This window comes from Variovorax sp. V35, from assembly GCF_041154465.1.
Classification (GTDB): domain Bacteria; phylum Pseudomonadota; class Gammaproteobacteria; order Burkholderiales; family Burkholderiaceae_C; genus Variovorax; species Variovorax boronicumulans.
On record NZ_AP028666.1, the window covers coordinates 1,431,320 to 1,879,058 of the forward strand.

Consider the following 447,739-nt stretch of genomic DNA (forward strand, 5'->3'; position numbering starts at 1 on the left):
GCCATAGCGCCGGATCGATCCGCGCGCTGGCCATGCGCTCGCTATTCGCCCGCCTGGAAGACCTGTGCGAAGGCGCGGTGGCGGTCGACATGGACGCGCGCGTGGCCTGGATCAACGACAAGTACGCGCGTCGGGTCGGCCTGTCCCATCCCAGCCTGGCCTTGGGCCAGCCCATCGAAGACATCATCCCCGACAGCGCACTGCGCGAAGTCGCACGCAGCGGCAAGCCCATCGTGGTGGACATCATGCGGCTGGGCGAGGAGCACGTGGTGGTCACGCGTCTGCCGCTGCGCGACGAGGGCGGCACGCTGGTCGGTGCCATTGGCTTTGTGCTGTACGAGCGGGTCGAAGGGCTCAAGCCTGTCATGGCCAAGATGCAGCAGTTGCAGGCGCGGCTGCAAGCCGCTGAACGTGAGCTGGCCGAAAATCGGCGCGCGCGCTACAGCCTGGCGTCGTTCCTGGGTGTCTCGCCCGCGGCCAACGAGATCAAGCGCCAGGCCCGCCGCGCGGCCCAACTCGACGCCAACGTGCTGCTGTACGGCGAGACTGGCACTGGCAAGGAACTGCTGGCCCATGCCATTCACCATGTGTCCCCACGCGCTGCGCGGCCCTTCGTTAGCATTAATGCTGCAGCTATTCCCGAGTCGCTGCTGGAGGCAGAGCTGTTCGGTGTGGCTCCCGGCGCCTACACCGGTGCCGATCGCCGCGGCCGCGATGGCAAGTTCAAGTTGGCTGACGGCGGCACGCTGTTCCTGGACGAAGTCGGCGACATGCCCATGGCCCTGCAGCCCAAGCTGCTGCGCGTGCTGCAGGAGCAGGAGATCGAGCCGCTGGGCGCCAACCGCTTGCTGCGGCTGGACGTTCGGGTGATCGCGGCGAGCAGCTTGGACCTGGGCCAGCGCGTTGCTGAGGGCCACTTCCGCGCTGACTTGTACTACCGCCTAGCCGTCCTGGCGCTCAAGCTGCCGCCGCTGCGCGAGCGGCTGGACGACCTTCCGCTGCTGGTGGAGCGTCTGCTGGAAGACATCGGTGCCAGGGTGGGACAGACCATAGACATTGATGCAGAAGCCCTGGCCCTGCTAGAGCGATACGACTGGCCGGGCAATGTGCGCGAACTGCGCAACACGCTGGAACGCGCTCTGCTACAGAGCGATACACCACACCTAGAGGCCGCGCATGTCGCTGCCGTGCTGCCCGAGCAGAAGCCGGCCATCGAGCGGGCTCCGGCTGAGCCAGAGGCCAACACGGTTGTGCGGCCGCTGGCCGAAGCCGTGCTGGCCGCCGAACGCCTGGCGATCGCCGCCGCACTGAAAACCCACGGCGGCAGCAAGGTCGCCGCAGCGCGTGCGCTCGGCATCTCGCGCGCGGCGCTGTACCAGAAGCTGTCCTTGCATGACTTGACCTGCCCCCCGAGTTCGACGCCAACTCCGCCAAGTCCCTGATCTGTATAGGCCGCGCTGTAAACGCGCCACTACAGAACAGAAGGGTTGATTGAGCGTGGCATGCGGGTTTCTTGGTCTCAATACGGACGATCGGATCGGTGGACAGTTTGAATGTCTCTTGACGGTGCGGCTGCAAGCCGAAGGCGCGCCAGATGCGTGAGGCGGCTGTCTGCGAAAGCCCGGCTGCGCTGGCTGGCCATGGTGCAGGTGCTCCAGTGCGTCGCGCCGCGTGGCACGCTCTCCTGCGTCTTGGCGATCACGGCATCGACGCGGGCATCGTCAATCGTCCTTGTGACCGTGCCTCGATTTCACGTGCAGCAAGAAGTTGATAACTTCTGAAGTACGGAGAAACGAAATGAGAGACGGCAATGTGTCCAAGCGGCAATACACGGACGAGTTCAAGATCGAAGCGATCAGGCTGTGCGATTCGGTGGGCGATCATGAGGCTGCGCGAAGGCTTGGAAAGCGCAGGCCGGTGGACTTGCCGCCGGTGCCCGAGACGAACTCTGCACAGCCACTTCGTCGCCCAGTGGCAGAACTGGAAGCTGAGAACAGCCGGCTTCGCAAGGGGCTGGCCGATGCGAAGCCGGATGTGGAAGTGCTGCGAAAAGCGACGGTTAATGGGGTCAGTGATCGCGATGTACGAACCGGCTCAGCCGAACATCGATCAAACTGGGACTGTCACTTCGGATTCAATCTGATTCGGCTCATGCCCAGGTCAACGAGGCGCCTCAAATGACCGTATTGACAGCATCCTTCAGGGCTTTGCCGGCGGAGAACTTGGGCGATTTGCTGGCTTTGATGGTCATCGGCTCACCAGTTGATGGGTTCCGGCCTGAGCGTTCGGGACGACTGGATACCGTGAATGTGCCAAAGCCGATCAACTGCACGGTATCACCGCGTGCCAGCGCGCGCGAGAGATTCTCAATGACGGACTCGAGTGCTCGAGCGGCATCGGTCTTGCTGAATTCGGTGTCCGCGGCGATGGCAGCGATGAGATCGGTCTTGTTCAAAACAGGAGTTCTTTCAATGGGAATGGTTGAAGAGGGTTCGGCAGCGTGAGTGTGCGCCGGCTTCAGTTTACGCATTGCGCTGAGCCAGTCGCTCGATGGAAGTGATTCAAATCAGAAAAATCGTGGTGATTTCGGGAGAAACTTACTCGATCAAGGTCTCGTCGGACGCTGCAGATGCAGAACCTCTAGCTTGGCGCGCTTGGTGCGTGTGCGGATGCGTTGCAATCGCCGATGGTTCTTGGGATTCCAGAATTTTTCAGCCACATATGACTACACCGGATAGACAGTAGAAAGTTCATCCTTGCCCACAAAGCCCAGCCCGGTTCCCGCCGCGCTGGGCTTTGTGCCGTCTGGCGTCACCAGACGAGTGACCACGTCTCACCCAATCTTGAAAAGGAAATTCCTTCATGGCACACCCCATCGAAACTATGGCCGACGCCGGCGACAGCCGAATGTGTCCAAGACCGATACGCAATCCGTGCCGCGCACGTTGGCGGCGCGGAAGGTTCTGGAGCTCTACGAGGGGCGGGGCCGTGGCGCCGAGCTCGCGGCCGCTCGCGGCACGGCCTGGGGCCTGCTGAGTGCAATGACCGAGTACGTCGATCACGAGCGGCGTGCCCGCAGCCGCGAGTACCGTCTCGACAGTGCTTGGTTCGCTCAGGATGCCGCACTGAAACAGCGCGCGCTGGACCGCGCGCTTGCGCTCACTACTTGAGGGAGACAGCCAACCTCGCTACCACCTCACCAACACATCCCTTCCCCAGAAGCCCCGTCCCTCCATCAGGAGGACGGGGCTTTTGGCTATGGGCACTCATTTCAAGGAAAACAAGATGTACACACGTGCTGAACGTTTGCGAACTACGAGCCGTGCCACCACAAAGTGCGCGACGCTGCACTTGGTCTCAACGTCGAGGGGGACTGAACCAACGGCGATCGTTGATAGCCAACTCGACAGACTCCAACTCCCAGAAGCCGGTATCGGAAACCGCGAGGCCGCCGCTGTCCTCGGCCAGGATCCCTTCAAATCCCAGATCCGCCTCTGGATGGAGAAGACGGGTCGGCAGGACTTGTTGCATCCAGTGCAGCTCCAGGACGACAGCCTCGGGTATTGGGGCCGTTTGCTCGAGCCGATCGTGGCCGCGCACTACACCCACAGGACCGGACGCAAGGTCCGGCAAATCAACGCCACGCTGCGGCATCCAAAGCACCCGTGGATGCTCGCCACCGCCACGCGCGAGGTCATGGACGCACCCGATGTCCAGCTTCTTGAGTGCCTGTGTATCGGCATGGACGTCGCACCCTTGTGGGCGAACGGTGTCCCCGACTACATACGGCTTCGGGTCATGCACTTGCTTGCCGTCACCGGCCAATACGCCGCCGATGTCGTCGTGTTGCTGGGTGGTCGGGACCTGCAGATCTATCGCATCGAACGCGAAGAGGCCGAGATTTCACGGCTCATCAAACAGGAGCGCGTGTTTTGGCGCGCAGTCGAGTCCGACCGGGCGCCGCCTGCGCGAGATGAGGATGTCCCGATGCAGTGATGCGTCGAACTTGGCCGCGGTCTGGCGCGCATGCCCTGCCATCCTATTGGTGTTCCCGCCAGAACGTCCACCACCGGCGTGGCGCTGATCTCATCTCCAGGGGGCGCAGATCCAGGGTGTCGTAGTTCGTGAATGGTGCCCCGGCGCGCCGGCGCAACTCTGTCTCGAATTCGTGAGCGATGCCGCGTGCGTGAAGGTCTCCCGTCAGGGCCTTCCTGCGCCACTCGATGGCCATTGCACTCAATGCCTCGTCGGGCAGTTCCTGCTTTGTTGTCATGCGCAGATTGTGCCGCGTCGGCGAGCGATTCTTGACAGGTGTCCTGACGCGACCTTGGGGCATCGCACTCCAGCGCTGATGGCGTGCCGACCTTTCCTCTTGCCCACTCCTTTCTCCTCCTCTTTCTTTCTCTCATTTGAACAATCCGAATCGAAATGAACAACGAATCAACCCTTTCCGCCCCATGGGGCCCCGGGCCTTCTGCGTTGCAGTCAGTAGGCCTTCATCGCTGCATCGGCCGAACGCTGCGCGTCAGTGCGCACCATCTTCCATGGGAGATCGCGAATCAACTCCGGACCGAGTTCCAAGCCAGCGAGTACGACGAATCTTCGTCATTGCATCGTGCCGGCCTGCAAATTGTCGAGCTCGACGACTTCAGCTGGCGTGCCGATGTCACGGCCGACAACATCGCCGCGGCCCAGGTGCTGGGGTGGCATGCATTGCGCCGGCTGCTGCGACTGGCGCAGACATATCAATGCGAGGCCCTGGAAGTCGCCCCAGGCAACTTGGTGCTGCCAGCTGTTCTGGAGTTCGAGGTCTTCCCATGGCCTTGAACCGCTCAGCATCCCCTTGCGTGACTTCCATCTCTATCGATCCCGATGGCGAGTACCTGCTGGGAGGCAATGTGTACACCGGGCATCAGCTGCAAAGGGCCATTCACTGCGCGCACAGCGTGGCGCGTGCCTACGAGATCGCCGACATCGCCAACGGCGGCGGTGGCACCGTGGAGCGCAGCGAGATCGACGATGCGCAACGCGAGGCCGCCGATGCGATGGGGCCGCAGGCGATGCGCGAGATCGTTGCTTCGGCGCGTGAGTACAACGACGCCTTGCCGCGGGAGTCGGAGTTGGAGTCGGAAGACGGCGACTCCTTGCTCAGCGCTGAAGAGAACGCCGAGGCCTGTGCCGAGGGTTGGTCGCTTTTCATGCACTCGCACGAAACCCTCGAGCTTCGGCTCGAGCGCATCGACAGCCCTGACGAGGGCGACGGTGTGCTGCCCGACGATGCGGCCGCCTGGCTGAGGGTCTGGACCCGGGCCACGCCACTGCACTTGAAGGTGATCGACATCCTCAAGGCATCGTCTCCAGCAGAGTACGCACGCATCGAGGCCTATGTCCACGGTGTTGAGGCATGCCATGCACCTGCTTGAACGCCTGGCCCGCGGGGTCGTGGCGCATTGGGAGCATGGCGATCTTGCCGAGGCCGTGAATGCGTTGGACCGGCACTTGCAGGGCAACGCCGAAGACAGGGTGCGTCATGCAGAACTGATCGAACGCGCCATCGACCTCTACCAGGACGACGACATCCAGATCGACGCGAACGCCTCGTTGGTCTGCGAGAGCGAGGCGGGGGCTTTCGTCATGGGTTGGCTGTGGGTGTCTGGGCGTGATAGCGATGCTGCGTTCCGTCCAGAAGCTACGCAGGCTCCATGACAGTCCCTTGCAGCCTTTCACTTCAAACGACTCTCAACATCAACCCAACCCGCTTCGTGCGGTTTTTTTACGTCTACCCAATGCACCACCTCCTGCTTTTCCTTTTCGACATTCTTCTTCTGCTGGTCTCTTCGATGGCTGCCACTTGGTTTGGGCGAGCGCCATCCTTCGCGCCAGGCCGTTGACATGGGGACCATCGTCTACCGCGCCACCAAGGACCAGGCCGTTCACGATGAACTGGTCAGCGTTGGCGCTTCTTCCACGGTGCTTGCACATCGCGTGATCGGCAATCGGCTGTGGTTCTTGGCCCAGGTCCGTAGTGGCGAGCGCGCCGGGCGCAAGTGGATCGGCCTGACGCTCATCGACTGCAAGAACGGCGAAGCGGCCGTCAAGTGCTTGGACGAGACCTGTGGGCCTTGCTACTACGACTGTCCCCTGTCATTCCTGACACAGGCGGATCCCCCCGTGGGGCCCTATGCCGGGGCGTGGCGCGAGAAGGTTCGTGCCTTTCACATCGCTCGAACTGCCAAGCGTGCAGCCATTCGCCAGGGTGCACGCATCTCTTACGGCTACCAGACCTACGTGCTGCGTCGCAGCCTCGGGCGTCGCGGATGGGAGGTCGCACGCGAAAGCGACGGCTTCGCCTTCCGTCTGAAATCCAGACAACTCGGCAGCGCGACGGTGTTGCCGTCACAAGAAAAACATTCACAAGAGAAACATCCATGAAAACCAGATTCCGACGGCACGCCACAGTGCCGCCCCATACCCGCGACCCCTTCGCCCAAGACGTATTCAAGTGGTCTGCCGACTTCGAGGTTCCCTCGATTGGCGAAGACGTGATCATCCGCATCAACGGCATCGGCCGCGCCAAGGTGGTGGGCTACGCTTCGCAAGGCGGCTATTTGGGCGTGATGACCGTGCCGTACAGCCCGCCCGATTGGTGGATTCGACAGAACGGGCCTCCCAGCTCTGACAACGCGGCGTTGGCGTTCGGCGCGGAGATCGCGCCCATCGACACCGGGGAGGGCGCATGAGTGGCACGGCATCCATGCCCCGTACAGTGGTTGTCTTCAGCATCGAGCTTGCCGTCTTCGATGAGGATGCATTGCGCCGCTCTGCGCAACGCCGAGCACGCGAGGAGGGCCTGGACGATGAGGTGTGGACGTCGATGCGCTCTGGCATCTCGGATGACCTGGTCATGTTGCTCGATCCGGGTCTCATTGCCGATGCCGGCTTCGAGATCCTGCAGTCGACATGTGAGGTCTGTGAGGTGAATGAGGTGAATGAGGTGGGCGAGCATGCCGTCGACCAACGTTGAATTCGTCACCGAGCTGATGGAGTTCAGCGCCCATGGCGCGCTCATCCAGGCGTTCGTGATGCAGGCGCTGGAGCAGTACGCCAGGCGCGTGGCTGCAATGGAACCCGAGACACTGGACACACCCATGGTCAGCGGCCATGCCTGGCATGGCTGTGCCGTCGAGGTCCGGGACAAGCTGGCCAGAAGGCTTGGCCGCAACGACGCAGGCCGACCACCCGCAGAGTCGCCCACGCACGAGCGTTGACTCGCTGCGGCAGCTGACTCGCCGCAGCTGCACACACAAAAAGAAAGAGGGCCCCGCGCCCCGCATCGGACCTCCCGGTCCGCCTTCATCCCCACACACGCACCCACCACGCCCCGGCCTCTCTGGCCTGGAGCGTGGTGGACGTGCGCGTGGGTCTGGCTCGCCCTTTGGGGCCGGCACTTCATGGCGTCGCCGTCAACGGCTGCGCTCACAACATAGAGGATCAACTTTGTCCATCTCGATCATGGCGCGGGTACAGGCTCGCCCGAACCTAACGCGTTCGTCGCAAAAGCGACGGCATCACTCTCCCAGTGCGCACGTCGAAGATGACGCCTGCACCTATCACCTGGTGCGCGTCAGTCGCAACTACAAGACAGGGCCGATCCCGGTGACGACGACGAGTGCGAACTCGTGCCCGCCGAGTTGCAGCTTCAAGGGCAGTGGCTGCTATGCCGAAAGCGGTCCCTTGGCCATTCATTGGCGTCACGTGTCCGAGGGGCGACGAGGTTGCACCTTCGACGAGTTGCTCCGGGAGATCGCCACCTTGCGGCGCCGTGCCCTGTGGCGCCACAACCAAGCGGGTGACTTGACGCCCGAAGCGCCCGGTGTCATCGATGCCCGAATGCTCACGCGGCTGGCCATGGCCAACAGGGGGCGGCGTGGATTCACGTACACCCACTACCCGCCGACACCCGCCAACCAGGCGGCGATCCTCAACGCCAACCGGCTGGGTTTCACGGTCAACCTCAGTGCCGAGACCCTGACGCAGGCCGACGCGTATGTCGACCTTGGCATCGCGCCGGTGGTCGTGGTGCTGCCGCAGGGCGTCATCAAACCGACTCGGACGCCGGCAGGGCGTCAGGTGATCGTGTGCCCTGCGAGCACCGGCAATTCCGATTGCTTGAATTGCGGCATCTGCCAGCAACGTGATCGCGCTGCCGTCGTGGGCTTCCCAGCCCATGGCAGCGGCGCCAAGCGTGTCGAGGGGATCTTCTTCAAGGAGGTGCGCTCATGACAACCGTGCGCAAGGTCATGTCCGCCGAAGAGCAGGGCGCTTTGCTCGAGCTTGACGAAGCCTTCTTTCGGCGCGTGGACTGCGCCGGTCTGGCTCGTAAGCAGGGCGATCCCCATCGGTTGGACCAAATTCATCGTGCGCTCGAGGAGGAGGTTCACCGAGCGAGCGTCAATGGCGCGATGTACCTGGATCGGCCACCAAGAAGAGACCCATTTTGACGAGCGCCCTGTGCATCGAGGTACCCCCAGTCACTCAACACCTACATCAGACCGATATGACTCACCCTTCTGCTTGCCCCCGATGCAACTCTACCGAGATCACCGCCCACAACTACGCCCGCAAGATAGGCAGCACGGTAGGCACTGCCGCTGGGGCTGCCGGTAGTGCTGCTGCGGCACTCGGGGGCGCCGAAGCCGGTGCCGCCCTTGGCTTGGTCGCCGGCCCCGCAGGTTCCCTCCTTGGAGGGTTGGCTGGCGCCCTCATGGGGGCCTTGTTCGGTGGTGCGGCCGGCTGCGCCGCCGGGGCCGCGGTTGGCGAAGCCATCGACACCAATGTGCTCGACAACTACGAGTGCCAGGCGTGCGGCCACAGCTTCGGCAGGCCGGGAGGGTCACCTGACCTCTAGCCATCACGGGTAGGTCTTTCCTTCAACACATCAGAGACCCCCAAGGCGCTCGCTATCTGGCACCTGCGTCTTACGCGGCGCACACGGGCTGCCTTTTCTCATCAATCCCCCGCCCGGCAGCCTTTGGCTGGTCGGGCTTTCTTTTGGAGATTTCTCATGCCGCATTCCACAGTCGGACCCGAACGTTCTGTGCCGCGTCTTCATCTCGGCAAGGTGTTCATCACCGATGCCGCCTCGGCCGCCCTGGATAGAACCGAAACCGAAGGCGTCCTCTTGCTCGCCCGCCATCTGCATGGCAATTGGGGCGATGTCCCCGAGCAGGACGCACTGCAAAACGAGTTGGCCTTATTGCTGGGCCTGCGTGTGCTATCCCGCTATGTCATCGCCGACAACGTTGTGATCTGGGTCGTGACCGAGGCCGATCGGGAAACCACCACGATCATGTTGGCGGATGGACACCTGAGGCGAGCAGGTGACTCACCCACCGGTTAGAGCACGATGGCTGCGTGCTGGCGTCGTATCAGAGGCGGCGTTGCTCCAGCCGGTCGGCCAACGTCTCGACGATGCCCACCACCATCGTCCGATCCGTGCTGCCGAGCTTGGACAGCAGCCGCGCCAAGTGGCTCGCTTGGTCAGTCGCACGGGAACTGGTTTCTGTCAGCAACTCGGCGATGTTGCATTCGAAGATCTCGGCCAACTCGCTCAGCCGCAGCACGGTGGGCAGCACAAGACCGCGCTCGATGCGTGACATCGCTTCCACGCCGATCCCTAGGCGCTCGGCTACCCGTTCTTGCGTGAGCTCACTGGCGTTACGTCGCTTCGCGATGGCCCGGCCTACGGCAGTGGCCAATCGCTTCTCTTCCTCTTGCGGCATACGCCCTCCATTTCCAACGGGAATGGTTGGGCATCACCTTGCCAAGAGGAAGGACTCAAAAGGTTGGTTATCACCCTAAAACGACGTATCATGTTGGTTACATCCGACAACATTTTTACCAAGGAGAAAACGTTGAAACACCCATTGCGGCTGTTGGCCTTGGCCGGCGCCATCATCGCCATCATGGCGACCGCCTGCCACGCGGGCGATCCCCCTTTTGAAGCCTCCGTCCAAGTCATCCAAGGCGTCTCCGTCGTTCAACTCGAATCCGTAGCCGGTGAGGTCGTCCTTACGGGATTCGAGGTGAACCGAGGCAACTGCAAGAGCAAGTTGGGTGGCATCGACCCCTTGCCGTTGACGTTCAAGTTCGGCAACGCCGTCAAGCTCTTTGCCTACTCGTGCAGCGTGAAGGAAGTCTCCGTGACTACCAACCAGGGCACGTTCACCTATTCCTTTGGCCGATAGGCCGGCATCGTCATGTCAGGAGCGTGCGCAGTGCACTGCTCCTGCATCTTTTCGACCCCGGCTATGTCCGGAGTCAATTTGGAAAAACATCAATCAATGAAAAATCTCAAGAACACTATTCGAATGACAGCAGCGTCTGCCGTGATTTCGGCCCTGGCCGCGTGCGGTGGCGGCGGTGGTGGATCTGGCGGTGGTGTCGGTTTCCCGATTGGGGCCATTCCTCCCACGACCAATCCAGAACCCGCCGTGACATCCAGCGGTACCGCCGCTGTCGGCCTTCCCATCGTCGGTGGTCAGGTCACCATGAAGTGCGCTTCCGGCACCACCATGACGGCGGTCACGGAAAACACCGGGACCTGGCAGACGTCCGCCCGCAACAGCGACTACCCTTGTGTCATCCAGGTGTCCGGCGGCACGGCCGGCGGCGTCGAACGCACGACGTCGCTGTATTCGATCGCCAGCGGTCCTGGTGTTTCCAACATCACGCCACTGACCGACCTGATCGTGGCCGCTCTGAGCGGGCAAGAACCCGGAGCTTGGTTTGCCAGTGTCACCAATGGCGTACTGAGTGGCGTGATCACGCCGGCAGGGCTCTCGGATGCGCTCGGCAAGGTCAAGTCGGCCATCGCGACTTTGCCGGGCAGGCTGAGCCTGCTTGATGGGTTTGACCCGATCACCACCGGCTTCAATGCCACTAAGGGTGATGCAGTCGACGGCCTTCTCGAGGTCTATGGCGTTGCTCTGACGACCGCGGGGGTCACGCAAGCTGATGCAGGCAAGGCGGCCGCATCCGGCACGGCGCTGACGAAAGAGGCGTTCTCGTTGACGGCGTACACCACGCCGAACTTGACCGCGATCAAGATGGGCACTTCCAAAAATCTGGATGACACCTTCGGCATTTCGATTCCCGACCTGAACCGAGGTAGCTACACGGCGAAGGCCAGTATCGATGCCGAGGGCAATCTGAGTGCGCTGAGTGCCGGCAGTCCGTTTAACGGGTATGTGTCGCTCCTGGGCAATCGGATTGGCCAACTGTGCACGGCCAACAAGGGGGGCATGAATCCCAAGATGGCCAGTCAATATGTGTACGTGTCCTCGGAACTGACAGAGGTCACCGATGCTACTGAGCTGTTCGACAAGAAGTTTTTGGAATACGAAGACTGTGCTTCCTATGGCACTTCGGAAATCCGTGCAGATGGCGCGTTCATCTTCACTGAAACCGCATCGGGAAACAGCAATGAGCCCGACTTGAATTTTGCTCAGGCGCTGACCAGCAATGGTCGTGTTGATGCGGAAAACGGCGCGGTGATTCGTGGCAAGGTCTACAAGTACGCCGTCGGCGAAGTCACCACGTATGTCTATCTGATCGTCAGCACCAAGCAAGGGACCTCAACACCTGTGCTGAACGGCGAGACAGACTACGTCGTGATGGGTGTTTCCCGCCCATTACCATAAGCCGTCGGCGCGGAAATCATCACCCCCGTTTGGGGGTGATGATTTTTTTCCTGTGTACGGTCGGATCACAACGTGGTCGTTCTTCGGGCGATACTTGAAACGGTGGTCAAACGAAGCCTGAAAGGTCGAAACGGCTTGGTGGCGCCGTCGAGTCGCTCAAGCAGCTCGAAATTCCGACTGTATTGAGCGCCAAGGTATTTGGTGCCGCCGCCTCGATAAGCAGGGCACACGGTATCACCAAGTCCACTGCCGGAACCCAGGCGGGCGCACCGGAGGCGATTTTCAAGACTGGCTTCCCAAAAGGCTTGTGCCGGTCACGGCTGCGATGTCTACCGTATGGAAACCTGCCCCCAGCTTGGAGTGACTGTTGGCGAGAGAGCCAATTTTGGCTTTCAGTTCAGCCAAGTCTGCTACACCAAGTAGGTGTCTTATTTTTTCAAAATATGCTCGTGAAATGGAGCGTGCGAAAATTTCAAGCGGACGCATTCTTCGTCCGACATAGATGCAAGTCTCGGGATACCAAAATCCACCCTTGATTTGGGCTCGCAAGAAAAGAACAATATCGGCTTGATAAATGTCATCGGGGCTCAAGTTCGAAGCTGCAACTCGCGCTACCAGTTCGTCTGCGTGCAATGAGATTCTGTCGGATTCAAGTCGCCGCTTTCTTTCATCGAAAGACCGAATATTCTCCAGGAAAGCCGAAAAATCCATCATCGGCTCTTTTTGAAAATGGGCGGAGTTGGGCAGGTAATATGGTCGATTGACCAACTCTCCCGCTAAGTCAAACCTTCCGCTTTTGATGAAGATCGCGAAGATGCTCAAAAATAATTCGTGTACGATGAATCTGAAGTTGTCGAAGTCGCTTTCGTAATGCTGGCTGATGTGCCCAGGGCGTTGAGTGTATTTGTAAACAATTTCCAAGAAAAAATGTATATCGTCAGCGTATTGTAAATTCTGAGAGTAGGCGGCGATTGCCGAAAAAATCGACAAGGCTTCGTTCTTGAAGGGTAGAAAATCGTCGATACTTTTCTTGAAGACTTCATCGAAAACCATGTCTTTCTTGCGAGCGATTCTAAATCTCTCTAGATTCGTCTGAAAGACATTTGCGTAATCCTTAAAAGCTCCCTGAGCGGTCGGCTTCCCATTCATGATCGCGTCCAGAGCGCGCCGCGCGTGGATGCCCGTTCCTAAATTAAGGTGCTCACCTTCATCCAGATAGCCCGGACGAACTCCTATCTCAGGGCGAACGTACAACGGCTTGTCATAGATCCAACGGATGAGTTTTTCATGCTCTGAGGCATAGACTGACTCTGAACTCAGATCAATGTAAATTCTGGACTTGTAATACGTTGGAAGAAATGGCTTGCCGTTTTCATCTCTTTCGCAAACCACCAGTACAAAGCGGGTTTGATCCTGTTTGGCGTAAATTTCAGCAGAAATGATCTGAGTTTCTGTGCCAACCCCTCCGCTTCGATCGTTTGCTTTTTCAACATATAACCTGTCGGCCAAAATCACGACCTTCGACACTGTGGCATCATTAACCATCTTTTCCATGAAATGGTTCGTGTCTTGCCCCTCTCTCAGATCCCATTTGTCAAAAAGTACCTTCACGCCTGCTTGAACCAGCGATTCCGCTATTTCAAGAACCCATCTTTCATGGTCGGCGTTGGACCAGCTGTAGGAAATAAAGACTTTGGGGTGATTGGAAGTTGCCATGTTGTTATTTCAGAACATCAAACAGCAGTCAGGCGTTTACTAAGCTGGTTGCTTGCCTAGGTTGAAGGCGCAACTCTCCGTGAGGGGGGAAATCATGTTGGCCATGAATATGCAGGGCCCCACAGGAGCCCCGGTGCTGTTATTCTTTAGTCATCGAACTGCGATCCCAGAAAACCTATTTGCCAGCGCATCGCCCTCTACATCTGCCATCAATTCGCGCAGCCACGCAGGTTGCCGTCCCTTGCTTCCCCCTGTCCATTCTTCGCCATTCGGGCCACGGTACACGACGCCGTCTTGATAAGGTTTTTCGACTTTCACAAGGCTGCCGCGCGCAGCCCGCTTACGCGTGGATGTGTCGTAGTTAGCAAGCTCCTCTAAGCCCTCTTTGATGCTGAAACCCGCAGCTTGGAGCTTCTTCGCACAAGCATCAACGATTATCTTCAGTTCTTCACTGCGCTTGGCGTCACGCGCTGCTTCTGCCGCTTGAATCAACTTTTGCAGTTCAGCGTAACTCAGTTTAGTGATGTCCATATCATTTGCCATGCTTAGATCCTTTTCTTGAGAAATTTATCTTAACCTATTATTTTGAAATACTTGCTTTGCAGGGGGGCAATGGCCGGTCAAGTGCGCACAGAAACGGTGCCGAGGGAATTCTCAGAAATTTTCACAAAGAGGAAGGCATGGCCTCGTGGTGAGCTTTGTGATGATCTAAGGAGCCTGCGGCGTGGTCTGCTTTGGGGGCACTTGAAAGCGAGCGCAAACCGGGGAATTTCCAAATTTCACCTGCTCGCGGTGATGTACAGAACTATCCGCCTCGGCCTCAATCCCCTTGAAGGATAGTTCTGTGCATGCAGGCGCCTATCAATTTTTTTTCTAGACGAAGATTTCTCTCAGTTTGGCCTGGTACTCGGAGCCTGAGAGACCCGCGCCGCGTGGTCGGCCCGGCTTCTCCCCTTGGCGCTTTTGACGCTTTCCGTGCAGCACCATCTGTTCCTTGCCCGTCTGCTTCACGCGCACGATCTGCGAAGCCTTGACGAAATAGTCCACTGCCGTCCACAAGTGCTTGATCTTGTCGAAATCGTCATGTTCAACAATGCCGATGCCAACGTTCTTGTAGCCACCTGCGGCAGCTTTCGCGTTGCAACTGAAGTAGTAGCCTCGCCCCGCCGTAATCTTTTCCCAATATTTTCCGATCTCATGCGAGTAGAAGATGTCATGCTGTGCTTTTGATCCTTTGTAAAAAAAGCAAACGTGAACATGGTAGCCGGCCTCCCGTGAGTACTCGATGCGGCCAAAATAGTCGATGAACTTTTCCTTGCTGAAGAGGCTTCGCTTGTTTCGCATGTTGTTGAAGAAGTGGTGCAAGTCTTCTTTCACATCTGCAAGACTCACCCAACGACTAGGAGTCTCATGGAAATCAGCACCCTGCATGTATGCCTGGTATTCACGCTCTGCACGTTGCTGCTGCTCGCGGCCGCGCTCAAAGGCCTCACTCTTGTTCTTGCACGCAGCTTTTCTGTACAGAAAAACTACGTCAACAACCATGATTCGACTGTGCTCCTCGAGCATCTCAATCATGAAATCCCTCAAGTAGTTCCTGTTTCGCCTGGGCCCGCTTAACCAATCGCTCATGCGGCTTTTGAGTCGCTCCTTCTTGGCCGCTTCGCGTAGCGTCAGCACAAAGTTGTTCGCAATTTTTGCGTGCTCAGATCCTACTTCATTGAGGGGGCTTAGATTTCGATATTCAAATTCTTCTGCTTCCCAATCAACATGTGAATAGTGTCTGATTGGGTGCTGTTGGTAGGTTTTGAAGAACAGATCAAAGTCTGGTGGAAACGAAAGTGATGGGCTATATATTCGGGCGTAGGTGGGCAGCATTTTTATGTCATGAGCCATCCTCAAGGTATTAGCGAATTCGATATTTCTTCGTTTGTATATCTCATAGGGAAGATCGTCTGTTTCGAATAATCGCTTGCTGAAAGACTCCAACGCACTGAGGTGCGCTGCGTTGACGGGGATGCGGTAGCGTTCGCCGTTGTTCCCATATATGGAGTTTTGTACGTTTAATGTTTCTCCGATAAATTTTTTGCAACGTCCTGCTTTCGTTTCCCCCAGCATGAGCTCATCGGAAGAGAGGTTTGTCATTTTGCGATTTTCTTGAAGGTAGTCCCGGTCGCTCATGGATCTATTCACTTTGGAATTGCCTTCGCACCTTACTCGTGAATGGGTGTTTGAAGGGCTTATATTTCCCCCTCTTGCTTGTTGACTTGGCGGCCTGGTGTTGGTTGCTTCTATTAACCTTGTTAGAACCAGAAGTCCGCAAAGAGAAAAAGCAAGGTGATTCTCCGATCAGTGATCGAAGAAATTCCTTGCTTTCTACGGATCTTAATTTTGGTGAATGTACGTAATCATTCAGGCCGTAAAGGTGAGCAGAGATTAGTAGCTACCAACTTTACAAAGGAGGTGCCCCAAGCGATCCGGCCTGTCCCAGTAGACGTATCCATCCTTCAGGGTTGCATCGCCTTGCTGGCAAAGTAAACCGAGGGCCTCGTTGAAATGCGCGGAGCGCACCAGACCGATGTTGAAGGCCTCCTCACTCAATCGGCGCTTCGGGACCTTGCAGTCGCGCACACGCAAGCCATGCAGCATCAAATCCCACAAGGTTTCGGCATCTTTCTCGGCGTTACGCCCGCTGGTTTGCCCGTGCTCCGTCAAGGCGACATAGTTGTCCAAGCTCCACAGGACCCATTCTGCGGAATCAGCAATTTCGCAAGCCTCGATGGGCCCATCGATACCGGCAAATTCATGATGCCGCGCCGCGTGCCGCAGGATGTTCTGTGAAGCTTTGTCGATGACCGCTAACTCGCCCGGGCTGGCCGCACCTCGGCGGATACCGTGCAGGTACCTTTCGATGTCCTGAAATTCCCTTTTGGCGGATTGCGACAACTCCTGGACTTTTCGGTCCTTCCACCCGCTTTGGTTCAACCGGTCTTGAAGGTCGAAGAAGTATTCCGCCCGATCGAGCACGATCTGCAGCGCCGAAGTGCCACGTGTGTCGGAAGGGCTGAAGGATTGCTGCGCGAAATCCGATTCGTGGACCCCGTAGTACAAAGATCGGCTTGCCTTTCCACTGTCCACGTAGAACTTTCCTTTTGATGTGGACAGAAAACTCATGAGGACGCTGCGCTGGATAGACAGGATGAAGGTGGGCATGGCGCGCACAACCTGCACGCCCATATGGCTGCGTGCGTGGCTAGGCGGCATGTCACTCCAGGAACTGCACAAAGCCCCAATCAGGTCCTTCTCCATTTCCGCCAACATCGGGCCCCCTTCGTCGGCGTAGAAGAGGGTCGCGGGATGCTTCGCGGCTTGCTCGATCCAGGGAGCAAAAGTGGTGTTTTCGAAACGGTGAGGCGGAGATGGCGGCATTTTCGGAATGCTCTTTTCCAACTCCAACAGGCGCTGCTGCAAGCTGGCATCTGCGGGATGCCCGAGGGAGGCGTTCTTCTTTATGGACTTGAGAATGCCTGCCTTTTGCGCTTTCCAGGCCTCCTTGTTTGCCTCGTACTCATGCCATGCCACGATGGTGCCGTCGGTGTAGGCCTCACGCCATTGGTCGAAGTGTTTCCGAAAGAGTTTGCCCATCGGGGTCTTGCCGGCACCAGCCGGGCCGAAGACCGTGACGTAGGCGAGGGCGGGGATCAACTCGCCATAAGGTGTCTTGACGAGTAGGCAAGGGCCAACGGCTTGGGAAATGTAGCCATCTAGGAATCCAGCTAGGAAGATTTCCGCGGCCGCCGTTGCGGCCTGCTCGGCGATGACGTTGCGCACAACACGCGATGAGGCGTGCAAGGGTGGGAGCGTGGACTTGATGATCATCACTCGCCCCGGCCTTCCACGAGACGTGAGCGAGGGCGTTCAGCCAGCCAGGCTTCGACCTCGCTGAGGACATAGGTGGCTCTTCGCGTGCCGAGTTTGATCGCCAGCGGCCAAGTCGGATCGTGATAGGGCGACTTTGGGTCCTGCCAGCTATAGCGGGTGGATTTGCCAATGCCCAGCCACGTATCGATCTGCGCGCCGGACATGTGGGACGGTTTGATAGTGCTCACTTGCTTCTCCTAGAACCCCGTCGGACCATTCCGGCGGGAGTGGGGGAAGCTTCGCGGCTCGCTGGATTTTCAAAAAGGGCAGTTTCTTAAACGAATCGCCACTACTGAACGGGATGAGGCTCCTCCTCCCCAAGGAGGAAGTGCATGCCCAACTCAAACGTGAGCTTGCCGAGCCCTTCCATCGCAATGAGCATCCCCTCCCGGTTGTTCGTCTTGGCGATCACTTTCGCTTTGCGAGCCAACGCGCTTCGAAACCGGAAGCGCTGAACCGTGAGTTCCGTGTGCCCTTGCAGCGCATCCAGGAACCATTCGAAACGGCTTGTCCAAATCAGCCTATGTTCCTCTGGAATGGCGTCAGAGGACTTTGCGGGATGGTTGTCCCAAGGGGATGTCTTGAGCGAACTCAGGATGCTGCCGCCCTGTGTTTGCTGGCCTTTCCAGTACGGCCGGTGTTTCGTCCGCTCGCCTTCGCTTCTTGCCTGCTCTTGACGTACGCAGCAAAGGGCAGCAATCATTTCGAGAAGACTGACGGTGAAAAAATTCTTATGTTCGAATGCCGGTTTCCGGAAAAGGAGATAGGTCTGCATTAAATGCAGTGCAGGTAGTGTCGCTTTCTTCAAGGAAGATTTCGTGAATTCTTCACGCAATGCTGAACCGACCGCGCGGCAAAGCATTTCTTCTTGGGACTTGGAAAAAAGAGGAAAATCTTCGTCGGTGACAATTGGGTCAAACATTCCTAGCGCATCATTCCCGGTGAGCGCCTTTGCGAATTCGTCAATCGCCGGGCCGATGGGGACCAGCTCGCATTGCCGATCTGCCTTGTCAAGCAGATGCGGATATGCCTCTACGAAATGGGCAAACTCAAGCGTATGAAGGTACAGGAAGAGTTCTTCATCTAGAGCGATGTTTGCCGCGGGAACATCGAACTTCACCAACTCCAAATCTATCCGATCGGCGAGATAGCTATAGGTTTTTACCGCGTCCCAGTATTCGGTTCGGCCAGTGTCGGGAAGGAGTTTTTCGATGTTTCGCTCGATGTTGTTGAGGTGCCAATGCAGTGCTTCTGGTAGGTTGGAAATCGCCTCGTAGGTCTCGTCATCTAGCTCGACGCTGAGGTAGCTTTTGAGATCCGAGAAGAGTGCTGATACTTCTTCACTTGACTTGGACTGGGAGTTCGGAGAGGGACTTTGATAGGGAAACGCGTCCCGCAGCGATAACGAGTACCGATTTCGTCCGTCACCCTCCGGCCATTTGAGTAGATCGAACAGTTGAAATTTTCCCGGGCCGGAATCTATCGACTGGAAATCTGCGGACCATCGATCTCGGCCTAGTCGGTATAGAAGCTTCAGAACCTTCAGTGCGGTCGATTTATTTTTTCGATAGTGCTGCTCCATGCTGCGACCGGTTAATGTCGCAAGGTCTTTCTTAATTTTCTTGAGGTAGCTCGCCTCAAGAAATTCGCTAGCGCCCGTTTGGCCTGAATTTTCCAATTCTCTTGAAATCTCACCTATTAAGCTAATATTCTGTGGGACGTCGGAGTGGTCGATTGTGCAAAATTCCGGTGGCAGCAGCCGAAAGTTGCCTAAATCATAGTTGCCGGGAAATATTTCTTTTCGGCGCTCCTCTGGAATTGCATCGCGCAGCAAGAATGACAAGCGACTTCTGGTGCCAAAGGGAGATCCAAAAAGCAGTACTTTGTTTCGGAATAAGGCGTGCTTCTTGTCAAATAGAAACCCCCTCGAGAAGAGGTCGATTTCTGGGAGTTCTTTTTGCATTTCACGTATTGCCATCTCTTGAAGGGCTGGGTCCATCAAGTAACGCTTATCCTTCTGCTTGTCTGTAGATTGTGGTGACGCACCGGACGGCCTTGCGGGATCTTCACGCAATACCAAATCCAAGAGAAAGGACAATCGATCTGCCTCCTGTTCTGCCGTTTCAGCGAGGTCTTCCCCTCCGACAATCTTGCCGCTGACCCTCCACTGGAAACTGTGTGGAACGGGAACACAAGAGCCGTCCTTGTTTTTTGTGGCAAGGAGCATGCTCGTTTGAAAGGCGACGCCGTCTCCCTTAGTCAAGACGAAAGTCAAAAGGCGAACGGGTAAAAGTGGCTCGGGGGCACTATGCAGCGCGGCATCGATAGATGCGCGGCAACTTTCAGGCAACTGAGATACATCCTGAGCCAAGATTCCAATGAGTTCCGACGGCCCCTGATGCACGAGCGGGCACATGCGGAAGTAGAAGTCAGTGCCTGGTGTCACGGGGAGCCTTGAAAGCTCTGCTCTGTTTCCGTTTACGACCGTGGGAGTGCACTCATTGGCGGCTGACAAAAGTGTTGCGTATAACTGCTCAACCTGTCCACGAGATTTTGATTTTGGATTGATCGAATCGACCTCCTGTAGAAGCTCTTGAAAATAAGATTTCAGCCCAAAAATAAATACTCGCTTCACCTCGCTTGCGTCCATGGACAGATTTTCCTAATTTAAATGACTCAAGTTTAAACTTGCCGAATCGCATCGGCCGTGAGGAGATTTTTAACTCATTGGGAAGGCGAACCCATGAATAGGCCGAACAAGTTCTCGCAATGTCTTGGGCGCGGTGGGGCTGGTGCAGGAGCAGCGAGGGGAATATTCGTTGCAGTCCGCGGAATTTGAGTCGATTGCGCCGAGGATCGCCCGCGGGCTGCGAACGCTGCTGGAGTGGGCCAAGTGAATGGGCCACGATGGCGTCAGGTAAATGGCAAGCCGCCGGCCGCGCCACCTTGACGGCCGTGCAGGCGACCGCTCGTCGCGCGGCGCAGCGTGCAAGCTGACGGTGACGGCAAGGTCGGCATGGGGTGCGGCCTGGAAGCCCGGCGGCGCGGCGCGGCGCGCCGACACGCATCGCTCACCATCCCGTCACGGGGCTCCCGATATACCTCTTTCGATGCGTCAAGCTCAAGCCTGCAGCAGGTTCCACAATTTACCGAGATGCCGCAAAAGACGCGTCTTGAAACCTCTTCGACCCCACCCACCTAACGCGCTGGAAGCAGCCCTGCTGCGAATCGATGGTCGAAGCGGATTGCCGCCAGATTGGATCGCCGCAGGCTGCGGTACCGGGACGCGTAGCTGCGTACCGCTTTACAACGAAAGCGCCAAGTGCAGCCCTTTGCCGCGCTCGGCAATCGGAGGAGAACTTGTCACTGAACAACACCGAGATTCGCTATTACGACAGCACCGTGCTGCGCCTTCCCGAGGACAAGCGCAAGGAATATCACGAACAGGTCGATCGGCTGATCAGCGCGCTGACCAAGCGCGTGCATGAGCAAAGCGATATCAAGATCACCAAGGTGGTGAAGGCGGGCTCGTTCGCCAAGTACACGATCTTGCGCAAGACATCCGAGGACCCCGTTGACGTTGACGTCGTCTTCTACGTTTCGGGGCGCAGCGTCGACAAGGAAAGCCTGGCCAGCCTGACCCAGCTCATGTACGACGCGCTGATCAAGCTGTACCCCACCAAGACAGTCGAGGACTTCGAGATCCAGCGCAAGGCAGCGACGGTCACCTTCGTCGGGACCGGGCTGAGCGTGGACATCGTTCCGGTCATCGAGGATCCCGGCCGCCCCGGATACGGCTGGCAGTTCGACATCCATGATGGCACCAAGGTGCAGACCTGCGCGCCCTGCCAGATCAAGTTCGTGCGCGATCGCAAGGACAAGGACCCCGACTTCCGCACCCTTGTGCGCCTGGCTAAGAAGTGGCGCAACCGGGTCGAACTGAAGCCGCTCAAGTCGTTCGCCATTGAGCTGATCATGGCGCACGTGCTCGCGAAGAACGGCAAGGACGGCTCCATCGAGAAGCGCTTTCGGGACTTCCTTCTCTACATCGCGCAGTCCGGTCTGAAGGAGGTCATCACCTTCCCCGAGAACGGTCTGGTGTTCCCGAGCTTCACCGATCCGGTCGTGATCCTGGACCCGGTGTGCAACAGCAACAACGTCGCCAGCCGGATTTCCGAGGACGAGCGTAAGGAAATCGTCGCCGCCGCGCTGGAGGCTTGGGAGACGGCGAACTTCGCGTCCACGGAAGACGACATCGAAATCTGGAAAGAGCTGTTCGGCCCGCGCTTCAAGGTCGAGGAGGAAGAATGAGTTACACGTATGCCGCGACGGAGACCTACTCGGTCGCCGACATCGAAGTTGTCATGCGTCGGGTAACAGCCGACCTTGTCATGATTGCCGCCAGCACGCGCGCGATCACAGAAGAAAAGGCCCGCAACTGGGGGCACGATATTGAGGTTTTGGCCAAGAACGGCTACTTGAAGAAGGTTGATCTGACTCTGCTGAGCTTCGGCGTGGAGCAGAAGGCGACTTGCTTCGAGGTGAACGTGGTGTCGGGTGATCTGAAGATGAGCCGCCCTGGAGGCGTGATGTGGCCGCAGGTGCCCAGTCCCGAATTGCGCATCGTGTTGTCGTACACCAGCGACTACGACGATGCTGCCAGGGAAAAGATGTCTCCAAAGCTCAAGATCAACTGGGTGCCGTCGACGGCGGATCTCAGCCACTCAACCCTCGTTGCCAACACCAGCCGTGACTATGCTAGCAATGGCTACGGCATGCAGCGCAAGGACTTCAGCCTATGACCCAGCCCAGCATCTTTGACGGCAAACTGCCGCTGCCCGATACCTCGCTTGCCGCGCGCGAAAAGACGCTGCTCGGCTTCGACGGGTGGTATCGCAGGATCCACGACCAGCTGCGGCTGCTGCTCAACCTCGGCGAACTGGGCGCTTGGAGCAAGGCCCAGCATCAGAAAAAGCTGCTTCTGTGCGACCTGGTCGCCGAGCAGTACCCGCTGGTGATCTTCCATGGCGACGTAGGTACCGGCAAGACGGCCACCGCTGAATGCATCGCCAACCGACTGGCCAAGGAATCGCGCACTGAGGATGCACTTCTCTTCAAGCTGAGCAACCGGGTCCGCGGTAGCGGTAAGGTGGGCGAGATGGGAACCCTACTAACCCAGGCTTTCCACGAAGTCGTTCAGGCCGCTGGCAAGGCGCGCCGTGCGTTCCTGATCATCGACGAAGGCGACTCGCTGGCCGCCTCGCGCAACCAGGAACACAGCCATCACGAGGACAAGGTGGCCGTGAACACCCTGATCCAGGGCGTCGACGACCTGCGCCGGTTCGGCGGTCGTATCGTGGTCTTCCTGTGCACCAACCGCTTGTCTGTGCTTGACCCTGCGCTCCAGCGTCGCGCCGCCATCGTCGAGGAGTTCACGCGCCCCGACGACGGCGAGCGTCAGGCCCTGCTGGCCATGGATCTGGAGGGTGTCGGTCTCACCGACCGAGAGATCAAGGAGCTGGTCGCCGCCACCGGCCCACGCAACAAGCTTCCGGGCTGGACGTTCTCCGATATCCGTACCCGTTTGTACCCGGCTGCGCTGGCCCAGGCCTTCCCCGATCGGGCGTTGACACACCAGGACTTGATCGGTGTCGCAAGTGCGATGCGGCCGTCGCCGGTCATGGAGGACAAGTGATGCCGCGCTCTGCGTTGTTTGGTCGCCGCATTCACATCACCGGCAGCATCGTCGAGGACGCCAACGTGGCGACGGCGGCCGAGGTGACTCGGGCTCGCGAATTCGTGAAGGCGCTGGTGCTGGACCTGCTTTCCAAGGGCGCCACTTTCGTCATCCCCGTAGACGCTGAGAAGAACCGCGCTGACGGCCAACCCATCTGTTTCGACTGGCTGGTGTGGGACACCATCCATAGCAACCTGGCGCGTCGGCCGGCCGACGCGCCGGGACCGCTGGTCATCGCAGTCAAGCACCACAAGAACGAAGCCCAGATCCCGGCCGAGTACCGTTCGGTGTGGAATGCCATGCGGGTGTCGCCGCTGGTGCAGATCGAGAGCGCTGCGCACTGGAACATGGCCAGCAAGCGTATGGAGGCCCAGGCGCAGCACGGCGACATCCTGATTGCCGTCGGCGGCGGAGAGGGCGTTCTGTTCCTCGCCAACTTGTATCACGACGCCGGCAAGCCGGTGATTCCGCTGAACTTCGGCCTCGGGCCGGCGACCACGGGGTCGTCGCGCCTCTTCGACTTCGCAATGTCCGGCAGCAACGCGCAGCGCCTGTTCCAGACCGAGGGTGCGGCCACGCCGCAGAGTTGGCTCAACCGCATCGAGATGTATGCGGGCAAGACGGCGAGCGATGGCGTACGCGACGTGCTCGGCCTCCTCGAGGACCTGGTGCCTCCGAAGGCGTTCGTGGTCCGGCTGCTGAATCCCGCGCACCCGGACTACAACGACGTTCAGAACTTTTTCGACGTCGTGGTTCAGCCTGTCATCGAAGGAGAACTGGGCTACAAGCTCACTGTGATTGACGGGAACCAACCCTACGAGCATGCTCGCATTGATGAGGAGATCTTCAAGAAGCTACACCGCAGCAGAGTGGTCCTTGCTGATATCACGGGCGTGCGACCGAACTGCTTCATCGAGCTGGGCTATGCGTTGGGACGAGGCTTGCCGACCATGCTGCTGTCCAAGGACGGGACGGAATCCCCGTTCGACATTTACTCGCTGTCGGGTCATCGCTGGAAGACGACTGGCACCGCGCAAGAGCGCCGGCAGGAGTTTCGTCAGCACTGGAACGCTATCAAGAACCGTCCTCCACTCGTCGCCCCAGACCCGCTGATTCCATGAGCCAGAAGCGCGAAATCTTCTTATCGGTGGACGTCGAGACGTCAGGCCCAATCCCCGGCGAGTACAGCATGCTCACCATCGGCGCGTGCAACGTCGACAACCCCGAGCAGGTGTTTTCGTGCGAGCTGAAGCCGATCTCGCCCAGCGCCGACCCGAAGGCCATGGGGGTGACCGGGCTCTCTCTGGAGACACTTGCCGCCGAGGGACTGGCTCCCGAGGTCGCAATGAAGCAGTTTGAGGACTGGGTGGCCGAGGTCGCCGGCGACGACAGCACGCCCGTGTTCGTCGGGCTCAACGCGCCTTTCGACTGGTCATTCGTCAACTACTACTTCCATCGTTACCTGCAGTCGAATCCCTTCGGCTTTACCGCACTGGACATCAAAGCGCTCTACATGGGGGCGACGGGCTCAACTTGGGCAGACACCCGCTCGAGCCGGATGGCTGCTCGACTACACCCCAAGTCCAGGGGCGACCATCAGGCGCTGCACGACGCCCAATACCAAGCTGAGCTGTTCCGCTTGATCCGAGGCATCTTGCCGCGGGCGCGCGGCTGATCTCTCTTGCCATTTACAACCCGCGAACCGGCAATCCCGAGCGCAACAGCGATACCTTGGCCGTCATCTTCATTTTTCCGTTCGTCCACTTCATCAGAGGTACCTTTGGCGCACTTCAGGCGAGCGGCTCCTTGCTATTCCTGCGGGCGGTTAATGTCACGTCGAAGCGTCCAAGTATCTGTTGAAGATGCTTCCCATGAAGAATAGAAAATCTATGACCGAGCACGCTATTTCAAGCCATCCGCATATCGAAGTTCGCCATAGTGACGTGCATGGAGCAGGCATCTTCGCGTTGTGCGATTTGGCGCAAGGCTCGCTCATCGGAATCTACACAGGCCGACGTTACAGCGCCGACGAGGTCCATGGCAAGGATTGGGACAACCGGCTGACGTACCTCTTTGGTCTATCTGACGGAACTACCATCGACGGCGCCGAAGGCGGCAATGCGACGCGGCACTTGAACCATGCCTGTGAGCCGAACTGTGAGGCACTCGAGGTGTACGGCGAAGGGAGTCAGCTCGTGTTGCGTATCGAAGCGGTCCGGCACATACGCGCCGGCGAAGAGCTTTTCATCGACTACGCGCTGAACGTAGATGCGGATGCTGATCCAGACGACTATCGCTGCCGTTGCGGTTCCGTGAAGTGCCGTGGCACCCTGCTGGCCCCGCTCGCCGAGTTGGCCTGAAAAAGCGCAGCAACGTGATCAGCGCGCGGAGTCGAATTGAGTCGCGTGAATGAGCGCGATCAGCGCGCGGTCGAAGTTGTTGATCAGTTTCAGGAAGGCCGCGGCTTCTTCCGGGGTTGGAGTCCTGGAAGGTCCATCCATTGCGGGCAGGCTCGATGTGGTCAGCGCCATCGGCGCCAGCACCTGTGTGCTGGCAGGGCGATTTTCGGCCGTCTGGTGCAGCGGGTAAGAACTCTTAGGCACGGAAATATCCTATTGCAATCACTTCGCTTTTTCCGAAGCGTTGCGAGCAAAAAAGTCATGCGCGACAACATCGTCGCGTTTGAGATGTAAGCGGCTGGCCGCCCCACCTTGAGTAGAGCCGATGGCTAAACGATGCTGTCCAGTTAACTTCTAACTGGACGGTTATGGACGTGAACCCCAAGTCGCGGCGCAGACACAGCGCTGAGTTCAAGGCACAGGTTGTGGCCGCGTGCACCGAGCCCGGCGCCACTGTCGCGGCGGTAGCTCGAGCCTTCGGTCTGAACGACAACCTCGTTCACGACTGGCGCCGCGGTCGCAGCGGTGCGGGCGTTTCCAGGACCATCGGAACATCGCTGCAAGAGTCACCGCCGGAGTTTGTTGCGCTGTCGATGCCTTCGCCGCCGCCGACAGCACCGGCGCCGGCGGTCGCTCCCGAGGGGATCCGTCTGGAGTTCAAGCGTGGGGCTCTCGGCGTAAGCGTGACGTGGCCCATAGCGGCCGCTGCTGACTGCGCGGCCTGGCTTCGCGAGGTGCTGCGTTGATTCGTATCGACGCACTGTGGCTGTGCACGAAGCCGGTGGACATGCGTTGTGGCGCCGAGCGTCTGCTCGCGCACGTAGTGCATGCGCTAGGGAGCGCGAACGCCCACCATGGCTACATGTTTGCCAATGCGCGGGCCACACGTATCAAGATGCTCGTGCATGACGGGTTCGGCGTGTGGTGCGCCGCGCGACGGCTGAACGCCGGGCGCTTCGCCTGGCCACGCGAGATCGACACAGCCAAGCCGATCGCTCTGACGCAAGCGCAGTTCGATGCGCTGGTGATTGGCTTGCCCTGGCAGCGGCTGCCGCAGATGAGCGCGATCACGCGGCTCTAGCAGTCGAACTCGCCAAGACGGCGCGTTGACGGCGCATCTCCCAGTGGCGGTGAGTCGCCGCCGTCTGCATGATTCGCGCATGCAACCACTGCATGATCTCAAGGACGAAGACCTCCAGGGCTTGGCCCCTGAGGCCATCGCCGCGCTCGCGCAGCAGATGCTTCAGCGCCTGCGCCAACAGGACAGCGAGATCAAGTTCAAGGACACCAAGATCGAGAAGATCACCTTCCAGCTCGCACGGCTGAAGGCCTGGAAGTTCGGCGCGAAGACCGAGGTAATGAACGCCGAGCAGAAGCGCCTGTTCGAGGAGACGCTGGCCGAGGACGAGGCCAGCCTGCAGGCGCAACTGGAGCAAGCCAGGGGTCAAGCATCAACCCCGCCTGCACTCGATGGCGACAACAACAAGCGCAAGCGGCATCGCCAGCCCCTGCCCGATCATCTGCGTCGCGTCGAACACCACCACGAACCCGCCGATACGAACTGCCCGTCACTCGACTGCGGCCGGCCGATGGTGCGCGTGGGCGAAGACATCAGCGAACAACTGGACATCGTTCCGGCCGAGTTCTTCGTTCATCGCCACATCTACGGCAAGTGGGCCTGCCGCTGTTGCCAGTGCCTGGTGCAGGAGCCGGCCGTGCCGCAGATCATCGACGGCGGCATCATGGCCGCCGGGCTGATCGCGCACACGCTGACGAGCCACTTCGTCGACCACCTGCCGTACTACAGGCTGGAGACCATCAACGCGCGCTCTGGGGTGCACACGCCGCGCTCGACGCTGGCGCAGACCTCGGGGCGCGCTGGCGCGGCCCTGGAGCCCTTGTACGACGCGCAAAAGCGCTTCGTACTGCAGTCGAGGGTGCTGCATGCCGACGAGACACCTGTTGCCATGCTGGACCCAGGCCGAGGCAAGACCAAGAGGGCTTACATCTGGGCCTATGCCAGGGGAGCCTTCGATTCCATACCGGGTGTCGTCTACGAGTTCTGCCTGGGCCGGGGTGCCCAGTACCCCATAGCCTTCCTGCAGGGAAGCGACGGCTTCGGCGCGCACGCGCCTTGGAGTGGCACGCTGGTGCGCGACGAATACTCGGCGTACGACAACGTCGTCGCAGCGCATGCTGATCGCATCGCCGCAGGATGCCTCGCTCATGCGAGACGCCACTTCCACGAACTGGGCAAGGCGGGCACCAGCGAAGTGGCGTCCGAGGCGCTGCGTCGCATCGCGGCGATCTACCGTGCCGAGCGCCAGTTCGGCGCGCTCGCTGGCGAAGACCGCCTACGCATGCGCCAGTCGGTGACCATGCCGCTGTGGGAGGAACTGCGTGTGTGGCTGCAACTCGAGCGTGCCAGGGTCCCCGACGGCGGGGCGACGGCCAAGGCCTTGAGCTACAGCTTGAATGCCTGGACTGCGCTGACGCGCAACCTCGCCGACGGCGATGTGCCGGTGGACACGGATGCTTTTGACAAGGGATTCAGAGTCTTTCCCCTTTCGCGGGAGGGTTTCCCTTTCCGGGAGGCCTCTCCTTCCAAGACGCGACGAAGTTTTCATAAGCCTTCTCGGCTTCACACACGCGGTCTCGCTCAGCATCCCGCACGGGTTTGATACTGTAGTCACGTGCCGGACCAGGGGCCTTCCCGCCGCGCCGTGATGGCCGCCCCGACCTGAGCTCCAACGCCCGCAGCTTGTACTGAAACAGGGCCGGTCGAACCCAAGTGTAGTCCTGCTTTTTCGTCAGCATGTGCCAGATGAGCACGGTCAACTTGCGTGCGGTGGCGACTGCGGCAACGGGTTGTCCTCGCCTGAGACTGATGCGGTGGAAGAATGCGCTGAGCGGACCAGGCCCCATCCCAATGACCCACGCTGCCTCAACGAGCATGCTTCGCGCATGACCGTTTCCTTGATGAGTGATATGCCCGTGATAGGCCGGGCGATCACCCGACTGGTGAACCGAGGGATTGAGACCAAGGTAGGCGACCAGCTTCTGGGAACTCGAGAACCGCGTGATATCCCCGATCGCGGCGAGCACGCTGGCGGCCACCACGACGTTGACCCCGCCGATCGTCATCAGACGTCGAACTTCCGGATCGTCGAGTGCATAGCGAGCCACATCCTGATCAATCAGCGCCAACTCCGCCGTCAGTCGCTGGATCTCATCATGGTGACGCAGCGCCATGCGCATCTGGTCGAGCGCAAGGGGCAAGGCCTCCAGGATCGTCCGCCCCTTCGCGCTGAAGATTCGGCCCGTCTCCTGCGGCATCAGGTTGGCGTGAAGGATCGAGTGAATTCTGTTCTTCAACCGCGTCATCTGCGACACCAGCTGGGTCCGCTCCGCGATGACCCGTCGTCGCTCGCAGACCTCCTCGGTGGGCATCCAGACTTCGGGGAGGAACTGCGCAGCGTGCAGGCGTGCGAGCGTTGCAGCGTCAATCTTGTCCGTCTTGACCTTGGCCCAAGCGATGGCCCGGACCTGCAGTGGGTTGGCGATCACGACGCGATGCGCGAATGGCTCAAGCAGCCGAACAATGGCTGCCGTATTGCCAGTGGCCTCAAGCACGACGTCGTCTTCTTTGGTCAGGGTCTCGGCAAACTTGAGCACGGCGAATCGATCCATCGCGAAGCGGCCATGCTGATTGACCTGGCCGTTCTCGACGATCGCCACCTGCGCAAAGTTCCGATGCACATCCAAGCCGATAACTCTCATATGCGACCTCCTGTGAGTGAAACGACAAGGCGGAAGCTCGCGGACAACACGACAACTACGGATTCGCGCTCGCAGCGCAACCGGGCGAGTCGAAGGGGCAGCCAGATAACAACCCGAGCTCGCAGCTCATTGTCTAATCTCGGCCTGCCCGCAAACACCTATGCTTCCGTCGCCCCCATCCCGGTATGTGCACGATACGCCTGCTGGAGTGTCGTGCGCCGGGAGGCGCGCGGAGACAAGCATGCCCGGTAACAACCACTTGGAAAATCGAATCCGTCCTTGGGCCATGGGACGCCGCGCCTGGCTGTTCGCCGGTAGCGAACTGGCTGGTCAGCGCGCCGCCGTCGTGATGAGCCTGGTGCAGTCGGCACGCCTGTGCGGCCACGATCCGCACGCCTACCTCAAGGACGTCCTGCAGCGCCTGCCCACGCACATGGCCAGCCGCATCGATGAACTCCTGCCGCATCGCTGGCAACCGCTCACCTGACTCTGCGGCAGAGGCTACCGCCGCTCATGACCGTCAAGATGGAGCGCCCATCCGCTTACTTTGAGATTGTGGTGTGGGCGCATGATTCCTGACGTTGTTCTTGATCGCGTGCTTGACCCCGAAGGCCCCCGCCGATTCGACAGCCAGTGTGAACTCCGTCAGCCGTACCACGTTTTCAGCTGATAACGTCCTCGTCAAATCGAAAATGCGTGATCAAGCTCCAGGTGCGGCCCTCGTCGTTGGGATTGTGGGCTCGGTATCGCTGCTCATTGAAATCGTTGCACCGCTCTAACTTCTCTTTCCAACTCAGATTGGTGCTCCGCTTCGACTTAGCGTTGTTTCGCCCCGCCGCCGCCCAACTCTTGACCGGCACGCTCAAAGAGGTCCTGGTTGTGCTCCATCACATCCCGCACAGTCATCCGGTAAAGGATGTCCGGCACGATACCTACATCTTCCAGCACGCGCCCTTCATGCGCCCGCACACGCAGCGCGCGGCGCATCGTCAGGCTCAGGTGGACGCGGTTCGGCAAGTCGGCAAGGCCGGACGAGCCGCGTGCAAGATAAACATTGAGATCGGAGCTCATCCACGGTAGGTCGCGCACAACATGGGACAGGGTTCCATCGTGGATGACCCACGCCGTATCACCATCATCGACCTGACCAGGCGACAGCGTTGCCGCTCCAGACAAAGATACGCCCGCTGTATTGAAGGCATTGACGACCTGCGCAGACAAGTCGCCAGCAGCGAAGTCGTTCTTCAGCTTCCGGTCAAGGCGAAGATCTGGATTGAATAAACGCACGACATCCCATCCCCAGTTGTTTCCGCCGGCTGCGGCCATGTTGCCGTCAGTGCAGATGACTTTTCCGATCTCGTTGTCGATGAAGCCGGCAGCGAACATGTCAGCAGTACTGAATGCCAGCGCGTCGCTTATGAGAATCACCGGGCCGGCGTACTTGCGGCCGACCTTGTTGTAATCGGCATCCTCGCCTTCGATCGGAATGCCACGGGTGTAAGCCTCGCCAGTTCTGTATGCCTCCACAAACGAAGGGCGCCACCTGATGAACATGTCGCTCGCATCTACCATGGCGCGCGTCAGATCGGTCACGCGAAACTGGAAGCGTGCCGGCACGATCGGCTGTGCACTGAACAGCTGTAGCACACGCTCGCCTGCGGCGATGTAGCCTCCGGTGTTGTGTCGGATGTCGAAAATTAAGCCATTCTGTGGCAGTGTCGCAAGCACAGGAGCCAGGGCATTGACGAGGGCGTCGGCGTCGCTTGCGCCAAACGACCAGAAGCGCACATAGGCAAAAATGCCACCGCTCGTCGTGACGGTGCCGTAGTCGATCACGCCGTGCGCGGTGCTGCCGTGGATGGCGGGGACACCAAGTGGCGGCGTGTCAGGCACGGCGGGCGGGGGGAGATCGAAGGAGTGTGGTGCGGTCAACACTCGACGTGCATTCTGCAGGTCCATCAGCAGAAGGTCACCGCCGAAGCCGGTGAGATTGCGCCCCAGCCCAGGATAACTCGGCGTGGCGGCGGCCTCGAATCCGATCCAGCTGAAGCGTTCTTCCAACTCCATGCCATTCAAAGAGAAGCGCAGATCGACCCAATCTTCCAGCGGCGGCCCGAACTGCGTAAGTGGGCGATGTGTAAGGAAGGCCAGACTCCGCGCAAGCGCTGCGGCCTCGTTTCCACCGTCGAAGAGATTGGCGGTCAGGCGGACATAGCGATCGATGGGGATGCCGTTCCAGTGACTGACGCGCGCGCCGGCCTGAAGTGCCTTGAACACGACCGCTGCATCGGTCTTGGTCACGAGGTAGATCTCGCTTTCACCATCCCAGCACGTTTCGATGGTGAAGGGGAGAGCCGCCGCGAAACCATAGGGCGCCCGCCCGTAGAACATGACGTGCCGATCCCTAACTCGTGCAAGGATCTCGACCAGGTTCTGGTGGAACTCAGCATCGGAAAACGCCTGGGCTTGTAACCGCAGCAGCCCCAGTGCCCGGACAGGATCGAAACCATATACCGCTTTTTTGCGCTCGAGATGCACATAAAAGCTGTCCAGGGCGATCGAGATTTGATCAATGAGACGCAGCCTATCAGCGAAGGGATAGAGGGCAACTGCGGCGAGCTCCGGAGCCGGCAATGCGAACGTCCTTGCGAGCAGCTTGCCCCCTGGTGAGCGGATCAGGACTTCGCCTGCGCTTTCAGCCGGCCTTGTTCCTGCTCCACCCACGTGCTTCTTTGAAGATTCCTTCTTCGACATTACGTTCTCCTCAAATCAAACTGTCGGCGCAGTTGCGAGCATCTGGCCTATGCCGATCGCATCACTGCGCCCTGTCTGCCGCAGGTCCGAGTCAGAGTGCCGGCGGGGACGCAGAGGCGGCAGGCGCGCAAAGGCTCGCCGAGGTCAAGCAAGCAGGGCATGGAGCGTGCGCAGACCTGGTGCAAAGAAATAACCGGCGCCCGTGGCGCGGACGAACTGGCCAGCGAGAGTAAGCGTGACTTGCTTGTTATCAAGTGTCATTCGCAACTTGCGACCGCCTGGCGGCGATGGCCCGATCACGGGGTCAATTCCGCCCGCGACTGGCCGGGTTGCATCTTTTACCCATTCGGTCATCAACCGGAAGAAGCCGTGCTGGATGGATGTCTGGTAGCTCATGAACATCAACCCGCGATCGGCGCTATCCGGTGTGCCGGACCAGTCCGGGCCGAAGGGCACGCCTCGGCGCAGCATCTGGCTGCTGAGCGTGCTGCCTACCCCGCCGAAATCATGGCTTTGATCGCGCGGATTCACCTTCCTGACATGGCTGAAAAACGGGCACGAGTTCCCCAGGGGATCAGCGACTGCACCCGGGAATTGGTGGTCGCCTTTGTCGTCGGTGAGCGTCGCAGAAGCGACGGGGGTCACGAATTTGAACCCGTTTTTTCGATAGAAATTGTCGGAGATGTCGGGGTTCTCGCGATCAGGCGATAGTGATACGGGTGTGCCGTCCCTCCAGCGCCCGACCACCCTGGCGGCTGCCATGGCGGCGCTCCAGGTTGATCCGGTGGCTGCGGAAATCTGCTGCGCAAGGTCCGTCATCGCGCTCCAGAACAAGGGTACGTCCTGACTCAAGCGACGCACAACCAGCAATGAGCCATTGACCAGAAACGGGTCGTTTCCAACGACGTCTCCAGGCTGCTGCACCGCGTCCGGATTGAGGCCGGGGTAGCCGAAGACGAACTGGCCCGGCCAAGTCAAGCGTTGGCCCGGTCGGGCCCACATTGCGCTTTGCGGATCCTCTGGACGGTACGCTCGTGGAGTGAGCAAGGTGTCGTTATCCACCCAGCCGCGAACGCCTGGCTGGGAGATGCCGTCAACAAAACCGAAATGTTCGGCGTCGCGCGCGATCCTGCGCCCGCACTCGCGCAACACTACGGTCGCTGCGTCACCGAGCAAATTGAGGTAGCGATCGGCCGCGGCCTCGACTTCCGCCTTGAGCGCCGACGCGATGATGAGAAGAACTTCTGGCTCCCGCTCTTGCACATCTCCGAATAGCCATCCCTGCGGCAGCCCATTGGCGTCGACGTCGTCCCCGAGGGCCGCCGCGCTGCGTCCCGGCCCCATCTCAAAGATCGGGTCCACGATCTTGCCGGCGTCTCCGCCGAACGTGGTGAGACCGTTGGCAGACAATGCGAGCGCGACGCTCAAGGACATTGGTCCCGCCGGAGTGTTGCCGGAAAGGGCCGCAAGTCGCCGCATTGCCTTCGCCTGCGCCGCAGGCCGCAAAGGAGTCACATCGATCGCGATGGTTCGCAAGGCAGCTTTCGCGCTATCGAGTTGATCAGGCTTGACGCGAAGCCCCAACAGGAGCTCGAAAGCTCTGCCGAAGCCTGTCAGAACGTGGCCCTGAATATCGTCCGCGTCGAGGATCGGCTCCTGGATGCTCATCGCAATGTGGCGCGACTCTTGGAGATCGCTGGCTCCGCGAGGATCTGTTCGCCGACCGGTGCGGCATCCGCGGGATCGACTTCTCCCGTTTCCAAAGTCACCCTGAAGGGCAGATTGATCCTTACAGCCAAGAGATGAGGGTCGTCGCCTGGCAGCTTCGCTTGTTCGTGGGGGATCTCTTCCAACCAGTCTTCAGGCGTTGCTTTGGCGCAGGAGGGAACATTTTTAGGGTTGAAGGTTCCAAAAAAACCGGGGCTTTCGGCGTGCCGGCAGACGAGGATATTTTCACAACCCTGCACCGTCTTGTCGGCCCCGCCGTTCTGCACGTCAGCATAGATCACCATGGTGATCTTGCGAGCGATCTGTCCACCTCTCTCGAGACGGCGATTGTCCAAGAAGCAGTCCCCGAGTGTCCAATCAGCCCCGGCGGGTGCTTCAAGCTTGAGATGGAGTTTTCGCGGGTGGCTTGCGTCGGCATCGCCGCGCCGCACAGATAGTACTTGCCCTTCGGACACCGGAATGCGCACTCCCTGGGCCTCGCGCTCCAGGGTGGACAGATCGACCTTCGAGATGTAGAGACCGATCGGATCCGAAAGGGCTACGCGGTTGCCTGCCATGACTTGAATGCCGACCTGTTCGCCAATGCTCGGATCGCTGCTTCTATTGATCGCGCCGTACCCTGCGCAGGCAATGCGGGTCAGTGCCGGGTCTTCATCGTATGCAGGATCGGGGCCATCGATATCCGGCTGCCACACCAGCGACGCGTTCGCAGCCAAGTCTATTTCGGCGCCGAGAGTGTTCGCAGGGTGGGTCAGATGGACCGCGCCGTGAGTCGAATTCCACTTGTTGAAGCGGTTGTATGCTCCCTTCTTCCCGAATGCGAGCCACTTCGCCACCCCATCGTTTCCGACGCCGTAGGCAACTGGAGGATCAGGAAAGAAGAGGTCGCTGCGTTCGACTTGCTCTCCAACGAGCTCCTTGTACAGCTGCAGGACCAGATCAGGCTCTTTCGCGGCGAGGAACGTCCAGTATTCCGGTGGCTCGGCCGTGAAGCTCAGCCGGACGAGTCTGCCCTGATCGTCATGGTCGGCATGCCATTCGCAATACTCGTCCTGTTGGCGATAGCACATTGTCAGCTCCTTGCCGGTGCCGGATCCAAGGCGTGCACGCCTTGCACTAGCCTTTTGTTCAGGTTTCAAGAGATCCACGAGATGCGCAGGACACTGTTTGAGCTCGGGCTTGCCGTCTTCTGCGGGTTCCCACCAGAATAGATATTCGCCAATGGCATTGGCGGTGGTTTCCGCCTGGGTCTGTTTGGCCGGAGTGGGATCGCCGAGGACCTTGTGCCATCGATCGAGTGCACGCGGAAAAGCGTTCCAAGGAATTGGCGCGGTCGCATCGGCCGCGCCAGCGCGCACATCGTAGTAGTTCGGACTCTTGTCAAAGGCGCCGCGAACATGCTTGCCATTGGCGTCATAACCTTCAAGATTGCCGACCTGAAAGGCGTTCCAACCTTTCGCAAGGTCTTGGGCGCTATTTTTCGTAGCGCGAGAAAAATCCGCCGAACCGATGTCGGCAGGTGTTCGAAGCAACGTCATGGATTTTCCTCCGGCCGCTCCTCACATCGATACGCGTAAGCTGTGCGGCTCGTGCGTCAAATCCTAGCACTTGATCATTGCACTTGAATCATTGGCATCTGCTGCAGCGATCACCTAAATTGGGGATGTGAAAGGTCACTGAAAAGAGTACGCGTGAGCGGCGGCGATTGCCACGACGCTGATGCGAAGACTAGGCCTGAGTCTGGACAGTCGCATATCAGCGCAGGCCGTCAGTGGCGCATTGCGAATGAAGCCATCGTTCTTCCAATTGCGGTCCAGTTGAAGGTGACCTGCGCAAAGAAGTTTGACGATTCTGCGGATTTGCTTTCCTTTTTGGGCGGGTTGGCCAGATGACGTCTGACTACACTTCGTTGCCGCTCCCGTACAACGAGTGTTCAGTTGCAACCAAGCTGCAGTCTTGAAAAAACCAATTCCGCGCACACGTGTGAATGGGCGCTTCTAGCTTGGCAGCACAGTGCGCTGCCTCAGCATTGGCTTCGAACTCGTGGACTCGAGACAAGGTTGTACACTGGTTTGCATTCATTTCCACGTGATGCAAAAAGTATGAAACGCGCTTCGCTTCTGCTGTCTGTGGCCGCTCTTCAAACTGTCCTGTGGACTGTGCCGACCACTGCCTGGGCAGCCTCGCTGACGTTTCTCAATGGCGCCATCGTGACCCGCATCCCCTCCAAGGACCTGCCAGCGTTTCGAACGGCTGTCGGTGATGTGCTCAACAAGAGCGCGGACGGCACCACAACACAGTGGTCCAGTACGTATCACTCGCCTCGCCGCACCCCTGTGCGGGTGGAGATCACCCCTATTCAGTCCGCCCAGACCCAGACGGCCCGCACCTGCCGCCTGCTGGACGCGCGCGTAAGCCAACTCAAGAGTTCCGAGAAATGGCAGTTTTGGTTCTGTAAGCAGGATGATGGCAGTTGGAAATCCAGTGGTAGCAATGTTCCTCGCTAAAGTCTTTCGGCGAAAAGGATTCTCTGTATAGGCCGTGCGTTGAAGGATTCGGATTCGCAGATGGCGCTGTTGTACATCTCCGTTTGAGGCTGAACTTCTTCTTGCCCTGGCCGGCATCAACTATCTTGTCCGCCGGCCAAGGCAATTGTCGCCAACCACCTTGTCCCAGGACTCTCACGCTGTTCCAACTGAGCGCCAACATCGAACGGATGCTGGCCGATCTCAGGCGCATCATCGCGGTGCGCACACACATGAATCTCGACCAGGCGGTGCGCTTCCTCAATCGGCGTGATGGACAGGCGTGCAATGGCAAGGACGTCGCCAAGAAGGGCGCGCAGGTCACCTTGCACGAGGGAAGGCACGTGGCGTGAGCGGAAGCTGCCCTACACGGCAATAGAAGCGCCAAATCCTTTAGTCCCTTTTGCGACGGCCTATATGCGCCCCGCACAATGGATGAACCCGCTTTCGCGTGGTGACTTCCGCTGCGCCGAGAAGGTCTCGTTCGACGACAAATGCCTCTAGTCTCTGGTGGGCATCGTCGTGCGCATCAATCAGCGCACCATCACCGTCGAGACGGGCAACGGGTATTCATGGCGTTGTCGGTTGGGGGCGGAGGAAATCTGGGACTGGTTATGTCGCGAGACCCAGGCTTTTGCGATATTCCATCGGATTGAGGGGGCCGAGGGAGATTTTGATCCGTTTTTCGTTGTATTAACGGATGTACGAGTCCAGGGCCTGGGTGAACTGCTCGACGCTCGTTGACTGCCAGTTGCCAGGATAGAACATCTCCGTTCTAAGCCGGCCGAAGAATCCTTCGCACGCGGGGTTGTCAGGCGGGCATCCCTTGTGCGACACGGAGCGAATCAGCTTGGCATCGGCGATGCGCGATAGCCATCTGGGCCTGCGGTAGTGGGGGCCGCGATCGGAATGCACAACAGTCCGATCGCTGTTGCCGGGAATTGGCAGGATGGCGGCATCCAGCCTGGTGTCCAGGAGCTCTGCGTTTGGGCGCGTGCCGATTGACCCACTGACGACCTAGCCATCGAAGAAGTCGATCATGGCTGATGGGTACACCTTGCTGGCGGCAATCTGGAACTTCGAGATGTCGGTGAGCCATTTCTCATTCGGGGCAACAGGAGCGAAGTCGCGGTTGAGGAGGTTGGTTGGCACCGAGCTGATCTCTCCCTGGTAGAAGCCGTACCGGCGTCGTTTCGGTTTTGTGACCATCAGGCATTCCTGCTTCATCAGCTGGATCGCCTTTTCCGACAGGCGCAGGCACTGCCTGCCCAGCGCCGCTCGCAACCACCTCAACCGCGTGCGCGAGATGCTGGCAGTCGAGCCCGATCCGGCGGGCGTGCTGCGCGACCCTGACGGCCTCGCTGTCGAGGATTTCGGCCTTGCGGGGAGCCTGATGCTCGCGTGCTCTGTCGAACTGGCCGAGTCAGCAGAGGATGCCGTGCAGCGCGTGGCGTGCCTCATCGCCCAAGGGCGGTAAATGCTGCACATTGCCTCAAAGCGCTGATCAAGCAGATCGACCACTAGAATGATCTCGGTGGCCCGTGTACCTCCCTCCCGGGCCACCTTTGCCCGCCTTCGTGCGGGCTTTTTCTTGCCTCCGACCCGCCGGCGGTGCGTCGTTGCCACGTTGGTCACGCGAACGCTATCGATCTACGGAAACCTGTAGTCGTCAAGATTGTGAACGCGAGGTACTCTTTGCCTGCTCTCCGCGTTTTAGGTGCCAGTGCCCGTGAAGGAGCCACGAATGACCCACGCAAAGCCCGCGAAAAGCTTCCAGCAGATCAAGGCCCAGTTCGGTCGAACATTCCACCGAGGTGATCGAGTCACCTGTGGGGGCCGGCCCGGCACCATCGTAGGGGTCCGCTACCCCCACATCCGGGTGCGTTTCGACGGACAGCGGATTTCAGTGCCATGCGATCCGCTCGAGCTTGAGGTTGCTAAGCCGAACCCGTCGACGCTCCCCGCTCATCAGCTCTTTCCTTCGCAAGGAACGATAGAAGAAAGAGCAAAGGATTCAAAAGTGTGACCTTTCCCCGCAAGCACTGTCGTTTGTCCGCACGCTTGCAACTCAAAGGACGGCCCGGGGAATTACAACATCAGTGCTGTCACGCATATGAGAGCACCCTCCTCATTTAACCCGCTTCGGCGGGTTCTTTTTTGGGCGTCGCTTTCTGTCCGGGCAGCCATCAAGCAAGGCCGCCAGCGCATGCCGGATGGGGGGCAAGAAATTGGACTTTACGTCGCAAGTCCAAGACTCTCTCGGTACTCGATGGGGCTGAGATAGCCAAGGGTTATCTTGATCCGCTGCTCGTTGCAACAGCGGATGTGGGAATCAACTTCTTTGATGAGCTAGCGGACAAGCCACAGGCCCACAACGGTCGCGCTGTTCGTCTCGGTACTCCTTGCGGCGGTTGTGCTGCCCGTAGGCAGGGAGGCATCCATTACATCTCCTGGTAGTCCAAGTTTTTGTCCGCATCCCCCAAGGGCGTGGTTAATTGGAGGAATCAGCGCTGTTCGAGGTGGAATTCATTCCAAATTGAAGCGCACGCGATGAAGGCTGAGATGGAAAAAATCGCTGAGTATTCCAACTTCGTTACGTTACATCGGGACGTGACATCAAGCCTGAAAAAGAGGCCGCGGACCTTGAATTATCAGCGTAGATCTAGAAATTCCTATAAAAATCAATAGCTTGCTGGGTTGATTTACTCAAAAACATGTTGGCATGGAGTTTGCTAGAAATTGATGTTTTTGTGAGGAGGTCGATATGTCCGGTCAGGGCGAGAGGGTATCGAATATGACGAGATCTGGAGTTGCTATTGCGCGCACCCGCAATCGCCTGCAGCCTAGGATGGCCAAGTCCCCCTCTTGATGCTGGCGGGACCTTTGATCGCGGTGCGAAAGGGATCTGAAGTTCTCTGCCTGCGCGTGCCGATCCGCTCTAAATATTGATTCCACTGAGGTGTGCTGATTGGCTTGGTATTTTTTCAGATTCGCTGATGTCAATCGATGGCGAATCTCTCGATGTGCATCGGTGTGGGCCGTCGACGTAGTTGGACGTCAAGGATTGTTCTGCAGCTTCAAATTGCGACGGCCGGATGCCTTCTTCAAGGAAAACTGGAGTAGCAATGAACAAGTCTTTCAAAAGAATGTGGAGCGAACTGTTTGGCGATTTGGTGGCGGGTTCGGAGATTTTTAGCCTGTCGCGCAAGTCCAGTGGAAGCCAGAAGAGCGCGGGGGCGAACGAGCAAGTAGCTCCAAGTCGCAAGCATCGAAGGTGCGATTTTTGTCATGTGAACACCCGCTGACTCTCGGCGACGTTTGGGGGGGTGGATCGAAATCCCCATTCTGACCATTGAGCAGGGCGCCAAGCACGGAGGGCGAGCGAGCTGATTGCCGGGCTGACGTGGGCGGGGCAGGCCGAGTCTCGCGTCTTTCCCTTGTTTGTGTGAACTTGTGTGAAATTGTGTGAACTTTTCCCTATAACGATGCGGCAAATCATTGGTCTTTTGACCTGTTTTTGTCACAATGACCAACGAGGGATGAGTTTGCTTTGTAACGAATCGAGGTTCGAGTCGTTCGTAATAGTTCGCTTCCGCCGCTGAACAGCGGCCCGGGGCCATGGAGGCGGCAAGCTTCCGAAAAAAGAAGATCAATATGAGTTTTCTCCGCCGCGCTTGTATGTGGCTCGTTTGTCTCGGGGGGCTGCATGCCGGACCTCTGGCATTCGCGCAGACGTCGGTCACCAACACGGCTACGGTCACGTTGCCGAGCACGATGACATGTGCGGTGCCTGGTCCCGGCGGCGTGTGCCAATGGTCCGATCCGGAAGTCACCACTGTGACGGCGCCGGTGCTGTCCATTGTCAAGACAGCCAGCGCAGCCAATTTTGTGGTGGGTCAGGTCGCTGGCTACACGTTGGTGGTCACCAATAATGGTACCGCAGCGACCACGGCGCCCTCCACGGCGAACGACCCCATTCCAGCGGGCTTGACCCTCGGTGCGATGCCGGCGGGGTGCTCTGCCGTTGGTCAAGTCGTGGCCTGCGCCATTCCGGCTGGGCTGGCCGTCGGCGCGTCCATCAGTTTCGTCATTCCGGTGACGCCCACCGTCGCGGTTCCTGCGCCGGGCGTTGTCAACACCGCCATCGTCAGCGGCGGCGGTGACGCGGCCTGCACGACCGGATCGCCGGTGCCGGCCCGTTGCAGGAGCACAGTCACCACGCCCATCTTGCCGGCGGCAGTGGTGACGGTTGCCAAGACGGCGACGCCGGCGACGGGCTCGACGGTGGTTGCTGGCCAGACGCTGAGCTACACGCTGACGGCGACGGTGACTGGTTCGGCGACGACGGCGGCGACGGTGCTGACGGACACGCTGGGTGCGAACCTGACGTTCGGCTCGGTGACCTCGGCGGGCGTGTACACGGCCGGCGGCAGTGGCCAGGTGCGCACGTTCACGCTGCCCTCGGGCACGGCGGCGGGCACCTACGCGGTGACCTACACGGCGACGGTGAACGCTGGTGCGACCGGCACGGTGAACAACGCGGTGACCGGTGCGACCTGCACGGCCAGCGGCGTGTGCACGACCAGCCACCCGATCGGGGCGGTGACCTTGACCAAGGCGCTGGCTGGAGAAAGCGGCACGCAGGCGGGCATCGCTGAGGCTGGTGAAACGCTGACGTACACGATCACGCTTGCCAACCCGAGCACGGTGGCGGTGACGGGCTACGCGCTGACGGACACGCTGAGCGCGGGCCTGACGTACGTGAGCTCGACCAATGGTGGTGTGAATGCGGGGCAGAGCACGACGTGGACGGGTCTGACGATCCCCGCCTCGGGCAGCCTGGTGGTGACGGTGGTGGCGAAGGTGAACACGCCGATCGCGACCTCGAGCATCAACAACATTGCGAAAAAGACTGGTGATCCGGATCCGAGTTGCCCGAGCACGGGCTGCGTGGTGACGCCGACGGCCAGCACGGTGACGGTGGCCAAGACGGCGACGCCGGCGACGGGCTCGACGGTGGTTGCTGGGCAGACGATCAGCTACACGCTGACGGCGACGGTGACTGGTTCGGCGACGACGGCGGCGACGGTGCTGACGGACACGCTGGGTGCGAACCTGACGTTCGGCTCGGTGACCTCGGCGGGCGTGTACACGGCCGGCGGCAGTGGCCAGGTGCGCACGTTCACGCTGCCCTCGGGCACGGCGGCGGGCACCTACGCGGTGACCTACACGGCGACGGTGAACGCTGGTGCGACCGGCACGGTGAACAACGCGGTGACTGGAGCGACCTGCACGGCCAGCGGCGTGTGCACGACCAGCCACCCGATCGGGGCGGTGACCTTGACCAAGGCGCTGGCTGGAGAAAGCGGCACGCAGGCGGGCATCGCTGAGGCTGGTGAAACGCTGACGTACACGATCACGCTTGCCAACCCGAGCACGGTGGCGGTGACGGGCTACGCGCTGACGGACACGCTGAGCGCGGGCCTGACGTACGTGAGCTCGACCAATGGTGGTGTGAATGCGGGGCAGAGCACGACGTGGACGGGTCTGACGATCCCCGCCTCGGGCAGCCTGGTGGTGACGGTGGTGGCGACGGTGAACACGCCGATCGCGTCCTCGAGCATCAACAACATTGCGAAAAAGACTGGTGATCCGGATCCGAGTTGCCCGAGCACGGGCTGCGTGGTGACGCCGACGGCCAGCACGGTGACGGTGGCCAAGACGGCGACGCCGGCGACGGGCTCGACGGTGGTTGCTGGGCAGACGATCAGCTACACGCTGACGGCGACGGTGACTGGTTCGGCGACGACGGCGGCGACGGTGCTGACGGACACGCTGGGTGCGAACCTGACGTTCGGCTCGGTGACCTCGGCGGGCGTGTACACGGCCGGCGGCAGTGGCCAGGTGCGCACGTTCACGCTGCCCTCGGGCACGGCGGCGGGCACCTACGCGGTGACCTACACGGCGACGGTGAACGCTGGTGCGACCGGCACGGTGAACAACGCGGTGACCGGTGCGACCTGCACGGCCAGCGGCGTGTGCACGACCAGCCACCCGATCGGGGCGGTGACCTTGACCAAGGCGCTGGCTGGAGAAAGCGGCACGCAGGCGGGCATCGCTGAGGCTGGTGAAACGCTGACGTACACGATCACGCTTGCCAACCCGAGCACGGTGGCGGTGACGGGCTACGCGCTGACGGACACGCTGAGCGCGGGCCTGACGTACGTGAGCTCGACCAATGGTGGTGTGAATGCGGGGCAGAGCACGACGTGGACGGGTCTGACGATCCCCGCCTCGGGCAGCCTGGTGGTGACGGTGGTGGCGACGGTGAACACGCCGATCGCGTCCTCGAGCATCAACAACATTGCGAAAAAGACTGGTGATCCGGATCCGAGTTGCCCGAGCACGGGCTGCGTGGTGACGCCGACGGCCAGCACGGTGACGGTGGCCAAGACGGCGACCCCGGCGACGGGCTCGACGGTGGTTGCTGGCCAGACGCTGAGCTACACGCTGACGGCGACGGTGACTGGTTCGGCGACGACGGCGGCGACGGTGCTGACGGACACGCTGGGTGCGAACCTGACGTTCGGCTCGGTGACCTCGGCGGGCGTGTACACGGCCGGCGGCAGTGGCCAGGTGCGCACGTTCACGCTGCCCTCGGGCACGGCGGCGGGCACCTACGCGGTGACCTACACGGCGACGGTGAACGCTGGTGCGACCGGCACGGTGAACAACGCGGTGACCGGTGCGACCTGCACGGCCAGCGGCGTGTGCACGACCAGCCACCCGATCGGGGCGGTGACCTTGACCAAGGCGCTGGCTGGAGAAAGCGGCACGCAGGCGGGCATCGCTGAGGCTGGTGAAACGCTGACGTACACGATCACGCTTGCCAACCCGAGCACGGTGGCGGTGACGGGCTACGCGCTGACGGACACGCTGAGCGCGGGCCTGACGTACGTGAGCTCGACCAATGGTGGTGTGAATGCGGGGCAGAGCACGACGTGGACGGGTCTGACGATCCCCGCCTCGGGCAGCCTGGTGGTGACGGTGGTGGCGACGGTGAACACGCCGATCGCGTCCTCGAGCATCAACAACATTGCGAAAAAGACTGGTGATCCGGATCCGAGTTGCCCGAGCACGGGCTGCGTGGTGACGCCGACGGCCAGCACGGTGACGGTGGCCAAGACGGCGACCCCGGCGACGGGCTCGACGGTGGTTGCTGGCCAGACGCTGAGCTACACGCTGACGGCGACGGTGACTGGTTCGGCGACGACGGCGGCGACGGTGCTGACGGACACGCTGGGTGCGAACCTGACGTTCGGCTCGGTGACCTCGGCGGGCGTGTACACGGCCGGCGGCAGTGGCCAGGTGCGCACGTTCACGCTGCCCTCGGGCACGGCGGCGGGCACCTACGCGGTGACCTACACGGCGACGGTGAACGCTGGTGCGACCGGCACGGTGAACAACGCGGTGACCGGTGCGACCTGCACGGCCAGCGGCGTGTGCACGACCAGCCACCCGATCGGGGCGGTGACCTTGACCAAGGCGCTGGCTGGAGAAAGCGGCACGCAGGCGGGCATCGCTGAGGCTGGTGAAACGCTGACGTACACGATCACGCTTGCCAACCCGAGCACGGTGGCGGTGACGGGCTACGCGCTGACGGACACGCTGAGCGCGGGCCTGACGTACGTGAGCTCGACCAATGGTGGTGTGAATGCGGGGCAGAGCACGACGTGGACGGGTCTGACGATCCCCGCCTCGGGCAGCCTGGTGGTGACGGTGGTGGCGAAGGTGAACACGCCGATCGCGACCTCGAGCATCAACAACATTGCGAAAAAGACTGGTGATCCGGATCCGAGTTGCCCGAGCACGGGCTGCGTGGTGACGCCGACGGCCAGCACGGTGACGGTTGCCAAGACGGCGACGCCGGCGACGGGCTCGACGGTGGTTGCTGGGCAGACGCTGAGCTACACGCTGACGGCGACGGTGACCGGATCGGCGACGACGGCGGCGACGGTGCTGACGGACACGCTGGGTGCGAACCTGACGTTCGGCTCGGTGACCTCGGCGGGCGTGTACACGGCCGGCGGCAGTGGCCAGGTGCGCACGTTCACGCTGCCCTCGGGCACGGCGGCGGGCACCTACGCGGTGACCTACACGGCGACGGTGAACGCAGGTGCGACCGGCACGGTGAACAACGCGGTGACCGGTGCGACCTGCACGGCCAGCGGCGTGTGCACGACCAGCCACCCGATCGGGGCGGTGACCTTGACCAAGGCGCTGGCTGGAGAAAGCGGCACGCAGGCGGGCATCGCTGAGGCTGGTGAAACGCTGACGTACACGATCACGCTTGCCAACCCGAGCACGGTGGCGGTGACGGGCTACGCGCTGACGGACACGCTGAGCGCGGGCCTGACGTACGTGAGCTCGACCAATGGTGGTGTGAATGCGGGGCAGAGCACGACGTGGACGGGTCTGACGATCCCCGCCTCGGGCAGCCTGGTGGTGACGGTGGTGGCGACGGTGAACACGCCGATCGCGTCCTCGAGCATCAACAACATTGCGAAAAAGACTGGTGATCCGGATCCGAGTTGCCCGAGCACGGGCTGCGTGGTGACGCCGACGGCCAGCACGGTGACGGTTGCCAAGACGGCGACGCCGGCGACGGGCTCGACGGTGGTTGCTGGGCAGACGCTGAGCTACACGCTGACGGCGACGGTGACCGGATCGGCGACGACGGCGGCGACGGTGCTGACGGACACGCTGGGTGCGAACCTGACGTTCGGCTCGGTGACCTCGGCGGGCGTGTACACGGCCGGCGGCAGTGGCCAGGTGCGCACGTTCACGCTGCCCTCGGGCACGGCGGCGGGCACCTACGCGGTGACCTACACGGCGACGGTGAACGCTGGTGCGACCGGCACGGTGAACAACGCGGTGACCGGTGCGACCTGCACGGCCAGCGGCGTGTGCACGACCAGCCACCCGATCGGGGCGGTGACCTTGACCAAGGCGCTGGCTGGAGAAAGCGGCACGCAGGCGGGCATCGCTGAGGCTGGTGAAACGCTGACGTACACGATCACGCTTGCCAACCCGAGCACGGTGGCGGTGACGGGCTACGCGCTGACGGACACGCTGAGCGCGGGCCTGACGTACGTGAGCTCGACCAATGGTGGTGTGAATGCGGGGCAGAGCACGACGTGGACGGGTCTGACGATCCCCGCCTCGGGCAGCCTGGTGGTGACGGTGGTGGCGACGGTGAACACGCCGATCGCGTCCTCGAGCATCAACAACATTGCGAAAAAGACTGGTGATCCGGATCCGAGTTGCCCGAGCACGGGCTGCGTGGTGACGCCGACGGCCAGCACGGTGACGGTTGCCAAGACGGCGACGCCGGCGACGGGCTCGACGGTGGTTGCTGGGCAGACGCTGAGCTACACGCTGACGGCGACGGTGACCGGATCGGCGACGACGGCGGCGACGGTGCTGACGGACACGCTGGGTGCGAACCTGACGTTCGGCTCGGTGACCTCGGCGGGCGTGTACACGGCCGGCGGCAGTGGCCAGGTGCGCACGTTCACGCTGCCCTCGGGCACGGCGGCGGGCACCTACGCGGTGACCTACACGGCGACGGTGAACGCAGGTGCGACCGGCACGGTGAACAACGCGGTGACCGGTGCGACCTGCACGGCCAGCGGCGTGTGCACGACCAGCCACCCGATCGGGGCGGTGACCTTGACCAAGGCGCTGGCTGGAGAAAGCGGCACGCAGGCGGGCATCGCTGAGGCTGGTGAAACGCTGACGTACACGATCACGCTTGCCAACCCGAGCACGGTGGCGGTGACGGGCTACGCGCTGACGGACACGCTGAGCGCGGGCCTGACGTACGTGAGCTCGACCAATGGTGGTGTGAATGCGGGGCAGAGCACGACGTGGACGGGTCTGACGATCCCCGCCTCGGGCAGCCTGGTGGTGACGGTGGTGGCGACGGTGAACACGCCGATCGCGTCCTCGAGCATCAACAACATTGCGAAAAAGACTGGTGATCCGGATCCGAGTTGCCCGAGCACGGGCTGCGTGGTGACGCCGACGGCCAGCACGGTGACGGTGGCCAAGACGGCGACCCCGGCGACGGGCTCGACGGTGGTTGCTGGCCAGACGCTGAGCTACACGCTGACGGCGACGGTGACTGGTTCGGCGACGACGGCGGCGACGGTGCTGACGGACACGCTGGGTGCGAACCTGACGTTCGGCTCGGTGACCTCGGCGGGCGTGTACACGGCCGGCGGCAGTGGCCAGGTGCGCACGTTCACGCTGCCCTCGGGCACGGCGGCGGGCACCTACGCGGTGACCTACACGGCGACGGTGAACGCTGGTGCGACCGGCACGGTGAACAACGCGGTGACCGGTGCGACCTGCACGGCCAGCGGCGTGTGCACGACCAGCCACCCGATCGGGGCGGTGACCTTGACCAAGGCGCTGGCTGGAGAAAGCGGCACGCAGGCGGGCATCGCTGAGGCTGGTGAAACGCTGACGTACACGATCACGCTTGCCAACCCGAGCACGGTGGCGGTGACGGGCTACGCGCTGACGGACACGCTGAGCGCGGGCCTGACGTACGTGAGCTCGACCAATGGTGGTGTGAATGCGGGGCAGAGCACGACGTGGACGGGTCTGACGATCCCCGCCTCGGGCAGCCTGGTGGTGACGGTGGTGGCGAAGGTGAACACGCCGATCGCGACCTCGAGCATCAACAACATTGCGAAAAAGACTGGTGATCCGGATCCGAGTTGCCCGAGCACGGGCTGCGTGGTGACGCCGACGGCCAGCACGGTGACGGTTGCCAAGACGGCGACGCCGGCGACGGGCTCGACGGTGGTTGCTGGGCAGACGCTGAGCTACACGCTGACGGCGACGGTGACCGGATCGGCGACGACGGCGGCGACGGTGCTGACGGACACGCTGGGTGCGAACCTGACGTTCGGCTCGGTGACCTCGGCGGGCGTGTACACGGCCGGCGGCAGTGGCCAGGTGCGCACGTTCACGCTGCCCTCGGGCACGGCGGCGGGCACCTACGCGGTGACCTACACGGCGACGGTGAACGCAGGTGCGACCGGCACGGTGAACAACGCGGTGACCGGTGCGACCTGCACGGCCAGCGGCGTGTGCACGACCAGCCACCCGATCGGGGCGGTGACCTTGACCAAGGCGCTGGCTGGAGAAAGCGGCACGCAGGCGGGCATCGCTGAGGCTGGTGAAACGCTGACGTACACGATCACGCTTGCCAACCCGAGCACGGTGGCGGTGACGGGCTACGCGCTGACGGACACGCTGAGCGCGGGCCTGACGTACGTGAGCTCGACCAATGGTGGTGTGAATGCGGGGCAGAGCACGACGTGGACGGGTCTGACGATCCCCGCCTCGGGCAGCCTGGTGGTGACGGTGGTGGCGACGGTGAACACGCCGATCGCGTCCTCGAGCATCAACAACATTGCGAAAAAGACTGGTGATCCGGATCCGAGTTGCCCGAGCACGGGCTGCGTGGTGACGCCGACGGCCAGCACGGTGACGGTGGCCAAGACGGCGACGCCGGCGACGGGCTCGACGGTGGTTGCTGGGCAGACGATCAGCTACACGCTGACGGCGACGGTGACTGGTTCGGCGACGACGGCGGCGACGGTGCTGACGGACACGCTGGGTGCGAACCTGACGTTCGGCTCGGTGACCTCGGCGGGCGTGTACACGGCCGGCGGCAGTGGCCAGGTGCGCACGTTCACGCTGCCCTCGGGCACGGCGGCGGGCACCTACGCGGTGACCTACACGGCGACGGTGAACGCTGGTGCGACCGGCACGGTGAACAACGCGGTGACCGGTGCGACCTGCACGGCCAGCGGCGTGTGCACGACCAGCCACCCGATCGGGGCGGTGACCTTGACCAAGGCGCTGGCTGGAGAAAGCGGCACGCAGGCGGGCATCGCTGAGGCTGGTGAAACGCTGACGTACACGATCACGCTTGCCAACCCGAGCACGGTGGCGGTGACGGGCTACGCGCTGACGGACACGCTGAGCGCGGGCCTGACGTACGTGAGCTCGACCAATGGTGGTGTGAATGCGGGGCAGAGCACGACGTGGACGGGTCTGACGATCCCCGCCTCGGGCAGCCTGGTGGTGACGGTGGTGGCGACGGTGAACACGCCGATCGCGTCCTCGAGCATCAACAACATTGCGAAAAAGACTGGTGATCCGGATCCGAGTTGCCCGAGCACGGGCTGCGTGGTGACGCCGACGGCCAGCACGGTGACGGTGGCCAAGACGGCGACCCCGGCGACGGGCTCGACGGTGGTTGCTGGCCAGACGCTGAGCTACACGCTGACGGCGACGGTGACTGGTTCGGCGACGACGGCGGCGACGGTGCTGACGGACACGCTGGGTGCGAACCTGACGTTCGGCTCGGTGACCTCGGCGGGCGTGTACACGGCCGGCGGCAGTGGCCAGGTGCGCACGTTCACGCTGCCCTCGGGCACGGCGGCGGGCACCTACGCGGTGACCTACACGGCGACGGTGAACGCTGGTGCGACCGGCACGGTGAACAACGCGGTGACCGGTGCGACCTGCACGGCCAGCGGCGTGTGCACGACCAGCCACCCGATCGGGGCGGTGACCTTGACCAAGGCGCTGGCTGGAGAAAGCGGCACGCAGGCGGGCATCGCTGAGGCTGGTGAAACGCTGACGTACACGATCACGCTTGCCAACCCGAGCACGGTGGCGGTGACGGGCTACGCGCTGACGGACACGCTGAGCGCGGGCCTGACGTACGTGAGCTCGACCAATGGTGGTGTGAATGCGGGGCAGAGCACGACGTGGACGGGTCTGACGATCCCCGCCTCGGGCAGCCTGGTGGTGACGGTGGTGGCGACGGTGAACACGCCGATCGCGTCCTCGAGCATCAACAACATTGCGAAAAAGACTGGTGATCCGGATCCGAGTTGCCCGAGCACGGGCTGCGTGGTGACGCCGACGGCCAGCACGGTGACGGTGGCCAAGACGGCGACCCCGGCGACGGGCTCGACGGTGGTTGCTGGCCAGACGCTGAGCTACACGCTGACGGCGACGGTGACTGGTTCGGCGACGACGGCGGCGACGGTGCTGACGGACACGCTGGGTGCGAACCTGACGTTCGGCTCGGTGACCTCGGCGGGCGTGTACACGGCCGGCGGCAGTGGCCAGGTGCGCACGTTCACGCTGCCCTCGGGCACGGCGGCGGGCACCTACGCGGTGACCTACACGGCGACGGTGAACGCTGGTGCGACCGGCACGGTGAACAACGCGGTGACTGGAGCGACCTGCACGGCCAGCGGCGTGTGCACGACCAGCCACCCGATCGGGGCGGTGACCTTGACCAAGGCGCTGGCTGGAGAAAGCGGCACGCAGGCGGGCATCGCTGAGGCTGGTGAAACGCTGACGTACACGATCACGCTTGCCAACCCGAGCACGGTGGCGGTGACGGGCTACGCGCTGACGGACACGCTGAGCGCGGGCCTGACGTACGTGAGCTCGACCAATGGTGGTGTGAATGCGGGGCAGAGCACGACGTGGACGGGTCTGACGATCCCCGCCTCGGGCAGCCTGGTGGTGACGGTGGTGGCGACGGTGAACACGCCGATCGCGTCCTCGAGCATCAACAACATTGCGAAAAAGACTGGTGATCCGGATCCGAGTTGCCCGAGCACGGGCTGCGTGGTGACGCCGACGGCCAGCACGGTGACGGTGGCCAAGACGGCGACGCCGGCGACGGGCTCGACGGTGGTTGCTGGGCAGACGATCAGCTACACGCTGACGGCGACGGTGACTGGTTCGGCGACGACGGCGGCGACGGTGCTGACGGACACGCTGGGTGCGAACCTGACGTTCGGCTCGGTGACCTCGGCGGGCGTGTACACGGCCGGCGGCAGTGGCCAGGTGCGCACGTTCACGCTGCCCTCGGGCACGGCGGCGGGCACCTACGCGGTGACCTACACGGCGACGGTGAACGCTGGTGCGACCGGCACGGTGAACAACGCGGTGACTGGAGCGACCTGCACGGCCAGCGGCGTGTGCACGACCAGCCACCCGATCGGGGCGGTGACCTTGACCAAGGCGCTGGCTGGAGAAAGCGGCACGCAGGCGGGCATCGCTGAGGCTGGTGAAACGCTGACGTACACGATCACGCTTGCCAACCCGAGCACGGTGGCGGTGACGGGCTACGCGCTGACGGACACGCTGAGCGCGGGCCTGACGTACGTGAGCTCGACCAATGGTGGTGTGAATGCGGGGCAGAGCACGACGTGGACGGGTCTGACGATCCCCGCCTCGGGCAGCCTGGTGGTGACGGTGCGCGCTATCGTAAGTACGCCACTCACGGGTGCCACGGTACGCAACATCGCCAAGCCGACTGGCACGCCAGATCCGAGTTGCCCGAGCGCAGGCTGTGTGGAAACGCCGACCTCGGCTAACGTGACGCTGGTCAAGACACTCAGCGCCGAGAGCGGCGCGCAAGCGGGTATTGCCGAGCCTGGTGAAATGCTGACCTACAGCATCACGCTGACCAATGCGGGCGGTACTGCTGTCAGCAACTACAACCTCAGTGACACGCTCAGCCTGGGCCTCGCCTATGTCTCATCGAGCAATGGTGGTGCCAACAGCGGCCAGACCACGACGTGGAGCAACCTCACGGTGCCGGCCAACGGTAGCCTGGTAGTCACCCTTGTGGCACGTGTCAGCGCACAGATCACCACCGCCGCAGTCAGCAACATCGCCAAGCCAACCAGCACGCCTGATCCGGCTTGCCCGAGTACGGCTTGCGTGGTGACGCCGACCGCTGCATACGTCACGCCATTGAAGCAACTCACTGGTGAAACCGGCTCCCAGCCTCGTGTCGCGGAGGCCGGCGAACAGCTGACCTACACCATCACGCTGAGCAATAGCGGCGGTACGGCATTCAATAACTACCGTTTCACCGAGAACGTGCCGTTGGGCGCCACGCTGACCAGCGTGAGCGGTGCCAGTGGCTTCGGTAGCCCAGTCACAGGGAGTGGCTCTGTCACTCTCACAGTGGCGAGCGTGCCGGCCGGCGGTACCGCCGTTGTCACGGTCGTGTTTACCGTCCCCGACACAATCCCAGCGGGCGTATCCGACCTGCTGAATCTGATCAATGGTGGCGACATCGATCCGGCATGCGGTAGCGCCTGCTCGGTCAGTATCCCGGTCGAGATTCCGGCGCAACTCAGCATCGTCAAGACCTCGGCGGTGCGTGAAGCCAAGGTCGGTGATCTGGTGCGCTACACGCTCACGGTAACCAACATCGGCGCTAGTAACGTGGTCAACGCGCGAATCACCGACACGCCACCCATGGGCTTTAGCTATGTGGCCGGCTCGGTTGCAGTTGCGGATGGTGACGGTGCTTTCACGGTCAGCGGCAGCGCCTACCCGATCCAGATCGGAGGCATTGACGTCGCGATTGGCAAGCAGGCCACGATTAGCTACTTGCTGAGGGTCGGTGCCGGCGTGCGGCAGGGACTGCACATCAATCAGGCGTCGGCGCAGAACAGTCGTGGCCGCACGATCTCCAACATCGCGACCGCACAGGTTTCGGTGGTGGCCGATCCGCTGGTTGACGAATCGTTGATCCTGGGAACGGTATTCGACGACCGCGATGGCGACGGCTGGCAAGACCCGGCTACCCTGAGCGGCCTGCGCGTGCAGGGTGGTTTTGCACCGGAGGCTTACATCGCTGGCTCGACGACGGTCGACCGCGGTCAAGGTCCGCAGCCCGAGCCGGACGCTAGCGCGCCGATGCTGCATGGCATCGCGATTGGCACAATTTCCGGTCGTCAGTCCGAAGCTGACCCGGTTGAGAACCACCAGGTGGTGATCCGCCAGCGCCTGCGCGAGCCAAGCTTCACAAACGATCTTGTGCTCACCAGCAGCCAAGGGGTCACTCTACGCATGGATGCTGCAGGAAAAACTACGATTGAAAAAAGCGGTGATGCGGCCAAGGGTCTGAACGGCGCCGAGCCGACCGTCGAGCGACGCATCGCTCAGACAGAAGACGGCTATGTGGTCGACTACATCGTGCGCAACGCCGGCATCGACGAACGCGGCATCCCGGGCGTGCGTATCGCCTCGGTGGAGGGCTTGCTCATCGAAACCGACCAGTTCGGGCGTTACAACCTGACCGGCATCCTGGGCGGCGACAGCAACCGGGGCCGCAACTTCATCCTGAAGGTCGATCCGTCCACGCTGCCCGATGGCGCCGCATTCACCACGGCCAACCCGCTGGTGCGACGTATCACGCCGGGTCTGCCGGTGAGATTCGACTTCGGCGTCAAGCTGCCAAACGGTTTGATAGCCGGACAGAAGGAACAGATCGACATCGAATTCGGTGAAGTGATGTTCGCGCCTGGTAGTGCCGATCTACGTCAGGACTACCTCCCCGTGGTCGAGAAGATGGCCGCCAAGGTCAACGAGTACGGCGGCGGCGATCTTGTGATCCGTGCCAATGGCGAAGCGGAGGCGCTTGCGTTGGGCCGCGTTCAGGCTGTCGAAGCCGCGCTCAAGAGCATGCTTTCGCCGGCAGCGGTCAAGGCCACGCGCATCACCGCGCGTACCGAGTTGAGTCAACCGGCGAGCACCGTGGTCGGAGTTCAGCAAGGCCAGATTCTCCTAGGCACCGTGCTCTTCGACACTGACAAAGCGCTGATCAAGCCGCGCTTTAACGTGTTGCTGGCGCAGATCGCGAAGCAGATCGATGCGAGCAAGGGCGGCGTGGTCAATATCGTCGGTCACGCGGACAAACGGGCCTCCGACGCCCACAACATGGCCCTGGGCCTCAGGCGGGCAAAGGCGGTCTACGACGCCATCGCTCAACAACTCAACCCCGAGGTGCGAGCGAAAGTGCGCGTCGAAACGCTTCCCGAGGTGCAGCCCATGCTGCGCTCCGGACGGCAATGAACGGGAATCCATCATGAAAATGAAGCTTCTCGACTACGCGCTGTTGACCCTTTTCTCGAGCGCCAGCTCGTTGGCAGCGGCGCAATCACCGGCCAGACCGTTGGCAGGTGCGACCCAATCCGCAACCTCGCTGAAGGAAGCCGAATGCAGCGAGAGCGGCTGCAAAAACGACGAAGGCATCCTGTTCCAGTTGCAGACTCGTGGCGCCCGTGCCCCTGTTAGCCGCGATACCAGCGAGCGCTCAAGCGCCGAGGCATTGCAGCCGGATCGTCGTGTACTGGTGGAAGTCGACAACCCCAAGGCCGCGCCGTTGCCCGGCAAGGCGAGTGCGGCGGGTAAGTTCTCGCTGCAGTTACCTAACGGCGGCGTGATTTGGGCCACCGAAGACCCGCAACTCGGTGTGCCCGAACTCAGCGTCTCCGGCCCCGCACTGGTCACGTTCGAGAGTGGCCGCATTACGAAGCCGGTGGAGTTCTTCGTTCGAAGCAACTATCCCGGCTTCATCGAGCGTTTCGAGTTGACGGTCTATCGTGCCACCGATATCAGCCTTACGGAGCCGCTCGCACGTGTTCCGATGCCGGTTGCGGCGGTCAGTCGCGCGACCTGGGACGGTGCGATGAACGCGCGCTTTCCATTGCGACAAGGCGACGAACTGGTCTACGTGTTGCGCGCGTGGGGCGTCGGTGGTGCTGTGGATGAAACGTTGCCCCGCACCTTGCAATTGGTACGTACGGAAGAGGCCGAGCGCGGCGCTACGATGCTGCGTGACAGCGTCGAGCGCACGCTCGGCGCAGCGCTGACCACACAGCAGGCCCAGTCGCAGAGTCAATTGAGCAGTGTGTTCAGCGGCAACGGTCTACGCCAGCAGAACATTGCGATCTACGGTTCGCGCATCCGCATCCAGGGGCGCAACCTGCCGGCCGACCACAACCTGCAGATCAACGGCGAGGAGTACCCGGTCGACCTCGAACGCAAGTTCGTGGCCGAGTTTCTCGAACCCATCGGCCGGCATAGTTTCAAGTTGGCGCTGAAGGACAGCGAGAACCGCACCGTGTTGACACACGCGATGGACGTCGATGTCACCGGCAAGTATTTCTTCGGCGTCGGCATTGCGGATCTCACGGTGTTTCAGAACAGGGCTACGGGCCCAGGCCAGGAACTGGCGCTCAACGGTCGCAATGAAGACTTGCTGACCAATGGTCGGCTCGCGTTCTATGGCAAGGCAAAGATCGATGGCAAGTACCTGATCACAGCTCAAGCCGACACGCAGGAACGGGATATCCGCGATTTGTTTTCGGGGTTCGGCCGCGCCGACCCGACAGACATATTCCGCCGGCTCGACCCGAATCAGTATTACCCGGTCTATGGCGATGACTCCACCACCTATCGCGACGTCGACACTCAGGGGCGGCTTTACCTGCGCGTGGATTGGGACAAGAGCCAGGCGCTCTGGGGCAACTACGCGACCGGCTTCACAGGCACTCAGTACGCGCAGTACGTGCGCTCGCTATATGGTGCTGCGCTCAACTGGCGTTCAACGGGCACCAACCCCTGGGGTGAGGCGCGCAGCACAGTGCGGGCCTTTGCCTCGCAAGCACAGACCGCGCCCGGCCACAGTGAGTTCATCGGAACCGGTGGTAGCCTTTACTACCTGCGCCACACCGACCTGTTGCCAGGTTCGGACATCGTCACGCTCGAAGTGCGCAACCCCGGCACAGGAAGCGTCGAGAACCGGGTGACCTTGGTGCGCGGGACGGACTACACCATCAACGAACTGCAGGGTCGCATCCTGCTGACCAAGCCGCTGTCGCAGATCACCAGCGACAACGTCACCAGCATCACCCGCGACACGCCACTGGGCGGTTATGAGCAGCGACTACTCGTCGACTATGAATGGGTGCCAAGCGATTTCACCGCCGGCAATCTCGCGGCCGGTGTGCGCGCCAAGCAGTGGGTGAGCGACAACGTTGCCGTCGGCGGGACCTGGGTCGAAGAAAAGCGCGGAGGCGACAACTACAGCCTAAAAGGCGTAGACCTCACGCTGCAGGCGGGCCGTGGGACCTTCCTCAAGTTGGAGCACAGCAAAACGGAAGCCACGGGCACGCCGGTGTTCTATTCGACCAACGGCGGCTTCAACTTCACACAGACCAATGCGAGTATTGGGCACCGCGAAGGCAGTGCTACGGCGCTCGAAGCGCAGGTCAACCTGAAGGAACTGGGCTGGACCGATCGGAACTGGTCGCTAGGAGCCTGGTGGCGCAAGGTCGGTGCAGGCTATTCGGTGGCGCGCAACGACATCGGGCTTGAGACCCGAGAGATCGGTGCCAACCTGCGCGGTGAGATCAGTGACACGATGTCGATCTATGCGCTTACGAGTCGCATCGAGCGGGGTGGTGACTCACTGCAGCAGTTGCAGATCACGGGCCAATGGCGTCCGACCGAAGACGACACAGTGAACGTCGAGATTCGGCGCGTCACGCAGCAACGCAGCTCCAGTGATGTCAACGGCACACTGGGCGCCGTCAAGTATGCGCGCCGCGTCACGCCGAACCTCGATGTTTACGGCATCGTTCAGAAAACGCTCGATGACGATGGTGGCCGCTATGCCGACAACGATGCCTACACGTTGGGGGCCAAGTACCGCTTCGCCAACCTGTCGACGATCGGAATTGAAAGTACCAAGGGTGACCGCGGCAACGCGGCCACGGTCAGTGCCGAATATCGCATGACGCCGGAGCACACCTTGTACGGCAGCTTCACGGCCACCAGCGATACAAGCGAATACGACTCGCTCTTCAACCCACGCCAGCAGGGTGGCTGGACGTTGGGTCAACGCTGGCGTCTGACCGAAAAGTCGAACCTGTTCAATGAAAGCCAGTACATCAAGGACCCGAATACGGGCAACGGGCTGGCCAACACCTTCGGCATGGACTTCTATCCAGCCGTGGGATGGAACGCTGGCTTCACATTGCAGCAAGGAGAACTCCAAGGTGTGAACGGCGACGTGCATCGGCGCGCCATCAGCATCAGCGCTGGCCGCACATCACCCGACACCACTTGGTCCAGCAAGGTCGAATGGCGTCGCGACACCGGCGCGGAAGATCGCACTCAATGGGTGTTGACCAATCGAATTAACCACAAGATTGATGAGAGCTGGCGCCTGTCAGCCAAGTTCAATTACTCAGACACCAAGGACAACGTCAATGCCGCCGCTGGCGCGAAGTACATCGAAGGTGGTGTCGGCTTTGCATGGCGGCCGTACAACGAAGCGCGCTACGCGCTGCTTGGCCGCTACACCTACCTCTATGACCTCGCCACGTTGGGTCAGCTTGGGGGGGCGCAATACGACCAAAAGTCGCACATCCTCTCGCTGGAGGGCATCTACAAGTACGACCGCAACTGGGAGTTCGCCGCGAAGATAGCGCGTCGGCAGGGCGAGGCCCGTTTCGGGCGAGGTACAGGCCAGTGGTTTGATTCAGCCACGACCTTCTTTGGTGCACAGGTTCGTTACGAACTGCCCGAGCAGTGGCACGCGCTGGCCGAGTACCGAGTGCTTGCTGTGAAGGACGGCGGTACGCGCAAGGGCTGGATGGCTGGCGTCGATCGCGATATTGGCAAGAACCTGCGCGTGGGCATTGGCTACAACTTCACCAACTTCAGTGACGACCTCACAAAGTTTGACTACAAGTACAAGGGATTTTTCCTGAATCTGGTCGGCACGTACTGACCGTTCGCGGGCAACTTCGGTCCCCAAACGGGATCGGTTGCAAAAAAGGAAATATCGGTGAATACATCTGTTTCGCATTCGAATGCATGTCGACAAAGACGCTCTAGAAGGTCTTTGCAGAGGTTTACAGCGATGCTTGCTTTGACATATGCCCAACAGAAGGTGGCACAGACCCCCCACCGGTTGCAGCACCCGGGGTACCTCAAGCCGTCGCGAATCACTGTCGCGCAGGTCCTTACACGATTTGGCGCCTTCGATCAACGCTCTACCCGCCCGTTGGCCTGCTCGCTTACTGACTTGTTGACCAAAGCTCCCTTCCTCTTGAATGCGTTGCTTCTTAGCTGTGCGGAAAAGCTACCTATAGGGTATGTGCGGGCGGCCATGACCTGGCCAATTGATGAAATACCCCTAGGAGAAAGAAACGGGAAAGTAAGGCGCGCCAGGAGCCATTTTCGGCCAAAGTTCCCAGTGTGCGATTGGTTTGAGCTTATAGACGAAGGAGCCATGATTTTCAATGAATCAGGCTTGCTGACAGGTGTTGACCCTTCTCCCCATACTCCACGGAACACTAAGAACTCTTGTCCCCGATATGCGAAAAGTAAATGACCCATCCAGCCACACGAAAAGTCCCGTCGGAGAGGCTCAAGACATGAAGTCTACAAACGTGCGGCTAACAACAATGCTGTCCAACCTGAAGGATGCTATGAAGCTGTTGCGCTGTTTTTTGACTAGCTGGGTGCTCCCATTGGCGGGAGTTTTGGCGGCGGGACTTATCCCGACGGCACAGGCGCAGACCTATCAACCGCCTGGTGCCTTTGTCAGCGGAACGGCGGGGCAAAACGGTTCTAGTACCTTCCGCTATAACAATGGCACCAATATCACGGTGACGTTTTCTACCACGGCTACAACTAGCGGTGGTATCTACAGTTATGGCGTGCGTACCGCCAATTCAACTTTGGGTGCCATTGGGTTTTCGACCGCCACGGATTACACCAACGCAACTCTTTCAAGCCCGGCCGCTTCTGTTGATCTGTGGGGCACCGGATGTCCCGATCCTGGCGTGTCGGTAAGTGGCACCATCTGCAATAATCGCGGCACCATGACTGTGACTTTCAGTCAGCCGGTTACCGACCCTATATTGCATTTTGGTGGTCTTGGCGCAACGGGCGCGGGGAGTAACAGATTCCATGCAATCTATGTTCTAACAAGTGCCTTCAACGGTGCGACATCGGTCACACCGTCCCTGACTAGGGTCAGTGGAAATTCCGCCTTCGCCGTGACCACGCCGCCGGTGACGGTAACCAATAATGTGGCTGCAGCCACTATGAGCTTCGAATGCAACCTTAATCTGGCTGCGTGCGGCAGCACTCGCTTTACTGGCACGGTCACGCAATTGGTATTCAGCATCGACCTGCGTGGCTGGGGGGGCGGGGCCTATCCGAGCACTCAGAGCACGGCTGCTGCTGACGCCAATACATTGTCCGCCAGTGTCGCTCCAGTAGCCGACCTGGCAATTACCAAGACCAATAACCAGACCGAGTATTTGCCCGGCCAAGCCGTGACTTATCAGATTGTGGTCACCAATAACGGGCCCAATTCAGTTGTGGGCGCCACCGTGACAGACAATTTCCCTGCGGCCCTAACCGGTGCGACTTGGACGGCGGCTTACAGTGTCGGCTCTTCCGGCCCAGCCTCGGGTAGCGGCAATATCAACACCGCGGCAGTCAATCTGCTTTCTGGAGGCATCGCCACGTTCACTGTAACTGCGACTGTCTCCGCCATCGCCACTGGCAATTTAGTGAATACCGCGACGGTTAGCGCGCCCAGCAGTGTCCGGGATCCGATTTCGACTAACAACACTGCGACCGATATCGACCAGCCTGCGGCGCGCGTAACGATCAGCAAGGTGAGCGTGGGCGGTATCGGCGCGTTTGCTTTTACCGGCACCAACGGTATCGGGGCGCAGACGCTCACCACCACCGTTGCTGGCACGCCGGTAAACGGCACGCCACAGAGATTGACCACCGCGGGGGGCGTAACAACAATCACCGAAGGCGCGCCACCGGCCGGCTATGTGCTTAGTGGCATCGCTTGCACGGGTCTTCCAGGTGGCACGGCCACCCCAGATCTGGCCACGCGCACCGTCACCCTGAATGCCGCCGCCACGGCCGCAGGCGCGGACATCACCTGCACCTTCACCAACACGTCTGTGGGCAATCTGAAGATCGTCAAAAGCGGCCTGCCGGCCAGTGTGCCCACGAACGGACTGGTGAATTACACGATCGCCGTGACCAATGATGGCGCTGTGCCAGTGACCGGCGCTCGCTTGCTGGACACCGTGCCCACTGGGCTCGACTGCGTGACGGCGCCACCGCCGCTGGCTGCACCCACCTGCACGCCAGCGGCAACCTGCACGGGCCCTCTGACGGCCGCTGCGCTGACCACAGCGCCAGGCATCACCCTGGCAACGTTGGCGGTCGGGGCGACGGTCACTATTACCCTGCAGTGTCGGGTGGTGGCTACAGGGCAGTAGCCCAGCGCCTGCGCTCATTCCTGATGCCATCGGGCAATACATTGATGTGAGTTCGTGGGCCGCAACGATTGAATCGGAAGTAATTCGCCGTGATGGGTCGAAGTGCTTCCACTTCACGGGCTTGGGTTGCTCGTTGTATTTGCGGATGAATCGCCCCGGTTTTTGAGGAGGCTTCAACTCTTGAGAAGATGAAGCCATGAATAAGTCGAACAAGTTCTCATCGGAGGTCCGTGAGCGTGCGGTTAGGATGCTGCAGGAGCACCGGGGAGAGAACTCGTCGCTTCGGGCGGCAGTCGAGTCCATTGCACCGAAGATCGGCTGCGTGCCACAGACATTGCGTGAATGGGTCAAATGCGTCGGCACCAAACGGGTCTTGCTGCCTTTGCCAGTGATCTCGAGCCACCGGCGCTCGCGCCCATCTGCGCTACGTAGGTTGAAGAATCCGCCCATGTGGGCGTCACAGATCTCGGACACGCGCAGCCCACCGATGTAGAGCAGCGAAAACAGCCGTCGGCAGGGCGATGCAAGCAGCCCTTCGCGTTCGCGGCCCAACGGCATCGCTTCAATCGCGCTCTTCACTACGTCCCAGTGTTCTTCCGGTAGAAAGCGGCTCATACGAGGTGCGGCCCGACGGCGCTTGCGCCAGCTCGGCGCCAACGGATTGCCGGCCAGGTGTCTGGCCACCTCCTGTCCACGTAAACCGTCGTAGCGGGCAGCATGGCCGGCGGCGGCGTGACGATCTGCAGCGCCGTCTGCGGTGCTGCCGATGCGGTGATCGATACGCTCGAGCTTTGCATCGACCTTGCGCGCCAAGGCATCGGGAATACGGTTGTTCCGCAAGCGGTCATACATCCTTTCAAGTACCCACAATTTAATTCGCGATCTGCAACCCGAAGACAATGTCGGTAAGACGAGTGTGGCTTCGCCACTTGACGGCGCTGTCCGGCGGCAATCGCCCTTGCTTGCGAACCAAATATCCTCCGAGCTTGGCGAGCGCGGTCAAGCAATGCGATAGCGCTCTCGTAAGCCGAAGCCCCTCACATAGTCGAAGACTGCCGATGACATCCTTGCCTGCGTCGAGAGGTTTTTTCTACGAAGTCCTAACTCACCGAATTAGCTCAGGAATATTCTGGGCCGGAGATTCAGTCGAGTTCGTTTCGGGCAGCTGCGCCGGTGTCAAGACAAGGCTTCATTAAGTTCAACCTTGTTCCTGACACAAAGGTGAATATAGGCTTGCCGCAGGTAAGTTCGCACCGTAGCAGGTGACAGTGATAGGCGGCGACCGATTTCCTTGTGGGTCATGCCAGCAGCAAACAGGTGGGCCACGCGCCGTTCTCGCGGCGACAGGTTGATCCCTATGGCGCCGGGCTCCATCCGCTCGATCCTGAAGTGGTCGCCCTGTGGACGGACATTCAACGCACCTTTGCCGAGCCGCACCATGCACGGCGAGTCATGCAAGCGCCTTACGAGATCCTCCGGAAGGTCGACGCCATCCCAGTCGGGCCACAGTTCATAGAGCAGTTCGCAAAACACGCCGCCCGTAAATAGCAAGTGTCCGTCGGCACGAACCAGAGCGAGCGCTTCCATTCGATGGTCGGACACCCGTGATATCGCCTCTAGGAGATTGAAATACCAGAGCTGAACCACATGCCGAGAAAGCTCCTGGAACCATACGGCCTCGCCGTCCGTGAACGGGCTGTCACCCTCGCCGCGGTACAGCACCAAGAAGAACAGCTGGCCTGTGGCCTCCTCATCCAGGCAAATTCCCATGGCATGGTGGATTTCATGCACTACTGCGAATTCGGCCAATGAGTCGGGCAGCCCGTCCCCCCCGGGCCGACGGTCACGAAGCGCCAGCCGACGCGCTTGCCCCATATGGTCCATAGCGTCTCGTGCGAAGGGGTCCCCCACTGAGACTTGTCGCCAATTGCCTGCAACATCTTCCGGCAGACCAAGAACGTCGGCTTGCAGGATATTTGGAGCCTGTAGCGGTCCGCGGTCGATGGCCAAGCCCCACCAAGCACTGCGAAAGGCAATCGTCTGCTGTATGAGTCGCACCGCATCCCGCAAGAAGACCTCAGGGTCCAGCTGACGGCTCAGTCTTCCTAAAACCAACAACTGAGAGCTCAGAGTTCGAAGGCTCTCGGGATTAAATGATGGGGGCATTTGGGATGAGCGGTGGGGGAGCGACCGTCTGCATCTGCAGACCTTCGAAGTGCCGACAAGCCTGCCTACCATCCAGCAAACCACCTTGGAGACAGCATGACGAACCAATTTTCCGATTTTGATGCAACCGGCCTTGCAGAGCTAGTGCGTACGCGAAAAGCCAGCCCGCAGGAGCTGGCCGAAGACACGATTCGAAAAATCGAATCTATCAATCCAACCGTCAACGCGATTGTTCACAAGACCTATGACAGGGCGCGCATGCGAGCCACGACGCAGCCCACCCATGGAATCTTCGCGGGCGTCCCTTGGTTGCTCAAGGATATCAGCGAGGCAGAAGGAGTTCCTATGACTTTGGGTTCGCGCGCGATGCGCGGGAACGTGTCGCAGGTCAGTGTTCCATTCGTTGAAGCGACCGAGACGGCAGGATTGAACATCCTGGGTGTCACCAACGTGCCCGAATTCGGCCTGACGGAAAGTTCCGAAAATGTTCTCTACGGTCCCACCCGTAACCCTTGGAGTTTGTCGCACAGCGCGGGTGGCTCGAGTGGAGGTGCGGCCGCCGCGGTGGCCGCAGGTATCGTCCCGATGGCACATGGGAACGATGGGGGTGGTTCGCTACGCATCCCGGCCTCACATTGCGGCCTGTTCACGCTCAAGCCCTCGCGGGGCCGCACGTTATCGGCTCATGCGCACGATTATCCGTTCGGCATCGCCTACGACGGCGCGATCAGTCGGAGCGTGCGGGACAACGCGCGCCTAATGAGCATTGTGGAGTCGCGCGAATCCGGGCTCCCTCCGCTCGGATTCGTGGAGGGGCCGAGCGATCGAAAATTGACAATCGGCCTTCTGCTCGACCTCGGCAATGGCGTTCCTTTGGACGCTGAGGTTGCTGCGGCAATCGTTTGCACGGCCAAGCTCTGTGAGAACCTCGGGCACCGTGTCGAGCCGGTGTCCCTGCCCTTTGAATTCGAGAGCTTCACCGAAGCTTTCATGTCCATCTGGATGTCGATGGCCGCACTGACCGTCGATTCGATCGCCGCACTCGCAGGGCCGCTCACACTTAGTGACCATTTCGAGGCTTGGACGTTGGGGCTTCGGGAAGAGACGCTGAGCCGCGGCGGCGCCACAGCGCTACTTCAGGCCGCTGCTCCCGTTGTCGAGAGCTGTTCTGAGAAACTCGATTTGCTTCTGCAGACGTACGACGTCGTGCTCTCTCCGGTCTGTCAAGGACGAGTGCCCTCTCTTGGCCTCCGAGAACTGAATGCATCGACGTCATACACCCAGCTTAAGCGGCGATTGATGAACTACGCATCGTTCACACCTATCCACAACGCCTGTGGTACGCCGGCGATGTCCGTCCCTCTCGGTTGGGACAGCGAGGGACTCCCGATCGGCAGCCAGTTTTTCGCTCGAAAGGGCCAGGAAGCGACTTTGCTCGGGCTGGCATATGAATTGGAGGCAGCCCAACCCTGGTCGCATCGTCGCCCCACTCATTTCGTGTGCTAACGGGTACGTCAGCACGGGCCCGCGTTCTTACTCAGACGCCCCCATTTGCACGCGGCTTTCAATCGCCCAAAAGTTTGAAGCCTGACGGTTCACCGAGGACTGACTCGGTCCGTTACTGCAGCACGACACGGTAGTCGTTCCACGGGGATCGATTGAACGGGTCATCGAGATGGGCGAGCGTCGAAGATTCATCCGACAGTACGTCATGAGTAGCCGGCGAGGTCGCTGGCTGCGAGTTTCGCGACGCGCGACTGAGCAGGAGATTGAGCAGCCTGCTTCATAAACTCTGCGGCAACATCGGAGGCACGATCCTCTCGCATGCCAGGGCTGGGCTGGCACCAAGACTGCCTACCGTTTGCTGTTCGATGTCGATGTCGATGTCGATGTCGACGAGCATGCCGTTCTTGCTGAGCACTTCCAGTCCACGCGTGAACGGACCCAGGCATGCTGCGGTCCTTTTCTCATCCTTCAGGACACCACCACGGAGTTCTTGTACAAGAGGGACAAGTCGGAATTGATCGGCTTCAAGGGGGGGCGACTCACAGCCGAAAAGACGAAGCGGGCCGTCCGTAGCCGCACACTACCTGCGGCACCTTGATGCACTCGGGTCTCTCTGTAGCGGCGCAAGGGCTGCCGTTAGGCCTGTGTGCCATCGGGTTCTGGAGCCGCCAGAAGTTCAAGGGCACCAGCGCGCTGAAGCGCAAGACCAACCCGACGTGCGTTCCTATTGAAGAGAAGGAACGCGTCACGTGGCTTCTGAACCTGCGTCAGTCGAGCGCCTTGATCGACGAGCCTGAGACCGAGCGCTGCGTGCACATGGGCGATAGTGAGGGCGACATCTACGAGTTGTTCTGCCTGGCAGACGAACTCGCGTCCTGGTGCAAGCCTGCGTCGATTGACCGGCTGGCGACGGCGAACAAGCGATCGCTGAGGAAATGGCTGAGGTTCGCGTGCTGAGGCTGCATCGCATCGAGTTCCGCGACGAGCGGGGCCAGCCTTGCCAAGCTACTCTTGAGATCCGATTCCGTTGCATTGGCGTGCTGCCGCCCATCGGCAAACAGAAGCCATATCCACCGCTCGAGTTAACGGTACTCCACGCGCAAGACGGTGAGGCGCAATCGGTCGCATCCCGCTGCAGTGAAAGCTCATCACGAACCTGCCAGGCCATTCAAAGGCCAAAGGCCGAGGTCATCGAGAAGATCGACCGGTACGCCATGCGTTGGAAGATCGAGACCTTCTACAAGATCCTGAAGTCAGGCAGCCGAGCCGAGGACTCGCGACTTCGAACAGCCGAACGCCTAACCAATCTGATAGCGATCCACTGCCTGAGCTGGGCATTGTTGCGTAGCCCTGCGGGAGTGGCTCCGGATCGTGGTTGGACTAGACAGATGACTAAGCTACCGCGGGTGGCTGAACTACAGGTGCAGGCATCGATCCTCAACAGGTTCACCAGTCTGGGACCGCGTATGACTGTGCGCGTGACATGGCTGCATCTGGGGTAAGGGGAGACTCGCCATGAACTCGGGCCATGAAACAGCGCCGGTGTACCGCATCACTTACGACCACACCTACTGGACTTCTTAAGTCGATGTAGAGCAATTTAGCGGGTTTGTGAGCATCCGGATTTGGCTGTTTAGTACAAGCCGCTTCGATGCCGTCCCACCAAAATTCTGGTGTCTTCAAAAGCTGGACACCTTATGCGAAAACCCAATCCACTCCGTACTCTTCAGGACATAGAGGCATTTGAGGCAGACATGCCCCTTGAGGCCCGGATTCCCCGCAGCATTCATGAGGCCTTTGCCAAATCGGCGGTGGCCTTCGCAGACCGCACGGCGCTCACCATGGTCATGACCGGGTCAGTCGCCGAGGAACCCGTGCAAGTCAGCTACGCAGAGCTGTACGAGCGGATCACGCGTGCAGCGAATCTTTTCTCCGCCGTCGGTGGTCAGGGGGTAGGCGTTGCTTACATGTTGCCAATGCTCATCGAGACGCAAGTGGTGCTGTGGGCTGCTGAAAGTGTGGGCTACGCGGTTCCGTTGAATCCGATGCTTCAGCCCGAGCAGTTGATTGACCTGATTTCGATGTCGGGCGCCGGGATACTGGTGACTTGTGGGCCCGCTGTGTCGCCTCAACTCTGGGAAAGTTGCCAGGCGATCCGAAAGCAGCTGCCCCATTTGCAGGTGGTTTGCATCGGAGGCGCCGCCGGGCTGGACGGGCCTGTGATTGACTTCAGCACTGCGACCCGGCAAACCCGGGCGAATGAACTGGACCACCCAGCTCCTGTGGACTTGGACCGTGTTGTTGCCTATTTTCATACCGGCGGCACGACTGGGAGCCCCAAGCTTGTGGCCCACACGCAGCGCAACCAGCTGTCCGCCGCGCTTGGCGCAGCCGCGCTGCTTGCAATGGGGCCAGACGACGTATTGACGAACGGGATGCCGATGTTTCACGTGGGCGGCGCCATCGCATGCAGCCTGGCACCGTTCATGAGCGGCGCCCATGTTCTGATCCTCTCGCCGCTGGGGCTCAGGAGCCCAGACATCATCCGTAACTACTGGCGCATCGTGGAGCGCTATGGCGCAACCATCGCAGGTGCTGTCCCCACGGCGCTGAGCGCGATCCTGTCGCGCGATGTGGACGCAAGCCTGAAAACGGTGAGGTACGGCATTACCGGCGCGGCATCGATGCCTCGCAGCCTGGCTGAAAAATTTTCGTCAATGACGGGCCTGCCTCTGCACGAAATACTGGGCATGACGGAGTCTGGTGGTGTGACCGCCGTAGACCCCATCGCCGGGGCCCCCACCTTGAGCTCGGTGGGACTGCGGCTGCCGTACACGCGCATTGAAGTTCTCAAGCGCGGTGAAGACGGAAGCCTGGGCGAGGCCTGCAAACCGCACGAAATTGGCGTGTTGGTCATCTCGGGCCCCACGGTTTCGCCGGGGTACCGCGACACACGGCAGAACGGAGGGGTATTCGTAGACGGAAAACTGAACTCCGGGGATCTGGCGTACTTTGATGAAGATGGAAAGCTCTTTATCGCGGGGCGCGCCAAGGACCTGATCATTCGCAGCGGCCACAACATCGATCCGTCGATGATTGAGGCCGCCTTTGCCGCTCACCCTCAGGTTGCCATGGCCGCAGCTGTCGGCCAGCCGGATTCATACGCGGGGGAACTACCGGTCTGCTACCTGACCCTCGCCCCCAATGCGACGGTGACGCCCGAGGAACTGCAAGCGTTTGCTCGGGAGCGTATTGACGAAAGACCGGCTTGGCCGAAGCAGGTCTACGTGCTCGCGACACTGCCGGTCACTGGAGTCGGGAAAGTCTATAAACCGGCGCTGCGCGCTGATGCCGCGATCCGGCTCGTGGAACCCCTGCTGGAGGCGGCCCTGGGAGAAAAATGGGGTAACGCGACAGCGACAGACGGCGGGCCACGGGGCATGTCCGTTCAAATCTCGCTGTCCTCAGGCGACCCTGCGGCGCAAAAAGTGGCGCATGACATCCTCAAGCCATTCTTGTTTGACCATTCGATCAATCCTCAGAAAGACACAGCGAGATGAAAACCCGCATCACCGAACTGTTCGGCATTGAGCATCCAATCATCCAGGGGGGCATGCACTACGTGGGCTTCGCAAAAATGGCGGCAGCCGTTTCTAATGCCGGCGGGTTGGGCATGATCACCGCGCTGACGCAGCGCACACCCGAGCTTCTGGGAGAGGAAATCTCGCGCTGCCAGCAGTTGACCAACAAGCCGTTCGGCGTCAACCTGACATTTCTGCCTACGGTGAATTCGCCCGACTATGCTGGATACATACGCGTGATCATTGACTCGGGCGTCAAGGCGGTAGAGACCGCCGGGAACAATCCGCAGAAATGGATTGCGTCGCTGCACGATGCGGGCGTCAAGGTCATCCACAAATGCACCTCGATCCGCCACGCGCTCAAGGCAGAGTCGATCGGTTGCGACGCCATCAGCATGGACGGGTTTGAATGCGGCGGGCACCCCGGAGAAGACGACGTGCCGAACTTCATCCTGCTGCCCAGGGCCGCCGACGAGTTGAAGGTTCCCTTCGTGGCTTCGGGCGGAATGGCCGATGCGCGTTCCCTGGTCGCTGCATTGGCGTTGGGGGCGGATGGCATCAACATGGGGACCCGCTTCATTGCCACCCAGGATGCTCCGGTTCATCTGAACGTCAAGGACGCCATCGTGGCGGCCAGCGAACTGGATACCCGCTTGGTGATGCGGCCGCTGCGCAATACCGAGCGGGTCCTGAAGAATGCCGCGGTCATCCGGCTGCTCGAGAAGGAAGAGGCGTTAGGAAAGACACTCAAATTTGATGATGTCCTCAATGAAGTGGTCGGGGTTTACCCAAGGGTCATGCTCGAAGGCGAGATGGATGCGGGAGCCTGGTCATGCGGCATGGTGGCCGGTCTGATTGGCGATATACCTACCGTCAAGGACTTGATTGATCGCATAATGCGCGAAGCACAGGAGATCATCTACGGCCGCATGGTCGGCCTTGCCGGGCCTGTGCCTGGCATGCCCCAGGGCGTGACCTGACTCCTGGGCGGCGGTCCTAACCGCCTTACTTTCATTCCGGGTCAAGCATGAACGCAAGCTACGGGCGCTCAACGCAGGTTCACCTTTGCAAGCACATGCTTGCAATTGACACGCCCACTGTCGTGAGCGGGCCCACACGCAGGCCCACCGCCGTCATTCTCTGGGCGTCCAATGGCCGACCTTTGAAGATGCGCGATACGCGCAGTGGAGCGATATGGGAGGGAAAGGCTGCAGTCGTTGCGCCTCACTTCCTGCGTGCCATGCAGGCTGAAGACTGTGGGTTGCTGAGCCTGAATTTCGAGCCCGGGCATCCGTTGTTTCGTGGGCTTTGCGACATCACCCGTGAAAAGGGAATGCTCCCACTTGACGGAAAATCGCTGTTGCCCTGCTCAAACGATGTGCGAAACCTCGTCATGTCATCTGACAGCGTCGAGATGGACCGGCTGGCTACTTTTATTGCGCGGCTGGTGTTGCCATCCATGGAGAAAGCCGTCCCTGGTGATGAGCGGGTGGCAGTGGCGATAGAGCGCCTTGAAGAAAATCTGAGCAAGCCGCCCTCACTACCCGAGCTTGCCCGCAGCGTGGGGCTGTCCGGGCGGTACCTTTCAGACTTGTTTGTCGACCAGGTGGGGCTGGCGGCCCGTTCTTACATCGTCTGGAGGCGCTATCGGCGCGCGCTCGCATCATTGCATCTTCCGCATAATCTTTCTGACATCGCGCAATCTGTCGGGTTTTATGACCAGGCGCAGATGGCGCGAACATTCGTCGAGTTTTTTGGCTTCGCACCCTCCAGGCTGCGCGAGCAAGGGTCTATTCGTTTTCATGGTGGGCCACTTCATACAAGTCGCGCATTGCAGAACTGACGAGAATTCTGCTGTTCATTCCCAAACAGCAGGAGACATCGACGAGAACAACGCTTGCATACACGAGCTGCCCAACCTTTCCCACAAGCTAACAAGGTGCGCAGCGCTTGTCGGCATCACGTCCATTGCCGTCGCGGGCCATCAGGCTCTGCGTAGACGGGGCTCTATTCGTCAGGCCTGATTAACGTGACGGGGGCATACCCCACCGGGGCCAGGCCGATGTGATTGCACGCAGTGTGTCACTGGGCCTGGGTAAAATTCTCGGCCAGTCTGTCGTAGTGGACAACGTGCCCGGCGCGGGCGGCGCCATCGGGGTTCACCGCGACCTGGGCACGCGCCAGGATGCACATTCATTGCGGGTGGCGACCGCGATCGAGTTGAAGCAAACCTCAATCGCCTTCAACGTCAAATACCGGTCTGAAGACCTGGGGATGATTGGTTTGATTGCCAGCTCCAACCTGCTTCTTCTGGGCAAGTCGAATCTTGACGTGAAAACACCCGAGGACCTAGTTGCGCTGGCCTCGTCAAAGCTTGACGGCAGGCAAGCTCACGTTCGGCAGTGTCGGTAGGGGAGGGGCATTCCTACTGGGATGAGTCGATGAAGCGGATCCGTCATGCAGACTACCGCGGCCACAGGTGGGTGGGCTAGCAGTTCAAACTGACGATGGCTGCGGGAAAATCATCCATACAGCTCGAATCTCCAGTTTCGAGGCAGTAAGGGATAGGATGATGAGACGCACAACCTGCGCGGAGATTCAGGCGCCGCGCTCACAGCGAAAAACAACGCCGTTAGATAGCTGGCAGACGGCCTCCACTGTCTTGCGCTGAGCAGCACTGGCGGCTTCGGATGTGGAGATCCATCCGCCCGTTAGCTCTATTTTCAGGCTCTCCCGCATCCCGAGCTCGCACTATCGACCGGATCACCGCGCCGCGGTGCAACTTCATGGCAAGGTGGAGTTAGCCGTTGACTGAAGGCCGCGTAGAAACTCATGGAACTGAGGCGAACGACGCAGCGACTCCTGTCCAGCCTCTTGTAAACGCTGTGTTTCACTGGGCGCGATGGTGAAGGATGTGGGGATCCGTGCTAGCGATGAATCCTCGGTGTCGCCCAGGCTCACGTCGATAAGATGGACTTGAGCGTCTGGTGCGAAAGGGCTGGCATCTTGCCCGCGTAGGGCCATCAGTTCTTGCGACCAGCGTTGCAGATCGTCGCGCAGCAGTGCCGAAGTGATCCGGGTCTCGCGTGAGCCGGCGCCGAAGATGAGTGTATTGATCACCTGCAGCGTGTCGGGTACGCGGTCGCTCCGGTCAATGTGCTCGTCCAAGCCCCGCTCGGCATTGACTACCAGAAGCGCGATGCGACGGATTGAGCCGCGCGGCGCGCCTCGGAAGACGCGCTCAAGAGATCCATCGACGATCATTCGGTCCAGCAGCGGCCTTACGCCGAGGTTGTCGCTGACACCACCATCGACAAGGTGAATGAATGGTCGTAACTGAGCATCGCCATAGCTCTCGGCTGAGAGCCGGAACATGCGCGAGCGGAAATTTTCGTCAGTTTTCGCCTCATCCAGCGGCGGCGCTGCCGTTTGACATTGGCCGGCATGGTTACGCAGCGTCAAAGGCGCCAGCAGCAGGGGAACGGCGGCGGACGCGGCGACGGCAAAAGACAGGGGTACTTCTGACAGATCACTGCAAAGCAATGCAAGCTGTTCATGAGTAAATTCGAATGGTGCACCCGTCGTGAGGTCAGTGGCGCCAACGACAAGCTGTGGGGCGCCAGGGCGAGCCGCGACGTCGGCGAAGCGCCGCCCTCGGAACAGATGATCAAAGCGCTCGGCCAACACGTGGCCGCGTCCGTACCATGGTGAACTCAAGTGCCACAACGTGCGTGGTTGCATGGCTTGGGTGACCAGCTGATCCTGAAAGCCTATTCTGAGGAACTCTGGCTCGAAGCGAGTGAAGACCTCGTCGCCAAACGCGGCATAGTAGGCTGCTAAGACGCTGCCGCCGGAGACCCCGCTGACCAAGCCGACCGTGTCAAGCAAGGTGCCCTGGCGACCATCCTGATCGAGTGGCGTGGCCTTGAGTTCACGTAGCACACCTAGCCCGAACGCGGCAGCTCGTGCCCCTCCGCCAGAGAACGCGACTGCCGCGATGATCGATCCGCGCTGCTGGTTTGAGGCGGTATGGGCTGCAGCTTCCAGCATCGCCGAGCTTGTCGGGGGGTTGACCCACGGTCGAGTACTTGAGCAGCCAGCTAGCAGCATGCTGAGCAGTAGGGGCACTAGGGAGGGGAACCTAAGCGTCATGTATTGGACTCCTGTTTGGACGGAGTGGCCTCGAGCTTGGCAAGCCAGTGTGTGCCGGCGAAGGTATCGGCTGCCCCGCTGCTTGCTGAGCCGGCGGCCTTGACTCTGACCAACTCGGGGAGGGACGCCGGCTCGACGGGTAAACCGCAGGTGTTCGGCACAAGCGCTGAGGTGATGGACGCCGAGGCCATGGCGCCACCGGGATGCAGGCAATAGGTATGCATGGACAAATTGTTGGATCAAGAAAAGTCAGCAAATCTCGCCCATCAGCTCAAGCATGGCCTTGCGCATGGTCGCACCTTCTCTGGGCCTGACTGATGCAGTTGCCGGCGCAAAATTTCGCCATCTAGCGTCACTGATAGCAGCAGCGATAAGCCGGCCCCTGGGATCGTCTGTCAACGTGTCGTCGTCACGTTCGTGCATGACCCAAGCCGACGATAGAAGATGAGGTTTGCGGTGGACAGAAATCTCCAAAGTGAGTTCGCAAGACCGATAACTTGGGCCCGCTGACGCCCGCGCATGACTAATGAACGGTTCCACCGCTCGGGTTTCAGGTTGAGTCTGAGCGCTCGGAGTAATGCAGTGGTTCTGGCTCCCCGTGTAATATACTATACGCGTATAGCAAACTTTGCTCTGAAGGGAGTGCGTAGTCAACTGCGTCGCGGCCCCCGTATCAGCGAGGGAAGGGTTCAGCGCGGTAGAGCGTTGAGTGGCGTAGCCACTCTAGAACTTCTCACCAACTGGGGATGGACAGTTTCCTCGGCTCTATTTGTCAAATTTTCAAGTGCGGGAGAGCTTATGAATACGAAATTTTCTAGAAGCAACAACGCGATGCATCACTCCGACTTTTCGATTGATTGAAAGGGTCGAGCATGCATGCGAGTAACGAAATTCCGTCCGATGCCTTTATTGAAGGTTTTCTATATGAGCTCTCCAATCGCGCATTTGCAATGCGTGTGGCGGAGCGTCTCTCAAAGCGGCTCAAGGGAGAAAAGCAAGAGCCTTTCTGGCTGGCCTACCTGAGATTGGAGCAACTGAATGCTCCTTACTACCGAGCGGCTGCCTTGGGGTTCGGGCTGAACTTTCGTGCTGGATGGTGGATCGAGATCAAGGCCTGGGCAATCAGCTTGGTTCCGAGGAGTCTCATGAAGCCTGCACTCGAATCGGCTCATTCCAAAACGGTTGAATATGTTGGAGAGCTGCGTGAATTGCGACGAATCGGTCCTGCTAGCTCGCAGGACTTTCTGAGCTACATGGTGGCCCAGGAGGAATTGCAAGTTGAGATGATGCAACTGGCCCTTCGAGGGGAGTATGCAAAGCTTGTTAGGCGGGTAGATGGCTTTATCCGTACCTACAACGGTGGCCCTTTTTTCCCTGAAAAGTAGACTCGGGATAACGAATTGGGAGCACTCGCACGGGGGCTCAATCCCAGATTGGGCCTGCATCGCCGCCGCCGGAGCGATGCCAGCGCTCTGCCTCCGAAGTAACTAGATGGGCGGGTCGTTGAGGATCAAGGCGCAGACGTGCGGCCCAGCAACCTGTCGCTCGAGTGAGGCTCCTGAGCCTCTACCAGCGCGCAAGCATGTCCAAAATTCGTCGCATGCCCGGGCCATAAGGCGGGTGAAGCAGACTGCTCGCGTTCCAACGCAACTGCCGGAACACCGGCTTCAGATGTGACAGCCGCAGGAATCCGGCCTCACCATGGTAGGCGCCCCACCCGCTCTCGCCGACGCCGCCGAACGGCAAGTTGGCATGTGCGAAGTGCAATAGCGTTTCGTTCATAACTGCGGCACCGCTGACAGTCTCGCTGAGCACCTTTTTCGTGCGTGCTGAATCGTTGCCGAACCAGTACAGGGCCAAAGGCCGTGGTCCGGCATTGATATAGGCGATAGCTTCGTCCAACGTGTCGTAAGGAACGATTGGCAGAATCGGCCCAAAGATCTCTTCCTGCATTACTCGCATTTGAGGCCGAGTGTCTAGCACCAAGGTTGGGGGCAGCTGACGCCGTTGTACTGAATCACTTTTTTCAGTGGCGCGCACTCCGACCTGGATCACACGAGCGCCCTGGTCTTGCGCGTCGTACAACAGAGACAGCATGCGCGCCAGACCGCGCTCATCTAGCAAGGCTGTGTAGTCGGGATTGCCAACGATCTGCGGATAGAAGCGTTGCACCGTGGCATTGAACGCTTGAACGAAGTCCGCTTCGCGCCCGCGTGGCAACAGCACATAGTCGGGCGCAATGCAAGTCTGGCCGCAGTTCAGCAGCTTGCCATTGACGATGGCCGGCATCACACTTGCAAAGTCGGCGGCGCTGTCGATCAGGCAAGGCGACTTCCCGCCCAGTTCCAACGTGGTCGGAACGAGGTTGGCTGCTGCGGCGGCGGCAATCTTGCGCGCCACCGCAGGCGAACCGGTAAACACCAGATGATCGAAGCGCAACGCAGAGAATGCGCTGGCCACCGTGATGTCGCCCTGTATCACGTCGAATTCCTCTAGTTCGAAGTGCATAGCCAGGCACTGGGCCAGACAGGCTGCGGTGTGTGGCGTCAGTTCACTGGGTTTGAGTAGCACGCGGTTGCCTGCAGCCAATGCGGCGATGCTGGGGCCCAGTGCCAATGAAATCGGATAGTTCCACGGCGCGATGACGCCGACCACACCCAGCGGCTGAGGCATCAGGTGTGCGCGGGCCGGCTGCAGTTGCAGTGGCGTACGCACGCGACGACTGCGCATCCAGTTGCGTAGATGGCGCAACGCATGATGCAATTCCCATTGCAAAGGGACCAGTTCGCTGAGCCGGGTCACTTCGTGGGACCGCGCACCGAAGTCGGCTCGCGCGGCATCGGCCAAGCGCTCACCGTTGACCTCAAGGACTGCCTGCAAACGACGCAACCTGTCGCGCCGCAAGGCCAACGGTACGACAGGCCGGATGCGGCTGGCTTGAAACTGGCGTTCGAAGCGAGCAGCCAGCGTTAGCTCTGGGTAGTCATGCTTCATGAAAATGATCCTGGACGCAAGATGAAAATTCTGCACGTGCCTCTCTGGCGATTGAGCCAGATGCGCTTAAGGCGCGCCCAGGCGCAAAGTGGATCACTTCACTCAAGCGAAGTAGGCCATGACCTCATCGGCCGCTCGCTCGCCGGATTGAATAGCGCCGTCCATGTAGCCTGTCCAACGCGTCGCGCTTTCAGTGCCGGCCCAGTGGATCCGACCGCAAGGAGCCCGCAACGCGGGACCGAAGGTCGTTAGCGTGCCTGGCGCCATGATCCCGACGTATCCGCCCAAGCTCCATGGATCGGAGATCCAGTCCTTATCGACATAACCGATCGGTGAAGCCGCTTGTGCGCCGAAATAGCGCTGTAAGGATTGCACTGCCGCGTCGCGGCGCACTTCCTGGGTGGCAGCCGCCAGGGTGCGACTGTGCCCAGCTTCGAAGAAGCCGACTAGAAAGCCGTGCCGACTACCGGGTGGCGTAGCGTCTGCGATGGGCCCGAAAGGTCCTTGGGTGCTGATCACCTCCCCGGACAAGCCTTGCTCTCGCCAGAATGGGCGGTCATAGGCCACCAACGCCTTGATCACAGAGCCCATCGGCATACGGGAATGCAACTGCATGCGAGCCGGTGACAACAGCGATCCGAAATCGATGCGTGCAGCCACCGGAGGGGCGGCGGAGACGATGAGCCGGGCGGCATTCACCTCGCCTCCAGCATACCGGACCATGACGCCAGACGCGGTCTGCTCGACCGCACGTACGGGCGCGTCGAGAGTCAGAACGCCTGCCGGCAGCCTTTGTGCGATCCGCTCCGAGATCTGGAATGCTCCGCCACGAACCCGCAACTTCTGCGCACCATCGCCGCGCGCTTCCACTTGAGTCTCAATATCTCCTGCGGCTGAGACGAAGCTGAGGAGGCTAAGCAGCGACACTTCGTGCGGATCAGAGGTGTAGAGGGCGTGCATGATGATCTTTATCATGCTGCGTCCGTCGCGGGTCCACAGGGTTTTCTGCATCCATTGGTCCACAGTCATCCGGTCCCAGCGCATGGCATTGGCAGCTTTCCATGGCGCGGCCGGATCGATGCTCTTCGCCGCCTGGTTGAGACTGTGCATTGCCCAAGCGGAATCCAACAAGCCTCGTAGCGACATTCGTGGGATCGTACCGCCGTAGCTGCGTACCTTTTTACCGAGTTCCATCAAACGTTTGCCCTCGATGTACTGCGGAATGAGGTTGAGACCGAGCTCTTTGCACAAGTCAACGACGCGGGTTTGGGTCGGACCGATCCACTGACCACCGAGATCTACAGCTTCGCCGCAGAGCTCCCCCCCCATCGTTCGGCCGCCCACCCGGTCCCGCGCTTCCAGCAAGCGCACGCTACGACCGCGTTCGCTCAGCAGTTGTGCTGCGCGAAGCCCCGCTATCCCCGCACCAATGATGCAGACGTCGACCTGCTCAGTTCCTGAAGTGAATTTGGAGAGCGACGAAGCATTTGCGCTCGAAAGACCGTTTGTAAGCATTGATAGTCCATGTTTTATATACGCGTAAACAATATTAAGCCAAAAGTCGATCTAGTTGCAAGTCTTGAGATTTTCGGAGGAGGTGAAGAACTGAGAGGTGAGAGGGGGCTCGGGGTAGAGCGAGCGGCATTGCAATGCGGCTTTTGCAAGACGGCGCATCATTCGCTTACATAGCGCTGCCTGCGCGTGCGCCATGGTGCGGTTGTAGCCCTGCGAGAGTCCAGCCGGGCCGTAGCACGCGGCGGCAGCTAGGGCCAGCGCGGTCAGCAGCAGGGGCCAGCCCACACCAGGCCCCGGGCACGGCGGTGGGCGTGTCGAAGCGCAGTCCAGCAGCGCTATCCGCGCGGCCACGTTCTGCGTCAGCGGGAACGCATCGTCGGCATAGCCGAGGTTGATGGGGCGCGGCATGCAGCGTCATGAGGTTCGAGCCATCCGGCCGGCACTTCACCACCGAAGCGCAGTAGCGCCGTGGGAAAGCTGGTGTCTAGCACGTTGGCGCCGAACGGCAGGCCCTGTCCGCCCTGGCCTGTGAACACGGTGAACGAGGTTAATGCAGCCGCGATGACGCACCAGCATCCGCTGCGCGGCATGGATGCGCTAATGGATCACCAGGAGGCGGTGGACGCCTGCGTGGCGCAGTTGCTGCGCCCGCTGATCGATGAGCAGCCGTCGGTGGCGTTCCATGACCTGATGACGACCCGCGCGTAAGGCCGCACACGCCGAATTCCAGGGCCCGGCCTTCCTACACTGTCTTGGCGGATACACGATGCAATGACAGCGGCGTGCTTCAAAGCGAGAAGGCACGGGGTTCGCTGCGCGTTCCCAGCAACGCAGCCACATACCCTGGTTGCACTTCGTGAATCCCGGCGCTTGGCGAGGCCCCGCCTGGGTACCCCATGGCCTTCATGATGGCCGCGATACCGCGCCCATGACCGAGGCCGTGTCTGGCAACCACGTTCTTCTGCTCCCAAGAATATTTAGGCTTCGGTCGTGCTTAGCTTTTTGGAAAATCGAGCTGCTACTCGTACTCCCAGTCCAAGCCTTTCAATGCATTCTTGGGCGCGTATCCCAATTGGAGAATGGTCGCTCTGACGCGCTTGCCGAGTTCGATATAGAGCTCGATCGCTCGAATCCTATCCTCGTGTGAATACATGAACTACCTACTGGTAGTCCAATTTTTCGTCCGCTTCCCCCGGTGGCTCAGTTTTACTTTGGCGCGGGCAGTTCTAGGCCAATGTTCGAAGCTCGAGCACGGCCCGTTTGAGCGGACCACTGTCATCCATGATCTGGAGCCAGATCACCCCTCCATAGACCTTCGCGATCGAATCGGCAGCTAAGCGCTTGGCTTCGGCCTTGCCGTGTCGCGGGGTAAGCAATTTCGCGATGAGGTCCTGCCAAGTGCGATAAAAATTCTCAACAATTTCCCGCGCCCGACCACTCTCGTTAACGACATCCGGCCATAGCTGAATGAACGCACAGTTGCGATGTTTCAGGTAGTAGGCAAGCACTGCATCGAACATCGCCTCAAAGCGCTCTTTCTCACTGTGCTCTGAATCGCGCGCCGGTCCAAAGACTTCTTTTTCAAAAATATCGGCGATGTACTGCACGCCGCTGATCAGCAGGTGCTCCTTATCTGGGAAATGGTGATAGATGCTCCCCTTAAGCAATCCCGCTTCTTGAGCAATGTCTGTCATCGACGTTCGTTTGTAGCCTTTGGTGCGAAACAAGGCCAGTGCGATCTCAATCAAGCGGGAGGAATCGGTTTTCATTCGGAAAGCTCTGATTGCACTAGTGTGGAGCGGAATACGCCTCTGAGGCAGGAAGTAAACGTCACAATATGTCAAAAAAGAGGGAGGCCAGCGAAAAGGGCGCCCGTCGTAGAGTCCCTATCAGCACACGTTAGGCTGAATTGCGCTATCGATTCAGCCTGTAAAGCTCAGATTTCGAACGTGTTGGGCATTTTTCGATATCGAGCGCATGAAGTTGAACCCCTCATTCGTTGCGCTTCAAGTTTCTGATGGTTACGAATTTTCAGGACAAGTAGAATTGCAGCCCAGTCTTCCACGATCACTGGCCGCTAAGAAGAGGGCGTCAGGTTCAATCCGGTTGTCCTGGATGGCCCGTTCGATGGACGGAGAAAGCGCACAACTAGACTGGAGAAGCTCTAGTCGGCGACGGACCTTGGCGATCATGGGCAATAAGGGGCAATGGAGGCTGCGGGGATCTTGTACTAGCCAAGGCTGCTTCAGCGCTGGACGAGCCTGCGTACTGTCGCAACCAGATTTATAGGCATCCCTTGCCGGCGCCAGACCGTACTAGACGAAGATCCATTCGTCCGGCTTTGCCTCAGTACGCGCGCGGAAACCTCGGGACGGCAAGCGAGTGGTGATATCCAGCGCAAGGAATGAGCGGCACCAAGACCTATTCGCTGCCAGGGTGACCAGCGCGTCGCGCGCCGTGCGTGAAACCCCACCGCCGATGGCGCTGGCCGTGGCGGCCAAATGGCTGTCGCGCTACAGCCGCGCGCCTGTGCCTTCGTCCAAGGTGACCGACTCGGAAAGCGGGACAGCCGGCGATGGAGACCGCGACGCCGCACGCTGGATCGCCTGACCCGCCAGCACGCGCGCATGCGCATCCGCCGCGAGGATGTCGTCGATGTTTTCGTGCGCGGACGCAGGCGCGTGCTGGAGGCAGTCTTCCACCACGTGCGCGATGTCGGTGTAGCGCAGGCGCCCGTTCAGGAACGCATCGACCGCCACTTCGTTCGCCGCATTGAGCGTCACGCTGGCCGCGCACCCCTCGCGCAGCACCTCCAGCGCCAGGCGCAGGCAGGGAAAGCGCTTCAGCTCGGGCGCGGCGAAGCTCAGGTGGGCGAGCTGCAGGAAGTCCAGCGGCGCCACGCCCGAGTCGATGCGCTCGGGCCAGGCCAGCGCGTGCGCGATCGGCGTGCGCATGTCGGGGCGGCCCAGCTGCGCCAGCACCGACTGGTCGGCATAGGCCACCATCGAATGGATCACGCTTTGCGGGTGGATCACCACCTCGATGCACTCGGGCGGCATCGCGAACAGCCAGCGGGCCTCGATGGTCTCGAGGCCCTTGTTCATCATCGTCGCGGAGTCGACCGAGATCTTGCGGCCCATGCGCCAGGTGGGATGCGCGCAGGCTTCGTCGGGCGTCACCCGGTCCAGCGCCTCGAGCGGCCGATGCAGGAACGGCCCGCCGGACGCGGTGAGCACGATCCGCTCGACACCCACACCGCCGGCCGGCGCGCCCGCCAGGCACTGGAAGATCGCGTTGTGCTCGCTGTCCAGCGGCAGCAGTGTGGCGCCGTGCGCGGCCACCGCGCGCATGAACAGCGCGCCGGACATCACGAGCGCCTCCTTGTTCGCCAGCAGGATCTTCTTGCCCGCGCGCGCCGCCGCCAATGACGACAGCAACCCCGCCGCGCCGACGATGGCCGCCACCACCGTGTCGCAGCCCGCCGACTGCGCGACCTCGCACAGCGCCTGCGGGCCGTGCATGACCTCGGTGCGCAGGCCGGCCGCGCGCAGCCGAGCCTGCAACTGCATGGCGCCTGGCGCATCGCCGACCACCGCGACTTCGGGGCGGAAGGCGACGCAGTGCGTGAAGAGCTTGTCGAGGTTGCGGTGCGCCGTCAGCGCATGCACCGTGAAGCGGTCGGGGTGGCGCGCCACGAGGTCGAGCGTGCTGTCGCCGATCGACCCGGTGGCACCGAGCAGGGTGAGGCGTTGCGTGGCCATGGCGGTGCCTTCAGACGGCAGCGATCGGCACGACGCGCTCGCGCGACGACGGCTTCATCCACGCACCCAGCCGCTCGCTCGCCTCGGCGTCGGCGCCGTAGCGCGCGGCCACGTAGGTCTCGACCAGCCGCGTGAAGTCGTCGGCGATGTGCTCGCCCTTGAGCGTCAGCGCGCGTTCGCCGTCGATGTACACCGGCGCCACCGGCTGCTCGCCCGAGCCCGGCAACGAGATGCCCAGATGCGCCAGCCGGCTCTCGCCGGGGCCGTTGACCACGCAGCCCATCACGGCCACGTGCATGTCTTCCACGCCCGGAAAGCGCACGCGCCAGGCCGGCGCCTGCGCGTGCAGCCAGCCTTCGATCTGGCTGGCCAGCGACTGGAAGAAGGTGCTCGTGGTGCGCCCGCAGCCGGGGCAGGCCGTCACGCTGGGCGTGAAGGCGCGCAGGCCCATCGACTGCAGGATCTGCTGCGCCACCAGCACCTCGCGCGCGCGGTCGCCGTTCGGCTCGGGCGTGAGCGACACGCGGATCGTGTCGCCGATGCCCTGCTGCAGCAGCACGCCCATCGCGGTGGCCGAGGCCACGATGCCCTTGGAGCCCATGCCCGCTTCGGTCAGGCCCAGGTGCAGCGGGTAGTCGCAGCGCGCGGCGAGTTCGCGGTACACGGCGATCAGGTCCTGCCCCTGGCTCACCTTGGCCGACAGCACGATGCGATCGGGCGGCAGGCCGACGTCTTCGGCGCGCGCGGCGTTCTCCAGCGCCGAGACGATGAGCGCCTGGCGCATCACCTCGTCGGCCGGCTGCGGCTGCGCCGCCTGCGCGTTCGCGTCCATCAGGCGCGCCAGCAGCGCGGGGTCGAGGCTGCCCCAGTTCACGCCGATGCGCACCGGCTTGCCGTGGCGGCAGGCGATCTCGATGAGCTGGCAGAACTGCGCGTCGCGCTTGTCGCCCCGCCCGACGTTGCCGGGGTTGATGCGGTACTTGGCCAGCGCCTGCGCGCAGTCGGGGTACTGCGCGAGCAGGCGGTGGCCGTTGAAGTGGAAGTCGCCCACCAGCGGCACGTGCACCTGCTGGCGCGCGAGCGCGTCGCGGATCGGTGCGACCTGCGCGGCGGCCTCTTCGTTGTTGACCGTGAGGCGCACCAGCTCGGCCCCCGCGCGCGCGAGCGCCGCCACCTGCGCCACGGTGGCGGCCGCGTCGGCGGTGTCGGTGTTGGTCATGGCCTGCACGGCCACGGGCGCGTCGCCGCCGATGCGCACGGTGCCGACGCGCACCTGCCGCGAGAGGCGGCGTGCGACGGGCGGTTTCATGGCACGGCCACTTCCGTTGCGAGTTCCGCCGGCAGCCGGAACACCACGTGCTCCTCGCGCCCGGGCAGCGTCAGCAGTTCCACCTCGGCCAGGCGGCGCAGCGCGGCGACCACGTCCTGCACCATGGTCTCGGGCGCCGACGCACCGGCGGTGACGCCCACCGCGCCGGCGTCGCGCACCCAGTCGGGCTTGAGCTCGCTGCCCTGCGCAATGAGGTAGCTGCGCACGCCGGCCTGCGCTGCGATCTCGCGCAGGCGCTGCGAGTTGGAGCTGTTCTGCGCGCCGACCACCAGCACCACGTCGACCTGCTGGCTCAGTTCGCGCACGGCCGTCTGCCGGTTCTGCGTGGCGTAGCAGATGTCGCGCGTGTCGGGCCCGACGATCTGCGGAAAGCGCCGCTGCAGCGCGTCGATGATGCCGCGCGTGTCGTCCACGGACAGCGTGGTCTGTGTGATGTAGGCCAGCGGCGTGTCGGCATCGAGCACCAGCGCGTCCACGTCGGCCTCGGTCTGCACCAGCGTGACCGGCGCCGGAATCTGCCCGAGCGTGCCCGTCACCTCGGGGTGCCCGGCGTGGCCGATGAGGATCAGCGCATAGCCCTTGGCGGCGTAGCGGCGCCCCTGCTCGTGCACCTTGGTGACCAGCGGGCAGGTGGCGTCGATCGCGCGCAGGCCGCGCGCGCGGGCCTCGACCTCCACCGCGTGGCTCACGCCATGCGCGCTGAAGATTGCCACCGCGTCCGCGGGCACTTCGGCCAGTTCCTCGACGAACACGGCGCCCTGGGCCTTCAGGTCGTCGACGACGTGCTTGTTGTGGACGATCTCGTGGCGCACGTAGATGGGCGTGCCGTGGCGCCGCAGTGCGTGTTCTACCGTGTCGATGGCCCGCACGACGCCGGCGCAGAAGCCTCGGGGCTGGGCAAGGATGACGCGCATGGTGCTTCCCCTCGGGGTGATTGGATGGAGGTGTCAGTTCGCGCGATGGACCACGAGGTCGGCCAGCTGTCCGAGCCGGTCCGCCCGCGCCCCGAAGGGCGCGAGCGCCGCATGGGCGCGCGCGTTCAGTTCGCCGGCCAGTGCGCGCGAGGCCGGCAGGCCGAGCATCGACACGCAGGTGGGCTTGTCGTCGTACGCATCCTTGCCGGCGGTCTTGCCCAGCGTGGCCGTGTCGGCGGTCGCGTCGAGGATGTCGTCGACCACCTGAAAGGCCAGGCCGATGGCGTTGCTGTAGTCGTCGAGCGCGCGGTACAGCGCGGCGTTGGCCGGCGTGTCGGCCAGGCCGCACAGCGCGCCCATGCGCACGGCCGCACGGATCAGCGCGCCGGTCTTCATGCGGTGCATCTGTTCGAGCGCCGGCTGGCTCAGCGACCGGCCCGCGCTTTGCAGGTCGATGGCCTGGCCGCCCACGAGGTGGCGAGAGCCGGCGGCCTGCGCCAGCTCGCGCACCAGCGCGATGCGACGCTCGGCCGGCAGCGGCAGTTCGCTCAGCGTGAAGAAGGCCTGCGCCTGCAGCGCGTCGCCCACGAGGATCGCGGTGGCTTCGTCGTAGGCCACATGCACGGTGGGCTTGCCGCGGCGCAGGTCGTCGTCGTCCATCGCGGGCAGGTCGTCGTGCACGAGCGAGTAGACGTGGACCATCTCGATGGCGGCGCCCGTGGCGTCGAGCGCGTCGGGTGGTGCGTCCACGAGGGCGCCCGCCGCCTGGCACAGCAGCGGGCGGATGCGCTTGCCGCCGCCGAGCGCGGCGTAGCGCAGCGCTTCGTGCAGGTGCGTGGGCAGGGTGTCGGCCGGCGGCAGGCCGGCGGCGAGTGCGTGCTCGGTGCGGTGGACCGCGTCGTGCATCCAGGTGTCGAAGGGGGCGGCGGGCCCGCCCTGCGGCACCGGGGCCTCGCGGACGTCGTACGGCAGCAGGGCGTCAAGGGGCATGGTGGTCTCCCGCATGCAGTGCGCCGGGGTCGTCCACCAGGCCGCCCGGATAGAACCGGGACGCCCAGCGCCGGTGGACGATGAGGGTCTTGTCGCCCGCGGTCAGCCGGGGATGCCTGACGAAACTCTTGGCATTCCATATCGGAAAGTCCGGCTCGATGAACCACCGCATCCATCGGCTGGCGATCGGCGTGAGCACGGCGTAGATCGCGCGCCTCAGCATGCGGGGCGCGCGGCCAAGCCGCACGATGCGCAGCCGGTCCGCGATCGCCAGCTTCCATTTCAGCGGTGCGATCTGCGTGAAGAAGACCTGCGTCTGCAGCCGCACGCCCAGGTCGGGCATCTCGAACGAGCCCATCACATAGCCGACGCCGTAGTTCATGAATTCGCCACGGATGTGCAGCCCTTTCCAGCGGGCCGATAGCGAGATCTCGAACCTGCAGTCCTCCGCCCGGTGAGACATGGTCATGTCCGAGAGCCCGTGGAGCCAGCCGAAATGAACCATGTCGGCGCCGTTCTCCACCGCATCGTGCGCGTAGCCGTCCAGCGTCTTGCGGATGTAGCAGGCGGAAGAAAAATCGCCGAGGTCGTGATGCGACACGTCCCACTGGGGAGGGCGCCCCGCATGGTCGACCCACACCAGGACGGCGCCGTCGATTTCCCGGACGTGGCGCGCGGTCAGCGCGGCGCGCGGCGGCCGCTCGCCATGCCCGGTGCGCACGCAGCCGCCGTCCGGCCCGTAGGCCAGCCCGTGCAGCGGACACACCAGGTTCTCGCCGTCGACCTTGCCGCCGTGGCCCAGGTGCGCGCCCAGGTGCGGGCAGTACGGCTCGACGACGCGGGCGAGCCCGGCGTGCGTGCGGTACAGGACGAGTTCCTGCCCCATGAACGGCACCGTCAGCACCTGCCCGCGCGCGAGCTCGCTGGAGAAGCACCCCAGGAACCAGCCCTCGGCATAGGGCAGCGGGCGGCGTGTTTCGCCCACGATGCTGCGAAATTGCTGCAGGCCGATGGTGTGCGCGGCCGGACCGCAGCTTGCCGTGAGGGGCGGCGCGAGATGGCCCGCTTCCTGGAAAGCCGCATCGATCACGCGCGGCATCGTGGGCGGGTTCATGGGAGTGCTCCCGCACGGGCGCGTTCACCCTGGCCTGCGACGTGCAGGGCCGGCGTGCCCCGGCGGGCTTCCTGCGCCGCGGGGTCGTGCGTCCACCACCAGGCGATGCACGGGATGGCGGAGGCGGTGGACGGCGATGCCGCCTTCGACGGTGTTGCGCCCTCCGGCCCGACTTCGTCGGGCACGCCGTCCTGGACGTAGCGCTCGGAGCCGTGGCACCAGTCGAACGTCGCCCTGACGATGCGGCCCAGGCTTTGCACATGGCGTTGCAGCGCGGGCGAGGTGCCGGCGGCGATGAGCTCGCCGCGCAGGCTCAGGAAGAGCTGCATGATCTCCATGTACATGGCGACGGCCCGTGCAGCCGCCGCTGTGGGCATGCACCGGGATTCGTGCTGGATCACGCTGATCAGGTTGTGCCCCCCTTGCTCGCGCGCCACCTCCTTCTCGTACGACACGATGTCGGCGCTCCAGGTGGCCAGCGTGAGCGCCATTTCCGCGAGCGCCCTGACGCGGCGATCCTCCAGGAGGTCGGTGGGCACGGCATAGCCTTCGGCGATCGCGGCCAGCGTGGGAAAGGCCAGGCCGCCCCCGCTGTACAGGCGCAGCAGCCCGTACTGGTTCAGCGAAGGGACATGGCCCGACGCCACGTTGCCCGCCTTCCAGACCTCGGCAAAGAACCATCCCCGCATGGCGGCCAGCCACTGGGCCATCTGGTCGGCGGTGGCGTGCGCCTCCAGGCGGCGGCGGATGTCGCACATGGCGGCGGCATAGCGGTCGTCGACCTGCGCGCTGTCTTCCGGCGTCTCGATCGCCCGGTGGATCATCGCCAGCACGCCGGCCAGTCGGCCGGGTTGCCGGCTCAGCGGACCTTCGTCGCAGTACTCGTCGTCGAACGAGACGTTCCAGATGAAGAAGTCCGAGAGGATCTGCAGGGTCTGCGGCGTGGCGTCGGGCACGATGCGGGCCGCGAGTTCGCCGCAGCCGGAGCGGGCCATGCGGTCGCGTTCGGTGTCGTTCAGGCACAGGGAGAAGCGCCGCATCCAGGCGACCGACTGCGCATCCGCTTGCGCCGCCCCGGGATGAATGGCGCTGGGAATGGGGCACTCGAAATACGGCAGCTTCATGGCGCGGTCTCTACGACACGTAGACAGAGCCGACCGGTGCCTGTTGCGGGGCGCCCGCGCCCTCCATCTTGTCGGTGCCCGCCAGGCTCACATCCACATGCCGCATGGGCAGCCCGTTCCAGATGTGTCCGTGTCCGCCGTAGCGCGGCGATTCGATGTGCCACTGCAGCGTGCCCACCACCATCAGGAGGTAGGTGTCCAGGTACAGGTGCAGGCGCGCGCCCAGCGGGTGATTGGCATAGCGCTCGTGCAGCCGGGCGATCAGGCCGGCCAGCTCCGCGTACATCTCTTCCATCATTTCGCAGACGGCGCTGATGGCCTGCTGCGCATCGAGGCCGCGGGTGTTGCGCATGATGAGGACCGAGCTCAGCGTGTCTTCGGTGGAGTAGTACTCGACGGCATACGAGTACACGTCGTTCGTGAACGCGCAGTGCCAGCTGACGAGGTCCACCGCGCGCTTCATGTCGGGGTCTTCGATCAGGTCGGACACGTCGATGTCCAGCACGTATTCCATGGCGGCGATGTAAGGCTGCATGCCGCTGGACATCAGGCGCACCTTGAGGAAGCTCTCCATGTCCTCGTTGGCCCAGTTGTCGCGAAATTCCTTTTCGACCTTGAGGTGGTGCATCCAGCGGGTCCACCGGCCGCGCAGGCGCTGGTACACCGCGTCGCTGGGCGCATGCTGGCGGATGGTCTGCCAGAGCCCTTCCATGACGCGCGCGTCGTGGGCGTCGGGGTCTTCGGCGATGATCTTCGCGCACTGCTCGGGGTCGCTGGTCGTCAGGTCGTCGCACTGGAAGATCAGCGTCAGGATGCTCGCGTGGTGCGCGACCCGCTCCGGAATGCCGTCCGGAAACACGCTGGCGTCGTAGAGCGAATCCATGCGCTCGATGGCGCCGTGCAGGCTGCCCGGCTCCGGCTTGCCGTAGTTCTCGTACAGCCATTGCGCATGCAGCCGCTTGATGTAGGGGTAGCTCGTGTTGATGCGCGGCCGGATGGCTTTCAACATTTCGGGGATCACGAATTTCGGGGGCGGCTCCAGCGTCGCGGGCGTGGTGCTTTCGAGAACGGCATTCATGCATCTGCTCCTGTGGAATGGATTGAAGTGCGGGGTGGTGTCGGTGCGTGGCGAGGGGTCATGCGGCACGCGCGTCGGCCGCCGCGATGTCGTCCAGCGTCGGAGCCGCCGCGATGGTCACTTCGCCGGAAACGAAGCGCTCCTCCGAGAGGTGGTAGCGCCGCGTGATGACGCACCACTCCGCGTTGCCGGAACTGATGTATTCCAGCTCGCGCACATAGGCGCGCACGTCGGGGCGCTGCCCAAGGGGGCCGGCGAGCACCGCGTCGCGCGACCGGATCAACGCCTGCTCGTTGCGCGCGCAAAGATCGGCCAGGCGGTAGACCGCCTGCTGCAGGTCCAGGCCTTCCTCGCGCATCAGCACCCACATGGCGTTGAGCGAGTCCTGGGCCGGCACCTCCTTGCGGAAGGAGAAGAAGTCGTTCACCAGGATCACGGCGTCCATGGCCGCGGTGCGCACCGCCCGCAGCGACGCGTCTTCGGCCAGCGCGTCGGTCATGTCCACGTCCAGGGCGTACTCGGTCAGCATGGTCAGGTACTCGCCGAACGCGTTGTCGCGGCGCAGGTCCATGTAGCCTTGCAGCGTCAATGTGCCCATCTGGTAAGCCAGCGGATCGGCCATGCGCACCAGCTGGCTGCGGATGCCGGCCTTCATGCGTTCCCAGACGCGGGGCTTTTGCGCCAGTTGCGCCTTGATGGGGGGCAGGGTGTCGAACAGAAGCCGAGGCAACGGGGCGTCGTCGGGCGGCCGGATGCCTTCCAGTGCGTCGAGGTAACGATGCAGCAGTGCGTCGCGGGGGCGCTGGTCGGCGCTCAACTCCAGCGGCGTGAAGGCATCGTCCATCAAGGTCCCCGCATTCATCATGCGCATGACGGAATAGATGCGGTCCGCTTTCGCGTGCGGGTAGCACAGGCCGCCGTAGGCCGGCACGCGCTGCCCGATGTAGGCGGCGGTGGCCTTCTCGCTGCGAAAGTGCGCCAGCACATAGGGCCGGTCGTCGACTGCCAACTGCGCCTCGATGGCGTCGTTCCGGGGATGCCAGATGGGCTTGAGCACGAGGCCGGGGTCGGGCAGGTGCACCTTGCTGCCGAGTTTGGGCATCTTGATCGCGGCTTGAAGCGGTGTGGGGGTGGCCATGATTCACCTCATTCGACGCGGGAGCGGGCAGTGGCAGCAAGACGGTCGGGCTGCCTGCCTTCCGCAGGCGCAGCGAAAACCTTCAGAGGAGAGACCTGGTCCGCGGACGCCGCCGGGTAGAACTGCGCGGCCCAGCGCCGGTAAGCCATGATGGGGCCGTCGCCCGGCACCAGCCTGGGTTCCGGGTCGAAGCATTTCGTGTCCCAGACCTGGCGGTCTTTCATGTTTTCCCGATGGAACCAGTACTGGAAGGCCACGCGGAGCAAGCCATAGATCGGGGCGCTCAACAGCTTCGGCCAACGCTCCAGCCACGCCAGCCTGAACACGTGGCGAACCCGGAACACCCACTTCAGCGGCGCGATCGGCGTGAACATGGTTTGCGTGTAGGCCCGCAAGCCCAGGCCGGGGAACTGGAGCATGACCGAGTTGCACCCCAGGCCCAGCCATGCGGCCTGGAATTGGAACAGCTGGTTGCCGACCTTTTGCTTGAAGTCGCACTCCATTCGCGGGCCCTCCGTGCGCAGCGGGCCCTGTTCGACATCCTTGAATCCGTGGATCTGCCAGAAGTGCGTCAGGTCGGCGAGGTTTTCCGCCACGTCCTGGACGTAGCCGCCCAGCTCGAAGCTGCCGGTGATCGGATGGACGAAGCCTGCGAGGTCGACCTCCGGGAGCACCCAGTCGGGCTGGCGCCCCTCGCTGTCATGCCACACGAAGACCGCACCGTTCCACTCGTGCACCTGCCAGCAGCTGAGCATGGGGGCGCGAATCGGCCGCTCGCCGTCGGGCCGCACGCAGCGGCCGTCGGGCGCGTACTTCAATTTGTGAAACGGGCAGACCAGGTTCTCTTCGTCGACCTTGCCGCCGTGCCCGAGATGCGCTCCCAGGTGCGGGCAGTACGGACTGACCGCCTTGATCGCACCAGACTGCGTCCGATAGACCACCAGCTCGCCCCCCATGAACGGGAGCGTGTGGACGGTGCCGTTCCTGATCTCGTCGCTGAAGCAGACGGCGAACCAGCCGTTGGGGTACGGCAAGGGGCGTCGCGTCAGGCCGGCGGGGGGCGCCGGGGGCATCGGCGTCTCTGCACGCATCTGATTCATGGCTTGTCCTCGTGGGGAGTGGGCGTGGCGGCATGGAACTGACCCAAAGGGTCAGGTCCGCCGCGCAATGAAGCTGAACGACGACGCCTTGTCCTTGGCCAGCGCGTCCGAGAAACTCACGGCGATGTCGCGCAGCTCGGTGAACGTGGCGGTCTTGCTGGTCGGGTGGTGCGCGTCCAGGTTGTCCTTGACCAGCCCGTACCAGCGGATCACCTCCGCGTTCGACGGCAGCACGCGCTGGTCGAGCACCGCGAAGCCGTGGCGCTCGAGCACCTGCTTCACGCCGTCGGGTGTCTTGCGGTAGCCCGACGCGGCGCGGTCGACCTTGTCGGGGATGTGCGACTTGTAGGTCGCCAGGTCCACCTTGTAGAGGCTCTCCGAAATGATCACCGTGCCGCCCGTGCGCATGCGCGCCGACAGGGAGGCCATGGCCTGCTCCAGCACCTCGGGCGTGAAGTGGATCAGGCTGCCGCGCAGGATGGCCAGGTCGTAGGGCACCTGCGGCTCGGGCAGCTCGCCGATGTCCTTGGCGTTGCACTGGTACAGCCGCACGCGGTCGGCCAGGCCTTCGTGCGCGATGAGTTCGCGCGCGCACTCCAGCTGCGGCCGGCTCACGTTCACGCCGTCGATGCGCGCGCACTGCGGGTAGCGCTGCGCGATGAACTTCAGCACCGGGCCCCAGCCGCAGCCGATGTCGATCGCGCGGCGCACGGTGGCCGGCGAGAGGTCGGCGCCGGCCTGCTCGGCCAGTTCGAACTGGTGCTCCATGTGGCGCCGCCCGGAGGCGTCGAGCGGGAGGTCGTGCGGGTCCATCTTCTCGTCGAACACGCCGTACTGGTACCAGAGCTCGTTGCCGATCGCCTTGCGCCACTGGTCGGGCGTGTCGGCATAGACCTGCTCGATCTTGTCCTGGTAGTGGTCGAGGCTGCGGCTGTGGATGACGTCGATGCCGACGGCTTGCGCGGATGCTTGCATGGTGTGGGCGCTCCTTGTGGGGGAAATTCAGACACGTCGCGCGATGACGCTGTAGGTCGAGAACTTGTCCTTGATCAGCGCGACCGAGAGGCTGACCGCCATCACGCGCAGCTCCTCCAGCGGCGGCGGGATGGTGTCCGGCGTGAAGTTCTTCTCGATGTTTTCCTTCACGTCGGTGAACCAGCGCGCCACATCGATGTTGCGCGGGAGCACGCGCATGTCTTCGACGATGAAGCCGCTCTCCTCGAGCACGCGGCGGAAGTAGGCCGGCGTCTTGCGGTGCTTGCAGGCGAGGCGATCGACCTCGTCCTCGATGTCGGAGCGGTAGTTGTCCAGCGGGATGTTGTAGAGGTTGTCGGAGATGACGACCTTGGCCCCCGGGCGCATGCGCGCGGCGACCTGCTTCATCGAGCGTTCGTACAGGTCGTTGGGAAAGTGCGAGATGACGCCGCGGATCGTCACCAGGTCGTAGGGTGTGTCGGGGTTGGGCAGCAGGGCGACGTCCTGCGCATCGCACAGGTACAGGTTCACGCGGTCGCTCAGGTGCTGCTGGGCGTGGTAGCGGGCGCAGTGCGCGAGCTGCGTCTCGCTGATGTTGATGCCGTCGAGCTGGCGGCACTGCGGAAAGTGCTCCGCGAGGTAGCGCAGGCCGAAGCCCCAGCCGCAGCCCACGTCGAGGATGCGGCGGATGGGGAAGGGCGGGGGCTGGTCCAGGCCCGCGATTTCCATCTGCTGGTCGAAGTAGCGCAGGCCCGATTCGTTGAGCGAGATCGGCGGCACCGAGCGCGGGTCGTCGTAGACGCCGAACTGGAACATCAGGTCCTCGCCGATGGCCTTGCGCCAGTCCTCGGGGTCGTCCTGGTAGGTGTACTCGACCTTGGCGTGGTACGGGTTGGCCTCGGCACCCCGGATCACTTGAAGCGAAGGCGGGGCGGGCGCGTCGATGCGGCGTGCGGTGGCTGTGCTCATCGGGTTCTCCTGTGGCTGGCGGTCACGGTGGGTTTCAGGAAACGAGGCTCATGCGAGCCGTGCGGAACGCGGGGGCGTTGGCATCGAAGAACGCCTGGATCGACTGCACCAGCCCGTCGGCGTCCAGGCCGTGGGCCGCAAGCAATCGGGCGCAGTCGCCGTGCTCGACGAACGCGTCGGGCAGGCCGAGTTGCAGCGAGGGAATCAGCACGCCCTGCGCGGCCAGCGATTCGAGGCAGGCCGCGCCGGCGCCGCCCATCACGCAGCCTTCCTCGACGGTGACGAGCACGTCGTGCGTCTCGGCGAGCGAGAGCACCAGCTCGGCATCGAGCGGCTTGACGAAGCGCATGTTGGCGACCGTGGCGTCGAGCCGTTCGGCGGCGGCCAGGCTGGGCGCGACCATGGTGCCGAAGGCCAGGATGGCGATGCGCGCGCCCATGGGCTGCGTCGACTCGCGCCGCACCTGGCCGCGGCCGATGTGCAGCGGCTGCAGCGTGCGCACGGGCAGCGCGCCGGGCCCGCCACCGCGGGGGTAGCGCACGGCGGCCGGGCCGTCGTGGCGCAGGGCGGTGTGCAGCATCTGGCGGCACTCGTCTTCGTCGGACGCGGCCATCACGACCATGTTCGGAATGCAGCGCAGGTAGGCGACGTCGAAGGCGCCCATGTGCGTCGCGCCGTCGGCGCCGACGATGCCGGCGCGGTCGACCGCGAACACGACCGGCAGGTTCTGCAAGGCCACGTCGTGGATCAGCTGGTCGTAGGCGCGCTGCAGGAAGGTCGAGTAGATGGCGACCACGGGCCGCATCCCCGCCGCCGCGAGGCCCGCGGCGAAGGTCACGGCGTGCTGCTCGGCGATGCCGACGTCGAAGTAACGCTCGGGAAAGCGCCGCTCGAAGTCCATCAGGGCCGAGCCTTCGCGCATGGCCGGCGTGATGGCGACCACGCGCGCATCGGCCTCGGCCTCGTCGCAGAGCCAGTCGCTGAAGACCTGGGCATAGGTCGGCTTGGCGGGGGCGGCTGCCGGGGCGGTCTTGATGCCAGCGGCGGGGTCGAACTTGCCGGGGCCGTGGTACAGGACCGGGTCCTGTTCGGCCGGGCGGTAGCCGTGGCCCTTCTGCGTAATCACGTGTAGCAGTTGCGGCCCGGTGCGCGAACGCGCCGCTTCTAGGGCGGGCACCAGAGAATCGAGATCGTGGCCGTCGACCGGTCCAGCGTACTTGAACCCCAGATTCTCAAACAAGGTATCCACCGGCGCGTCGCGCAGGGCATCCGCCGCGGCTGCGCCGGAGGTACTAGCGAGCTTCACCAAGTGGTCGCGCAGCGCCCCCACAGAGGGGGAGATCGACATGCTGTTGTCGTTCAGGACCACCAGCAGTCGCATACTGTCGCCGCACACCCCTGCGTTGTTAAGCGCTTCGAAGGCCATGCCGGCGCTCAGGGCTCCATCGCCGATCACCGCCACGCTGTGGCTGCCATCGGCGCGCAGCCGCGCGGCGTGTGCCATGCCCAGCATGGCCGAGATCGAGGTGCTCGAATGCGCAGTGCCAAAGGTGTCGTACGCCGACTCGTCACGCCGCGGAAAGCCCGACATGCCCCCGAACTGGCGCAGCGTTTTCATCGCCTCGCGTCGGCCAGTCAATATCTTGTGTGGATAAGACTGGTGTCCGACATCCCAGACTAGACGGTCGCGCGGGGTGTCGAACACGTAGTGCAGCGCAATTGCCAGTTCGACCGTGCCCAGATTGGACGACAGATGCCCCCCGGTGCCGGACACGCTGTCGAGTACGAAGGCGCGAAGCTGGGAGGCCACGTCCTGCAAGTCTGAGCGCGCCATCTTCCGCAGCGCCAGGGGCTCGTCGAGCATGCTCAAGCTTGCAGGCATGACTCGCTCCCTGCTGTGCGTGATTCCTGGGCGAGTGCTGCCCATTGCGCCAAACCTGAGGACCCGATCTGCGCCAGCATTGTCTTGAACCAGATCGTGAAATCGTTCGGTCGCTGCGACACCCACGCCGAGACATCAGGCGTCTCTGCCCATTTCCAGTCCTGCACTTCGCACGGATTGACCTGCGGCGCGCCATCGAAGACACCGACGTAGATGTGGTCGTACTCATGCTCGATCAATTCGTCCGAGACTGCGGCCCAATAGGTTAGTGTGGACACTTCGTGCAGCCCGCAGTCGAAACCCATTTCTTCCCGCAGCCGTCGATGAGCCGCGGCATCTGGGACTTCACCGTGGCGTGGGTGACCGCAGCAGCTGTTACTCCACAACCCTGCGGAGTGGTATTTGTCTTGTGCGCGCCTTTGCAGCAGAAGTCGCGACTGTCGATCGAAAACCAAGATCGAGAACGCACGGTGCAATGTGCCACGGCGATGCACCTGCATCTTCGTGTCAAAGCCGATCTGAACGTCGTTGTGATCGACCAGAACTAACAACTCTTCCATGTTCGTCTCCTCGCTGGTGACAGAACTGACTAGCTGCAAATTTCCCTTGGGCACTCTTGGGTGCAAGGCCGCCGTACTTGGAACTCTGGCGGCGTGAGAGAGGTGCTGAATCGCCGATTGAGGCGACCTAGACCTATACGAGGGCGGGGGCGGCGATATCTGGGCGATTGACGCTGGCGAGCTGAAAGGTCCAGAAGCTGTCCCACAAGTCGCAGTAATGCTCGCACAGCGTGCTGATGCCTTGGTACTGAGCGGGCGTCATGGCCTGAGTGAGGAGCAGCCACAAGTCGTCTTGATGGTCGTCGTCCGCAGCGTCCGAACTCTCGTCGCTTGCTACGCCGTGCACGAAGTAGTAACCCTTGCTCACATCGATACCGAGCGCGCCTGTCGCTGTCCGCAGCGGTGGGCTGAAAAGGATCACTTCCTCCTCGGCTACGGCGAGCAGGGCCACAACATCCAGATAGTTGCCGTAGCTGTTCTCCAGAAAGTTGCGAACCATGTCCGAGACACGGCTCGGTACATATTCGCTGCGCTCCTGAGCCCCGATGCCGTATTCGTCAAGAACGCGCTCGAACAGCGGGTAGTGGGCATACGCAGGATTCCCGCGGTAGTAGCCCTCGGAATCGCAGCCCGGCCGGAATCCGAACTCGTCGAGGTCATTCAGAGTGAGCAGAAAGCGTGGGGCCAACTTCGCTCCGGGGGGCAGTCGAGGCTCCAACTGGCGGGTTTCCAGTTGTGCTGCCAATAGTGCATCGGTGAAGATCTGCACGATCGCGTGCCGGTACTCAAGATGGATCGTCTTCAGCGTCTCAATGCTCAAACGACCGCCATTCAAGGCCGCGATAGCCGGATGTCGGGACACCGGATGAGCTGCGATCTTGTCCCGCAGGGTTCGCAGGAACTCTGCGTTCCGCCGCCAGAGGTCTTGCGGCACGGAGTCACGCATGACCTGAACCGCCTTGCTGCGCGGGTCATCCAAGTCTTCGGGAAGGGAATGCATCGAGCCTCCTTCTTTCGTCATCAAAGTGAGATGAAAAACCGAACGTTTGGTTTTTAGCTGAAAAATTTGAGAATGTAAACAGGAATTCAGTCTGGGCTGCACCGAAATATTTCTGAGTAGACGTGCCACGTCGCGACCCTCGATTGGGCGATCAAGTCCTGGGCGGTGTCGATCGCAATAGGCTGCTCCAGCAAGACGGCGAGTTGGGGCGCAGTGCCCAGACCGTACCCCATGTCATTCCCTCTAGCAGCGCTTGTCGGATCAGTTGATCCAGCTTCATGGCTCACGATCATCGATCCGTCTCTGATCAGCCGTCGACATCTCCAAAATCGAGCGCATAGTGCCGACAGAGGTCGCGCTTGACGGGCCGCGTGGCGACGCCGCTGGCGAAGTCCTGTGCCACTGCCCGGCTTGAATGGCAGGGGTTCCATGCTCGGCGACATACAAATCAGTGGCATGCGACGGGTGGAGCACATCCCGGGATGTGCTTGTTGCCGCACTTGAAGAAGAGGTGATGGCTCAGTTTGCGGCCGGCGCCAACAATGTCGACGGCGGCGGCAATCCCCAAAGCGGCTTTCCGGGCCATGGCCAAGTACTGGCGACGAGCAATGTGGCGCAAGACAGCTACTGCGACACAGTTATGGTCAGGGTCGTGTACCACGGCCGCTCGCTCACTGTGACCCGGGCCTTCCAGCATGACGGGCGGTGCCGCGGTGAAGTAGCTGCAGGCGCGCAAGGTTGGTGCGGTCTTGTCGTGAGCTAATGCGTTGCCTCGGTTTGGGTTAGCCAAAATGCGCAAGATTGGGATAGGTAGTAACGATGGGGGGGGGCGCTCGACCTATCGGTGCGTAATGGCGGGTTGCTGCCCGCGTTTATCCGAATCGCAATCTATGTCTGGTCTGAGATCATTCGAATACGTCTATGCTGCTGGGCGTGGCGCACCTCTCGGCTCCGATGTTGCTCCGAGATCGCCATGGCTGGTATACGACACGAACCCTCCTTGTCCCTTCGTTGAAAAGTACAGTTGAGCCCATGGTTCTGCAAGGAAATTGTTCGCCGCTTAATACCTCGTTCGACTATGCAACGGTCGAAACGACCGATGTAGACGAGCACGCAGCATGTTTGTCGAACTGGGAGCAGGACTATGAGCAACTCTCCCCGGGCGCCTTCAGGGGGCGGCTCGAGGAAGTTCGGATAGGGCCGATTCACCTGTATCGCGAAACCATCAGTCAGGCGGTGTTGATGCATGGAGCGACAAAACCCGGTACAACAACGTGGGCTGTGGCTGCAGTTGAGCAGGGGGCTGGTTGGCTTGGAGGTCATCAGATCGATTTCAACTATCTGGTGAGACTCTCCCAGTACAGCGAATTCGAAGTGGCTACGCGCGGCGCGGCCGACGTGGTGGTCGTGAGCATCGACTCCGAATATCTTGGCGACTATGTACGGCGAGCGGAAGGCATCGACTTCGAGACCGAGACATCGCAACATCAAGCCCTGCAGGCGATTGGCTGCAATGTTGGATCCCTGCGCGACTTGCTGATGGAGACACTGGCTGTCACGGCAAATGGTTCCAGGCTTCTCGAGCGCGAACCGCTTCGGCGCGTACTGCTGCACTCAATGTGCGACGAGCTGATCGCCCGCGACAAGCAGTTGGCTGCGCCAATCATGACGGCCGACGTCACCGCCGGTACCCGACAGAGGGTCGTCAGAGAGGCTCGCCAATACATGAGCGAGCACATCGATGAGGCGATCAGCGTGGTCGATCTTTGCGAGGCAATTGGCGTATCGTGCCGCACGCTGCAGTACAGCTTCCAGGACGTGCTGCAGATGAGCCCCGTGGCCTATCTCCGCTCGTCCCGCCTCAACGGCATGCGGCGCGATTTACGTCGCGGCGGTGATGAGTCGGTGGGTGACCGCTGTGCGCGTTGGGGCTTCTGGCACCTGTCGCGTTTTGCGGCCGAGTATCGGCGCATGTTCGGTGAACTGCCGTCAGAAACGCTATCGCGCGCCCGCAGCTTGACAAGGCGAAGCTGATCCTGCGCCTGCCCGGCTCTAGTCGGATCGCACATATTGCCGATACTGGCTAACGCCGGATCCGGCAGCGCTTCAAACTCCGAGCGCTTTGAAGCACCGTGACTTCCTATGTTGCGGAGCTAAATCGGAGGACTCAAGACAATGCGAACGACCACATTTTTTGCCAAACGTCGCTTTCTCAAGCTGGCGCTGATTGGTGTCGGCGGTGCGGTTGCTGTAGCGGGAGGCGGCGTTGGCTATCTGACGCAGACCCACCGCTACCGTGGCCGTTACGGCAAGCTGCTCGCGCTCGACGATCACCACGCAGACATCGTGCATGCGCTGGCCGAGGCCTGCACTCCGGATCGCCCCGGATTTCCGACCGTTGAGCAGACCGAAATCGTTGCCCGTCTAGACGAAGAATTGTTCTTTGTCAGCGACGGGATCTGTTCGGAGATGAAAGCCGCGCTGTATCTGATCGAGATGCTGCCCTTGGTGAGCGGCCACGTCTCGCGGCTGTCGTGTATGCCGGTTGCCGAGCGCCGTGCCTTCCTCGCCAAGGCTAGCGAAACCCGTAACGATACCGTGCGCGTTGCGGTCTCCAGCCTGGCCGCGGCCATGCGCTGGTACTACTACGGCCACCCTGCATCGTGGAACGCTATCGGCTACGACGGTCCATTCATGCAGTTGCCAGAGCAACATAGCGAACAGCGCGTGTTCTACGCTGAGCTGCTCAAGAAGAACAGCTGATCTGTCAAAGAGCATTCAACATGGAAAACAAGGTTTTTGAGTTCACCGACTACGGGCAAGTGGAGCAAATCACCGCCGAAGTGTGTGTGATCGGCTCCGGTTGCGGAGGGGCCACCCTGGCCTACAAGCTGGCCGAGGCCGGCATCGATGTCGTCGTGATCGAAAAAGGCGGCTACTACCCCTCGTCGACCTTCGACAATCGGGAACTGAACCAGGCCGGCAAGGTCGACGCCGAGCGCAACCTGGTCACCTCCACCGACGGCTCGACGGTACTGACCTATGGCGAACTGGTGGGAGGTACCTCGGTCCATTACTGGGCCGACAGCTACCGCACGCCCGAGGATCGGCTCTCCCTGTGGAACGAGCAGTATGGCATCACCGGCCACAGCGCTGCCGAACTCGGCCCTATCTTTGCTGACGTCGAGCGCCGGCTCAGCATCCAGGAGCACGGGCCGGCGTATTACAACCGGATGAACGAACTCTTCCGCGACGCCGTCGATGCGCTCGGCTGGACCGGCGCCGCAGTTAAGTCGGCCCGCAAGCCTTGCGCCCGCTCCGGTCATTGCATGCAGGGTTGCCGCATTGACGCCAAACAAAGTCAGCTCGTCACCAGTATCCCGGCCGCGATGGAGCTCGGCGCGAGGATCTACGCGGACCTGAAGGCGCAGTCCTTCAGCTTCGACGGTTCACAGGTGACGCAACTGACGGCTAGCGTGATCGATCGCCGACGCAACCGCCCCAGCGGCAAGACCGTCGTCATCAAGGCTAAGCAGTTCGTTGTGGCCGCAGGTGGCTTCAACACGCCGGCATTCCTGCTGGCTCAGTCGCAACTGCGCGAGGCTCTTCCCGCTCTGGGCAAGCACTTCGGCATGAACCCGGCTGTCTTCGCACATGGCATGTTCAAGGAGCCCATCGTCTTGTGGCGCAACATTCCCGTTGCTTATGGCAGTGAACACTTCCGCCGGGCGAGCTACGACGCACAGGGCAACTATGTTGAGGGCGGCTATATGCTCGTTCCGGATCAGCTCCAGCCGGCGATGATGGGCTACACCGTTCCCGGATTCGATGGCCAGGCCGTCGATTGGATGGCAAACTTGCCCAATGTTGGCGGCGCCATCGGCTGGATCGACGACCATCCCGACGAGTTGGGCGAGATCAAGCTGGACAGCGATGGCCAACGTCAAGTCCTCTATCCCTACGGGCCTATCACGCAGAAGATGCTGCGCGATGTAATGAAGAAGGCGGCCCTGATTAATTTCCGGGCCGGTGCCACATCGGTCATGCTGCCCGACTGGCGCCGCACGACGCTGTCTTCGGCGGCCGAAATTGATCGCATTGACGCGCTGGAGATCAAGCCCGGCAGCCTCATGATTGCGGCGCCGCACCCTTTCGGTGGCTGCCGCATGGGCAAAGACCCGAAGACGTCGGTTACCGATTCGAGCCATCGCGTCCATGGGATGAAGAACTTGTTCGTTTCAGATCCTTCGGTGCTGCCGACAGGGCCTTCGGTCGACCCCAGCGTCACCATCATGGGCTTCAGCTATATCGCGGCCGAGCAGGTCGCTCAGGTGCTTGGAAAAAGTACACGGATGCCGACGACGCCTACCGCCAATTAGTCAAGCCTGCGACCGGAATCCCAAACGTATGCGCCTTGACGCTCAAGGTCGATCTGGTCGGCCTGTTCGGGATCTATCGGGAGCAAGCGTGCGAAGCGAACGCCGCGCCATCGTCAGCCCGAGCGAGGAAGGCGCCTGATCAGCTATCGGATGACGCCAGCCCGGACAGATAGCTTTTCACAGTCAGGCGCTTGAGCGATGCGATGTCGGCCCACGGGTAGTCGCTGATGGTGATGAAATTCAGGGCTAATCCCTGCAGGACGCACATCAGACCTTGAGCCACCGAAGCGGCATTCGAGCTGCCGAGTTCGCCCTGAGCCTGCGCCTTTTCTACCGTGTGTGTGAAAAGGTCAAAGTACTTGAGGCGGTCGGAGTTTTCCACATAGCTGCGAGTCGCTCCTTGTTCAAGGTCTGGTTGCAGAAACACGATGAGGAAGCGTTCCGGGTACTCCAGCCAGTAGTCGAGGTAGCACAGCGCGAGTTTTTCCAAGCGCGCCCGTGGAGATCTCGTCTTGATCTGTCCCAGGCGGTCAAAAAGCTCGTCGAGGATCATGTCCCAAACATGCCAAAGGATCTCCTGCTTGTTGTCGAAGTAGCGATATAGCCACATCGGTGAGCACCCCACTTCGCTGGCAATGTTACGCATGGAAACAGCATCCACTCCCTCACGCAAGAACAACTCGCGCGCCACGGCGGCTATGCGCTCTCGCATCTCTTTTTCATCCGCGGCGGCTTGACGCGGGCGGCCTCGAGACTTGGCACTAGGCTCATTCATATGTAATATCGTATACGTGTATATATAAAAAAGGAGACAACATGCAGACACCCGACTTAGGGGCAGACATTCACTCGGTGCCGAGGACCGTACCATGAACCGCCTAGCAAGGGCGTGCGTGGGCGTACTGAGCGACGGTCATTCGGAAGCATCGCGGGCGCCACGCCGTCCATTCGCTCATAGAGGTTCCTTGTCGCGCTTTTCGACGATGGGCGCAGCTGCCAATTGGCGCGCGCTGATGAAGCGACGCGTCTCAGCTCAGTCACTCGATCCTCCCTAGAAGGCTTGGTGAAGGCGCGGCCACTCAACGTTGCGATTCCGCGTTTTCGCATACGTCGTTCTCTCGAGTGTTTCACGGCACTCAAGAAACGAGCGCACGCCTTCGCGTTAGATACCATTTTTTCTACGTACGTCTTGTCCGTTGACGGGGCGGCGTACTTCTATCTTGAAAATCTATGACTCTTTCACTCAATTGCGTGACTCGATTGCTTCGAGTTCCATTCGCAGTACTTCTGATCACTCTCACCCCGTTTGCATTGGCCGCGAGCCCAGAGGATGCCAAGGGCCTTTGGATGACGGCAGAAAAGGATGGCGTCCTCGAATTCAGGCCTTGCTCCGACAACCCCGCTTCCTTGTGTGGGCGCGTCATATGGGACAAGGATGCTGGCACGCCTCTCGACACTTGCGGGCTGGAGATTGCTCGGCTCGACCGCTATGAGAACGATGCGTGGCGCGACGGCTGGGTGTATGACCCTCGCGCCAGCAAGAAATACAAAGGCGCTTTGCGCGTGAAGTCGGGGGAATTGCACATCCGAGCCTACGTCGGCAGCGAAATCCTGGGGCAAACCGAGCAGCTGCAGCGTATCAACGCTTTGCCGGCGACCCCTGTCTGCCGGCTGTGATTTTCCCCCATCATCACTCACTCCTCCGAAAGAAAAATGCGTATGAACCGCTCCTTGCTGAAAATGGTCGCTGCGAGTTTTCTGCTCGTCGTCATTTCCGCCTCCGCGTATGCCGATGAAACTGCCAGCTATTCATTGGAGACCGAGGTCAAGTTGCTCAGCGACCAGAGAAATCGGGGAATTTCCGAATCGTTCAATCAACCTGCGATCCAGCTGGGTGTGCAGTTTGCCCATGAAAGTGGTGTGATCGCCTTGGCCCAGTTGACCACGGTCAGCAGGAAGGTCAACCTGGGAAGCGATGGCTATGCCCTGCTGCTTGGCTCTGGCTATCGCTTTGGGGATCCCGAGGGATGGCACTTTGGGTTGGGTGTGGCCACAGAGGTTTTTCCTGGCGCGAAGTTTGATGCTCCGCATTCTTTTGATGTGAACACCGGGGTGGCAGCGGATGTGAGGACTAGCAAGTACAACACGTCCTACGCATTGCTTGAGGTCGGTTGGGGTGCACTTGAAGGCCGCATCCTTAATGTGATCTCGAAGAACTATCGCGGCGTCAACACTGGATCAGTATGCGGGACGTTACTGGCCTTGTCTGCCGATCCCAGTAAAGCCCTTGACTGCTATGCGCGCGGTGATCACAACTCGCGCGGGAGCTGGCTCCTGGATCTTGACTACAAGCTCGCGCTGACTGATCGGACTTCACTGAAGCTGCACGCAGGTACCCAACGCATCAGGAACTTCAAGGAAGCCAACTACAGCGACTATTCGATCGGTCTGCTTCACAAGCGGTGGGATATGAATTGGAGTATCGAGTACGTGATTCCCAAGACCAAGGTGCGGGAACTCTTCCAGGTTGTTGAAAACAACAAGATTCGTGCTGTAGATAGCAATCGCTTGGTTCTCTCCGTTTCTCGAAAATTCTAAGGTCCCGCGGGAAGCTCGTCCAAGAGTTGGGAAAGAGCCTGGACTTCGGTGGTCTGGACCGTAAGATTTTCCAAGGTCGAGTCCGTGCAAGCGACGCGACCGCAGTTCAGTGCGAAGGTCGAACTGACACTAGGTTCACGAGTCTGGCCGTGGAACTCCCGCTGAGCTTGCTGCGCGAGCAACGAAACTGGTGGTCTGCGATCGAGAACGAGCGCTTGAGTTGGTGCGCAATCTTCTCTTAACTCAAGCCCATCTACCGCGAGCAGGGCAACGACATGCTCGACGGGTGTGGGGCGCGGAATCCTCGCGCGACGTTGGCCATGCTTAGTGAAATTTTCATGACCGGCCCGCGCGCCATCGCGACGACTTCCTCGAAGCGAGCCCAACGCTCGCCACGAGCCAGTTGGCAGGCGTCCATCGGGTCCACGCATATGAGGCTTGCGGGACATGTTCGATCCAGGATCGGGGCGGCCATCTTCAGATGAGTGCAGATGCTCGATAGTTCCGTACGCACTTTGCGACCAAGCAATCGCTCCAGCTCCAAGCCGCGCAGCACGGCCACGCCATGCAGATGCCACGCGGCCTGCACGCATCGGTCTGAGGCGTCGATTGGCGCGACTCCGACTGATGGGACGACACGTGCGGTCGTGCAGAGTTCGACTTTTGGGGTACCAGGTGGCATTGTGGTCGCCCAATCGGCGACCCTGGGTATCAGGCGCGGCGGCGATCCCATTGAGGTGATTTCTCGAAAAGGCCTCCTTGCCGCGGCCACAGCTCCCATCTCCTAGATTCGGGCCTTTGGGTTCAACATCGAACAGCTACGACGCCGTAGCGGCAGCTGCAGCATGGGCCAATAGCAAGTGAGCGCTTTCCCGGACGCGCACTGCTATCTCACGAATGGACGCGTCATCCTGACGAGCTATCCCCAGTTGCACGAATAAACCGTCGCTCAAGCTGATCAGGACTGCCGCTAGGTGCCGACTTTCAGTTGCAGGGATGACCGAATAGGCGCGGCGGATCAACCCTGCGACACCTGAGATCAAGGCTTCATACGCCTCGCTGAGCACGCGCGCCGACTCTTTGTCCGCGACGCCCATCGACCAGAAGTGGGGAATCAGTATGACTTTTTGTTCATGCTCTGCATGCTCAATAACACTGTCTAGCATTGCGTCCAGAACCGCTATTGCAGCCTCAGGGGTAGAGGAATTTTTCTCCGCCTCTTGGATTAGTACAACGTACTCGTCGAGTAAGGGCTTCATCACTGCGCGCAACAACTCCGCTCGACCCGAAAAATAATACTGTACGTTGCTGATCCTCACGCCTGTTTCGTCGGCCACACGTCGTAAGGTAAAGCCGAGAGGTCCTTCGGCAAGCAGCAGCTTTCTGGCGGCGTCCACCAGCGCGTTGCGGGTCCGCAAGCCTTGAGCGCGGAGAGTCGGCGCCACGCCATCGGCCTTTTTCTTGGGGGCGGCGCGAGATTTGGCGCTGGACATGCGCTCACGATTGGTTTCCATTGTGCTTCGTTTGTTGATTGCTACTGAAAATTGACCCAGCTAACTCACTAATTTCCGTCAAAGGCTGACTCACGTAAAAACCGTACTCAGCTGATCTTTAAAGCAGAGGCTCCTGGGAGTGACGGATGTGGCGACATGGAGTGTCATCAGACGCCGGGCCCTGCGCGAGCAGCCGCCCATTCGCGAGATAGCCAGGCGTGCAGGCCTGTCTCGCAACATCATCAAGAAGTGCCTGTGAGCCGGCGAAGAAACGCCGCGCTACGCCAAGCGGGCAAACTCAAGCAAGCTCGACAGCCACGTTGGCGAGCTGGCGCTCTGAGTCGCGATCGAGGCAGCCAAATCGCGGAAACAGCGGCGCAATCTGCGGCAAACCTACACATCCCAATCTAAAAAGGAAAACATCAAGCACTTCCCCACATCGTGAAGCCTTCAGGCTCACAAAGTGGATGGGTCAGTATTCGATGGAAGTTTCGGGGAAGGGATCGGTGGAATTCAACAGCCTTTGTGAACTTTGTCCCACAACAGGTCATCTTCTTATTTGTCCACACGACCTGTGTTTGTAATAATGACCAAACAAATCCAAGATTATTCACTCCGCCACGAACCGTGACTGGCTCAAGTTGCGCCTTGATCGAGTGTGGCGTCTGATCTGCTGATTGATACGTTCTGACAAGCAATTCGTGAGGATGGACTACAGAAATGCGATGGGACAAATGAACGGCCGGATTGTGTTGTTGATGAGCTCGCATGAGGAGGTTGACTGGCTGCGCCGGCGGCTGAAAGATGCGGGTTTCGACTTGGTTTGCGTGCAGCACAAAGAGGACCTGCTGGCGGTTGCGTCGATGTCTGGTATCGCGCTGTTTCTCTTGATGGTGGATGAGGTGGGGTGTGCGTTGCCGGAGCTTGTATTTGGCATTCGCTCAAACTCTGCTTCGATGGCTCCTGTGATGGTTCTAGTCAACTTGCACGCCGTACTTGGGGTGCCGGGATTTTCCATCCTTGATGTTGACGATTTCTTGTTTGGCGCTTGGGGGTGGGAGGAAGTTGCTCCTCGAATCTTGTCGCTCTGCGGTGGGGCGTCGCCCCGGGGCAGTGGAAAGCGGCATGACCCGTACGGCTTCCAATTGACGCGCAGCCGTTTGGCCGTTGAGTACGCGGGCAGGGAGGTCATTCTGAGTCCGAGCGAGTTTGAAATCGCACGGGTGCTGGTTCGACATCTTGATGCTCCTGTCCCGCGATTGATGCTGCCAAGCGGGGCCCGTGGATGTGCTGAGCCAGGCGGCGGTCGTTCGTTGGATGTTTTGGTGTCTCGGTTGCGCAAAAAGCTTGATTCGATTGCGGGAGGGGATTTTTGTTTGCGCTCGGTCTCTCGTGTAGGGTACAGGCTGGGGAGAGTGCGTGCCAACTAGGAGTGCTACAGTTGCAGTCTACACTCCTCTACAGGCCGAGGCGCTGCGCGAGCCCGCCAAGTCCTTCATCAAGCCGCAGTCGCACGACATGCTGAGCATGCCGGCCGCGCAGATCAAGGCGACCGAGGCGCTGGTGGTGATTCACATCAGCGATGCTGATGCGCAAGGCAGCGCCGACGACTACCTGCAGTTCATTGCGCCGCGGACCAGCGCTGTGCGCAGCTACCTGATCGGGTGCGGCGTCGCCGTACTGCGCCTTTCGCATCGACACGTGAGCGCGACCACTTGCACCACGCCGGCATCGCTCACGGATTGCGTCAAGACCACGCCGGCGAATGCACCGCCTGCGGTGCGCAGTGGCCTGCACCACTGCCTAGCCCGCCGGGGCCACGGGCGTGATCGACTGGCGCTTCATGGGCACGGTCGAGCCGGGCGGCACGGGCTTCGTGCGGTTCCAGGTGAAGGTGGACTGAGAGGAGGACGAGCTCTATCTGTCAGAGCGTTGTTGAACGACCCATCTGACCCAAGAGGATGCAGGCCATGAATCAGACCTGTGTGCATCACCCGCTGTTACCGCCTTCGTGTGCCGTCGCACTGCTCAGCGCTGCCACCTCCGTGGGCCCCGTGAGCAACACCGACAATCTGGACTACCCCGACGTCGAGGTGCGCCGCCTCGACTTCAGGGAACCCTTTCTGCGCGACGGCGTTGTGTCGCGGCTCCAGCGCTTTCGCGAGATCAAGTCCGGCATCACCCAGGCCCAGGTGCTCGCCGTGCTCGGGCAGGCGCTGAAGCGGCAGAGTGGCGCGCTCGGCACCGAGTGGATGGGACTACCACTTCAAGTTCCAGACGCCCCAGTTGACCAACTATCTTGTATGCCGATACAAGGTCGTGTTGGACGACAGCCGGGCCGTGCGCCGCGTGGTGCCGCCGCCAATGCCTGGACCTGCTGCCGCGCTGAGCGCCGCCGGCAGCCGCACCAGCCCGTAGCTCATGTCTCGCGATTCCACGCGTGCGCCGTCCCTTCAAGGCCTTTGTGTACGGCAGCTCCGCCGACGAGCCGAAGAGCCGACGCGACTGGCCGAGCGTTGCCTAGAGGCGATCGACGACGGCACGCTGAAAAGCGTCGACTGCGTTGTGGCCAGCCTGCGCGTCGGCGAGGTGGGGGTCGAGAGGGTGTCTGCACAGCTAAGAAGTGGGGACATTCAAGACAATGAACCGAGCCAATGCTTCGTGCGATGACGTTGAAGAAAAAATTCAGGCGCTACGCGTTGCCTTGATCGTTGAGGGGGTAGAAGACAGCGAAGTTCTACGAAATTGCGTTGAATTTATCGTCGGATGTCGTGTTGTCTCATTCGACGCATTGCAGGCTCTTGAGAGCGGATTGCACAGTGGCGAGAAGTTTGACTTGCTGCTGATTTCTTTGCGCAACGCGAGCGATTCGTACCTGAGTCAGGTTCGGGCCATTCGCGACTTGACATGTGCGTCCGCAATTTTCTTATTGCACAACAGTGACCTTTGGAAATTGCAGGGAATCAGTGCTGATTACCTCGGCTTGAGTTTCACGGATTTCTTGCTTGCCCCCTTCGAGTTGCGCGAACTGCGCCTGAGGCTTGGCATGATGGCGAGGCGAATCGCCTCAGCTCAAAGCGATCAAGATCTGATCCTGCAGGACTACCATTTTCGAGTGAGAAGTCGTACGGTTCTCTATCAAGGTAGTTTGGTGCATCTGAGCCCTCAAGAGTTCAAGCTGGCCTTTGAGCTTTTTCGGAATATGGGGCGTGTACTGACGAGAGATTGGCTGCTGAGAACGATCTGGGCACATGATTCTGCGCCGCGTACGGTTGATGTTTGTGCCTCGAACTTGCGAAAAAAGCTAAAACTTCATCCAGGGAATAGTTTCACCCTTCGCTCGGTCTATGGGCATGGGTATCAACTCGCCGGAGGTGAGGTTAGTCATCTCGAGTTATCAGGCAACAGAGTGCAAGGGGCGAGTGTGTGAGAGAACGAATCAAATCAGAGGAAGTAGAGGTCCATGCGGTCAACGAAGTCCGTTCAATGAGTGATCTGTCCCCTCTTGCCCTGTCCTAGTGCGAAAGGTGAGCGCCCTCGGATTCGGTTCTGCCTGATTCGGATTGACGGAAGAGGGGCGATGCGTTCTGCCAAGCTGCGCAGGAGCGCATGCATGATTGTCCAAACCAGGCTGCAGTTGGCGATATGGCTTTGGGGATTTTTCGAGCACAATTCGTGTGCCGCAATGAATTGCGGAATTACTCAAGCACGGAACTGATCCAGAAGGAATCTGAATGACATCGCTCGCCGATATCAAGCTACAAATCGAACAGCAGGAGCAGCAACGTGCTCAGTTGCAAAAGCAGGTGGAGGGATTGCGCGCGGCGGAGCGCAACACTGTGATCGAGGAAGTACGCGAAAAAATCGTGGAGTATGGCATCACCGCGACGGAATTGAAGCTCATCGCGACCAAAGGTCGCAAAGTTACCCACGTTGCCATTCTCCCGAAATACCGCAACGGAAATGGCGAGACTTGGGCGGGTGGCCGCGGACGCAGGCCCAAATGGGTGGTTGACGCCCTGGCTGCGGGAAAGTCCTTGTCGGACTTTGAAGTCTGAGATCCGCAATCGGGCAGCGGAAAGACTGATCAATCGGTTGGCATTGCCGTACGGCGAACGGTAGGTAGTTCCACCAGTCGCCCCGCGAGAATATGGGATGGCTTCTTGGTTACCAACGATTGCACTGGGTGGCACGAAGCGAATCCGTCGACTCCGCCCTACCCTCGTTCTTTGCACTGTCGTTGCGACGACTGCCTGTGGGCGCGCTGCGCTGCCCGTATTGCCCTATCCGGCGATCTAGAGTTCCAGCCTTTTGACTCATACGTGTTTGCGTTGCGGGCAGCCGAAAAGCGACAGATCGCGTATCCCGATGGGCCTCTTTGGCTGCACGGCGAAGGAGGCAGAAGCGTCGACGCCGTCTTGAATGCTGACAGCGCGGCGATGGCGTTCTACGGTCTCGCAGGTGCAGGCATCGGGAATGAGAAGGGGCACAACCGAAATTCTCAGCGGGCTGCCGCCGATCCTGCAGCGCTATGAAGCCGTGTTCGGCAACAGCCAGGGCAAGTGGTATCAAGAGGAGTGCGTCGAGACCATTGGCATCCAACTCGCGATGCTGACCGCGCTTCAACCTGCGTCGCAGTCCTCGTTCGTTGCGACAACGTCACCCCGGAAATCCTTGAGTGAGCATTGCGCGTGATCGCCCAGTTCGGCCGCGTTGTCTTGCGCCGCGGCTACGGGAATCACGGCACCTTGGCCCACAAGTGGCGGGAGGCGCTGGTCCGGTTGGCACTCCCCCATGCTTGCAGTACCAACAGGCGGCCGGCAAGAACACCGCAGACATCGCGCTGGCTTTCGATGCGATGGAGGCCGTGTTCGATCGCAAGATCGACACCTTCTGCCTGGTTGCCAGCGACTCCGACTTTGCGTACCGGCCAATGGTGCGATGACGGTCGCCTCGATTGCGACCGCCACGGCTTGCGGCGCTCCGCATTTGGGGCCCGCCCGCGCCGTTTCATGAATCTGACCGCATTCGACGAAACAGCGTTGAACCGCTCATTCTTTTGCAATAGCGTGTCGTCGACGGGTGCTGGCTGATCAGTTGCCGGATGGACGACGTATTCAACCTGCGGCGGATTCACAACTGGCGAAGCGCCTTGGTCTTTGTGGACCGTCCCGAGATGGAAATTGGATGAGGTCTATTTGCCGAGTCGACGACCGCTAATTCAAGGTGGTGAAGATCTGGAATTTCCTTCCAAAGGTGGTGGGCCACCTCACGCGGCACTACCATTTCAACGATATCGCCGACATCGAGATGGGCCGACCCTATTGGGAGCAACGGAAAACTCAGCGTCGTGGAACTCGGGAGCTGCACCTGGACAAACCTGATGGTAGCGGGGCGCTTGCCAACGTTGCTCACGGAAATGGACAGCGTCAGGTAGTCGTCGCATTGAAAGGGGGAGCCGTGTGCAGTGATCTTGTGCCTGCCCATCCATAACGGCAGCCACGGCCCAAACACCGCAAACAGGGCGAGGACGATGGAAAGTCCAGAAACGATCAGACTGAGTAGCGCGATGTTCTCAGTCGTCACGGCAAGCCCCGCATCGGTTTCGGGCGGGTGTCGGCAGGGGCTTCGGGATTGAGCTCTCCCCAGAGATGCCCCACGGCGGGTCCGCCGGGCAGCGTATCACCACGACCAGAGGCCGCCCGCCCCGGCGCCGACCTTGCCGCCGGGGCCCGTGCCGACGTTGAACTTGAGCTGCAATTGCTCTGACACGCGCGCCGCCACGCTCAGTGATATCGCGGACTGTCCGTCGTAGCTGGCAACGCCCAGCCCGACACCTATCCGTTTGCCAGTCTCCAGGGCCGGAACGGAAGCCGCAGCGAGTGCTACCGCCGCTCCGGTACCCGCCACGCGGCGATTCTCGGACATCTGTTGCTGCATGCGATGAGTGGTCAGCTGCTGCGTGGCGTTGATGTTCTGCTGGGCAGCATTGATGGCGGCCTGCTGGGCCGTCGTGGCCGCAAGACCCTGGGCCATGGCATCGACCTGGCCGACGTTGGCGGCATCGGTGGGCGCCACGCCCGGCGCCACGTTGGTGATGGTCTGCCCGCCGTTGTCGATGCCGGCGGTTCGCGTCCTGCCAGTGACGGTCAGCGTGTCCGTGCTGATGTTGCCGGTGTTGAGGATGCCGTGGGTCGTGCTGGTGCCCGTCACGGACAGCGTACCGCCGATCGTTGCATTGCTGGTGGTCGTCAGAGTGCTGGTGCCGATGTTGCCGGCGTTCACAATGCCGTTTGTGGCACTAACGCCCAACACACTCAAGGTGCCGGTATTTTTCGTGTTGCCCACGAGGGTGTTGGTTCCGTCGTCGCTGGTCATGAGTCCGCTGATCGGTGCCAGGCCAGAGTTCAGTACGCCCGTGAAGGTACCGTTGAGCGTTGTGTTCGAGCCGGCGATGTTTCCTGTCGCCGCGTTCACGGTGCTCATGTAGGCCTCCTGCGGCCTCACGCTCACCGTCGATGCATTGCCGCTGACCTGATCGGCGGCTGTGGTGCGAACCTCCGACGTGTTGAGCAAGAGACTGGAGGATGGGTTCGACTGCGCCGGTGCGTAGGTTTCCATCTGGATCGACGACGGCGTCGAGATGATCTGGGTGCCCCCTGCGCCGGGTGCATCGACGAAGACGGCCGCGCGTGGCTGCCCCTGCGAGAGGGCCGAATGCGGGCCGCTGCCGCTGTAGCGGGTGCGGTCTGTCCCGCTATCCACCTCGACCTGGGCATACTGGGCCATGGCTTGAGCGCCAACCATGGCCAGCCCGACGCAGATGGCGATGGCTCGCAGGCGAGCCCGCTTGCAGTTCCTGTCGCTGCAGTTCATGTCTATGATCCTCCCGGGTTGATGTGATCGACGCGGCGGATACTCGCCCCGCTGTGGAAGAAAGAAATCATTCACATGAATGAAAGCGCGCAGGCCAAACGGCCTAGTACCGATGACGTCGACACCACCGATGCGTTGGTGAGCCTGATCGACGCGTGCTACGCCTCGGTGGGCGACGACGGTGCCTGGAGACGACTCCTCGGTCATCTGTGCGATGTTTTTCACGCCAATATCGGCCTGCTCGTGCTGATGGGCGAAGGGCAGTGCGACAAGGCCTTCTATGCCGCGCACAACTATTCCGAAGGCTTGGCGCGCGAGTACTCGGAGCGTTGGTGGGCGCACGACGCACCCTTGCTGCGCGGCATTGAGCAGGGCCTGTTTCGCACGGGTGTGGCGCGCCGCGCCAGCGACGTGATACCCACGTCGGAGTTGTGCCAGACCGTGTACTGGCGCGAGTTCATGCGCCGGATGCCGGCGCTCTATGCCATGTCCGGCGTGATCTCCGATGGATCGACTCCGGGCGCCCCGCCGCCCATGTTTATCAGCCTTTTTCGCCCGGAAGAGGCGGTCGACTTCTCCGAGGCCGATCTGCGCCTGTTCGAGCGCCTGCTGCCGCACCTGCTGCGCGCCTTTACCCTGCATTGGAACCAGCGCAGTCTGCGCGAGCAACTGGATGTGATGCGTGGCGGACTGGACAGTCTGGACTTCGGGGTCGTGTTCCTGGATGCCGCACTGCACATTCATCACGCAAACCGGACGGTGAGCCGCATGGCCAGCCAACCGGCGCTGGCCCGTTGGATGGGCGGGCTGCCTTTCGAGACGCCCCGCCAAGGCGAGCTCGCAGTGCTCATCCGTGCTTGTGCCGCAGGGCGTGGCGCAAGCCTGCACATGGGGGCCAACAGCAGGGGCGGTCGTGGCTTGGTCGCGCTCGCGTTCGCGCTGCCTCAACCGCTTACCACCGCGAACGGCGATCTACGCAACGCACAGATGCTGGTGCTGGCTGATCCCGAGCACAGCAACCAAGCGGCCACCCAATTCGTGACCAATGCATTCGGGCTGAGTCGTGCGGAGGCAAGACTGCTGCCCCTGTTGATGGCCGGCCAGAGCCCCGCGCAGATGGCTAGCAGCCTGAGCATCGGCCTACCCACCGTGCGCAGTCATCTGGCCTCAATCTTCTCGAAAACACGCACTGGCCGGCAACAGGAATTGCTCAACATGCTGAGTGCACTGCCGCACCTTCAGGCCGACCACTAAGCGCTCTGCCTCAGCAAGACGGGCACAAGATCGATGTACTTTATGACTCCGAATCAGGCTCGCATTTGCAACCGAGCGACTCTCTGAAGTCAGAGTGTTCTGGGCAACTTGAGTGGTGTACCAGCGCCTCCAGCGAGGTCCTGGGTCATTTTCTTAGTTGTTTTTTATCTTTCCTGCCTCCATTTCAGACGGATAGAGCTTTTTCTCCTCCAGTCCACTTTCACCAGGAACTGCACGAAGCCCTTATCCCCGGCGGGTTGAACGGTGGTGCAGGCCACCGGGGCCGTCGGCGTCGGGTTCACCGGCGTGGACTTGACGCAGCCCGTGAGCGACAACCGGTCGAACTGCTGCGGTTCGCGCTTGCGCAACTTGGCTGCAAACCGCTTGACTGAGTTGTAGGCGCCGTCGAAGCCGAACTGGTCCACCAGATCCTGGTACACAGCCATTACGTTGTGGGTGAGCTTCAACTGCGACTCGATGAATGCCCAGTTTGGCTCGCATGCCGACGTGATGCTGCTCGGCGCTGCGCCGGGAGACCGGGGCGGCGGCCAGGGTGGGGCAGTTCGCGCTGGCACGTCGCCAGCTGTGGCCGGCGGCTCGACATCGTCGAGGCTGGTGGACTGCTTCTGAGAGAAGCGAATCGTGTGACGCGAGATGCCCGTGACGCGTGCGATCTCTCGTTGTGTCGCGCCGTTGTCCTGCCCATCGGCCATTCAGATACCTGGGCGAGCAATGGTTCGAGATGCTGGAGCAGGCCAGATCGGCCATCAAGGCATGGACGCGGGACTACAACGAGGTCAGGCCGCACAGCAGTTTCCAGCAAATACCACCGGCGAAGTTCGCCGAGCTACGTCGCCAACGCGCTGGCGATGCAGTTCGAGCCAGTTCAACAACCATCGCGATCAATTAATCTTGCAACCCCGGACTTCCTCGTCATAGATGGTACGGCAGGAGGTGGCAGGTCATCGCGCGCGCATGATTTCGATCTTGTCGTTGAAGCGGCATTCGTGTTTTGGGATTAGCACTGGCTCGAAGGCGCCAGCATGGTCGCGCGGTACCCCGATGTGCTGCGTTCCGTCGTCGGCCAGAACGGTCTTGGCGCTTCGGCCGCGGCCGGATCGTCCCTCCCGGGAGCACGTCATCGTTCATAGTCGGTGCAGAATTCTGAGACCAAGTTGGTCTCGCATCAACAGATGAAAACTTCAGATTCCCACTACCATTGGATTCACATTCAACATCGCGGCGTCGCCGCAGCACTTTGCCGAGGAGACGGAAATGTCGAAATCGAGTCGGATCGCACCGCTGTCCTGGGAAAAACGCGATCCCGAGTACGAGAACCGCGCTGGCTACGATCCCTACTTCCTCGCATTGCGGGTGCCCACACCAGCGCTCGGTAAGGCTCTCAAGAAGACAGCGACTTTGGGTGCCTTGGCCTATGAGCACTTCTCCGTTCTTCTGAATCCTTCCCGCAAGTTGGCCTACTGGACCGCGGTCAACATCGACGGCGCGACCGAGCGTCGTCTGGGGGATCGGGCCGCCGACACGTGGTGGATCGATGATCGAGACGACAACGCCTATGGCGCCTACCAAGTCGGCAATGCCTTCTACAAGAAGTCGGGCTTCGAACGCGGGCACCTTGTGCGCCGATTGGATCCTGCATGGGGCGCGGACGACACCGAGGCGGCGCGCGGCGAGGCCGACTCCTTCCATTTTTCTAACTGCGCGCCTCAGGTGCCCAAGCTCAACAAGCAGTGGTGGGCCAAGGTCGAGAACCATGTGCTTGACACCGCCAACGCCAACGACGCACGCATCTGCGTGTTTTCAGGGTGCCTCTTCACCGACGCAGATCCGTCCCTGCGAAAGGTGCAGATCCCACTGGCGTATTGGAAGGTTGTCGCCTGGACCGTCGGCAAGGCCAAGCCGGAACTGCGCTCACTGGCATTCTTCATCAAGCAAGACGAGGCTGTCGCGAGGCTTCTCAAGGCGAAAGGCGTCGAGCCGCTGGCAGTCAACCTTGAAAAAGTGCCTGCTGCAATCCAGGGCTACCAAACAACGGTTGTCGAGCTTCAGGCGAAAACCGGGCTGTCGTTTGGTGCACTGGCGGATCAAGCCGTCGACGTCTATGCGCGTAAGCGATCAACCCGCCTTGCTCCTTTGGCCTTTGATACGGTGGACATCTACCGCCGCCTGCGCAAGCCATCTGACCTGATCACCGTGTAAGCCATGGCCGCAGTGATCGACTCCAGCGTTGCAAGTGCAGCACGCCGCGGAGAGCGCGTTGGCGTACTGGTTCTCGTTGAGAAGACGCAACACCGAGGTCCCGCCCCTTTGGCGATCGCCGCCAACCTGCACTCTCTGAGTGAGCGCACGCAAGATGTCCACGATCTTGTCAAGGATCTTCTACTCAACCCGAGCTGCCGCACCGACCTGTCGAGGGCCGGAGGGCCTGTCCCGTTGGGGTTTGCCGCAGAGCCTGAACGTGGGGGCATGGTGCTGGAGAATTTGGGCGCAGTGATGGCGGCTGTCAATTCCGCAGATCTCGTCAAGGTCAGCGAAGTCCCTGGCGTCCGCAAAGTGATTGCAATGCCCCGATTCGTACCGCTGATCTTGCCGCTCAGGTATCAAGTGGCCGCACCCGCAGCACTGGTCGATGGACCGGTAAAGACCTTGAGCAGAATCGGTGTGCCTACTCTCTGGGATGACGATCTACTGGGCCAAGGAATGACCATCGGCCACTTCGACACCGGCATCAACGCAGCCCACCCGGTGTTCGCGCAGATGCGAGCCGAACGCCGGTTCCGATATGCCGCCTTTGGCGCTGATGGCACCAAGGTTCGAAAGGCACGCGCACGCGACAGCGACGTAGGCACCTCAGTCCACCATGGAACGCACACTGGCGGAACCCTCGTGGGGGAGCGCGTGGAGGGGGTGCAGGTTGGCATCGCGCCACAAGCCAAACTCGTGAGCGTGCAGATATTCCCGCAGCCTGCCCCTTCCCAGGGCGAGCAGGATCAACTCGTCGTGAATGCACTGAACTGGATCGTCGGCGAAAGACCGCAGGTCTTGAACCTGAGCTTCGGAGATTCCCGCTATAACGATTCGTACCTCGGTGTGGTTCGCGAGTTGATAGATCAGAACATCGTCGTAGTTGCCGCAGTGGGGAACTCGGGCGTGGACACCTCCAGCAGCCCGGGCAATTACGCAGGCGTCATCGGAGTCGGGGCGGTTGACGGGCGTAACCGCGTGTGCAAGTTCAGCGGGAGCGCCACAGTGCGCAGGGCCGTTCGCCCGGACCTTTGTGCCCCCGGGGTCGATGTTCTCTCCGCAGGCAGGGGGGATGAATTTGCGATCTCGACTGGAACTTCGATGGCCGCGCCCCATGTGGCAGGTGTGCTGGCACTGATCCGCCAGCGCGCTCCAGACCTTACCCCTGCCCAGTTGAAAGCCTTGCTCAAGCGCACTGCGCGTCAGCCGGCCGGCTGGGATGTGAGCCGAGGTGGCGCGGGCGTACTCGATGGCAGGGCCCTGCTTTCTGCCGTATAGTCTTGTGGTATATGGCCAAGCCCGTCGCCGTCGTCGTCAACTCCTCGCGCGCCGTCCCGCGCGCCTCGAGGTCGCCTGCGCGCAAAACCACGCAAGGGACGAAGGCCGGAGTGCGCGTAAAACAGATCGATCCCGCTTTGCGCCGCGCGATCCGGGGTGGAAACGCCGATGAGCCCTTAACGGTGATGGTCAAGTTGGACACCAAAAATTCCGCCTTCGGAAAATACCCTGTCACGAACCGCCCTGGAAGCGCACGTGAACGCAAGTTCAACGAGGAGGTCATGGCTGAGGTGCAGAGTGCCTCTGGGGTGGGGCGCGTCAAGATCGTCTCCACGGCAGCCAACGTCGGTGTTGCCACAGTCGAGGCATCGATGGGCATCGTCAAAGATCTGGTGCGCTCGGGCAAGATCACCGGCATGAAGCTCAAGGCAGGCTGAAGCCTGTTTCAACCACGGGACTCGCACGGAGGCCTGAGCGTGAGCCTCGCGAACCGATCCAGCGGCGGTGCGAAGTCCTCAGCACCGATTCCGCTTCGTGTTACCCAGCGGCAAGTGCTCTACGCTACGGAAAATTGGATATCGACGGGCTTGTCGGTTCACTGCTTCAATGAGTCTCGTGTCTGCCTGACACCGACGCGGGTGCCGTGCAGGTTCTAGAGGTCAAGATTAGATCGTGTGGAGGCAATTTTTGCGCGGTGCTGCGGCCTTGTGTTGCATGGGGTAAGGCGGTGGGAAAGCCGCGCGCAATGCTCAGAAGCGGAGCGTCGCGCCGATCAGCGGCCCACCCAGCGTGAAATCGAGGCGCTTTCCCCTATCACGGTAGTTCACGCCCAGATGCCGGTAGCCCAGCGACAGGTAGATGTTGTCCCTGAGTTGGTAATTCACCGAGCCTAGAACTTGCCAAGTGGTGTCCGAGCCCAAGCCGAAACCGCCTGCATCTGCGTAGATCAATGTGGACCACCGCGGCGCGAGGTCGTACCGCCAGCGAGCAGCCACGATCGGGTCAACGAACGATGTGTTCGACCGTATCGTCACTAGACCAGGCACCTGTACGGTGGCTTTGATGTCCCACAGTCGGATGCCTGCCATCAGATCGATGCTGGAGGCTGCGCCGGTCGACCAGTTGTAGCCTCCAATCAGAGTCAACGAGGTTTGGCGCACTTTGCCTACGGCCGAAAAGCCCTGTGGCAGGGAGGCAGCATCCGAGGTTGAAGAATGGGTGAAATCCCCCTGCAAAACAATCTGCCCCTTGCGAGCCGTGCCCGCGATGAAGGCTGCCGCATCCAGCTTCTTCAGCACATCGGAGAAGGATTTGTCGACATGGGCTGTGGGGGCGCCCTGGAACGGGCTTATATGCCCTTCCAGGCCCGTCATCCAAACATAAGGCGTGAGTTGAAAGCGCCAAGCTTCACTCTCGCGATCATCGGATACCGACGTCTGTGCGGAAGCACAAGTCAGGGAAAGCAGTCCGATGGCCCATATTGCAGGGCTTCTGAGGTTACACATAGCGGCCAGCTTGGTCATTGCCTTGGCCTACAGCGTGTTCTTATAGACATTCCCGTCTTTCATGATCAGGCGCAAGTTTTTCTCCGGATCTGCTAAGAACTCAAGATTCACAGACGGGTCTCCATCAGCTACCAGCAGATCCGCGAACGCGCCGGGAGCGATGCGTCCCAACGGACGACGGTAGGGGTTGCGCTCGCCTGACAGAGCTAGCAGTTCACCGTTCATGCCAGTGGCTTGACCCAGCAAAGTCAGCGGGTCGTAGAAACGCACCAGTTTGGCCAACTGCCTGCCTTGTGTCGGTGTATTTTTTGCATTGAACAGAATGTCTGTACCCCAGCCAGTCCGAATTCCGTACTTTTGCGCCAACTCAAAAGCCTTCACCGTGCCCTGGGCTACTTGCCGTTGGCTTTCGCGCCGCCCAGCATCGGGGTATGCATTGCTGTCCTCGTCTTGGAGGAATGGCTGCAGGCTCCACCAAACGCCTTCGTCGCGCATCATCCGCGCGCTTTCGTCGTCGGCCAACTGGCCGTGTTCGATGCTCTTCACGCCGGCCTTGATTGCGCGCTTGATACCCTTGGGCGTATACACGTGCGCCATCACATAAGTGTTCCAGTCCGCGGCTGCGTCTACGCCGGCGCGCAACTCGCGCTCTGAAAACTGCATGCTGTCCAGCGGATCGTACAGCGAAGCGACGCCGCCACCCGCCAGCAGCTTGATCTGCGAGGCGCCCAGCATTAGTTGCTCGCGTACTCGGCGAAGCACCTCATTCTCGCCGTCAGCGACCATGGCCAAACCGACCCGTTCGACCAGACTCAGCGGGTCATTGGCCGCGCGCGGAATGTCGCTGCGCAGGCGGAAGTCCCCGTGTCCCGAGGTCTGCGAGATCATGGCACCGCTAGGATAGATACGCGGTCCGACCACCATGCCCTCGTCGATGGCACGCTTGAGTGCAAAGGCCGGTCCGCCTGCATCGCGTACTGAAGTGAAACCACGCATCAACGTACGACGTGCTTCTTGTGCTGCAGCCAGATAAAGATAACCTAGATCAGACGTCATCGCTGTCATCTGCTCGATCGCTGCCAGCATCGTGTGCCAGTGTGCATCGATCATCCCCGGCATCACCAGTTTGCCCTGGCAGTCGATTATCTGAGCGCCCTCGACTTTCTCCGCTGCTGGGGGGAGGGCCGAGATCACCTTGCCTTGCACCAACACGTGCACGCCAGCACGCACAGCCTTGCCGGAGCCGTCGAACAGCCGCAAATTCGTCAGCAGCAACGGGCGTTCCGAGTCCTTAAACTGCTGGGCACTCCCACTAGCATTCTGCGCAACGGCAAACGGCGCCAAGGTCGCCGCCATGCCCCCGATGAACAAGCGGCGGGACATGTCAGCCGTCACTCTTTGGTGAAGTGTCTGGCACACGATACTGCCGCAGGTGCATGTTTTCGTGCGAATAGGGCCCAGCCTCCACGGAAAATTGCCTGAGAGCACTGCAGTGTTTTCCCCCATCGGTTCTTCCTGCTCCAAGAAGAGCGCGCGTGTTACTTCGTATTCAGTCAAAAGCTGAGACTCCACTATCCTGTAGATTTAACAAAATCTCGCGCTACCGGCAGCCGATTGCAGCAAGGGCATTCAGCACATACGCCTACTAAGAAAAATGACTTGCAGCAACACGTGCTGAGGTCGAATTGGGTAGCGCCTTTTTATTGCTTTCACTCGAATTACTGGGGCGTACCGCCTTGAATAGGCACTGGTTTCTTGCCGCCGCTCTTGGCGGGGCGGCGCGCATCGCGCGTTTGTTTCCGCGCCTCGCCAGCATCCAAAGCCTTACTAGCGGTTACTCCACCGCTACCTTCTGCGACCGTGGCTTGATCGCCACCGGTCGCTTTTACCTGGCTGGCCGGTTGAGCGCTCTTGCGAGCTTCGGCGCGATCAACAGCTTTGCCCTTGCCTGTGGGATCGATTTCGGCAGGATTCGTCTGCGCGTATGCGCCAACAGTGAAAAGCCCGGCGATCGCCGTTGCGAAGATCTTACTCATTGCGGATTTTTCCATCTAAAAAATAAATAAAAGTAGACCCGCTGAGGGTTGGCGAGGAGATTTAAAGGGTGGTTGAGAGAAATCGTAGCACCGCTCAATGGCGGTGCGGAAAAAAAATATCGAACTGATCTATGTCGAAAGTCCAAGGCCTTTTCGGCATTCGAGGGAAGCGGCGAGAGTCAAGAGAGATTTGGCATCGATTCTCGGTGTATCAACGAATGTTGGAGTTCATTGCCTGAATGAACTGCGCAATGGTTGTGGACTGTCAGACCCGAGAAAAGAACAACTCCGTTTTCCGCCTTCGAAATAAGCTGCCACATGCTGCGTTCTCAGGCAAGCACCCCCGTGCGTCGCACTGAGTAACTCAGCCTCGAACCGGTGACCCGCGATATCCACCCAGGTCAGCGATATTGGGCGACTCGTTCAGAGTGAGCGATGGAGCGGGCGTTGCTGATGATCATCGTTTCGATGGCGAGCCAACATAGTGCTCATGAGCTCCGGTCCTAGCCGAGTGCTAAGGACTAGGAGCCTGCGCGGCAGAGCGCGACGATCGCGCAGAGGCTTGATAGATTTGGGCGCATGCCGATCAGCTACCTTCCCTACGAGCCGCAACAGCAAAGGCTGCTTCCAGATGCACTTCAAGACTGGTTGCCCGAAGGGCACCTGGCGTACTTCATCAGCGACAGCGTCGACAGCCTGGATCTGAGCGCCTTCCATGCGCGCTACGCCAAGGGCGGGGCGCGCAACCAGCCCTTCCACCCGGCCATGATGTTCAAGGTGCTGATCTATGGCTACGCCACGGGCACCTTCAGTTCGCGCAAGCTGGCGGCCAAGCTGCACGAAGACGTGGCCCTGCGGGTGCTGGCCGCGGAGAACTACCCGGCGCACCGAACACTGTCGGACTTCAGGGCGCTGCACCTGCAAGAGTTGGCGGCCTTGTTCGTGCAGGTGGTGCGCCTGGCGCGCGAGTGCGGTCTGGTCAAGCTGGGGACGGTGGCGGTGGACGGCACCAAGCTCAAGGCCAACGCCAGCCGCCACAAGGCCATGAGCTACGACCGGATGGTCAAGGCCGAGGGCGAGCTCAAGGCGCAGATCGACGGCCTGCTCAACCGTGCCAAGGCCGCCGACGATCTGGAGAAGAACGAGCCGGACCTGGACATTCCCGGGGAGATCAAGCGGCGCGAGGACCGGCTCAAGGCGATCACCGAGGCCAAGCTGCGCCTGGAGCAACGCCAGCAAGAAGCCGATGCGGCGCGTGGTCGCAGCAAGGACGACGAACGCAAACCCCGCGACAAGGACGGCAAGCCCAAGGGAGGACGCTACAAGCGCGACTTCGGCGTGCCCAAGGACGGCGCCCAGGAGAGCTTCACCGACAGCGACAGCCGCATCATGAAGCGCTCGGGCGGGGGCTACGACTATGGCTACAACGCCCACACGGCGGTGGACGAGGCCGCGCAGATCGTGGTGGCGGCAGAACTGAGCAACAACGCCGCCGACAGTGACCGCCTGCCAGTGCTGCTGGCGGCAGTGAGGGCCAACCTGGGCGAAGACGCACGACAGGTGCTGGCCGATGCGGGATTCCGTTCGGAGGCGGTGTTCGAGCAGCTCAAGGACAGTCCGAGCGAACTGATCGTGGCGCTGGGCCGAGAGGGCAAGCAGGCGCTGGACATCGACGCCGAGCGATACCCGTGCACTGCTGAGATGGATGCCAGGCTGAAGACGCCCCGAGGACAAGCGGCCTACCGGAAAAGAAAGTGGAGCGTGGAGGCGCCCAACGGGTGGATCAAGAGTGTGCTGGGCTTCGGGCAGTTCAGCTTGCGCGGGCTGCACAAGGTCAAGGCCGAGTTCAAGCTCGTGTGCATGGCGCTGAACCTGCGAAGAATGTGCGCCTTGCAGGCCAGATGAGAACGAGAGAGAGAAGCTGAGGCGTGTCTGGCAGCTTCCGGCGGGCCGAGTCGGGCGGCTCACGCAGTTCCATGGGCACCCAGGACGTTACGCCAACGCCCTCGGGCCGTTCGCAAGGTGCAACGGCGCGTGCCGAGCAACTCAAAAACTTCTGCCGCGCAGACTCCTAGGCCGTCCTACTTGATGAAACGATGCATGGCCTCCGAGATGAAGACATGCAGTTCGCTTGGTGGCGCCTGTATCGATAGTTGCCTTCTTCTGCTTGTCGGTGTACTTCGAATGAGGTCTTCGCATGAATGAATACACGAACTCCCCCAAGTGCTCCAAGTTTTCGTCCGCACCTCCTTCGTGGAAAGAATCGTTGCCGTCCATGTTTGGGCTTTGAATATTCAGCATGTCCCGGGGACGCTCTTTGGAGCGATGTTTCACTGCGGTGACTTGTTGCTTTCGTAAATTCCGGGCTGTATGCGTCGACCCGGAGTTGGGTCGACGCGACTTTGCTCTCCCTCTTTCTCTGTTTCATGCCTTCTGTTTTCCTGCCTCGCTCCCTTTTTGCTTATTCCCTCGTTGCCACACTCTGCCTGTCCGCCTGCGGGGGCGGCAGCGAAAACACGCCGCTATTCCTTCCCGGCACTACGTCCGCACCAGCGCCAGTGATCGAGGTGGCGGGGCCGCCCAAAGATCTAGGCTTTGTCGACAGCGCGCCGGCGCCCAATGAAACGACCGTGCCGCCCTTCGTGGACAACGTCGCCACCAACCAGCGTGGCGACGCCCGCTTCGCCACGCTGCAAACCAACGCCGGCGTGCGTGTGGCGGCGGGCTTCCTCGACCTGTGGGAGCCCACCTCCAGAGTGGTGGATGCAGATGTGACAGCCGCGGCGCGTGATGGCTTCCCGGCCATCAACGGCACAACTTGGACCGGCATCCCTGGCAGCGCCACCGACGGCAAGGCGCTCAATGCGGCCGTGCTAAATCAGAACATCCAGTACGTGATCGACCTCACCAACGCGCGCACGCCGGCTGGCGACTTGGCGGCCTGGATGGACGACCGGCGCGGCAAGGGCTTCAGCATCAGCGACGGTATGGGCCCGCTCACGGCCGCCTGGCGCACCGCCACCGGACAGAGCACCACGCTTACCAGCGTCCCGGCCGATGCGGCCACCGTGCTCTACACCGACGGTGGCAAGGACGTCGGCATCGCTGGCGCGGCCAACCCCACCTTTGGCACCGTAGTCGATCTGCTGGACAACATTGGCGAAAACGGCTCTACGGAGCCGGCCAAGCGCTTCTATAAATACGCGCGCCCGTGGCGCTGGAGCGCCAGCGTCAAAATCGCACCAGGGTTGGAGTCGGCCCGTAGCAGCACGCCCGTCACCGATGGAGGGTTCGTGAGTGGCCACACCGCCGAAGCCGTGCGTAAGGGCATCGCCTTTGCCTACGTCGTGCCACAGCGCTTCCAGGAAATGATGGCGCGCAGCCTGGAGATGGGCGAGAACCGTGTTCTCGCAGGCATGCACTCGCCGCTCGACGTGATCGGCGGGCGCCTTCATGGCAGTGCCGTGGCCACCGCGAGCCTGGCGACTGGCAGCAATGCCACGCGCAGAAGCGCGGCCTTCGCCCAGTCGCAAACCGTGCTGATGGCTGCAGCGGATACCAAGGACGCGACGGCCTTCTATGAGTTCGCGCATTCGCAAAAGCTGGCCGACGATCGCTTCGCAGACCACGCCGCCAACAAGGCCGAGTACCTGCGCCGCCTGACCTTGGGGTTCAAACAGATCGCCGACACCACCAAGCCCGCCGTAGTGCCCAAGGGTGCTGAAGTGCTGCTCGAAACGCGTCTGCCCTACCTGAGCGCCGAGCAGCGCCGCGTGGTGCTCAAGACCACTGCCATCGCTTCAGGCTACCCGGTGATGGACGACGCCGAAGGCTGGGGCCGCCTGAACCTGTTTGACGCGGCTGACGGCTACGGCGCCTTCAACGGCGACGTGGTTGTGACGATGGACGCCAGTCTGGGTGGCTTCAACGCCATCGATCAGTGGCGCAACAACATCGGCGGCAACGGCAAGCTGAACAAGCTGGGCACCGGCACGCTACGCTTGGGCGGCAACAACAGCTATGCGGGCGGCACGCTGCTGACGGCCGGCACGTTGCAGGCCGACAGCGCCACAGCCTTCGGTCAGGGCAATGTCTACGCTGGCGGCGGCACGCTAGTCAGCAACGCCACCGCAGCCGTGGTGGTGCACGGCTCCTACACCCAGACTGGCGGCGCAACGCTGCAACTGAACCTGGGGGTCAACGATGCGGGTCGCCTGAAGGTCGCTAATGTGGCGGCCCTAGCCGGCACGCTGAACGTCAGCTTCAAAGCGGACAGCCAGCCCAAGGTGGGCGAAACCCTGTTGCTCATCACCGCCGGCACGCTTACGGGTCAGTTCTCTGCCATCACGGTGCCGGGATTCAAGGTCACGCCGATCTACACCGGCTCCGAACTGCGCCTGCTCATTGGCGCCTGACCGACTGAGCGTCGAAGAGGGTTTAGTTGAGGCGGCACTGTTCATCGCGGCCGGTGACAATCCCAGCCGATTGGGAGTGTCGGCTCAATCTTTCGATGACCCACAAATTCGTTCGCAATCCACCGTCCGAGGACGACGCCAGTACGTCGTCCGTCCTCGCCACATGACGGTGTTGCTAAGCGGCGGATTGCCCTTGCGATCCAAGTATCCACCGAGCTTGGTGAGCGCGCTCAAGTAGTGCGACAGCGGTCATTGATCATCCAGTTCGAGCGAAGCTGAGTGACAGCGGAGAGCTCGGGTCGGGTGGCGTGCTTGGGGGTTCGCCTAGCCAAATGCAGATGACGGTACTTTTGACGGTACCTTTTCCTGGCTCATCAGGAAAACTCAGCATTCATGCGGTTCTCTGTTGTAAATTCGAGTCAGACAAGCGCACCAGACAAAAAGCCCGACAACGTCCTGCGTTGCCGGGCTTTTTTCTTTCTCTCGAGAAGCCGCGCGACGCTCGCCTAGGACGCGCCGTGCACCAGGCGCTCGAACACGTCGTCCGAGCCCATCTGGCCGCCCTTCAGCATGATCTCCAGGCCGTCGAGCGCGGCGTCGTCGCTGTGCACGCGACACAATGAGGTGCCGGCGCCGATGTCCGCCACGTACGAAAGCCCCCAGGCGTCGAACGCCTGCACGGCATGGCTCGAGGTGTCACCGCCGGCAATGCCCACCCGTTGCAGCGGGGCCAGGGTCAGTACGCGGGCCAGGAGTTCGCCACCGGCGCGCGCGAGGGCTTGGGCATCGATGCCTCGCTCGGCCGGCAACGGATTGAGGGGGCGGGTGCAGGCCAGCACGTTGCGGCCGCTGGCGAGCCCGTTCGCGATGTCTCGCGCATGGCGTTCCAGCGTGGCGGCGTCCCGCTGCGCCATCGCTGACGCATCGAGCCACACGGTATCGAAGGACCGTGCCGCAGCGACCTGCCGTGCCGTGACAGGCGACAGGCTTCCGGCAAGCACCAGCACCGGACCTGGCGCGGGCGTGACGACGCGCTGTGTCGGCTCAGTGCCGTTGCGTGAGTCCAGCGCAGGCGCCAGCGCGTCGACCACGCTGCTGGGTCCTACTGCGAGCATGGTGTGGCGCTGTGCCCGCGCCCACAGCACCTGCCCGATGGTCGCGAGCTGCGCGGCATCGGCCACGTCGAACAGCACGGCGTCAGGCGGCGTGTCGGGCGAGGGCGGCTGAAGCGCGCGTTGCAGCGCCGCCTCGAGTGCCTCGCTGCCCTTCGACACCGCCGTGAACGGCATGGAATGCACGTCGGTCAGACCTTGCCCGGCCAGATGCCGCCGCAAATCCGCCTCGTGCATCGGCGTCACCGGGTGCCGGCTCATGGTTGGATGCCGGTCGATGCGGAACACTTCACCGCCCGCGCCCGCTGCCGCGAACAGGTTGCCGAACAGGCAATGCCGACCGAGGTTCGGCTGCCCGCCGAGGATCGCCGTCCATGGCTGTTCGACCGCGCCGCCCAATGCGCGCACCGCAACGCCGATCGAGCCGATGTGCGGTGCGCTGTCAAAGGTCGAGCAGGTCTTGTAGTGCAGCACGCGCGCGCCGAGCGAGCGGAACAGCGCGGTGACGGGGGCCAGTTCGACCTTCATCTCGTCCGGCGTCATCGCGCGCGCAGCGCCTGCGATGCCCAGCACGTCCAGCGGCCCCGCGCGCTCGATCAGCGCGGCATCGGGCGTCTTCAGGAACAGCAGGGCCCGCAGACCCGCGCGGGCCGCGGTGCCGAGCGTGTCGGTCGCGCCGGTGAAATCGTCGCCGTAGTAGACGACAGCCGGGGCCGGCGTCATGGCTTGTCGAAGAAGGCGAGGGCGCGCACGAGTTCGGGCGCGTGCTTCGCGGCGTCTGCCAGTGTGGTCCCGGCGCGCGCGGCCGACCACGCCTGGCGGATGCTGGTCACGCCGGCTTCCGCGCCGTCGGGGTGCGCGAGGATGCCGCCGCCGGCCATGAAGAGCAGGTCGTCGCTGCCGATGGCGGCCCAGGTGGCGGGCACGGTGCCAGCCCACTGGCCCGAGGAGAACGCGGGCATCACGCGGTCGTCCGCCGCATCGGTCAGTGGCGTGAAGCAGTCGCGCGCCGATTCGATGACTTCGCTGTTGGGCTGCGAGAACTTGCCTTGCAGGCCGTGCACATGCATGTGGTCCACGCCCGCGAGGCGCCAGAGCGTTTGGTAAGCCTGGAACGATATGCCCAGCAGCGGATGCCGCGACAGCGCACCGTAGCCGTTTCGGTGGCCGTGCAGCGCCAGGCCGGTGTGGCGTCGCAGCGTCTGGATGCCCGAGTGCCCGCACCAGTTGAGGCTGGCCATCACGCAGGAGCCGCCTTCGCGCTCCACGAGGTCGGCGTGGCGCTTCATCGCATCCGTTTCATCGGTGATGTTGAAGGCCACCATCACGTGCTTGCCGGTGCGCTCCTGGTGCGCGCGAACGACCGCCATCACGGCGGGGACGCGCTCTGAGAGCGGCGCATGCGCGGGGTCGGCGCAGACTTCGTCGTCCTTGATGAAGTCCACGCCCGCGGCGCAGAGCCGGTCAACGAGTGCGGCAGTCTCCGCGGCAGAGAGCCCCACGTTCGGCTTGATGATCGTGCCGACCAGCGCGCCGCTCGCCACACCCGTGGCGCGCCGCGTGCCCGCGATGCCGACGCGCGGCATCTCGAACTGCGCGCGATAGGCAGACGGCACATGCAGCGATTCGAGCCGCAGCCCCGTCACTTCACCGAGGTCATAAAGGTTGCCTGAAACAGTCGCGGCGAGCGTCGGCAGGTTGGCGCCGATGTTCGCGACAGGAAACGAGATATCGACATGCGCACGCCGCCACGGCCCACGCGTTCCCTTGCGCTCCAGCAGCGCGTTCGGCAGGCTCGGTGATGCAACGGGTTCCAGCTCCGTGATTGCTTCGACCGTCGCACGCGCACGTTCGCGCAGCGCATCGGTCTCGCCCTCCACGCGTGTGAAGGTGCCGCACGATTGCTCGCCGGCCATCACTTCGGCGACGGCCGCCAGGTCCACCGGCGTCTCGATCAGGTAGCGCGCGCGGATGCGTTCGGCCGCCATCGTCACAGCTTGCTCAGGTCGGGAAAGGGGCGCACCGGTTCGCTGCCGTCCCAGCCTTCAGAGGCGCTGCGGATCAGGTCGAACATCTTGCCCTTGGGCCCCGCCACTTCCGACAGCTCGATCACCGTGCCTGGGTGGTACTCGGTGTCGAAGTAGATGAAGCGGCCGCGCTCGCCCACTTCTCCGCTCATCACTGGCTTGAAGCCCTGCGCGGTGAGGCGTGCGAGGTCTGCGTCGTAGTCGGCGGTCCAGTAGGCGACGTGCTGCAGGCCCGTGCGGCCCGCTTGCAGGAAGTCGCGGTACATCGAGGGCACGTCGTTGCGCGTCTGGATGAGCTCGACCTGAACGTAGCCCGAGTTCGCGAGCGCCACCGAGTTGTGCGGCTCGTGCGCCTCGCCGTTGTAGCGGTAGTTCTTGATGGGCACCTTGGGGTTGTAGAACCACGGGCCCACGCCCAGCGTGGTGCTCCAGTAGTCCATGGCGGCTTCGATGTCGTGCACGACATAGCCCAGCTGGCGGATCTCGCCGAGGAATCGACTCATTGCAATTGGCTCCGGTGATGTGAGTGTGTTGTTGTGATCAGAACTTGAGGAAGCCGGTCGAGAACCACGGGAAGGCGGCCACGATCACGAGGCCCACTAGCATCGCGGCGATGTAGCCCCAGATGTGCCTGATGCCTTCGTCGGGGTTGACCTTGCTCACGGCGCACGCGCCGTAGTAGCCGACGCCGAAGGGCGGCGCGAAGAGGCCGATGCCCATCGAGAAGATCACGACCATCGCGTAGTGCACCTCGTGCACGCCCGCGGCCTTGGCGATGGGAAAGAGCAGTGGCCCGAACAGCACGATGGCCGGAATGCCCTCAAGCACGCTGCCCAGCACGATGAATGCGACGATCGATACAGCGAGGAAGCCATACGCGCCGCCCGGCAGCGTGCCCATGATGCGCGCCAGGTCCTGCGAGAAACCCGACTGCGTGAGGCCCCAGGCCATGGCCGTGGCGCAGCCCACGATGAAGATGATCGCGCCCGAGAGCGAGGCGGTGTCGATCAGCATCGGCTTCAGCCGCTTCCAGTCGAACTGCCGGTACACGAAGAGCCCGACCAGTGCCGAATACACGATGCCGATGGTCGACACCTCGGTGGCGGTGGCCACGCCCTCGACCACGGCGGCGCGGATCACGAAGGGCAGCAGCACCGCGGGCAGCGCGACCATCAGCAGCTTGCCGATCTCGCGCTTGCTGTAGCGCTGCACGCCGCTCAGGTCTTCGCGGCGGTAGCGCCACCACACGACCACGCATAGCGCCGCCCCCAGCACCACGGCCGGCAGCAGCCCGCCGGTGAAGAGCGCGGCAATAGAGATGCCCGTGACCGAGCCTATGGTGATGAGCACGATCGACGGCGGAATGGTTTCGGTCTGCGCGCCGGTGGCCGAGAGCAGCGCCACCAGGTCGCCCGGCTTGGCGCCGCGCTTGACCATCTCGGGGAACAGCACGGGCGCGATGGCCGCCATGTCGGCGATCTTGGAGCCCGAGATGCCCGACACCAGGTACATCGCACCGATCAGAACGTACGAGAGGCCGCCGCGCACATGACCCAGCAGGCTCGCGAGGAACTGGATCATGGCGCGCGCCATGCCTGTCATCTCGATCAGTGCGCCCAGGAAGATGAAGAGCGGCACCGCGAGCAGGATCAGGTGCGACATGCCTTCGTCCAGCCGCCCTACCATCACCAGGAGCGGCGTGCGCGTGGTGAGCGCGAGGTAGCCGAAGGTGGCGAGCGCGAACGAGAACGCGATGGGCACGCCCGAGAGCACGGTGGCCGCCACCACGACCACGAAGAAGATCACGAGGTTGAACTTGCCGAGCGTCGCGAACAGCGGCGCCGCGAGCCAGAAGATGCCGACCAGCGCGGCCATGCCGAGCACCGCGACTGCTATCTGCTTGCCTGTGCATACACGCAACAGCCGCAGCAGCGCCATCACAAGCATGATGCCGATGCCCGCCGGAATGGCCGCGGCGCGCCAGGCGTTGCTGATCTCCAGCGCGGGCGTGACGATGAACGACTCCTCGTGCGCGTAGTCGATCGAGGGCCAGGCGACGAGCACCAGGAACGCGATGGACGCGGCAATGGCGAATGCATCGAGCATGGCGCGCGTCGAAGGCGTCACCTTCTGCAGCAGCGCCGTCATGCGCATGTGCTCGCCGCGCCGCAGCGCGACCACGGCGCCCAGCATCGAGAGCCAGAGAAAGAGGATCGACGCGAGCTCGTCCGACCACACCAGCGGTGCATGGAACACATAGCGCGACACCACGCCCGCGAACAGCACGCAGATCTCGGTCAGCACCAGCAGTGCGGCCATGGCTTCGACGGCGCCGCCGATCACGCGGTCGGCGCGCCCGGCGATGCTGCTCAGCGCGTTGGCCGAAGGGCCGGCGCCAGTAAACGGCGCCGCCTCGAAAGTGGATCCATGCACCATGGCCGCTTAAGCCAGCTTGCCGACGGTGCCTTCGAGCAGCGCCCAGGCCTCGGGACCGAAGCGGCCCTTCCACTCGCCGTAGAAGCCCGATTCGCGCAGCTTGGCGCGGAAGCTGTCGGCCGTCGGGCGGTTGATGGTGAGGCCCTTGGCCTGCAGGTCGCCGACGACGGAGTCGTTGAGCTTCTTGATGTCCTCACGCTGCTGCATGCCGGCGTCATTGATGGCGCGCGCGACGATGGTCTTCAGGTCGGCGGGCAGGGCGTCCCATGCACGGCCGTTGGCAATGAACCAGTAGCCGTCCCAGATGTGGTTGGTGAGCGAGCAGAACTTCTGCACCTCGAAGAGCTTGGCGACCTGGATGATGGGCAGCGGGTTCTCCTGCGCATCGACGATCTTCGTCTGCAGCGCCGAATACACCTCGCTGAACTGCAGGCTCGCGGGCGCGGCGCCCAGGCCCTTGAACATCGAGATCGACAGCGGGCTCACCGGCACGCGGATCTTCAGGCCGTCCATGTCCTTCGCGGTGGCAACGGCCGCCTTGCTGCTCGTGGTCTGGCGAAAGCCGTTGTCCCACATCTTCTCGAACGCATAGAGGCGCGACTTGGCGATGGCACCGCGCACATGCGCGCCGACCTTGCCGTCCATTGCGGCCCACACCTGGCTGTAGTCGTTGAATGCAAAGCCCACCGCGTTGATGGCGGCCACCGGCACGAGCGTGGCGATGACGAGTGCCGACGGCGTGAAGAACTCGATGCCGCCCGAGCGCACCTGCGCAAGCATGTCGGTGTCGCCACCGAGCTGGTTGTTGGGGAAGATCTTGATCTCGACCCGGCCCTTGGTTTCCTTGGCGATGCGGTCCGCGGCTTCCTGCGCGCGCACGTTCAGCGGATGGCTCAGCGGCAGGTTGTTGCCGTACTTGTACGAGAACTCCGCAGCGCGCGCGATGCGCGGCACAGCCGACACGATGCCGGCGGCGGGGAGGGCGGAAAGCGTGCGCAAGGCACTGCGGCGAGTCAGCGAGGTCATGTCTTTTGTCTCCAGGATCTTCGGAATGTGCTTGATGCAATCTGATGCATCGGTGGATTCGGACCAAAGTGACGATAAAAGCATGCATCATCCGGGTCAAACTCGATTCTGATGGTTTTTGATGTATGCGGCATAACCCTTCACCTCCTTCCGATGCACGCCGCGCGCGCGTGGTCGACATCGCGCGCGCGGCGCAGGTGTCGACCGCCACGGTCGATCGCGTGCTCAACCGCCGGCCCGGCGTGCGTGACGCCACGGTGCAGCGCGTGCTCAAGGCCGCGGGCGAGCTCGACTATCTGCCGGGCCCCGAGCTCTATGCGGCGCTGACACCGCCGCCGCTGCGGCTCGTGTTCCTGCTGCCCGCGGGCACTAACCGCTTCATTCGCATGCTGGGCGATATGGTGGGTTACTCGCAGGAGCACTGGGCGCCGTTCAACGTCCAGTGCCGCACGGTGTTCATCGAGAGCTTCAATCCGCACGAGCTGGCCGACGCATTGCGCAAGCACGGCCAGCGTTGCGATGGCATCGCGATGATGGCGCTCGAACATCCGGCGGTGCGCGAAGCGGTGGCCGCGCTGGCCGCGCGCGGGCTGCCGGTGGTCACGCTGATCTCGGATCTGTCGAACTCCGAGCGCGCTGCGTTCGTGGGGCTCGACAACCGCGCCGCCGGGCGCACGGCCGGTTACCTCATCGGCCGCTTCATCGGCGCGCGCGCCGCGAAGGTCGCGCTCATCGCGGGCAGCCTGAGCTACAAGGCGCACGAGGAGCGCGAGGCGGGCTTCCTGCACGTCATCGACGAGATGTTCCCGAAGCTCGAAGTCGTGGGCCTGCGCGAAGGCCAGGACGACGCGGCCAAGAACTACCGCCAGACCCGCGCTCTGCTGGAGCAGCATCCCGACATGGGCGGCATCTACAACATCGGCGGCGCGTCAGACGGCGTGGCGCGCGCACTGAAGGAAGCGGGGCGCGAGCAGAAGGTGGTCTTCATCGGCCACGGCCTCACGCCCGATACGCGCGCGCTCCTCATCGACGGCAGCATGGACGCGGTGATCACGCAGAGCCCGCACACCACGCTGATGAGCTGCGTGCGTATCTTCACCAACCTGCGCGACAAGCGGGACGCGCTCAGCGGCGTGGAGACCACGCGCAGCCAGGTGATCTTTCGCGAGAACCTTCCGTAAATATGGCATCTGGCTGCGGCCAGGCCGCTTCATTTGGTAGATGGGCAGCTCCCTCGTTGCGCTGGAGCGGCTCTGCTCGCGACAAAGGGCGGTTGGCCGTGCTAACAAGGTGTGTGCGGGGAAATATCAGGCTTTGGCTCTGGACAGGGGTGGTCAATTCTCGATTTCGAGCGAACGTGTTTGATTCCAGAATTTTTCAGACCCATATGACTTAGGTGAGCACTGACAAGAAGTGACCATCTGGCTTGCCCAGTCGGGCGAGTACGTGCGATGGAGCCGATTCCCCATCAAATCTTCGACCGAACTCTCGCTTTCTCGAACCTAACCAGCCAAACCAGCAAGAAGCCCGGCACGACCTCGCGGTCCGCCGGGCTTTTTGCCGTCTGGGTGCTCCTTCTCTTCCATTCACCCGCCTGCAAAGGAGTTTCTTCAGCTTGTCCTACTTTCAATGTCCCAACTGCGGCTCCAACCGCATCGAAACCCGCGACGTGGCCCAGCGAACCGGTGGCACGCTCGGCGGTCTGGCCGGTGCAGCCGGCGGCATCGCTGGTGCACTGCGCGGAGCCCGCACCGGCTTCACCATCGGCATGGCTGCCGGACCGGTCGGCGGCAGCCTCGGCACCGCCATCGGCGTCGTCCTCGGCGCTCTGGGCGGCGGTGCGCTCGGCACGGAGGTCGGCGCCATCTTCGGGCGTGTCGTCGACGACCGGGTCCTGAACAACTGCCGATGTACCGCGTGCGGTCACACCTTTAGTGGTCAGCGAGGAACCAGTGAGCCGCCATGGTCCTCGGCCGAACCGACTGCACCGTTCCCTTTTCGACCGATGAATCCCGACTCGGAGCCGAATCCGCACGAAATCGATCCTGATGACCCTGATTTCGCCTGACGCGCAGTTATCCCTTTCGCGCTTTTCGCCCTTGAGCCACTCGGCTCGTCGTTTCCTTTTCTCCTTCCCACAAATCCTCCCGGCCGAGGCTGTCGCAGCTCCTCGGCCAATGCTCGCCTGTGCGCGCAATTTAAGAAAGATCTTCCATGGCACATCAGATCGAACAAATGGCTTACGTCGGCGACACACCGTGGCACCGCTTGGGCCATCGCCTCCAACCCAATCAGCCCGTCGAAATCTGGGCCCAGCAAGCCGGCATGGACTGGACCATCCAGGAAACGCCGGTGCGCTTCATGACCCAAGCTGAGGGCGATTCCCTGCAGGCCCTGGAATCCTTCTCCGAGCAGAAGGTGCTCTACCGCAGCGACTCCCACATGCCGCTGTCGGTCGTCAGCAGCCGCTACCAGGTCGTGCAGCCCCGCGAAGTCCTGGAGTTCTACCGTGACCTCACCGAGGTCGGCGGCTACGAGATGGAAACGGCAGGGGTCCTCAAGGGTGGGCGCAAGGTCTGGGCGCTGGCGCGCACCGGCAAGCAGGCCGTGCTCAAGGGCAGCGACACCGTCAACGGCTATTTGTTGTTCGCGACCTCCTGCGACGGCTCACTGGCCACCACGGTCACGCCGACGACCGTACGGGTCGTGTGCAACAACACCCTGGCTATCGCACTGGACAACACCAGCAACGTCATTCGCGTGCCCCACAACACCAGCTTCGACGCAGACGCCGTCAAACGACAGCTCGGCATTGCCATCGGACAGTGGGACGACTTCATGCACCGCATGAAGGTCCTGTCCGAGCGCAAGGTCAAGTGCAAGGAGGTCGAAGCCTATATCCAGCATGTGCTCTATGGGCCGATCGAATCGAATGGGCTCGCCACAGCTCAGACCGGCATCCAGTCCATACCGCGAGCCTGGGCGGCACGCAAGGTCCTCGAGTTGTACGAGGGCAAGGGCCGGGGCGCCGAGCTTGCCGCTGCGCGGGGCACGACCTGGGGCTTGCTCAGCGCGATGACCGAATTCGTCGACCACGAACGCCGGGCTCGCAATCGCGAGTACCGCCTGGACAGTGCCTGGTTCGGCCAGGGCGCTGCCCTCAAGCAACGCGCGTTGGCGCATGCGCTGGAGCTCGCTGCTTGACGCTATTGGATCTTCGACCTCCTCCTCACTCCCTCTCACAACTCCCACTCAGCTCCTCACCAAAGCCCCGCCCCTCCATCGAGAGGGCGGGGCTTTTTGCTGGATGGGGCGGTTTCAACCTTCAGAAAGAAATCGATGAACTCAACTCCCCGAAGCACACAGCGTTCCCCGAGCGCTCGTGCGCGGTCTCGCGCCCCTGCATTGCACTTGGTGCCGACCACTCGTTCGCAGGATCCGATATCCGAGCGGTGGCCGGACATGCAAACGGACGGCCTTGCCGGGATCGGCAGTCTCGACGCCGCTGCGGCCGTAGGTCGCGATCCCTTCAAGTCTGCCGTGCGGCTGTGGATGGAGAAGACCGAGCGCCACGACCTGCTGCAGCCTGTCGATCCTTCCCTCGTTCAGTCCGCAGAAACCGCAGCCTATTGGGACCGCCTGCTCGAGCCCATCGTGGCGGCGCACTATGCGCTGCGCACGGGGCACCAGGTGCGGCGCACTCGCGCCTTGCTGCGGCACCCGCAGCACCCCTGGATGCTGGCGCTTCCCGGCCGCGAAGTCGTCGGCGCTCCCGATGTCCAGCTGCTGGAGTGTCGATGCGTCGGCATGCACGCGGCTGAGCTCTGGAGCGCGGGCCTTCCCGCCTACGTGCGGATCCAGATGCTGCATTGGCTGGCTGTCACAGGCGCCCAGGCCCTGGATGTGGTTGCCCTGATCTGCGGCCAGGACCTGCGGATCCACCGGGTCGAACGCGACGAGGTCGAGATCTCCCGACTCATCGATGCCGAGCGCGAGTTCTGGCACTGCGTGGCAACCGACTGCGCGCCACTGGCGGGCGATCGGGCGGAGGTCTGAGATGGGCAGCATCGTCTACCGGGCCACCAAGGACCAAGCCGTCCATGACGAACTGCATAGCGTCGCAGCCTTTGCTGCGGTGCTGGCACATCGCGCGATCGGCAACCGGCTGTGGTTCCTGGCACAAAACCGTTCGGGTGAACACGCCGGGCGGATCTGGATCGGCCTGACCCTCATCGATTGCAGGAAGGGTGAAGTGGCCGTCAAGAGCATGGACGAGAGCTGCGGGCCGTACTACTTCGACTGTCCCTTGGCCTTCCTGGATCGGGCCAGTCCTCCGACTGGGCCCTACGCAGGCCCGTGGCGCGAGAAGGTGCGCGAGTTCCATGCGAACCGTGCAGCGAGGCGAGCAGCCATCCGCCCGGGCATGCGCGTCTCGTACGGCGAGTGGACCTACGTGCTGCGCCGAAGCCTCGGCCGCCGTGGCTGGGACGTGGCACGAGAGAGCGACGGCCTGATCTGTCGCCTGAAATCCCGACAACTCGGCAGCGCGACGGTGTTGTCGTCCCAAGAAAAACATCCACAAGAGAAACACCCATGAAGACCAAGTTCCGGCGGCACGCCACAGTGCCGCCCCATACCCGAGACCCCTTCGCCCAAGACGTATTCAAGTGGTCTAGCGACTTCGAAGTTCCCTCGATCGGCGACGACGTGCTCATCCGCATCAACGGCATCGGCCGCGCCAAGGTGGTGGGCTACGCCTCGCAAGGCGGCTACCTGGGTGTGATGACCGTGCCGCATAGCCCGCCCGATTGGTGGATTCGCCAGAACGGACCACCCAGTGCCGACAACGCGGCGCTGGCGTTCGGTGCGGAGATCTCGCGCATCGACGCCGGGGAGGATGCATGAGCGGCACCGCGTTCACCCCGGCCATGCCCCGCACGGTGGTGGTGTTCAGCGTCGAGCTTGCCGTCTTCGATGAGGAGGCGCTCGCTGGTGCTGCCAGGGTGCGTGCACGCGAGGATGGCCTGGACGATGAGGCGTGGGCGTCGATGCGCTCGGGCATCTCGGATGACCTGGTCATGCTGCTGGATCCGGGCCTCATTGCCGATGCGGGCTTCGAGATCCTGCAGTCGACATGTGAGGTGTGCGAGGTGAATGAGGGGAGCCTGCATGCCGTCGACCAACGTTGAATTCGTCACCGAGCTGATGGAGTTCAGTGCCCATGGCGCACTTATCCAGGCATTCGTGATGCAGGCGCTGGAGCAGTACGCCAGGCGCGTCGCTGAAACGGATCCCCAGGCGCTGGACACGCCCATGGTCAGTGGTCATGCCTGGCATGGCTGCGCTGTGGAAGTGCGGGACAAGCTGGCCAGAAGGCTGGGGCGCAACGACCCCAGCCTAGCCGCCACTTCGACCACTCAAGGGCGCTGACTCTCGGACCGCAGCTGACTCGCTGCAGCTGCACTGAAGAGTGAATAGGGGCTCCCCCGCGCCCGCCTCGGACCTCCCGGTCCGCCTTCATCCCCTACGCACGCACCCACCACGCCCCGGCCTCTCTGGCCTAGAGCGTGGTGGAGGTGCGCGCGTGGGTCTGGCTCGCCCCTTATCGCCCTTTAGGGCCGGCACTTCATGGCGTTGCCGTCAACGGCTGCGCTCACAACATAGAGGATCAACTTTGTTTATTCCGATCATGGCGGAGGCACACGCTCGCCCGCCATCAACCAGGCCGTCCCAGGAACGGCTGAATCACTCTCCTGCAGCTTCCACCAAACAGGACATCTGCACCTATCACCTGGTGCGCGTCAGCCGCAACCGAAAGACCGGCCCGATTCCGGTGACCACGACGAGTGCGAACTCGTGCCCACCGAGCTGCAGCTTCAAGGGCAATGGCTGCTATGCCGAAAGCGGACCCCTGGCCATTCATTGGCGCAGCGTGTCCGAGGGGCGGCGAGGCCACAGCTTCGGCGAATTGCTCCAGGAGATCACCACCTTGCGTCGCCATGCCCTGTGGCGCCACAACCAGGCGGGTGATCTGACGCCCGAGGCGCCCGGCGTCATTGATGCCGGCCAGCTCACACGGCTGGCCATGGCGAACCGGGGGCGTCGTGGATTCACCTACACCCACTATCCGCCTACCCCCGAAAACCAGGCGGCGATCCTCAATGCGAACCGGCTTGGCTTCACGGTCAACCTCAGTGCCGAGACCTTGGTCCAGGCCGACGCGTATGCGGACCTGGGCATCGCGCCCGTGGTCGTGGTACTGCCTCAGGGCGCAACGAAACCCATCCGTACGCCAGCCGGGCGCCAGGTGATCGTCTGCCCCGCCAGCACCGGCAACTCGGACTGTCTGAACTGCGGCATCTGCCAGCAACTTGATCGCGCCGCCATCGTGGGTTTTCCGGCCCACGGCGCTGGCGCCCAGCGTGTGCAGGCGATCTTCTTCGAGGGCAAGCCCTCATGAGAAGCACACCTGACGCGATCCCCGCGCCCGGCGTAACCAGCCAGAAGGAAATGTTCGCGCTCGATGAGGCGTTTCTTCAACGGGTGGATCGCGTGATGCTGCAGCGCAAGCAAACCGATCCGTTTCAGCAGGAAGCGACCTGGCGCGCCACCGAAGAGGAGGCTAGGGTGCGACAACTTCAGTTGCCGGAGGAGGCCCCTGTCCGCATCACCCCCCGTTGAATGTGGCGTTTTACTGGGATTGGGGCGTCGCCGATCTCTCTGTCATTGGTGGCGTGCCCCGAGGCCCTGCATATGCGAAACACTGCCTAGCAACTCGGCTGGTGCAATGCCCAGCGCGTGGGCGAGGCGATGAATGTTGAACAGCGAGACGTTCTTTAGTCCCCGTTCAATCTGGCTGATGTACGTCACGTGCATATCGCTGAACTCTGCGAGTTGCTCCTGAGTCAGCTTGCGGGCATCCCGAAATGCACGAACAGCAACCCCAAATCGCAACTGAACATCCTCCTTGCTGGCTAGTTTGGAGGTCGACTTCGGCATTGCTCCGAGTCTGAAAATCCTAGATCTAAAAATCCATAGACGATGAATCTATATCTGGCAAACTATGCAATTGGTAGATTTAAAAATCTATAAAAAATCCACTCAAGAAGCCTCGGAGAGCGATTCCAGAAGCCTTCGAACAGGTATGACTTGCCTGAGCTTTTGAGAGGCGGGTGTCTGCTTCGTGCGGCGGCGCGATTGCTTGAGAGCAAGTCTGCGTAGACGTCTCCATCAACACTAACTAGAGGAAAAAATGATCAACACACACATCCAAAGAGGCCGCCTTGCGCTGAGCGCGCTGCTGGCGACGCTCGTTCTGACCGCCCCGGCCGCGCAAGCTGCCCAGGGGCAATGGACTCAAGGCTATGGCCAGGGCAACCTCGAGTACTTCATCGACGCCCAGGGCATGCGGCTGCTCATCGGCTGCCCAACGCAGGAAGGCAGCGCCGACGCGGCGTCCAGCGTCACCTTGACGGCGATGGCTTCGTCCCAGGAGGTGAAGAAGTTCACGGTCAAGGTCGGCGGCCGCACGTACGAAGGCCCCTTCGAGGCCGACAGCCGCGTAGGCGAGGACAACTTCATCACCTTGCTGAACGACCTTCGCAAGGGCGATGCCTTGGTCAGCTACGGCGGCAAGACGATCACCTTCGCCAAGAGCAATGCCGCTCAGGTCCTGCCGGCATACGGCAAGAAGGGCTTCCAGTGCAACCTGGGATGAGGGGCCTCGGCTCTTCTCACTCCCCATCTCCATCAATCTAGACACTGCCCTGGCCGGGCCGCCTCAAGCGGTCTGGACCAGGACGACCCATACATCGAATCACATGTCCAAGAAAGCCAAGATCATCTGCATTTACCTTGCCATCGGGGTGTTGTTCGCCCTTTACGGATGGCTGTTCGGAGACAACTCGTACAAGAGCTTTGCATACAACCTGGGCACCGGAATCGTTTGGCCCATCATGCTGTTCCCAGGGCTGGGCAAGATCCTCGGCGCGGGCATCCTGGCGCTGTTCGTCGGCCTGGTGCTGATGTCATGAATATCAAGCTCTTGCGTCGACTTGCCGCCATCGGCCTGCTGATTGCGTTGGCAGGCTGTGGTCGCGACGAGGTGAAGGTCGACTTCATGGAGGGATGCGTCCAGGGCGGCATCTCGAAGTCGATCTGCAAATGCATCTTCGGCAAGATCGAGCCGGACCTGCGGCAGATGCATGCCGGCGAGCAGGTGGAGGGGCTGGGTCAGCGCATGACCCAAGCCACGGCGATTTGCCTGCGTGATTGACGCGATGAACCATGAAAGATCATTACGAGGTCCTCGGCGTTCGCCGCAGCGCCGCTGAAGCCGAGATCGCGCTGGCCTACAAGGGGCGCCGGACGCAGTACCACCCCGACAAGTATCAAGGCAGCGATGCGCAAACGCTGCAGTGGGCAACTGCCCGGATGCAGGAGGTCAATGAGGCCTACGCGGTGCTCTCGGACGCGCAGCGGCGGGCGCGGTTCGACGCGCTCAGCCCCCAGAGCAGCGACGACGTCGCTGCCGACGAACCAGTGGCAAATCGGGAAGGTGCACCGGCGCCAACCACAGCGTCATTGCAGAACTTTCTGCATCAACGCTTCGCATCGGACGGCCGGTTTTCGCGAACTTACTTCGCCCCCAGCATTCCGCTGAAGAAACTCAGCAACGCCCTGCAAAGCTATGGCCGCGGTATCCAGGCCGAAGAGGTGGTGGCGCTCATGGACACCACCGTATTCGGCGGCGCGAAGGACGGGGTCATGCTCACCGAAAACCAGATTCGCCTGAAGGACCTGGGCTCAGGCCTGGCGATCTGGCGGTGGCCTGACATTCGGTTCATCGAGGCGGAAAAGACCGGGATCTACATCAACGGCCACAAGCTCATCGACTGCCTGGCCGTCAACGAAGGCGAGGTGGCACACCTGGTCAGCGGATTGCAGGCGTTCCTGCAATTCCGCAGCAAGGAGTGGCAAGGGCCGCAGTCCGGACAGCATCGCGGCACGCCACAGGACGGCGCCGACCCTTTGGCTCAGAAGTACCGCAGCATGTACGACATGGCCACGCGTGAGTTCCTGGACCTGTGCGAGAAGATCCAGAAGTTCGAGTTTCAGCTGGGGGAGAACTTCATCGAGCGCGAAAACGCAGCGGCGTACTTCGGTTATCTGGAGCAGTGCCTTCGAGATGCCGGAAGAGCTGAGCGGGCCTGGGCGATCCTCGGCGAGATCGCGATCCTGAGCAGGGCCACCGTCTCCTTCAGCGATACGGGCAAGACAGTCCCGCCAGACCTTGTCCGGCCGCGCGACGGCGACTCGCAGTTGGTGATGGAGCTGCGCGCACTGCTGCACTTTTTGCAAGAGGCAGTTCAGGAGGCTGAGCGGCAGGTCGAGGCGCAGCAGTTCTTCAGGCGCTGAGGGCGGACATTCAAGAGTTGGCGCAGACCATGCGGGCGATCGAGAGATCGCTCGCAGGTCTGTGCTTCTTTTTTTGGGTCCGGCGCCTCTTGGTAGCTTGAACGGGAAGGAGCATCACTGCCGGGATGGAAACAACTGGCATCAAGGAGTCGACGCACACGCGGCAATCCGGCGTCAAGGACGCTTCAGCTCAATCGTGCGGTCACAACCACTGTCCGTGCGCCGTTTCGCATCTCTCGCACGCAATCACAACGACTGTTTCCTCAAGCGTGTCGAGAAATACCCCATCGAATCGGTTGACGGCAATCAAGTAGGTGGGATGCCATTCATACATGTTCACATGAGAGTACCCGCAACTCGTGCAGACGCGGACGTTCTCATAGTCCTGCACGTCCTGAAGGAAAAAGCCAGCCTCTTGTAAATAATCGCAGGCCGCTTGTACGCCGCACTTCGTGCAGTACGACTTCAGCACTCGGGCATTTGTAACTTCCAAGTGGTTTCCGGTGGTGTATGGTCTCGCGAGACATTCGGCGTTGCGATGCAGGTTCACGTGAATAGGGCCGATGGGGGCGCTGCAGTTCGAGCAGTGAGACTGAGGGACTTTTTTCATATGGGTGGCCATTTCATTGATCTCAAATTTGGGTTTATTGGTGTCCTCGATGCTTGGCTGTGACGCATTCGGAGGTGAGCAGTGGATCGAAGACGAGGACAACGCAGTTCGCTGTCATGTCATTGCCCGCCACGATAGAAATCGCCCGATCCCGTGAGAGAAGAAGCCGCAAAGCGGTTCGACGACTGGGTGATGCCTCGAGCCTCAGGATCACGATCGGCCTTCGAAATGTGGTGCTGGCACGCAGCAAGATCAGGCGGTAACGCGAACTCACTGCTCAAGCCCACCTAGCGATACGAGCCGCCTTCTGGGTCCGCGCCCACGGAGACGGGCAGTCCGTTGACTCAGTGAATAGACACAGCCGATTGAAGCAACTGAACAAAGGACATATGCCCCGGCATCCAGCAGATCGGTGGGCCCTGCTCAACTCTGTCCCAGGGATAGCGCGCTCGATGGAGATTTTCGGCAACTCTCGCGTGCATCAAGACCGAGCGGTAGAGCTGAGTCGAACGCCCGCGCCTTGGAAAAAATTGCGGTTCTACTTCTAACGACTTTTCTCTGAGTCGAGTCTATTCAGACTTTCAGAGAGAGGTACAAAGTACCTCTCTTATCAATAAGAAAATAAACCCAGGGCAGAGCCCCCGCACTGTTTACGCGTGGATGCCTGGCTACCTCCCGGCGCCTGACAAATCATGGACGGGGCAAGTAGATTTTTACTTAAATGCTCTTTGGCCCCGTTCATTCGGGGGCAACTAATGGCCGGCTTCCTTGCGCGCCCGAACTCCTCTCGCCGCGCTCTTTCGGAAGTCCAAGGAGGTGTCATGGAAATTTCCGCCATCATCTATCCTATGTAGACGTTGATGCGAAATTAGGATGAAGCTTTGCCAATTCAATCAATGCGCGCGCGAATGTCACCAGTGCTGCACGATTCAAAAAAAGAGCGTGCGGCAACCGGGCTATATGACGGAGATCGAGGAGGTTTAATATTTTCTCGATGAGAAGGTGGTCTGATTCGGGCCAATGATCGGAGTGCGCGGAGCCTTGTTGGTTTGCGTTACAATTAATTTGTTGTAAAAATATATTTTTAAGTAATGCCATCTCCAGGATTCATACCTAAGAAAAGTATACGAGTTGGTTTTCCTTGGCACCATTTGCCGCCCCTATTGCAGAAAGTACTGCAGGAGGTCGGCGCCGTCGTTCAGTCTCCGGTGGAGTTGGCATTTGCTTCCGCATTGGGTGTGCTGTCGATCGCTTGTCAGGGTTCTCGCCGCGTCAAGGTTCCCATTGGCTATACATGCAACATAGGGGTCTACCTTCTGACCATTGCCGGCTCCGGCGTGCGCAAGTCATCGACGGACAGACCTTTCATGGTGCCTGTGCGCGCGTTTCAGGCAGAGTGCGACGCTGAACACGCAAAGAGAATCCGGGACTTCGAGCGGGATCGGCGAATCTGGGATAGCGAGCGTAAAGGGCTGGAGCGGGCGATCAGCAAGGCGCGAGCCACTGACAAGCCGATCGCGGACATCGAAAGCAAGATGGTCGAACTCTATGAAAGAGAGCCTCAAAAGCCCAAAGGCTACAAGCTGATCGTCGAGGATGCCACTCCAGCTGCGTTTGCCCGTATCCTGGCTGACAGTCATCCCACGACGGGCATCTTTTCTGACGAAGGCGGCACGGTCCTGAACGCACCCGTGCTGCGCAGCCTAGAGATACTGAACAAGGCATGGAGTGGAGACGCGATCAACATTGATCGCGTGACTACTGGCAGTTCACTTTCGGAGCGTACGAATCTGACGCTCTCGCTCATGGCTCAGCCTCGTGTGGTGGACAACTTCCTTGGGAAGGCCAATAACCACGCACGCGAGAGCGGATTCGTATCAAGGTGCCTCGTGGCTCGGCCCCACTTTGAGCCGGGCTACCGAGATCTTCGGCCAGGCGTTCAGTATGCGGAGGGAATGGAGGAGTGGACTCGAAGAATCACGCAGCTGCTTCGAAAAAACCACCCGCTTGAATCACCGCCAGCGACGCCTGAGACGTTGCAATTTTCACCCATTGCTGCAGAAGAATGGGCGGCATTTGCCCGACGAACGGAGACGTTTCAACAAAGGGGAGAGATGTTCTTCGATATCCCTGATGCGGCTTCGAAGATGGCAGAAAACGCTGCACGTATCAGTGCGTTATTTCATTGCCTGGGGTCGGACACTCTGGAGATCGGGCACGATTCGGTCGTTGCTGCGACTTGGGTATGTGATTTTTACCTGCGTGAATTTCATGCCATCTTCAAGGAGAGGGAAAACGATGACGATGAACTGCACGCAAAAAATATCACTGAATGGCTTCATGCTAGGTGCGAGATCGATGGTCGAAAGCCATATATATCGGTGAGAAAAATACTTCAGCTGGGCCCATCACCGCGAAATGTCAATGCCCGTGATCGCGCACTGGACCTCATGGCGCAAAAGGGCATGGTTCGCATCGTCAGAAAGCAAAGTCAAATTAATCTTTGGCTAAATCCGAGTAAATTCAAGGTCGACCTTGTGGAAGGGGCTCCGAACAATGGCTTCCCCAAGGATGCCGACAATTTTCCATGGTTCTAGATAGATTGTGATTTACATGCATCGAAACACTGCTACAGCTGCTACCTGTAGCAGCTGTAGCAGTGTTTCGTGGCTATGGATCTGTTTATGGGGTGTGAGGTTGAGGGCGAACGACTATGCCTCAAGCAGGATGACGCAGAAGCTTGGCTTCGCCTCACGATACGTGCTTTTAAGAGGCACTGAAGTCGACCTTTGTCGGATCAGCGCGTTTCATCTTGAATTCAAATAAATAGAGCAAAAAATCCCTTTCTCTATCCAGTCGAAATGGAAAAATTTCCAATCAATACGAGAAAATTTGTGGCGATTTTCTCATCAGATATTCAATTTGAGATGGTCAATTTTTGGATAAATAGGTTTCTCGAAGAGAGTGCGGGACATTGTGAGAGTCCAGAAACTCTATTATTTCATCTCGCCTAAATCCAATGACTCGAAGTCGCTCTGAATCGCCGTTGTTTTTGTATTTTCCGTCCGAAGGTGAAGTGCTGATTGTTGTTGGAAATCCGCTGTGCTGAGCTTTAATCAGTGAAACTTCAAAACGGTCAATCCATCGAGACATATGGACTAGCATCCTTTGTGCTTCGGATCTTGCCGTACTGCTGATTTTTGGCAGTCCTGTATCTCCCCAATCAAACCAACAAGGCCCACTACCTATTTCGTGAGCATTGTGCAGGCATTGGTCAAGTTTTGCGGCGGCGTGCGACTCTTGAAATATAATTTCAATATGATGATTGAGGCTGGAGATTTTAATTGCATGCAAGCGTGCCACTGAGCGTGCAGCGAATTTAAATGGGCTTTGTGCGTTAATTGGAAAATTTGCAAGTGAAAGCGGGCCTTCATCGCCCCAATTTTTTGGTACATGTTTTGAAATTGATTCAACAATATCTGATATGGAAACAACGTTTACCAAGCTCATAGCATTACAAAGATGATGGGGTTGTCATCATAGAGCCCGATCCAGTCCGCCCTGGACAACGCGCTTGGAGACTCGTAGCATCTTCGGGCGTGAGATTTGCAGGATATTGCGACGTTGAACGCCATTACCTTGCAAATTCCGACGAGGTTTGATGATGAAGGCTCAACCCTCAGCACCGCGGACCGATGAGTTGATCAACATGCGCCTTCCGCTGGTGCACCTGGCCGGCTGATCGACTGGAGTGAGATCGAGCGCACCTTCGGCGGCCCACTTCAGCTCGGGGCGCGGGTGACCTGCACTGCCCCCTCAGCTTGTTGCCGGCCTGCTGTACCTGCAGCACGTCTTCGACGCTTGCGACGAAGCGGTGGCGAGACTTTCGGCCATGGGCCCGGCGGGAGTTTGCCCAGGGCCATCGGTCACGAGTGGGACCTGAGCGTCGCCACGCTTGCCCGCATGACGCACTAAGTGCCGGCGGGCGCCTCGTTGCCGGAACCACCAGGCGGGATGACCGTGATCGCACAAGGCATTCGCGAGCGGCCCGGCATGCTGGATGCGTATCTCGATTACTTCTCGAACGTGACCGAGTCACTCGGAGGCCGGCCGAGATGATCTATTGGGAACGTCCACAAGGCGGACGCGTGTTCCATGCCCCCGTGTCGTGGGGGCTGCCTGGGTCGTGGGCAGCGACCCAGTGTTCGGGAACGTACGGCATCACTTCGGTGTGCGGCCGGGACCGCGATCGCGAAATTGACAGACAGCTGGGCGAGATCCTCGATTCGAAGGACGTGAGTCCACCGTCAGGCCGTCACAGCGACCCTCGGGCAGACGTCGTGTGGATCAGCGCGCCGTCGGCATCACGAATTCCGCGCCCTTGCCGATGCTCTCGGGCCAGCGCTGCATGATCGACTTCTGCTTCGTATAGAAGCGCACGCCCTCTTCGCCATACGCGTGCATGTCGCCGAACAGGCTCTTCTTCCAGCCGCCGAAGCCGTGCCAGGCCATCGGCACCGGGATCGGCACGTTGATGCCGACCATGCCGACCTGGATGCGGCGGCCGAACTCGCGCGCCACGTTGCCGTCGCGCGTGAAGCAGCTCACGCCGTTGCCGAACTCGTGCGCGTTGATGAGGTCGACGGCTTCCTTGAAGGTCGCGACGCGCAGGCAGCCCAGCACGGGGCCGAAGATCTCTCCTTGTAGATGCGCATCTCGGGCGTGACGTGGTCGAACAGCGTGCCGCCCATCCAGAAGCCGTCGCCGCAGCCTTCGCCAGCCTTGTTGCCGTCGAAGCTGCGGCCGTCGACCAGCAGCTTCGCGCCTTCCTTCTCGCCCTGCGCGATGTAGCCGGTGATGCGCTCGTGCGCGGCGCGCGTGACGATCGGGCCCATCTCGGCCGCGAGGTTCTCGCCGTTGAGCACCTTCAGCGTCTTCGTGCGCTCGATGAGCTTGGGCAGCAGGCGGTCGGCCACGTCGCCCACCAGCACCGCGACGCTGATCGCCATGCAGCGCTCGCCGGCCGAGCCGTAACCGGCGCCGATCAGCGCGTCCACGCCTGGTCGATGTCGGCGTCGGGCATGACGACCATGTGGTTCTTCGCGCCGCCCAGCGCCTGCACGCGCTTGCCGTGGCGTGCGCCGGTCTCGTAGATGTAGTTGGCGATGGGCGTGGAGCCCACGAAGCTGACGCCTTGACGTCGGGGTGCTCCAGCAGCGCGTCGACCGCGGCCTTGTCGCCCTGCACCACGTTGAACACGCCGTCGGGCAGGCCGGCCTTCTTGAGCAGCTCGGCCATCAGCAGCGACGGGCTCGGGTCGGTCGGGCTGGGCTTCAGCACGAAGGTGTTGCCCGCGGCGATGGCCACCGGGAACATCCACATCGGCACCATCACCGGGAAGTTGAAGGGCGTGATGCCCGCGACCACGCCCAGCGGCTGGCGCAGCGTCCAGTTGTCGATGCCGGTGCTCACCTGGTCGGTGAAGTCGCCCTTGAGCAGCTGCGGAATGCCGCAGGCGAACTCGACGATGTCGATGCCGCGGCTCACCTCGCCCTGCGCGTCGGTGAAGACCTTGCCGTGCTCGGCGGTGATGAGGTGGGCGAGCTCGTCCTTGTGCTGGTTGAGCAGTTCGAGGAACTTGAACATCACGCGCGCCCGGCGGATCGGCGGCGTGTCGGCCCAGGCCGGGAACGCGGCTTGGGCGGCGGCCACGGCGGCCCCCACCTGGGCGGCGTCGGCCAGGCCGACCTTGCCGGTGACGGCGCCGGTGGCGGGGTTGGTCACGTCCTGCGTGCGGCCGGAGGTGTTGGCGGCGGGGGCGCCGGCGATGTGGTGGTCGATGTTGACGCGTTGGATGCGCAGGCGGCCGGGCGAGACAGTCATGAGGTCACTCCTTGTCAGACGGGCTTGATGCCCAGTTTGTGGATGAGCTGGCGGAAGCTGGCGTTGTCGCGTGCGATCAGCGCCTTGAAGGCCGCTTCGTCCAGATAGCCTTCGCCCATGTTCTGCTTGGCCATCGTCTCGCGCAGCGCGGGTTCCTGCAGGGCCTTGACCATCGCGTTGCGCAGCACCGCGAGCACCTCGGGTGGCGTGCCCTTGGGCGCTGCCAGTCCACGCCAGCCTTGGATGACCAGGTCGATCTGCCGTTCCCGAAGCGTCGGCACCTGCTCCCAGCCGGCTGCGATGCGCTTGTCGGCCATCACCGCCAGTGGTCGGACCTTGCCGGCTGCGACGTAGGTCGCCACTTCGACGGGCGTGACCGCCACCGCTTCGATGTGGCCGCCCAGCAGGTCCAGCACCGCTGGGTTGGCGCCGCGGAACGGTACATGATTGAACTGTGTGCCGGTCTTGTCCTCCAGCGCAGCGGCCGCCAGATGACCGAGGGAACCGGGGCCGGCGTTGCCGACGCGCAATGCGCCGGGCGCCTTGCGCGCGGCGGCCAGGAATTCCTCGATGGTCTTGTACGGCGAATCGGCGCGCACCGCGATGGTGGCCGGATCTGCATTCAGGCGCACGATCGGCGTCACCTCGTCGGAGGTGAACTTCACGACGCCCATGTGGGGGATCATCGTGATCTCCACGGTGATGATCGCCAGCTTGTAGCCATCGGGCTTGGCGTTCACCAGTTCGGCCCAGCCAACGCCGCCACTCGCGCCGGCGCGATTGATGACGATCAGGCTCTGCGAAAGGTGTGGCCGTGCGGCCTCGGCCAGTGCGCGGGCCAGCACGTCGGTGCCCCCGCCGGCGGCGAAGGGCACGATCAACTCGACCGGCTTGCTCGGATAGGCGGCGGGCTGCGCGGCGGCAGGCAGCAAGGCGCTGCCTCCAAGCGCCGCGAGGGCGCCCAGGGCATGGCGGCGGGTGAATGGCGAATGGGTCATGAGAAGTCTCCTTGGAAAGCGTGCCCTCAATCGAGCCGGATGTTGGCGGCCTTGATCACGCCGGACCACAGCTTCTGTTCGCTGCGCACGAAGTCCGCGAACTGCGGCGGCGTCATCGGCATCGGCTGGATGCCGATCTCTTCCAGCTTGGCGCGTGTCTGCGGGTGCTTGAGCGCATCCACCAGTTCCTTGTTCAGTCGTTCGAGCACCGGCGCGGGCAGCCCGGCTGGGCCGACGAGGCCCTGCCATGCGTAGGCTTCGTAGCCGGGCACGCCGGCTTCGGCCATCGTGGGCACGTCCGGCAGGATGGCCAGGCGCTGCGGTGTGGCGACGGCCAGCACGCGCAGCTTGCCGGCCTTGATCATCGACAGGCTGGGCGGCAAGTCCACGAACATCGAGTTCACCTGGTTGGCCATCAGGTCCTGCAGCGCAGGGGCCGAGCCCTTGTAGGCGACATGCAGGATGTCGGTTTGGGTCTGCTGCTTGAACAGCTCGAGCGCCACGTGCAGCGGCGAGCCCGGGCCCGACGAAGCCGAGGACACGGAGCCCGGCGACTTGCGAACCAGCGCCAGGAACTCCTGCACGTTCTTCGCGGGGAACGCGGGGTGCACGGCCAATACCAGCGGCATCCGGCCCAGGCCACCGATGAAGCTGAAGTCCTTCTCGGCGTTGTAGCTGAGGCTGGCGTACATCGCGGGATTGAAAGCCAGCGTGCCCGAGTCCACCGTGCCCACCGTGTAGCCGTCCGGCGCCGAGCGGGCGATGAAGGTGGCGCCGATGATGCTGGCCGCGCCCGGCTTGTTGTCGGCGATGACCGGCTGACCCATCGTTTGCCCCATGCGCATGGCGAGCTGGCGCGCAATCACATCGGTGGTGCCGCCCGGTGCGTAGGGCACGACCCATTTCAGTGGTTGGCGCGGGTAGGCAGCAGGCTGCGCCTGCACGGTGCCGAGACCGGCGAGCAGCGTGGCCGCCAGGAGGCGGAGGGTGGTTCGCTTGTTCATGATGTCTTGTCTCCAGGGTTGTGTATCTGTCTTCTTTTCTCTTTGCCTGCCGCGCGCGGCAGAACTGTCGGCCGCGTCGGGCCGTCGCATTCGTCTCGTGTGAGTCGCAGGTGACTGGCGGCCGGCGTTAGCGCGGCGCCAGCATCCATTCGTGCGCCGGGTCGTTGCGGAAGGCCCAATGCCGCTGCGGGCCGGCCATGGTGTTGAGGTAGTAGAGGTCGTAGCCGTGCGGTGCCACGCAGGGGTGGTAGCCGCGCGGCACCAGGACGGTGTCGCGGTGCTCGACGGCCATGGTCTCGTCCAGGCTGCGGTCGTCGGTGTAGACGCGCTGGAAGGCAAAGCCCTGCGCCGGGTTGAGTTGGTGGTAGTAGGTTTCTTCCAGCACCGTCTCGCCATCGCCCGCGGTGTCGTGCTTGTGCGGCGGGTAGCTCGACGCGTGGCCGGCCGGCGTGATGACCTCCACCACCAGCAGGCCTTCGGCCGGCTCGGTCTGCGGCAGGATGTCGCAGACGTGGCGGGTGTTGCTGCCCTGTCCGCGCACGCTGCGCGTCATCTGCGCGGGCTCGATCACGCGCTCCGGGTGCAGCCCCTTGGCCGGCGCGGAACTCAGCGCCACCTCGGCCGGGCCGCGCGCTACGATGCGCACTTCGCGCCCCGGCGGCACATAGACCGCCGTGGGGGAACGGTCTTCGAACACCGAGCCCCGGCTGCCCAGCGCGCTGTAGCGCCGCGCGTTCACCGTCACGTCGACCTGGCCGGTGAGCACCGTGATGCACAGCTCGCGCGTGCCGGTGACCAGTGCCTCTTCCTCGCCCGCCGCCAGGCGCAGCGCCTTGAAGCCGACGTGCGTCCAACCCGCCGAAACGGGCGTGACATCCGCAATCACGCGCCCTGCCGGCGCGGCCTTGACCAGCAGGCTCATTGCAGTGCCTCCTCGCCCACCGGTGCGGCGACCCGGCTGGCGTGCCAGCCGTCGACCAGACGGAGGAAATTGGCGGCCACCCGGGCCTTGAGGCCGGTGTCGTCGATCTCGCCGCGCAGCCAGGCCTGGCTGGGATCGCACCACACCGAGCGACCGACCATGAAGCCCTTGACCAGCGGCACGCGCGCCTGCGCGAAACCCGCCACCAGGTCCTCCAGCGGCTGCGACAGCCCGAGGATCACCGCACCGCGGCAGTACGGATCGCGCTCGCGCACCAACGCGTCGAGTTCCTCCCACTGGCGTGTCGACAGCGCGCCGACCTTCCACCACTCGGGCCGAAGGCCCAGGTCGTAGAAGTGGCGGATGGCCTGCACCACCGCCTCGCCCATGTCGCCGGGCGCGAGCGTGTCGCGCGGCGGGATCACTTCCAGCAGCAGTTCGTGGCCACTGGCGCGCGTGGCCTCGGCCACCTGCAGCAGCCATTCGTCCTGCTCGTGGCGCAGTGCGGTGGCATCGCTCGGGTGATAGAAGACCAGGCACTTCACCACCTGCTCGCGCGGCCAGTGTCTGAGCTGCGAGCCCAGCGAGCGCATGCCGTCGAAACGCAGCGGGCGCGAGCCCGGCTGCTCGATCGGCCGGCCCAGCCACCAGCCGCGGCCGGTGGCGGCGTGCAGCGCGGCCTCGCCCAGGGCGGGGCGGCCGTCGATCAAAACGCCGAGCCGACCGCGGTAGCCGGGCTCGTCGTGCTCGATACCGGCCACCACCTCGTTCAGCAGGTGCTTGAGGCGCGCCAGGCGCGCCGGCTCGGCACCGGTCTCGCGCGCCATGTCTTCGAACTGCGAGCGATGGTCATAGGCCAGCACATAAAGCTCGGGCCATTCCTTGCGCCGAACACTCGCGCGATGCAGGTGAGCCAACTGCGGATCGAGGTCCGGGCGCGGATGACGGTTGCCGGAGAACCAGTGCGCCAATTCGGCCAGCGTCGGCATCGCGGGCGCGCAGCCGTGGCGTGAAACGACGATGGCGCCGCAGGCATTGGCGATGGCCGCGGACTCGTGCCAGTCCTTGCCGCGCAGCAGCCCGCTCATCAGGCCGGAGGCAAAGGCGTCGCCCGCGCCCAGCACGTTCAGCACCTCGATGCGCTCGCCCAGCACGGTGAGTGCGTCGTCGATGCGCGCCGGCACCGCGCCGTCGACGATGCTGCAGCCCAGCGCGCCGCGCTTGACCACGAACACCGCCTGCGTGCATTCACGGGCGCGGCGCAGGCAGGCCATCAGGTCGCCTTCGACGCCGCCGGCGATCATCCATTCCTCTTCGGTGCCGATGATCAGTTCGAACTGGCCGAGTTGTTCCTGCAGGTGCCGGGTCACCGCCTGGCTGCTCACGTAGCGCGTTTCGCCGTCGCCCCGGCCCGTCAGGCCCCAGAGCACCGGACGGTAGTCGATGTCCAACACCCGCACCGCGCCGTGGCGGCCGGCCAGTTCCAGCGCGCGCCGGCTGGCGGCCAGCACGGTGGGCGTGCTCAGGTGGGTGCCGGTGACCAGCAGGCTGCGGCAGCCGGCGATGAAGTCTTCGTCGATGGCGCCGGCGTCCAGCGCCATGTCGGCGCAGTTCTCGCGCGCAAACAACAGCGGGAAGGTGTCCTGGTCTTTGATGCCCAGCAGCACCATGCCGGTCAGGCGCTGCGGGTCGACCTGCACCTGGCTCACGTCGCAGCCCTCGCGCCGCAGCGTGTCGAGCAGGAAACGGCCGTTCTGCTCGTCACCCACGCGTGAGACCATGGCCGAGGCCAGGCCCAGGCGAGCGGTGCCGAAGGCGATGTTGGCCGAGGAGCCGCCCAGATACTTGGAGAAGCTGGTCGCGTCCTCCAGGCTGCAGCCGATCTGGTCGGCGTACAGGTCGACCGCCAGGCGCCCGAGGCAGGCGATGTCGACCGGGCGGCCCGTGGGAAAGGAAAGGGTGCGCATGAAGCGTTGTCTCCGTGGTGGCGCCGGCGGCGGGTTCAGAATGCCCCGCGCGGCCGGTGGGCGTGGTTCGTTTGTCCGATGCGGCCGATCTTAGCGAAAATAGAAAAATATTTCTAGATAAATGAAAAATAGAATTTCTTCTCCGATCGCGGTGTCGCCAGCCATCGCCGCTGGTCCGTACGCCAGCGCCGAGGACTTCCTGCAGGCCGTGCGTGCCGGCTTTGAAAGCCTGAGCCGCCAACTCAAGCTGATCGCGCGCTACGTGGAAACCAGCCGCGACCGGCTGGCGCTGGACGGCGTGCAGGAAACCGCCAGCGAGTGCGGCGTGCAGCCTTCGGCCGTGGTGCGCTTTGCCAAGCACTTCGGTTTTTCCGGCTTCTCGGAAATGCAGGCGCTGTTCCGCGCCGGCGCGGCCCAGCGGCTGGCGCCCCATCGCGACTACCAGGAGCGCATCCGCTCCCTGGTTGGGGCCGACGCTGCGCCGATCACCCCCGCGCGCATTGCGCACGAGGTGATCGGCGGCAGCATCGAGAGCCTGCAGGCGCTGCAGGCTGGCCTGCCGGACGAACGTTTCGATGCGGCGGTGGAACTGATGCTGGACGCGCCCGCCCTGTGGCTGGCGGCCTCGCGCCGCGCGTTCCCGGTGGGTGCTTACCTGGCCTATGCGCTGCAGCACACGGCCAAGCCGGTGCATTGGTTGCACGGCCTGGGCCACATGCAGCAGGGCGAGTTGCGCGCACTGGCGCCGGGTGACGTGCTGGTCGCCGTTTCGTTCGAACCCTACGCGAAGGAAACGTTGGAGGTGGTGGACGCGGCGCTGGCGCAGGGCGCGCGGCTGCTGGCCATCACCGACAGCCAACTCAGCCCGCTGGCCGGGCGCGCCAGCGCGGTGCTACTGGCCCAAGATGGCGCCACCTTCGGATTTCGTTCGCTCACGAGCACCCTGTGCCTGGCGCAGTCGCTGTTCCTGGGGCTGGCCTATCGGATGGAGTTGGCTTACGAGCGCAGGAGTACCTGAGCGAGACCAGTCACTGGGCTGGGTGGACGGGCTTCGAACTCAAGAACGTCTCGCCCGGCGAATTCCAGGCTTCTCGGCGGCTGCGGGACTGGCTTCTGTGAGGGAGGACTGGGGAGGCTCGCAGGCCTCAAAAAACGGCCTCAATCCGCTCGATGTCGGTATCTTTTAGCGAAATCCACGTACCAGTCGATGCTCTCCGGGTCGGCCAACGCATCGCGGCTCACGACCTTCTCGAGCGCATGGCCCAGCAGCAGCTTCTTGACGGGCAGCTCCAGCTTCTTGCCGGTGATCGTTTTCGGGATCGCGCTTACCTGAATGATTTCGTTGGGGACGTGGCGTGCCGACAAACCCGTGCGCAAGGCCTGCCGGATGCGCTGCGCCAGTGGCTCGTCCAGTGGGATGCCGGGCTGCAACTGAACGAACAGCACCATGTACGACTCGCGCCCGAGGTACTCCAGGTCCACGACCAGGCTGTCCAGCACTTCGGTGATGCCTTGCACGACGCGGTACAGCTCGGACGAACTTGGGCGTGGGCCTGTCCAGCGCCACCAGCGGCGGGGGCGACAGCGGTGGGCGCAAACTTGGGGCGCGAGTGCAGGTGGGCTACGCTTGGTAGGGCGGGCGAAGCCTTCACGCCGCGACTGACCGCAGAAGGCGACGGAACGCCGCGAATCAGCCCACGTCCACCGTCACCCGCAGGAACGTCGCGGCGATCAGGCAGGTGTTGGGGTACTGGCTCTGGTTCTGGCTCTGGAACAGCGTCACCAGCTCCGTGCGCAGTTCGTCGGTGCGCCCCGCCTGGGCTGCCGCGTCGAATGCGTTCATGGTCGGCCCGTAGAACTGCCGGAAGGTGTCGACGAACTCTGCCGGTGAACCCTTGAAGTCGAAGATGTAGCTGTCGCGTTCCCAGCTGATGGCCTCCGAAGCGACGCCTGCCGCGCCAAAGCGCTCGATGATGTTCGGGGTCGAACCCCAGCCCATCGGGCTCACGAAGCCCTCGGGCGGCGGGGGCGCATACGACGAGCTGATCTTCAGGATCTGCGCCACCAGCGTGGGGTCGTTCGGGATCCAGTTGCCCATGAGGATGCGGCCGCCCGGACGCGTGACACGCACCATCTCCCGTGCCACGTCGAAAGGCTTGGGCGCGAACATGGCGCCGAACATGCTGATGACGAGATCGAGCGACTTGTTCTCCAGCCGCAGCTCGCAGGCGTCCCCTTCCTCGAACCGGCAACTGGCCGACAGGCCGGCCTGGGCCGCCCGTCGGTTGCCCGCGGCGACCAGGTTGGCGGCGATGTCCACGCCCAGCACCTGCGCGCCGAGCTTCGCGGCCGGGATGGCGGTGTTGCCGTCGCCGCAGCCGAGGTCCAGCACCTTCATGTTGGGCGTGATGCGGGCGTGCCGCACGACGTCTTCACCGCTCTCGCGCATGCTCTCGGCGATGCGGGTGAAGTCGCCTTTTTCCCAGAGGGCCTTGTTCGGGTTCATGACTTCACCTTCTCGATCATGTGGTCGATCACGTGCGTGTGCTCGTGTTGCGGGCTGAACATCACGATCTCCGCGTCGGCGTCGACCTTGACGTTGTGGCCGGGCGGCCAATAGAACAGGTCGTTGGTCTTCACGGTCTCCTGCTCCCCGGCGTCGTCGGTGGTGGTGATCTGGCCCTTGATCACGAACCCCCAGTGCGGGCACTGGCAGGAGTTGTGGTCGTTCAGGCCCTGGAACAGCGGCGTCGTGTCGACGCCCGCCGACAGCGTGAAGTACTCGCCGCTGATCTTGCTGTAGCCGGTCGCGTCGCCGAAATTCAGACGCTGCCGGATCAGGGCACCGGGAATTTCCATCTTCACGTCGACGGCGTCTTTTGCGATATGCATGAGGTACTCCTTGAGGGTCCGCGGGCGCGAGGGTGGCGCGTCTATTCGTTGCACCCGCCAGATTCGATAGACGGCATACTGATGCTCCACGCTTGGCGTTCCTGAAACGTTCCCGGCCCGTGCCGGGGGAAAGGAATCGCGATGTCGCCCCCACCGACTCCGTCGTCCGAAGCCGTGTCCATCCGGCTGCTGGGCCCGTTCCACCTAAGCGTGGCCGGCGACGACCCGCAGATTCCACCAGTGCCGCTGACCCGGCGCGCCGCTGAGCTGCTGCAGCTGCTGGCATTACAGCCCGGACGCAGCCTGGCGAACGAACAGGTGGTAGAGGCCCTGTGGCCGCACCTGGACCCCGACGCCGGCAGCGCCAACCTGCGCAAGGCCGCGCACCACGCGCGCCAGTTCATCGGCCAGCCCGACGCCCTGGTGCTGCGAGGCGGCCGGGTTTTCCTGTTGCCCGACCACGCGGTGGCGTGCGACGCCGAGCGGTTCGAGCGCGCAGCGGACGAGGCCCTGCACAGCGGCGATCCGCAGGCCTGCAAGGCGGCCGCGCAGCTCTATGGCGGCGACCTCCTGCCGGACGCCCGCTACGAAACCTGGACCGAGGCGCCGCGCCAGCGGTTGCGCGACAAGTTCCTGCAGCTGCTGCGCCAGACCGGCGACCTGGAACGGCTGGTGCGCGAAGACCCCACCGACGAGGCGGCGCATGTGCAGCTGATGCGCGAGGAACTGGCGGCCGGGCGACGCTCTTCGGCGCTGCGCTGGTACGGCCACCTGCGCGACCATCTGCAGCAGACCCTGGACATGCGCCCCGGCCCGTCGGCCGAGGCGCTGTACCGCGAATGCGTGGCGGGCCTGGAGGGCGCCGCGCCGCGTTTCGTCGGCCGTGCCATGGAGCTGGTGCGTGTCCTGGGGTGGCTGCGCGCCAGCCTCGCGGGCCGGCCGGGGGGCGCGGTGGTGCGCGCGCCGGCGGGGATGGGCAAGACCGCGTTCTGCCGCCGTGTCGCCGAAGAAGCGCGGGGCCTGGGCTGGCAGGTGCGCTCGTTGCAGGCCGGCGACTGGACCCGGCCCTACGGCATCGCGGCCGACCTGGTGGAGCCCTTGCTCGGCGAACTGCCCGATGCGGCACAGGCCATCGGTGCGCACGCCCAGGCTGTGCTGGCGCAGATGACCGCCTCGGGCGACGTGAAACCGCTGGCCCTGCCGCTCGGGCGCCACCAGATGGTGGGCGCGGTGCGCCGGCTGCTGCTGGCCACGGCCGCGCACAAGCCGGTGCTGCTCATCGTCGACGACGCGCACGCGGCGGACGACGCGAGCGCCCAGGCGCTGACGCAACTGGCGGCGAGCGGTCCCCCGGTGTTCGTGCTGCTCGCATGCCGGCACGCGCTGCCGCCGCTGCTGGATCGAAACACCTCGCGCTTGCAGCGTGCCGGCCAGCTGGAGGCCCTTGAACTGGGCCCACTGTCCGAGGAGGAAGCGGCACTGCTCGCGGCCCGCTCGGCCGACGCACCGATGACAGGCGAGGCCGCGACCGCCATCGCGCGTCGTGCCGAAGGCCTGCCGTTTGCCGTGGTCGAGCTCGCGCGCGGTGCCGCTACCTCAGACGGCGCCGCGGCGGTGATGTCCCGCAGCCTGTCGTCGGCCCTGGCCGAACGCCTGTGCGACCTGGACCCCGGCACGACGGAGGCCTTGCGCCGGTTGGCGCTGTCGGCCGAGGACTTCGACGTGGCCACGGCCGTGGCGCTGGCCACCGATGAAGGCCACGACGCATTGGCGCGCCTCGACCAGGCGCTGGCCGCAGGCGTGCTGGTGGTCGCCGATGGCCGCTACCGCTTCCGCCACGCCCTCGTGCGGGACGCGCTGGCCGAAGGCATCCCGCCGCACCGGCGTGTGCTGTGGCATCGCGACGTGGCGGCGCGGCTCGCGCAGGGCGGTGCGGCACCGGGCCTGGTGGGCCATCACTGGCTCGCCGCGGGCGATGCCGAGCAGGCGATGCCGTGTGCGTTGGCGGCCGCGCGCCAGGCCTTTCGCCTCGGCGCCTACGAGGACGTGTTGCGCCACGTCGAGCCGCTGCTCGCGCACCGGGCGGCGCAGCCGGAAGCACTGGCGCTGCGTGCCGAGTCCCTGGACGCCCTGGGCCGGCCAGGCACGTTGGCCGCCTACGATGCGGCCGCCGCCGTCGCGGAGGAAGCGCTGTCCCACGAATTGCGCGCCAAGCGAGCCTTGGCGCAAGTGAAGATGAGCGACCCGCCCGGTGCCCTGCAGTTTCTGAAGGATGTGCATCCCACCACGGTGGCGGGGCGCCTCGCCGAAGCGCTGGCGTACAGCGGCGCGGCGGCCCTGGGCTTCGGGGACCCCGCCGAAGGCACGCGCCGGTCGGCCGAAGTGCGTCGGATTGCCTTGGTGACCGGCGACGAAGGCACGCTCGTGATCGCCTCCTGGTCGCAAGCCGCGGCGGCGCACGCGCGCGGCGACCTGCACGGCAGCGTGTGGGCCGACCTGAAGGAGACGAGCCACCTGCCGCAGCTGGCGGTGCGCGTGTTCGACGGTCACCTGTGCATCACGCAGCGCTTTTTGTACGGCTCGCGGCCGTATGCCGAGGTCATCGCCTTTGCCGATGCGCTGGCCACGGAAGCGCAGCGGCTGGGCGCGGCGCGCGGGCATGCGTTCGCGGTCACGTTGCGCGGCGAAGCCTGGCTGCTCAGTGGCCAACTCGACGCCGCCGAACAGGACCTGGTGGCCGGCGGGCGCATGCACCGCGCGATCGGCGGCGCGACCGGCGAAGCGCTGTCGCTGCAGCGTCGCTCGGAACTGGCGATCTACCGCGGGCAGATGGACCGGGCGCGCGGCCTGCTTGACGAAGCGCTCGACGTCGCGCGCCAGTCCGACGTCGGCTTCCACCTGCTGGACCGCATCTACGGCACCCGCATCGCGATGGCCACGCAGCCCGATGCCGCGCTGGGCGTGCTGGAGGAGGCCGAGGCCAACGTGCGCGGCCCGCTGGAAAGCTGCCCCGGCTGCCGAATCACCTTCGCCATCCCGGCCACCATCGCGGCCGCGAGAGCGCACGAACTGGACCTGGCGGCCAGCCACCAACAGCAATCCGAATACCTGGCCAACGTGGTGATGAAGCTGCCGGCCTGGTACGCGTCGCTGCACGAGGCGCAGGCCCACATCGAACGGGCCACCGGCCGTGTCGCTGCCGCACGCGCAGGCTTCGCCGCGGCGGCGCGGGAGTTCCATGCCTGCGGCCATGCGCTGGACGCCGCACGCTGCCGGGAATTGGCCGGCTAGGAAGTCCGCGCGGCACCGGCGTGACGAGCGGACAGCAAGACGCATGCGCCGCATGCGTCAGGCCGGTTTCACGCCTTGCGCACGAATTCCGACTTCAGCTTCATCGCGCCAATGCCGTCGATCTTGCAATCGATGTCGTGATCGCCATCGATCAGGCGGATGTTCTTCGCCTTGGTGCCGACCTTCACGACCAGCGACGAGCCCTTGACCTTGAGGTCCTTGATGACGGTGACGGTGTCGCCGTCGTTCAGGACGTTGCCGACCGAATCCTTGATGACCCGCCCCTCATCGGCCGCGCTTTCGGCGGCAGCGCCCGAGACGGACCATTCGTGAGCGCATTCGGGGCAGACAAGGTTGAGGCCGTCTTCGTAGGTGAATTCCGAATGGCATTGGGGGCAAGGGGGCAGGGTACTCACGGCGGCAGGGGTGGTTCGTATCGGTTGAAGGACGTGGATGTTAGCCCGCGCTCATGGAGGCAGGTCCTGTTGATCCGGCCGCAACGAGCTTGACGTTTCGGAAGGCGCCATCGTGTGTGCGCCCGTGGAATCCGTGGCCGAGGCCGTTCAGTCCAGCGTGTCGAAGAGCCGGAAGATCCACGACAGCTGGTAAGCCAGCGTGCCCGCGACGAAGGCCGTGTGAAAGCGCGGGTTGGCGGAGCGGGCCGCCGCGATGCACAGGCCCACGAGGATGGGCGTGCGGATGAGGTACTCCATCGCAAAGCGGGCGAAGTGCGCCTCGCCCTTGATCAGCGTGTCGACCACGTCGAGCAGGTAGGTGGCGGCCAGCAAGCCGAAGAACCACGCGCGGCGGGCGTAGAAGTAGTCGCGGTAGCTCGCGTAGTCCTGCATGCTGTCGGGAAAGAGCAGCGCGCACAGCAGGAACAGCAGGATCGCGTAGCTGACGATGAAGGCGTAGGTGCCGAAGGTCCAGCTGTCGATCTGGTACAGGCCGAACTCCCACCACCAGAAATGCACCAGCGCCAGCAGCACCGAGGCGACCCAGGCCAGGTGCACGGCATAGAGCCGGTACTGCGTCGGGTGCTGCACGATGCGCGCCACGCCCGACAGCAGCCGGGTCACGCCCAGGCCGATGACCATGCCCATCACGACGCGGATGTGCGGAAAGATGTCGTGGGCCGAGATGGCTTCTTGCTGCATGCGAGAGTGCCCGGTCGAATGGATGGGCCTCCAGTCTAGGCCGCCCGCGTCACACCTCCGCGCCTTCGACCAGAAAGCGCAACCGTCGCACCCCTTGCCACTCGTCCGCATCGAGCCTGAAGGCCAGCTTCACGCGCGGCGGCAGCGGCTCGGTGTGGCTGAACCAGATCGCGTCGATGGGCTGGCCCTGGTGCTTGAGCTTGAGCGCCAGGTGCTTCTCGCCCACCAGCCGCTGCGACACCACCTCGACCTCTTCGCTGAAGGTGGGCGGCGCAAAGCCCTGGCCCCAGACCTCGCGGTGCAGCGTGTCGACGAGGTCGATGCGCATGTATTCGCGCGCGATGGGCCCGTCGGTTTCGATCTGGCGCGTCAGCGCCGCCTCCGCCAGCCATTCGCCGGCCACCTGGGCCAGCGCGCGCTCGAAGACAGGAAAGTGCTCGCGCGCCACGGTGCAGCCCGCGGCCATCGCGTGGCCGCCGAAGCGCAGCAGCACGCCGGGGTGGCGCTTGGCCACGAGGTCGAGTGCGTCGCGCAGGTGAAAGCCCGGGATCGATCGGCCCGAGCCCTTCAGCTCCTGCTCCTTGCCCGGTGCCGCGCTGGCCGCGAACACGAAGGTCGGGCGATGGAAGCGGTCCTTGATGCGCGAGGCCACGATGCCCACCACGCCTTCGTGGAAGTCCGCGCCGAACACGCTGATGGCCGGCGGCGGTGCTTCCACGCCTTCACCGTCGGCCGCGAACAGCGACTCGGCCAGCAGCAGCGCCTGGTCGCGCATGCCGCCCTCGATGTCGCGTCGCTCGCGGTTGATGCCGTCGAGCATGCGCGCGAGTTCGTCGGCGCGGCCCGCGTCGTCGGTCAGCAAACATTCGATGCCCAGCGTCATGTCGGCCAGCCGGCCGGCCGCGTTGATGCGCGGGCCGAGGGCAAAGCCGAAATCGAAGGTGGTCGCGGCCGAGGCGGTGCGCCCCGCCGCCTTGAACAGCGCCGCCACGCCGGCCGGCATCGCGCCCGCGCGGATGCGGCGCAGGCCCTGCGCCACGAGGCGGCGGTTGTTGGCGTCGAGTTTCACCACGTCGGCCACGGTGCCGAGGGCGACGAGAGGCAACAGCGCATCGAGCTTGGGCTGCGTGGCGGTGTCGAACACGCCGCGCGTGCGCAGTTCGGAGCGCAGCGCGAGCAGCACGTAGAACATCACGCCGACACCGGCGATGCTCTTGCTTTCGAACTCGCAGCCGGGCTGGTTCGGGTTCACCATCACGTCGGCCAGGGGCAGCTCGGGGCCGGGCAGGTGGTGGTCGGTCACCAGCACCTGCAGGCCGCGCGCCTTGGCGGCGGCCACGCCCTCGACGCTGGCGATGCCGTTGTCGACGGTGATCAGCATGTCGGCGCCGGCCGCAGCCACGCGCTCGGCGATGGGCGGCGTCAGGCCGTAGCCGTCCACCACGCGGTCGGGCACGAGGTAGCTCACGTGCTTGCCGCCCAGCAGGCGCAGGCCGCGCACGCCGACCGCGCAGGCGGTGGCGCCGTCGCAGTCGTAGTCGGCCACGATGCACAGGCGCTTGTCCTGTGCGATGGCGTCGGCCAGCAGCACGGCGGCTTCGCGCGTGCCGCGCAGCGTGTCGGGCGGCAGCAGGCGGGCAAGGCCGTCGTCGAGCTCGTCCTTGCCGCGCACGCCGCGCGCGGCAAAAAGGCGCGCCAGCAGCGGGTGCACGCCGGCCTGTTCCAGCGCCCAGACGGTGCGCGGCGGGATGTCCCGGGCAATGATCTTCATAGGGACTCCAGCACCTGGGTGGCGCGGTTGCGGTCGAACAGGCCCTTGGCCCAGCGGGCGAGGCCGCGCGGTTGCACGGTGAAAAGCTGCGCGCCGCGGTCGCCGCACAGCGAGAGCGCCACGTCGGCGCCGCGCGTCAGCTCAGCGAGCAGGCCGGCGACGGCGCCCGCATCCAAGGCCTGCCAGGCGGTGGCCCAGGCCAGGCCGTCGTCGTGCAGTGCCGCGTCGCGCAGCGCGAGGTCGACGACCGGCGTGCGCGAAAGGGGCGGCGAGGGCAGGTCGCCGTCCTTCAGGACGCCGGTGCCGCTGAGCCAGAACGAATTGATCGGCGGCACGCCGCGCGCGGTGCGCTCGTCGTTCACGCGCTGCGTGTACAGCAGCATCTGCATCTCGTTCTGCAGCCGGCGCAGCGGCCGCGAGGCGTCGCCCAGCGGCGACCACTGCGAAATGGGGTACCCCACCGCGCGGTCGATGGAGGCCGTGGCCAGCCCGTCGAAGATGGGCGCGCGCGCGAGCCAGCGGCCCGGTGTGTCGGAGGGGTACAGCGCGATGCCGTCTTCCTCGAAGAACGGGTCTGCAACGGTCAGCAGGGCCATCGACTCGGCGGCGTCGATCTCGATGGCGCTCGGGTCGCCCAGCGCCACGTCGTCGATGCCGACCTGCCAGTTGCACAGCGTCACCAGGCCCCAGGCCTCGTGGTCGCCGGGCGCGGCCAGGCCGGTCTTGCGGGCTTCGAGCGCGGCCCAGGGAATGCAGCCGTCGTCGGCAGGGGGCAGGCCGAGCGCGCGGGCCAGCGCGCGTTCGTGCGGCGGGGAGCGGGTGCCGTCGTCCTGCGTGTCGGTGTCGGCGAGCGTCAGGCGCAGCAGCAGGGTTTCGAGGTTCGGCAGCCGCAGGGTCGCGAGCGCCGCGCGGCAAGCCGGGGAACCGCGGCCGGCAAAGGGAATCAACAGATGACGTGGGAGAGGTTCGGCCATTTCCCTATTGTCCGGGATGCCACAATTCCACCGTATGACCTACCCCCTCGCTCCTCACCCCGAGTATTTGCCGCCCCCCGCGGGTGCGCCCATGCCCCTTGAGGCCACGGGGCGAGGCCGCTGATGCGATTCCCCTACGAACTGCAGCTCGGCTGGCGCTACACGCGCGCAGGCCGGGCCACGCGACGCAACGGCTTCATCTCCTTCATCTCCGGCGTGTCGATGCTCGGCATCGCCCTGGGCGTGGCGGCGCTGATCATCGTGCTCAGCGTGATGAACGGCTTCCAGAAGGAAGTGCGCGACCGCATGCTCAGCGTGGTGTCGCATATCGAGATCTTCTCGCGCGACGGCCAGGCCCTGCAGGACATCGACGCCATCATGGCCGACGCCCGCAAGAACCCCGAGGTGATCGGCGCGGCGCCTTTCATCAACACGCAGGCGCTGATCGCGCGCGGCGAAGACATGAAGGGCGCCATCGTGCGCGGCATCGACCCCGCGCTCGAGCCCGAGGTCACCGACACCGGCGGCATCGCCAAGGGCGGCACCTTCGACAAGCTGGTGCCGGGCGAGTTCGGCATCGTGCTGGGCATCGAGCTGGCACGCTCCATGTTCGTGCAGCCCGGCGACCAGGTCACGCTGGTGGCGCCGGGCGGACAGGTCACGCCGGCCGGCGTGGTGCCGCGTCTGAAGCAGTTCACCGTGGTCGGCGTGTTCGATTCGGGCCACTACGAGTACGACTCGGCGCTGGCGATGGTGCACGAGAAAGACGCCGCCAAGGTGTTCCGCCTCGAAGGCCCGACCGGCATCCGCCTCAAGCTGAAAGACCTGCACGAAGCGCGCGAGGTGGCCGACCAGCTCGCCGTCACGCTGCCGGGCCAGTTCCTCATCCGCGACTGGACGCGCCAGAACAAGACCTGGTTCGCGGCCGTGCAGGTCGAGAAACGCATGATGTTCATCATCCTCACGCTGATCGTCGCGGTGGCGGCCTTCAACCTCGTCTCGACGCTGGTGATGACCGTGACCGACAAGCGCGCCGATATCGCCATCCTGCGCACGCTGGGCAGCTCGCCGCGCAGCATCATGGCCATCTTCGTGGTGCAGGGCGCCATGGTGGGCGTGATCGGCACCGTGGGCGGCCTGCTGCTGGGCCTGGGCATCGCCTACAACATCGACGTGATCGTGCCCTTCCTGGAGCAGCTCTTCCACGCCAGCTTCCTGCCCAAGGACATCTACCTGATCAGCAAGATGCCGAGCGACCCGCAGCAAAGCGACATCATGCCGATCGCGATCATTTCCCTCATCCTGGCCTTCCTGGCCACGCTGTATCCGAGCTGGCGCGCCAGCCGTGTGAACCCCGCCGAGGCCCTGCGCTATGAGTGATGTCGTCCTGAAGGCCCGTGGCCTTACCAAGCGCTTCCACGAAGGCCGCATCGACCTCACCGTGCTGCACGGTGTCGACCTCGACGTGCACGCCGGCGAAACGCTGGCCATCGTCGGCGCGTCCGGTTCCGGCAAGAGCACGCTGCTGCACCTGATGGGCGGGCTCGACGCGCCCACCGCGGGCAAGGTCGAACTGCTCGGCAAGGACATTGCGCATGCCGACGCCGCCGAGCAGGGCCGCTTGCGCAACCATCACCTGGGCTTCGTCTACCAGTTCCATCACCTGCTGCCCGAGTTCAGCGCGCTCGACAACGTCGCGATGCCGCTGAAGATCCGCCGCGTCGAGGCCGGCGAAGCGGCGCAGGCCGCGGCCAAGATCCTCGCCAGCGTGGGCCTGGGCGAACGCCTGCACCACCGGCCGGCCGAGCTGTCCGGCGGTGAGCGCCAGCGCGTGGCCATTGCGCGCGCGCTGGTCACGCAGCCCGCCTGCGTGCTGGCCGACGAGCCCACCGGCAACCTCGATCGCAGCACCGCCGACGCCGTGTTCGCGCTGATGCTCGACCTCGCGCACCGGCACCGCACGGCCTTCGTGATGGTCACGCACGACCAGGACCTGGCCAAGCGCTGCGACCGCGTGCTGCAGCTGGTGGCGGGGCGGCTGGCGGGCGGAGGGTCGGTCAGCCACTCAATGGGCGGCCTCGGCCTTTCCGCGGCGCAAGTGACGCTAGCCACGCCGGGGCATACGAAAGTCTGACGTTGCAACGAGACCGTCACACGCCGGTGACAGCATGCAAGTTTCCCGACTGGCGTGCGCTCCTTGCCGACTCGACTTTTCTCCCTGCCATGGCTTTCGCATCCTCACGGCGGGCGTGACGATGCGCGCGGCATCGTTGCGCCGCGAGGGTGAGCGAGGTGCACCCTGGGTTCGCGGGCTCGGCAGGCCGCAGCGTCGCACTCTGCGCGCTCGCGCTGTCGTGGCTGGCCGGCACGGCCTGGGCGAGCGACGGATCTGCATCACCGCTGCGTGAGGGCGAGGCCTCGGCCGGCGCGGTTCCAGGCGCGGGTGACGCCGCACTGGCGTTCGACATTCCCTCGCTTCCCTTGGCCGATGCGCTCAAGCGCTATGCCGCCGTCACCCGGCAGCCTGCACTCTTTCGCAGCGAAATCCTGGCCGGGCTGACGTCCTCCGCGGTGCGCGGGCTTTACGCCCCCGACACCGCGCTTGAACTGTTGCTGGAGGGCACGGGCCTGGTGGCCGAAAAGGTCCGCACGGGTTCGGCCGTCACGCTCGCGCTGAGGCCGGCGCAGGCCCGGGCGGAGGCCCCGCGCGCGGCCAGCCTTGGAAGCCTGGCGGGCTACCCCAGCCTGCTGCAGGCGCGGGTCTGGGAAGCGTTGTGCGGCAATGTGCGCACGCGGCCGGGAACGTACCGGTCCTTGCTGCGCTTCGAGGTGGACGAGGGGGGGCAGCTTCGCCGGCCGCGCCTGCTCGGCCTGACCGGCGACGCGGCCCGCGACGCCGAGATGCTGGAGGTTCTGCGGGGCGTGCGCCTTGCGCATGCGCCGCCGCCGGACCTGCCGCAGCCTTTGACGCTGCTCATCCTGCCCACCGATGCGCGCGGCGGAACGCGCTGCCGCGAGGCGGCCGGCCGCTCGCCGTCCTGACCTGTCCATGGCCGAAGACGTCCGCCCCGTGCTCATGGACTACCTGTCCAGGCACTACGACGCCCTCAAGCGCCAGCTGGGCCGCGCGTTGCGCAATGCAGACCTGGCCGAGGATGCGCTGCACGACACCTGGCTGCGCGTGAACGACCAGGGCGGAAGCGAGGCAGGGCCGATCCAGCGGCCGGGCGGCTATCTCGTGCGCATGGCGTTCAACATTGCGCTGGACATCCAGCGTCGCCAGAGCCGCAACCTGCCTTTCGAAGAAGTCGATGCGCTGATGGAACTGGCCGACACGGCGCCGGGACCCGCGCGGATCGCCGAGGCGCGTTCGCAGCTGGACGCCGTGATCAAGCTGCTGGACCGCATGCCGGCGCGGCGGCGCGAGGTCGTCGTGCTGGTGCACATGGAGGGACTGACGCAGCCCGAAGTGGCCCGGCGCCTGGGCATTTCCCTGCGCACCGTCGAATACGAACTCAAGCATGCGCACGATTACCTGAGTGCCCGGATGGCCCATGACAAAAAATAGTTGCGGGATCGGCGCGGCCCGTTCGTCGTACGGAGTGAAGAATCGAATCACCCTGGCGCTCGCAGCGGGCCGAGGCCCTGAAGAAGGGGCGCGGCCGTGATGCACGACCCCCTGACGGCACCGGTCGACGATCCCGCCCTCGCGGTCGACACGACGCGGCGCGAGGCCTGGGAATGGCTGCGGCTGCTTCATTCGGGTGCCGTCAAGCCGCAGGACGCCCAGCGCTTCAAGCACTGGCTGGCGCGCAGCCCGGCGCACGCGGCGGTCTTCAAGGAGGCCAGGGCGCAATGGGCCGTGCTCGGTCAGGCCTCTGCCGGCGTGCTTCGCACCAATGCCGATGCCGCGGCGTTTCATGCGCGCCACCAGCCCCGGCCGGTGCTCGCGCGCCGCGCCTTCCTCGGTGCGGCAGCGGGCGCGGCGGCCATGGCCGGTGTCGCGGGCGTGGCGGTGTTCCATCCGTCCGCGGGCCTGTGGCCTGCGCCGGCGGGGTGGGGCGGCGACTACCGCACCGCCACCGGCGAGCAGCTGGAGGTGGGCCTCACCGAACGGGTGCAGGTCACCCTGAACACCCAGACCCGCATCCGGCGCCGCACGGTGGACGGCCGGACGACCGGCGTCGACCTGCTCGAGGGCGAGGCCGCATTCGATCTGTCGTCGGCCAGTGGCGCGCGGCCCTTCGGCGTCGTGGCCGGGGCCGGCCGCAGCCTGGCCGAGTCGGGGCGTTTCGAGGTCCGCTACCTGGACGCCAAGGTGTGCGTGACCTGCATCGAAGGCGCGGTGCGCGTGGAGCATCCCGCGGGCGCGCGTGAGCTGCGCGCGCGCCAGCAGACGGTGTACGACGGCACGTCGGTGAGCAGCGTGGCGCTGGTCGGCGCTGCCAACCTGTCGGCCTGGCGCAAGGGCGAGCTGGTGTTCACGCAGGCCCGGTTGTCCGACGTGCTCGACGAGATCAACCGCTACCGGCGCGGCCGCGTGGTGCTGATGAACACGGCCGCGCGCAGCCGCCTGGTCACCGGGAGCTTCTACATCGCATCGCTCGACCTGGCGCTGGTGCAGCTGCAGCATGCCTTCGATCTCGACGCCCGTTCGTTGCCGGGCGGGTTGACCGTTCTCAGCTGAATCGGACGGCCGTGGTGCGCGGCCTGAAAAATAAGTTGCGGGGTCGTGGGGCGCCCGTTCGTCGTAGTGCATCGACTCAACTTTCCGGCGGAAACGACTCATGAGCACACGCGGGCCCCTCACACCGATCCACGCAACGAAGGCGCGCAACCGGCGGCAGGCGCGGCGCTTTCGCATGGCGCCGATCGCGCGCGCCATTGCCATGACGCTGGCGGCCAACGGCGCACTGGTGCTCGATGCCCAGGCCCAGCAGGCCTTCAGCGGCGCCTGGTTCGCCAACAAGAGCGCGGTGCAGAACACCGCCTCGGCGACGGGCCGCCTGCCCAACGGCATGCCGGCATCGATGCTGACCAACCCGCTGGAGCAACGCAAGGCCGGCGAACAGTTGCAGCGCGCCATGGGCAACCTGAACATGGCGGCGCGTTCCATTGCCGCGCAACAGGCGGCGCAGGCGGCCGCACGCGAGGCCGCATCGAACGGGGGCTCGGACATCCCCGACGGCCTGGCCGACGGCGGGCTCAAGGTCGATACGAACAGCCTCACCGCAGGCTGGCTCAACGCCAGGGCGCCGGTGCAGACCGCGGCGGGCGGCCGCACCGTGGTCGGCATCGAGCAGACCGACGACAAGGCGATCCTGAACTGGGAGAGCTTCAACGTCGGGAAGCACACCACGGTGCAGTTCGACCAGAAGGGCGGCGCCAAGCCCGACGGCACCAACGCATGGATCGCGCTGAACCGCATCAACGACCCGAGCGGCCGACCCAGCCAGATTGCGGGGCAGATCAAGGCCGACGGCTCGGTGTACCTGGTCAACCGCAACGGCATCGTCTTCACCGGCTCCAGCCAGGTCGACACGCGCTCGCTGGTCGCGTCCAGCCTTGCGCTGTCGGACAAGCAGTTCAAGCTGGGCATCAACAACCCGCAGGTGCTCACCAACCAGGGCAACGATTTCCCGATTCCGCAGTTCGGCGAGTTCACCTCCGAGCGGCCCCTGATCTACGGCGACGCGGGTTTCAAGCCCGGCGTCGGCGGCGCGCCCGACAAGATGGGCGACGTGGACCGCTTCGTTCCCGGCGCGGCGCCCGGCGAAGTGCGTGTCGACGCAGGTGCGCAGCTGGCGGCGAACAGCGGCGGCAAGGTCATGCTGTTCGCGCCCAAGGTGCGCAACGCGGGCCGCATCTCGGCGCCCGACGGCCAGGTCATCCTCGCGGCCGGCGAGAACATCTACCTGAAGACGCCATCGACGCAGGACCCGAACGCGCCCCGCGGCCTGGACGTGGCCGCTTCGGCAGTGCCCGGTTGGGCTTTCACCGGCGGGCAGGTGTGGGGCGCGCTCAAGCTCTCGCCGGTCTATGCCGACGCCAACTTCGTCGCCGGCCTGCGCGATGTCGTCATGCCCGAAATGGCCGCGCGCGCCAAGGCGGTCGGCTACGAGGTGGTCAACACCGGCACCGTGCAGGCCGACCGCGGCAACATCACCCTGCAGGCGCAGGACGTGCGGCAGTCGGGCGTGCTCAGTGCAACCACCGCGTTGAACAACCGCAACGGCTCCATCCTGCTGCGCGCCTGGGGCCTGGGCTCGCACATGTACGCCGATGGCGTGAACGACCTGATCAACTGGTCGGCCGGCACGCTCACGCTGGGCGAGGGCAGCATTTCGCAGGTATTGCCCGACACCTCGGACACGAGCGAGATCGAGGCGTCGGCGCTTGCCACGCGCTACCAACCGGGCCGCGTGAGCCTGTACGGGCAACTGATCGACATCCGCTCGAAGGCCGGCGTGCTGGTGCCGGCGGGAACCATCAAGCTCGAGTCGGCGGTCAATCCGATGTTCACGCTGTTCCCGTATTTCAAGCCCGGCAGCCTGCGCGACGCGAGCCGCATCTACGTGGACAACGAGGCCTTCCTCAGCGTGGCCGGCCTGCAGGGCATGCAGGTGGCCATGTCGCGTAACTTCATCGAGGCCGAACTGCGCATCAACGAACTGCGCGACTCACCCATGCAGCTCGACGCGTGGGTGCGTGGCAAGAAGGTGATCGTCGACCGGCGCGTGAGCGGCGTGTTCAAGGACGGCCCGATGGCGGGCGTGCAATGGGTGCTGGGCCCTGACGGCGCCACCTACATTCCCGGTGCCTGGGTGGGCACGCCGCTGGGCGACGTGAGCGGCTGGGTGGGCGTGGGCAAGACCGACCTGGGCGAGCTTTCGGCCAACGCGGGCAGCATCGAGATGCGCTCGGGCGGCTCGGTGATCACGCGCACGGGATCGATGCTGGACGTGTCCGGCGGCTCGGTGCGCTACACCGACGGCATGAACACCGCGACCAAGCTCATGGGCGCCGACGGCCGCGTGCACACCATGGACCGGGCCATGTCCGACACCGACTACACCGGCATCGCGGGCGAGTTCACCCACCAGCATGCGCGCTGGGGCGTGAAGACCACGTGGCGCACACCGCTCATCGGTGCCGACTACAAGGAAGCCGGCTACACCGAAGGGCGCAAGGCCGGCGCCGTGCAGATCTACGCGGGCGACACCATGGTGCTCGAGGGCGACATGCTGGGCGGCGTGGTGGTGGGCGAGCGCCAGTCGAAGAACCCGGGCGGCAACAAGGGCGGCCGGCTGCAGCTGGGCGAGAACTCGCCGGATGGCCGGCCGTGGTCGCCGGGCACCATCATCGTCAGCCACGACCCGAAGCGGCTCGCGCAGGACTTCGATGCGAACACGAAGCTCGGCGACGACTTCTATGTGCAGTTGAAGCCGGGCGAGCAGAAGTCGCGCAAGCTCACCTTCCTGTCGGACGACTTGCTCAGCAATTCGGGCATGGGCAGCATCGTGCTGAACCACATCAACGGCGACTTCGAGCTTGCGAGCGGTGCCGCGCTGAACCTCTCGCCGGGCGCGTCGCTCTCGGTGGCCGGCACCGAAGGCTCGACCAACGACATCCGCATCAACGGACTGATCCGCGTGCCGGGCGGGCAGATCGGGCTTTCGTCGGCCTACGGAAAAGTGGAGCTCGGCGAGCAGGGCCGGCTGGACGCCAGCGGCCAGTGGATCAACACCTGGCGCGACGGCGCACTGCGCGGCGCCTGGGCGCTGGACGGCGGCGCGGTCACGGTGATTGCCGGAAAGATCGTGGCCCACAAGGATGCCGTGCTCGACGTGTCGGGCGGTGGCCGCACGGACCCCGGCAAGCAGGGCCTGCCGACGCTGCGCGTGGGCAATGCGGGGTCCATTTTGCTGGCCGGCGTGACGCCCGACCTCGACCTGAACGCACTGAACATGCGCGCCCATGCAGCGGGCTCGGGGGGCAGCCTGTCGATCCAGACCGCCTCGGCGGTGCAGATCGGTGGCGTGCCGCCCGTTTCGCCGCCGGACGATGCCGGCGCGCCCTCGGCCTCTTCGGTGGTGATGCTGCCGCCCACGCTCTTCGGCGAGCGCGGGTTCGGCAACGTCACGGTCTCGGTGCGCGGCGAAGGCAAGGGCATCGTGGTGCCCGAAGGCGTGTCGGTGTCGCAGCAGGCCACGAGCATCGACCTGAACAACTTCGCCTGGCGCGATCTGCCGAGCGGCCGCAACCTGGCCGAGGCAGCGCCCCTGGGCGTGCTGCGGCCCGACGAGCGCGCGGCGCGAAACCCCACGGCGCTGTCGCTCGGCACCGAGAACGGTCCGGTCCGCATTGCGCGGGGCGCCAGCGTGCGCACTGACACCGGCGGCAGCCTGTCGCTGAACGCCGGCAGCGAACTGGGCGTGCTGACGGTCTCCGGGCGCCTGGACGCGCCGGCGGGCCGCATCGGGCTGAGCGGCGCCACGGTGGTCCTCGAAGCCGGCGCCGAACTGCTGGCGCGCGGCGTGCCGCTGATCCGCATCGACAGCAGCAGCGGCCGCCGCGTGGGCGAGGTGCGCGACGGCGGCACGGTGAGCATCTTGGCGGGCGACATGCGGCTGGAGAAAGATGCGCTCATCGACGTGTCGGGCGCCACCGGCACGATCGACGGCGTGCCCGATGCCGGCCCCTCGGGCACGCGCGTGCACCGGCCCGCACCGGAGATCCGGCTGGACAGCAACGGCGGCCTGATCGAAATCACGGGCAAGGGCCTGATCGAAAGCACGATGGTGGGCAAGGCGGGCGGGCCCAACGGCATCGGCGGGCGCATCCGCCTGAACATGACCGCGACATCGGGCCCGACAGGCTCGCCGCTGGAGCAACTGCAACGCGTGCTGCAAGACCCGGACTGCGTGGGCCTGGCGGTGGACGGCGTGTGCAGCGACTGGCGGCAGGGCGTGGACTACGACTGGGCGCCCGGCCTGCGCAGCTACGGCTACGAGATCGACGGGCCGATGATCCTGTCGTCGGCCCTGCTCGCGAAGCTGGCGGACGTGAAGGAGTTGGTGGTGTCCGACCGGCTGGGCCTGCCCGGCGCAAACGGTGCGCTCGATGCGGCGCAGTTCGGCCTGACGCCGCAGGCGCTGGACCTGTTCCGCGACGCGCTCTTTTCGAGCGACCTGCTGCGCGACCTGCTGAACAAGCCCGGCCAGGTGTCCACGCTGACGGTGCGTCCGCAGGCCTTCAAGGACGGCGGCTTTGCCGACCTCTCGCTGGTGAATGCGACACAGGGCGCGATTCGCCTGGACAACGCGAACCTCGCGCTGGGCCGCTCGATCTTGCTGCAGGGGCCGATCGTCGGGCACGCGGGCACGTCGTCGTCGCTGCGCGCGCCACGCATCGTGCTGTCGGCCGTGCCTGCCGCCTCGCCTGAAGCGCCGGTATCGTTGGCGGGGGCGGGGCAGCTCACCGTGGCCGGCTCGCTGATCGACATCTCGGCATCGGAAGACCCGACCCAGTTCCAGGCCGGTGCCGTGCGCATCGGCGGCTTCGGCCGCTCGGTGCTCGAAGCCGGAGAGATCCGCATGGGCGGCGCGCTGCCTTCGCCGATCAACGAAGAAACCCGGCTGCAGGTCAACCTGGACGTGGACGGGCAACTGGTGCTGAACGCCGGCCAGGTGTACCCGACCACCGCGATGACCGGCGTGATCCGCGCCGGCGATTCCATCACCGTCGAGCGCCTGGGCGATGCCGGCAGCGCGCCGCTGTCGGCCGGCGGCAGCCTGCGCCTGGAAGCACCGGTGATCGCGCAGAACGGTGTGCTGCGCGCGCCCTTCGGCCAGATCGAGCTGAACGCCGGCGAGCGCCTGTCGCTGGGCGCGGGTAGCCTCACCTCGGTGTCGGGCGCCGGAATGACCGTGCCCTTTGGCACGCTGTCCAACAACGAGCACTGGCACGACCCGTCGAAGGCGGTCGATCCCACCAATCCGTCGACTGGCTCGCTGGTCGCGCCGCCTGAGAAACGCATCACCATGAAGTCGCCCGACGTGGCGCTGGCGCGTGGCGCGGTGGTGGACATCGCGGGCGGCGGCGACCTGCATGCCTCCGAATTCGTGCCGGGCCCGGGCGGCTCGCACGACATGCTGAACATGCCCGGCATGTACGCGATCCTGCCGGGGCAGGCCGGCGCGGCGCCCGCTGGCGGTGCCGCGGCGGGCCAGCGTGTCTGGCTCGCCGGGGGCCCCGGTCTGGCGGCCGGCTGGTACACGCTGCTGCCCGCGCGCTATGCGCTGCTGCCCGGTGCCTTCGCGGTGCAGGCAACGGGCAAGGCCTGGGGCGGCGCACTCGCGCCCGCCACCCGCGCACCGGACGGCAGCCTGGTCATGCAGGGCAAGGCCGGCAACGCTTACGGCGGCAACCAGGACGCGCAGGCATCGGCCTGGCGCGTGATGTCCGGCGCCGTGCTGCGGCGCTACTCCGAATACAACGAGGCCACGGCCAACGACTTCTTCTCGTCCGAGGCCTTCAAGCTCACGCAGTACCGCCTGACCGGCCAGAACGTCGTCACGCCGCGCCTGCCGCGCGACGGCGGCGCGGTGGTGTTCGACGCCGGCCGCCGGCTGGTGCTGGACGGCACGCTGCGCTCGGCACCCGACGAGGGCGGGCGCGGCGGGCTGGTGGACATTGCCGGCAAGAAGATCGCCATCGTCGGCAGCGGGCAGGACAGCGCCAGCCTGCAGGCCGACGGCTACCTCGTCATCGATGCGGCGAGCCTGTCGAACTTCGGCGCGGGCAGCCTGCTGGTGGGCGGCAAGCGCAAAGGCAACGCGCTCGGCCTGGAACTGGACGTGACCGCGACCGACATCGTGGTGCGCAACAACGACGGCTCCGAACTGTTCGGCCCCGAGATCATCCTGGCCGCCAGCGACAAGGTGGCCATCGAAGGCGGAAGCCGTGTGAGCGCGAAGGGCGCGGGCGGGCGCGGCGCGGGCAACCTGGTCATGAAGCCGCGGGTGGCGGCGGTCTACGCCGACCCGGACGGCAACCTGGACGACAACTTCGATGGCGTGATCGACGCCAAGGACGCGGTGGACGACGTGCTCGTCTCGGCCGCCAGGGACTGGGGCGCGCTGGTGCGCGTGGCCACCGGCGACGCGGTCAAGGTCATCCGCCAGGGCGTGGACACCTCGCGCGGCGGGCTGGTTTCCATCGGTGCGGGTGCCATCGTCAACGGCGATGCGGCCTTGCTGATCGACGCCACGCGCACGACGGAACTGGCGGCCTCGGCACAGATCGCGGGCACCGACCTGTCGGTGGCGGCAGGCCGCATCGGCTTCGGCGGCGGCACCGAAGGCATGGTGCTGGACAGCGGCGCGCTTGCGCAGCTGGGCCGTTCGACGCACCTGACGCTGCGCAGCTACACCGACTTCGACTTCTACAGCTCGCTCGACCTGGGCGCGGCGGGCCTGAAATCGCTGACCTTCGACGGCGGCGCATTCGTGGGCCGCGGCGCGGGCGACGTGACGATCAAGGGCGACAGCATCGCGCTCGTCAACAGCGGCGGGGGCGGCACCGGCGTGCCCGCCGCCGGCGGTGCCGGCGGCTTCACGCTGGACGCGGCCACGCTGGTGCTGGGCGCGGGCCAGAAGACGTTCTCGGGCTTCGGCGCGGTGACGCTGGCGGGCCGCAACGTGATCGTCGGCGAGGGGGCGGGCGGCATCGACACGGGCGCATCGCCGCTCACGCTGAACACGCCGCTGCTGACCGGCCGCGGCGGTGCGGCGCAGTCGATTGCCACGGGCGGCGCCTTGCAGGTGGTTGCTTCGGCGCAAGGCGAGCCCTCGTCGTTCGACCCTCAGGAAAGCCTGGGCCTGCGCCTGGCCCTCAGCGGGCGCAGCATTGCCTTCGACGGCCGGGCGGTGGCGCGGGGCGGCAGCATCGACATGACGGCGACCGGCGGCAGCCTGGTCGTGGCGCGCGGCGCCACCATCGACGTGAGCGGCTCCGCCAAGCATTTCTTCGACGTGGCCGAATACGCGGACGCGGGCCGCATCGGCCTGTCGGCGGTGGGCGGCGACGTGCGGCTGGAGGCCGGCAGCCGGCTCGACCTGGCCGCCCACCCGAGGGGCGGCGACGCCGGCACGCTGAGCCTTGCGGCATCGCAGGGCGGCACGGTGGTGCTCGACGGCCTGATCGCGGCGCAGGCGGGAGGCAATGGCGGCAAGGCCGGCAGCTTCGCGCTCGACATCGAGGCGCTGCCCGATTTCGCCGGCGTGAGCCAGCGGCTGAACGACGCCGGCTTCAACCGCTCGCGCCAGTTCCGCATCCGCCAGGGCAACGTGGCACTGGGCGGCTTCACGCAGGTGGAAGACTTCGGCCTCACGGCGGACCGGGGCAGCATCGACATCTCGGGCACGGTGGATGCGCGCTCGGCCTACGGCGGCGCCATTCGCATCACCGCCGGCAACGGCGTGGCAATGCAGGCCGGCGCGCAGTTGCTCGCCGGTGCCACCGGCAGCCTGGGCAACGGCCGCGTCACGCTCGAAGCGGCGGGCGGGCAGCTCAACCTGCAAGGCGGCCTGATCGACGTGGCCGGCAACGAAGGCGGCAAGGTGCGCCTGCGCGCGCAGCAGAACGCCACGCACGACGACGTCGCGGTCGGCGCGCTGAACGTTGCCGTGAACGGCGCGCGCTCGGCGGTGCTCGAAGGCGTGAGCGTCTACGACGTGAAGGCCTACGACGGCGCCACGGTCGATTCGGTCAAGCCCGACGCCATTGCCGATGCCGCGCGTTTCAGGGCCGCATCGGGCGGGGTGGCGGCACGGCTGGGCACCGGGCTGGCCGTGATGCCCGGCATCGAGGTCCGCAGCGCGGGCGACCTCGCGTTGAACAGCGACTGGAATCTTTTCAGCGATTTCTCCGGCGCGCGCGAAGGCACGCTGACCTTGCGCGCGGGCGGCAACCTCGCCATCAACGGCCACCTGAGCGATGGCTTCGACGCGGCCGACCGCAGCGGCCGGCTGCAGGCGGGCCCGTCGTGGAACCTGCGGCTGGTGGCCGGCGGCGAGCTGGCCTCGGCCGATGCGATGGCGCTCAAGCCGCTCGCGGCACAGGCCGCAGGCAAGGGGTCGATCACCGTGGGCACGGCCAACACCGCCGTGCCCACCGACAGCGACCCGAAGCCTGACAACGGCGCGGGCAAGCTCGTGCGCACCGGCACCGGCGACCTCGAAGTGCGCGCGGGCCGCGACCTCACGCTAGCGCACAAGGAATCGGTGATCTACACCGCCGGGCGCAAGGACACGACGGTGTGGAGCGACTTCACCACCGCCAACCCGAACGCCAGCTACGGCGTGGAAGGCGGCAACCTCGCCATCGGCGCGCAGGGCAGCATCGAGGCCGCGCCGTCGGGCCAGCACTTCACCGAATGGCTCAACCGGCAGGGCACGCTCAATGAAAAGCGCTTCTTCGGCGAATACACCAACGGCGAAAACGGCTGGAACCCCGACGGCGTCTACGGCCCCGTCATTCACGCGCCCGAGCAGTCGAGCTGGTGGATCGACTACGGGCGCTTCCAGCAGGGCGTGGGCGCGATGGGCGGCGGCAACGTCAGCGTGGAAGCCGGCGGCGACCTGCGCAACCTGCTGGTCGCCTTGCCGACCCACATGCGCATGCGCGGCGGCCGCTCCGCCAGCGAGGCCATGGCCATGGAAATGCGCAACGGCGGCGCCATGTCGGTGCAGGCCGGCGGCGCGATCCGCGGCGGCCAGTACTACGTGGCGCGCGGCGCGGGCGACATCCGCGCCGGCGAAACGGCGGTCGGCCACACGGTGACGATAACCCGCGACGACAGCGGCGGCGGCTTGACGAAGAGCAGCTACACCGTGGCGCCGATCCTCGCGCTGGGCGACGCCACGCTGAGCCTGCGCACGGCCGGTGACCTGCGCCTGCAGACGGTGGTCGATCCGCTGCTGGTGACCTACGGCGAGGGCCTGCGAGGCGACGGCCAGGTGCTGAACTACGGCGCCTACATGAGCGGCTACACCGACCGCAGCGCGCTCCGGCTGGTGTCGACCGGCGGCAACATCACCTTCGTGAACCGGATCGAGTTCATCTTCCGCGACCTGCTGCTGCGCTGGGTCGAGAAGGACACGCTGGTGGGCTTCGGCGGCAACCGGTATCCGGCGCGCTTTTCGGCGGCCGCCCTGAACGGGGGCATTGCCATCGACGGGCCGCTGTACGTGCTGCCGGGCACCACCAACGACGTGCGAGTGGTCGCGAAGAACGACATCCGCTTCGACGCGCCGCTCGTCATGGCCTACGCCACGCCCGCGATGATGCCCACGGGCTACATGCCGGCCGGCGCGGGCTCGCCGTTCAGCCAGATGAACATGGAGGACATGCTCGACAACCTGATCGAGCGGGCACTGGCCTCGCCGGTCAACAACACGTACCTGCGCACCGTGAACAACCCCGAGGTGCTGCCGCTGGCCAACGACTTCGAGCCCAGTCGCATCTATGCATCGCAGGGCTCCATCGTGGGGCTCGACGTGAAGGCCAACGAGCAGACCTGGGTGCGCGCGGGCACCGACATCCGCGGCCTGCGGCTGGCGGGCCGCAACCTGCGTGGGTCCGACGTCACGCTGCTGGAGGCGGGCAACGACATCCTGGCGATGCAGAGCACGGCGCGGCTGGACACGAACAACGATCTCTCGGTGGGCCTGACCGGCAACATCGAGATCCAGGGCCCCGGCACGCTGGTGCTGGCCGCCGGCCGCGACCTGTACGCCGACAACCTGCAGGTGCAGACGCTGGGCAACCAGCGCTACGACAGGAACAACCGCGCGCTGCCCGAGACGCAGGTCAAGGGCCTGCCGGAACACGGCGCCGCCATCACCGCCATGGCCGGGCTGAACCACGCCGTGGGCTACGACGCGTTCACGGCCGCCTACCTCGATCCGTCGAAGGTCGCGTCCATGCCCGACTACCTGAAGACCCGGGGCGCGGACGGCAGCGTGCTGCCCATCTACCTGGTGGACCAGGTCGAAACGCGCGCAGGCGGGCAGGAAAAAACCGTGCGCCGCGGCCTCGTCTCGTTCATGTCGGACATGACCGGCGAAAAGCTGGAGCCGCTCGAAGCCTGGGCGCGCTTCCAGAAACTGCCCCAGCTCGCGCAGCAGCAGTTCCTGCGGCAGGTCTACCTGCTCGAACTGCGCGAAGCCGGGCGCGACCAGAACGAACCGGGCACCGGCGGCCTGCCGCGCAACGGCGGCTACAACCGCGGCTACACGGCCATCGAGACGCTGTTCCCGGGCGACACATGGAAGGGCGACGTCGCGGCCAACAAGCTGATGCTGCGCACCATGGCCGGCGGCGACATCGACGTGCTCACGCCCGGCGGCGGCCTGCAGGTGGCGGCGCTGGGCGCCGCGGTGCCGGCCGGCTACGGGCTGGTGACGCTGGCGTCGGGGCACATCGGCATTGCGGCCCGGAACGACGTCACCGTGAACCAGTCGCGCATCCTGTCGTTCGTGCCCGAGGTCACGAAGCAGGGCAGCGACCAGATCATCTGGTCCACCGTCGGCGACATCGACGCCGGGCGCGGCGCCAAGACCTTGCGCGTGCCCTCGGCGCCCGAGGTGTCCACCGACCTGGACGGCGTGACGGTGATCCGCGAGAAGTCGGACATGAGCGGCAGCGGCATCGGCACCGTGGGCGACGGCGACGTCGACCTGGTCGCGCCGCGCGGCACCGTGAACGCCGGCGATGCGGGCTTGCGCGTGGCGGGCAACCTGAACATTGCGGCGCTGCAGGTGCTCAACGCGGACAACATCCAGGTCAAGGGCGAGACCAAGGGCCTGCCGGTGATCGCGTCGGTGAACATCGGCGCGCTCACCAATGCGAGCGCTGCCGCTGCGCAGGCGACGGCCGCCGCGCAGGACGCGGTGCAGCGCGAGCGCGCGGCCGCGCGGCAGGCGCTGGCGTCGGTCTTCACGGTGCGCGTGCTCGGCTTCGGCAACGAGCCCGCACAAGAGGGGCGCGACGCGCCGGCGCCGCGGTCGGGATTGCAATCCGGGGCGCAGGTCGACTACGACCCGCAGAACCCCGTGCAGGTGGTGGGCATGGGCCGCAAGATCGACCCCAGGCACTGGGCCGCCCTGAGCAGCGACGAGCGTCGTCGCCTGCAGCAGGACCGCTAGGCGGGCAGGAGCGGCATGTCATGGCACCCAGTGTCCTTTGCGAACAGGAAGCACCGGCGCGCGACGAGGCGGCCGATGCGCTGCGGGACGAAGCGCAGCGTCGCCTGGCGCTGCAGGTTTTTCTCTGCGCCAATTACGAAGGGTTGCGGCGCAAGCTGACCCGCCATCTCGGGTGCGCCGAGATGGCCAGCGAATGCCTGCACGACGCCTGGCTGCGGCTGGGTCACCTGCGGGTGTGCGCACCCGTGGAGAACCCCAGCGCCTACGTCTATCGCGTGGCCTGCAACCTGGCCATGGACCGGTTGCGCAGCGAGGGGGCATGGCGCTATGTGGACGACCCGCACACCGCCGTCGAGTCGGCCATCGACCACGCGCCCGGGCCCGAGGACATGGCCGAGGTGCGCGCCGAAGTCGGTTCGGTCGACCGCGCGATGCAGGGCCTGCCGCGGCGTCACCGGGCGGTGCTCGAGGCCTTGCGCATCGAGGAGAAGACACGCCAGGAGGTGGCCTCCCATTACGGGCTGTCGCTGCGCAACGTGGATACCGTCCTGCGCCAGGCGCTCGACCATTGCGGCGCGATGACGGGCCGGCCGGTGCTGGCCGGCGTCGGTACACCCCGAAGGGCCGTGGTGTCGCCCCGGATGGGCGCCTGAGCGGCACGTGGCACCGTGGCACCACGGTGCTGCTTGCCACGGCAGGCGCAATGTCACGAAACTGTGGGCTTGTTCGTCAAGACAGTTCAACCACAGGAGCTTTCTTCATGCAGCCCATGTTTTCAACACTGGAAACCGACGACGACACCCCGCCCGCGGCGACGGCCGAGCCGCGCAATTCCTACCTCGAGGAGAAAGCCTTCAAGTCGCGCACGCTGCTGATCTTCGGCAGCATCACCGACAGTGTGGCCGCCGACGTCACGCGCCGGCTCATCGCGCTCGATGCCGACAGCGGCGACAAACCCATCGACATCCTCGTGAGCTCTCCCGGCGGGCACCTGGAGTCGGGCGACGCGATCCATGACGTGGTGCGCTTCATCAGCGCGCCGGTGCACATGATCGGCACCGGCTGGGTGGGTAGCGCCGCCACGCACCTGTTTCTCGCCGCGCCGCGCGAGCGGCGCGTGTGCCTGCCCAACACGCGCTTCCTGATCCACCAGCCCAGCGGCGGCGCGGGCGGCCAGGCGACCGACATCGCGATCCAGGCGCAGGAAATCATCAAGGCGCGCCAGCGCATCGCGCACGAGATCGCGCGCGAAACCGGCAAGCCCATCGATGTGGTGCTGGCCGACATCGAGCGCGACCGCTGGCTGTCGGCCACGGAGGCCGTCGAGTACGGGCTGGTCTCGCGCATCGTGCAGCGCAAGACCGAGTTGCGACCCGCCTGATCAGGCCTTGGGCTTGTAGGCGACGACGTCGATCTCGACCTTCGCATCGACCATGAGGCGCGCCTCGGTGGTCGAGCGCGCCGGCTTGTTTTCACCGAAGTAGCTCATGTAGACGCGGTTGAAGGCACCAAAGTCGCGCGCGTCGTGCAGCCAGACGGTGCTCTTGCACACGTCGTCGAGCGTGGCGCCGGCCAGCGCGAGCACGGTCTTGAGGTTCTCCATCACCTGGCGCGTCTGCACCTCGATGCCGCCGGCCACGATCTCGCCCTGCGCGTTGGCGGGCACCTGGCCCGACACGTAGACGAAATCGCCCGCGCGCACGGCGGGGGAGAAGGGGCGGGCCTGGCGGTCGGAGGCGATGGGCGGGGCGCCGAGGTATTCGAGGGGCATGGGAACTCCTGTGAGTGAGAGGGGTTGAGTGGGTCGGGTGAGGGCCGCAGTATCCGTCTGATTTGAAATACTTTTTCAGAATAACCCCTCAAGAAGGGTTAACACGGATGATTTGGCATGAAGTCTGCTTCAGAGTTCGGCCTAGAAAGAAAATTTCTTTCATAAATCAGTCCGCCCCATGAAGGAGTTCTCCATGTCTCACGCCGGTCTTGTCCAGCGCCTGCCCCGCCTGTCGAAGCGCAGCCTGCTGGGAGCTTCCCTGCTCGCGATGCTGTGTGCCGCACTGCCTCACCCCAGCGCCCACGCGCAGGGCCCGCGCAACTTCGCCACGCTGGCGATGGTGGCCGAGCCGCAGACGCTCGACCCGATGGCCTCCACGGCCGACCTGGTCGGAACCATCATGCAGCACGTGTACGAGACGCTGTACACCTTCGATGCCAAGTGGAACGTGGTGCCGATGCTGGCCGAGACGATGCCGAAGATCTCCGCAGACGGCAAGACCTACGCCATCACGCTGCGCAAGGGCGTGGCGCTGCACAACGGGCGCGATCTCACGGCCGACGACGTGGTCGCCAGCCTGCAGCGGTGGATGGACCAGTCGCCGCGCGGCAAGGCCGTGGGCAAGGAAATCGAGAGCCTCAAGGCCAAGGGCCCGCTGGGCGTGGAAATCGTGCTGAAGGCGCCGTACGCACCGCTGCTGTCGCAGCTGGCGCTGCCCAGCGGCATGGCGGCCATCATGGCCAAGGACTCCATCGCGTCACCGCTGAAGGACTTCGTCGGCACCGGCCCCTACAAGTTCAAGGAGCGCCGCCCCGACCAGTTCGTGCTGCTCACGCGCTTCGACAAGTACGCCGCGCGCAAGGAGCCCGCGAGCGGCTACGGCGGCAAGCGCGAAGCCGCCATCGAAGAGCTGCGCTTCGTGCCCGTGCCCAACGCCAGCACCCGCGTCGAGGGCGCGCTGGCCGGCCAGTACGACTTTGCCGACCTGCTGCCGGTGGAAGCCCTGCCGCGCCTGGAGAAGGCCGGCGGCAAGACGCTGCCGATCATGACGCCGTCGTTCGGCTTCCCCTACCTCGTGCTCAACACCAAGGAAGGCGTGGCCGCCAACCCGGCGGTGCGCCAGGCCGTGCAGACCGCGCTGGGCCAGGGCGAGATGCTCGCCGCCGGCTTCGGCGACACGCGCTTCTTCGTGGCCGAGGCCAACCACTTCCCCAAGGGCTCGCCGTTCTACTCGGCGGCCGGCGCCGACCACTACAACCAGCGCAACGCCACCAAGGCGAAAGACGCCGCGGCCAAGGCCGGCTACAAGGGCGAGCCGATCCGCGTGCTCACCAGCCGCCAGTACGACTTTCACTACAACATGTCGCTGCTGATGGCCGAGCAGCTCAAGCGCGCCGGTTTCAAGGTCGACCTCAACGTGGTCGACTGGGCCACGCTGGTGCAACGCCGCAACGACCCGAAGCTGTGGGACATCTACGTGACCCACTCGGGCCAGTTCCCCGAGCCCATGCTCTCGCCGCCGCAACTGGGCGACGGCGCACCCGGCTGGTGGGATTCGCCCGCCAAGAAGGCTGCACTGAGCGCCTTCAACACCGAGAGCGACCCGGCCAAGCGCGGCGCGCTGTGGGGCAAGGTGCAGCAGGTGGTGTACGACGAAGTGCCCTACATCAACGTCGGCAAGTTCAACGGCCTCTCGGCCAAGAGCCCGGCGCTGGACAACTACCAGCCCGCGACCTGGCCGTTCTTCTGGAACGCGAAGATCAAGTAAGGCCGCAAGCACCGCCATGCCGTCGCGTCGTCAACTTCTGCAAGTCAGCGCACTGGCCTCCGGCCTCGGCGCCCTCGGACTCAAACCATCCATGGCCACTACCGCTCAAGCCACCACTTCGGGCCCCGTGTACGCCTACGTCGGCACCTACAGTGACGGCGGCAAGCCGTGGCGCGGCGGGCGCGGCCTGGGCGTGCACCAGTTCGTGGTGGACGGCGCGACCGGCGCGCTCAAGCCCATCCCTGGCGCACCGCCCGCCGTGGCGAGCGCGGCCAGCGATGCCAAGCTGCGCAACCCCGCCTCGCTCGCGCGCCACCCGACGCTGCCGATGCTGTACGCCGCCAACGAGTTCGAAGCCGGCTCTGTCTCGGCCTTTCGCATCGGCGCGAACGGCGCGCTGTCGTTCGTGGCCGAGATGCCCTGCGGCGGCAAGGACCCGGCGCACCTGAGCGTGCATCCCGACGGCCGCTTCGTGTTCACCGCCAACTACGCCAGTGGCGACGTCAGCGTGATCGCGCTGCGCATCGACGGCAGCTTCGACACCGACCGCGCCGCCGTCGTCTACAAGGACGTCGCGGCCTGCGGCGCCGCCACGCCCTGCAAGCCCGGTGCCGACGTGGTGCCGCTGGCCGCACGCTCGCACGAAGGCTTTGCCACCAGCGACCACGACGGCCCGCACGCCCACATGGTGCAGGCCGACCCGGCCGGCAACTTCGTGCTCGTGGCCGACCTGGGGCTGGACCGCGTCATCTCGTACCGCTTCGACCGCGCCACCGGCGTGCTGAGCCAGCCGAGCACGGTGGCCGTGTCCGAAAGCTCGGGCGCGCGCCACTTCGCCTTCCATCCGAACGGCAAGTGGGTCTACCTCGTCAACGAAGAGGCCTCGACCATTGCCTTCCTGCGCTACGACGGCGCCACCGGCGTGCTCGCGCTGGTGAGCGAAACCTCGGCGCTGCCCGCCGGCTTCAAGGGCACCAGCTACGCCTCGGGCATCCGCATGCTGCCGGGCGGCACGCACTTCGTGTCGCTCAACCGGCTGCACGACTCGATCTCGATCTTCAAGGTCGATGCGCGCACCGGCGCGCCCACGCTGGTGCGCGAGGAGTGGACGCGCGGCAACTACCCGCGCAGCTGCACGCTCGAGCCGAGCGGGCGCTTTCTCTACGTGTGCCACAACAAGCAGGGCGACAACGTGACCATCTTCCGCGTGAAGAAGAACGGCGACGTGCAGTTCACCGGCCAGTACGTGGCCGTCGGCAGCGCCGCCGCCATCGAGTTCTCGTCATGATCAAGAGCGCATCGCTTCGCTACATCGCCTCCCGCGCGGGCGGCATGCTCATCGTGCTGGCGCTGGTGGCCGTGCTGGTCTTCGTGCTCACGCGCGCAGCTTCGGGCGACCCGATCTCCGTGCTGCTGGGCGACCAGGCCACCGCCGCCGACATCGCCCGCGTGCAGAAGGACTACGGCCTGGATAAACCGCTGCCCGTGCAGTTCGGCTACTGGCTGCGCGAAGTGCTGCAGGGCAACCTGGGCACCTCGATCTTCCTGCAGCGCCCGGTCACGCAGGCGCTGTGGGAGCGGGCCGAGCCGACCACCTTGCTGGCGCTTCTGGCGGTGGCCATCGCCGCCCTCATCGGCGTGCCCTGCGGCATCGTCTCGGCGGTGTTCCGCGGGCGCGTGGTCGACCAGTTCTTCACCGGCATCGCGATGCTGGGCGCGAGCATCCCCAGCTTCTGGCTGGGCATCGTGCTGATCCAGGTCTTCGCGGTGTCCTTCGGGTGGTTCCCGGTGTCGGGCTACGGCGCGCCCGATGCCCCCTTCGCCGAACGGCTGCATGCGCTGGTGTTGCCGCCACCGTGCTGGGCCTGCTGAACTCCGCACTCATCATCCGCTTCACGCGCGCTTCGATGCTCGACGTGCTCGGCGAAGACTACGTGCGCACCGCACGCTCCAAGGGCCTGAGCGAGAAGGTCGTCGTGCTCAAGCACGCACTGCGCAACGCGCTGGTGCCCATCGTCACCGTGATCGGCCTCACGGTCGCACTCATGATCGGCGGCGCCGTCATCACCGAGACCGTGTTCGGCCTGCCCGGCGTGGGCAACCTCGTGGTCAACGCCGTGCTGCGGCGCGACTACCCCGTCATCCAGGGTGCGCTGCTCGTGATTGCTGCGATCTACGTGCTCATCAATTTCTCGATCGACCTGCTGTATGCGGTGGTCGATCCGCGCGTGAAGGTCTGAACGATGCGCATGCCTCGAATGCTCCGCCAGCTGATGCACCGCCGCATCGTGATGGTCTCCGCCCTGGTTCTGCTGGTGATTGCCGTGCTCGCTGTCGGTGCGCCGCTGTTCGCGTCCGCCGACCCCAACGACACAGCGGTGCTGCAGCGCCTGAAGGCGCCCAGCGCCGAACACCTGCTCGGAACCGACGAACTCGGGCGCGACATGTATTCGCGCATCGTGCACGGCGCACGCTACTCGCTGGCCATGCGGCGCTCACGCGCTGGGCGCCGTCATCGCCGGCACCGTGCTGGGTTTGATGGCAGGCTTCTTCCGCCGGCTCGACGCACCCTTGATGCGCGTGGTTGACGCCATGATGTCCTTCCCCGACATCCTGCTGGCCATCGCGCTGGTGGCCATCCTCGGGCCGTCGCTGATGAACACCGTGCTCGCGCTGGTGCTGGTCTACACACCCCGCGTGGCGCGGGTGGTGCGGGCTTCGACCTTGGTCGTGCGCGAACTTCTCTTCGTCGAAGCCGTACGGGCCCTGGGCGTGCGCACCTCGCGCATCCTGTGGCGCCACATCCTGCCGAACCTGATGTCGCCGATCCTCGTGCAGGTGTCGTTCATCTTTGCCTACGCCATCCTGGCCGAGGCGGGGCTGTCGTTCCTCGGTGTCGGCGTGCCGCCTGAGATCCCCACCTGGGGCACCATGGTTGCGGGCAGCCAGCAGTACGCGCACCAGGCCTTCTGGGTCGTGCTGTTCCCGGGCCTGGCGATCATCTTCACGGCGCTGTCGCTGCAATTGCTCGGTGATGGCGTGCGCGACCTGCTCGATCCGAAGCTCAAGAAGACCTCGTGATGACGAACGCGAACAACACCCCACGCCTCACGGTCACCAACCTGAGCACGAGCTTCCCTACTGAGGACGGATTGATCCGCTCGGTGGCCGATGTAAGTTTCTCGATCCAGCCCGGCAAGACCACCGCGCTGGTCGGCGAATCGGGCTCGGGCAAGTCGGTCACCAGCCTCACGCTGATGCGCCTCTTGCCCAAGACCGCCAACGCGCAGGTCAGCGGCTCGGCCTCTTTCGTCACCCGCGAAGGCAAGACACTCGACCTGCTGCAGATCGGCGAGCGCGAGATGCGCTCCCTGCGCGGCAACCAGCTGTCGATGATCTTCCAGGAGCCCATGACCAGCCTGAACCCGGTCTTCACCATCGGCGAGCAGATTGCCGAGAGCGTGCGCCTGCACAAGGGGCTCGACCGCAAGGCGGCCTTGGCCCATGCGCTGCGCATGCTCGAGCTGGTCGAGATTCCGGCCGCGGCCCAACGCATCCACGAGTACCCGCACCAGCTCTCGGGCGGTATGCGCCAGCGCGTGATGATTGCGCTGGCCATGGCCTGCGACCCGACGCTCTTGATCGCCGACGAGCCCACCACCGCGCTGGACGTGACCATCCAGGCGCAGATCCTCGAATTGATGCGCCGGCTGCAGGCCGAGACGGGCATGAGCATCCTGTTCATCACGCACAACCTGGGCGTGGTGGCGCACCATGCCGACGACGTGGTCGTCATGTACTCGGGCCGCGTGGTCGAGCGTGCGCCCGTGCGGCCTCTTTGCGCAGCCTGAGCATCCGTACACGCAAGGCCTGCTGGCCTGCCTGCCGGGCAAGGCGCGGGTTCCTGGGCAACCGAAGCCCAAGCGGCTGTTCGCGATTCGCGGCAGGTGTCGAGCCCGCTGGCGCCGCCACTCGGCTGTGCCTTCGAGCCGCGCTGCGACCAGGCGCTGGCGAGTTGCAAGGACGCGATGCCGCCCTGATCGACATCCGGCAGGACCGCCAGGCGCGCTGCGTGCGCGTGCAGCCCGACCAACCGCTCGCGAGGGCTGCATGATGACCACCGCTGTTTCTTCCCCTTCTTCCTCGCCCCTTATCGAAGTCCGCGGCCTCAAGAAATACTTCGGCAGCAGCGAGCGCCCTGTGCGCGCAGTGGACGACGTGTCCTTCTCCATCCAACCCGGCGAGACGCTGGGCCTGGTGGGCGAATCCGGCTCAGGCAAGAGCACCATCGGACGCACCGTGCTGCGCCTGGTCGAGCGCACCGAGGGCCAGGTGCTGTACCGGGGCGACGACATCGGCGGCCTCTCGGCGAGCGCATGCGCAAGCTGCGCAGCAAGCTGCAGATCATCTTCCAGGACCCGTACGCGAGCCTGAACCCGAAGATGCGCATCAGCGCCATCCTGGGCGAGGCACTGTCCACGCACGGGCTGCACAAGGGCGCGCGGCGCGCGACAAGCGCATTGCCGAGCTGCTCGAAACCGTGGGCCTGCGCCCCGAGCACGCCAGCCGCTTTCCGCACGAGTTCTCGGGCGGCCAGCGCCAGCGCATCGGCGTGGCGCGCGCGCTGGCCGTGGAGCCCGAGTTCATCGTGGCCGACGAGCCGCTGTCGGCGCTCGACGTGTCGATTCAATCGCAGGTCATCAACCTGTTGGCCGACCTGCGCGAGCGCCTGGGCCTGACCATGCTCTTCATCTCGCACGACCTCGACGTGGTCGAGTACCTGTGCGACCGCGTGGTGGTGCTGTACCTGGGCAAGGTGATGGAAGTGGCCACCACCGAGGAGCTGTTCGCGAACCCCTCACACCCCTACACGCAGGCCTTGCTGGCCGCGAGCCCGAAGCCCGACCCTGAGATGGCCACCGAGCGCATCGCACTGAAGGGCGACATTCCCAGCCCGATCTCGCCGCCCTCGGGCTGTGTGTTCCGCACGCGCTGCCCGCATGCCATCGAGGCCTGCGCGCAGACGGTACCGCCGCTCGAGGAGATTTCCGCAGGACACTACAGCGCCTGCATCCGCAAAGAACTGCTCTCCAACACCGCCGTTGCACGACCATGACCGACATTTCTTCCTCGACTCACGACTTCATCGACCCGCTGCTGAGCGACCGTTTCAAGGGCTACCCGCGCACCCAGCCGCCGCGCCTGCGCAGCGAAGTCGGCGCCGCCGGCTGGAACGTGCTGGCCGGCGACCTGCCGCTGCCGCTGGCCGTGCTCAAGCGCGAAGCGCTCGAACACAACCTCCAATGGATGCAGGCACGCGTGCGCGAATGGGGCATCGACCTGGCGCCGCACGGAAAGACGACGATGTCGCCGCAGCTGTTCCAGCGCCAGCTCGACGCCGGCGCCTGGGGCCTGACCTTTGCCACCGTCACGCAGCTGGCCGTGGGCGTGGCCGCTGGCGCGCGCCGCACGCTGATCGCCAACCAGGTCGTGAGCGACGAAGACCTCGCGGGCATCCAGCTGCTGCTGGCCGACCATGCGGACCTGCGCGTCGTGTTCCTGGTCGATTCGATCGCACAGCTGGCGCTGATCGAAGACTGGTCGAAGCGCAACCCCGCCAGCGTGCCTTTCGAGGTCATGCTCGAGATCGGCGTGCAGGGCGCACGCACGGGCTGCCGCACGCACGATGAAGCCATTGCGCTCGCCACGCGGGTGCGCGCGAGCGACGCAGCCAAGCTCGTCGGCATCGAGACCTATGAAGGGCAGGGCGCCACTGGCGAAAGCGGGCCCGACACGGCCTATGCCACCACGCTGATGGATCGCGTGGAAGCCGTGGCCCGCCACTGCGACACGCAGCAGCTGTTCGAGACCGACGAGGTGCTGGTCTCGGCCGGCGGCTCGGCCATCTTCGACCTTGTGGCCGGGCGCCTGAAGCCCGCGCTGGGCTCGCCCGTGCGCGGCCTGCTGCGCTCGGGCTGCTACGTGACGCACGACCATGGCTTCTACAAGCGCATGGTGAACGTGGTCGACGAACGCCTGGGCTGCGACTGCGGCGAAGGGCTGACGCCGGCGATGGAAGTCTGGGCCAATGTGCAGTCGCGGCCCGAGCCGGGCCTGGCGATCCTCTCGGTCGGCAAGCGCGACATCTCCTTCGACCTGTCGATGCCCGTGCCGATCGCGCGCGCGGCGCGCGGCGCGTTGCAGCCCCAGGGCGTGCCCGCCGGCTGGAAGATCACCGCACTGAACGACCAGCACGCCTACCTGCGCTGGGACGCAAGCGAAGAAGCCGATGCACCCAAGGTCGGCGACCGCGTGGGCCTGGGCATCTCGCACCCCTGCACCACCTTCGACAAGTGGCACTGGATGCCCGTGGTCGAGAACGACTACCGCGTGAGCGACGCCGTCGCCATGCACTTCTGAACAACGCACCGATGACGCCCTCATTGCTCCAGAGGATCGCCGAGGCGCGCAGCGACGCGCCGGCCACTCGGCGCGCGATCCTCGACCTGATCCTCGAAGACCCCGACCGCGCGCTCGAAGAGAGCTTCGAGCAGCTGGCCGAGCGCTCGCGCAGCTCGGTGCCCACCATCATGCGCACCTGCCGCGACCTCGGCTTTGCCGGGCTGCGCGAGTTCAAGCTCGCGCTCGCGCAGGAGCTGGCGCTCGGCGGCTCGCCGCTGCACCGCCGCGTCAACATCGAAGACGCCGCCGACGAAGTGGTCAGCAAGATCGCGCGCAGCGCCGCGGCCTCGGTCTCGGGCGTGCGCGGCCAGCTCGACATGCAGGTGCTCGACGGCGCGGTGCGCGCCATCGCGGCCGCGCCGCACGTCGACCTGTACGGCGCGGGTGCCACCTCGTGGTTCATGGCGAACGACCTGCAGGCGCGGTTGTTCCGCCTCGGCCTCTCGGCCAACGCCTGGGCCGACTACCACTTGCAGCAGGTGGCCGGCGCGGCGCAGCGCCCGGGCGGCGTGGTCATCGCCATCTCGCACGTGGGCGGCATGCCCTCGCTGCTCGACGCGGTCGACATCGCACGCGGGCAGGGCGCCCAGGTGGTCGCCATCACGCGGCCGGGCACGGCGCTCGCGGCCAAGGCCGACTTCCTCATCGGCCTGTCGGTGCCCGACGATGCCGTGATGCATGTGGGCATCGACGCCTACCTCACGCACCTCACGGTCATCGAGATCCTCACCGTGCTGGTGGCGCAGCGCCGCGGCGAGCCCGCCGTGCAGCGCCTGCAGCGCGCGCGCGAGGCCTTCCAGCGCCACGGCATCGACGCCACCACGCACCCGCTGCAAAGCTGGGACGGCGGCGGCATCAACACGAAAAAGGGAGACAGCGAACCATGAGCGACACCCAAGCCGTGCTGCTCGAAGCCGGCCTCGTGGTCGACGGCTCGGGCGGCCCTTCGTGGCCCGGCGACGTGCTGTTGCAGGGCGACCGCATCCTGGCGCTGGGCGACGGCCTGCGCGCGCGACTGCCTGCAGGGTTGAACATCGCCGACGTCGACGTGGTCGACTGCCGCGGCAAGGTGATCGCGCCCGGCTTCATCGACGCCCACACGCACGACGACGCCATCGTGCTGCGCGACCCGCTGTGCCTGCCCAAGGTGTCGCAGGGCATCACGACGGTGGTCACGGGCAACTGCGGCATCTCGCTGGCGCCGTACCGCACGCCGCAGTCGAAGCCGCCGCTCACGCTGCTGGGTGCGGACTCGTTCAAGCACGCGACCATGGCCGAGTACCGCGCGGCGGTCGATGCGGTGCAGCCTGCGCTCAACGTGGCCGCGCTCGTGGGCCACACCACGCTGCGCTTCGCGGCGATGCAGGCGCTCGACCGGCCCGCCGATGGCGACGAGCTGGCGCGCATGGAAGCGCTGCTCGACGACTGCATGGCCGCGGGCGCGCACGGCATGTCGTCGGGCCTGTTCTACGAAGAAGCGTTTGCCGCGCCGGCCGAGGAAGTCACCGCGCTCGCGCGCGTCGTCGCGCGCCATGGCGGCGTGTACGCCACGCACCTGCGCAGCGAGATGCAGCAGATCATCGAGGCGCTGCACGAGGCCGGCGACACGGCCTTCAGCGCGGGCGTGCCGCTGGTCATCTCGCACCACAAGTGCGCCGGTCCTGCGAACTGGGGCCGCACGAAGGAGACGCTGCCGCTGATCGAGGCGCTGTCGCAGCGCCAGGAGATCGCGATGGACGTCTACCCCTACGTGGCCGGCTCCACCGTGCTGCGCGAAGACCTGGTGGACGGCGTGATCGACGTGCTGCTGACCTGGTCCGACCCGCACCCCGAGATGACCGGCCGCCTCATCTCCGACATCGCGCGCGAATGGGGCACCACCGAGCAGGAGGCCTGCCTGCGGCTGAAGCCCGGCGGCGCCTGCTACTTCCAGATGCAGGAAGAAGACGTGGAGCGCGTCATTGCGCACCCGCTCACCATGATCGGCAGCGACGGCCTGCCGCACGACCGCCATCCGCACCCACGGCTGTGGGGCGCGTTCCCGCGTGTGTTCGCACGCTACTGGCGCCAGCGCAAGCTCTTCACGCTGGAGCAGGCGGTGCACAAGATGACCGGCATGACGGCGCGCAACCTGCGCATCGCCGATCGTGGCCTGCTGCGCGTCGGCACCATGGCCGATGTGGTGGTGTTCGACCCCGAGACCATCACCGACACCGCCACCTACGACAAGCCGCATGGCGTGAGCGTCGGTGTCGAGCGCGTGTTCGTGAACGGGGTGCTGGCCTATCGCGGCGGCCAGGGCGAAGCGAAAGTGCTGGCGCGTGCGGGCCGGATGCTCGCGCGCGGCAGCTAGGCATCAGGCAAAAGCCAGACAGACGGGCGTAGGCACCTGCGCCACCTGCACCGGCTGGTCCAGCTTGCCGCTGGCCGGATCGATGCGCAGGCGCAGGACAGCGTCGCCCTTCTGGCTGAGCGCGTAGAGGTGGCTGCCGCCCGGCGCCATCGCCAGCGCACGCGGAAAGCGCAGGCCTTCGCCCCAGTGCTGCAGCGGTGTCAGCGCGCCGTTGCTCGGGTCGATGCGGAACGCGGCGATGCTGTCGGCCATCGGATGGTCCGACTTCAGGCGGCGGTTGCTCGCATAGAGAAACTGCCCCGAGGGGTGCATCACCAGCGCCGCCGCATTCTTCTGGCCGGTGTAGCCCTCGGGCACGGTCGAGATGCGCTGGCGCTGTTCCCCGACCTTGCCGCTCGCCGCGTCGTAGCCGAAGCCGGCGACCGTGGCGTCGAGTTCATTCACCACATACAGGAAGCGTTGCGACGGATGCAGCGCGAGGTGGCGCGGGCCGCTGCCGGGCGCGACGGCCGTGCGGCCGAGCAGGGCCAGCTGGCCGTCGGCGAGCGTGAACGCGTTGATGCGGTCGGTGCCCAGGTCGGTGGCGAGCAGGCGCTGGCCCGTGCCGTCGAACAGCACCATGTGCGGATGCGGCGATTCCTGCCGCTGCGCGTCGGGGCCGGTGCCGGTTTCCTTCTCGATGCCCGAGACCTTGCCGAGCCTGCCGTCCGCCTCGATGGGCAGCACGTTGTAGGCCCCGCCGCCGTACAGCGCCACGGCCAGCGCGCGGCCGTCGGGCGACACGGCCAGGTGCGCGGGGACCACGCCCGAGAGCGAGAGCGGCTGGCGGTTGAGCAGCGTCAGGCGCCCGTCGTTCGCATCGATCGCATAGGCCTCGGCCGTGCCGGTGGGCAGGCCCTGGTAGGTGTCGATCTCGTTGATCGCGTAGAGGAAGCGCCGGCTCGGGTGCACCGCGAGGAACGAGGGGTTCGCGCTGGCGACGGTCTGCACCGGCGTCCAGCTGCCGTCCCGGATCGCGAGCACGTAGATGCCCTTCGATGCCGGGCCGCCGGTGGTACCGCCCGGTGCGTCGCTGGTGTAGGTGCCGACGTAGGCGAAGCGGGGCGCGGGTGCGGTGCTGGCGGTGGTTGCGGCCGCGCCGGTGTCGGGCGTCTGTGCGCCGGCGGGGACCATCGGGGTCAGTGCGCCGAGCGCGGAGGCGCCGCCGATCCACTGCATGACGGCGCGGCGGTCCTGGCCGAAGCGGTTGGGGCTGTGTGGCATGGAAATCCTTCCTCTCGTTCAGGGCCGCACCGACATGGCGTGGTGAAAGATGTTGTTCGGGTCGTAGCGCCGCTTCACTTTCCGAAGGAAGGCGTAGAGCCCCTGGTCCCCGTAGTAGAGCTGCGGCCAGAACGGGTGCGCCAGCATGTCGTTGTCCGGGTAGTTGATGTAGCAGCCCTCGTAGCGCTCGCCGGGGTAGGGCGTGCCGGCAAAGCGCTCGGGCACGTCGGGCGTGCCGTACACGTCGCGGTAGAAATCGCCGATCCAGCGCAGGTGGCCCGCATCGTCCGCCGCGCTGCGCCAGTAGGTCTGGTACTGCAGCTTCATGATCGATGCGCGCTGCGGCACGGCGGTGTCGCCGATGCGCTCGGGCTTGTTGATCGCGCCGCCGTAGGAGTCGACCTGCACCAGCGACTGGCTCAGGTCGATGCCGGGCATCGTGCGCGTGAGGTGCGTGTAGATGCGCTGCGCCTCGCGCGCGGTGAAGCTGCGCTTCATGTAGGCCGACTTGTACTTGCCGCGCTGGTTCTCGCCCGAGCCGTTGAGGTACTGCGTGGCCGTGAGCCAGTCGTAGCGCGTCACGGTGTGCGGCTTGGAACACAGCAGCTGCCCCGTGTCTTGCCGCGGCGCCGGGCCCACGCCGGGCGCGCGGCCTTTCAGCGGCACGGGCGTGCAGGCGCGAAACCGGTCGAGAAAGTCGTGGAGCACCGTGAGGTCGTTGCAGGTGCCGTCGGGGTTGCAGAACTGCGTGAGCATCACGATCTGGCCCGACGAGCGGTGCGTGAGCTTGAGCAGCGAGAACATGCCCCAGGTGTCGGGCGAGGTGCCGCGCGTGGCCCAGTAGTCGCCGTAGATGGCGAGCAGCTGGGCGAAGCGTGCGGGCGTCATGCTGGCCCAGTCGAACGCGACCACCGCGAGCGCCACCTCGCGCGGCGCGGTCGGCAGGGTGTCGAACACATAGCTGGTGATCGCGCCGAAGTTGCCGCCGCCCGCGCCGCGGCAGGCACGGAACAGCTCCGGGTCGCGCGTCGCGTCCACGGTGCGCGGCACGACCTTGCCGCGCGCATCGACCGTGAGGATGTCCACCGCCGAAAGCCAGTCGACCGTGAGGCCCTGCAGGCGCGACAGCAGCCCATAGCCACCGCCGCAGATGTGCCCGCCCGCACCCACCGAATAGCAGGAGCCGCCGGGCAGCGTGACGTTGTGCTGCTTGTACAGCTCGAGGTAGCCGTTCCAGTTCTGCGTGCCGGGCGCGACGCGGTAGCGGCCGTCGCCCTTGCGCTCGGCACTGGCCTGCGTGAGCAGGCTCAGGTCGAGGATCGCACCGCCGGGGTTGTTGGAGACGAAGTCTTCATAGCAGTGCCCACCGCTGCGCACCGTGGGCCGCCGGCCCGCATCGACGATGCGCTGCAGCGCGGCGGCGGCATCGTCTGCGTTCTCCACCAGCTCGATGCGCGATGCCGCATCCGAATCAACGGAAGGCCATCGCAGGTTGAAGCCTTTCTTCAGGGTGTTGTAGCGCGGATCCTGGCGTGTCACGGTGATGGTCATGGGCACTTTCTGAAGGACGCCGTGCGACGGCGGTAAGACGAAAGAAGGACGCGAAACCTGGGACGTGTCTTACGCGCGGGTATTCATTTGCAAGGCCGGCCGGAAATGGAAGCGTTATGTCTTATCTCCAGCGGGTCGTGCTGAATGCCGCGCGATGGCGCTCATCTTGCCGTCAATTTCGAGCGCGTCGCACCCCCTCGAAAGCATGTGGGTTTCGCGTCACGGACACCGCGTTCGATGCGCTGCAAGGGCGCGCAGACAGCGCCTGCGATCTCAGCGTGCGCCTGCCGCGGCTTCGTCTTCCGGCTGTGCCTGGAACATGCGCGTGAAGTCGCAGCACGCCTGCGCGAGCATCACGATCGACGAGGTGAGCGCGCTGCGGTGCTCGCCCTTGTGCATGGCCACGTAGCGCACCACGGGCAGCGCGGGCGTCACGTCGAGCACCTCGAGCATGCCGGCATCGACCAGCGGCGCGAGGCATTCGCGCGGCAGGTAGCTCACGCCCAGGCCCGACACGGTGAGGCCCGTGAGCGCCACGAGGTTGCTCACCACGATCGCGTTGGCGGGCTGCACGCCCTGGTCCTTCATCCAGGCGTCGTAGGCGCGGCCGGTGCCCGAGTTGTTGCCCTGCACCAGCATGCGGTGGCGCGCCAGGTCGTGCAGGCGCACGGTGCCGGTGGCCGCGGTCGAGGGAATCACGCCGGGCTTGCACATCCACGCGCTCTTCACGCGGCCGATGACCTTGCTCTGCATGCGCGAGTCGGCAAAGGTGTGGGGCACGATGACCACGTCGAGCTCGTCGGCCAGCAGCTTGTCGCGCAGCTGCAGGCTGTCGTCCACGTCGGGTTCGAGGATCACCTTGGGGTAGTGCTGCTGGATCAGGCCGACCAGGCGCGGCAGCCACGTCATGGCGGTGAGCTCGGTCACGCCCAGGCGGATGCGCCGCTCCACCACGCCGGGCTTGCCGAACTGCTCGACGGCGGCGTCGCGCTGGTCGAGCAGCTTCCTGGCGAGCACGAACATCTCCTCGCCTTTTTCGGTGAGGCGCGCCGTGCGCTGGCTGCGGTCGAAGAGTTCGGTGTCGAACAGCTGCTCCAGCTCGTGCACGCGCTTGGAGATGGCCGACTGCGAGGTGTGCAGCTGGTTGGCCGCCTGCGCGAAGCCGCCCAGCCGGGCGATCCAGTAGAGGGCTTCGAGTTGCTTGAAGGTCATCACGGCGGGCGGCTCCTGAAAGAAAGAACGCTTTTCTTCATGCGATTCGATCACAAAAAATCGCTTTTAGAAATTCATCGGGACGCAGAAGATGCGCGCCAGGCCACCGTCATTGCAACCCAAGGAACACACCATGGACTTCAAACTGCCTCTCGCACCTTTCGCATTGGCACTCGCCCTCGTCTTCGCCTGCGGCGCCGCCAGCGCGCAGGACGCCGGCACGCTGCGCAAGATCAAGGACAGCGGCACGATCCAGATCGGCGCGCGTGACAGCCAGATCCCGTTCTCGTACAAGCTCAGCGCCGACAGCGCGCCCATCGGCTTCACCAACGACATCTGCCTGAAGATCGTCGACGCCGTGAAGGCCAAGCTGGGCCTGCCGAAGATCGAGGTGCGCTACACCATGCTCAACTCGACCAACCGCATCCCGCTGCTGCAGAACGGCACCGTGGACCTCGACTGCGCGACCACCACCAACACCACCCAGCGCCAGGCGCAGGTCGACTTCGCACCCAGCCACTTCGTCACCAACATCACGGCCGCCGTGAAGAAGAACTCGGGCATCAACGCGCTGCCCGACCTCAACGGCAAGAACGTGGCCACCGTCTCGGGCAGCACCTCGATCCAGCTGCTGCGCGGCGCGCGCAAGAGCGGCACCATCGAGGTGAACGAGATCGCGGGCAAGGACACCTCCGACGGCTTCCTGCTGCTGTCCACGGGCCGCGCCGATGCCTACGTGCTCGACGACGTGCAGCTGGCCGGCATGATCGCCAGCGCCACCAACCCGGGCGACTACAAGATCCTCAAGGAGTCGCTGCGCCAGGAGCCCTACGGCATCATGCTGCGCAAGGACGACCCCGAGTTCAAGGCGCTGGTCGACGAGACGGTCAACGGCCTCATGAAGTCGGGCGCCATCGAGCAGCTGTACACCAAGTGGTTCCTCTCGCCGATCCCGCCGCGCAACGCGAACCTCAACTTCCCGATGACGGACGCGGTGCGCGAGATCTACAAGAACCCCAACAACAAGGGCGTCTGACACCATGGCAGCCACACGTGCGGACCTGCCCCGAGGCGAGCTCCTTTCCGATGCGCTGATGCGCCAGGTGCGCGAGCGCTTCCTGGGCATCGAACGCGACCACCACGGCCGCGAGCGCCTGTACTTCGACAACGCCGGCGGCTCGTTCCGGCTGAAGGCCGCGGTCGAGCGCTTCGCGCTGGTCGACGCCATTCCCGACAACGCCGAGCGCATCCACGCCACCGCCGTCGAGCTGCAGGCCATGCAGGCGCGCGGCGCCGACGACCTGCGCACCATCCTCAACGCCACGGGCGGCAGCGTGTACCCCTCGCTCACCGCCTCGGGCGCGATGTTCGACATGGTGCGCGCGGTGGCCGAGAACGTGCCGGGCACGAACATGGTCACGACCGCGCTCGAGCACCCCTCGGCCTTCGACGCCATGCGCCTGTATGCGGAGCGCCTGGGGCGCGAGCTGCGCGTGGCAAAGAGCAACCCCGTCACCGGCGGCGTCGACGTGGACGCCATCGTGGGGCTGGTCGACGAGAACACCTGTGTGCTCAACGTGATCCACGCGTCGAACATCTCGGGCGCCAAGCTCGACATGGCGGCCATCGTGCGGCGCGCGCGCGAGATCAAGCCCGACCTGTACATCCTCGTCGATGCCGTGCAGCACGCGCCGCACGGCGTCATCGACCTGCAGCAGACGCCGGTGGACGGCATCAACCTCGCGCCCTACAAGTTCTTCGGCTGCCGCGGCTCGGGCTTCTCGTGGATGTCGGAGCGCGCGGCCGCGCTGCCGCACCACAAGCTGGCCGGCAAGAAGCCCGGCCACTGGGAGTTGGGCAGCTCGGCGCCGTGGCAGTTCGCGGTGCTCACCGAAATCGTCGACTACGTGGGCTGGCTCGGCAGCCATTTCACCGAGGCGACCGACCGCCGTGCCCGCTTCGTGGCGGGCATCGAGCGCATCGAGCTGCACGAGCGCGCGCTGCTGGCGACGCTGCTCGACGGCACCGCGCAGACGCCGGGCCTGCGCGCGCTCGACGGCGTGCAGGTGTTCCTCGACCACGAAGACTTGACGAAGCGCGACCTGATCCTGGGCATCGGCTTCGACGGGCTCGACTGCACGCAGGCCGTGGTGGAGTACGGCCAGCGCGGTGTGACGGTGTACGAACGCGTGGCCAGCAGCATCTACTCGAAGCGGATGCTCGAATCCTTCGGGCTCGAAGGCACCGTGCGCGTGTCGCCGCTGCACTGTCACACGGTGGGAGAGATGGAAGCCTTCCTGCGCGTGACACGCGAGATCGCGGGCGCCTTCGCCTCCGCCTCGCCCGCGGTCAACGCGGCGTAGGGCGCGCCAGCGCCGCGCAGGCCGGCGTGTCGTTCGCCTGCCGAAGGTAGGCGAGCAGGTCGGCGCGGTCCCGCGGGTCGGGCACGCCGTCGTAGGTCATGCTGCTGCCCGGCACCATCGCGAGCGGGGCGCTGAGGAAGCGGTCGAGCGTCTTGTCGTTCCACACGATGCGCGACTTCTTCATCGCCTCCGAGTACGCGAAGCCCGGCACGCTGCCGGCGAGCCGGCCGAACAGGCCGCAGTGGCGCGGCCCGACCCGGTCGGTGGCCAGCGCGTGGCAGGCCTGGCAGCGCGCGTAGACCTGTTCGCCGCGCACCGCGTCGGGCGTTGCGGCAGCCGCACAGGCCCATGCGGCCAGCAGGCTCGCAGCGAGCCCGCGCGCCGCACGGCTCACGACACGAACGCCGAAGGCACCGGCGCCTCGCCGAGCGCCTGGCGCAGCACGGCCCAGTGCATTGCCTCGTCGCCGAGGATGCTGGCCGCGGCCTTCGACAGCTCGCGGTTGCCGAACAGCGGCACCGCGCCCAGGTAGGCGCTCACGGCGCCCTGTTCAAGCTTCGCCGCGAAGCGCAGCACATCGGCCTGCGACTTGAGCTGTTCCACGGGGAAGTCGTAGCGCGCCTTGGCCGCGACGGCCTTGCCGCCGAGCTTCGCGATGGTCTTGGCCAGCAGGTCCGCATGCTCCTTGTGGTGGCCCTGGAAGGTCACGGCGAGGTCGAGCACGGGCTTCTCGAGCAGCTTGCTTTCCGCACCGAGCTGGTAGGCCGCGATGGCCTCGAGTTCGGCGCCGAGCGCGGTATTGAGGATCTGCACGTCGTTGCCGGTCGCACCGCCGCTCTTGGCGGCGAGCGCGTCGCGCCCCGCCAGCAGCGCCACGGCGGCGCCCGACAGCATCAGGCCGGAGTGGCCTAGAAAGGCGCGCCGCGCGGCGGCCGGGGTGGGCATCAGGAAAAAGGACATGGTGGGGTCTCCTCGGGGGTGGTGGTTGTGGGAAGAATCAAGGCAGCGCCGCCAGCACGCGCGCCACGATGCGGTCGCAGCGCGCGCCGTCGAACGCGAAGGCGTCGCCCGTCGCCAGGTCGATGTCGCGCGACAGGCTTTCGCGCAGCAGGCTGCGGGCGCGGAAGAAGCGCAGCCGCACCGTGGCCTCGGGCAGCTGCAGCGCCTCGGCGGTTTCGCCGACGCTGAGTTCCTGCACCGCGCGCAGCACGAACACGGTGCGGTAGGCGTCGGGCAGCCGGTCGATGCGGCGCTCCATGAGTCGGCGAAGGTCTTCCCGCATGGCGAGGCGCTCCGGTTGGCGGTCGGGGTCGTCGGCGAGCTGCGTGTCGGGGGCATCGTCGTCGTCCCCCGCAGTCGCGCCGCCGTCGAGCGGAATCACCTGTGCGCCGCGGCGGCGCAGGCGACCCAGCGCCTCGTTGATGACGATGCGCACCAGCCAGGTCGAGAGCTTCGCTTCGTCACGGAAGCCGCCGATGGCGCGCCAGGCGCGCAGGTAGGCGTCCTGCAGCGCGTCTTCGGTGTCGGCGTCGCTGTGCAGGATGCTGCGCGCGGTGCGAAACAGCAGCTGGTTGTGGCGCCGCATGATGCGCGCGAAGGCCTGCGTGTCGCCCTGCGCGGCGCGTGCGGCCAGTTCGGCGTCGGACGCCTTCGCGTCGGCATCGGCAGTCAGGGGCAGGGCGGTGGGCGGCATGCGGTGAGTTCCTTCTGCCCATTGGATGGCGCACCCCCGCGCCGTGTTGCAACTTTCTTTTTTTCCCTTCAGACCATCGTCTGCCATTCGATCGTGCACAGCCGCTCGTCGACCACGCCGCGCACGCCCGCGATGCCCTCGGCCGCCACGCGCGCCGCGTCGCGCTCGGCCTCGTTACCGACCATGCCGTGGTACATCACGATGCCGTTGTCCACCGACACATGCGACCACGCGCGGCTCCACCAGGTCTGCCGCTCCAGTTCGGCCACGAGGCGCACCAGGATCTGCGCGTCGTCGCACGCATCGGCGCTCGCGGTGTCGGCCTCGGCCTGCCGCAGCAGCGCCTTGACCAGGTCGCCGCTCGTCACGATGCCCACCAGCCGGCGCCCGCGCACCACCGGCAGGCGCTGGATGCGGTAGGCGGTCAGCAGCTGCGCGACGCGGGCCAGCGAGAGGTCTTCGGCGATCGACACCGGCTCGCGCGTCATGAGGTCGGCCGCGCGCAGGGCGTGCGCGCGCACGTAGTCGCGCGGCGGTGCGGTGCGCTGCACCCAGCGCTGCCACCACGGGTGCGGCGGCGCGCCGCTGGGCTCGGCCTCGTAGCGGTGCAGCAGGTCGGACTTGCTCACGATGCCGACCACCTCGCCCTGGTCGAGCACCGGCACGCCGCTGATGTGGCGCGCCAGCAGCAGCGCGCTGATGTCGCGCACCGGCGTGTCCGGCGCGACGGTGAAGACCGGCGAGGTCATGACGTCCTGTGCATTCATGATGAAGCTCCTTCCTGCGGCCCGCGCGGGGCCTGTGATGCCTGGGGTGCCTGCTGCGCATCGACGCGCGCGATGTTCTGCTGGTGCGACATCAGCATGGCCGTCAGCTCGCCGTGGATGTGCGCGTCGACGATGCGCGGCAGCAGCGCCTGCAGCTTGCGCACCACCCAGCCCTGGCCGCGGTTGAGCAGCGCCAGGCGCGCGCCAAGTTCCGGCACCGCCATCGCGCGCTCGTAGAAAGCGCCGGTGCGCGTGCTGGGCGTGGCGGCCAGCGATTGGATCGCGTCGATCAGCACGCCGCACCAGCGCACTTCGTCGCGGTGGATGTCGGTCACCAGGCGCTGCAGCGCGGGGTCGTCGGTCTCGGCGGCGCTGCGCAGCGTGATGCGCGCGCCGGCGCGTTCGGCTTCGAGCAGTTCGTTCAGCGCGGCCAGCAGGTCGTCGCGCTCGCCGGTTTCGCGGTAGGCCGCGTCCAGCTCGTCGGCGTAGCAGACCGGCGAGGACACCTGCACCCGCTCGGGAAAACGCAGCCCCTGTGCGCGCAGCGCGGCGGGCGTGTCGGCGAAGGGCGCAGCGGCATCGTCGGGCGGGCAGGCGTGGGGCATGGGCGGCAGGGGACGCATGGGCGGGGCTCCTGGAAACGTGTGCATGCCCATGGTGAACCGATGCTTCTCCCCAAGCCAATGAATGTTCATTGCAAATGAGTGCAAAAAAACTAATATGAATCCGATGGACATCGGCCTCGCCCGGACCTTTCTCGAAGTCGCGGCCACCGGCAGCTTCGTGGCCGCGGCCGAGCGGCTGCACCTGACGCAGACCGCCGTCAGCGCGCGCATCCGCCTGCTCGAAGACCAGCTCGGGCGGCGCCTGTTCGTGCGCAACAAGGCGGGCGCGCGGCTCACCGCCTCGGGCGAGCGCTTCGTGGCGCACGCGACCACGCTGGTGCAGGTGTGGGAGCGCGCGCGCCAGCATGTGGCGCTGCCGCCGGGGATCGAGGAGGGCGTGAGCGTGGGCAGCGAGCCCAGCCTGTGGCATCCGCTGCTGGCCGACTGGCTGATCTGGATGCACCGCGTCTGCCCCGAGATCGCGCTGCGCGCCGAGGTCGACAGCGCGCAGCGCCTGCTCGACGGCGTGCAGGGCGGCGCGCTCGACCTGGCCGTGCTCTACAACCCGCCGCAGCGCCCCGGCCTCGTGGCCGAACTGCTGGCCGAGGAGCGGCTGGTGATGGTCACCACCGACCCCGAAGGCCGGCTCGACCGCACGCGCTATGTGTCGGTCGACTGGGGGCCGGCCTTCGCGGCCAACCACGAGGCCGCGTTTCCGGAGCTGGCCCACGCGCCGGTGTCGATCTCGCTCGGGCCGCTGGCGCTCACCTACCTGCTTGCCGTGGGCGGCGCGGGCTACTTCCGCATCGGCGTCGCGCGGCCCTTCCTGGCCGACGGCCGGCTGCGGCTGGTGGAGGGCGCGCCGGAGTTCTCGCATTCGGCGCACGCCGTGTATGCGCCGCAGCGCGAGAACGAGACGCTGGCGCGCGTGCGCGGCGGGCTGTGGTTGGTGGCGGCAGAGGAAGAGGAGCGCCAGGGCAGCGGCGTGCATTCGCCGGACTGAGGCGCCGTCCTGCATCGCCGGGTGCTACTTTCAGGTACTTACGCTCGGGCCACCGGGACTCCGACAATCGGACGCATGCCACCCCGCGCAACGCGGGGAAGAAAAATAAGTTCGGGGAGTTTCATGTCCAACCACGGCAGCGTGCCCTTGCGCATGCGTTCGTCGTCACCATCCGCTGACCGCAGCGCCCTGTGGGCTGAGCTGAGCCAGACGGGGCGGCTGTATCGCCTTGAAGCGCCCAGTGCTGCTTCATCGTCTTCGTCCGCTGCGCGGGAGAGCATCGACGCCCTGCGCGTGGAAGGCTGGGTGCAGCGCGAGGCGGTGTCGCAGTTGTTCGAGCTGCGTATCGTGTGCCTGAGCCTGCGCGCGGACCTGGCGCTTTCATCGCTGATCGACCAGCCGCTGACGCTGGTCACCGTGCTGGCCAATGGTTCTCTCGCACGACGTACGGGCTTGATCCGCGCCGTCGAATCGCTGGGCGCCGACGGCGGTCTGGCGCGCTACCGCCTCACGCTCGTACCCTGGCTCTGGTTGGCCACCCAGCAAGGGCGCAGCCAGGTCTTCCAGCAGCGCAGCGTGGCAGACATCATCGAACGCGTGCTCGCCCCGTACGCCGAAGCCGGCAGCTGGGCCTTCTCCTCCGAAGTGAACAGCTTCCTGGCCGACGCCCCCGTTCGCACCTACTGCACCCAATACCGCGAGAGCGACTACGACTTCTTCTCGCGCCTGCTGGCCGAAGAAGGCCTGGCCTGGCGCATCGAGGAAGACGCCCAGGCCCCGACCGGCCACAAGCTCGTGATCTTCTCGTCGAACGACACCCAGCCCGCCGATGCAGGCTCGCCTGTTCGCTTTCACCGCAAGAGCTCCCAGGAGCGCAGCGACGCCGTGCAGGCGCTGGTGCGCCGCATGCGCCAGTCGGTGGCCCAGGTGCACCTGAGCGCCTGGAACGTCGACGGCAAGCGCCAGCTCACGGGCAGCGCACCCGCGCGCTTTCCGGTCGGCGGCAAGAACGCACCGCGCCTGGAATACGACGACGTGCTCGGCCTGAACGACCGCAGCCGCGGCTGGGACACGAACCGCACCGTCGAGCGCTACGCCGCATTGATGATGGAAGCGGCCGAATGCCGCGCCGACCTGATGCTGGGCCACAGCACCGTGCGCACCTTGCGCGCGGGCACGCGCCTCGAGATCGACGACGCGCCTGCACTGGGTTTGCAGGCCAGGCCCGCACTGCTGCTGGACACCGTCGAACACGTGGGCATCAACAACCTGCCCAAGGACACGGCGGCATCGATTGCGGCGCAGCTGGGTGCGCTGACGGAGCACCTCGTGTTCGACCAGCCCTGCGCCCCTGTGACGGCCGAGGCCGATGTGTTCGGACTGGTGTCTGCAGCCACAGGCACGCACAACAACACTATCCACCCGCAGCCCCAGAGCCTCGCCACCGCGCAAGCCCAGGGCTACGCCAACAGCTTCTCCGGCGTGCACGCCCCACGCCCCTGGCGCCCCGCACTGGCCGCGGCCGACGGTGCCCGCCTGCACGCCAGGCCCACGGCCAGCGGCGTGCACAGCGCCATCGTGGTCGGCCTTCGGGCGAGACCACGCCCAATGGCGCCGACGAGCTGTACTGCAACGACCGCGGCGACGTGCGCGTGCGCTTCCACTGGCAGAACGGAACGGCGAGAACGGCGACAACGCCCAGGACAACCGCAGCACCCGCTGGATTCGCGTGGCCCAGCGCCAGGCGGGCCCCGGCATGGGCTGGCAGTGGCTGCCGCGCATCGGGCAGGAAGTGCTGGTCAAGTTCGTCGACCTCGATGTGGACCAACCCGTCATCGTCGGCGCGCTGTACAACGGCCGCGGCGACGGCGGCATCGCCCCCACGCCCGGCGGTGCATCGCGCGCCGGTGAGAACAGCGAACAGGGCAGCAACGACAACAACGACGTCTTCGCCCAGGCGAGCAATGCCTCGCCCAGCGCCAGGCCAACCTGGCAGCCGGCCATGCCCCGCCCTGGCACGGCGCCAGCGCCGACGACAAGGGCCACCGCAATGCGGCCGCCCTGAGCGGCTTCAAGACCAAGGAGTTCGGCGGAGAAGGCTTCAGCCAATTGGTGTTCGACGATTCGAACCAGCAGCTGCGCGTGCAGCTGCACGCCAGCACCGCCCACAGCCAGCTGAACCTGGGCCACCTCATCCACCAGGCCGACAACTTCCGCGGCAGCTTCCGAGGCCAGGGCTGGAGCTACGCACCGACGGCTACGCCGCCCTGCGCGGCGGCAAGGGCGTGCTGCTGAGCACCTACCACGGCGCAGGCGGCCAGAAGCTGGAGCCCGTGGGCGACTTCGCCGCCGGCATGGCGCTGCTCAAACAGGTGCAGCAACTGGGTCAGGCTCTGAGCGATGCGGCCAAGACCCACGAGACCGTGCAGCTGGCCGGGCACATCGGGGCCAGCAAGGCCAACGAATCCCAGCTCGACAAGGAACGCGCCCCGTACGCCGCGATGGAGCGCACCGCCAGCGGCATGGTGACGGCCGATGCGCTCGATGCCGCCTACGCAGACGCCGCAGACAAGGCCATTGCCACGGGCGAAGGCAAGGTGCCGCACACGAGCGACGCCGTGATCGCGCTGGCCGCACGCGGCGGGCTGGCGATGGTGGCCGGCCAACAGCTGCAGATCGTCAGCGGCGAGACCGCCACGCTGGCCAGCGGCGGCGACATCAACCTGGCGCTGGCCGACGTGCTGCGCGTGCACAGCGGGCAAGCCATCGGCGTGCTGGCCGGGGCGCAGAAGGCCGATGCGGACACGGGCCTGTCGGTCATCGCGGGCAACGACGACCTGGACTTCCAGGCGCAGCACGACGAACTGCGCGTGCAGGCCAAGGAGGCGCTGAAGATCGCCAGCACCGACCAGACGGTGGAGTTCGCGGCCAAGAAGAAGATCCGCATCGCGACGGCGCAGGGTGCGTCGATCACGCTGCAGGGTGGGGACATCACGTTCGAGTGTCCGGGGAAGATCACGTATCACGCGGTGCAGCGGAAGTTGGCCGGGCCGGTGCAGAAGAGCTACCCGCTGCCGGCATTTCCCAAGAGCATCTGCGTGGCGTGCCTCCTGAAGTCGCTCAAGTCGGCGCCGGCCTTCACCCAGGTGGAGTAACGCACGATGAACCTGATCGACAAGCACGCGCCCGGATGGATCGACGCCTTGTTTGCGGACGGCGGCCCTCTTGCCTCCGGCGCTGAGGGATTTCGCTACGCCTTGATCGATTGCGCATTCGCTCCGCAATGCCATCAGCTGCTCGAGAGCCACCTGGGCTTCGGCTCTTGGCGGTCGCTCTACGAGAACATGCCCGGCGCTTCGGATGAAGCGATCCAGCATTCACCCGTGCTGCTGAACATCGATGCCGTCGAGAGGCCCTTGCTCGATCGTGTGCTGCTGCTGACGAATGGCTTGCCGATGCTCAGCTTCATCCGCTCGAACGAACCGCTCGAATCGCTGTTCGAACGCCTGAGCCCCTGGTGCATCGTGAATGCGGACGGGCAGTATTTCGTGCTGCGCTTTCCCGACACGCGCCGCCTGCCGGATGTGCTGGCTGCGCTGTCGCCGTTGCAGCAGATGGCGTTCTGCGGTCCCGGAGCCACATGGCATTTCCGCCGGCGCGACGCCAGCTGGAGCACCTTCCTTGCACCGGGGAAAATGGCATCCACGTCGCTGGCTCCATGCGCACCGGTACTCGATGGTGATCAATGCGCGCTGCTCATTGCCGGCAGCGAAGCGGATGAAGTGATCGCGAACCTGCTTCAACTTTCGCCAGCCTACGAAGCGCAGCACCGGCTCTCGGTGCTGCACGCACTGGCGGTATGCGGGCTCGCCGCAGCCAATGCCATGCAGTTCGACACCGTGGCGCAACGGATGAGGCTGTGTGAAGTTTTTTGGCAGCATCCCGAACTCAGCCACGGCGCTGGCCCGGACCATGAAGCGCTGCGCGCCTTGATGGTCTAGCGCATTGCCGCAGGAACAACAGATGATTCTCAAAAACTGGCTCCTTCCCCTCGCGTTTCTTGCATCCCTGGCTACGACGGGATGTGCCACCGGTCGTGCTGACACGGTTCCAGCCTCGGTCAGCGGCGTCAACTACACCGACCAGGACATCCGCTACCGGCTGTTCGACCCCAAGGACCCGAAGCAGACCGTGGTCGCCTCCGAAGAAATCGGCCCGTTCGCCGCGGGGGGCGTGATCTGTTGCTACAACGTGCCGAAGACGTGGGCACCCGGCATCCAGGTCGGCGTGATCCTGCAAAGCTACGACAACAAGGCGGGCGACTACCGGCCACGCCAGACTTTCATCGTCGATCTGCCGCCCTACGACAAGAGCGGAAAGGCCGGGGATGTGTGGTTCATCAACTATCCCGATGGCACGGTGGGGGTTGTTTCGACCGCCTATCGTCCCAATGGCGACGAGTGGCCCGGGAAGATCAAGGGGTGGCCCAAGCCTTCATTGGCTTTCCAGCGAGAGCTGTGGGAGCGGGATATGAAGTTGGCGCGAGAAGCTTTGGAATCGAGCCAGGAATCGATGACAGAGTTTGATCGCGACCCAAAGCAATATCTCAAGAAAGCGTGGGATCGTCACCTGGAGTACGTGAAAAACAAGCAAGGCTTGGCAAGGGCATACAGTCGGTTCTCTGGCCCTGACGATCCCGCACTGCTTTCATTTGAAAGAGATAGGCGTGAAGCGTCGTTGAGATACTCGCAAGAAAAAGTGGATCGACTTTTGAAGGCGAAGCCATGATGGTCAAATTAGTCGATTCCGTCGATGAAGTCTCATTCTCCAACCCAGCGAACAGAGAGGGTTTCTTTGGAAAAGAGGAGAGTGACCGAATCAGAGACGACTACGAAGTTCCGCGCGAACTGCGCCCCATAGGGCAGCCTGGCAAGTCCTGTGATGTGAATCTTTCCATGGGCTTCTTCTTTGACGGTACACGCAACAACTACGACCGAAGCAGCAGGGAAAAAGACAGCACGCATTCCAACGTGGCACGCTTGTACGGCGCATACCCGGGACAGAGCGTGCCTGGGGTGCCAGCCGATCCCGATGCGCAGTGGACAACCAACCTCGACGACTACCAGCATTTTTTCAAGGTGTACGTGCCGGGTGTGGGAACACCCTTTGGACAGGTGGATGACAGCGGCACCGGCAAGGATGCGCTGTTGGGCAATGCCACAGCTCGTTACGGCGAACGTCGCATCCTGTGGGCGCTGGCGCAAGCACTCAACTGCGTCTACCGCTATCTCACCCGAAGCGGCAACGGGCCGGGGCTGTTCTCCGTCGAAGAAGTACTGCAGTTTTGCAAGGCCTTCGACCTCGGGCGGGAGGAACTTCTGGAGGCGGGCAAAGGTCCAGCCGACAAGCGCCAACGCGAGAACAAGAATCGCCGCACGCTTGAGGCGATGCTCAACAAGCTGCACGAGTCGGTCAAGCCGCACATGATCGACCCCGCGACGGGTCAATGCAGCAAGGTCGATCCGGGGCGTGTGCAGCGCATCTTCGTCAGCGCATTCGGATTTTCGCGGGGGGCAGCGGAAGCCCGGGTCTTCGTCAACTGGTTCCTGGCGATGTGCGAGATCGATGCCGAACTTCGCGGGCAGACCGCACCAACGCTCGCATCGTTTCCGGTGACCTTCGATTTTTTGGGATTGTTCGATACTGTCGCGTCAGTGGGTGTGGCGGCTTCTTCGCTGTTCGCTGACGGGCATGGCGGGTGGGCTGATGCGGACACTTCAATGCGCATCCCAGCCGAGGTGCCTTGTCTGCACATCGTGGCCGCACATGAGTTTCGCCGCAGCTTTCCATCAGATTCCGTCCAGGTCGGCACCAGGTTGCCGGACAACTGTCGGGAGTGGGTGTGCCCCGGCATGCACTCTGACGTCGGTGGTGGCTACATGCCCAAAGAGCAAGGCAAAGGGATCGACGCAACGGGGGAGGACATGCTTTCGCGTATTCCTTTGGCCTTGATGTATCGGGAGGCGAGAACATCGGGCGTGCCCCTGAAACTAGAACTGGCGCGCCCAGTCATCCAGAAGCAGTTCATGGTCGCCAAGGACCTGATCCGGGACTTCAACGCTTACCTTGCCGTATGCCGGGTCAAGGAAGGGGTGCTGCGCGACATCATGGCGGAGCAGCGCAAGCTGTTCATCCTGTGGCGCAAATCCTGGGCTGGTCGCGCGGCCGAGATGACTTTCGTCCAGCGTGCTTCGGCCGAAGACCGGGCGGACTTGGTGTCGGCCGACGAGCAGTTCGTCAAGGAAGTGAAGGACTTCGAAGCCTGGCTCAAGAAAAAGAAGCGGATCAGCGGCCGCAACAGCCCCGACGGCACGCCGCACGAAGTCGACAACGTGCCCGGCATCGATTCGGAGCGGGTCGGCGAGTGGGGCCGCATCGAGCCGTACTGGAACGAGCCCGTGCTCACCAGCAAGCTGTTCGAAGACCGCGTGCACGATTCGCACGCATGGTTCAAGCTCACCGGGCCCGAAGCGGCCGAGTTCAAGGAGCAGCTCGAAAAACTGGTGGCCCGGAAGAAAAGAGCGGACGAGGCGCGCGGGCAGATCGATCCACCCCGAGGCGGAGCGCCCGCCGGGCTGACGCGACGGCAGGAGCAATGGGTGAACCTGTACCTGACCAAGGGCGAGTACGCGCCCGAATTCACGGAAGGGCGCGAATGGTATGCATGGGGGGCCGGCTACCTGCGCTATCGCCGTGTGTATGCGGGCGCGGACGAGACACGGCTGACCCAGAACCGTCGGCCCGCCGAAAGGGAGTCGCCGGAGCCGATGATGGCTTGATCGGAGCGGCAGGGCGGAGTCCTGCCGCTCCCTTTGTTCAGAACGGATAGTGCCGAGGCGTCGTCTGCACCGTAATCCACCGCAGCTCCGTGAACGCCTCGACGCCCGCCCGCCCCCCAAACCGCCCATACCCCGACGCCTTCACCCCCCCAAACGGCATCTGCGCCTCGTCGTGCACCGTCGGCCCGTTGACATGGCAGATCCCCGCCTCGATGCGCTGCGCCACGTTCCACGCACGCGCCACGTCGCGGCCGAACACCGCTGACGACAAACCGAACTCGTTGTCGTTGGCCACCGCCACCGCCTCTTCCACGCCATTCACGCGCACGACCGCCTTCACCGGCCCGAAGGATTCCTCGCGGTAGATGGCCATCGCGGGCGTGACGTGGTCGAGCACGGTGGCGGGCATCAGCGTGTTCTGTGCCTTGCCGCCGCACACGAGCACCGCGCCCTTGGCGAGGGCGTCGTCGATCAGGGCGTTGCAGCGGGTCACGGTGCTCATGTCGACGACCGAGCCCAGCACGACGGGGCCTTCGCGCGGGTCGCCGAGCGGCAACGCCTGTGCGCGGGTGGCGAACTTCGAGACGAACTCGTCGGCCACCGCGTTGTCGACCACGATGCGTTCGGTCGACATGCAGATCTGCCCCGAGTTGGCGAACGAGCCGAAGATCGCGCCGTCCACGGCCGCGTCGATGTCTGCGTCGTCCAGCACCACGAAGGGCGCCTTGCCGCCGAGTTCGAGCACGGCGGGTTTCAGGTACGTGGCGCAGGTCTGCGCGATCAGCCGACCCACGCGCGTGGAGCCGGTGAAGTTGACGCGCCGCACCGCCGGGTGCGCGACCATGGCTTCGACCACGGCGCCTGCATCGGCGGGCGCGTTGGTCACGAAGTTGACGGTACCTTTGGGCAGGCCGGCCTCGGCCAGTGCTTCGATGATGAGCGCATGCGTCTCGGGGCACAGCTCGGAGCCCTTGAGCACGACGGTGTTGCCGCAGGCCAGCGGCGTGGCGATGGCGCGTGTGGCCAGGATCACGGGGGCATTCCAGGGCGCGATGCCCAGCACCACGCCGGCCGCCTGCCGCACGCCCATGGCAAGGCTGCCGGGCACGTCGGACGGAATGACTTCGCCCGCGATCTGCGTGGTGAGCGACGCGGCCTCGGTGAGGATGCCGGCCGCCAGGTGCACGTTGAAGCCGGCCCACAGCGCCGAGGCGCCGGTCTCGCGGGCCATGGCCTGCACGAAGGCATCGGCGCGCGCTTCGAGCGCATGTGCGGCCTTCAGCAGCAGGGCGCGGCGTTCGTTGGGGCCGGTCTGCGACCAGGTGGCGAAGGCGCGCTGCGCGGCGTCGACGGCGGCCACGGCGTCGGCCGGCGTGGCCGCAGGTGCGCGCGTGGCGATGCCGCCGTCCAGCGGGTTGCGGCGCTCGAAGGTGGCGCCGCCGGTGGCCGTGCGGCGTTCGCCGTCGATGAGCATGGAGATGTCGGTCATGGGTGTCCTTTGCAGGAAAGAAAGAGGAAGAGGGGTGTTCAGGCCACGCCCAGGTAGGCCTGGCGCACGGCGTCGGAATGCAGCAGTACCTGCGCCTCGCCCGAGGCGACCACGCGCCCGCGTTCGAGCACGTAGCCGCGGTCGGCGGCCTGCAAGGCCTTGCGCACGTTCTGTTCGACCATGAGCACGGTCACGCCTTGGTCGGCGATGCGGCGCACGATGGCGAGCAGTTCGTCGACCATGCGCGGCGCCAGGCCGAGCGAGGGCTCGTCGAGCATCAGCAGGCGCGGCCCGCTCATCAGGGCGCGTGCCACGGCGACCATCTGCTGCTCGCCGCCGCTCATGGTGCCGGCGAGCTGCGTGGCGCGCTCCTTCAGGCGCGGAAAGTCGTCGAAGGCGCGCGCGAGGCGCTCGGCGCGCAGCCGCGCGGGGATGAGCCAGCCGCCGAGTTCGAGGTTCTCGGTGACGGTCATCTGCGGGAACAGCTGGCGGCCCTCGGCCACCAGCGCCAGGCCGCGCCGCACGCAGGCGGTGGCATCGGCGGACGGCAGCGCCGCGCCGTCGAGCACCGCATCGCCCGTGCGCGGCAGCAGCCCCGCGAGCGCCTTGAGCAGCGTGGTCTTGCCCGCGCCGTTGGGCCCGAGCACGACGGTGACGCCGGGCGTCACGTCGAGGTCCAGGCCCTGGATGACCTGGAAGCCGTGGTAGCCCGCGGACAGGCCGCGCACGGTGAGTTGTGTGCCGCTCATACCGTGGCCTCCATCTCGTCGCCCAGGTAGGCCTCGACCACCTCGGCATTGCGCACGACCTCGGCCGGCGTGCCGTCGGCGATCTTGCGGCCCTGGTGCAGCACCAGCACGCGCTCGACGTACTTCAGCAGCGTGGTTACCGCATGTTCGATCCACACGACGGCGAGGTCGTGGTCGTCGCGCAGGCGGCGGATGCGCCGTGCCATGGCATCGACCTCCGCCTCGGTGAGGCCGGCCGCCACCTCGTCGAGCAGCAGCACGCGCGGCCGCGTGCCGAGCGCCATGCCGATCTCGAGCAACCGCTGCTGCGAGGGCGTGACGTCGGCCGCGATCTGCGTGGCGAGGCCGCCCAGGCCCAGCATGTCGAGGATCTCGCCGGTGCTGCCCAGGCCCGCGATGGGCGCACGGCGGCGGCCGGCGAACTGCATGCCGAAGCGCACGTTGTCCTCGAGCGTCATGTCGGCCATCACGCGCGGCGTCTGGAAGGTGCGCGCGATGCCGTGGGCGGCGTACAGGTGCGGGCCGCGCCGCGTGAGGTCGACGTCGCCTTCCACCAGCAGCCGTCCCGACGTGGGCATGACCACGCCCGAGATCGCGTTGAAGAAGGTCGTCTTGCCCGCGCCGTTGGGGCCGATGATGCCGACCAGCTCGCCCGCATGCAGCGTGGCGCTCACCGCGTCGACGGCGGTGAGCCCGCCGAAGCGCACCGTGAGGTCGCGGGCTTCGAGAAGCGGCGTGGCCTTCATGGTGCGTGCCTCCGCAATGCGGCCGCCTTGCGCTGCCACAGCGACGCGAGGCCGTTGGGCAGGTACATCACGCACAGGATGAGCAGCAGCCCCAGCACCATCATGTAGCCGTAGGGCAGCTGCAGCCGCAGCGTCTCCGACAGCAGGCTGAACACGATGGCCGCGGCCACCGGTCCGCCGATGCTGGCGGCGCCGCCGATCATCGCGATCAGCACGGTCTGGAAGCCGATGAAGGGGCTGAACACGGCGGCCGGTTCGATGTAGGTCCAGCGCACGGCCATCGCGGCGCCCACTGCACCGGCGAAGGCGGCGGTGAGCGCGAAGCCGGCGATCTTCACGCGGCGCGTGTCCACGCCCAGCGTCTGCGCGCGCTGCTCGTCGGCGCCGATGCCAGCCAGCGCCAGGCCGAAGCGGCTGCGCTTCACGAGCAGCGCCGTGGCAATGGCCGCGCCCGCAATCGCCAGCACCGTGAGGTACACCGTCTCGTTCGACGGCACCACCGTGAGCACGCGGCCCACGGTGCCAGAGACCTGCTTCTCGACGAAGGTGACCGCATGGCGGATCAGCTCGGTCATGCCGAAGGTCAGCACCGCGAAGTAGGTGCCGCGCAGGTGCAGCACGGCCGCGCCCATCAGCACCGCCACCGCGCTCGCGATGGCCGCGCCGCTCACAATGACCAGCGGCCAGGGCAGCACCTCGAGCAGCGTGGCGCTCGCATACGCACCCAGGCCGAAGAAGGCCGAGGTGGCGAGCGACAGGTAGCGCGTGGCACCGCAGAACAGCGACCAGCTGGTGGCCAGCGCGATGTACATCAGGCAGCCGAGCGCGACCGACGCAATGAACTCGCTCGCGACCCACGGCACGGCGGCCGCCAGCGCGAGGCCGATGCAAAGCACCCACCACGGTTTGTTTTGAAAGAGGGAGTTCATCTTCTGGAGAACAGTCCGTTGGGCCGCCAGATCAGCACGCCGATGAACACGGCATACGACAGCAGCATCTTGAGCGAGGGGCTCGTGTAGTGCATGCCCAGCGCTTCGACCACGCCCAGCAGCAGGCCGCCGACGAGGCTGCCCGCGATGCTGCCGAAGCCGCCGAGGGTGATGACGATCAGCGCCGTCACGGTGTAGGGCTCGCCCATCGAGGGCGAGATCTCGTAGGTCATCGACAGCAGCGCACCGGCCACGCCCGACAGGCCCAGGCCGATGCCGAACATCAGCGGGTGCAGCCGCCTGGTGTTGATGCCCACGAGCTGCGCGCCGGTGGGCGACTGCATCAGCGCGCGCACCGCCTTGCCCAGCAGCGTGAGCTTGAGCAGCGCGATGAGCACGAGGCTCAGCGCCAGCGCCACGCCGAACAGCACGAGCTTGTTGGCGGTGAAGCGCATCTCGCCCAGCTGCACCGGTTCGGCCAGGTAGTCGTAGCCGCGCAGGTCGCCGCCCCACACGAGCAGGGCGGTGTTCTGCACGAAGAACATCAGGCCGAAGCCGACCATCAGGCTGCGCGCCTCGAATACGTCGACGTTCGGCGCGCGCGCCGCCACCTGCCGGAAGCACAGCCAATGCACTGCCATGCCCAGCGCCATCAGCAGCACGAAAGCCACCGGCATGAACAGGAGCGGCGAAATGCCCAGCGCCGTGTGCGCCCACCACGTGAGAAAGGCACCGAGCATCAGGAACTCGCCGTGCGAGATGTTCATGATGCGCATCAGCCCGTACTGCAGGTTCAGCCCGATGGCGACCAGCGCATAGATGCCGCCCGTGATCAATCCGCCGGCCAGGAGCTCGGCCCATCCAGAGAACGACACGCTGTTATTTCCAGGCCGGCTTGGGCATCAGTTGCGCGGTGGCGCGGTCTTTCGGCCACACCACTTCGAAGTCGCCGCCCTGCCACTGCGACACGGTGCCGGGAATCGACGCGTTCTCGCTGCCCTCGAAGCGGATCGGCCCGAGGATGGTCTTGAACTCGTTCTTCGCGATCTGCTCGCGCAGCGCCTTGCGATCGAGGCCCACTTTCTCCACCGCCTGCTGCAGGATCTGCAGGCCGGCCCACGCGTGGCCGCTGGCCCAGCGGTCGGGCTCCTTGCCGAACTTCTTGGTGTGCGCATCGAAATAGGCCTTGGCCTCGGGGCTGGTCTTGCCGTTCCACGAACCCATGCCGATCACGCCCTCGGTGTTGGCGGCCATCACGTTCTTGTAGAGCTGGAAGGCGGTGCCCACCGAGGCGTAGAAGTACTTCGGGTTGAAGCCCACCTCGCGCGCCTGCCGGCTTGCGAGGATGGTGTCCGGCGGGTAGGTGATGCCGATGAAGGCGTCGGGGTTCAGGTCCTTCATGGTGCGCAGCACGGGCGCGAGGTCTTTCACGCCCAGCGGGTAGCTCTTGCGGTCGAGCACCTGGATCTGCGTCTTCTTCAGCGCGTTGTTCAGCGCCGCGAAGTTCTCCAGCCCGAACAGGTCGTCCATGTAGACGATGGTGATGGTCTTCACGTTCTGCGCCACCAGCATGTCGACCAGCGCACCCATCATCTTGTCGGGCTGCTGCAGCAGCGAGAAGAAGAAGGGCAGGCGCATGTCGATGAGCTTGCGCGACAGGGCGGTGGGCGCCAGCAGCGGGTAGCCGAAGCGGTTGGCCAGTGGCGCGACCGCGAAGTTGGCGCCCGATCCCCAGGGCGGCAGCACGAGGTCGACCTTGTCGCTGCCCATGAGCTTTTCAAACGTGCGCACGCAGGTCTCGGTCTCGCTGCGGTCGTCGTAACCGATGAGCTCGATGGGGCGCTTGGCACCCTTCACCGACAGGCCGCCCGCGGCGTTGACCTGCTCGGCCCACAGCAGGTAGTTGGGTTCCTGGCTCACCTGCGCACCCGCGGCCCAGGGGCCGGTGCGGGCGATGGCGTAGCCGATGCGAACGGGCGCGCTTTGCGCGAACAGCTGCGGCGCGACGGCGGCCGCGCCCAGCGCGGTGGCCGTGCCCTGGATCCAGTGGCGGCGGGTGGGGTGAAGCATGGAGGTCTCCTTCCGGGCGTCGGTATGCGCCCGCTGACCGGGATCGTAGAAACGCACGCCCTTTGCCGCTGTGCCCGCCGCGCACAAAGCACTTGACGCAGCGTGCAGGCGCCTAGTGGTTAACCCGCAAAGGCGAGGGCTTTGCGGGCACTCCACAATGCGCGGCATCCTGCTGCCGTGTTGCAATCTTTCGTCTTCACTGCTTTCGCCCCATGACCGCGTCCCTGCTCCTGTCCACCGACGCCATCCCGCCGAAGGAACGCGGGCCGCTGTGGTGCGAGTGGGTGTGGCGCCACTTCGGCGGCCTCGGCTCCGACCTGTACGGCGACAGCGATTTCGACGGCCACCTCGCGTCCTCGCACGCGGGCGACGTGATCCTCACGCGGCTCGAAGCGAACCGGCATCGCGTCTTGCGCACCCCGCAGATGGCGCGCCTGAGCGATGCGCCCTACCTGAAGATCGTCGCGCCCTGGCAGGGCTCGGCCGAGGTCACGCAGCGCGGGCGCGCGGCGGCGGTGCGTGCGGGCGGCTGGACGCTGTACGACACCACGCTCGACTACACCGTGGCCAACCCCGAGCGCAGCGACCACCTCATCGTGATGCTGCCCAAAGACCAGATCGCCTCGCCCGCGCTGCCGCTGGGCGACCTCGTGGCGCGGCGCATCGGCGGCGACAGCGGCATCTCGCGCGTGGCGCTGGAGACCATGCGCAACACCTACCTGGAGCTGCCCCACATGAGCGAGGCCGCCGCGCGCGGCGCGGGCGAGCTGCTGATCCAGCTGGTGCGCCTGTCGCTCATGGAACTCGCGGGCCGCAGCACCGCCCAGACCCAGCGCGAGGCGCTGAAAGACCGCATCCACCGCCACGTGGCGCAGAACCTGCGCGACCCGGCGCTGTCGATCGACGGTATGGCGCTGGCCCTGCGTTGCAGCAAGCGCCTGCTGCACCAGGCCTTCGCGGGCGACGACGACACGCTCACCGGCTACATCCAGCACCAGCGGCTGGCGGCCAGCATCCGCGACCTGATCGATCCCGCGAACGCCGCGCGCTCGATCACCGACATCGCGCTGGGCGCGGGCTTCGGCAACCTCTCGCACTTCAGCCGCGTGTTCCGCGCGCACACGGGCGGCAGCCCGAGCGAGTTCAGGCGGCAGGCGACGCTGCCGCGCTGACGATGCGCGCGTGCGCGATGTGCGCCGCGCCGGCCGGCTGCAGGCCGTTGCGCCCGGTCGGGTCGTAGCGCGCCAGTGCTGCGTGGCCGTCGATGTCTTCGAGTAGATCGAGCCCGGTGCCGCGCAGCAGCGCCGCCAGCGTCTTCGGATCGAAGCCCGACAGGAACTCTTCGCCGACCGAGGCCACGTCGCTGCGCAGCTTCTGGAAGGCCTCGGTGCCGGAGGGGCCTGCGTGCAACGTGGCCTCGTCGATGTAGGTGAAGACCAGTTCGCTGCCGGGCGCCGCGCAGGTGGCGATGTCGCGCAGCGCGGCAAGGTTGGCCTCGCGCGTCAGGTACACCGTCACGCCGAGCCATGAGAAGAAGGTCGGTTGCGCGGCGTTGAAGGGCGAACGCGCGAGCGCCGCGCCGAGGCTCTCGGCCGACAGGTCCGCTTCGACGAAATGCACCGATGCGGACGGTGCCACGCCGCAGGCCGCGAGGCGCTGGCGCTTCAGCGGCTGCGTGGCCGGGTGGTCGACCTCGTAGATGTCCAGGCCCTGCGCCCACTCGGGGATGCGGCACACGAAGCTGTCGAAGCCGGCGCCGATCAGCACGTACTGGGCGACGCCGCGCGCGACCGCGTCCTTCAACGCGTCTTCTGTGTAGCGCGAACGCAGGATCACGTCGGGGTAGGCGGCGTTGGCGCGCATCGCGTCGTCGAGCGCTGTGTCGGGTGAGTCCGTCGAGGTGGCGTCGCGCCGTGCCAGCGCGCGTTCCAGGAACGCGACGCGAACGCTGTCGGGCACCAGGCGCTCGCCCCACGGGTCGTCCAGCAGCGGCGCAGGCGCGCTGCGCGCATGGATGGCGCGCATGAGCGCGGTGGCGAGGGCGGTGCGGCTGGCTTGCGAAGAAGGATTCAAGGGCGGGGCTCCAGTGGTGCGAGGGCGCGAAGTTTCAACCCGCACGAGGCGTCTGTACAGCATGCGTTCCGTTCACGGGCCACGGTGCACGTACGGCACGCCGTGCGCTGCTTGCAGAGTTGCCATGAATGCTTAAGCAGCGCTTGTGTCGAAGCTGGCGTCAAACTTAAATCTTCTCGGTTAACTGGTTTCGCGGCAGGCGTTCTCGGCTCAAAAAAAAGATGCCCTAACGCATGCGAAGCCTCGGGAGCGACGCTTCCCGCTGGTATGGTCGTGCGCGCAATTCAGCTCCACGCCACCACGCCCGTTGTCGACGCATTGGGTACTTGCTTCACATGCCCCTTCGTCACGACCGCATCTTTCCGCGCTACGCGTTCTACTGTGTGCTGGCCGGCCTGGCCGCGATCTATGTCTTCTGCGCCATGGTGTTGGTGCCGGCCAAGATCTACATCCTTCCGTACCTCATCACGCCGGACTTCGTGCGCTACAAGGGCGCCTTCTTCGTGCTGGTGCTGGCGATCCCGGCCGCGATCTACCTGATCTGCTGGAAGGGCAGCGACTTCTTCGCGTGGCTGCGCACCCCGCAGGTGCTGACGCTGACCGCGCACGGCCTGCAGCTGGGCACGCAGACCGTCGCCTTCGCCGATGTGACGCGGCTGCGCCATCGCCACAACCGCAACCACCTGCTGCTCACCACCCGCGACGGCCGCACGCTGCGCCTGCGGCTCGACCTGTGGGACGACCCGTATGCGCTCGTCGCCGAAGTGGAAGAGGCCGTCGGCGAGGTGCTGCGCCACGACGTGGAGCGGCGCCTGCATGCGGGCGACACTGTGCCCTTCGGCGCGCTGGCGCTCAATGCGGAAGGGCTGGTGCACAAGGGCCAGCTCATCGCGTGGTCGAGCATCGACACGATCCGCACGCAGTCCGATGCCGAAGCGATGGACGTCGATGAGCACCTGCTCATCGTCGCCAACGGCAAGACCCGCAAGATCGATCGCTCGAAGATCGACAACGAACCGGTGCTGATGGTGTGCCTCATGCAGCGCCTGCCGTCGGCCTGAGCCTTCTTCTTTTTCTTTCTTCAATCTCCAAAGTACAGCGACTCCAAAATGGAAATCTACAGCTCCGCCAGCCAACAGGAAAAAACCCGCCAGGACCGCCCCGTCTTCTACTCCCGCACGCGGCTGATCGCCGGTGCCACGCTCTGGGTGGTGGTCGCGGTCGTGCTCGCCGTGCTGTGCATCCGCGCGCAGGACAAGAACATCGGCATCCTCATCGCGGCGGGCTTCGGCCTGCTGGCCGCGTGGCTGGCCGTCAAGTGCATCCGTACGCTGGCCAACATCGCAACGCCTGCCTTCGTCATCGGCCGCCAGGGCCTGACCTTCGAGAACGGCTTGCTGCTGCCGTGGCACAACATCGTCGAGAACACCTGGGTCAACCAGGACTACATGGGCATTCCCATCGGCAAGCAGATCCAGATCAAGACCGACCTGCCCAAGCCGAAGGCCCGCGTGCTGCGCCGCGCGACCGCACTGGAGATTTCGGGCGACGAGTACCTCGCCCTGTGCGACGCCTACGCGGCGTGACGGGCAACAACCGCGCGTTTGAGCCGCCAGGCGCCTGCTGGTAGGCTGGCGGGCCGCCATCCTCCGGGCTCGCTGTCGCGGGCCCCACGCGCATGAACGCCTCTCACCGCCGGCCGGTTCCGCTGAACAAGGCCTACCGTCTCCTGAACCACGGCCCGACCGTCCTCGTGAGCGCTGCGCACGACGGCCGGCGCAACATCATGGCCGCGGCCTGGGCCATGCCGCTGGACTTCGATCCGCCCAAGGTGGCCGTGGTGCTCGACAAGAGCACCTGGACGCGCGTGCTGCTCGAAGGCGCGGGCACCTTTGCACTGCAGGTGCCCACGCGCGCGCAGCTCGACCTGACCGAGGCCCTGGGCAACAGCTCGGGCCGCGAGATCGCCGAGCGCGACGGCAGCGACAAGTTCGCCGCCTACGGCCTCTCGACCTTCGCGGGCGACGCCACCGGCACGCCGCTGCTCGAAGGCTGCGCGGCCTGGCTCGAATGCCGGCTGCTGCCCGAGCCGCCGATCCAGCAGCGCTACGACCTGTTCCTGGGCGAGGTGATCGCGGCGCAGGCCGATGCGCGCGTGTTCTCGGAAGGCCGCTGGCATTTCGAGGGCCACGACGAACTGCGCACGCTGCACCACGTGGCGGGCGGGCACTTCATCGTCGACGGCGAGGCGGTCGATGCGAAGACGCTGCCGCGGTTGACACCGTAGCCTGCATGCCGGACCTGAACCAGATCATCACCGTCGTCGGCTACAGCCTCATGGGCCTGCTGGTGGCCATGATGGGCTCGCTGGGCCTGGCGGCGTTGTGGACCTGGCGCGGCTGGCCCGGCGCCGACCGCCTGACCGGCCTGGCCGCGCGGCTGGCGATCCTCACGTGGATGGTGGGTGGCGTGATGCTGGTCGTCGGCGGGCTGGCGATGGCCGGTCTGGCGACCTGGGTCATCTTCTGGGCGGCCAAGCCGCTGCCGTCCACGCTGCTCGGTATCGCGGGCTACGTGGCGTCGCGGGCCGTGCTCGTGGTCATGGCGGTGCTGCTGGTGCGCAAGGGCGGGCTGGTCCTCGCCAGCTGGTGGGGCGCGCGCGGCGAGGGCACCGGGACGACGGCAGACAAGCCGTAGCCGCTCACGCTGCGGCCTGGTGCGGCACCTCGAGCGGGAGCGCGCCGAGCCAGTGCGACAGCGGCGCCAGCACCACCTCGCCGGCACCGTCGGCATCCCGCACCGGAAACACCAGGTCGCGCAGCACCGCGTACTCGCGCAGCCGCGCAGGGCCGATCGGGTCGCCCGGCGTCAGGCCGGCGGAGGGGTGGCACATGAGCACGTCGCCCGTCTCGCTCGCCGCGATCCACGCGGTGAGGCGCTGCTGGTGGTCCTGCATGTCGCCCTCGAAGTCGTACACGCCGAGCAGGCGGCGGCTGGTGGGAATGCCGTGGCGGTGGGCCAGCGCCGACAGGCCCGCGGCGCCCAGCGCATGGATGAGGCCGGCCTTCAGCCGCTCGGCGCCCCGGCCCGGGCCCGGCGCCGTGTGGCGCAGCCAGGGCGGCGACGCGCCGTAGCGCCGCACGATCTCTTCCACCAGCAGCTCGCGCACCATCGGCAGCTGGTGCACGTGGCGGTGCCCGTCGACGAAGGCGGGGGCGCGGCCCATCGCGTCCTCGAAGCGGCTGAACTGGTCGCGGATGTCGGCGCGCAGCCCCGGGGCGAAGGCGGTCCGCGTCCAGGTGCGCGCCACCAAGCCGGTGAGGGCCGGCTCGGGGCCGCCGGAGACTTCGGGCCGCGTGAGGTCCAGGTGCAGGCCGGCGTCGAAGGTGCCAGCGTCCAGGCGCCGCAGCGCCCGTGCGCCGGCCAGCCAGGCGCGGCGGCGCACCATGCCGCTGGTGGCGCAGACGATGCCGCGCTCGACCAGGTCGATGACGGCCGTGTTCACGCCGGCGCTCAGGCCGAAGTCGTCGGCGCAGATGCACAGGCTGCGGGACGAGGCGGTGGGGGTGTGCATGTCGTCAGTCATTGGCGCTGGCCGGGGCCGCCGGCGGGAGGTCGAGGCACCGCGCATCGCCCGTTGCGCTGCCCGCGAAGCGCCAGGCCGCGACGGCCGGGGTGAAGGCGACGAGCCGGGCCTGCGCGAGCCACGGATGGGCGAGTTGCGCGTTGCTCGGGCCCACCAGCCAGGTGGTGCGCGGCGTGCACAGGGCGGCGGCCAGCTGCGTGCGCTCGACCAGCAGGTCAGCGGCGCGCGCGGGGTCGAAGCGGGCCGCGTCCGCGATCTCCTTGCGCCAGTTGTCGCGCGTGTCGGTGGCGGCGGCTTTCCAGTCGTCCGCGATCCGCACCGGCGTGCGCAGCTTCCAGTAGAACGGGATCTCGTAGAGGTAGCTGTCGAGCATCAGCACCTGGTCGCCGGCCGCCACGGCCTGGCCCTCGGGCAGCCGCAGCCGCGTGCCCGGCGGCCGTGCGTAGAGCGCCAGGCCGGCCACGCAGGCAATGCACACGAGGGCCGACGCCAGGGCCGTCGCGCGGACCTTGGGCAGCAGCGTGTCGGGCACGCGGCCCGCGAGCACGCGCTGCGCGATCAGGCAGGCCAGCGGCGGCAAGGCCGGCAGCACGTAGCCGACCAGCTTGGAGCGCGGCAGCGAGAAGAAGCCCACGATGACCACGAGCCAGATCCACATGAGCCAGTCGATCTCCGAGAAGCGCGGGCGCGGCGCCGCCGCGTCGTGGCCGCGCGGCACCAGGGCCCAGGCGAACCACGGCAGCGTGAGGGCCGCCAGCACCGGCAGGTAGAACCACACGCCATGCTCGTTGTTGAAGCCCGAGGACGCGAAGCGCCGGAAGTGCTGGGTGATCACGAAGTAGTCGAAGAACCCGGGGTACTTCATCTGCATCGCGACGAACCACGGGCCGGCCACCGCGAGCAGGATCGCCCAGCCCGGCAGCCACACGGCCAGGCGCAGCACGACGGCCTTGCGCGTCACCGCGCACCAGGCCAGCAGCACCAGCGTGGGCAGCAGCAGGCCGATGAGCCCCTTGGCCAGCAGCCCCGCCGCCGCCAGCAGGTAGGCGCCCGCCAGCAGGCCGCGCCACGGTTCCTCGCGCTCGCGCGCCAGCACGGCGCCAGCGCCGAACAGCACGGTGCCCGAGATGCAGCCGGCCACCAGCATGTCCAGGTTGGCGAACTGCGCGCCCAGGAAGAAGAAGGGCGTGGTGACGAGCACCACGGTGGACAGCAGCGCCAGCCGCACCGTCGACCAGCGGCGCAGGAACAGGAACAGCGCCGAGGCCGCGATGCCCGCGCCCAGCACGGACGGCAACCGCGCGGCCCATTCCACCGGCCCGGCCACCGCCATCGCGGCGGCGCCGATCCAGTAGAACAGCGGCGGCTTGTGGAAGAAGGGCAGGCCGTCCAGCCGCGGCACCAGCCAGTCGCCGGAGTGCAGCATGCCCAGCGCGATGCCGACGTAGCGGCCTTCGTCGGGCGCCATCAGCGGCCGGGCCCAGGCCGTGATGAGCAGCCAGGCGAAGATGCCCGCGATGAGCCACAGCGGCTGCGGCGCGGTCCACCAGGTGTGCGGGGTGGTGGTGGTGGTGGTGGTGGTGGTGGTGGTGGTGGTGGTGGTGGTGGGCCGCGTCATGGCTGCCCGGCCCCGAGGCCGGTTCCGCGCTCCTGGCGCACCACGTACAGCGGCCGGCCCTTGGCCTCCTCGTAGATGCGCGCGATGTACTCGCCGACGATGCCGGTCGAGATCATCTGGATGCCGATGAAGAACATCAGGCTCACCACGATGGTGGTCCAGCCGGAGACGGCGTTGCCGAACAGCAGGTGGTCGATGGCCACGAAGATGCCGTACGACAGCGCCGGCACCGCGAACAGCAGGCCGACCACGCTCACCATGCGCAGCGGCCAGGTGGTGAAGGCGGTGAGCCCGTCGATCGCCAGGCTCACGAGCCGCCGCGCGTTGAAGCTGCTGGCGCCCTGCGCACGCGGGGCCGGCGTGTAGGGCAGCGCCACGGCGCGGAACCCGACCCAGGCGTACAGGCCCTTCATGAATCGGCTGCGCTCGGGCAGGCTCTTCAGCGCGTCGACCACCTTGCGGTCCATCAGGCGGAAGTCGCCCGCGTCCTTGGGCACCGAGAAGCGGTCCGAGTCGTTCATGAGCCGGTAGAACAGCCGGCTGCCGAGCTGCTTGAAGCGGCTCTCGTCGTGGCGCGCCGCGCGCACCGCGTAGACCACCTCGGCGCCGGCGCGCCACTGCGCGAGCATGTCGTGGATGAGCTCGGGCGCGTGCTGCAGGTCGCCGTCGAGCAGCACCACCGCATCGCCGCCGGCGGCGGCCAGGCCCGCGGTGAGCGCGGCCTCCTTGCCGAAGTTGCGCGACAGCGAGATGCAGCGAAAGCCCGACAGGTCGCACCAGGCCTCGGCCACGGCGGCGGTGTCGTCGGTGCTGCCGTCGTCGACCACGATGATTTCCCAGTGCATCCGCGTGGCCCACAGCACGTCTTCGAGCAGCGGCAGCAGGTGGCGCAGGTTGGCGCCCTCGTTGAAGCAGGGAATCACGCACGAGAGGCTGTGCGCGCCGGGCGGCGGCGTGTCGGGGTCGACGGTCCGCGGCGAGGGGGCGGCCGTGGCCGTGGCGTCGGTGTCCGGGCGCAGGGTCGAGGCGGTGGTCATGAGGGTCTCCAGGCGGAAGCCGTGGCACGGGTGGCGGCGCGCGCGGCCGCGCGGTGGGCCAGCCACTGCGCGGTGCCCAGCGCACCGACGAGCGCGGCGGCCAGCAGCAGGCCGGCCGCGATGTCGAACGGGAAATGAACCCCGGCGTAGACCCGGCCCCAGCCCGTCGCGGCAGCCAGCAGGAACAGCGGCACGCCGATGGCGCGCAGGCCGGTGCGCGCCAGGAAGGCCAGCGCGACCGTGAACATCACGCTGGCGTGCGTGCTCGGCAGCGAGCCGTTGACCGCGTGCGTGATGTAGGCCGGCACCAGCCCCTGCGCGAAGGGGCGCGGCACGTTCAGCCGCAGCGCGACGGCGTGCGACAGCATCGAGGCCAGCCCGGCCAGCAGCCCGACCGCGACCAGGTAGGCGCGCTCGTCGGGCCGGCGCCACAGCATCGCAAGCGCGACGGCGGCGCACAGCCAGCTGCCGCCGAGCGCCAGCGTGCGGGCGCACATCAGCACCCATGGCGTGGGCTGCGCGCCGGCGGCGAGCCATTGCAGCAGGGCGAGGTTCAGCGCGTGCATGGTGGCACCTCGCTCGGCACACGGGCAACGTTGGACGCAGGGCGATGCGTGCACGAAGAGAAAGCGGACATGGTCGGACCTTTCGACAAAGACGAGGGTGCGCCGGCCGCGCGCAGGGCGCAGCACAGCCGCTCGGCGCGCGAGGCGCCGCTTCTCAGGTCGCGAAAGGTGGGGCGGCGGGGGGAGGCAGGCGCCGCCAGGGGGAGGACGGCGGCGGCGCGCCGGCATGCCGCGGCACGGGCTCGGGCACCGTGCGCCCGGCAGGGCCGGCATGCCGCATCAGCACCACGGCCAGCGGCAGCAGCGCCAGCAACAGGGCCAGCAGCGTGTCCAGCCCCATGTTCAATGTGTCGGGCAGATGAATGCCCGCGGGGCCCTGGGCGAACACCGTGGTCTCGCGGTCGAACGGGTGGTCCGCGCGGTCGTCCGCTTCGAACTGCGTCGTCTCGCCGACGCCGCGCAGCCGCAGCATCGGTTCGTCCTCGAGCCCGTCGCAGTTGAAATGCACCGCGATGAAGGGCTGCAGCAGGCTCAGCAGCAGGGCCGCGAACCACCATGCCCGGCGATGGGCATGAGCGAGACGGCGGATGCGTGCGAGCAACATGCGCGAATGCTAGGAGCCCCGCATGAACAGAACCTGATCGTGCAGGTCAGCGTCCCGCAAGGTAGCGGGCGGTGCGCGGAAGGGGCAGGGCAGGCCGGCGCTACCGGGCCGGCGTCACGCTCACAGCAGGAACGGAATGAAGCGCCGCGTGCCGCGCATGTAGTCGCGGTAGTCGTCGCCGAAATGCGCGAGGCATTCCTTTTCGTCGCGCAGCGCCGTCAGGAAGAGAAACAGCGTGGCCAGCAGCACCAGCGCCAGCGTGAGCCAGGTGAACTGCTTGAGGAAGGCGCCCCAGGCCAGCAGCATCAGCGCCGTGTACATCGGGTGGCGGATGTAGCGGAAGGCGCCGGTGGTCACGAGCGCCGAGGTCTTTTCAAAACCGTACAGGGCCGGGTCGTCGTTGCGCGCCTCGCTCGGCTTGCCCTGCGCCTTGAGCAGCCGCACCGCGTGGATCGGCAGCCAGATCGACAGCGCCAGCAGCACGCACGAAAGCAGCTGCGTGAACGAGAGCGGATCGACATGCCACACCGGCAGGTTCAGCACGATCAGCACCAGCATGCATTCCCACGCGAAGAAGCGGTAGAAGCCGTGCGAGCCGGGCTGGCTCAGCGGCCCGCGCGACACGTACAGCAGCGCGGCCGTGCCGGCGACGAAAAGGAAAAGCTGGAACCAGAGGAGCATGGCGGCCGAATTTACACGGCCCGCAAGACTCAGCCGGAGATCGAAAACCCGCCGTCGACCGGGATGGCGGTGCCGGTCACGTAGTCGGAGGCGGCGCTGGCCAGGAACACGGCGGTGCCTGCGATGTCCGAGGGCTGACCCCAGCGGCCGGCGGCGGCGCGCGTCTTCACGCGTTCGTACAGGCCCGGGATCTGGGTGCGCGCACCGTCGGTCAGCTCGGTCTCGAACCAGCCCGGCAGGATGGCGTTGACCTGGATCTGGTCGGCCGCCCACGAGAGCGCGGTCGACTTGGTGAGCTGCACGATGCCGGCCTTGCTCGCGGCGTAGGCCGGCGCGTAGGGCGCGCCGAAGATCGACATCATCGAGCCGATGTTGATGATCTTGCCGCCGCCTGCCTTCTTGAGGTGCGGGTGCGCGGCGCGGCTGCACAGGAAGGCGCTGGTGAGGTTGGTGTCCATCACCTGGTGCCACTCGGCCAGCGCGAGCTGGTCGACGGGCTTGCGCACCGTGGTGCCGGCGTTGTTGACGAGGATGTCGAGCCGGCCGCAGCGCGCGGCGACCTCGTCGAAGGCCTTCTGCACCGAGGCTTCGTCGGTCACGTCGAGCGCGAGCGCGAAGCTGTCGCTGCCCAATGCCTTCAGCGATTCGACCGCGGCGGCCGACTTCTGCGCATTGCGTGCCGCGATGATGACGCGGGCGCCGGCTTTGGCGAGGCCCTGCGCCATGCCGAGGCCGATGCCGCCGTTGCCGCCGGTGACGAGCGCGACTTTTCCTGTGAGATCGAACATCAGGTGGAGCTTTGGGTGGTGGGTTTCTTGGAGACGAGCGTCAGGATATCGTAGCTCGCGACCAGTTCGCCCAGCTGGTTGGTCACCTCCACGTCCCAGGCCACCACGCCCTGGCCCTGGCCGCTCGCGTCCTTCTTGTTGCGGTCGATCTTGCGCTTGCAGGTCAGGCGCGCCTGGATGGTGTCGCCGATGCCCACGGGCTTGACGAAGCGCAGCGTGTCCAGGCCGTAGTTGGCCAGCACCGGGCCGGGCGAGGGCGACACGAACAGGCCCGCGGCCGCCGACAGCACGAAGTAGCCGTGCGCGATGCGCTTGCCGAAGGGCGAGGCCTTGGCCGCCTCTTCGTCGAAGTGCATGTAGAAGTAGTCGCCCGAGATGCCGCCGAAGGCGACGATGTCGGCCTCGCCCACCGTGCGGCGGTGCGTGAGCAGCGAGTCGCCGATGCGCAGCTCCTCGAAGTAGCGGCGGAAGGGATGCACCTCGCTCTCGCGCAGCGCGGCGCCGCGCACGTGCTCGCCGGTCACGGCCGCGAGCATGGTGGGCGAGCCCTGCAGCGCGGCGCGCTGCAGGTAGTGCTTCACGGCGCGCAGGCCGCCGAGCTCTTCGCCGCCGCCCGCGCGGCCCGGGCCGCCGTGCTTCAGCGGCGGCAGCGGCGATCCGTGGCCGGTCGATTCGGCGGCGGCCTCGCGGTCGAGCACCAGCAGGCGGCCGTGCCAGGCGGCAGCCACCGGGATGGCCTTGGCCGCAATGGCCGGGTCGCGCGTGACCAGCGTGCCCACGAGGCTGCCCTTGCCGCGCGCGGCCAGCGCCAGCGCTTCGTCGATGCCGTCGTAGGGCATGAGCGTGCTGACGGGGCCGAAGGCCTCGACGTCGTGCGCCGCATCGTGTTCGAGCGGCTTGCGGCTCAAGAGCAGCGTGGGCGCGAAGAACGCGCCTTCGCTCACGCCGTCGCCCACCGGCGCGAAGCCGTCGCGTTCGCCGTACACCAGCTCCGCGCCCTGCAGCAGCGTGGCGACGCGCTCGGCCACGTCGGCCTGCTGGTCGCGCGAGGCGAGGGCGCCCATGCGCACGTCTTCGCGCGACGGGTCGCCGATGACGGTCTTGGCCAGTCGTGCGCGCAGCTTCTCGGCCACGGCGTCGAGGTGCTGACGCGGCACGATCGCGCGGCGGATGGCGGTGCACTTCTGGCCGGCCTTGATGGTCATTTCGCGCGCCACTTCCTTCACGAAGAGGTCGAACTCCTCGTCGTCGGGCGTCACGTCGGGCGCGAGGATCGCGCAGTTCAGCGAGTCGGCTTCGGCGTTGAACGGGATCGACTGGCGCACCAGGTTCGCGTTCACGCGCAGCTTGGCGGCCGTGTCGGCCGAGCCGGTGAAGGTGACGACGTCGGGGCCTTCGAGGCGGTCGAGCAGGTCGCCCGTGCTGCCGATCACGAGCTGCAGGCTGCCCTCGGGCAGGATGCCCGACTGCACGATGAGCTTCATCAGCGCCTCGGTGAGGTAGCTGGTGGCCGTGGCCGGCTTGCCGATGCAGGGCATGCCCGCCAGGAAGCTGGGCGCGAATTTTTCGAGCAGGCCCCACACCGGGAAGTTGAAGGCGTTGATGTGCACCGCCACGCCGCCGCGCGGCACCAGGATGTGCGTGCCCGCGAAACCGCCCTTCTTGCCCAGCGGGAAGGCCGGGCCTTCGTGCACGAGGTTGCCCGAGGGCAGCTCGTTGGTGCCGATGCTGGCGTAGGCGCTCAGCGTGCCGGCGCCGCCCTCGATGTCGATCCAGCCGTCGGCGCGCGTGGCGCCGGTGTGGGCCGACACGGCATACAGCGCTTCCTTGTTCGCGGCCAGGTACTTGGCCAGCGCCTTCAGGCGCTCGGCGCGCTGCTGGAAGTCGAGCTTCATGAGCGCGGGAATGCCGACGCGGCGCGCATGCGCCAGCGCCTCGGCGAAGTCGATGGCCTCGGCGTGCGTGCTCGCCACGGCCTGGCCGTTGACGGCGCTGCGCAGCGATTGGGCGGCTTCCTGGCCGATCCAGCGGCCGGCGATGTAGCTTTGAAGGGTGGTCATGGCGCGTGTCCTTTGAAGAGGGAAGGCGCAGCGGCGCGGTGCGCGCGCTGCGCGGGGGTCATTTCTTGTTGCCGATGCCCAGGTAGGTATCGATGATTCGCTGGTCGTGCAGCAGATCGCCGGCATTGCCTTCGAGCGCCACGGCGCCCATTTCGAGCACGTAGGCGCGGTCGGCCACCTGCAGCGCGGCGCGGGCGTTCTGTTCCACCAGCAGCACCGACACGCCGTGCTTGCGCAGCTGCGACACCACGCGCAGCACCTCGCGCACCACCAGCGGGGCCAGGCCCAGCGAGGGCTCGTCGAGCATCAGCAGGCGCGGGCGCGCCATGAGCGCGCGGCCGATGGCCAGCATCTGGCGCTCGCCGCCCGAGAGCGTGGAGGCCATCTGCGGACGGCGCTCCTTCAGGCGCGGAAAGATCTCGAAGATCTCGTCCATGCGCGCGCGCTGGTCGCGCTGGCCCTTGCGCCACTGGTAGAAGCCGCCGAGCAGCAGGTTGTCTTCGACCGACATCTCGCCGAAGAGCTCGCGCCGCTCGGGCACCAGCGCCACGCCGCGCGCCACCATGGTCTCGACGCCGGGGCGCGCGATGCGCTCGCCGTCGAGCGACAGCTTGCCGGTCGACTGCAGCAGGCCCATGGCCGCGCACAGCAGCGTGGTCTTGCCGGCGCCGTTGGGGCCGATCACGGTGACGATCTCACCTTCGTTCACGTGCAGGCGCACGCTGTGCACCGCCTCGACGGTGCGGTAAGCGACGCAGAAGTCTTCCAGTTGAAGGATCGGGTGGCTCATCGGGCGTCTTCCAGCAGTTCGTCGTCGGCGCCGCCCAGGTAGGCCTCGAGCACGCGCGGGTTGGCCTGCACTTCGGCCGGCGTGCCGGTGGCGATCACGGTGCCGAACTCGAGCACGGTGATGCGGTCGGCGAGGTTCATCACGAACTCCATGTCGTGCTCCACCACGAGGATGCCCAGGCCTTCGGCGCGCAGCTGGCCCAGCAGCTCGGAGAGCGCGCGCTTTTCAAGATGGCGCAGGCCGGCGGCGGGTTCGTCCAGCAGCAGCACCGAGGGCTGGCCGGCGAGCGCGCGTGCGATCTCGACCACGCGCTGCTGCCCCAGCGAGAGCGAGGCGGCCGGTGTGTCGGCGTGCGCGCCCAGGCCGCAGCGCTCGATCTGCTTGCGGGCTTCGGCCATCAGCGCGGCCTCTTCGGCGCGGTCCAACCGCAGCATGGCTGCGAGCCAGCCGCGTTTCGCGCGCAGGTGCGCACCGAGCGCCACGTTCTCGACCACGCTGCGTTGGCCCAGCAGGCGCACGTGCTGGAAGGTGCGTCCCAGGCCGCGCGCCGCGAAGGCGCGCGAGGGGCGGCCCGACATGGCGTCGCCTTCGAGCCGCACTTGGCCCGAACTGGGGTCGTCCACGCCCGAGATCATGTTGAAGAAGGTGCTCTTGCCCGCGCCGTTCGGTCCGATCAGCGCGTGGATTTCGCCGGCCTTCAGCGTCATCGAGATGTCGTTGTTGGCGATGAGGCCGCCGAAGCGCTTGCTGACCGCATCGGCCTGCAGCAGCAGCGTGCCCGCCGCCGGCAGCACGCGCTGCGCGAGCTGCGCCGCCGGTGCGGCTGCGTTGGCGGCGGGTGCCTTGGCCACGGGCCGCACCCAGCGGCTCACGAGCCGCGCCAGCGTGGGCCACAGGCCGTCGGCAAAGCGCTGCAGCACGAACAGCATCAGCAGGCCGAACACCACCACCTCGAAGTTGCCGCTGGTGCCCAGCAGCGCGGGCAGGATGTCCTGCAGCTTCTCCTTCAGCAGCGTGATCAGCGTGGCGCCGAGCACCGCGCCCCACAGGTGGCCCGCGCCGCCGACCACCGCCATGAACAGCATCTCGATGCCGATGTTGAGGTTGAAGGGCGTCGGGTTCACGAAGCGCTGCATGTGCGCGTAGAGCCAGCCCGACACCGCCGCCAGCAGCGCGGCCAGCACGAACAGCTTGATGCGGTGGCGCGCCGTATCGACGCCCATCGACTCGGCCATGAGCCGGCCGCCCTTGAGCGCGCGGATGGCGCGGCCTTCGCGCGAGTCGAGCAGGTTGTGCAGCGCCCACAGCGCCAGCAGCAGCACGGCCCAGATCACCACGCCGAGCGCGCGCGGCGAGGCCAGCGAGACGCCTGCGACCACCAGCGGCGGCACGCCCGTGATGCCGGTCTGGCCGCCCAGGAACTCCATGTTGCCGAGCAGGAAGTACAGGCTCAGGCCCCAGGCGATGGTGCACAGCGGCAGGTAGTGGCCCGACAGCTTGAGCGTGACCGCGCCGAGCGCCCAGGCCAGCGCGAAGGTCAGCACCAGCCCGAGCAGCAGGCCGAGCCACGGCACCAGCGCCGAACCGGCGATGCCGCCGAGCCAGCCCGCGGCCGTGGGCGAGGTGCAGATCCACGCGGTGGCATACGCGCCCATGCCGACGAACGCGGCCTGGCCGAAGGAGGTCATGCCGCCCACGCCGGTCAGCATGACCAGCCCGGCGGCCACCAGCGCATACAGGCCGATGTTGCTCAGCACCGCGACCGTGAAGTCGGGCAGCCAGCCCCAGGCCAGCGCGAGCGCCACGATGCACACCAGCGTGAGCGTGCGCGGCGTGACCAGCGGACGGCCCGCGTGCACGGCGGTGGCGGGCGAAGATGAAGTCGACGGCGCGCTCATTCCTCGTCCTCCACGTGGTGGCTGCGCAGCGAACGCCACCACAGCACCGGAATGATCAACGTGAACACCAGCACTTCCTTGTAGGCGCTGGCCCAGAACGAAGAGAAGGCCTCGAGCAGGCCGACCAGCAGCGCGCCTGCGAGCGCCAGCGGGTAGCTCGCGAGCCCGCCCACGATGGCGGCCACGAAGCCCTTCAGGCCGATGAGAAAACCGGTGTCGTAGTAGACCGTGGTGATCGGTGCGATCAGCAGGCCCGACACCGCGCCGATGAGCGCCGCGAGCGCAAAGCTCAGGTCGCCCGACAGCTCGGTGGGAATGCCCGAGAGCCGCGCGCCCACGCGGTTGATGGCGGTGGCGCGCAGCGCCTTGCCGACCATGGAGCGGCCGAAGAACCAGAACATGGCGATCACCAGCAGCAGCGTGACGCCCACCACCACGAGCGACTGGCCGCTCACGGGGATGCCGCCGATGTCGAAGCGCACGTCCGAGAACGGCGTGGTGCGCGAGCCTTCGGCACCGAAGAAGAACAGGCCCAGGCCGACCAGCACGCCGTGCAGCGCGACCGAGACGATCAGCAGCATCAGCACCGTGGCATCGGCCAGCGGGCGATAGGCCAGGCGATAGAGCAGCGGGCCCAGCGGCGCGATCAGCACCAGCGTGGTCACCGCCTGCATGGTCATCGACGTGGGCTTGAGGCCCAGCACCAGCACCGCGGCGATCGTCGGGAAGGCGACGCACCAGGTGAAGGCCGAGCGCCAGTCGATGGTCGCGCCGCGCTTCCAGCGCCACACCTCCACGACGAGCGCCATGACGCCCAGCGCCACCAGCAGCCACAGCGTGGCCGGCGTGCGCCCGCCCTGCAGCGCCGCCATCGAGAGCGCGCCGAAGGCGACGAACTCGCCCTGCGGGATGAAGATCACGCGCGTGACCGAAAACACCAGCACCAGCGCGAGCGCCATCAGTCCGTAGACCGCGCCGTTCACGATGCCGTCCTGCCCCAGCAACAGGGCAATCTGCAAGTCCATAAAACAACCTTCGGGCGTCGCCCGTGATTCAGATCAGGAACACCGAGGAACCGGCTTTGCCGGGCCTCAGGTGTTGCCCCCAGTAGGGGGTTGGAGAAGCGACACGAAGTGCGCGAAGCCTGGGGGCGAGTTCAGTGCTTCAGGGCTGGAATTTCCAGGCGCCGTTTTCGATCTTCACCATCACGCGCGCGCGCTGGTCCAGGCCCAGGTGATCGGCTGCCGTCATGTTGAACACGCCGTGCGCGCCCGACACGTCCTTGGTCTGCTCGAGCGCATCGCGCAGGGCGGCACGGAACTCGGGCGTGCCCGGCTGGGCCTTCTTCAGCGCGACCGGCACGGCCGAACTCATCAACAAGCCCGCGTCCCAGGCGTGCGCGCCGAAGGTCGAGACCGTGCCCTTGCCGTAGGCAGCCTCATAGGCAGCGACGTAGGCGAGCGCAGACTTCTTCACCGGGTTGCTGGCGGGCAGCTGGTCGGCCACGAGCACGGGGCCGGCCGGCAGGAAGGTGCCGTCCACGTCCTTGCCGCCCACGCGCAGGAAGTCGGCGTTGGCCACGCCGTGCGTCTGGTACATCTTGCCGGTGTAGCCGCGCTCCTTGAGCGTCTTCTGCGGCAGCGCGGCCGGCGTACCGGAGCCGGCGACCAGCACCGCGTCGGGCTTGGCCGACATGAGCTTCAGCGCCTGGCCGGTGACCGAGGTGTCGGAGCGCGCATAGCGTTCGTTGGCCACGATCTTGATCTTCTTCAGGTCGGCGGCTTTGGCGAATTCCTGCGCCCAGCCTTCGCCGTACGCGTCGGAGAAACCGATGAAGCCGACCGTCTTCACGCCGTTGGCGGCCATGTGCTCGGCGATGGCCAGCGACATCATGATGTCGTTCTGCGGCGTCTTGAAGACCCACTTCTTCTTGGCGTCCATCGGCTCGATGATGCGGGCCGAGGCGGCCACCGAGATCATCGGCGTCTGCGCCTCGCTGGCCACGTCGATCATCGCGAGCGAGGCCGGCGTGGTGGTCGAGCCCAGGATCACGTCGACCTTGTTCTCGGCGATCAGCTTGCGCGTGTTGTTCACGGCGGCCGTGGTGTCGGAGGCATCGTCCAGCACGATGTAGTTGATCTTCTGCCCGCCGATCGTCTTGGGCATCAGCGCGATGGTGTTCTTCTCGGGAATGCCGAGCGACGCCGCCGGCCCGGTGGCCGAGATGGTCACGCCGACGTTGACGTCGGCCCAGGCCGAGAGGGCCGTGGCGCACAGGGCGGCGATCAGCAGGGGCTTGAAGAATTTCATGGTTGGTTTGTCTCCGGGTTGAAAGGGGAAGGGCCGAGGAAAAAGCCGTGCGTTCAACGCTCGTCGAAGGACAGCGTGACGCGTTCGGTCAGGGGGTGGGCCTGGCAGGTCAGCACGAATCCCGCGGCCACCTCATTCTTGTCGAGTGCGAAGTTTCTTTCCATGCGGACTTCCCCGTCCACGCACTTCGCGCGGCAGGTGCCGCACACGCCCGAGGTGCACGAGAACGGCACCTCGAGCCCGGCCGCCGACGCCGCATCGAGGATGCTGGGCTGGCCCTCGGTGTAGGTGATCTCGCGCTGCAGGCCGTCGCGCACGATGGTCACGCGCGCTTGCTTGGCGTCGCCCGGCTGCGCCTCGTGCACCACCGCGCCGACCTGGCTGGCCGAGGGCAGCGCGACGCCGAAGCGCTCGATGTGGATGCGGTCCTCGGGCACGCCCGCGGCGAGCAGCGCGGCCTCGGCCTCGTCGTTCATCTGGAACGGGCCGCACACGTACACGTGGTCGATCTGCGCGGCGGGCACGACCGAGGCCAGGAACTCGCCGATCTTCTCGCGGTTCATCACGCCGAAGCCCAGCGGCGAATCGGTGTGCTCGTCGGAGAACACGTGCTGCAGCACGAGGCGCGTCATGTAGCGGTTCTTCAGGTCCTCGATCTCTTCCTTGAACATCGTGGACTGCAGCTGGCGGTTGCCGTAGATCAGCGTGAAGCGGCTCTTGGGCTCGCGCGCCAGCACGGTCTTCATGATCGACAGGATCGGCGTGATGCCGCTGCCGCCGGCGATGCCCACGTGGTGGCGCGCGGCCTCGGGCTCGATGGGCACGAAGAAGCGGCCTTGCGGCGCCATCACCTGCAGGCTGTCGCCGGGTTGCAGGTGGGCGTTGATCCAGTTGGAGAACACGCCGCCGCGCACCTTGCGCACGCCGACGCGCAGCTCGCCGTCGTCGAGGCCGGCGCAGATCGAATAGGAACGGCGCAGGTCCTGGCCGTCGATGTCATGGCGCAGCGTGAGGTACTGGCCCTGCGTGAAGCCGAAGACTTCGCGCAGCGCGGGTGGCACCTCGAACGAGACGATGACGGCCTCGTGCGTGTCGGGCTCGATGGCCTTCACGCGCAGGGGATGGAAGAGGGTGCTCATCGTGGGCGTGCCTCAGATAGGCTTGAAATGTTCGAAAGGTTCGCGGCAGGCCATGCAGCGGTACAGGGCCTTGCACGCCGTGGAGCCGAAGGCCGACAGCCGCTCGGTGCGCTCGCTCGCGCAGCGCGGGCAGGCGATGCGCTCGCCGGCCATGCGGCCGAACAGCTTGATCGGCACGGCGGTGTTGGAGGCCTGCTCGGGCGTGAGGTGCGCGGGCGGCGCGATGCCGTAGGCCTTGAGCTTGTCGCGGCCTTCGTCGCTGATCCAGTCGCTGGTCCAGGCGGGTGCGCGGCGCAGCGTGGCGCGCGCACGGCCCAGGCCGGCGTTCTGGATGGCGGCCAGCACGTCGTGCTCGATGGCTTCGGTCGCGGGGCAGCCGGAGTAGGTCGGCGTGAGCACGATCTCCAGGCCGTCGTCGTGTTCGATCACCTCGCGCACGATGCCCAGGTCGCAGACCGACACGGCCGGCACCTCGGGGTCGGGCACGGTGTGCAGCACGGCCCACGCCGCATCGACACGCGACGCCAGTGCGTTCATTGCTGCACCCTTCGGCCTGCGGCCTGTCCCGCCAGGCGGGAGCGAGCTTGCTTGGGGCGGCCCGGCGCGGCGCTCATCACCACACGCCTCCGGGGAAGCTGCGCTGCAGGTGCTGCATCTCGGCCAGGATGTAGCCCATGTGCTCGCTGTGCACGCCGTGCTTGCCGGTGCTGCGGAAGGCGGCTTCCTTCGGCATGGCGAGGCCGGCCGCGTCGAGCACCTGCTGCATCTCGGCCAGCCACGGTTCGCGCAGTTCGCTCCAGGCCGGGCCGAGGCCGCTGGCGCTGGCCTGCGCGTCGACGTCGTCGCTGTCGAACAGCTCGGGCACGTAGAGCCACAGCTGCTTGAGCGCCTTCTCGGTGCGGCGGCGCGATTCGTCGGTGCCGTCGCCCAGGCGCACGACCCAGTCGGCCGAGTGCTGCTGGTGGTAGCGCGCTTCCTTCAGCGCCTTGCCGGCGATGGCGGCCACCTCGGCGTCGCTTGATGCGGCCAGGCGTTGCCACAGCAGCTTGAGCAGCGTGGCGACCATGGTGTTGCGCAGCACGGCAAAGGCGAAGTCGCCGCGCGGCAGCTCGACCAGCGTGAGGTTGAAGTAGTCGCGCTCGTCGCGCAGGTAGGCGAGCTGGTCTTCGTCATGCGCGCGGCCGGCGCCTTCGAGCTGGCCGGCGTGCGTGAGCACCGCGCGGGCCTGGCCGACGAGGTCGAGCGCGATGTTGGCCATCGCGATGTCTTCTTCGAGCACCGGTGCGTGGCCGCACCATTCGCCCAGGCGCTGCGCGAGCACCAGGCAGGTGTCGCCGATGCGCAGCAGGTAGTGCACGGCGGGCGTGCGGTTCAGTTCGATCGAGGCTTGCATGGCGTGCCGTTCCTGGCTCACATGTGGTCCACGGACTTGGGCAGTGCGTAGAAGGTGGGGTGGCGGTACACCTTGTCTTCGGCCGGGTCGAAGAACATGTCCTTGTCGCCCGGGTCGCTGGCCACGATCTGGTCGGAGCGCACCACCCAGATGCTGCTGCCTTCCTGGCGGCGCGTGTAGACGTCGCGCGCCATCTGGATCGCCATCTTCGGGTCGGCCGCGTGCAGGCTGCCGCAGTGCTTGTGGTCCAGGCCGGCCTTGCTGCGCACGAACACTTCCCACAGGGGCCACTCTTGCTTCACTTCGGTGCTCATGCTGCTTCCTTCATCGGTTGTTTGTTGGCGTGGGCCATCGCGGCTTCGCGCACCCAGGCGCCGTCGTCCCAGGCGTCCACGCGGGCCTGCAGGCGTTCGCGGTTGCAGGGGCCGTCGCCGGCGATCACGCGCCAGAACTCGCTCCAGTCGATGACACCGAAGTCGTGCGCCTGGCGTTCTTCGTTCCACTTGAGGTCGGGGTCGGGCAGCGTCACGCCGAGGATCGCGGCCTGCTCGACGGTGGCGTCGATGAACTTCTGGCGCAGCTCGTCGTTGCTGAAGCGCTTGATGCCCCAGCGCATCGACTGCGCCGAGTTGGGCGACTGGTCGTCCGGCGGGCCGAACATCATGATCGAGGGCCACCACCAGCGGTTGACTGCGTCCTGCACCATGGCCTTTTGCGCGTCGGTGCCGTGGGTCATCATGGTCAGCAGCGACTCGTAGCCCTGGCGCTGGTGAAAGCTCTCTTCGCGGCAGATGCGGATCATGGCGCGCGCATACGGTGCGTACGAGCAGCGGCAGATCGGCACCTGGTTCATGATGGCCGCGCCGTCGACCAGCCAGCCGATGGTGCCCATGTCGGCCCAGCTGAGCGTGGGGTAGTTGAAGATCGAGCTGTACTTGGCCTTGCCCGTGTGCAGCGCGTCGAACATCTGGTCGCGCGAGGTGCCCAGCGTTTCGGCGGCGGCGTACAGGTACAGGCCGTGGCCGCCTTCGTCCTGCACCTTGGCCAGCAGGATGGCCTTGCGCTTGAGCGTGGGCGCGCGGCTGATCCAGTTGCCCTCGGGCAGCATGCCGACGATTTCGGAGTGCGCGTGCTGGCTGATCTGGCGCACCAGCGTCTTGCGGTAGTGCTCGGGCATCCAGTCTTTCGCCTCGATGAAGTCGCCCGCGTCGATGCGCGCGTCGAAGCGTTCCTCGAGACGCAGCTCGTCGGCGGAGCGCACGGCCTTCTGCTTGCCGTCGCCTGCGTCCTTGCCCATCGTGTCCATGGCCTGGGTGTACATGTGCGTGTCCTTTCGGTGCGGTGTGTGGGGCGCGGGCGCTCAGCGCGGGCGCGTGTCGACGACGCGCCGGGCCTTGCCGGTCTGCGTGCGTTCCATTTCGTCGGGGCCGTGCACGACCACGCGGGTGGAGATGCCGATGAGCGTCTTCACGCGGTGCTGCACCCACTCGGAGATGGCGTTGCGGTCGGCCGCGGCGGCTTCGTGCGGCGTGAGTTCGCAGTGCACCTCGACCTGGTCGAGCAGGCCTTCGCGGCTCACGCGCACCTGGTACAGGCCGGTGAGGGCGCTGTGCGCGAGCACGATCTCTTCCACCTGCGTGGGGAAGACGTTCACGCCGCGGATGATCATCATGTCGTCGCTGCGCCCGACGATCTTGCCCATGCGGCGGAACGCGCGCGAGGTGGGCGGCAACAGGCGCGTGAGGTCGCGCGTGCGGTAGCGCACGATCGGCATCGCTTCCTTGCTCAGCGAGGTGAAGACCAGTTCGCCTTCTTCGCCGTCGGCCTTCAGCTCGCCGGTCTCGGGGTCGATGATCTCGGGGTAGAAATGGTCTTCCCAGATCACCGGGCCGTCCTTGCTCTCGACGCATTCGCTGGCCACGCCCGGGCCCATCACTTCGGAGAGGCCGTAGATGTCGACGGCGTCGATGCCGGCGCGCGTCTCGATGTCGCGGCGCATGGCTTCGGTCCACGGCTCGGCGCCGAAGATGCCGACCTTGAGCGAGCTGTCTTTGGCATCGAGGCCCTGGCGCTCGAACTGCTCGATGATCACCTGCATGTAGCTGGGCGTGACCATGATGATGTCGGGCTTGAAGTCCTGGATGAGCTGCACCTGCTTCTCGGTCTGGCCGCCCGACATCGGGATGACGGTGCAGCCGGCGCGTTCGGCGCCGTAGTGCGCGCCCAGGCCGCCGGTGAAGAGGCCGTAGCCGTAGGCCACGTGGATCATGTCGCCCGGTCGTCCGCCCGCCGCGCGGATCGAGCGCGCAACGAGGTCGGCCCAGGTGTCGATGTCGTTCTTCGTGTAGCCCACCACGGTCGGCTTGCCGGTGGTGCCCGACGACGCGTGGATGCGCGCGACCTGCGTGCGCGGCACGGCGAACATGCCGAAGGGGTAGTTGTCGCGCAGGTCGGTCTTCACCGTGAACGGGAATTTCGACAGGTCGGCCAGCGACTTCAGGTCGTCGGGGTGCACGCCCTTGGCATCGAAGGCCTGGCGGTAGTGCGGCACGTTGTCGTAGGCGTTGCGCAGCGTGGCGCGCAGGCGCGTGAGCTGCAGGGCGGCGATCTCGTCGCGGCTGGCGGTTTCGATCGGCTCGAGGTCGCCGGGGGCGGGGCGTTTCACGGTCATGGTGGGGTGTCTCCTCAAGCGGCCGGGACGGCCGGCCGGCCCTTGGCGGTGTAGGAGCGACCGCGGAACATCGCGATGCGCTCGCCGCGCTGGTTGGTGATTTCGGTGTCGTACACGCCGGTGCGCCCGGCCTTGGAGACTTCGAAGCAGCGCGCGGTGAGCACGTCGCCCTCGCGCGCCGGCGCGAGGAAGTCGATGGCGAAGCCCGAGGCCACGGTCAGCTCGTTGTACGAGTTGCAGGCGAAGGCGAAGGTGGAGTCGGCCAGCGTGGCCATGAAGCCGCCGTGGCAGATGGCGTGGCCGTTGAGCATGTCGGGGCGCACGCGCATCTCGAGCGTGGCCTGGCCGGGGCCGACCTCCACGATGCGCATGCCCAGGCCCTTGCTGGCGTTGTCGTTCGCGAACATGCCGTCGCGCACGAACTCGGCGGTCTGTTGCGGGGTGCGGGAGGAAGCGTCGGTCATCTCAGCGGTCCTTGAACACCGGGGCGCGCTTGGCGCGGAAAGCCTCGACACCTTCGCGGTAGTCGTCGGCATTGCCCATCTCGCGTTGGATGCGCGCTTCTTCGGCAAGTGCCGCGCCCAGGTCGAGGTTTTGCGCGGCGGCCATCGCTTCGCGGGTGGCCACGAGTGCGCGCGTGGGCATGCCGGCCAGGCGCGCCGCCAGCGCGGCGGCGGTGTCGGCCAGGGCCGCGTCGTCCACGCACTGCCAGATGAGGCCGATGCGCGCGGCGTCTTCGGCCGGGAGCTTGTCGCCCAGCATCGCGATGCCCAGCGCGCGCGCGGGGCCCACGAGGCGCGGCAGCAGCCAGGTGCCGCCGGTGTCGGGCACGAGGCCGATCTTGGTGAAGGCCTGGATGAAGCTGGCCGAGCGGCCCGCCACCACGAGGTCGCAGCACAGCGCGAGGTTGGCGCCCGCGCCTGCCGCCACGCCGTTGACGGCGGCAACCACCGGCACCGGCATCGAGCGCAGGCGCGCGACCAGCGGGCCGTAATAAGCAGAGATGACGTGGCCCAGGTCCTTGGGTGCGGCGCCCGGCGTGGGGTCGGGCGCGACCGACGGGTCGGCCAGGTCCTGCCCCGCGCAGAAGGCGCGGCCGGCACCGGTGAGCACCACGCAGCGCACGCTGCTGTCGGCGGCCGCGGCTTCGAGCGCAGCCAGCAACTCGGCATGCAGCCCGGTCGTGAAGCTGTTGAGTGCCGCGGGGCGGTTCAGGCTCAGCGTGCGGACGGCGCCGCTGTCGCTGATGAGTACCAAAGGCTCAGTCATGCGTGTCTCTTTCATCCTTTGTGGGGACGGCTCGGTGCGTAAACACTATTGACCGACCGTTCGGTTGATTTTAGGATCGACCTCGATTCCGGCACAAGCGGGGTGCATTCAGGGCAAACCCTGAGGCCTGCAAAAAACAAGGAGACCGAATGCCCAGCTATTCCATCGACGGCGTGATCCCTGTCGTCGACCCGAGCGCCTACGTGCATCCCACGGCCGTGCTGATCGGCGACGTGATCGTCGGCCCGCACTGCTACGTCGGCCCCTGCGCCAGCCTGCGCGGCGACTTCGGCCGCATCGTGTTGCAGGAGGGCTCGAACGTGCAGGACCACTGCTGCATCCACGGCTTTCCCGACAACGACACGGTGGTGGAGGTCAACGGCCACATCGGCCACGGCGCGATCCTGCACAGCTGCATCGTGCGCCGCGACGCGCTGGTGGGCATGAACGCGGTGGTGATGGACGAGGCCGAGGTGGGCGAGAAAGCCATCGTCGCGGCCTGCGCCTTCGTGCCCGCCGGCATGAAGGTGCCCGCACGCTCGCTCGCGGCGGGCATCCCGGCCAAGGTGCGGCGCGAACTCAGCGACGAAGAGATCGCCTGGAAGCTCGAGGGCACGCAGACCTACCAGGCGCTGACGGTGCGCAGCCTGGCCAGCCTGCACGAGGTGGCGCCGCTCGCCGAGGTGGAAAAAGACCGGCCGCGCCTGCCCGCCACCGACGTGAAATCCCTGATCGCCACCCGCCGCGGCTAGCCCTGCGGCTTCATGCAAGATCGAGCCTGCTGCACGCCAGCAACCGACAGACAACCCAGGAAGAAGACCCGATGCCGCGTGGAAGATCCGCCACCTACGACGACCAGCGCGAACTGATCCTCGCGCAGGCCGCCCAGCTGTTCGCCCGCCGCGGCTACCCCGCGACCTCGATGAACCAGGTCGCCGAGGCCTGCAACCTCTCGAAGGCCACGCTCTACCACTACTACAAGGACAAGAGCAGCCTGCTCATCAGCATCGCCGAGACGCACGTCTCGAAGCTGGCGGCGCTGGTGGCCGAGGAAGAGGCCCAGCCCTCAACCGACGAAGAGCGCCTGCGCCGCTTCATTTACCGCATCGTCGAGGAGTACGCCGGCGCACAGGACGCGCACCGCGTGCTGACCGACGACGTGCGCTTTCTCGAGGACGAGGACCGCGAGCGCGTGCTCGACCAGGAGCGCGCCGTGGTCGCCGGCTTTGCGCGCGCCGTGTCGGCGCTGCGCCCCGGCGCGCCGAGTGACGAGCTCGCCAAGCCGCTGACCATGCTGCTGTTCGGCATGATCAACTGGATGTTCACCTGGATGAAGCCCGGCGGCCGGCTCGACCACGCGGCCATCGCGCCGATCGTGGCCGACCTGTTCCTGGGCGGGGTGGGGGCGGTGAAGCTGCCACCCGCTCCACCCTCGCAGAGCGCTAAAGAATCCGGTTGAACCAGAGCAGCGACAGCCCCGCCGACAGCAGCGTGAGCACCGCCGCGCCCAGCGCGAACAGCGCCGAGATTTCGGTCTCTTTCTTCTCCACGGTGAGCTTGGAGCTCAGCGTTTCGTAGACCTTCTTCAGGTCGCTCGCGGTGCCGGCGTAGAAGTATTCGGCGCTGGTCTTGTTCGCGATGGCCTTGAGCGTTTCTTCGTCCAGCCGCACGCGCATCGACCAGCCTTCGAAGCCGATGGTCTCGCCGTCGACCGTGCCCACGCCCACCGTGTAGATGCGCACGCCGCGGTCGGCCGCGGCCTTGGCGGCGTCCAGCGGGTCGACGCCGGTGGTGCGCTGGCCGTCGGTCAGCATGATGATCGCGGCGGAGGTGAACGAGCCGGGCGCCACGGGCGTGAACTCCTTGAGCTGCTTCTCGTTCTGGTCGATCGGGATGCCGCGCTGGCGGCTGGGCGCGCTGAACTGCGAGATGTCGATGCCCGCGTCGGGGAACAGCGTGGCCAGCGACACCACGATGGCGTTGCCCGTGGCCGTGGCGCGCTGCAGCTGGAAGCTGTCGATGGCCGTCACGAGGTCGTCGTGGTTGGTGGTGGGCAGCTGCGCCACCTGCGCGCTGCCCGCGAAGGCGACGATGCCCACCTTCACGTGGCGCGGCAGGTCCTTGATGAAGCTCTTGGCCGCCTCCTGCGCCGCCACCAGCCGGTTGGGCTGCACGTCGGCCGCGCGCATGCTGCCCGACACGTCCATCGCCAGGATGATGGTCTGCTGGTTCGACGGCAGCACCACCACCGCCATCGGCCGCGCCGCCGCCACGAGCATCGCGGCCATGGCCACCAGGAACAGCAGCGGCGGGATGTGGCGCCGCAGGCTCTGGCCCGGGCCCATGGCCTCGCGCACGATCGACAGGCTGGCGTAGCGCACCGCCATCTTCTTCTTGCGGCGGATCAGCCAGACATACAGGAGCACCAGCAGCGGCAAGGCCGCCAGCAGCCAGAGGAATTGAGGCCAGAGGAATGTCATGCCGCCACCACCGCCTTCCCGCCACCCGCTGCAACACCGCGGACCCGGCGCTTGCGCAGGTCCGCGAATCGCACGATGGCTTCGACCAGATCGTCGTTGGTCGAGAGTTCGAGGGCGTCGACGCCGGCCCGGGCCAGCGACTCGCGCAGGGTGGTCTCGCGTTCGGCGGCCAGCCGCGCGAAGCGTTTGCGGAACCCCGCGTCATGGGTGTCGACCCACAGCTGCTCGCCGGTCTCGGCGTCGCGCAGCGGCACCAGGCCGAGGTCGGGCAGCTCGAGCTCGAGCGGATCGAACAGGCGCACGGCAATCACTTCGTGCCGCTGCACCAGCTGGCCCAGCGGGCGCTCCCAGCCGGGCTCGCTGAGAAAGTCGGACACCACGAACACGGTGGAGCGGCGCGGCATGAGCGCGGCGGCGGAGGTCAGCAGGTCGGCCAGGCGCGTCATGCCCTTCTGGGCGGGCGCGGCCTCGGCCTGGTTCGCGCGCTTTTCCATCGCGTGCAGCAGGTGCAGCACATGGCGGCGGCCGGTGCGCGGCGGGATCACGGCCTCGAGGTCGCGGCCGTAGACCAGCGCGCCGACCCGGTTGCCGTGCCGCGTGAGCAGCCGCGCGAGCACGCCGACGAAGCCGGCCGAGATCTCGCGCTTGGCCTTCAGGCCCGAGCCGAAATCGACCGAGCGGCTCAGGTCGAGCACGAACCACGCGGCCATCTCGCGGTCTTCGGTGAACACGCGCACGTGCGGCGTCTGCAGCCGCGCGGTGACGTTCCAGTCGATGTGGCGCACGTCGTCGTGGTGCTGGTACTCGCGCAGGTCGGCCAGGTCCAGGCCGGTGCCGCGCATGAGCGTGCGGTAGTCGCCCTGCAGCAGGCCGTCGAGGCGGCGGATCACGGTCCATTCGAGCCGGCGCAGCGCGCGTTCGGCCCCGCCGGCTTCGATCGCGAGCCGGTCGTCGTTCGCGGCCTCGGGGGCCTTACGCCACCAGCTTTTCATGTTCCAGGGGCTTCGGAGGAGCAGGGACGGCCTTCATGATCTTCTCGATCAGCCCGTCGGGCGTGAGCCCTTCGGACAGGCCTTCGTAGGACAGCGTCACGCGGTGGCGCAGCACATCGGGCACCAGCGCGCTCATGTCTTCGGGCAGCGCGTAGCTGCGACCGCGCAGCAGCGCCAGGGCGCGCGCGCCTTCGGTCAGGCTGATGCTGGCGCGCGGGCTGGCGCCGAAAGTGATGAAGCGGCGCAGGTCCTTCAGCCCGTGCTTCTCGGGCGTGCGCGTGGCCGACACGAGCTTGACGGCGTACTGGATCAGCGAGGGGTCGACGTACACGCGCCGCGCCTCGGCCTGCAGTTCGGCCAGCTGTTCGGTGGTGGCGACCGGCGTGGCCGTGACCACCGGGCCGATCACGCGCTGCACGATCACGAACTCTTCCTCGTCGCTCGGGTAGTCGACCATCACCTTCATCATGAAACGGTCGACCTGCGCCTCGGGCAGCGGGTAGGTGCCCTCGGTCTCGATGGGGTTCTGCGTGGCCATCACGAGAAAGGGGCGCGGCACCTTGTGCGTTTCGCCGGCGATGGTGACCTGGCGCTCCTGCATCACTTCGAGCAGCGCGCTTTGCACCTTGGCCGGCGCGCGGTTGATTTCGTCGGCCAGCAGCAGGTTGGCGAACACCGGCCCCAGCGAGGTGCTGAACTCGCCCGTCTTCTGGTTGTAGATGCGCGTGCCCACGAGGTCGGCCGGCACCAGGTCGGGCGTGAACTGGATGCGCTTGAACTGGCCGCGCACGGTGTCGGCCAGCGTCTTGATGGTGAGCGTCTTGGCCAGCCCCGGCACGCCTTCGACCAGCAGGTGGCCGCCCGCGAGCATCGCGACCATCACGCGCTCGAGAAAGCGGTCCTGCCCCACGACCACGCGCTTCACCTCGTAGAGGATCTGCTCCATCAGCTCGGCGGTGGCGGGGGCTGTTGCAAAGGTCGACGAGGTCGGGTTTTCTGTGCTCATGCGAAGGGCTTTCGAAGAAATCAGAAAGGCGGCGAGCCGGCCGCCGAGGCGGCGTTCTCGATCGGCACCGCGAAGCCGATGCCGATGAAGGTGCGCTGCTGCGTCGGGTTGAGGATGGCGGTGACGATGCCCAGCACCTCGCCGTCCATGTTGATGAGCGGGCCGCCCGAATTGCCGGGGTTGGCGGCGGCGTCGAACTGGATCAGGTTACCCAGCTCCTGCTTGCCCTCGGGCGAACGGAAGGAGCGCTTCAGGCCCGACACCACGCCGGCCGACACCGAGGGACCGATGCCGAACGGAAAGCCCACGGCCGCCACCTGGTCGCCGGAGCGCAGGTCGGCGGTGGAGCGCATCACGGCGGGGATCAGGTCGTCGGGGATCTTCTGCGCCTGCAGCACGGCCAGGTCGTTCTCGGGCTGCACGCCGGTGATGACGGCGATGGCCTCCAGGCCGTCGGCGAAAGTGACCTTGATCTTCTCGGCGCCGGCGACCACGTGCAGGTTGGTGAGGATCACGCCCTTGTCGACGATCACCACGCCCGTGCCCACGCCGCGCTCGACCTCGCCCGGCGTGCCGCCGTCGGCGGGCGCCTCGGGCGGCTTGCCCTTGGCCATGTTGCGGCCGCGCTTCTGGGTCTTGGCTTCGGGCGTGGCCTTCTCGGGGCCGTAGCCGACCACGCGCACCACCGAGGGCCGCACGATGTCGGCGGCCTTGGCCGCGGGCGAGGGCAGGGTGGCGGTCTGCAGCGTGCGCAGCACGGCGGCGTCGATGTCTTTCTGTGTGAGCGCCTTGGCGCCCTGGCGCGGTGCCCAGAAGGCGCCGCCGGCGGCGATGGCGATGCAGCTGACGGTGAGCAGGGCGAAGGCGCGGCGGCCCGGCTGCCAGCGTGCGCGAGGGGGTGGGGCTTGCACGGCGTCGGCCTCCGCCACAGCCGCGGCATCCGCCGGCGACCCGGCCGCCGGTGCTGCGGCCGGCGGCAGCGTGCGGGGCGAGCGGCTGTAGAAAGCGGGCCTGCGCATCGGAGCACCTCCGGCAAAAAAGGACGCGTGAAGGAGTTCACAGTAGCACGCTTTCCGCGCCTGTGCATCCCTTCGGGCATCATCGCGCGATGGCTGCGTTTGTCGATACCCACTGTCACCTTGATGCGCCCGAATTCGGTGCCGAGATGCCCGTCATCCGCGCCCGTGCGGCGGCGCAGGGCGTGGTGCTGTGCGTCATTCCGGCGGTGGCGGCCTTCAACTTCGCCACCGTGCGCGCGCTGGCGCACGCGCAGGGCGACGCCTACGCGCTGGGCATCCACCCGCTGTGCACGGGGCAGGCGAGCGACGACGACCTGCAGACGCTCGATGCCGAACTGCATGCGCGGCGCGACGATCCGCGCCTGGTGGCGGTCGGCGAGATCGGGCTCGACTACTTCGTCGAAGGCCTGGACGCCGATAGACAGGAACGCTTCTTTCACACTCAGTTGCAACTGGCGCGCAAGCACGGGCTGCCGGTGCTCATCCATGTGCGGCGCTCGGTCGACAAGGTGCTCAAGCACCTGCGCCAGACCGCGGGCGGGCGGCCGTGGCAGGGCATCGCCCACGCGTTCAACGGCAGCGAGCAGCAGGCGCAGGCCTGCATCGAGATCGGCCTGAAGCTGGGCTTCGGCGGGGCCGTGACCTTCGAGCGCGCGCTGCAGCTGCGCCGGCTCGCGGCCACCTTGCCGATGGACGCGCTGGTGATGGAAACCGACGCGCCCGACATCCAGCCGCACTGGCTGTACCGCACGCAGGCCCAGCGCGACGCGGGCCAGGCGCAGGGCCGCAACGAGCCCGGCGAGCTGCCGCGCATCGCCGAAGTGGTCGCGCAGCTGCGGGGCATCGACATCGCGTCGCTGGCCGAAAACACCACGCGCAATGCGGTGGCAGCCCTGCCGAAGCTCCAAAGTCTGCTGGCCGTGTCGGAGGGGCGTCCGCCCGCCGCGTAGGCCAAGGCCCCGAGTTGCGCCAGCGCAGGTCATCGGGCCCTTTTTGCTGTCATCCTTGAAGTTCGAAGTGACGTTGGTTGTCCAGTGGCACTGTCGTCACTCCGCACTTCACTCAAAAAAGGAGTCTTTCATGACCACATCTTTTGTTCGTACCCTGCCCGTCGCGCTCGCACTGGCGCTGGCCTCCATCGGTGTGTCGGCCATCGCGCAGACCACCGCGGCCGAGCCCACGACCACCGAGAAGGTGAAGGAAGCCGGCAAGGACGCCGTCGATGCGACCGCACGCGGCACCGAGAAGGCCTGGGACGCCACCAAGAGCACGACCAAGAAGGCCGTGAACGCGACCGAGAGCGGCGCCGAGAAGGCCTGGGATGCCACCAAGAGCGGCACCAAGAAGGCAGCCAACGCCACCGAGCGCGGCACCAAGAAGGCCTGGAACGCAACCAAGAACACCACCAAGAAGGCCACCACCGCCACCAAGAAGGCGGCCGTGAAGACCGGCGACGCCGTGGAAACGGCCGGCCACAAGACGGCCGACGGCATGCGCAGCGCCGGCAAGGCGATCGGCGAGAAGGTGCCGGGCACGGCCGAGAACGAAGCGGCCAAGAAGCCGTAACTTCCATGCACCGGGCTTCGGCCCGTGCTTGACGAAAGAACCCGCTTCGGCGGGTTTTTTCATGGGCGTTCAGGCACACCACGTGGCAATGCCAAGATACCGCCCATGAAACCGACCGCCATCCCGTCCCCGACCGTCGCCGCCACCGCCGGCATGGTGCTGACCGGCCTTGCGCCCATCGTCTCGCCGAACACACGTGTGCTCATCCTCGGCAGCTTCCCGGGCGTCAAGTCGCTCGAGCGGCAGCAGTACTATGCGCATCCCCAAAATCAGTTCTGGAAGATCTTGCAAGCCCTCTGGCCCGACCCCCTGCTTCCGACGGGCGCAGACAGCTACTGCGCGCGCTGCGACTGGCTGCTCGATCGCGGCCTCGGCGTGTGGGACGTGTACGGCGCCTGCGAGCGCGAGGGCAGCCTCGACGCGGCGATCCGCTCGCCGGTCGTGAACGACATCGCCGGCCTGCAACTGCCGAAGCTCGCCGCCATCGCCCACAACGGCGGCGAGAGCTTCAAGCACGCACGCCACACGCGCACCCTCGGGGTGCCGGTGTATTCGCTGCCCTCCACCAGCCCCGCCAACGCGTCGTGGTCCTTCGAGCGCAAGCTCGCGGCCTGGCGCGAGGTCTTCGTTGCCCACCACCTTCTCTGATGGCTTCTTCCGCTTCTTCCAAGAAAACCCTCGTCCTGCCCGAAGTCAATTTTTCCGACTGGGGCGACATCCGCTACCTGCACCTGGGCACCGAATGGGTCCAGGGTTCGATGAAGCTCGACGCGCCCTTCGAGATCGAGCTCGAGTACGTGCAGCGCATGATGGCCTGGCTGCTCTTCGTCGACAGCAAGGGTGTGGGCAACCGCCACGCGATGCAGCTGGGCCTGGGCGCGGCCACGCTCACCAAGTTCAGCCGCAAGACGCTGCGCATGCGCACCACCGCGGTCGAGCTGAACCCGCAGGTGGTGTCGGCCTGCCGCGGCTGGTTCAAGCTGCCGGCCGACGACCTGAAGCTGCGCGTGGTGATCGCCGACGCGGCCGAGGAAATCCGCAAGCCCGAATGGCAGGGCACGGTCGACGCGCTGCAGGTCGACCTGTACGACCACGAGGCCGCCGCGCCGGTGCTCGACAGCGAAGCCTTCTATGCCGACTGCCGCGCGCTACTCACCGAAGACGGCTGCATGACGGTCAACCTCTTCGGCCGCTCGTCGAGCTACGAGCGCAGCCTCGAGAAAATCGCCGCCGCTTTCGGCGCCGACGCGGTCTGGGCCTTCAAGCCGACGCGCGAAGGCAACACGGTGGTGCTGGCCCAGCGCACGGCGTCGCGCCCGAAGCGCGAGGTGCTTGCCGAGCGCGCCCAAACCATCCAGACTCGCTGGGGCCTGCCCGCGCCGAAATGGCTGCGGGTCTTCAAGCCGATGACGCTTTCCCTCACCACCTGATTCCCGGTTCATGAGCGCTGTACCTGCCGCCGCCGCTGCTGCTGTCCGCCACGAAGGTCCGCTCGACCTGCGTCGCCTGATCGAATGGCTCGCCACCGACGGCGTGATCTCGCCGATGGAGGCCAAGCGCACCATCGCGCGCTGCGCCCAGGCCGAGAGCCGGCAGGCGCCGCTGGTGCGCCTGGCCAATGTGGCCATGACGCGCGAGGCCGACGGCAAGCCGCTCGACCTCGAAGCGCTCACGCAATGGCTCGCCGGCCGGTCCGGCCTGGCCTACCTGCGCATCGATCCGCTCAAGGTCGACGTGGGCAAGGTGGCCGACACCATGAGCGCCGGCTACGCCGAGCGCCACAAGGTGCTGCCCGTGCAGGTGCTGCCGAACGAGGTGGTGGTGGCCACGGCCGAACCGTTCCTCACCGACTGGATCGCCGAGGTCGAGCGCCAGTCGAAGCGCACCGTGCGCCGTGTGGTGGCCAACCCGTCGGACATCCAGCGCTACACGGCCGAATTCTTTGCGCTCGCCAAGTCGGTGCGCGCCGCGCAGAAGGCCGGCGGCAACACCGGCGGCGCGAGCTTCGAGCAGCTGGTCGAGCTGGGCAAGAGCACGAAGCAGCTCGACGCCAACGACCAGAGCGTGGTGCAGGTGGTCGACTGGCTGTGGCAGTACGCCTTCGACCAGCGCGCCAGCGACATCCACTTGGAGCCGCGCCGCGAGCAGGGCGTGATCCGCTTTCGCATCGACGGCATCCTGCACCCCGCCTACCAGATGCCCATGGGCGTGATGAACGCGATGGTCGCGCGCATCAAGCTGCTGGGCCGCATGGACGTGGTCGAGAAGCGCCGCCCGCTCGATGGCCGCATCAAGACCCGCAACATGCGCGGCGACGAAATCGAAATGCGCCTGTCGACCTTGCCGACCGCCTTCGGCGAGAAGATGGTGATGCGCATCTTCGACCCCGACACCGCGGTGAAGGACCTCGACGCGCTGGGCTTCGCGCAGCACGACGCGCAGCGCTGGGAGCAACTCGTCACGCGGCCCAACGGCATCATCCTGGTGACCGGGCCCACGGGCTCGGGCAAAACCACCACGCTGTACTCCACGCTCAAGCGCGTGGCGACCGAAGAGGTCAACGTGAGCACGGTCGAAGACCCGATCGAAATGATCGAGCCCTCGTTCAACCAGACGCAGGTGCAGCCGCAACTCGACTTCGGTTTCACCGAGGGCCTGCGCGCGCTCATGCGGCAGGACCCGGACATCATCATGGTCGGCGAAATCCGCGACCTCGCCACCGCCGAGATGGCGGTGCAGGCCGCGCTCACCGGCCACCTCGTGTTCAGCACGCTGCACACCAACGATGCGCCCAGCGCCATCACGCGGATGATGGAACTGGGCGTGCCCTCGTACCTCATCACCGCCGTGATGCTGGGCGTGCTCGCGCAGCGCCTCGTGCGCACGCTGTGCCCGCATTGCAAGCAGCCCGACGACGCGGTCACGCGCGAGAGCCTCGAGGCCATCGTCAAGCCGTGGCAGATCACCGGCCCCGTGCGCGCCTACAAGCCGGTGGGCTGCGTCGATTGCCGCATGACCGGCTACATGGGTCGCATGGGCCTGTACGAACTGCTGAGCGTGACCGAGCCGTTCAAGGACCAGGTCACCAAGGAGCCCAACCTCACGGGCCTGCGACGCCAGGCCGTGATCGACGGCATGCGGCCGCTGCGCCTGGCCGGCGCGCTGCGCGTGGCCGAGGGCGTGACGACCATCGAGGAAGTGCTCAGCGCAACGCCTCCTCTGGAATAGGTCCTCCCCCAGGCTTCGCGCACTTCGTGTCGCTACGCCAACCCCCTCGCCGGGGGCAACACCAGCGGCCCGGCAAAGCCGGTTCCGCGGTGTTTCTTGAAGGGGATCTCATGAGTCATTTCGGGTTATCCCTAGTCCTTTGGTTAGTGGAATCCACATCGGCCTGACCGGAGGCTGACTCGACAATCCCGCATCGAAATTGTTCGAGGAGACTGTTCGTGAAAATCAAAAGTCAGAAAGACTTTTTCTCGGGACTGATGTTCACCGTCGTGGGCGTGGCGTTCGCATGGGGCGCCACCACCTACAGTGTGGGCAGCGGCGCCCGCATGGGTCCGGGTTACTTCCCGCTCATGCTGGGCATCCTGATGGCGCTGATCGGCCTGGGCATCATGTTCAGCGGGCTCACCGTTGAAACGACCGATGGCGAAAAAATCGGCAAGTGGGCCTGGAAGCAAGTGGTGTTCATCCTGGGCGCCAACCTCGCCTTCGGCGTGCTGCTCGGCGGCCTGCCGAGCATCGGCGTGCCGGCCATGGGCATGATCATCGCGATCTACGCGCTCGTGATCATCGCCAGCCTCGCGGGCCACGAGTTCAAGCTGCCCACCGTGCTGATCCTGGCCACCGTTCTGGCCATCGGCAGCTACGTTGCATTCATCTGGGCGCTGAAGCTGCAGATCCAGGTCTGGCCGACCTTCATCGGTTGAGAGAAGAAAGCTGCTCACATGGAACTGTTTGAACACCTCTCAATGGGTTTTGGCGTTGCCTTTACCTTCACGAACCTGCTGTACTGCCTGGTCGGCTGCATTCTGGGCACGCTGATCGGCGTGCTCCCGGGCATCGGCCCGGTCGCGACGATTGCGATGCTGCTGCCCGCCACGTATGCGCTGCCGCCTGTGTCGGCGCTGATCATGCTGGCCGGTATTTATTACGGCGCGCAGTACGGTGGCTCGACCACCGCGATTCTGGTGAACCTGCCGGGCGAATCGTCGTCGGTGGTGACCGTGATCGACGGCTACCAGATGGCGCGCAAGGGCCGTGCAGGTCCGGCGCTCGCTGCGGCCGGTCTGGGCTCGTTCTTCGCGGGTTGCGTCGGCACGCTGATTCTTGCCGCCTTCGCACCGCCGCTGACCGAGCTGGCCTTCAAGTTCGGCCCGGCCGAATACTTCTCGCTGATGATCCTGGGCCTGATCGGCGCCGTGGTGCTGGCCTCGGGTTCGCTGCTCAAGGCGATCGCGATGATCGTGCTGGGCCTGCTGATGGGCCTGGTCGGTACCGACGTGAACTCGGGTGTCGCACGCTACAGCTTCGACATCCCTGAACTCACCGACGGCATCGGCTTCGTGGCCATCGCCATGGGCGTGTTCGGCTACGGCGAAATCATTGCCAACCTCTCGCGTCCGGACGACGAGCGCGAAGTGTTCACCGCCAAGGTCTCGGGCCTGTTCCCGACCAAGGAAGACTTCAAGCGCATGGTGCCTGCCGTGCTGCGCGGCACGGCGCTGGGTTCTGCCCTGGGCATCCTGCCCGGCGGCGGTGCACTGCTGGCGGCTTTCGCGGCCTACACGATCGAGAAGAAGACCAAGCTGAAGCCGGGCGAAGTGCCCTTCGGCAAGGGCAACATCCGCGGCGTGGCAGCACCCGAGTCGGCCAACAACGCCGGCGCACAGACCTCCTTCATTCCGCTGCTGACGCTGGGCATTCCGCCCAACGCCGTGATGGCGCTGATGGTGGGCGCGATGACCATCCACAACATCCAGCCGGGCCCGCAGGTGATGACCAGCAACCCCGAGCTGTTCTGGGGCCTGATCGCCTCGATGTGGCTGGGCAACGCGATGCTGATCGTGCTGAACCTGCCGCTGATCGGCATGTGGATCAAGCTGCTGTCGGTGCCGTACAAGTTCCTGTTCCCGGCGATCGTGCTGTTCTGCGCAATCGGTGTGTACTCGACCAACAACAACACCTTCGACATCTGGATGGTGGGCATCTTCGGTCTGGTGGGCTACACCTTCTTCAAGCTGGGTTGCGAGCCTGCGCCGCTGCTGCTGGGCTTCATCCTGGGCCCGATGATGGAAGAGAACCTGCGCCGTTCGCTGCTGCTGTCGCGCGGCGACTGGAGCGTGTTCGTCACGCGTCCGATCTCGGCCAGCCTGCTGGCGGCCGCGGCCCTGCTGCTCATCATCGTGCTGCTGCCGGCCGTGAAGTCCAAGCGCGAAGAGGCCTTCGTCGAAGACTGATCGACGGGCTTTCTCTGAACGCACAAACGGCGCCCTCGGGCGCCGTTTTTCTTTGGGGGGATGCCGTCGTCCCTATCTGCCCAGCGCGCTGAGCACCGCCACGGTCATCGCGTGCACGCCGGTCTTGATCGACGGCTCGGGCACCGGCGCGAAGAAGGGCGAATGGTTGCGGGCCAGCGGCTTGCCGCCGGGTTGGGCGGAGGCCGCGATGTCCCGCGCATCGAGCACGCCGACAGTGAAGTACATCGACGGCACGCCGGCGTTGATGAAGGCCGAGAAGTCTTCGCTGCCCGTCGAGGGCACTGTGGATTGAACGACCTGCGCCGCGCCCAGCGCCTGCTTGAGCGCGGCGGCCGCGCGGGTCACGGCCGCTTCGTCGTTGACCAGCGCTTCTCCGCCCGGCACCAGCTTGACCACGGGGTCGGGCGCGCCGCTCGTTGCCGCAGCCGCCATGGCCATGCGGCGCACGCCGGCCAGCAGCTTGTCGCGCACTTCCGCCTTGTACGAGCGGATGGTGCCGCGCAGCGTGACCGTGTCGGGAATGATGTTGCCGGCGGTGCCGCCCTGGATGGCGCCGATCGTCACGACACCGAATTCGGCCGGGTCTTTCTCGCGGCTCACCACGGCCTGTACGTCGGTCACGAAGCGCGCGGCGATCACGATCGGGTCGACGGTGGTGTGCGGCCGCGAGCCGTGGCCGCCGCGTCCCTTGAAGACGATCTCCAGCGCGTCGGAGTTGGAACTGCTGATGCCGATGCCGTAGCCGATGGCGCCGTGCGGCGTGGGCGCCGTGTGCAGCGCGAACGCGGCGTCGGGCTTGGGAAAGCGCGCGAACAGGCCGTCCGCAAGCATCGCCTTGGCGCCCGACACGGTTTCTTCGGCGGGCTGGCCGATGAACATCAGCGTGCCTTTCCATTGGTCCTTGAGCGCGACCAGCGTGCGCGCGGTGCCGAGCCAGCTGGCCATGTGGATGTCGTGGCCGCAGCTGTGGGCCACGAAGCTGTCGCGCCCGCCCCAGTCGGTACGGGCCTGGCTGGCGTAGGGCAGGCCGGTCTTCTCTTCCATCGGCAGGCCGTCCATGTCGGTGCGCACCATCACGACCGGCCCGGGGCCGTTGCGGTACAGCGCCACGACGCCGGTGCCGCCGACCTTCTCGGTCACCTCGAAGCCGATGGCGCGCATCTCGGCGGCGAGCAGGGCGGCGGTGCGCGTTTCCTTGAAAGCAAGCTCGGGGTGGGCGTGCAGGTCCTTGTAGAGGGCGTCGAGCCGGGGGTACATCGCATCGACGAGCGGCGGGATCGCCGACGCCTGCGGTGATACGGCGGGCTGGGCCTGTGCGCCTGCGCCGAGTGTGAAGGCGAGGAGGGCGGCGGCGGCCAGTGAACGAAGGGCGAAGGGGTGTGCGTGGGTCGGCATGGAATGAGTGAAGGGGCGCATGAAGATGAAGATCAGAAGATGTGGCGGATGCCGAAGTCGTAGCCCGTGGCGCTGCGCGGGCGCCAGCCGCTGGCGGTCATGTAGCCCGGATAGGGCGCGTCGCTGGCGCTCGTCACGGCGCCGATCGCCTTGTCGTTCTGGCCGTCCCGGATGCGAACGCGCGCGAACGTGGCGTACAGCGCCGTGCGGCGGGACAGGTGGTGCACGTAGCCCAGCGCCCATTGGCTGGCGCTGGCGCCTTGCGCGACGTCTCCCGGCAGGCCGGTGGCGCCGGCCTTGTAGCTGACACGACCGAAGGACGCGCGGACGAGTCCCGGGCCCACGGGCACCGTGGCGCCCACCAGGTAGCCGTTGTATTTGTCGGTGCGATCCTGCATCCAGGGCTGTGCCTGCGCGCGCCGGTGCCGCAGCTGCGACAGTTCGCCCAGCAGCTTGACGGGGCCGAAGTCGTAGGTGGCGCTCAGGCTGAGGGTCTTCAGCCGGTCCTCGCCGCCGGCGTCGACGGGCGGCTTGGCCGCCGAACCCGAGGGCAGGCGGTCCTTGTTGTCTTCACCGAACGCCAGCGCCACGTTGAGCGGCCCCTTGGCATAGCCGAAGCGCCCGCCCAGGTAGCGCCCACGCGCGTTCGTCGGCGTCACGTCCGGGCTGTAGCGGACGTTCTCGGGCAAGGCGTACTGGAGCTGCCCGTGGAAGCCGCCGAGGTCCGACGGCAGGAAGTAGCCGATGCTGTTGCTGGCGCGCGCGTAGTTGTCGCCGGCCGCCACGCCGGCCGGTGCGCCGCCCAGGAGCGTGGACGAGGCGCTGTTGACGCGCGCGATCACCGACAGGCCCGCGCCCTGCACGGCGAAGGGGTCGGCCAGCGAGTCGTTGCGAAAGATCGGCGTGTAGTCGCGGCCCAGACGCAGCTCGCCGAAGCCGCCCGACAGGCTCAGCGTCGAACGCTTGGCGAACGAGGCCAGGCCTGTCTTGCCGTCGTCGTTGCTGATGTTCGACTCCAGCCAGAAGCTCGCCGCCAGGCCGCCGCCCAGGTCTTCCGTGCCCCGAAAACCCAGGCTGCTGCCGCGGTAGCCGCCGCGCGACAGCGTGGTCTGGCTTTGCGTCACCCGCGGCACGCCCGCCGCCAGCAGGGCGGCGGCAGGGCGCCGCGGATCGAACGCCGGGCGGTACTCGCTGACGGTCTCGAAATGGCTGACGCCCGCATCCATGACGCCGAACAGCGTCACCGAGGACTGCGCCGAGGCCGCGCCGGCCAGCGCCAGCAGGGCCAGGCCGAGCGGGTGCCGCTTCACGCGAAGAACGCGCGAGCTGAAGCAGAGGGCGCCGGCATCGGCGCCCTCGAAGGAAGGAAAGTTCAAGGGGAGGTCTCCTGTGCGCCACTTCTGTGTCGAGTGGACTGGCGCGACTATCGGACGGCAGGGCGCCCGGGAGGAAATACCGTTTGCTGATGCGACCCCATCGCTATTTCTGATGGTCGGGCGCAAGGCCGCGCGCCGCGTGATGGCCGAGGGAATGGCCGTGGCCACATTGATGCGCCGGATTCATATATCTATCCGATAAATCCATTTCCCTTTTCAATGCCCCGCGTGTCCAATCCTGCGGCCACGTCGGACAAGGCGCGCTCCCGACACACCACCTCGGACACAATGAATTCCATGAAACGAACCACCCGCGCCGCGCTTGCCGCGGCTGCGCTGGTGCTGGCCGCGGTGCCCGCACTGGCCCAGAACTACCCGAACCGGCCCATCCGCCTGATCGTGCCGTTCCCGGCGGCCGGTGCCACCGACCTCTTTGCCCGCACGCTGGGCCAGAAGATGAGCGAGAAGCTCGGCGCCACGCTGGTGGTCGACAACAAGCCCGGCGCGGGCGGTGCGATCGGTTCCGACCTCGCGGCCAAGGCGCCGCCCGATGGCTACACGCTGCTGCTCGCGACCACGAGCACGCACGCCATCGGCCCGGCCATCACGCCCAAGCTGCCCTACGACACGGTGCGCGACTTCACGCCCATCGCCCACGTGGGTGACGCGCCGAGCATCATGCTGGTGCCGGTCAACACGCCCGCCAAGACGGTGCGCGAATGGATCGACAACGCCAAGAAGAACCCCGGCAAGCTCAATTACGCATCGAGCGGCAACGGCACCATCGTGCAGCTCACGGCGGAGCTGTTCAAAGCGCAGGCCGGCGTGTTCGTCACGCACATTCCCTACCGCGGCACGGCGTTGGCGGTGCCCGACCTCATCAGCGGCAAGGTCGACGTGCTGTTCGACTCGCTGCCCACCGGCATGCCGCACGTGCGCGACGGCCGGCTGCGCGCGCTGGGCGTGACCTCGCTCAAGCGCAGCCCGCTCGCGCCCGAGCTGCCGCCCATCGCCGACACGCTGCCCGGCTTCGAGTCGACCACCTGGTTCGGCTTCTACGGCCCGAAGGGGCTGCCGGCCGACATCGTGGCGCGCGTGAACAAGGCCGCCAACGAGGCGCTGGCCGATCCGGAGCTGAAGGACAAGCTCGCGCGCCTGGGCATCGAGCCGGCGAACGCGGGCACGCCCGAGCAGTTCGCAAAGATGGTGGCGGTTGATGCCGCCAAGTGGAAAAAGATCGTCGTCGATCGCAAGATCACGAATGACTAACGAGAGCACGCCGACATGAACTTCGACTTCAACAACCCCTACCTCTCGACCCGCCTCCCGGTCTTCGCGCGCAACGTGGTCGCGACCTCGCACCCGCTGGCCGCGCAGGCCGGCCTGCGCATCCTGCAGCAGGGCGGCAACGCGGTCGATGCGGCCATTGCCACGGCCGCGGTGATGACGCTGGTCGAGCCCGTGAGCAACGGCCTGGGCAGCGACGCCTTCTGCATCCTGTGGGACGGCAAGGAACTGCACGGCCTGAACGCCTCGGGCCCTGCGCCGAAGGCCTGGACGCCCGAGTACTTCAAGGCCAAGTACGGCGCCGATGCCGCCACGCCGCCGATGCGCGGCATCGACTCGGTGACGGTGCCGGGCGCGGTGCGCGGCTGGGTTGCGATGAGCGAGCGTTTCGGCAAGCTGCCGTTCGCCGACCTGATGGCGCCGGCCATCGACATCGCCGAGCGCGGCTACCTCGTGCCGCCGGTGGTGCAGGGCAAGTGGGCGGCGGCCACGCCGATCCTGCAATCGCAGCCCGGCTTCGCGCAGGCCTTCCTGCCCTGGGGCCGCGCGCCCGAGGTCGGCGAGCTGTTCCGCTTCACCGCGGCGGCCCGCGCGCTCAAGGCCATCGCCCGCACCAAGGGCGAGGCCTACTACAACGGCGAGATCGCCGAGGCCATCGCCAAGTTCTCGCAAGAACAGGGCGGCGCGCTCACCGTGGCCGACATGGCGGCCTACCAGCCCGAGTGGGTGAAGCCGATTTCGCGCGACTACCGCGGCCACACGTTGCACGAGATCCCGCCGAACGGCCAGGGCATCGCGGCGCTGATCGCGCTGGGCATCCTCGAGAAGTTCGACATCGCCTCGCTGCCGGTCGACTCGGTGCAGTCGCAGCACCTGCAGATCGAAGCCATGAAGCTGGCCTTCGCCGACGTGTACCGCTACGTGTCGGAGCCATCGTCGATGACGGTGACCCCCGCGCAAATGCTCGATGACGCCTACCTGGCTTCGCGTGCGAGACTCATCGACGTGAACAAGGCGCAGGACTTCAAGGCCGGCAACCCCGTCAAGGGCGGCACCATCTACCTCACGGCCGCGGACGAGAGCGGCATGATGGTGAGCTTCATCCAGAGCAACTACATGGGCTTCGGCTCGGGCTGCGTGGAACCCGAGTTCGGCATCAGCTTGCAGAACCGCGGCCACGGCTTCAGCCTCAAGGCCGAGAGCCCGAACGTGGTGGCGCCGGGCAAGCGCCCGTTCCACACCATCATCCCGGCCTTCCTCACCAAGGACGGCCAGCCGGTGATGAGCTTCGGCGTGATGGGCGGCAACATGCAGCCGCAGGGTCACATGCAGACGCTGGTGCGCATGCTCGACTACAAGCAGAACCCGCAGGCCGCCTGCGATGCGCCGCGCTGGCGCTTCAACGCGGGGCTCGAGATCAACGTCGAGGCCGCGATGAATGCCGGCACGCTGCAAGGGCTGCGCGACCTGGGCCATCACCTCGAGGTGATCAACGACTCCTACCAGGACTTCGGCGCCGGCCAGTTCATCTGGCGCGCGGGCGAGCCTTCGGTCGAAGGCTACGTGGCCGCGAGCGATCCGCGCCGCGACGGCCTCGCTGCAGGCTACTGAGGATCAAGGGATGATCGGGGGATGAACAAGACAGCCGCATCGGTCGGCATTCCCCCGCACGGACACGAGGCCGCCCGCAAGGGCTACGCCACCGGCCTCGTCCTTGCCACGCTGGGCGCCATCGCGTTCAGCGGCAAGGCCATCATCGTCAAGCTGGCGTACCGCTACGGCGTCGACGCCATCACGCTCATCATGCTGCGCATGCTCTTCGCGCTGCCGCTGTTCGCGCTGATGGCGTGGTGGGCCGGGCGCGGCAAGCCCGCGCTCACGACGCGCGACTGGCTCGGCTTCTCGGGCTACTACCTCGCGAGCTTTCTCGACTTTGCCGGGCTGGCCTACATCTCGGCCAGCTTCGAGCGGCTGATTCTTTACCTCAACCCCACGCTGGTGCTGTTCTTCGGCTGGCTGCTGTACCGGCGCCGCCCGACGCGCCCGCAGGTCTTCGGCATGGTCGTGAGTTATGCCGGCGTGCTGCTGGTGTTCGGCCACGAACTCTGGACCGGCGGCGACGGCAAGGGCGGCGGCGCGGCCGCGTGGGGCGCGTTCCTCGTGTTCCTGAGCGCGGTGAGCTATGCGGGCTACCTCGTGTACAGCGGCGAGTTCGTCAAGCGGCTGGGGTCGCTGCGGCTCGTGGGGCTGGCGACCACCGTGGCCTGCGTGCTGTGCATCCTGCAGTTCGTGCTGACGCGGCCGATGAGCGCGGCGATGGCGGTGGCGCCCGAGGTGATCTGGCTGTCGGTGCTCAACGCCACGCTGTGCACGGCTGTGCCTGTCCTCATGGTGATGATGGCCATCGAGCGCATCGGCCCCGCCATTGCGGCGCAAACCGGCATGATCGGGCCCCTGTCGACCATCCTCATGGGGGTGGTCATACTGGGTGAGCCGTTCACCGCATGGATCGCGGCCGGCACGGTGCTCGTCATCGCGGGCATCTTCGTTTTCACACGCAAGGGGCGTTAGCCGTTCTTGCAACATCGATCGACCGATCGACGGGAGCAAACACATGGATCTGGGCATTGCAGGCAGGACCGCACTGGTGTGCGGCGCGAGCAAGGGGTTGGGCTACGGCTGCGCCGAGGCGCTGGTGCGCGAGGGCGTCAACGTGGTGATCGTGGCGCGCGGCGCCGAGGCGCTCGATGCGGCGGCCAAGCAGCTGGTGGCAGCGGCCGGGCCGTCGGGTCCGTTCGTCAAGCAGGTGGCGGCCGACATCACCACCGAAGCCGGCCGCGCGGCCGTGTTCGCGCTGGGCCATGACTTCGACATCGTCGTCACCAACGCCGGCGGCCCGCCGCCCGGCGACTTCCGCAACTGGGACCGCGAGGCGTGGATCAAGGCGGTCGACGCCAACATGCTCACGCCCATCGAGCTCATCAAGGCCACGGTGGACGGCATGGCCAAGCGCGGCTTCGGTCGCATCGTGAACATCACGTCGAGCTCGGTGAAGTCGCCGATCGACATCCTGGGCCTGTCGAACGGCGCGCGCAGCGGCCTCACGGGCTTCGTGGCCGGCGTGGCGCGCACGTCGGTGGCGGCGCAGGGCGTGACCATCAACAACCTGCTGCCGGGCTCCTTCGAGACCGACCGCCTCAAGGGCACGATGGCCGGCGCGGCGCAGAAGTCGGGCCAGGATTTCGACACCGTGTGGGAAGCGCGCAAGAAGAACATTCCGGCCAAGCGCTTCGGCAACCCGGCGGAGTTCGGCGCGATCTGCGCGTTCCTGTGCAGCATGCAGGCCGGCTACATGACCGGCCAGAACGTGCTCGCCGACGGCGGCGCGTACCCCGGAACGTACTGACCGACGCAGCGGCGCGCGTTCAGCGCCGCGACGACACCACGATCCCGCCGACGATCAGCACGAAGGCGGCGCCGTGGTACCAGTACGGCGCCTCGCCGAGGAAGGCCGCCGACAGCACGGCCGCGAACAGCGGCGTGAGGTTCATGAAGATGCTCGCTGCCTGCGGGCCCGCGCGTTGCACGCCGGTGCCCCAGCAGCGGTAGGCCAGCACGGCGGGGCCGATGCCGATGAACAGCATCGCCGCAATGAGCGGCCAGCCCAGGTCGAGGTGGGCGGGCGTGAACGTCCACTCGCCGGCGGCCAGCGCGCCCGACCACGCGACACCGAACACCAATTGCGCCATCAAGAAGGCGGCCCAGTCGCTGCGCACGTTGGTGGGCTCGTGCGTGCGCGCCAGCAGCCAGCTGTAGAAGGCCCAGGCGATGGTGCCCGCGATCATGTAGAGGTCGCCCGGCACCAGCCGCAGCGCCAGCAGCTGCTGCCACTCGCCGCGGCTCAGCACCAGCAGCACGCCCAGCATCGACAGCAGCGCGCCGCCCAGCGCGCGCCGGCTGACGCGCGCGCCGAAGCACAGCGTGCCCACGGCCAGCATCCACAGCGGCAGGCTGGAGCCCACCAGCGTGACGTTGATCGGCGTGGAGGTCTGCAGCGCCAGGTACTGGAAGGCGTTGTACAGGCCGATGCCCAGCAGGCCCAGCAGCGCATAGCGCCGCCAGTGCGCCCACAGCGGGCTGTCGCGGCGCAGCACCCAGGCCGCCAGCGGCAGCAGCAGCACGAACGCGATCACCCAGCGCACGAAGTTCAGCGTCAGCGGCGACACCAGCGCGCGCACCAGCCGGCCAACCACCGCGTTGCCGGCCCACAGCAGCGGCGGCACGGTGAGCAGAAGGGCGGTGAGGGGCGTGAGGCGGTGGTGCGATGCGGACGACATGGCCGCCGACTCTACCGGGCCCGCGCAGTGCCCGTGGCCCGTCGAGAAATGGTCAAACGTGGCACGATGCCCGTCCCATTCTTTTTTTCCCCTGCGTGGAGACAGCAACGATGTTGAGCAAAGCCGTCCGTATCGACCGCCACGGCGGTCCCGAGGAACTGAAGGTCGTCGAGGTCGAGGTGGGCGAGCCCGGCCCCGGCGAGATCCGCATCCGCCACAAGGCCGTGGGCCTGAACTTCATCGACACCTACCAGCGCACCGGCCTGTACCCGTTCCAGATGCCACTGCAGCTGGGCATGGAAGCCTCGGGCCTCGTCGAGGCGGTGGGCGAGGGCGTGACGCACCTGAAGGCGGGCGACCGCGCCGCCTACGCGAGCCAGCCGCCCGGCGCGTATTGCGAGCTGCGCGTGATGCCCGCCAAGTGCGTGTGCAAGCTGCCCGACGACATCTCCTTCGAGACCGGCGCGGCCATGATGCTCAAGGGCCTCACGGCCCAGTACCTGCTGAAGAAGACGCTGCCCGCCGAAGGCCTGCAGCCCGGCGACTTCGTGCTGTTCCATGCCGCGGCCGGCGGTGTCGGCCTCATCGCCTGCCAGTGGGCCAAGGCGCTCGGCCTGCAGCTCATCGGCACGGCCGGCAGCGACGCCAAGTGCCGGCTCGCGCTGGCGCACGGCGCGGCGCACGCCATCAACTACAGCACCGAGAACTTCGCGGCGCGCGTGAAGGAGATCACCGGCGGCCAGGGCGTGAAGGTGGTGTACGACTCGGTGGGCAAGGACACCTTCGAAGGCTCCGTCGACAGCCTGCGCCCCTTCGGCCTGCTGGCGATCTTCGGCAACGGCTCGGGCCCGGTGCCGCCGGTCAACCTCGGCCTGCTGGCCTCGAAGGGCTCGCTCTACGTGACACGCCCGACGCTGTTCACGCACATCGCCACGCGCGAGCGCACGCAGGCCATGGCCGACGACCTGTTCGCCGTGGTGCAAAGCGGCGCGGTGAAGATCCCGATCGACCAGCGCTACGCCCTGGCCGACGTGCAGCAGGCGCACCGCGACCTCGAGGCGCGCAAGACCACGGGCTGCACCATCCTCACGCTCTGAACCAGCGCACGGGCCGGCGGGTGATGTCCTACGCGCGGTGGGGTGTCACACCTTCGACTTGTGGCGGGCGCAATTTGTAGCCTGCACTTGTCCCTTTGCAGAGCCCGCCATGACCACCGTCCGCGCCTTCATCGTCGAAGACAACCCCGCCCAGCGCGCCAGCCTGGCGGGCACGCTGCGCGAGATGGCGCGCGTCGATCCGGTCGGTCAGGCCGAATCGGAGGCCGAGGGCACGCGCTGGCTCACGCGCAACCCGGCGCTGTGGGACTTGGCCATCGTCGACCTGTTCCTGGGCGACGGCACGGGCTACAGCGTGCTCGAGGCCTGCCGCAACCGCGACCCGAGGCAGAAGATGGTGGTGCTCAGCAACCACGCCACGCCCGAGACGCGCCGCAAGTGCGCGCAGCTCGGCGCCGACGCGGTGTTCGACAAGGCCACAGAGGTGGAGGAGCTGATCGACTTCTGCGTGCGCCAGCGGCAGGAGCGCTTCTTCAGCGCGCCTTCGTCGGCGGGGCCGCGGGCGCCTCACTGAGCGCCGCCGTCTCGCGCACCATGCGCCAGACCCGCTGCGCCAGCGGCGACAGCTCGCGGTTGCGGCGCCGGATCAGCATGATCGCGCGCTGCACGTTGGGCACTAGCGGGCGCACCACCAGCCGCGCCAGCCCTTCGGGCGGCAGCGACAGGCCCGGCATCACGCTGATGCCGATGCCGGCCTCGACCATGCGGAACACGGTGGTCGCATGGCCCAGCTGCTGCTTCACGTCGCAGCGCGCGCCGTGTCGTTCCAGCGCCTGGTCGATGAGGCGCCGGCTGCCCGAGGCGTGATCGAGCAGCACCAGCGGCTGGCCGTCGAGCGCCGACCAGTTCACCGAGGCCTTCTTTTCCGTCAGCCGGTGGCCGGGCAGCGTGACCACCATGAAGGGGTCGTTGAGGATCGACTCGCAGTGCAGGTCGTCGGCCTCCGAGGGCTCGATCACCACGCCGAAATCGACCTCGCCGCTGCGCACGCTGTCCAGCACGTCCTGCTGGATGCGGTCGAGCAGCAGGAACTGGATGCCCGGCGCCTGCACCGCGCAGGCCGCGATGCAGTCGGGCATGAGGTTGGCCGAGAGCGTGGGGCTGCTGGCCACGCGCACCTTGCCGCCGCGCGCGCTGGCCAGGCCGGCCACGTCCTGCAGGGTCTGGTCGAGTTCGTCGAGCACGCGGTCGAGCCGGGCCGCGAACGAGTGGCCGGCTTCGGTCAGCACCACCTCGCGCGTGGTGCGGTCCAGCAGCTTGAGGCCGAGCTGGGCCTCGAGCTCCGAGATCGACCGGCTCACCGCCGGCTGGCTCAGGCCCACCTGGTCGCCGGCACGGCTGAAGTTGCGGCCCTCGGCCACCGAGCGGAAGACGCGGAGTTGGCGCAGCGTGACGTTCATGCACTCAAATCATATATCCATCCGATAAATCCATTTCTCTTTTGAATGGCCGGAAGGTCCAATGCAGGCCATGGCACGTTCACGCTTTCTCCCCGACAACTTCACGCTCACGCTCGTCGCGGTCGTCACCCTGGCCAGCCTGCTGCCCGCCAGCGGCCGCGTGGCCCATTTCTTCGAGGGCCTGACCACGGTCGCGATCGGGCTGCTGTTCTTCCTGCACGGCGCCAAGCTGTCGCGCGAGGCGATCCTCGCGGGCATCACGCATTGGCGGCTGCACCTGCTGGTGTTCGCCTGCACCTTCATCCTGTTTCCGGTGCTGGGGCTCGCGCTGCGGCCTGTGCTGGGGCCGCTGGTGACGCCGCAGCTGTACACGGGCGTGCTGTTCCTGTGCGTGCTGCCGGCCACGGTGCAGTCGGCGATTGCGTTCACTGCGATGGCGCGGGGGAACATGCCGGCCGCCATCTGCAGCGCCTCGGCTTCGACCTTGCTGGGCGTGTTCATCACGCCGGTGCTGGTGAGCCTGGTGGTGTTGCCTGAAGGCGGGGCGGTGGCGTCGTCGTCGTCGCTCGACGCGATCGGGCGCATCCTGCTGCAGCTGCTGGTGCCGTTCGTCATCGGCCACCTGTCGCGCCCGCTGATCGGCAAGTGGATCCAGAAGCGCGCCGCGGTGCTGAAGTTCGTGGACCAGGGTTCGATCCTGCTGGTGGTCTACACGGCGTTCAGCGCAGCCGTGATCGAAGGGCTCTGGAAGCAGATTCCCGTGAGCGCGCTGCTGGGGCTGCTGCTGGTGTGCGGCGTGTTGCTGGCGCTGGCACTGGGCCTGACGACCTTCATGGCGCGGCGCTTCGGCTTCAACATCGAGGACGAGATCACCATCGTCTTCTGCGGCTCCAAGAAGAGCCTGGCGAGCGGGATTCCGATGGCCAAGGTGCTGTTTGCCTCGCACGCCGTCGGCGCGATCGTGCTGCCCCTGATGCTGTTCCACCAGATGCAGCTGATGGTGTGCGCGGTGCTGGCGCAGCGCTACGCGCGGCGCGCGACGCCAGCCCCGGCACCTGCGCTTCGCACGGCCGAGTAGGCTGCCCGGCGCATCGCGTTCACGCACCGGCCGGCGCGTGAACGCAAAACAACACCCGCGAGGGGAGGGCTGGTGTCCACCAGATTCCTCCAATTTTGAACAGGACCATCCGGTCAGCGGCTCGATGAAGAGCAGCTGAAAACCCCGGAGAAACCTGAATGAAGAAATCCCTCACGGCACTCGCCGCGCTGGCCGTCACCGGCCTGGCCTCTGCCCAATCGTCGGTCACCCTGTTCGGCGTCGTCGATGCCGGCGTGAGCTACCAGAGCGCCACCTCGCGCAACCCCGTCACGGGCACCACCAGCAAGCAGAGCCAATGGAGCCTGGCCAACTCGGGCTACAACTCCAGCCGCATCGGCTTTCGCGGCACGGAAGACCTGGGCGGCGGGCTCGCCGCCAGCTTCTGGCTCGAGGCGCCGATCAGCAACGACGACGGCGCCACCGGCATCGCCAACTTCAACCGCCGTTCCACCGTCAGCCTGTCGGGCGGCTTCGGCGAAGTGCGGCTGGGCCGCGACTACACGGCCACGTTCTGGAACGACACGGTGTTCGACCCGTTCGGCACCAACGGCTCGGGCTCGAGCGTGATCAACACGGTCAGCGGCAGCACCGCGCTGGGCAACACGAACTACGTGCGCGCCAGCAACATGGTCGGCTACTTCCTGCCGCCCAACCTCGGCGGCTTCTACGGCCAGCTGCAGTACAGCCTGAACGAGAACACGAAGACCAGCGCGACCGACACCACCGCTGCCACCAGCAGCAGTGCGGGCCGCTACGTCGGCGGGCGTTTCGGCTATGCGAACGGGCCGCTGGACATCGCGCTGGCGGTGGGCCAGAACGTGGCGGTCGACACCACCACGCTCACGCGCAAGGTGCAGACCATCAACCTCGGCGCGTCGTACGACTTCGGTCCGGTCAAGCTGTTCGGTGAGCTGTCGAACGTGAAGAACAAGTTCGACCTCGCGGCACTGGGCAACAGCCACGACAGCTACAACGGCTACCTGATCGGCGCGAGCATGCCGGTGGGCGCGGGCCTGATCCGCGCGTCGTACTCGACGGTGCGCTATAACGAAGGCGCGGTCGGCGTCACGGGCGACGACCCGCGCGCGAACAAGCTCGCGATCGGCTACGTGCACAACCTGTCCAAACGCACCGCGCTGTACGCCACCGTGGCGCGCGTGAGCAACCGCAACGACGCGAACTACACGGGCAGCCTCACGGCCGCCAGCACCACGGGCTATGGCAGCACGGGCGTGGGCTACACGGGCCTGCCGCGTTCGTCGACGGGCTACGACTTCGGCATTCGCCACGCGTTCTGACCGGCTTCCGTTCGCGTGCGTCGGCGCTGTCGGTGCACGCGAACGGGCCCTGCCGTCGAACCAGTCATGCATCGATTCACATGATCCGAATTCATCACCTCGCAGGCGTACTGGCAGCGCTCGGCCTGTCGGGCTGCATCGTGCTGCCGCCGCCTCTTTTTCCGCCCGGGCCACCGCCGGGATTTCGCGAAGGGCCCCCGCCACGCTGTGAGGCCCCGAGCGGCTGCGCGCGGCCGGCCTTTCCTGAAACGCGCTGAGGACTGTCGACCGTGTACGGCAGTTCACTAGGCCTGGTCATTGCCACGCTCATCGGCCTCGGCCTGACCGGCGTGCTCGCGCTGATGGGCGCGCTGTTCGTCGCCAACGCCCGCGCGGCCGTGCAAGCCCGCGGCCTCGCGCAGCAGGCCCGCACGCAGCAGCGCCAGCAACTGGCGGACAGCCGCGTGCAGGACCTGCGGCCATTGCTCGGCACTGAATCTGGCGATGCAACATCGCTGCACCTCGATGTGCACCTGCCCGCGGAAGCGGTGCCGGTCTTCGGCATTCCGTCGGAGCTGCGCGAGCTGCTGGCCAAGGTGGCCGCGCATGCCGCGCGCGTGATGGCGGCGGGCGCGACGCTGCAGGTGCGCGCGCGCATCGAAGGCACGCAGGCCGTCGTTCACTGGCGCGACCTCGACGCAGACAGCGAACGCCCACCGCTGGCGCGCTTCTTCGACGCGCTCGACGCCGCTTCGCTGGCCAGCGCGCGCATCTGCGAGCGCATCGCGGGGCGCCACGGCGGGCGCATCTATTCCGCGCCGGACGATGGCGGCGTGCTCGGGCTGACGCTGCGCCTGCCGCTGTACGCGCCGGCGGTGGCCGCTGGATCAGTCGACTGAAGTGCGCGTCGGCGCCGAAGGAGCCGACGATGTGCCGGCCAGCTCAAGGGCTTCGAGCGCCTCGTACTCCACCGCCAGGAAATCCACCAGCTTGCGCACCGACGGCAGCAGGCCGCGGCGCGAGGGGAACACCGCGTGCACGATGCCGCTGCGCGGCGCCCATTGCGGCAGCGCATCGACCAGGCGGCCGGCCTGCAGGTCGTCGCGCACCATCATCGTCGGCATCTTGGCCACGCCCACGCCCTGCAGGGCGGCATGGCGCAGCGCGGCCATGTCGTCGGTCACCAGGCGGGGCTGGTGGCGCACCTCGGCGCTCGCGCCGTCGGGGCCTTCGAGCGACCAGGTGTGGTGCGGCTGGGCCGGGCCGAGGTCCAGGCTGGGCAACAGGCCGATGTCGGCGGGGCTGGCCGGCGCCGTCAGGCCTTCGAGCAAGCGCGGGTGGGCCACGAGGCGCTGCGTGCTGTGGCCCAGCACCTTCATCACCAGGTCGGTGTCCTCGAGCGGCGGAAAGCGCACGCGCAGCGCGAGGTCGAAGCCTTCGCGGATCACGTCGACGCGGCGGTTGGTGCTTTCGAGCTGCACCGTCACGCGCGGGCACTCGGTCATGAAGCGGGCGATCATTTCGGCCACCTGGTAGTACACCAGCGCCGGCGGGCACGACAGCCGCACCAGCCCCTGCGGCTGGGCCTGCAGGCGGTCGATGGCCTCCTGCGCGGCGTCGGCCTCGACCAGCATGGCCACGCAGTGCTCGTAGTACTGGCGGCCGATGTCGGTGACGCTGAAGCGGCGCGTGGAACGCTGGATCAGGCGCACGCCCAGCCGCTCTTCGAGCAGCGCGATGCGCCGGCTCAGGCTCGACTTGGGCACGCTGAGCGCGCGGCCGGCGGGGGCAAAACCGCCGTGGTCGACCACCTGGGCGTAGTAGTAGAGATCGTTCAGGTCGCGCATGGCTTTTTGGGGCCCTCCGTGCCGTTGATCGTTCGCCAGATGGAACGATGAGGGCGAATTCTGGCATCTACTCAAAGCATCGTTGCGGCCCCATCCTTGATCCATGGCTTTCCCGTTCCGGGCGAGCCGCCAGATGGAAAGGAACACAGACCATGAAGAAGATCCTCGGCACCTACAGCGCACCGCGCCCGCACTGGGTGGGCGACGGTTTTCCCGTGCGCTCGCTGTTCAGCTACGACACGCTGGGCCGCCACGCCAGCCCCTTCCTGCTGCTGGACTACGCCGGTCCGGCCCCCTTCACGCCGACCACGCAGCCGCGCGGCGTGGGCCAGCACCCGCACCGCGGCTTCGAGACCGTGACCATCGTCTACAGGGGCGAGGTGTCGCACCGCGACTCGACCGGGCAGGGCGGCACCATCGGCCCCGGCGACGTGCAATGGATGACCGCGGGCGCGGGCATCCTGCACGAGGAGTTCCATTCCGAAGCGTTCACGCGCGACGGCGGCGAGCTCGAGATGGTGCAGCTGTGGGTCAACCTGCCCGCCAAGGACAAGATGGCCACGCCCGGCTACCAGGCCATCGTCGATGCGCAGATTCCGTCGGTGCCGCTGCCGGAAGGCGCGGGCAGCGTGCGCGTGATCGCGGGCGACTACCTCGGTCACAAGGGGCCGGCGCACACTTTCACGCCCATCGACGTGTGGGACCTGCGCCTGAACCAGGGCGCGCAGGTGACGCTGCCGGTGCCCGAAGGCCACACGGCCGCGGTGGTGGTGCTGCGCGGCACGGTGCAGGTGAACGGCGAGACGGTCGTGCGCGACGCGCAGATGGTGCTGCTCGACCGCGCGGGCGACGCGCTCACGCTGGACGCCAACAACGACGCGGTGGTGCTGCTGCTCAGCGGCGAGCCGATCGACGAACCCATCGTCGGCCACGGCCCCTTCGTGATGAACACGCGCGACGAGATCGTGCAGGCGATGAAGGACTTCGGCAGCGGGAAGTTCGGGCAGATGCAGCCGGCTTGAACCCCTGCGCTCCGGTCGCGAGACACCGCAGAACCGGCTTTGCCGGGCTGCTGGTGTCGCCCCCGGTAGGGGGTTGGAGAAGCGACACGAAGTGCGCGAAGCCTGGGGGCGAGCCTAGGCCATGAGCATGCCGCGCGTTTCGATGAAGGCCACCACCTCGGCGACGCCCGTGAGCGTCTTGAGGTTGGTCATCACGTAGGGGCGCTGGCGGCGCATGCGCTGGGTGTCCTGTTCCATCACGTCGAGGTTCGCGCCCACGTAGGGCGCGAGGTCGGTCTTGTTGATGACGAACAGGTCGCTCTTGGTGATGCCGGGGCCGCCCTTGCGCGGGATCTTCTCGCCGGCGGCCACGTCGATCACGTAGATGGTGAGGTCCGACAGCTCGGGACTGAAGGTGGCCGCGAGGTTGTCGCCGCCCGATTCGACGAACACGATGTCGGCGTTGGGAAAGTCTTCGAGCATGCGGTCGATGGCCTCGAGGTTGATCGAGGCGTCTTCGCGGATCGCGGTGTGCGGGCAGCCGCCGGTTTCCACGCCCATGATGCGCTCGGCCGGCAGCGCGCCGGCCACGGTGAGCAGGCGCTGGTCTTCCTTGGTGTAGATGTCGTTGGTGATGGCGACCAGGTCGTACTTGTCGCGCATCGCCTTGCAGAGCATTTCGAGCAGGGTGGTCTTGCCCGAGCCGACGGGGCCGCCGATGCCCACGCGCAGCGGCGGGAGCTTCTTGGTGCGGTTCGGGATGTGGTGCAGGGCGGAGGTCATGGGCGAAAAGGTCCGGTTCGGTCAGCTTCGGAAGAGGCGGGAATATTGTGTTTCATGGCGGGCCGACAACACCGCCAGCAGGGGCGCGAAGGCTTGGCGCTCGTCGTCGCTCAGTTGCATTGCGCGGTCAACGGCCGCAGGGATTTCGTTCGCCAGCCGCGACAGGATGCGCTGGCCCGCGCTCTGGCCCAGCGGCACGGCCTTGACGGCGGCGGCGACCATGTTCTCGGCCCAGCCGAAGGCGAAGGCCAGGCAGCCGTCTTGCACCGAAGCTTCGGTGCGGCTGGCCGCGAACGCGAAGGCCACGGGGTAGGTCGCGGGCAGGCCGGCGAAGACCTCGGCGGTGTCGGCATGGTGCAGCTTCAGCCACTCGACGAAGGAGCGGCCCATCTGCTCGGTCTGCAGGAAGAACTCGGCGGATTCGCGGGTGTGCAGCACCCAGTCGTTGAGGGCGCGGATGCGTTGTGCGTCGTTCGCGCGCCAGGCCGTGATCGCCTGGGCGGCCAGGGCGAGGTCGCCGCGCGCGAAGCTCAGGTGCAGCTGGTCGGAGAGCCACTCGGTGGCGCTGGCTTCGGAGTTGATGCCGGCCCATTCGACTGCGGCCTCGACGCCTTCGGAGTACGAGAAGCCTCCCACTGGCAGGGCGGGGGAGGCGAGCCAGATGAGCTGGAGGAGGCTGTGCGGGGTCGGCATTTGTTTATTGGCGCGCGCCGTTGTTCAGGGCGCGTGCGCAGGCCACCGGGTACTTCCCTCCGCGAATGTCCCCCGGCCTGCGGCCTCCTCCTTGATTTCGCTGCGGGAAGCACCCAGTGTCCTGCGCACGGGAAGGCCGTCGTTCATTTCAGTGCGAGTGGCCGTGATCGTCGTCGAGCAGTTCGGGGGCGAGCACGAGGGGCTTCGGGCCGCTGCTGTGCGAGTGCCCGTGGTCGTGACTGTGGTCATGGTCATGGCTGTGGCCGCCATGCGAATGCCCTTGCGCGCCGTACGCGCCGCCTTCGGGCTCGAAGGCTTCCTCGACGGCGACGACGATCAGGTGCATCGAACGCAGCATGTCGGCCAGCACGTGGTCGGGTTCGATCTTCAGGTGGTCGGGCTTGAGCTCGATCGGCACATGCCGGTTGCCCAGGTGGTAGGCCGCGCGCGTCAGGTCGAAGGGCGTGCCGTGGGCGGTGCAGTGCGTGATGCGCAGCACCGGCTGCGGCGCCGCGATCACGCGCACCAGCGAGCCGTCTTCCGCGACCAGCACGTCGCCGCCGCGCACCGCGGTGCCGCGCGGCAGGAAGATGCCGATCTGCCGGCCCTGCGAGTCGGTGGCGTCGAAACGGCTTTTCTGGCGCACGTCCCAGTCGAGTTCGATGGTGGCGGCACGCTTGAGCAGCACGGGCGCGAGACCGCGGCCCTGGGGCATGAGTTTGTTGGCGGTGAGCATGGCGGGTTGCGACTCCAGATGAGGCGGAATAATATAACGCTTGTTATAACTTTTGCTCGTGGGAGTCCGCCATGTCCGCACTCAAACTGACCCAGATCGGCAACTCGGTCGGTGTCATCCTGCCCAAGGAGGTGCTGGCCAGCATGAAGGTCGGCAAGGGCGACACGGTCTACCTCACGCAGGCCGCGGGTGGCGGCTTCACGCTCACGCCGTACGACGACGCCTTCGAACGCCAGATGGAGGCGGCGCGGCGCGTCATGAAGAAGCGGCGCAACGTGCTGCGCGAGCTGGCGAAATGAGCGCGGCCAACCAGGCCTGGGTCTGGCTTAGCCTGCAGTTGATTCATGCGGTGCATGAAGAGCAGTTGGCCGAGCATGGCGGGCCGGCGGGCGTGCGCGACGAGGGCCTTCTGGCCTCGGCCATGGGCCGGCCGCAGAACCGCGCGCTGTACGAATCGCCCGATGCGGCCACGCTGGCCGCAGCCTATGCCTTCGGCATCGCGCGCAACCACCCCTTCACGGACGGCAACAAGCGAACCGCTTTCGTCGCGATGGAAGTGTTCCTCGACCTCAATGGCTTCGAGTTGGTGGCGTCCGACCACGACTGCGTGCTCATCACGCTGAAGCTCGCCGAAGGCGGGCTGGACGAAGACGCGCTCGCCCAGTGGATTCGCGAGCACCTGGCGCCACGCAACGGCTGAGACGGCGCGCGCGGCGCGGGTGAGTGAAAACGCAGGCATGGGCATGGTGCAACAAGGGTTCCTCCTCCCGTAGCAAGGACCGGGCCCCGCGCAGGGCTTGCCTGCGCGCCCCATCCGCCCCAGCATCCGCGTCATGAACAGCCTGGCCTACCTGACGACCGACGTCGCCACCCCGCTGCGTTTCGACTACTGGCACGACGTCGTGTGCCGCCACTGCATTCCCGCGGCCAGCCGTGCGATGACGGCCGAGCCGTTCGAAGGGCGGCTCGACGTGCGCGAGGTGGGCGCGGTCAGCGTCAACCGCATGTCGGCGCCGGTGCATCACTGGTCGCGCGACGCGCCCCACCTGCGCCGGCACCCGCTGGACGACCTGTGGCTGGCGTTCGTTCAGGAGGGCGAGGGCACCTTGGTGCAAGGCGGGCGGCAGGGGCGGCTGCGCAGCGGCGACATGGTGCTCTACGACGCCGGCCGGCCCTTCGAATGCACGCTGGACGCGCGCTCGGTCTACCTGGCGCGCATGCCGCGCCGGCTGCTGCTGCGGCGTTTCGCGAAGGCCGAGGACTTCACCGCCCGCACCATCGCCGCGGACCGTCCCGGCGCGGCGCCGCTGCACGCGATGTTGCGGGAGACGGCGAACCCGGCCTTCGCGCAGCCGCATTCCATCGCCGCCGAACGCTTCGGCGGCGCGCTCATCGACCTGCTGGCCGTGACGCTCGAACTGCAGCAGGACATGGCTGGCGACGCTGGCACCGAGCGCGGCCTGCATGCGCGCATGACGGCCTACATCGAGCGCCATCTGGACGACCCGGCGCTGTCGCTCGATACGTTGGCGCAGGCGCACCACGTCTCGGCGCGCACCGTGGCCCGTGCGTTCGCACGCCAGGGCGAAACGGCGATGGGCGCGGTCTGGCAGGCGCGCCTGGCGGCCAGCCGCGACGCGCTGATGGGCGGGCGCGCACACAGCGTGACCGACGTCGCGTTCCAGCACGGGTTTTCCGACCTGTCGCATTTCAGCCGGGTCTTCCGCAAGGCCTACGGCTGCGCGCCGCACACGCTGCTGAAGCCGCGCTGAGCGCCGCGCGCGGGATGTCCGCCCCAGCACAAGTGCATGTCCGGAAGAGACCAGCGCGGGCCGCCGCGCGCCGATAAGGTTCGCCCGGGGTGGCAGCTTGCCACTTGGATTCGGACCTTCTTTCTCAACCCTACACACGCGGGAGTCAGTCATGGCGGACAAGGAATTGCATCATCTCGAACTGCTGGAAGTCGGCCGGCAGATCCAGTCGCGCGAGCGCTCGTCGGAAGAAGTCACGCGCGCCATGCTCGCGCGCATCGAGGCCGTCGATGGCCGGCTGCGCAGCTATGCGACGCGCATGGACGCGCAGGCGCTCGACGAGGCGCGCCGCGCCGACACCGAGATCGCCGCCGGCCGCGCGCGCGGGCCGCTGCACGGCGTGCCGCTGGCCGTGAAAGACCTGCTGTGGACCGAGGGCGTGCCGAGCGCGCACGGCATGACGATCCACAAAGCGTTCCGCCCGACGGAAGACGCGACCGTGGTGCACCGCCTGCGCGAGGCCGGCGCGGTGATCCTGGGCAAGCTGCAGCAGACCGAAGGCGCCTTCGCCGACCACCATCCGCAGATCGCGTCGCCGGTCAACCCATGGGACGCCACGCTGTGGCCCGGCGTGTCGTCCAGCGGCTCGGGCGTGGCCACGGCGGCGGGGCTGTGCTTCGGCGCGCTGGGCACCGACACGGGCGGATCGATCCGCTTTCCGTCGGCGGCCAACGGCATCACGGGCCTGAAGCCCACGTGGGGGCGGGTGAGCCGCCACGGCGCCTTCGAACTCGCCGCCTCGCTCGACCACATCGGCCCGATGACGCGCAGCGCGGCCGACGCGGGCGCGATGCTGGCGGCCATCGCGGGCGCCGACCCGCGCGACCCCACGGCGAGCACGCTGCCGGTGCCCGACTACCTGGCGACGATGACGCGCGGCCTGGCCGGCCTGCGCGTCGGCATCGACCCCGCCTGGACGCTGGACCGCGTGGACGCCCCCACGCGCGCCACGCTCGCGGCTGCGATCCGCACGGTCGAATCGCTGGGCGCCTCGGTGCGCGAGGTCGTGTTTCCCGACACGACGCAGGCCGTGCTCGACTGGTCGCCGCTGTGCGCGGTCGAGACCGCCGTGGCGCGCGAGGCCACGTACCCGTCGCGGCGCGATGAGTACGGCCCGGGCCTCTCGGGGCTGATCGACCTGGGCCTGTCGCAAAGCGCCACCGACTACCAGAAGCTGCTGCTGCGCCGCGCCGATTTCACCGGCCGCGTGCGCACGTTCTTCGAACAGGTCGACCTGTTGCTGATTCCGGCCATTCCCTTCGCGGCGCCGACGCTCGAGCGTGCCGGCCAGCTCGGCGTGGACCCGGAGCTGCTGGCGGGCATGCTGCGCTACACCTGCCCGTTCGACCTCACGGGCAGCCCCACGCTCACCTTGCCGGGTGGCGCCACCGAGGCGGGCGTGCCGGTGGCCTTCCAGTTCGTGGCGCCGCACTTCGGCGAGGACCTGCTGGTGCGCGCGGGCTGGGCGTTCCAGCGGGCGACCGACTGGCACCGCCGGCACCCGGCGGTCTGAGACGGCTTCGCAATCAAGGCGATCGCCGCGTTGCGACGCCTTGCCGTGCGTCAGCACTGTCTGCGGCTTCGCGCCTTGCGCTCACCTTGATTGCGAACCCGTCGGACGGCCGCGTCGCGGCCTCCTTCAGAACAGGAAGTAGCGCTGCGCCATCGGCAGCACCTTGGCCGGCTCGCAGGTCAGCAGCTGGCCATCGGCGCGCACGGCATAGGTCTGCGCGTCGATCTCCATCTTCGGCGTGTAGCCGTTGTGGATCAGGTCCTGCTTGCGCACGTTGCGGATGTTCTTCACCGCGCTCAGGTGCTTGCTCAGGCCGTAGCGCTCCTTGATGCCCGCGGCCAGCCCGGCCTGCGAAACGAAGGTCAGCGAGCTCTTGGCGAGCGAGCCGCCGTAGGCGCCGAACATCGGCCGGAAGTGCACCGGCTGCGGCGTGGGAATCGACGCGCTGGGGTCGCCCATCGCGGCCATCGCGATGGTGCCGCCCTTGATGATGGTGAAGGGCTTCACGCCGAAGAAGGCCGGCTTCCAGACCACGAGGTCGGCCCACTTGCCGACTTCGATGGAGCCCACCTCGTGCGCGATGCCGTGCGCGAGGGCCGGGTTGATCGTGTACTTGGCCACGTAGCGCCGCGCGCGGAAGTTGTCGTTGCGTTCGCTGTCCTCGGGCAGCGTGCCGCGCTGTTGCTTCATCTTGTGCGCGGTCTGCCAGGTGCGGATGACCACCTCGCCGACGCGGCCCATGGCCTGGCTGTCGGAGCTGAACATGCTGATCGCGCCCAGGTCGTGCAGCACGTCTTCGGCGGCGATGGTTTCCTTGCGGATGCGCGACTCGGCAAAGGCCAGGTCTTCGGCGATGCCGGCGTCCAGGTGGTGGCACACCATGAGCATGTCGACGTGCTCGTCGAGCGTGTTCACGGTGTAGGGCATCGTCGGGTTGGTCGACGAGGGCAGAAAGTTCGCCTCGCTCACCACGCGCAGGATGTCGGGCGCATGGCCGCCGCCCGCGCCCTCGGTGTGGAAGGCGCAGATGGCGCGCCCGCCCACGGCGGCGATGGTGTTCTCGACGAAACCCGATTCGTTCAGCGTGTCGCTGTGGATCGCCACCTGCGTGTCGGTGGCGTCGGCCACGTCCAGGCAGTTGCTGATGGCCGACGGCGTGGTGCCCCAGTCTTCATGCAGCTTCAGGCCCATGACGCCGGCCTCGATCTGCTCGTGCAGCGCATCGGGCAGGCTGGCGTTGCCCTTGCCGAGGAAACCCAGGTTCATCGGGAACGCATCGGCCGCCTGCAGCATGCGCTCGATGTGCCACGGGCCGGGCGTGGCGGTGGTCGCGAAGGTGCCGGTGGCCGGGCCGGTGCCGCCGCCGAGCATGGTCGTCACGCCCGAGGCCAGCGCCTCCTCGATCTGCTGCGGGCAGATGAAGTGGATGTGGCTGTCGATGCCGCCCGCGGTGACGATGGTGCCCTCGCAGCTGATGATCTCGGTGCCCGGGCCGATGACGATGTCCACGCCCGGCTGTACATCGGGATTGCCGGCCTTGCCGATGGCGGCGATGCGGCCGTCCTTCAGGCCGATGTCGGCCTTCACGATGCCCCAGTGGTCGAGGATCAACGCGTTGGTCATCACCGTGTCGACGGCGCCCTGCGCGCGCGTGCGCTGCGACTGCGCCATGCCGTCGCGGATTGTCTTGCCGCCGCCGAACTTCACTTCTTCGCCGTAGCCGCCGGCGCGCAGCGTGTAGTCGGCCTCGACTTCGATCAGCAGGTCGGTGTCCGCAAGGCGGACCCGGTCGCCCACGGTGGGGCCGAAGATTTCTGCGTAGGCGCGTCGCCCGATGGTGGCCATGTTTTAGAGCTTTCCTTGAACCAGGCCGCGAAAGCCGTAGACGATGCGATCGCCGGAAAAATCGACCAACTCGACGGTGCGCTGCTGCCCCGGCTCGAAGCGCACCGCGGCGCCCGAGGCGATGTTCAGCCGCATGCCGCGCGCGGCGGCGCGGTCGAAGTCGAGGGCGCCGTTGGTTTCGGCGAAGTGGTAGTGCGAGCCGACCTGGATCGGCCGGTCGGCCGTGTTGCGCACCACCAGCGTGAGGGCGCGGCGGCCGGGGTTGAGCGTGTGCTCGCCGTCGTCGGTGAGGAGTTCGCCGGGCGTCATGGCGGCCTCAGACCGCCTGGGCCAGCAGCGTGGCGCCCAGGGCAACGACGGCAGCGCCGGCCACGCGGGGCAGCCAGGCGTTGGCATGGCGCAGCGCCCAGCCCAGCGCGATGCCGGCCGCGTGCAGCAGCAGCGTGGCGCTGACCATGCCGGCCAGCGTGAGGGCCGCGCCGTGCTCGCCCGCGAGTTCGTGGCCGTGCGCCACGCCGTGGAAGACGGCGAACAGGCCCACCACGGCCATGGCGACGCCGGCCGGCAGGTGCACGCGCGTGGCGACCAGCAGGCCCAGCACCAGCAGCGACGCGGCGATCATCGGTTCCACCGCCGGCAGCTGCACGCCGGCCAGCCCGGCCAGCGCGCCCGCGAGCAGCATGCCCGCGAAGGCCAGCGGCGCCCACAGCAGGTCGGGCCAGGCGCGGCGCGCGACCAGCGCGCTCCACAGGCCGACCGCGACCATCGCCGCGAGGTGGTCCGCGCCGGTCAGCGGGTGCATGAAGCCGGCGGTGAAGCCGTGGTGCACGCCACCGTCGACGCCGGTGTGGGCGCTGGCGGCCAGCGGCAGCAGGAGGGTGACGAGCAGGGCGGAAGTCTTTGCGAAGCGCATGAAAAGGTCTTTCTTCTTGTGGCGGAGGTTCAGACGATCGGCTGGTGGACGGTCACGAGCTTGGTGCCGTCGGGGAAACTGGCCTCGACCTGGATGTCGGGAATCATCTCGGCGATGCCGTCCATCACGTCGGCGCGGGTGAGCACGCTGCGGCCCTCGCTCATCAGCTCGGCGACGCTCTTGCCGTCGCGGGCGCCTTCCATCACGGCGGCGGTGATCAGCGCGACGGCTTCGGGGTAGTTGAGCTTGAGCCCCCGCGCCTTGCGGCGCTCGGCCAGCAGCGCCGCCGTGAAGATCAGCAGCTTGTCTTTTTCGCGCGGGGTCAGTTCCATGGCGGGGGTGGGGTCGGGTGGCGGTCGGTGATTATGGGCAAGGCTGTGGCTTTGCAACAGTCGTGCCCTGTTCGCCAAATGCCGTACCTGATGGCATGAAAGCTGCACCGAAACGGTGTGAATCCCGCCGACCCACCTCTCCTGACCGACGACGCCCCCCAGCGCATCGTCAAGGTGCGGCGCGACTACAACAGCTGGGTCGCGAGCGAAACGCTGGAGGACTACGCGCTGCGCTACACGCCGCAGCGCTTTCGCAAATGGTCCGAATGGCGGGTGGCCAACACGGCCTTCGGGGCGGCCTCGTTCCTGGTGCTGGAGGCGGTCGGCGCCACGCTGCTGGTGCAGTACGGATTCGCCAACGCCTTCTGGGCGATCCTGGTCACGGGGCTCATCATCTTCCTGGCGGGGCTGCCTATCAGCGTGTACGCGGCGCGCTACGGCGTCGACATGGACCTGCTCACGCGTGGCGCGGGCTTCGGCTACATCGGCTCCACGCTCACCTCGCTGATCTACGCGAGCTTCACCTTCATCTTCTTCGCGCTCGAGGCGGCCGTGATGGCCTATGCGCTCGAGCTGGCGCTGGGCATTCCGCCGGTGTGGGGCTACCTGGTGTGCGCGCTGGTGGTGATTCCGCTGGTCACGCACGGGGTGTCGGTGATCAGCCGGCTGCAGCTGTGGACGCAGCCGCTGTGGCTGCTGATGCTGGTGGTGCCCTTTGTCTTCGTGCTGGTGCGCGATCCTGGTGCGTTTGCGGGCATCACGCACTACGAAGGGGTGAAGTCGGGCGCACAAGGATTCAACCTGCACCTGTTCGGTGCCGCGCTGACGGTCGGCATCGCGCTCATCACGCAGATGGGCGAGCAGGCCGACTACCTGCGCTTCATGCCCGCGCGCACCGCGGGCACGGCGCGCCGCTGGTGGGCCGGGGTGCTGGCGGGCGGGCCGGGCTGGGTGGTGCTGGGCGTGGTCAAGATGCTGGGCGGCGCGGCGCTGGCCTACCTGGCGATCACGCACATGGTGCCGGTGGAGCGCGCGGTCGACCCGAACCAGATGTACCTGGCGGCCTACGAGTACGTGTTTCCGAACTACGGCTGGGCGGTGGCGGCGACGGCGCTGTTCGTGGTGGTCTCGCAGCTAAAGATCAACGTGACGAACGCCTACGCCGGTTCGCTGGCCTGGAGCAATTTCTTCTCGCGCGTGGCGCACAGCCACCCGGGGCGCGTGGTGTGGGTGGTGTTCAACGCGCTCATCGCCTTCATGCTGATGGAGATGAACGTGTTCGAGGCGCTGGGCGACGTGCTCGGGCTCTTCGCCAACATCGCCATCGCCTGGATGATGGCCGTGGTGGCCGACCTGGTCGTCAACAAGCCGCTGGGGCTGTCGCCGCCGGGCATCGAGTTCAAGCGCGCGCACCTGTGGGACATCAACCCGGTGGGCGTGGGCGCGATGGCGCTGGCGTCGGTGCTGTCGATCACCGCGCACCTGGGCGTGTTCGGGCCGCTGGCGCAGGCCTTCTCGGCGCTGATTGCGCTCGGCACGGCGCTGGTCGCGTCGCCGCTGCTGGCGTGGGCCACGGGCGGCCGGTACTACCTGGCGCGCACGTCCGACGCGGGCGGCTCGGTGCTGTTCGCGCCGGCCGCGGGTGGGCGCAAGGTGCGCTGGGCGCGGGTCGAGCCGTCGCCGGACGAGGGCGGCAGCTACCAGCGATTGAAGGTGCAGCACTGCGTGATCTGCGAGCGCGAATACGAAGGGCCCGACATGGCGCACTGCCCGGCCTACCAGGGCGCGATCTGCTCGCTGTGCTGCACGCTCGACGCGCGCTGCGGCGACCTGTGCAAGCCGCACGCGAGCCTGTCGGCGCAATGGTCGGCCGTGCTGCGCTGGCTGCTGCCGCGCCGCAGCTGGCGCTACCTCGACACGGGGCTCGGGCATTTCCTGCTGCTGATGCTGGTCATCGTGCCGCTGTTGGCCGTGGTGTTCGGCGTGCTCTACCAGCAGGAGCTGCGGGCCCTGAGCGAAAGCGCGCTCGCGCTGGCGGCGCAGGCCGACGTGGGCGGGGCGCTGGTCGCGGTGCAGCAGGCGTCGCTGCGCTCGGGTTTTCTCAAGGCCTACATGGCGCTCTTGGTCATCGCGGGCATCGTCGCGTGGTGGCTGGTGCTGGCGCACCAGAGCCGCAAGGTGGCGCAAGAGGAGTCGAACCGCCAGACCCACCTGCTGGTGCGCGAGATTGCGCTGCACCGCGAGACCGACCGCGCGCTGCAGGACGCCAAGCAGAGCGCCGAAGAGGCCCGCGAGATCGCCGAACACGCCAAGCTCGCGGCCGACCAGGCGCGGCGCGCGGCGGACCTCGCGAACCAGGCCAAGAGCCGCTACATCAGCGCCATCAGCCACGAGCTGCGCACGCCGCTCAACAGCATCCTGGGCTACGCGCAGCTCATGGGCGAAGACCACTCGGTGCCGCCGCACCGCCAGCAGGCGGTGGCGGTGATCAAGCGCGGCGGCGAGCACCTGCTGTCGCTCATCGAAGGCACGCTGGCCATCGCCCACATCGAGGCCGGCAAGCTCACGCTCGACGCGCGGCCGATGCGCTTTGCCGATGCGATGCGCGAGCTGGCCGACATGTTCGAGCTGCAGGCGGCGGAGAAGGGCCTGCGCTTCCGTTTCGAGGCGGCCGGTGCGCTGCCCGACGTGGTGCGCGCCGACGAAAAGCGCGTGAGCCAGATCCTCATCAACCTGCTGGGCAACGCGATCAAGTTCACGGCGGCGGGGCAGGTGACCTTGCGCGTTGCCTACGCGCGCGAGTTCGCCGCCATCGAGATCGAGGACACCGGGCCGGGCATGACGGCGGCGGACATCGAGCGCATCTTCGAGCCCTTCGCGCGCGGCCACGCGGCGGTGTCGTCGGCGCCGGGTGCGGGCCTGGGCCTGACCATCGCGAAGATGCTGACCGACCTGATGGGCGGCGAGATGAAGGTGCGCAGCACGCCGGGCGAGGGCTCGCTGTTCTGCGTGCGGCTGTTCCTGCCACGGGTACACGAAGCGGTAGCCGGCACCGCGCGCGTCGCACCGGCACCGCGTGCACGGCGCGGCTACGAGGGCGCGCGCCGTCGCCTGCTGGTGGTCGACAACGAGGAGGCCGACCGCGAACTGCTGGGCCATGTGCTCGCGCCGCTGGGCTTCGAGCTGCGCAGCGCGGCCAGCGGCCACGACGCGCTGGACCTCATCGCCGCCGGCTACCGGCCCGACGCCATGTTCGTCGACCTCGCGATGCCCGGCATCGACGGCTGGGAGACCATCCGCCGCGCACGCAAGCTGGGGCTGGCCGGGGCGTCGGTGGCCATCGTCTCGGCCAACGCTTTCGACAAGGGCCTGGACAACGACGTGGGCATTGCGCCCGAAGACTTCTTCGTCAAGCCCGTGCGCCACACCGAGCTGCTCGACTGGCTGGAGCGCCGGCTCGCCCTGCAGTGGACCGACACCGCCGTGCGGCCCGCGCCCGCCGTGGCCGCACCGCGCGCGATGCAGCCGCCGTCGCTGGCACGCCTGCGTGCGCTCGACGAGGCCGTGGGCCTGGGCTACTTCCGGGGCATCATGAACCAGCTCGACGACATCGACGCCGCGCAGCCCGAGTGCGCCGCGTGGACCGAGGCCCAGCGCGCGCTGGCCCGCCAGTTCCAGTTCGAAGCCATGGGCCGCGCGCTGGCCGAAGCCGCCGAGGGCGCCGCATGACTCTGTTGTCTCCACCGACCCTGCCCACTTCGCCGCTCGCCCGCACGCTGCGCGAGCAGCAGGGCGCCCACGGCGACCTGGTGCTGATCGTCGACGACGTGCCCGACAACCTCGCCGTGCTGCACGACGCGCTCGACGAATCGGGCTACACCGTGCTCATCGCCACGAACGGCGAGCAGGCGCTGCAGCGCGCCGCGCAGGCGCGGCCCGACATCGTGCTGCTCGACGCGATGATGCCGGGCATCGACGGCTTCGAGGTGGCGCGCCGGCTCAAGGCCGATGCGGCCACCGCGCACATCCCCATCGTGTTCATGACGGGTCTGACCGAAACCGAGCACCTCGTGGCCGCGCTCGAGGCGGGCGGGGTCGACTACGTCACCAAGCCCATCAAGCCGAAGGAGGTGCTGGCGCGCATGAACGTGCACCTGCAGGGCGCGCGCCGCGCACGGCAGGAGGCGCACCAGGCGGGGCAGGCACGCAACGCGCTCGACGCCTTCGGCTACGCGAGCATCACGGTGCGGCTGCCCGAGGGGCGGCTGATCTGGCAGACGGCGCTGGCGCGCGAGCTGCTCGCGCGCTACTGCGAAACGCAGGCGCCCGAGACGCCACCGGCCGTGCTCGGCTGGCTGCGCCAGCACGCGCCCGATGCCCGCGCGCGCGGCATCGAGCCGCCCGCGCTGGTGATCGCGCAGGGCGCGCGCAGCCTGAGCCTGCGGCTGCATCGCCAGACCGGCGAGGACGACGCCGGCGACGAATGGATGATCGTCATGCGCGAGGTGTCCGACACCGCCGTGATCGAGGCCATGAGCCTGAGCCTGAAGCTCACGGCGCGCGAGGCCGAGGTGCTGTACTGGGTGGTCAAGGGCAAGACCAACAAGGACATCGGCGAGATCCTCGGCAGCAGCCCGGCCACCGCCAAGAAGCACCTGGAGCGCGTGTACGTGAAGCTGGGCGTGGAGACGCGCACGGCAGCGGCCGGCGTGGCGATCAAGCGCATCCGCGAGCTGCAGCCGCAGTTCGAACTCTGAAGGGCGGGGGATGGCGTTGCCGCGTCATGGCGCGGACTTTCCGGCTTCCTAGAATGAGGCAGGGCTCTCCGAGGGAAGCACGAAATGAAGAACAACAACATGCGCACCGCACGCCTGCTCCTGGCCGCCTTCGCGGCGCTGTCGGGCCTGGGCGCGCAGGCCGCCGGCCACTTCGATGTCGACGATGCCGGCACGCTCGACCCCGGCCAGTGCCAGTACGAAACCTGGTGGGGCCGCAGCGGCGCCGAGCCGGTCACGACGGGTTTCCATGTCGGGCCGGCTTGCCGGGTCGGGCCGGTCGAGCTGGGACTGAACTTCGACCGGCTCTCGGCGCAGGGCGTGCATTCGGTCACGGGCGGCCCGCAGCTCAAGTGGACCTTTGCCGGCGCGGCCGCCGACGTGCCTTTCAGCGCCGCCGTGTCGATGGGCGCGGTGGCCGACCTGCGGCGCGGCGGTCGCTGGGGCGGCCAGCTGGTCGTGCCGCTCACCTGGCGGCCCGCCGGGAGCCTGCAGATTCACGCCAACCTGGGCGCCGACTGGGCGCTGGGCACCGGCGTGCGCACGCCGCGCGGCGGCCTGGCCGTGGAGTGGGCGCTGAACGACGCGGTGTCGCTGATCGCCGAGCGCCACCGGGCAGGGGGCCTGTGGACCTCGCGCGTGGGTGGCCGTTTCAGCCTGACGCCGCTGATCAGTGTCGACATCAGCACCTCGCGCACCGGGCCGCAGGGCGTGCGCGGCGTGGTGATCGGGCTGAACCACGAACTCAGCTGGAAATGAAATAAGTGAAGGAAAACTGAAATCCGCTGCAATGGGATGAACTCCCGTATCGTGGATTTTGTTGATTTTGAATAAGATTCCGTCACATTTATTAACGAGTCAACGATCCGTGACCCCATCGCCCGTTCTGGACTTCAAGTTCACCGCGCCGCCGGAGAGCCCCGCGCAGACCTTCCTGCCGGGGCGGCCGGCCGGGGTGCTCGGCCGCTCGTTCACGCCGCAGCGCAACCCGCGCCTGCAGGGGCTGCAGTGCCTGCGCTGCGACGCGCTGTACCCGGTCACGCTTGCCAACGACGGCTGCCCGGCCTGCCGGCAGGCCGGCTTCCATGTCGGGCTGCGCGCCAGCTACCGGCCCGGCGGCCCGGACGTGGTGCCGATGCCGTACGTGCAGGGCTTTTCGCTCGGCGAGGGCAACACGCCGCTGCACGACATGCCCGAACTCGCGCGGCAGTTCGACATCGCGCGCCTGAGCATCAAGGACGAATCGCGCAACCCGACCGGCTCACCCAAGGACCGGCTGACCGCGATGGGCGTGGCACAGGCGCTGGACGCCGGCGCCCACACGCTGGTGCTCGCCTCGTCGGGCAACACGGCGGTATCGGCGGCGCACTACGCCTGGGCCGCGGGGCTCGGTTGCGAGGTGGCCACGTACGAGGCGATGCCCGCCACCTACGCCCGCCAGCTCGACGCGCTGGGCGCGCGGCGCTATGTGTTCGCCGACAACACCGGCCGCTGGGGCTTCGTGCGCGAGCGCTCGCAGTACCCGGGGTATTTCGCGCTGTCCAACTACCGCCTGCCGGCACTGGGCAGCGCACCCTTGGGCGTGGAGGGCTACAAGGCCATCGCCGAAGAGTGCCTGAAGGACGGCGGCCTGCCCGATCACGTCGTGGTGCCGACCGGGCGCGGCGACATGGCCTGGGGCATCTACGCCGGTTTTCGCGAGCTGCTGGCGGCGGGGCGCATCGCGCGCCTGCCGCGGATGTGGCTGGTCGAGCCCTTCCCGCGGCTGTCGCGCGTGCTTGGCGGCGGGGCGCTCAACGGCAGCTACCCCGGTCGCACGGCGCAGCTGTCGAGCGCGGGCGCGACGGTCACTTACCTGCAATGGCAGGCCGCCACGGCCAGCGGCGGCGGTGCCGTGGTGGTGGGCGACGACGAGGCCCGCGCGGCGCGGCGGCTGCTCACCGCGGCCGGCGTGAGCGCCGAACTCGCGGCAGCGGCGGGCCTGGGGGCCGTGCGGCAACTGCGCGAGGCCGAGACCATCGCAGCCGATGCGCATGTCGTGATGGTGCTGACCTCCGACGCGTCGAGCGACCCGAGCTGGCCCGACCGCGCCGTAGCCGCCTGAGGCGGTGTGCGACCCCGGGGCTCAGCGCCCCGTGTGCACCTTGATGCGGATCGTCGCGACGTCCCAGCCCCGGTTCTTCAGGCGCGTGACCAGCATCGGCGACAGCTGCCGCAGCTTGGCGGCCGCGGCGCTGCCCTTGACCAGCAGGCACCACACGTCGCCCTCGGCCGGCCCCGGCTGGATGGCCGCGCGCATGGCCGGCGGAATCAACCCTTCGATGGCCTTCAGCCGCTCGGCCGTGTCCCGCGCGCGCGCCATCAGGCTCCCCAGGGTGGGGGCGCCTGCCGCAGCATCGTGCAGTGAAATGGCGGGGGGCAGTCGGCGATACATGGGTAATCCAGGGGTTAGAAACAAGACAGCTAAAATGCCCGGTTTGCCGACGCGTGCGTCGGCGTTTGTTCCGGAACGGGGCCATCCGACTTCGAGACTTGCGAAGCTTGCATTCGAAGAAGGTGCGCCCAACTGCTTTCACCATATCTTAGGGAATCCGGTCGCAGTGCCTGTCGTGTCAGGTGCCCGCCCCTCTCCACGCCCATGGCAACCAACTTCCTGACCCAGATCTTCGGCAGTCGCAACGACCGGCTCCTCAAGCAGTATCGCAAGACGGTGACGCGCATCAATGCGCTCGAACCCGAATTCGAAAAGCTCAGCGACGACGCGCTGCGCGCCAAGACGCAGGAATTCAAGGACCGCATCGCCAAGGGCGAGTCGCTCGACGACCTGTTGCCCGAAGCCTTCGCCACCGTGCGCGAAGGCTCCAAGCGCGTCATGAAGATGCGCCACTTCGACGTCCAGCTGCTCGGCGGCATGGCGCTGCACAACGGCAAGATCTCCGAAATGCGCACCGGCGAAGGCAAGACGCTGACCGCCACGCTGCCCGTGTACCTGAACGCGCTGTCCGGCAAGGGCGTGCACGTGGTCACGGTGAACGACTACCTGGCCAACCGCGACGCGACCTGGATGGGCCGCCTGTACAACTTCCTGGGCCTGTCGGTCGGCATCAACCTGCCGCAGATGCCACGCGAAGAGAAGCAGGCCGCCTACGGCAGCGACATCACGTACGGCACGAACAACGAGTACGGCTTCGACTACCTGCGCGACAACATGGTCTACGAGCCCGGTGACCGGGTGCAGCGTGGCCTGAATTTCGCGATCGTCGACGAGGTGGACTCCATCCTGATCGACGAGGCCCGCACGCCGCTGATCATCAGCGGCCAGGCCGAAGACCACACCGACCTGTACCTGGCGATCAACAAGGTGGTGCCGCTGCTCAAGAAGCAGGAAGGCGAAGCCGATCCGCGCACGGGCGAGGGCGTCACGGTGCCCGGCGACTTCACGGTCGACGAAAAGACCCACCAGGTGTTCCTGACCGAAGACGGCCACGAGAATGCCGAGCGCATCCTGGGCGAGCTCAAGCTGATTCCCGAAGGCGCGTCGCTGTACGACCCGGCCAACATCACGCTGATGCATCACCTGAATGCCGCGCTGCGTGCCCGCCACCTGTACCACCGCGACCAGCACTACGTGGTGCAGCAGGGCGAAGTGGTCATCGTCGACGAATTCACCGGCCGCCTCATGAGCGGCCGCCGCTGGAGCGACGGCCTGCACCAGGCCGTGGAAGCCAAGGAAGGCGTCGAGATCCAGGCCGAGAACCAGACCCTGGCCTCGATCACCTTCCAGAACTACTTCCGCCTGTACGGCAAGCTGGCCGGCATGACCGGCACGGCCGACACCGAGGCCTACGAATTCCAGGAAATCTACGGTCTCGAGACCACGATCATTCCGCCGAACCGCATCAGCAAGCGCGACGACCAGCTCGACCGCGTCTACAAGACGACGCGCGAGAAGTACGAAGCAGCCATCCAGGACATCCGCGAGTGCTACGAGCGCGGCCAGCCGGTGCTGGTGGGCACCTCGTCCATCGAGAACTCGGAAATCATCGACGCCCTGCTCGAGAAGGCAGGCCTGCCGCACCAGGTGCTCAACGCCAAGCAGCACGCCCGCGAAGCCGACATCGTCGCGCAGGCCGGCCGCACGAAGATGATCACCATCGCGACCAACATGGCCGGCCGCGGTACCGACATCGTGCTGGGCGGCAACATCGAGAAGATGATCGAGGCGATCGAGGCCGACGAAGGCCGCGACGAGGCCACCAAGCAGGCCGACATCGCCCACGTGCGCGCCGAGTGGACCAAGGACCACGAGTTCGTGAAGTCGCTGGGCGGCCTGCGCATCATCGCCACCGAGCGCCATGAGTCGCGCCGCATCGACAACCAGCTGCGCGGCCGTTCGGGCCGCCAGGGCGACCCGGGCTCCTCGCGCTTCTACCTGAGCCTGGACGACCCGCTGATGCGCATCTTCGCGGGCGACCGCGTGAAGGCGATCATGGACCGCCTGAAGATGCCCGACGGCGAAGCCATCGAAGCCGGCATCGTCACGCGCAGCATCGAAAGCGCGCAGCGCAAGGTCGAGGCGCGCAACTTCGACATCCGCAAGCAGCTGCTCGAGTACGACGACGTGTCGAACGACCAGCGCAAGGTGATCTACCAGCAGCGCAACGACATCCTCGACGCGGCCGACCTCACGGCGCAGATCGCCGCGTTGCGCGAAGGCTGCTTCACCGACCTCGCGCGTCAGTACGTGCCGCGCGAATCGGTCGAAGAGCAGTGGGACCTCGACAGCCTCGAGAAGAGCCTGTTCAGCGAGTGGGGCATCGACATGCCACTCAAGCAGCAGGTCGAGGCGTCCGAGGCCATCTCCGACGAGGAAGTGGTCGAGAAGATCGTGGCCTACGCCAACGAGAGCTTCGACGCCAAGGTCACGCTGATCGGCCAGGAAAACTTCACCCAGTTCGAACGCATGGTGCTGCTGCAGAGCATCGACACCCACTGGCGCGAACACCTGGCCTCGCTCGACTACCTGCGCCAGGGCATCCACCTGCGCGGCTATGCGCAGAAGCAGCCCAAGCAGGAATACAAGCGCGAGGCCTTCGAGCTCTTCGGACAGCTGCTCGACTCGGTCAAGAACGAAGTCACGCGCCAGCTCATGACGGTGCGCGTGCAGTCGGGCGAACAGCTCGAGCAGGCGGCCGAAGAGATGGAAAGCCGCGGCGAGAACGTCTCGAACATCACCTACACCGCGCCCACCGAGACCGGCGAGGTCGAGGTGCGCGTCGACGAAGAGAACCAGCGTCGCCTCGCGGCTGTCGGCACCGGCGCACTGAGCGCCGAAGCCGCGGCGTTTGCGCGCGTCGGCCGCAACGACCCCTGCCCCTGCGGCAGCGGCAAGAAGTACAAGGCGTGCCACGGCAAGCTGAACTGAGCTGAAGTCCCGCACCTTTCATTGAGAGAAATCCCATGCCCGTGAACCTGTCCGCTCCCGATCCCGCCGCCTTGTTCGCGGTGCCCGGCGTCCGCATCGGCGTGGCCGAAGCCGGCGTGCGCAAGGCCAACCGCAAGGACCTGACCGTCGTGCTGATCGACGAAGGTTCGGCGGTCGGCGGCGTGTTCACGCAGAACCGCTTCTGCGCCGCCCCGGTGCAGGTCTGCCGCGACCACCTGAAGGCCAGCTACGGCATTCGCGCGATGGTGATCAACACCGGCAACGCCAACGCCGGCACCGGCGAAGACGGCCTGATGCGCACGCGTTCCACCTGCATCGCGCTGGCGCGCCACCTGGAGCTCGCGCCCGAGCAGATCCTGCCGTTCTCGACCGGCGTGATCATGGAGCCGCTGCCCGTGGACCGCATCGAGGCCGGCCTGCCGGCCGCGCTGGCCGACGCGTCGGAAAACAACTGGGCCCGTGCCGCCGAAGGCATCATGACCACCGACACGATCCCCAAGGCGTTCAGCCGCCGGGTGCAGATCGGCGGCGCCACCGTCACCATCACCGGCATCAGCAAGGGCGCCGGCATGATCCGCCCGAACATGGCGACCATGCTCGGTTTCATGGCGACCGACGCGAAGATCGACCCGGCGCTGATCCAGCCGCTGGCCACGCAGCTGGCCGACGCCTCGTTCAACCGCGTGACCATCGACGGCGACACCTCGACCAACGACTCCTTCGTGGTCATCGCCACGCAGAAGGCCGCGCACGCGACCATCACCTCGCTCGACTCGGCCGACGGCCAGGCACTCGTGGCCGCGATGCGCGACGTGGCCCGCCTGCTGGCGCAAGCCATCGTGCGCGACGGCGAAGGCGCGACCAAGTTCATCACCATCCAGGTCGACGGCGGCAAGGACGGGGCCGAGTGCCGCCAGGTGGCTTATGCCGTGGCGCATTCGCCGCTGGTCAAGACCGCTTTCTTCGCCAGCGACCCGAACCTGGGCCGCATCCTGGCGGCCGTCGGTTACGCCGGCATTGCCGACCTCGACCAGACCGGCATCGACCTGTTCCTCGATGACGTGCATGTGGCCGTGAAGGGCGGGCGCAACCCGTCGTACCGCGAGGAAGACGGCCAGCGCGTGATGAAGCAGAGCGAGATCACCGTGCGCATCGGCCTGGGCCGCGGCACCGCCAGCGACACCGTGTGGACCTGCGACTTCAGCCACGAATACGTGACTATCAACGCCGACTACCGGTCATGAACGAGCAGTTCCAGAAGCTCATCGAGCGCGCCGAACAGCTCATCGGCCGCATCGAATCGATCCTGCCGCAGCCGCTGGCCGCACCGACCGACTGGAGCGCCTCCATCGCCTGGCGCTACCGCCGCCGCAGCTCCGGCCATGGCGTGCTGGAGCCCGTGAAGCACGTGGCCACGATGGCGCTCGATTCGCTCAAGGAAATCGACGTCCAGAAGGAAAAGATCGAGCGCAACACGCGCCAGTTCGTCGAAGGCAAGCCGGCCAACAACGTGCTGCTGACCGGCGCACGCGGCACGGGCAAGTCGTCGCTGATCCGCGCGTGCCTGCAGGCTTACGCGCCGCAGGGCCTGCGCCTGATCGAGGTCGACAAGGCCGAGCTCACCGACCTGCCGGACATCGTCGAGGTGGTGTCGCAGCGTCCCGAGAAGTTCATCGTCTTCAGCGACGACCTGAGCTTCGACGAGGGCGAGCCGGGCTACAAGGCGCTCAAGTCGATCCTCGACGGCTCGATTGCCGCCTCGACGCCCAACGTGCTCATCTACGCGACCAGCAACCGGCGCCACCTGCTGCCCGAGTACATGAAGGACAACCTCACGTACAAGCACACGGACGACGGTGAGGTGCATCCGGGCGAGGTGATCGAAGAGAAGATCTCGCTGTCGGAGCGCTTCGGCCTCTGGGTGAGCTTCTACCCCTTCAGCCAGAACGAATACCTGACGATCGTGGGCCAGTGGCTCTCGTCGTTCGGCGTCGACGACGCGGCGATTGCAGCGGCGCGACCCGAGGCGCTCGTGTGGGCGCTGGAGCGCGGTTCGCGCAGCGGCCGCGTGGCCTACCAGTTCGCGCGCGACTACGCAGGACGGGCCGGCGCGTGAGCGAGGCTGAGCGCAAACACACCGAAGTGGCCGTCGGCGTGCTGATCCGGCTGGCCGACGATGCGTTGTTGCTCACCACGCGGCCCGAAGGCAAGGCCTACGCGGGCTACTGGGAGTTCCCGGGCGGCAAGATCGAAGCCGGTGAAACGGTCGAAGAAGCCCTGCGTCGCGAGCTGCAGGAAGAACTGGGCATCACCATCGGCGGCGCCGAGGTCTGGAAGGTCACGGAGCACGACTACCCGCATGCGCTGGTGCGCCTGCACTGGTGCAAGGTGACGGACTGGACCGGCGAGTTCGAAATGCGCGAAAGCCAGGCCATGGCCTGGCAGCAACTGCCGCTCGACGTGGCGCCGGTGCTGCCGGGCGCGCTGCCGGTGCTGGCGTGGCTGGTCGAGGAACGCGGCCTGCCCGCGTCGGCCGCCGAGGCGGTGTCGAGCGTCGCCTGACGACGCACGGCACGACCGTGGTCCAGAAGTAAGAGATATGCATCCCAAGTACCGTGCCGACATCGACGGCCTGCGCGCCGTGGCCGTGGCCTCGGTCGTCATCTTCCACGCGTTCCCGAAGCTGCTGCCGGGCGGCTTCATCGGCGTCGACATCTTCTTCGTGATCTCGGGCTTCCTGATCACGACGATCATCATGCAGAGCCACGCGGCCGGCGATTTCAGCTACCGCGATTTCTACGCACGGCGCATCCGCCGGATCTTCCCGGCGCTGATGCTGGTGCTGGCGGGCGTGCTGGCCTTCGGCTGGTACGTGCTGCTGAACAAGGAATTCGTCGAGCTGGGCAAGCAGGCACTGGGCGGCGTGGGCTTCGTGGCCAACTTCGTCTTCTGGAGCGAGGCCGGCTACTTCGACACGGCCGCCGAGACCAAGCCGCTGCTGCACCTGTGGTCGCTGGGCATCGAAGAACAGTTCTACATTTTCTGGCCGCTGCTGCTCGGGCTGGCCTGGCGCAGGCGTTGGCCGATCGTGCGCGTGTTGTGGGTGCTGGCGGTGGTGTCCTTCCTCATCAACGTGACGACGATCCACCCGTTCCGCACGGCGGCCTTCTATTCGCCGGCCTCGCGCTTCTGGGAACTGATGGTGGGCGGCATCCTGGCCTGCATGCGGATGAAGCCGTCGGCGCCGAGCGTCTGGCGCAGCCATGTGCAGTCGGTGCTGGGCGTGGGCCTGATCGTGCTGGGCCTCGTGATGATCCGTAGCGACAAGGCCTTCCCCGGCTGGTGGGCGCTGCTGCCGACGCTGGGCGCGGTGAGCTGCATCGCGGCCGGCCCGACGGGTGTGCTGAACAAGTACTTCCTGTCGAACCGCGCGATGGTGTGGATCGGCCTGATCAGCTATCCGCTGTACCTGTGGCACTGGCCGCTGCTGGTGTACGCGCGGATCGTCAAGGGCGCGGAGCCGTCGGTGGGCACGCGCGTGACGATGGTGGTCGCGAGCGTGCTGCTGGCCTGGCTGACCTACCGCTTCATCGAGCGGTTCACGCGGGCCCGCCTGGGCGCAGGCATGCTGCGCACGCTCGTGGGCACCGGCGCCTTCGTGGCCGTGGCCGGCGTGGCCGTGCTCAACGGTTTGCCCGCCCGCCACAACAGCGAGCTGCTGCAGAAGGTGACCGACGCGACGGTGGACGGCGACTACTACGCCGGCTTTTCCTCGGAAAACTTCGGACCCTACGCGGTGAATCGCATCGGCAACGGCGCCCGCAAGGTGCTGCTGATCGGCGACAGCCACGTCATCGAATACGGCCCGCGCGCCGCGGAGCTGGCGCGCCTCGCGCCCGAGCGCATGGCGACCACGTACTTCTTCACCTACGGCGCGTGCCCGGCCATTCCGAACGTCTTCGCCGAACAGAACCCCGGCTGCGGCCCGGCCCGCGACCAGTGGATGGCGATGGCGCGCGACCCGCAGATCGACACCGTGCTGATCGGCAGCTGCTGGAACTGCTACTTCACGGGCGATTTCCCGCTGGATTACGTGCTGCGCGCGAACGGCACGTCGCTCTCCCTGACCCGCGGCGACCGCGCTGGCATCGAGCCCTCGCTGGTGGCGCTGCAGGCGTGGGTGACCGAGCTGGTCAAGCAGAAGAAAAAGGTCTACCTGCTGCTGGACAACGCGCTGGGTGACGACTTCGAACCCCGCCGCATGATCGAGGGCAGCCGCCTGCGCACGCTCTCGGTGGTGGGCAATTCGCCGACCGCGCCCGTGCTCGCCGACCAGGTGAAGCTCAACCAGCGGCTCCTGCAGATCGCGGCCGCCAGCGGCGCGGAGGCGATCGACGTGCTGGGCGCCCTGTGCAAGGACGGCCAGTGCCCGCGGACGATGCCCGACGGTGCGCCGGCCTACAAGGACCACGGCCACCTGCGGCCCGCGTTCACGCGGCAGTTCGCGACCTACCTGGACAAGGTGTTCCTGGAAGAGGGCGTGCAGCCCGCGGCGGCCAACTGACGACGACCCCGCAGCCCTGGCTGGGCTGTGGCGGCGTGCAGGGCAATCTATTGCTGCAGCTTGGGATCGCCGAAGGGCTCTTCGTCGGGCGGTGTCTCCGCCGGCATCCTGAATTCCTCGGTCGCCCAGGCGCCGAAGTCGATGCCCTTGCAGCGTGCGCTGCAGAACGGCCGGAACGGGTTGCGTTCCGCATAGACGCTGTCGCCGCCGCAGGTCGGGCAGCGGACGATGCGTTCGTCTTCTTTCTTCTTGCTCACACCGGGCCTCACGCGCAGAGGGTCAGTTCGAAGGGGGTGTCTTCGGTGCTTGGGTGCAGGCGGTCGTCGGCTTCGTGCCGCATGAGCCGCACCGAGACCATGAGGCGGTTGCCGCTGATTTCCGGGACCAGGCCCAGCTTGGGATCGATGCGCAGCCGCAGCAGCTGGAAGCTGCGTCCCTGCGGCAGGTTCTGCTGAAACTGCCCGTGGGTGGCGATCACCTTGTAGGGCACGTCGGCGTCGCGCAGCAGCTTGAGCAGCAGGTAGATCGACGAGGCCAATGGCGACAGCGTGTTCGACCAGCGTTCCAGGTCGGCGCGGCGGCTGGCCGGCGTGCGGTGCTGCCAGGCGTAGTAGGCGGGCAGGTCGAACTCGCAGGTGCCGCCCGGAATGCCGGCGCGGCTGCGGATGCTCATGAGCCACTCGTTCTCGGTGAGTGCCTGTCCCGCCTTGCCGGCCACGCCGTTGAGCGCGCTGAAGTTGCGTTCGAGCTGGTCGACGACCTGGTTCAGCACCGTCTCGGCGATGGCCGGATTGCCCCGGTAGCTGTTGAAGACGTTCTTGTGCTTGTCGAGGTCGCGCAGCACGTCGGCCTTGAGGTCGGCGCGCGCCGCCACGTCCATGATCTCGAAGATCGTGACCAGGGCGTAGTGGTGCGAAAGCGGCGATTCCGAGGGCACCAGTTCCCCGAGGCGACGGAACAGATGCTCCAGCCTCAGGTACGTGCGGATGCGCTCGTTGAAGGGGTACTCGTAGAGGATCACGCGTATTTGTCGGTTTCCTGTCGCGGAATCATAACTTCAGGGCGATTTGGAAGGGGGTGTGGGCATCACTTCACGCACCGCGGCCAGCATGCGCTCGCCGAGGGCGAGCTGTCCGTGCATGGACATGTGCGTGTCGTTCGAGAAGTAGAAGTCGCGGATCTGCGTGTGCTTTTCGCGGGTGAAGGCGTACAGGTCGGGGCCCAGCTTCGCGTCGCGGAAGCCGCTTTCGAAGTCCTTCGAGAAATCGGGCTTGAGGTAGACCGTGGTCTTGTTGGGCACCACCATCCACAGGAGCGGGATGGTGCTGTGCGCAGTGGTGAAGTTCTTCATTCGCGCCAGCGTGTCGGAGGTCAACGGGCCATTGTCCTCGTCTTCCTGGAAGAAGGGCATCCGGTCGCACTGGCGATGCGAGAAGAATTTGCAACCGTCGGGGACTTTCCTTACCCAGGTGTCACGATCGAAATAGGTGTCTACCGGCGAGTTCTTGGCCTTCCACGTGTGGTAATAGGTCACGACACCGGTCATGTACTGCACTTCCCAGTTGGGCGCGAAGGCCGGCACGGTCTCGTCGGGCTCGATGAGGGGCTCGGCCTTGGCGCTGTAGGGGAAGATGGTCTTGCCGTCCTTGCAGCGCTCGCTGTAGCGCATGCGCATGTCCAGCAGGCGCTCCACGCTTTCGATGATGACCAGCTTGCCCTTGAAGCCGGAGTCGTGGACCCACTGGCTGAAGTCGCCGCACAGCGATTCGCCGTACTGGCCCCAGTACGAGGTCGAGACCCGGTAGCCGGCCTTGGCGAGCACGGACTGCCAGCGGTGCGTCATGGAGAAGCTGTCGCCGACGACCATCACGTCCGCCTGTTCGATGGGTGTGCTGGCGAGGTAGACCGGGTCGACCTTGGGCGGCGGGTCGCGCCAGCCGAACTCGCGTTCGGACAGGCGCCCGATGCGCGTGAGGTCGCCGTAGGGCACCGGGCTGGTGAGCGAAATGATCCACAGGGCCATCAGGACGAAGTAGCCGAAGAGGAAGAACCGCAGCCAGACTTTCGCGGGCGTCGTGGTCGTCGTCATGTCGAATCAGAATTGGAAATAGAGGAAGGGGCTGTAGCCGCCCAGCTTCGAAACGCACCACGCGAACAGTGCGAAGGTACCGATGGCGAGCACCACGGTCGACAGGCGGGCCATCACCGGGCGGCCGGCCATCGACTTCGGATGGGGAATCCAGCGCTCCAGGGTGATGGTCGGCGGCAGCGTCAGGCAGATGACGATCGCCACCAGCATGAGCTGGAAGAACTCCGGCTTGCGGAACGGCACCTTACCGAACTCGCTGAACGCCGAGACCGGCGCGCCGTGCAGGCCCAGCATGCCCTTGTAGATGGACATGGCCGTGTTCATGCCGTCGGCGCGGAAGACGATCCAGGCCACCACCACGCACAGGAAGGTCAGCAGCCAGCCGAGCACGCGCGCGATGCGCCCCGGGGTGGCGTTGCGGCGGACCTTGGCGTTCCAGAGGTGGTTGACCATCAGGAACGCGCCGTGCATCGCGCCCCAGACCACGAAGGTCCAGGCCGCGCCGTGCCACAGGCCGCCCAGCAGCATCGTGAGGAACAGGTTCAGGTAGCGCCGCGCCGGGCCCTTGCGGTTGCCGCCCAGCGGCACGTAGAGGTAGTCGCGCAGGAAGGTCGACAGCGAGATGTGCCAGCGGCGCCAGAACTCGATGATGTTGGTCGACTTGTAGGGCGAGCGGAAGTTGAGCGGCAGCTGCACGCCCAGGCACATCGAGAGGCCCACGGCCATGTCCGAGTAGCCCGAGAAGTCGAAATAGATCTGCAGCGTGTAGGCCAGCGCGCCAAACCATGCGGTGTACAGCGTGGGCTCGATGCCCTTGTGAACGCCGTTGAACATCAGGTCGGCGTACTGCCCCATGGGGTCGGCGATCAGCAGTTTCTTGGCGAGGCCGAAGACGAAGATCGTCAGGCCGATGGCGACCTTGTTCGGGTCCATCCGGTAGGTCGCGGGGTTCGCGAACTGCGGCATCATCTGCGCGTGGTGCAGCACCGGGCCCGCGATCAGGTGCGGGAAGTAGGTGACGAACAGCACGTAGTGGATGAAGCTGCGCTCGTGCACCTTGCCCTGCCAGCAGTCGACCAGGAAGGCGATCTGCGTGAAGGTGTAGAACGAGATGCCGATCGGCAGCACGATGTGCACCAGATCGATCGGCGTGAGACCCGCGGCGACCAGCCCCGCATCGACGTTTTCCAGGAAGAAGTTGGCGTACTTGAAGACGGCCAGCACGCCCAGGTTGATCACCAGCGAGGCGATCAGCAGCGTCTTGCGCTTGCGGTCGTTGCGTCCCGGCGCGGGCGTCAGCTGCAGGCCGAACCAGTAGTTGACGCAGATGGAACCCAGCAGCAGCGGCAGGGCCTGCACGCTCCACCAACCGTAGAAGAACAGCGAGGCCAGTCCGAGGAAGCCGGCGGCGGCGCGGGCGTTGCGCTTGCCGATCAGGAAGAACCCGATCAGGACCAGCGGGAAATAGACAAAAATGAAGGGATACGAGTTGAAAAGCATCTCGGGGAGGGCACTGCAGGGGCGAGCGCCTTTTTGTCGTAATCGTTATAGAGCCGCCGGGGCGGCTGGTCTCGGATTATCGCGTGGTGGCCGCAGCCCACAGCTTCCAGAGACCCCGCACCTCGGTGCCCAGTTCCGCGAGCGTCAACGACTCGTTGTAAATCACGGCGTCGGCGGCGGCCCGGCGCGCCTTGCGCGGCGCCTGCTGGGCGATCACGGCACGCACGGCTTCGGGCTCCCATCCCGAGCGTGCGACCACACGCTGCAGCTGCGTGTCTTCGCGGGCATCGACCACCAGCACGCGGTCCACGAGGGCGCGCCAGCGGCCGGATTCGACCAGCAGCGGGACGTCGAACACGACGACGGCGTCGCCGGCGGCGGTGGCTTGGCGTTGCGTCTCGGTGCCGATCAGCGGATGCAGGATGGCTTCGAGGCGAGCTTTGGCGCCCGCATCGGTGAACACCAGCTGGCGCATGGCGGCCCGGTCGAGGCCGCCGTCGGGGGCGATGACGGAAGGGCCGAACGCGGCCTCGAGGGTGGGCATCGCAATGCCGCCGGCCTGCGCGATGCTGCGTGCGATGGCGTCGGTGTCGACCAGCACCGCCCCTTCGGCCACCAGCAGCGACGCGACCGTGCTCTTGCCGCTGCCGATGCCGCCGGTCAGGCCGATGCGCTTCACCGCCATGCCGCTGTCGTCCTCAAAGGGCCAGGGCCCCGAAAGGGAAGGCGAAGGGAATCCACTGCTTGACGACGGCGGGACCGGCCACGAGGCAGATCAGGCCGGCGCCGGCCAGGAAGGGGCCGAAGGCGATGGGAATGTCCTTGTGGGCCAGCTTGCCGGCGAAGCGCAGCGTGAGGCCGATCACGGCGCCCACCACCGAGGAGACGAGGATGATTGCAATGAGGTAGTCGGCGCCGAGCCAGGCGCCCAGAGCGGCGAGCAGTTTGAAGTCCCCATGTCCCATGCCTTCCTTGCCTGTGGCCAGGCGGTAGGCATGGTACACAAGCCACAGGCTCAGGTAGCCGAACACGGCGCCCCAGACCGCGGTGTTCAGGCTGACGCCGGTCCAGCCCATGGCGGCACCGACCAGCCCGAGCCAGAGCAGCGGGTAGTTCAAGGCGTCGGGCAGGAACTGGGTGTCGAAGTCGATGAGGAACTGGCAGATCAGCACGGCGCCGAAGGCCGCCCAGAGCGCGCCCGTGGGGGTGATGCCGAAACGGTACGCGCACAGGGCGAACAGCGCGCCCGTGATCAGCTCGACGAGCGGGTAGCGGGGGCTGATCGAGGTCTTGCAGTTGGCGCACCGGCCACGCAGCACGAGGTAGCTGAGCACGGGGATGTTCTGGTACCAGCGAATCTTGTGACCGCAGGCACCGCACCGCGAAGCAGGGCGAGACAGGTCGAAAGGCGGCAGTTTCTCGAGGGCTTCAGCCGCCTTGTCCGCGGCTGTTTCTAGACCTGCGGGCGGCACCGCCTTCGGGCCGAAGACCAGCGACCAGAGCGATGGCATGTCCTTCGATGACATGAGGTTGGCGACCGCATCGCTCAGCCAGCCCCGGTACATCATGACCGGGGTGCGGTAGATCACCACGTTGAGGAAACTGCCGATCAATAGCCCCAGCACACCGGCCAACGCGGTGTCGAACCCTTGCGACACCAGCATCAGACGACCTGGCCGAGCTTGAAGATGGGCAGGTACATCGACACCACGATGCCGCCGATGATGACGCCCAGGAACACGATGATGATGGGTTCCATCAGGCTGGAGAGGCCGGCAACCATGTCGTCGACTTCGGACTCGTAGAAGTCGGCGGCCTTGCCGAGCATGTGGTCGATCGAGCCTGATTCCTCGCCGATGGCGGTCATTTGAATCACCATCGAGGGGAACAGGTTGACGTTGGTCATGGCCGTCGTGAGGCTGGTGCCGGTCGAGACCTCCTGCTGGATCTTGGCGGTGGCGTCGCCGTACACCGAGTTGCCCGATGCGCCGCCCACCGAGTCGAGCGCCTCCACCAGCGGCACGCCGGCCGCGAACATGGTGGCGAGCGTGCGGGTCCAGCGGGCCACGCAGGATTTCTCGATCAGCGTGCCGAAAATGGGAATGCGCAGCAGCAGGCGGTCCATGACCTTCTGGACGCGCTCATTGCGTTTCCACGCTTGCAGAAAGAAATAGATGCCACCACCGAGCACGCCGAAGATCAGCCACCAATAGGAAACGAAGAACTCGCTCATTGCCATCACGAAGAGCGTAGGCGCGGGCAGGTCAGCACCGAACGAACTGAACACCTGCTTGAAGGCAGGGATCACGAAGATCATGATGATCGCCACCACCACGAAGGCCACGACGACCACCGAGGTCGGGTACATCAATGCCGACTTGATCTTGGACTTGATCGCTTCGGTCTTTTCCATGTAGGTCGCCAAGCGGTCGAGCAGGTCCTCCAAAATACCGGCCGCCTCACCGGCTTCCACCAGGTTGCAATAGAGGTTGTCGAAGTACTTCGGAAACTTGCGAAAAGCGGCCGACAGCGAGGTGCCGGTCTCGACATCGCTGCGGATGTCGTTCAGCAGCTTGGCGACACTCGCGTTCGCGTTGCCGCGACCCACGATGTCGAAGGACTGCAGCAGCGGCACCCCGGCCTTCATCATGGTCGCGAGCTGGCGCGTGAAGATCGCGATGTCCTTGGGCTTGATCGCCTTGCCCGAGCGCATGCGGCGCTTCTTGATCTTGGAGGCCAGCACGCCCTGGCGACGCAAGGCCGCCTGCACCTGGTTCTCCCCGGCGGCGCGAAGTTCGCCGCGCACCAGCTTGCCGTTGCGGTCCTTGCCTTCCCATTCGAAGACGAATTCCTTGTGAGTGACCTGGGAGCGGGAGGATGCCACTGTTGCCATTCGATCTCCGGTGTTCAGTGTGTTCGTTATAGGTTGGTGCAGGCGACGACTTCTTCGAGTGAAGTGAGGCCCTGCATGACTTTGCGAAGGCCGGACTGGCGCAGCGAGCGCACGCCTTCGGCTTCGGATTGGTTCGCGATGTCTAGCGCACTGCCGTCGCGCAGGATGATTTCCTGGATGGCTTCCGAAATCGGCATCACCTGGTAGATGCCGACCCGGCCCTTGTAGCCGCCGCTGCAGGCGGCGCAGCCGACCGGGCGGTAGGGCTTCCAGGTGCCGTTGATGTCTTCGTCTTTGAAGCCGGCATCGAGCAGGGCTTCGCGCGGGATGTCGATCGGTGCGCGGCACAGCATGCACAGGCGGCGCGCGAGGCGTTGCGCGGTGATCAGGATCACGCTCGACGCGATATTGAACGGCGCGATGCCCATGTTGCGCATGCGCGTGAGCGTGGTCGGGGCGTCGTTGGTGTGCAGCGTCGACAGCACCAGGTGGCCCGTTTGCGCGGCCTTGATCGAGATGTCGGCGGTTTCGAGGTCGCGGATTTCGCCGACCATGATGATGTCGGGATCCTGCCGCAGGAAGGCGCGCAGCGCGGCCGCGAAAGTGAGGCCGGCCTTCTCGTTGACGTTGACCTGGTTGACGCCGGGCAGGTTGATTTCCGACGGGTCTTCCGCCGTTGCGATGTTGACGCCGGGCTGGTTGAGCAGGTTCAGGCAGGTGTAGAGCGACACGGTCTTGCCCGAACCCGTGGGGCCGGTCACCAGCACCATGCCATAGGGGCGGCCGATGGCGTGGAGGAGTCGCTCTTTTTCGTCGGCGTCGTAGCCCAGGGCGTCGATGCCCATGCGCGCGCTGCTCGGGTCCAGGATACGCACGACGATCTTTTCGCCGAACAGCGTGGGCAACGTGCTCACGCGAAAGTCGATCACGCGATCGGGCCCGATCTTGAGCTTCATGCGGCCGTCTTGCGGCACGCGTTTTTCCGAGATGTCGAGCCGCGAAATGACCTTGATGCGCGAGGCCAGCTTGTCCTTGATGACCGTGGGTGGGCTGGCGATTTCGCGCAGCTCGCCGTCGACTCGAAAGCGCACCCGGTAGTGGTGTTCGTAGGGCTCGAAGTGGATGTCCGAGGCTCGCATGCTCACGGCGTCGAGCAGCATCTTGTGCAGGAAGCGCACCACAGGTGCGTCTTCGACCTCGGCGATGGCCTGTTCGTTGGCGTCGCCCGAGGTGTCGGCCGTGACGTCGTCGAACTCGAACTCGGTGCCGACGATGCTGTTGATCGTTTCCGCAGCGCTCGCAGCGGCGGCTTCGATCATGCGCGAGAGCTTGTCGTACTCCGCGATGACCCAGTCCACGCCCATCTGCGACGCGAACTTGATTTTTTCCGCGGCCTGCTGGTCCGACGGGTCGGCCGTCGCGACGATCAGGCGGTTGTTGCGCTTGCTGAGAACGACGATGCGGTACGCATGGCAGAGCTTCGGATCGAGCAGGTCCTTGGGCAGGCGCTGGTGATCGATGGCATCGAGGTCGAGCAGCGGGGCGCCGAAGGCGCTTGAGAGGGTGTGGGCGAGGTCCGCAGCCGAAACGGCGCCGGTGCCGGTCAGTTCGGCGATGAAGCTGGTGCGGCCGCTCAGCGACTTCTGATAGATGTCTTCGGCTGTCTTCGCCGCGAGCTTGCCGGCCGACACGAGGGCGCGCGCCAAGCCGGGAAGGGCGATCTGCGTAGTTTCTTTAACGGGAATTTCGGCAGCGGCCATTCAGCGAATGCAAAAGATGTGAAAAAGTGCTTCACGATCATCGCTGAACACGCCTGTGCTGTAAATCGTTACACAGCAACAGGGGCTGACATTAACTGGACCAGTCGAGAAAAACTGGTCGGGGTGAGAGGATTCGAACCTCCGGCCTCTACGTCCCGAACGTAGCGCTCTACCAGGCTAAGCTACACCCCGATTGGTTGCAAGAAAAAGAACTCGTCCTAGATGCCAACTCTGTGGAGGTGTTTCAGGCACGTCGCTCAAGCAACTGAGCCGCTAATTGTAGCAAACCTGAAGCGTGCAAATTCGACGGAAGGTCGCGCAATGCATGAATTGCGCGTTCGGCCTCTGCTGCAGCGGCTGCGCGCGAGGCTTCCAGCGCGCCGGTTTCGCGAACGATCTCGACGATTTTCCCCAGCTGGGCGGTATCGCCGGCCTCGATGGCGGCACGCACCAAAGCGCTCTGTTCGGGGGTGCCGCGTTGCATGGCAAAGATCAGTGGCAAGGTGGTCTTGCCTTCGCGCAGGTCGTCGCCGACGTTCTTTCCGGTTTCCTGGGCATCGCCTGCGTAATCGAGCACATCGTCGATCACCTGGAAGGCCGTCCCCAGCGCCTGTCCGTAGGTGGCGCAGGCTTCTTCGACTTCGGGCGTCGTGCCGGCCAGCACGGCCGCCAGGCGGGTGCTCGCCTCGAAGAGCTTGGCGGTCTTGGAGCGGATCACGCGCAGGTACGCCGCTTCGTCCAGAGAGGCGTCGTGCATGTTCATCAGTTGCAGCACTTCGCCTTCCGCGATCACGTTGGTCGCTTCGGCCAGGATCTGCATGATGCGCATGTTGTTTGCATCCAACATCATCTGGAAGGCGCGCGAATACAGGAAGTCGCCCACCAGCACGCTGGCGGGGTTGCCGAAGGATTCGTTGGCGGTGGCGCGGCCCCGGCGCAGGGTCGATTCGTCGACCACGTCGTCATGCAGCAGCGTGGCGGTGTGGATGAACTCCACCACGGCCGCCAGGTTGAAGCGCTGTTCGCCGGTGTAGCCGAGCGCGCCTGCCATGAGCAGCAGCAGCGCCGGCCGCAGCCGCTTGCCGCCGGCCGAGATGATGTATTGCGAAACCTGGCTGACCAGCGGAACGCCGGTGTTCAGGCGTTGGGCGATCACACGGTCGACTTCGACCATGTCGCCGGCAATCAGGTCCAGCACGGTGGCGGTGGGGGAGGTGTCGGCGGCGGGAACTGGCAAAGCGAAGGCGCGGGGCGCTGCGAGGATGAGGGCGGCCCTGGGGGCCGGAACGCGGGAATTATAGGGAGCCGTGCACGATTCCCTGGAGCGTCTCAGCGTCGGGGTGGTGAGTGTTCGCAAACCGCGCTATAATCTTGGGCTCTGCGGAATTCGCTGCGGAGACTCATTTCTAAGAGGTTTACATGTACGCGGTCATAAAAACCGGCGGCAAGCAGTATCGCGTTGCTTCCGGCGAGAAAATTAAAGTAGAACAGATTGCTGCGGACGTAGGCCAGGAAATCGTGATCGACCAGGTTCTGGCTGTCGGAAACGGCGCTGAAATCAAGGTTGGTACGCCCCTGGTGTCCGGCGCAACGGTGACAGTCACGGTACTGTCGCACGGCAAGCACGACAAGGTCGGCATCTTCAAGATGCGCCGTCGCAAGCACTATCAGAAACGTCAAGGCCATCGCCAGCAGTTCACCGAACTGCAAATCGGCGCGATCGCCGGCTAAGGAGCAGATTCCATGGCACAGAAAAAAGGCGGCGGCTCCACGCGAAACGGGCGCGATTCCAAGCCCAAGATGCTCGGCGTGAAGGCCTTCGGCGGCGAACTGATCAGCGCAGGCTCGATCATCGTGCGCCAGCGCGGCACCCAGTTCCACCCCGGCGTGAACGTCGGCGTGGGCAAGGACCACACGCTCTTCGCCCTGGTCGACGGCCACGTGTCGTTCGGTCACAAGGGTGCGCTGAACAAGCACATGGTCAACGTGACGCCCGCGGCCTAAGCCCCGCAGTCACTTCGATCTTTCCGAGGCCCCGCATTGCCGGGGCTTCTTCATTTGTAAACTGGACATCCCATGAAGTTCGTCGACGAAGCCTTCATCGACATCGCCGCGGGCGATGGCGGCAACGGCTGCGTGTCGTTCCGTCATGAGAAGTACAAGGAGTTCGGCGGCCCCAATGGCGGCGACGGCGGCCGTGGCGGCCACGTGTTCGCGGTGGCCGACTCGAACCTCAACACCCTGGTCGATTTCCGCTACTCGCGCCGGCACGAAGCCAAGCGCGGAGAGCACGGCATGGGCTCCGACATGTTCGGCGCCGCCGGCGACGACATCGTCCTCAAGATGCCTGTCGGCACGATCATCACCGACGCTGAAACGGGTGAGGTGTTGTACGAGCTGCTCAAGGACGGCGAGGTCATCACCATCGCCAAGGGCGGCGACGGCGGCTTCGGCAACATGCGCTTCAAGAGCGCGATCAACCGCGCGCCGCGCCAGAAGACGCCCGGCTGGCCCGGCGAGAAGAAGAGCCTCAAGCTCGAACTCAAGGTGCTGGCCGATGTGGGCCTGCTGGGCATGCCGAATGCCGGCAAATCGACGCTGATCAGCGCCGTTTCGAACGCCCGCCCGCGCATTGCCGACTACCCCTTCACCACGCTGCACCCGAACCTCGGTGTCGTGCGCGTCGGCCCCGAGCAGAGCTTCGTGGTGGCCGATTTGCCCGGTCTGATCGAGGGTGCCTCGGAAGGCGCCGGCCTTGGTCACCTGTTCCTGCGTCACCTGCAGCGCACTCGCCTGCTGCTGCACGTGGTCGACATGGCGCCGTTCGACGACAGCGTCGATCCGGTCGCCCAGGCCAAGGCCCTCGTGGCCGAGCTCAAGAAGTACGACGCGGCGCTGCACGAGAAGCCGCGCTGGCTGGTGCTGAACAAGCTGGACATGGTGCCGGACGACGAGCGCGCCGCGCGCGTCAAGGACTTCGTCAAGCGCCTGCGCTTCAAGGGCCCGGTCTTCGAGATCTCGGCGCTCACGCGCGAAGGCTGCGAGCACCTGATCAAGGCCGTGTACCAGCAGGTCAAGGCGCAGCAGGTGGCCGAGCATGAAACCGTCGTGGTCGATCCGCGCTTCGTTCCGCTGCCGCCCGAAGGAAACTGAGGGCGTCGCGGCACCTTCGGTGCTGCAAAATGGATAGCAGGCAGCGCAGGCTGCATTCCTGAAACACGCCTTCTTTCTTCATGACCTCGAATTCCGGTTCCACTGCCTTGCGGGATGCCCGCCGTATCGTCGTCAAGGTGGGCTCCAGCCTCGTGACCAACGAGGGGCGCGGCCTCGACGAAGGTGCCATCGGCGAGTGGTGCCGGCAACTGGCCGAGCTGGTGCGCGACGGGCGCGAAGTGGTCATGGTGTCGAGCGGCGCGATCGCCGAGGGCATGAAGCGCCTGGGCTGGAAGACCCGTCCGCACGAAGTGCACGAGCTTCAGGCGGCGGCGGCCGTCGGGCAGATGGGCCTGGCCCAGATGTACGAGACCAAGCTGCGCGAGAACCAGATCGGCAGCGCGCAGGTGCTGCTCACGCACGCCGACCTCGCGGACCGCGAGCGCTACCTCAATGCACGCTCGACCCTCGTCACGCTGCTGCGCCTGGGCGTGGTGCCGGTGATCAACGAGAACGACACGGTGGTCAACGACGAGATCAAGTTCGGCGACAACGACACGCTCGGCGCGCTGGTCGCCAACCTGGTCGAGGCCGATGCGCTGATCATCCTGACCGACCAGAAGGGCCTGTACACGGCCGACCCGCGCAAGGACCCCGACGCGAAGTTCGTGCATGAAGCCGCCGCAGGCGACCCGGCGCTCGAAGCCATGGCGGGCGGCGCCGGCTCGAGCATCGGGCGCGGCGGCATGATCACCAAGATCCTCGCGGCCAAGCGCGCGGCGGGGTCCGGTGCTTCCACGGTCATCGCCTGGGGCCGCGAAGCCGACGCGCTGCTGCGGCTCACGCGCGGCGAATCCATCGGCACGCTGCTGGTGGCGCAGACCGCCAAGCACCAGGCACGCAAGCGCTGGATGGCCGATCACCTGCAACTGCGTGGTGCCGTCATCGTCGATGCCGGTGCGGCTGCCAAGGTGCGCGGCGAAGGCAAGAGCCTGCTGCCGATCGGCATGACGGGCGTGTCGGGTGAGTTCTCGCGCGGCGACGTGATCGCGGTGCGCGACGTCGACGGCGTCGAACTGGCCCGCGGGCTGGCCAACTATTCGAGCGTGGAGGCCCGGCTGCTGTGCCGCAAGCCTTCGGCCGAGTTCGAGCGGCTGCTGGGCTACGCGGCCGAGCCGGAGATGGTGCACCGCGACAACATGGTGCTGATGCCCGGTTGATCTTCAGGGCGGGGCGCCATGCCCCGCCGATGCTTCAGGGCAGTTCACGCAGCGGATTGCGGATGTTCTGCACCATCTCTGTGACCGAACTGCGCGGCGCGTTGCCGCGGCACAGGCCCTGCGACGCCAGCGCCGGCACGTAGCTGGAGTTCATGTCCCTCACGCGCTTCCACTCGGGCGACTTCGTTTCCTGCCAGGCGCCGTTGTTGTAGCGGGCATAGCTCTTCATTTCCGCCGTCGAGCAGCGCACGCCTTCGTAGAACGCATTGACGGCACCGCCGGCCCGGTTCTGCGCCACCACCACGTAACGCACGATGCCGTCCTTCGTGATGGCGATGGTGTTCGGATCGACGCCGAACTTCAGCGTCATGTAGGGCGGCATCGCGATCGGCAGCAGACGGCTTTCGCTGAAGGCGGGCGGCGGCGGCACCGCGGTTTCTTCCCACTCCTTGTCCTGCTCCGTGCTCTTGGGCGCGGGTGGCATGCCGGCCTGGGCCCAGTCGGGGTTGTCGGTGTCGTAGCCGCGGGAGGCGCAGGCGGCCAGCAGGCCGACGCAGGCGATGACGAGCGCACGCTCAGCGTGGCGTCGGGAAAGAAGAGGGCGCGCTGTTCTTGGGAGGAGGTTCATCGCTCGCAGAAGGAATGTCGGGATGCGGGTCGAAGCTGCCGCCGGGCGGCAGATCGAGGCCTGCGGGCGCTCCATGGTCCAGCGTGTGGCGCTCGAATTCTCGGGCGCGCACGTTGCTGCGCAGGAAGCGGTTGCGGAAATCCTGCCGGGGCAGGTAGCGAGCAAGCTCGGTAAGCGCCATCTCGTAGACGCCGCGCTTGAACTCGACGACCACGTCGAGCGGGACCCAGTAGTCATGCCAGCGCCAGGCGTCGAATTCGGGATGGTCGGTGGCACGCAGGTTGAGATCCCAGTCGTGGCCGACAAGTTGCAGCAGATACCAGATCTGCTTCTGGCCTTTGTAGTGGCCCCGTGCGTCACGGCGGATGAACCGATCCGGCACCTCGTAGCGCAACCAGTCGCGGGTACGGGCCACGATGCGCACATGCTCCGGGTGGAGCCCGACTTCCTCGTGCAGTTCCCGGAACATGGCTTGCTCGGGACTTTCGCCACGGTCGATGCCGCCTTGCGGAAACTGCCAGGAATGCGTGCGTATGCGCTTGCCCCAGAAAACCTGGTTTCTCTGGTTGAGCAGGATGATGCCGACGTTGGGCCTGAAGCCGTCCCGGTCGAGCATAATCAAACCCCAATTTTTGAACTGAGTCGATTATGCATGCCGGGTTGCACTCGGCAAGCGACCGGTTCCGGGCTCTCAGGGTCTCTCCGGGGTGCCTGTCTCCCTCCTCACTTCGAACCCACCTGCGCGATCCCGATGAAAGCTTCCCGATTCTTTGTCTCCACCCTGAAGGAAGCGCCCGCTGACGCCGAGGTCGCGAGCCACCGCCTCATGATGCGGGCCGGCATGATCAAGAAGCTCGGCACGGGCATCTACACGTACATGCCCATGGGCCTGCGCGTGATCCGCAAGGTCGAGGCCATCGTGCGCGAGGAAATGAACCGCGCCGGCGCCGTCGAGCTCACGATGCCCGTGGTGCAGCCGGCCGAGTTCTGGCAGGAGACCGGGCGCTTCGAGAAGATGGGCCCCGAGCTCTTGCGCATCAAGGATCGCCACGACCGCGACTTCGTGATCCAGCCGACCAGCGAAGAGGTGGTGACCGACATCGCGCGCCAGGAAATCCGCAGCTACAAGCAGCTGCCGAAGAATTTCTACCAGATCCAGACCAAGTTCCGCGACGAGCGCCGTCCGCGCTTCGGCCTGATGCGCGGGCGCGAGTTCATCATGAAGGACGCCTACAGCTTCGACCGCGACCTCGACGCGGCCAAGGCCAGCTACCAGGTGATGGCCCAGGCCTACCGCAACATCTTCGACCGCTTCGGCCTGCGCTACCGCGCCGTGGCGGCCGACAGCGGCGCCATCGGCGGCGACCTGAGCGAAGAGTTCCAGGTGATCGCCGCCACCGGCGAAGACGCCATCGTCTACTGCCCCGACAGCAATTACGCCGCCAACATGGAAAAGGCCGAGGCCCTGGCCCCGGCGGGCCCGCGTCCTGCCGCCGCCAACGCGCTCGAGAAGACGCCCACGCCCGGCAAGAGCACCTGCGCCGACGTGGCCGAACTGCTCGGCGTGCCGCTGGCCACCACGGTCAAGTCGCTGGTGCTGGCCACCGACATCCTCGACGACGCCGGCAACGTCAAGGGCGCGCAGATCTGGCTGCTGCTGCTGCGCGGCGACCACGACATGAACGAGATCAAGGTAAGCAAGCTGCCTGGCCTGGACAAGGGCTTCCGCTTTGCCACCACCGCCGAGATCGACGAGCACTTCGGCTGCAAGCCGGGCTACCTCGGCCCGCTGAACCTCAAGAAGCCCGTCAAGCTCGTGGCCGACCGCGAGGCCGCCGTGCTGGCCGACTGGATCACCGGCGCCAACGAAATCGACTTCCACATGACCGGCGTCAACTGGGGTCGCGACCTGCCTGAGCCGGACCTGGTCGCCGACCTGCGCAACGTGGTCGCCGGCGACGCCTCGCCCGACGGCAAGGGCGTGCTGGCCATCGAGCGCGGCATCGAGGTGGGCCACGTCTTCGTGCTGGGCACCAAGTACAGCAAGGACATGAACGCCACCTACCTCGACGAAGGCGGCAAGCCGCAGTTCCTCGAGATGGGTTGCTACGGCATCGGCATCACGCGCCTGCCGGCCGCCGCCATCGAACAGAATCACGACGAGCGCGGCATCATCTGGCCCGACGCGCTGGCGCCGTTCACGGTCGTGGTCTGCCCGATCGGCATGGACCGCAGCCCCGAGGTCAAGGTTGCGGCCGAAGCGCTCTACGAAGAACTGCTGGCCAAGGGCGTCGACGTGCTGCTCGACGACCGCGGCGAGCGCCCCGGCGCGATGTTCGCCGACTGGGAGCTGATCGGCGTGCCGCACCGCGTGGTCATCTCGGACCGCGGCCTCAAGGAAGGCCAGCTCGAGTACCAGGGCCGGCGCGACACCGCCGCCACCAAGGTGCCCGCGGCCGGCATCGCCGACTTCATCGCCGGCAAGCTCGCGGCATGAGCGTGGCGGGGGGCCTTTCGCGACGCAGCTGCCTGCTGGGCAGCGCCGCCGCCGGCGCCCTCACTGCTTTGTCGCTGCCGCAAACGGCCTGGGCCGGCGCGCAGATCGAAGAGCCGCTGATCGACTCGGTGCGCACCGCGCTGAGCTCGGCCATCCATAACAAGGCGCCGCCGGTGCCGCAGTTCGCCGACACCGAGGCCCGCCTTGCGTACCTGCGCTGGCTCGGCGAGATGAGCGAGCGCCTGCGCAAGAAGGTCGCCGACCCGGCCACGCGCATCGAGTTCCTGCAGACCGTCTGGTACGAGGCCAAGCGCTCGGGGCTCGACGTGAGCCTGGTGCTGGGCCTGATCCAGGTCGAGAGCAACTTCCGCAAGTTCGCGGTCTCCAGCGCTGGTGCGCGCGGTTACATGCAGGTGATGCCGTTCTGGACCCGCGTGATCGGCGACAGCGATTCGGCCAAGCTGTTCCACATGCAGACCAACCTGCGTTTCGGCTGCGTGATCCTGCGCCACTACCTCGACCGCGAGAAGGGCGACCTGTTCATGACGCTGGGCCGCTACAACGGCAGCCGGGGCCGCGCGCCGTACCCGAACGCGGTGTTCGCGAACCAGCGGCTGTGGGCGTACGTCGACAGGGACCGCTCGGCGGCCTGAAGGTCGTTGCTCAGTCGGCGACCACCGCCTTGGCGGTCGCCGAGCCCTTGGTGACCATCACCTGGTCGATGCGGTAGCTGTCGACGTCCATCACCTCGAAGGTGTAGCCGCCCCAGGTCACGCTGTCCGTGCGCTTGGGCACGCGGCGCAGCATCACCATCAGGAAGCCGGCCAGCGTCTCGTACCCCTCGGCATGCGGCAGCTCGTCGATGTGCAGGGCGCGCTGCACGTCCTGGATGGGCGTGATGCCGTCGATCAGCCACGAGTTCTCGTCGCGCTTCACGATCTGCTCTTCTTCGGGTGTCGAGGTCGACACCAGGTCGCCCATCACCGTGCTCATCACGTCGTTGAGCGTGATCACGCCCACCACCAGGCTGTACTCGTTGACGATGATCGCGAAGTCTTCGTGCGCCTGCTGGAACTGCTCCAGCACCTCGGTGAGCGAGAGCCGGTCGGGAATCACCAGCGCCTTGTGCAGTGTCAGGCCCTGGTCGAAGGCCAGCGGCTGGCCGCTGAGCACGCGCTGGAACATGTCCTTGGCGTCCACGTAGCCCAGCACGTGGTCGATGTCGCCGTCGCACACCGGGTAGGCGGAATAGGGCTCGGCCACGATGCGCGCGCGCAGCACCGATTCGGGGTCGTCATGCAAAAACCAGGCGATGCTCTCGCGCGCGGTCATCACGCTGCTGACGAGGCGCGTGTCCAGCTCGAACACGTTGGCGATCACCTGCTGCTCGCGCGCCGCCAGCACGCCGGCCTGCGCGCCGGCCTCGGTCATGGCCAGGATGTCGGCCGAGGTGATCTTGTCGTCGCGCGCCATCGGCATGCCCAGCACCTTGAACAGCAGGTCGGTCGCGCGCGTGAAGAACCACACCAGCGGCTTGAAGGCGGTGATCAGCAGCAGCATCGGCCCGACGATGCGCACCGCGAGCCGTTCGGGCGCGCTCATGCCCAGGCGCTTGGGGAACAGGTCGGCGAACACCAGGAACACCGCGATCACGATCACGAACGAGCACAGGAAGGCGATGTTGGCCGCCACTTCCACGCTGAGCCAGTTCTCGAAGAAGCGGGCGAAATACGGGCTCAGCGAGCCTTCGCCGACCACGCCGCCGAGGATCGCCACCGCGTTCAGGCCGATCTGCACCACCGTGAAGTAGTGGCCCGGCTGCTCCTGCACGCGCAGTACCTTTTCCGCGCGCGGGTCGCCCTCGTCGGCCATCTGGCGCAGACGCAGGCGGCGCGAGGCGGCCAGGCAGATTTCGGCGAGGGAGAAGAAGGCGCTCATCGCGATCAGCAGCGCGATGATGAGCAGGCTTTGGGTGAGAGTCATGGCGGCACGTCGTAGACCGCCATGGTGCCATGACTGGCACCGGGTTCGGGCGCGCGCGGGGCGCGGCGCCCGTCAAACGGGGAGCGGAAGGCTCAGGCGGACGCGCCGCCGCCGATCACCTGCTGCAGCTCGCCCGACTCGTACATCTCCATCATGATGTCCGAGCCGCCCACGAATTCGCCCTTCACGTAGAGCTGGGGGATGGTGGGCCAGTTGCTGTATTCCTTGATGCCCTGGCGGATGCCGTCGTCTTCGAGCACGTTGACGGTCTTGAGCGTCTTGGTGTCGACGCCCACGGCCTTGAGGATCTGGATGGCGCGGCCCGAGAAACCGCACATCGGGAAGCTGGCGTTGCCCTTCATGAAGAGCACGAGTTCGTTGGACTTGACGAGGTCGTCGATGCGTTGTTGAGCGTCGGACATGGGGACTCCTGAAGAAAAGTGGGCTGGGGGGATTATTTCACCGTGCGCCAGATGCCGCCGGAGCAGCGCGCGATGCCGGCGAGGTCGTCACGGCTTTGCACCTCGGCAAAGCCGCGTTCGGCCAGCAACTGGCGCACGGCCTCGGCCTGGTCGTGGCCGTGCTCCAGCAGCAGCCAGCCGCCGTCGGCCAGGTGGGTGGGCGCGTCGCGCACGATCTGGCGGATGTCGTCCAGGCCGTCGGCGCCTGCGACCAGCGCGCGGGTGGGCTCGTGGCGCAACGCGGGCAGGTGCGGATCGCCGGCGGCGATGTACGGCGGGTTGCTGGCGATGACCGCGTAGCCGTCGGCGGCGCCGTCGAGCCAGCTCGATTCGGTGAAGCGCACGGGCAGGCCCAGGCGCTGCGCGTTGGCCCGGGCCACGGCGAGGGCGTCGGCGCTGGCGTCGACCGCGTCGACCTGCGCGTCGGGGCGCGCATGCTGCAGCGCCAGCGCGATCGCGCCGCTGCCGGTGCCGAGGTCGAGCACGCGCGGGGCCGGGCGGCCATCGAGGCAGGCCAGGGCCCACTCGACCAGCGTTTCGGTGTCGGGGCGCGGCACCAGCACGCGGGCATCGACCTGCAGCTGCAGGCCGTGGAATTCCTTCTCGCCCAGCAGGTAGGCGACCGGCTCGCCCGCCGTGCGGCGCGACAGCTGGCGCGCGAACGCGGGCCATGCGTCGTCGGGAAACGGGTCGGTGTCGTGCGCGAGCAGCCAGGCGCGGTCGTTCACGGGGCGGCCCAGCGCGTGCAGCAGCAGCAACTGGGCGTCGAGGCGGTCGATGCCCAGGGCCACGGCCGCGGCCAGTGCCTGCGCCACGGTGGATGGTGCGGAGGCTTCGGTCATCACGCGGGCAGGCTCGATTCCAGCTCGGCCAGCTGCTCGGCCTCGCGCGCGGCGCGCAGCGCCTCGAGCACGTCGCCCAGGTCGCCTTCCATGATCGCCAGCAGCTTGTAGAGCGTGAGGTTGATGCGGTGGTCGGTGAGCCGGCCCTGCGGGAAGTTGTAGGTGCGGATGCGGTCCGAGCGATCGCCGCTGCCGATCAGGCCCTTGCGCATGGCGGCGTCCTTGGCGGCGCGCTCGCTGCGCTCCTTTTCCTGGATGCGTGCCGACAGCACCTGCAGCGCCTTGGCCTTGTTGCGGTGCTGGCTGCGGTCGTCCTGGCACTCGGCCACGATGCCGGTCGGGATGTGCGTGATGCGCACGGCCGAGTCGGTCTTGTTGATGTGCTGGCCGCCCGCGCCGCTGGCGCGGTAGGTGTCGATGCGCAGGTCGGCCGGGTTGATCTGCACCGCCACGGTCTCGTCGGGCTCGGCCAGCACGGCGACCGTGCAGGCGCTGGTGTGGATGCGCCCCTGCGTCTCGGTGGCCGGCACGCGCTGCACGCGGTGGCCGCCCGACTCGAAGCGCAAGTGGCCGAACACGTCGTCGCCGACGATGCGGATCACCACTTCCTTGTAGCCGCCGAGCTCGCTCTCGCTTTCGCTCACCACCTCGCAGCGCCAGCCGGCGCGCTCGCAGTAGCGCGTGTACATGCGCAGCAGGTCGCCCGCGAACAGCGCCGATTCGTCGCCGCCCGTGCCGGCGCGGATTTCCATGAAGGCGTTGCGCGCGTCGTCGGGGTCCTTGGGCAGCAGCAGGCGCTGCAGCTCGTCTTCGAGCTGCACCAGCTCGGCTTCGGCACCGGTGATTTCTTCTTTAGCCATCTCGGCCATGTCGGGGTCGTCGAGCATCTCTTGCGCGCCCGCGATGTCGGCCTCGCGCTGCTTGAAGCGCTCATAGCGACCGGCGATCTGCGTGACCTCGGCGTGCTCGCGCGAGATGGTGCGGTACTGCGCCATGTCGCTCATGATGTCTTCGCGCGAGAGCAGGAAGTCGAGCTCGCCCAGGCGTTGGGCGTAGCGTTCGAGTTGGTGGCGCAGAAAGGATTTCACGACGGAAGGGGCTCGAAAAATGGGGAGGGGAACGCCGCAGTGCAGCGGCAGGGCGCATGGAGACCGCGGCCCGCGCGGCGAGCGGGGCCATCGACGCGCGTCGTCGCTAACGCTCTTTGCGCAGGAACAGGCGCGACAGCGTCTGCGCCGTCTGTTCGCGCGAGGCGGCATCGCCCGCGTGCAGCTCGGCCATGGCGCCATGCATCATCTTCTGCGTGAGGCCGCGAGACATGGCTTCGAGCACGGCCTCGACCGATTCGCCCTTGGCCAGCAGCTTGCGCGCGCGGGCCATCTCGGTGGCGCGCCATTCGTCGGCCTGCGCGTTGAGCTGCTGGATCAGCGGCACGGTGCCGCGCTGGCCCAGCCAGTGCATGAAGCTCTGCACGCCGGCGTCGATGATGACTTCGGCCTGCGCCACGGCGGCCTGGCGGTTGGCCTGGCCCTGCTGCACCACCTGGGCGAGGTCGTCCACGGTGTACAGGTAGATGTCTTCGAGGGCCTTCACCTCGGGTTCGATGTCGCGCGGCACGGCCAGGTCGACCATGAACATCGGGCGGTGCTTGCGTGCCTTGAGCGCGCGCTCCACGGCGCCCAGGCCGATGATCGGCAGCGTGCTCGCGGTGCAGCTGATGACGATGTCGAACTCGGCCAGCCGCGCCGGCAGGTCGGCCAGCCGCATGGCTTCGCCGCCGAAGCGCGACGCCAGCTTTTCGCCGCGCTCCAGCGTGCGGTTGGCGATGGCGATGGCCTTGGGTTCCTTGGCTGCGAAGTGCGTGGCCGCGAGGTCGATCATTTCGCCCGCGCCGACGAACAGCACGCGGGTCTTGCGCAGGTCTTCGAACAGCTGGCCGGCCAGGCGCACGGCGGCGGCGGCCATGCTGATCGAGTGGGCGCCGATCTCGGTGGCGGTGCGCACTTCTTTCGCGACCGCGAACGAGCGCTGGAACAACTGGTTGAGCGTGCTGCCGAGCGCGCCGGCGGTTTCGGCTGCGCGCACGGCGTCCTTCATCTGGCCGAGGATCTGGGCCTCGCCGAGCACCATGGAATCGAGCCCGCTGGCCACGCGGAAGGCATGGCGCGCGGCGTCGCCGTCGTGCAGGGTGTAGGCGTGCGAGCGCAGCAGGGCGGGGGCCACGCCGCCGCTCTGGGCCAGCCAGCCGAAGGTGTGGTCGAGCGCGATGTGCTCGGAGGCGCAGTAGATCTCGGTGCGGTTGCAGGTCGAGATGATCGCGGCCTCGACCTGCGGGTGGCTGCTGTTGCCGGCGAAAGAGCTGCGCAGGCTGTGCAGCGTCGGGGCGATCTGGTCGAGCGCGAACGCGAAACGACCGCGCAGATCGAGCGGCGCGGTCGTGTGGTTCAAGCCGAGAGCCCAGACTGACATGTCCATGATTATAAAATCAGCAGCCGGGCGAGGTTTGCCGAGGGGCAAATGGCTTTCCCTATGACAGCCATACGCTTCGCCACATGGCCTCACGCCCACTCGTGGCCCCCTCATGGACCTGCTGGACCTCTTCAACCACCTGCTTAATTTTGCGGCACCTGCGGCCTTCATCGCCTTGGTGCTGGTGGCGGTCGGGCGCTTTCTCGGCGGCCCGCGCACCGGCATTGCGCGCTGGTGGAAGCAATGGGCGATCACCTTCGGGGCCGGCCTGCTGACCTCGCTGGCCGGGCTGATCCTCACGGGCCGCGACGGCTCGATGGCCACCTATGCCGCGCTGGCGGTGGTCTGCGGCACGGTGCAGTGGATCGCGATGCGCGGCTGGGGCCGCTGAGCCGGGCTCAGTCCAGCCGGCGGGCCATGTAGACCGAGTCCCCGGGGTAGGTCGCCAGCCGGGCCTGCTGCAGGTCATCGGCCGGCACCGTGGCCGCATAGCCCTGGCGTTCCCAGAACCCGACCGAAGCCTGCACCGACACCAGCGTCGAATGCCGCCAGCCCGCGCGCAGCGCGTGGGCCCAGGCGTGGCGCACGAGGCGCGGCCCCAGGCCCAGCCCCGAGGCCTCGGGGTGCACGGCCAGGTCGTGCAGGTAGAGCGCGTCGGCGTCGGGCGCCACCTCGAAATCGCCGTGCAACGGCGTGAGCTTGCCGCGCTGCGAGGGGTAGGCCGCCAGGTAGGCCCGCACGGCACCGCCGTGCTCGGCCACCCAGCCGGTGTGCGGCGAGGCCGCCAGCCGCCGCGCGATGAGCACGCCGTCCTCCACGAACCCCGCGCCGTAGCAGGCGAGCTGGATCGCCAGCACGGCTTCGAGGTCGTCCGCACGCATGTCGCGCACGAGCAGAAGAGGAGCCGCTGCGTCCATCAGGCCAGCAGCAGCTTGTCGTCGTCCAGCTTCTCGCCGCGCGTCTGCTCGAACATGCGCAGCAGATCAGGCACATCGAGGCCCGCGCGCTGGTCGCCGGCCACGTCGAGGATCACCTGGCCTTCGTGAAGCATCACGGTGCGCGTGCCGTAGTCCAGCGCCTGGCGCATGCTGTGCGTGACCATCATCGCGGTGAGCTGGCTGCCTTCGACGATCTTGGCGGTGAGCTCCAGCACGAAGGCGGCGGTCTTCGGGTCGAGCGCGGCCGTGTGCTCGTCCAGCAGCAGGATGCGCGAGGGCCGCAGCGAGGCCATCAGCAGGCTCACGGCCTGGCGCTGGCCGCCCGAGAGCAGGCCGATGCGGTCGGCCAGGCGGTTTTCCAGGCCCAGCTTCAGGATCGACAGCTTCTCGCGGAACAGCTCGCGCAGGTTGCGGTTGAGCGAAAAGCCGAAGCCGCGCCGCTCGCCGCGCTTCCACGCCAGCGCCATGTTCTCCTCGATGGTCAGCGCCTCGCAGGTGCCGGCCATCGGGTCCTGGAACACGCGCGCCACCATGCCCGAGCGCTGCCAGGCGTTCAGGCGGGTCACGTCCTTGCCGTCGATCTCCAGGCGGCCCTTGTCGACCATCAGGTCGCCGCTGATCGCATTGAGGAAAGTCGACTTGCCCGCGCCGTTGGAGCCGATCACGGTGACGAACTGGCCGGTCGGAATGTCCAGGCTCAGGCCGCGCAGCACGCGGTTCTCGATCGGCGTGCCCGGGTTGAAGGTGATTTCGAGTTGTTGGGCGCGCAGCATCAGTTCTTCCCCTTGAAGAGTCCGCCCAGCTTGCGCTTGTAGGCGGGCACCAGCAGCGCGAACGCCACGAGCACGGCGGTGACCAGGTTCAGGTCCTGCGCCTGCAGGCCCATGAAGTCGGTGTTCAGCGCCATCGCGATGAAGAAGCGGTACAGCAGCGCACCCAGCACGCAGGCCAGCGTGGTGATGACCATGCTGCGCGCGGGCAGCAGGGTCTCGCCGATGATCACGGCGGCCAGGCCGATCACGATCGTGCCCACACCCATCGAGATGTCGGCCGTGCCCTGGCTCTGCGCGAACAGCGCGCCGGCCAGCGCCACCAGCGCATTGGAGAGCGCCAGGCCCGCCATGGTCTGGAAGTCGGTCGAGATGCCCTGGGCCCGCGCCATGCGCGCGTTGCCGCCGGTGGCGCGCATCGCCAGGCCCGCTTCGGAGGCAAAGAACAGGTCGACCACGATCTTCGCGGCGATCACGATGATCAGCAGCAGCAGCGGCTTGGCCCACTGCTCGGGCATGCCGCCGAAGCTGACCATGCTGAACACGGTGGGTTCGGTGATGAGCGCCACATTGGGCTTGCCCATCACGCGCAGGTTGATGGAGTACAGCGCGATCATCACCAGGATGCTCGCGAGCAGCTGCATGATCTTCAGCTTGACGTTGAGCCAGGCCGTGAGCCAGCCCGAGGCGGCACCGGCCACGCAGGCCACGGCCGTGGCGGCGGCGGGGTTCCAGCCCGCGACGATCAGCGTCGCGGCCACGGCGGCGCCCAGCGGAAAGCTGCCGTCCACCGTGAGGTCGGGAAAGTTGATGATGCGAAACGACATGAAGACGCCCAGCGCGACCAGTCCAAAAATCAGACCGATCTCGATGGCGCCCAGCGAAGCAATGAGGGACATGGGGGCTTCCGGCGGGAGCGCAGTCGGCGGGCCCCGGCGCCCGGCCTGCGCCGGGAGCAAAAAGGCCCGCCGGGGCGGCGTTTACTTGGTGCTGACGACCTTCGCCGACTTCAGCAGCGCGTCCGACAGGGTCACGCCCTGCAGCTTGGCCGCGCCGGGGTTCACCACCAGCTCGAAGTTGGTGCTGGTCTGCGAGGCGATGGTGCCGGGCTTCTCGCCCTTGAGGATGCGCACCACGATCTTGCCGGTCTGGCGGCCGATGTCGGTGTAGTTCAGGCCCAGCGCGGCCACGGCGCCGCGCTCGACGGTGGCGGTGTCGGCGGCCACCACGGGCAGCTTGGCCTGCTGGGCCACCTTCACGATGCCTTCGAAGGCCGAGACCACGTTGTTGTCGGTGGGCGTGTAGATCACGTCGGCCTTGCCGACCAGGCTCTGGGCGGCGGTGGGCACGTCGACCGTACGCGCGGCGGCGGCTTCGACCACCGTCATGCCGGCGGCCGAGGCGGCCTTCTTGAGCGACTCGACGATGGCCACCGAGTTGGCTTCGCCCGGGCTGTAGATCACGCCGATGCGCTTGGCCGTGGGCACGACCTTCTTGATCAGGTCGATGTGCTTTTCGAGCGGCGACAGGTCGGACACGCCGGTCACGTTGGTGCCCGAGGGCTCCCAGTTCTTCACCAGCTTGGCGGCCACCGGGTCGGTGATGGCCGAGTACACGACGGGAATGGTCTTGGTGGCGGCCACGGTCGCCTGCGCCGACGGCGTGGCGATGGCGACGATCACGTCGGGTGCGTCGCCCACGTACTTGCGGGCGATCTGGGCGGCGGTGCCCACGTTGCCCTGGGCGCTCTGGTAGGTGAACTTGAGGTTCTTGCCCGCTTCGTAGCCGGCGGCCTTCAGCTCTTCCTTCACGCCGTCGCGCACGGCGTCCAGCGCCGGGTGCTCGACGATGGCGGTCACGGCGACCGACTTGTCGGCGGCCAGGGCCGGTGCGGCGGCGAGCACGCCGAGGGCCAGGGCCACGGCGCTGAAGGGGGTGCGAAGCAAAGCGTTTTTCACGTAAGGGTCTCCGGGTGGGGAAAGGGGTGTGGGTGCGTTCGAAGCCGCCGGCAAGGCACCGGCAAAGCACCAGGGCGCGCAATTCAGCGGCCCGGCGTGGCGCAACGCCGTCCGGGCGCGTCGAAGTCTAGATCGTACTTTGCACAATTAAGGTGCATGAATGCCTCGGGCTTTCCCCGCTTTAGGAAACATAATTGCATCATTGATGCGTGTGGGGAGACGAAATTGCAGATCATCGAACTCGATCGGACCGATCGGCGGATTCTGGACCACCTCCAGGCGCACGGCCGCGCGTCCAACCTGGACCTGGCCGAGGTGGCCCAGTTGTCGCCCGCGCAGTGCCTGCGGCGCCACCGGCGGCTCGAGGAACTGGGGCTGATCAGCGGCTACGCCGCACGGCTCAACGCACGGCACATCGGGCTGGGCGTGATCGCCTTCATCCACGTCACGATGGCGCGCGGCCACGTCGACGAGCTGCCCAAGTTCCAGGACCTGATCGCCGACATGCGCCAGATCCTGGAGTGCTACTCGGTGACGGGCGACTTCGACTACGTGCTCAAGGTGGTCGCGCGCGACCTGGAGGCGCTGTCCCAGTTCCTGATGCACACGCTGATGCACATGCCGGGCGTGTCGGCGGTGCGCTCCAGCGTGTGCCTGAACGAGATCAAGTGCACGGGAGCGCTGCCGCTCGAATAGGGCGACGGGCGCTTCAGGTGCTGGTGGTGCCCGGCAGCGGAGACGCCGGCGTGGCCGGCGCCGGCGACGGCTCGGCGGGCAGCACCGGTGCGGGCGCCGCCATCACCAGCGTCGTGGGCGTGGCCAGCGGCAGGTCGGCCTGCTTGAGCGCGTCGAGGATCGTGAACAGCAGGTCGCTGCGCACGCCGCCCGCCAGCCGGGGGCTCGGCACGTAGGCGATGGCCTGGAAGATCAGCAGCCCGTTCTCGATGCCTTCGAGCGTCAGCGAGGGCGCCGGCGTTTCCAGCACGCCCTCGTGCGCGCGGCAGGCCTCGAGGATCAGCTCGCGCACGCGCTGCGCGTCGGTGGTCAGCGGCATGGGCAGGCGGATCAGCACGCGGCCTTCGGCGTTGGCCAGCGTCATGTTGCGCACGGTCTTGGTGATGAACTCCGAGTTCGGCACGATCAGCGTCGAGCGGTCGCCCAGCTGGATCTCGGTGGCGCGCACGTTGATGCGCCGCACGTCGCCCTCGGTGGTGCCCAGCACCACCCAGTCGCCCACCTTCACCGGCTGCTCGGCCAGCAGGATCAGCCCCGAGATGAAGTTCTGCACGATGGCCTGCAGGCCGAAGCCGATGCCCACCGACAGCGCGCTCGCCACCCACGCGATGCGCTCGATGCCGATGCCCAGCGCCGACAGCGAGAACGCCACCACCAGGATGCCGCCCACGTAGCCCAGCAGCGTGGTGATCGAGCTCTGCATGCCGGGCTCGAACTGCGTGCTCGGCAGGTAGCTGCGCGACAGCCAGCGCTTGAACACCCGCAGCACGATGAAGCCGATCACCGCCACGGCCACGGCGCTGAGGATCGCGCCCGGCACCAGCTGGAACTCGCCCACCTTCACGCCGGTGCCGAGCTTGCCGCCGCGCTGAAACACCTCGCCCGGGCCCGTGCCCAGCGGCGCGGCCAGCGCCACCAGCATGTAGAAGAACAGCGCCACGCGGCTCAGGCCCGAGAGCACCGTGGCCGCTTGGTCGAGCGTCTGCGGCGCCAAGCCGAAGCTCTTCTGCAGCCGCTGGCCGGAGGCGCTGCGCGAGGACACCACGGCCATGAACAGGTCGTCGGCGAACTTGAACAGCACATAGAAGGCCGCCGCGACGATGCCGCTCCAGGTGAGCTGCGAGGCCAGGAAGCTCGCCAGCGCCACGTAGCCGAAGGCCACCAGCACCCAGATGGTGATGACCAGCACCACGATCAGCGCCACCAGCACCCCGACCCACATCGGCCGTTCCGGCAGGCCGGCGTCGGGCGCGTCGGCGCGCAGCGCCTTCAGGCGGTACACGACGGTGCCCACCAGCGCGGTGAGTAGCAGCGCCGTCGCCACGTGCGTGGTGACCACGGCGGCAAAGCTGGCGTCGATGAGCGCGTTGATCTCGGCCGGCGTCCACGCCAGCGCGGCCACCAGCGCCACCAGCCACGGCAGCGCCGACAGGCGCTGCGCCGTGAGATCGGGAATGGCCGGCAGGCGCCACGACGGCCGCCCCGTGGCCAGCAACCCGCGCCCCAGGCCGATGATGAACGCCATGAAGGTCAGCGTCTGCGCCGCCGATTGCAGCGCCTTGCGCGCCTGCGCGTCCCACATCGCGTGGGCCTTGAGCACCTCGACGACGCCGTGCGCGGCCACGGCGACCAGCAGCACGTGCGTGGCGACGATGGCGATCACCAGCAGCGAGCGGCGCAGCCGCCCGGCCGGCAGCACGCGCGTGGCCAGGCGCGCCAGCCCGCGCTCGGCGGCCCAGACGCCGAGCCAGGCGAGCAGCAGCGCGCCGATGAACGAGGCGATCACGGGCGTGCGGCTTTCGGGCTGCAGCGCCTGGTCGAAGCCGTCACCGAGCGCCGCCCCGATCGCCTGCAGCCGTTCGAAGTCGTCGGGCCAGGCCTCGCGCAGGTCGTCCCAGAATTCGCCGCTGAGCGGCGAGGCGGCGCGGCTGGTGAGTTCGGCCTCGAACTGCTGGCGCCGCTGCGACACCACGTCGGTGCCGCGCTGGCGCACGTCGATCGCCAGCAGCTTGGCCAGGCGGATGTCCGCGTCGAGCGCGTTGCGTTCCTTGGTCAGCTGCGCGCGCTGGCGCGTGATGTTGGGGTCTTCGGTGGCGCCGGCGGCGGGCGGGTTGCCGAGTTCGCCGAGGCGCGCGTTCAGGTCGGCCAGCTCGCTGGCGCGGGCGGCGACGAACTTGTCGGCCTGCACGCCGATCTCGTTGATCTGCGCGAGCTGCTTGCGTGCGTCGTCTTCGGCGCCCGGAACGACACTGGCGTTGGCCTTGCCCGAGGGCGCGATGCGGGCGAACTGCGCGCGCAGCTCGGCGATGGTGGGGGGCGGGGCGGCGGCCGCCGCGGTGTTGGCGCTGTTGTTGGGGTTGCCGTTGCCTGCGTTCATGCTGGCGTCCGGCTGCGCGAAGGCGCCGCCGCACGTCAGCAGGGCCCACAGAGCCAGGAGGGCGGGAAGGCACAGGCCCGCCAGGCGAGAGGTCCGATTCATGGCCGCATCATAGAAGCCGCCATGACGTAAGAACGGGTAAGAAATGCAGCGTCAGCCCGCGGGGCTGAACAGGTCCACCCGGTCGGTGATGATGCCGTCGGTGCCCAGGTCGATGAGCCGCTGCGCCGCCCAGTCGTCGTTCACCGTGTAGCTCAGCGAGCGCAGGCCCGCGCCATGCACCTGCGCCACCGTGGCGGCGTCCCACAGCGCGTGGTTGCAGACGATGGCCTGGCAACCCAGGCCCAGCGCGGTGTCGAGCCAGCCATTCCAGAGCGTGTCGAGCAGCAGGCCGCGCGGCAGCTCGGGCTGCACGGCCTGTGCGCCCTTCAACGCATCGACCTGGAACGAGGTGAGCAGTGGCGGCACGGCCGCACCTTGCCAGAGGCGCGCGGCTTCGCGTGCCACCACCTCGCCGGTCTCGCGTTCGGTGCCGGGCGTGGGCTTGATCTCGATGTTCAGCAGCAGCTCGTTGGCCCGGCAGAAGCGCGCCAGGTTCTCCAGCGTGGGCAGCGGCTCGCCCGCGAAGGCGCGCGAATGCCAGCCGCCCGCGTCGAGCTGCGACAGCGCGCTCCACGTCTGCTGGCCGCCGATGCCGTGGCCGTTGGTGGTGCGATCGAGCGTGGCGTCGTGCATCAGGAACACCACGCCGTCGGCGCTGAGCTTGGCGTCGCACTCGAACATGCGGTAGCCGTGCGAGGCGCCGAAGCGGAAGGCCGCGAGCGTGTTCTCGGGCGCCAGCTTGCCGGCGCCGCGGTGAGCGACCCAGCGGGGGTAGGGCCAGGGGCTGCGTTCGGCCATCGCTCAGTCGGCGCGCTTGCCGGAGCCGGCGTCGAACCAGTGCAGCTTGTCTTCGCGCGCGGCGATCTTCACCGTGTCGCCAGCCACCGGCGGGTGGTCGCCTTCGTCGGTGCGCATGATGATCTGCTCGTCGCCGATGCGGCCATACACCAGGCGCTCGGCGCCCAGCAGTTCGACCTGCTCGACCTGCACGGTCCAGCCGCTTTCGTCGAGCTTCATGTGCTCGGGGCGGATGCCCAGGATCTGGCCCGGGCGCACGCCCGGTGCGTGCTTGAGCAGGTTCATCGGCGGCGAGCCGATGAAGCTCGCCACGAAGGTGGTGGCGGGCCTGGAGTACACCTCTTCGGGCGTCGCGAACTGGTCCATCACGCCGCCGTTCATCACGATGATGCGCTGCGCCAGCGTCATGGCCTCGACCTGGTCGTGCGTGACGAACAGCGAGGTGATGCCGAGCTCGCGGTGCAGCTTCTGGATCTCGAGGCGGGTCTGGGCGCGCAGCTTGGCGTCCAGGTTCGACAGCGGTTCGTCGAACAGGAACACCTGCGGCTGGCGCACGATGGCGCGGCCCATGGCCACGCGCTGGCGCTGGCCGCCCGAGAGTTCGCGCGGCTTGCGCTCGAGCAGGTGGCCCAGCTCGAGGATCTTGGCGGCCTTGTCGACGCGCACCTTGATCTCGGCCGTCGGCACCTTGGCGATCTTCAGGCCGTAGGCCATGTTCGCGAACACGCTCATGTGCGGGTACAGCGCGTAGTTCTGGAACACCATGGCGATGTCGCGCTCGGAGGGTTCGAGCTGGTTCACCACCTTGCCGCCGATGCAGATTTCGCCGGCCGAGATTTCCTCCAGGCCCGCGACCATGCGCAGCAGCGTCGATTTGCCGCAGCCCGAGGGGCCGACGATGACGATGAACTCGTGGTCGGCGATCTCGGCGCTCACGCCGTGGATGACCTGGTTGGCTTTCGGCCCGTGGCCGTAGCGCTTGATGACGTTGCGTAGGGAAAGAGCTGCCATTTTTTATTTCTCGGTATCAACAAGGCCCTTGACGAACCATTTCTGCATCAGGATCACCACCAGCGCGGGCGGCAGCATCGCCAGGATGGCGGTGGCCATCACGACGTTCCATTCGTTCTGTCCGTCGCCGCCGGCAATCATCCGCTTGATGCCGACCACCACGGGGTACATGTCTTCGCTCGTGGTCGCCAGCAGCGGCCACAGGTACTGGTTCCAGCCGTAGATGAACTGGATCACGAACAGCGCCGCGATCGAGGTCTTGGACAGCGGCAGCAGCACGTCGAAGAAGAAGCGCATGGGGCTCGCGCCGTCCATGCGCGACGCTTCGGTGAGCTCGTCGGGCACCGTGAGGAAGAACTGGCGGAACAGGAAGGTCGCCGTGGCCGACGCGATCAGCGGCACCGTCAGGCCCGCGTAGGTGTTCAGCATGTTCAGGTCGGACAGCACCTTGTAGGTGGGCAGGATGCGCACCTCCACCGGCAGCATCAGCGTCACGAAGATGGCCCAGAAGCAGATCTTCTTGAACGGGAAGCGGAAGTACACGATGGCGAAGGCCGACAGCAGCGAGATGGTGATCTTGCCGATGGCGATGACCATGGCCGTCACGAAGCTCACCCACATCATGTGCGCCACCGGGGCGTTGGAGCCCGCGCTGCTCTCGCGCCCGAACAGCGCGCCCTTGTAGCTGTCGACGATGTTCGAGCCGGGTGTCAGGGGCATCGGCGCCTGCACGATCTCCTGGGCCGTGTGCGTGGACGCCACGAACGCCAGGTAGAGCGGGAAGGCGACGATGAACACGCCCAGGATCATGATGACGTGGGCCAGGATGCCCTGCGTGCCGCGTTTCTCAACCATGCTGCGCTCCGCCGAATTCGATTTTTTCTTGTTGCTTCATCAGTACTGCACTTTCTTCTCGACGTAGCGGAACTGGATGACGGTCAGCGCCACCACGATCACCATCAGCACCACCGACTGCGCGGCCGAGCCGCCCAGGTCCAGGCCCTTGAAGCCGTCGTGGTAGACCTTGTAGACCAGGATGGTCGTGTCCTTGCCCGGGCCGCCCTGCGTGGCCGCATCGACGATCGCGAAGGTGTCGAAGAAGGCGTAGACCACGTTGATCACCAGCAGGAAGAAGGTGGTGGGCGACAGCAGCGGGAACTGCACGGTCCAGAAGCGGCGCCACGGGCGCGCGCCGTCGATGGCCGCGGCCTCGATCAGCGACTTCGGGATCGACTGCAGCCCGGCCAGGAAGAACAGGAAGTTGTACGAGATCTGCTTCCACACCGAGGCCATCACGATCAGCGTCATGGCGTGGCCCGAGTCGAGCAGGTGGTTCCAGTTGATGCCGATCTTGCCCAGCGCATAGGCCACCACGCCCAGCGAGGGCGAGAACATGAAGACCCACAGCACGGCCGCCACGGCGGGCGCCACGGCGTACGGCAGGATCAGCATGGTCTTGTAGAACATGCCGCCGCGCACGATGCGGTCGGCGAACACGGCCAGCATCAGCGACAGGCTGATGCCGATGCCGGCCACCAGCACCGAGAACAGCGCGGTGGTCTTGAACGACTCGGCATAGGCCGGGTCGTCGAACAGGTGGCGGAAGTTGTCGAACCCGACGAACTCGACCGACGTGCCGAACGCGTCCTGCTGCTGCAGCGATTGCAACAGCGCCTGGCCGGCCGGCCAGAAGAAAAACACGAGGATCACCGCCATCTGCGGTGTCAGCAGCAGCCAGGGCAACCAGCCCGAGCGAAAGAAAACGCGTTTTTCCATGAAGCCCCTACATAAAAAATCCCGCCCGGCGCACCCTGGAAGAAGGGCGTGCGGGGGCGGGCGATATTAGCCGGACACGGAGCCCGGATCTTCAATCGTTAGCTTTTGTTCGCCTTTTGGAAGCGTTCGAGCTGTTCGTTGCCGCGGGTCACGATCGAGTCGAGGGCTTCCTTGGCGGTCTTCTTGCCGCCCCAGACCTGTTCGAGCTCTTCGTCCTCGATGGCGCGGATCTGCACGTAGTTGCCCAGGCGGATGCCGCGGCTCTTGTCGGTGACCTTGCGGATCATCTGCGTCACGGCCACGTCGGTGCCGGGGTTCTGCTTGTAGAAGCCCGACTCTTCGGTGAGCTTGTACGAGGCGGTGGTCACCGGCAGGTAGCCGGTGCGCTTGTGGCTGGCGGACTGCACTTCAGGCGTCGAGATGAAGCTGAAGAACTTGGCCACGCCCTTGTACTCGGCGGCCTTCTTGCCCGACATGACCCACAGGCTGGCGCCGCCGATCACGGTGTTCTGCGGTGCGCCCGGCACGTCCGGGTAGTAGGGCAGGGGGGCCAGGCCGTAGGCGAACTTGGCGTTCTTGGCCACGTTGCCGTAGAAGCCCGACGACGTGTTGATCATGGCGCACTCGCCCGACACGAACGAGGCCTCGGGCACGTTGCCGCGGCCCTTGTAGATGAACAGGCCCTGCTTGGACATGCTGGCCAGGTTCTCGATGTGGCGCTGGTGCAGGGGCGAATTCACCTTCAGGCGCGCGTCCAGGCCCTGCAGGCCGTTGGCCTTGCTGGCGAACTCCACGTTGTGCCAGGCCGAGAAGCTCTCGACCTGCGTCCAGTTCTGCCAGGCGGTGGTGAACGGGCACTTGTGGCCGCTGGCCTTGAGCTTGGCGGCGGCGGCCACCACTTCGGGCCAGGTGGCGGGGGCCTTGTCGGTGGGCAGGCCGGCGGCCTTGAAGGCGTCCTTGTTGAAATAGAAGATGGTGGTCGAGCTGTTGAACGGGAAGCTCAGCATCTGGCCGTTGGGGGCGGTGTAGTAACCGGCCACGGCGGGGATGTAGGCGGCCGGGTCGAACTTCTCGCCTGCGTCCTTCATGAGCTGGCCGACCGGAATGACGGCGCCCTTGCTGGCCATCATGGTGGCGGTGCCCACTTCGAACACCTGCAGGATGTGCGGCGCGTTGCCCGAGCGGAAGGCCGCGATGGAGGCCGTCATCGATTCGTCGTACGTGCCCTTGAAGGTCGGGACGATCTTGTATTCCTTCTGGCTCTCGTTGAACTGCTTGGCCAGGTCGTTGACCCACTCGTTGTTGACGGCGGTCATGGAATGCCACCACTGGATCTCGGTCTGGGCCTGGGCTGCATTGAACAGCGTGGCGGCCAGCGCCGATGCCAACGCGAGCGTCTTGAATCGCATGAAGACTCCTGAAGGGAAAAAATGGAAAGCGCGAATGCTAGGGCATGTGCGTGACACAGCCGCGTCACATTGGGGCACGGACCGAAGGGTTCCTCCAATCGGGGAAACCCCTTTGGCGTCAAGCCCGGCGCGGGTTGCGGGCCTCATGCTGCGCTGCACCATGCTAGCATCGCCCTCCCTTTTTTGGCCTAGCTTGTCGCCATGGCCGGGGCTTCCTTGAGTACGTCATGAGCAGCAAAACCTCCCTCGACAAAAGCAGGATCAAGTTCCTCTTGCTCGAAGGCATCCACCCCTCGGCCGTGGAGGTGCTGCGCGCCGCCGGCTACACCAACATCGAGTCGCTGCCGGGTGCGCTGCCCGACGCCGAACTCAAGGCCAAGATCGCCGACGTGCACTTCGTGGGCATCCGCTCGCGCACCCAGCTGACGGCCGAGGTGTTCGCTGCTGCCCACAAGCTGGTGGCCGCCGGGTGCTTCTGCATCGGCACCAACCAGGTCGACCTCGAAGCCGCCCGCGAACACGGCGTGGCCGTGTTCAACGCCCCGTATTCCAACACCCGCTCGGTGGCCGAGCTGGTGCTGGCCGAAGCCATCCTGCTGCTGCGCGGCGTGCCCGAGAAAAGCGCCGTGGCGCACCGCGGCGGCTGGCTCAAGTCGGCCGAGAACGCCTTCGAAATCCGCGGCAAGACGCTGGGCATCGTGGGCTACGGCTCCATCGGCGCGCAGCTGTCGGTGCTGGCCGAGGCGCTGGGCATGCACGTGGCCTTCTACGACGTGGTCACCAAGCTGCCGCTGGGCAACGCCCGCCAGGTGCGCGAGCTGCACCAGCTGCTGGGCCAGAGCGACATCGTGACCCTGCACGTGCCCGAGACCCAGGCCACGCAATGGATGATCGGCGCGGCCGAGATCGCCGCCATGAAGCCGGGCGCCATCCTGCTGAACGCCTCGCGCGGCACCGTGGTCGAGATCGAGCCGCTGGCCGAGGCCCTCAAGAGCAAGAAGCTGCTGGGCGCCGCCATCGACGTGTTCCCGGTCGAGCCGCGCACCAACAAGGACGAGTTCCAGTCGCCGCTGCGCGGGCTGGACAACGTGATCCTCACGCCGCACATCGGCGGCTCGACCATGGAGGCGCAGGCCAACATCGGGCTCGAAGTGGCCGAGAAGCTGGTCAAGTACAGCGACAACGGCACCTCGACCTCGTCGGTCAACTTTCCCGAGGTGGCGCTGCCGGCGCACCCGGGCAAGCACCGCCTGCTGCACATCCACCGCAACGTGCCGGGCGTGCTGTCCGAGATCAACAAGATCTTCTCGGACAACAACATCAACATCTCGTCCCAGTTCCTGCAGACCAACGAGAAGATCGGCTACGTCGTGATGGACATCGACGCCGCCTCGTCCGACCTGGCGCTGGAAAAGCTGGCGAAGGTGGGCGGGACGATCCGCAGCCGCGTGCTGTTCTGAGCCTGCCGGGGCCCCCGCGGGCCCCGCGATAGGGAATAGCGGCCGGGCACGGCAAAGCCCCCGGGGCCTGCCCTAAAATCGACCCCCCGGCTACATGGGCGCGCAGCGCCTGGCCAAGGGCCCCACCCGATGAATGCTCCGACCGCGTTGAATACGCTGTTGTCACAGGCCGCAGAGCCTGTACGACTGCGCGAGATCCCCTACAACTACACCAGCTTCTCCGACCGGGAGATCGTGATTCGCCTCCTGGGCGAGCGCGGCTGGGACCTGCTGCAGACCCTGCGCGCCGAGCGCCGCACCGGCCGATCGGCGCGCATGCTCTACGAGGTGCTGGGCGACATCTGGGTGGTGCAGCGCAACCCCTACCTCGTCGACGACCTGCTGGACAACCCGCGCCGCCGCGGCCAGCTGGTCGACGCCCTGCGCCACCGCCTGGGCGAGGTGCAGAAGCGCCGCACCCCCGACAGCGACCTGCCGCGCGACCAGCTGGTGGGCGAGCTCACCGGGCTGGTCAGCCAGGCCGTCGCCGCCTTCGACGACACCTTCCGCGACGTCGCCGCGCTGCGCCGCAAGGCCACCCGCGTGCTGGGCCGGCTCACGGCCAAGGACAATATCAAGTTCGACGGCCTCTCGCGCGTGTCGCACGTGACCGACGCCACCGACTGGCGCGTCGAGTACCCCTTCGTCGTGCTGTGCCCCGACACCGAGGCCGAGATGGCGCTGCTGGTCAAGGGCTGCATCGAGCTGGGCCTGACCATCATTCCGCGCGGCGGCGGCACCGGCTACACCGGCGGCGCGATCCCGCTGACCTGGAAGAGCGTGGTCATCAACACCGAGAAGCTCGAGGCGATGACCGAGGTCGAGCACGTCGCGCTGCCCGGCCTGGCCGCGCCCGTGCCCACCATCTGGACCGAGGCCGGCGTGGTCACGCAGCGCGTGGCCGACGCGGCCGAGCGCGCGGGCTTCGTGTTCGCGGTCGACCCGACCTCCGCCGAGGCCTCGTGCGTCGGCGGCAACGTCGCCATGAACGCCGGCGGCAAGAAGGCCGTGCTGTGGGGCACGGCGCTGGACAACCTCGCCTCGTGGCGCATGGTCACGCCGCAGGCCGAATGGCTTGAAGTCACGCGCGTTGGCCATAACCTGGGCAAGATCCACGACGCCGAGAGCGCCGTCTTCGAGCTGCAGTACTACGCCGCCGACGGCAAGACGAAACTGCGCACCGAGCGCCTGGACATTCCCGGCAAGACCTTCCGCAAGGAAGGCCTGGGCAAGGACGTGACCGACAAGTTCCTCTCCGGCCTGCCGGGCATCCAGAAAGAGGGCTGCGACGGCCTCATCACCAGCTGCCGCTGGGTGGTGCACAAGATGCCGGCGCACACGCGCACCGTGTGCCTCGAATTCTTCGGCAACGCGAAGGACGCGGTGCCCAGCATCGTCGAGATCAAGGACTTCATGTTCGCCGAGCAGAAGCGCTCGGGCGTGCTGCTGGCCGGCCTCGAGCACCTGGACGACCGCTACCTGAAGGCCGTGGGTTACGCCACCAAGTCGAAGAAGCATGGCGGCCTGCCCAAGATGGTGCTGTTCGGCGACATCGCCGGCGACGACGCCGACGCGGTGGCCCGTGCCACCTCGGAAGTGGTGCGCATCGCCAACTCGCGCAGCGGCGAAGGCTTCATTGCCATCAGCCCCGAGGCGCGCAAGAAATTCTGGCTCGACCGCAAGCGCACGGCCGCCATCAGCAAGCACACCAACGCCTTCAAGATCAACGAAGACGTGGTGATCCCGCTGCCGCGCATGGCCGAGTACAGCGACGGCATCGAGCGCATCAACATCGAGCTGTCGCTGCAGAACAAGCTGGCGCTCACCGATGCGCTCGAAGCCTTCCTCACGCGCGGCAACCTGCCGCTGGGCAAGACCGACGACGCGCACGAGATTCCGGCGGCCGAGCTGCTGGAAGACCGCGTGGCGCAGGCCGTGGCGCTGGTGCACGAGGTGCGCGCGCTGTGGGCCGGCTGGCTCGAGAACGTCGACACGCTGTTCCCGCAGCTGCAGGACCACACGCTGCGCGCTAGCTGGAAGACCCAGCTGCGCCAGCCGCTGCAGGAGATTTTTTCGGGCGCCGAGTTCGGGCCGATCCTGGCCGAGTGCACCGCCATCCACAAGCAGGTGCTCAAGGGCCGCGTGTGGGTCGCGCTGCACATGCACGCGGGCGACGGCAACGTGCACACCAACCTGCCCGTCAACAGCGACAACTACGAGATGCTGCAGACCGCGCATGCCGCGGTGGTGCGCATCATGGCGCTGGCACGCAGCCTGGACGGCGTGATCTCGGGCGAGCACGGCATCGGCATCACCAAGCTCGAGTTCCTCACCGACGAAGAGCTGCGTCCGTTCACCGAGTACAAGGCCCGGGTCGACCCCGAAGGCCGCTTCAACAAGGGCAAGCTGCTGCGCGCGCCCGCGGGGCAGGCGCAGACCCTGCACGCCGACCTGACCAACGCCTACACGCCGAGCTTCGGCCTCATGGGCCACGAGTCTCTGATCATGCAGCAGAGCGACATCGGCGCCATCGCCGACAGCGTCAAGGACTGCCTGCGCTGCGGCAAGTGCAAGCCGGTGTGCGCCACGCACGTGCCGCGCGCCAACCTGCTGTACAGCCCGCGCAACAAGATCCTCGCGACCTCGCTGCTGGTGGAAGCCTTCCTCTACGAGGAGCAGACCCGGCGCGGCATCAGCATCAAGCACTGGGAAGAGTTCGAGGACGTGGCCGACCACTGCACCGTGTGCCACAAGTGCCTCACGCCGTGCCCGGTGAAGATCGACTTCGGCGACGTGTCGATGAACATGCGCAACCTGCTGCGCAAGATGGGCCAGAAGAGCTTCCGCCCCGGCAACGCGGCCGCGATGTTCTTCCTGAACGCGACCAACCCGCAGACCATCAAGGCGGTGCGCGCGGGCATGGTGGGCATCGGCTTCAAGGCGCAGCGCATGGCCAACGACCTGCTGCGCGGCCTCGCAAAGAAGCAGACCGGCGCACCGCCGGCCACGCTGGGGCCTGCACCCATCAAGGAGCAGGTGATCCACTTCATCAACAAGAAGATGCCGGGCAACCTGCCGAAGAAGACGGCACGCGCGCTGCTCGACATCGAGGATGCGGACTACGTGCCGATCATCCGCAACCCGAAGACGACCAGCTCGGAAACCGAGGCGGTCTTCTACTTCCCGGGCTGCGGCTCGGAGCGGCTGTTCTCGCAGGTGGGCCTGGCCACGCAGGCGATGCTCTGGCACGCGGGCGTGCAGACCGTGCTGCCGCCGGGCTACCTGTGCTGCGGCTATCCGCAGCGCGGCAGCGGCCAGTTCGACAAGGCCGAGAAGATGATCACGGACAACCGCGTGCTCTTCCACCGTGTCGCCAACACGCTGAACTACCTGGACATCAAGACCGTGGTGGTGAGCTGCGGCACCTGCTACGACCAGCTGCAGGGCTACCAGTTCGACAAGATCTTCCCGGGCTGCCGGATCATCGACATCCACGAGTACCTGCTCGAAAAGGGCATCACCCTGGCCGATGCGGGCGGTGGCGGCTACCTGTACCACGACCCCTGCCATTCGCCGATGAAGCAGCAGGACCCGATGAAGACCGTGAAGGCGCTGGTCGGCGACAACGTGCTCAAGAACGACCGCTGCTGCGGCGAGTCGGGCACGCTGGGCGTGTCGCGGCCCGACATCTCGACGCAGATCCGCTTCCGCAAGGAAGAAGAGCTGAAGAAGGGCGAGGCCGCGCTGCGCGAGAGCGGCAATGTCGGCGCCACCGACAACGTGAAGATCCTCACCAGCTGCCCGAGCTGCCTGCAAGGCCTCTCGCGCTACGGCAACGACCTGAATAACGGCCTGCTCGAAGCCGACTACATCGTGGTCGAGATGGCCAACAAGCTGCTCGGCGACGACTGGATGCCGAACTACGTGGCCGCTGCCAACCAGGGCGGCATCGAGCGGGTGCTCGTATGACGGCGGTGGCCGGTTGCCCACTATGCGACGCGCCCGGCGGGCGCATCGTGTTCGAAGGCGCGAAGCTGCGTGTCATCCATGCACAGGAAGAAGGCTTTCCGGCCTTCTATCGCGTGGTGTGGCAAGACCATGCGGCGGAGTTCTCCGATCTCGACGCGGCCGACCGCGTGCTGTGCATGGAAGCCGTGGTGCGCGTGGAGCAGTGCCTGCGCGACGCGCTGGCGCCCACCAAGCTCAACATCGCCGCGCTCGGCAACATGGTGGCGCACCTGCACTGGCATGTGATCGCGCGCTTCGACTGGGACAGCCATTTCCCCGGTTCGGTCTGGGCTGCCGTGCAGCGGACCGCGCCGGCCGAGCGGCTGGCCGCCGTGCAGGCGTTGCTGCCGCAGGCGGAGGCCGACATGGTCCGTCGGCTGGCGACGCTGGCCTGAGGCCTTCGTTTCTTCTTAGTTGGCCGCGGCGGTGCGCGTCGCGCTGCCTGCCTTGCGGTCCGCGCAGGCCTGTTTGAATTCCGGCGTGGCGCGCGTTTCCTTCGAGAAGCGCTTCGAGGCCACGCTGCCATCCCTGCACACGCGATCGAGCTCGGCCTGCGCGCTCTTGTTGCCCGCATGCGCGGCATGGGCCAGCAGGCGCACCGCGTGGAAGGGCAGCGCGCCCGAGTTGCCGGGTGACGTGGTGGTGGTTGTCGGCTGCGGTGTTGCTGCAGCCTTGACCGGCTCCGCAGGCAACGTGCGTGCGGTGCCCGCCGAGGTCGGCATGCGCTCGACGGCGGTGAAGTCGCCGCTCTTGCCGGCGCGCTCGACCATCTGCCGGTAGCTGTCCATCATGAACGACGTGTCCTTGGGCGTGAGCTCCTTCGCCGGCTTGGCGAGGTAGGCCGCGACCTCGGGCGGCAGCGCGGCATTCACGGCGCTCAGTTCGTGCGCGCCGCCGAAGCCCCGCGAGCCGACCTGCGCGGCATGCGCCGCATCGTCGCCCAGCGCCATCGCACCCTTGGCGGCCACGCCCGTCGCGCCTTCGGCCGCCACCGCACCGGCGCCGACCGCCGCGCCCTTGCCCGCCACGCCGGCCGCCTTGCCGGCGGTCGCGGCCTTGCCTGCCGCCTTGCCGATCAGGCCCCAGAAGGCATGGGCCGGTGGGGCGAGGGCGGCGCCCGCGAGCGCGATGCAGAGGACGAGGGCGGCCCGGTTCGGACGCGACAGGAGGAGGGGAGAGCGTGTGCGTGACGGCATGCAGCGATGCTAAGCGCAGGCGGCCGGCACGCTGGCGCGCAGCGCGCGGCATACTGCGCGAGTCCCACCCCTTTTCTCTTTTCTCTTCTTCCGAACGGATTCCCCATGGCAGGTTTGCAAGCCGGCGCGCCGACACCCCAATCGATCACCGTGCATGGCCAATCGCGCGTGCTCGAGGTCGGCTTCTCGGACGGCGCCACCTTCCGCATCCCCTTCGAGCTGATGCGCATCTACTCGCCGTCGGCCGAGGTGCAGGGCCACGGCCCGGGGCAGGAGGTGTTGCAGACCGGCAAGCGCGACGTCGACCTGGTCGGGCTCGAGCCGGTGGGCAACTACGCCGTGCAGCCCGCCTTCAGCGATGGCCACAACTCCGGCATCTACACCTGGAGCCTGCTGTACGACCTGGGCGCGCGGCAGGCCGAACTGTGGGCCGACTACGAGCGGCGCCTGGCCGCGGCCGGCGTGGACCGCGACGCCCCGATGGCCGACAAGGGCGGCCACGCCTGCAGCAGCCACTGAGCGCCGCGGGAACCGAGGGTAAACATGCCCTGTTGCTATTGAAAAGATAGCCTTACACACAGCAAAGACGCGCGTTGCGGCGGCCCTCCGTTGGAGGAAAAAGCAACAAATGTCCGCCGTGCCCGCGGGGTCGTCGCCTTGAAGGAATGCCTTCCGGCCTAACATCCAGCGCATGAGTACAACCCACTTCGGCTTCGAGAAAGTCGACGAAAGCGAGAAGGCGCAACGCGTTCGCGGCGTCTTCGACTCGGTGGCCTCGCGCTACGACATCATGAACGACCTGATGTCGGCCGGACTGCACCGGGCCTGGAAGGCCTACACCGTGATGGTCGCGAACGTGGGCGAAGGCTCGCGCGTGCTCGACATCGCGGGCGGCACCGGCGACCTCGCGCTCGCCTTCTCGAAGAAGGTCGGCGCCACGGGCCAGGTGGTCCACACCGACATCAACGAAGCCATGCTGCGCACCGGCCGCAACCGCTTGCTCGACGCCGGCGTGGTGCTGCCCACCACGGTCTGCGACGCCGAGAAGCTGCCCTTTCCCGACGACCACTTCGACGTGGTCACCGTGGCCTTCGGTCTGCGCAACATGACGCACAAGGACGTCGCCCTCAAGGAGATGAACCGCGTGCTCAAGCCGCGCGGCAAGCTGCTGGTGCTCGAGTTCTCGAAGGTCGCCAAGCCGCTCACGAAGGCCTACGACTGGTATTCGTTCAACGTGCTGCCGCGCCTGGGCAAGCTCGTGGCCGGGGACGACGCGAGCTACCGCTACCTGGCCGAATCGATCCGGATGCATCCCTCGCAAGAGGAGCTCAAGACCCTCATGAAAGAGGGCGGTTTCGGACATGTGGACTATCACAACATGACGGGGGGAATTGCAGCCCTCCATGTTGGAATCAAGTGTTGATCACGATGACGACGCGAATTTTTCGCTCAAGAGGAGACGGCATGAAGAGTTTGGGTTCTTTGTTCTTGGCAGCAGCACTGGTGCTGGTGAGCGTTCAGGCGGAAGCTGCTCGCATGGGTGGCGGCAAGTCCGTCGGTCGCCAGTCGTCCAACGTGACGCAGCGCCAGGCCACGCAGCCCGCGGCCCCCGCGCAGCAGAACGCGACCAACGCGGCGCCCAAGCCCGCAACGCCCGCCGCCGCTGCACCGAAGCGTCCGTGGGGCGCGATGCTCGGCGGTCTCGCTGCCGGCCTCGGCCTGGCATGGCTCGCGAATTCGCTGGGCCTGGGTGCCGGCTTCGCCAACATCCTGCTGATCGCGCTGCTGGCTTTCGCCGCGCTCGCGGTGTGGCGCATCTTCAAGGCGCGCTCGGCCGCGTCGTCGGGCAACGCCAACCGCCAGGGCGCTTTCGCCTTCCAGGGCGCTGGCAGCCCTGCCGATGCGCGCGCACCGGCACAGTACAGCCCGGCCAACGTCGGTAACGACGCCTCGGCACGGCCGTGGGAGCGCAACGCCGCGGCGTTCGATGCCGCACCGGCATCGCACGGCAGCAGCCTGTCGGCCGCGGGTGCCGCAGCCGGCGGCAGCATGATCGGTTCGGCACTGGCCGGCTCGCAGTCCTGGGGCATCCCCGCGGGCTTCGACGCCGACGGTTTCCTCACCGCCGCCAAGCGCAACTTCGTGACCCTGCAAGACGCATGGGACCGCGCCGACGTGTCGATGCTGCGTTCCATGATGACCGACAGCATGGTCGAAGAGATCCGCACGCAACTGGCCGATCGCGCCAGCCACACGGGCGGTGCGCTCAACAAGACCGAGGTCGTGATGCTCGACGCCAAGCTGCTGGGCATCGAAGAGCTGCCCGACGCCTACATGGCGAGCGTGGAGTTCTCCGGCATGATCCGCGAAGACGCCTCGGCGGGCCCGGCCCCGTTCCGCGAAGTCTGGAACATGACCAAGACCGGCAGCGCCGGCTGGCTCGTCGCAGGCGTGCAAGCGCTGCAGTGACAAAAACCTGAGCCACGGCCGTCACCCGGCCGTAGCACTGACGGGATAATGGGGACCATGGCTACACCATCGTCCCCTTTTTCTTTGCTCGGCGACCTGTTCAACCGCATCGGCGAACGCCTGCAGCCGCCGGCCTGGGCCGTCCACGAGATCCAGCACCGCGCGGTCCTGTTCCTGAACCACGTGCTGCAGCAGGAGCCCGAAGCGCAGCAGCGGCTGCTGCGCCAGCAGGGCAGGGTGGTGCGCTTCCAGTGGCGCTTCGTGACGATGGAACTGGTGGCCACGCCGGCCGGCCTGCTCGACCTGGCACCTGCCGGCTCCACGCCCGAACTCACGCTCACCGTGATCGACGACTCCCCCTTCGACATCGCCCGCGCCACGCTGCGCGGCGACAAGCCTTCCGTGCAGATCGTCGGCGACGTGCAACTCGCGGCCGAGGTCAACTGGCTGGTCGATCACGTGCGCTGGGACGTCGAGGACGACCTGGCCCGCGTGATCGGCGACGTGCCCGCGCACACGCTGGGCAACGGCGTGCGGCGCGTGGTGGGTGCACTGCGCCAGTTCGTCGGCGACCGCTCGGCCCGTGCCGGCGGTGCGGCGGGCCACGCCGAATGAGTCGCTTCTATCGCGGCCTGTTCATCGTCTGGGTCGCACTGCGCTATGGCCTGGACGAGCTCGTGCTCACGAGCTTCCAGAAACCCTGGCTGCGCGTGGTGGCGCGCATCGTCTCCATCGGACGCAACCTCGACGCGCCGCGCGGCCAGCGCTTGCGCGAGGCGCTGGAGCGGCTGGGCCCCATCTTCGTGAAGTTCGGCCAGGTGCTGTCCACGCGGCGCGACCTGCTGCCGCCCGACATCGCCGACGAGCTCGCCTTCCTGCAGGACCGTGTGCCGCCGTTCCCCTCGGCGGTGGCGGTCGCGACCATCGAGCGCGCCTTCCGCCGCCCGGTGAGCGACGTGTTCGTGCAGTTCGACGAAACGCCCATCGCCAGCGCCTCGATCGCGCAGGTGCACTTCGCGACCATCCGCACCAACCAGGGCGAGATCCGCGACGTGGCAGTGAAGGTGCTGCGCCCCAACATGCGCGGCGTGATCGAGAAGGACCTGGCCCTCATGGCCATGATGGCCGGCTGGATCGAGAAGCTCTCGCCCGACGGCAAGCGCCTGAAGCCGCGCGAGGTGGTCGGCGAGTTCGACAAGTACCTGCACGACGAGCTCGACCTCGTGCGCGAGGCTGCCAACGCCGCGCAGCTGCGCCGCAACATGGCCTCGCTCGACCTGGTGCTGATCCCCGAGATGTTCTGGGACTTCTGCCACCCCGAGGTCATCGTGATGGAGCGCATGAACGGCGTGCCCATTGCCCAGATCGACAAGCTGCGCGCTGCCGGCGTCGACATTCCCAAGCTCGCGCGCGACGGCGTGACGATCTTCTTCACGCAGGTGTTCCGCGACGGTTTCTTCCACGCCGACATGCACCCGGGCAACATCCAGGTGAGCCTGGCGCCCGAGACCTTCGGGCGCTACATCTCGCTCGACTTCGGCATCATCGGCACGCTCACCGAGTCCGACAAGGAATACCTTGCGCAGAACTTCGCGGCTTTCTTCCGGCGCGACTACAAGCGCGTGGCCGAGCTGCACCTGGAGAGCGGCTGGGTGCCGCAGGGCACGCGCATCGACGAGCTCGAGGCGGCGATCCGCACCGTGTGCGAGCCGTACTTCGACCGGCCGCTGAAGGAAATCTCGCTGGGCATGGTGCTGATGCGCCTGTTCCAGACCTCGCGCCGCTTCCACGTCGAGATCCAGCCGCAGCTGGTGCTGCTGCAGAAGACCCTGCTGAACATCGAGGGCCTGGGCCGCAGCATCGACCCTGAGCTCGACCTCTGGGCCACGGCCAAGCCCTTCCTCGAGAAGTGGATGGTCGACCAGATCGGGCCGAAGAAGCTGTTCCAGCAGCTGCGGGCCGAGGCGCCGCGCTACGCGAAATTGCTGCCGCAATTGCCGCGTTTGCTGCACGATTTCCTGGAAAATCGGCCGCCCGATCACCGCCGCGAGTTGCAGGAACTGCTGGCCGCGCAGAAGCGCACCAACCGGCTGCTGCAGGCCATCCTCTATGGCGGCATCGGATTCGTCCTGGGGTTGCTCGCCATGCAAGTGCTGGTGCGCGTGCGTTTGTTCTAGAGGCTGGAGGAGTTTCGCCGTGTTGTTGACGCTGGTCATCGTCTATCTGCTGGTCACCATCGCCATCGGCCTGTATGCGGCCAAACGGGTGAAGAACACCACCGACTTCGCGATCGCGGGGCGGCACCTGCCGCTGTTCATGATCATCACGACCACCTTCGCGACCTGGTTCGGGTCCGAGACGGTGCTCGGCATCCCGGCCAAGTTCATCGAGGGCGGCCTGAGCGGCGTGGTCGAAGACCCGTTCGGCGCGGGCACCTGCCTGATCCTGGTGGGCCTGTTCTTCGCGGGCAAGCTGTACCGCATGACGCTCTTGACCATCAGCGACTACTACCGCGAGCGCTACGGCCGCAGCGTGGAAGTGGCCTGCTCGCTGATCATCATGCTGAGCTACCTGGGCTGGGTCTCGGCGCAGGTCACGGCGCTGGGGCTGGTATTCAACGTGCTGTCGGCCGGCGCGATCAGTATCCCGCTGGGCATGGTGATCGGCGTGGTCTCGATCCTGGCCTACACGCTGTTCGGCGGCATGTGGTCGGTGGCCGTGACCGACTTCATCCAGATGATCATCCTGGTCGTCGGCCTCGCAGTCATCGCGATGTTCGCGGGCGACATGGCCGGCGGCGCCGACAAGGTGGTGGCCTTCGCGGTCAGCAAGGACCTCTTCAAGTTCTGGCCCGAGCCCAACTGGCACGACATGGTGTTCTTCTTTGCCGCGGCCATCACGATGATGCTGGGCTCCATTCCGCAGCAGGACGTGTTCCAGCGCGTGATGTCGGCCAACAGCGTCAAGGCCGCCACGCGCGGCCCGGTGATCGGCGGCGTGGCCTACATCCTGTTCGCCTTCGTGCCGATGTTCCTCGTGGCCAGCGCGCTGCTCATCATGCCGGAGGAGGTCGCCGTGCTGCTGAAGGAAGATCCGCAGAAGGTGCTGCCCACGCTGGTGCTGCAGAAGATGCCCTTCGTGATGCAGGTGCTGTTCTTCGGCGCGCTGCTGTCGGCCATCAAGTCGACCGCTTCGGCCACGCTGCTGGCGCCCAGCGTCACCTTCACCGAGAACATCTGGCGCCAGTTCCGTCCCGCCGGCACCGACCGCGAGAACCTGATGACCATGCGCATCACGGTGCTGCTGTTCAGCGCCGCCGTGCTGGCCTACGCGATCCGCATGCAGGGCACGCCGATCTACGAACTGGTGTCGGGCGCCTACCAGGTGCCGCTGGTGGGGGCCTTCGTGCCGTTGGTGTGCGGCCTGTACTGGCGCCGTGCCACCACCCAGGGCGCCATCGCCTCGATCGTGGGGGGCATCGGCGTCTGGCTGCTGTTCATGGCGATGCCCTGGGGTACCGCTTTCCCGGCCCAGCTGGCGGGCGTGCTGTCCTCGTTCGCGGGCATGGTCATCGGCTCGCTGCTGCCTCAATGGATAGCGAACACTCACACGCCGCACCGCCTGCTGGCGACCGAGCCGGCCTGACGGCGGGCCGGGTCGCGCCCCCACGGCCCCTGCGGGCGGGGGCGCCCCTATAATCGAGGGCTTTGCGAGCGGCAGCTGCGTCGCTCATTCCCACCCCGATTTCCCATGCCCATTTACGCCTACAAGTGCAGTTCCTGCGGCTTTGCCAAGGACGTTCTGCAGAAGATGTCGGACACGCCGCTCTCGGTGTGCCCGGAATGCGGTGCGAGCGCATTTGAAAAGCAGGTCACGGCCGCCGGCTTCCAGCTCAAGGGCTCGGGCTGGTACGTGACCGACTTCCGCGAGGGCGGCGGCAAGAAGTCCGAGGCCGCCACCGCGCCCGCTGCGTCCGGCGACGGCGCCAAGTCGGCCGACGCTTCTTCTTCGTCCCCCGCCTCCAGCCCCGCACCGGCGCCCGCTCCCGCGCCGGCCCCCGCTGCAACGGCTGCCGCCAAGAGCGGCGACTGACGGAACCCTCTCCCATGTCCGCCCTGCGCAAATGGCTGCTGTCCGGCTTGCTGGTCATCGTGCCGCTGGTCATCACGCTCGGCGTGCTGAACTGGATCATCGGCACGCTCGACCAGACGCTGTGGCTGCTGCCCGAGCAGTGGCAGACCTGGCTCAGCGAGCACAAGGTGCGCGGCCTGGGCGTGCTGCTCACGCTGGCGATCCTGCTGGTGGTGGGCGCCACGGCCAGCAACTTCGTCGGCAAGCGCCTGCTCGGCTGGGGCGACGCCGTGGTGCGCCGCATCCCGGTGGTGCGCTCGATCTACTCGAGCGTCAAGCAGGTGTCGGACACGCTGTTCTCCGAGAACGGCAATGCCTTTCGCACCGCGGTGCTGATCCAGTGGCCGCGCGAAAACGTGTGGACCATCGCCTTCGTCACCGGCGCGCCCGGCAATGAAGTCGCCGAGCACTTGGGCGAGGGCGAGTTCCTCAGCGTCTACGTGCCGACCACGCCCAACCCCACGGGCGGCTACTTCGTGATGCTCAAGCGCAGCGACTGCATCGAACTCCAGATGAGCGTGGACGAAGCGCTCAAGTACATCGTCTCGATGGGCGTGGTCGTTCCAGGCGGCCCCACCACGGTGGCGGTGAAGCCATCCAACTCATAAAAACGAACGCGCCACGACGGCGCCGGAAGTCATCTCTATGGCCATGCGTACTCACTATTGCGGTCTTGTGACCGAAGCCCTGTTGGGCCAGACCGTCACCCTGTGCGGGTGGGTCAACCGTCGCCGCGACCACGGCGGCGTGATCTTCATCGACGTGCGCGACCGCGAAGGCTACGTGCAGGTGGTGTGCGACCCCGACCGCGCCTCGACCTTCGCCGTGGCCGAGAACCTGCGCAACGAGTTCTGCGTGCAGATCACGGGCCTCGTGCGCGCGCGCCCCGAAGGCACGACCAACGACAGCCTCAAGAGCGGCAAGATCGAAGTGCTGTGCCACGAGCTGAAGGTGCTGAACCCCTCGGTCACGCCCCCGTTCCTGCTGGACGACGACAACCTCTCGGAAACCACCCGCCTCACGCACCGCGTGCTCGACCTGCGCCGCCCGGCCATGCAGCGCAACATGATGCTGCGCTACAAGGTGACGATGGAAACGCGCAAGTTCCTCGATGCCAACGGCTTCATCGACATCGAGACGCCGATGCTGGGCAAGTCCACGCCCGAAGGCGCGCGCGACTACCTCGTGCCCAGCCGCGTGCACGACGGCAGCTTCTTCGCGCTGCCGCAGTCGCCCCAGCTGTTCAAGCAGCTGCTGATGGTGGCCGGCTACGACCGCTACTACCAGATCGTGAAGTGCTTCCGCGACGAAGACCTGCGCGCCGACCGCCAGCCTGAATTCACGCAGATCGACATCGAGACCTCGTTCCTCGCCGAAGAGGAAATCCGCGAGATGTTCGAAGGCATGATCCGCAACGTGTTCCGCAACGCCGCGGACATCGACCTGCCGGTGTTCCCGACCATGAGCTACGCCGACGCGATGTTCAAGTACGGCTCGGACAAGCCCGACCTGCGCGTGAAGCTCGAGTTCACCGAACTCACCGAGCTGATGAAGCGCGTCGAGTTCAAGGTGTTCTCCAACGCCGCCACCATGGCCGGCGGCCGTGTCGTCGCGCTGCGCGTGCCCGGCGGCGGTGCCGAGGGCGGCCTGTCGCGCGGCGAGATCGACGCCTACCAGGAGTTCGTGAAGATCTACGGTGCCAAGGGCCTGGCCTACATCAAGGTCAACGACGCCGCCGCCGGCCGCGACGGCCTGCAAAGCCCGATCGTCAAGAACCTGGACGACGCCACGCTGGCCGAGATCATCGCCCGCACGGGTGCGCGCAACGGCGACATCCTGTTCTTCGGCGCCGACAAGGAAAAGGTCGTCAACGACGCCATCGGCGCGCTGCGCGTGAAGATCGGCCACAGCGCCTTCGGCAAGAAGGCGGGCCTGTTCGACGACCGCTGGGCACCGCTGTGGGTGGTCGACTTCCCGATGTTCGAGTTCGACGAGGAAGGCCAGCGCTGGAGCGCCGTGCACCACCCGTTCACCGCACCGAAGGACGGCCATGAAGACCTCATGGACACCGCACCCGAGAAGTGCATCGCCAAGGCCTACGACATGGTGCTCAACGGCATCGAGATGGGCGGCGGTTCGGTGCGTATCCACCGCGAGGAAGTGCAGAGCAAGGTGTTCCGCGCGCTCAAGATCAGCGCCGAGGACGCGCAGCTCAAGTTCGGCTTCCTGCTGGACGCGCTGCAGTACGGCGCCCCGCCGCACGGCGGCATCGCCATCGGCCTGGACCGCCTGGTCATGCTCATGACCGGCGCCGAGTCGATCCGCGACGTGATCGCCTTCCCCAAGACCCAGCGCGCGCAAGACCTGCTGACGCAGGCGCCGAGCCCGGTCGACGAGAAGCAGCTGCGCGAACTGCACATCAAGCTGCGCAACACGCCGCAAGCCGCGGCCTGAGGCCGGCATGACGACTGGCACCCGACCCTGGAAGATCCCGGAGTCGGTGCTGGTCGTGATCCACACGCCGGCACTCGATGTGCTGCTCATCCGGCGTGCGGATGCCGAGTCCGACTTCTGGCAGTCGGTCACCGGCAGCAAGGACACCCTCGACGAGCCGCTGGCGCTCACGGCCGCCCGCGAGGTGGCCGAGGAAACCGGCATCCAGTGCGGCGAAGGCAGCGCCCTGGCTTCGCAACTGGTCGACTGGCAGCTGCGCAACGTCTACGAGATCTACCCGGGCTGGCGCGCGCGCTACGAACCCGGCGTCACCCACAACACCGAGCACCTGTTCGGCTTGTGCGTGCCCGAACGCCTGACGCCCGTGCTCGACCCGCGCGAGCACACCGACTGGCAATGGCTGCCGTACCACGAGGCGGCCGACGCCTGCTTTTCCCCGTCGAACGCCGAAGCCATTCTGTTGCTGCCAGAATTTGCGCGATGAACCCACCGGCCGCCGCAGCAGCAGCAACGCAGAACCTCCGGGTCGCGACCTACAACATCCACAAGGGTGTGCAGGGGATCGGGCCGGCGCGTCGGCTTGAGATCCACAACCTGGGCCATGCCATCGAGCAGCTCGATGCCGACATCGTCTGCCTGCAGGAAGTGCGCAAGATGAACCGCCAGGCCGCTGCACGCTTTCCGCGCTGGCCCGAGCTGCCGCAGGCCGACTTTCTGGCGCCCGAGGGCTACACGGCCGTCTACGAGACCAACGCCGTCACGCGCCACGGCGAGCACGGCAACGCGTTGCTCACGCGCTGGCCGGTGATCCGCACCAGCCACCAGGACATCTCCGACCACCGCTTCGAACAGCGCGGCCTGCTGCATGCCGTGATCGACGTCGAAGGGCGCCGGGTGCACGCCATCGTGGTGCACCTGGGGCTCATCAAGGGCAGCCGCGTGCGGCAGGTGGCCCGACTGCGCGAGTTCATCGAGCGCGAGGTGCCGGCCGACGAGGCCGTGGTGGTGGCCGGCGATTTCAACGACTGGGGCGCGCGCATGCGCTACGCCATGAACGCCATGGGCCTGCGCGACACCAGCGACCTGCGCGGCCCGCGCACGCTCACGTACCCGTCGCGCCTGCCCGTGACGCAGCTCGATTTCGTCTATGGCCGCCAGCTCGAACCGCTGGCCTGCAACGTGCCGCGCGGCCCGATCTGGGCCCGCATGTCCGACCACCTTCCACTGGTAGCCGACTTCGCGCTACCTAATTGATAGCATTGCTCCGAGAAGGGGCGGGCGTTGTAGCCCGAATCCCCTGGGGCCATTCACTGGTACGATCCCCGCCATGCTGAGGAAAACCGACGTCGAACCGCTTCCCGATCGAAAAGACGATGACGAGGGCACGCCCGTCTCCGTCAAGATCCGCGAGCGACTGAATGCAGCGCGCAAGCGTTTCAACGCCAACGACAACATCGCCGAGTTCATCCAGCCGGGCGAGCTGGAGTCGCTGCTCGACGAGGTCGAGGTCAAGATGAAGGGCGTGCTCGAGAGCCTGGTCATCGATGTCGAGAACGACCACAACACCGACAACACCGCGCGCCGCGTGGCCAAGATGTACCTCAACGAGGTGTTTCGCGGCCGCTACGTGCCGGCGCCTCCGCTCACCGAGTTTCCCAACGCCGAGCACCTGAACGAGCTGATGATCGTCGGCCCGATCACCGTGCGCAGCGCCTGCTCGCACCACTTCTGCCCGATCATCGGCAAGCTGTGGATCGGCGTGATGCCCAACGAGCACACGAACGTGATCGGCCTGTCCAAGTACGCGCGCCTGGCCGAATGGGTCATGGGGCGTCCGCAGATCCAGGAAGAAGCCGTGGTGCAGCTGGCCGACCTGATCCAGGAAAAGACGCAGCCCGACGGCCTGGCGCTGGTCATGGAGGCCGAGCATTTCTGCATGGCCTGGCGCGGCGTGAAGGAAATGGACAGCAAGATGATCAACTCCGTCATGCGCGGCGTGTTCCTGAAAGACCCGAGCCTGCGCCGCGAATTCCTGTCTCTCCTGCCAAGAAAGAGCTGAGCCATGCTGGTCCGACTTCTCTATGCCAGTCGCGCCGTCGATACCAGCCCCGAGGCCATCGAGGCGATCCTCGCGAAATCGCGCACGCACAACCCGGCCTGCGGCATCACCGGCATCCTCTGCTACGGCGCCGGCACCTTCCTGCAGGCCATCGAGGGCGGGCGCGACGCCATCAGCGATCTCTACGGGCACATCCAGCGCGATCCGCGCCACAAGGACGTGGTGCTGCTGCACTACGAGGAAATCTCCGAGCGCCGCTTCGGTGGCTGGACGATGGGGCAGGTCAACCTCTCCAAGCTCAACGCCTCGACGCTGCTGAAGTACTCCGAGAAGCCCGAGCTCGACCCGTACAAGGTCTCGGGCAAGGTCTCGCTCGCGCTGCTCGAAGAACTGATGGCCACCGCGGCCATCGTCGGCCGCCACTGATCCCGGTTCGACCGGGGTGCCCCTTTCCGCTTTCGCACTGATCCTGCTGGCTGGCGTCATCCACGCCAGCTGGAACATCGCCGCCAAGAAGGCGAATGGCGATTCGCGCTTCGCGTTCCAGAGCGGCGTGTTCATGGCCGTGGTGTGGGCGCCCGTGGGCATCACGCTCGGCTGGAGCGTCGTGCCGACCTGGGGCACGAAGGAGTGGGCCTTCATCGTGCTGAGCGGCGTGCTGCACGTCTTCTATTACGTCGTGCTGCTGCGCGGCTACCGCAAGTCGGACCTCACGGTGGTCTACCCGCTGGCGCGCGGCTCGGGGCCGCTGCTGTCGTCGCTGGTCGCGATCCTGTTTCTCGGCGAGAAGATCAGCCTCGTCGGCGTGGCCGGCATCTTCGGCGTGGTGCTCGGCGTGTTCCTGGTGGCCGGCGGTCCGCGCCTCTTTCACAAGAAGCATGACCCGGTGCAGCGCGAGCGCGTGCACAAGGGCATGCGCTACGGCGTGCTGACCGGCGCCTTCATCGCGGCCTACACGGTCACCGACAGCTACGCCGTCAAGTTCCTCGCCATGTCGCCGATCCTGCTCGACTACATGAGCAACTTCGTGCGCCTCGTGCTGCTGCTGCCCGCCGCGCTGCAGGACCGCGCGACCACCGCGCGCATGTGGCGTGAGCAGTGGAAGTACGCGCTGCTGGTGGCGGCGATCAGCCCCGTCTCGTACGTGCTCGTGCTGTACGCGGTGCAGCAGGCGCCCATCTCGCACGTCGCGCCGGCGCGCGAGGTGTCGATGCTGTTCGCCGCGCTGATCGGCGGGCACCTGCTGCGCGAAGGCGACCGCATGCTGCGGCTGTTGGGCGCGCTGTTCATCGCGGCCGGCGTGATCGCGCTCGCACTGGGTTGACCGAAGGCGGGCGATGCTCTTCGGCTGCGATTTCTCGAGCGCACCGACCGCCCGCAAACCCATCGTCGTGGCCGTCGGCGAACTGGCCGGCCCGGACGCCGTCACGCTGATCAGCCTGCACCGCTTCGCCACGCTCGACGCCTGGGGCCAGTGGCTCGACAGCAGCACACCCGCCTGGGTCGGCGGCTTCGACTTTCCCTTCGGCCTGCCGCGCGAATTGATCGAGCACTTGCAGTGGCCGACCGCGTGGGACGCGCTGATCGCCCACTACGCCGGCCTGAGCCGCGCCGAGATCCGCGACACCTTCGCCGCCTTCTGCGCGGCGCGTCCGGTCGGCGGCAAGTTCGCGCACCGTGCGACCGATGCGCCGGCCGGCTCGAGCCCGTCGATGAAGTGGGTGAACCCGCCCGTCGCCTACATGCTGCACGCCGGCGTGCCGCGCCTGCTCGCCGCCGGCGCCACCTTGCCGGGCCTGTACACGGGCACGCACAAGGAGCGCATCGCGCTGGAGGCGTATCCCGGCTTGCTGGCCCGCGAGCTGATCGGCCGGCGCAGCTACAAGAGCGACGACCTCGCGCGCCAGTCGCCCGAGCGCGAAGCCGCGCGCGCCGACCTGCTGGCCGCGCTGGAAGCCGGGCGCACGCGGCTCGGCCTGCGCCTCCAACTCACGGCCGCACAGCGCAACGGGCTGCGCGCCGACGCCAAGGGCGACGAACTCGATGCGGTGCTGTGCCTGCTGCAGGCCGCCTGGGCCCAGCAGCGCGCCGGCAGCCCCGGGCCGGGCTACGGATTGCCGGGGTCCATGGACCCGCTCGAAGGCTGGATCGTCAGCGCCTGAGCCGCCTGCCGTCGCTTGCTTGTCCTACAGCGCTTCGGGCCTGCGGCGACACCCGGGCGCGGGCGGCGGGGACTAGATTGACTGGCGTGGACCAAGCCGGTCCATGCACCCATTTCCGACCGCAGGAGGATTTCCCATGACAACGTCGAACCGTTCCCTCGCTCCCTTTGCCACCTCGCGCACCTGGCTCGCCGTGCTCGCCGCCGGCGCCGCGCTGACCCTGGCCGCCTGCGACAAGCCGGGCAACCAGACCGCCGGCGAGAAGCTCGACAGCGCCGTCGCCAAGACCGAGCAGGCGGCCTCCGATGCCAAGGCCAAGACCGAACAAGCCGCGGCCGATGCCAAGACCGGCATGGCCGGCGCCACGGCCGATGTGAAGGAAGCCGCCAAGGACGCCACCGCCGCCGTGACCGCCACGGTCGACGATGCCGCGATCACCGCCTCGGTCTCGGCCGGCCTGGCCAAGGACCCGGACCTGAGCGCGATCAAGATCGACGTCGACACCAAGGGCGGCGCCGTGAGCCTCAAGGGCCCGGCACCGACGGCCGCCGCCAAGTCGCGCGCCGAGGAGATCGCCAAGGCCGTGCAGGGCGTGAAGTCGGTGAACAACCAGCTCGAAGTGAAGGGCTGATCGGTCCTTCTGCGTCAAGCAGCAAAAAGCCCGGCTCGGCCGGGCTTTTTCTTGGGTGCGTGCAGCAGGCGTGCAGGTCAGGGCGGGTCTTGCCGAGGCGGCCGCCCAGGCTTCTGCAGCAGCGTGTTGACCAGGTCGGCCACGTCGGAGGTCTTGAGCACCGCCGCGATCACGGCCGTGGCCGAGAGCAGCCGCCAGGGCCGCACGAGCACCAGCAGCGAGCCCGTGGCGGCCGCGGCGGCCATGAGCTTGACGGGCTCGGTGCGGGCGTAGTGTTCGAGCAGGGGGCGCGCCAGCTGGCCGGCCGCGTGCGCGGGATGGCGGCGCCACCAGCGCTGCACCACGCCGCGCGCCATCGCGCTCCAGACGTTGTGGCGGCGCCCCGGCGAGGCGGGCGGCGCATCGCCGGCGTCGGTGTGTGCGTATTCGAGATCGTCGTCGGCGTCACCGGCGGCAAAGGCGCGATGCGGCGCCGGCGCGCCCGTCTCGCCGCCGTTCAGTTGCCGCACGAGCGCGCGGCGAGAAAGGGCCAGCCGCTGTTGCGGCGTCAGCTGCGCTGCGGCAGGGCGGCGGGGATCAGGGCTGCTCATGGCGGGCTCCGGGGGCGTGCAGCGCGTCGAGGTCCGCGGCCAGCTGGGCGCGCAGATCGTCGAAGCCGTAGTTCGGACTCGGGCGGGTGGCGATCCAGGTGCAGATCGCCGCGATGACCACCGCCACGGCAGGCACGGCCACCAGCACCCAGTGGAAGCTGCCGTGCAGCACGCCGAGCAGCACGGCCACGCCGATCAGCCCGAGTGCTAATACGGCGGTGGCCACGGCCAGAACGCCCGCGACCAGTCGGGCAACCAGGCCGCGCCCCGCCACGGCACTCTCCTGCCGGACAAGGGCTGCGTAGTTGGCGATGTGATCGGCAATGAGCTCCGGGTGCCCGAGCACCGTCGAGAAGATCGGATGAAGCATGTGCGAGGGTGGTCGGGCGGGGTCGGTCGGTCAGTGGCGATGCAACGGATCAGTAGTCGTCGCGGTTGCGGCGGCTGGCCAGCACGATCAGCGCCGTGATGGCGGCGCCGGCCGCGGCGGCCAGCAGCACCGAGCGCACGGGCTGGTCGGAGATGTAGCGGCCGGTCACGTCGGCGGCCTGTTCGATGCGGCGGTGCGCGCGGGCGCTGGTGGTCGAGGCGGCGTCGAGGCCGCGCTGCACGGCTTGCTGCACGCGTGCGGCCAACTGCTCGACACCCGGTTCGGCGTCGCGGCGCAGTTCGCGGACCTTTTCGCCCGCCGCATTCACCGCGTTCTGAGCGTAGGCGCGGGTGGTTTCGGCCGCTTCCTGGGCGGTCTGGCGCACGTCGTCGGCGAGTTGCGAAGGGGTCTTGGTCGTGTTCATGGGAGAGTCCTTTCCGGGAAGATGAAATGCGGGAGCCTGTGGATCGTAACTACGCTACTTGCGTCGTAGCAAGCCGGCCAGGAAGCTGGCGATGGCGAGCACGGCAAAGATGATGAAAAGGACCTTGGCGATCCCCACCGCGCTGGCGGCAATGCCACCGAAGCCGAACACGGCAGCGATGAGTGCGATGACCAGAAATACCACGGCGTAGTGCAGCATGCGGAACTCCTTCGAGGCTTCCCTCTTTGTGGTTTGAAACCATGCATCCGGGCGCATCGCTGAAGACGCGGCCCGGTGCCGGATGACACAGGACCCACCTTAAGGGCAGGGCCGCATCGGCCCTGTCAGCGACCGGGGCGGGGGTGCGTAGGAGGCGACCGAGTCGCCGCAGGCCCGGGGCGTGAAGAAATGCCAGCGCCTGCGTCAGGCACCGCGCGACGCGGGGGTGTCGGGGCTCGCCGGCGTGCCGGCCTGCGGTGCCGGCTTCACCACCGGCAGCATCGCGGTGAGCCGCGTGCCCTGGCCGGGCGCCGAGGTGATGGTGAGCTTGCCGCGCGCCGCCTCGACCCGGTGGCGCATGCCCGCCAGGCCGTGCGTCGACGGGCGCATGCGCTGCGCGTCGAAGCCCTTGCCGTTGTCGGCCACCTCCACGATCACGTGGTTGGCGTAGTTCTTCAGCACGATGGTGGCTTCGCTGGCCTCGGCGTACTTGCCGATGTTGGTCAGGCTCTCCTGCACCATGCGGTAGATCGTGAGCTGACGCGACTCGTCCATGGTCACCGGTTCCAGCGCCATCTCGATCTCCAGGCCCGAGCGCTCTCCGAACTCGCGCCCCAGGATTTCCAGCGAGGCGACCAGCCCGAGGTTGGAGAGCGACGAAGGCCGCAGGTCCTCGATGATGCGGCGCTTCAGCGCGATGCCGCTGTTGAGCAGCTCGGTCAGATGCTGCAGTCGCTGGATCGCGTCGGGCGAGTCGGCCAGGCGCGACTTCAGCCGCGCCACGTCGAGCTTGGCGGCCGTGAGCAGCGAGCCCAGCTCGTCGTGCAGTTCGCGCGCCAGGTAGCCGCGCTCGGTCTCGCGCACGTCCTGCAGGTGGGTGGCGAGTTCGGCCAGCGAGGCGGTGCGCTCGCGCACCTCGTCCTCGAGCGCGTTGCGTTCGCGTTGCAGCGCTTCCTGCTGGCGCTCGCCCACGGAGCGCAGCGCGTGCGTCTGGCGCAGGTACAGGAAGAAGGCGATCAGCGCCGCGAGCGCCACGATGCCGGTGCCGACGCGTGCCAGCTGCAGCGACTTCATCACCTGCAGCTGGCCGGCCTGCAGCGTCGCGTTGCTGGTCTTCACCAGCTCGTTGGCGGTGGCGCGGATGGCTTCCATCTCCTCGCGTCCGACGTCGGTGGTCATGACGAACTTCCAGGCGTCCTCGTTGCCCTCGTGGCGCAGCCGCACGCTCATGTCCATCTCGGCGATCTTGCGCAGCACGTGCTTGGACAGCTCGGACAGCTGGGTGCGCTCGGCCGGGCGTTCGGCGTACAGCTGGCGCAGCGTGGCCAGGTTGCCGTCCACCTGCTTGACCGCGATGTCGTAGGGCTGGCGGTAGGCGGCTTCACCCGTGAGCAGGAAGCCGCGCTGGCCGGTTTCGGCGTCCAGCATGTTCTGCAGGATCTGGTTGAGCGTGCCGCGGATCTGCTGCGCCTCGTCGATGTCCGCCAGGGCGCGGCTCGATTGCCGGTATCCTGCCTCGTTGATGCCCACGAGGGCCAGTGCGGCCAGCGCTGCGAGCAACAGGCTCACGGCCATTTTTTGGGGGGCTAACCAGTGCATGACACCCTTAGGGTCGCATTCAATGCAACTTCGTGAATAATTGATAACAATCAGGGACCGGCATGCTGCGGCTTCCAAAGCTGCGGCACAACGACGAAAGTAACAGATGATCAAAATTGGAATTGTGGACGACCACGCCATCGTGCGATCGGGCCTCCGGCAGTTCTTCTCCGAGCACGTGGACCTGCGCGTGGCGGGCGAGGCAGCGAGCGGCCGTGAAGCCATCGAGCTGGTACGCACCACCGAACTGGACGTGCTGGTGATGGATCTCTCCATGCCGGGACAAAGCGGTATCGATGCCCTCGCCATGATCCGCGCCAAGGCGCCGGACGTGGGCATCCTGATCCTCAGCGGCTACCCCGAGGAGCACTACGCGATGAACCTGATCCGTCAGGGCGCCAGCGGCTACCTCAACAAGGAGTGCGATCCGATCGAGATCGTGAACGCCATTCGCACCATTTCGCTGGGCCGGCGCTACATCACGCCCGCCGTGGCCGAACTGCTGGCCCGCCAGCTCGACCGCAAGGACGACGCCGCGCCGCACGAGCAGCTCTCGGAGCGCGAGTTCCAGGTGTTCCTGAAGCTGGCCAAGGGCGAGACCGCCGGCGACATCGCCAAGACGCTGTCGCTGTCGGTGAAGACGGTGAGCACCTACCGCACGCGGCTGATGGAGAAGATGAACCTGTCCTCCAACAGCGACCTGACCTACTACGCGCTGAAGAACAAGCTCATCGATTGACAAGCGCCTAGGCATCGCCGGGCGCGGACCGCAGCGCGGCGGCCTGGCGGATGCAGAACTCGACCAGTGCGTCGATCTCGTTCGACTTGTCGAACACCGCGTCGACCCCGAACTCGGCGCAGCGGCGCCGGATGTCGGGCGTCGCATAGTTGCTGAGCACCACCACCTTCTGGCCGGGCTTGCGCGACTGGCAGGCCTGCAGGATGCCCAGGCCACTTCCCTGCTTGAGAAAGAGATCGACGATGGCCAGGTGCCACTCGTCGGCATGGGCGTGCAGCCAGTCGCGCGCGTGCTGCTCGGTTTCGGCAAAGCCCACGACCGTGGTGCAGGTGAGCTCTTCCAGAGTGCCGATGAGGTTTTCACGGATCGTGGGGTTGTCTTCGACAACGTAGGTCTGCAATCTGGAATCCATGCCGAACCGCGCTTCCTCTGAGGTGGGCAGGTGCTCGTGTCCAAGCGCCCTGCGGAGGAGAGAGCCTGCCCATGGACATTGAGGCTTTCCCGCAGCGGATCATGCAGGGTTCAAGGGCCGCGCGTTGTAGGCGGGTTCTGACGCATGTGCAGGCGGCTGTCTCCACGCCGCCTCGCGCCCGCCCGTAGGCCAAGCCGCACGGGGTCTGCGGCCCGCCGCCGACCCGGTTCGGGCGCGCATCCGGGTAAGAATCGACCATGGCAACCCAATCCCTTCGCACCCGGCCGCGCTGGCAGAAGCTGCTGGCGGCCTTCGTGTTGCTGGTCGCCGTCCTGCTGACCGCGTTCGCGCTCCTCGTGGCCTTCTTTCCGTGGGACACGCTGCGCGAGCCGCTCAACCGCTTCGTGAGCGAGAAGACCGGGCGCAAGTTCGAGATCACCCGCCGGCTCGACGTGGACCTGGGCTGGAAAGCCGCCACCATCCACTTCGACGGCATCGAATTCGCCAACCCCGACTGGGCGCGCGACCCCTACCTGGTGAAGGCCGAGCGCGCGAGCTTCGAGATCCGCCTGTGGCCGCTGATCGACAAGCGGGTGGTCATTCCGAGCCTGGCGCTGACCGCGCCCACCGTCGGCCTGCAGATGGAATCCGATGGGCGCCGCACCTGGGCCTTCGGCAAGGACACCTCCGACACCGGCACCGTGCCCACCATCGGCCTGATCCAGGTCGACAAGGGCGCCGTCGACTTTCTGGCCCAGCACCTGGGCGTCGACGTGCACGCCGATCTGGACTACGACAGCACCCGCGGCGAGCTGCCGCTGCACTACCGAATCAAGGGCCGCTACAAGGGCCAGCCGCTCACGGCCGACGGGCGCACCGGCAACGTGCTGCAGATCAACGCCGCGGGCGCGCCGCCGTTCCCGCTCGAGATCAATGCCGCCGCCGGCCAGACCCGGCTCAAGGCCAATGGCACGGTGGCCCAGCTCGCGGGCTTCGACGGCATCGACGCCACCTTCCAGATCAAGGGCCAGACGCTGAGTGCGCTGTACCCGCTGCTGGGCATCGTGCTGCCGCAGACCCCGCCCTATGCGCTGAGCGGCGGCCTGCGCAAGCGCGGCAAGCTCTGGGAGGCGGCGGGGCTCAATGGCCGGCTGGGCCTGTCGGACATCGGCGGCGACATGGCCTTCGACCAGGCCGGCAAGGTGCCGCGCCTGTCGGGCACGCTGCGCTCGCGCGTGATGGACATGGACGACCTCGGCCCGCTGATCGGCCTGCCGCCCACGGCGCGTTCCGCCAACGCGGTGGAAGGCGTGGCGCCGGTCGCCTCAGCCCAGCCCAAGCGCCCACCCGGCGGCAAGGTGCTGCCGACCAACCCCTTCGACTTCGGGCGGCTGCACGCCATGAACGCCGACGTGAGCTACACCGCCGAAACCATCCGCAACGTGCGCCAGGTGCCGCTGGACCGCGGCAGCGTCAAGATCCGGCTGACCGACGGCGTGCTGTCGCTCGACCCGCTGGACCTGGGCGTGGCCAACGGCAAGCTCGTGGGCGCGATCCGCATCGACGCCACGAAGACGCCGGCCGACATCCGCGCCTCGCTCGACGTGCGCGGCCTGCGGCTCGCCCGGCTCATTCCCAAGCTCGAGAACTCGGGCAACAGCGTCGGCCGGCTCGACGGGCGCATCAACCTGTCGGGCGCCGGCAATTCGGTGGCCAGCTGGCTCGGCGGCGCGTCGGGCGACATGGCGGTGCTGTCGGGGCGCGGCCAGTTCGGCAACCTGATGCCCGTGTTCGCGACGCTGGTGGGCGGCGACATCCTGAAGTTCCTGCTGCGCGGCGACCGCGACGTCGAGCTGCGCTGCGCCGCGCTGGCCTTCGACGTGAACAAGGGCGTGATGAACGGGCGCACGCTGGTGCTGGACACCACCAACGCCGTCTTCACCGCCACCGGCCAGGCCAACCTCGCGACCGAGACGCTGGACTTCGTGATCCGCCCCGAGCCCAAGAGCGCCAGCTTCCTGTCGCTGCGCACGCCGCTGGTCGTGAGCGGCACCTTCGGCGCGCCCAAGGGCGGCGTCGAGATCGGGCCGCTGGCCGGCCGCGGTCTGGCGGCGCTGGCGCTGGGCGCCATCAACCCGCTGCTGGCACTGGCCGCGACCATCGAGACCGGCCCCGGCGAGAACGCCGACTGCACGGGCGTGCTGGCGCTGGCGAACCGGCCCACGGCCGGGGCCGCCGCGCGCGGTGCGGCGCGGGCCAAGGGGGCTCGCCAGCCTTGAGAAAGAACTTGAGAAAGAAGAGGGCGGGCGCTCAGGCGCCGGCCTGGGGCCGCTGCGCGCAGACGCTGCAGTGCGGATCGCGCGAGACGCGCAGCGTGTCGAAGCCCGTGCTGCGCCCGTCGAACATCAGCAGCTTGCCCGCCAGCGACGGGCCGATGCCGGCCAGCAGCTTGAGCGCCTCGCTGGCCTGCAGCGTGCCGATGGTGCCGACCACCGGGCCGAACACGCCGAGCACCGCGCAGCGCGTTTCCTCGAAGCTGGCCTCGGGCGGGAACAGGCAGGCGTAGCAGGGGCAGGCGGCGTCGCGCGTGTCGTACACGCTCAGCTGGCCGTCGAAACGGATCGCCGCGCCCGCCACCAGCGGCTTGGCGTGCGCCACGCAGGCGCGGTTCACGGCCTGCCGGGTGGCGAAGTTGTCGCAGCAATCGACCACCACGTCGGCCTCAGCCACGAGCCGCGACAGCAGCGCCTCGTCGGCGCGCACGGCGTGGGTCTCGATGGCGATGTCGGGGTTGATGTCGCGCATGGCCTGCGCGGCCGATGCGACCTTCGGCTGGCCGACCCGCGCCTGCGTGTGGACGACCTGCCGCTGCAGGTTGGTGAGATCGACCTCGTCGTCGTCGACCAGCACGATGTGGCCGACTCCCGCTGCCGCGAGGTACAGGGCCACCGGCGAGCCCAGCCCGCCGGCGCCGATGACGAGCACCCGCCCGGCACTGACGCGCGCCTGGCCGTCGATGCCGAATTCTTCGAGAAGGATGTGCCGCGAATAGCGCAGCAGGTCGTGATCGTCCATGCGCGCCTGCCTGGGCCTGTGCGGGGGAGGGGAAAACGCCGGTGGCGCGAACCGCACGGTGCGTGCGGCCCGCTCGCCGGGATCAGTTTTCCTTCTTCTCGTCCTTGTTGTCGACGATGACCTGCGTCTTGCTGACGAGCACCGGCTGGCCCTTCAGGCGGTTGAGCGCCTGCACCAGCGGGAAGTCCTTGTCGGTGCCGAACTCGGGCACCTTGCGGTCCTGCGGCGGCTTCTTGGCTTCTTCCTCGAGGCGCTTGCGGGCTTCGTCGCGGGCCTTTTCACGCTCGGGGTCCTTCACCTCGGGGCCCTGGCCGCTGGCCAGGTGCTTCTCGAGGTCGGCCTCGCGCATGCGCAGGGCGGCGAAGGGGCTGCCCTCGGCGCTTTCGTCGACCAGCACGTTGGGCACGATGCCCTTGGCCTGGATCGAGGTGCCGCTGGGCGTGTAGTAGCGCGCGGTGGTGATCTTCAGGCCCGTGTCGGGGCCGAGCGGGCGCACGGTCTGCACCGAGCCCTTGCCGAAGGTCTGGCTACCCATGATGGTGGCGCGCTTGTGGTCCTGCAGCGCGCCAGCCACGATCTCGCTGGCCGAGGCCGAGCCTTCGTTCACCAGCACCACCAGCGGCACGTTCTTGAGCGCTGCCGGCAGGTTGCGCAGCGGGTCGCTGCCCGAACGGCGCTGGTAGTACTCGGGCGCCGCCTTGTAGATCGACTTGCTTTCGGCCAGCTGGCCGTCGGTGGTGACCACCGTGACGTTCTCGGGCAGGAAGGCCGCCGACACCGCCACCGCCGCGTCGAGCAGGCCGCCCGGGTCGTTGCGCAGGTCGAGCACCAGGCCCTTGAGGTTCGGGTCTTCCTTGTAGAGCTCCTCGATCTTCTTGACGAAGTCGTCGACCGTGCGCTCCTGGAACTGCGACAGGCGGATCCAGCCGTAGCCCGGCTCGATCATCTTGCCGCGCACCGACTGGGTACGGATTTCCTCGCGCGTGATCGTGACCGGGAAGGTGCGGCTCTCGTCCTTGCGGAAGATGGTCAGCAGCACCTTGGTGTTGGCCTCGCCGCGCATGCGCTTGACGGCTTCGTTCAGCGACAGGCCGCGCACGGCGGTGTCGTCGATCTTGGTGATCAGGTCGTTCGGCTTCAAGCCGGCACGGAAGGCCGGCGAGCCCTCGATGGGGGAGACGACCTTGATGAGGCCGTCTTCCTGCGAGATTTCGATGCCCACGCCGACGAAGCGGCCCGTGGTGCCCTCGCGGAATTCCTTGAACGACTTCTTGTCGAAGTACTGCGAGTGCGGATCGAGCCCGGCGACCATGCCCGAGATGGCGTCCGAGATGAGTTTCTTCTCGTCGACCGCCTCGACATAGTCGCTCTTGACCATCCCGAAGACGGCCGCGAGCTGCTGCAACTCCTCGAGCGGGAGCGGCGCGAGCGAACCCCGCGCGACCGTCTGCAGCGAGACGGTGGTCAGGACGCCAGCAACGGCGCCGGCGGCGACCCAGCCGGTGATCTTCAGTTTCTGGCCCATCATGAGTGAAATGTCCTGTATGTCGACGGCTGTCGAACCAATATACACAGCTTGGAAGCAAATTGCCTGCCGGGGTTCCACGGAGGAACCGGCAGGCGGGGTTTTCTTCTTTTGCTTACGTCTTCAGCCCTTGCCCTGCGAAGCCACCGCGGCGGCGGCCTTTTCGGCGGCCGCGGCATCGCCCAGGTAGTAGTGGCGCAGGGGCTTGAGGTCGTCGTCCAGCTCGTACACGAGCGGGATGCCGTTCGGGATGTTCAGGCCGACGATGGCGTCGTCCGAGATGCCGTCCAGGTACTTCACCAGCGCGCGGATCGAATTGCCGTGTGCGGCCACGACCAGGCGGCGGCCGGTGCGGATGGCCGGGGCCATCGACTCGTTCCAGAACGGCAGCACGCGCGCCACCGTGTCCTTCAGGCATTCGGTCAGCGGGATCTGCTCGGGCGCCAGCTTGGCGTAGCGCACGTCGGAGCGCTCGCTGCGCGGGTCGTCGGCTTCCAGCGGCGGCGGCGGGGTGCTGTAGCTGCGGCGCCAGACCAGCACCTGCTCGTCGCCGTACTTCTTGGCCGTTTCGGCCTTGTTCAGGCCCTGCAGGCCGCCGTAGTGGCGTTCGTTCAGGCGCCAGGAGTGCACCACGGGCAGCCAGGTGCGGTCGAGTTCGTCGAGCGTGTGCCAGAGGGTGCGGGTGGCGCGCTTGAGCACGCTGGTGTAGGCCACGTCGAAGTCGTAGCCCTCGGCCTTGAGCAGCCGGCCGGCCTGCTTGGCCTGCTCGACGCCGGTTTCGGTCAGGTCGACGTCGGTCCAGCCGGTGAAGCGGTTTTCGAGGTTCCAGGTCGATTCGCCGTGGCGGATCAGTACCAGTTTGTGCATGTCGGAGGCCTTTGGCAGCGCGTGGGAAAACCAGCATTCTAAAATCCCGGGTTTGCCATCCAAGGAACCCCCGTGAAATTGATCGAATTCGTCACCGCGAACTGGATGCTGATCCTGATGGCGCTCACCTCGGGCGGCATGCTGGCCTGGCCGATGCTCCGGGGTGCGGGCGGCGGCACGCTCACGGCCCAGGGCGCCGTGCAGCTCATCAACCGCGAACGCGCGGTGCTGGTCGACGTGCGCGAACCCGAAGAATTCGCGACCGGCCACATGATCGGCGCCAAGAACGTGCCCCTGAACCTGCTGGACGAGAAGCTGGCCAGCACGGTCAAGAACAAGAACGTGCCGCTGCTGCTGGTGTGCGCCACCGGCGCCCGCGCCCAGCGCGCCGTGGCCACGGCCAAGAAGCTCGGCTACGAGCAGGCCCAAGCCGTCGCTGGCGGGCTCAAGGCCTGGAAAGAGGCTAACCTGCCGGTTGAAAAAGCCTGATTGTTCCCAAGGTAGAGCGCATGCAAGCCGTCAAGATGTACACCACCGCCGTCTGCCCGTACTGCACGCGTGCAAAGCAGATCCTCAAGGCCAAGGGCGTCGAGCAGATCGAAGAGATCCGCATCGACACCGACCCGCAAGCCCGCACCACCATGATGGAGATCACCCAGCGCCGCACGGTGCCGCAGATCTTCATCGGCGACACCCACGTGGGCGGCTGCGACGACCTCATGGCCCTGGACAGCCGCGGCGGCCTGGTCCCGCTGCTGCAAGGCGCCTGAAGCTCCGCGCGGCCGGGCGTCACGAAAGTGCGCGGGCCGTCGGGCGATAATCGTTTGTTCCCTCATCTGCAGCCCGCTGCGGGACCCTCTCCCCGGCGGGCATTGTTTTGATCCTCGAAAGTTCAGCCATGGCCGACCAGCAAGCCCAAGATCCCGTGTTCCAGATCCAGCGCGTCTACCTCAAGGACCTGTCGCTCGAACAACCCAACTCGCCCGCGATCCTGCTGGAGCAGACGCAGCCCACCGTCGACATCCAGCTCGGCGTGGACGCCCAGCCCGTGGCCGACGGCATCTTCGAGATCACCGTGTCGGCCACCGTGCAGACCAAGATCGAAGACCGCACCGTGTTCCTGGTCGAAGCCAAGCAAGCCGGCATCTTCGAGATCCGCAACCTGCCGGAAGACCAGATGGGCCCGATCCTGGGCATCGCCTGCCCGCAGATCGTCTACCCGTACCTGCGCGGCAACGTGGCCGACGTGATCCAGCGCGGCGGCTTCCCGCCCGTGCACCTGGCCGAAATCAACTTCCAGGCCATGTACGAGCAGCAGCAAGCCCAGGCCGCCGGCCAGGCTGCCCCCACCCTGGCCCAGTAAACCGGCCGCACGACGCCGCCAGCGCACGATGAAGATCTGCGTTCATGGCGCCGGTGCCTGGGGCACGGCCGTCGCAGTCAACGCGGCGGCCCGCCACGAGGTCACCCTCTGGGCGCGCGACGCCGCCCAGGCCGACGCCATGTCGGCCGCGCGTGAAAACACCCGCTACCTTCCCGGGCTGGCCCTGCCGGCCTCGCTGGCCGTGCGCGCGGGCGACATCGCCCAGGCGCAGGCCGGGGCCGACCTCGTCATCGTCGCCACGCCCATGGCCGCCCTGCGCGACCAACTGATCGCCCTGCGCGGCACCAGCGCCCAGGTGGCGTGGCTGTGCAAGGGCGTCGAGCCCGCGCTCGATGCCTCTCCTACCGCCTACGGCCTGCTCGCCCACGAGATCTGGGCCCAGGTCGCCCCTGAATTGAAGGCGGGCGTGCTCAGCGGCCCCAGCTTTGCGCAGGAGGTCGCCGAAGGGCGCCCGACCGCGCTGGTGGCCGCCAGCCCGCACGCCGGCGTGCGCGATGCGCTGGTCGAGGCCTTCCACGGCCCGGCCCTGCGCGTGTACGCCAACGACGACATCGTCGGCGTCGAAGTCGGCGGCGCCGTGAAGAACGTGCTCGCCATCGCCACCGGGCTGTGCGACGGCCTCGCGCTCGGGCTCAACGCCCGCGCGGCGCTGATCACCCGCGGCCTGGCTGAAATGACCCGCTTCGGCCTGGCGCTCGGCGCCCGCGCCGACACCTTCATGGGCCTGTCGGGCCTGGGCGACCTCGTGCTGACCGCCACCGGCGACCTGTCGCGCAACCGCAAGGTCGGGCTGCTGCTGGCCCAGGGCCGCACGCTGGCGCAGGCCGTCGATTCGCTGGGCCACGTGGCCGAGGGCGTGTACTGCGCCCGCACCGTGGTGCAGCGCGCGCGCGGGCTGGGCATCGAGATGCCCATCGCCGAAGGCGTGGTCGCGCTGCTCGACGGCCAGGTGAGCCCGCGCGACGCCGTCGCGGCGCTGACCGGGCGCGACCCGGTGCCCGAGTCGGTGCAGCCGCCCGCCGGCCCGGCCTCGCGCCATTCCTCCTGAAGAAGATTAGAGATTCCAGAGACATGAGCCCTCGCTTTGATTTCTCGGCGTCGGCCGTCGCCGCGCTGGCCGAGTCCGACGTCGCCCGCGCCCTGCAGGAAGACGTCGCCGACGGCGACCTGACCGCCTCGCTGGTCGACGCCTCCCGCACCGCCCATGCCCGCGTGCTCGCGCGCGAAACCGCCGTGGTGTGCGGCGCGCCCTGGGTCGAGGCCACCGTGCGGCGGCTCGATCCGCAGGCGCGCATCACCTGGCTGTGCGGCGAGGGCCAGCGCTGCGCCGCCGACCAGCCCGTGCTCGAAATCGAAGGTGGCGCCCGCGCGCTGCTGACGGCCGAGCGCACCGCGCTCAACTTCCTGCAGCTGCTGAGCGCCGTCGCCACCAAGACCGCGCTGTACGCCGACGCTGTGAAGGGCACCCGTGCCCGCATCGTCGACACCCGCAAGACCCTGCCGGGCCTGCGCCTGGCGCAGAAGTACGCGGTGCGCACGGGAGGCGGGCTGAACCACCGCATCGGTTTGTACGACGCGGTGCTCATCAAGGAAAACCACATCGCCGCGGCCGGTGGCGTGGCCGCCGCCCTGCGCGCGGTGGCACCCGTGGCCGCGCAGGCCGCCTTTGTCGAGGTCGAGGTCGAGACCCTGGCCCAGCTGCAGGAAGCGCTGGACGCCGGCGCCCGCATGGTGCTGCTCGACAACATGGACCTGCCCACGCTGCGCGAGGCCGTGCGCCTGAACGACGCCGTGGGCGAGAGCCGCAAGGCCGTGCTCGAGATCTCGGGCGGCGTCACGCTCGACGGCCTGCGCGCCCTGGCCGAGACCGGTGTCGACCGGATCTCGATCGGCGCGTTGACCAAGGACGTGAAGGCCATCGACTACTCGATGCGCTTCCTGACCCACTGAACCGCCATGACGACCGCTTCCGTCATCGATGTCGACTACGAACAGCCCGCGCAAGGCGCGGTCTGCGACACGCGCCACGCCTGGGCCCGCGTGCCCCCCGAGCCTTCGCCCGACGAGCGCGTCGCGCTGAAGGAGCGCATCCGCCGCCTGCTGCGCGAGCGCAACGCGGTGATGGTGTCGCACTTCTACGTGCACCCTGACCTGCAAGATCTGGCCGAGGAAACCGGCGGCATCGTGAGCGATTCGCTCGAGATGGCGCGCTTCGGCCGCGACCACGCCGCCACCACGCTGGTGGTGTCGGGCGTGCGCTTCATGGGCGAGACCTCGAAGATCCTCTCGCCCGAAAAGCGCGTGCTGATGCCCGACCTGGACGCCAACTGCTCGCTCGACCTGGGCTGCCCGGTCGACGCCTTCAGCGCCTTCTGCGACGAGCATCCCGACCGCACCGTGGTGGTCTACGCCAACACCAGCGCGGCCGTGAAGGCGCGCGCCGACTGGCTCGTCACCTCCAGCTGTGCGCTCGACGTGGTGAACGCGCTGCACGCGGCCGGCCAGAAGATTCTCTGGGGGCCCGACCGCCACCTGGGCGACTACATCCGCCGCCAGACCGGCGCCGACATGGTCAGCTGGAACGGCGCCTGCATCGTGCACGACGAATTCAAGGCGCTCGAACTCGAGCTGCTCATGAAGGAGCACCCGAAGGCCAAGGTGCTGGTGCACCCCGAGTCGCCCTCGGACGTGATCGCGCTGGCGCATGCGGTGGGCTCCACCTCGGCGATCCTGAACGCGGCGCAGCGCTTCGACGCGACCGAGTTCATCGTCGCGACCGACACCGGCATGCTGCACAAGCTGCGCACGCTGAACCCCGGCAAGACCTTCATCGAAGCGCCCACGGCGGGCAACGGCGGCACCTGCAAGAGCTGCGCGCACTGCCCGTGGATGGCGATGAACGGGCTGGTCGAACTGGCGAACGCGCTGGAAACCGGCGCGGGTGAGATCCACGTCGATCCGGCACTGGGCGTGCGCGCGCGCGTGCCGATCGACCGCATGCTGGCGTTCACCGCCGGGCTGAAGAACGGCCAGGCGCCGGGCAGCCTGGTGGCCGGCATCGGCGCCGCCTGACCGGCGGCTAGAAGTCCACCGTACAGCTGTCGCCCAGCGCCTCGCGCCACACGCGCACGCGCGCCAGCGACGGCCGCAGGTCGGGCAGTGCGTCGGCGATGAACACGCACAGGTTCTCCAGCGTCGGCGGATGCAGCCCCGGCACGTCGTCCAGCAGGTGGTGGTCGAGCTGCTCGCGCACGTCTTCGAGCCGGCGGCGCAGCAGGCCCAGGTCGATCACCATGCCCGTCACCGGGTCGCGCTCGCCTGCCAGCCACACCTCCGCGTGGTACGTGTGGCCGTGAATACGGCGGCTGCCTTCGACCTCGATCTCGCGTTTGAGCGTGTGGGCGGCGTCGAAGAAGAAGCGTTGGCTGATGGTGAAGCGCATTGTCAAAAAAAGAAACTCGAAACTGAAAGGGGCTGCCGCGTCAGCGGATGCCCGTGATCTTGTGGGTCTGCACGCTCAGGCGCCACACCGGCTGCTTCATGCATTCGGCGATGCACAGCTCGGTGTTGGCGAGCCGGTCGGGCCCGTCCATCGGCTGCAGGAAGCGGTGCGTGAATTCGCCCGTGCGTGCCATCGCATCGAGGTCGATGCCGGCCTGCGGCCACACCAGCTTCAGCTCCTGGCCACGCTGCTGCACCCACGGCGCGCCGGCCTTGGGGCTGATGCACAGCCAGTCGATGCCCGCGGGTGCGACGACCGTGCCGTTGCTCTCGACCGCGATGCGGAAGTGCCGCGCGTGCAGCGCGTCGACCAGCGCCGCATCGACCTGCAGCAGCGGCTCGCCGCCCGTGAGCACGACCAGCCGGTGCGCGGTGTCGCCGGCGGGCCATTGCGCGGCGATGGTGTCGGCGAGCTGGTCGGCGCTCTTGAACTTGCCGCCCAGCGTGCCGTCGGTGCCGACGAAATCGGTGTCGCAGAAACGGCAGACGGCCGTGTCGCGGTCTTCCTCGCGGCCGGTCCAGAGGTTGCAGCCGGCGAAGCGGCAGAACACGGCCGGCATGCCGGCCTGTCCGCCTTCGCCCTGCAGCGTGTAGAAGATTTCCTTGACGCTGTAGGTCATGTCGCGAGCGGGGTGTCGATTTCGAGGTTGTCGATGAGCCGCGTGCTGCCCAGCCGCGCGGCGGCCAGGGCCACGAGCGCATCGCCGGGTTGTGGCGCCTGCAGGTCGGCGCGGCGGCGCAGCACCACGTAGTCGGGCTGCCAGCCCCGCTGCGCGAGCGATTGCATGGCGCGCGCCTCGAGGGCGGCCACGTCGCGCTCGCCGGCGCGCACGGCCTCGGCCATGGCCCGCAGCGCCTTCGACAGCTGCACGGCCTCGGCGCGCTCGGTGGCGCTCAGGTAGCCGTTGCGCGACGAAAGCGCCAGGCCGTCGTCGGCGCGGAAGGTCTCGCCGCCCACGATCTCGATCGGCAGCGCGAACTGCCGCACCATGTGGCGGATCATCATGAGCTGCTGGTAGTCCTTCTTGCCGAACACGGCCACGCGCGGCTGCACGCACTGGAACAGCTTCATCACCACCGTGCACACGCCGATGAAGAAGCCGGGGCGGAAGTGCCCTTCGAGCAGATCGGCCAGCGCCGGGTCGGGGTGCACCTTGCAGGTCTGGGGCTCGGGGTAGAGCGCTTTCTCGTCGGGCGCGAACAGCACGTCGCAGCCGGCGGCGCGCAGCTTCTCGCAGTCGCTGTCCCAGGTGCGCGGGTAGGTGTCGAAGTCTTCGTGCGGCAGGAACTGCAGGCGGTTCACGAAGATGCTCGCCACGGTGGCGTCGCCCAGCGGCTTGGCCTGGCGCACGAGCGCGAGGTGGCCCTCGTGCAGGTTGCCCATGGTGGGCACGAAGGCGGGGCGCTGGCTGGAAGACAGGTGCTGGCGTAGTTCGTCGATGGTCTTGGCGATGTACATGGTCGGTGTCCTTCTGTGCTTACCAGGCGTGGAGGCGGTCGTCGGGGAAGCTGCCGTTCTTCACGGCCTGCACGTAGGCCTGCAGCGCGGGCAGCACGCCCGGCGCGTCGGCCATGAAGTTGCGCACGAACTTCGGCATCTTCCCGAGGTTGATGCCCAGCATGTCGTGCAGCACGAGCACCTGGCCCGCGGTGGCCTTGCCGGCGCCGATGCCGATGGTGGCGCAGTGTTTCAGCTCCGTGGTGAGTTCGGCGGCCAGCGCGGCCGGCACCATCTCCAGCACCAGCATGGCGGCGCCCGCGTCCTGCAGCGCGTGGGCCTGCTGCTTGAGCAGCGCGCCGGCGGTATCGCCCTTGCCCTGCACGCGGTAGCCGCCGAGCGCATGCACGGTCTGCGGCGTCAGGCCCAGGTGGGCGCACACGGGAATGCCGCGCTCGACCAGGAAGCGCACCGTTTCGGTGGTCCAGCCGCCGCCTTCGAGCTTGACCATGTGCGCGCCGGCCTGCATCAGCACGGTGGCGCTGGCCAGGGCCTGCTCGCGCGATTCTTGATAACTGCCGAAGGGCAGGTCGGCGATGAGCCAGGTCGTGCCCTGCACGCGGCGCAGGCCGCGCGAGACGCTGTCGGTGTGATAGCGCATGGCCTCCAGGCTCACACCCACGGTGCTGTTCAGGCCTTGGCAGACCATGCCCAGCGAGTCGCCGACCAGCAGGCAGTCGATGCCGGCCGCGTCGGCCATGGCCGCGAAGGTGGCGTCGTAGGCAGTGAGCATGGCGATCTTCTCGCCGCGCGCATGCATGTCCGCCAGCCGCGGCAGGCTCACGGGCTTGCGCTGCGCCAGGGGCGAGGCGGGCGGCAGCGTGCCGTAGGGCGTGGCGGCCGGGGCTTCGGACGAAGAGGTGGGTGGGGTAGGGGTGTTCGACATGGTTGGCTTTCTCCCTGCGGGCGTCGGTGGCCGGGCATCCTGAGGGTGATCGAAAGGTGACGAAGGGTGGGCTCAGTCGACCGGCGGCACCAGCACGGTGGGTGCGGTGGGCTCGGCCAGCGAAGGGTAATCGCGACTGAAATGCAGGCCACGGCTCTCGTGGCGGGCCTGCGCGGAACGCACGATCAGCTCGGCCACCTGCACCAGGTTGCGCAGTTCGAGCAGGTCGCGCGTGACGTGGAAGTTCGCGTAGAACTCCTGGATCTCGGCCTGCAGCAGCGCGATGCGATGGCTCGCGCGCTCCAGGCGCTTGTTGGTGCGCACGATGCCGACGTAGTCCCACATGAAGCGGCGCAGCTCGTCCCAGTTGTGGGAGATGACCACGGCTTCGTCGGCGTCGGTGACGCGGCTTTCGTCCCAGGCGGGCAGCGCGGCGCGTTCGCGCGACGGCGCCTGCGCAATGGCGTCGGCCGCGGCACGCGCGAACACCATGCACTCGACCAGCGAGTTGCTGGCCAGCCGGTTGGCGCCGTGCAGGCCGGTGCAGGCGGTTTCGCCGATGGCATACAGGCCCGGGATGTCGGTGCGCCCGGCCAGGTCGCTGAGCACGCCGCCGCAGGTGTAGTGCGCGGCGGGCACGACGGGAATCGGCTCGCGCGTGATGTCGATGCCCAGCTCCAGGCAGCGCGCCAGGATGTTGGGGAAGTGTTCCTTCAGGAACGCGGGCGGCTGGTGCGAGATGTCGAGGTATACGCAGTCGAGGCCGTGCTTCTTCATCTCGAAGTCGATGGCGCGGGCCACCACGTCGCGCGGCGCCAGTTCGGCGCGTTCATCATGCTTTGGCATGAAGCGCGTGCCGTCGGGCAACTTGAGCAGCCCGCCTTCGCCGCGCACCGCCTCGCTGATCAGGAACGACTTGGCGTGCGGGTGGTACAGGCAGGTCGGGTGAAACTGGATGAACTCCAGGTTCGACACCCGGCAGCCCGCGCGCCAGGCGGCGGCAATGCCGTCGCCGGTGGCGGTGTCGGGGTTGGTGGTGTACAGGTACACCTTGCCCGCGCCGCCGGTCGCCAGGATGGTGTGCGGCGCGCGGAAGGCCAGCACCTCGTCGGTCTCGTCGTCCAGCGCGTACAGGCCCTGGCAGGACGGGTCGGCCAGCCCGAGCTTGGTGCCGGTGACCAGGTCGACCAGCGTGTGGTGCTCGAACAGCGTGATGTTGGGCGTGCGGCGCACGCGCTCGATGAGCACCTGCTGCACGGCCGCGCCGGTGGCGTCGGTCACGTGCACGATGCGGCGCTGGCTGTGGCCGCCTTCGCGCGTCAGGTGCAGGTCGCCGCTTTCTTCCGAGAAGGGCACGCCCAGTTCGCGCAGCCAGCCGATGGCCTGCGGCGCGCCCTCGACCACGAAGCGCGTGGCCTCGGGGTCGCACAAGCCGGCGCCGGCCACGAGCGTGTCTTCCACGTGGGCGTCGAAGCTGTCGCCCGCCGCCAGCACGGCCGCGATGCCGCCCTGCGCCCAGGCGCTGGAGCCGTCGTTCAGCGCGCGCTTGGTGAGCACGGCCACGCGGTGCGTGGGGGCCAGGTGCAGCGCGGCGGAGAGGCCTGCAAGGCCGCTGCCGACAATGAGGACGTCGAAGTCGCGAACGGCGGAAGTCACAGGCGTGGGAACCGGTTGGGTCAGGCCGGCGAGTAGGCCAGTCGGACGTAGATGGGGGCGAAGGCTTCGGCCTGCGTGATGTCGATCAGCGTTTCTTTCGCGAGCTCGAGCATCGCGATGAAGGTGACGATCAGCACCGGCACGCCGCGCGAGACGTCGAAGAGCTTTTCGAACTCGACGAAGCGCTGGCCCTGCAGGTGGCGCAGCACGATGCTCATGTGCTCGCGCACGTTGAGCTCTTCGCGCGAGATCTTGTGGTGTTGCACGAGCTTGGCGCGCTTCATGATGTCGGCCCAGGCGTCGCGCAGCTCGACCACGTCGACGTCGGGAAAGCGCGGCTTGATCGACTGCTCGATGTAGACCTGGGCCTTCCAGAAGTCGCGCCCGTAGGTCGGCAGCGCGCTGATGGCGGCGGCCTGCAGCTTGGTCTGCTCGTACTCCATGAGCCGGCGAACCAGCTCGGCGCGCGGGTCTTCGGCCTCTTCGCCGTCGGCCACCTTCTTGGGCGGCAACAGCATGCGCGACTTGATCTCGATCAGCATCGCGGCCATCAGCAGGTACTCGGCCGCGAGTTCGAGGTTCGTCTGGCGGATCTCGTCGACGTAGCTCAGGTACTGCCGCGTCAGGCCCGCCATCGGGATGTCGAGGATGTTGAAGTTCTGCTTGCGGATCAGGTACAGCAACAGATCCAGCGGGCCCTCGAAGGCCTCCAGGAAGACCTGCAGCGCCTCGGGCGGGATGTACAGGTCCTTCGGCATCGCGAACAGCGGCTCGCCGTAGAGCCGGGCCAGGGCGACCTGGTCGACGACCTCGGGCATGCTGGCCACGATCGTGCCGTTGTCCTCGTCTGCGCTCATGAGGCGGTTGCTATCAACTTAATAGCTGTGCGCGCAGGCTGGGCGGCGGGATGCCGGGTGGGCACCATTCACTTGGGTTGGGTCTGGTAGACGTACGGCTGCATCGGCACGCGCGCTTCGCTGTACTCCTCGAGCAGGCTGCGGTCGAGGTGCTTGTCCCACAGCAGGGCGCGGCCGGCGCGCTGTTCGGCCTCGAGCGTCGGCTTCTTTTGCTTCATCTCCTCGATGAAGTTCGTGATCTCGGAGGTGTAGTGGGGGCGGCGGAAGATGGACATAGACTGGACCTTTATCGCTCGAATTTTACCGGGGACGGCATGCAACGATTTCAGAAGGGCCGGATCGGCCTCGTGGCAGGACTGCTGGCGGCGCTGATCGGGCTCGCGGGCTGCGATCCGCAGCGCATCAGCGAACTCGAAGAAGGCGTCTCGACCGAGGCCGACGTGCGCGCGCGTTTCGGCGAACCCGAGAACGTCTGGGACGTGCCCAACGGCCGCGTGCTGGAGTTCAACCGCCAGCCGCAGGGCCAGAAGAACTACATGATCACCATCGGCGCCGACGGCAAGATGAGCGCGCTGCGCCAGGTGCTCACGCCCGAGAACTTCGCCAAGGTGCAGCCCGGCATGATGATGGAAGACCTGCGCAAGCTGCTGGGCAAGCCGGCCAAGGTCACGCCCTATGCGCTCAAGCGCGAGACCGAATGGGAATGGCGCTGGGTGCAGCCACCGAATTCGTCGATGGTCTTCACCGCCACGCTGAACGACGACCAGCGCGTGGTGCGCAGCGGGTCGTCGCCCGACCGGGGCACCGAGGCGCCCTGAGCGCGCTGCCTACAGCGCTGCCGCGTGCAGCGCCGGGCGCCGCGCGGCCCAGGGCATGGCCTGCTCGAGCTGCGCGGCGAGCTGCAGCAGCGTGGCTTCGTCGCCCATGGGCGCCATGCATTGCACGCCGATCGGCAGGTCGCCGGCCATCCCCAGGGGCAGCGAGATCGCCGGCTGGCCGGTGAGGTTGGCCAGCGGCGTGAAGGTCGCGTAGTCGAACAGGTGGTCGAAGTAACCCTGCGCATCGCGCGCGGGGTCGTCCTGGTCGAGGTAGCCCAGCGCCACGGGCGGGGTGCGCATCGTCGGCGTGAGCAGGATGTCGTGCTGCGCGAAGAAGGGCGCCACCTCGCGCGAGACCGCATTCATCTGCGCGAGCGCCAGTTCCAGGTCGAGCGCGCTCAGGCGCAGCCCGTGCTCGGCGGTGGCGCGGGTGCAGGCCTGCACCTGGCCCAGCGCCTTCTCCAGCGGCATCTGCAGCGCCTGCGCCGCGCCCGCCACGCCGGCCGCCAGCAACGAGGACCAGAAGGTGCGCGTGGCCGAGAAGAAGGCCTCGTGCGCATACGACGGCGTCGCCCATTCCACGACATGCCCGAGACCGGCGAGCGTGCGCGCCGTCGCCTCCACCGCGTCGACGCAGGGTTGCGCCGCCGGCTGCGTGCCCGGGAACTGGGTGCTCACCGCGATGCGCAGCCGGCGCGGCGCCGACCGGATGGCCTGTGCGTAGGGCTGCGCGGGCGCGGCCATCAGGAACGGATCGCCCAGCTCGGGGCCGTGCATGAGGTCGAGCGCGGCGGCGGCGTCGCGCACGGTGCGGCAGACCACGCCCTCCATGCCCAGGCCCATCAGCGGCTGGCCGTAGCCCGGGCCGGCGCTGATGCGACCGCGGCTGGACTTCAGCCCGATCAGGCCACAGGCGGCGGCGGGCACGCGGATCGAACCGCCGCGGCCGAGCCCCCGCTGGAGCCGCCCGCGCTGTGCGCCAGGCTCCACGGGTTGCGCGTCGCGCCGCCGAGGGCGCTCTCGGTGGTGGCGTTGAAGCCGAGTTCCGGGGTCCAGGTGCGCCCCAGCGTGGCCAGGCCGGCGCGGCGAAAGCGCGCCATCAACGCACTGTCTGCGGCAGCCGGCAGCCCGTCGCCGAACAGCCGGCTGCCGGCCTGGCAGCGCACGCCCTCGGCCTGCAGCACCAGGTCCTTGATGAGGAAGGGCACGCCGCCCAGCGGACCCTGCGCGTCGTGCGACAGCGGGGCGTCGAAAAGCTCGGCCATGGCGTTGATGCGCGGGTTGAGCGCGGTCGCCGCCTGGCGCGCGCACTGCTGCGCTTCGGCGGCGCTGATGTCCTTGCGGCGGATGCATTCGGCCAGCCCGGTGGCGTCGAGGCGGCTGTAGTCGGCGTGGTTCATGGCAACGGTGTCCTGTTCGTGTGTGATGTGGGAACGCCGTGCAGCGTAGGGCGGGGTGTCCGGCAGCGGCAGTCGTTCAGATGAACGATGCGGGAATCTCCGCAACCCCCCGCGAGCGGGCGGCCCCTAAGATCGCGCCGCATGGCGCACAGCAGTTCTTCTTCGGGGTCGTGCATTCCGGCCGCACAGCTCGGCGCGCTGCTGCTCGATCTGTATCCGCGGGCGGCTGCGCCCGAGGCCTCGGCCGCCGGCGGGCTGCTGGACTGGCTGGCCGGCCACATTGCGTTCGATGCCGCCTGGTTCGGCCGCTCGGTGTTCGCCGCCGGACGGCTCGAGCCGCGAGACGGCCACACGCGCGGGCTGGCGCCGGATTTCGTGGCCGACTGGTGCCGTGTGCGCCACCTCGATCCGATGGTGGCCGCGGTGATGGCACGACCGGGCCATGGCATGGCGATGGCGTCGCACGAGCTGCCGCCGGTGGGGTCGCTGCGCGCCTTCGCTTCGGAGCATCGCCTCGACCGCGTGCTCAGCGTGATGCTGCATGCGCCCGATTCGCCGTGGTGGACGCACCTGTCGCTGTACGGCCGCGAAGCCGCGAGCTTCGGCGCGCGCGAGCACGCGCTGCTGGAGTTGCTGATGCCTCACCTGGTTTCGGCGCAGGCGCTGCGGCTGCGGGAGACGCCGGCGCCCGGCGTATCGGCCCTGGCGGTGCTGAGCCGTCGCGAGGCCGAGGTGGCCCGCCTGTTCGGCGAGGGCCACAGCTACAAGATGGTGGCCCGCAGGCTCGACAGTTCCCCGGCGACCGTGCGTCACCACCTGCGGCAGGTGTACGCCAAGCTCGGCGTCACGAGCAAGGTGCAGATGGCGCGGCTGGTGTGCGGCGAGGCCGCGCAGGCCTGACGAGCCCCGCCTAGGAGGTCGTTGCCGGCCGGCCCGAGGTCAGCTCCTCGGCAAAGCCCGAGCGCTCCAGCACCTCGAGCGGCTGCGGCTGCAGCGACTCGATGCGCAGCAGCCCGTCGCGCGCCAGCACCGCCCGGTGCAGCTGCCGCAGCGCATCGACGCCGGTGGCGTCGATGTAGATCAGGTGCGTGGCGTCGAGCACCAGCGTCATGCCGCGCGGCGCGCGCTCCGCGGCGTTCACTGCTTCGTCGAGCTTGGCCGCCGCGCCGAAGAACATGGCACCGTACAGCCGGTAGGTGAGCACCGGCGGCTGCAGCGTCACCAGCTCGACGCTGAACAGCCCGCTCATGCGCCGGATGAAGAGCGCACACGCCAGCACGATGCCCACCTGCACCGCCACCGTGAGGTCGAACACCACCGTGAGGAAGAAGGTGCCGAGCATCAGCAGCCGGTAGTGGCGGCTGAAGTGGCGCAGCTGGCCGGGCGTGAATTCGCGCCATTCGCCCATGTTCAGTCCCACGAACACCAGGATGCCCGCCAGCACCGCGAGCGGCACATGGCGCGCCAGCGGCGCCGCCAGCAGCACCACGACCAGCAGCGTGACCGCATGCACGATGCCCGCGATGGGCGAGCTGCCGCCCGAGCGGATGTTGGTCACGGTGCGCGCGATGGTGCCCGTGGCCGGCATGCCGCCGAAGAAGGGCGTGACCAGGTTGGCGATGCCCTGCGCCATCAGCTCCTGGTTCGGGTCGTGGCGCGGCTGGCCGCTGACCTGGTCGGCCACGCGCGCGCACAGCAGCGACTCGATGGCGCCGAGCAGCGCGATGGTCAGCGTCGGCGTCACCAGCTGCTTGACGGTCTCCCATGAGAAATCGGGCAGCGCGAAGGCCGGCACGCCCTCGGGAATGCCGCCGAAGCGCGTGCCGATGGTTTCCACCGGCAGCGCGAAGCCCCAGGACACCAGCGTGAGCGACACCAGCGCGACGATCGGCCCCGGGATGCGCCCGACGATCTGCACCGGGCGCGTCTGCACCCAGCGCCCGCCCACGCGCTGCACCGCACGCGCCAGCGCCGAGTCGCCGCGAAACAGCCGCGACCACGCCAGCAGCCCGAGCACGCAGGCGAGCCCGAGCGCGAAGGCGTGCGGATTGAAGGTGTCCAGCCGCAGCGCCATCGCGTGCAGCTGCGAGAACACGTCGGCCGGCATGCGCTCCACCGTGAGGCCCAGCAGGTCTTTCAGTTGCGACAGCAGGATCAGTACTGCGATGCCGTTGGTGAAGCCCACCACGATCGACAGCGGCACGAAGCGCACCAGCCGCCCGAGCCCGAACAGCCCCGCCATGAACAGCAGCACGCCCGCGCAGGCGGTGGCGATCAGCAGGTTGGCCACCCCGTAGCGCTCGACGATGCCGTAGACGATCACGATGAACGCGCCCGCCGGCCCACCGATCTGCACGGCCGAGCCGCCCAGCAGCGAGATCAGGAAGCCCGCGATGATCGCCGTCCAGATGCCGGCCTCGGGCTTGAGCCCCGAGGCGATGGCAAAGGCCATGGCCAGCGGCAGCGCGACGATGCCCACCGTGGCGCCCGCGCCCAGGTCCCCCAGGAACCGCCCCCGGTCGTAGCCGGCCATCGTGTCCAGCAGGCGGGGGCGAAAGCGGGTGAGGTTCAGCGGCGACGACATGTGCGGTCATTGTGGCCCGGCCTTTGCGGCGGCCGCGCGATGTCCCGGCGGTGAGTACTTTCAGTCAGCTTATCGGCGGCGAGGCTGAAAGATACATTTTTGACGTTTAGAAACAAACGTCAATGAGGTCGCCCATGCACATCCTGCTCGTCGCGAGCGCGTTCAACAGCCTCACGCAGCGCGTGCTGGCCGAGCTCCAGGACCGGGGCCACACCGCGGGCGTTGTGCTGGCGCTCGGCGACGACGAGGCCTTGCGCGAAGCGGTGCGCCAGCACGCGCCCGCGCTCGTCGTCGCGCCGATGCTGACCACGGCGATTCCCGAGGACGTCTGGCGCGCCCACACCTGCCTGATCGTGCACCCGGGCCCGCCCGGCGACCGGGGCCCGTCCTCGCTCGACCGGACGCTGCAGGGCGGCGTCGACAGCTGGGGCGTCACCGTGCTCGAGGCCGTGGCCGAGATGGACGCGGGCGATGTCTGGGCCTGGTCGCCGCTGAAGGTGCCGCCGCAGGCCGGCAAGAGCGACTTGTACCGCGGCGAGGTGGCCGATGCCGCCGTCGACGCCGTGCTGCTGGCCGTCGAGCGTTTCGCCTCGGGCACCTACAAGCCGAAGCGGCAGAAGGCGGCCGACCTCGCCGCCGGCTGGCGGCCCTTCATGAAGCAGGCCGAGCGCCGCATCGACTGGGCCACGCAGACCACCGAATCGGTGCTGCGGCAGCTGCGCGCGGCCGATTCGCAGCCCGGCGTGCTCGACGAGCTGCTGGGCGCGCCGTGGTACCTGCACGGCGGCCATGCCGAGGACGAGTTGCGCGGCACGCCCGGCGAACTGATCGCCACCCGCGCCGGCGCCGTCTGCCGCGCCACCGTCGACGGCGCGGTCTGGCTCGCCCAGCTGCGGCCCTGGCGCGAGCCGGGTTCCGGCCTGCCGAGCTACAAGCTGCCGGCCGTCGAGGCGCTGGGCGAGCGGCTGCCCGCCGGCCTGCCCGAGGTGGCCGCGCCGCTCGAGTTGCCCGCTGGCCGCCGCACGTGGACCGACATCCGCTACCGCGAGCATGGGCAGGTTGGCGTGCTGAACTTCTCTTTCGCGGGCGGGGCCATGAGCACCGCGCAATGCCGGCGTCTGCTGGCTGCCTACCGCTTCGCCTGCACCCGCCCGACCTCGGTGCTGGTGCTCGGCGGGCTGCGCGACTTCTTCTCCAACGGCATCCACCTGAACGTGATCGAGGCGGCGGCCGATCCGGCCGAGGAGTCGTGGGCCAACATCCACGCGATGAACGACCTGGTCGAGGCCGTGCTCACGACCACCGACCGCCTCACGGTGGCCGCGCTGGGCGGCAATGCCGCGGCCGGCGGCGTGATGCTCGCGCTCGCGGCCGACGAGGTGTGGTGCCGCGACGGCGTGGTGCTCAATCCGCACTACAAGCTCATGGGCCTGCACGGCTCCGAGTACTGGACCTACAGCCTGCCGCGTCGCGTGGGCGCCGACGAGGCCGCGCGGCTCACGCAGTCGGCGCTGCCCGTGAGCGCCAAGCGCGCGGTGGCGCTGGGCCTGGCGCAGCGCGTGCTGCAGGCCGCGCCGGAAGAACTGGGTGACGAGGTCGGCCGGCTGGCCGCGCAACTGGCGGCATCGCCCGACCTGGCCGCGCGCCTGGCGGACAAGCAGGCGGCGCGTGTGCGCGACGAAGCGATCAAGCCGCTGCAGGCGTACCGCGACGAGGAGTTGGCGCACATGCGGCGCAATTTCTTCGATCCGGCCGAGCCGCACGCGACGCTGCGCTCGGCCTTCGTGCGCAAGGAAAAAGCGCAGCACACGCCTGCGCACCTCGCGGCGCTCGGCTTGCCGCGCTGAACGCCCGTCAGTCCTTGCTGTCGGGAATCACCGCGTCGGCCGCCGCGCCCACGGCCTTGCCGGTGATGCGCGCGGTGCCGATGGCTGCATCGGCCGCGAGGCCGACCGCGCCGGCGCCCACGCTCACGGCGGTGCTCGCGACGCTGACCACCGCGCAGCCGCTCAGCAGCAGCGCACTCGCGAGGCCGAGCGCGGAAAGGACGAAGGGGCGGAGGCGGTCACTGCGTTGCATGGGCGGATTCTGCACCCGCAGCGCTGGACCGGGCGAGCGACGCCAGGATCGCCTCGCGGTCCTGGTCCAGCCGCGGCGGCTGCCGCCGCACCTGCGTGCGCAGCCCGCCGACGTGCACCGGGTTGCCCGCCACCGTGAGCGGCTGGCCGCCCTGCGTGCGCACCTGCACCAGCATCTCGCGCGCCTGCACCTGCGGGTCGTTCACCACCGCGGCCACGTCGTTGTAGTCGCCGGTGGGAATGTTGTGCTGCATCAGCAGTGCCTGCCAGTGCGCGCAGGGCCCGGTCGACAGGCGCTCTTCGAGCAAGCCCTTCAGCGCCTCGTGGTGCTGGCAGCGCGCCGGGTTGGTGGCAAAGCGCGCGTCCCCGGCGAGCGCGGGCAGCTCGAGGGCAGTGCACAGGCGCTGGAACAGCGCGTCGTTGCCTGCCGCGATCACGAACCAGCCGTCGGCCGCGCGGAACACGTCGAAGGGCGTGATCGACGGATGCCGCGAGCCGATCGGCCCCGGCGCGCGGCCCTCGGCCTCCATGCGCGAGATCGCGTTCTCGAGCAGCGCGACCTGGCAGTCGAGCATGGCCACGTCGACCCGGTCGCCCAGGCCCGTGCGCCCGCGCTGCAGCAGTGCGGCCTGCGTGCCGATGGCCGCGTACAGCCCGGCGCCCAGGTCGCCGATCGACACGCCCACGCGCGTCGGCGGCGCGCCGGGATGGCCGGTGAGGCTCATGATGCCGCCCATCGCCTGCACCACCATGTCGTAGGCGGGGCGCTTGCTGTACGGCCCGGTCTGGCCGAAGCCCGAGACCGAGGTGAACACGAGTTTCGGAAAGCGCGCATGCAGCGTCGGCCAGTCGTAGCCCAGCTTTTCCATCGTGCCGGGCCGGAAGTTCTCGACCAGCACGTCGGCCGTGGCCAAGAGCTGCTCGAAGACCGCGCGATCGCCCGGCGCCTTCAGGTCGAGCGCGATCGACTCCTTGTTGCGGTTGACCGACATGAAGTAGGCCGAGTCGCCTTCGACGAAGGGGCCGATCTGCCGCGCGTCGTCGCCCAGGCCGGGTTGTTCCACCTTGATGACGCGCGCGCCCAGGTCGGCGAGCAGCAGCGTGCAGTACGGACCCGCGAGCACGCGCGTGAGGTCGATGACGGTGAAGCCCTGCAGCGGGCCTGCCTTGGGGGCGTGCGCGGTCATTCGACGCTCGCGCCCGAGCGCTCGGTGAGTTCCTTCGACTTCGCGCCTTCGGCCAGGGCCCAGGCGCGGAATTCGGCCAGCGACTTCGACGGCGCCGACTCGTTGCCCGACTTCTCCATCCGCGCCTTGACCTCGGGGTCGTTCAGCGCCGCCACGCTGGCGTCGAACAGCTTCTGCGCCACCTCCGGCGGCAGGCCGGCCGGGCCGAAGAGGCCGAACCAGAAGGTGTAGTCGTAGCCCTTCACGCCGGCCTCGGCCACGCTGGGCACGTCGGGAAAGAGCGGCGAGCGCTGGCCCGAGGTGACGGCCAGCACGCGCAGCTTCTGGCCCTGGGCCATCGGCAGCACCGAGGGCGGCGTGCCGAAGGTGAGCTGCACGTCACCCGCGGCCACGGCCTGGATCGACGGTGCGCCGCCCTTGTACGGCACGTGCAGCATCTGTACGCCGGCCGCCTTCTCGAACGAGAGGCCCGCCAGGTGCGTCACCACGCCCGCGCCCGACGACGAGTACGCCAGCTTGCCGGGGTTCTGCCGCGCCTCGGCGATCAGCGCCTGCACCGTCTTGGCGCTCACGTCCTTGTTCACCGCGAGCAGCATCGGCGCGGAGCTCCAGCGCGAGATCGGCACGAAGCTCCTGGCGCCGTCGTACTTCACGCTCTTGTAGAGCAGCTTGTCGCTGCCGTAGAGGTTGGCGCTGCCCAGCAGCAGCGTGTAGCCGTCGGGCGCGGCGCGCGCGACCTGGTCCGATGCGATGGTGGTGCCGGCGCCCGGCTTGTTGTCGATGACGATCGGCTGGCCGAGCAGCTTGCCCAGCTTGTCGCCGACGATGCGCGCCACGGTGTCGGCGCCGCCGCCGGCGGGGAAGCCCACCAGCAACGTGATCGGGCGCGAGGGATAGGTGTCGGCCAGTGCGCCGGCCGAGGCCAGCAGCGCGGCGGCGGCGAACGAGAGGGCTCGCAGTTCTTGCTTCATGGGTTTGTCTCCTGGGTCTTGTGTAGGGAAGGGCGGGCGCGCTCAGCGGCCCTGGAACACCGGCGTGCGCTTCTCGCGCCAGGCCCGGCCGCCCTCGGCGAGGTCTTCGGAGGCGACGGTGCGCTGCACCTCGCGCGAGATCGCGGCGGCGTCGGCCGTGCCGCGCGCGATCTGGTTCAGGTGCTTCTTCATGCCCAGCAGCGCCAGCGGCGCCATGCCGGCGAGCACGGTGCGCAGGCGCTGCACCTCGGCGTCGAGCGCGGCGGCGTCGTCGACCAGCTGCGTGAGAAAGCCGCAGTCGCGCATGGCGGCGCCGTCGAGCTTCTCGGCGGTGAGGAAGAGGCGCTTGGCCGTGTCCAGCCCCAGCCGCGACACGTAGCGTTCCATGCCGCTCTGGTAGTAGTGCAGGCCGAGTCGCGCGGCCGGCATGAACATCTCGGCGCTGCGGGCGCCCACGCGGAAGTCACAGGCCAGCACGAGGTCGGTCGCGCCGCCGTAGACGCCGCCGTGCACCGCCGCGATGGTGACGGCGCGGCAGTTTTCGAACACATCGACCATCTCGCCGAAGCTGCGGCCCTCGGTCTGGCTCTGGGCGGCCACCTCTGATATATCAAATCCGCTGCAGAAGTACTTGCCCTCGGCGCGCAAGACCAGCACCAGCACCTCGGGCGTGCGGTTCACTGTGTCCACATGCTGGATCAGCACGGGAAGATCGTCTGGCGTGAGCTTGTTGGCGGCCTGGGGACGGTGCAGCGTCAGGTAGGCCACGTGGCCGTCGATCGCGAGGGTGGGGGACATTGATGTACCAAACAGATGAATTGATATATCTGTAAGGTTAGCTAATATCCAAATCGCCATGCAACCCGCGAAAACCCTCGACACCCACAGCCTGCAGGACCGCATCCGCGCCCGGCTTGAACAAGACATCCTGGGCGGCGTGCTGTCGCCCGGCATGGCCATCGACGAAAAGGCCCTGGCCCTGAGCTTCAACACCTCGCGCACGCCGGTGCGCGAGGCGCTGCTGCTGCTCAGTGCGCGCGGGCTGGTCGACATCGTTCCGCGCACCGGCATCTACGTGCGCCAGCTGCGGGCGAACGAACTGGTGGCGATGATGGAAGCGCTCGGCGAGCTCGAAGGCGTGCTGGCGCGGCTGGCCGCGCTGCGCATCGGCCCGGCGCTGCGCGAGGAGTTGTTGCGTGCCCTGGCCGGCACCGCCGCCCAGGCGCAGGCGGACGACGCCGAGGCCTACCAGCAGGCCAACGCCGCGCTGCACGACGTGATCTACCGCGCCAGCGGCAACCCCTTCATCGTGGAGCAGGCGCAGACCGTGCGGCTGCGCATCTCGGCCTACCGTGGGCGGATGTTCGAGAAGCCCGGCCGGCTCGCCGCTTCACAGCGGGAGCACGAACGGGTGGTCGAGTGGATTCTGAAAGGCCACGCGGACAACGCCGCGGAGGCGATGCGCGACCACATCTCGGTGGGCGGCAAGGTGTTTGCCGACCTCGTGTTGAACAACAAGTTCGGCTAGTTCTTCTTTGCGTCTTCGGGTCAGCGCACGCGCATGCCCGGCGTCGCGCCCGCCCAGGGCTCGAGCACGTGGATGCCCGGGTGGGCCTTTTCGTCGCCGTGGCTCGCGGCCAGCACCATGCCTTCGCTGACGCCGAACTTCATCTTGCGCGGCGCGAGGTTGGCGACCAGCACCGTGAGCTTGCCGACCAGTTGCTCCGGCTGGTAGGCCGAGGCGATGCCGCTGAACACGTTGCGCGTCTTGCCTTCGCCCGCGTCGAGCGTCAGGCGCAGCAGCTTGGTCGAGCCTTCGACCTTCTCGCAGGCCACGATCTTCGCGATGCGCAGGTCGATCTTCACGAAGTCGTCGATGGTGATGGTCGGCGCGATGGCTTCGCCGCCGGGCAGCTCCTGCGCTTCGGTGGCGACGGGTGCTGCTGCGGCGGCTTCGGGCACGTCGAACAGCTTGTCGACCTGCTTGGGGTCGGCGCGCTGCATCAGGTGCTTGTAGTCGCCGATGGCGTGGCCGGCCGGCAGCGCCTGCGCGGCGTCGGCCCAGACCAGCGGGGCGATCTTCAGGAAGGCCTCGACGTTCACGGCCAGCGCCGGCAGCACCGGCTTCAGGTACAGCGTGAGCAGGCGGAAGGCCTCGATGCACACCGTGCACACGTCGTGCAGGCGCGCCTCGGCGCCTTCCTTCTTGGCCAGTTCCCAGGGCTTGTTCTGGTCGACGTACTCGTTCACCTTGTCGGCCAGCGCCATCACCTCGCGCAGCGCGCGGGCGTAGTCGCGGCCGTCGTACAGCGACTGCACCTGCGTGGCTGCGGCGCGCAGCGTGGACAGCAGCGTTTCGCCGTCGGCCGACACCGCACCCAGCTGGCCGCCGAAGCGCTTGCCGATGAAGCCGGCCGCGCGGCTGGCGATGTTGATGTACTTGCCCACGAGGTCGCTGTTGACGCGCGCCACGAAGTCGTCGGGATTGAAGTCGATGTCCTCGTTGCGGCCGTTGAGCTTGGCGGCGATGTAGTAGCGCAGCCACTCGGGGTCGAGCCCGATCGACAGGTACTTCAGCGGGTCGATGCCGGTGCCGCGGCTCTTGCTCATCTTCTCGCCGCTCACCGTCAGGTGGCCGTGCACGTACACGGCGTTGGGCGCCTTGCGGCCGCTGAAATGCAGCATCGCGGGCCAGAACAGCGTGTGGAAGGTGATGATGTCCTTGCCGATGAAGTGCACCTGCTCCAGCTCGGGGTCGGCCATGTACTCGGTGTACGAGATGCCGTCGCCGCCCAGCTCGATGCAGCGCTTGTCCAGCAGGTTCTTCAGCGAGGCCAGGTAGCCCACGGGCGCGTCGAGCCACACGTAGAAGTACTTGCCCGGCGCATCGGGGATCTCGATGCCGAAGTAGGGCGCGTCGCGGCTGATGTCCCAATCGCCCAGGCCGCCCTTGCCTTCGTCGTCCTTGTAGAGCCACTCGCGGATCTTGTTCTGCACCTCGGGCTGCACGTGGCCGGGGGCGGCGGTCCATTCCTTCAGGTAGGCCTCGCAGCGCGGGTCCGACAGCTTGAAGAAGAAGTGCTCCGAGCTGCGCAGCTCGGGCTTGGCACCCGACAGCGCCGAGTACGGGTTGATCAGCTCGGTGGGCGCGTACACGGCGCCGCACACCTCGCAGTTGTCGCCGTACTGGTCCTTCGAGTGGCAGTTGGGGCACTCGCCCTTGATGAAGCGGTCGGCCAGGAACATGCCCTTGGCCGGGTCGTAGAACTGCTCGACGCTCTTGGTCTCGATGAGGCCGTTGGCGCGCAGGTCGCGGTAGATGTCCTGCGCCAGCTGGTGGTTCTCGGGCGCGTCGGTCGAGTGCCAGTTGTCGAAGGCGATGTGGTAGCCATCGAGGTAGGGCTTGCGGCCCGCGGCGATCTCGGCCACGAAGGCCTGCGGCGTCACGCCGGCCTTGTCGGCCGCGATGGTGATGGCCGCGCCGTGCGCGTCGTCGGCGCACACGAAGTTGACGTCGGCGCCATTCATTCGCTGGTTCCGCACCCAGATGTCGGCCTGGATGTATTCCATCATGTGGCCGATGTGGAACTTGCCGTTGGCATACGGCAGGGCGGTGGTAACGAAGAGCTTGCGCGGGGCGGACATCGGGGAGGGCGCTTTCGGGAGTGACGAACGGAAGGGGCGCGGGGCCCGTGGAGGCGGCCAGGGGCCGCGTCCGGGAACCGGGCATTTTAGGCGGCCCGTCCCGCGGCCGCCGCCATGGGGCTGCTCACCTCGGCCGCGGGGTACCCGGAGTGACCCCGAAGGCCGCGGGGGTGTCGCCCGTGCGACGTATGCTCGCAGCCTCTTTACTGAAAGTGAGCCGCCGCCGATGACCACCTCGATCCCCGCAACTCTCATCCCCGGCGACGGCATCGGCCCCGAGATCGTCGACGCGACCCTGGCGGCGCTCGACGCGCTGAAGGCGCCTTTCGTGTGGGACACCCAGATCGCCGGCCTGGGCGGCGTCAAGGCCTCGGGCGACCCGCTGCCCAAGGCCACGTTGGACAGCATCCGCAGCACCCGCCTGGCGCTCAAGGGTCCGCTCGAAACCCCCTCGGGCGGCGGCTACCGCTCGTCGAACGTGCGCCTGCGCGAGGAGTTCCAGCTGTACGCCAACCTGCGGCCCGCGCGCACCATCATCCCGGGCGGGCGCTACGACAACATCGACCTGACCGTGGTGCGCGAGAACCTCGAGGGCCTGTACATCGGCCACGAGCACTACGTGCCCATCGACGGCGACCCGCACGCCGTGGCCATGGCCACCGGCGTCAACACCCGCAAGGGCAGCCGCCGCATCCTCGAATACGCGTTCGACACGGCCGTGGCCACCGGCCGCAAGAAGGTCACGCTGGTGCACAAGGCCAACATCATGAAGGCGCTCACCGGCATCTTCCTGGAGACCGGCCTCGACCTGTACGAAGAGAAGTACAAGGGCCAGTTCGAGCTCGACACCGTGATCATCGACGCCTGCGCGATGAAGCTGGTGCTCAACCCCTGGCAGTTCGACATGCTGGTGACCACCAACCTGTTCGGCGACATCCTCTCGGACCTCGTGGCCGGCCTGGTCGGCGGCCTGGGCATGGCGCCCGGCGCCAACATCGGCACCAACGCCGCGATCTTCGAGGCCGTGCACGGCTCGGCGCCCGACATCGCCGGCAAGGGCATCGCCAACCCGACCGCGCTGCTGCTGGCGGCCGCGCTCATGCTCGACCACGTCAAGCGGCCCGAACTGGCCACGCGCCTGCGCACCGCCATCGACCAGACGCTCAACCTGGACAACGTGCGCACCGGCGACCTGGGCGGCAGCGCCGGCACGGCGGCCTTCACGAAGGCGCTGGTCGCACGCATCAACGGCGGCTGAGCAAGAAAAGGGCAGCCCAGGTCGTCGCATGAAAAAATTGCTGCTGCCTGCGCTGGTCTTCCTGCTCGCCGGCCTGGCGTGGTCCGCCGCCGGCGCCGTGGACGCGCCGCCGCGCTACACCGTCGTCAAGGTCGACCTGCGCACCGACAAGCTCGCGCTGTTCCTGAACGACGACACCGGTGCCGCCTTCAAGCGCTTCGACCGGCTCGAGGCCTGGCTGAAGGCGCGCAACAAGCAACTGCTGTTCGCGGCGAACGCCGGTATGTACCACGCCGACTTCGCACCCGTCGGCCTTCTGGTGCGCGAAGGCCGCGAGGAAGCACCTTTGAATCTGGCCGACGGCGTCGGCAATTTCTTTCGCAAGCCCAACGGCGTGTTCCTGGTCACGGCCCAGGGGCCGCGCGTCGTCGAGGCGTCGGAATACCCGGCGATTGCCGCGAAGGGCGGTGTGCAGCTGGCGACCCAGTCGGGCCCGCTGCTGCTGCGCCACGGCGCGGTGCACCCGGCGCTCATTCCGAATTCGGATTCGCGCAAGACCCGCAACGGCGTGTGCGTGTCGGGCAGCACCGCGGTCTTCGTCCTCGCCGAGACGCCGGTGAACTTCTACGACTTCGCGCTGTACTTGCGCGACGTGCTGCATTGCCGCGACGCGCTGTACCTCGACGGCACCGTGTCGGCGATCTATTCGAAGACACTGCAGCGCAACGACTTCGTGCGCGACCTCGGGCCGATGCTGGCCGTGGTGGCGCCCTGAGGCTCGGCTGCCTTTTCACTTCTGTCCCTGTCTCCTTCTTCCTGCGCCATGTCCACACCGCTGCCCGTCCTGTCCCTCCTCGAAACCCGCGTCCTCGGCGTGCTGGCCGAAAAGCAGCGCACCGTGCCCGACAGCTACCCGCTCACGCTCAATTCGCTGGTGTCGGGTAGCAACCAGAAGACCAGCCGCAACCCGGTGCTCGAACTCAGCGAGTCGCAGGTGCAGGCCGCCATCGACAGCCTGAAGGGCTACAGCCTCGTGGCCGAGACCAGCGGCGGGCGCGCCTTCCGTTACGAGCACAACATCGACCGCGTGCTGCGCATTCCGTCGCAGTCGGTGATCCTGCTCACCGTGCTGATGCTGCGCGGTCCCCAGACCGCCGGCGAGCTGCGCATCGCCTGCGACCGCATGCACAACTTTGCCGACATCTCGTCGGTCGAGGGCTTCCTCAACGAACTCGCCGAACGGCCGGCCGGCGCGCTGGTGGTGAAGCTGGCGCGCCTGCCCGGTGCGCGCGAAAGCCGCTGGGCGCACCTGCTGAGCGGGCCACCGGCGGAAGAGGTGGCGGGGCCGGGTGCCTCGGGCGACGGCGCGTTTGCCACGCACGGCGACTCGCTCGGCGAGGTCGCGGCGCTCAAGGCCAACGTGGCGCGGCTCGAAACCGAGGTGGCGTCGCTGAAGGCGCTGCTGGGGCGCGTGTGCGCGGAACTGGGCATTGCGCCCGACGCGCCGACAGCCTGATACCGCGCTTCACACAGGCTTCATCCAGCCCGCACATTCGCTGCCTACCGTCGGACCCATTGCGAACCAATGGAGCTCCGAGCATGGACCACGGACAAACGGCCACCTGGCGCGACCCCGCGCCCTTCGACGACATCACCCACCGCCTGCTGGGCGGGCTCGCCGCCCTGGCCGGCGTGGCCAGCCTCTACGCCTTCTTCTGGTGGGCCGCTTCGGCCACCGGCTTCCTGCTGTTCGACGGCTGGTGGCACACCTGGCGCGGCCTGGGCACGGCCCTCGCGTTCCGCGACGCGGACTCGGCGTTCTACCTGCTGAGCTGGACGCTGTCGGTCCTTGGCGGTGCGCTCGGCTGGGTCGCCCTGGTTGCGCTCGCCGTGACCCATGGGCGTGGCTGGGGCGCGGTGCCAATGTGGGTCAAGGCTGGCTGCCTTGTCGGCGCTGTCGCAGGGTTGGCCTTCGAACCCGGCCGGCTGCTGGCGCTGGCGCCGATCGTCGGCGCGGTGCTGCTGATGCTGCGGTCGATGTTGTCGGCGCGCTGAGCCCATCGGCTATCGTCGGCTTCCACGTCGTTCGCGGGAGCCGCATGACCTACGCCTGTCCCCATTGCCGCCAGCCGGGCATCGCCGCCATGGCCAAGCGCCTTTCGAGCCGCGGCTCGCCGGCGGCGTGCGGGCTCTGCGGCAAGCTCTCGCATGTGCTGGCCAGCACGTCGAACGGCATCTGGACGGCGGGCCTGCTGATCATCGTGCTGTCGGGCATCGCCGCCGCCGCTTGGAACATGGCGCCGCTGGTGCTGCTTGGCGTGGCCCTGGCGGTGGCCAACAACTTCCGAGCCTGGCGCCGCGCCAAGCTGTGGCCCATCTCGAAGGAAAGCGCCGACGCCGCCAAGAAGGCTGGCTGGTTCGTCGCAGGCCTGCTGGCGCTGTTCGGCCTGGGCTCGTGACGCGCGCTCAGACCCCCGTCGACACCGGCACATCCAGGCTCACCTTCACCGGGTCCATCGTCACCAGCGTGCGAAAGCGCTTGACGTTGTTGCTCTGGAAAAACAGCTGGCGGGTGAGCGCGGTGTACTGCGCCATGTCGCGCACCACGCACACGAGGATGAAGTCCCACTCGCCCGTCACGTAGTAGCACTGCTGCACCTGCGGGCAGTCGCGAAAGCTTTGCTTCATGGCGTCGAGCCGTTCGATCTGCTCGCTCTCGGCCTCGACCTCGACCACGATGGTGAGCGGGTGCCCGAGCGCGGCCGGCGACAGCACGGCGCCGTGGCGCTGGATCACGCCCTCGTCGCGCAGGCGCTTGAGCCGGCGGTTCACCGCCGCCGTCGACAGGTGGATGCGCTCGCCCAGTTCGCCCTGCGAGAGGCGGCTGTCGGCCTGGATCAGTTCGAGCAGGTGCAGGTCGAGGGCGTCGAGGGGTGTCATGAGAAAGGGCAGGCTTCGCGCAAAAACGTTGCGTGGCAGCGGCTCATTTTGCGCACCTGTCCCGCTGTGTTGTCAATAGCATCTCGCCATGAAGTTTCCAGACGCACCCCTGCGCGACCAGCTGGCCGGCTGGCGGCACCAGCTGCATGCGATGCCCGAGACCGGCTTCGAGGAGGCGAAGACCTCGGCCTTCATTGCCAACGCGCTGCGGGCGCTGGGGCTCGAGGTGCACACCGGCATCGGCGGCACCGGGCTGGTCGCCAGCCTCAAGGTCGGCAGCGGGACGGGCGTGATCGGCCTGCGCGCCGAGATGGACGCGCTGGCCATCACCGAGCTGGCGACCGAGCGGCCCTACGCCTCCGCCACGCCCGGGCGCATGCACGCCTGCGGCCACGACGGCCACATGGCGATGGTGCTCGGTGCCGCGCAGCTGCTGCGCGAGCGGCGCGATTTCGACGGCACCGTGCGCTTCATCTTCCAGCCCGCCGAAGAACACGGCCGCGGCGCCCGGGCCATGATGGACGACGGCCTGTTCGAACGCTTTCCGGTCGACGAGATCTACGGCCTGCACAACATGCCCGGCCTGCCCGCCGGCACCTTCGCCACGCGCGTGGGCGGCCTCATGGCGAGCGAGGACAACTTCGTCATCCACATCCACGGCCGGGGCACGCATGCCGCGCGGCCGCACATGGGCATCGACCCGATCGTGATCGGCGCGCAGATCGTGCTGGCGCTGCAGACCATCGTCTCGCGCACGCTCGACCCCGGCGCGCAGGCCGTGGTGTCGTGCACCGAGTTCATCACCGACGGCATCCGCAACGCGATTCCGTCGAACGTGGTCATCAAGGGCGACACGCGCAGCTACGACCCCACCGTGCAGCGCATGCTCGAGACGCGCATGCGCGAGATCAGCGAAGGCATCTGCCGCATGCACGGCGCGGAGTGCACGTTCAGCTACACGCACGAGTTCGCGCCCACCGTGAACTGGGCCGAGTGCGTGCCGATCGCGGTGGCCGCTGCGATGGCCGTGGTGGGCGCCGAGAAGGTCGATGCGAACGTCGCGCCGATGATGATCTCGGAAGACTTCGGCGCCTTCCTGCGCGCCGTGCCGGGCGCCTTCGTCTTCCTGGGCAACGGCGCCGAGGGCGAGCCCGGCGGCACGCCGCTGCACAACGGCCGTTACGACTTCAACGACGCGGTGCTGACCACGGGCGCGCGCTACTTCGCGGAAATCGTGCGCCAGCGGCTTCCCGTGCGCACCGCCGCCTGATCCATTCTTCTCTTCCGGTTTTCTTCCCATGCTCTTCGCCAACCCTCACGCGCAACGGCGCGGCTACGACGCGGCCCTGCAGGCCGTCATGAACATCGCACGCGGTCGCGAGAGCCGCCAGTGGCTGTCCACCTGGCACCGGCTCTCGCCGCAGCCGACGCCGGCGTGGCCGCTGCCCCGGCTCGCCGCGCAGCTGGGCATCGCGCAGGTGGTCGTGAAGGACGAATCGCGCCGCTCCGCGCTCGGCAGCTTCAAGGTGCTCGGTGCGCCCGTGGCCTTGCTGCGGCTCGTGCTGCGCCGCTGGCCCGAGCGGGGTTGGACGCCCGCCGACCTGTTCGCGGGCCGGTATGCCGAGGCGCTGCGCGACTTCGTCGTCATCAGCGCGACCGACGGCAACCATGGCCGCGCATTGGCTGCGGCCGCGCAGAGCATGGGCTGCCGCTGCGTGATCGTGCTGCACGCGCAGGTCAGCGAGGAGCGCGAGGCGCCCATCGCCGCGCTCGGCGCCGAGATCGTGCGCATCGCCGGCAACTACGACGCCTCGGTCGAGGAGGCCGCGCGCCTGGCCCGGGTGAACGGCTGGGAGGTCGTCTCCGACACCTCCTACGAAGGCTACGAAGAGATTCCGCGCGACGTGATGCAGGGCTACGGCATCCTCGTCGACGAGCTGCTCGAGAACACCGCGCCCGGCGCGCCGTGCCCCTTCACCCACGTCATCGTGCAGGGCGGCGTCGGCGGGCTCGCGGCCGGCGTGGCCAGCCATGTCTGGGAGCGCTACGGCGCCGCGCGGCCGACGCTGATCGTCGTCGAACCCGAGCAGGCCGACTGCCTGCTGCAGAGCGCGCGCAGCGGCCGACCCGACCGCGCCACCGGCAGCGTCGATTCGGTGATGGCGGGGCTGGCCTGCGGCGAGACTTCGCCGCTCGCGTGGCGCTTCCTGCAACCCTCGGTCGACCTCTTCATGACCGTCACCGATGCCGACGCCGAGCACGCCATGCGCACTTTCGCCACCGGCGAGGCGGGCGACGTGCCCGTGCAGGTCGGCGAATCCGGCGCGGCCGGCCTCGCCGCGCTGCAGGTGCTTGCGGCCGACCCCGAACTGGCGCGCGCCGCCGGCCTCGACGCCAGCTCGCGCGTGCTGCTGTTCAGCACCGAAGGCGCGACCGCGCCCGGCGTGTACCGCGCGCTGACCGGCCACACAGGCGAAGAAGTCGTGGCGGCGCAGGCGCAATGGCTGCAACGCGAAGGCATCGCCGAGGCGGCGCTGATGGCGCGCATCGACGCGCACGCCGCCATCGGCGCGACCGCACAAGGCGGCGTCTGCCGCATCGCACTCACCGACGCCGACCGCGCGGGCCGCGACCGGCTCGTGCAATGGATGCGCGACTTGGGCCTCACCGTGCGCATCGACCGCATCGGCAACATCTTCGGCATCCGCCCCGGCCAGCTGCCCGATGCGAAGCCCGTGATGACCGGCTCCCATATCGACACCGTCGCCACGGGCGGGCGCTACGACGGCAACTACGGCGTGCTGGCGGGCCTGGAGGTGGTGCGCTGGCTCAACGAACGCCAGCGCCAGACGCTGCGCCCCTTCGTGGTCGCCGCGTTCACCAACGAGGAGGGCGTGCGCTTCATGCCCGACATGATGGGCTCGCTGGTGCATGCCGGTGGCCTGGCGCTCGACGCGGCGCTCGACACCGTCGCCACCGACGGCGCGCGGCTGGGCGACGAACTCGCACGCATCGGCTACGCGGGCGACATGGCCTGCGGCGCGCTGGTGCCGCATGCGTTCGTCGAACTGCACATCGAGCAGGGCCCGGTGCTGGAGGCCGAGGGCGTCACCATCGGCGCGGTGGCCGACCTGCAGGGCATCTCGTGGCAGGAGATCGTCGTCACCGGCCAGTCGAACCACGCGGGCACCACGCCCATGCACCTGCGCCACGACGCCGGCTACTGCGCCGCGGCCATCGCGGTGTTCGTGCGCGAGCTGGCGCGCCGTTACGGCGGCAGCCAGGTCGCGACCGTCGGTGCCATCGATCTGCACCCGAACCTCATCAACGTGATCGCGGCGCGCGCCACGCTCACGGTCGACCTGCGCAACACCGACGAGGCGACGCTGAAGGACGCCGAAGGCGAGTTGGCGGACTACCTGCGGCAGCTCGAAACAACCGAAGGCGTGAGCATCGAAGCCCGCACGCTGGCGCGCTTCGAGCCGGTGCGGTTCGATGAACGGCTGGTGCGCCTCGTCGAGGCCAGCGCGCACGCCCGCGGCCTGAGCCACCGCCGCATGACCTCGGGCGCGGGCCACGACGCGCAGATGATGGCGCGCATCGCGCCCGCCGCCATGGTCTTCGTGCCGAGCGTGCGCGGCATCAGCCACAACCCGAAGGAGCACACGGCGAGCGTTGACCTAGCGCAGGGCGCGAACGTGCTGCTGGACGTGGTGCTGGGGCTGCTGGACGAGGCGGGGTGAGCGGCGCGAACTCAGCTGGCCGCGTGCGCCGTCACTTCGGCACCCACCCGAAGAACCGCAGCACCTCGTCTCGCTGGCGCATCGCGTCCGCGCGCCCCAGCGCCATGAGTTCGCGCGTGTAGGCCGACTCGAACAGCAGGTAGCTGGCGAGCGCGCCGCCCTTCACGTCGGCCGCGACCTTCGAGCCGCCCAGCAGGTGCCGCACGGCGCCCGGCAGCGCGTCGACGTGGCGCGCCGCGATCATGTCGATGCGCTCCGACGGCGAGATCACCAGCAGGTCGAGCGGGCGCAGCGTGCTGGCCGCGCGCGCCTCTTCGGGAATGAGGCCCAGCGTGTGGTTGATGCGGCGCAGGCGCTCGATGTCGACCGCCAGTGCATCCAGAAAGATGCTCGACAGCGCATGGCCGGCGATCTGCGCCATGGTCGGGTAGCCGCTGTGGGTGTTGGGCGCATCCTCGTCGCGCGGCTCGTGCATCCGGCCCGCGCCGATCACCACGATGCGCTGCGCACCCAGGTGGATCGCCGCCGCGATGGGCGCCGACTGGCGCATCGAGCCGTCGCCGAAGTACTCGGTGTGGCCCGGAGGCATCGGCAGCGCGGTGGCCGGGAACACGAAGGGAATGGCCGATGAGGCCATCAGGTGCGCGTGCGTGATGCGGTCGCGCACCGACAGGCGCTGCGAGCGAACCCAGGGCTCCATCGGCACGGCCGCCTCGAAGAAGGTCACGTGCTCGCCCGAGCTGTAGCTCGAGGCCGTAACGGCCAGCGCCTGCACGTGGCCCTGCTGCATGAGCTGTGGCAGGCGGTCCAGCGGCACCAGGCGTTGCAGCAGGCCGGCCAGCGGCGTGTTGTCCAGCAGCGACTTCGGCTTGATGCGCATCCAGTTGGCCGCAAAGCGCCCCAGCCCGAGCAGCATGCGCCAGCGCGCGCCGCTGCCGAGCACCGAGAGCGAGTCGGCGCGGTAGATCTGTTCGGCACGAAACTCGCCCCACACCTGCGCGATGTGCGCGACCACGCGGTCGAAGTCGTCGGCGCCGCAGGCCAGCGCCGCGGCGTTGATGGCGCCGGCCGAGGTGCCTGTGATGATCTGGAACGGGTTGCCGCCGCCGATGGCCGCACCCGCCGCCACGGCGTCGCGCCGGATCTCGGCGATGGCTTCGAGCACGCCGACCTGGTAGGCGGCGCGGGCGCCGCCGCCTGTCAGCAGCAGGCCGGTGGCGGGGCTTGTCTCGGGCATTGCGTCGGTGTCTTTGCTTCTTCGGCGTTTTTCGGACGGGAAATGAGCGCGTCCCGGTACGGGCTTGGCGGGCGGAATAGACTACCCGCCATTCAGGAGTTTGATCAATGGCACTCACCCCCGACGGGCTCATGGACGCACTCAAGAGCGTCACGGACCCTAACACCGGCAAAGAATTCGCAGCGACCCGCTCGCTCAAAAACCTGCAGATCGCCGAGGGCGATGTCTCGTTCGACCTCGAACTCGGCTACCCCGCCAAGAGCCAGCACGCGGCCATCCGCAAGTCGCTGGTGGCTGCGGCCAAGGCCGTGCCGGGCGTGGAGAACGTGTCGGTCAACATCGTGACCAAGGTCATCAGCCATGCGGTGCAGCGCGGCGTGCAGCTGATGCCCAACGTGCGCAACATCGTGGCCGTGGCCTCGGGCAAGGGCGGCGTGGGCAAGAGCACCACGGCCGCCAACCTGGCGCTGGCGCTGGCCGCCGAGGGCGCCAGCGTGGGCCTGCTCGACGCCGACATCTACGGCCCGAGCCAGCCCATGATGATGGGCCTGGACGGGCGCCCCGAGAGCATCGACGGCAAGAACATGGAGCCCAAGGAGCGCCATGGCGTGCAGGTGATGTCGATCGGCTTCCTGGTCGACGCCGACCAGGCCATGATCTGGCGCGGCCCCATGGCCACGCAGGCGCTCGAGCAGCTGCTGCGCCAGACCAACTGGAAAGACCTCGACTACCTGATCGTCGACATGCCGCCGGGCACCGGCGACATCCAGCTCACGCTGAGCCAGCGCGTGCCGATGACGGGCGCGGTGATCGTCACCACGCCGCAGGACATCGCGCTGCTCGACGCGCGCAAGGGCATCCAGATGTTCGAGAAGGTCGGCGTGCCGATCCTGGGCATCGTGGAGAACATGGCGGTGCACATCTGCTCGAACTGCGGCCATGCCGAGCACATCTTCGGCGCCGACGGCGGCAAGAAGATGGCGGCCGAGTACCAGATGGCCTACCTGGGCGCGCTGCCGCTGGACATCAACATCCGCCTGCAGGCGGACAGCGGGGCGCCCACGGTGGTGTCCGACCCCGACGGTGAGGTGGCCGGGCTCTACAAGGCCGTGGCGCGCAGCGTGGCGGTGGGGATCGCGGAGAAGGCGAAGGACTTTTCCGCGAAGTTCCCGACGATCTCGATCAGCAAGAACACCTGAGGCACAGGCGGGGGCAGGGCGAGGGCCTGCGCAGGCGCCCCGGACGAGAGCTCCCAAGAAGAAAAAGGACGCACGCAATGAACCTGCTCGCCTCGATGCGCTACCTCGTCGCACTCAGCGAGCACAAGCATTTCGGCCGCGCCGCGCAGGCCTGCCACATCACGCAGCCGGCCCTCTCCAATGCGCTGCGCGCGCTGGAAGGCGAGTTCGGCGTCGTCATCGTCAAGCGCTCCCGTGTGTACGTGGGCCTCACGCACGAAGGCGAGCGCGTGCTGGCCACGGCGCAGCGCATGCTGCGCGACAACGAGGTGCTGCTGCAGGAGCTGCGCAGCGAGGCCGGCGACCCGCGCGGGCGGCTGCGCATGGCCGCCGTGCCCACCGCGATTCCGATGCTGTCGCGCTTTGCCGCAATGCTGCAGCAGCGCCATCCGGGCATCGTGCCGGCCGTGCTCTCCATGAGCTCGCAGGAGCTGGAGACGGGCCTGGAAAACCTCTCGGTCGACCTCGCCCTGGGCTACACCGAGCGCATGCACCTGCCGGGCGTCAAACTCAAGGCCTGGCCGCAGAGCATCGAGCATTACTTTTTGCTGCGGCGCGCGAAGAAGCCCTCGGCCGACCGGCTGCGCATCGGCCGCCCCATCGCCTGGGCCGAGGCCGGCAAGCTGCCGCTGTGCCTGCTCACGCCCGACATGCACAACCGCGCCATCATCGACCAGGCCCTGCGCGAGGCCGGCGTGGCCGCGGTGGCGCCGGCCATCGAGACCAACTCGGTGCTCACGCTCGCGCTGGCCGTGAGCGCGGGCACCGTCAGCAGCGTGCTGCCCGGCGCCATGGTGGCGGCCGTGCGCAGCCACCGCGAACTGGAGGCGCTGCCGCTGGTGGCGCCCGAGGTTCGCACGCCCATCGGCTTCATGACGCAGGAGGGCGTGCGGCCCGCGCGGGCGCTCGATGCGGCGCTGGCCTTCTTGCAGACGCCCGAATGGCAGGCGCAGGCGCGCCAGCACAGCGGCGCGCTCGACGCCGCGTAGCCCGGCCCACGGGTGCCGACGGCACCTGGATGGTTTACCCTTCGCGCCATCATGAAATCCAAAGCCCAGTTCCGCCTGCGCATCTACCGGGACGACACCATCGCCATCGGCCCCGGCAAGATCGCCGTGCTCGAAGCCGTGGCCGAGACCGGCTCGATCTCGGCGGCGGCCCGCCTGCTCGGCATGTCGTACCGCCGCGCGTGGATGCTGATCGACGAGATGAACCAGACGCTGGCCTCGCCGGCCGTGAACACCGCCGCGGGCGGCTCGCGCGGCGGCGGCACGGCGCTCACGCCCGTGGGCGAGGACATCGTGAAGCGCTACCGCGCCATCGAGAACGCCGCGCGCCTCGCGACGGCGGCGGATGTTCGTGCGCTCACGCGCTTGCTCGCGCCATGAATGCTGCCGACATCGATCCCGTCGTCTGCCGCCCGGTCGGCATCGTGCGCAGCCGCTTCACCGAGACCTCGGGCATGCCCATCCAGACGGCCGGCGCGCCCCGACGAAGTGGGGCGTCTGGAGGTGTTCGCCGAGTTCGCGCCGGGGCTGCGCGACATCGAAGGCTTCGACTACCTGATCCTCGTGACGCACCTGCACCGCTGCGCGCATGAACGGCTCGAGGTGGTGCCCTTTCTCGACGACGCCACGCACGGCGTGTTCGCCACGCGTTCGCCCGCGCGGCCCAACCGGCTGGGCCTGTCGATCGTGCGGCTCACGGCGGTGGAAGGCTCGACGCTGCATTTCAGCGGCAACGACATGATCGACGGCACGCCCGTGCTCGACATCAAGCCCTACGTGCCGCGCTTCGACGTGCGCGAGACCGCGCGCGTGGGCTGGTTCGGCGCGCGGCTCGATCAGCTGCCGCGCACGCGCTCCGACGGCCGGATGGACTGATCGCCGTCGCCTGACGCCTCGCCGGCTGCGCCCGGCAGCAGGTCGCCCTGCCAGCACGACCACACGTCCTGCGACAGCGTCTCGCGCGCCTGCGGTGGCGCCTCGCGGATCGTGCCCATGCTGATGAAACCCGCCAGGTACTCGCCCGGCTGCACGCCGACCTGGCGCACCAGCGTCTCGTCGAAGCAGCGTTCGCCGCTCAGCACGATGGCGCCGTAGCCCAGCTGGTGCGCGGCCGCCAGCAGGTTGCCCAGCGCCGCGCCGGCGCCCAGCCACTGCTCGCGCGCGGGGATCTTGCTGCGCTCGCGCGGCGACACCACGAAGCCCAACAGCAGCGGCGGGCGCGTGGCGTGCTCGCGGGCGTGCCGCAGATCGGTGGGGCTGGCGAGCGGATCGCGGCGCAGCTTCTCCTGTTCGAAGCACCAGGCCAGCGCCTCGCGGTTCTGCGGGCGGAACTCGATCACGCGCCACGGATGCAGCCCGCCGTGGTCGGGCGCGCGCAGGCCGGCCTGAATGATGGCGTCGAGTTCGTCGGGGTTCGGGCCGGGCGATTGCAGCCGCCGCGGCGACACCGAGCGCCGCGTCAGCAGGACTTCGAGGATGCGTTCCGCACCCGTCATGTGGCGCCACATGGTGGTCATTGCTCGCGCCGGTCGGTCCATGCGGCGCTGCGGCGCAGCACCTCGCCGATGTCCTGCGCGTCGCCCGGCGCCACCAGGAACGACTGGCTCTCGCCGCCCGGCGCGATGATCGACAGCACGAAGCCGCCGGCGTCCAGCGTGCGCTCGATGCGCCATTCGTGCACCTGCGTCACATGGCGAAGCTCGGGCCTGCCGGAGGTCGAGCGGACAACGGTGTCATGAGGGGAAAGGCGCATGGGGCGGATGGACAAAGTCTCCAACGCTGTATTCGCCAGTATATGAAGACCGGCGCATCCGTGCATCCCCGTGGGAACCAGAAGGCCGCTCATGTAACAATTGCGCCGTATCTCAATGAACACGACGACCACCTCTTCGCTCATCGCCACCACCGACTGGTCGCCGCTGGTCCTGTCGCTGCAGGTCGCGGCGGTCGCGACCTTGCTGGCGCTGGTCGCGGGCGTGGCGCTGGGCTGGGTGTTCGCACGCAAGCAGTTCACCGGCTCGGGCGTGCTCGAGGCCGTGTTCATGCTGCCGCTGGTGCTGCCGCCCACGGTGATCGGCTACGCCATCCTGGTGGCGGCGGGGCGCCGCAGCCCGCTCGGTGCCTGGCTGCGCGAGCACTTCGACTACACCATCATCTTCAGCTGGCACGGCGCCGTGGTGGCGTCGGCCGTGGTGGCGCTGCCGCTGGTGCTCAAGTCGGCCAGCGCGGCGTTCTCGAACGTCGACCGCTCGCTCGAGGCCGCCGCGAGCACCTTGCGCCAGTCGCCGTTCTCGGTGTTCCTGCGCGTCACGCTGCCGCTGGCCTGGCCCGGCATCCTGGCCGGCACGCTGCTCGCGTTCGCGCGCGCCATGGGCGAGTTCGGCGCCTCGCTGATGGTGGCCGGCTCCATTCCCAAGCAGACCCAGACCCTGTCGATGGCCATCTACGACGCCGTGCAGGCCGGCCACGACGACCTGGCGCTGCTGCTGGTGGTCGTCACGTCGGTGCTGTCGATTGCCGTGCTGGTCGTGTCGAACCGCTTCTTTTCGCTTCGTTGATTCCCCCTTTTTCCAGGAGACTGTGCCCATGCGTCCGTTGCGTCTTTTGTCCGTCGTGCTTGCCCTGGCCCTGCCGTTTGCGGCCGCCGCGCAGCAGATCACCGTGTCCGCCGCCGCGAGCCTGACCGACGCGTTCAAGGAAATCGGTCCCAAGTTCGAAGCCGCCAAGGCCGGCAGCACCGTGCGCTTCAACTTCGCGGCCTCGGGCGTGCTGCTGCAGCAGATCGGGCAGGGCGCGCCGGTCGACGTGTTCGCCAGCGCCGACCAGGAGACGATGAACCGCGGCAACGACCAGAAGCTCATCGACACCGCCACCCGCAAGGACCTCGTCACCAACAGCCTCGTGCTGGTCGAGCCTGCGCAGGGCGCCGTCGGCCTGAAGTCGCTGCAGGACCTGAGCGGCGCCAGCGTGAAGAAGATCGCCGTCGGCAAGACCGCCACCGTGCCGGTCGGCCGCTACACCAAGCAGGTGCTGGACAACGCCAAGCTCTGGACCGCGCTCGAACCCAAGTTCGTGCAGGCCGACAGCGTGCGCCAGGTGCTCGACTACGTGAGCCGTGGCGAGGTCGAGGCCGGTTTTGTCTACCGCACCGACGCGGCCGTGGCCGGCGACAAGGTCAAGGTCGCTTTCACGCCCACCGGCCACACGCCCGTGACCTACCCCATCGCCGTGGTGGCCGAGAGCAAGCAGAAGGCGCTGGCCGGCGACTTCATCGCCTTCCTGTCGACGCCTGCGGCCCAGGAAGTGCTCGCGCGCTACGGTTTCGGCAAGCCATGATCGATGTCGATCTGCAGCTCACGGTGAAGGACGGAGCCCGGCGCTTCGACCTCGCCGTGCGCTTCCAGACCGACGTCCCCTTCGCCGCGCTCTACGGCCCCTCGGGGGCCGGCAAGTCGCTCACCCTGCAGGCCATCGCCGGCCTGCTGCATCCGTCGGCGGGCCATGTGCGGCTCGACGGCCGCACGCTGTACGACGCGGCGCAGCGCATCGACGTGCCCGCGCCGGCGCGCCGCATCGGCTACCTGTTCCAGAACTACGCGCTGTTCCCGCACCTCACGGTGCGCGAGAACGTGGCCTTCGGCCTCACCGCGTGGCACCGCCGCACGCTGCCGGCGCGCGACGCCGAGCGCGTGCAGGCGCTGCTGGCCAGCTTCGGCCTCGCCGCGCTGGCCGACAGCCGGCCGCAGAAACTCTCGGGCGGCCAGCAGCAGCGCGTGGCCCTGGCGCGCGCGCTGGCCTGCGAGCCGCAGGTGCTGCTGCTCGACGAACCCTTTGCCGCGCTCAACCCCATGCTGCGCGCCGAGCTGCGCAACGAACTCGCGCAGGTGCGCAAGCAATGGGGCATTCCGGTGCTGATGATCACGCACGACATCGAGGACGTGCTCGCGCTGGCCGACGTGGCCTTTGTCTACAAGGACGGGCAGGTGGTGCGCGAGATCGACCTGCACAACGCCGACAGCCGCGACTTTGCGCTGCGGGAGATTGCCGGGGTGCCGGAGGTCGAGGAGACGCCGCTGCGCAGCAAGCTGCGGGGCTTGTTGATGGGTGGCGCGCGCGAGGCCTGAACCTTCGTCATTTCCATTTTGAATCGCCGCATGTCGCGATTCAATTTGACGCCACGCCCCCACAGGCCAACACTGCCGCCATGAGCGAGCAGAAGATCGAGTTTTACAAGGGCCCCGCCGGTGGCTGGGGCGCGTTGCGCAGCGTGACGAATGCGTTGCTGCGGCAGGACATTCCGGTCAAGGGCGCGAAGACGCTGCTCTCGGCCAACCAGCCCGACGGCTTCGACTGCCCCGGCTGCGCCTGGCCCGACCGCAACCATGCCTCGACCTTCGAGTTCTGCGAGAACGGCGTGAAGGCCGTGGCCGCCGAGGCCACCGCGCGCCGCGCGGGCCCGGAGCTGTTCGCGAAGCACACCGTGGCCGAGCTGGCCCAGCAGAGCGACTTCTGGCTCGAAGACCAGGGCCGCCTCACGCACCCGATGGCCTACGACGCGGCCAGCGACAGGTACGTGCCCATCGACTGGGACGACGCCTTCGCGCGCATCGCGCAGCACCTGAACGCGCTGCCCGACCCGAACCAGGCCATCTTCTACACCTCGGGCCGCGCGAGCAACGAGGCGGCCTTCCTGTACCAGCTGTTCGTGCGCGAGTACGGCACCAACAACTTCCCCGACTGCTCGAACATGTGCCACGAACCCAGCGGCAGCGGCATGCGCCCGCAGCTGGGCGTGGGCAAGGGCACGGTCACGCTGGAAGACTTCGAGAAGGCCGACGCGATCTTTATCTTCGGCCAGAACCCGGGCACCAACCACCCGCGCATGCTCGGCGAGCTGCGCGCGGCCTCCAAGCGCGGCGCGCGCATCGTGAGCTTCAACCCGCTGCGCGAGCGCGGGCTGGAGCGCTTTGCCGACCCGCAGGACAAGCTGGAGATGGCCACGCTGGGCTCCACGCCGATCAGCACGCACTACTTCCAGCTGCGCGTGGGCGGCGACTTCGCGGCGGTGAAGGGGATGATGAAGCACGTCATCGAGCGCGAAGACGCGGCGGTGGCGCGCGGCGAGCCTTCGGTGCTCGACCATGCATTCATCGCCGAGCACACCCTGGGTTTCGAGGCGCTGGCCGACGACCTGCGCGCCGAATCGTGGCCGCTGCTGGTGCAGGAGTCGGGCCTGAGCGAAGCGCAGATCCGCGCGGCGGCCGACGTGTACCTGGGCGCCAAGCGCGTCATCGCCTGCTGGGGCATGGGCATCACGCAGCACCAGCATTCGGTGGCCACGATCCAGATGATCGGTAACTGGCTCATGCTGTGCGGCCACATGGGCCGCGAAGGCGCGGGCGCCTGCCCGGTGCGCGGCCACAGCAACGTGCAGGGCGACCGCACCATGGGCATCTGGGAAAAGCCGCCGGCCGCGCTGCTCGACCGGCTGCAGCAGGTGTTCGGCTTCGAGCCGCCGCGCCAGAACGGCGTGGACACGGTCGAGGCGATCCAGCTGATGCTCGACGGCAAGGGCAAGGTGTTCTTCGCGCTCGGCGGCAACTTCGCGGCCGCCACGCCCGACACCTACCAGACCTGGAAGGCGCTGCAGCAGTGCGACCTCACGGTGCACGTGACCACCAAGCTCAACCGCAGCCACATCATCCACGGGCGCGAGGCGCTCATCCTGCCGTGCCTGGGCCGCACCGAGATCGACATGCAGGCCAGCGGTCCGCAGGGCGTGACGGTCGAAGACTCGATGAGCATGGTCCACATCTCGGTGGGCATCAACCCGCCCGCGTCGGAGCATCTGCTGTCCGAGCCGGCCATCGTGGCGCGCCTGGCTGCAGCCACCATCGGTGCGCGCAGCAAGACGCCGTGGCTCTGGCTGGTGGAAGACTACGCCCGCATCCGCGACAAGATCGAAGCCGTGTTCGACGACTTCAAGGACTTCAATGCGCGCGTGGCGCATCCGGGTGGCTTCCGCCTGCGCAACACGGCGAGCGAGCGCGTGTGGGCCACCGCGTCGAAGAAGGCCGTGTTCTTCACGCACGCCGTGCCGCTGGACACGCACGCCCACCGGGCCCGCGCGCGCTTCGCGTCGCAGCGCGACACGCTGGTGTTCACGCTGCTCACCACGCGCTCGCACGACCAGTACAACACCACCATCTACGGCATGGACGACCGCTACCGCGGCGTGTTCGGCCAGCGCCGCGTGGTGTTCATCCACAAAGACGACATCCGCCAGCTCGGCATGAAGGACGGCGACTGGGTCGACATCCAGACCGTGTGGAGCGACGGGCAGGAGCGCCGTGCCGACCGCTTCAAGCTGGTGGCCTACGACATCCCGCGCGGCAACCTTGCGGCCTACTACCCCGAGACGAATCCGCTGGTGCCGCTGTCGTCGGTGGCCGAGAACGCGGGCACGCCGACCTCCAAGTCGATTCCCGTGGTGCTGTCGCTGCATGTGGCGCCGGTCGCGGCGGAGGCCGACGCCGTGGCGGCATGAGCGACTCCGGGTTCGACGCCGACGCCTTTTCCATCGCGATCCTGCGCGCGCTCGCTGAAGCGCCCGGCGAGGGCGGCATGTCGCTGCCGCGCCTGGGCAAGCGGCTGGGGCAGGGCGCGAGCGTGGTCATGCGCCAGCTCACGCTGATGGGCGATGCCGCGCTGGGCGGCGTGCGCGGACCGGGCTGGGTGCGCGTGGTGCAGCTGGACGATCGCTGGGTCGCGCACCTCACCGACGCCGGGCGCGCGATGCTCGAGCGCCTGCCGGCTGACGAAAAACCCGGCTGAGCGGACAATGGCCGCGGCCATGGAAAACACCCCCGAATCCGACTCGCTGCCACCGCTCGCACGGCATGCCGTGCACGTCTTCGGCGAGCGTGGCCTCGCGCCCGAGGGCGTGGTGCGCGACGACACGCTGGCCGCCGAGGTGCCGGTGGCGCTGGTGTTCAACGGCGTCTCGCACGCGGTGATGATGGCCACGCCGCAGGACCTCGAGGCCTTCGCGCTGGGCTTTGCGCTCAGCGAAGGCATCCTCGACAGCGCCGCCGACTGCCGCGGCATCGACGTGCGAACGGTCGAGGCCCTCGATGCGGGCCTGCCCGAGGGCATGCCCGGCATCGAGGTGCAGCTCGAAGTTTCCACGCGCAGCTTCGAACGCCTGAAGGACCGGCGCCGCAGCCTCGCGGGCCGCACCGGCTGCGGCGTGTGCGGCGTCGAAAGCTTCGCGGGGCTCGACCTGTCGCCGCAGCGCGTGCCGCCACGCGACTGGATCGAACGCATCGACCTGGCCACCGTGCTGCGCGCCTTCGCCGCCATGCCGCCGCGCCAGGTGCTCAACGCCGAAGCCGGTGCGATCCACGCAGCAGCCTGGGCCACGGTGGATGGCGAGCTCACCGACCTGATGGAAGACGTCGGCCGCCACAACGCGCTCGACAAGCTGCTCGGCGCGCTGGCCCGTGCGAATCGGCTGCAGGAGCCCGGCTTCGTGCTGATGTCCAGCCGCGGCAGCCACGAGCTGGTGCGCAAGTGCGCGCGCCTGGGCATCGCGGCGATGGCGACCATCTCGGCGCCGACCGCAATGGGCGTGCGCATGGCCGAGCTCAGCGGCCTGCGGTTCTGGGGGCTGTGCCGCGCGCCGCGCGGCGTGCTTTACGCCAACGGGCTCGGTGCGCCGAGCGCCAGCACCGCGTCGGCCACGGCTTCGATGCCCTGATCCGAGAGGTCGGACGCCGCCACGCGCTGGCGTTTCGCCCACGCGCGGAAGTGCGTCTCCTGCGACTTCTGGTAGTGCGGGTCGTAGTGCAAGGACATCAGCTCGGCGAACAGGTGCGGCAGGTCGGCCTCGTGGGCCCACTGCTGCCAGCGCGTCACCGTTTCCTTGCCCTGCAGTTCCTTGAGCACGCCCATCTTCTCGGCGAGCGCCGCGCGGTCGTCGCCCAGGTAGGCGTAGTCGCGCAGCAGGTAGGCCAGCCGCGCCTCGGGCGTGGCCTCCACCTCGATGCACGGCGCGGCGCGCATCTGCGCCACCAGCGACAGCGGCAGCGACAGCCGCCCGATGCGCACGCTCTCGCCCTCGACATACAGCGGGCGCGAGAGGTCGATGGCTTCGAGCACGGTCGCGATGCGCGTCTCGAAGTGCTTCTGCGAAGGCTGCGGCACGCCCGGCAGCGCGCCGAGCAGCGAGCCCTTGTGGTTGGCGAAGGCTTCCAGGTCGAGCACCTGCGCGCCGCGTTCGGCCAGCGCGTGCAGCACGCGCGTCTTGGCGCTGCCGGTGGCGCCGCACACCACGCGCAGGTCGAGCTGCGGCGTCAGCGCGTCGAGCTGCGAGATCACGTGCCGGCGAAAGCTCTTGTAGCCGCCCGCGAGCTGCTGCGCGTCCCAGCCCACGAGCCGCAGCCACGTGACCATCGAGCCGCTGCGCATGCCACCGCGCCAGCAGTAGACCAGCGGCTTCCACTTCTCGGGCCGGTCGGCCAGCGTGTCGCGCAGGTGCGTCGCGATGTTGGCCGCCACCATCGCACCGCCGATGCGGCGTGCCTCGAAGGCGCCGGTCTGCACGTAGACCGTGCCGACGATGTGGCGCTCCTCGTCGTTGAGCACGGGGCAGTTGATGGCGCCGGGGATGTGGTCGAGCGCGAACTCGGCGGGCGAGCGGGCGTCGATGATCGAATCGAAGGCGTGGCGGTCGGCCACCCGAACGGGCTGGCGATGACTCATGGCTGAAGGGACCTCATGCCGCCATTGTCGGCCACTCAGGCGTAGGCGGGACCTAGGCCTTTTCGCAAGCGAGCACTCGCCAAGTCGACAAAGGTGACCAGCACGAACATCGCGATCAGCACCGTCATCGCCTGCTGCTGCTGGAAGATCGACAGGTGGAAGTACAGCAGCTGGCCCAGCCCGCCGCCGCCCACGAAGCCCAGCACGGCCGCCATGCGGATGTTCATTTCCCAGCGGTAGAGCGTGTAGGCCACCCACTGCGGCAGAACGATCGGCAGGCTGGCGTAGCTGAAGGCGGCGACCGGGCCGGCGCCCGAGAGCGCCAGCGCCTGCTCGGGCTCGCGCGGCGCGTTCTCCAGCGCTTCGGCAAAGAGACGGCCGAGCACGCCGGTCGTGTGCAGCGACAGCGCCAGTGCCCCCGCGAACGGCCCGATGCCGGCGGCCAGCACCATCAGCGCGGCCCATACCAGCTCGGGCACGCTGCGCAGGAAGTTGAGCACGAAGCGCGCGCCGTGGCGCAGCGGCCCGCCGATGCGCCCCGACGCCGGCAGCGCGAGCACGGCGCCCGCCACGGCGGCCAGCACGGTGCCCAGCGCCGACACGGCCAGCGTCTGCAGCGCGCCGTGGCCGACCTTGGCCAGGAACTCGGGCGACACGTCGGGCGGGAAGAACTCGGCGATGAACTTGCCCATCAGCCGGAGCGATTCGGCCGAGCCCAGCGCGCCGTAGTCGATGCCCAGGTAGACGAAGCTCGCGACCACGGCCGCGGCGATCAGCGCCACGGCGAGCCAGCAGCGCAGGCACAAAGGAGGGCGAGGCGGAAGCGTCGTCATGCCAGGAGCTTTCGCAGCGCGTTGCTCAGCATGTCGGCCAGCAGCACGAGCGCGAGAAACACCAGCAGGATGCTGCTGGCCTCGCCGCCGTTGAGCATCTTCATCGACTGGTCCATCAGCTGCCCGAGGCCGCCCGCGCCCACGAAGCCCATCACCACCGAGGCGCGCACCGCGCATTCCCAGCGGTACACGGTGTACGAGGCCAGCTCCTGCGCCGTGTGCGGCAGCAGGCCGTAGCACAGCGCCGCGAGCCGGCCGCTGCCGCTTTCGAGCAGGGCGCGCGCGGGGCGCGTGTCGGTCGATTCGAGGATCTCGGCGTAGACCTTGCCCAGCATGCCGCCGTAGGTGATGGCCAGCGCCAGCACGCCGGCCGCGGGGCCGAGCCCGAGCGCGCGCACGAACAGCAGCGCCCACACGATCTCGGGAATGGCGCGCAGCACCATCAGCAGCCAGCGCGCTGCTTGGCGGACGATGCCGGCCTGCACGCGGCCCGGGCCGGGCCCGATGCGCGAGATGGACAGCGCGCGCGTGGTCACGAAGCCCAGCGGCGCGCCGATCACCAGCGCCATGGCCGTGCCGGCCGTGGCCATGGCCAGCGTTTCGAGCGTGGCCTTGGCGAGCAGCGCGAGAAAGGCGGGCGAGCTGTCGGGCGGAAAGAAGCCCGCAAGAAAGCCGCCGATGACGGCGAGGTTGCCGCTGCCGAAAAGCGCCCAGGGCTTGAATTCGGAGAGCGCGAGCACCGGCCAGGCGATGGCCAGCGCGGCGAGCCAGCCGGCCAGGCGGCGGCCCGTGTGCGGATCGCGCAGGGCAGGGCGGGCGAGTGTCGCCGTCACGGGCAGTCCGGCCGATGGAAGGCCGGTTCGGCGGTGCCGGCCACCGGTGCGACCGGCAGCGGCCCTTGCGTCGCCACGCCGCCTTCGCTCGCATAGAGCGCCTCGAGCAGCGCCGGCGTCACCTGTGCGGCCGGCAGGTCGAAGGCGACCTGCCCGTCGCGCATGCCCACGATGCGCGGAAACCAGCGCAGTGCCAGATCGACCGCGTGCAGCGACGCGACCAGCGTGGCGCCGGTCGATTCGCTCTGCGCGACCAGCTGGCCCACGGCCGCATGCGCGAGCGTGGGGTCGAGCGCCGACACCGGCTCGTCCGCCAGCAGCAGTGCGGGGCGCTGGTACAGCACGCGGGCGATGCCCACGCGCTGCAACTGGCCGCCCGAGAGGCGGTCGCAGCGCTCGAACAGCCGGTCTTCGAGCGCGAGCCGGGCCAGCGCCGCGTGCGCGCCCGCGATGTCGGACGGATAGAAGAGCGAACCCAGCGCACGCGCCGTCGACCACTGGCCGAGCCGGCCCGCGAGCACGGCCGTGACCACGCGCAGGCGCGGCGCGATCGGCGGCGCCTGGTGCACGGTGCCGATGCGCGCGCGCAGCTGCTTGAGCGCACGCGCCGGCAGCCGCCACGGGTGCTGGCCCAGCGCCTGCACCTGGCCTTCGCCGGGCCGCAGCGCCGCGCCGAGCACGCGCAGCAGCGTGGTCTTGCCCGCGCCCGAAGGCCCGATGACGGCGATGCGCTCGCCGTCGCGCGCGGCCAGCGTCACCCCGGCCAGCGCGCGCTGGCCGTTGGGGTGCACTACGCCCGCGCTGTCGAGCGAAAAACTCATCCGCGCATTCCGCTCACTTGATGAGGCCGGCCGACTTGCCCGCCGTCTCGATGCCGTCGTAGTTCGACGACTTGGTGGGAATGAACTTGCTCGCACGCTGCAGCGCCATGATCTCCTTGTGCGCCGGGTTGGCCGGGTCCAGCTTCAGGAAGGCGTCGGTGAGCTTCTTCGTCACGGCGGCGTCCAGGCCGGGGCGCACGGTCCAGTTGTAGTCGTAGTAGGTCGGCGTGGTGGCCAGCACGCGCACCTTGGCCGCGTTGGGGTTCTTGGCCTCGACCAGCTTGTCCCACACCGAGGCGTTGAGCACGCCCGCTTCGGCGCGCGAGGCGGCCACGAAGGCCACGGTGGCGTCGTGCGCGCCCGAGAACGCGACCGTCTTGAAGTCCTTCTCGGGGTTGATGCCGGCCTGCAGCAGGAAGTAGCGCGGCATCAGGCTGCCCGAGGTGGACGAGGGCGCGCCGAAGGCGAAGGTCTTGCCCTTCAGGTCGGCCAGGGTCTTGGCGGGGCTGTCGATCGGCACGATGAACTTGCTGGTGAACACCTCGTCCTCCGCGCGCTGCACGATCGGCACCGCGCCGCCGTTGGTGCGGATGCGCGCCTGCACGAAGGTGAAGCCGCCCAGCCACGCCATGTCGATCTTGTTCGTCGCCAGGCCCTCGACCACGGCGGCGTAGTCGGTCACGGGCGTGAACTGCACGTCCATGCCGGTTTCCTTCTTCAGGTAGTCGCCCAGCGGCGTGAACTTGCGCTGCAGCTCGGTGGGCGCCTCGTCGGGAATGGCCGACACGCGCAGCACGCCCTGGGCGAAGGCGCCCACGGCGGTGAGGGACAGGGCCAGCGCGAGGGCGAGCCGGGACACGGTTTGTTTCGTTTGCATGGTGTGATGACGCGTTCAGTGGAAAAAGAAAGGGGTGTGTCGGGGCACTCGGGCAGATGGCGGTGCGGGCTTCGATAATCGCGGCTTGTTCCATTCGACCGACCTGCCGCCATGATCGAAGCCGCACCTTCCAAGCTCCTGAATCCGTTGGCGCCGCTGCGGCTGACCAGCTTCTCGCACGGGGGCGGCTGCGGCTGCAAGATCGCGCCGGGCGTGCTGTCGCAGATCCTCAAGAACCATGCGGGCGGGCTGATTCCGCCCGAGCTCATGGTCGGCATCGAGACCGCCGACGACGCGGCAGTCTACCGGCTCAACGACGAGCAGGCGCTGATCGCCACCACCGATTTCTTCATGCCCATCGTGGACGACCCCTACGAGTTCGGCCGCATCGCCGCGACCAACGCGATCAGCGACGTCTACGCGATGGGCGGGCGCCCGATCATGGCGCTGGCGTTGGTCGCCATGCCGATCAACCAGCTGCCGGTGGAAGTCATCGCCGAGATCGTGCGCGGTGGGCAGGACGTGTGCCGCGCGGCCGGCATTCCCATTGCGGGCGGCCACACCATCGATTCGGTCGAGCCGATCTACGGGCTGGTCGCGATGGGGCTGGTGCACCCCAAGCGCGTGCGGCGCAACGCCGACGCGCAGGCGGGCGACGTGCTGGTGCTGGGCAAGCCGCTGGGCGTGGGCGTGCTGTCGGCGGCGCTCAAGAAGCAGCAGCTGTCCGAGGCCGGCTACCGCCAGCTGATCGAGAACACGACCAAGCTCAACACGCCCGGCATCGCGCTGTCGGCACTCGACGGCGTGCATGCGCTGACCGACGTCACCGGCTTCGGCCTGGCCGGCCACGCGCTCGAACTCGCGCGCGGCGCGGGGCTCGCGGCGGTGGTCGAGTGGTCGCGCGTGCCGCTGCTCGACAACGTGATCGCCATGGCCGGCGGCGGGCTGGTCACCGGCGCGTCGGGCCGCAACTGGGCGGGCTACGGCGCCGACGTGCAATTGCACGAGGGCCTGCCGGCCACCGCGCAGGCGCTCATGACCGACCCGCAGACCTCGGGCGGCCTGCTCGTGAGCTGCGCGGCCGAGGCGGTCGAGGCGGTGCTGGAGATCTTCCGCAACGAAGGCTTCGGGCAGGCGGCGGTCATCGGCCGCGTGGAAGCTGGCGCGCCGGGTCTCGTCGTGTTGCCCTGAGCCGGGGCGCCGCCGGGCGGGTGGGGTCGTCATCGACACGCGCTCCTTCGTTTTTTCGCATCGTGCGACAGGTCCGCGCAGCGGGCAACACCCCGCGGCCCTTTCCAATAACCCTTGAGTCCGCCGGTGCCGGTAGGCGTCGGCTATCGTTCGCGCCATGAACGCTTCCCTTCGCCTTGGCTGGCGCACGCTCTGGCGCGACCTGCGCGCCGGCGAGCTGCGCCTCTTGATCGTGGCCGTGGTGCTGGCCGTGGCCGCGCTCACGGCGGTCGGCTTCTTCGCCGACCGATTGCAGGGCGGGCTGCAGCGCGACGCGCGCCAGCTGCTGGGCGGCGACGCGGTGGTCGTGAGCGACAACCCGACACCCGAAACTTTCATTGCACAGGCGAAGTCGCTGGGCCTTGCGGGCACCGGCACCTTCGGCTTTCCCACCATGGCGCGAGCGGAAGACGCCCAGGGCGGCGCCAGCAAGCTCGTGGCCCTGAAGGCCGTGACGCCGGGCTACCCGCTGCGCGGCAACCTGCAGACGGCGACCACGGCCGAGGGCGCAGGCGCGGTGACGCGCGACGTGCCGGCGTCGGGCGAGGTCTGGGTCGATGCCTCGCTGCTCGACTCGCTGGGCCTGAAGGTCGGCGACACGCTGCTGCTGGGCGACACCGGCCTGCGCGTGGGCCGCGTGATCACGCTCGAGCCCGACCGGGGCGCGGGCTTCATGAGCTTCTCGCCGCGCGTGATGCTCAACCAGGCCGACGTGGCGCGCACCGGCCTCGTGCAGCCGGCCAGCCGCGTGGGCTACCGCTACGCCGTGGCGGGCGATGACGCCGCCGTGAAGCGCTTCACCGAATGGGCCGACGCCACCATCAAGAAGGGCGAGCTGCGCGGCGTGCGGCTCGACTCCTTCGAGGGCGGCCGGCCCGAGATGCGCCAGACCCTGGACCGCGCCGAAAAATTCCTGAGCCTGGTCGCGCTGCTTGCGGCGCTGCTGTCGGCCGTGGCCGTGGCGCTGGCCGCGCGCGGCTTCGCGGCCAGCCACCTGGACGACTGCGCCATGCTGCGCGTGCTGGGCCAGAGCCAGCGCACCATCGCCGCGGCCTACGCCTTCGAGTTCGCCGTGATCGGCACCGTGGCCAGCGCGATCGGCGTGGCCATCGGCTTCGCCGTGCACTACGTGTTCGTGCTGCTGCTGGCCGGGCTGGTCGAGACCGCCCTGCCCGCCGCCACGCTGTGGCCCGTGGCCTTCGGCCTGGGCATGGGGCTCACGCTGCTGTTCGCCTTCGGCCTGCCGCCGGTGCTGCAGCTGGCGCGCGTGCCGCCGCTGCGCGTGATCCGTCGCGACGTGGGCGGGCTCAAGCCCGCATCGCTCGCTGTGCTCGGCATCGGCGTGGCGGGCTTCGCGGCGCTGCTGATGGCGGCCAGCAGCGACCTCAAGCTGGGCCTCATTGCGGTCGGCGGCTTTGCCGGTGCCGTGGCCGTGTTCGCGCTGCTGAGCTGGCTGGCTGTGAAGGTGCTGCGCCGCAGCGTCAGCGAGACCACCGCGCCGCGCTGGCTGGTGCTGGCCACGCGGCAGATCTCGGCGCGCCCGGCCTACGCCGTGGTGCAGGTCAGCGCGCTGGCCGTGGGCCTGCTGGCGCTGGTGCTGCTCGTGCTGCTGCGCACCGACCTCGTGGCGAGCTGGCGCAAGGCCACGCCGCCCGATGCGCCTAACCGCTTCGTCATCAACGTGATGCCCGAGCAGAGCGAGGCGTTCCAGAAGACGCTGCGCGATGCGGGCGTCGCCAAGTTCGACTGGTACCCGATGATCCGCGGCCGGCTGGTGGCGATCAACGACAAGCCCGTGACGCCCGACGACTACACCGAGGACCGCGCCAAGCGCCTGGTGGACCGCGAGTTCAACCTGAGCAACAGCACCGAGGCGCCCGCGCACAACAGCGTCACCGCCGGCGCCTGGACGCCCGAGGCGAAGAACGAGGTGAGCGTGGAAGAAGGCCTGGCCCAGACGCTGGGCCTGAAGCTGGGCGACACCTTGCGCTTCGACATCGGCGGCATGCAGAACGACGCGCGCATCACCTCGCTGCGCAAGGTCGACTGGGGCTCGCTGCACGCCAATTTCTTCGTGATGTACACCGTGGCCTCGCTGGCCGACGTGCCCGTGACCTACATGGGCGCCTTCCGCGCGCCCGAGACGCGCGGCTTCGACAACGCGCTGGTGCGCAGCTTCCCCAACGTGACCAACGTCGACATGAGCGCCACCATCAACCAGGTGCAGCGCGTGCTCGACCAGGTGGTGCGCGCGGTCGAGTTTTTGTTCGGCTTCACGCTGGCGGCCGGGCTGGTGGTGCTGTTCGCCGCCGTCACCGCCACCCGCGAGGAGCGTGCGCGCGAGTTCGCCGTGATGCGCGCCGTGGGCGCACGCGCCAGCTTGCTGCGACAGGTGCAGCGCGCCGAGCTGGTGGGCGTTGGCCTGCTGGCGGGCTTCCTGGCGAGCATCGTGGCCTCGGTGATCGGCTGGGGGCTGGCGCGCTACGTGTTCGAGTTCACCTGGACCGCGTCGCCGCTCGTGCCGGTGGCGGGCGCGCTGGCCGGTGCGGTGCTCGCGCTGGCGGCGGGGTGGTGGGGCCTGCGCGATGTGCTGCGCCGGCCGGTGGTCGACACGCTGCGCCGCGCGGCCGAGTAGGGCCGCGCAGGCCCGTACAGTTTTTTTCTTTCGCGATCGGCAGGACGGGGCCGGGGATGCAATACATTCCCCGGCCCCGTATTCAATTCAGAAGAGAAATTCCTGCATGCGCTTGGCGTCATTCCAGATCACCAACTATCGCTCGATCCACGACAGCGGCTCCATCGATTCCTCCCAGATCACAGCGATCCTCGGCCGAAATGACAGCGGCAAGTCGAACCTGCTGCGCGCGTTGCACAGCCTGAACCCGACCGACGGGCTCACGGCACTCAGCCCCATCAAGGACTTTCCGCGGCACCGCCGCCTGGACGAATGCACCGACGACACCCCGGTGGTGCACACGCGCTGGGACCTGGACGCCTCCGAACAACTGGCGCTCGCCGCCATCCTGCCGCGCGCGGCCGGCGTGCGCCAGGTCACGGCCGGGCGCGGCTACGGCGCCACGCGCACGACCGGCTTCGAGGGCCTGGGCCCGCTGTCGATCGACGTGAGCGACATCAAGGCCAAAGTGCGCAAGATCGTGCCCGCCGTGAAGGCCGCGGCCGAGAAGGTCGCCGACGAGTTGAAGGCCGCGCTCGAACAGGAGGCCGACGCCTTCGACGCCGCCATGATCCCGAGCCCCGACTTCGTCAAGTGGTCGGCTGGCGCGCTGCTGGCGCTGCAGGCGCTGCGCCAGGCGCTGGCCACGGCCGGCGCCGAGATCGCCGACAAGCAGGCGCAGATGCTGACCGAGCTCGAGGAGCTGGCGCGCACGATCGACAACGACCAGCCCGCGCTGGCCCGCGCCCGCGCCTGGGTGCTGGAGAAACTGCCGCGCTTCATCTACGTCGAGGACTACGCCTCGCTGCCCGGCCGCCAGAACATCGCCGAATACCTCACGCGCAAGGGCTGGGGCGAGCGCACGGCGGGCGAGCGCAATTTCGAGAAGCTGTGCCAGGTGGCGGGGCTTGATCCGCAGCAGCTGCAGGACCTGTTGGCGAAGAACGATCTGGCGACGCGCAATCAGTTGGTGAACCGGGCCGGTGCCGTCGTGACCGCCGAGATCCGCCGGCTGTGGAAGGACCGCCCGCTCAAGATCCGCTTCAACCTCGACGGGCAGCACCTGGAGACGCTGGTGTCGGACCCGAACGGCGCCTACGAAGTCGAAGTGAACCTCGACGAGCGCAGCCGCGGCTTCCAGTGGTTCTTCTCGTTCTACATCGCGTTCTTCGCCGGCACCCGGGGCGTTGCATCCGGGGAGGTCGTGCTGCTGCTCGACGAGCCCGGGCTGCACCTGCACGCGCGCTCGCAGGCCGACCTGCTTGCGCACCTGGAGAACGACTTCGGCCACCAGATCCTCTACACCACGCACTCGCCGTTCATGGTGCCGGCGCACCGCCCCGACGCCGTGCGCGCGGCCCACATCGACGACGTGGCAGGCACCACGGTGCGCGCGGCGACGCCGGAAGATGCACGCACGCTGTTCCCGCTGGACACACTGGCGGCACTGTGGGGCCGCACGGGTGCACCCGTGCAATCGCAGCCGGCCCCCGTGGTGGCTGCGCCAGCCCCGCAACCGGTCGAAGCGCCCGCCCTCGCGGTCGCGGCCTGACGCACCCGCCCCGCCCGCCGTTCAGCGGCGCGGCGGGTGGTTGTCTTTCTCTTCTTCGCCGGCGGTCGCAGTGAACATGTGTTCACTCGCGAAGTCGACAAACGCCCGCACCTTCGGCGACAACTGCCGGCTCGACGGCCACAGCGCCGAGAACTGTCCCTGCCGCATGAGGTGCGCGGCCAGCACGCGCTGCAGCTCGCCGCGGCGCAGCGCTTCGCGCGCCAGGAAGTCGGGCATGTACGCGATGCCCAGGCCCGCGACGGCGGCACCCAGCATGGCTTCCATGTTGTTGCAGACCAGGCCCGGCGGCAGCTGGGGCGGCAGGCCGGGCAGGTCCCAGTCCTCGATCTTTCCGCCGGTCACGAACTTGTAGCGCAGGCAGCTGTGTCGGGCGAGGTCGGCCGGCACCTGCGGCACGCCGTGTTGTGCCAGGTAGGCCGGAGAGGCCGCGAGCACGAAGCTGAACGGGCCGAGGCGGCGCGCCACGAGCTGCGAATCGACCAGCTCGCCGCTGCGGATGGCCACGTCGACGCCCTCGGCCACCACGTCGACCAGCCGGTCGTTGAAGTCGAGGTCGAGTTCGATCTCGGGAAAGCGTGCCTTGAACGCCGGCAGGATCGGCAGCAGAAAGCGGTAGCCGATGGTCGGCAGGCTCACGCGCAGGCGGCCGCGCGGCGTGGCGACGGCGTCCTGCAGCATGGCGCGCGCATCGCCGAGCTCGTCGAGGATGCGGCGGCAGCGCTCGTGGAACATCGCGCCCTCGGCCGTGAGCCGCACTTGGCGTGTGGTTCGGTGGAACAGCCGCACGCCCATCTGCGCCTCGAGCCGCGCGACGTTCTTGCCCACGGCCGAGGCCGAAATGCCCAGGTCGCGGCCCGCCCGCGCAAAGCTCTGCAGGTCGGCCGCCCGCACGAAGGATTCGAGTCCGCTGAAGCTGTCCATGGGCTTGATTGGCAACCTGGGGTTGGCAGTGTGAGGAGCTGAGGGCCCATTTTCGTTTCATTGAATCCTTTTTATCTTCGCTTCACGCATTTCCTTCCTTTTCCTTCTCCCGCGTGAAAGCCCTCCCGATGTCCTCCCCCGATTCCAACAAGGCCTGGTTGCTCGCCGCCGTCTGCCTGGCCGCGCTCGGCATGCCGCTGAGCTTCACCGGCCCGGCCGTGGTGCTGCCCGCGATCCGCGACACGCTGGGCGGCACGCCGGTGCAACTCAACTGGGTCACCAACGCCTTCATGCTGAGCTTCGGCGCCACGCTGATGGCGGCCGGCGCACTGGCCGATGCCTACGGGCGCAAGCGCGTCTTCCTGCTGGGCCTGGCGGTGGTGGCGCTGAGCAGTGCGCTGTTGACGCTGGCGCCCGGCATCGTCGCCTTCGACCTCGCGCGCGCCGTGCAGGGGCTGGGTTCGGCGGCGGCCTTCGCGGCGGGCACGGCGGCGCTGGCGCAGGTGTTCGACGGGCCGGCGCGGCTGCGGGCGTTCAGCCTCATCGGCACCTCGTTCGGCGTGGGGCTGTCGTGCGGGTCGATCCTCTCGGGCTGGCTGGCCGACACCGTCGGCTGGCACGCCGTGATGCTGAGCCCCGGCGCCGTGAGCCTCGTCGCGCTGGGCCTGGCCGCGCCGCGCATGCGCGAGTCGCGCAACCCGCAGGCGAGGGGGCTGGACGTGCCGGGCACGTTGAGCTTCACGGCCGCGCTGAGCCTGCTCACGCTGGGCGTGCTGCAGGCGCCCGACAGCGGCTGGGGCAGCCCGTGGGTGCTCGCGGCGCTGGCCGGCGCGCTGGCCATGGGCGCGGCCTTCATCGCCATCGAGCGGCGCGTGGCGCATCCGATGCTCGACCTGTCGCTGTTCCGCTTTCCGCGCTTCGTCGGCGTGCAGCTGCTGGCCGCGGCGCCGGCCTATGGCTTTGTCGTGCTGCTGGTGCTGCTGCCGATCCGCTTCATCGGGCTCGAAGGGCGCAGCGCGCTGGAGGCGGGTGGCTTCATGTTCGCGCTGTCGGGGCCGATCCTCATCGTGCCGACGCTGGCGGCGTGGCTCGCGCACCGCTTCTCTGCAGGCGTGATCTCGGCCGTGGGGCTGCTGGTGTGCGCGGCGGGGCTCGTGTGGCTCGCCCGCTGCGCACCGGGCACGTCGCTGCACGGCCTCGTGGGCCCGCTGCTCTTGATCGGCGCAGGCATCGGCCTGCCCTGGGGGCTGATGGACGGCCTGGCCGTGAGCGTGGTGCCGCGCGAGCGGGCGGGCATGGCGTCGGGCATCTTCAACACCGTGCGCGTCGCGGGGGAGGGCATCGCGCTGGCATTGGTGGGGGCGGGGCTCACGGCGCTCGTGGCGCTGCAGCTGAAGGCGTCATCGCCTTCGTCCGTGGCGGTGTCGCAGGCGGCGCAGCGCGTGGCGACGGGCGACCTGGCGCAGGCGCTGGCTTTGTTGCCGGGCATGGATCGCGCGGGGCTGCTGCACGCGTATGGCGCGGCGTTCGGAACGCTGCTGTGTGTGCTGGCCGGGGTGACGGTGTTGACAGCGGTGGTGGTGTTCGTTTTTCTGCGCGGGGAGGTCGAGTCGCACGGCGCGGAGGCTGCACTGAATTGCTCGACGTCCTGAGCGCGGCGCCGCCTTCAGTTCAGCTTGATGTTGGAGCCTTCGAGCTTGGCCTGTCCCTTCGCGAACGATTGCACATTGCTTTCTTTGACCTGCGTGTTGGTGAAATCCACCGAGCGAGCGATGGTGTTGCTGCGCAGCTCCAGTTTGCCCATGCGACCGTTGGAGACGTTGAGACTGCCTATCGTGTTGCCCTCGATTTGGAGGCGCTGCGTTTCAAGCCAGGAGGCGTCCATGATGGGAAAGGTGCAATTTCGTATGACGGCTGACTTGTTCAAAGGTACGACGCTCCATTCGTTGGCTTGCAATGGGCGGCCTGGTCCCAGGTTGACCTTTGACGTCATTTGAGTGCCGAAGTTGGTGCGCTCAAGCAAGACTTGCTGAGCACCGTCCATCGACATGAGAAATGAGACACCTCGGTCATTGCCCAGGATTTCGCAGTTACTGACCGTGAGGCTGCGTGCAGCGGCTACGCCCGCGTGGATGAAGTTTCCTTTGACTCGCTCCATCACCACATCCTCCTTGACCGTGACATTGGAGAGGTTCAGTTCTTCTAACACGGTATCTCGAACGGTGAGTGATTGCAGGACGCTTGAGGTCATGTCGAATTTTCCGCGTAGCTTGCAATTTCTGATTGCAACATCGGGCGCGATACCATTTGATTCACGCGGATCTATCAAGCAATTCATTGAATCAAATTCACACTTGTGGATGAGCAAGGTCGAGTGACCAAAAACACCGAACCACTTGCCATTGCACTCGATGAAGGTGGCTTCGCCGTAGGTCCCAACACTTCCTTGCTGATTTGAATCTGCCGATGTACCAGTAAGGGTGCATTGCTGGTACGTGACTGCCGTGCTGCCTTCTGCACCCCATAGATGCGAAGCGCCGGCCATGCCGCATTTGATGAAGGACACGGCGTTTTGTATGCCCCATGCAAAAATTCCCGAGAATCTGCACTCCTCGAAGGTGCAGTTCTCCATGGCAGCGAGCTTGACTTCATAGGCTCCAATGAAATCGCATTTCTTGAAGCTGACATTGCGCCATGTCTTCCCTTCGAAGCTTTCGCCCGTGATCTCCATGCTATCAACTATGAGCCGTGCATCGCCCGTCTCCGTCGCACGAAGATTTGGGTCTTGGAGGTAGGCCAGGGTCTTGCCAAAGCTCTTGATGTTGCGTTTCTTGCTCATATTTCCAATAGCCAAAGTTCGTGAAAAAAGGGTCCCATCCGCAAAGGTGCTGGCAAGTAGAAATTCACGTCGTTGCATACGGCTTACTTGCCTTTGATCACCGCTTTGGCTTCTGGATATTTTTCGCCATATGTTTTATAGAGCCAATCCCAGTCCGGCACTTCCCCGCGTTCCTCGGGAGGCCTCGAGAAAGTCCACGAGCGCCCACCAAAGCTGAAAGGTCCCACCCGCGCGCTGAGTGGAAACATCCATGCGTCTGTGCAGTCGATGTCCTTGCTCCAATCGTTCTCGCCGACCTTTGGTTGCTTGAGCAGCACTTCGCAAAACCCTTGTGCCAGCGTTTCCCCGCCGTTGGCATCGATGGCGCCGAGCAGAGTTTTCAAGTCATCGCCTGTGAATTCGATCGATGGGCCCGTGACGTCCGGGTGAAAGGTCGGCGTCAGGATATGCCAACGTTTGACCGTTCGGGGGCCAACCCCTATCTGCTCGAATGCCCAAATCCGCATCCCCGCAATGCACTCCAGCTTCGCCATCGTGCGACTGAGCATCACCGACACGCGCCCGCCCCCGGCACTCAGGTCGGCAGGTTCAAATTCCAGAGGCGTCTCGATCTTCTTGTCCTTGTTGCGGCTCATCACCGTCATGTAGTCCAACGCCACACAAAGCCGAGGCACCTCGTTCAGCGGCGCGCCAGCGCTTCGGCTGGCGCGTTGCGTGCTGACCTGCCTGATCACCCCGCTGGTCGGTTCCAGCAAGGAGCCCGAGGGTGGCCGCAGGGTCCAGCCATCGAGTTCGTGATCGAGGTTCTGCCGGCCAATGGGGCCGCCGCAGCTGCTGACGATGAAGCGCGTGTGGTGGCGCGCCGGTGCTTTCTGCTCCTTCTGGATGCCGGGGTCGATCGCACTCGTGACCTCGATGACCCGCCCCCCGCTGGCCGGCTGGCGCCAAGCCACGGTGTAGACGCCACTGCGGTGGCTGTGGCCGCTGAAGTGCCAGTCGACCATGGTGTCTGGCGTCACCGCGGGTGCGTCGTTACGATCGGCGGCATTGCCGCTGCCTTCGGTTCGCACGCAGTGCTCGAAGTACTTGTCCTGGTTGATCTCGCAGGTGCCGGTGTTCACGGTGTTGAAGCCCGGCCGGCCTCCGGGCAGAAGCGTGTAGGTGTTGCTGGCGGGCCTGAAGCGCATGTCTTGCGGCTTGGCCGAATAGGCAATGGGCTCGTCGTAATTGATGATGGTGAAGTGGCTCGCAACCGTGAGGCTCGCGCCGGGGCTGGTGCGCTTATGGCGTTGTGCCTGACCGAGCAATCGCAGCTGATTGGTGCTGAAGGATTGCGGTGCACGTGGCAGGATGCCTGCACCTTGCTTGTCGATGGACGTAAAGATCGCGCCCGTGACGATGTTCTTGAAGTTCTCGCCCTGGCCCCAACCCAACGCCGCAATCACCTGTGTGGCGGGGCCGCTCTCGTCAGGCTCGACGCCCAGAGCGATCAGCATGTCTTCCAGCGGAGTGAACAGCGTGTAGAACCAATCGTAGTTGTCCACCTTGTAGTTGTTTCCGGTGAGCGCCTGACCATAGGTTGGACCGTAGGCCAGCGTGGTCTCGTAGATGGTCATGTTGTGGTCGGCCGAGATGCCTTCGTTGGGCATGTTGGCGCTCCACTTGCTGGCGCCGTCGAAGTCAAGGTAGGACGTCTCCAGGTCCTTGATGCCGAGGTTCTTGTTCTTGTTGACCAGCCTGCGCCCGACCTCGGCCTTGAGGCCGATGGTGCTGACTTGGTGCGTGCCACCGCGCGGGGTGTTCACGGTCCGGGTTGCGGTGAAGGGGCGATCGCGCCCGTAGCTGTCGCCCAGCGCGTCGGTGGTGTCCTCCATGACGCCCATGGAGGCAGCCCATTCGTTCAGGCGCGGGCTGATGCCGTAGGGAACCGAATACGCCTCGTGATTGCCGCTGGTCATGAACACGGGCAGCAGCAGCTCGTTGTAGGCGTAGCGCACGAGGCTGAAGGCCAGCATGTCGTCCTGCCCGCGGGGGTACAGGCCAGGTGTGTTGACATTGTTGAGCACGTTGAACTTTTTCCATTGCTCACCAATGCCATCAGGGACTTGGGCGGGATCGATGTTGCGATTGAAGTCGATCAGGTCACCGGTCAGCAGCAGGGCCGTGTCCGGCTTCTTGCCGGCACCGATCTTGTCGAAGAGTTCCTTGAGCGCATTGAAGCTGTTGCACACGCGTGAGCCCACCGGAAGGCTTGTGTACTGCGCGTCTTCGATGACGCGCGCGGGCGACTTGGCCAGCGCGTTGTGTCGCACGTTGATGTGCACATCGCTCAGGTGTCCGAGATTGAGCGGTTCGTTGCCGGCCAGCTTGATGACTGGGTGCCAGGCGGCCAGGCGCTCGGCGCTGTTCGTGATCAGGGTGCGGGCCTTCTGCGCGGTCTGAGGGACGTCGTATTCGAGCAGGCAGGTTTCCTTGCCCTGGCGCGCGCTCGTGGCATTGGCCGCTTGGTGCCGGTAGCGAAGGTCTTCGACCTGGGCGATGAGGAAGGATTCGACCAGCAGATCCTGCGAGTGCACCGTGCTGGCAGCGCAGAGCGTGGGCAGGTTCTCCTTTTGCTGTTGAGTGGGTTCGACCATCCATGCAAAGCTCTTGAAGCTGCCGGACTCCGGCTGCACGCTCAGCGTGGCCAGTTCAAGCTCGACCTCATACACATAGCCTCCCGCGAAGCCCGATTCGGTGTACGCCTTGACTGCCTGTGGGCTGAGGGTGGCGAACACCTCGCCTTTCTGGTTGTAGATGAGCGCGCCTGCATCGAACCTTGCGACTCGCCAGACTTTGATGGCACTTTTGGCCGTGGCGCAGTCTTTGCCGTCACCGGTGAGTTCGCCGGACTGGATGTCGGCGTCGGGCTTGGGACCTTTCATCCCGACGAGACGCAGGTGCCGTGCCACCGTGGCGGCAGCGATTTTCTCGCTGTCGCCGTCCATGGGGATGACCTGAGAGCGCTTGTCCTGCGTGTCCCGGGCTCCGTTGTTGTTGGCGACGCCGAGCGATGCGGTGGCGATGAAGAGGCTGCATTTCTTCTGGCCAGGGCCAATCAGCAGCGGGGCTCCCAGGCTCGGATACAGAATCACCGCCACCTTTTGCGCCGGGTCGCTGCAATCGCACACCGAGGTGCCTGTGTGGGGTTCGTTGGTCATGGGCTACCGCGTTCTGGGACCACGCGCTGAAGCGTTGGCCGGTGAGGAGTTGGGTGAAAGGAGCGTTCGGGCCTGCGCGTCGCAAAGCCATGAGGAACACCGGTTTGCGGTTGCATCCCCAGGCTTCGCCTTCGGCTATCACTGCGTTGATCTGATGGGGACGGGAGCCACCCAGCGTGATCCGGGATTCGGCGTCTTGAGCCGAAGCTCATGTGCAAACAGCTGGCTGAGTCCCTCCTGGTTCGCCAGCCGCACAAGTTCCAGCAGGCGTTGTCTAAGGACAAGGGGGATCGAGGGGGCAATGGAAAGTGGGCGCGGCATCGACGTCTTCCGTGACAAGCCAAGAGGTCGAAGTAGTCTGCGGGGATGCCGTCGCATGCACTGCGAACAATCGTCACCCGAAGCGGGCGTGCCTTAGAAAATTGCGATGAGCGTGGAAAAGTGGGGTGCTCATCGCGGCGGCGCGTGACGCTAGCCGGCCTGCGCCACCTCGAAGATGTCCCGCAGCCACCTCGTGAACACCCGCACGCGCGACGACAACTGCCGGTTCTGCGGATACAGCACCGACACCGGCATCGGCGGCGGCGCAAAGCCCGGCAGCACCGCCTGCAGGCGACCGTCCGCCAGCTCGGCCGCCACGCGGTAGCGCGGCACCTGCACCAGCCCGAGGCCCACGACGGCGGCGCCCGTGTACAGGTCGGCGCCGGTCACCGACACGGTGGCGGCCAGTTGCACGGGGCGCACCTGACCGTCGACCGTGAACTCGAGCGGCAGCGCCTTGCCCGTGCTGCTCGACACGTAGTGCACCGCGCGGTGCGAGGCCAGCGCCGCGAGGTCGACGGGCTCGCCGTGTGCCGCGAGGTAGCCGGGGCTCGCCACCGTCACCTGCGGCAGCAGCGCAACGCGCTGCGCGACCAGCGACGAGTCCTGCAGCGGGCCGGCGCGCAGCACGCAGTCCACGCCTTCGCGCACCAGGTCGACCAGCCGGTCGTCCTCGCCGATGTGCAGCTGCAGGCCCGGATGGCGGGCGAGGAAGGCGGGTAGCGCCGGCACCACGAAGTGCCGCGCCAGCGTGCCCTGCAGGTTCACGCGCAGCAGGCCCTGGGGCGCCGCGTGGGTGAACGCGCCCTCGGCCTCTTCCACGTCCGCCAGCAGCCGCACGCAGCGCTGGTAGTGGGCCTCGCCGTCCTGCGTGAGGCGCACCGTGCGCGTGGTGCGCTCGAGCAGCCGGGCGCCCAGGCGCGATTCGAGCCGCTGGATCAGCGTGGTGAGGGTGGCGCGCGGAATCTGCAGGTCGTCCGAGGCCTGCGTGAAGCTCTGGCGCTCGGCGATGCGCACGAAGGCCTGCATTTCCTGGAAGCGGTCCATGGGGTCGCTCTTCGTGCCTATTGTTTAAGTAAATGGAATTTTATTGACGAATTGGTGCTGATTATCTTTTGGGTGGAATGGCCGACCATTCGCTTCATCCACTCACCACCCCCAAGGAATCGCGCCATGAACACCGCCGCCACTTCTTCCTCGCTTCCCACCCGCGTCGCCCTCGTCACCGGCGCCTCGCGCGGCATCGGCGCCGCCGTTGCACGACGGCTCGCTGCCGACGGTTTCGCCGTCGCCGTCAACTACGCCGCGGGCGCCGCGCCGGCCGAAGCGCTGGTCGCTGAACTGAAGGCCACGGGCGCCCGTGCCCTCTCGGTGCAGGCCGACGTGGCGAACGCCGAGGCGGTGCGCACGATGTTCGACACCGTCGAAGCGCAGCTCGGCCCGGTCGACGTGCTGGTCAACAACGCCGGCGTGCTCCAGACCGCGCCGCTGGCCGCGCACAGCGACGCGCTCTACGACCAGACCTTCGACATCAACGTGCGCGGCACCTTCAACACCCTGCGCGAGGCCGCGACCCGGCTCGCCGAGGGCGGGCGCATCGTCAACTTCTCGAGCACCACGCTCGCGCTGCACATGCCCGGCTACGCGATCTACAACGCCACCAAGGCGGCGGTCGAGGCCTTCACGCACGTCTTCGCCAAGGAGCTGCGCGGCCGACGCATCACGGTGAACGCCGTGGCGCCGGGGCCGGTCGCGACCTCGCTGTTCCTGGACGGCAAGACCGACGAACAGATCCAGGCCTTCGCCCAGATGCCGCCGCTGCAGCGCCTGGGCCAGCCGGAAGACATCGCCTCGGTGGTGTCGTTCCTGGCGGGGCCGGACGCGGGATGGGTCAACGGGCAGGTGCTGCGGGCCAACGGCGGCGTGGCCTGAGCGGTGGCCTCTCACGACATCCACGGAGCACGCACCATGCATCCGCCTTCACCCCGCACGGCCACCCCGCGCTTCTTCAGCCTCGCCTACACGGCGTTCACGGCCGCCGCTGCGGTGGTGGCTGCCGTCGCCTCGGCGATGGCGCTCGTGCTCGAACTGCCCGTGTGGGCGATGTTCGTCGGCTGGGTGGCGTTCTACACCCGCGGCGCGACCGCACGCGACGGCGTGTTCAACCTCGTCTGCGTGAGCCTGGGCCTGCTGATCGGCAAGGGTGCGGCCTTGGCCATCGCCGCGCTGGCCCCGATCGCGGGCGCCGCGGCGCTGCCGGTGGTGGTGCTGTTCGTGGCGCTCCTCGTGGTGTCGATGCGCAGCGTGCCGCGGCTGAACAACCTGCTGTGCTACTTCCTCGGGCTGATCGCGTTCTTCGCGGTCCACCAGCCCCCTTCGCTGTCGCTGTTCGCCACGCTGGCCGGCGCGGCGGCACTCGGATCGATGGCGGCGTGGCTGGCCCACCTGCTGCAGCGCCGCGTGCACTGACCACCGGACTTTCCTTTCTTCCCTCCCACCTTCATTCAAGGGGTTCCATCATGCAATCCGTCATCCTCGTCACTGGCGCCGGCTCCGGCATCGGCAAGCTCAGCGCGCAGGCGCTCGCCGAAGCGGGCCACATCGTCTATGCCTCCATGCGCGACATCGCAGGCCGCAACAAGGCGCGCGCGGCCGAGCTGCGTGCGCTGGCCGCGGCCCAGGGGCTTCAGCTGCATCCGATCGAACTCGATGTGCTGTCGCAGGCCTCCGCCGATGCCGCCGCGGCGACCATCGTCCAGGCGCAGGGCCGCCTCGACGTGGTGATGCAGAACGCGGGCCATCTCGTGGTTGGGCCGACCGAGGCCTTCACGCCGGAAGACATCACCCGGGTGTTCGACACCAACGTGCTCGGCGCCCAGCGCGTGAACCGCGCGGTGCTGCCGTACCTGCGGCAGCAGGAGTCGGGGCTGATGCTGTGGATCAGCAGCACGACCACCAAGGGCGGCTTTCCGCCGTTCATGGGCCCGTACGGCGCGGCCAAGGCGGCCATGGATTCGCTGGCGGTGACGCTGGCCTACGAGATCGCGCGCTTCGGCATCGAGACCTCGATCGTCGTGCCGGGCGCGTTCACCCGGGGCACCGATCACTTTCCGAGCGCGGGCAAGCCGTCCGATGCGGCCATTGCCGCCGCCTACGGCCGCTACGACGGCGTGATGGACCGCATCGGCGAGCGCCTGTCCGCCCTCACGCCCGAGCATGCCGATCCGCAGGCCGTGGCCGACGACATCGTGCGCATCGTGGGCCTGCCGGCCGGCACGCGGCCGATGCGTTCGCTGATCGACTTCGTGGGCGACGGTGCGGCCGAGGTCTTCGAGGTGTCGGAGCGCGTGCGCATCGATTTCGCCCGGCGCATCGGCATGGGCGACCTGCTCGAGGCGAAGGTCCGGCGCTGAGCGGGGCGCTGTCAACAAGAAGCGGTGGATCTTCCTGTCCAATAGCGGCATGGAACATTCACCGAACGACGTGACAGAGCGCCTGAACGATCTCGAGATCAAGTCGAGCTATGCCGAAGACCTGCTCGAGCAGCTGAACATGACGATCTACCGGCAACAGCAGCAGATCGACAGCCTGATCCTGCAGGTCGCGCAACTGCGGCTGCAAAGCCAGAACGCAGGGCAGGATGGAGGCGCGCGTAACTTGCGCGACGAACTCCCGCCCCACTATTGAGGAAGAGCGCTCAGCCGTGCGCGTGCCAGAGCACGGCGAAGAAGTGGCAGGTGCTGCCGGCCAGCACGAACAGGTGCCACACCGAATGCGCGTAGCGCACCTTGTTGTCGAACAGGAACACCACGGCCCCGGCTGTGTAGAACAGCCCGCCGGCCACGAGCCAGGCCAGCCCGGCCGATGACATGCGCTCGTACAGCGGCACCGCCGCCATCAGCGCCATCCAGCCCATCGCCACGTACAGGCCGGTGGACCACAGCGGGTGCTGCAGGCGGTTGAACAGCTTGGCGCCCACGCCCAGCACGGCGGCGGCGGTGATGGCGCCGAACAGCGTCCAGCCCCAGGGGCCGCGCAGCACGCCGAACAAAAAGGGCATGTAGCTGCCCGCAATGAACAGGTAGATGGCCGCGTGGTCGAGGCGGTTGAACCAGGCCTTGGCGCGGCCGATGGGCAGCGCGTGGTACAGCGTGGAGATCAGGTACAGCACGATGGCCGTGCCCGCGAAGAGCGAGGCGCCCACCACGGCCGCGGCCTGGCCCTTCTGGGCGGCGCTGTAGACCAGGATCGGCAGCGAGGCGATCGCCAGCAGCAGGCCCAGGCCGTGGCTCAGGGCGTTGAAGAGCTCTTCCATCGCGGTCTGGTCGCGCGCGGCGGACGCCTGCTTTTTCTGCAGATCGGTGGAATGGGCGGGCTGCAGCTGCAGCGGCGGGCTATTCGTCATCAGGAACAGAGCCTCCGGGATCGGTGTTGGTTCCGCAAGAATTCGCGAAACCGGCAGATCATGTTACTTGACCTGCTGTTTGCCGAGTTTGCGTGCCAATGTGCGCCGATGCATGCCGAGCCGGCGCGCGGTTTCCGAGATGTTGAAGCCGGTCTCGGCCAGCATTTCGTGGATGCGTTCCCACTCCAGCGTCTTGATCGAGGTCGAGCGGTTGGTCAGTTCGACCTCGGTGGTGCCGGCGGCGCGGCCGAAGGCGGCCTCGATGTCGTCGGTGTTCGAGGGCTTGGCCAGGTAGTGGCAGGCGCCGAGCTTGATGGCCTCGACGGCGGTGGCGATGCTCGCGAAGCCGGTGAGCACCACGATCAGCATCTCGGCGTCGTGCCGGTGCAGCATCTGCACGCAGGCCAGGCCCGAGGCCTCGCCGTTGAGCTTCAGGTCGACCACGGCGTAGCCGGGCGAGGGGCCGTCGCCTTCCTCGAGCAGCGCTTCCACCTCCTCGAGGTTGCGCGCATGCACCACCACGTAGCCGCGCCGCTCGAAGGAGCGGGCGAGCGTGCGCGCGAAGGCCTCGTCGTCCTCGACGATGAGCAGCTGGCGGACTTCGGCGGTGTCGGGGGTGGACGTCATGGACTGGTGGGGGCCTTGGGGGCGGCGGTGTCCGCGAGGGCGGTGGCGGCGTCGTCTTCGTCCTCTTCGAGCACGATGGCCGCCAGCGGCAGCGTGATGGTCACGATGGCGCCGCCCTCGGGGCGGTTGCGCACGGCGACGCGTCCGCCCAGGGTGCGCGCCACGTTCACGACCAGGAACAGGCCCAGCCCGCCGCCGGGACGTCCCTTGCTCGACTGGTAGGGCTTGCCGAACTCCGCGAGGATGGCCGGCATGAAGCCGGGGCCCGCGTCGGTGACGGTGATGGTGAGCGCGTCGGCGTCGTGCGTGGCTTCCAGGCGCAGCCAGTGCGGCGAGGCCTCGAGCGCGTTGTCGAGCACGTTGCACACCATCTGCTTGATGGCCGAGTCGGACACCATGGGCAGGTCCTGCCCGAACAGGTTCTCGTAGTCGAACTCCTCGACCGGGCGCGTGGTGCGCCATTCTTCGACGAGGTCGTCCAGGAAGGTGCGCACGGTGGTTTCTTCGGACGATTCGCCGCGCGTCTCGCCGGCCGACAGCAGGATGCCGCTCACGATGCTCTTGCAGCGCTGGATCTGCACTTCCATCTCGGCCACTTCCTGCAGCAGCTCGGGGTCGGAGCTGAAGTGAGGCAGCCGGCGCCAGTCGCCCAGGATCACGGCCAGCGTGGCCAGCGGCGTGCCCAGTTCGTGCGCTGCGCCCGAGGCCAGGAGGCCCATGCGCACGATGTGTTCTTCTTCGGAGGCGCGCTGGCGCAGGTCGGCCAGCCGCGCGTCGCGCACGCGCAGGTTGCGGCTGATGCGGGTGATGAAGACCACCAGCAGCGCCGCGTTGAGCGCGAAGCACACCAGCATGCCCTGCACGTAGGGGCTCCACAGGCCGCGGTCGTGGTCCAGCGGCAGCGGCAGCGGGCGCGAGAACAGCGCCAGGCCCGCGAAGCACAGGCCGGTGATGACCACGATGGTCCAGGTCGACCAGGCCTTGAGCAGCACCGCGCCCAGGATCACCTGCAGCAGGTACAGGAAGACGAAGGGGTTGGTCGCGCCGCCGCTGAGGTACAGCTGGGCCGTGAGCGTGGCCACGTCGACCAGCAGCGCCACGAACAGCTCTTCGTTGGTCACGCGGCCATGGATGCGCAGGCGCAGCAGGCTCACCATGTTGAACAGCGCCAGGCAGGTGAGCACCTGCAGCATGTGGTTCAGCGGCAGGCGGATGCCGAAGCCGTAGTGCACCACGAGGATGGTGGCCACCTGCCCGACCACGGCGAACCAGCGCAGCTGGATCAGCTGCTGCATGTTCTGGTGGCCGATGGCGTTGTCTAGGCTCGCGACGCCCGCGCGCGGGGCGTGCAGCTCGCCGGCCACCGCGACGAGCTTGTCAGTCGCGGCGGGCATCGGCGGGGTCGGGGCGTGCGGCGTCGGCATGCGGCACATTTTCGCCGCTGCCGCCGGGGGCCGCCCGTCGGCGCCGGTCGTCGCGCCACACGAACCCATAGGCGCCGAGCACCATCAGCGCCAGCCCGTACCAGGTGAGGGCGTAGACGAGGTGGCTGTTGGGGAAGGCGATGACGGTCAGGCCGCCTGCCGGCCACGTGGGCGCGGCCTGTGCGGGCGCAGCGCCGGCCTCGGCATCGACGAAGTAGGGCGCCACGTCGGCCAGGCCGCGCGCGGCGGCAATGGCCTGCACGTCGCGCGAGAACCAGCGGTCGGCCGCGGGGTCGTTCGTGCGCAGGAAGCCGCCCTTGGGCTCGGTCAGGCGCAGCAGGCCGGCCACGGTGGTGTCGCCCTGGGGCTCGGGGGCAGTGCGCGCCGCGCGTTCACGCACTTCAGGCGGCACGAAGCCGCGGTTGACGAGCACGACGCTGCCGTCGGCGGTGCGCAGCGGGGTCAGCACCCAGAAGCCGGCACCGAGCCGGGTGCTGGCCTGCACCAGCGCTTCCTTGTCATGGAGGAACGTGCCGCGCAGGCGCACGTGCCGGTATTCGTCGTTGGCCGCGTTGACCGTGGGCCATTCGGATCGCGCCGGCGCGTCGGCGGCCGGGGCGTGCACGCGCTGGTCGACGCGGGCGATGAGATCGAGCTTCCAGGCCCTGCGCTCGACCTGCCAGGTGCCGAGCGCAAGAAAGCCGGCAAAGGCCAGGAGGGCGCAGACCGCCAGCGCCGCACGCGTGACAACGGAGCGCGGGCGGGCGGCCGGGGCCATCAGGGCATGTTCTTCATGTCGTGGACCATGGCCGGCATCATGTTGGTGTTCATGTGATACATGACCCACAGCGAGCCGGCCAGCGTGATGACCACGAGCACCAGCGTGAAGATCAGCGCCAGCATGTTCCAGCCGCCTTCGGACTTGGCGTCCATGTGCAGGAAGTACACCATGTGGACCACGATCTGCACCACGGCGAAGCCGAGGATGACGAGGGCGGTGGTGCTCGGGTTGGCGATCACCTTGCCCATCACGAGCCAGAACGGGATCGCGGTCAGGATCACGGCCAGCACGAAGCCGGTCATGTAGCCCTTGAAGGTGCTGTGGCTCACGGGGCCGTCGTCGTGGTGGTCGCCGTGACCGTGGCTGTCGTGTGCGCCGTGGCCGTCGTGTGCGGCGGTGGCGGTGTGTGCGGGGGCGCTCATGCCATCGATCCCATGAGGTAGACAAAGGTGAAGACGCCGATCCACACGACGTCCAGGAAGTGCCAGAACATCGACAGGCACATCAGGCGGCGGCGGTTGGCGGCGGTGAAGCCGTGCTTGGGCAGCTGGACCATCAGCACGACCAGCCAGATGATGCCGAAGCTCACGTGCAGGCCGTGCGTGCCCACCAGCGCGAAGAACGACGACAGGAAGGCGCTGCGCTGCGGGCCGGCGCCTTCGTGCAGCAGGTGCGCGAACTCGTACAGCTCCAGGCCGATGAAGCCCAGGCCGAGAAGGCCCGTGATGCCCAGCCACAGCAGCACGCCGCCCATGCGCTTGCGCTGCATCTCGAGCATCGCGAAGCCGTAGGTGATCGACGACAGCAGCAGCAGCGAGGTGTTCATCGCCACCAGCGGCAGGTCGAACAGGTCGGCGCCCGAGGGGCCGGCCGCGTAGCTGCGGCCCAGCACGCCGTACACCGCGAACAGGCAGGCGAAGATGAGGCAGTCGCTCATCAGGTAGAGCCAGAAGCCCAGCAGCGTGCCGTTCTCGGGGTGGTGGTCCTCGTTGCGGACGTGGAACAGGTCGAACGCCGGTGCGTTCGCGTTCCGGGAGGGGAGGGCGGTGGTATCAGACATGGGCGGTGGCCAGCAGGCGCGTGCGTGCTTCTTCGGTGCGAACGACTTCTTCCGCGGGGATGTAGTAGTCGCGCTTGTAGTTGAAGGTGTGGGCGATGATCGCGACCATCATGGCCACGAAGCCGATGCCGGCCACGAGCCACATCTGCCAGATCAGGGCAAAGCCGCACACCGCGCTCAGCGCCGCGATGATGAAGCCGGCGGCCGTGTTCTTGGGCATGTGCACGGGGCTGAAGCCGTCCAGCGGACGCTGGTAGCCGCGGGCCTTCATGTCGGTCCAGGCGTCGTTGTCATGCACGCGCGGCGTGAACGCGAAGTTGTAGGCCGGCGGCGGCGACGAGGTCGACCACTCCAGCGTGCGGCCGTTCCACGGGTCGCCCGTGGTGTCGCGCAGCGACTCGCGGCGGATGAAGCTCACCACCAGCTGGATCAGGAACGAGGCGATGCCCAGGGCGATCAGCACGGCGCCGACGGCGGCGACCTGGAACCAGATCTGCAGCGACATGTCCTGGAAGTGGCTCATGCGGCGGGTGACGCCCATCAGGCCCAGGATGTACAGCGGCATGAAGGCCATCCAGAAGCCGACGATCCAGAACCAGAACGAGCACTTGCCCCAGAACGGATCGAGCTTGTAGCCGAAGGCCTTCGGGAACCAGTAGGTGATGCCCGCCAGCATGCCGAACAGCACGCCGCCGATGATCACGTTGTGGAAGTGGGCAATCAGGAACAGGCTGTTGTGCAGCACGAAGTCGGCCGGGGGCACGGCCAGCAGCACGCCGGTCATGCCGCCGATCACGAAGGTGATCATGAAGCCGATGGTCCACATCATGGGCAGCTCGAAACGGATGCGGCCGCGGTACATGGTGAACAGCCAGTTGAAGATCTTCGCGCCCGTGGGGATCGAGATGATCATCGTCGTGATGCCGAAGAACGAGTTCACGCTGGCGCCGGAGCCCATGGTGAAGAAGTGGTGCAGCCACACGAGGTACGACAGGATCGTGATCACGACCGTGGCGTACACCATCGAGGCGTAGCCGAACAGGCGCTTGCCCGAGAAGGTGGAGACCACTTCCGAGAAGATGCCGAAGGCCGGCAGGATCAGGATGTACACCTCGGGGTGGCCCCAGATCCAGATCAGGTTCACGTACATCATGGCGTTGCCGCCCATGTCGTTCGTGAAGAAGTTGGTGCCGACATAACGGTCCAGCGACAGCAGGGCCAGCACGGCCGTGAGCACCGGGAAGGCGGCCACGATCAGCACGTTGGTGCAGAGAGCCGTCCACGTGAAGACGGGCATCTTCATCATGGTCATGCCGGGCGCGCGCATCTTCACGATGGTGGCCAGCAGGTTCACGCCCGAGAGCAATGTGCCCACCCCCGCGATCTGCAAGGACCAGATGTAGTAGTCCACCCCCACGTCAGGGCTGAACAGGATGCCCGACAGCGGCGGGTACGCCAGCCAGCCGGTCTTGGCGAACTCGCCCACGAACAGCGAGGCCATCACGAGGCCGGCGCCGAAGGTGGTCATCCAGAAGCTGAAGTTGTTCAGGAACGGGAAGGCCACGTCGCGCGCGCCGATCTGCAGCGGCACCACGAAGTTCATGAGGCCCGTGACCAGCGGCATCGCCACGAAGAAGATCATGATCACGCCGTGGGCGGTGAAGATCTGGTCGTAGTGGTGCGGCGGCAAAAAGCCCGCGTTGTCCCCGAAGGCGACGGCCTGCTGGGCCCGCATCATCAGCGCGTCGGCGAAGCCGCGCAGCAGCATCACCAGGCCCAGGATGATGTACATGATGCCGATCTTCTTGTGGTCGATGCTGGTGATCCAGTCGCGCCACAAGGTGCCCCACAGCTTGAAGTAGGTCACGGCGCCCAGCAGCGCCAGGCCGCCCAGGATCACGGCCGCGAAGGTCACGAGCAGGATGGGCTCGTGAAGGGGAATCGCCTCCCAGGAGAGGCGGCCGAAGACGAGCTTCGTCAGGTCTAGGTTCTGCAACATCTTAGTCTTCGGTGGTGCACATCGCGGTGACGTACTTGCGCTTGGGCGTGTCGAGGGAGTCGGCCTGCCAGGCCTGCTTGGTGGCGACGTTGAAGGCGCCGGGCTTGCCCAGGCCGCCGTCGGCGTCGATGGCCATCATTTCCTTCATGCACATCTTGTTGCGGTCGACGCACAGGTTCAGGATGGCGTCGTACAGGGCCGGGTCGACCGCGGCGTAGTGGCGCACGGGCTCGCGCTCGCTCGGCACTTCGAGCTTCTTGTACTGCTCGCGGGTCAGTTCGCCCTCTTTGCCGGTCTTGACCTTGGCCACCCACTGGTCGAAGCCGTCATGGCTCAGGCCGTGGAACTTGAAGCGCATGCCCGAGAAGCCCGCGCCGCTGTAGTTGGCGGAGAAGCCGTCGAACTCGCCCGGCTTGTTGATCACCGCATGCAGCTTGGTCTCCATGCCCGGCATGGCATAGATCTGGCCGGCCAGCGCGGGGATGAAGAAGGAGTTCATGACCGACGAGGCCGTGATCTTGAAGCTGATCGGGCGGTCCACCGGGGCGGCCAGCTCGTTCACCGTGGCGATGCCCTGCTCGGGGTAGATGAAGAGCCACTTCCAGTCCAGCGCCACCACCTCGACCACCAGCGGCTTGGTTTCGGCGGGAATCGGGCGCTGCGCGTCCAGGCGGCTCAGCGGGCGGTACGGGTCCAGCGTGTGGGTGCTGATCCAGGTGATCGCGCCCAGCGCGATGATGATCAGCAGCGGCGCGGCCCAGATCGCCAGCTCGAGCTGCGTGGAGTGGTCCCAGTCGGGGCTGTAGGTGGCCTCCTTGTTCGACTGGCGATAGCGCCAGGCAAAGAAGATGGTCAGGGCGATCACCGGAATGATGATGATCAGCATCAGCACCGTGGAGACGACGATCAGGCGTCCCTGCTGGTTGGCGATGTCGCCGGAGGGGTTCAACAGCACCGTGTTGCAGCCCGCCAGGAAAATGGCGGAAAGCAGCAGAAGTGCTCGGCGAAGGGTCTTGAGGATGTGCATGCCGGGAGAGGAAAGTGCGAAGGCCGCGCAAAAATGACCCTGCAATCTACGCCGCCCAAGGGATTCCGCCTATTGGACGTTTTGTCCTATGGCGGTAAACGCAATTCGGTGAGACGCTACAGGGTGTCCAGAATTTCCCCTGTGTCGTGCCCCGGCATGACATCCGAATTACAGCCAGCCAGCTAGCAAGATGACGACGTCCAGCATCAGTCCACCAGGCGCCCAGCCTGTGTCGCACCCGACCGAAGGCGGCGCCCGCGCCGCAGACGCCGACCATTCGCGCATCGCCCCGGGCGAGATCGCGGTCGGCGTGGTCATCGGCCGCGCCTCCGAGTATTTCGACTTCTTCGTCTACGGCATCGCCTCGGTGCTGGTGTTCCCGGCGGTGTTCTTCCCGTTCGAGCAGCGCCTGGAAGGCGTGCTCTGGGCCTTCGTGATCTTCTCGTTCGCCTTCATCGCGCGCCCCTTCGGCACCGTGATCTCGATGGCGATCCAGCGGCGCTTCGGGCGCGAGACCAAGCTGACGATCGCGCTGTTCCTGCTGGGCACCTCCACCGCCGGCATCGCTTTCCTGCCGGGCTACGCGAGCATCGGCTTCACGGCCATCGTGCTGCTGTCGATCTTCCGCTTTGCCCAGGGCCTGGCGCTGGGCGGCTCGTGGGACGGCCTGCCGTCGCTGCTGGCGCTGAACGCACCGCCCAACAAGCGCGGCTGGTACGCCATGCTGGGCCAGCTGGGCGCGCCGCTGGGCTTCTTCCTGGCCAGCGCGCTGTTCGCGTACCTGTATTCCAGCCTGCCGCTGGCCGACTTCCTCGACTGGGGCTGGCGCTACACCTTCTACGTGGCCTTCGCCATCAACGTCGTGGCGCTGTTCGCGCGCCTGCGCCTGGTGGCCACCGACGAGTACGCGCGCCTGCTCGAAGAGCGCGAGCTGCAGCCCACCAGCGTGGTCGAGCTGACCCGTTCGCAGGGCGCCAACCTGCTGATCGGCGCGTTCGCCGCGCTGGCCAGCTACGCGCTGTTCCACCTGATCACGGTGTTCCCGCTGTCGTGGATTTCGCTGTATTCCGACCAGTCGATCACCGAGTTCCTGATCGTGCAGATGGTCGGCGCGGTGTTCGGCGCCATCGGCATCGTGGCCTCGGGCCTGATCGCCGACCGCATCGGCCGTCGCTTCACGCTCGGCGGCCTGGCCGCCATGATCGCCGTGTTCAGCGGCTTCGCGCCCACGCTGCTCGACGGCGGACGCATCGGCCAGGACATCTTCATCGTGCTGGGCTTTGCGCTGCTGGGCCTGTCGTACGGCCAGGCAGCTGGCGCCGTGACCTCCAACTTCGCGCCCAAGTACCGCTACGTGGGCGCGGCCCTCACGGCCGACCTGGCCTGGCTCATCGGCGCGGCCTTTGCCCCGCTGGTCGCCTTGGGCCTGTCGGCGCACTTCGGCCTGGCCTTCGTGAGCATCTACCTGCTGTCGGGCGCGCTCGGCACGCTGGCGGCGCTGGGGCTGAACCGGGCGCTGGCGCGGGACTGACCGGCAGCATTGCCGTTTCTCGAAACAAGGGGCCGATGGCCCCTTTTTTCATGGCCGCCGCACCACTCGCTTAGGATTCGCCTCGATGTTCACCGCCGCCATTTTTGACATGGATGGGCTGCTGATCGATTCGGAGCGCCCCATCATGGCCGCCTGGATCGCCGCGGCCCGTACGCTCGATGTCGAGCTTTCGCACGCCCAGTACCTGCAATGCGTGGGGCTGGCCATGAGCGAATCGAAGCAGATCCTCGCGGCGCTGCTCGGCGGCCCTGCCGCCTACCAGCACGCGGCGACGCAGGTGACCGCCGCGCTGCAGCTGGAACGCGCCGACGGCGACGCCCGGCCGCTCTTTCCCATCAAGCCCGGCGCGGCCGAGTTGCTCGCCGCCTTGCGCGGACGGGGCACGCGCTGCGCGGTCGCCTCGTCGTCCACGCGCGGCCAGATCGCGGCCTGCCTGGGCAGCCTCGACGTGCTTCACCACTTCGAGGCCTTCGCGGGCGGCGACGAGGTGGCGCGCGCCAAGCCCGACCCGGCGCTGTACCGCCTCGCGGCCGAGCGCCTGGGTGTGGACCCGGCCGATTGCGTCGCCTTCGAAGACAGCGAGAACGGCGCCAAGGCCGCGCTCGCCGCCGGCATGCGCGTGGTGGTGGTGCCCGACCTCAAGCACCCGCCCGAGGCGATCGTCGCGCAGGCCTTTCATGTGCTCGATTCGCTGCACGACGCGATGCCGCACGTGCCGCGCTGGTTTCCCTGACGAGGTCAGGGCCCGGGTTCAGTTCAGAGCACTTCGTCGCGCAGCTGCGGGAACACCTTCGACACCTTGGCCAGCAGGTAGTCGCCGTAGCGGCCACTGAAGGCGTGCACGTTGGCGCGGTCCCAGCGCTCGGCGCTGTCGTCCAGCGCGTCGGCGCCGGCCAGGCCTTCGATGCGCTGCACGCGGGCCTCGAAGTTCGGGTCGAAGAACAGCGGGAACGACAGCCGGTCGCGGCCCGAGGTGTTGCGCTTCACGCGGTGCGGCGTCGACTTGTAGAGCCCGCCGGTCATGCGGTCGAGCATGTCGCCGATGTTGCAGACGAAGGCGCCGGGCACCGGCGGGGCGTCGATCCAGCCGCCCGGCGTGTGCACCGCGAGGCCGCCCACGGTGTCCTGGTGCAGGATCGTGAGCAGGCCGTAGTCGGTGTGCTCGCCCACGCCCCATTGCACGTCCAGCCCCTCGGGCACGGCCTGCGTGGGGTAGTTGAAGAGGCGGAACAGGATCAGCGGGTCGCCCGTGTAGCGTTCAGCGAAATAGGAAGCGGGCAGGCCGAGGCTCAGCGCGATGCCTTCCATGAGCCGGTGGCCCAGCTGCGTGACGGCGTCCATGTACGCGAGGATGGTCTCGCGAAAGTCCGGCACGTCGGGAAAGAGATTCGGCCCATGCACCGGCGTCTTCGCCTGCACCAGCGGGTGGTCGGCGGGAAGTTCGGTGCCCAGGTACAGGCCTTCCTTCCAGTCGGGGCGGCCCGAGGTCAGCTCGCCGCCGCGCGGAAAGAAGCCGCGCCAGGCCCGGCCGCCCAGGGCCATGCGCCATTGCATCTTGGTTTCCTCGGGCAGGTCGAAGAACTGGTGGCTCAGGTCTTCGAGCCGCTGGACCAGCGCGACGTCGACGCCGTGGCCCGTGACGTAGAAGAAGCCGTGCGCGCGGCAGGCGTCGCCGATCTGCGCTGCCACGCGGTCGCGTTCGGGCGTGCCGGCCACCAGCGGGGCGACGTCGATGAGGGGGAGGGAGGAGTCGGTCATGCGTCTCTCGAAAAAGGCGAACGGATGTCGGACAGGAACTGCTGCGCACGCGGGTGCTGCGGGCGGTTGAAGAAATCGTCGGGCGTGGCGCGTTCGAGCACCTGGCCCTGGTCCATGAAGAGCACGCGGTCGGCCACCTCGCGCGCGAAGCCCATCTCGTGCGTGACGCACACCATGGTCATGCCGTCGCGCGTGAGGTCGCGCATCACCAGCAGCACCTCGCCGACCATCTCGGGGTCGAGCGCGCTGGTGGGTTCGTCGAACAGCATCAGCGGGGGCTTCATGGCGAGCGCGCGCGCAATGGCCACGCGCTGCTGCTGGCCGCCCGACAGCTCGCCGGGCCACGCATTGGCTTTGTTCGCGAGGCCCACGCGCTCCAGCAGCGCCATCGCCTGCGCGTCGGCCTCCTTGCGCGACAGGCCGTGCAGCTGCATCGGCGCCATGGTGCAGTTCTGCAGCACGCTCAGGTGCGGGAACAGGTTGAACTGCTGGAACACGAAGCCGATGCGCGAGCGGAACGCGTTCACGTCCAGGCCGGGCGCGTGGATGTCCTGCCCGTCAAGCGTGATGCGGCCCGACTGGATCGGCTCCAGCCGGTTGAAGGTGCGGATCAGCGTCGACTTGCCCGAGCCCGAGGGCCCGCACACCACGACCACCTCGCCCTTGTGGATGGTCTCGGTCACGTCGACCAGCGCGTGGTAGCTGCCGTACCACTTGTTGACTTGTTGGAGTTCGATCATGCGGGCACCTTGAGGGTGACGGCGGGAAGGCCGCGGCGCGCGAGCCGGCGCTCCAGCCAGTAGGCGAAGCGCGAGAGGCCGAAGCACAGGATGAAGTAGGTCAGGCCCAGGATCAGGTAGATCTGCGCCGGCTTGGTGAACACCTGCGTGTTGATCTGCGTGGCGATGAACGACACCTCGGCCAGCCCGATGATGTAGCCCAGCGAGGTCTCCTTGATGGTCGAGACGAACTGGTTCACCAGCGAGGGCAGCATGCTGCGCAGCGCCTGCGGCAGCACCACGAGGCGCATCGCGCCGAAGTAGCTCAGGCCGAGCGCGCGCGCGGTTTCCATCTGCCCGCGCGGCAGGCCCTGGATGCCGGCGCGCACGATCTCGGCGAGGTAGGCGGCATCGAAGATCACGAGCGCGATCAGCATGGTGGTGAACTGGTCGGTCTTCACGCCCGTGACGCTGGGCAGGAAGAAGTAGGCCCAGAAGATCACCATCAGCAGCGGCAGGCCGCGCACCACGAACACCAGCGCTGTGACGGGCCAGCGCACGCAGCGCCACGGGCTCACGCGCGCCAGGCCGAGCACGATGCCCAGTGGCAGCGCGAGCACCAGCCCGCACGAGGCCAGCAGCAGCGTGAGCACCAGGCCGCCGAGCGGGCCGTTCGGGTACTGGCCGATGAGGAAGTAGACCCAGTAGTCGTTGATGATTTCCAACATGACGACCGCGCCTTCAGATGGTCCGCACCGGGAACCGGTGGTGGTACCAGGTCGCCAGCCCGGTGATGGCCAGCGACACAGTCAGGTACGCCGCACTCGCGAACGCGAACGACTCGAAGCTGCGGAAGGTCGCGCTCTCGACCTGCCCGGCCTGGTACATCAGTTCGGCCACGCCGATCACCGTGGCGATCGAGGTGTTCTTCCACAGGCTCAGCGTCTGCGAGATGAGCGGCGGCACGGTCACGCGCAGCGCCTGCGGCAGCACCACGCGGCGCATGGTGGCCAGGAAGCTGAAGCCCAGCGCGCGGCCGGCCTCGAACTGCACCGCCGGGATCGAGCGGATGCCGCTGCGGATGTCCTCGGCCATGAAGGCCGCCGTGTACAGCGACAGCGCCACGATCGCGCTGTAGGCCTCGATGTGGCCTTCATAGAGCCAGGTCTTCAGGCCCTCGGGCAGCAGCTCGGGCGCGCCGAAATACCAGAACAGCATGTGGGCCAGCAGCGGGATGTTGCGGATCGATTCCACGTACGCAAAGCCGAGCCAGCGCAGCGGCGCCAGCGGCGAGAGCCGCAGCAGCGCCACCACCAGCGCCAGCGGCAGCGCGAAGACGAGCGAGACCGCGAGCAGCTGCAGCGACAGCCACAGGCCCGCGACCAGCATGTCGTGGTACTGGCCGGTCAGCAGCAGCGAATAGTCGAACAGGGGCATGGGAAACGGAAGGCACGGCGAAAGGCGCCGGGGCGCACATGGTACGCATGCGCGCCGTGCCGCTCAAAAGCGAAGGGCGGGTCGCATGGCGGCCCGCCCCTGGTGTGCCGAGCGCGGGGCTCAGTCGATCTTGTCGGTCTCGAGCTTGAAGTCGCGCGTCTGGAAGCCCGACGCCGTGTTCGGGCCGTACCACTTGAGGAAGATCTTCTGCGCTTCACCCGACTTCTCGAGTTCACGCAGCGTGTCGTCCACCACGGTCTTCAGGCCGCTCTCGCCCTTCTTGATGCCGATGGCCAGCGACTCGGTGCTCAGGTTCTGCTTGAGCACCACGTACTGCGCCTTCTGCGGGCCCAGCTTGGCGTAGCTGCGCAGCAGCGCGGCCTCGTCGTCCACGTAGCCGACGCCCTTGCCCTGCTGCAGCGCCTGGAAGGCCTGCTGGCTGGTGTCGAAGGTCACGACCTCGGCGGTGGGCACGGCCTTGCGGATGTTGGGTTCCTGCGTGCCGCCGCGGATGGTCAGCACCTTCTTGCCGCCGAGCTGCGGCACGTCGGTGATGCCGCTGGCCTTCTTCACGATGGCCTTCTGGCCGGTGACGAAGGTGGTGAGCGAGAAGTCGATCTGCGCCTCGCGTTCCTTGTTGTGCGTGAGGCCGGCGGCCACCAGGTCCACGTGGCCCTGCTGCAGCTCGGGAATGCGCGCGGCCACGGCGATCTGCTTGAGCACCGGCTTCACGCCGATCTTCTTGGCGATGGCGTTCACCAGGTCGACCTCGTAGCCGACGATCTGGCGCGTCTTCGGATCGATGAAGGTGGCGGGCTCGTCGGTGCCGAGCACGCCGACCACGAGTTCGCCCTTCTTCTTGATGTCGGCGAGCTGGTCCGCATGGGCGGCAACGCCGGTCAGCAGGGCGGAAGCGGCAAGGGCCGCGGCAAGCAGGGTGTGGCGCATGGTGGGGATCGTCCTCTCTCCAGAGTGAAATTCAGGCCGGAACCATATCAATAAAACCCAAGATTATTAAATCGTCAATCGACATATGCATATGGGGCTGATGAATCGGCCTGTTGCCGGCTGGGTTAAATTCGCGACGCCGCGACGTGCCCCGCCGCCGTCCCCCGAATGTCTTACCGAGCGAGCTTTTCATGATCATCCAACCCCGCGTGCGCGGCTTCGTCTGCGTCACCACCCACCCCGTGGGCTGCGAAGCCAATGTCCGGCAACAGATCGACTACGTCAAAGCCAGGCCCCCCATCGCGGGCGGCGCCAAGCGCGTGCTGGTGATCGGCGCGTCCACCGGCTACGGCCTGGCCGCGCGCATCACCGCGGCCTTCGGCTGCGGCGCCGACACGCTGGGCGTGTGCTTCGAGCGCGCGGGCAGCGCAACCAAGCCCGGCTCGCCCGGCTGGTACAACACCGCCGCCTTCCACCGCGCCGCCACGGCCGAGGGGCGCTACGCCAAGACGATCAACGGCGACGGCTTTTCCGACGCGGTGAAGCAGCAGGCCATCGAGACCATCCGCGCCGACCTCGGCCAGGTCGACCTCGTGGTCTACAGCCTGGCCGCGCCGCGCCGCACGCACCCGAAGACCGGCCAGGTCTTCAACTCCGTGCTCAAGCCCATCGGCAAGGCCGTGACGCTGCGCGGCCTGGACACCGACAGCGGGACCGTGAAGGAGTCGGTGCTCGAGCCCGCCACGCAGGAAGAGATCGACAACACCGTTGCCGTCATGGGCGGCGAAGACTGGCAGATGTGGATCGACGCGCTGCAGCAGGCCGGCGTGCTGGCCGACGGCGCCAAGACCACGGCCTTCACCTACCTGGGCGAGCAGATCACGCACGACATCTACTGGAACGGCTCCATCGGCGCCGCCAAGAAGGATCTTGACGAGAAGGTGCTGGACATCCGCGCGCAGCTGGCGGCCAAGGGCGGCGACGCGCGCGTGTCGGTGCTGAAGGCGGTGGTCACGCAGGCCAGCTCGGCCATTCCGATGATGCCGCTGTACCTGTCGCTGCTGTTCAAGGTGATGAAGGCCGAAGGCACGCACGAGGGCTGCATCGAGCAGGTGCACAGCCTGTACGCCGACAGCCTGTACGGCGCCACGCCGCACCTGGACGACGAAGGTCGCCTGCGCGCCGACTACAAGGAACTGGCGCCGCAGGTGCAGGCGCGCGTGCAGGAACTGTGGCCGCAGGTCACCGACGCCAACCTCAACGAGCTGACCGATTTCGCGGGCTACAAGACCGAGTTCCTGCGCCTGTTCGGCTTCGCCGTCGAGGGCGTGGACTACACGGCCGACGTGAGCACCGATGTGGGCATTCCCGATCTGATCCAACTCTAGAGTGCCCTCGAAGGGATACTCGCTTTCATGCAGATTCAAGACAAACCGCCCGCCGGCACGCCCTTCGAGTGGATCGGCGGCGAGCCGAAGGTGGAGGCGCTGGTCGAGCGCTTCTACGACCTGATGGACCTCGAGCCGGCCTACGCGCAACTGCGCGCCGTGCACGGCACCGACCTGGACAACGCGCGCCAGCGCCTGTTCTGGTTCCTGTGCGGCTGGCTCGGCGGGCCCGCCCACTACACCGACCGCTTCGGCCACCCCATGCTGCGCGCGCGGCACCTGCCGCAGGCCATCGGCGGCCACACCATCGGCATCAAGGAACGCGACCAGTGGCTGGCCTGCATGGACCAGGCGATGGGCGAGACCGGCGTGCCCGAAGACCTGCGCGCACGCCTCAGAGACTCCTTCTTCAAGACCGCCGACTGGATGCGCAACCGCGGCGAGTGACCCGACAACGATTCCCGAAAGACTGTTCTCCATGAATTCCATCGTCATCATCGGCGGCGGCCACGCCGCGGCCCAGCTCTGCGCGGGCCTGGCGGAAGCCGGGCAGGGCGCGCGCGTGCACCTGGTCTGCGAAGAGGCCTGCGAGCCTTATCACCGTCCGCCGCTGTCGAAGGCCTTCCTCAAGAGCGCCGACGAAACCACGCAGCCGCACAAGGCCGCCGACTGGTACCGCGAAGCGGGCATCACGCTGCACCTGGGCGACGCGGCCGTGGCCATCGACCGCGAGGCGCACACCGTCATGCTGCGCTCGGGCGCGGTGCTGCCGTGGGAGCGCCTGGTGCTGGCCACCGGCACGCGCGCGCGCCAGATGCCCGGCCTGCCGCAAGGCCTGGAGAACGTGGCGAGCCTGCGCGCCGCCGACGAGGCGCATCGCCTGCGCACGCGGCTGGCGGATGCGCAGCAGGTCACGGTGCTGGGCGGCGGCTTCATCGGCCTCGAAGTGGCAGCCACCGCACAGGCACTGGGCAAGCGCGTGCAGGTGATCGAATGCGCGCCGCGCCTTTTGGGCCGCGCCGTGTCGCCCGAGCTGTCGGCGCACGTGCTGGCCACGCACCGCGCGGCCGGCATCGACATCGTGCTGGGCGCGCAGACCGGCGCCTTCGAGGTCGTGGGCGACCGGCTCGTGTCGGTCGAAGTCAACGGCGTGAAGCAGCCGATCGACCTGCTGCTGCTGGGCATCGGCGCGGTGCCCGAGACCGCGCTTGCGCAGGCCGCGGGCCTCGAGTGCGCCGACGGCATCGTGGTCGACGGCCACATGCAGACCAGCGCCGCCGACGTGCTCGCGGTGGGCGATTGCACGCGCTTCCCCGACCGCCGCGCGGGCCGCGCGCTGCGGCTCGAATCGGTGCAAAACGCGAACGACCAGGCGCGCACGGCGGTGGCCACGCTGACCGGCGCCGCGCGCGATCACGACGCGGTCGCGTGGTTCTGGTCCGACCAGGGCGGCCTGCGCCTGCAGATGGCGGGCCTCATGCCTGCCGAAGGCACGCCGGGCCTGGTGAGCGTGCGCCGCGCGGGGCCGAAGCCCGAGGCGTTCTCGCTGTTCCACTACGTCGACGGCCAGCTCGTGTGCGTCGAATCGGTGAACGCGCCGGTCGATCACATGATGAGCCGCAAGCTGCTCGAAGCGGGCCGCAGCCCCGCGCCCGAAGCGGTGGCGGATGCGGCGGTACCACTAAAGAATCACCTGGCCTGAGCCTGGTGTAACGGCTGTCGCAACGGCGCTGCACGGCAGGCCCGGATTCACCGGTCTGTCACCCGGCTTTCGGAGACTGGTCCTTCCTCATATCCGCAGGGAGACCTCTCGATGAACAACGCAGTGGCCGCGTCGCTGGCGCGCCTCGCCCCCATGTCCACCTGTGCCGCCGTCCTGGCCGCCGTGCTCACCGCCTGTGGCGGTGGCAACGGAGGCGGCACCACGTTCCCCCCGATCGTTCCGCCCCCTGCGCCCGCACCCGCCCCGGCGCCTGTGGCCGCCGGCACGCGCACCACGGTCGCGCTGCTCGAAACGACCGACCTGCACTTCAACGTGCGCAGCTACGACTACTTCAAGCTCGCCGAAGACAAGTCGTACGGCTACGAGCGCACCGCGACGCTCATCAGCGCCGCGCGCAAGGAGTTCGCGAACACGATGCTGTTCGACAACGGCGACACCATCCAGGGCACCGCGCTGGCCGACTACGAAGCGCTGGTCAGCCGCATCCCGTGCACGCAGCCGCTGTCGATGTACAAGGTGATGAACGCCACCGGCTACGACGCCGGCACGCTGGGCAACCACGAGTTCAACTACGGCCTGGACTTCCTCAACCAGGTGCTCGGCGGCGGCCTCGATGTCGAGGGCGTGGACGGCAGCAAGAAGTGCGCGGGCCCGAGCTTCCCGATGGTGGTGGCCAACGTGCACAGCCTCAAGAGCGGCAAGCCGCTCGTCGCGCCCTACACCATCGTCACCAAGCAGTTTACGGCCACTGCGCCGGACGGCAAGAGCGTGACGGTGCCGGTGAAGGTCGGCGTGATCGGCTTCACCACGCCCGGCATCATGAACTGGGACAAGCGCTTTCTCGAAGGCAAGCTGCGCACCGAAGGCGCGGTCGAAGCCGCCAAGCGCTACGTGCCCGAGCTGCGCGAGAAGGGCGCCGACATCGTCGTCGCGCTGCAGCACGGCGGCCTCGACGCCTCGCCGTACTCGCCGACGATGGAAAGCCCGGGCCTGTACCTGTCGAAGGTGCCCGGCATCGACGTGCTGATGATGGGCCACCAGCACGGCCTGTTCCCCGACCGCGGCGCCAAGCCCGGCTACACGCAGGCGGGTGTCGACAACGCCGCCGGCACCGTCAACGGCGTGCCGGCCGTGATGCCCAGCTCGTGGGGCAAGGCGCTGGGCCTCGTGAAGCTCGAGCTTGTGTGGGACGGCAAGGCCTGGGGCGTGGACAAGAGCAAGACGCTGGTCGAGGCGCGCTCCACGCAAACCGGCAAGGACGGCGCGGGCAAGGCCGTGTATGTCGACGCCGACCCGAGCGTGGCGCCGCTGGTCGACACGCAGCACCAGGCCGCGATCGACTACGTGAAGACGCCGATCGGCACCACCGACTTCCGCATGAACACCTTCTTTGCCGACGTGGGCGACCCGGGCGCGATCCAGATCGTGAACCAGGCCCAGGCCGACTATGTGAAGACCTACATCCAGGCCAGCCTGCCGCAGTACGCGGGCCTGCCGGTGCTGTCGGTGAGCGCACCCTTCAAGTCGGGCTTCGAAGGCGGGCGCGACTACACCGACGTAGCCGTGGGCAACCTGGCGATCTTCAGCGCGGCCGACCTGTACCTGTACCCGAACACGGTGTACGCGGTGAAGGTGACGGGTGCCGAGATCAAGGGCTGGCTCGAAGCCGCGGCCAAGCGCTTCAACAGGATCGACCCGGCGCTCACGACCGACCAGTCGCTGATCAGCCCCTTCCCGGGCTACAACTTCGACATGTTCACCACGCCCGACATGCAGTACGAGATCGACGTGACGCAGGCCGTGGGCAGCCGCATCAGGAACCTCATGTACCTGGGCGCGCCCATCGACCCGGCGAAGGAGTTCGTCATTGCGACGAACAACTACCGCGCGACCAGCGGTGCGAGCTTCATTCCGGCGCTGGACGGGCGCGCAACGATCTACGCCTCGCCCGATGCGAACCGCGACGTGCTGATCGCGTACATCAAGGCGAAGAAGACGATCACGCGCGCGGCCGACGGCGCGGCGCGCAGCTGGCGCTTCACCAAGGTGACGACCGCGGGCAACGTGACGATCACGTCGGGGCAGGGGCAACTGAGTGCTGCGACCGATGCGGGGCTCGCGAACATCTCGCTGCTGACCGCGGATGACGGCAGCGGCAAGGGCCGCTCGGTCTACAAGGTCGATCTGAGCAAGTAAGAAGGGCAGGGCACCGTGCGGTGCCCTGTCAGCGCCGCACGGGCGCCAGCAGCACCACCAGCGCCCCGGCCCCGCCTTCGGCCGGCTTGGCCTGCACGAAGGCGATCACCTCGTTCTTCTGGATCAGCCAGCGCTGCGTCTTGGTCTTGAGCACCGGCTGCTTGCCGGGCGAGCCCAGGCCCTTGCCGTGCACCACGCGCACGCAGCGCAGCCCCTGCTTGTGGGCATTGCGGATGAAGCCGCCGAGCGCCTCGCGCGCCTCATCGCTGCGCAGGCCGTGCAGGTCGACCTGCCCCTGGATCGCCCAGTCGCCCTTGCGCAGCCGCGCCGTGATGTCGGTGCCGATGCCGGGACGGCGAAAGCTCATGGCGTCGTCGACGTCGAGCAGCGTGGTCACGTCGAACTCGTCGGACAGCGACTCGCGCAGCACGCGCTGCTCGTCGAGCTGGTGCTGGAACGGAATGGGCGCGGGCGGCTCGGGTGCGAGCGCCACGGCGGCCTTGCGGCGCAGCGGTTCGGTGGCACCGATGGCGCGCGTGAACAGGTCTTTCTCGGCGGCGCGCTTGCGCTCGGCCGCGGCGCGCGCGGCGGCCTCGGCGGCCTCGCGCTCGCGGGTTTCGGCGAGCACGCGCTGCACCTGCTTGAGGTCGGCCAGGTTCTTCAGGGCCGGGGGACGCGAAGAAGACGACGCCATCAGAGCAGCCCCCGTTCCGCCATCGAGAAGCTCTGGCCCGGGCTCACGATGACGTGGTCGAGCACGCGCACGTCGACCAGCGCCAGCGCGGCGCGCAGCGTCTGCGTGAGCGATTCGTCGGCGCGCGAGGGCTCGATGCTGCCGCTGGGGTGGTTGTGGGCCAGCACCACGGCCGCGGCCTGGTGGTGCAGGGCGCGGGTGACGACCTCGCGCGGGTAGACGCTGGTCTGCGTGAGCGTGCCGCGAAACAGCTCCTCGAGCGTGAGCAGGCGGTGCTGCACGTCGAGGAAGAGCACCGCGAACACCTCGTGCGGGCGCGAGCCGATGTGCATTTGCAGGTACTGCTTGACCGCCTCGGGCGAGTCGAACACCGTGCGCTCCTTCAGGCGCTCGCCCATGGCGCGGCGCGCCAGCTCGAGCACCGCCGTGAGTTCGGAGCGCTTGGCGCTGCCGCCCATGCCCTTGACCGCCTTGAGGTCATCGGGCGCGGTGTGCAGCAGCCCCGACAGCCCGCCGAAGCGCTCGAGCAGTTGCTGGGCCAGCTGGAGCACGTTCTTGCCGGCCACGCCGGTGCGCAGCAGCAACGCCAGCAGCTCGGCGTCGGCCAGCGCGGCGGCGCCCCGCGCGATGAGCTTTTCGCGCGGCCGGGCGTCGAGAGGGAGATCCTTGAATGCCATGAAACCCTTCTGAAACCTGGGCCGGGGCGAGGTGTTGCCCCGATCCTTAAAATGAGGGCCAGTTTATCGGGACACCTCCCTCGTCTTTGCCCACCTTCGCTGCACCCATGTCCCAAGTTGTGACTTCCGGCTCCTTCCTGACCCTGCACTACCGGCTGGCCGGTCCGGCGGGCGACATCATCAACACCTTCGCCGACAAGCCCGCCACGCTGTCGCTGGGCACCGGCGAGCTCTCGCCGGCCATGGAGCAGCGCCTGATGGGCATGGAAGAGGGCGCGCACGCCACCTTCGAGCTGCCCGCCGGCGAGGCCTTCGGCGAACGCAACCCCGACATGCAGCAGTGGGTGGCGCGCAAGCTGCTGGCCCAGATGGGCGACCCCGACGAGCAGTACGCCGTCGGCGACGTGGTGCAGTTCCCCACGCCCGATGGCGCGGGCAGCTACGCGGGCGCGGTCGTCGAGTCGAACGAGACCGGCGTGCGCTTCGATTTCAACCACCCGCTCGCGGGGCAACCGGTCACCTTCGAAGTGAAGCTGATCGGCGTGCTATGAACCCGAACATCGAAGAAGTCCTGTTGGCCGAGCCGCGCGGCTTCTGCGCCGGCGTGGACCGCGCCATCGAGATCGTCGAGCGCGCCCTCGCCAAGTTCGGCGCGCCGATCTACGTGCGCCACGAGATCGTGCACAACACCTACGTGGTGAACGAGCTCAAGGCCAAGGGCGCGATCTTCATCGAAGAGCTCTCCGACGTGCCGCCCGGCTCCACGCTGGTGTTCAGCGCGCACGGCGTGAGCAAGGCCGTGGAGCAGGAGGCGCGCGACCGCGGCTTCTCGATCTTCGACGCCACCTGCCCGCTCGTGACCAAGGTGCACGTCGAGGTGGCCAAGCTCGCCAAAGAGGGCTACGAATTCATCATGATCGGCCACAAGGGGCACCCCGAGGTCGAGGGCACGATGGGGCAGCTGTCGAGCGGCATCCACCTCGTGGAAGACGTGGCCGACGTGGCCAATGCGTCGCCCCTGCAGACCGAGAAGCTCGCCGTCGTCACGCAGACCACGCTCAGCGTGGACGATGCCGCCGAGATCGCCGCCGCCGTGCGCGCGCGCTTCCCGAACGTGCGCGAGCCCAAGCAGCAGGACATCTGCTACGCCACCCAGAACCGCCAGGACGCGGTGAAGATCATGAGCCCGCAGGTCGACCTCGTGATCGTGGTCGGCAGCCCCACCAGCTCCAACAGCAACCGCCTGCGCGAGCTGGCGCAGCGCCTGGGCACCGAGAGCTACATGGTCGATTCGGCCGACGAGCTCAAGCCCGAATGGTTCGAGGGCAAGTCGCGCATCGGCCTCACCGCCGGCGCCTCGGCGCCCGAGGTGCTGGTGCACGAGGTGATCGAGCGCGTGCGCGCCTTCGGCGCCGTGTCGGTGCGCAAGATGGACGGCATCGAGGAAACCATCAAGTTTCCGCTTCCCAAGGGCCTCAAGCTCGACGACATCCCGCCCCCTGGGCACATCTCCTGAACATCATGAAAAACACCGATTGGCGCTCCGACATCGAGAGCGCCTCCCGCAGGCTGGGCGAACGCGCCGGCCATTTCCTGCGTGAAACGCCGCTGTGGAAGCTGCCGGCCGCCGCCCTGGGCGTGGCCGCGCCCGGCGCCGAAGTCTGGCTCAAGCTGGAGCACATGCAGGTCAGCGGCAGCTTCAAGGCCCGCGGCATGATGAACCGCCTGCTGGCCAACGACATCCCCGCCGCGGGCGTGATCGTGGCCTCGGGCGGCAACGCCGGCATCGCCACGGCGGCCGCCGCCAAGGCGCTGGGCGTGCCTTGCCAGGTGTTCCTGCCGGGCGTGTCGCCCGAAGCCAAGCGCGCGCGCCTGCGGGCGCTGGGCGCCGAAGTGGTCGTGGTCGGCGAGCTGTACCCCGACGCGCTGGCCGCCTGCCTGGCGCGCCAGAAGGAAACGGGTGCCTTGCTCACCCACGCCTACGACCAGCCCGAAGTGGTGGCCGGCGCCGGCACGCTCGGCCGCGAGATCGAGGCGCAGGGCGGCCTGCCCGACGCCGTGCTCGTGAGCGTGGGCGGCGGCGGCCTGATCGGCGGCCTGGCCGGCTGGTTCGAGCAGCGCGCCCGCGTGGTGGCGCTCGAGCCCGAAAAGGCCCCGACGCTGTTCCGCGCTCGCGAGGCGGGCGAACCGGTCGATGTGGACGTCGGCGGCATCGCGGCCGATTCGCTCGGCGCGCGCCGCATCGGCGCCATCGCCTGGGAGATCACGCAGCAGCAGGTGCGTGACGCGCTGCTGCTGTCCGACGACGCCATCCGCGCCGCCCAGCAGTGGCTCTGGAAGGAGCTGAAGCTCGCCGTGGAGCCGGCCGCCGCGCTGCCGTTGGCGGCGCTGCAGACCGGCGCCTACGTGCCGCGCGAGGGCGAGAAGGTGTGCCTGATCATCTGCGGGGCGAACGTCGATCCGGCCACGGTCGCCTGAGTCGCCTGAGGTTTGCAAGCGGGGAGGGCGGGCGCGACCGGGCGCCCACCTAAAATCTCCCCATGCTCGACATCACCCTGCTCCGCAAAGACCTGGCCTCCGCTGTGGCCGGCCTCGAAAAACGCAAGAAGAACCAGCCCTACCTCGACGTCTCGGCGTTCACCGCGCTCGAGGCCGAGCGCAAGACGCTGCAGACCCGCACCGAGGAAATCCAGGCGCGCCGCAACACGCTGAACAAGCAGATCGGCCCGCTCAAGGCCAAGGGCGAGTCGGTCGACGCGCTCATGGCCGAGGTCAACGCGCTCAAGGCTGAGCAGGAATCGCAGTCCAAGCGCCTCGAGGAAATCCAGCCCGAACTGCACGCGCTGCTGCTGGCCGTGCCCAACCTGCCGCACGCCAGCGTGCCGCTCGGTGAAGACGAAGCCGGCAACGTCGAGATGCGCCGCTGGGCGCCCCAGGGCGGCGCCGGCGCCAACGCCACGCCGCTGGCCTTCGCGCCCAAGGACCACGTCGACCTCGGCGCGCCGCTGGGGCTCGATTTTGAGATGGGCGCCAAGCTCTCGGGTTCGCGCTTCACCGTCATGAAGGGCCCGATCGCACGCCTGCACCGCGCACTGGCCCAGTTCATGGTCGACCTGCAGACCGAACAGCACGGCTACACCGAGTGCTACGTGCCCTACGTGGTCAACGCCGCCACGCTCAGCGGCACCGGCCAGCTGCCCAAGTTCGAAGGCGACCTGTTCGCCGCGAAGAAGGGCGGCCAGGACGGCGAGCCCGCGCCCGACCATTCGGCGCTCTACCTCATCCCGACCAGCGAAGTGCCGCTGACCAACTTCGTGCGCGACGAGGTCGTGCCCGAGGCGCAACTGCCCATCAAGCTCACGGCCCACACGCCGTGCTTCCGCTCGGAAGCCGGCAGCGCCGGGCGCGACACGCGCGGCATGATCCGGCAGCACCAGTTCGACAAGGTCGAAATGGTGCAGATCGTGCACCCCGAGAAGAGCTACGACGCGCTCGAGCAGATGACCGGCCACGCCGAAGCCGTGCTGCAGGCGCTGGAGCTGCCGTACCGCGTGGTGCTGCTGTGCACCGGCGACATGGGTTTCGGTTCCACCAAGACCTACGACCTCGAGGTGTGGCTGCCCGCGCAGAACACGTACCGCGAGATCAGCTCGGTGTCGAACTGCGAAGCCTTCCAGGCGCGCCGCCTGCAGGCCCGTTTCAAGAACGCCCAGGGCAAGAACGAGCTGGTGCACACCCTCAACGGCTCCGGCCTGGCCGTGGGCCGCGCCCTGGTCGCCGTGCTGGAGAACCACCAGAACGAAGACGGCTCGATCAACGTGCCGGCAGCGTTGCGTCCGTACCTCGGCGGCCTCGAAGTTTTGCGCGGTTGAAGCGCAGGGCGTCAAAAGTCAGATTTTTCTGGCTATAATCTGAGGCTCGACAGCACCGGAGAGGTGGCAGAGTGGTCGAATGTACCTGACTCGAAATCAGGCGTACTAGCGATAGTACCGAGGGTTCGAATCCCTCCCTCTCCTCCAGATTCAAGCCCCTGTAGCAGCCCTGCTACAGGGGCTTTGTCTTTGGGCCGCCCATGCGCCTCATGGCGCCCGCTGCGGCCCCCCGCACCCCCTGCGCTGCAGCACCGGCAGCAACTGCGGCCCCAGCGACTTCAGCAGCTGGGTCGGCAGCGCGCTCGTGAACCGATGGCGCGCGGCATGGGGCTCGTGCACGTAGGCCAGGATCGTGCCGAAGTAGCGGTCGCCGATCATGAACACGAAGGTGGCCGAGCGGTCGATCTTGCGCTGCGAAATCACCCGTCCGCCGCGGCCGGTCTGTTCGTAGCGATGGTCGCCGGTGCCGGTCTTGCCGCCGATCTCGAGGGCGCGGCCGCTCTCGTCCACCAGCGCGCCCTTCAGCCGCCGCGCGGTGCCGTCGTTCACCACCTCGACCAAGGCGCGGCGCACCGTGGCGGCCACCTCGGCGGGCAGCACCTGCTGTGCGCTCGCATGGCGCGGCTCCAGCCGTGTCTCGTAGGGCGTGTCGCGCGCGAAGTGCAAGGCGCCGACCCGTTGCGTGGGCAGCCGCACGCCGTCGTTCGCGAGGATGCCCATCAGCTCTGCCAGGGCGGCCGGCCGGTCGCCCGACGCGCCGATCGCGCTCGCGTAAGACGGCGTCAGCGATGCGAAGGGGTAACCCACGCGCTGCCATGAGCGATGGATCTGTGCAAAGGCGTCGAGCTCGATCAGTTCGCGCAGGCGCCTGTCCTGCGCGCTCTTGTGGCGCGTCTTGAAGAGCCAGGCGTAGACCTCCTGGCGTTCGCGCACGCTTGCGTCCAGCACCTCGGTCAGCGAGGCGCCGGGGTGACGCCGCAGGTAGCCGACCAGCCAGAGCTCCAGCGGATGCACGCGCGCGACATACCCGCGATCGGCCAGCGACAGGCCGGCGTAGGTGCGGCGCAGCGCCCCCAATGCGCGCGGCGAGTCGGCGCCGCGGCCCAGCCGTTGCACCAGGAGCGCGTCGAGCCGTGCGTCGTCGGCCTCGGGCTCGATGGTGAAGAGCACGCTCGCCAGGCGCGGTGCCGACGGCCTCAGGCCGCGCAGCAACAGCGCCTCGGCGTCCGCGGCCGGCAGGTGCTGGTACTTGCGATGGAAGCGGGTGAGGAAGGCCGAGCCTTCGCGGTCGGCAAAGCGCGCGAGCAGCTCGCGCCGGCCCGGGTCGGCAGGGTCCTTCAGCAGGCGCTCGGCGCCCGACGCGCCGCCGAACATGCGGTGGCGCACCAGGTCGCGCATCAGGCGGATGAACACCAGGTTGACCGAATGCTTGAAGCCTTCGCGCACCGTCATCGAACTGCTGTTGCGCGAGCGCTCGAAGTTCTCGAACTGGTGCAGGCCGCCGCCGGTGAAGAAGGCCTCGCCGGGGTTCGCCGAGTACTTGCGCTCCATGGCCGCCTCCAGCATCGGCGCAAGACGCCGATCCTTGGCGCGCAGGAGGTACTGCCGCGCCCACGTGCCCAGCGGGTCGCGAGGGTTCGGTGCCAGCGCGGACAGCTGGGTTGGGCTCAGGTCGACCCAGCCCGCGTGCAGCTCGGCCACGAGCTCCAGGTAGCTCACCAGGGTGCGCAGCTTGGCGGTCGAGCCCAGGTCCAGCCGCGCGCCCTGGTTCACGTCGAACGGCTGGTCGATGTTGTCGGCCTGGATGCGCAGCAGGTTGCTCCCGGCGCTGCGCTCGAACAGCGTGAAGCTGTAGATCAGAGGGCTGGGGTCGGCGCCCGGGTCGAGCATGTGGGAGCCCACCAGCCCCGCCGCCTTCGTCGCGGCGGGCGTGCGCAGGCCGGCCAGCACGCGCGCCACGAGCGCCTGTGCTTCGCCGTCCAGGCTGGTTTCGGCCTCGAGGTCGAGGCGCTCCAGGTCGTAAGCCCGCGGCACGTCGAGCAGCGTGCCGATGTGGGTGCGCAGCGCGGTCGCGGCCTTGCGCTGCACGAAGTCGGGCCGGGGCGTCGGCGGCAGCGGTGGCTGCAGGTGCAAGGACAGCGGCAGCGCCGCGTCGCGCAGCGTGGGCGAGATCAGGCCGGCCTCGGCCATCAGCCGCAGGTAGCTGTCGGTCAGCCGCGTCAGGCCGGCGCCGTCGCCGAGCAGGTGTTGCGACGGGCGGCGCTGCGCGATCATCAGCGACAGCGCCTGCTTGAAGGCCTCGGCCTGCTGCCGCAGCGCCTCGTCCGTGGGCGCTGCCGCCTCTTCCGCCTGGTCGGCGAGCAGGCGGTTGATTTCACCGAAGTCGCGCCCGTACCAGGCCCACAGGCCGTCGCCCAGCCCGTGCACCTCGCCCATGCCCGGGCGTGCGGCCAGCGGCACGGTGTCGAGGTAGTCGACGACGATCTGGCGGCGCCGCGCCTGCGTGTCGTCGCCGTCCTGGTAGGCGCGCAGCGAGGCCGACGCCATCTGGCGCAGCTTGTCGCCGACCGAGCCGGTGCGGCCCTGCGGCGAATGGCGGTACTTCTCGAGCTGGGTGGCCAGCGTGCTGCCGCCCGTCGCCGTCTGGCCCAGGCCGACCGCGCGCAGCGCCTGCTCGAGCGTCGCCTTGGCAAAGCGTTCCGGATCGATCGCGGGGTTGCGCTGCAGCGGCTGCGCGTCCAGCAGGTGGCGGTCCTCGACGAACAGCAGGGCGCTCACCAGCAGCGGCGGCACCTCCTCGAAGCGCTCGTAGGCGCGCTGGGGCACGCGGGTGTGCAGCAGCGCCGTGTCCCGGCAGTCGCGCACGGTCAGGCCGGCCTGGTTTTTCTCACGGTAGGGCGCGAAGAGCCCGTAGTCCTGCAGTTCGAGCAGCCGCGGCGACATGCGGGCCTGGCGGGTGACGACATAGCCCTGCGGTGCCAGGCGGTCGATGTAGCCCGGCAGCTGGTGGTAGCCCAGCCGCTCGTCGTAGGGCCCGGTCCGGGGAAAGCGGATGGCATCGCTGGCACCGTCTTCGACGCTGAAGCGGGCGCCCTCGGCCAGGTCGCGCCACAGGGCCGATTGCAGCCGGGACGTCTTCAATTCGTCCAGCACGAACAGGGCAAGCCCGCCTCCCACGGCGAGTCCCGCGCCGATCCAGACAAGCTTCTTGAACCAAGTCATGCTCTGCCTCGCGAACAGTCCACACCATGGGTTCGTCAGTGACGATGATGCGCTTTTTGAGGCGATTTGGCATGCGTGCGACGACGCAATCGGCCGGAGTCATGCACTTCCGCCGCGCGGCAGAAGAGGTACCTCGACACACATGGCGCATGTCGATCTGCACGGACGTGCGGATCTATCTCAGGGCGAACTGACCTGCCAACCCTTCACGACCCCGGACACCCCACTAGTCGTCGGAATCCTGCGGGCCCGCCAGCAGCCCGAGCACCAACCCGCCGAGGACGATGGCCAGGGCAAGAATCAGCGATGCCTCTGCGAGTAGTCTCATGGTGTCCTGCAATGAATCTCCCCCTCACGATGTGCCCGCCATTGAACGTGCGTTCACTGACTGGCGGCTGAGTACGGAAGCAGAAGGGTTTTGTGCGGGGCTTCAGCCTGTCTTCAGCTAAGGCGCGGATACTGGCGGCGACGGTCTTCTGGCGTTGGTAGAGGACGCTTCGGCACCCGCCCTTCGGGGTGGTTCCTCGAGGCCGGAGGTCGTCACGGTTTTTTCGTCGCGCGGGCGCATGCTCAGGCCCGCGCGCTTTCGCCGAGCCACACGGGCTCGTTCGAGGTGTCCGGGAAGTCTGCGGTGTCGATCAGCGGCGCTTCATCGACTTCGGACACGGCCGGCGCCATGTGCCGCAGCTCGTAGCCCCGTCCATACACCGAGACCAGCACGAACTCGCCGCCCTTGTGCAGCGACAGCTTGCGGCGGATGCTGGCCACGCAGCAGTCCAGCGTGCGGCTGGTGCGTTCGATGCGCGCGTCCACCCACAGCGAGGCCAGCAGCCAGTCGCGCTCCAGCAGCCGGCCGGCGTTGCGAAACAGCAGCAGCGCCAGTTCGAACTCGCGTGGCTTCAGGCGCACCTCGGTGCCGTGGCACACCACCACGCGGCGCTCGCCCAGGAACTGGTAGTCGCCGAAGCACGCGGCCGTGGCGTGCGGCTGCAGCAACGTGCGGTTGCGCCGCAGCGATTCGCGCACGCGCAGCTCCACCTCGAACTCGTCGACGGGCAGCACCGCGAAGTCGATGCTCGCGCCCTGCGTCTCGCCGCCCGCGGCCGACAGCACGTCGACCAGCAGGTCGCGTTGCGAGGCGCGTGCCACCAGAAAAATGGGAATGCGCAGCGCGCGGCACATCGCCGTGAGGATCGGCCAGGCGCCTTCGTCCTTCAGCACCACCAGCAGCAGGCCGAACTGCAGGCCCTGGGTGATCGCCAGCAGGAAGTCCGTGCTGTCGTCGAAGCACAAGGGATCGCAGCCCATCAGGCGCAGGCGGTTGCCCCAGCCGGCCTGCTGCGCCTCGTCGCAGCCCACCATCGCGATGCGGCGCGCGCCCTGCTGCGCGGCCATCACGCGCGGGCTCCCCGGCGGGCGACCTTCTCGTGGCGGGGCGTTGGCGTGGCAGGAGAGGTCTTCATGTCGGTGGCATCCATGCGAAGGTGGTGAAGGGCGTCCCGGGGCGATGGCGTGGGCTCAGGGGCGGGCGGCGGCCGTGCTGCGCGGCAGCTTCCAGCCGATGCCCGCGTTGAAGCCCCAGTCCCGGCCCGTGCTGGACACACCCATGCCCCAGGCCATGTCGCCGTCGTCCGAGCTGCGCTTGAAGCCCAGCGCCGCGGCCGAATAGCCCCGGTAGCTGCCGAAGGCCAGGCCGATCGCCTGTTCGCCCGGACGGTACGTCGGCACGTAGGCGGCCGACATCGCAATGGCCATGGCCGCGCCCGAGTAGGCGATGCGCGCCGTCTCGCCGACGGCCGCGCGCACCGGGTGCAGCTGGCCCAGGTTGATGGCGTCGTCCGGGCGCACGGCGGGCGCCAGTTCGAAGGCATGGGCGCCGGCGCACGCGAGCCACAGCATCAGCACCCGCAGGATCGCGGTGCGTCGGGGGGCAAGGCGTGCGAGCGCGTTCACGGCTGCTGTTCAGCCGGCGGCCAGCCGGTTGCCCGCGCCGGCCTGCGTCTTGCGCACGCCGTCGGGGCCGTAGAAAGGTTGGGCGCGGGCCTGCAGGAAGTGCAGCGCCTGCTGCGTGAAGTCGAGGTGCGCGTACACCAGCGTGCCGTTGTGCAGGTTGCGGTTGCGCGCGTCTTCGGCGAGCGCGAGCAGTTCGCTCCAGGCCTGGCGCGTCGGCGCACCGCCCGCGGCCGCGGCGGCATCCGCACCCGCGCGGCCGGGCGCGAAGCCCAGCGCCGCCTGCAGCGATTCGCGCTGGCGATCGAGCTCGGCCATGCGGTCCAGCAGCGCGGTCTTGCGGCCGGAGATGGCGTTCAGTGCGTCGAAGACGCTGTCCGACATGGCCTGCGCCTCTTCGTCCAGCACCGCGAGAAATTCCTCGATACAACGGGCTTCCGCACGCAGCTGTGCCAGCAAGGTCGTCATGCCTCGCCCTTCGGTGCGAGCAGCTCGCGCACGCTGGCCAGCAGGCCGTCGGCGATGCGCTCGGGGCGGATCTCGTAGCGGCCTGCGCGGATGTCCTCGCGGATCGCGGCCACGCGGGCCGCATCGAAATCGCTGCCCCCCACGGCGGCGGGCATCGCATGGACGAGCGCGGAAACGGGCGCCGCTTCCTTCGGGCGTTGCACGGCCTCGGCGGGCGTCGACGGAGCCGGCGCGCCCGGTGCGGGCGTGCGGTGCAGGGGCGTGGCCGAAGGGGCGGTGGGATCGATTTTCAAGGTGATTCCTCAGGGGCTGACCCGTATATCGGCAGCCGGTGCAAGAACTTTAGGAAGGGCGTGCATGAAGTGAAGCCTGCGCAAACGCGGCGGCCGCTACTGCACCAGCCGGACCTGTCCTTCCTCGTCGGCCACGCCGCGGATCACCCGGCCGTCCAGCGTCTTGGCCTGCACCACCGCGCCCACCGCGGCGCCGCTCAGGGCCTTGGCCTCGGTGCTGACGACAAAGCCCGGCCCCTGCGCCACCACCTTCACGGCCTGGCCCTGCTGGATCACGGCGACGCCGCGCAGCAGCTCCTTGCGGATCGGGGCGCCGGGCGCGACGCGGTTGGCGCTCACCACGCCGACCAGTTCGGCCGTGCTGGTGACCACCGAGCGCGGCAGCCGCGTGAGGTCGCCGGTGCGCTCGACCACGTCGCCGGCGCCCAGCGCCCGGCCCGCGTCGATGGCGCGCGCCGCCACCAGGTAGCGGCCTTCCACCGCGACACGCGCCTGCACGAAGCGCGTCCACGGCCGCTCGGCATGGCAACGCACGCCCACCGAGACGCGGCCCCACGGCGTGACGCCCGGCGGCAGGAACACCTCGGGCGCTTCGCACGGGGGCAGGGCCTCGGTGCCGCGTCCTTCGAGGCTGACCGTGACCTTGCCCGGCAGGCCGGCGCTCTGCACCTGGAGGTAGGTTTCGACGGCCTTCGCTGCCGTGTCGCCTGCGATCGCGCCGGTCGACACCGCGCACGACAGCCCCACCGCGCAGGCGGTGCGCAGCAGGCGTTGGCGAAGCGGCGAGAGGGTCATCGAAAGCGAAAGAAGAGGGCCAGAAAAATGAGGTCGCCGGTGCAGGAAAGCCGCAGCCGGCGCCCCTGGATTCTTATGAATTCACCCCGCTGGCGAAGGTGCGAGCAGCAGGCGAAACCCCCCTTTGTTCGGGCGATTGCCAACGCGCCGCATGCATAGACTTGCTTTCCATCGGTCGCTGCGCCCCGTGCACTGGCGACGCCTCAACAGATGGAACAAAGATGATCGACAAGCTGGATGCGGCGTTTCGCTTCCACCGCGAAGCGCTCCATCTCCGGGCCCAGCGCCAGGAGGTGCTCGCGGCCAACATCGCCCATGCCGACACGCCGAACTACAAGGCGCGCGACTTCGACTTCGGCGCGCGCCTGAGCGAGGCCGTCGAGCGCGGCCGTGCCGCATCGTCGGTGTCGATGGCCACCACCTCGTCGCGCCACCTCGCGGGCCAGGCGCAGGCCACGGCCGGCGACGACCTGCTGTACCGCGTGCCGCACCAGTCCAGCCTCGACGGCAACACGGTCGAGATGGACGTCGAGCGCGTGGCCTTCGCCGACAACGCGCTGCGCTACGAGTCGAACCTGACCCTCATCAACGCCAAGATCAAGTCGCTCCTGTCGGCGGTACAGCCATGAACATCTTCGACGTGGCGGGCTCCGCCATGACCGCGCAATCGCAGCGCATGAACGTGACCGCGAGCAACCTCGCCAACGCCGAGAGCGTGGCCGGCCCCGACGGCCAGCCCTACCGCGCCAAGCAGGTGGTGTTCGAGGTGGCGGCTTCGGGCCGGCGCGACATCGGCGGCGTCAAGGTGGCCGGTGTCATCGAAGACCCGTCGCCCGCCAAGCTGGTGTTCGACCCCAAGAGCCCGCACGCCAATGCCGAGGGCTACGTGGCGATGCCCAACGTCAACGTGGTCGAGGAGATGACAAACATGATCTCGGCCTCGCGCAGCTACCAGGCCAACGTCGAGGTGCTCAACACCGCCAAGACGCTGATGGTCAAGACGCTGACCATCGGCCAGTAACCCACGCACGCACACGCGCCTCCCGCAGGAAGAACACCGACCCCATGGCCCTCTCCGACACCTCGTCCATCAGCGGGCTGAACGCGCCCACGGCGGCGAACAGCAACAACAACGTGTCCAGCGCCGACAGCGAGCAGCGCTTTCTCAAGCTGCTCGTCACGCAGCTGAACAACCAGGACCCGCTCAACCCGATGCAGAACGCCGAGCTCACCTCGCAGCTCGCGCAGATGAGCACCGTGAGCGGCATCGAGAAGCTCAACGCCACGCTCTCCGGCCTCGTCAACCAGACCGGCGCCAACCAGCTGCTGCAGGCCACCTCGCTCATCGGCTACAACGTGCTGTCGCCCGGCGACGTGCTCACCACCAAGAAGCCCGAGGACGGCAAGGACCCCGCCACGCAGGCCTTCGCCGTGCAGCTGCCGGGCACCGCCGCCGACGTCGAGATCAAGATCGTCGACAGCACCGGCAAGGTGATCCGCACGCTCGACGCGGGCGCCATGAAGGAAGGCGTCAACGCCGTCACCTGGGACGGCAAGGACGACCTGGGCGTGGCGGTGCCACCGGGCGCCTACCGCTTCACGGTCGATGCCAGCAACAACGGTACGACGGTGAAGGCCACCGCGCTCACCTTCTCGCAGGTGGCCGCCGTGAAGCAGGGCGCCGGCGGCGTCACGCTGGAGCTGGCCTCGGGCGCCAGCATCGGGCTGGGCGACGTGCGCCTGTTCCTCTGAGCTTTCGTCTTCGTCTTCGGCGTGGCCCGTGCGGGCCGCGCCCTTCGCACTCTTCTTCCTCGCACCGAACAAGGACCCCCTCATGAGTTTCTCCCAAGGCATCAGCGGACTCGGCGTGGCCGCGGCCAACCTCGACGTCATCGGCAACAACATCGCCAACTCGGGCACGGTGGGCTACAAGTCGGCCGCCGCCACCTTCCAGGACGTGTACGCCGGCTCGCGCGTGGGCCTGGGCGCCTCGGTGTCGGGCGTGACGCAGAACTTCACGCAGGGCGTGACGCAGTCGAGCACGCGCCCGCTGGACGTGGCCATCCTCAACGGCGACGGCTTCTTTCGCCTGGCCAGCCCCAGCGGCGAGGTCTTCTACTCGCGCAACGGCCAGTTCACGCGCGACAAGGACGGCTACATCGTCAACGCGCAGGGCCTGCAGCTCACCGGCTACGGTGCCAACGCCAGCGGCGGCATCAGCGGCGGCACGCCGGGCCCGATCCAGGTGCAGGGCGGCATGATGCCGCCCAAGCCCACGGCCAACATCGACGCGCAGTTCAACCTCGACGCGCGCAGCACGGTGCCCGCCAAGACGCCGTTCAACCCCACCGACGCGGCCACCTACAACTACCCGAACGCCATCGGCCCCATCTACGACTCGCTGGGCAACCCGCACGACGTGGCCGTGTACTTCGTGAAGACGGCGGCCAACACCTGGAGCGTGTACGGCACCTCGGACGGCGCACCGCTGAACGGCGGCGCCGCGCTGTCCAACGTGACCTTCGACGCCAAGGGTGTCATGACCGCGCCGGCCTCGGGCGCGTTCAACATCGGGCCGCTCACCTTCACCAACGGCGCCTCGCCGCTCACCGCCTCGGTCGACCTCACGGGCACCACGCAGTTCGGCAGCGCCAACGGCATGAGCAAGCTGGGCCAGGACGGCTACAAATCGGGCGAGCTCACCGCGTTCTCGATCAACCCCGACGGCACCATCACCGGCAAGTTCTCCAACGAGCAGACGCGCCTGCTGGGCCAGGTCGTGCTGTCGTCGTTCGCCAACCCCAACGGCCTGG

At 66.5% G+C, this 447,739-nt stretch carries 411 protein-coding genes, 2 tRNA genes and 20 pseudogenes (2 of these 433 cut by a window edge); 227 read left to right on the top strand and 206 right to left on the bottom strand.

Annotated elements, in window-relative coordinates:
- A protein-coding gene (locus tag ACAM42_RS06540) for a sigma-54 interaction domain-containing protein (RefSeq protein WP_369631474.1) crosses the window boundary here: on the top strand, window positions 1-1,442 show its 3' portion. It extends 46 nt beyond the left edge of the window; only the last 1,442 of its 1,488 coding nucleotides appear in the window; its start codon lies beyond the left edge, outside the window; it ends in the stop codon at window positions 1,440-1,442.
- 91 nt (window positions 1,443-1,533) lie between these two features.
- On the opposite strand, the pseudogene ACAM42_RS06545 reads toward ACAM42_RS06540, so the two are convergent.
- Window positions 1,534-1,711 (bottom strand): annotated as a pseudogene (locus ACAM42_RS06545) (IS630 family transposase); the annotation flags it as partial.
- 86 nt (window positions 1,712-1,797) lie between these two features.
- Here ACAM42_RS06545 and ACAM42_RS06550 point away from each other — a divergent pair.
- Window positions 1,798-2,181, top strand: coding sequence for a transposase (locus tag ACAM42_RS06550; protein WP_369631475.1), 384 nt, complete (start codon window positions 1,798-1,800; stop codon window positions 2,179-2,181).
- On the opposite strand, the gene ACAM42_RS06555 is transcribed toward ACAM42_RS06550, so the two are convergent.
- Window positions 2,174-2,455, bottom strand: coding sequence for an HU family DNA-binding protein (locus ACAM42_RS06555; RefSeq protein ID WP_369632730.1), 282 nt, complete (start codon window positions 2,453-2,455; stop codon window positions 2,174-2,176). The two genes, ACAM42_RS06550 and ACAM42_RS06555, sit on opposite strands and share 8 nt — an antisense overlap.
- A 367-nt stretch (window positions 2,456-2,822) precedes the next feature.
- Between ACAM42_RS06555 and ACAM42_RS06560 the strand changes: the two genes are divergently transcribed.
- Both ACAM42_RS06560 and ACAM42_RS06565 read left to right on the top strand, forming a co-directional pair.
- Window positions 2,823-3,170: a DUF932 domain-containing protein gene (locus tag ACAM42_RS06560; protein WP_369632731.1), complete on the top strand. Its 348-nt coding sequence runs from the start codon at window positions 2,823-2,825 to the stop codon at window positions 3,168-3,170.
- Window positions 3,171-3,285: 115 nt separating this feature from the next.
- A complete protein-coding gene (locus ACAM42_RS06565; RefSeq protein WP_369631476.1) occupies window positions 3,286-3,996 on the top strand; it encodes a YqaJ viral recombinase family protein in 711 nt (236 codons plus the stop codon).
- 43 nt (window positions 3,997-4,039) lie between these two features.
- Here the strand turns inward: ACAM42_RS06565 and ACAM42_RS06570 are convergent, their stop codons facing one another.
- Window positions 4,040-4,273: a hypothetical protein gene (locus tag ACAM42_RS06570; protein ID WP_369631477.1), complete on the bottom strand. Its 234-nt coding sequence runs from the start codon at window positions 4,271-4,273 to the stop codon at window positions 4,040-4,042.
- Window positions 4,274-4,428: 155 nt separating this feature from the next.
- On the opposite strand from ACAM42_RS06570, the gene ACAM42_RS06575 reads away from it, so the two are divergent.
- The 3 genes from ACAM42_RS06575 to ACAM42_RS06585 are packed head-to-tail and all read left to right on the top strand — an operon-like array spanning window position 4,429 to window position 5,706.
- The gene (locus ACAM42_RS06575; protein ID WP_369631478.1) at window positions 4,429-4,827 is read left to right on the top strand and encodes a hypothetical protein; all 399 of its coding nucleotides are present in this window, start codon (window positions 4,429-4,431) and stop codon (window positions 4,825-4,827) included.
- A 20-nt stretch (window positions 4,828-4,847) separates the two neighbouring features.
- Complete coding sequence (locus tag ACAM42_RS06580) at window positions 4,848-5,423, top strand: hypothetical protein (protein ID WP_369631479.1); 576 nt, start codon at window positions 4,848-4,850, stop codon at window positions 5,421-5,423.
- Entirely contained in the window at window positions 5,410-5,706 is a 297-nt protein-coding gene (locus tag ACAM42_RS06585; protein ID WP_369631480.1) for a hypothetical protein, read from the top strand. Before ACAM42_RS06580 ends, ACAM42_RS06585 begins: the two co-directional genes overlap by 14 nt.
- A gap of 17 nt (window positions 5,707-5,723) precedes the next feature.
- Here ACAM42_RS06585 and ACAM42_RS06590 read toward each other — a convergent pair whose 3' ends face one another.
- Window positions 5,724-5,894 carry a hypothetical protein gene (locus ACAM42_RS06590; RefSeq protein WP_369631481.1) on the bottom strand — a complete coding sequence of 57 codons (171 nt, stop codon included), beginning with the start codon at window positions 5,892-5,894 and terminating at the stop codon, window positions 5,724-5,726.
- On the opposite strand from ACAM42_RS06590, the gene ACAM42_RS06595 reads away from it, so the two are divergent.
- The 7 genes from ACAM42_RS06595 (at window position 5,893) to ACAM42_RS06625 (ending at window position 9,400) form a co-directional block, all read left to right on the top strand.
- Window positions 5,893-6,432: a hypothetical protein gene (locus ACAM42_RS06595; protein WP_369631482.1), complete on the top strand. Its 540-nt coding sequence runs from the start codon at window positions 5,893-5,895 to the stop codon at window positions 6,430-6,432. The two genes, ACAM42_RS06590 and ACAM42_RS06595, sit on opposite strands and share 2 nt — an antisense overlap.
- Window positions 6,429-6,740, top strand: coding sequence for a hypothetical protein (locus ACAM42_RS06600; RefSeq protein ID WP_369631483.1), 312 nt, complete (start codon window positions 6,429-6,431; stop codon window positions 6,738-6,740). Before ACAM42_RS06595 ends, ACAM42_RS06600 begins: the two co-directional genes overlap by 4 nt.
- Complete coding sequence (locus ACAM42_RS06605) at window positions 6,737-7,024, top strand: hypothetical protein (RefSeq protein ID WP_369631484.1); 288 nt, start codon at window positions 6,737-6,739, stop codon at window positions 7,022-7,024. Before ACAM42_RS06600 ends, ACAM42_RS06605 begins: the two co-directional genes overlap by 4 nt.
- On the top strand, window positions 7,005-7,268 hold the full coding sequence (locus tag ACAM42_RS06610; RefSeq protein ID WP_369631485.1) for a hypothetical protein: 264 nt from the start codon (window positions 7,005-7,007) through the stop codon (window positions 7,266-7,268). Before ACAM42_RS06605 ends, ACAM42_RS06610 begins: the two co-directional genes overlap by 20 nt.
- Before the next feature lie 229 nt (window positions 7,269-7,497).
- Window positions 7,498-8,283: a hypothetical protein gene (locus tag ACAM42_RS06615; protein WP_369631486.1), complete on the top strand. Its 786-nt coding sequence runs from the start codon at window positions 7,498-7,500 to the stop codon at window positions 8,281-8,283.
- Window positions 8,280-8,501 (top strand): hypothetical protein, encoded by a 222-nt coding sequence (locus ACAM42_RS06620; protein WP_369631487.1) that lies wholly within the window; start codon window positions 8,280-8,282, stop codon window positions 8,499-8,501. The genes ACAM42_RS06615 and ACAM42_RS06620 overlap by 4 nt, the downstream gene beginning before the upstream one ends.
- A 563-nt stretch (window positions 8,502-9,064) precedes the next feature.
- The gene (locus ACAM42_RS06625; protein WP_369631488.1) at window positions 9,065-9,400 is read left to right on the top strand and encodes a hypothetical protein; all 336 of its coding nucleotides are present in this window, start codon (window positions 9,065-9,067) and stop codon (window positions 9,398-9,400) included.
- A 28-nt stretch (window positions 9,401-9,428) separates the two neighbouring features.
- On the opposite strand, the gene ACAM42_RS06630 is transcribed toward ACAM42_RS06625, so the two are convergent.
- Window positions 9,429-9,782, bottom strand: coding sequence for a helix-turn-helix domain-containing protein (locus ACAM42_RS06630; RefSeq protein ID WP_369631489.1), 354 nt, complete (start codon window positions 9,780-9,782; stop codon window positions 9,429-9,431).
- Between the two features lie 90 nt (window positions 9,783-9,872).
- Between ACAM42_RS06630 and ACAM42_RS06635 the strand changes: the two genes are divergently transcribed.
- Window positions 9,873-10,247, top strand: coding sequence for a hypothetical protein (locus ACAM42_RS06635; protein WP_369631490.1), 375 nt, complete (start codon window positions 9,873-9,875; stop codon window positions 10,245-10,247).
- Between the two features lie 96 nt (window positions 10,248-10,343).
- Window positions 10,344-11,702, top strand: a complete 1,359-nt coding sequence (locus tag ACAM42_RS06640; RefSeq protein ID WP_369631491.1) for a hypothetical protein — start codon at window positions 10,344-10,346, stop codon at window positions 11,700-11,702.
- A gap of 282 nt (window positions 11,703-11,984) precedes the next feature.
- Here ACAM42_RS06640 and ACAM42_RS06645 read toward each other — a convergent pair whose 3' ends face one another.
- The 6 genes from ACAM42_RS06645 to ACAM42_RS06670 all read right to left on the bottom strand — a co-directional run bounded on the left by ACAM42_RS06645 (window position 11,985) and on the right by ACAM42_RS06670 (window position 19,989).
- Entirely contained in the window at window positions 11,985-13,418 is a 1,434-nt protein-coding gene (locus ACAM42_RS06645; protein WP_369631492.1) for a toll/interleukin-1 receptor domain-containing protein, read from the bottom strand.
- A 150-nt stretch (window positions 13,419-13,568) separates the two neighbouring features.
- The gene (locus ACAM42_RS06650; RefSeq protein WP_369631493.1) at window positions 13,569-13,961 is read right to left on the bottom strand and encodes an H-NS family nucleoid-associated regulatory protein; all 393 of its coding nucleotides are present in this window, start codon (window positions 13,959-13,961) and stop codon (window positions 13,569-13,571) included.
- 330 nt (window positions 13,962-14,291) lie between these two features.
- The gene (locus ACAM42_RS06655) at window positions 14,292-15,599 is read right to left on the bottom strand and encodes a hypothetical protein (RefSeq protein ID WP_369631494.1); all 1,308 of its coding nucleotides are present in this window, start codon (window positions 15,597-15,599) and stop codon (window positions 14,292-14,294) included.
- A 255-nt stretch (window positions 15,600-15,854) separates the two neighbouring features.
- Window positions 15,855-17,297, bottom strand: coding sequence for a DUF3987 domain-containing protein (locus ACAM42_RS06660; protein WP_369631495.1), 1,443 nt, complete (start codon window positions 17,295-17,297; stop codon window positions 15,855-15,857).
- Window positions 17,297-17,527 carry a helix-turn-helix transcriptional regulator gene (locus ACAM42_RS06665; RefSeq protein WP_369631496.1) on the bottom strand — a complete coding sequence of 77 codons (231 nt, stop codon included), beginning with the start codon at window positions 17,525-17,527 and terminating at the stop codon, window positions 17,297-17,299. The genes ACAM42_RS06660 and ACAM42_RS06665 overlap by 1 nt, the downstream gene beginning before the upstream one ends.
- A gap of 101 nt (window positions 17,528-17,628) precedes the next feature.
- On the bottom strand, window positions 17,629-19,989 hold the full coding sequence (locus tag ACAM42_RS06670; protein WP_369631497.1) for a hypothetical protein: 2,361 nt from the start codon (window positions 19,987-19,989) through the stop codon (window positions 17,629-17,631).
- Window positions 19,990-20,699: 710 nt separating this feature from the next.
- Between ACAM42_RS06670 and ACAM42_RS06675 the strand changes: the two genes are divergently transcribed.
- From ACAM42_RS06675 to ACAM42_RS06700, 6 genes are all read left to right on the top strand, one after another.
- Window positions 20,700-21,650, top strand: coding sequence for a CBASS oligonucleotide cyclase (locus ACAM42_RS06675; protein ID WP_369631498.1), 951 nt, complete (start codon window positions 20,700-20,702; stop codon window positions 21,648-21,650).
- Complete coding sequence (locus ACAM42_RS06680; protein WP_369631499.1) at window positions 21,647-22,141, top strand: hypothetical protein; 495 nt, start codon at window positions 21,647-21,649, stop codon at window positions 22,139-22,141. The genes ACAM42_RS06675 and ACAM42_RS06680 overlap by 4 nt, the downstream gene beginning before the upstream one ends.
- On the top strand, window positions 22,138-23,034 hold the full coding sequence (locus tag ACAM42_RS06685) for an AAA family ATPase (protein ID WP_369631500.1): 897 nt from the start codon (window positions 22,138-22,140) through the stop codon (window positions 23,032-23,034). The genes ACAM42_RS06680 and ACAM42_RS06685 overlap by 4 nt, the downstream gene beginning before the upstream one ends.
- A complete protein-coding gene (locus ACAM42_RS06690) occupies window positions 23,034-24,197 on the top strand; it encodes a hypothetical protein (RefSeq protein ID WP_369631501.1) in 1,164 nt (387 codons plus the stop codon). Before ACAM42_RS06685 ends, ACAM42_RS06690 begins: the two co-directional genes overlap by 1 nt.
- Window positions 24,194-24,751, top strand: coding sequence for an exonuclease domain-containing protein (locus ACAM42_RS06695; protein ID WP_369631502.1), 558 nt, complete (start codon window positions 24,194-24,196; stop codon window positions 24,749-24,751). The genes ACAM42_RS06690 and ACAM42_RS06695 overlap by 4 nt, the downstream gene beginning before the upstream one ends.
- Before the next feature lie 214 nt (window positions 24,752-24,965).
- Window positions 24,966-25,436: an SET domain-containing protein gene (locus tag ACAM42_RS06700; RefSeq protein WP_369631503.1), complete on the top strand. Its 471-nt coding sequence runs from the start codon at window positions 24,966-24,968 to the stop codon at window positions 25,434-25,436.
- An 18-nt stretch (window positions 25,437-25,454) separates the two neighbouring features.
- Here the strand turns inward: ACAM42_RS06700 and ACAM42_RS06705 are convergent, their stop codons facing one another.
- Window positions 25,455-25,679, bottom strand: a complete 225-nt coding sequence (locus tag ACAM42_RS06705; RefSeq protein ID WP_369631504.1) for a hypothetical protein — start codon at window positions 25,677-25,679, stop codon at window positions 25,455-25,457.
- 164 nt (window positions 25,680-25,843) lie between these two features.
- Between ACAM42_RS06705 and ACAM42_RS06710 the strand changes: the two genes are divergently transcribed.
- From ACAM42_RS06710 to ACAM42_RS06720, 3 genes and pseudogenes are all read left to right on the top strand, one after another.
- On the top strand, window positions 25,844-26,221 hold the full coding sequence (locus ACAM42_RS06710) for a transposase (protein WP_369631505.1): 378 nt from the start codon (window positions 25,844-25,846) through the stop codon (window positions 26,219-26,221).
- Window positions 26,218-26,556 carry an IS66 family insertion sequence element accessory protein TnpB gene (tnpB, locus tag ACAM42_RS06715; RefSeq protein WP_369631506.1) on the top strand — a complete coding sequence of 113 codons (339 nt, stop codon included), beginning with the start codon at window positions 26,218-26,220 and terminating at the stop codon, window positions 26,554-26,556. Before ACAM42_RS06710 ends, tnpB begins: the two co-directional genes overlap by 4 nt.
- Window positions 26,557-26,833: 277 nt before the next feature.
- A pseudogene (locus ACAM42_RS06720) lies at window positions 26,834-27,997 on the top strand (IS66 family transposase); the annotation flags it as partial.
- 28 nt (window positions 27,998-28,025) lie between these two features.
- On the opposite strand, the gene ACAM42_RS06725 reads toward ACAM42_RS06720, so the two are convergent.
- Entirely contained in the window at window positions 28,026-29,240 is a 1,215-nt protein-coding gene (locus ACAM42_RS06725; protein WP_369632732.1) for an IS110 family transposase, read from the bottom strand.
- Window positions 29,241-29,493: 253 nt separating this feature from the next.
- On the opposite strand from ACAM42_RS06725, the pseudogene ACAM42_RS06730 reads away from it, so the two are divergent.
- Window positions 29,494-29,742, top strand: a pseudogene (locus ACAM42_RS06730) (transposase domain-containing protein); the annotation flags it as partial.
- Window positions 29,743-30,071: 329 nt separating this feature from the next.
- Here the strand turns inward: ACAM42_RS06730 and ACAM42_RS06735 are convergent.
- From ACAM42_RS06735 to ACAM42_RS06745, 3 genes are all read right to left on the bottom strand, one after another.
- A complete protein-coding gene (locus ACAM42_RS06735) occupies window positions 30,072-32,009 on the bottom strand; it encodes a S41 family peptidase (protein ID WP_369631507.1) in 1,938 nt (645 codons plus the stop codon).
- Window positions 32,010-32,153: 144 nt separating this feature from the next.
- The gene (locus tag ACAM42_RS06740; RefSeq protein WP_369631508.1) at window positions 32,154-33,677 is read right to left on the bottom strand and encodes a Dyp-type peroxidase; all 1,524 of its coding nucleotides are present in this window, start codon (window positions 33,675-33,677) and stop codon (window positions 32,154-32,156) included.
- Window positions 33,674-35,275: a hypothetical protein gene (locus ACAM42_RS06745; RefSeq protein WP_369631509.1), complete on the bottom strand. Its 1,602-nt coding sequence runs from the start codon at window positions 35,273-35,275 to the stop codon at window positions 33,674-33,676. Before ACAM42_RS06745 ends, ACAM42_RS06740 begins: the two co-directional genes overlap by 4 nt.
- Window positions 35,276-35,839: 564 nt before the next feature.
- On the opposite strand from ACAM42_RS06745, the gene ACAM42_RS06750 reads away from it, so the two are divergent.
- Complete coding sequence (locus ACAM42_RS06750) at window positions 35,840-36,244, top strand: hypothetical protein (RefSeq protein WP_369631510.1); 405 nt, start codon at window positions 35,840-35,842, stop codon at window positions 36,242-36,244.
- 209 nt (window positions 36,245-36,453) lie between these two features.
- Complete coding sequence (locus ACAM42_RS06755) at window positions 36,454-36,615, top strand: hypothetical protein (RefSeq protein WP_369631511.1); 162 nt, start codon at window positions 36,454-36,456, stop codon at window positions 36,613-36,615.
- 259 nt (window positions 36,616-36,874) lie between these two features.
- Here ACAM42_RS06755 and ACAM42_RS06760 read toward each other — a convergent pair.
- Window positions 36,875-37,552: pseudogene (locus ACAM42_RS06760) on the bottom strand (IS3 family transposase); the annotation flags it as partial.
- Window positions 37,553-37,559: 7 nt separating this feature from the next.
- Here ACAM42_RS06760 and ACAM42_RS06765 point away from each other — a divergent pair.
- Both ACAM42_RS06765 and ACAM42_RS06770 read left to right on the top strand, forming a co-directional pair.
- The gene (locus ACAM42_RS06765; protein ID WP_369631512.1) at window positions 37,560-37,739 is read left to right on the top strand and encodes a hypothetical protein; all 180 of its coding nucleotides are present in this window, start codon (window positions 37,560-37,562) and stop codon (window positions 37,737-37,739) included.
- Between the two features lie 267 nt (window positions 37,740-38,006).
- A complete protein-coding gene (locus ACAM42_RS06770; protein WP_369631513.1) occupies window positions 38,007-38,288 on the top strand; it encodes a hypothetical protein in 282 nt (93 codons plus the stop codon).
- Between the two features lie 209 nt (window positions 38,289-38,497).
- Here the strand turns inward: ACAM42_RS06770 and ACAM42_RS06775 are convergent, their stop codons facing one another.
- Window positions 38,498-38,608, bottom strand: coding sequence for an IS3 family transposase (locus ACAM42_RS06775; RefSeq protein ID WP_369632733.1), 111 nt, complete (start codon window positions 38,606-38,608; stop codon window positions 38,498-38,500).
- Window positions 38,609-39,387: 779 nt separating this feature from the next.
- On the opposite strand from ACAM42_RS06775, the gene ACAM42_RS06780 reads away from it, so the two are divergent.
- Together ACAM42_RS06780 and ACAM42_RS06785 are read left to right on the top strand one after the other, a co-directional pair.
- Window positions 39,388-39,567 (top strand): hypothetical protein, encoded by a 180-nt coding sequence (locus ACAM42_RS06780; protein WP_369631514.1) that lies wholly within the window; start codon window positions 39,388-39,390, stop codon window positions 39,565-39,567.
- 469 nt (window positions 39,568-40,036) lie between these two features.
- Window positions 40,037-40,357: pseudogene (locus ACAM42_RS06785) on the top strand (hypothetical protein); the annotation flags it as partial.
- Here ACAM42_RS06785 and ACAM42_RS06790 read toward each other — a convergent pair.
- Window positions 40,291-40,518 (bottom strand): hypothetical protein, encoded by a 228-nt coding sequence (locus ACAM42_RS06790; RefSeq protein WP_369632837.1) that lies wholly within the window; start codon window positions 40,516-40,518, stop codon window positions 40,291-40,293. The pseudogene ACAM42_RS06785 and the gene ACAM42_RS06790 sit on opposite strands and share 67 nt — an antisense overlap.
- Here ACAM42_RS06790 and ACAM42_RS06795 point away from each other — a divergent pair.
- The 4 genes and pseudogenes from ACAM42_RS06795 to ACAM42_RS06810 form a co-directional block, all read left to right on the top strand.
- A complete protein-coding gene (locus ACAM42_RS06795; protein ID WP_369632734.1) occupies window positions 40,505-53,248 on the top strand; it encodes an isopeptide-forming domain-containing fimbrial protein in 12,744 nt (4,247 codons plus the stop codon). The genes ACAM42_RS06790 and ACAM42_RS06795 overlap by 14 nt on opposite strands.
- Window positions 53,249-53,261: 13 nt before the next feature.
- Window positions 53,262-56,975 carry a hypothetical protein gene (locus ACAM42_RS06800; protein ID WP_369631515.1) on the top strand — a complete coding sequence of 1,238 codons (3,714 nt, stop codon included), beginning with the start codon at window positions 53,262-53,264 and terminating at the stop codon, window positions 56,973-56,975.
- Window positions 56,976-57,624: 649 nt separating this feature from the next.
- Complete coding sequence (locus ACAM42_RS06805) at window positions 57,625-59,508, top strand: hypothetical protein (RefSeq protein ID WP_369631516.1); 1,884 nt, start codon at window positions 57,625-57,627, stop codon at window positions 59,506-59,508.
- A gap of 196 nt (window positions 59,509-59,704) precedes the next feature.
- A pseudogene (locus ACAM42_RS06810) lies at window positions 59,705-59,860 on the top strand (IS3 family transposase); the annotation flags it as partial.
- A gap of 824 nt (window positions 59,861-60,684) precedes the next feature.
- Here the strand turns inward: ACAM42_RS06810 and ACAM42_RS06815 are convergent.
- Entirely contained in the window at window positions 60,685-61,317 is a 633-nt protein-coding gene (locus tag ACAM42_RS06815) for a LuxR C-terminal-related transcriptional regulator (protein ID WP_369631517.1), read from the bottom strand.
- A gap of 453 nt (window positions 61,318-61,770) precedes the next feature.
- Here ACAM42_RS06815 and ACAM42_RS06820 point away from each other — a divergent pair, with 453 nt between their 5' ends.
- The 7 genes from ACAM42_RS06820 to ACAM42_RS06850 all read left to right on the top strand — a co-directional run bounded on the left by ACAM42_RS06820 (window position 61,771) and on the right by ACAM42_RS06850 (window position 69,173).
- Window positions 61,771-63,180: an amidase gene (locus ACAM42_RS06820; protein ID WP_369631518.1), complete on the top strand. Its 1,410-nt coding sequence runs from the start codon at window positions 61,771-61,773 to the stop codon at window positions 63,178-63,180.
- Between the two features lie 597 nt (window positions 63,181-63,777).
- Window positions 63,778-64,137 carry a hypothetical protein gene (locus ACAM42_RS06825; RefSeq protein WP_369631519.1) on the top strand — a complete coding sequence of 120 codons (360 nt, stop codon included), beginning with the start codon at window positions 63,778-63,780 and terminating at the stop codon, window positions 64,135-64,137.
- Entirely contained in the window at window positions 64,116-64,682 is a 567-nt protein-coding gene (locus ACAM42_RS06830) for a hypothetical protein (protein WP_369631520.1), read from the top strand. Before ACAM42_RS06825 ends, ACAM42_RS06830 begins: the two co-directional genes overlap by 22 nt.
- 195 nt (window positions 64,683-64,877) lie before the next feature.
- On the top strand, window positions 64,878-66,740 hold the full coding sequence (locus tag ACAM42_RS06835; RefSeq protein ID WP_369631521.1) for an AMP-binding protein: 1,863 nt from the start codon (window positions 64,878-64,880) through the stop codon (window positions 66,738-66,740).
- Window positions 66,737-67,741: an NAD(P)H-dependent flavin oxidoreductase gene (locus ACAM42_RS06840; RefSeq protein ID WP_369631522.1), complete on the top strand. Its 1,005-nt coding sequence runs from the start codon at window positions 66,737-66,739 to the stop codon at window positions 67,739-67,741. Before ACAM42_RS06835 ends, ACAM42_RS06840 begins: the two co-directional genes overlap by 4 nt.
- Window positions 67,742-68,001: 260 nt before the next feature.
- Window positions 68,002-68,604, top strand: coding sequence for a helix-turn-helix transcriptional regulator (locus ACAM42_RS06845; RefSeq protein WP_369631523.1), 603 nt, complete (start codon window positions 68,002-68,004; stop codon window positions 68,602-68,604).
- Window positions 68,605-68,840: 236 nt separating this feature from the next.
- Complete coding sequence (locus ACAM42_RS06850; RefSeq protein WP_369632735.1) at window positions 68,841-69,173, top strand: tripartite tricarboxylate transporter substrate-binding protein; 333 nt, start codon at window positions 68,841-68,843, stop codon at window positions 69,171-69,173.
- Between the two features lie 372 nt (window positions 69,174-69,545).
- Here ACAM42_RS06850 and ACAM42_RS06855 read toward each other — a convergent pair whose 3' ends face one another.
- A complete protein-coding gene (locus tag ACAM42_RS06855; RefSeq protein WP_369631524.1) occupies window positions 69,546-70,811 on the bottom strand; it encodes a patatin-like phospholipase family protein in 1,266 nt (421 codons plus the stop codon).
- 974 nt (window positions 70,812-71,785) lie between these two features.
- Between ACAM42_RS06855 and ACAM42_RS06860 the strand changes: the two genes are divergently transcribed.
- A complete protein-coding gene (locus ACAM42_RS06860) occupies window positions 71,786-72,298 on the top strand; it encodes a hypothetical protein (protein WP_369631525.1) in 513 nt (170 codons plus the stop codon).
- A gap of 181 nt (window positions 72,299-72,479) precedes the next feature.
- Here the strand turns inward: ACAM42_RS06860 and ACAM42_RS06865 are convergent, their stop codons facing one another.
- The 3 genes from ACAM42_RS06865 to ACAM42_RS06875 form a co-directional block, all read right to left on the bottom strand.
- Window positions 72,480-73,907 (bottom strand): aldehyde dehydrogenase family protein, encoded by a 1,428-nt coding sequence (locus ACAM42_RS06865; RefSeq protein WP_369631526.1) that lies wholly within the window; start codon window positions 73,905-73,907, stop codon window positions 72,480-72,482.
- Window positions 73,908-74,009: 102 nt separating this feature from the next.
- Window positions 74,010-75,422, bottom strand: coding sequence for a flavin monoamine oxidase family protein (locus tag ACAM42_RS06870; RefSeq protein WP_369631527.1), 1,413 nt, complete (start codon window positions 75,420-75,422; stop codon window positions 74,010-74,012).
- Window positions 75,423-75,473: 51 nt separating this feature from the next.
- Window positions 75,474-75,830, bottom strand: coding sequence for a hypothetical protein (locus ACAM42_RS06875; protein ID WP_369631528.1), 357 nt, complete (start codon window positions 75,828-75,830; stop codon window positions 75,474-75,476).
- A 120-nt stretch (window positions 75,831-75,950) separates the two neighbouring features.
- Between ACAM42_RS06875 and ACAM42_RS06880 the strand changes: the two genes are divergently transcribed.
- Window positions 75,951-76,130, top strand: a complete 180-nt coding sequence (locus ACAM42_RS06880; RefSeq protein ID WP_369632838.1) for a hypothetical protein — start codon at window positions 75,951-75,953, stop codon at window positions 76,128-76,130.
- Window positions 76,131-76,648: 518 nt separating this feature from the next.
- Here ACAM42_RS06880 and ACAM42_RS06885 read toward each other — a convergent pair.
- The 15 genes from ACAM42_RS06885 to ACAM42_RS06955 form a co-directional block, all read right to left on the bottom strand.
- Window positions 76,649-77,191: a TetR/AcrR family transcriptional regulator gene (locus ACAM42_RS06885; RefSeq protein WP_369631529.1), complete on the bottom strand. Its 543-nt coding sequence runs from the start codon at window positions 77,189-77,191 to the stop codon at window positions 76,649-76,651.
- Window positions 77,192-77,935: 744 nt separating this feature from the next.
- Window positions 77,936-79,183 carry a 1-deoxy-D-xylulose-5-phosphate reductoisomerase gene (ispC, locus tag ACAM42_RS06890; RefSeq protein WP_369631530.1) on the bottom strand — a complete coding sequence of 416 codons (1,248 nt, stop codon included), beginning with the start codon at window positions 79,181-79,183 and terminating at the stop codon, window positions 77,936-77,938.
- Between the two features lie 10 nt (window positions 79,184-79,193).
- On the bottom strand, window positions 79,194-80,492 hold the full coding sequence (ispG, locus tag ACAM42_RS06895; RefSeq protein ID WP_369631531.1) for a flavodoxin-dependent (E)-4-hydroxy-3-methylbut-2-enyl-diphosphate synthase: 1,299 nt from the start codon (window positions 80,490-80,492) through the stop codon (window positions 79,194-79,196).
- Complete coding sequence (gene ispH, locus ACAM42_RS06900; RefSeq protein ID WP_369630440.1) at window positions 80,489-81,427, bottom strand: 4-hydroxy-3-methylbut-2-enyl diphosphate reductase; 939 nt, start codon at window positions 81,425-81,427, stop codon at window positions 80,489-80,491. Before ispH (ACAM42_RS06900) ends, ispG begins: the two co-directional genes overlap by 4 nt.
- A 33-nt stretch (window positions 81,428-81,460) precedes the next feature.
- Window positions 81,461-82,333, bottom strand: a complete 873-nt coding sequence (locus tag ACAM42_RS06905; RefSeq protein ID WP_369632736.1) for a polyprenyl synthetase family protein — start codon at window positions 82,331-82,333, stop codon at window positions 81,461-81,463.
- 73 nt (window positions 82,334-82,406) lie between these two features.
- The gene (locus tag ACAM42_RS06910) at window positions 82,407-83,531 is read right to left on the bottom strand and encodes a Rieske 2Fe-2S domain-containing protein (protein ID WP_369631532.1); all 1,125 of its coding nucleotides are present in this window, start codon (window positions 83,529-83,531) and stop codon (window positions 82,407-82,409) included.
- Window positions 83,528-84,655 (bottom strand): hypothetical protein, encoded by a 1,128-nt coding sequence (locus tag ACAM42_RS06915; RefSeq protein WP_369631533.1) that lies wholly within the window; start codon window positions 84,653-84,655, stop codon window positions 83,528-83,530. The genes ACAM42_RS06910 and ACAM42_RS06915 overlap by 4 nt, the downstream gene beginning before the upstream one ends.
- A 10-nt stretch (window positions 84,656-84,665) precedes the next feature.
- Window positions 84,666-85,733, bottom strand: coding sequence for a terpene synthase family protein (locus ACAM42_RS06920; protein WP_369631534.1), 1,068 nt, complete (start codon window positions 85,731-85,733; stop codon window positions 84,666-84,668).
- 58 nt (window positions 85,734-85,791) lie between these two features.
- Window positions 85,792-86,871, bottom strand: a complete 1,080-nt coding sequence (locus tag ACAM42_RS06925; protein WP_369631535.1) for a methyltransferase type 12 — start codon at window positions 86,869-86,871, stop codon at window positions 85,792-85,794.
- A gap of 8 nt (window positions 86,872-86,879) precedes the next feature.
- Complete coding sequence (locus ACAM42_RS06930; RefSeq protein WP_369631536.1) at window positions 86,880-87,971, bottom strand: aromatic ring-hydroxylating dioxygenase subunit alpha; 1,092 nt, start codon at window positions 87,969-87,971, stop codon at window positions 86,880-86,882.
- A gap of 51 nt (window positions 87,972-88,022) precedes the next feature.
- On the bottom strand, window positions 88,023-88,946 hold the full coding sequence (locus ACAM42_RS06935) for a cyclopropane-fatty-acyl-phospholipid synthase family protein (RefSeq protein WP_369631537.1): 924 nt from the start codon (window positions 88,944-88,946) through the stop codon (window positions 88,023-88,025).
- A 27-nt stretch (window positions 88,947-88,973) separates the two neighbouring features.
- Window positions 88,974-89,915, bottom strand: a complete 942-nt coding sequence (locus tag ACAM42_RS06940; RefSeq protein WP_369631538.1) for a cyclopropane-fatty-acyl-phospholipid synthase family protein — start codon at window positions 89,913-89,915, stop codon at window positions 88,974-88,976.
- Between the two features lie 34 nt (window positions 89,916-89,949).
- Entirely contained in the window at window positions 89,950-91,797 is a 1,848-nt protein-coding gene (dxs, locus tag ACAM42_RS06945) for a 1-deoxy-D-xylulose-5-phosphate synthase (RefSeq protein WP_369631539.1), read from the bottom strand.
- Window positions 91,782-92,357 (bottom strand): isopentenyl-diphosphate Delta-isomerase, encoded by a 576-nt coding sequence (gene idi, locus ACAM42_RS06950; RefSeq protein ID WP_369631540.1) that lies wholly within the window; start codon window positions 92,355-92,357, stop codon window positions 91,782-91,784. Before idi ends, dxs begins: the two co-directional genes overlap by 16 nt.
- Window positions 92,358-92,490: 133 nt before the next feature.
- Window positions 92,491-93,357 (bottom strand): hypothetical protein, encoded by an 867-nt coding sequence (locus tag ACAM42_RS06955; protein WP_369631541.1) that lies wholly within the window; start codon window positions 93,355-93,357, stop codon window positions 92,491-92,493.
- A 1,032-nt stretch (window positions 93,358-94,389) separates the two neighbouring features.
- On the opposite strand from ACAM42_RS06955, the gene ACAM42_RS06960 reads away from it, so the two are divergent.
- The 3 genes from ACAM42_RS06960 to ACAM42_RS06970 all read left to right on the top strand — a co-directional run bounded on the left by ACAM42_RS06960 (window position 94,390) and on the right by ACAM42_RS06970 (window position 97,736).
- Complete coding sequence (locus tag ACAM42_RS06960) at window positions 94,390-95,391, top strand: helix-turn-helix domain-containing protein (protein ID WP_369631542.1); 1,002 nt, start codon at window positions 94,390-94,392, stop codon at window positions 95,389-95,391.
- Between the two features lie 141 nt (window positions 95,392-95,532).
- A complete protein-coding gene (locus ACAM42_RS06965; protein WP_369631543.1) occupies window positions 95,533-96,120 on the top strand; it encodes a hypothetical protein in 588 nt (195 codons plus the stop codon).
- Window positions 96,121-96,140: 20 nt separating this feature from the next.
- Complete coding sequence (locus ACAM42_RS06970; protein WP_369631544.1) at window positions 96,141-97,736, top strand: FAD-dependent oxidoreductase; 1,596 nt, start codon at window positions 96,141-96,143, stop codon at window positions 97,734-97,736.
- 139 nt (window positions 97,737-97,875) lie between these two features.
- On the opposite strand, the gene ACAM42_RS06975 is transcribed toward ACAM42_RS06970, so the two are convergent.
- Window positions 97,876-98,511, bottom strand: coding sequence for a TetR/AcrR family transcriptional regulator (locus tag ACAM42_RS06975; RefSeq protein WP_369631545.1), 636 nt, complete (start codon window positions 98,509-98,511; stop codon window positions 97,876-97,878).
- 455 nt (window positions 98,512-98,966) lie between these two features.
- On the opposite strand from ACAM42_RS06975, the gene ACAM42_RS06980 reads away from it, so the two are divergent.
- On the top strand, window positions 98,967-99,413 hold the full coding sequence (locus tag ACAM42_RS06980) for a DUF2147 domain-containing protein (protein ID WP_369631546.1): 447 nt from the start codon (window positions 98,967-98,969) through the stop codon (window positions 99,411-99,413).
- A 42-nt stretch (window positions 99,414-99,455) separates the two neighbouring features.
- The gene (locus ACAM42_RS06985; RefSeq protein ID WP_369631547.1) at window positions 99,456-100,334 is read left to right on the top strand and encodes a TorF family putative porin; all 879 of its coding nucleotides are present in this window, start codon (window positions 99,456-99,458) and stop codon (window positions 100,332-100,334) included.
- An 818-nt stretch (window positions 100,335-101,152) separates the two neighbouring features.
- Here ACAM42_RS06985 and ACAM42_RS06990 read toward each other — a convergent pair.
- A complete protein-coding gene (locus ACAM42_RS06990; RefSeq protein ID WP_369631548.1) occupies window positions 101,153-101,848 on the bottom strand; it encodes a TetR/AcrR family transcriptional regulator in 696 nt (231 codons plus the stop codon).
- Between the two features lie 118 nt (window positions 101,849-101,966).
- Here ACAM42_RS06990 and ACAM42_RS06995 point away from each other — a divergent pair.
- Together ACAM42_RS06995 and ACAM42_RS07000 are read left to right on the top strand one after the other, a co-directional pair.
- Window positions 101,967-102,164: pseudogene (locus ACAM42_RS06995) on the top strand (IS21 family transposase); the annotation flags it as partial.
- 370 nt (window positions 102,165-102,534) lie between these two features.
- On the top strand, window positions 102,535-103,257 hold the full coding sequence (locus ACAM42_RS07000; protein WP_369631549.1) for a winged helix-turn-helix domain-containing protein: 723 nt from the start codon (window positions 102,535-102,537) through the stop codon (window positions 103,255-103,257).
- 28 nt (window positions 103,258-103,285) lie between these two features.
- Here the strand turns inward: ACAM42_RS07000 and ACAM42_RS07005 are convergent, their stop codons facing one another.
- Window positions 103,286-103,528, bottom strand: coding sequence for a hypothetical protein (locus ACAM42_RS07005; RefSeq protein WP_369631550.1), 243 nt, complete (start codon window positions 103,526-103,528; stop codon window positions 103,286-103,288).
- 940 nt (window positions 103,529-104,468) lie between these two features.
- Between ACAM42_RS07005 and ACAM42_RS07010 the strand changes: the two genes are divergently transcribed.
- The 4 genes and pseudogenes from ACAM42_RS07010 to ACAM42_RS07025 form a co-directional block, all read left to right on the top strand.
- Window positions 104,469-105,257: a response regulator transcription factor gene (locus tag ACAM42_RS07010; protein WP_369631551.1), complete on the top strand. Its 789-nt coding sequence runs from the start codon at window positions 104,469-104,471 to the stop codon at window positions 105,255-105,257.
- 304 nt (window positions 105,258-105,561) lie between these two features.
- On the top strand, window positions 105,562-105,885 hold the full coding sequence (locus tag ACAM42_RS07015) for an H-NS family nucleoid-associated regulatory protein (RefSeq protein WP_369631552.1): 324 nt from the start codon (window positions 105,562-105,564) through the stop codon (window positions 105,883-105,885).
- Window positions 105,886-106,249: 364 nt separating this feature from the next.
- Entirely contained in the window at window positions 106,250-106,522 is a 273-nt protein-coding gene (locus ACAM42_RS07020) for a hypothetical protein (protein WP_369632839.1), read from the top strand.
- Window positions 106,405-106,754: pseudogene (locus ACAM42_RS07025) on the top strand (NYN domain-containing protein); the annotation flags it as partial. The gene ACAM42_RS07020 and the pseudogene ACAM42_RS07025, both read left to right, overlap by 118 nt.
- 206 nt (window positions 106,755-106,960) lie before the next feature.
- Here ACAM42_RS07025 and ACAM42_RS07030 read toward each other — a convergent pair.
- Together ACAM42_RS07030 and ACAM42_RS07035 are read right to left on the bottom strand one after the other, a co-directional pair.
- Window positions 106,961-107,413, bottom strand: coding sequence for a hypothetical protein (locus ACAM42_RS07030; protein ID WP_369631553.1), 453 nt, complete (start codon window positions 107,411-107,413; stop codon window positions 106,961-106,963).
- Window positions 107,414-107,509: 96 nt separating this feature from the next.
- Complete coding sequence (locus ACAM42_RS07035) at window positions 107,510-108,703, bottom strand: YadA-like family protein (RefSeq protein WP_369631554.1); 1,194 nt, start codon at window positions 108,701-108,703, stop codon at window positions 107,510-107,512.
- A 75-nt stretch (window positions 108,704-108,778) separates the two neighbouring features.
- On the opposite strand from ACAM42_RS07035, the gene ACAM42_RS07040 reads away from it, so the two are divergent.
- Complete coding sequence (locus tag ACAM42_RS07040) at window positions 108,779-109,957, top strand: helix-turn-helix transcriptional regulator (RefSeq protein WP_369631555.1); 1,179 nt, start codon at window positions 108,779-108,781, stop codon at window positions 109,955-109,957.
- 164 nt (window positions 109,958-110,121) lie between these two features.
- On the opposite strand, the gene ACAM42_RS07045 is transcribed toward ACAM42_RS07040, so the two are convergent.
- Window positions 110,122-110,670, bottom strand: coding sequence for a hypothetical protein (locus ACAM42_RS07045; RefSeq protein WP_369632840.1), 549 nt, complete (start codon window positions 110,668-110,670; stop codon window positions 110,122-110,124).
- On the opposite strand from ACAM42_RS07045, the gene ACAM42_RS07050 reads away from it, so the two are divergent.
- A complete protein-coding gene (locus ACAM42_RS07050; protein WP_369632737.1) occupies window positions 110,640-110,867 on the top strand; it encodes an integrase core domain-containing protein in 228 nt (75 codons plus the stop codon). The genes ACAM42_RS07045 and ACAM42_RS07050 overlap by 31 nt on opposite strands.
- A gap of 73 nt (window positions 110,868-110,940) precedes the next feature.
- Here ACAM42_RS07050 and ACAM42_RS07055 read toward each other — a convergent pair.
- Window positions 110,941-111,066, bottom strand: a pseudogene (locus tag ACAM42_RS07055) (IS256 family transposase); the annotation flags it as partial.
- A 166-nt stretch (window positions 111,067-111,232) separates the two neighbouring features.
- Here ACAM42_RS07055 and ACAM42_RS07060 point away from each other — a divergent pair.
- The 3 genes from ACAM42_RS07060 to ACAM42_RS07070 all read left to right on the top strand — a co-directional run bounded on the left by ACAM42_RS07060 (window position 111,233) and on the right by ACAM42_RS07070 (window position 113,937).
- Window positions 111,233-112,177 (top strand): DNA/RNA non-specific endonuclease, encoded by a 945-nt coding sequence (locus tag ACAM42_RS07060; protein WP_369631556.1) that lies wholly within the window; start codon window positions 111,233-111,235, stop codon window positions 112,175-112,177.
- Window positions 112,178-112,285: 108 nt separating this feature from the next.
- Window positions 112,286-113,500, top strand: coding sequence for a S8 family serine peptidase (locus ACAM42_RS07065; protein WP_369631557.1), 1,215 nt, complete (start codon window positions 112,286-112,288; stop codon window positions 113,498-113,500).
- Window positions 113,501-113,511: 11 nt separating this feature from the next.
- Window positions 113,512-113,937 (top strand): hypothetical protein, encoded by a 426-nt coding sequence (locus ACAM42_RS07070; RefSeq protein WP_369631558.1) that lies wholly within the window; start codon window positions 113,512-113,514, stop codon window positions 113,935-113,937.
- Window positions 113,938-114,249: 312 nt separating this feature from the next.
- Here the strand turns inward: ACAM42_RS07070 and ACAM42_RS07075 are convergent, their stop codons facing one another.
- From ACAM42_RS07075 to ACAM42_RS07085, 3 genes are all read right to left on the bottom strand, one after another.
- Complete coding sequence (locus ACAM42_RS07075) at window positions 114,250-115,023, bottom strand: hypothetical protein (protein WP_369631559.1); 774 nt, start codon at window positions 115,021-115,023, stop codon at window positions 114,250-114,252.
- A gap of 9 nt (window positions 115,024-115,032) precedes the next feature.
- Window positions 115,033-116,388 (bottom strand): amidohydrolase family protein, encoded by a 1,356-nt coding sequence (locus ACAM42_RS07080; protein WP_369631560.1) that lies wholly within the window; start codon window positions 116,386-116,388, stop codon window positions 115,033-115,035.
- A gap of 335 nt (window positions 116,389-116,723) precedes the next feature.
- The gene (locus ACAM42_RS07085; protein WP_369631561.1) at window positions 116,724-117,041 is read right to left on the bottom strand and encodes a cell envelope biogenesis protein TolA; all 318 of its coding nucleotides are present in this window, start codon (window positions 117,039-117,041) and stop codon (window positions 116,724-116,726) included.
- A 579-nt stretch (window positions 117,042-117,620) separates the two neighbouring features.
- On the opposite strand from ACAM42_RS07085, the gene ACAM42_RS07090 reads away from it, so the two are divergent.
- Both ACAM42_RS07090 and ACAM42_RS07095 read left to right on the top strand, forming a co-directional pair.
- Entirely contained in the window at window positions 117,621-118,946 is a 1,326-nt protein-coding gene (locus ACAM42_RS07090) for an IS1182 family transposase (RefSeq protein WP_369631562.1), read from the top strand.
- 521 nt (window positions 118,947-119,467) lie between these two features.
- Window positions 119,468-121,456 carry a phosphatase PAP2 family protein gene (locus ACAM42_RS07095; RefSeq protein WP_369631563.1) on the top strand — a complete coding sequence of 663 codons (1,989 nt, stop codon included), beginning with the start codon at window positions 119,468-119,470 and terminating at the stop codon, window positions 121,454-121,456.
- A gap of 506 nt (window positions 121,457-121,962) precedes the next feature.
- Here the strand turns inward: ACAM42_RS07095 and ACAM42_RS07100 are convergent.
- The 5 genes from ACAM42_RS07100 to ACAM42_RS07120 are packed head-to-tail and all read right to left on the bottom strand — an operon-like array spanning window position 121,963 to window position 128,057.
- A complete protein-coding gene (locus tag ACAM42_RS07100; protein ID WP_369631564.1) occupies window positions 121,963-123,291 on the bottom strand; it encodes a four-carbon acid sugar kinase family protein in 1,329 nt (442 codons plus the stop codon).
- The gene (locus ACAM42_RS07105) at window positions 123,288-124,556 is read right to left on the bottom strand and encodes a ribulose-bisphosphate carboxylase large subunit family protein (RefSeq protein ID WP_369631565.1); all 1,269 of its coding nucleotides are present in this window, start codon (window positions 124,554-124,556) and stop codon (window positions 123,288-123,290) included. The genes ACAM42_RS07100 and ACAM42_RS07105 overlap by 4 nt, the downstream gene beginning before the upstream one ends.
- Before the next feature lie 2 nt (window positions 124,557-124,558).
- A complete protein-coding gene (locus tag ACAM42_RS07110; RefSeq protein ID WP_101490957.1) occupies window positions 124,559-125,098 on the bottom strand; it encodes a VOC family protein in 540 nt (179 codons plus the stop codon).
- 37 nt (window positions 125,099-125,135) lie between these two features.
- Entirely contained in the window at window positions 125,136-127,031 is a 1,896-nt protein-coding gene (locus tag ACAM42_RS07115; RefSeq protein ID WP_369631566.1) for a TRAP transporter large permease subunit, read from the bottom strand.
- 6 nt (window positions 127,032-127,037) lie between these two features.
- Complete coding sequence (locus ACAM42_RS07120; protein WP_192195195.1) at window positions 127,038-128,057, bottom strand: TRAP transporter substrate-binding protein; 1,020 nt, start codon at window positions 128,055-128,057, stop codon at window positions 127,038-127,040.
- Window positions 128,058-128,182: 125 nt separating this feature from the next.
- On the opposite strand from ACAM42_RS07120, the gene ACAM42_RS07125 reads away from it, so the two are divergent.
- The 10 genes from ACAM42_RS07125 to ACAM42_RS07170 all read left to right on the top strand — a co-directional run bounded on the left by ACAM42_RS07125 (window position 128,183) and on the right by ACAM42_RS07170 (window position 134,738).
- Entirely contained in the window at window positions 128,183-129,238 is a 1,056-nt protein-coding gene (locus ACAM42_RS07125) for a LacI family DNA-binding transcriptional regulator (protein WP_369631567.1), read from the top strand.
- 434 nt (window positions 129,239-129,672) lie between these two features.
- On the top strand, window positions 129,673-130,125 hold the full coding sequence (locus tag ACAM42_RS07130) for a hypothetical protein (protein ID WP_369631568.1): 453 nt from the start codon (window positions 129,673-129,675) through the stop codon (window positions 130,123-130,125).
- Between the two features lie 146 nt (window positions 130,126-130,271).
- Window positions 130,272-131,261: a DUF932 domain-containing protein gene (locus ACAM42_RS07135; protein WP_369631569.1), complete on the top strand. Its 990-nt coding sequence runs from the start codon at window positions 130,272-130,274 to the stop codon at window positions 131,259-131,261.
- Between the two features lie 258 nt (window positions 131,262-131,519).
- The gene (locus ACAM42_RS07140) at window positions 131,520-132,113 is read left to right on the top strand and encodes a YqaJ viral recombinase family protein (protein WP_369631570.1); all 594 of its coding nucleotides are present in this window, start codon (window positions 131,520-131,522) and stop codon (window positions 132,111-132,113) included.
- 1 nt (window position 132,114) lies between these two features.
- Complete coding sequence (locus ACAM42_RS07145; RefSeq protein WP_369631571.1) at window positions 132,115-132,654, top strand: hypothetical protein; 540 nt, start codon at window positions 132,115-132,117, stop codon at window positions 132,652-132,654.
- Window positions 132,651-132,962, top strand: coding sequence for a hypothetical protein (locus ACAM42_RS07150; protein WP_369631572.1), 312 nt, complete (start codon window positions 132,651-132,653; stop codon window positions 132,960-132,962). Before ACAM42_RS07145 ends, ACAM42_RS07150 begins: the two co-directional genes overlap by 4 nt.
- Window positions 132,959-133,246, top strand: coding sequence for a hypothetical protein (locus tag ACAM42_RS07155; protein ID WP_369631573.1), 288 nt, complete (start codon window positions 132,959-132,961; stop codon window positions 133,244-133,246). Before ACAM42_RS07150 ends, ACAM42_RS07155 begins: the two co-directional genes overlap by 4 nt.
- Window positions 133,227-133,487 (top strand): hypothetical protein, encoded by a 261-nt coding sequence (locus ACAM42_RS07160; RefSeq protein WP_369631574.1) that lies wholly within the window; start codon window positions 133,227-133,229, stop codon window positions 133,485-133,487. The genes ACAM42_RS07155 and ACAM42_RS07160 overlap by 20 nt, the downstream gene beginning before the upstream one ends.
- A 244-nt stretch (window positions 133,488-133,731) precedes the next feature.
- Window positions 133,732-134,517 carry a hypothetical protein gene (locus ACAM42_RS07165; RefSeq protein WP_369631575.1) on the top strand — a complete coding sequence of 262 codons (786 nt, stop codon included), beginning with the start codon at window positions 133,732-133,734 and terminating at the stop codon, window positions 134,515-134,517.
- Entirely contained in the window at window positions 134,514-134,738 is a 225-nt protein-coding gene (locus ACAM42_RS07170) for a hypothetical protein (protein WP_369631576.1), read from the top strand. The genes ACAM42_RS07165 and ACAM42_RS07170 overlap by 4 nt, the downstream gene beginning before the upstream one ends.
- A 42-nt stretch (window positions 134,739-134,780) precedes the next feature.
- Here ACAM42_RS07170 and ACAM42_RS07175 read toward each other — a convergent pair whose 3' ends face one another.
- Window positions 134,781-135,056 (bottom strand): helix-turn-helix domain-containing protein, encoded by a 276-nt coding sequence (locus ACAM42_RS07175; protein WP_369631577.1) that lies wholly within the window; start codon window positions 135,054-135,056, stop codon window positions 134,781-134,783.
- A gap of 253 nt (window positions 135,057-135,309) precedes the next feature.
- Here ACAM42_RS07175 and ACAM42_RS07180 point away from each other — a divergent pair, with 253 nt between their 5' ends.
- From ACAM42_RS07180 to ACAM42_RS07200, 5 genes are all read left to right on the top strand, one after another.
- Window positions 135,310-135,774 (top strand): hypothetical protein, encoded by a 465-nt coding sequence (locus ACAM42_RS07180; protein ID WP_369631578.1) that lies wholly within the window; start codon window positions 135,310-135,312, stop codon window positions 135,772-135,774.
- A gap of 103 nt (window positions 135,775-135,877) precedes the next feature.
- Window positions 135,878-136,090, top strand: coding sequence for a hypothetical protein (locus ACAM42_RS07185; protein WP_095743808.1), 213 nt, complete (start codon window positions 135,878-135,880; stop codon window positions 136,088-136,090).
- Window positions 136,087-136,332: a hypothetical protein gene (locus ACAM42_RS07190; protein WP_095743809.1), complete on the top strand. Its 246-nt coding sequence runs from the start codon at window positions 136,087-136,089 to the stop codon at window positions 136,330-136,332. The genes ACAM42_RS07185 and ACAM42_RS07190 overlap by 4 nt, the downstream gene beginning before the upstream one ends.
- A gap of 11 nt (window positions 136,333-136,343) precedes the next feature.
- A complete protein-coding gene (locus ACAM42_RS07195) occupies window positions 136,344-137,474 on the top strand; it encodes a J domain-containing protein (protein ID WP_369631579.1) in 1,131 nt (376 codons plus the stop codon).
- Window positions 137,475-139,247: 1,773 nt separating this feature from the next.
- Window positions 139,248-140,681, top strand: a complete 1,434-nt coding sequence (locus ACAM42_RS07200; RefSeq protein WP_369631580.1) for a YfjI family protein — start codon at window positions 139,248-139,250, stop codon at window positions 140,679-140,681.
- A 334-nt stretch (window positions 140,682-141,015) separates the two neighbouring features.
- On the opposite strand, the gene ACAM42_RS07205 is transcribed toward ACAM42_RS07200, so the two are convergent.
- Window positions 141,016-141,594 carry a hypothetical protein gene (locus ACAM42_RS07205; protein ID WP_369631581.1) on the bottom strand — a complete coding sequence of 193 codons (579 nt, stop codon included), beginning with the start codon at window positions 141,592-141,594 and terminating at the stop codon, window positions 141,016-141,018.
- A 154-nt stretch (window positions 141,595-141,748) separates the two neighbouring features.
- On the opposite strand from ACAM42_RS07205, the pseudogene ACAM42_RS07210 reads away from it, so the two are divergent.
- Window positions 141,749-141,961, top strand: a pseudogene (locus tag ACAM42_RS07210) (IS5/IS1182 family transposase); the annotation flags it as partial.
- 470 nt (window positions 141,962-142,431) lie between these two features.
- Here ACAM42_RS07210 and ACAM42_RS07215 read toward each other — a convergent pair.
- The 5 genes and pseudogenes from ACAM42_RS07215 to iolC form a co-directional block, all read right to left on the bottom strand.
- Window positions 142,432-143,868 (bottom strand): annotated as a pseudogene (locus ACAM42_RS07215) (CoA-acylating methylmalonate-semialdehyde dehydrogenase).
- Window positions 143,869-143,981: 113 nt separating this feature from the next.
- The gene (locus ACAM42_RS07220) at window positions 143,982-144,965 is read right to left on the bottom strand and encodes a tripartite tricarboxylate transporter substrate binding protein (RefSeq protein ID WP_307697123.1); all 984 of its coding nucleotides are present in this window, start codon (window positions 144,963-144,965) and stop codon (window positions 143,982-143,984) included.
- Window positions 144,966-144,991: 26 nt separating this feature from the next.
- The gene (locus tag ACAM42_RS07225; RefSeq protein WP_159275049.1) at window positions 144,992-145,969 is read right to left on the bottom strand and encodes a tripartite tricarboxylate transporter substrate binding protein; all 978 of its coding nucleotides are present in this window, start codon (window positions 145,967-145,969) and stop codon (window positions 144,992-144,994) included.
- A 127-nt stretch (window positions 145,970-146,096) separates the two neighbouring features.
- Window positions 146,097-146,891: a 5-deoxy-glucuronate isomerase gene (gene iolB, locus ACAM42_RS07230; RefSeq protein ID WP_159275048.1), complete on the bottom strand. Its 795-nt coding sequence runs from the start codon at window positions 146,889-146,891 to the stop codon at window positions 146,097-146,099.
- Window positions 146,888-148,858, bottom strand: coding sequence for a 5-dehydro-2-deoxygluconokinase (gene iolC, locus ACAM42_RS07235; RefSeq protein ID WP_307697122.1), 1,971 nt, complete (start codon window positions 148,856-148,858; stop codon window positions 146,888-146,890). Before iolC ends, iolB begins: the two co-directional genes overlap by 4 nt.
- 121 nt (window positions 148,859-148,979) lie before the next feature.
- On the opposite strand from iolC, the gene ACAM42_RS07240 reads away from it, so the two are divergent.
- Complete coding sequence (locus tag ACAM42_RS07240; protein ID WP_307697121.1) at window positions 148,980-149,876, top strand: MurR/RpiR family transcriptional regulator; 897 nt, start codon at window positions 148,980-148,982, stop codon at window positions 149,874-149,876.
- A gap of 140 nt (window positions 149,877-150,016) precedes the next feature.
- Here ACAM42_RS07240 and ACAM42_RS07245 read toward each other — a convergent pair whose 3' ends face one another.
- The 3 genes from ACAM42_RS07245 to ACAM42_RS07255 all read right to left on the bottom strand — a co-directional run bounded on the left by ACAM42_RS07245 (window position 150,017) and on the right by ACAM42_RS07255 (window position 151,750).
- Window positions 150,017-150,376 carry a hypothetical protein gene (locus ACAM42_RS07245; protein WP_369631582.1) on the bottom strand — a complete coding sequence of 120 codons (360 nt, stop codon included), beginning with the start codon at window positions 150,374-150,376 and terminating at the stop codon, window positions 150,017-150,019.
- Window positions 150,377-150,548: 172 nt separating this feature from the next.
- Window positions 150,549-151,364, bottom strand: coding sequence for a class I SAM-dependent methyltransferase (locus tag ACAM42_RS07250; protein WP_369631583.1), 816 nt, complete (start codon window positions 151,362-151,364; stop codon window positions 150,549-150,551).
- Window positions 151,361-151,750, bottom strand: coding sequence for a hypothetical protein (locus ACAM42_RS07255; protein WP_369631584.1), 390 nt, complete (start codon window positions 151,748-151,750; stop codon window positions 151,361-151,363). The genes ACAM42_RS07250 and ACAM42_RS07255 overlap by 4 nt, the downstream gene beginning before the upstream one ends.
- A 141-nt stretch (window positions 151,751-151,891) precedes the next feature.
- On the opposite strand from ACAM42_RS07255, the gene ACAM42_RS07260 reads away from it, so the two are divergent.
- Entirely contained in the window at window positions 151,892-155,041 is a 3,150-nt protein-coding gene (locus tag ACAM42_RS07260; protein ID WP_369631585.1) for an AAA family ATPase, read from the top strand.
- 68 nt (window positions 155,042-155,109) lie between these two features.
- Here ACAM42_RS07260 and ACAM42_RS07265 read toward each other — a convergent pair whose 3' ends face one another.
- From ACAM42_RS07265 to ACAM42_RS07280, 4 genes are all read right to left on the bottom strand, one after another.
- Window positions 155,110-155,457, bottom strand: a complete 348-nt coding sequence (locus ACAM42_RS07265; protein WP_369631586.1) for a zinc ribbon domain-containing protein YjdM — start codon at window positions 155,455-155,457, stop codon at window positions 155,110-155,112.
- A gap of 147 nt (window positions 155,458-155,604) precedes the next feature.
- A complete protein-coding gene (locus ACAM42_RS07270; RefSeq protein ID WP_062473695.1) occupies window positions 155,605-156,198 on the bottom strand; it encodes a hypothetical protein in 594 nt (197 codons plus the stop codon).
- A gap of 49 nt (window positions 156,199-156,247) precedes the next feature.
- Window positions 156,248-157,969, bottom strand: a complete 1,722-nt coding sequence (gene recJ, locus ACAM42_RS07275; RefSeq protein WP_062473697.1) for a single-stranded-DNA-specific exonuclease RecJ — start codon at window positions 157,967-157,969, stop codon at window positions 156,248-156,250.
- A complete protein-coding gene (locus ACAM42_RS07280; protein WP_369631587.1) occupies window positions 157,966-158,943 on the bottom strand; it encodes a hypothetical protein in 978 nt (325 codons plus the stop codon). The genes recJ and ACAM42_RS07280 overlap by 4 nt, the downstream gene beginning before the upstream one ends.
- Before the next feature lie 123 nt (window positions 158,944-159,066).
- Between ACAM42_RS07280 and ACAM42_RS07285 the strand changes: the two genes are divergently transcribed.
- The 8 genes from ACAM42_RS07285 to ACAM42_RS07320 all read left to right on the top strand — a co-directional run bounded on the left by ACAM42_RS07285 (window position 159,067) and on the right by ACAM42_RS07320 (window position 176,535).
- Entirely contained in the window at window positions 159,067-160,323 is a 1,257-nt protein-coding gene (locus ACAM42_RS07285) for a lipoprotein-releasing ABC transporter permease subunit (RefSeq protein WP_062473701.1), read from the top strand.
- Window positions 160,316-161,077: a lipoprotein-releasing ABC transporter ATP-binding protein LolD gene (lolD, locus tag ACAM42_RS07290; protein WP_369631588.1), complete on the top strand. Its 762-nt coding sequence runs from the start codon at window positions 160,316-160,318 to the stop codon at window positions 161,075-161,077. Before ACAM42_RS07285 ends, lolD begins: the two co-directional genes overlap by 8 nt.
- 149 nt (window positions 161,078-161,226) lie before the next feature.
- The gene (locus tag ACAM42_RS07295) at window positions 161,227-161,985 is read left to right on the top strand and encodes a TonB-dependent outer membrane receptor (RefSeq protein ID WP_369631589.1); all 759 of its coding nucleotides are present in this window, start codon (window positions 161,227-161,229) and stop codon (window positions 161,983-161,985) included.
- 7 nt (window positions 161,986-161,992) lie between these two features.
- Window positions 161,993-162,511 (top strand): RNA polymerase sigma factor, encoded by a 519-nt coding sequence (locus tag ACAM42_RS07300; protein WP_369631590.1) that lies wholly within the window; start codon window positions 161,993-161,995, stop codon window positions 162,509-162,511.
- A 99-nt stretch (window positions 162,512-162,610) separates the two neighbouring features.
- Entirely contained in the window at window positions 162,611-163,630 is a 1,020-nt protein-coding gene (locus ACAM42_RS07305; protein ID WP_369632738.1) for a FecR domain-containing protein, read from the top strand.
- Between the two features lie 100 nt (window positions 163,631-163,730).
- Window positions 163,731-175,154: a filamentous haemagglutinin family protein gene (locus ACAM42_RS07310; RefSeq protein WP_369631591.1), complete on the top strand. Its 11,424-nt coding sequence runs from the start codon at window positions 163,731-163,733 to the stop codon at window positions 175,152-175,154.
- Window positions 175,155-175,174: 20 nt separating this feature from the next.
- Window positions 175,175-175,807 carry a sigma-70 family RNA polymerase sigma factor gene (locus ACAM42_RS07315; RefSeq protein WP_369631592.1) on the top strand — a complete coding sequence of 211 codons (633 nt, stop codon included), beginning with the start codon at window positions 175,175-175,177 and terminating at the stop codon, window positions 175,805-175,807.
- Window positions 175,808-175,914: 107 nt separating this feature from the next.
- Entirely contained in the window at window positions 175,915-176,535 is a 621-nt protein-coding gene (locus ACAM42_RS07320) for an ATP-dependent Clp protease proteolytic subunit (protein WP_070059889.1), read from the top strand.
- Here ACAM42_RS07320 and ACAM42_RS07325 read toward each other — a convergent pair whose 3' ends face one another.
- Window positions 176,536-176,925: a RidA family protein gene (locus tag ACAM42_RS07325; protein ID WP_062473709.1), complete on the bottom strand. Its 390-nt coding sequence runs from the start codon at window positions 176,923-176,925 to the stop codon at window positions 176,536-176,538.
- 193 nt (window positions 176,926-177,118) lie between these two features.
- Between ACAM42_RS07325 and ACAM42_RS07330 the strand changes: the two genes are divergently transcribed.
- The 11 genes and pseudogenes from ACAM42_RS07330 to ACAM42_RS07380 all read left to right on the top strand — a co-directional run bounded on the left by ACAM42_RS07330 (window position 177,119) and on the right by ACAM42_RS07380 (window position 187,508).
- Window positions 177,119-178,693: an ABC transporter substrate-binding protein gene (locus ACAM42_RS07330; RefSeq protein WP_139701145.1), complete on the top strand. Its 1,575-nt coding sequence runs from the start codon at window positions 177,119-177,121 to the stop codon at window positions 178,691-178,693.
- 91 nt (window positions 178,694-178,784) lie between these two features.
- On the top strand, window positions 178,785-179,981 hold the full coding sequence (locus ACAM42_RS07335) for a lactonase family protein (protein WP_369631593.1): 1,197 nt from the start codon (window positions 178,785-178,787) through the stop codon (window positions 179,979-179,981).
- Window positions 179,978-180,933 (top strand): annotated as a pseudogene (locus tag ACAM42_RS07340) (ABC transporter permease). Before ACAM42_RS07335 ends, ACAM42_RS07340 begins: the two are co-directional and overlap by 4 nt.
- Window positions 180,934-180,936: 3 nt before the next feature.
- Window positions 180,937-181,774: pseudogene (locus ACAM42_RS07345) on the top strand (ABC transporter permease).
- A pseudogene (locus ACAM42_RS07350) lies at window positions 181,774-182,807 on the top strand (ABC transporter ATP-binding protein). The pseudogenes ACAM42_RS07345 and ACAM42_RS07350 overlap by 1 nt, the downstream one beginning before the upstream one ends.
- Window positions 182,804-183,127: an ATP-binding cassette domain-containing protein gene (locus ACAM42_RS07355; protein ID WP_369631594.1), complete on the top strand. Its 324-nt coding sequence runs from the start codon at window positions 182,804-182,806 to the stop codon at window positions 183,125-183,127. Before ACAM42_RS07350 ends, ACAM42_RS07355 begins: the two are co-directional and overlap by 4 nt.
- 34 nt (window positions 183,128-183,161) lie before the next feature.
- A pseudogene (locus ACAM42_RS07360) lies at window positions 183,162-183,299 on the top strand (hypothetical protein); the annotation flags it as partial.
- 42 nt (window positions 183,300-183,341) lie between these two features.
- The gene (locus ACAM42_RS07365) at window positions 183,342-183,809 is read left to right on the top strand and encodes an oligopeptide/dipeptide ABC transporter ATP-binding protein (RefSeq protein WP_369632739.1); all 468 of its coding nucleotides are present in this window, start codon (window positions 183,342-183,344) and stop codon (window positions 183,807-183,809) included.
- The gene (locus ACAM42_RS07370) at window positions 183,806-185,113 is read left to right on the top strand and encodes an amino acid deaminase (RefSeq protein WP_369631595.1); all 1,308 of its coding nucleotides are present in this window, start codon (window positions 183,806-183,808) and stop codon (window positions 185,111-185,113) included. Before ACAM42_RS07365 ends, ACAM42_RS07370 begins: the two co-directional genes overlap by 4 nt.
- A gap of 11 nt (window positions 185,114-185,124) precedes the next feature.
- Window positions 185,125-186,042, top strand: coding sequence for a MurR/RpiR family transcriptional regulator (locus tag ACAM42_RS07375; RefSeq protein ID WP_095743851.1), 918 nt, complete (start codon window positions 185,125-185,127; stop codon window positions 186,040-186,042).
- A complete protein-coding gene (locus ACAM42_RS07380) occupies window positions 186,039-187,508 on the top strand; it encodes an amidohydrolase family protein (protein WP_369631596.1) in 1,470 nt (489 codons plus the stop codon). The genes ACAM42_RS07375 and ACAM42_RS07380 overlap by 4 nt, the downstream gene beginning before the upstream one ends.
- A 3-nt stretch (window positions 187,509-187,511) precedes the next feature.
- Here the strand turns inward: ACAM42_RS07380 and ACAM42_RS07385 are convergent, their stop codons facing one another.
- The 3 genes from ACAM42_RS07385 to ACAM42_RS07395 form a co-directional block, all read right to left on the bottom strand.
- Window positions 187,512-188,771 (bottom strand): lactonase family protein, encoded by a 1,260-nt coding sequence (locus ACAM42_RS07385; RefSeq protein WP_369631597.1) that lies wholly within the window; start codon window positions 188,769-188,771, stop codon window positions 187,512-187,514.
- 18 nt (window positions 188,772-188,789) lie between these two features.
- Window positions 188,790-190,322, bottom strand: coding sequence for an FAD-dependent oxidoreductase (locus tag ACAM42_RS07390; protein ID WP_369631598.1), 1,533 nt, complete (start codon window positions 190,320-190,322; stop codon window positions 188,790-188,792).
- A 273-nt stretch (window positions 190,323-190,595) separates the two neighbouring features.
- The gene (locus tag ACAM42_RS07395; protein WP_369631599.1) at window positions 190,596-191,534 is read right to left on the bottom strand and encodes a LysR family transcriptional regulator; all 939 of its coding nucleotides are present in this window, start codon (window positions 191,532-191,534) and stop codon (window positions 190,596-190,598) included.
- Between the two features lie 133 nt (window positions 191,535-191,667).
- On the opposite strand from ACAM42_RS07395, the gene ACAM42_RS07400 reads away from it, so the two are divergent.
- Window positions 191,668-192,570: an amino acid ABC transporter substrate-binding protein gene (locus ACAM42_RS07400; protein WP_369631600.1), complete on the top strand. Its 903-nt coding sequence runs from the start codon at window positions 191,668-191,670 to the stop codon at window positions 192,568-192,570.
- Between the two features lie 4 nt (window positions 192,571-192,574).
- Complete coding sequence (locus tag ACAM42_RS07405) at window positions 192,575-193,897, top strand: aminotransferase class V-fold PLP-dependent enzyme (protein WP_369631601.1); 1,323 nt, start codon at window positions 192,575-192,577, stop codon at window positions 193,895-193,897.
- Here the strand turns inward: ACAM42_RS07405 and ACAM42_RS07410 are convergent.
- From ACAM42_RS07410 to ACAM42_RS07430, 5 genes are all read right to left on the bottom strand, one after another.
- Window positions 193,884-194,258 (bottom strand): cytochrome c family protein, encoded by a 375-nt coding sequence (locus ACAM42_RS07410; RefSeq protein ID WP_307637382.1) that lies wholly within the window; start codon window positions 194,256-194,258, stop codon window positions 193,884-193,886. The genes ACAM42_RS07405 and ACAM42_RS07410 overlap by 14 nt on opposite strands.
- A gap of 29 nt (window positions 194,259-194,287) precedes the next feature.
- Entirely contained in the window at window positions 194,288-194,857 is a 570-nt protein-coding gene (locus ACAM42_RS07415) for a ferritin-like domain-containing protein (protein ID WP_095951024.1), read from the bottom strand.
- A gap of 37 nt (window positions 194,858-194,894) precedes the next feature.
- Complete coding sequence (locus ACAM42_RS07420; RefSeq protein ID WP_369631602.1) at window positions 194,895-195,590, bottom strand: RNA polymerase sigma factor; 696 nt, start codon at window positions 195,588-195,590, stop codon at window positions 194,895-194,897.
- Window positions 195,591-195,658: 68 nt separating this feature from the next.
- A complete protein-coding gene (locus ACAM42_RS07425; protein WP_369631603.1) occupies window positions 195,659-196,357 on the bottom strand; it encodes a CBS domain-containing protein in 699 nt (232 codons plus the stop codon).
- Entirely contained in the window at window positions 196,354-196,980 is a 627-nt protein-coding gene (locus tag ACAM42_RS07430; protein ID WP_369631604.1) for a DUF6306 domain-containing protein, read from the bottom strand. Before ACAM42_RS07430 ends, ACAM42_RS07425 begins: the two co-directional genes overlap by 4 nt.
- 97 nt (window positions 196,981-197,077) lie before the next feature.
- On the opposite strand from ACAM42_RS07430, the gene ACAM42_RS07435 reads away from it, so the two are divergent.
- From ACAM42_RS07435 to ACAM42_RS07470, 8 genes and pseudogenes are all read left to right on the top strand, one after another.
- Complete coding sequence (locus ACAM42_RS07435) at window positions 197,078-197,965, top strand: LysR family transcriptional regulator (protein WP_369631605.1); 888 nt, start codon at window positions 197,078-197,080, stop codon at window positions 197,963-197,965.
- 153 nt (window positions 197,966-198,118) lie between these two features.
- A pseudogene (locus ACAM42_RS07440) lies at window positions 198,119-199,174 on the top strand (type VI secretion system Vgr family protein); the annotation flags it as partial.
- A gap of 547 nt (window positions 199,175-199,721) precedes the next feature.
- Window positions 199,722-200,030, top strand: coding sequence for a phage baseplate assembly protein V (locus ACAM42_RS07445; RefSeq protein ID WP_369631606.1), 309 nt, complete (start codon window positions 199,722-199,724; stop codon window positions 200,028-200,030).
- Between the two features lie 47 nt (window positions 200,031-200,077).
- Window positions 200,078-200,313, top strand: a pseudogene (locus tag ACAM42_RS07450) (type VI secretion system Vgr family protein); the annotation flags it as partial.
- 174 nt (window positions 200,314-200,487) lie between these two features.
- On the top strand, window positions 200,488-201,120 hold the full coding sequence (locus tag ACAM42_RS07455) for a DUF2345 domain-containing protein (RefSeq protein WP_369632740.1): 633 nt from the start codon (window positions 200,488-200,490) through the stop codon (window positions 201,118-201,120).
- A 6-nt stretch (window positions 201,121-201,126) separates the two neighbouring features.
- The gene (locus ACAM42_RS07460) at window positions 201,127-201,966 is read left to right on the top strand and encodes a DUF4123 domain-containing protein (RefSeq protein WP_369631607.1); all 840 of its coding nucleotides are present in this window, start codon (window positions 201,127-201,129) and stop codon (window positions 201,964-201,966) included.
- Between the two features lie 22 nt (window positions 201,967-201,988).
- Window positions 201,989-202,753 (top strand): DUF3304 domain-containing protein, encoded by a 765-nt coding sequence (locus ACAM42_RS07465; protein ID WP_369631608.1) that lies wholly within the window; start codon window positions 201,989-201,991, stop codon window positions 202,751-202,753.
- Window positions 202,750-204,804: a DUF2235 domain-containing protein gene (locus ACAM42_RS07470; protein ID WP_369631609.1), complete on the top strand. Its 2,055-nt coding sequence runs from the start codon at window positions 202,750-202,752 to the stop codon at window positions 204,802-204,804. The genes ACAM42_RS07465 and ACAM42_RS07470 overlap by 4 nt, the downstream gene beginning before the upstream one ends.
- A gap of 37 nt (window positions 204,805-204,841) precedes the next feature.
- On the opposite strand, the gene ACAM42_RS07475 is transcribed toward ACAM42_RS07470, so the two are convergent.
- Genes ACAM42_RS07475 through ACAM42_RS07500 form a run of 6 tightly spaced genes read right to left on the bottom strand, consistent with a single transcriptional unit; the run spans window position 204,842 to window position 210,787 of the window.
- Entirely contained in the window at window positions 204,842-206,293 is a 1,452-nt protein-coding gene (locus ACAM42_RS07475) for an aldehyde dehydrogenase (protein WP_369631610.1), read from the bottom strand.
- Between the two features lie 38 nt (window positions 206,294-206,331).
- Complete coding sequence (locus tag ACAM42_RS07480) at window positions 206,332-207,042, bottom strand: ABC transporter ATP-binding protein (RefSeq protein WP_369631611.1); 711 nt, start codon at window positions 207,040-207,042, stop codon at window positions 206,332-206,334.
- A complete protein-coding gene (locus ACAM42_RS07485) occupies window positions 207,039-207,788 on the bottom strand; it encodes an ABC transporter ATP-binding protein (RefSeq protein ID WP_369631612.1) in 750 nt (249 codons plus the stop codon). The genes ACAM42_RS07480 and ACAM42_RS07485 overlap by 4 nt, the downstream gene beginning before the upstream one ends.
- Window positions 207,785-208,717 carry a branched-chain amino acid ABC transporter permease gene (locus tag ACAM42_RS07490; protein WP_369631613.1) on the bottom strand — a complete coding sequence of 311 codons (933 nt, stop codon included), beginning with the start codon at window positions 208,715-208,717 and terminating at the stop codon, window positions 207,785-207,787. The genes ACAM42_RS07485 and ACAM42_RS07490 overlap by 4 nt, the downstream gene beginning before the upstream one ends.
- Window positions 208,714-209,592, bottom strand: a complete 879-nt coding sequence (locus tag ACAM42_RS07495; protein ID WP_369631614.1) for a branched-chain amino acid ABC transporter permease — start codon at window positions 209,590-209,592, stop codon at window positions 208,714-208,716. Before ACAM42_RS07495 ends, ACAM42_RS07490 begins: the two co-directional genes overlap by 4 nt.
- A 4-nt stretch (window positions 209,593-209,596) precedes the next feature.
- The gene (locus ACAM42_RS07500) at window positions 209,597-210,787 is read right to left on the bottom strand and encodes an amino acid ABC transporter substrate-binding protein (RefSeq protein WP_095949421.1); all 1,191 of its coding nucleotides are present in this window, start codon (window positions 210,785-210,787) and stop codon (window positions 209,597-209,599) included.
- Window positions 210,788-210,999: 212 nt separating this feature from the next.
- Here ACAM42_RS07500 and ACAM42_RS07505 point away from each other — a divergent pair, with 212 nt between their 5' ends.
- Window positions 211,000-211,959, top strand: coding sequence for a helix-turn-helix domain-containing protein (locus tag ACAM42_RS07505; protein ID WP_139700034.1), 960 nt, complete (start codon window positions 211,000-211,002; stop codon window positions 211,957-211,959).
- Here the strand turns inward: ACAM42_RS07505 and ACAM42_RS07510 are convergent.
- Complete coding sequence (locus ACAM42_RS07510; protein WP_369631615.1) at window positions 211,931-212,860, bottom strand: class I SAM-dependent methyltransferase; 930 nt, start codon at window positions 212,858-212,860, stop codon at window positions 211,931-211,933. The genes ACAM42_RS07505 and ACAM42_RS07510 overlap by 29 nt on opposite strands.
- 335 nt (window positions 212,861-213,195) lie before the next feature.
- Here ACAM42_RS07510 and ACAM42_RS07515 point away from each other — a divergent pair, with 335 nt between their 5' ends.
- The 4 genes from ACAM42_RS07515 (at window position 213,196) to ACAM42_RS07530 (ending at window position 215,557) form a co-directional block, all read left to right on the top strand.
- Window positions 213,196-213,921 (top strand): hypothetical protein, encoded by a 726-nt coding sequence (locus ACAM42_RS07515; protein WP_369631616.1) that lies wholly within the window; start codon window positions 213,196-213,198, stop codon window positions 213,919-213,921.
- A 48-nt stretch (window positions 213,922-213,969) separates the two neighbouring features.
- Window positions 213,970-214,446: a hypothetical protein gene (locus tag ACAM42_RS07520; RefSeq protein WP_062478668.1), complete on the top strand. Its 477-nt coding sequence runs from the start codon at window positions 213,970-213,972 to the stop codon at window positions 214,444-214,446.
- 92 nt (window positions 214,447-214,538) lie between these two features.
- Complete coding sequence (locus ACAM42_RS07525; protein WP_369631617.1) at window positions 214,539-215,147, top strand: flavin reductase family protein; 609 nt, start codon at window positions 214,539-214,541, stop codon at window positions 215,145-215,147.
- A 5-nt stretch (window positions 215,148-215,152) separates the two neighbouring features.
- Window positions 215,153-215,557 carry a hypothetical protein gene (locus ACAM42_RS07530; RefSeq protein ID WP_369631618.1) on the top strand — a complete coding sequence of 135 codons (405 nt, stop codon included), beginning with the start codon at window positions 215,153-215,155 and terminating at the stop codon, window positions 215,555-215,557.
- 4 nt (window positions 215,558-215,561) lie between these two features.
- Here the strand turns inward: ACAM42_RS07530 and ACAM42_RS07535 are convergent, their stop codons facing one another.
- From ACAM42_RS07535 to ACAM42_RS07630, 20 genes are all read right to left on the bottom strand, one after another.
- Complete coding sequence (locus ACAM42_RS07535; RefSeq protein ID WP_369631619.1) at window positions 215,562-216,434, bottom strand: ChbG/HpnK family deacetylase; 873 nt, start codon at window positions 216,432-216,434, stop codon at window positions 215,562-215,564.
- Between the two features lie 4 nt (window positions 216,435-216,438).
- Window positions 216,439-218,064 carry an ArnT family glycosyltransferase gene (locus ACAM42_RS07540; protein WP_369631620.1) on the bottom strand — a complete coding sequence of 542 codons (1,626 nt, stop codon included), beginning with the start codon at window positions 218,062-218,064 and terminating at the stop codon, window positions 216,439-216,441.
- Entirely contained in the window at window positions 218,061-219,101 is a 1,041-nt protein-coding gene (locus ACAM42_RS07545; protein ID WP_369631621.1) for a glycosyltransferase family 2 protein, read from the bottom strand. Before ACAM42_RS07545 ends, ACAM42_RS07540 begins: the two co-directional genes overlap by 4 nt.
- Complete coding sequence (locus tag ACAM42_RS07550) at window positions 219,098-219,667, bottom strand: phosphatase PAP2 family protein (RefSeq protein WP_369631622.1); 570 nt, start codon at window positions 219,665-219,667, stop codon at window positions 219,098-219,100. The genes ACAM42_RS07545 and ACAM42_RS07550 overlap by 4 nt, the downstream gene beginning before the upstream one ends.
- A 154-nt stretch (window positions 219,668-219,821) precedes the next feature.
- The gene (locus ACAM42_RS07555; protein ID WP_369631623.1) at window positions 219,822-220,271 is read right to left on the bottom strand and encodes a hypothetical protein; all 450 of its coding nucleotides are present in this window, start codon (window positions 220,269-220,271) and stop codon (window positions 219,822-219,824) included.
- A gap of 120 nt (window positions 220,272-220,391) precedes the next feature.
- Complete coding sequence (locus ACAM42_RS07560; protein WP_369631624.1) at window positions 220,392-220,952, bottom strand: isoprenylcysteine carboxylmethyltransferase family protein; 561 nt, start codon at window positions 220,950-220,952, stop codon at window positions 220,392-220,394.
- Window positions 220,953-220,981: 29 nt separating this feature from the next.
- Window positions 220,982-221,740, bottom strand: coding sequence for an SDR family NAD(P)-dependent oxidoreductase (locus ACAM42_RS07565; protein WP_369631625.1), 759 nt, complete (start codon window positions 221,738-221,740; stop codon window positions 220,982-220,984).
- Window positions 221,740-223,800 carry a phenylacetic acid degradation bifunctional protein PaaZ gene (paaZ, locus tag ACAM42_RS07570; protein ID WP_369631626.1) on the bottom strand — a complete coding sequence of 687 codons (2,061 nt, stop codon included), beginning with the start codon at window positions 223,798-223,800 and terminating at the stop codon, window positions 221,740-221,742. Before paaZ ends, ACAM42_RS07565 begins: the two co-directional genes overlap by 1 nt.
- A 58-nt stretch (window positions 223,801-223,858) precedes the next feature.
- A complete protein-coding gene (locus tag ACAM42_RS07575) occupies window positions 223,859-224,590 on the bottom strand; it encodes an ABC transporter ATP-binding protein (protein WP_062478652.1) in 732 nt (243 codons plus the stop codon).
- Window positions 224,587-226,488: an ATP-binding cassette domain-containing protein gene (locus tag ACAM42_RS07580; protein WP_369631627.1), complete on the bottom strand. Its 1,902-nt coding sequence runs from the start codon at window positions 226,486-226,488 to the stop codon at window positions 224,587-224,589. Before ACAM42_RS07580 ends, ACAM42_RS07575 begins: the two co-directional genes overlap by 4 nt.
- The gene (locus ACAM42_RS07585) at window positions 226,485-227,513 is read right to left on the bottom strand and encodes a branched-chain amino acid ABC transporter permease (RefSeq protein WP_369631628.1); all 1,029 of its coding nucleotides are present in this window, start codon (window positions 227,511-227,513) and stop codon (window positions 226,485-226,487) included. The genes ACAM42_RS07580 and ACAM42_RS07585 overlap by 4 nt, the downstream gene beginning before the upstream one ends.
- Before the next feature lie 139 nt (window positions 227,514-227,652).
- Window positions 227,653-228,798 (bottom strand): ABC transporter substrate-binding protein, encoded by a 1,146-nt coding sequence (locus tag ACAM42_RS07590; RefSeq protein ID WP_062478646.1) that lies wholly within the window; start codon window positions 228,796-228,798, stop codon window positions 227,653-227,655.
- Window positions 228,799-228,851: 53 nt separating this feature from the next.
- A complete protein-coding gene (gene paaE, locus ACAM42_RS07595) occupies window positions 228,852-229,937 on the bottom strand; it encodes a 1,2-phenylacetyl-CoA epoxidase subunit PaaE (RefSeq protein ID WP_062478643.1) in 1,086 nt (361 codons plus the stop codon).
- Between the two features lie 12 nt (window positions 229,938-229,949).
- Window positions 229,950-230,474, bottom strand: coding sequence for a 1,2-phenylacetyl-CoA epoxidase subunit PaaD (paaD, locus tag ACAM42_RS07600; RefSeq protein WP_369631629.1), 525 nt, complete (start codon window positions 230,472-230,474; stop codon window positions 229,950-229,952).
- 76 nt (window positions 230,475-230,550) lie between these two features.
- Window positions 230,551-231,330, bottom strand: a complete 780-nt coding sequence (gene paaC, locus ACAM42_RS07605) for a 1,2-phenylacetyl-CoA epoxidase subunit PaaC (RefSeq protein WP_095949436.1) — start codon at window positions 231,328-231,330, stop codon at window positions 230,551-230,553.
- A gap of 17 nt (window positions 231,331-231,347) precedes the next feature.
- Complete coding sequence (gene paaB, locus ACAM42_RS07610; protein WP_062478634.1) at window positions 231,348-231,644, bottom strand: 1,2-phenylacetyl-CoA epoxidase subunit PaaB; 297 nt, start codon at window positions 231,642-231,644, stop codon at window positions 231,348-231,350.
- Window positions 231,641-232,651, bottom strand: a complete 1,011-nt coding sequence (paaA, locus tag ACAM42_RS07615; RefSeq protein ID WP_369631630.1) for a 1,2-phenylacetyl-CoA epoxidase subunit PaaA — start codon at window positions 232,649-232,651, stop codon at window positions 231,641-231,643. The genes paaB and paaA overlap by 4 nt, the downstream gene beginning before the upstream one ends.
- Window positions 232,652-232,690: 39 nt before the next feature.
- Window positions 232,691-234,001: a phenylacetate--CoA ligase PaaK gene (gene paaK, locus ACAM42_RS07620; protein WP_369631631.1), complete on the bottom strand. Its 1,311-nt coding sequence runs from the start codon at window positions 233,999-234,001 to the stop codon at window positions 232,691-232,693.
- 14 nt (window positions 234,002-234,015) lie between these two features.
- The gene (gene paaI, locus ACAM42_RS07625; protein WP_369631632.1) at window positions 234,016-234,465 is read right to left on the bottom strand and encodes a hydroxyphenylacetyl-CoA thioesterase PaaI; all 450 of its coding nucleotides are present in this window, start codon (window positions 234,463-234,465) and stop codon (window positions 234,016-234,018) included.
- A gap of 1 nt (window position 234,466) precedes the next feature.
- A complete protein-coding gene (locus ACAM42_RS07630) occupies window positions 234,467-235,270 on the bottom strand; it encodes an enoyl-CoA hydratase-related protein (RefSeq protein WP_369631633.1) in 804 nt (267 codons plus the stop codon).
- A 149-nt stretch (window positions 235,271-235,419) separates the two neighbouring features.
- Between ACAM42_RS07630 and ACAM42_RS07635 the strand changes: the two genes are divergently transcribed.
- Both ACAM42_RS07635 and ACAM42_RS07640 read left to right on the top strand, forming a co-directional pair.
- The gene (locus ACAM42_RS07635; RefSeq protein ID WP_159278218.1) at window positions 235,420-236,022 is read left to right on the top strand and encodes a phenylacetic acid degradation protein PaaY; all 603 of its coding nucleotides are present in this window, start codon (window positions 235,420-235,422) and stop codon (window positions 236,020-236,022) included.
- 71 nt (window positions 236,023-236,093) lie between these two features.
- On the top strand, window positions 236,094-236,729 hold the full coding sequence (locus ACAM42_RS07640; RefSeq protein ID WP_062478622.1) for a TetR/AcrR family transcriptional regulator: 636 nt from the start codon (window positions 236,094-236,096) through the stop codon (window positions 236,727-236,729).
- Here the strand turns inward: ACAM42_RS07640 and ACAM42_RS07645 are convergent.
- From ACAM42_RS07645 to ACAM42_RS07660, 4 genes are read right to left on the bottom strand one after another with little or no spacing between them, the layout of a single operon-like run.
- On the bottom strand, window positions 236,713-237,750 hold the full coding sequence (locus tag ACAM42_RS07645; protein ID WP_070063646.1) for a VWA domain-containing protein: 1,038 nt from the start codon (window positions 237,748-237,750) through the stop codon (window positions 236,713-236,715). The two genes, ACAM42_RS07640 and ACAM42_RS07645, sit on opposite strands and share 17 nt — an antisense overlap.
- Complete coding sequence (locus tag ACAM42_RS07650) at window positions 237,747-238,742, bottom strand: DUF58 domain-containing protein (RefSeq protein WP_159278217.1); 996 nt, start codon at window positions 238,740-238,742, stop codon at window positions 237,747-237,749. The genes ACAM42_RS07645 and ACAM42_RS07650 overlap by 4 nt, the downstream gene beginning before the upstream one ends.
- A complete protein-coding gene (locus ACAM42_RS07655) occupies window positions 238,723-239,748 on the bottom strand; it encodes a MoxR family ATPase (RefSeq protein ID WP_095949404.1) in 1,026 nt (341 codons plus the stop codon). Before ACAM42_RS07655 ends, ACAM42_RS07650 begins: the two co-directional genes overlap by 20 nt.
- Window positions 239,749-239,768: 20 nt before the next feature.
- Entirely contained in the window at window positions 239,769-240,767 is a 999-nt protein-coding gene (locus ACAM42_RS07660) for a S1C family serine protease (RefSeq protein ID WP_139700083.1), read from the bottom strand.
- Between the two features lie 89 nt (window positions 240,768-240,856).
- Between ACAM42_RS07660 and ACAM42_RS07665 the strand changes: the two genes are divergently transcribed.
- The 7 genes from ACAM42_RS07665 (at window position 240,857) to ACAM42_RS07695 (ending at window position 247,795) form a co-directional block, all read left to right on the top strand.
- On the top strand, window positions 240,857-241,717 hold the full coding sequence (locus ACAM42_RS07665) for a TatD family hydrolase (RefSeq protein WP_369631634.1): 861 nt from the start codon (window positions 240,857-240,859) through the stop codon (window positions 241,715-241,717).
- 130 nt (window positions 241,718-241,847) lie between these two features.
- Entirely contained in the window at window positions 241,848-242,333 is a 486-nt protein-coding gene (locus ACAM42_RS07670; RefSeq protein WP_062479399.1) for a hypothetical protein, read from the top strand.
- Between the two features lie 105 nt (window positions 242,334-242,438).
- Window positions 242,439-242,981: a DNA-deoxyinosine glycosylase gene (locus ACAM42_RS07675; protein ID WP_369631635.1), complete on the top strand. Its 543-nt coding sequence runs from the start codon at window positions 242,439-242,441 to the stop codon at window positions 242,979-242,981.
- On the top strand, window positions 242,981-243,763 hold the full coding sequence (locus ACAM42_RS07680) for a spermidine synthase (protein ID WP_159278211.1): 783 nt from the start codon (window positions 242,981-242,983) through the stop codon (window positions 243,761-243,763). The genes ACAM42_RS07675 and ACAM42_RS07680 overlap by 1 nt, the downstream gene beginning before the upstream one ends.
- Window positions 243,764-243,773: 10 nt before the next feature.
- Window positions 243,774-245,561: a GspE/PulE family protein gene (locus tag ACAM42_RS07685; protein WP_369631636.1), complete on the top strand. Its 1,788-nt coding sequence runs from the start codon at window positions 243,774-243,776 to the stop codon at window positions 245,559-245,561.
- A gap of 218 nt (window positions 245,562-245,779) precedes the next feature.
- Window positions 245,780-246,265 (top strand): tripartite tricarboxylate transporter TctB family protein, encoded by a 486-nt coding sequence (locus tag ACAM42_RS07690; RefSeq protein WP_062479410.1) that lies wholly within the window; start codon window positions 245,780-245,782, stop codon window positions 246,263-246,265.
- Window positions 246,266-246,283: 18 nt separating this feature from the next.
- Window positions 246,284-247,795, top strand: coding sequence for a tripartite tricarboxylate transporter permease (locus ACAM42_RS07695; RefSeq protein WP_062479412.1), 1,512 nt, complete (start codon window positions 246,284-246,286; stop codon window positions 247,793-247,795).
- A 72-nt stretch (window positions 247,796-247,867) separates the two neighbouring features.
- On the opposite strand, the gene ACAM42_RS07700 is transcribed toward ACAM42_RS07695, so the two are convergent.
- Entirely contained in the window at window positions 247,868-249,211 is a 1,344-nt protein-coding gene (locus tag ACAM42_RS07700; RefSeq protein ID WP_369631637.1) for an amidohydrolase, read from the bottom strand.
- A gap of 32 nt (window positions 249,212-249,243) precedes the next feature.
- Window positions 249,244-250,521, bottom strand: a complete 1,278-nt coding sequence (locus ACAM42_RS07705) for a porin (protein WP_369632741.1) — start codon at window positions 250,519-250,521, stop codon at window positions 249,244-249,246.
- A 363-nt stretch (window positions 250,522-250,884) separates the two neighbouring features.
- On the opposite strand from ACAM42_RS07705, the gene ACAM42_RS07710 reads away from it, so the two are divergent.
- From ACAM42_RS07710 to ACAM42_RS07725, 4 genes are read left to right on the top strand one after another with little or no spacing between them, the layout of a single operon-like run.
- Window positions 250,885-251,856 carry a Bug family tripartite tricarboxylate transporter substrate binding protein gene (locus ACAM42_RS07710; RefSeq protein ID WP_369631638.1) on the top strand — a complete coding sequence of 324 codons (972 nt, stop codon included), beginning with the start codon at window positions 250,885-250,887 and terminating at the stop codon, window positions 251,854-251,856.
- Window positions 251,857-251,871: 15 nt separating this feature from the next.
- Window positions 251,872-253,485: a gamma-glutamyltransferase family protein gene (locus tag ACAM42_RS07715; RefSeq protein ID WP_369631639.1), complete on the top strand. Its 1,614-nt coding sequence runs from the start codon at window positions 251,872-251,874 to the stop codon at window positions 253,483-253,485.
- 21 nt (window positions 253,486-253,506) lie between these two features.
- The gene (locus ACAM42_RS07720) at window positions 253,507-254,445 is read left to right on the top strand and encodes a DMT family transporter (RefSeq protein WP_369631640.1); all 939 of its coding nucleotides are present in this window, start codon (window positions 253,507-253,509) and stop codon (window positions 254,443-254,445) included.
- 43 nt (window positions 254,446-254,488) lie between these two features.
- Window positions 254,489-255,280 carry an SDR family oxidoreductase gene (locus ACAM42_RS07725; protein ID WP_369631641.1) on the top strand — a complete coding sequence of 264 codons (792 nt, stop codon included), beginning with the start codon at window positions 254,489-254,491 and terminating at the stop codon, window positions 255,278-255,280.
- Between the two features lie 19 nt (window positions 255,281-255,299).
- On the opposite strand, the gene ACAM42_RS07730 is transcribed toward ACAM42_RS07725, so the two are convergent.
- On the bottom strand, window positions 255,300-256,211 hold the full coding sequence (locus ACAM42_RS07730; RefSeq protein ID WP_062479429.1) for a DMT family transporter: 912 nt from the start codon (window positions 256,209-256,211) through the stop codon (window positions 255,300-255,302).
- A 110-nt stretch (window positions 256,212-256,321) separates the two neighbouring features.
- On the opposite strand from ACAM42_RS07730, the gene ACAM42_RS07735 reads away from it, so the two are divergent.
- Complete coding sequence (locus ACAM42_RS07735) at window positions 256,322-257,308, top strand: quinone oxidoreductase (RefSeq protein ID WP_369631642.1); 987 nt, start codon at window positions 256,322-256,324, stop codon at window positions 257,306-257,308.
- Window positions 257,309-257,417: 109 nt separating this feature from the next.
- Window positions 257,418-257,840 (top strand): response regulator, encoded by a 423-nt coding sequence (locus ACAM42_RS07740; protein WP_369631643.1) that lies wholly within the window; start codon window positions 257,418-257,420, stop codon window positions 257,838-257,840.
- Here the strand turns inward: ACAM42_RS07740 and ACAM42_RS07745 are convergent.
- The gene (locus tag ACAM42_RS07745) at window positions 257,800-258,726 is read right to left on the bottom strand and encodes a LysR family transcriptional regulator (protein ID WP_062479435.1); all 927 of its coding nucleotides are present in this window, start codon (window positions 258,724-258,726) and stop codon (window positions 257,800-257,802) included. The genes ACAM42_RS07740 and ACAM42_RS07745 overlap by 41 nt on opposite strands.
- Window positions 258,727-258,796: 70 nt before the next feature.
- Between ACAM42_RS07745 and ACAM42_RS07750 the strand changes: the two genes are divergently transcribed.
- The 3 genes from ACAM42_RS07750 (at window position 258,797) to ACAM42_RS07760 (ending at window position 262,001) form a co-directional block, all read left to right on the top strand.
- Complete coding sequence (locus ACAM42_RS07750) at window positions 258,797-259,804, top strand: bile acid:sodium symporter family protein (RefSeq protein WP_369631644.1); 1,008 nt, start codon at window positions 258,797-258,799, stop codon at window positions 259,802-259,804.
- 158 nt (window positions 259,805-259,962) lie between these two features.
- Window positions 259,963-261,123 carry a porin gene (locus ACAM42_RS07755; RefSeq protein WP_095949392.1) on the top strand — a complete coding sequence of 387 codons (1,161 nt, stop codon included), beginning with the start codon at window positions 259,963-259,965 and terminating at the stop codon, window positions 261,121-261,123.
- Window positions 261,124-261,392: 269 nt separating this feature from the next.
- Window positions 261,393-262,001 (top strand): ATP-binding protein, encoded by a 609-nt coding sequence (locus ACAM42_RS07760; protein ID WP_369631645.1) that lies wholly within the window; start codon window positions 261,393-261,395, stop codon window positions 261,999-262,001.
- On the opposite strand, the gene ACAM42_RS07765 is transcribed toward ACAM42_RS07760, so the two are convergent.
- A complete protein-coding gene (locus ACAM42_RS07765) occupies window positions 261,990-262,949 on the bottom strand; it encodes a LysR family transcriptional regulator (RefSeq protein ID WP_369631646.1) in 960 nt (319 codons plus the stop codon). The two genes, ACAM42_RS07760 and ACAM42_RS07765, sit on opposite strands and share 12 nt — an antisense overlap.
- 152 nt (window positions 262,950-263,101) lie before the next feature.
- Here ACAM42_RS07765 and ACAM42_RS07770 point away from each other — a divergent pair, with 152 nt between their 5' ends.
- The gene (locus ACAM42_RS07770; RefSeq protein ID WP_369631647.1) at window positions 263,102-263,971 is read left to right on the top strand and encodes a pirin family protein; all 870 of its coding nucleotides are present in this window, start codon (window positions 263,102-263,104) and stop codon (window positions 263,969-263,971) included.
- Window positions 263,972-264,085: 114 nt separating this feature from the next.
- Here ACAM42_RS07770 and ureG read toward each other — a convergent pair whose 3' ends face one another.
- From ureG to ureE, 3 genes are all read right to left on the bottom strand, one after another.
- Window positions 264,086-264,733, bottom strand: a complete 648-nt coding sequence (ureG, locus tag ACAM42_RS07775; protein WP_369631648.1) for an urease accessory protein UreG — start codon at window positions 264,731-264,733, stop codon at window positions 264,086-264,088.
- Window positions 264,734-264,754: 21 nt separating this feature from the next.
- Complete coding sequence (locus ACAM42_RS07780; protein WP_369631649.1) at window positions 264,755-265,426, bottom strand: urease accessory protein UreF; 672 nt, start codon at window positions 265,424-265,426, stop codon at window positions 264,755-264,757.
- Between the two features lie 148 nt (window positions 265,427-265,574).
- Window positions 265,575-266,162 carry an urease accessory protein UreE gene (ureE, locus tag ACAM42_RS07785; RefSeq protein ID WP_369631650.1) on the bottom strand — a complete coding sequence of 196 codons (588 nt, stop codon included), beginning with the start codon at window positions 266,160-266,162 and terminating at the stop codon, window positions 265,575-265,577.
- A gap of 71 nt (window positions 266,163-266,233) precedes the next feature.
- Here ureE and ACAM42_RS07790 point away from each other — a divergent pair, with 71 nt between their 5' ends.
- The 4 genes from ACAM42_RS07790 (at window position 266,234) to ACAM42_RS07805 (ending at window position 269,486) form a co-directional block, all read left to right on the top strand.
- Window positions 266,234-266,461, top strand: coding sequence for an AbrB/MazE/SpoVT family DNA-binding domain-containing protein (locus tag ACAM42_RS07790; RefSeq protein ID WP_095743901.1), 228 nt, complete (start codon window positions 266,234-266,236; stop codon window positions 266,459-266,461).
- Complete coding sequence (locus ACAM42_RS07795; RefSeq protein WP_369631651.1) at window positions 266,458-266,862, top strand: type II toxin-antitoxin system death-on-curing family toxin; 405 nt, start codon at window positions 266,458-266,460, stop codon at window positions 266,860-266,862. The genes ACAM42_RS07790 and ACAM42_RS07795 overlap by 4 nt, the downstream gene beginning before the upstream one ends.
- 133 nt (window positions 266,863-266,995) lie before the next feature.
- Window positions 266,996-267,934 (top strand): helix-turn-helix domain-containing protein, encoded by a 939-nt coding sequence (locus tag ACAM42_RS07800; protein ID WP_369631652.1) that lies wholly within the window; start codon window positions 266,996-266,998, stop codon window positions 267,932-267,934.
- Window positions 267,935-268,085: 151 nt separating this feature from the next.
- Entirely contained in the window at window positions 268,086-269,486 is a 1,401-nt protein-coding gene (locus ACAM42_RS07805; protein WP_369631653.1) for an amidase, read from the top strand.
- Window positions 269,487-269,612: 126 nt separating this feature from the next.
- Here the strand turns inward: ACAM42_RS07805 and ureC are convergent, their stop codons facing one another.
- The 4 genes from ureC to ACAM42_RS07825 are packed head-to-tail and all read right to left on the bottom strand — an operon-like array spanning window position 269,613 to window position 272,576.
- Window positions 269,613-271,331, bottom strand: coding sequence for an urease subunit alpha (gene ureC, locus ACAM42_RS07810; protein ID WP_369631654.1), 1,719 nt, complete (start codon window positions 271,329-271,331; stop codon window positions 269,613-269,615).
- Between the two features lie 3 nt (window positions 271,332-271,334).
- The gene (locus ACAM42_RS07815; protein ID WP_070063624.1) at window positions 271,335-271,640 is read right to left on the bottom strand and encodes an urease subunit beta; all 306 of its coding nucleotides are present in this window, start codon (window positions 271,638-271,640) and stop codon (window positions 271,335-271,337) included.
- 7 nt (window positions 271,641-271,647) lie between these two features.
- Window positions 271,648-272,244 carry a HupE/UreJ family protein gene (locus ACAM42_RS07820; protein WP_307637090.1) on the bottom strand — a complete coding sequence of 199 codons (597 nt, stop codon included), beginning with the start codon at window positions 272,242-272,244 and terminating at the stop codon, window positions 271,648-271,650.
- Between the two features lie 29 nt (window positions 272,245-272,273).
- Window positions 272,274-272,576, bottom strand: a complete 303-nt coding sequence (locus ACAM42_RS07825; RefSeq protein WP_062474548.1) for an urease subunit gamma — start codon at window positions 272,574-272,576, stop codon at window positions 272,274-272,276.
- 117 nt (window positions 272,577-272,693) lie between these two features.
- Between ACAM42_RS07825 and ACAM42_RS07830 the strand changes: the two genes are divergently transcribed.
- The 4 genes from ACAM42_RS07830 to ACAM42_RS07845 all read left to right on the top strand — a co-directional run bounded on the left by ACAM42_RS07830 (window position 272,694) and on the right by ACAM42_RS07845 (window position 279,455).
- Window positions 272,694-276,305 carry an ATP-binding protein gene (locus ACAM42_RS07830; protein WP_369631655.1) on the top strand — a complete coding sequence of 1,204 codons (3,612 nt, stop codon included), beginning with the start codon at window positions 272,694-272,696 and terminating at the stop codon, window positions 276,303-276,305.
- Window positions 276,302-277,333, top strand: coding sequence for a response regulator transcription factor (locus tag ACAM42_RS07835; RefSeq protein WP_307637092.1), 1,032 nt, complete (start codon window positions 276,302-276,304; stop codon window positions 277,331-277,333). Before ACAM42_RS07830 ends, ACAM42_RS07835 begins: the two co-directional genes overlap by 4 nt.
- Window positions 277,334-277,417: 84 nt before the next feature.
- A complete protein-coding gene (locus tag ACAM42_RS07840; RefSeq protein ID WP_369631656.1) occupies window positions 277,418-278,110 on the top strand; it encodes a hypothetical protein in 693 nt (230 codons plus the stop codon).
- Between the two features lie 109 nt (window positions 278,111-278,219).
- The gene (locus ACAM42_RS07845) at window positions 278,220-279,455 is read left to right on the top strand and encodes a pyridoxal-phosphate dependent enzyme (RefSeq protein WP_369631657.1); all 1,236 of its coding nucleotides are present in this window, start codon (window positions 278,220-278,222) and stop codon (window positions 279,453-279,455) included.
- Between the two features lie 21 nt (window positions 279,456-279,476).
- On the opposite strand, the gene ACAM42_RS07850 is transcribed toward ACAM42_RS07845, so the two are convergent.
- Complete coding sequence (locus ACAM42_RS07850; protein ID WP_062474543.1) at window positions 279,477-279,785, bottom strand: DciA family protein; 309 nt, start codon at window positions 279,783-279,785, stop codon at window positions 279,477-279,479.
- A 204-nt stretch (window positions 279,786-279,989) separates the two neighbouring features.
- On the opposite strand from ACAM42_RS07850, the gene secA reads away from it, so the two are divergent.
- From secA to ACAM42_RS07875, 5 genes are read left to right on the top strand one after another with little or no spacing between them, the layout of a single operon-like run.
- The gene (gene secA / locus ACAM42_RS07855) at window positions 279,990-282,776 is read left to right on the top strand and encodes a preprotein translocase subunit SecA (RefSeq protein ID WP_369631658.1); all 2,787 of its coding nucleotides are present in this window, start codon (window positions 279,990-279,992) and stop codon (window positions 282,774-282,776) included.
- 35 nt (window positions 282,777-282,811) lie between these two features.
- On the top strand, window positions 282,812-284,041 hold the full coding sequence (gene argJ / locus ACAM42_RS07860) for a bifunctional glutamate N-acetyltransferase/amino-acid acetyltransferase ArgJ (RefSeq protein ID WP_369631659.1): 1,230 nt from the start codon (window positions 282,812-282,814) through the stop codon (window positions 284,039-284,041).
- The gene (locus tag ACAM42_RS07865) at window positions 284,038-284,913 is read left to right on the top strand and encodes an ATP-binding protein (protein ID WP_354342961.1); all 876 of its coding nucleotides are present in this window, start codon (window positions 284,038-284,040) and stop codon (window positions 284,911-284,913) included. The genes argJ and ACAM42_RS07865 overlap by 4 nt, the downstream gene beginning before the upstream one ends.
- Window positions 284,910-285,359 carry an NUDIX domain-containing protein gene (locus tag ACAM42_RS07870; RefSeq protein WP_369631660.1) on the top strand — a complete coding sequence of 150 codons (450 nt, stop codon included), beginning with the start codon at window positions 284,910-284,912 and terminating at the stop codon, window positions 285,357-285,359. Before ACAM42_RS07865 ends, ACAM42_RS07870 begins: the two co-directional genes overlap by 4 nt.
- A 37-nt stretch (window positions 285,360-285,396) precedes the next feature.
- Window positions 285,397-287,361 carry an acyltransferase family protein gene (locus tag ACAM42_RS07875; protein WP_369631661.1) on the top strand — a complete coding sequence of 655 codons (1,965 nt, stop codon included), beginning with the start codon at window positions 285,397-285,399 and terminating at the stop codon, window positions 287,359-287,361.
- A 47-nt stretch (window positions 287,362-287,408) separates the two neighbouring features.
- Here the strand turns inward: ACAM42_RS07875 and ACAM42_RS07880 are convergent, their stop codons facing one another.
- From ACAM42_RS07880 to ACAM42_RS07925, 10 genes are all read right to left on the bottom strand, one after another.
- Window positions 287,409-287,618, bottom strand: a complete 210-nt coding sequence (locus ACAM42_RS07880) for a DNA gyrase inhibitor YacG (protein WP_369631662.1) — start codon at window positions 287,616-287,618, stop codon at window positions 287,409-287,411.
- An 8-nt stretch (window positions 287,619-287,626) separates the two neighbouring features.
- The gene (zapD, locus tag ACAM42_RS07885) at window positions 287,627-288,382 is read right to left on the bottom strand and encodes a cell division protein ZapD (RefSeq protein ID WP_070063618.1); all 756 of its coding nucleotides are present in this window, start codon (window positions 288,380-288,382) and stop codon (window positions 287,627-287,629) included.
- A 36-nt stretch (window positions 288,383-288,418) separates the two neighbouring features.
- Window positions 288,419-289,450: a hypothetical protein gene (locus tag ACAM42_RS07890; RefSeq protein ID WP_369631663.1), complete on the bottom strand. Its 1,032-nt coding sequence runs from the start codon at window positions 289,448-289,450 to the stop codon at window positions 288,419-288,421.
- Window positions 289,451-289,456: 6 nt separating this feature from the next.
- A complete protein-coding gene (locus tag ACAM42_RS07895; protein WP_095743910.1) occupies window positions 289,457-290,950 on the bottom strand; it encodes an MBOAT family protein in 1,494 nt (497 codons plus the stop codon).
- 76 nt (window positions 290,951-291,026) lie between these two features.
- A complete protein-coding gene (gene coaE / locus ACAM42_RS07900; RefSeq protein ID WP_369631664.1) occupies window positions 291,027-291,635 on the bottom strand; it encodes a dephospho-CoA kinase in 609 nt (202 codons plus the stop codon).
- A 13-nt stretch (window positions 291,636-291,648) separates the two neighbouring features.
- Window positions 291,649-292,614 (bottom strand): A24 family peptidase, encoded by a 966-nt coding sequence (locus ACAM42_RS07905; protein ID WP_369631665.1) that lies wholly within the window; start codon window positions 292,612-292,614, stop codon window positions 291,649-291,651.
- The gene (locus ACAM42_RS07910) at window positions 292,614-293,843 is read right to left on the bottom strand and encodes a type II secretion system F family protein (RefSeq protein WP_369631666.1); all 1,230 of its coding nucleotides are present in this window, start codon (window positions 293,841-293,843) and stop codon (window positions 292,614-292,616) included. Before ACAM42_RS07910 ends, ACAM42_RS07905 begins: the two co-directional genes overlap by 1 nt.
- 26 nt (window positions 293,844-293,869) lie before the next feature.
- Window positions 293,870-295,603 carry a type IV-A pilus assembly ATPase PilB gene (gene pilB / locus ACAM42_RS07915; RefSeq protein WP_369631667.1) on the bottom strand — a complete coding sequence of 578 codons (1,734 nt, stop codon included), beginning with the start codon at window positions 295,601-295,603 and terminating at the stop codon, window positions 293,870-293,872.
- A 115-nt stretch (window positions 295,604-295,718) separates the two neighbouring features.
- Window positions 295,719-295,795 (bottom strand) — tRNA-Pro (locus tag ACAM42_RS07920).
- Window positions 295,796-295,847: 52 nt separating this feature from the next.
- Window positions 295,848-296,840, bottom strand: coding sequence for a polyprenyl synthetase family protein (locus ACAM42_RS07925; protein ID WP_070063612.1), 993 nt, complete (start codon window positions 296,838-296,840; stop codon window positions 295,848-295,850).
- Between the two features lie 182 nt (window positions 296,841-297,022).
- Here ACAM42_RS07925 and rplU point away from each other — a divergent pair, with 182 nt between their 5' ends.
- The 4 genes from rplU (at window position 297,023) to proB (ending at window position 299,976) form a co-directional block, all read left to right on the top strand.
- Window positions 297,023-297,334 (top strand): 50S ribosomal protein L21, encoded by a 312-nt coding sequence (rplU, locus tag ACAM42_RS07930; protein ID WP_042578903.1) that lies wholly within the window; start codon window positions 297,023-297,025, stop codon window positions 297,332-297,334.
- 12 nt (window positions 297,335-297,346) lie between these two features.
- Window positions 297,347-297,607, top strand: coding sequence for a 50S ribosomal protein L27 (gene rpmA / locus ACAM42_RS07935; RefSeq protein WP_013543198.1), 261 nt, complete (start codon window positions 297,347-297,349; stop codon window positions 297,605-297,607).
- A gap of 72 nt (window positions 297,608-297,679) precedes the next feature.
- Entirely contained in the window at window positions 297,680-298,756 is a 1,077-nt protein-coding gene (gene cgtA, locus ACAM42_RS07940) for an Obg family GTPase CgtA (RefSeq protein WP_062474512.1), read from the top strand.
- 80 nt (window positions 298,757-298,836) lie between these two features.
- Window positions 298,837-299,976 (top strand): glutamate 5-kinase, encoded by a 1,140-nt coding sequence (gene proB / locus ACAM42_RS07945; protein WP_062474510.1) that lies wholly within the window; start codon window positions 298,837-298,839, stop codon window positions 299,974-299,976.
- A 34-nt stretch (window positions 299,977-300,010) separates the two neighbouring features.
- Here proB and ACAM42_RS07950 read toward each other — a convergent pair whose 3' ends face one another.
- Complete coding sequence (locus ACAM42_RS07950; RefSeq protein WP_369631668.1) at window positions 300,011-300,604, bottom strand: CNP1-like family protein; 594 nt, start codon at window positions 300,602-300,604, stop codon at window positions 300,011-300,013.
- Window positions 300,552-301,220: an RNA pyrophosphohydrolase gene (locus tag ACAM42_RS07955; RefSeq protein WP_062474507.1), complete on the bottom strand. Its 669-nt coding sequence runs from the start codon at window positions 301,218-301,220 to the stop codon at window positions 300,552-300,554. The genes ACAM42_RS07950 and ACAM42_RS07955 overlap by 53 nt, the downstream gene beginning before the upstream one ends.
- 135 nt (window positions 301,221-301,355) lie before the next feature.
- Between ACAM42_RS07955 and ACAM42_RS07960 the strand changes: the two genes are divergently transcribed.
- Window positions 301,356-303,101, top strand: a complete 1,746-nt coding sequence (locus ACAM42_RS07960) for a proline--tRNA ligase (RefSeq protein ID WP_369631669.1) — start codon at window positions 301,356-301,358, stop codon at window positions 303,099-303,101.
- Window positions 303,098-303,754, top strand: a complete 657-nt coding sequence (locus tag ACAM42_RS07965; protein WP_307637102.1) for a lytic transglycosylase domain-containing protein — start codon at window positions 303,098-303,100, stop codon at window positions 303,752-303,754. Before ACAM42_RS07960 ends, ACAM42_RS07965 begins: the two co-directional genes overlap by 4 nt.
- Before the next feature lie 10 nt (window positions 303,755-303,764).
- Here ACAM42_RS07965 and ACAM42_RS07970 read toward each other — a convergent pair whose 3' ends face one another.
- From ACAM42_RS07970 to hemA, 5 genes are all read right to left on the bottom strand, one after another.
- Window positions 303,765-305,084, bottom strand: a complete 1,320-nt coding sequence (locus tag ACAM42_RS07970; protein WP_369631670.1) for a hemolysin family protein — start codon at window positions 305,082-305,084, stop codon at window positions 303,765-303,767.
- Window positions 305,085-305,176: 92 nt separating this feature from the next.
- Window positions 305,177-305,506: a Grx4 family monothiol glutaredoxin gene (grxD, locus tag ACAM42_RS07975; protein WP_062474501.1), complete on the bottom strand. Its 330-nt coding sequence runs from the start codon at window positions 305,504-305,506 to the stop codon at window positions 305,177-305,179.
- A gap of 32 nt (window positions 305,507-305,538) precedes the next feature.
- Window positions 305,539-306,387: a peptide chain release factor N(5)-glutamine methyltransferase gene (gene prmC, locus ACAM42_RS07980; protein WP_369631671.1), complete on the bottom strand. Its 849-nt coding sequence runs from the start codon at window positions 306,385-306,387 to the stop codon at window positions 305,539-305,541.
- A complete protein-coding gene (prfA, locus tag ACAM42_RS07985) occupies window positions 306,387-307,475 on the bottom strand; it encodes a peptide chain release factor 1 (RefSeq protein ID WP_369631672.1) in 1,089 nt (362 codons plus the stop codon). Before prfA ends, prmC begins: the two co-directional genes overlap by 1 nt.
- Window positions 307,476-307,581: 106 nt before the next feature.
- Window positions 307,582-308,856 (bottom strand): glutamyl-tRNA reductase, encoded by a 1,275-nt coding sequence (gene hemA / locus ACAM42_RS07990; RefSeq protein ID WP_369631673.1) that lies wholly within the window; start codon window positions 308,854-308,856, stop codon window positions 307,582-307,584.
- A 112-nt stretch (window positions 308,857-308,968) separates the two neighbouring features.
- On the opposite strand from hemA, the gene ACAM42_RS07995 reads away from it, so the two are divergent.
- Window positions 308,969-309,247 (top strand): hypothetical protein, encoded by a 279-nt coding sequence (locus ACAM42_RS07995; protein WP_070063606.1) that lies wholly within the window; start codon window positions 308,969-308,971, stop codon window positions 309,245-309,247.
- A gap of 7 nt (window positions 309,248-309,254) precedes the next feature.
- Here ACAM42_RS07995 and ACAM42_RS08000 read toward each other — a convergent pair whose 3' ends face one another.
- The 4 genes from ACAM42_RS08000 to ACAM42_RS08015 all read right to left on the bottom strand — a co-directional run bounded on the left by ACAM42_RS08000 (window position 309,255) and on the right by ACAM42_RS08015 (window position 312,522).
- A complete protein-coding gene (locus tag ACAM42_RS08000; RefSeq protein WP_369631674.1) occupies window positions 309,255-309,773 on the bottom strand; it encodes a GNAT family N-acetyltransferase in 519 nt (172 codons plus the stop codon).
- Window positions 309,773-310,567, bottom strand: a complete 795-nt coding sequence (locus ACAM42_RS08005; protein ID WP_159274960.1) for an ABC transporter ATP-binding protein — start codon at window positions 310,565-310,567, stop codon at window positions 309,773-309,775. The genes ACAM42_RS08000 and ACAM42_RS08005 overlap by 1 nt, the downstream gene beginning before the upstream one ends.
- Window positions 310,567-311,463: an ABC transporter permease gene (locus ACAM42_RS08010; protein ID WP_062474491.1), complete on the bottom strand. Its 897-nt coding sequence runs from the start codon at window positions 311,461-311,463 to the stop codon at window positions 310,567-310,569. The genes ACAM42_RS08005 and ACAM42_RS08010 overlap by 1 nt, the downstream gene beginning before the upstream one ends.
- Window positions 311,464-311,544: 81 nt before the next feature.
- Entirely contained in the window at window positions 311,545-312,522 is a 978-nt protein-coding gene (locus ACAM42_RS08015) for an ABC transporter substrate-binding protein (RefSeq protein WP_369631675.1), read from the bottom strand.
- 225 nt (window positions 312,523-312,747) lie between these two features.
- On the opposite strand from ACAM42_RS08015, the gene ACAM42_RS08020 reads away from it, so the two are divergent.
- Complete coding sequence (locus ACAM42_RS08020) at window positions 312,748-313,218, top strand: Lrp/AsnC family transcriptional regulator (protein ID WP_056578260.1); 471 nt, start codon at window positions 312,748-312,750, stop codon at window positions 313,216-313,218.
- A 13-nt stretch (window positions 313,219-313,231) separates the two neighbouring features.
- On the opposite strand, the gene ACAM42_RS08025 is transcribed toward ACAM42_RS08020, so the two are convergent.
- The 6 genes from ACAM42_RS08025 to ugpB all read right to left on the bottom strand — a co-directional run bounded on the left by ACAM42_RS08025 (window position 313,232) and on the right by ugpB (window position 320,730).
- A complete protein-coding gene (locus tag ACAM42_RS08025) occupies window positions 313,232-315,736 on the bottom strand; it encodes a DUF3772 domain-containing protein (RefSeq protein WP_369631676.1) in 2,505 nt (834 codons plus the stop codon).
- A gap of 51 nt (window positions 315,737-315,787) precedes the next feature.
- Entirely contained in the window at window positions 315,788-316,534 is a 747-nt protein-coding gene (ugpQ, locus tag ACAM42_RS08030) for a glycerophosphodiester phosphodiesterase (protein ID WP_369631677.1), read from the bottom strand.
- 3 nt (window positions 316,535-316,537) lie between these two features.
- Window positions 316,538-317,545 (bottom strand): sn-glycerol-3-phosphate import ATP-binding protein UgpC, encoded by a 1,008-nt coding sequence (locus ACAM42_RS08035; protein WP_307584112.1) that lies wholly within the window; start codon window positions 317,543-317,545, stop codon window positions 316,538-316,540.
- A gap of 3 nt (window positions 317,546-317,548) precedes the next feature.
- Window positions 317,549-318,400 carry a sn-glycerol-3-phosphate ABC transporter permease UgpE gene (ugpE, locus tag ACAM42_RS08040; protein WP_062474482.1) on the bottom strand — a complete coding sequence of 284 codons (852 nt, stop codon included), beginning with the start codon at window positions 318,398-318,400 and terminating at the stop codon, window positions 317,549-317,551.
- A 39-nt stretch (window positions 318,401-318,439) separates the two neighbouring features.
- Window positions 318,440-319,321, bottom strand: a complete 882-nt coding sequence (ugpA, locus tag ACAM42_RS08045) for a sn-glycerol-3-phosphate ABC transporter permease UgpA (protein ID WP_062474481.1) — start codon at window positions 319,319-319,321, stop codon at window positions 318,440-318,442.
- 98 nt (window positions 319,322-319,419) lie between these two features.
- The gene (ugpB, locus tag ACAM42_RS08050) at window positions 319,420-320,730 is read right to left on the bottom strand and encodes a sn-glycerol-3-phosphate ABC transporter substrate-binding protein UgpB (protein ID WP_369631678.1); all 1,311 of its coding nucleotides are present in this window, start codon (window positions 320,728-320,730) and stop codon (window positions 319,420-319,422) included.
- Window positions 320,731-320,957: 227 nt separating this feature from the next.
- Between ugpB and serA the strand changes: the two genes are divergently transcribed.
- The 3 genes from serA to ACAM42_RS08065 all read left to right on the top strand — a co-directional run bounded on the left by serA (window position 320,958) and on the right by ACAM42_RS08065 (window position 326,632).
- The gene (gene serA, locus ACAM42_RS08055) at window positions 320,958-322,190 is read left to right on the top strand and encodes a phosphoglycerate dehydrogenase (RefSeq protein ID WP_070063599.1); all 1,233 of its coding nucleotides are present in this window, start codon (window positions 320,958-320,960) and stop codon (window positions 322,188-322,190) included.
- A gap of 129 nt (window positions 322,191-322,319) precedes the next feature.
- Window positions 322,320-326,198 carry a DUF3683 domain-containing protein gene (locus tag ACAM42_RS08060; protein WP_369631679.1) on the top strand — a complete coding sequence of 1,293 codons (3,879 nt, stop codon included), beginning with the start codon at window positions 322,320-322,322 and terminating at the stop codon, window positions 326,196-326,198.
- A complete protein-coding gene (locus ACAM42_RS08065) occupies window positions 326,195-326,632 on the top strand; it encodes an HIT family protein (protein WP_369631680.1) in 438 nt (145 codons plus the stop codon). The genes ACAM42_RS08060 and ACAM42_RS08065 overlap by 4 nt, the downstream gene beginning before the upstream one ends.
- 15 nt (window positions 326,633-326,647) lie before the next feature.
- On the opposite strand, the gene ACAM42_RS08070 is transcribed toward ACAM42_RS08065, so the two are convergent.
- Window positions 326,648-327,433 (bottom strand): hypothetical protein, encoded by a 786-nt coding sequence (locus ACAM42_RS08070; RefSeq protein ID WP_369631681.1) that lies wholly within the window; start codon window positions 327,431-327,433, stop codon window positions 326,648-326,650.
- A 105-nt stretch (window positions 327,434-327,538) separates the two neighbouring features.
- Here ACAM42_RS08070 and ACAM42_RS08075 point away from each other — a divergent pair, with 105 nt between their 5' ends.
- The 16 genes from ACAM42_RS08075 (at window position 327,539) to ACAM42_RS08150 (ending at window position 341,339) form a co-directional block, all read left to right on the top strand.
- Window positions 327,539-327,952: a gamma-butyrobetaine hydroxylase-like domain-containing protein gene (locus ACAM42_RS08075; RefSeq protein WP_062477026.1), complete on the top strand. Its 414-nt coding sequence runs from the start codon at window positions 327,539-327,541 to the stop codon at window positions 327,950-327,952.
- 172 nt (window positions 327,953-328,124) lie between these two features.
- A complete protein-coding gene (gene ubiE / locus ACAM42_RS08080; RefSeq protein ID WP_056578284.1) occupies window positions 328,125-328,856 on the top strand; it encodes a bifunctional demethylmenaquinone methyltransferase/2-methoxy-6-polyprenyl-1,4-benzoquinol methylase UbiE in 732 nt (243 codons plus the stop codon).
- A 41-nt stretch (window positions 328,857-328,897) separates the two neighbouring features.
- Window positions 328,898-329,902 (top strand): Tim44 domain-containing protein, encoded by a 1,005-nt coding sequence (locus tag ACAM42_RS08085; protein WP_062477032.1) that lies wholly within the window; start codon window positions 328,898-328,900, stop codon window positions 329,900-329,902.
- 57 nt (window positions 329,903-329,959) lie between these two features.
- A complete protein-coding gene (locus tag ACAM42_RS08090; protein ID WP_062477123.1) occupies window positions 329,960-330,517 on the top strand; it encodes an SCP2 domain-containing protein in 558 nt (185 codons plus the stop codon).
- On the top strand, window positions 330,514-332,079 hold the full coding sequence (gene ubiB / locus ACAM42_RS08095; RefSeq protein WP_369631682.1) for a ubiquinone biosynthesis regulatory protein kinase UbiB: 1,566 nt from the start codon (window positions 330,514-330,516) through the stop codon (window positions 332,077-332,079). Before ACAM42_RS08090 ends, ubiB begins: the two co-directional genes overlap by 4 nt.
- A gap of 19 nt (window positions 332,080-332,098) precedes the next feature.
- Entirely contained in the window at window positions 332,099-333,547 is a 1,449-nt protein-coding gene (locus tag ACAM42_RS08100; protein ID WP_062477039.1) for a sodium:solute symporter family protein, read from the top strand.
- Window positions 333,548-333,652: 105 nt separating this feature from the next.
- On the top strand, window positions 333,653-333,994 hold the full coding sequence (locus tag ACAM42_RS08105; RefSeq protein WP_062477042.1) for an FmdB family zinc ribbon protein: 342 nt from the start codon (window positions 333,653-333,655) through the stop codon (window positions 333,992-333,994).
- A 14-nt stretch (window positions 333,995-334,008) separates the two neighbouring features.
- The gene (locus tag ACAM42_RS08110; protein ID WP_369631683.1) at window positions 334,009-334,641 is read left to right on the top strand and encodes a DUF502 domain-containing protein; all 633 of its coding nucleotides are present in this window, start codon (window positions 334,009-334,011) and stop codon (window positions 334,639-334,641) included.
- A gap of 37 nt (window positions 334,642-334,678) precedes the next feature.
- Window positions 334,679-336,487 (top strand): aspartate--tRNA ligase, encoded by a 1,809-nt coding sequence (gene aspS, locus ACAM42_RS08115; protein ID WP_307696262.1) that lies wholly within the window; start codon window positions 334,679-334,681, stop codon window positions 336,485-336,487.
- Window positions 336,488-336,494: 7 nt separating this feature from the next.
- Window positions 336,495-336,971 carry a dihydroneopterin triphosphate diphosphatase gene (gene nudB, locus ACAM42_RS08120; protein WP_369631684.1) on the top strand — a complete coding sequence of 159 codons (477 nt, stop codon included), beginning with the start codon at window positions 336,495-336,497 and terminating at the stop codon, window positions 336,969-336,971.
- A complete protein-coding gene (locus ACAM42_RS08125; protein ID WP_095949358.1) occupies window positions 336,968-337,741 on the top strand; it encodes an endonuclease/exonuclease/phosphatase family protein in 774 nt (257 codons plus the stop codon). Before nudB ends, ACAM42_RS08125 begins: the two co-directional genes overlap by 4 nt.
- Before the next feature lie 73 nt (window positions 337,742-337,814).
- Window positions 337,815-338,546, top strand: a complete 732-nt coding sequence (gene folE / locus ACAM42_RS08130) for a GTP cyclohydrolase I (protein ID WP_062477056.1) — start codon at window positions 337,815-337,817, stop codon at window positions 338,544-338,546.
- A 3-nt stretch (window positions 338,547-338,549) separates the two neighbouring features.
- Window positions 338,550-338,972 (top strand): BLUF domain-containing protein, encoded by a 423-nt coding sequence (locus ACAM42_RS08135; protein WP_062477059.1) that lies wholly within the window; start codon window positions 338,550-338,552, stop codon window positions 338,970-338,972.
- A 16-nt stretch (window positions 338,973-338,988) separates the two neighbouring features.
- Complete coding sequence (locus tag ACAM42_RS08140) at window positions 338,989-339,870, top strand: EamA family transporter (protein ID WP_369631685.1); 882 nt, start codon at window positions 338,989-338,991, stop codon at window positions 339,868-339,870.
- 13 nt (window positions 339,871-339,883) lie between these two features.
- Window positions 339,884-340,708: a DUF429 domain-containing protein gene (locus tag ACAM42_RS08145; protein WP_369631686.1), complete on the top strand. Its 825-nt coding sequence runs from the start codon at window positions 339,884-339,886 to the stop codon at window positions 340,706-340,708.
- Window positions 340,709-340,844: 136 nt separating this feature from the next.
- Window positions 340,845-341,339 carry a BON domain-containing protein gene (locus tag ACAM42_RS08150; RefSeq protein WP_062477068.1) on the top strand — a complete coding sequence of 165 codons (495 nt, stop codon included), beginning with the start codon at window positions 340,845-340,847 and terminating at the stop codon, window positions 341,337-341,339.
- Window positions 341,340-341,416: 77 nt separating this feature from the next.
- Here ACAM42_RS08150 and ACAM42_RS08155 read toward each other — a convergent pair whose 3' ends face one another.
- From ACAM42_RS08155 to ACAM42_RS08175, 5 genes are all read right to left on the bottom strand, one after another.
- Window positions 341,417-341,929: a hypothetical protein gene (locus ACAM42_RS08155; protein WP_369631687.1), complete on the bottom strand. Its 513-nt coding sequence runs from the start codon at window positions 341,927-341,929 to the stop codon at window positions 341,417-341,419.
- Entirely contained in the window at window positions 341,916-342,299 is a 384-nt protein-coding gene (locus tag ACAM42_RS08160) for a hypothetical protein (protein ID WP_369631688.1), read from the bottom strand. The genes ACAM42_RS08155 and ACAM42_RS08160 overlap by 14 nt, the downstream gene beginning before the upstream one ends.
- Before the next feature lie 49 nt (window positions 342,300-342,348).
- Window positions 342,349-342,723: a hypothetical protein gene (locus ACAM42_RS08165; protein WP_062477074.1), complete on the bottom strand. Its 375-nt coding sequence runs from the start codon at window positions 342,721-342,723 to the stop codon at window positions 342,349-342,351.
- A gap of 54 nt (window positions 342,724-342,777) precedes the next feature.
- Window positions 342,778-342,942, bottom strand: a complete 165-nt coding sequence (locus tag ACAM42_RS08170; RefSeq protein ID WP_070063586.1) for a DUF1328 domain-containing protein — start codon at window positions 342,940-342,942, stop codon at window positions 342,778-342,780.
- A 204-nt stretch (window positions 342,943-343,146) separates the two neighbouring features.
- Entirely contained in the window at window positions 343,147-344,517 is a 1,371-nt protein-coding gene (locus tag ACAM42_RS08175) for a CHASE3 domain-containing protein (RefSeq protein ID WP_062477077.1), read from the bottom strand.
- Window positions 344,518-344,647: 130 nt separating this feature from the next.
- Between ACAM42_RS08175 and ACAM42_RS08180 the strand changes: the two genes are divergently transcribed.
- On the top strand, window positions 344,648-345,280 hold the full coding sequence (locus ACAM42_RS08180; RefSeq protein ID WP_007837167.1) for a response regulator transcription factor: 633 nt from the start codon (window positions 344,648-344,650) through the stop codon (window positions 345,278-345,280).
- Window positions 345,281-345,287: 7 nt separating this feature from the next.
- On the opposite strand, the gene ACAM42_RS08185 is transcribed toward ACAM42_RS08180, so the two are convergent.
- A complete protein-coding gene (locus ACAM42_RS08185) occupies window positions 345,288-345,692 on the bottom strand; it encodes a response regulator (protein WP_369631689.1) in 405 nt (134 codons plus the stop codon).
- A 257-nt stretch (window positions 345,693-345,949) separates the two neighbouring features.
- On the opposite strand from ACAM42_RS08185, the gene ACAM42_RS08190 reads away from it, so the two are divergent.
- Window positions 345,950-347,971, top strand: coding sequence for an AsmA family protein (locus ACAM42_RS08190; RefSeq protein ID WP_369631690.1), 2,022 nt, complete (start codon window positions 345,950-345,952; stop codon window positions 347,969-347,971).
- A 31-nt stretch (window positions 347,972-348,002) separates the two neighbouring features.
- On the opposite strand, the gene ACAM42_RS08195 is transcribed toward ACAM42_RS08190, so the two are convergent.
- From ACAM42_RS08195 to gpmA, 3 genes are all read right to left on the bottom strand, one after another.
- Window positions 348,003-348,767, bottom strand: coding sequence for a ThiF family adenylyltransferase (locus tag ACAM42_RS08195; protein ID WP_369631691.1), 765 nt, complete (start codon window positions 348,765-348,767; stop codon window positions 348,003-348,005).
- An 82-nt stretch (window positions 348,768-348,849) separates the two neighbouring features.
- On the bottom strand, window positions 348,850-350,292 hold the full coding sequence (locus ACAM42_RS08200) for a S41 family peptidase (protein WP_062477129.1): 1,443 nt from the start codon (window positions 350,290-350,292) through the stop codon (window positions 348,850-348,852).
- 123 nt (window positions 350,293-350,415) lie between these two features.
- Window positions 350,416-351,159, bottom strand: a complete 744-nt coding sequence (gpmA, locus tag ACAM42_RS08205) for a 2,3-diphosphoglycerate-dependent phosphoglycerate mutase (protein ID WP_369631692.1) — start codon at window positions 351,157-351,159, stop codon at window positions 350,416-350,418.
- Between the two features lie 81 nt (window positions 351,160-351,240).
- Between gpmA and ACAM42_RS08210 the strand changes: the two genes are divergently transcribed.
- The 6 genes from ACAM42_RS08210 (at window position 351,241) to nadA (ending at window position 355,615) form a co-directional block, all read left to right on the top strand.
- The gene (locus tag ACAM42_RS08210) at window positions 351,241-351,648 is read left to right on the top strand and encodes a rhodanese-like domain-containing protein (protein ID WP_062477132.1); all 408 of its coding nucleotides are present in this window, start codon (window positions 351,241-351,243) and stop codon (window positions 351,646-351,648) included.
- A gap of 20 nt (window positions 351,649-351,668) precedes the next feature.
- A complete protein-coding gene (grxC, locus tag ACAM42_RS08215) occupies window positions 351,669-351,929 on the top strand; it encodes a glutaredoxin 3 (protein WP_062477087.1) in 261 nt (86 codons plus the stop codon).
- Window positions 351,930-352,057: 128 nt separating this feature from the next.
- The gene (gene secB, locus ACAM42_RS08220; RefSeq protein WP_056578332.1) at window positions 352,058-352,522 is read left to right on the top strand and encodes a protein-export chaperone SecB; all 465 of its coding nucleotides are present in this window, start codon (window positions 352,058-352,060) and stop codon (window positions 352,520-352,522) included.
- A gap of 28 nt (window positions 352,523-352,550) precedes the next feature.
- Complete coding sequence (locus tag ACAM42_RS08225) at window positions 352,551-353,591, top strand: NAD(P)H-dependent glycerol-3-phosphate dehydrogenase (protein WP_369631693.1); 1,041 nt, start codon at window positions 352,551-352,553, stop codon at window positions 353,589-353,591.
- A gap of 23 nt (window positions 353,592-353,614) precedes the next feature.
- Window positions 353,615-354,493, top strand: a complete 879-nt coding sequence (gene nadC / locus ACAM42_RS08230; RefSeq protein WP_095743937.1) for a carboxylating nicotinate-nucleotide diphosphorylase — start codon at window positions 353,615-353,617, stop codon at window positions 354,491-354,493.
- A 6-nt stretch (window positions 354,494-354,499) separates the two neighbouring features.
- Window positions 354,500-355,615 carry a quinolinate synthase NadA gene (gene nadA / locus ACAM42_RS08235; RefSeq protein ID WP_369631694.1) on the top strand — a complete coding sequence of 372 codons (1,116 nt, stop codon included), beginning with the start codon at window positions 354,500-354,502 and terminating at the stop codon, window positions 355,613-355,615.
- A 7-nt stretch (window positions 355,616-355,622) separates the two neighbouring features.
- Here the strand turns inward: nadA and ACAM42_RS08240 are convergent, their stop codons facing one another.
- The 7 genes from ACAM42_RS08240 to ACAM42_RS08270 form a co-directional block, all read right to left on the bottom strand.
- The gene (locus ACAM42_RS08240; protein ID WP_369631695.1) at window positions 355,623-355,985 is read right to left on the bottom strand and encodes a 6-carboxytetrahydropterin synthase; all 363 of its coding nucleotides are present in this window, start codon (window positions 355,983-355,985) and stop codon (window positions 355,623-355,625) included.
- A gap of 40 nt (window positions 355,986-356,025) precedes the next feature.
- On the bottom strand, window positions 356,026-356,664 hold the full coding sequence (gene queE, locus ACAM42_RS08245) for a 7-carboxy-7-deazaguanine synthase (protein WP_369631696.1): 639 nt from the start codon (window positions 356,662-356,664) through the stop codon (window positions 356,026-356,028).
- Window positions 356,661-357,503 carry a pantoate--beta-alanine ligase gene (gene panC / locus ACAM42_RS08250; RefSeq protein ID WP_095949347.1) on the bottom strand — a complete coding sequence of 281 codons (843 nt, stop codon included), beginning with the start codon at window positions 357,501-357,503 and terminating at the stop codon, window positions 356,661-356,663. Before panC ends, queE begins: the two co-directional genes overlap by 4 nt.
- Before the next feature lie 19 nt (window positions 357,504-357,522).
- Entirely contained in the window at window positions 357,523-358,428 is a 906-nt protein-coding gene (gene panB / locus ACAM42_RS08255; protein WP_307584091.1) for a 3-methyl-2-oxobutanoate hydroxymethyltransferase, read from the bottom strand.
- A gap of 72 nt (window positions 358,429-358,500) precedes the next feature.
- Entirely contained in the window at window positions 358,501-360,084 is a 1,584-nt protein-coding gene (nadB, locus tag ACAM42_RS08260; protein WP_369631697.1) for an L-aspartate oxidase, read from the bottom strand.
- A gap of 20 nt (window positions 360,085-360,104) precedes the next feature.
- Window positions 360,105-360,941, bottom strand: a complete 837-nt coding sequence (locus ACAM42_RS08265; protein WP_056578351.1) for a ScpA family protein — start codon at window positions 360,939-360,941, stop codon at window positions 360,105-360,107.
- Window positions 360,942-361,009: 68 nt separating this feature from the next.
- A complete protein-coding gene (locus tag ACAM42_RS08270; RefSeq protein WP_062477114.1) occupies window positions 361,010-361,216 on the bottom strand; it encodes a DUF3460 family protein in 207 nt (68 codons plus the stop codon).
- A gap of 39 nt (window positions 361,217-361,255) precedes the next feature.
- Here ACAM42_RS08270 and ACAM42_RS08275 point away from each other — a divergent pair, with 39 nt between their 5' ends.
- Window positions 361,256-361,759, top strand: coding sequence for a hypothetical protein (locus ACAM42_RS08275; protein ID WP_062477116.1), 504 nt, complete (start codon window positions 361,256-361,258; stop codon window positions 361,757-361,759).
- A 9-nt stretch (window positions 361,760-361,768) separates the two neighbouring features.
- On the opposite strand, the pseudogene ACAM42_RS08280 reads toward ACAM42_RS08275, so the two are convergent.
- Window positions 361,769-363,159: pseudogene (locus ACAM42_RS08280) on the bottom strand (amidase).
- Window positions 363,160-363,300: 141 nt separating this feature from the next.
- Between ACAM42_RS08280 and ACAM42_RS08285 the strand changes: the two are divergent.
- Entirely contained in the window at window positions 363,301-364,059 is a 759-nt protein-coding gene (locus ACAM42_RS08285; RefSeq protein ID WP_369631698.1) for a LuxR C-terminal-related transcriptional regulator, read from the top strand.
- A gap of 10 nt (window positions 364,060-364,069) precedes the next feature.
- Here ACAM42_RS08285 and ACAM42_RS08290 read toward each other — a convergent pair whose 3' ends face one another.
- Window positions 364,070-365,743, bottom strand: coding sequence for a SulP family inorganic anion transporter (locus ACAM42_RS08290; protein WP_369631699.1), 1,674 nt, complete (start codon window positions 365,741-365,743; stop codon window positions 364,070-364,072).
- A 134-nt stretch (window positions 365,744-365,877) separates the two neighbouring features.
- Here ACAM42_RS08290 and ACAM42_RS08295 point away from each other — a divergent pair, with 134 nt between their 5' ends.
- Complete coding sequence (locus ACAM42_RS08295; protein WP_369631700.1) at window positions 365,878-367,590, top strand: hydrogenase maturation protein; 1,713 nt, start codon at window positions 365,878-365,880, stop codon at window positions 367,588-367,590.
- A gap of 7 nt (window positions 367,591-367,597) precedes the next feature.
- Here ACAM42_RS08295 and ACAM42_RS08300 read toward each other — a convergent pair whose 3' ends face one another.
- The 4 genes from ACAM42_RS08300 to ACAM42_RS08315 are packed head-to-tail and all read right to left on the bottom strand — an operon-like array spanning window position 367,598 to window position 370,777.
- Window positions 367,598-367,822 carry a hypothetical protein gene (locus tag ACAM42_RS08300; RefSeq protein ID WP_062478924.1) on the bottom strand — a complete coding sequence of 75 codons (225 nt, stop codon included), beginning with the start codon at window positions 367,820-367,822 and terminating at the stop codon, window positions 367,598-367,600.
- Window positions 367,809-369,008: a CaiB/BaiF CoA transferase family protein gene (locus ACAM42_RS08305; protein WP_369631701.1), complete on the bottom strand. Its 1,200-nt coding sequence runs from the start codon at window positions 369,006-369,008 to the stop codon at window positions 367,809-367,811. The genes ACAM42_RS08300 and ACAM42_RS08305 overlap by 14 nt, the downstream gene beginning before the upstream one ends.
- The gene (locus tag ACAM42_RS08310; RefSeq protein WP_369631702.1) at window positions 369,005-369,979 is read right to left on the bottom strand and encodes a Bug family tripartite tricarboxylate transporter substrate binding protein; all 975 of its coding nucleotides are present in this window, start codon (window positions 369,977-369,979) and stop codon (window positions 369,005-369,007) included. Before ACAM42_RS08310 ends, ACAM42_RS08305 begins: the two co-directional genes overlap by 4 nt.
- Before the next feature lie 42 nt (window positions 369,980-370,021).
- The gene (locus tag ACAM42_RS08315; protein ID WP_139700202.1) at window positions 370,022-370,777 is read right to left on the bottom strand and encodes an enoyl-CoA hydratase/isomerase family protein; all 756 of its coding nucleotides are present in this window, start codon (window positions 370,775-370,777) and stop codon (window positions 370,022-370,024) included.
- A gap of 58 nt (window positions 370,778-370,835) precedes the next feature.
- On the opposite strand from ACAM42_RS08315, the gene ACAM42_RS08320 reads away from it, so the two are divergent.
- Window positions 370,836-371,507, top strand: coding sequence for a GntR family transcriptional regulator (locus ACAM42_RS08320; RefSeq protein WP_062478945.1), 672 nt, complete (start codon window positions 370,836-370,838; stop codon window positions 371,505-371,507).
- A 20-nt stretch (window positions 371,508-371,527) separates the two neighbouring features.
- Here ACAM42_RS08320 and metG read toward each other — a convergent pair whose 3' ends face one another.
- Window positions 371,528-373,624: a methionine--tRNA ligase gene (gene metG, locus ACAM42_RS08325; protein WP_369631703.1), complete on the bottom strand. Its 2,097-nt coding sequence runs from the start codon at window positions 373,622-373,624 to the stop codon at window positions 371,528-371,530.
- Window positions 373,625-373,850: 226 nt separating this feature from the next.
- On the opposite strand from metG, the gene ACAM42_RS08330 reads away from it, so the two are divergent.
- The 5 genes from ACAM42_RS08330 to ACAM42_RS08350 all read left to right on the top strand — a co-directional run bounded on the left by ACAM42_RS08330 (window position 373,851) and on the right by ACAM42_RS08350 (window position 377,320).
- Entirely contained in the window at window positions 373,851-374,882 is a 1,032-nt protein-coding gene (locus ACAM42_RS08330) for an isocitrate/isopropylmalate dehydrogenase family protein (protein ID WP_062478955.1), read from the top strand.
- Between the two features lie 28 nt (window positions 374,883-374,910).
- Entirely contained in the window at window positions 374,911-375,636 is a 726-nt protein-coding gene (locus ACAM42_RS08335) for a phosphodiester glycosidase family protein (protein ID WP_369631704.1), read from the top strand.
- Between the two features lie 48 nt (window positions 375,637-375,684).
- The gene (locus ACAM42_RS08340; protein WP_369631705.1) at window positions 375,685-376,377 is read left to right on the top strand and encodes a YceH family protein; all 693 of its coding nucleotides are present in this window, start codon (window positions 375,685-375,687) and stop codon (window positions 376,375-376,377) included.
- An 83-nt stretch (window positions 376,378-376,460) separates the two neighbouring features.
- Entirely contained in the window at window positions 376,461-376,916 is a 456-nt protein-coding gene (locus ACAM42_RS08345; RefSeq protein ID WP_369631706.1) for a hypothetical protein, read from the top strand.
- A gap of 44 nt (window positions 376,917-376,960) precedes the next feature.
- Window positions 376,961-377,320 carry a hypothetical protein gene (locus ACAM42_RS08350; protein ID WP_369631707.1) on the top strand — a complete coding sequence of 120 codons (360 nt, stop codon included), beginning with the start codon at window positions 376,961-376,963 and terminating at the stop codon, window positions 377,318-377,320.
- Window positions 377,321-377,327: 7 nt separating this feature from the next.
- Here ACAM42_RS08350 and ACAM42_RS08355 read toward each other — a convergent pair whose 3' ends face one another.
- Window positions 377,328-377,801, bottom strand: coding sequence for an Lrp/AsnC family transcriptional regulator (locus ACAM42_RS08355; protein ID WP_369631708.1), 474 nt, complete (start codon window positions 377,799-377,801; stop codon window positions 377,328-377,330).
- An 88-nt stretch (window positions 377,802-377,889) separates the two neighbouring features.
- Between ACAM42_RS08355 and ACAM42_RS08360 the strand changes: the two genes are divergently transcribed.
- The 3 genes and pseudogenes from ACAM42_RS08360 (at window position 377,890) to ACAM42_RS08370 (ending at window position 381,544) form a co-directional block, all read left to right on the top strand.
- Window positions 377,890-379,071 (top strand): M20 aminoacylase family protein, encoded by a 1,182-nt coding sequence (locus ACAM42_RS08360; RefSeq protein ID WP_369631709.1) that lies wholly within the window; start codon window positions 377,890-377,892, stop codon window positions 379,069-379,071.
- 28 nt (window positions 379,072-379,099) lie between these two features.
- A pseudogene (locus ACAM42_RS08365) lies at window positions 379,100-380,299 on the top strand (diaminopropionate ammonia-lyase); the annotation flags it as partial.
- 39 nt (window positions 380,300-380,338) lie between these two features.
- The gene (locus ACAM42_RS08370; RefSeq protein WP_369632742.1) at window positions 380,339-381,544 is read left to right on the top strand and encodes a M20 family metallo-hydrolase; all 1,206 of its coding nucleotides are present in this window, start codon (window positions 380,339-380,341) and stop codon (window positions 381,542-381,544) included.
- 31 nt (window positions 381,545-381,575) lie between these two features.
- Here ACAM42_RS08370 and ACAM42_RS08375 read toward each other — a convergent pair whose 3' ends face one another.
- Window positions 381,576-382,781, bottom strand: coding sequence for a patatin-like phospholipase family protein (locus ACAM42_RS08375; RefSeq protein ID WP_369631710.1), 1,206 nt, complete (start codon window positions 382,779-382,781; stop codon window positions 381,576-381,578).
- Window positions 382,782-382,888: 107 nt separating this feature from the next.
- Between ACAM42_RS08375 and apbC the strand changes: the two genes are divergently transcribed.
- The 4 genes and pseudogenes from apbC (at window position 382,889) to tsaA (ending at window position 385,902) form a co-directional block, all read left to right on the top strand.
- Window positions 382,889-383,980, top strand: coding sequence for an iron-sulfur cluster carrier protein ApbC (apbC, locus tag ACAM42_RS08380; RefSeq protein ID WP_062478984.1), 1,092 nt, complete (start codon window positions 382,889-382,891; stop codon window positions 383,978-383,980).
- 77 nt (window positions 383,981-384,057) lie between these two features.
- Window positions 384,058-385,008: a LysR family transcriptional regulator gene (locus tag ACAM42_RS08385; RefSeq protein WP_139700229.1), complete on the top strand. Its 951-nt coding sequence runs from the start codon at window positions 384,058-384,060 to the stop codon at window positions 385,006-385,008.
- Between the two features lie 51 nt (window positions 385,009-385,059).
- Complete coding sequence (locus ACAM42_RS08390) at window positions 385,060-385,407, top strand: winged helix-turn-helix domain-containing protein (RefSeq protein WP_062478989.1); 348 nt, start codon at window positions 385,060-385,062, stop codon at window positions 385,405-385,407.
- Window positions 385,404-385,902: pseudogene (gene tsaA, locus ACAM42_RS08395) on the top strand (tRNA (N6-threonylcarbamoyladenosine(37)-N6)-methyltransferase TrmO). The gene ACAM42_RS08390 and the pseudogene tsaA overlap by 4 nt, the downstream one beginning before the upstream one ends.
- Here the strand turns inward: tsaA and ACAM42_RS08400 are convergent.
- Both ACAM42_RS08400 and ACAM42_RS08405 read right to left on the bottom strand, forming a co-directional pair.
- A complete protein-coding gene (locus ACAM42_RS08400) occupies window positions 385,863-386,543 on the bottom strand; it encodes a nitroreductase family protein (RefSeq protein WP_369631711.1) in 681 nt (226 codons plus the stop codon). The pseudogene tsaA and the gene ACAM42_RS08400 sit on opposite strands and share 40 nt — an antisense overlap.
- A complete protein-coding gene (locus tag ACAM42_RS08405; protein WP_070061480.1) occupies window positions 386,540-386,779 on the bottom strand; it encodes a hypothetical protein in 240 nt (79 codons plus the stop codon). The genes ACAM42_RS08400 and ACAM42_RS08405 overlap by 4 nt, the downstream gene beginning before the upstream one ends.
- 115 nt (window positions 386,780-386,894) lie before the next feature.
- Here ACAM42_RS08405 and modB point away from each other — a divergent pair, with 115 nt between their 5' ends.
- The 6 genes from modB (at window position 386,895) to fdhD (ending at window position 392,785) form a co-directional block, all read left to right on the top strand.
- Complete coding sequence (gene modB / locus ACAM42_RS08410) at window positions 386,895-387,584, top strand: molybdate ABC transporter permease subunit (protein WP_070061481.1); 690 nt, start codon at window positions 386,895-386,897, stop codon at window positions 387,582-387,584.
- A 28-nt stretch (window positions 387,585-387,612) separates the two neighbouring features.
- Window positions 387,613-388,362, top strand: coding sequence for a molybdate ABC transporter substrate-binding protein (gene modA / locus ACAM42_RS08415; protein ID WP_369631712.1), 750 nt, complete (start codon window positions 387,613-387,615; stop codon window positions 388,360-388,362).
- Complete coding sequence (locus ACAM42_RS08420; protein ID WP_369631713.1) at window positions 388,359-389,150, top strand: ABC transporter ATP-binding protein; 792 nt, start codon at window positions 388,359-388,361, stop codon at window positions 389,148-389,150. The genes modA and ACAM42_RS08420 overlap by 4 nt, the downstream gene beginning before the upstream one ends.
- A gap of 80 nt (window positions 389,151-389,230) precedes the next feature.
- Window positions 389,231-391,573 (top strand): FdhF/YdeP family oxidoreductase, encoded by a 2,343-nt coding sequence (locus ACAM42_RS08425; protein WP_369631714.1) that lies wholly within the window; start codon window positions 389,231-389,233, stop codon window positions 391,571-391,573.
- Complete coding sequence (locus tag ACAM42_RS08430) at window positions 391,570-391,860, top strand: hypothetical protein (RefSeq protein WP_307586209.1); 291 nt, start codon at window positions 391,570-391,572, stop codon at window positions 391,858-391,860. Before ACAM42_RS08425 ends, ACAM42_RS08430 begins: the two co-directional genes overlap by 4 nt.
- 19 nt (window positions 391,861-391,879) lie before the next feature.
- The gene (fdhD, locus tag ACAM42_RS08435; RefSeq protein WP_369631715.1) at window positions 391,880-392,785 is read left to right on the top strand and encodes a formate dehydrogenase accessory sulfurtransferase FdhD; all 906 of its coding nucleotides are present in this window, start codon (window positions 391,880-391,882) and stop codon (window positions 392,783-392,785) included.
- Here fdhD and mnmH read toward each other — a convergent pair.
- Genes mnmH through ACAM42_RS08460 form a run of 5 tightly spaced genes read right to left on the bottom strand, consistent with a single transcriptional unit; the run spans window position 392,722 to window position 397,153 of the window.
- Window positions 392,722-393,789 (bottom strand): tRNA 2-selenouridine(34) synthase MnmH, encoded by a 1,068-nt coding sequence (mnmH, locus tag ACAM42_RS08440; RefSeq protein WP_369631716.1) that lies wholly within the window; start codon window positions 393,787-393,789, stop codon window positions 392,722-392,724. The genes fdhD and mnmH overlap by 64 nt on opposite strands.
- A 35-nt stretch (window positions 393,790-393,824) precedes the next feature.
- Window positions 393,825-394,622: a phosphonate ABC transporter, permease protein PhnE gene (gene phnE / locus ACAM42_RS08445; protein WP_369631717.1), complete on the bottom strand. Its 798-nt coding sequence runs from the start codon at window positions 394,620-394,622 to the stop codon at window positions 393,825-393,827.
- On the bottom strand, window positions 394,619-395,455 hold the full coding sequence (locus ACAM42_RS08450) for a PhnE/PtxC family ABC transporter permease (RefSeq protein ID WP_369631718.1): 837 nt from the start codon (window positions 395,453-395,455) through the stop codon (window positions 394,619-394,621). Before ACAM42_RS08450 ends, phnE begins: the two co-directional genes overlap by 4 nt.
- On the bottom strand, window positions 395,452-396,276 hold the full coding sequence (locus tag ACAM42_RS08455; RefSeq protein ID WP_369631719.1) for a phosphonate ABC transporter ATP-binding protein: 825 nt from the start codon (window positions 396,274-396,276) through the stop codon (window positions 395,452-395,454). Before ACAM42_RS08455 ends, ACAM42_RS08450 begins: the two co-directional genes overlap by 4 nt.
- Before the next feature lie 13 nt (window positions 396,277-396,289).
- Window positions 396,290-397,153 carry a putative selenate ABC transporter substrate-binding protein gene (locus ACAM42_RS08460; protein ID WP_307586223.1) on the bottom strand — a complete coding sequence of 288 codons (864 nt, stop codon included), beginning with the start codon at window positions 397,151-397,153 and terminating at the stop codon, window positions 396,290-396,292.
- A 111-nt stretch (window positions 397,154-397,264) separates the two neighbouring features.
- Here ACAM42_RS08460 and selD point away from each other — a divergent pair, with 111 nt between their 5' ends.
- The 3 genes from selD to ACAM42_RS08475 all read left to right on the top strand — a co-directional run bounded on the left by selD (window position 397,265) and on the right by ACAM42_RS08475 (window position 402,609).
- Complete coding sequence (selD, locus tag ACAM42_RS08465; protein ID WP_369631720.1) at window positions 397,265-398,344, top strand: selenide, water dikinase SelD; 1,080 nt, start codon at window positions 397,265-397,267, stop codon at window positions 398,342-398,344.
- A gap of 157 nt (window positions 398,345-398,501) precedes the next feature.
- Entirely contained in the window at window positions 398,502-401,018 is a 2,517-nt protein-coding gene (locus ACAM42_RS08470; RefSeq protein ID WP_139700252.1) for an ABC transporter permease, read from the top strand.
- Window positions 401,019-401,124: 106 nt separating this feature from the next.
- Entirely contained in the window at window positions 401,125-402,609 is a 1,485-nt protein-coding gene (locus ACAM42_RS08475; protein ID WP_369631721.1) for an AAA family ATPase, read from the top strand.
- A gap of 21 nt (window positions 402,610-402,630) precedes the next feature.
- On the opposite strand, the gene ACAM42_RS08480 is transcribed toward ACAM42_RS08475, so the two are convergent.
- Entirely contained in the window at window positions 402,631-403,551 is a 921-nt protein-coding gene (locus tag ACAM42_RS08480) for a LysR family transcriptional regulator (RefSeq protein WP_369632743.1), read from the bottom strand.
- A 128-nt stretch (window positions 403,552-403,679) separates the two neighbouring features.
- Here ACAM42_RS08480 and ACAM42_RS08485 point away from each other — a divergent pair, with 128 nt between their 5' ends.
- A complete protein-coding gene (locus tag ACAM42_RS08485) occupies window positions 403,680-405,203 on the top strand; it encodes an MFS transporter (RefSeq protein ID WP_369631722.1) in 1,524 nt (507 codons plus the stop codon).
- Between the two features lie 14 nt (window positions 405,204-405,217).
- Here the strand turns inward: ACAM42_RS08485 and ACAM42_RS08490 are convergent, their stop codons facing one another.
- The 3 genes from ACAM42_RS08490 to ACAM42_RS08500 form a co-directional block, all read right to left on the bottom strand.
- Window positions 405,218-406,468 carry a hypothetical protein gene (locus ACAM42_RS08490; RefSeq protein ID WP_369631723.1) on the bottom strand — a complete coding sequence of 417 codons (1,251 nt, stop codon included), beginning with the start codon at window positions 406,466-406,468 and terminating at the stop codon, window positions 405,218-405,220.
- Between the two features lie 5 nt (window positions 406,469-406,473).
- Entirely contained in the window at window positions 406,474-409,590 is a 3,117-nt protein-coding gene (locus tag ACAM42_RS08495) for a metallophosphoesterase (RefSeq protein ID WP_369631724.1), read from the bottom strand.
- A 471-nt stretch (window positions 409,591-410,061) separates the two neighbouring features.
- Entirely contained in the window at window positions 410,062-410,958 is an 897-nt protein-coding gene (locus ACAM42_RS08500; protein WP_369631725.1) for a LysR substrate-binding domain-containing protein, read from the bottom strand.
- 126 nt (window positions 410,959-411,084) lie between these two features.
- Here ACAM42_RS08500 and ACAM42_RS08505 point away from each other — a divergent pair, with 126 nt between their 5' ends.
- Genes ACAM42_RS08505 through ACAM42_RS08520 form a run of 4 tightly spaced genes read left to right on the top strand, consistent with a single transcriptional unit; the run spans window position 411,085 to window position 413,598 of the window.
- Window positions 411,085-411,843 carry an SDR family oxidoreductase gene (locus ACAM42_RS08505; RefSeq protein ID WP_369631726.1) on the top strand — a complete coding sequence of 253 codons (759 nt, stop codon included), beginning with the start codon at window positions 411,085-411,087 and terminating at the stop codon, window positions 411,841-411,843.
- A gap of 36 nt (window positions 411,844-411,879) precedes the next feature.
- On the top strand, window positions 411,880-412,380 hold the full coding sequence (locus tag ACAM42_RS08510; protein WP_369631727.1) for a DUF1097 domain-containing protein: 501 nt from the start codon (window positions 411,880-411,882) through the stop codon (window positions 412,378-412,380).
- Between the two features lie 50 nt (window positions 412,381-412,430).
- Window positions 412,431-413,324 carry an SDR family NAD(P)-dependent oxidoreductase gene (locus tag ACAM42_RS08515; protein WP_307586241.1) on the top strand — a complete coding sequence of 298 codons (894 nt, stop codon included), beginning with the start codon at window positions 412,431-412,433 and terminating at the stop codon, window positions 413,322-413,324.
- Window positions 413,325-413,373: 49 nt separating this feature from the next.
- Window positions 413,374-413,598 (top strand): SlyX family protein, encoded by a 225-nt coding sequence (locus ACAM42_RS08520; protein WP_062469081.1) that lies wholly within the window; start codon window positions 413,374-413,376, stop codon window positions 413,596-413,598.
- Between the two features lie 10 nt (window positions 413,599-413,608).
- Here the strand turns inward: ACAM42_RS08520 and ACAM42_RS08525 are convergent, their stop codons facing one another.
- The 8 genes from ACAM42_RS08525 to cyoA all read right to left on the bottom strand — a co-directional run bounded on the left by ACAM42_RS08525 (window position 413,609) and on the right by cyoA (window position 421,234).
- Window positions 413,609-414,226, bottom strand: a complete 618-nt coding sequence (locus ACAM42_RS08525; protein WP_062469435.1) for a hemolysin III family protein — start codon at window positions 414,224-414,226, stop codon at window positions 413,609-413,611.
- A gap of 153 nt (window positions 414,227-414,379) precedes the next feature.
- Window positions 414,380-414,943, bottom strand: a complete 564-nt coding sequence (locus tag ACAM42_RS08530) for a response regulator transcription factor (protein ID WP_369631728.1) — start codon at window positions 414,941-414,943, stop codon at window positions 414,380-414,382.
- Window positions 414,940-416,337 (bottom strand): ATP-binding protein, encoded by a 1,398-nt coding sequence (locus ACAM42_RS08535; protein WP_307637147.1) that lies wholly within the window; start codon window positions 416,335-416,337, stop codon window positions 414,940-414,942. Before ACAM42_RS08535 ends, ACAM42_RS08530 begins: the two co-directional genes overlap by 4 nt.
- Entirely contained in the window at window positions 416,321-417,145 is an 825-nt protein-coding gene (locus tag ACAM42_RS08540; protein WP_369631729.1) for an SURF1 family protein, read from the bottom strand. Before ACAM42_RS08540 ends, ACAM42_RS08535 begins: the two co-directional genes overlap by 17 nt.
- Complete coding sequence (cyoD, locus tag ACAM42_RS08545; RefSeq protein ID WP_369631730.1) at window positions 417,145-417,570, bottom strand: cytochrome o ubiquinol oxidase subunit IV; 426 nt, start codon at window positions 417,568-417,570, stop codon at window positions 417,145-417,147. Before cyoD ends, ACAM42_RS08540 begins: the two co-directional genes overlap by 1 nt.
- Window positions 417,567-418,208 carry a cytochrome o ubiquinol oxidase subunit III gene (gene cyoC / locus ACAM42_RS08550; protein ID WP_062469091.1) on the bottom strand — a complete coding sequence of 214 codons (642 nt, stop codon included), beginning with the start codon at window positions 418,206-418,208 and terminating at the stop codon, window positions 417,567-417,569. Before cyoC ends, cyoD begins: the two co-directional genes overlap by 4 nt.
- Window positions 418,201-420,207 carry a cytochrome o ubiquinol oxidase subunit I gene (gene cyoB / locus ACAM42_RS08555; protein WP_369631731.1) on the bottom strand — a complete coding sequence of 669 codons (2,007 nt, stop codon included), beginning with the start codon at window positions 420,205-420,207 and terminating at the stop codon, window positions 418,201-418,203. The genes cyoC and cyoB overlap by 8 nt, the downstream gene beginning before the upstream one ends.
- A 1-nt stretch (window position 420,208) precedes the next feature.
- On the bottom strand, window positions 420,209-421,234 hold the full coding sequence (gene cyoA / locus ACAM42_RS08560; protein WP_062469097.1) for a ubiquinol oxidase subunit II: 1,026 nt from the start codon (window positions 421,232-421,234) through the stop codon (window positions 420,209-420,211).
- Window positions 421,235-421,424: 190 nt separating this feature from the next.
- Between cyoA and ACAM42_RS08565 the strand changes: the two genes are divergently transcribed.
- Both ACAM42_RS08565 and ACAM42_RS08570 read left to right on the top strand, forming a co-directional pair.
- Entirely contained in the window at window positions 421,425-422,765 is a 1,341-nt protein-coding gene (locus tag ACAM42_RS08565) for an MFS transporter (RefSeq protein WP_369631732.1), read from the top strand.
- Between the two features lie 85 nt (window positions 422,766-422,850).
- Entirely contained in the window at window positions 422,851-423,519 is a 669-nt protein-coding gene (locus ACAM42_RS08570) for an HAD family phosphatase (protein ID WP_062469103.1), read from the top strand.
- 23 nt (window positions 423,520-423,542) lie between these two features.
- Here ACAM42_RS08570 and ACAM42_RS08575 read toward each other — a convergent pair whose 3' ends face one another.
- From ACAM42_RS08575 to ACAM42_RS08595, 5 genes are all read right to left on the bottom strand, one after another.
- Window positions 423,543-424,544, bottom strand: a complete 1,002-nt coding sequence (locus ACAM42_RS08575; RefSeq protein WP_369631733.1) for an isopenicillin N synthase family dioxygenase — start codon at window positions 424,542-424,544, stop codon at window positions 423,543-423,545.
- Window positions 424,541-425,284, bottom strand: coding sequence for an amino acid ABC transporter ATP-binding protein (locus ACAM42_RS08580; protein ID WP_369631734.1), 744 nt, complete (start codon window positions 425,282-425,284; stop codon window positions 424,541-424,543). Before ACAM42_RS08580 ends, ACAM42_RS08575 begins: the two co-directional genes overlap by 4 nt.
- Complete coding sequence (locus ACAM42_RS08585; RefSeq protein WP_369631735.1) at window positions 425,281-425,991, bottom strand: amino acid ABC transporter permease; 711 nt, start codon at window positions 425,989-425,991, stop codon at window positions 425,281-425,283. The genes ACAM42_RS08580 and ACAM42_RS08585 overlap by 4 nt, the downstream gene beginning before the upstream one ends.
- Before the next feature lie 13 nt (window positions 425,992-426,004).
- Window positions 426,005-426,700 carry an amino acid ABC transporter permease gene (locus ACAM42_RS08590; protein ID WP_056578440.1) on the bottom strand — a complete coding sequence of 232 codons (696 nt, stop codon included), beginning with the start codon at window positions 426,698-426,700 and terminating at the stop codon, window positions 426,005-426,007.
- Window positions 426,701-426,820: 120 nt separating this feature from the next.
- Window positions 426,821-427,648, bottom strand: a complete 828-nt coding sequence (locus ACAM42_RS08595) for an ABC transporter substrate-binding protein (RefSeq protein WP_369631736.1) — start codon at window positions 427,646-427,648, stop codon at window positions 426,821-426,823.
- Window positions 427,649-427,839: 191 nt separating this feature from the next.
- Between ACAM42_RS08595 and fabV the strand changes: the two genes are divergently transcribed.
- The 4 genes from fabV (at window position 427,840) to ACAM42_RS08615 (ending at window position 432,955) form a co-directional block, all read left to right on the top strand.
- Window positions 427,840-429,036, top strand: coding sequence for an enoyl-ACP reductase FabV (gene fabV / locus ACAM42_RS08600; protein WP_369631737.1), 1,197 nt, complete (start codon window positions 427,840-427,842; stop codon window positions 429,034-429,036).
- A gap of 27 nt (window positions 429,037-429,063) precedes the next feature.
- A complete protein-coding gene (locus ACAM42_RS08605; protein ID WP_056578450.1) occupies window positions 429,064-429,483 on the top strand; it encodes a group II truncated hemoglobin in 420 nt (139 codons plus the stop codon).
- A gap of 31 nt (window positions 429,484-429,514) precedes the next feature.
- Entirely contained in the window at window positions 429,515-430,738 is a 1,224-nt protein-coding gene (locus tag ACAM42_RS08610; RefSeq protein WP_369631738.1) for an NAD(P)/FAD-dependent oxidoreductase, read from the top strand.
- A 111-nt stretch (window positions 430,739-430,849) separates the two neighbouring features.
- On the top strand, window positions 430,850-432,955 hold the full coding sequence (locus ACAM42_RS08615; RefSeq protein WP_369631739.1) for a bifunctional 2',3'-cyclic-nucleotide 2'-phosphodiesterase/3'-nucleotidase: 2,106 nt from the start codon (window positions 430,850-430,852) through the stop codon (window positions 432,953-432,955).
- A gap of 28 nt (window positions 432,956-432,983) precedes the next feature.
- Here ACAM42_RS08615 and ACAM42_RS08620 read toward each other — a convergent pair whose 3' ends face one another.
- On the bottom strand, window positions 432,984-433,649 hold the full coding sequence (locus ACAM42_RS08620) for a Smr/MutS family protein (protein WP_070061513.1): 666 nt from the start codon (window positions 433,647-433,649) through the stop codon (window positions 432,984-432,986).
- Complete coding sequence (gene radC / locus ACAM42_RS08625) at window positions 433,649-434,326, bottom strand: DNA repair protein RadC (protein ID WP_062469128.1); 678 nt, start codon at window positions 434,324-434,326, stop codon at window positions 433,649-433,651. The genes ACAM42_RS08620 and radC overlap by 1 nt, the downstream gene beginning before the upstream one ends.
- A 107-nt stretch (window positions 434,327-434,433) precedes the next feature.
- Between radC and ACAM42_RS08630 the strand changes: the two genes are divergently transcribed.
- The 5 genes from ACAM42_RS08630 to ACAM42_RS08650 all read left to right on the top strand — a co-directional run bounded on the left by ACAM42_RS08630 (window position 434,434) and on the right by ACAM42_RS08650 (window position 438,345).
- Window positions 434,434-434,877 (top strand): peptidylprolyl isomerase, encoded by a 444-nt coding sequence (locus tag ACAM42_RS08630; RefSeq protein WP_159278109.1) that lies wholly within the window; start codon window positions 434,434-434,436, stop codon window positions 434,875-434,877.
- Window positions 434,874-435,842 (top strand): 4-hydroxy-3-methylbut-2-enyl diphosphate reductase, encoded by a 969-nt coding sequence (gene ispH / locus ACAM42_RS08635; protein ID WP_095743996.1) that lies wholly within the window; start codon window positions 434,874-434,876, stop codon window positions 435,840-435,842. Before ACAM42_RS08630 ends, ispH (ACAM42_RS08635) begins: the two co-directional genes overlap by 4 nt.
- Entirely contained in the window at window positions 435,839-436,804 is a 966-nt protein-coding gene (locus tag ACAM42_RS08640) for a threonine/serine dehydratase (RefSeq protein ID WP_369632744.1), read from the top strand. Before ispH (ACAM42_RS08635) ends, ACAM42_RS08640 begins: the two co-directional genes overlap by 4 nt.
- A gap of 62 nt (window positions 436,805-436,866) precedes the next feature.
- On the top strand, window positions 436,867-438,198 hold the full coding sequence (serS, locus tag ACAM42_RS08645; RefSeq protein WP_062469134.1) for a serine--tRNA ligase: 1,332 nt from the start codon (window positions 436,867-436,869) through the stop codon (window positions 438,196-438,198).
- A 57-nt stretch (window positions 438,199-438,255) separates the two neighbouring features.
- Window positions 438,256-438,345, top strand: a tRNA-Ser gene (locus ACAM42_RS08650).
- Between the two features lie 60 nt (window positions 438,346-438,405).
- Here ACAM42_RS08650 and ACAM42_RS08655 read toward each other — a convergent pair.
- The 6 genes from ACAM42_RS08655 to flgA all read right to left on the bottom strand — a co-directional run bounded on the left by ACAM42_RS08655 (window position 438,406) and on the right by flgA (window position 444,926).
- Window positions 438,406-441,420 (bottom strand): transglycosylase domain-containing protein, encoded by a 3,015-nt coding sequence (locus ACAM42_RS08655; RefSeq protein WP_369631740.1) that lies wholly within the window; start codon window positions 441,418-441,420, stop codon window positions 438,406-438,408.
- A 570-nt stretch (window positions 441,421-441,990) separates the two neighbouring features.
- Window positions 441,991-442,815, bottom strand: coding sequence for a response regulator transcription factor (locus tag ACAM42_RS08660; RefSeq protein ID WP_369632745.1), 825 nt, complete (start codon window positions 442,813-442,815; stop codon window positions 441,991-441,993).
- 123 nt (window positions 442,816-442,938) lie between these two features.
- Window positions 442,939-443,373, bottom strand: a complete 435-nt coding sequence (locus ACAM42_RS08665) for a YadA-like family protein (protein ID WP_369631741.1) — start codon at window positions 443,371-443,373, stop codon at window positions 442,939-442,941.
- Window positions 443,374-443,382: 9 nt separating this feature from the next.
- On the bottom strand, window positions 443,383-443,838 hold the full coding sequence (locus ACAM42_RS08670) for a flagella synthesis protein FlgN (protein WP_369631742.1): 456 nt from the start codon (window positions 443,836-443,838) through the stop codon (window positions 443,383-443,385).
- Window positions 443,835-444,131: a flagellar biosynthesis anti-sigma factor FlgM gene (gene flgM / locus ACAM42_RS08675; protein WP_070061524.1), complete on the bottom strand. Its 297-nt coding sequence runs from the start codon at window positions 444,129-444,131 to the stop codon at window positions 443,835-443,837. Before flgM ends, ACAM42_RS08670 begins: the two co-directional genes overlap by 4 nt.
- A gap of 96 nt (window positions 444,132-444,227) precedes the next feature.
- The gene (flgA, locus tag ACAM42_RS08680) at window positions 444,228-444,926 is read right to left on the bottom strand and encodes a flagellar basal body P-ring formation chaperone FlgA (RefSeq protein WP_369631743.1); all 699 of its coding nucleotides are present in this window, start codon (window positions 444,924-444,926) and stop codon (window positions 444,228-444,230) included.
- A gap of 221 nt (window positions 444,927-445,147) precedes the next feature.
- Between flgA and flgB the strand changes: the two genes are divergently transcribed.
- The 4 genes from flgB to flgE all read left to right on the top strand — a co-directional run.
- Window positions 445,148-445,555 (top strand): flagellar basal body rod protein FlgB, encoded by a 408-nt coding sequence (flgB, locus tag ACAM42_RS08685; protein ID WP_062469229.1) that lies wholly within the window; start codon window positions 445,148-445,150, stop codon window positions 445,553-445,555.
- Window positions 445,552-445,947 (top strand): flagellar basal body rod protein FlgC, encoded by a 396-nt coding sequence (flgC, locus tag ACAM42_RS08690; RefSeq protein ID WP_062469232.1) that lies wholly within the window; start codon window positions 445,552-445,554, stop codon window positions 445,945-445,947. Before flgB ends, flgC begins: the two co-directional genes overlap by 4 nt.
- Before the next feature lie 44 nt (window positions 445,948-445,991).
- Window positions 445,992-446,678: a flagellar hook assembly protein FlgD gene (locus tag ACAM42_RS08695; protein WP_070061527.1), complete on the top strand. Its 687-nt coding sequence runs from the start codon at window positions 445,992-445,994 to the stop codon at window positions 446,676-446,678.
- An 82-nt stretch (window positions 446,679-446,760) separates the two neighbouring features.
- Window positions 446,761-447,739 carry the 5' portion of a flagellar hook protein FlgE gene (gene flgE, locus ACAM42_RS08700; protein WP_095946600.1) on the top strand. Its footprint extends 236 nt past the window's final position, so the window shows 979 of its 1,215 coding nt (coding positions 1-979); it begins with the start codon at window positions 446,761-446,763; its stop codon lies beyond the right edge, outside the window.

Excerpts from the sequence above, each read along its gene's own strand:
- ACAM42_RS07125 (WP_369631567.1), top strand. The coding sequence starts at position 128,183 with ATGCGGCATAACCCTTCACCTCCTTCCGATGCACGCCGCGCGCGCGTG.
- ACAM42_RS08335 (WP_369631704.1), top strand. The coding sequence starts at position 374,911 with ATGAAAAAATTGCTGCTGCCTGCGCTGGTCTTCCTGCTCGCCGGCCTG.
- ACAM42_RS07730 (WP_062479429.1), bottom strand. The coding sequence starts at position 256,211 with ATGTCGTCCGCATCGCACCACCGCCTCACGCCCCTCACCGCCCTTCTG.
- ACAM42_RS07960 (WP_369631669.1), top strand. The coding sequence starts at position 301,356 with ATGAAAGCTTCCCGATTCTTTGTCTCCACCCTGAAGGAAGCGCCCGCT.
- ACAM42_RS08150 (WP_062477068.1), top strand. The coding sequence starts at position 340,845 with ATGACAACGTCGAACCGTTCCCTCGCTCCCTTTGCCACCTCGCGCACC.
- metG (WP_369631703.1), bottom strand. The coding sequence starts at position 373,624 with ATGTCCGCCCCGCGCAAGCTCTTCGTTACCACCGCCCTGCCGTATGCC.
- ACAM42_RS07000 (WP_369631549.1), top strand. The coding sequence starts at position 102,535 with ATGGACTACAGAAATGCGATGGGACAAATGAACGGCCGGATTGTGTTG.
- ACAM42_RS07575 (WP_062478652.1), bottom strand. The coding sequence starts at position 224,590 with ATGAGCCACCCGATCCTTCAACTGGAAGACTTCTGCGTCGCTTACCGC.
- ACAM42_RS06855 (WP_369631524.1), bottom strand. The coding sequence starts at position 70,811 with ATGCTGGAAGCTGCAGCCCATACCGCCTCAAACCAGCAGCGCGGATCG.
- ACAM42_RS07370 (WP_369631595.1), top strand. The coding sequence starts at position 183,806 with ATGACCGACATTTCTTCCTCGACTCACGACTTCATCGACCCGCTGCTG.
- ACAM42_RS06970 (WP_369631544.1), top strand. The coding sequence starts at position 96,141 with ATGGAAAACAAGGTTTTTGAGTTCACCGACTACGGGCAAGTGGAGCAA.
- ACAM42_RS07270 (WP_062473695.1), bottom strand. The coding sequence starts at position 156,198 with ATGCAGCAAGAAGCCATCTCGGCCCACGACATCTTTCCGCACATCCGC.
- ACAM42_RS08480 (WP_369632743.1), bottom strand. The coding sequence starts at position 403,551 with ATGGACAGCTTCAGCGGACTCGAATCCTTCGTGCGGGCGGCCGACCTG.
- ACAM42_RS06620 (WP_369631487.1), top strand. The coding sequence starts at position 8,280 with ATGACAACCGTGCGCAAGGTCATGTCCGCCGAAGAGCAGGGCGCTTTG.
- ACAM42_RS07635 (WP_159278218.1), top strand. The coding sequence starts at position 235,420 with ATGCCCAGCTATTCCATCGACGGCGTGATCCCTGTCGTCGACCCGAGC.
- ACAM42_RS07150 (WP_369631572.1), top strand. The coding sequence starts at position 132,651 with ATGAAGACCAAGTTCCGGCGGCACGCCACAGTGCCGCCCCATACCCGA.
- ACAM42_RS07140 (WP_369631570.1), top strand. The coding sequence starts at position 131,520 with ATGCAAACGGACGGCCTTGCCGGGATCGGCAGTCTCGACGCCGCTGCG.
- ACAM42_RS07540 (WP_369631620.1), bottom strand. The coding sequence starts at position 218,064 with ATGACGCGGCCCACCACCACCACCACCACCACCACCACCACCACCACC.
- ACAM42_RS07850 (WP_062474543.1), bottom strand. The coding sequence starts at position 279,785 with ATGTATCGCCGACTGCCCCCCGCCATTTCACTGCACGATGCTGCGGCA.
- ACAM42_RS07280 (WP_369631587.1), bottom strand. The coding sequence starts at position 158,943 with ATGGCCGAACCTCTCCCACGTCATCTGTTGATTCCCTTTGCCGGCCGC.
- ACAM42_RS06960 (WP_369631542.1), top strand. The coding sequence starts at position 94,390 with ATGGTTCTGCAAGGAAATTGTTCGCCGCTTAATACCTCGTTCGACTAT.
- ACAM42_RS07995 (WP_070063606.1), top strand. The coding sequence starts at position 308,969 with ATGGACCTGCTGGACCTCTTCAACCACCTGCTTAATTTTGCGGCACCT.
- ACAM42_RS08075 (WP_062477026.1), top strand. The coding sequence starts at position 327,539 with ATGGCAGGTTTGCAAGCCGGCGCGCCGACACCCCAATCGATCACCGTG.
- ACAM42_RS08145 (WP_369631686.1), top strand. The coding sequence starts at position 339,884 with ATGCTCTTCGGCTGCGATTTCTCGAGCGCACCGACCGCCCGCAAACCC.
- ACAM42_RS07225 (WP_159275049.1), bottom strand. The coding sequence starts at position 145,969 with ATGAACAAGCGAACCACCCTCCGCCTCCTGGCGGCCACGCTGCTCGCC.
- ACAM42_RS08620 (WP_070061513.1), bottom strand. The coding sequence starts at position 433,649 with ATGGCGTCGTCTTCTTCGCGTCCCCCGGCCCTGAAGAACCTGGCCGAC.
- secA (WP_369631658.1), top strand. The coding sequence starts at position 279,990 with ATGGCAACCAACTTCCTGACCCAGATCTTCGGCAGTCGCAACGACCGG.
- ACAM42_RS06885 (WP_369631529.1), bottom strand. The coding sequence starts at position 77,191 with ATGAAAACCGATTCCTCCCGCTTGATTGAGATCGCACTGGCCTTGTTT.
- ACAM42_RS06575 (WP_369631478.1), top strand. The coding sequence starts at position 4,429 with ATGAACAACGAATCAACCCTTTCCGCCCCATGGGGCCCCGGGCCTTCT.
- ACAM42_RS07250 (WP_369631583.1), bottom strand. The coding sequence starts at position 151,364 with ATGAACCCGAACAAGGCCCTCTGGGAAAAAGGCGACTTCACCCGCATC.
- paaE (WP_062478643.1), bottom strand. The coding sequence starts at position 229,937 with ATGAGCACCCTCTTCCATCCCCTGCGCGTGAAGGCCATCGAGCCCGAC.
- ACAM42_RS06930 (WP_369631536.1), bottom strand. The coding sequence starts at position 87,971 with ATGAATCAGATGCGTGCAGAGACGCCGATGCCCCCGGCGCCCCCCGCC.
- ACAM42_RS08295 (WP_369631700.1), top strand. The coding sequence starts at position 365,878 with ATGCACATCCTGCTCGTCGCGAGCGCGTTCAACAGCCTCACGCAGCGC.
- ACAM42_RS08010 (WP_062474491.1), bottom strand. The coding sequence starts at position 311,463 with ATGTCCCTCATTGCTTCGCTGGGCGCCATCGAGATCGGTCTGATTTTT.
- ispH (WP_369630440.1), bottom strand. The coding sequence starts at position 81,427 with ATGCGCGTCATCCTTGCCCAGCCCCGAGGCTTCTGCGCCGGCGTCGTG.
- paaZ (WP_369631626.1), bottom strand. The coding sequence starts at position 223,800 with ATGACCACCCTTCAAAGCTACATCGCCGGCCGCTGGATCGGCCAGGAA.
- ACAM42_RS08085 (WP_062477032.1), top strand. The coding sequence starts at position 328,898 with ATGAAGAGTTTGGGTTCTTTGTTCTTGGCAGCAGCACTGGTGCTGGTG.
- ACAM42_RS07475 (WP_369631610.1), bottom strand. The coding sequence starts at position 206,293 with ATGACCGACATCTCCATGCTCATCGACGGCGAACGCCGCACGGCCACC.
- ACAM42_RS08655 (WP_369631740.1), bottom strand. The coding sequence starts at position 441,420 with ATGACTTGGTTCAAGAAGCTTGTCTGGATCGGCGCGGGACTCGCCGTG.
- prmC (WP_369631671.1), bottom strand. The coding sequence starts at position 306,387 with ATGACCGAAGCCTCCGCACCATCCACCGTGGCGCAGGCACTGGCCGCG.
- ACAM42_RS07205 (WP_369631581.1), bottom strand. The coding sequence starts at position 141,594 with ATGAGCTTGGTAAACGTTGTTTCCATATCAGATATTGTTGAATCAATT.
- ACAM42_RS08345 (WP_369631706.1), top strand. The coding sequence starts at position 376,461 with ATGGACCACGGACAAACGGCCACCTGGCGCGACCCCGCGCCCTTCGAC.
- ACAM42_RS08310 (WP_369631702.1), bottom strand. The coding sequence starts at position 369,979 with ATGAAGCAAGAACTGCGAGCCCTCTCGTTCGCCGCCGCCGCGCTGCTG.
- ACAM42_RS07120 (WP_192195195.1), bottom strand. The coding sequence starts at position 128,057 with ATGACCTCGCTGACTCGCCGCAGTGCCTTGCGCACGCTTTCCGCCCTC.
- ACAM42_RS07835 (WP_307637092.1), top strand. The coding sequence starts at position 276,302 with ATGACTCTGTTGTCTCCACCGACCCTGCCCACTTCGCCGCTCGCCCGC.
- fdhD (WP_369631715.1), top strand. The coding sequence starts at position 391,880 with ATGGAAAACACCCCCGAATCCGACTCGCTGCCACCGCTCGCACGGCAT.
- ACAM42_RS08540 (WP_369631729.1), bottom strand. The coding sequence starts at position 417,145 with ATGGCCCCGGCCGCCCGCCCGCGCTCCGTTGTCACGCGTGCGGCGCTG.
- ACAM42_RS07080 (WP_369631560.1), bottom strand. The coding sequence starts at position 116,388 with ATGTCCCGCCGCTTGTTCATCGGGGGCATGGCGGCGACCTTGGCGCCG.
- ACAM42_RS07285 (WP_062473701.1), top strand. The coding sequence starts at position 159,067 with ATGCGATTCCCCTACGAACTGCAGCTCGGCTGGCGCTACACGCGCGCA.
- paaK (WP_369631631.1), bottom strand. The coding sequence starts at position 234,001 with ATGACCGTGAAACGCCCCGCCCCCGGCGACCTCGAGCCGATCGAAACC.
- aspS (WP_307696262.1), top strand. The coding sequence starts at position 334,679 with ATGGCCATGCGTACTCACTATTGCGGTCTTGTGACCGAAGCCCTGTTG.
- ACAM42_RS07195 (WP_369631579.1), top strand. The coding sequence starts at position 136,344 with ATGAAAGATCATTACGAGGTCCTCGGCGTTCGCCGCAGCGCCGCTGAA.
- ACAM42_RS08155 (WP_369631687.1), bottom strand. The coding sequence starts at position 341,929 with ATGAGCAGCCCTGATCCCCGCCGCCCTGCCGCAGCGCAGCTGACGCCG.
- ACAM42_RS08355 (WP_369631708.1), bottom strand. The coding sequence starts at position 377,801 with ATGACACCCCTCGACGCCCTCGACCTGCACCTGCTCGAACTGATCCAG.
- ACAM42_RS07115 (WP_369631566.1), bottom strand. The coding sequence starts at position 127,031 with ATGGTGCATGGATCCACTTTCGAGGCGGCGCCGTTTACTGGCGCCGGC.
- ACAM42_RS07110 (WP_101490957.1), bottom strand. The coding sequence starts at position 125,098 with ATGAGTCGATTCCTCGGCGAGATCCGCCAGCTGGGCTATGTCGTGCAC.
- ACAM42_RS08330 (WP_062478955.1), top strand. The coding sequence starts at position 373,851 with ATGACCACCTCGATCCCCGCAACTCTCATCCCCGGCGACGGCATCGGC.
- ACAM42_RS08340 (WP_369631705.1), top strand. The coding sequence starts at position 375,685 with ATGTCCACACCGCTGCCCGTCCTGTCCCTCCTCGAAACCCGCGTCCTC.
- panC (WP_095949347.1), bottom strand. The coding sequence starts at position 357,503 with ATGTACATCGCCAAGACCATCGACGAACTACGCCAGCACCTGTCTTCC.
- ACAM42_RS06610 (WP_369631485.1), top strand. The coding sequence starts at position 7,005 with ATGCCGTCGACCAACGTTGAATTCGTCACCGAGCTGATGGAGTTCAGC.
- ACAM42_RS07480 (WP_369631611.1), bottom strand. The coding sequence starts at position 207,042 with ATGAGCGGCACACAACTCACCGTGCGCGGCCTGTCCGCGGGCTACCAC.
- ACAM42_RS08350 (WP_369631707.1), top strand. The coding sequence starts at position 376,961 with ATGACCTACGCCTGTCCCCATTGCCGCCAGCCGGGCATCGCCGCCATG.
- ACAM42_RS08370 (WP_369632742.1), top strand. The coding sequence starts at position 380,339 with ATGGCGCGCATCGACGCGCACGCCGCCATCGGCGCGACCGCACAAGGC.
- ACAM42_RS08535 (WP_307637147.1), bottom strand. The coding sequence starts at position 416,337 with ATGCCCGCCGCGACTGACAAGCTCGTCGCGGTGGCCGGCGAGCTGCAC.
- ACAM42_RS07660 (WP_139700083.1), bottom strand. The coding sequence starts at position 240,767 with ATGCGCAGGCCCGCTTTCTACAGCCGCTCGCCCCGCACGCTGCCGCCG.
- ACAM42_RS08520 (WP_062469081.1), top strand. The coding sequence starts at position 413,374 with ATGGAACATTCACCGAACGACGTGACAGAGCGCCTGAACGATCTCGAG.
- ACAM42_RS07905 (WP_369631665.1), bottom strand. The coding sequence starts at position 292,614 with ATGCTGGTGTCGCAAGGGTTCGACACCGCGTTGGCCGGTGTGCTGGGG.
- nudB (WP_369631684.1), top strand. The coding sequence starts at position 336,495 with ATGACGACTGGCACCCGACCCTGGAAGATCCCGGAGTCGGTGCTGGTC.
- ACAM42_RS07695 (WP_062479412.1), top strand. The coding sequence starts at position 246,284 with ATGGAACTGTTTGAACACCTCTCAATGGGTTTTGGCGTTGCCTTTACC.
- ACAM42_RS08430 (WP_307586209.1), top strand. The coding sequence starts at position 391,570 with ATGAGCGACTCCGGGTTCGACGCCGACGCCTTTTCCATCGCGATCCTG.
- ACAM42_RS06660 (WP_369631495.1), bottom strand. The coding sequence starts at position 17,297 with ATGATCATCAAGTCCACGCTCCCACCCTTGCACGCCTCATCGCGTGTT.
- ACAM42_RS06700 (WP_369631503.1), top strand. The coding sequence starts at position 24,966 with ATGACCGAGCACGCTATTTCAAGCCATCCGCATATCGAAGTTCGCCAT.
- ACAM42_RS06585 (WP_369631480.1), top strand. The coding sequence starts at position 5,410 with ATGCACCTGCTTGAACGCCTGGCCCGCGGGGTCGTGGCGCATTGGGAG.
- radC (WP_062469128.1), bottom strand. The coding sequence starts at position 434,326 with ATGGCATTCAAGGATCTCCCTCTCGACGCCCGGCCGCGCGAAAAGCTC.
- ACAM42_RS07405 (WP_369631601.1), top strand. The coding sequence starts at position 192,575 with ATGGCAGCCACACGTGCGGACCTGCCCCGAGGCGAGCTCCTTTCCGAT.
- ACAM42_RS08065 (WP_369631680.1), top strand. The coding sequence starts at position 326,195 with ATGACGGCGGTGGCCGGTTGCCCACTATGCGACGCGCCCGGCGGGCGC.
- ACAM42_RS07750 (WP_369631644.1), top strand. The coding sequence starts at position 258,797 with ATGGCACGTTCACGCTTTCTCCCCGACAACTTCACGCTCACGCTCGTC.
- ACAM42_RS07550 (WP_369631622.1), bottom strand. The coding sequence starts at position 219,667 with ATGCACGCGCTGAACCTCGCCCTGCTGCAATGGCTCGCCGCCGGCGCG.
- ispH (WP_095743996.1), top strand. The coding sequence starts at position 434,874 with ATGAACCCGAACATCGAAGAAGTCCTGTTGGCCGAGCCGCGCGGCTTC.
- ugpA (WP_062474481.1), bottom strand. The coding sequence starts at position 319,321 with ATGGAAAAACGCGTTTTCTTTCGCTCGGGCTGGTTGCCCTGGCTGCTG.
- proB (WP_062474510.1), top strand. The coding sequence starts at position 298,837 with ATGACCTCGAATTCCGGTTCCACTGCCTTGCGGGATGCCCGCCGTATC.
- ACAM42_RS08530 (WP_369631728.1), bottom strand. The coding sequence starts at position 414,943 with ATGACGTCCACCCCCGACACCGCCGAAGTCCGCCAGCTGCTCATCGTC.
- ugpQ (WP_369631677.1), bottom strand. The coding sequence starts at position 316,534 with ATGGCCGAACGCAGCCCCTGGCCCTACCCCCGCTGGGTCGCTCACCGC.
- ACAM42_RS08270 (WP_062477114.1), bottom strand. The coding sequence starts at position 361,216 with ATGTCCATCTTCCGCCGCCCCCACTACACCTCCGAGATCACGAACTTC.
- ACAM42_RS06975 (WP_369631545.1), bottom strand. The coding sequence starts at position 98,511 with ATGAATGAGCCTAGTGCCAAGTCTCGAGGCCGCCCGCGTCAAGCCGCC.
- hemA (WP_369631673.1), bottom strand. The coding sequence starts at position 308,856 with ATGTCAGTCTGGGCTCTCGGCTTGAACCACACGACCGCGCCGCTCGAT.
- ACAM42_RS07070 (WP_369631558.1), top strand. The coding sequence starts at position 113,512 with ATGGCCAAGCCCGTCGCCGTCGTCGTCAACTCCTCGCGCGCCGTCCCG.
- cyoD (WP_369631730.1), bottom strand. The coding sequence starts at position 417,570 with ATGAGCGCCCCCGCACACACCGCCACCGCCGCACACGACGGCCACGGC.
- ACAM42_RS08105 (WP_062477042.1), top strand. The coding sequence starts at position 333,653 with ATGCCCATTTACGCCTACAAGTGCAGTTCCTGCGGCTTTGCCAAGGAC.
- ACAM42_RS06680 (WP_369631499.1), top strand. The coding sequence starts at position 21,647 with ATGAGTTACACGTATGCCGCGACGGAGACCTACTCGGTCGCCGACATC.
- flgB (WP_062469229.1), top strand. The coding sequence starts at position 445,148 with ATGATCGACAAGCTGGATGCGGCGTTTCGCTTCCACCGCGAAGCGCTC.
- ACAM42_RS07010 (WP_369631551.1), top strand. The coding sequence starts at position 104,469 with ATGAACCGAGCCAATGCTTCGTGCGATGACGTTGAAGAAAAAATTCAG.
- ACAM42_RS08575 (WP_369631733.1), bottom strand. The coding sequence starts at position 424,544 with ATGACCGACTCCTCCCTCCCCCTCATCGACGTCGCCCCGCTGGTGGCC.
- ACAM42_RS06630 (WP_369631489.1), bottom strand. The coding sequence starts at position 9,782 with ATGCCGCAAGAGGAAGAGAAGCGATTGGCCACTGCCGTAGGCCGGGCC.
- ACAM42_RS06800 (WP_369631515.1), top strand. The coding sequence starts at position 53,262 with ATGAAAATGAAGCTTCTCGACTACGCGCTGTTGACCCTTTTCTCGAGC.
- ACAM42_RS07455 (WP_369632740.1), top strand. The coding sequence starts at position 200,488 with ATGGTGACGGCCGATGCGCTCGATGCCGCCTACGCAGACGCCGCAGAC.
- ACAM42_RS07680 (WP_159278211.1), top strand. The coding sequence starts at position 242,981 with ATGGCTTCTTCCGCTTCTTCCAAGAAAACCCTCGTCCTGCCCGAAGTC.
- ACAM42_RS07465 (WP_369631608.1), top strand. The coding sequence starts at position 201,989 with ATGATTCTCAAAAACTGGCTCCTTCCCCTCGCGTTTCTTGCATCCCTG.
- ubiE (WP_056578284.1), top strand. The coding sequence starts at position 328,125 with ATGAGTACAACCCACTTCGGCTTCGAGAAAGTCGACGAAAGCGAGAAG.
- ACAM42_RS07485 (WP_369631612.1), bottom strand. The coding sequence starts at position 207,788 with ATGAAGGCCACGCCGCTTCTCGAAGCCCGCGACCTCACGGTGCGCTTC.
- ACAM42_RS08175 (WP_062477077.1), bottom strand. The coding sequence starts at position 344,517 with ATGGCCGTGAGCCTGTTGCTCGCAGCGCTGGCCGCACTGGCCCTCGTG.
- paaI (WP_369631632.1), bottom strand. The coding sequence starts at position 234,465 with ATGACCGACGCTTCCTCCCGCACCCCGCAACAGACCGCCGAGTTCGTG.
- pilB (WP_369631667.1), bottom strand. The coding sequence starts at position 295,603 with ATGGCCGCTGCCGAAATTCCCGTTAAAGAAACTACGCAGATCGCCCTT.
- ACAM42_RS08670 (WP_369631742.1), bottom strand. The coding sequence starts at position 443,838 with ATGACGACCTTGCTGGCACAGCTGCGTGCGGAAGCCCGTTGTATCGAG.
- ACAM42_RS07135 (WP_369631569.1), top strand. The coding sequence starts at position 130,272 with ATGGCACATCAGATCGAACAAATGGCTTACGTCGGCGACACACCGTGG.
- ACAM42_RS07545 (WP_369631621.1), bottom strand. The coding sequence starts at position 219,101 with ATGACCACCGCCTCGACCCTGCGCCCGGACACCGACGCCACGGCCACG.
- ACAM42_RS06965 (WP_369631543.1), top strand. The coding sequence starts at position 95,533 with ATGCGAACGACCACATTTTTTGCCAAACGTCGCTTTCTCAAGCTGGCG.
- ACAM42_RS07255 (WP_369631584.1), bottom strand. The coding sequence starts at position 151,750 with ATGCATATCGCAAAAGACGCCGTCGACGTGAAGATGGAAATTCCCGGT.
- ACAM42_RS06600 (WP_369631483.1), top strand. The coding sequence starts at position 6,429 with ATGAAAACCAGATTCCGACGGCACGCCACAGTGCCGCCCCATACCCGC.
- ACAM42_RS06695 (WP_369631502.1), top strand. The coding sequence starts at position 24,194 with ATGAGCCAGAAGCGCGAAATCTTCTTATCGGTGGACGTCGAGACGTCA.
- ACAM42_RS07170 (WP_369631576.1), top strand. The coding sequence starts at position 134,514 with ATGAGAAGCACACCTGACGCGATCCCCGCGCCCGGCGTAACCAGCCAG.
- ACAM42_RS07500 (WP_095949421.1), bottom strand. The coding sequence starts at position 210,787 with ATGCTTCACCCCACCCGCCGCCACTGGATCCAGGGCACGGCCACCGCG.
- ACAM42_RS08660 (WP_369632745.1), bottom strand. The coding sequence starts at position 442,815 with ATGGCCGCGCAGCAGGGCGCGCGCCGCATCGCGATGGTGGGCTGCGAC.
- ACAM42_RS07330 (WP_139701145.1), top strand. The coding sequence starts at position 177,119 with ATGTCTCACGCCGGTCTTGTCCAGCGCCTGCCCCGCCTGTCGAAGCGC.
- ACAM42_RS06550 (WP_369631475.1), top strand. The coding sequence starts at position 1,798 with ATGAGAGACGGCAATGTGTCCAAGCGGCAATACACGGACGAGTTCAAG.
- ACAM42_RS08390 (WP_062478989.1), top strand. The coding sequence starts at position 385,060 with ATGAAATCCAAAGCCCAGTTCCGCCTGCGCATCTACCGGGACGACACC.
- ACAM42_RS06820 (WP_369631518.1), top strand. The coding sequence starts at position 61,771 with ATGACGAACCAATTTTCCGATTTTGATGCAACCGGCCTTGCAGAGCTA.
- idi (WP_369631540.1), bottom strand. The coding sequence starts at position 92,357 with ATGGAAGAGTTGTTAGTTCTGGTCGATCACAACGACGTTCAGATCGGC.
- ACAM42_RS08515 (WP_307586241.1), top strand. The coding sequence starts at position 412,431 with ATGCAATCCGTCATCCTCGTCACTGGCGCCGGCTCCGGCATCGGCAAG.
- ACAM42_RS08265 (WP_056578351.1), bottom strand. The coding sequence starts at position 360,941 with ATGAGCGCAGACGAGGACAACGGCACGATCGTGGCCAGCATGCCCGAG.
- ACAM42_RS07780 (WP_369631649.1), bottom strand. The coding sequence starts at position 265,426 with ATGCCGACCCCGCACAGCCTCCTCCAGCTCATCTGGCTCGCCTCCCCC.
- ACAM42_RS07735 (WP_369631642.1), top strand. The coding sequence starts at position 256,322 with ATGTTGAGCAAAGCCGTCCGTATCGACCGCCACGGCGGTCCCGAGGAA.
- iolB (WP_159275048.1), bottom strand. The coding sequence starts at position 146,891 with ATGAGCCTGCTGGTCAAGGCCGCGCCGGCAGGGCGCGTGATTGCGGAT.
- ACAM42_RS07535 (WP_369631619.1), bottom strand. The coding sequence starts at position 216,434 with ATGCACACCCCCACCGCCTCGTCCCGCAGCCTGTGCATCTGCGCCGAC.
- folE (WP_062477056.1), top strand. The coding sequence starts at position 337,815 with ATGCTGAGGAAAACCGACGTCGAACCGCTTCCCGATCGAAAAGACGAT.
- paaD (WP_369631629.1), bottom strand. The coding sequence starts at position 230,474 with ATGAACGCACTGGCGTCGCGTGTCGATGCGGCGTGGGCCGTGCTGCAC.
- ACAM42_RS08420 (WP_369631713.1), top strand. The coding sequence starts at position 388,359 with ATGATCGATGTCGATCTGCAGCTCACGGTGAAGGACGGAGCCCGGCGC.
- ACAM42_RS08565 (WP_369631732.1), top strand. The coding sequence starts at position 421,425 with ATGACGACGTCCAGCATCAGTCCACCAGGCGCCCAGCCTGTGTCGCAC.
- ACAM42_RS06570 (WP_369631477.1), bottom strand. The coding sequence starts at position 4,273 with ATGACAACAAAGCAGGAACTGCCCGACGAGGCATTGAGTGCAATGGCC.
- ACAM42_RS07155 (WP_369631573.1), top strand. The coding sequence starts at position 132,959 with ATGAGCGGCACCGCGTTCACCCCGGCCATGCCCCGCACGGTGGTGGTG.
- ACAM42_RS07585 (WP_369631628.1), bottom strand. The coding sequence starts at position 227,513 with ATGGACTTGCAGATTGCCCTGTTGCTGGGGCAGGACGGCATCGTGAAC.
- paaB (WP_062478634.1), bottom strand. The coding sequence starts at position 231,644 with ATGAGCACCGAAGTGAAGCAAGAGTGGCCCCTGTGGGAAGTGTTCGTG.
- selD (WP_369631720.1), top strand. The coding sequence starts at position 397,265 with ATGATCGAAGCCGCACCTTCCAAGCTCCTGAATCCGTTGGCGCCGCTG.
- ACAM42_RS07645 (WP_070063646.1), bottom strand. The coding sequence starts at position 237,750 with ATGACATTCCTCTGGCCTCAATTCCTCTGGCTGCTGGCGGCCTTGCCG.
- ACAM42_RS08320 (WP_062478945.1), top strand. The coding sequence starts at position 370,836 with ATGCAACCCGCGAAAACCCTCGACACCCACAGCCTGCAGGACCGCATC.
- ACAM42_RS08485 (WP_369631722.1), top strand. The coding sequence starts at position 403,680 with ATGTCCTCCCCCGATTCCAACAAGGCCTGGTTGCTCGCCGCCGTCTGC.
- ACAM42_RS06935 (WP_369631537.1), bottom strand. The coding sequence starts at position 88,946 with ATGCAAGCATCCGCGCAAGCCGTCGGCATCGACGTCATCCACAGCCGC.
- cyoA (WP_062469097.1), bottom strand. The coding sequence starts at position 421,234 with ATGCACATCCTCAAGACCCTTCGCCGAGCACTTCTGCTGCTTTCCGCC.
- ACAM42_RS06980 (WP_369631546.1), top strand. The coding sequence starts at position 98,967 with ATGACTCTTTCACTCAATTGCGTGACTCGATTGCTTCGAGTTCCATTC.
- ACAM42_RS08590 (WP_056578440.1), bottom strand. The coding sequence starts at position 426,700 with ATGCCCCTGTTCGACTATTCGCTGCTGCTGACCGGCCAGTACCACGAC.
- ACAM42_RS06805 (WP_369631516.1), top strand. The coding sequence starts at position 57,625 with ATGAAGTCTACAAACGTGCGGCTAACAACAATGCTGTCCAACCTGAAG.
- ACAM42_RS07565 (WP_369631625.1), bottom strand. The coding sequence starts at position 221,740 with ATGTTCGATCTCACAGGAAAAGTCGCGCTCGTCACCGGCGGCAACGGC.
- ACAM42_RS06655 (WP_369631494.1), bottom strand. The coding sequence starts at position 15,599 with ATGAGCGACCGGGACTACCTTCAAGAAAATCGCAAAATGACAAACCTC.
- ACAM42_RS07640 (WP_062478622.1), top strand. The coding sequence starts at position 236,094 with ATGCCGCGTGGAAGATCCGCCACCTACGACGACCAGCGCGAACTGATC.
- ACAM42_RS08035 (WP_307584112.1), bottom strand. The coding sequence starts at position 317,545 with ATGGCAGCTCTTTCCCTACGCAACGTCATCAAGCGCTACGGCCACGGG.
- ACAM42_RS07770 (WP_369631647.1), top strand. The coding sequence starts at position 263,102 with ATGAAGAAGATCCTCGGCACCTACAGCGCACCGCGCCCGCACTGGGTG.
- ACAM42_RS06990 (WP_369631548.1), bottom strand. The coding sequence starts at position 101,848 with ATGGAAACCAATCGTGAGCGCATGTCCAGCGCCAAATCTCGCGCCGCC.
- ACAM42_RS08305 (WP_369631701.1), bottom strand. The coding sequence starts at position 369,008 with ATGACCGCGCACGCCCCCAAGGCAGGCCCGCTGCAGGGCTTCACCGTC.
- nadC (WP_095743937.1), top strand. The coding sequence starts at position 353,615 with ATGAGCCCTCGCTTTGATTTCTCGGCGTCGGCCGTCGCCGCGCTGGCC.
- ACAM42_RS07175 (WP_369631577.1), bottom strand. The coding sequence starts at position 135,056 with ATGCCGAAGTCGACCTCCAAACTAGCCAGCAAGGAGGATGTTCAGTTG.
- ispG (WP_369631531.1), bottom strand. The coding sequence starts at position 80,492 with ATGAAACCGCCCGTCGCACGCCGCCTCTCGCGGCAGGTGCGCGTCGGC.
- ACAM42_RS07950 (WP_369631668.1), bottom strand. The coding sequence starts at position 300,604 with ATGAACCTCCTCCCAAGAACAGCGCGCCCTCTTCTTTCCCGACGCCAC.
- modA (WP_369631712.1), top strand. The coding sequence starts at position 387,613 with ATGCGTCCGTTGCGTCTTTTGTCCGTCGTGCTTGCCCTGGCCCTGCCG.
- ACAM42_RS07665 (WP_369631634.1), top strand. The coding sequence starts at position 240,857 with ATGGCTGCGTTTGTCGATACCCACTGTCACCTTGATGCGCCCGAATTC.
- ACAM42_RS08425 (WP_369631714.1), top strand. The coding sequence starts at position 389,231 with ATGAGCGAGCAGAAGATCGAGTTTTACAAGGGCCCCGCCGGTGGCTGG.
- ACAM42_RS08495 (WP_369631724.1), bottom strand. The coding sequence starts at position 409,590 with ATGACCAACGAACCCCACACAGGCACCTCGGTGTGCGATTGCAGCGAC.
- ACAM42_RS07790 (WP_095743901.1), top strand. The coding sequence starts at position 266,234 with ATGTCCGCACTCAAACTGACCCAGATCGGCAACTCGGTCGGTGTCATC.
- ureG (WP_369631648.1), bottom strand. The coding sequence starts at position 264,733 with ATGACCTCCGCCCTGCACCACATCCCGAACCGCACCAAGAAGCTCCCG.
- ACAM42_RS07325 (WP_062473709.1), bottom strand. The coding sequence starts at position 176,925 with ATGCCCCTCGAATACCTCGGCGCCCCGCCCATCGCCTCCGACCGCCAG.
- ACAM42_RS07180 (WP_369631578.1), top strand. The coding sequence starts at position 135,310 with ATGATCAACACACACATCCAAAGAGGCCGCCTTGCGCTGAGCGCGCTG.
- secB (WP_056578332.1), top strand. The coding sequence starts at position 352,058 with ATGGCCGACCAGCAAGCCCAAGATCCCGTGTTCCAGATCCAGCGCGTC.
- ACAM42_RS07655 (WP_095949404.1), bottom strand. The coding sequence starts at position 239,748 with ATGAGCACAGAAAACCCGACCTCGTCGACCTTTGCAACAGCCCCCGCC.
- ACAM42_RS08595 (WP_369631736.1), bottom strand. The coding sequence starts at position 427,648 with ATGCGCCACACCCTGCTTGCCGCGGCCCTTGCCGCTTCCGCCCTGCTG.
- ACAM42_RS07190 (WP_095743809.1), top strand. The coding sequence starts at position 136,087 with ATGAATATCAAGCTCTTGCGTCGACTTGCCGCCATCGGCCTGCTGATT.
- ACAM42_RS08185 (WP_369631689.1), bottom strand. The coding sequence starts at position 345,692 with ATGGATTCCAGATTGCAGACCTACGTTGTCGAAGACAACCCCACGATC.
- lolD (WP_369631588.1), top strand. The coding sequence starts at position 160,316 with ATGAGTGATGTCGTCCTGAAGGCCCGTGGCCTTACCAAGCGCTTCCAC.
- ACAM42_RS07310 (WP_369631591.1), top strand. The coding sequence starts at position 163,731 with ATGAGCACACGCGGGCCCCTCACACCGATCCACGCAACGAAGGCGCGC.
- ACAM42_RS06825 (WP_369631519.1), top strand. The coding sequence starts at position 63,778 with ATGCACTCGGGTCTCTCTGTAGCGGCGCAAGGGCTGCCGTTAGGCCTG.
- ACAM42_RS06830 (WP_369631520.1), top strand. The coding sequence starts at position 64,116 with ATGGCTGAGGTTCGCGTGCTGAGGCTGCATCGCATCGAGTTCCGCGAC.
- ACAM42_RS06625 (WP_369631488.1), top strand. The coding sequence starts at position 9,065 with ATGCCGCATTCCACAGTCGGACCCGAACGTTCTGTGCCGCGTCTTCAT.
- ACAM42_RS08170 (WP_070063586.1), bottom strand. The coding sequence starts at position 342,942 with ATGCTGCACTACGCCGTGGTATTTCTGGTCATCGCACTCATCGCTGCC.
- cyoB (WP_369631731.1), bottom strand. The coding sequence starts at position 420,207 with ATGTTGCAGAACCTAGACCTGACGAAGCTCGTCTTCGGCCGCCTCTCC.
- ACAM42_RS07085 (WP_369631561.1), bottom strand. The coding sequence starts at position 117,041 with ATGAGTAAGATCTTCGCAACGGCGATCGCCGGGCTTTTCACTGTTGGC.
- ACAM42_RS06750 (WP_369631510.1), top strand. The coding sequence starts at position 35,840 with ATGAAACGCGCTTCGCTTCTGCTGTCTGTGGCCGCTCTTCAAACTGTC.
- ACAM42_RS06835 (WP_369631521.1), top strand. The coding sequence starts at position 64,878 with ATGCGAAAACCCAATCCACTCCGTACTCTTCAGGACATAGAGGCATTT.
- ACAM42_RS06770 (WP_369631513.1), top strand. The coding sequence starts at position 38,007 with ATGACCCACGCAAAGCCCGCGAAAAGCTTCCAGCAGATCAAGGCCCAG.
- ACAM42_RS06650 (WP_369631493.1), bottom strand. The coding sequence starts at position 13,961 with ATGGCAAATGATATGGACATCACTAAACTGAGTTACGCTGAACTGCAA.
- ACAM42_RS08180 (WP_007837167.1), top strand. The coding sequence starts at position 344,648 with ATGATCAAAATTGGAATTGTGGACGACCACGCCATCGTGCGATCGGGC.
- ACAM42_RS06745 (WP_369631509.1), bottom strand. The coding sequence starts at position 35,275 with ATGACGTTGCTTCGAACACCTGCCGACATCGGTTCGGCGGATTTTTCT.
- ACAM42_RS08200 (WP_062477129.1), bottom strand. The coding sequence starts at position 350,292 with ATGGGCCAGAAACTGAAGATCACCGGCTGGGTCGCCGCCGGCGCCGTT.
- ACAM42_RS07375 (WP_095743851.1), top strand. The coding sequence starts at position 185,125 with ATGACGCCCTCATTGCTCCAGAGGATCGCCGAGGCGCGCAGCGACGCG.
- ACAM42_RS06710 (WP_369631505.1), top strand. The coding sequence starts at position 25,844 with ATGGACGTGAACCCCAAGTCGCGGCGCAGACACAGCGCTGAGTTCAAG.
- mnmH (WP_369631716.1), bottom strand. The coding sequence starts at position 393,789 with ATGAGTCATCGCCAGCCCGTTCGGGTGGCCGACCGCCACGCCTTCGAT.
- ACAM42_RS07320 (WP_070059889.1), top strand. The coding sequence starts at position 175,915 with ATGCAGCCCATGTTTTCAACACTGGAAACCGACGACGACACCCCGCCC.
- ACAM42_RS06870 (WP_369631527.1), bottom strand. The coding sequence starts at position 75,422 with ATGCTTACAAACGGTCTTTCGAGCGCAAATGCTTCGTCGCTCTCCAAA.
- ACAM42_RS07650 (WP_159278217.1), bottom strand. The coding sequence starts at position 238,742 with ATGAAAAGCTGGTGGCGTAAGGCCCCCGAGGCCGCGAACGACGACCGG.
- ACAM42_RS07420 (WP_369631602.1), bottom strand. The coding sequence starts at position 195,590 with ATGCCGCCCACCGCCCTGCCCCTGACTGCCGATGCCGACGCGAAGGCG.
- dxs (WP_369631539.1), bottom strand. The coding sequence starts at position 91,797 with ATGCCTGCAAGCTTGAGCATGCTCGACGAGCCCCTGGCGCTGCGGAAG.
- ACAM42_RS07105 (WP_369631565.1), bottom strand. The coding sequence starts at position 124,556 with ATGGCGGCCGAACGCATCCGCGCGCGCTACCTGATCGAGACGCCGGTG.
- ACAM42_RS07395 (WP_369631599.1), bottom strand. The coding sequence starts at position 191,534 with ATGACCTTCAAGCAACTCGAAGCCCTCTACTGGATCGCCCGGCTGGGC.
- ACAM42_RS07385 (WP_369631597.1), bottom strand. The coding sequence starts at position 188,771 with ATGCCACACAGCCCCAACCGCTTCGGCCAGGACCGCCGCGCCGTCATG.
- phnE (WP_369631717.1), bottom strand. The coding sequence starts at position 394,622 with ATGACGACGCTTCCGCCTCGCCCTCCTTTGTGCCTGCGCTGCTGGCTC.
- ACAM42_RS07020 (WP_369632839.1), top strand. The coding sequence starts at position 106,250 with ATGCTGACAGCGCGGCGATGGCGTTCTACGGTCTCGCAGGTGCAGGCA.
- nadA (WP_369631694.1), top strand. The coding sequence starts at position 354,500 with ATGACGACCGCTTCCGTCATCGATGTCGACTACGAACAGCCCGCGCAA.
- ACAM42_RS07910 (WP_369631666.1), bottom strand. The coding sequence starts at position 293,843 with ATGGCAACAGTGGCATCCTCCCGCTCCCAGGTCACTCACAAGGAATTC.
- ACAM42_RS08475 (WP_369631721.1), top strand. The coding sequence starts at position 401,125 with ATGCGCTTGGCGTCATTCCAGATCACCAACTATCGCTCGATCCACGAC.
- ACAM42_RS07955 (WP_062474507.1), bottom strand. The coding sequence starts at position 301,220 with ATGCTCGACCGGGACGGCTTCAGGCCCAACGTCGGCATCATCCTGCTC.
- ACAM42_RS07670 (WP_062479399.1), top strand. The coding sequence starts at position 241,848 with ATGACCACATCTTTTGTTCGTACCCTGCCCGTCGCGCTCGCACTGGCG.
- ACAM42_RS07145 (WP_369631571.1), top strand. The coding sequence starts at position 132,115 with ATGGGCAGCATCGTCTACCGGGCCACCAAGGACCAAGCCGTCCATGAC.
- ACAM42_RS07675 (WP_369631635.1), top strand. The coding sequence starts at position 242,439 with ATGAAACCGACCGCCATCCCGTCCCCGACCGTCGCCGCCACCGCCGGC.
- ACAM42_RS08695 (WP_070061527.1), top strand. The coding sequence starts at position 445,992 with ATGGCCCTCTCCGACACCTCGTCCATCAGCGGGCTGAACGCGCCCACG.
- ACAM42_RS07240 (WP_307697121.1), top strand. The coding sequence starts at position 148,980 with ATGAAAAATAGAATTTCTTCTCCGATCGCGGTGTCGCCAGCCATCGCC.
- ACAM42_RS07505 (WP_139700034.1), top strand. The coding sequence starts at position 211,000 with ATGACCGCGTCCCTGCTCCTGTCCACCGACGCCATCCCGCCGAAGGAA.
- ACAM42_RS06780 (WP_369631514.1), top strand. The coding sequence starts at position 39,388 with ATGAACAAGTCTTTCAAAAGAATGTGGAGCGAACTGTTTGGCGATTTG.
- ACAM42_RS06915 (WP_369631533.1), bottom strand. The coding sequence starts at position 84,655 with ATGAAGCTGCCGTATTTCGAGTGCCCCATTCCCAGCGCCATTCATCCC.
- ACAM42_RS08460 (WP_307586223.1), bottom strand. The coding sequence starts at position 397,153 with ATGCAAACGAAACAAACCGTGTCCCGGCTCGCCCTCGCGCTGGCCCTG.
- ugpB (WP_369631678.1), bottom strand. The coding sequence starts at position 320,730 with ATGCGATTCAAGACGCTCGCGTTGGCATCGGCGCTGGCCGCCACGCTG.
- ACAM42_RS07965 (WP_307637102.1), top strand. The coding sequence starts at position 303,098 with ATGAGCGTGGCGGGGGGCCTTTCGCGACGCAGCTGCCTGCTGGGCAGC.
- fabV (WP_369631737.1), top strand. The coding sequence starts at position 427,840 with ATGATCATCCAACCCCGCGTGCGCGGCTTCGTCTGCGTCACCACCCAC.
- cyoC (WP_062469091.1), bottom strand. The coding sequence starts at position 418,208 with ATGTCTGATACCACCGCCCTCCCCTCCCGGAACGCGAACGCACCGGCG.
- ACAM42_RS07795 (WP_369631651.1), top strand. The coding sequence starts at position 266,458 with ATGAGCGCGGCCAACCAGGCCTGGGTCTGGCTTAGCCTGCAGTTGATT.
- ACAM42_RS07315 (WP_369631592.1), top strand. The coding sequence starts at position 175,175 with ATGGCACCCAGTGTCCTTTGCGAACAGGAAGCACCGGCGCGCGACGAG.
- ACAM42_RS06920 (WP_369631534.1), bottom strand. The coding sequence starts at position 85,733 with ATGAATGCCGTTCTCGAAAGCACCACGCCCGCGACGCTGGAGCCGCCC.
- ACAM42_RS07530 (WP_369631618.1), top strand. The coding sequence starts at position 215,153 with ATGCCGGACCTGAACCAGATCATCACCGTCGTCGGCTACAGCCTCATG.
- ACAM42_RS07685 (WP_369631636.1), top strand. The coding sequence starts at position 243,774 with ATGAGCGCTGTACCTGCCGCCGCCGCTGCTGCTGTCCGCCACGAAGGT.
- ACAM42_RS08165 (WP_062477074.1), bottom strand. The coding sequence starts at position 342,723 with ATGAACACGACCAAGACCCCTTCGCAACTCGCCGACGACGTGCGCCAG.
- rplU (WP_042578903.1), top strand. The coding sequence starts at position 297,023 with ATGTACGCGGTCATAAAAACCGGCGGCAAGCAGTATCGCGTTGCTTCC.
- ACAM42_RS08060 (WP_369631679.1), top strand. The coding sequence starts at position 322,320 with ATGAATGCTCCGACCGCGTTGAATACGCTGTTGTCACAGGCCGCAGAG.
- ACAM42_RS08585 (WP_369631735.1), bottom strand. The coding sequence starts at position 425,991 with ATGTTGGAAATCATCAACGACTACTGGGTCTACTTCCTCATCGGCCAG.
- ACAM42_RS08610 (WP_369631738.1), top strand. The coding sequence starts at position 429,515 with ATGAATTCCATCGTCATCATCGGCGGCGGCCACGCCGCGGCCCAGCTC.
- ACAM42_RS06840 (WP_369631522.1), top strand. The coding sequence starts at position 66,737 with ATGAAAACCCGCATCACCGAACTGTTCGGCATTGAGCATCCAATCATC.
- ACAM42_RS07755 (WP_095949392.1), top strand. The coding sequence starts at position 259,963 with ATGAAGAAATCCCTCACGGCACTCGCCGCGCTGGCCGTCACCGGCCTG.
- ACAM42_RS07095 (WP_369631563.1), top strand. The coding sequence starts at position 119,468 with ATGCCTTCTGTTTTCCTGCCTCGCTCCCTTTTTGCTTATTCCCTCGTT.
- ACAM42_RS08195 (WP_369631691.1), bottom strand. The coding sequence starts at position 348,767 with ATGGACGATCACGACCTGCTGCGCTATTCGCGGCACATCCTTCTCGAA.
- ACAM42_RS08160 (WP_369631688.1), bottom strand. The coding sequence starts at position 342,299 with ATGCTTCATCCGATCTTCTCGACGGTGCTCGGGCACCCGGAGCTCATT.
- ACAM42_RS06635 (WP_369631490.1), top strand. The coding sequence starts at position 9,873 with ATGTTGGTTACATCCGACAACATTTTTACCAAGGAGAAAACGTTGAAA.
- ACAM42_RS06865 (WP_369631526.1), bottom strand. The coding sequence starts at position 73,907 with ATGAAGCATGACTACCCAGAGCTAACGCTGGCTGCTCGCTTCGAACGC.
- ACAM42_RS07300 (WP_369631590.1), top strand. The coding sequence starts at position 161,993 with ATGGCCGAAGACGTCCGCCCCGTGCTCATGGACTACCTGTCCAGGCAC.
- recJ (WP_062473697.1), bottom strand. The coding sequence starts at position 157,969 with ATGAAGATCATTGCCCGGGACATCCCGCCGCGCACCGTCTGGGCGCTG.
- ACAM42_RS07090 (WP_369631562.1), top strand. The coding sequence starts at position 117,621 with ATGCCGATCAGCTACCTTCCCTACGAGCCGCAACAGCAAAGGCTGCTT.
- ACAM42_RS06905 (WP_369632736.1), bottom strand. The coding sequence starts at position 82,333 with ATGCACGACGCGGTCCACCGCACCGAGCACGCACTCGCCGCCGGCCTG.
- iolC (WP_307697122.1), bottom strand. The coding sequence starts at position 148,858 with ATGCGCACCCTTTCCTTTCCCACGGGCCGCCCGGTCGACATCGCCTGC.
- serA (WP_070063599.1), top strand. The coding sequence starts at position 320,958 with ATGAGCAGCAAAACCTCCCTCGACAAAAGCAGGATCAAGTTCCTCTTG.
- ACAM42_RS06640 (WP_369631491.1), top strand. The coding sequence starts at position 10,344 with ATGAAAAATCTCAAGAACACTATTCGAATGACAGCAGCGTCTGCCGTG.
- grxD (WP_062474501.1), bottom strand. The coding sequence starts at position 305,506 with ATGTCCGACGCTCAACAACGCATCGACGACCTCGTCAAGTCCAACGAA.
- ubiB (WP_369631682.1), top strand. The coding sequence starts at position 330,514 with ATGAGTCGCTTCTATCGCGGCCTGTTCATCGTCTGGGTCGCACTGCGC.
- ACAM42_RS07040 (WP_369631555.1), top strand. The coding sequence starts at position 108,779 with ATGAATGAAAGCGCGCAGGCCAAACGGCCTAGTACCGATGACGTCGAC.
- ACAM42_RS08285 (WP_369631698.1), top strand. The coding sequence starts at position 363,301 with ATGGCGCACAGCAGTTCTTCTTCGGGGTCGTGCATTCCGGCCGCACAG.
- grxC (WP_062477087.1), top strand. The coding sequence starts at position 351,669 with ATGCAAGCCGTCAAGATGTACACCACCGCCGTCTGCCCGTACTGCACG.
- ACAM42_RS07335 (WP_369631593.1), top strand. The coding sequence starts at position 178,785 with ATGGCCACTACCGCTCAAGCCACCACTTCGGGCCCCGTGTACGCCTAC.
- ACAM42_RS06590 (WP_369631481.1), bottom strand. The coding sequence starts at position 5,894 with ATGTCAACGGCCTGGCGCGAAGGATGGCGCTCGCCCAAACCAAGTGGC.
- ACAM42_RS07970 (WP_369631670.1), bottom strand. The coding sequence starts at position 305,084 with ATGACTCTCACCCAAAGCCTGCTCATCATCGCGCTGCTGATCGCGATG.
- ACAM42_RS07590 (WP_062478646.1), bottom strand. The coding sequence starts at position 228,798 with ATGAAATTCTTCAAGCCCCTGCTGATCGCCGCCCTGTGCGCCACGGCC.
- ACAM42_RS08360 (WP_369631709.1), top strand. The coding sequence starts at position 377,890 with ATGAAGTTTCCAGACGCACCCCTGCGCGACCAGCTGGCCGGCTGGCGG.
- ACAM42_RS07415 (WP_095951024.1), bottom strand. The coding sequence starts at position 194,857 with ATGTCCTTTTTCCTGATGCCCACCCCGGCCGCCGCGCGGCGCGCCTTT.
- ACAM42_RS07075 (WP_369631559.1), bottom strand. The coding sequence starts at position 115,023 with ATGACCAAGCTGGCCGCTATGTGTAACCTCAGAAGCCCTGCAATATGG.
- ACAM42_RS08000 (WP_369631674.1), bottom strand. The coding sequence starts at position 309,773 with ATGGACGCAGCGGCTCCTCTTCTGCTCGTGCGCGACATGCGTGCGGAC.
- ACAM42_RS07305 (WP_369632738.1), top strand. The coding sequence starts at position 162,611 with ATGCACGACCCCCTGACGGCACCGGTCGACGATCCCGCCCTCGCGGTC.
- ACAM42_RS08190 (WP_369631690.1), top strand. The coding sequence starts at position 345,950 with ATGGCAACCCAATCCCTTCGCACCCGGCCGCGCTGGCAGAAGCTGCTG.
- coaE (WP_369631664.1), bottom strand. The coding sequence starts at position 291,635 with ATGGCGGTGAAGCGCATCGGCCTGACCGGCGGCATCGGCAGCGGCAAG.
- ACAM42_RS07815 (WP_070063624.1), bottom strand. The coding sequence starts at position 271,640 with ATGACGCCCGGCGAACTCCTCACCGACGACGGCGAGCACACGCTCAAC.
- ACAM42_RS07740 (WP_369631643.1), top strand. The coding sequence starts at position 257,418 with ATGACCACCGTCCGCGCCTTCATCGTCGAAGACAACCCCGCCCAGCGC.
- ACAM42_RS06690 (WP_369631501.1), top strand. The coding sequence starts at position 23,034 with ATGCCGCGCTCTGCGTTGTTTGGTCGCCGCATTCACATCACCGGCAGC.
- paaC (WP_095949436.1), bottom strand. The coding sequence starts at position 231,330 with ATGCAAGCCTCGATCGAACTGAACCGCACGCCCGCCGTGCACTACCTG.
- ACAM42_RS07160 (WP_369631574.1), top strand. The coding sequence starts at position 133,227 with ATGCCGTCGACCAACGTTGAATTCGTCACCGAGCTGATGGAGTTCAGT.
- ACAM42_RS07580 (WP_369631627.1), bottom strand. The coding sequence starts at position 226,488 with ATGAGCGCGCCGTCGACTTCATCTTCGCCCGCCACCGCCGTGCACGCG.
- ACAM42_RS07875 (WP_369631661.1), top strand. The coding sequence starts at position 285,397 with ATGCATCCCAAGTACCGTGCCGACATCGACGGCCTGCGCGCCGTGGCC.
- ACAM42_RS07400 (WP_369631600.1), top strand. The coding sequence starts at position 191,668 with ATGGACTTCAAACTGCCTCTCGCACCTTTCGCATTGGCACTCGCCCTC.
- ureE (WP_369631650.1), bottom strand. The coding sequence starts at position 266,162 with ATGCTCACCGCCAACAAACTCATGCCCCAGGGCCGCGGTCTCGCGCCC.
- ACAM42_RS06860 (WP_369631525.1), top strand. The coding sequence starts at position 71,786 with ATGCATGCGAGTAACGAAATTCCGTCCGATGCCTTTATTGAAGGTTTT.
- rpmA (WP_013543198.1), top strand. The coding sequence starts at position 297,347 with ATGGCACAGAAAAAAGGCGGCGGCTCCACGCGAAACGGGCGCGATTCC.
- ACAM42_RS08500 (WP_369631725.1), bottom strand. The coding sequence starts at position 410,958 with ATGGACCGCTTCCAGGAAATGCAGGCCTTCGTGCGCATCGCCGAGCGC.
- ACAM42_RS07520 (WP_062478668.1), top strand. The coding sequence starts at position 213,970 with ATGGAAATCTACAGCTCCGCCAGCCAACAGGAAAAAACCCGCCAGGAC.
- ACAM42_RS07715 (WP_369631639.1), top strand. The coding sequence starts at position 251,872 with ATGAACTTCGACTTCAACAACCCCTACCTCTCGACCCGCCTCCCGGTC.
- ACAM42_RS08090 (WP_062477123.1), top strand. The coding sequence starts at position 329,960 with ATGGCTACACCATCGTCCCCTTTTTCTTTGCTCGGCGACCTGTTCAAC.
- ACAM42_RS07260 (WP_369631585.1), top strand. The coding sequence starts at position 151,892 with ATGTCGCCCCCACCGACTCCGTCGTCCGAAGCCGTGTCCATCCGGCTG.
- ACAM42_RS08275 (WP_062477116.1), top strand. The coding sequence starts at position 361,256 with ATGCAACGATTTCAGAAGGGCCGGATCGGCCTCGTGGCAGGACTGCTG.
- flgA (WP_369631743.1), bottom strand. The coding sequence starts at position 444,926 with ATGACCCTCTCGCCGCTTCGCCAACGCCTGCTGCGCACCGCCTGCGCG.
- ACAM42_RS06595 (WP_369631482.1), top strand. The coding sequence starts at position 5,893 with ATGGGGACCATCGTCTACCGCGCCACCAAGGACCAGGCCGTTCACGAT.
- ACAM42_RS08025 (WP_369631676.1), bottom strand. The coding sequence starts at position 315,736 with ATGAATCGGACCTCTCGCCTGGCGGGCCTGTGCCTTCCCGCCCTCCTG.
- ACAM42_RS08125 (WP_095949358.1), top strand. The coding sequence starts at position 336,968 with ATGAACCCACCGGCCGCCGCAGCAGCAGCAACGCAGAACCTCCGGGTC.
- ACAM42_RS07445 (WP_369631606.1), top strand. The coding sequence starts at position 199,722 with ATGGGCTGGCAGTGGCTGCCGCGCATCGGGCAGGAAGTGCTGGTCAAG.
- ACAM42_RS06755 (WP_369631511.1), top strand. The coding sequence starts at position 36,454 with ATGCTGGCCGATCTCAGGCGCATCATCGCGGTGCGCACACACATGAAT.
- flgC (WP_062469232.1), top strand. The coding sequence starts at position 445,552 with ATGAACATCTTCGACGTGGCGGGCTCCGCCATGACCGCGCAATCGCAG.
- ACAM42_RS07435 (WP_369631605.1), top strand. The coding sequence starts at position 197,078 with ATGAATCCGATGGACATCGGCCTCGCCCGGACCTTTCTCGAAGTCGCG.
- paaA (WP_369631630.1), bottom strand. The coding sequence starts at position 232,651 with ATGTACACCCAGGCCATGGACACGATGGGCAAGGACGCAGGCGACGGC.
- ACAM42_RS07060 (WP_369631556.1), top strand. The coding sequence starts at position 111,233 with ATGTCGAAATCGAGTCGGATCGCACCGCTGTCCTGGGAAAAACGCGAT.
- ACAM42_RS08455 (WP_369631719.1), bottom strand. The coding sequence starts at position 396,276 with ATGAGTTTTTCGCTCGACAGCGCGGGCGTAGTGCACCCCAACGGCCAG.
- ACAM42_RS08005 (WP_159274960.1), bottom strand. The coding sequence starts at position 310,567 with ATGCTGCGCGCCCAACAACTCGAAATCACCTTCAACCCGGGCACGCCG.
- ACAM42_RS07820 (WP_307637090.1), bottom strand. The coding sequence starts at position 272,244 with ATGCGCTTCGCAAAGACTTCCGCCCTGCTCGTCACCCTCCTGCTGCCG.
- ACAM42_RS08525 (WP_062469435.1), bottom strand. The coding sequence starts at position 414,226 with ATGGAAGAGCTCTTCAACGCCCTGAGCCACGGCCTGGGCCTGCTGCTG.
- ACAM42_RS08315 (WP_139700202.1), bottom strand. The coding sequence starts at position 370,777 with ATGTCCCCCACCCTCGCGATCGACGGCCACGTGGCCTACCTGACGCTG.
- ACAM42_RS08630 (WP_159278109.1), top strand. The coding sequence starts at position 434,434 with ATGTCCCAAGTTGTGACTTCCGGCTCCTTCCTGACCCTGCACTACCGG.
- ACAM42_RS07710 (WP_369631638.1), top strand. The coding sequence starts at position 250,885 with ATGAAACGAACCACCCGCGCCGCGCTTGCCGCGGCTGCGCTGGTGCTG.
- ACAM42_RS07380 (WP_369631596.1), top strand. The coding sequence starts at position 186,039 with ATGAGCGACACCCAAGCCGTGCTGCTCGAAGCCGGCCTCGTGGTCGAC.
- ACAM42_RS08375 (WP_369631710.1), bottom strand. The coding sequence starts at position 382,781 with ATGCCCGAGACAAGCCCCGCCACCGGCCTGCTGCTGACAGGCGGCGGC.
- ACAM42_RS07515 (WP_369631616.1), top strand. The coding sequence starts at position 213,196 with ATGCCCCTTCGTCACGACCGCATCTTTCCGCGCTACGCGTTCTACTGT.
- ACAM42_RS08135 (WP_062477059.1), top strand. The coding sequence starts at position 338,550 with ATGCTGGTCCGACTTCTCTATGCCAGTCGCGCCGTCGATACCAGCCCC.
- ACAM42_RS08605 (WP_056578450.1), top strand. The coding sequence starts at position 429,064 with ATGCAGATTCAAGACAAACCGCCCGCCGGCACGCCCTTCGAGTGGATC.
- ACAM42_RS07765 (WP_369631646.1), bottom strand. The coding sequence starts at position 262,949 with ATGCGCGACCTGAACGATCTCTACTACTACGCCCAGGTGGTCGACCAC.
- ACAM42_RS07045 (WP_369632840.1), bottom strand. The coding sequence starts at position 110,670 with ATGGCCGATGGGCAGGACAACGGCGCGACACAACGAGAGATCGCACGC.
- ACAM42_RS07460 (WP_369631607.1), top strand. The coding sequence starts at position 201,127 with ATGAACCTGATCGACAAGCACGCGCCCGGATGGATCGACGCCTTGTTT.
- ACAM42_RS07800 (WP_369631652.1), top strand. The coding sequence starts at position 266,996 with ATGAACAGCCTGGCCTACCTGACGACCGACGTCGCCACCCCGCTGCGT.
- ACAM42_RS07630 (WP_369631633.1), bottom strand. The coding sequence starts at position 235,270 with ATGACTGAGCCTTTGGTACTCATCAGCGACAGCGGCGCCGTCCGCACG.
- ACAM42_RS07355 (WP_369631594.1), top strand. The coding sequence starts at position 182,804 with ATGATGACCACCGCTGTTTCTTCCCCTTCTTCCTCGCCCCTTATCGAA.
- ACAM42_RS06565 (WP_369631476.1), top strand. The coding sequence starts at position 3,286 with ATGTACACACGTGCTGAACGTTTGCGAACTACGAGCCGTGCCACCACA.
- ACAM42_RS07890 (WP_369631663.1), bottom strand. The coding sequence starts at position 289,450 with ATGACGACGACCACGACGCCCGCGAAAGTCTGGCTGCGGTTCTTCCTC.
- ACAM42_RS08400 (WP_369631711.1), bottom strand. The coding sequence starts at position 386,543 with ATGACCACCATGTGGCGCCACATGACGGGTGCGGAACGCATCCTCGAA.
- cgtA (WP_062474512.1), top strand. The coding sequence starts at position 297,680 with ATGAAGTTCGTCGACGAAGCCTTCATCGACATCGCCGCGGGCGATGGC.
- panB (WP_307584091.1), bottom strand. The coding sequence starts at position 358,428 with ATGTCGAACACCCCTACCCCACCCACCTCTTCGTCCGAAGCCCCGGCC.
- ACAM42_RS07720 (WP_369631640.1), top strand. The coding sequence starts at position 253,507 with ATGAACAAGACAGCCGCATCGGTCGGCATTCCCCCGCACGGACACGAG.
- ACAM42_RS07035 (WP_369631554.1), bottom strand. The coding sequence starts at position 108,703 with ATGAACTGCAGCGACAGGAACTGCAAGCGGGCTCGCCTGCGAGCCATC.
- ACAM42_RS08510 (WP_369631727.1), top strand. The coding sequence starts at position 411,880 with ATGCATCCGCCTTCACCCCGCACGGCCACCCCGCGCTTCTTCAGCCTC.
- ACAM42_RS08470 (WP_139700252.1), top strand. The coding sequence starts at position 398,502 with ATGAACGCTTCCCTTCGCCTTGGCTGGCGCACGCTCTGGCGCGACCTG.
- ACAM42_RS07470 (WP_369631609.1), top strand. The coding sequence starts at position 202,750 with ATGATGGTCAAATTAGTCGATTCCGTCGATGAAGTCTCATTCTCCAAC.
- ACAM42_RS06940 (WP_369631538.1), bottom strand. The coding sequence starts at position 89,915 with ATGAGCACAGCCACCGCACGCCGCATCGACGCGCCCGCCCCGCCTTCG.
- ACAM42_RS06925 (WP_369631535.1), bottom strand. The coding sequence starts at position 86,871 with ATGGCCACCCCCACACCGCTTCAAGCCGCGATCAAGATGCCCAAACTC.
- ACAM42_RS06735 (WP_369631507.1), bottom strand. The coding sequence starts at position 32,009 with ATGTCGAAGAAGGAATCTTCAAAGAAGCACGTGGGTGGAGCAGGAACA.
- ACAM42_RS06845 (WP_369631523.1), top strand. The coding sequence starts at position 68,002 with ATGCAGGCTGAAGACTGTGGGTTGCTGAGCCTGAATTTCGAGCCCGGG.
- ACAM42_RS07430 (WP_369631604.1), bottom strand. The coding sequence starts at position 196,980 with ATGCGTCCCCTGCCGCCCATGCCCCACGCCTGCCCGCCCGACGATGCC.
- ACAM42_RS06670 (WP_369631497.1), bottom strand. The coding sequence starts at position 19,989 with ATGGACGCAAGCGAGGTGAAGCGAGTATTTATTTTTGGGCTGAAATCT.
- ACAM42_RS07825 (WP_062474548.1), bottom strand. The coding sequence starts at position 272,576 with ATGGAACTGACCCCGCGCGAAAAAGACAAGCTGCTGATCTTCACGGCG.
- ACAM42_RS06875 (WP_369631528.1), bottom strand. The coding sequence starts at position 75,830 with ATGCCGCGCCCCATCAACCTCGGCTATGCCGACGATGCGTTCCCGCTG.
- ACAM42_RS07560 (WP_369631624.1), bottom strand. The coding sequence starts at position 220,952 with ATGCTCCTCTGGTTCCAGCTTTTCCTTTTCGTCGCCGGCACGGCCGCG.
- ACAM42_RS06985 (WP_369631547.1), top strand. The coding sequence starts at position 99,456 with ATGAACCGCTCCTTGCTGAAAATGGTCGCTGCGAGTTTTCTGCTCGTC.
- ACAM42_RS07015 (WP_369631552.1), top strand. The coding sequence starts at position 105,562 with ATGACATCGCTCGCCGATATCAAGCTACAAATCGAACAGCAGGAGCAG.
- queE (WP_369631696.1), bottom strand. The coding sequence starts at position 356,664 with ATGACCTACAGCGTCAAGGAAATCTTCTACACGCTGCAGGGCGAAGGC.
- ACAM42_RS07555 (WP_369631623.1), bottom strand. The coding sequence starts at position 220,271 with ATGTTGCTCGCACGCATCCGCCGTCTCGCTCATGCCCATCGCCGGGCA.
- ACAM42_RS08615 (WP_369631739.1), top strand. The coding sequence starts at position 430,850 with ATGAACAACGCAGTGGCCGCGTCGCTGGCGCGCCTCGCCCCCATGTCC.
- ACAM42_RS06955 (WP_369631541.1), bottom strand. The coding sequence starts at position 93,357 with ATGCATTCCCTTCCCGAAGACTTGGATGACCCGCGCAGCAAGGCGGTT.
- ispC (WP_369631530.1), bottom strand. The coding sequence starts at position 79,183 with ATGGCCACGCAACGCCTCACCCTGCTCGGTGCCACCGGGTCGATCGGC.
- ACAM42_RS08290 (WP_369631699.1), bottom strand. The coding sequence starts at position 365,743 with ATGTCGTCGCCGCTGAACCTCACCCGCTTTCGCCCCCGCCTGCTGGAC.
- ACAM42_RS08070 (WP_369631681.1), bottom strand. The coding sequence starts at position 327,433 with ATGCCGTCACGCACACGCTCTCCCCTCCTCCTGTCGCGTCCGAACCGG.
- ACAM42_RS08225 (WP_369631693.1), top strand. The coding sequence starts at position 352,551 with ATGAAGATCTGCGTTCATGGCGCCGGTGCCTGGGGCACGGCCGTCGCA.
- ACAM42_RS08405 (WP_070061480.1), bottom strand. The coding sequence starts at position 386,779 with ATGCGCCTTTCCCCTCATGACACCGTTGTCCGCTCGACCTCCGGCAGG.
- ACAM42_RS07490 (WP_369631613.1), bottom strand. The coding sequence starts at position 208,717 with ATGAACTCCCTCTTTCAAAACAAACCGTGGTGGGTGCTTTGCATCGGC.
- ACAM42_RS08570 (WP_062469103.1), top strand. The coding sequence starts at position 422,851 with ATGTTCACCGCCGCCATTTTTGACATGGATGGGCTGCTGATCGATTCG.
- ACAM42_RS06605 (WP_369631484.1), top strand. The coding sequence starts at position 6,737 with ATGAGTGGCACGGCATCCATGCCCCGTACAGTGGTTGTCTTCAGCATC.
- ureC (WP_369631654.1), bottom strand. The coding sequence starts at position 271,331 with ATGGCCACCATCGGGCGACGCGCCTACGCAGAAATCTTCGGCCCCACC.
- ugpE (WP_062474482.1), bottom strand. The coding sequence starts at position 318,400 with ATGGTTGAGAAACGCGGCACGCAGGGCATCCTGGCCCACGTCATCATG.
- ACAM42_RS07100 (WP_369631564.1), bottom strand. The coding sequence starts at position 123,291 with ATGACGCCGGCCCCGGCTGTCGTCTACTACGGCGACGATTTCACCGGC.
- ACAM42_RS06910 (WP_369631532.1), bottom strand. The coding sequence starts at position 83,531 with ATGAACCCGCCCACGATGCCGCGCGTGATCGATGCGGCTTTCCAGGAA.
- ACAM42_RS07895 (WP_095743910.1), bottom strand. The coding sequence starts at position 290,950 with ATGCTTTTCAACTCGTATCCCTTCATTTTTGTCTATTTCCCGCTGGTC.
- ACAM42_RS07840 (WP_369631656.1), top strand. The coding sequence starts at position 277,418 with ATGAAGAACAACAACATGCGCACCGCACGCCTGCTCCTGGCCGCCTTC.
- ACAM42_RS08240 (WP_369631695.1), bottom strand. The coding sequence starts at position 355,985 with ATGCGCTTCACCATCAGCCAACGCTTCTTCTTCGACGCCGCCCACACG.
- ACAM42_RS06740 (WP_369631508.1), bottom strand. The coding sequence starts at position 33,677 with ATGAGCATCCAGGAGCCGATCCTCGACGCGGACGATATTCAGGGCCAC.
- ACAM42_RS08110 (WP_369631683.1), top strand. The coding sequence starts at position 334,009 with ATGTCCGCCCTGCGCAAATGGCTGCTGTCCGGCTTGCTGGTCATCGTG.
- ACAM42_RS07425 (WP_369631603.1), bottom strand. The coding sequence starts at position 196,357 with ATGAATGCACAGGACGTCATGACCTCGCCGGTCTTCACCGTCGCGCCG.
- ACAM42_RS06645 (WP_369631492.1), bottom strand. The coding sequence starts at position 13,418 with ATGGCAACTTCCAATCACCCCAAAGTCTTTATTTCCTACAGCTGGTCC.
- argJ (WP_369631659.1), top strand. The coding sequence starts at position 282,812 with ATGCCCGTGAACCTGTCCGCTCCCGATCCCGCCGCCTTGTTCGCGGTG.
- ACAM42_RS08580 (WP_369631734.1), bottom strand. The coding sequence starts at position 425,284 with ATGATCGAACTCCAACAAGTCAACAAGTGGTACGGCAGCTACCACGCG.
- ACAM42_RS07700 (WP_369631637.1), bottom strand. The coding sequence starts at position 249,211 with ATGCCGACCCACGCACACCCCTTCGCCCTTCGTTCACTGGCCGCCGCC.
- ACAM42_RS08490 (WP_369631723.1), bottom strand. The coding sequence starts at position 406,468 with ATGCAACGACGTGAATTTCTACTTGCCAGCACCTTTGCGGATGGGACC.
- ACAM42_RS07220 (WP_307697123.1), bottom strand. The coding sequence starts at position 144,965 with ATGACCCATTCGCCATTCACCCGCCGCCATGCCCTGGGCGCCCTCGCG.
- ACAM42_RS07185 (WP_095743808.1), top strand. The coding sequence starts at position 135,878 with ATGTCCAAGAAAGCCAAGATCATCTGCATTTACCTTGCCATCGGGGTG.
- ACAM42_RS07745 (WP_062479435.1), bottom strand. The coding sequence starts at position 258,726 with ATGAACGTCACGCTGCGCCAACTCCGCGTCTTCCGCTCGGTGGCCGAG.
- ACAM42_RS08505 (WP_369631726.1), top strand. The coding sequence starts at position 411,085 with ATGAACACCGCCGCCACTTCTTCCTCGCTTCCCACCCGCGTCGCCCTC.
- ACAM42_RS07805 (WP_369631653.1), top strand. The coding sequence starts at position 268,086 with ATGGCGGACAAGGAATTGCATCATCTCGAACTGCTGGAAGTCGGCCGG.
- ACAM42_RS08385 (WP_139700229.1), top strand. The coding sequence starts at position 384,058 with ATGAACCTGCTCGCCTCGATGCGCTACCTCGTCGCACTCAGCGAGCAC.
- ACAM42_RS07525 (WP_369631617.1), top strand. The coding sequence starts at position 214,539 with ATGAACGCCTCTCACCGCCGGCCGGTTCCGCTGAACAAGGCCTACCGT.
- modB (WP_070061481.1), top strand. The coding sequence starts at position 386,895 with ATGAACACGACGACCACCTCTTCGCTCATCGCCACCACCGACTGGTCG.
- ACAM42_RS07725 (WP_369631641.1), top strand. The coding sequence starts at position 254,489 with ATGGATCTGGGCATTGCAGGCAGGACCGCACTGGTGTGCGGCGCGAGC.
- ACAM42_RS08300 (WP_062478924.1), bottom strand. The coding sequence starts at position 367,822 with ATGCAACGCAGTGACCGCCTCCGCCCCTTCGTCCTTTCCGCGCTCGGC.
- gpmA (WP_369631692.1), bottom strand. The coding sequence starts at position 351,159 with ATGCACAAACTGGTACTGATCCGCCACGGCGAATCGACCTGGAACCTC.
- ACAM42_RS07390 (WP_369631598.1), bottom strand. The coding sequence starts at position 190,322 with ATGACCATCACCGTGACACGCCAGGATCCGCGCTACAACACCCTGAAG.
- ACAM42_RS06685 (WP_369631500.1), top strand. The coding sequence starts at position 22,138 with ATGACCCAGCCCAGCATCTTTGACGGCAAACTGCCGCTGCCCGATACC.
- serS (WP_062469134.1), top strand. The coding sequence starts at position 436,867 with ATGCTCGACATCACCCTGCTCCGCAAAGACCTGGCCTCCGCTGTGGCC.
- ACAM42_RS07865 (WP_354342961.1), top strand. The coding sequence starts at position 284,038 with ATGAACGAGCAGTTCCAGAAGCTCATCGAGCGCGCCGAACAGCTCATC.
- apbC (WP_062478984.1), top strand. The coding sequence starts at position 382,889 with ATGGCACTCACCCCCGACGGGCTCATGGACGCACTCAAGAGCGTCACG.